The following is a 461,373-nucleotide window of genomic DNA, read 5'->3' as shown; positions in this document are numbered from 1 at the left end:
CGGCACGAAGTGCAGGACCAAGGGCAAGGAACGTACCGGCAGCAAGCGAGAACCCGGCCAGTTCATTGGCATCGTGAACGGCGATCCCGACAAGGCGCCCCAAGGACTGAGCCAGGATCAGCAGCGCGATGATTACCAGGAATGCGGCCGCCAGAACGGCACTGAATTTGAATAAATAATCTAGCAGTCTGCGCACAGCAGTCCCCCTTTCCGCCAACGATTATCCCCAAAGCGACTTATCGTAATGAACGGACAGTAACATTAAAATGTGCGGATTGTCCGGGACCGAACGGATGACGACAACCGTCCGGCCCCGGCAATTGGCAGGAACCGGATATTAGTTCTTGAACGCGTCGATGATGGCTTTGCCTTCATCGCCGGTTTTTTCGAGCCAACCAGCAACCATCTTGTCGCCAGCTTCTGCCAGACCGTTTTTGAGTTCTGCACTCGGTGCAGCAACGTTCATGCCGTTGTCAGAGAGAATTTTCTTTTTCTCTTCGGCTTCTGCCATGCTCATTTCCCAACCGCGGGTCTCGGCTTTGGCAGCCGCTTCAAGAACGGCAGCCTGAACGTCGGCAGAAAGGCCATCGAATGCTGCTGCACTTACAACAACCATGTTTTTCGGAAGCCATGCCTGAACGTCATAGAAGTTCGAAACGAAGTCCCAAGCCTTGGAGTTCGCACCGGTCGACGGCGAGGTGATCATCGCTTCGACAATGCCGGTGGCAAAGGCGGTCGGGATTTCCGGAACTTCAACCTGGGTCGCAACCATGCCGGTCAGGGACGCCAGTTCAGACGTGGTGGCGTTATATGCACGGAACTTCACACCTTCGAGGTCAGCAACGGTATTGACTTCGTCTGCGGTGTAAAGACCCTGTGCCGGCCACGGAACAGCATAAAGAACTTTAAGGCCGTCTTCAGCAAGGGCTGCTTCGATGCCAGCGCGCGATACTTCCCAAAGTTTCTCGGCATCTTCATAGGAAGTCGCCAGGAACGGGATCGCGTCAACGGTGTAGATCGGGTTTTCGTTCGCCAGCAGCGAAATCAGTGTTTCGCCGATCGGGATCAGGCCGCGCTGAACCGAACGTTTGATGTCAGCATGCTTGAATAGCGAACCACCGGAATGAACAGTGATGTTGAGTTCGCCGCCGGATGCTTCATTTACGTCCTTGGCAAATTCGATGATGTTCTGGGTGTGGAACGTCGCGTCCGGATACGGTGTTGCCATGTCCCAGGTTTCTTCAGCGGATGCGAAACCGGCTGACATGGTGATCGCTGCAACTGCGACGGTTGAAAGTGCTTTTTTCAACATTTTTCAAGTCTCCCTGTGTGTGATGCAAGCCGATACACGCTTTCGTGTACCGAGACTCCAAAGTAGCCTCCCGACACATTGATCACATTTTACCGATAAATTGTCAATGTTGTTTCATAACTACCATGCAAAAACTGCAACCCGAGTACATCCCTGTGAAATACCGGATCATTGCCAATCCGTTGTCCCGCAACAGAAAACGGGCGGCAGTCCTTCTGATCTGCCGCCCGTAATCTTTTAGGATGATACCAAGAAAAATGTGCGATTTGCTTTGGGCTGGCCCCTAGATCGAGCTCGCCGCGCGGGATGCCTGATCGTAAACGCCGGAAATTGCGCGAAGCGTCTTGGCAACATCGCCTACTTCCTCTGCGTTCACGCCCAGCCGCTGGAAGGTTTCAACAAGGCAGTCTTCACGCACCTGGCGATATTTCTCACACATGTCGCGGCCTGCAGCGGTTGTTGCGTAATGCACTTCCTTGCCGCGCTTGACCCCATCAACCAGACCAAGCTTGCGAAGCTTTTTAAGGGAATAGTTCACAAGGTGGCTGTCTTCGACATTCAGCACAAAGCAAACCTCGGACAGGCTTTTTTCGCGTTCACGCGAATTGACGTTGTGCAGAACCAGAATATCAAGAACCGACACATCGGGCATACCGGCCGCACGCATGCAACGCACCATCCAGCGGTTAAACGCGTTGCCCGACAGGATCAGGGCGAATTCAAGTTCTGAAAGCTCGGCTGCGCGTTCCGAGACAAGATGTGACGAGGAGACAATGCGCGTTTTATCAGCCATCCGACGTTTCCTGTTATGCGGTTCTTCTGGTCAATCACGGCAAACGTGACCAGCATTGTTGGAAATTTGTCGGAATTTTATCGCGATAAAGGCGGCAAGGTAAACCCCTCGCCGCCTTATACTTATCGACAATTCGTCGTTAAAGTGCTCGCATCCGTTCCAGGAAACCATCAATCTGGGATCGCAGATCACCACTTTGATGCCCAAGATTATCCGCCGACTGATTGACATCACCGGCCGCTGCATTGGTTTCGTTCACGGCTGCCGACACCCCTTGCATCGCGGCCGAAATTTCCTCGGTCCCGGCGGCGGCCTGTTCAACGTTTTGCGAAATCTCCGCCGTGGCAACTGTTTGCTGTTCTACTGCAGCGGCAACCGCAGCGGCCCTTTCGCTGATGTCCGAGATCATTTTGACGATCTCGTCGATGGCATCGACGGCAAGACCTGTTGCCTGCTGGATATCGTTGATCTGGGTTGTGATATCCTCGGTCGCCTTGCCGGTCTGATTGGCAAGGTTTTTGACCTCGCTTGCGACCACGGCAAAGCCCTTGCCAGCATCACCGGCACGGGCCGCCTCGATCGTCGCGTTCAGGGCCAGAAGGTTGGTTTGCTCGGCGATGTCGCTGATCAGGCTGATCACCTCGCCAATCTTGATCGCAGAGTCATTCAATCCCTGAATATTATCGTTTGTATGACGCGCACGCTCTGTTGCTGATTGCGCCATGCTCGATGTTTCCGTCACCTGACCGGAAATCTCACTGATCGAGGCGGACAGTTCGGTCGCAGCCGTTGCAACCAGTTGAACATTCGAAGATGCCTCTTCGGCACCTGATGAAACGACCATTGACTGGTTTGTCGCCGTTTCTGCACTGCTACGCAGGACATTGGATACCTGATGGAGTTGCTCAACCGCGGTGCCGACATCTGCCATGACGGCAACGACAGCCTCATCAAACTCCTTGATATAACGTTCCTGTGTTTCCATGCGTTTGCGACGTTTTTCATCTTCGGCTTTCTGGGCGGCTTCAAGCTTGATGCGCTCGATACCGTTTTCACGGAACACCAGAACCGCACGTCCCATCTCGCCAATCTCGTCGGCCCGGTTCACTTCATTGATATCGACATCAAAGTCGTTTTCCGCCAACCGGGTCATCTTTGTTGTCAGGCCAGAAATCGCGCGCACAATTGCCCGTGACAACAATAGCGACAGCACCATCAGTGCAAGCACGCCGACCGCATACATCACAACTGTGACGGTCAAACTGGTGGTCGCAATTTTTTCAGCACGCAGCATTTCGCCTTGCGCAGTTTCGCCAATTGCCAGACTGATCTCATCCAAAAGCGGTTCGGCCTCGGCATAAAAATCAGACAGGAAGCCAAGCTCGGCCTCGCGCTGAAGGATCTTTTCCGACAGAGCTTTGAAGTCAGTGACATATGACTTCATCAGATTGGTGATTTCCGTTTTTTCACTGGCGGGGATGCTTGACGTCGCAAGTGCAGGAGCAAATTCGGCAAGGCGATCATCAATGCGCCCGACATATTTCGGATCAAGACGTGCCAGAAAATCCTTCTCGTGGCGACGCATCATCAACATGATGACGGTCAGGTTATCGGCATTATATTTCTTCAACGCCTCTTCGACGTTGTGCACAGATCCCCGCAACCGCCCCAACAGGCCTTCTTCTTCGTTCAGGCCAATTTCACGCTGAAGTTCGACGACGGTCGAGAACTTGGCCGAATAGTTTGCAAAGGCCGAAATGATGGCGGCAAGTTGCGCATCATAAGCTTCCAAAGTTGGCGCATCTTCCAACTGCGCCAGACCAATATTCACTTCAGCAACAACTTCCGCATGCTGCGTGACGTATTCCTCATCCTTCCGAAGCAGGAAGTCCTTTTCACGCCGGCGGGCATTGAGAAAATCCTTCGAAATCGCGTCAGCGACGAGCTTGTTGTCGAGCGCTGTTTCAGCGATCTCCTCGGCTGACTGTCTCTGTTGCTCGGCAACGAATTGCACGACACCGACAACAACAAAAATAAGCAGCGCCACCCCACCAATCAGCGATATTTGATAGAGAAGCTTCATTCTGGAAAGAAAATTCATACTGACCCCCAGCAGTTACGTCGCATGTGCCACGGCTGATCGCTCTCCGGCAAATGCGCAGGTTCTATTCAACAACGAAATGAAGACACCTCACGCACCCGCCAGCCCAAGTTTGGGGACCTCATCCCCAATTGCCGGGAAAACATTTGGCTTCAAAGCCACGGCAAGACATTCATGATGCCCGCCTGGTGCCTGCTCTTACTCAAGTGATTCACATTTGAACTCAGGCACAACAAAACAAGGGGAAAGATCACTCTTTCCCCTTGTTCCAATTTCAATCCTGAAATGAAGTCTCGCTAAATCGCCTTATGAGATGGAGCGCATTTTCGCAAGGAACGTATCGATCCGCTCGCTGAGCCCGTCGCTCTGGCGGCCCAGATTGTCGGCCGATCCGCGGACATCGTTGGCTGCCTCGCTGGTTTCGGCAACAGCAGATGATACACCCTGCATGGCGTTTGAGATTTCGCTGGTTGCCGATGCGGCCTGTTCGACATTTTCCGAAATCTCGCTGGTGGCAACGGTCTGCTGTTCCACTGCCGCCGCAACCGAAGACGCCCGTTCACTGATATCGGTGATCATTTGAACGATGGCATCAATCGCATCGACAGCCGATTGCGTTGCCTGCTGGATATCGTTGATCTGGCTTGAGATATCCTCGGTCGCCTTGGCGGTCTGATTGGCAAGGTTCTTGACCTCGCTTGCAACAACCGCAAAGCCCTTGCCGGCATCACCGGCACGCGCAGCCTCGATCGTTGCGTTCAGAGCCAGAAGGTTGGTCTGTTCTGCGATATCGCTGATCAGGTTAATGACCTCGCCGATCCGCACCGCCGCGGCATTCAGACCCTGAATGTCGTCATTGGTGGTTTGGGCACGGTCACTGGCCGTCGCAGCCATTTTCGAAGTATCGCTGATCTGACCCGCGATCTCGTGGATCGAGGCCGAAAGTTCGGTCGCAGCCGTTGCCACGAGTTGTACGTTCGAAGAAGCCTCTTCACTGCCAGCAGAAACGGTCGTTGATTGCTGGTTGGCTGTATCAGCACTATTGCGCAACAGCTCGGACACAGAATGAAGCTGCTGCACGGCGGTGCCCACTTCGCTCATCATCGCGACGACATCATCGTCAAACTCGCGAATATGCTGTTCCTGTTGTTCGATACGCTGGCGCTGTTTTTCATCAAGTTCGCGCTGCTGGACTTCGAGTTTTTGCCGCTCCAACCCGTTTTCGCGGAAAACAACCACGGACCGGCCCATTTCACCGATCTCGTCCTTGCGGTCCGCTTCATCGAGCTTGACGTCAAAATCGTTTTTCGCCAGTCGCGCCATCTTGGTCGTCAGGCCAGTGATCGCCCGAACAATTGCACGCGCCAGTATGGTCGACATCAAGATCATGATGATCGCACCGGCGATAAAGATGGCAAAGGTCACCTGAACACCGGTATGGGCGATTTCCTCAGCCCGGCGCTGCATATTTTCTGCGACCGTTCGAACTTCATTGTCGAGTGTTGCCAGAATGGGCTCGACCGCCGCGTAATAGCCACTTAGACGCTCCAGCGATGCTTCACGCTCAAGAACTGCATCCGCCAGCGTTTTGAAGTTCGCCAGATAGGAATCCATCAGCTTGCCAAGCTGCTGTTTCTTTTCGTCCTGAATGCTGCCCGCCTGTGCAAGGGCCGTCGCAAACTGCTTGCCGGTTGCCTCGACACTTTCGACATAGGCCGGATCAAGACGGGCAAGGAAATCCTTTTCGTCCCGGCGCATCTGCAGAACGGCAATCGACAGATCCTTGGTACCGCTTAGCCCCAACATCGCTTCAAGCTTCGCCACTTCCCCCAAAGCGGTTTCGACTTCCGACGCGGCATTGCGCATTTCGCCCAGCAATCCAGAACTTGGATCCAGACCGACCTTGCGCTGAAGATCGACAACGGTGGCAAACTCGGCGACATAATTGTCGACAGCTGTTTGGGCCAGGCCGACCTGTTCAAGAAGACCGCCAAGCTCTTCGCGCCCCGCGAGTTCTTTTAGCCCGGCCCGGATTTCCTCCGCCGCCCCTGCATGGGCGGTGACATATTCCTCGCTTCGTCGAAGGACAAAATCCTTCTCATGACGTCGGGCATCAAGAAACGCCCGCGAAACAAGACCAACGGTCCGGGAATCCACACTTGCGGCCTTGGCGATCTCTTGCGCTGCCTGACGCTGTTGATCGGCAACAAATTGGGTAATTCCAACAATGGCGAAAATCACCAATGCGACGATACTAAGCAACGAAATCTGGTAAACCAGTTTCATACGCGACAAGAAAGACATGTTTCCACCCCACATTCCTGATGTTCGTGTTCTTTTTGTTCGTTATTTCAACATCATAAAGCATTCTACCATCAGTAGATATATAAACACTAAAGTATAGACCAATTGTTAATTAGCACTACCTTTAGAAATACCACCCGTGAATTTGCCCATTTCTTTTCGTGGCTTGCGCACTATGTTTGTGCCTTGGGCACCGGGCGAACTTTTCTTCCCTTACCGCACGACAACAAACAGGATTAAGATCACCCATGAGCATCTGGGGCAAAATTATTGGCGGGACCGCAGGTTTCGCCTTAGGCGGACCATTGGGTGCAATCCTGGGTGCGGCAGCAGGCCATGTGGTCGACAAGATAAAGGGCGGCATGCGCGGGCCACAAATTGGCGGCCATGATCATCGTCAGATTGCCTTTGCCACCGGCGTGATCGTCCTTGCTGCCAAGATGGCCAAGGTGGATGGACATGTCTCGCGCGATGAAATCAACACCTTCAAGCGCGTGTTTCACATTCCGCCCGGCGAAGAAAAGAATGTCGGGCGTATCTTTGACATGGCGCGAACGTCTTCTGACGGGTTTGAAGTTTATGCCCGCCAGATGGCAACCATGTTCCGTGGTGAGCGCGCCATCCTTGAAGGCGTGCTTGAGGCGCTTTATCAGATCGCCATGGCCGACGGCGAATTGCACCCGGCCGAACAGGACTACCTGAAAAAGGTCGCCCATATCTTTGGCTTTGCCGATGTCGACTTTGACCGGGTGCATCATGCCTTTACCGCATCAAACGGCCCCGATCCCTACGAACAGCTTGGCCTGACGCGTGATGCCAGTGATGAAGAATTGAAATCAGCACACCGCAAATTGTCGCGCGAAAACCATCCCGACACCCTGATTGCCAAGGGGATGCCGCCCGAATTTATCGAGCAGGCCAATGACAAGATGGCGCGGATCAATGCCGCCTGGGATCAAATCCGCAAGGAACGTGGCATTCGGTAATTGTCCGAACTAAATCACCCGGCCATCTTATGGCATCCCACCCTGATATGATTTCCCTTGCAACAGCGCCCGATTTGCTGTTTGCAGGGGGCCGGTTATTGTGACCCTGTTTTATTTTCAAACTTGTCGGTTTTCCCATGGCGCCACCGCTGATCAATATAAATGACATTCACCTGACCTTTGGCGGGAATGACCTGTTTTCCGATGTATCATTTGCCATTGGCGATCGTGATCGTCTGTGCCTTGTCGGGCGCAATGGTGGCGGCAAATCGACGCTTTTGAAAATCATTGCCGGTGAAATAGAGCCCGATGGCGGCGAACGGTTTGTGCAGCCGGGCTGCAAGGTGGCCTACCTTAATCAGGAACCGAAATTCGACGGGTATGACACGGTCGAGGATTTCGTTCTTGCCGCACTTGATGACCATGAACAGGAATATGCCTATCGCGCCGACATGTTGCTGGCATCTGTCGATATCGATCCCAAATCCGACCCCAAACAGCTTTCCGGTGGTGAAGGTCGCCGGGCCGCCATTGCGCGTGCCCTGATTGCCGATCCGCAAGTCTTGTTGCTTGATGAGCCGACCAACCACCTTGATCTGCCGACCATTGAATGGCTTGAAGGCGAAATCAAGAATTTCCGGGGTGCCGTTGTCGTGATCTCGCACGACCGTGCATTCCTGAATGCCGTCTCAAATGGTGTGTTGTGGCTTGATCGCGGTGTCATGCATCAGGGTGCGATCAACTTTTCCCAGTTCGAGGAATGGTCCGAGGAAATCTATCGCAAGGAAGCCGAGGAACGCGCCAAGCTTGATAAACTGATCGCACAGGAAACCGTCTGGTCGGTACAGGGCATTTCCGCACGCCGCAAACGTAACCAGGGCCGCCTGCGCAGACTGTATGACATGCGCGAACAACGTTCCAAACAGGTTGATCGCATTGGCAACGTCTCGCTCGCCGCAGACGCCGGTGAAACATCGGGCAAGGTCGTGATCGAGGCAACCGACATCGCCAAATCTTTTGGCGACCGTCCGATCATCTCGGACTTTTCCACCCGTATCATGCGCGGTGACAAGGTCGGCATTATCGGCCCGAATGGTGCAGGTAAAACCACACTTCTGAAAATGCTGACCGGGCAGTTGGAACCCGATAGCGGCACGATCAAGATCGGTACGAACCTAAACCCCAGCTACTTCGATCAGAAACGCGTCGCCCTTGATGACACCAAGACCCTTTGGGATACGCTATGCGATGTTGGCGGCGATCAGGTCATGGTGCGTGGCAATCCACGCCATGTCGTAAGTTACCTGCGTGACTTCCTGTTTGACGAAAAACAGGCAAGAAGCCCGGTTGGCGCGCTTTCAGGTGGCGAACGCAACCGGCTGTTGCTGGCCAAACAGCTGGCGAAACCGACCAACCTTCTGATCATGGATGAGCCGACCAACGATCTGGATATGGATACGTTGGATCTGCTGCAGGAGATGCTCAGCGACTATGAAGGCACGCTTCTTCTGGTCAGCCACGATCGTGACTTCCTTGATCGCGTGGTCACATCCTCCATCGTGATGGAAGGCGATGGCACCGCCATCGAATATGCCGGTGGCTATTCCGACTATATTGCCCAGCGCAAACTTTCACGCGCCGAAGCGGCCAAGGAAGAAAAGGCTGCCGCCAAACAGGTCAAAAAGACCGCACAGGCATCCGCACCCAAGTCAAAACCATCCGGCAAGCTGAGCTATAAGGATCAGCGCGAATATGACAAGCTGCCAGGTGCCATGGCCAAGCTGGAAAGCGAAATCGCAACCCTTGAAGATGCACTATCGGATAGCAGCCTGTTTACCAAGGACCCGGATGGCTTCCAGAAAAAGGTCGACCGTCTGGATGCGGCGCGCGCAGAACTTGAATCCTCCGAAGAACGCTGGCTTGAACTTGAAATGATGCGCGAAGAACTCGGTCAGGCCTGACCTGACCGGGCATCCACTCGCCAAGATAACCAGCGAAGCACGCCCAAGACTTTACCGCCCACACATATTCGGCCACACTTGAGCTCGGTCACACTTGAGGCCTGAGTTGAAAACAACTCATTTGTTCTTTGATGCAAAACAGGCGATCAAGGAAACACTTGGTCTTGCACTTTGGCAGGCCAGGACCACCACCCATCAGGCATCAAAACGATGTCGCCCTTGTTCTGAAAGCTTGCCTCATGCCGATCAAAGCCATGCTGATGGCCCTGTCCGTTGCCGTTATCTGGGGCATTAATATGCTGACCGTGAAGGGTGCGGTTGGTGAAATTCCGCCCTTTATGCTGACCGCCATTCGCTTTGCCGCGGTTGCCATCCTGCTTGTGCCGTTTGCGCGCATGCCTCGTGGACGTCTGGGCAAGCTTGCCATTATCTCGGTCACGTTCGGCAGTCTGCATTTTGGGGTTCTGTTTTATGCGCTTTCGATGATTGATGCGGGTCCGGTCGCGATTATCATTCTTCTGGGCGTGCCGTTCTCATCGATGCTGGCAACCTATTTCTTTAATGATCGCTTGGGCTGGAAACGCCTGTCAGGCATGGCGCTTGCCTTTATCGGGGTTACCATCATGTTCTGGGACCCGACAATGACAGACCTGCAATTGCCGCTGTTGCTGGTGGTGTTTGCTGCCTTCATGTGGGCGGTTGCCAATGTGATGATCAAGAAACTGGGCGATATCAACACCTTCCAACTGAATGGCTGGATGGCTGTTATGGCCGCCCCGCAACTTTTGATCCTGTCGCTGATCTTTGAACCCAATGCCTATCAGGCGGTTCTTACGGCAAGCTGGGTGGCTTGGGCGAACCTCAGCTTTACCGTGGTGATGTCATCCATTGTCGCCTATGGCTTCTGGTATCATTTGCTCAAGACGCAGGATGTGAACATGGTTGTGCCATGGTCGCTTCTGGCGCCGGTGATCAGTGTTCTGGGATCATTTCTTGTCTTTGACGAGACCTTCTCGATCCTGAAGATTATTGGCGGCATTGTTGTTCTGTGTGGCGTTGGCGTCATCATGCTTCGCAAACCGGTACATCGCAAAGTCCAGGGCATGGATTGATCATTTCGGGGATATGACGGGTTAGAAAACGCCATGAAAAGCGAGATCATCAAACATCCCTCGCCCAATTTTGGTCCGCGGCCAGGAGACTGCCCGATTGATATTCTTGTCCTTCACTATACCGGCATGCAATCGGGTGCTGCAGCCCTTAACCGACTGTGTGATCGGGAAAGCTCTGTCTCCAGTCATTATCTGATCGAGGAGGATGGTCGCATCTTCCAGCTTGTCGACGAAGACAAACGCGCATGGCATGCCGGAGTTGGTGCCTGGCAAGATTGCCACGATATTAATTCCCACTCCATCGGGATCGAGATTGTCAATCCGGGACATGAATTTGGCTATCGCGCCTTCCCCAGCATTCAGATCACATCGATTATCGCACTGTGTCAGGATATCCTTGGCCGACATCCTATTCCAGCTAGCCGCATCATTGCCCATTCTGACATGGCCCCGGATCGCAAGACAGACCCGGGCGAGCTGTTTCCTTGGGATGAACTTGCCAAACATGGCATTGGGCTATGGCCACAAAGCAATATGTCTTTTTCACAAGCAAACGAGACAAGCAAAATCAACAACGAAACCATTCAGGATTTGCTTAGCAAGCTAGGGTACCGATCAGGCACGATGCAGGAACAACTTCTGGCTTTCCAGCGCCATTGGCACAAAGAAGAACTGACCGGATTAGCAGATGCCGCCACCCTCAGGTGCCTAATGGAACTTGTTTCCTGCGTCAGCAAAACTGCAATCTGACATTCTTAATCAAGAATATGTTCAAACGTTGCGTTTTCACAACCCGTCGAAACGGCAAGTCATAGATGCGGCTTGACTGTATGCGGAAACCTTATTCTTTGTTCGCGGTTCAGGTCATATCGACGTTAACACACGCCATATTTCCTGAACCGCGCACAAATCAGGATACTCGGATACCTTTGATGAATGAATCTGTTTCATTCCCGAGTGATTGGGACTGCTTTGAGAGATGTACCGACGCACTTTCCATACTCGTAGCAGCCTCACCAGCGGCTTTGGACGTTTCGCTCAACTTGATCATATTCTCGCGAACCTGAGTAGTGACCCGTGCGGCCTCATCCACGTTGACGCTAATTTGCGATATTGAGTCGTTTTGCTCATCAACCGAAGAGGCGACGCCGCCGGTGATTTCGCTCATCTGTTCAATAATGCTGTTGATATCATTGATCGCCTGCACTGCTTCATCTGTAGCTGCACGAATATCCGCAATTTGCTCGGATATATCGCCGGTCGCCTTGCCTGTTTGATGAGCAAGGTTTTTAACCTCGGAGGCAACAACAGCAAAGCCCTTGCCAGCCTCTCCGGCACGGGCAGCTTCGATCGTTGCATTCAGCGCAAGAAGGTTGGTCTGTGATGCAATAGCGTTGATAAGGTCGATGACCTCACCGATGCGTTCGGCAGAGGAAGCAAGGCCATTGATCATTTTGTTGCTACGGACCGCCTCAATGATCGCCTGTTCCGTAATCTCTTTGGATTTCTGAACCCTCTGGGTAATGTCTGATACCGAACGCGAGAGTTCGGCCACGCTCTCAGCGACCGCACTGACATTTTTCGCAGCCTGCTCTGCTGCTTCCATAGAATCATCAGAAGAGTTCTTTGACTCGGTAGCTTGCTTGACCATAAATTCTGCTGCGGACTGAACCTCCTCCGAGGCTGTAGCCACACCCTGAATAATTGCGCCAACCGTTGTTTCAAAACTCGACGCGAGACCGTTCATTTCTTCTTTTCGCTGCCTCGCGCTGACTGTCTCTCGCTGCTTCCTTTCTTCTTCAAGTCTGCGCACATTGACGGCATTTTCCTTGAAGATTTTCACCGCCTCAATGATGTCGCCAACTTCGTCTTTGTTCTCGCTGTCGGGGATATCGGCAGTCAGATCGTTGTTCGCCAGACGCCGCATGATCTGGGTAATATTGGTCAGCGGCTTGAGCGAGCTGATATTCCACCAAGCAAAAGCTACAGCGACAATAATCGCACCACTAAGGATCAAAAACATCAATGACAGGAACCCGCTTGCGGTTCCTCGCGCATCGTCGGCGATTTCTTTGTTGATGTCCTCCTGAAGGTCAATAAAGGCATTAATCGCCGCCAACCAATCCACAAAGACATATCTCAAATCACTTAAAAGCAGCTTCTGCGCCGCGTCGGTGTCACCAACCTCTCGCAGCTCGATGACCTCTGCAATCATTGGCATCGCTCTTTCTTCGATACCACGAATGACTTGGAGCAGTTCGCGGTCTTTCTGAGACACCAAAGAGTCATCCCGGAACATATCGTTCATGAGCAGTGATGATTCCTCGTAAAAACCCTCGAGACGTTTGATCTCATTTACAACCGTGTTGAATTCACTGTCCTCGTCGAAAAGAACAACATCGCGGACCGCGATCGCGCGATCATGAACACTGCCGCGAAAATTGATTGCGTAGCGCTGTTTGACACCATTAACATCAATGATCGTTGTCAGATTCTTGTCGATTTTGTTGACCTGCCAGACCGCAATCATAGTCAGAGAAACCATCAGCAGGATGATGGCACCAAAACCCACAATCTGCCGACTGGTAAGGCGCATATTCCGTATTGACATAATTTTTTTTTCCTTGGGTTTCGGTGAGGAAGCTACTGGAAAAACTGCTTAAGATACCGATTGATCTCGGTTACGTTAAAATTCGGGGCTAATCTATCCTATTGCACCGCCGGTGCAAACTGAGTCCGCCAACACCAACTGAAATCAGGTTTCTAATCGAGCTCAAATATATCGCGTGTCTCATACACAATACTTATTAAATGGGATCACTTATAAAGTGCCAACCAAACGCTCGAGAGCAACAGAATCTCACAAAAGCGCTGCGAAGACCTGATATCAACGACAATCCTGTTCCCACAAATTGCTTCACATACACTAGAGAACTGCGCACAACAAAGGTACCGTCCGCGATCATCGGTTTTTCTTGACCGGAATTGCTTTCTTACCTACACCACATCAACCAGATGGCCGGATGGCTGCCCTGATTGCTTGCAATCGGGGAGGAAAGTCCGGGCTCCACGGAAACACGGTGCCAGATAACGTCTGGCGGGGGCGACCCTAGGGAAAGTGCCACAGAGAGGATACCGCCGGATCGCGCAAGCCATCCGGTAAGGGTGAAAGGGTGCGGTAAGAGCGCACCGGTCCTTCAGCAATGCGGGACGCATGGTAAACCCCACCGGGAGCAAAACCTAATAGGAATGGTCGGCCGGGTGCTTCGGCATTGTCGGCAGGTGGGTTTTCGCACCACCATTCGGGTTGGTTGCAGGAGGCGTTCGGCGACGGACGTCCCAGATGAATAGTCATCCAGTGCGGTTCGCCGCATGGACAGAACCCGGCTTACAGGCCATCTGGTCTTACTTCTTTTCAGACACAAAAAAGGCGATGACAGTTTCCCGTCATCGCCCGGATAGAATGCGCTGGATTGCGCGTGACGGATCAACCGCGCTCGGCGATCGACTGCGCGAAATATTTGTCCGCTTCTTCCTGCGTGCCTTCGGCAAAGTCGCTCGATGTCTGGTCCTTGATCATTTTGGCCAGGGTCGGCAGCGTCTTGCGCTCAATCCGGGTTTCCGGATCCCAAAGCTTGGAGCGCATCAGGGCCTTGGCACAGTGCAGGAAGGCTTCCTCGACCGTAATCTTGATCGCGGTGATCGGTGCCTTCGGCGTATCGGCAAACAAACCGAGTAGTTCCGGATCAGTGCTGATTTCGGCAATGCCGTTAATGCGCAGCGTTTCATTCACGCCCGGCACGAAAAACAACATCCCGACTTTCGGGTTATCGATGATGTTAGACAGGCTATCGACCCGGTTGTTGCCCGGACGGTCCGGCATAACCAGTGTCTTGTCATCGATCACCTTGATAAATCCCGGGCCATCGCCGCGCGGGCTGACATCGGCATTGCCATCAGAATCTGCAGACGAAATCACGGCAAAGGGTGCAAGCGAGATGAAATGTTTGCAGTGCGGATCAAGTGCCGGCAAGCACTTGGCTGCGGCAAGCCCAAGCGGCTCTCCATAGATGGCGCGGAGTTTTTCCTGGGTATCAATTTTCGTCATGGCAGGCACACCTTTCGCGGGGATTGGAGGCAGAAACTGCTTGAGTTGCGAACGCAAGTCAATTGCTGATTAGCCCGCCACAATTTCGTTTACTGTTTTGACCGCCGCAAACTCGCCATTCAGGCTGGCCAGCGCCACATCATGCACCAGATCTGCCGGAAAAACCCTCCCATCCGGCAGGCTGCGATCAAAGGTCGCGCAGGCATCTGCGGCAATGGTCGCGTCAAAGCCAAGATTGGCCGCCATGCGCGTCGTCGTATTAACGCAATGATCCGTCGTGATCCCGCAAAGAACCAGCTTTGAAATGCCCTGTACGCGCAAATCCGCCTCAAGTTCCGTTCCGATCAGGGCCGAATTGACGTTCTTGCCATAGGCCGGCTCATCACCCACGGGCTCAAACCCCGGTTTGAAGGCATTGCCAGTATGTTCGGGATGCAGACGCGATTGTGGCTCTATTGAGTCGTGCTTTGCATGGAAAACCGGCCACCCTTGTGCCCGCCAATATGCCAACAGCTTCTCCCCATTGGCTTCTGCATTGGGGTTATTGCGATTACCCCAATAATTCAGGTCATCAAATCCTTGCTGCCAATCAATCAGGATCAGGGCGGGATGGCTCATTTTGGGGCTCCAAAGTCAGGTAATTGCTCTCGTCAATCTAGCAGCACGAAGAATGTCTGAAAGGACAGAAGCCCCACCAATTTTGCCAGATGCCTTAAAGCCAGCCTTTGCGCTTGAAATACAAAAGCGGCAGGACGGCAGAGAGGATCATCAGGGCAATCGCCACCGGGTATCCGAACTCCCACCCCAATTCCGGCATGAATTCGAAGTTCATGCCATAGATGCTGGCAATCAGGGTCGGCGGCAGGAAAGCAGCCGCTGCGACCGAGAAAATCTTGATGATGTTGTTCTGCTCAAGACTGATCATGCCCAGCGTCGCATCAAGCAGGAAGGTCACCTTGTTGGCGATGAAATTGGCGTGTTCGGTGATCGAAACGATATCGCGCGACAGGATCTTGAGCCGTGCCTTGGCGTCCTTTTTCAGCCGCGCCTGGGTCGAGAGGAACAAACCCAAACGATGCAGGTTCAAAAGACTGTCCTTGGCCTTGCCCGAGAGGTTGCCGGTACGCCCGATCTGACGCAGGGTTTCACGATGATCGCGATCTGATCCCTGTTCTTCGGGGCTGATAAAGACCTGATTGGACAGGTTTTCAAGGTCGGTCGCGGTTTGCTCCATCAAATCAGCCAGCCGATCGACAATCTGTTCAAGCAGGCCAAACAGAACCGCCTCGGCACTATTGGCAAGCGACGGGCTGCGTTTGACGCGCCGGATAAAGGTCTTGAACGGCACCGGGTCGGCATAGCGCACAGTGATCAGGGTCTTTTTGACAAGAATAAAGGTAACTGCAGTTGTTTGCGGCGCATCGGTGGTTGCCTTGGTCAGAACCGAGACCGTCATGAACAGCGCGCCGTCTTCGTCATAAAGACGCGAGGACAGCTCAATTTCCTGCATTTCTTCACGGGTTGGCATCTCGATACCAAAGCGCTCTTCGATCTCGTGAATTTCCTCTGACGTCGGCGCATGCAAATCCACCCAAACCGGAAGACGTTCGGCCTTGGGTGCCGCCGGTTTGGCCACTGATTGCTCGCTCACCACATTGGTTGCAGCAGTTTCACCACTGTCAGCACTCGCAGCACCTTCGGAGGTCGCCGGACCTGCTGTATTGCCGTCATCGGCGCTTGCGCGCACCGGGGCAAAGAATTCGTTGGTGTCCATGAGCCTCTCCGTCTCTTCCGGCTTACCGATCAATACCGATGCCAGTTTATCTGTTGCTTGTCATGTGATGAATGCGTTTCGGATCAAGATGCCATTAAAACGGCAGCACCGTCTGGAAGGAAAACGGATCAATATCGGCGTCCGATCCGCGTTTTTCATCATATGTCGCGCGAACCTTTGCCATGAACTCATCCTTGGTGATCATCTTGTCACCATCGGCATCATATTCAGGGAACAAAAGATCAAGACGGCGACTTTCGGTACGCAGCCTTTGACGATTGGCCTCTGCAGAACCGGGCAGCTTTTCAACCGCGGCAAATTCGCGCGCGACCAGAACGTTATCCCCGCTGATATCACGCCGGCGGAACATCCAGCTGGTATAGGCAGCAGCCTCATCCGCGCTGATCCGCCCATCCTGATCGATATCGATTGGATGATACTGCTCGCGATACACCTTGACCTGTTCAGGGATGCCGGACGGTGCAACACCTGCTCCGCCATTTTGTTGGGCAAGAGCCTTAGCAATTGCTTCGCTCAGACCGGGGATATTGCCAACCCCATCACCGGTCATGCCAGGCACACCGGTACCCGAACCAGCCCCATCAAGACCGTTTAACCCCGAAAGTCCGCCCAGACCGAACTGCGACATCAGTTCCGGATTGTTTTGCATCTGCTGCATGATGAGCGGCAGCAATTCACGCATCTGTGGCGATGAAACTTCCGGCGAGTTTGATCCGCCACCAGCCGGGTCAAGACCAAGCCCCTGCGCAGACGCCACCCCGCCACTGACCGGGATCAGTCCGGAGACCAGAACGGCACAGGAGAATGCGCAACCCATTAATAGAATGGCAGCTTTTATCCGCAACAATCGCTTCCTTCGTTTCACTGACGCTGCCCCGCGCCAGATGATCGCGCCCCGTTCGGGGCCATATTTCAATCCTGATGGCAGATCAAAAAGACCATTCAGGATCGTTTTGACATTTTGCAGGAGTTTGCCCGCGCATCAAACCCGATTGGCCATCAAATCGCAAATTGTCTTCGACACCCAATCCAAACCCGATTTCGTAGCAGGTCCATCAAAACCCAAATTCCGGTTTTTCGATGGTCTTCCCATGGGTACCCATGGAACGGATTTGGGATTTCATGGGCAGAAGAAGGAGCAGCACCGGTTTTCCGGGATTTTTGGCCGAGTTCAGCCTTTTTGCATATACCGCAGGAACCCTCGGAAAGCGCCAAAACGTCATAATTCAGCCCATCAAATCCCATTGACCCCCATCATTTCCCATGGTACCCCATAAAGAGGTACAAATTCCGTGCCATGCGGGGCATATCCATTTCAGACGCATCACCGTCGCAAGACAGCCCAACCGGGTCCTGTGTTCTGAGATCGGGTTTTTGATCAGGGGAATGGCGAAGTGCTGTTCACAGGGACGCACATTCACAAGCTGGACCGGAAGGGACGCGTATCCGTCCCCAAGCGGTTCCGTGCGGCCCTCGATAACGAAGAATTCGCCGGCATCTACCTGTATCAATCCCACAAGGAAAGCGCGCTTGAAGGCTGTAGCCACAGCCACATGGAGCGCATTGCCGCATCGCTTGATGAACTCGACATGTTCTCTGACGAAGCCGATGATCTGGCAGACACCATCCTTGGTTCCTCGCATATGCTTCCTTACGACGGTGAAGGTCGTATCATTCTGCCCGCAGAACTGATCGAATTTGCCCGTATCGAAGACCAGGTCGCCTTTGTCGGCCGTGGTCGCACCTTCCGCCTGTGGAACCCTGACATCTTCAAGCCCCTGCAAGAAGCCAGCCGGACCCGCACGCTCAATCGTGGTGCGACTTTGAAGCTCAAACCGATGAGTGAACTCCCCAAAGGTGCACGTCCCGGCACCTCGGATGAGGAAGACGCATCATGAGCAACAACGATCTGAGCTTTGCCACCGAAGACCGTCCACACAAGCCGGTCCTGCTGCGCGAAGTCCTAGAAGCCCTAGCACCGCATGACGGCGAGATCATGGTTGACGGTACCTTTGGCGCAGGCGGTTACTCCCGCGCCATTCTTGATTCCGCCAAGTGCGAACTTTACGGCATTGACCGTGATCCGACTGCGGTTGCCACCGGCAAAAAGCTTGAGAGCGAATATGACGGTCGCTTCCATATGGTCGAGGGCTGCTTTGGCGATATGGGCCGCCTGATCCCCGAAGCCGGGCCAGAACAGGTTGATGGTATCGTCCTTGATATCGGCGTTTCATCCATGCAGCTTGATCAGGCGGATCGCGGGTTCTCGTTCCGTGAAGACGGCCCGCTTGATATGCGCATGTCGATGTCCGGCCCGACCGCGGCAGACTTCGTCAACACCGCCGAAGAAGAAGACATTGCCAATGTCGTTTATCGCTATGGCGAGGAACGCGCATCACGCAAGGTCGCGCGCAAGATTGTCGAACTTCGTTCTGAAGAACCCTTCACGACGACATCCCAACTCGCCCGTGCGGTGCGTTCTGTCGTGCGCAAATCCAAGGACGGGATTGATCCGGCGACCCGCACCTTCCAGGCGCTGCGGATTTATGTGAATGACGAGCTTGGCGAACTTGAACGCGCCATGGATGCCGCCGAAAACCTACTGAAACCGGGCGGCCGTCTTGTGGTCGTGACCTTCCACTCGCTGGAAGACCGCCAGGTCAAAACATTCATGAAGGAACGCTCCGGCGATCCGAACAAGATGTCGCGCCGCCTGCCCGGCGAACCGGAAGTCGCCATTCCGACCTTTTCGACCATCACGCGCAAGGCCGTAACCGGTCAGAAAGACGAAATTCGCGCCAATCCGCGTGCGCGTTCGGCCAAGCTGCGCGCAGTTGCCCGCAACGAGCAACCCGCCACATCGCAGGGAGGTCACAAATGACCCGTGCGGTAACCATCATTGGCCTCGTCCTGACCATCCTGATCGGCACTGGCACCTATTGGGTCAGCCATCAGGTCGAACGTCTTGAAAAGCGCTACGCCGACATCCAGTCCGACATTCTGGCCGAACAGGAAAGCATCCATGTGCTTCAGGCCGAATGGAGCTATCTGAACAATCCAGAACGGATCGAGCGCCTGTCCAAACAGTATCTGAGCCTTGCGCAAATTGAAGTGCTTCAGATGGCAAGCATCAACGATCTGCCCGAAGACGCCGATCTGCATCAGTATCGCATCGACAAGTTCGGCGAAGCTGTTGCCTTCATGCCCGTCCCGCGCGCCCGTCCGGGTGATCTGATGTATGACGAAGCCGCTGACAGCATGATCATTGATGCACCGTCCGTTGCCGCAGACACGGGGGGCGCACAATGAGCCTGACCCGTTTCTCATACTGGCTGCGTGGTGATCGTCCGGAACTCGGCCCGGATCAGCGTGAGCGCCTGGCGCTTGAAACCGCGCGCAACCGCATCTTCATTACCGGCGCGATGTTCATCATCGGTTTTTGCTGGATCACCTATGGTCTGGTTGATGCATCGGTCCTGCGCCAGGGTAACGAGCCGGCTGTCGCGTCTGGCACTGATACCCGCGAACTCAAGACCGAGCGCGCCGATATCGTTGATCGCAACGGCATGTTGCTCGCGACCGATCTTCCGACCAATTCGCTTTATGCCGATGCCCGTGTCGTCAAGGATCCGGTTGAATCAGCCGACCTTCTTCTGACCGTCTTGCCCGACCTTGATCGTGATACGTTGATCCGTCACCTGAGCTCGCGCAAGGCGTTTGTCTGGCTGCGCCGCAACCTGACGCCGGAACAGCAATATGAAGTCAACTCGCTGGGTATTCCCGGCCTGAACTTCCAACGTGAAGAACGTCGCGTTTACCCGCATGGTCGTTTGCTGTCGCACGCGCTGGGCTTTACCGATATCGACAATAACGGCATCGCCGGGGCCGAACGCGAGTTTGATAACGAGCTTCGTATCAATAACGGTCCGTTGCAGCTTTCGCTTGATACCCGGGTGCAATACGCGCTTGAGGAAGAAGTCGAAACCGCGATGGAAACCTATAGCGCAGTTGGTGCTGCGGGCTTGGTGATGGATGTCTATACCGGCGAAGTCATCGCCATGACGTCGCTTCCGAACTTTGATCCGCACCGTCCGGGTCAGGCACCGGCCGATGCACGCTTTAACCGGTCCACGCTTGGCGTTTATGAAATGGGCTCGGTGTTCAAGCTGTTTAACACCGCAATCGCCCTTGAAACCGGCACTTCCACGCTGAACTCGGTCTATGACGCAACGGAACCGCTGGCGATTGGTGGTTTCCGCATTCGCGATTATCACGCCGAAAACCGCTGGCTGACCCTGCCGGAAATCCTTGTTCACAGCTCGAACATTGGATCGGCCCGCATGGCGATGGCCTTTGGCGGCGAGAACCAGCGCAAATACCTTAAAAAGCTTGGCATGCTCGACAAACCGCAGATCGAGCTTCCTGAAGTCGGCGGGCCGCTTGTGCCCAATCCGTGGCGCGAGATCAACACCATGACGATTTCGTTCGGTCATGGTCTCGCCATCACCCCGCTTCAGGTTGTCAGTGGCATTTCCACCATCGTCAATGGTGGCATTCGTCGCCCGGCGACCATCCTTAAGCAGGATGGCGCACCGGCAGGCGAACGTGTGTTTTCCCAGAAAACCTCGGAACAACTTCGTCGCCTGATGCGACTGGTCGTCACCGAAGGTTCTGGCAAGAAGGCCGAAGTGGCGGGTTACTTCCTTGGCGGGAAGACCGGCACCTCGGAAAAACTCGTGAACGGGCGCTACGTCAAGAACGCCCGCATGTCGACCTTTGTCGCCGCCTTCCCGATGCAGGACCCGAAATACGTGGTTCTGGTGACGTTGGACGAGCCCAAAGGCACCAAAGAAACTTATGGATTTGCCACAGCAGGTTGGGTGTCCGCCCCTGCCGTTGGCAAGGTTGTGACACGTATTGCTCCCCTTTTGGGCATTGAACCGGCGAATGCGAAGGCGCCGGAAATAGAGCAAGCGTTGCAGATTGAACTTCGCAAGGGGGAGCGCAAACTTGCGTCTTTCTGAGCTCATGGCAGGTGATCAGGCGGCATTGAAACATGCCGAAGGACAGGACCCGGATATCACGGGCCTGACAGCAGACTCACGCACTGTGAAGGATGGCTATATGTTTGCCGCCCTGTCCGGTGCACGTGATGACGGGTCCAAGTATATCGCTGATGCGATCAAGCTTGGTGCCGCCGCCATCCTGGCAAAGGACGGCACACCAAGACCGGCAGCCCCCACGGTTCCGCTGATCCCGGTGGAAAATCCGCGCAAACGCTATGCCCAGTTGGCTGCCCGTTTTTACGGCCAGCAACCGGCAAACATTGCAGCGATCACCGGTACGAACGGCAAAACATCGACCGCAATCTTTACCGAACAGCTCTGGACGATCTTGGGCAATATGTCGGGATCGATCGGGACCCTTGGCATTCGTGCAGCGGGTGCGAAAATTCCCGGCTCGCTGACCACGCCGGATCCGGTCGCCCTGCATCAAAGCCTTGATGAAATGTGTGGCATCGGTGTCACCCATGTCGCAATGGAAGCAAGCTCGCACGGGCTTGACCAGTACCGCCTTGATGGCGTCAAGGTCACGGTAGCCGCCTTTACCAACCTGTCGCGTGATCATCTTGATTATCACGGCACGTTTGAAAAATACTTTGCCGCCAAGGCCCGCCTGTTCTCGGACCTTCTGGTCACGGACGGTACGGCAGTGCTTAATGCCGATGTCGAACAGTTCGGCCTTCTGAAAGAGCTTTGCGCCAAGCGCGGTATCAATGTGATGTCCTATGGCCAGAACGCCGATGACATCAAGCTGATCAAGGCAACCCCTGACAGCACCGGCACCCAGATCCGCCTTGCCGCGAACAAGGGCGAATACAGCATCCACCTGCCGCTGATGGGCAGCTTCCAGGTGATGAACGCACTGGCCGCCCTTTCCATCGTTGTGGCATCGGGTGCGGACCTTGATCAGGCTGTTCTTGCGCTTGAAAAACTTGAAGGGGTGCGCGGTCGTCTTGAACTGGTTGGCAAAACCAGCTTTGGCGCACCGGTCTTTGTTGATTATGCCCATACGCCAGATGCGCTTGAAACCGTGATCAAGGCCGTCCGTCCGCATTGCAAAGGCCGCCTTGTTTGTGTATTGGGGGCCGGTGGAGACCGTGACGTCGGCAAACGCCCGTTGATGGGACAGGTTGCCCACGACTTTGCCGATATTGCCATCATCACCGATGACAATCCGCGCAGCGAAGATCCTGCCACCATTCGTGCCGCGATCAAGGAAAAATGCGAAGGTGCCGTCGAGATCGGTGATCGCGCCGAAGCGATCAAACGGGGCATTGGCATTCTTCAGCGCAACGATGTCCTTATTATCGCCGGAAAAGGCCATGAAAGAGGCCAGGTTGTCGGTGATACGGTCCTTCCATTCGATGATGCATCCGTTGCCCGTAGCATCCTTGCAGGTGGCAACTGACCTTAATTCCCGTTACGGCGCTTTGGCCGTGATGGTCTGAGCGAAAAGAAAGTGACGTTATGACGCAGGCTGTTTTATGGACCGCACAGGATGCCGCGACCGCAACCGGTGGCAAAACCACCGGGGACTGGACGGTAACCGGCATCTCGATTGACAGCCGCAAAGTCAGCGAAGGCGATCTTTTCATCGCACTTAAAGGCCCGAATTTCGACGGCCACAAATTTGCCCAGGCCGCCCTTGATGCCGGCGCCCATGCCGTAATGGTTTCCGATGCCAACGGCATTACCGATACCGACAAGGTTCTTCTGGTCGATGACACCATGGCTGCCCTTGAGCGCCTTGGCCTTGCCGGTCGTGCGCGCAGCAAAGCCAAAATCGTTGCCATCACCGGTAGTGTCGGCAAGACCGGCACCAAGGAAGCACTTAAATACGTACTGTCCGAGCAGGGAAAAACCCACGCCAGCCCGGCCAGCTTCAACAACCACTGGGGTGTACCGATCACCCTGGCAACCTTGCCGGTTGATGCTGAATACGGCGTCTTTGAAATCGGCATGAACCATCCGGGTGAGATCAGCACGCTTGTGAAAATGGTCAAGCCTTCGGTGGCGCTGATTACCACCGTGGTGGGCGCTCACACCGAATTCTTCAAGGACGAAGCCGAAATCGCCATGGCCAAGGCGGAGATTTTCGAAGGCCTTGAAAGCGATGGCACCGTCATCCTGAACCGTGACAACCTGCATTACTTTGCCCTTGCGCGGCGCGCCAAGGAACTGGGCCTGACCAACATCAAATGCTTTGGCACGGATGCGGTATCCAACTATCGCCTGTTTGAAGCCAACATCGTCACAGATGGCAGTGCGGTCCGAGCCCGTGTTGGTGGTCAGGACCTGGAATACTTCATTGGCTGCCCGGGCGAACACTGGGTTCTGAACTCTCTTGCCGTTCTGGGCTGTGTCGATGCGATTGGTGCTGACCTTCTTCAAGCGTCGAAGGATCTGGCCGATGTCACCCCGCCTGCCGGTCGTGGTCAGACACTCACAGTCAAGCTGCCGTCCGGTGATGGCACCTTTACCCTGATTGATGACGCCTATAACGCCAATCCGACCTCAATGATGGCCGGAATCAAGGTGCTATCGCAGACCAAACCGGGCGAAGGCGGACGCAAGATTGCGGTTCTGGGTGAGATGCGCGAACTCGGTGATATTGCAGCCAAGATGCATGCCGATCTTCATCACCCGCTGACCTCGCTTGAAATTGATCGGGTCTATTCGGTCGGGCCACTGATGGCCGAACTCGACAAAACCCTGCCTTCCGAACGCAATGCCGGCCACTTTGAGGTTGCCGAAGACGCGATTGAGCCGATCAAGGCCGATTTGCGCGATGGCGACGTTGTTTTGATCAAAGGATCACTTGGCATTTACGTTTCGAAAATTGTATCGGCCTTAAAATCCTGTGGCGTGGTGGAATAATCCACAACCGCATCAGAAGAGGGTCAGGACTGACGGATATGAATGTAATGGCAACAGCATTATCTGTGAAATACGAGGAAAAGCCTGAAGGACTGGGTGGCATCCCGTTCAAGGGATTTGACGCTGGAGTTCTCAGATAATGCTGTTGTCCTTCGGATTGATCGAATTTGCACGGCCTACTGTGTCGCGAGGCATTGAAAGATTCATATCTTACTTCTGCCTCGCTCCGAGTTTCCGCACAAATTCGACCAACCATTTCATACATATTCGTCAGTGCTGACCCTCAGCCTCAAAAGGAACGACCAGAGCAATGCTCTATAATCTGCTTTATCAATTTGCTGATCAGATGCCGGTACTGAACCTGTTTCGGTATATCACCTTCCGCACGGGCGGTGCGATCATCACATCGCTTGTCCTTGCCTTTGTGATTGGCCCGCACCTGATCAACTGGTTGCGTTCCAAACAAAGCGAAGGTCAGCCGATCCGCGAAGACGGTCCGGAAAGCCACCTTTTGACGAAAAAGGGCACGCCGACCATGGGCGGGCTTTTGTTGCTGATCTCAACCTCGATTGCCACCCTGCTCTGGGCTGATTTGACCAACCCTTATGTCTGGGCGGTTTTGCTGGTCACCATCGGCTATGGCTTCCTTGGTTTTCTTGATGATTTCCTGAAGGTCTCCAAACGCAACACCAAAGGCCTTCCGGGCAAGCTCAAGCTGCTTGGGCAGTTTTCGATCGCAGCCCTCGCCGCCTGGTGGATTTCCTATAACACCGCCGATCCGCTTTCGACTGCGCTGGCCTTCCCGTTCTTCAAGAATTTCCTGCTGGATCTGGGCTGGTTCTTTGTGCCGTTTGCCATGTTTGTCATGGTCGGGGCTTCGAACTCGGTCAACCTGACAGATGGTCTTGATGGTCTGGCGATTGTTCCGGTGATGATTGCAGCGGCAAGCTTTGCGCTGATTACTTATCTGATCGGTAACGTGCAGTTCGCCGAATATCTGCAGGTTCACTACGTTGCCGGTTCCGGCGAGTTGACCATTTTCCTTGGCGCACTGGTGGGTGCTGGCCTTGGCTTCCTTTGGTACAACGCCCCGCCGGCGATGGTGTTCATGGGTGATACCGGTTCGCTTGCCCTTGGTGGTGCGCTTGGTGCGGTTTCGGTTGTTACCAAGCACGAACTGGTTCTGGCGATCATTGGCGGTTTGTTTGTTCTGGAAACCCTGTCTGTGATCATTCAGGTCGGATCCTTCAAACTGACGGGCAAACGCGTGTTCCGCATGGCGCCGCTTCATCACCATTTCGAGAAAAAGGGCTGGCAGGAAGCGACCATCGTTATCCGGTTCTGGATCATTGCCGTCATTCTTGCACTGGTTGGTCTTGCGACCCTCAAACTTCGTTAAGGACACCCCATCGTGATTGATCTTTCGCATCTGCGCGGCAAAACCATCGCGGTTCTGGGTCTGGGAAAATCCGGACTTGCCAGTGTGAAAGCATTAATCAATGCAGGCGCCATTGTCTGGGCATGGGATGATAACGCAGCATCACGCGAACAGCTTGAACCGCTTGGCCTTGCCCCGATCAATCTGGCGGAATGCGACTGGTCCGAACCCGACATGCTGGTCATCAGCCCGGGCATCCCGTCCACATTCCCGAGCCCTCATCCGGCGGCTGAAAAGGCACGCCGCGCGGGTAAATCGATCATTTGCGATGTTGAGCTGCTGTGCACGGCACAGCCCGATGTGCCAACCCTTGCCATCACAGGCACCAACGGCAAATCAACCACCACCGCGCTGACCGCCCATATTATCGATCAGGCCGGGATCAAAACGCAGGCCGGTGGCAACCTTGGCAATGCCGCCCTTGGGCTTGAGTCTTCCACCGCGGATGACTGCCTTGTTCTTGAGCTTTCGTCCTATCAGCTTGAGCTGCTTGAACATGCGGCCTTTGATGCCTGTGCGCTTTTAAACATCACCCCGGATCACCTGGATCGCCATGGCGGGCTGGATGGTTATATAGGGGCCAAGCACCTGATCTTTGCCCGCTCCAAAGGGCCGAAATGGGCGATTATTTCTGTTGATGACGAACCCTGCACCAAAATGGCAGTTGAACTCGCCCGTGAAGGCGGTCGCCACATCATCGAAGTTTCGGTCAAGCAGCCGGTCGATCATGGCATCTATGTCGGTGCCGATGGCTGGTTGATTGATGACATGACCGGGGCGCAGACCCACATTCTTGATCTTTCGACCGTCACCCACATGCCCGGACGCCATAACTGGCAAAACATCGCCTTTGCCTATGGGCTGTGTCGTGCGCGCGGTGTCGACGCCACCCGGATCATTGATGGCATCATGTCCTTCCCGGGACTGGCGCACCGGCAGGAGATGCTTGGTAGCGTTGATGGTGTTGTGTTCGTCAATGACAGCAAGGCCACCAATGCCGAAGCATCGGCAAAGGCCCTGTCTGCTTATCAAAACATCTATTGGATTGCTGGCGGCAAACCCAAGGAAGGCGGGATCGAGGGATTGCAGGAATTCTATCCCCACATCAAGAAAGCCTATCTGATTGGTGCTGCGACCAACGAATTTGCCGAGACCCTTGGCAATGACCTGCCGTGGGCGAAATGCGAAACGCTTGATGTCGCGACCAAGGCCGCCTTTGCGGATGCCAAGGCAAGTGGTGATGACAAACCGGTGGTGATGTTGACCCCGGCCTGTGCGTCATTTGATCAGTTCAAAAGCTTTGAAGCGCGCGGCGATGCATTCCGCGATCTTTATACCGCCTTGGCAAAAGGTGATCTGACCGGGAAGGAAAGTGCATGAAGTCCCTTTTTGGTCATAACACCCATATCGCCTTTTCGCGTGCCGATACCTCGGTTCTGGGGATCTGGTGGTGGACGGTTGATCGCTGGTTGTTGGCTGCCATCATTCTTCTGATGGGGATTGGCGCGCTTCTGGTGATGTCGGCAAGCCCACCAGTTGCCGATCGCATCAATGTCGACAGCTTCCACTTTGTTACCCGCCAGTTTGTCTTCCTGGGCATGGCAACGATCTGCATGTTTGGCATTTCACTGCTGCCGGTGAAATGGATCAGGCGCTTGGCGTCCTTCATGTTTCTGGGCGTGATCTTTTTGCTGATCATTACCCCGTTCATCGGCTCAGACATCAAGGGTGCGGTCCGCTGGATCAACATTGCCGGCATTAACCTGCAACCTTCGGAATTCCTGAAACCCGCCTTCGCGGTTGTGATTGCCTGGATGTTTGCCGAAGGGCGGCTGAACCCGAACTTCCCGGGCTATATCGTTTCGAGCCTGATTTTGGCGGTTTGTATCTTCCTTTTGATGATCCAGCCGGACTTTGGCCAGACCGTTGTCATTACCTCGATCTGGTCGGTGCAGATCTTCCTCGCGGGTCTTCCGATCATTCTGGTTTTCTGCCTTGGACTTGGCGCGGTCGGGCTGGCGGTTACCGCCTATCTGATCCTGCCGCACGTACAGTCGCGTGTGGACCGCTTCCTCGATCCGGCATCGGGTGACAGCTATCAGATCGAACGATCCATGGAAGCCTTCATGAGTGGCGGCATCATGGGCCGTGGTCCGGGTGAAGGCTGGGTAAAGAATTCCATCCCGGATGCGCATTCGGACTTCATCTTTGCCGTTGCGGGCGAGGAATTCGGTCTTCTGTTTTGTGTGCTGGTGGTTGGTGTCTTTACCTTCATCATCATGCGCGGCCTGTCGCGCCTGATGGGGGAACGCAACCTGTTTGTTGTTCTGGCGGTCACCGGCATTCTGGTGCAGTTCGGGTTGCAGGCCGTGATCAACATGGCATCGACCCTGCAGTTGGTCCCGCCAAAGGGCATGACATTGCCGTTCGTATCCTATGGTGGGTCGGCCACCATCGGCATTGCGATCGGGATGGGTTTTGTCCTGGCGCTGACATGCAAACGCCCCGGCGAATAGCCAACATCGCGCCTTAAAAACTTTCTGCATCAAAACGACAAAATCGGGCCTTATTCAGGGTCCGGTTTGAAGGGATATTAACCTTTGTCGGGTTCTGATGGGGGTAACTGTCGGGGACCTTCCCTGCACCGCCGTCGTTTTACATGTGGACAAGATGACTGACTTCGCAAATCCAGAACTTTCTGCCGCCGAGACACCGCTGGCAGGTCAGGTGATCGCCGTTACATCCGGTGGCACCGGCGGGCATATGTTCCCGGCTGTTGCCTTGTCCAAATCATTGGTCCGCCGCGGCGCGCAGGTTCTGTTTTTCACCGATGCCCGTGCTGCACGCTACACCGAGGGCGTTGAAGGTGTCGAAACCGTCATCCTTCCGGCAGGCGGCATTGCTGGCAAAGGCATCAAGGGGCGTCTGATTGGGGCTGCCCGTCTTGGCCTTGGCACGCTTAAGGCCAGAAGCCGGATTAAAAAGGTCAAACCGGCAGCAGTTATCGGCTTTGGGGGTTATGCCTCCATCCCGGCGACGATGTCTGCCAAGTGGCTTGGCATTCCCTATGCTATTCATGAACAGAACGCGGTTCTTGGTCGCGCCAACCGACTGGTTGCCAGTGACGCACAGCGCATTGCGACATCCTTTGCCAAGGTCACGATGATCGCACCAGGTGACGAAGCGAAAGTGATCTGGACGGGCAACCCGGTGCGCGCCGAAGTCGCTGCCCTTACATCAAGCGAATATGACGCGCCGACAAGTGACGGCCCGGTCCGACTTTTGATTACCGGTGGATCGCAAGGGGCACGCATCCTGTCCGAAGTTCTGCCAACAGCCCTGGTCAACCTGCCCGAAGACTTGCGCAAACGTCTGGTCGTGACCCAGCAGGCGCGTGAAGAAGACATCGATGCCGTGCGTAAGACCTATGCCGGATCGCAGATCGACGTGACACTGGCATCCTTTATCGATGATATCCCGGAACGCCTGCGCGATTGCCATCTGGTGATTGCCCGTTCCGGTGCATCGACCGTTGCCGAACTGACTGCTGCCGGACGCCCGGGCTTTTTGGTGCCATTGCCTCATGCCATTGATGATCATCAGCGCTATAACGCCCAACAGATCGAAGACTCAGGCGGTGCATGGTTGATGCCGCAGGATCGCTTTAGTAGTGAGGCCGTGACAGATCGTCTGGCAAAGCTTTTGACCAACCCGGCCGCACTGACGCGTGCGGCAAAGGCCGCCAAAAGCAGTGGGCGTGCCAACGCCGCAGAACGACTGGCCGACATGGTGCTTGATATGCTGGGCCTGAACCCGGCAGGAAGCCCGGATACAAAGAACATAAGCAAAGACCGAGGAGACACTCAATGAACACCCTGCCGCTCAACATCGGCACCATCCACTTTGTCGGTATTGGTGGCATCGGCATGTCCGGTATTGCCGAAATTCTCAATAACCTCGGTTATTCGGTGCAGGGATCGGATATTTCCGACAATGCCAATGTGCAGCGCCTGCGCGCCCTTGGCATCAAGGTCTTTGTTGGCCACAAGGCGGAAAATGTCGAAGACGCCAAGGTGGTTGTCATCTCCACCGCCGTTAAGCCGAACAACCCCGAAGTCACTGCCGCGCGTGCATCCATGATCCCGGTCGTGCGCCGTGCTGAAATGCTGGCCGAACTGATGCGCCTTAAGGCTGCAATCGCGATTGGCGGCACGCATGGCAAAACCACAACCACCTCGCTGGTTGCAACCATGCTTGATGCTGCCGGGCTTGACCCGACCGTGATCAATGGCGGGATCATTAATTCATACGGCACCAATGCGCGCCTTGGTGAAGGCGACTGGATGGTGGTTGAGGCCGATGAGTCTGATGGCACTTTTGTCAAAGTGCCCTCGACGATCTCGGTTGTGACCAACATTGACCCCGAACATCTTGATCACTGGAAAGACTTCGATCAGCTGCGCGAAGCCTTCAAAAACTTCGTTCAGAACATCCCGTTTTACGGTTTTGCCGTCCTGTGTATCGACCATCCTGAGGTCCAGGCCCTGATCGGTCGCGTTACAGATCGTCGTATTTTCACATTCGGCTTCTCGCCGCAGGCTGATGTCCGTGCCGTTAATGTCCGCACCAATATCGGCGACAGTGTTTTTGACGTTGTGATCCGCGAACGCGTTGATAGCGAAGAACGCGTGATCAAGGATGTTCGCCTGCCGATGGTCGGCGACCATAACGTTTCGAACTCGCTGGCGGCGATTACAGTCGCGCTGGAACTTGGCATCCCGGACGAGAAAATCGTTTCTGCCTTTGATGGCTTTACCGGTGTCAAACGCCGCTTTACCAAAACCGGCGAAGTCGATGGCGTAACTATCATTGACGATTACGGTCACCATCCGGTTGAAATCAAGGCGGTGCTGAAAGCTGCCCGTCAGGCAACCCAGAACAACGTTATTGCTGTCGTCCAGCCGCATCGCTATTCGCGCCTGCATGACCTGTTTGAAGATTTCTGCACCTGCTTTAACGATGCCGACAGCGTGATTGTTGCCGACGTTTATGAAGCTGGCGAAAGCCCGATTGAGGGTGCCTCGCGTGATTCGCTTGTCGAGGGCCTGCGCAACCGTGGCCATCGCCATGTCAGCGCACTTGAGGGCCCGGAAAAACTGGCCAAGGTCATCAAGGCTGAAGCCAAACCGGGCGATCTCGTCGTTTGTCTGGGGGCTGGTTCAATCAGCGCCTGGGCCAATGCCCTGCCCGCCCAACTTGAAGCGATCAAGAACTGAAGCAGATATGAGCACGCCGGAACACCATACGCCCCTGATTGACCGCCTGCCCAAGGTACGTGGCAAGCTGCGTGAAGGCGCGCAACTGGCCAAGGTCACCTGGTTTCAGGTCGGCGGCCCGGCAGATGTAATGTTTCGCCCGGCGGATGAAGCCGATCTTGCCGACTTCCTGAAAGGCAAGCCGGAGGATATGCCCGTCACCGTCATCGGGGTCGGATCCAACCTTCTGGTGCGGGATGGCGGCATTCGCGGCGTTGTCATCCGTCTTGGCCGTCCGTTTACCGATGTGGTGGTCAAAGATGGTGCCGTTCATGCCGGTGCAGGGGCGCTTGACCTTAATGTTGCGCAAACCGCACAGATGAACGGTATTGCCGGCCTCGAATTTCTGTCAGGGATCCCCGGCACCATTGGCGGGGCACTTCGCATGAATGCCGGCGCTTATGGTACCGAGATCAAGGATGTCCTGGTTTCTGCCACCGCAATTGATGGTAGCGGTAACATCCATACCGTCACGCCAAACGAAATGAATATGACCTATCGCCACTGCGGGCTTCCCGAAGATTGGATATTCACATCGGCAATCTTGCGCGCATCGTCGGGTGACCCTGAAGATATCGCCAAACGCATGGATGAAATCCAGAAGGCACGCGCGGAATCGCAACCGATCAAATCACGCACTGGCGGGTCAACATTTGCCAATCCGCTGCCGGACCGTGCCTGGGAAGTCATTGATGCGGCCGGGTGTCGTGGCCTTAAAATCGGCGGCGCTCAGATGTCGGAGCAACATTGCAACTTCATGATCAATACCGGTGACGCCACCGCCCTTGATCTTGAGCAGCTTGGCGATGAAGTCCGAAAACGGGTCAAAGAACATAGCGGCGTTGAGCTGCGCTGGGAAATCCGGCGCATTGGTGAACGCCTTGGCCACTCGATCATAGGAAAAGACGCATGAGCAAACATGTCGCTGTCATTCTGGGCGGTTGGTCAGCAGAGCGGGAAGTTTCCCTGTCATCCGGGCGCGAATGCGCCAAGGCACTGCGTGAAAAGGGCTATGCGGTCACCGAGGTCGACGCGACGCGTGATATCGCAAGCCAGCTTGGCGCAATTGATCCCAAGCCCGATGTGATCTTTAACGCCCTGCATGGTCGTTGGGGCGAAGATGGCGCGGTTCAGGGGCTGCTTGAAATCATGAACATCCCCTATACCCATTCGGGTGTTCGGGCCTCGGCCATTGCCATGGACAAGATGTCGGCCAAGGCGATGTTTGCCGAATATGAGATCCCCTGCGCACGCCATGTCTGGGTGACGCGCGAAGACATTGCATCGGGCAAGGCATTGCCGCCGCCCTATGTTCTTAAACCCAATAACGAGGGATCATCTGTCGGGGTTGAAATCATCCTGACGGCCGAGGAAGAACAGAACATGCTGGCCCGGAGCTGGGATCATGGCGAAGGCGTCATGCAGGAAGAATTCATTCCCGGGCGCGAGATGACTGTGGCGGTCAAGGATGGCAAGGCAATGGAAGTCATCGAAATCCTGACCGGCAATCATGCCTTCTATGATTTTGAATCCAAATACGCCCAAGGCGGATCGGAACATATCGTTCCGGCCGACATCGAAGGCGATTTGCGCGACCGCCTGCAGCGCCATGCCGAAGAAGCCTATAAGGCGCTTGGCTGCCGTGGTGTGGCGCGTGCTGATTTCCGCTATGACCCGGAACAGGACCGTCTGGCGATCCTTGAAATCAATACACAGCCGGGCATGACGCCGACATCACTTGTCCCGGATGCGGCGCGCCATGACGGGATGAGCTTTGCCGATATCGTTGCATGGATGGTGGAGGACGCCTCATGCGAACGCTAGAAGAACAGGCCCGCGAACGGCGAGAGAAACTTGATAAACAGCATGGCATGGCATCCAACGTTAAAAAGATCGCCCGCGTCATGTGGTGGAGCGGCTTTGTTGGCGCGATTACCATCATTCTGGCAGCCCTTTTATACACCGGCAAGGCTGACAAATGGCTTGATATGGCCGAACAGGAAAGTGTTCGCCTGTCGGCCGAATTTGGCATGACCGTCAAGAATATCGAAGTCTCGGGCCGCGAAAAGACCGATACCAACGCCCTTCTCGCTGCCATTGGTCAGAAGCCCGGCACGCCGATCATTACCTTTGATGTCGATGCCGCACGCGAACGCGTCGAAGAACTTTCATGGGTGCGCAGCGCAACGGTCGAACGCCAATTGCCCGATACCCTGATTGTCTCGGTCGTAGAGCGTAAACCGCTCGCCCTTTGGCAAACCGAAGGCCGCGATCACGTTCTGATCGATGGCGATGGCGAACAGCTTCAGAACTATGAACTGGGTGATTATCTTGATCTGCCGGTTCTGGTCGGCGATGACGCACCCAAGGCCGCGGCAGAAATGCTGACCACCTTGCAGAGCATCCCGCATCTTTATGAACAGATCACCGGTGCCCAACGCATTGGCCATCGCCGCTGGAACATCCAGCTTGCCAACGGCATGTTCATTCGCCTGCCCGAAGAAAACATGGAAAAGGCCTGGCAGCGCCTCGAATTGCTTGATCGTGAACATGGCATTCTTGATCGCGATGTTCTGATCGTTGATTTGCGCCTGCCGGATCGGACATTTGTCCGCCTGACACCTGGGGCTGCCGAACAAAGGCGCAATCCGCCAAAGAAGGAGGGCGCGGTCTGAATTGACCGCCCTTCTGCCTGCCTACCGACGGACCTCCGAGAAAGCGCCTTGGACCGTTCTTTTCAGACTGCCGATATTGTTTTTACACAGTTCTTGCGAACATTCGCATGAAAGATGCGTTATGCGATGGTCTGCCTTAACCAAATTGCAACCGCTTTTGGTGGAAAACGGGCTTAATAAGGTAGAGTTATAAAACTCCCGCCACATAACCGATAAAAATTCAGAGCATTCAATTGGCACGCGGCAAAACCAGATCAGGATTGATTGCGGCTTTGGACATTGGAACGTCCAAGGTCTGCTGTTTTATTGCGCGGCGTGAAAAAGACCAGCCGCCCAAGATCATCGGCATTGGTCACAACATGTCCAAGGGTCTGCAAAGCGGGTCCATTTCCAATCTTGATGCCGCGCAGGAAGTCGTCCTTGCCGCGGTCAATGCTGCTGAAAAGATGGCGGGCCAAACCATCGAATCGGTCATTGTCAATCTGTCTGGCGGTCGCCCGGAATCGGAAACCCATACGGTTGAGCTGCCGCTTGGCTCCCGTCCGATCGGCAATCTTGAGATCCGAAAACTCAATGACCAGAAAGAAGCCCTTCTGCGTCAGGCGGGTGATGAGTTGATCCACACGGTGCCACTTGGCTTCCGCCTTGATGGTGCGAACACCATGAATGATCCGCGTGGCATGTATGGATCGACCCTTGGTCTTGATCTGCACTTTGTTCGGACCCAGACGGCACCATTGCGCAATCTTGATACCCTTCTGGCACGCTGCCATCTGGCGATCGAAGAAACCGTGGTTACCCCGCTGGCATCTGGCCTTGCCGCCCTGACACCGGATCAGCGCGATCTGGGGGCCACCGTGATCGATATGGGGGCCGGCACGACCAGTGTCGCCGTGTTCAACGCCGGTCAGGTGGTGTACACCACGTCTATCCCGGTCGGTGGTGCACATGTGACACGTGATATTGCCTATGGGCTCAATACGTCGCTGAACCATGCTGAACGCATGAAAACCCTGCATGGCAGTGCGCTAACATCACCGTCTGATGATCAGGAAATCCTTGCGGTTCCGACCATTGGCGATGAAGACGAAAACAACTTCAATCATGTGCCGCGCTCGATGCTGATCAACATCATCAAGCCAAGGCTTGAAGAAACCTTCGAGTTGATCCGCGATCAGCTGGAAGAACACGGCCTGTCACAGATTGGCGGCCGCAGCATCGTTTTGACCGGCGGTGCCAGCCAGCTTAACGCGATTGCCGATCTGGCCAGCCAGATGTTTGAACGCCCGGCAACAATTGCCCTGCCGCATGGGGTTTCCGGCCTTGCTGAAGCCACCGCTGGCCCGGCCTTTTCGGCCTGTTCCGGCCTGCTTTTGCGCGCTGTTGCCCAACAGAATGACCCGCTCAGTGAAGCCATGGCGCAAATACGTCAATCGGGTGGACGTTGGGGGCGTCTGGGCGCCTGGTTCAAAGAGAACTTCTAATACGCAAACCGCACGTACTTTTTTATCCATTTTTCTGAAAACTTTTGCCCGCATTAAGAAGGCAATAACTCTTTGCCCGCTAAAACGGACTCGGAGGTCTTTGTGCCCGAAGTATTTCTGGCACGCACAGGCAAAGGGAAGGCTTGTGTGATCTTTAAGCTCTAAAGCGCGGAGAGGAAGAGCAAACAATGAGTACAATCAGTTTTTCCGTTCCTGAAACGGAAGAAAACCTAAAACCGAAGATCACCGTTATCGGTGTCGGCGGTGCCGGCGGAAACGCCGTTAACAACATGATCGCATCCGAACTCGAAGGATGTGACTTCGTTGTTGCCAACACCGATTCTCAGGCCCTGACCCAGGCAAAAGCAACGCGTAAGATGCAGCTTGGCCGCAAGATCACCCAGGGGCTGGGTGCAGGCGCACGTCCTGATGCAGGCAGTGCGGCCGCAGAAGAATCCATTGAAGAAATTCAGGCGCAGCTTGAAGGCAGCCACATGGTATTCATCACCGCCGGTATGGGCGGTGGTACGGGTACCGGTGCCGCCCCGGTCATTGCACGTGCCGCCAAAGAAGCCGGCATTCTGACCGTTGGTGTCGTTACCAAGCCGTTCCATTTCGAAGGCACGCGCCGTATGCGCACTGCCGAACAGGGCATCGAGCAGCTTCAGCAGTATGTTGACACCCTGATCATCATTCCGAACCAGAACCTGTTCCGGGTTGCGAATGAAAAAACCACTTTCGCAGATGCCTTCCAGATGGCTGATGACGTTCTGCGTAACGGTGTGCGTTCGATTACCGACCTTATGATGGTTCCGGGTCTTGTGAACCTCGACTTTGCCGATATCCGCACTGTAATGAGCGAGATGGGCAAAGCCATGATGGGCACCGGCGAAGCATCGGGTGAAAAACGTGCACTTGAGGCTGCCGAAGCTGCAATAGCCAATCCGCTTCTTGAAGATGCTTCGATGAAGGGTGCCCGTGCGGTCCTCATCAACATCACCGGCGGCATGGACATGGCGCTTTACGAAGTTGACGAAGCCGCCAACCGTATCCGCGAGGAAGTCGCATCCGAAGCCAACATCATCTTCGGTTCGACCTTTGATCCGACCATCGAAGGCGCGCTTCGCGTTTCTGTTGTGGCAACCGGTATCGACGCCGAAGAAGTTCGCCGTCCGCAGCCGACCACTGTTTCCGTCGCACAGCCTGTGGCACCGAAACCGGCAGAGCAGCCGGCAGCAGCCCCGTCCTTTGCACAGCATGGCGCAGGCAACGCAGCAGCTGAAAGCACCGGTGCTGGTGACTATGTCGGTGGTGGATCGGTTGATCACATTCCGGCCGATCGCTTTGCTGCCACCGGCAGCGCACAGCAGCCGGAAATCAGCCATCAGGCCGAAGCACAGGAAACCGGTTCGATTGAAATCGGCCAGACGGTCCTCAAACCGAAACCGGTTCTGCGCGCTGACAAGCCGACTGAAAAAACCACCAGCAACGGCGACATGGCCTTCATTCCGCCGCGCGCTGTAACGCCGAGCCAGGCTGAGCATACCGCACACAGCCCGGATGTATTCGAAGCAGCCGATGCCCAGAATGCAACCTCGCCGCGTTCAGTTCTGAGCAGCCTGTTTGGCAAGAACAAAACCGCCAAGGAACCGCACCAGCATGCGGAACCGAAAGTCTCGCAGACGCAGGCACCTGCCCCGCGTCAAACCGAGATGCCGCTTGGCGAAGACAGTGAACCTGTCATGAAGAAGGAGCCCGCTTCCCGGGGCAAGACGCAGGGTGCGTCTGATGACCTTCTTGAAATCCCGGCCTTCCTTCGTCGTCAGGCCAACTGACGACGATCTCCGCGCGAAGATGGGGAAGGCTTGGTGCCTTCCCCTTTTTTTTGGATGCACCAGATCATATGACGCTGCCAAAGCGCAATTGTGACAAAGGCCTCCGGCACGTGCGATTACAACTGGCGCAATACGCCAAGAAAATCCGTATTTTATTATTTATTTTCAAAGCACTATGAAGTTTACAAAGCGTAACAAAGAGTGATTTGAGTGATTGTTCGATCCTCAGTAGTGTTTCGAACTAACAAAGCAGGGGCCGATGAATTTGAAGACGGCTTTGAACATGCTTTGACCGTGATTGATGACAAACTGACTGACCTGATTTGGGGGTTCCTGTGAACAATATTGCCGATCTTGGTGCTGCCATCGCGCAGACAGGCCATTCCGGTGACGGCTATGTGGCCCAGCGCACGTTGAAAGCCTCCATCGGTTGTGCCGGTGTCGGTTTGCATTCCGGCCAGAAGATTCGCATTACCCTGCACCCTGCCCCTGCTGATCATGGCATCGTATTTCGCCGCACGGATCTGGATGACCAGCCGTTGTTCCCGGCACGTTACGATGGTGTGATCGACACCCGTCTTTGCACCTGCCTTGGCGATGCGTCCAAGGGCATCAAGATCGGGACCATCGAACATCTGATGGCAGCCCTTGCCGGTTCGCGCATTGATAACGTGCTCATCGATATCGATGCCGATGAAGTTCCGGTCATGGATGGCAGCTCTGCACCGTTTAACTTCCTGATTGATTGCGTTGGCATCGATGAACTTGATGCGCCGCGTCAGGTCATCGAAGTCCTTAAACCGATTGAAGTCGAATATAACGGCTGCACCGCGCGCGTCGAACCGGCCAATGGGTTCGAGATTGATTTTGAAATCGATTTCGCCAGCAAGGCGATTGCCAACCAGCGCATGTCCGTCAAATTTGATGACGGCGTGTTTGTTGCCGATATCGCCCGTGCCCGCACCTTTGGTTTCCTTCACGAAGTTGAAGCCATGCGCTCTGCAGGCCTTGCACGTGGTGGCTCGCTTGATAACGCGGTCGTCCTTTCCGGCGACGAGGTCATGAACGAAGAAGGCCTGCGTTACGAAGACGAATTCGTCCGTCACAAGATTTTGGATGCGCTGGGCGATCTTTACACTGCCGGCAAGCAGCTGCAGGGTAAGGTTACCGCCTATAAATCCGGCCATCACGTCAACAACCTGCTGCTGCAGGCATTGCTCGCTGACGAAGACGCCTATCGGGTTGTGCCGCTGACCAAGTCGGCCCTGCGCGGCGTTTCAGAACCGGTTCTTGCCACCGCCTAAGTTAAGAGCGGGCTGGCTATAAGAAATATAAAAATGGCGGCCTCTGTGGTCGCCATTTTTGTTTTACATCCCGGTTTTCGGCGATCCGATCATGGCCGGAACAAATGGCGTCGAATAAAAGTCACCTTTTGGCGACACAACTACTTGCCCAAGCACGCCCTTCACATGATATAGTCCGGCGGATTTTACGGTGAGTTCATCACAAATTTCGAGGATAGGTCACAGTGCTAAGTACCGTTCGCGCCAAACAACTCATTGCCATTTGCGGCGTGTCGCTGATGCTTGCGGCATGTTCAAGCAATGAGGCACCGGAATATGTCGAACGTCCGGTTTCCGAACTGTATAACGGCGCGCAGGACCTGCTGGATGCCAAGGAATACCAGCAGGCTGCCGAGGCCTTTGACGAAGTCGAACGCCAGCACCCCTATTCCGTCTGGGCGACCAAGGCGACCCTGATGTCGGCCTATTCGTATTATCAGGACAACAAATATGATGATGCGATCAATGCACTGGATCGCTTTATCTCGCTCCATCCGGCCAACCCGGATGTGCCATACGCCTATTACCTCAAGGCGCTGTCCTATTACGAACAGATTTCAGATGTTGGCCGTGATCAGCAGATGACCCAGCATGCGATGGATGCGCTTGATGATGTCATCCGCCGTTTCCCAGACAGCAAATATGCCCGCGACGCCAAGCTGAAAAAGGACCTGACGGTTGACCACCTTGCGGGCAAGGAAATGGATGTCGGGCGCTACTATCAGGACCGCAACGAGTATCTGGCAGCGATCAACCGGTTCAAGGCGGTGATCGAAAACTATCAGACCACCACCCACGTTCCCGAGGCCCTTGCACGCCTCACCGAATGCTATCTTTCCCTTGGTCTTGAGGGCGAAGCAAAACGCACCGCAGCGGTTCTTGGCCACAACTTCCCGGGCAGCGAATATTATAGCGAATCCTATAGCCTCATGCTGGGTGAAGAAGCCCCGGAGCGCGAAGAGGAAAGCTGGTGGGATGCCACCACAAACTCCATCTCCAGCCTTTTCTGAATTAAGCTAACCAAACCGTCGTAAGACCAAGGGTTTGCTTGACAATCCGCCTTGCGACAATATAGAACAAAAAAAGAACAACTTGCAGTTAGCATCTGAAATTACTGCAGTTTGACCAAACGCCGTTGCCGTGACCGAATTGCAGACCGTTTCGCCTTCGCAAGGCTTGCAAGGCCGGGCGGGATTGGGCACTCTGCACACTCACCAACAAGTACCTGTCTGCTGCTCCGTTAACAACATCAGTACCCAGCAATGCTTCGACGCCTCAGCATTCGGAATGTAGTCCTTATCGACAAACTGGATCTCGATTTTCACGACGGGCTTAGCGTGCTCACGGGTGAAACCGGTGCTGGTAAATCGATCCTGCTTGATTCACTTGGACTTGCCCTGGGTGCGCGCGCCGATAGCGGCCTTGTCCGCCATGGCTGCGACAAATGCAGTGTGACGGCAACCTTCAATCTGCCGCAAGGCCATCCGGTTTTCACCCTGCTTTCCGATCAGGATATTGATCTTGAAGGCGAAGACCTCGTCGTGCGACGTGTGGTGACGTCCGATGGGCGATCGCGCGTCTATGTGAATGATCAGTCTGTGTCGGTCGGTCTTTTGCGCGATGTTGGTAATTACTGCGTTGAAATTCAGGGCCAGTTTGACCAGCACGGGCTTCTGGACCCAACGACGCACCGCGCGACCCTTGATGCGCATGGCAATCTTGGCACACTTGCGATGACAGTCCGCGATCATTGGCGTGCCTGGCGTGAGACGCAAAAGGAACTGAACGCTGCACGCGCCCGGATTGACAAGGCCCGTGAAGAGGAAGAATGGCTGCGCCACGCCGTGGACGAGCTTGAAAAGCTTGCTCCCGAAGAAGGCGAGGAAGAACGCCTGGCCGAGGAACGCCAGTTCCTGATGCATGGCGAAAAGCTGGTTGCCGCCCTGAATGATGCCGGATCCGAACTTTCGCGTGGCAAGGGCGCTGAAAGTGCGCTTCGCAGTGCGCAGCGCTGCCTTGAACGCGAACTTGAAAAGGCCGATGGCCGGTTTGAACCGATTATTGAGGCCCTTGATCGCGCAGCCATCGAACTTGAAGAAGCCAACCGGGCAATTTCGGCCACCCTTGCCGACCTTAATCTTGATACCGGCCATCAGGAAAATGTCGAGGAACGGCTTTTTGCCCTGCGCGCGGCAGCCCGCAAATACAATGTACCGGTCGATGGCCTTAATCCGCTGATGAAGGATTTCCGATCCCAGATCGATCAACTGGAATTCGGCGAAAAGGAACTAGACCGCCTGACCGCAGCGGTTGGCGAATATCGCAAGGCCTATATCGAAGCGGGCGAGAAACTTCATGCCGCGCGCAAGGCTGCCGCGGCCAAGCTTGACGGCGCGATCAATGCCGAACTGCCACCGCTTCGCATGGAAAAAGCGCGCTTTGTCACCGACATTGCCGAACTTGAAGAAGCGGACTGGGGAATGGACGGCATTGACCGGGTACAATTCACTGTCGCCACCAACCCCGGCAGTCCCCCGGGCGCACTTAACAAGATCGCATCAGGTGGCGAACTTTCGCGTTTTCTGCTTGCGCTCAAGGTCGTTCTGGCGCGCGTATCTGCTGTACCCAGCCTGGTCTTTGACGAGGTCGATAGTGGTGTTGGCGGGGCTACGGCAGCGGCCATTGGTCAACGCCTGCATCTTCTGGCACAGGAACGCCAGATCCTTGTCATTACCCACAGCCCGCAGGTCGCAGCGCGCGGTCGCACGCATTTCTATATCGCCAAGCGCGAGGCAGAGGGCACCATGGTGACCCGTGTCGATGCCTTGGTCGATGGCGCCCGGCGCGAAGAAATTGCCCGTATGCTGGCCGGTCATTCCGTGACCGCCGAGGCCCGCGCCGCTGCCGACAGCCTGCTTGAACAACCCAATTGATCCCGACGCCAACATGTCGGCCCAACCTTGAATACGGAACAAAAAGAATATGAGCGCCGAACAAGCGTCAAACATCTCAGACCTTCCTGAAATGCCGTCTTCGAGCACCGAGGCGCGCAAGCAGCATGCGGAAATTTCCGAACGTATCCGGTCTTATAACGAGGCCTATCACGTCAACGACGATCCGCTGGTCTCCGATGCGACCTATGACGCGCTCTTCAATCGTTTGATCGAACTTGAATCCCACTATCCGACGCTTAAGAAAAACAGTCCGACGCAGGAAGTCGGTGCTGCCCCGGCAGAAGGTTTTGCCAAGGTCAAGCATGCCCGTCCGATGCTGTCGCTGGGCAATGCATTTTCGCGTGAAGACATCGTTGATTTTCTGGCCCGTATTCGCCGCTTCCTGAACCTGACGGCGCACAGCCTGGTTGAGGTGGTCGGCGAGCCCAAGATTGATGGTCTTTCCCTGTCGCTGCGTTACGAGAACCGCAAACTGGTCACCGCTGCCACCCGTGGTGACGGGTCCGAGGGCGAAGATGTCACCGCCAATGTCGCCCATATCGACGATATCCCCAAAACCCTGCCCGATGATGCACCCGACGTGGTTGAAATCCGTGGCGAGGTCTATATGGCGCGCTCTGCCTTCCAGAAACTGAACGCGACACAGGCCGAGACCGGCGGCAAGACCTTTGCCAACCCGCGCAATGCGGCGGCAGGCTCACTACGCCAGCTTGACCCGTCAATCAGCGCCAAGCGCCCACTACGTTTCTTCGCTTACAGCTTTGGCGAGCTGTCTGAAAGCCTTGCCCAGACCCAGTGGGATTTCCTGCACAAGGTCGAAGGATGGGGCTTTGTCACCAATCCGCTGACCCGGTTGCTCAATGATGCCGATGACATCATGACATTCTATGACGAACTGGGCACACAGCGCCCGGACCTTGATTATGACATTGATGGCATCGTCTATAAGGTCAATGACTTCGAACTGCAGCTGCGTCTTGGTTTCGTCAGCCGCTCACCGCGCTGGGCAATCGCCCATAAATTCCCCGCCGAAAAGGCCCGCACCCGGATCAAGGCCATCGACATTCAGGTCGGCCGCACCGGTGCCCTGACCCCGGTCGCCCGACTGGAACCCGTTACGGTGGGCGGTGTTGTGGTATCGAACGCCACCTTGCATAACCGTGACGAAATCGATCGTCTGGGCGTTTGGGTTGGCGATCTGGTGGTCGTCCAACGTGCCGGCGACGTTATCCCGCAGGTCGTTGAGGTTATTCTTGAAGACGATGGCAACCATCCGGCGGATGCCACCCCCTATGAATTCCCAACCGAATGTCCGAAATGCGGCAGCCACGCAATGCGCGAAGAAGGCGAAGCTGTCACGCGTTGCACCGGCGGTTTGATCTGCCCGGCACAAGCGGTTGAACGTCTGAAGCATTTCGTGTCGCGCAATGCCTTTGATATCGATGGCATGGGGGCAAAGAATGTCGAGGCATTCTTTGAACTGGGCTGGCTGAAGTCGCCTGGTGACATCTTCCGCCTTGAAAGCGATCATGGCGATGCCATCCGGAAGCTTGATGGTTGGGGCGACAAGTCCGCCACCAAGCTGTTTGACGGCATCAATGAAAGACGCACCGTTGGGCTCGACCGTTTCATATACGCGCTTGGCATTCGCCAGATCGGACAAGCCACTGCGAAGCTTCTCGCCCGTCATTACGGATCGCTTTCCGAATGGCGCAGCGCAATGGTTGCCGCCAATGAAGCCGACAGCGAAGCCCTGCGTGAACTGATCAATATTGATCAGATCGGCCCAGGTGTCGCCAAGGATCTGATCGAATTCATGGCCGAGGACCATAACCGCGAGGTCCTTGATGACCTGCAAGGCCTTCTGACCATCACCGATGTCGAAGCCCCGCAAGTCAGCGACAATCCCGTCAATGGCAAGACCGTAGTCTTTACCGGGAAGCTGGAACTGTTTTCGCGCAACGAGGCCAAGGTCAAAGCCGAAAGCTTGGGTGCAAAAGTCGCGGGATCGGTTTCAGCAAAAACCGATTACCTGGTTGCGGGACCGGGTGCAGGTTCCAAATTAAAGAAAGCAGAAGAATTAGGTGTTACAGTGCTTGATGAACAAGGATGGCTTGATCTGATTGCAGCTGAATAAAAACGTTCTCACTGGGGAAGTGTGCTGATGGAAGACCTTGGAAATTTCTTTCGCCGTTATGTCGACGCCCATCTCAAGCTCGAAGAAAACGCGCTTGATGATTTCTTTCACTTCCCATGCCTGATCAACGATCTGTCCGGTGTTCAGGCAATTGCGAACTCGTCAGACCTGCACAAATATCACCAGTCCTTTTTCGAAGAACTGAAAAATGCCGATCTGGCCATGGCAAAATCCATGGTGGTTGAACAGCATTCTGCTCTTCCCGGCGGCGCACGTGCGATTGTTTCCTTCCGCTTTGGCAATTCGGAAAACAACCTGATCTTTGATTGTGACTATGCCTTTGCCTTGCTTAAGCAGGATGACCAGTGGAAAGTCATCTTCGCTCAGCTTGATGAAATCAGATACAGCGACCTGTATTGAGGCCAGCATGGTGCCCGCCCTTCCTCACCGGCTGATCAAACTGGGCTTTGCCCTGATGCTAGGCTGCATGCCCGCGCTGGCAAAAGCAGACCCGGACTTTGACACGCTGTCGGGGCCTGCCCGCGCCATTGATGCCGATACGCTGGAGTTTGGCTTCAAGCGTGTTGATCTGTGGGGGGCGGATGCCATGAACCGTTTCCAGAAATGTCTGGTCAATGGTCAGAGCACGGCCTGCGGGGCGGAGGCATGGCAACTTACCACCAACCTTCTGGTCGCAACCCCGATCACCTGCGAAATGCGCGGCAAGAACCGCTATAATCGCAATATGGCCGTCTGTCGCAATGCCAATGGGGTCGATATTGGGCAAAGCCTGATCCTGCGTGGGATGGCGGTTGCCCGCCCCGATCAGATGCCGGAATACGAAACGTACGAAAATCAGGCCCGCCAAGCCCGCAGTGGTGTCTGGGCCGGGGAATTTATCGATCCGCTAAAATGGCGCCGCGGTGAACGCCTGTCTGAACATGAAATTGATATCCGCCGCTGGTAGCGCGACGGATCACCACATTTGCTTATCGCTGCGTTGGCCCGCCGGAGGCAAATGGCCGTGCCAGCAACCTCCCCAATCCCGCCAGCGTAAAGCTGTTTTTCAATGACGCTACGCCGATCGTAACCACCGCAAAGCCGATCAATTGGGGAATTGTCAGGACTTCGCCCAGAAACAGCCAGGCAGCAAAGAATGTCATGGCAGGACCCGACAATGAAATCAGCGATGCCTGTGTTGCACCAACCCTGCGGATGCCTTCATAGAGCAGGAAGAACGGGATAACGGTGCAGAAGATCGAAATCCCCACCGTCCACATGATCCCGGCCATATTCAGGTTCAGCGGGTTTTGCACGATCAACTCGTAAACCACCATGCAGATGCCCGCCGCCGTATTGATCAGGGCGGCAAAGTGCATGGAGCCAACGGTCGTAATCATCCGCTGCCCGAAATAAAGATAAATCGCATAGGTCAGGGCAGAGCCAAACGCCCAAGCCGCCCCATACCACAACGTCTGGGATACCTCGCCAAACCCGCCCGGCGCCAAAACCAGAACCAACCCGGCATAGGTAATGACAAAGCAGACGATCTGGCGAAATGGCGGAAAGCGTCCCTTGTGAAGGGCCTCCAAGATCATCACGATCGCCGGGAAGGTAAACAACACGATCCGCGACACCGTGACATCAATCAGCGAAACAGCGGTAAAATCAAACAGGGCGGCCAAGAAAAACATGCCGCCATAAAGCCCGCCCCATGCCAGATCAACCGGTTTCATTTTGCGTTCGCCCGGCCGGTTCTTGCCAAACAAAACCACGCCAAGCCAGAAGAACGGCATGGCAATCAGAAACCGCAGCAGCAACAAGCCATCAACGGTCATGCCGGTGGCATAAACAAACTTGGCCAGAAGACCCTTCATGGCCAAGGCGACAGTCGCCAGCAAAACAATGGTCAGGGCCGAACCTACAGGCGACACAACAGGCGCAAGTGACGGCGCAGCCCCATTGGCGTCTGCTGCCGGGACGCTCTGTTGCCCGGGTTCTGAGGGTGACGGTGGTGGCGTCATGAGTTTCTCCGATCCTCTCTTGGTTGCCATAGTCACCTGCAAGCTGCCATTATTCAATTCGAATTAATTGCTATCAGATATCAGCTTTGGCTATATCAGATAGCAAAACCACCGCAGGAACCCCGTGCAGGATCGTGACGCATGGATATCAAACAACTCAGAAGCTTTGTTCATATTGCCGAACTAGGAAGCCTGTCCCGCGCGGCAGAGCGCCTGAACCTGTCGCAGCCGGCACTCAGTCGGCAGTTGAACCTGCTTGAAGAAACCCTTGATACCAAACTGCTCGAACGCACCGGGCGTGGCGTCAAACTGACCGAGGCAGGCCAGATGCTGGCCGAACGGGCGCGCGTCATCCTGACCGACCTTGCCCGGCTTGAAGCCGACCTGTCCGCGCGTAGCAGCCAGATTACCGGTCACGTTCATGTGGGCGTCCCGCCCAGTGCCGGGATCGTGATTACCGGCGCCTTGATCGAAACGCTGCGCGATCGCTATCCCGATCTTAACATCACGGTTGCCGAAGACCTGACCGGTGATGTGCAGGAAGGATTACTCTCGGGGCGCCTTGATATCGGCATTCTTCATGACGGCATGATTTCGCGCAGCCTGCATGCCGAACCGCTTTGGCGTGAAGACCTGTTTCTGATTTCCCATCCCTCGCAGGTCGGCGAGCAGGAAACCGAAATCGCCTATGAGGATGTCCTGTCCCTGCCCCTGATCATGCCGACCAACAAGCACGGACTGCGCGCCATGATGCAGGAAGCGGCCTTTCGCGCCGGTCGTCCGTTGACCCCGGTGGTCGAAGCCGACGCCCTTCGTGTGTTGGTCGATCTCGTCAGCCGCAATGTCGGGCACACGGTTCTGCCGCGAAGTTCATTGGTTCAGGAACTTTCCACCGGGCGTCTCAAGGCACGGCGGATCACCAATCCGGAGCTGTCACGCAAGGTGATGCTGTCCTGGTTACAAGACCGCCCGCTCAGTGCCGGGGGCAAGGCCGTTGTCGATACCTTGCGCGATCTGGCCGGAACCGTCCCGATGGCCAACCAATAAGCTGGATTAGCCACACATAGAAAACCCCGACCGGAGGATGCTTTGGTCGGGGTTTTCATCATGATATCTGGCGTCAGGATCAAACAGGGGCCTGACTGTCCGAGGATTTCTGCCAAAGGTTAATGCCCGCATCCCCTGCGTATTTGTCGATCTCGGCCAGTTCTTCTGCGCTGAATTCAAGGTTATTGAGCGCATCAAGGCTGTTATCAAGCTGCTGGACATGACGCGCGCCGATCAGGGCTGATGTGACCTCGGGGCGGCGCAGCACCCAGGCAATCGCCATCTGCGCCAGGGTCTGACCACGGCGTTTGGCGATTTCGTTCAGGGCGCGAACCCGATCAAGGTTCTCTTCTGAAAGCATGCCCGTCTGGAAGGATCCTTCGAGTGCGGCACGGGAGTCTTCGGGCACACCATTGAGATACTTGTTGGTCAGAAGCCCCTGTGCCAGCGGGGAGAAGGCAATACATCCCATGCCAAGCTCGGACAGGGTATCAAGCAGCCCATCCTCGACCCAGCGATTGACCATCGAATAGGACGGCTGATGAATGACGCATGGCGTTCCCATGTCTTTAAGGATCGCATGGGCTTCGCGGGTCATTTCCGGTGAATAGGACGAAATCCCGACATAAAGCGCCTTGCCGGACCGCACGATCTGATCGAGTGCGCCCATGGTTTCGGCAAGCGGCGTATTGGGGTCAACCCGATGCGAATAGAAGATATCGACATAATCCAGCCCCATCCGCTTCAAGCTTTGATCAAGGCTTGAAATCAGATATTTGCGCGAACCCCATTCTCCGAACGGTCCCGGCCACATGCGGTAACCTGCCTTGGTCGAAATCACCAACTCATCCCGGTGGGATTTCAGATCCTGCGACAGAACCTTGCCAAAGTTTTCTTCCGCCGAGCCCGGCGGCGGGCCGTAGTTATTGGCAAGATCGAAATGAAACACGCCACGGTCAAAGGCGCGGCGGATCATCGCGCGCTGGGTTTCATAAACATCCACGCCACCGAAATTCTGCCACAGACCAAGCGTGATTTTCGGCAGAAGCAATCCACTGCGCCCGCAACGGTTCCAGTTCTCGTCATCATAGCGATCGGGATTTGCCATCCACTGTGCTTCGACTTCAGCCATATGTTCCTCCTGCTTTCAGAAGCGGTTTGCCGCTTTCCTTGAATCGATCCAATACCGTCTTATAACGGCATTCGATCCCGTTTGTCAGTGTCGAGGATGCAAAAAGCCGCGCCATAAACCGACGCGGCCTTTTTAATGCATCTCACCCATTACCCGGGTCAGTCCTGCTTCTTTTTTATCGGTGCGGTTGCGTTTTGCAGCCATTCACGATGATCATCATCAAGATCATCGGCATACATTGCATAGACTTGCGCATGGTAGTCGTTAAGCCACTGCAACTCGTCCCGGGTCATCAATTCCGGATCAATCAGCTTGCGCTCAATCGGCGAGAAGGTCAGGGTCTCAAAGCCGAGCATCTTGCGATCTGCACCAATCGGCGCATCAATCTCGGTTACCGCAATCAGGTTTTCAATCCGGATGCCGTATTCGCCTTCCTTATAGAAGCCCGGTTCGTTCGAAACGATCATACCGGGTTTCAATGCCACCTTGTTCGGGGCCTTGGAAATACGTTGCGGGCCTTCATGCACGCCAAGATAACTACCAACGCCATGCCCGGTGCCATGGTCAAAATCAAGCCCGGCTTCCCAAAGCGGCATGCGGGCCAGCGTATCAAGCTGCTGACCGGTGGTGCCCACCGGGAACACGGCACGGGCAAGGGCGATATGGCCCTTGAGCACGCGGGTAAAGCGATCACGATGTTCCTGAGACGGCTCGCCAATTACGGTTGTTCGGGTGATATCGGTGGTGCCATCAAGATATTGGGCACCGGAATCGATCAGGAAAATCTCGCCCGAGGTCAGCTTGCGGTTGGTTTCCGGGGTATTGCGGTAATGGCAAAGCGCCCCGTTCGGACCACTGCCCGGAATGGTTTCAAAGCTTGAATCGCGGAAAAGCGGGTCTTCGGCACGCATCGATAGCAACATGTCGGCTGCTGCACGTTCATCGATGTCACCAGCGCTTGCGGCTTCATCAAGCCATTTGAAATACCGAATGATCTTCTCGCCATCGCGCTTGTGGGCCTTGCGCGATCCTTCGAGTTCGACGTCGTTCTTGCACGCCTTGGGAACGGCCACCGGATCGCGTCCGACACGAACAGTCGCACCTGCTTCGGAAAGCTGCATGCGAAGCCAGTCCGCTGCCGTTGCTTCATCCAGACGCACCGACTGATTACCCATGGCCTGCAGGGCGTCGGCTAGTTCGCCCGGCGCACGCAGATTGGCCTCACCCGACAACCAGGCGACGGTTTCGGCAGCAACCTTGCGTTCATCCATGAACAGATCGACCGAGGCATCCCCGTTAATGATCGCATAGCCAAGTGCCAGCGGCGTTTGTGGCACATCAGCCCCACGGATATTCAAAAGCCAGGCAATGCTGTCAGGTGCGGACAAAATGGCGCTGTCACATGAAATGCGTGACAGGATTTCGGCAATCTGGGTGCGTTTTTCAAAGCTGGACTTGCCCGCATATTCCATCGGATGCGGGCGAACCGGACCAAGTGGCAGATGCGGCTGGGCATGCCAGATGGCATCAATCGGGTTGGTGTCGATCGCAATCAGTTCCGCCCCGACCGCGTCGCAGGCAGAACGAAGGTGGGTCGCCTGCTGCACGGTATGTAGCCAAGGATCATAGGCAAGCTTCTGCCCGGATTTCAGATTGTCGTGCAACCAGCCGACCACCGGTTCTTCGACCAGATGGCGATATTCAAATAGATCTCGGCTGACTTGCTGACGGACCTGAATGGTGTAGCGGCCATCAACAAATACAGCAGCCTTGTCGCGCAGAACAACAGCCGCCCCGGCAGAGCCGGTAAAGCCGGTCAACCATGCCTGACGTTCTGCCCGGGCCGGGACGTTTTCGCCCTGATGTTCATCGGCACGCGGCACAACAAAGCCATCAACGCCCTTGGCCGAAAGATAGGTACGCAAGGCATCCAGTCTGTGGGCTGCGTCAAAATCATCCTTGGCCATTTTAAAGCGGCTTTTGCGTTCATCACGGAGCGCGAGCAATTCAGCCCGCAAGGCATCATCCGGGGATTGGCAGATCAGATCGATCCAGTCTTCTCGCGTGCTGCCTTCAGCGGAGGCCAGCACACCGTCAATCAGATCGATGACAGCGCTAACATCCTTGTCGACATTGGCGGCTTCAAGCAGTTTGGCAAGTTGAGCATCACCGGAAATGGCCATGAAGATCCTCTTTAAAACATGTGGGGCGGTAGGCGGGTTAGGCGCAGGACCTACACCTATGTAAGGGTTAGTACCGATGTCGCGCAAGCACCAAAGACCATGCCCGCATGCTACGCCATTTTTCACCCGCGAAACAGCTGTGCATGCATCTCGCGAATGAATGCGTTGCAAGCTTCGCAATGCACATTAGCCAAAGGTTAACGTATGACAGTCCCGTGACAAAAAGATGGCCCGTCGGGACGTCAATTTGCTGGAGACCATGAACGGTGATCCGTTTTCCTATTACTGCCTTGAGCGTTATACAATCCCGTCGTCGCCAGACGGCCTATGACGGCCTTGAGCGCCTGACCCTGGGTCAAAAAGCTGCGCTCGGTCTTGATACTGGCCCTGCCCATCCGGCAGACGACATTGCAGATCGTATTCCATATGATCAGCACGACGCCCAGGACACGGAATAACGGATCAGTCCCGCCCGGGTTGGTCTGATATCAAATGATGACGCGCAGGATCACGGTTCATGATCCTTGCGGCATTTTTGTCTTTTCCCTCTGAAACGGCCCTGCTTCTCCACAGCAGGGCCGTTTCTTTTTGACCGGTTCACGCCTTGCGCGGTATCGGGCGGACGGTAGAAAGCCTTTCCACCGCCCTACTCAACCAGTTTCAGGTCCGTATCAACTTCCGACGTATCAGCCGCAATGGCAGGTGTCGGCTCCGCGTCCTTGGTTTCCCCAAACACGGCAGCCAATCCGTCATGTAGCTCGATGATATCAAGCGGCTTGGCAAGAATGCGGGCCACCCCAAGGGCCTTGAAGGATGCCGTCACCTCGTCTGAGGCGTAACCCGTCATCACGACAACAGGGATGTTGTTGCCGGCTTCACGCAGCTTTTCGATCATCTTGTGACCGGTCATCCCCGGCATGGTCTGATCGGTCAGAATCCCGTCAAAATCGGCATCCGGTGCGCTGAGTGCCTCAAGCGCCTTAGTAGCCTCGTTAAAGGTTTCCACTGAATATCCGATCCGCTCAAGCATGCGTGCGCAGAGTTTAAGGTTCTTTTCCTCGTCATCGACAACGGCAAGATGACCGCCCACACCAACCGACAAACCACGCGTATCGCGTTTTTCATCACAGGCTTCGCGGTCATGTTCGGGCAACAGGATCGAGAACCGGGTGCCCTGCCCCAGACGGCTGTAAACAGAAATCTCGCCCTTATGACCGGCGATAATCCCGTGCACGGTCGACAGGCCAAGACCCGTCCCCTTGCCCGGCTCCTTGGTGGTAAAGAACGGATCAAAGATTTTCTTGGCGATTTCGGGCTCCATCCCAACACCGTTATCGACCACACATATCTGGATATAGCGCCCCGATGTCAGCAAGGGATGCACTTCAAGGCTGTCTTCAGTGACTTCAAACGGGCTGGCCTTGACGCGAATTTCGCCCTGATCTCCAACCGCGTGATAGGCGTTGGTGATCAGGTTCATCAGACATTGATCAAGCTGGGTCGCATTGCCCATCACTGTCATGCCCTTGGCCCCCAACTCGACCTTGAGCGAGACACTGGATGGCAGCGAACCGCGCGCGAAACGCACAGTAGCCGTGATCATCGACCCGACATCAATTGGCGAACGTTCGGTTTCGGAATTACGGCTAAATGCCAGAATTTGCCGAACCAGATCACGCGCGCGATCCGCCCCCTGCCGGATTTCCATGACGTCGTCACGCAGTGGCGAGTCTTCTGGCAAATCGGAATAAAGCAATTCAGCATAGCCACTGATGGGCTGCAGGATATTGTTGAAATCGTGCGCAATACCGCCTGCCAGCACACCCATGGTTTCCATCCGCTGGGAATGGCGTAGCTGCTGTTCAAGCTTTTCACGTTTGCGTTCGGACTGCAGACGTTGCAGTTCGGCAGACGCACGCGATGCAAACACTTCGACAATCGATCTCGCCAGTTCCGGGTCCGCCAGCGGCTTGTCTGATACGGTCACCAGAATGCCGTTTACGTTTCCGTCACTGTCATAAAGCGCAGCACCAACATAACCAACAACATCGATGTCGGTGACCATATGCACATCAGGCATCACGCTTTTGAAATCGTCCTTACAGACAAAAACACCGTCCTTGATAACACGTTCGGCTGCCGACCCGGCCAAAGGGAAATCAAGCCCCTCTCGCTTGCTGTCTGGCGAATGGAAGGCAACCGACTTAACCCGATCGCCAACGATCTCGGCGATATGGCAATAGGTCATATCAAGGGTTTCACACAGCACCTGTGTCAGGTTGTCAAAGAAACCGGTTCCGACCTGATAACGAATGCCGCGATAAATCGATTCAAGCGTTTCCTGATGGCGTTCGCGTTCCGTGACGTCCAGTGCGAAGCTGGCAATACAATCAAGATCGCCATTGGCGTCAAAGATCGGACTTTCATACCATTCACAGATAATCCGGGAGCCGTCGCTCTTGACGTTTTCGAAACGGTTATTGACGCTGTTTTGCGTTTCCATGATCCGCTGGATCAGGCTTCCGAGACGCGCACGGTCTTCTTGCGGAACGAGAAGCTCCAGCTTTTTACCAACCATCTCGTTTGCGCTGTAGCCAAACAACTGACTAGCAGTGTCGTTGACCTCAATGATCGTTCTATCCGGCGTCCAGTAGAACACACCAATCTTGGCATTGTTAAAATGTGCTCTCAGGCGGCGTTGGTTGGCTTCAAGATCAGCCTTCGCAACCTCAAGATCGTGACGATATCGCATGCGTTCAGTTATATCGCGGCAGCTGACCCTGATACCAAGATTTCCGCCGTCACTATCGGCAATTGGCTGCCAGGACATATCGATACCAATCTTGCGGCCGTCTTTATGCAGGCCGGTAAATTCGCGGTCACTGCCCGAAAGACCATCAAGCCCTTCGTCAATGTAATGACGAACCCGGTCACGATCCTCGACTGCGATAAATGACAACGGATAATCATCAAGTGCCATGCATTCTTCGACCGTGTAACCCAGAACACGTTCGATACCCGGGTTTACCCAGATCAGCTTGCCATCAGGTGCGATCCAACTTTCCCAGCCAACCGTGTAATTGGCCACCGCCTCGAACCGCCGACGCGAGAAGCTAAGCTCGTCATTAGCTTCCATAACGTTTTTCATGCCGGCCGCAGCTGCCAACAACCCTCCCGCCATATGTGCAAAGACGATTTCCTCGGGGCGCCATATTCTTGCCCGGCCAACGGTCTCAAAGCACAGAATACCCATGCGACCCGCCGCAGAAATCAGCGACACATCAAGGATCGCCCTGATATCCATCGGGATCAGATAGGCATCTGCCAGTTCCGAGGTACGTGGATCGGTAATCGCATTGTCCGCATCAACAACTTGCCCGGTTTCAAGAGCGGCAAAATAACGCGGTAGATCACATCGCTTCAGAAGCATGCCGTCATGTTTGGCAGATGGATTGTTGGCATCAAACAGCCCGACGCACTCGACGTCACCGTCATCCTTTTCCAGCCACAGACTTGCACGTTCACAATTCATCAAATCTGCAAAGCGTTTTAAAGTCGGTCGGAAAGAGGCGTTTTCAATGCGATCAAGTGACGAGAAATGGTTGGCAACCTCCGACGCACTTTCACGGATTTGCTCCAGAAATTTCTTTCCCGACATCAGTTCGTTCTGTGAACGCACCTGATCCATACTCGTCTGCAAAAGCGCCTGACGCATCCAGACAATACCGACAACGAGCGATGCCGTCATCCAGATATAACCAAACAGGGCAGAACCCCAGACCGGTATCGTATGCGGAACTGCTCCACTATCGGTGATCAAGCCGTCGTCGAGATCATAGACACGCATCACGGCGACGCTGACAATTGCCAGGAAACAGAACACCGCGTATCGAATGGTGACCGAAAGTCGCCAGAACAACCCGACAATCACGGTCGAAACAATCATCATCGCCATCCCGCTGGCGGGCGAGAACCAGACGATATAAAGTAGCGACATCGCGGTCATCGCTGCGACGATCACAACCGACTTGATGTAGGTCGATAGACGCTTGCGCAGGACAAGGCAAGTCAGGACCGCCAGAAAAACCAAAAGATGGACAATCTCGACCGTCATCGAACGCTGGCTTGCTTCGCGCAACATTGATGACACCAATGCGGGCAGACCACCGATCGACATCACAAACAACATGAAGTCGGCGATACGGTTCCGCGTCCGGTCAAGAGTGGCGCTTAATCTCTTTGGCATGAGCTGTCAGGTTCCGTTCTCAGACCAACTGGTCAGGCATGCTGTTATAGATAGTTTCAAACCGAGTATGATTTTCGGCGAACAGTCCCAGAAGCTTCGGATCAAACATTTCCGGCGATGTCCTGTCGTCACCTTTGGTGATGATGTTAACTGCATCAAGATGACCATAGGCTGGCTTATAGCGGCGTGCACTTCGCAGAGCATCATAGACATCCGCCAACGATACAATCCGCGCCACCATAGGAATATCTGTTCCCGAAAGTCCTGCGCAATAGCCCGACCCTTGCCAATGTTCATGGTGATATCGGGCAATAATGGCGGCCTGTTCCAGAACCGGATTGCCAGAAGAATTCAACATAGCAAAGCCGATCTCCGTATGACGCTGCATGACCTTGAACTCTTCGTCAGTCAACTTTCCGTTTTTCAGAAGCACCTCATCGGGCACGCCGACTTTTCCGATGTCATGAAGAATGCCGGCCAAACGGATTGTGCGTTGAACATTCTGATCCAATCCGGCCATGTCGGCCAGCAACTGGGAATATAACCCGACGCGCACACAATGTTCTGCTGTTTCGATATCGCGGTACTGCGAGATCAGGCTCAGACGATCAATCATCTCCTGCTCTGCGCCACCAAGCTTTCGCGTAATATCATCAAGGGTCTTTGACTGACTGAGATTATCAAGTTCGAGCTTGCGGACCCGCTCACCTTCTTTGTCGCGTTCAAGCAAGCGCGCCTGCGCGTCAAGTGCAGCACGCTCCAGCTCGGACCGCTCAATCGGTTTATCGAGAAACTCCCGAACGCCAAGCCGCAATGCCGTGACGGCATCCGACTTGTCGCCATCACCGGTCAGCAGAATAAACTCAAAGTCACGCTTGTATTCGTTTATCGCCCGCTTGACGAATTCCAGTCCGCCGCAATTTGGCATGCGCAAATCGGATACAACGAGACGCAGTGATGCATCCGCTTTTACTTTTTCAAGTGCCTCCAGTCCGTCCGCGGCCAACACCACGTCAAAACCTGCACGCTCAAGAATGCGCGCAAGCAGCTTTCGAATGGCTGGCTCGTCGTCTGCGACGAGAATGCGGTGTTCAAGCTCGCTCAATCAGTCTGCTCCATGTCTGAATCCAATTGCGACCAGAGAATAGCGTAACCTATCCGTTGGTATTATATATTGCAACATACGCAAAAGGTGACTGAGCAGATTTTAATTTTAAAAACTTCTATTTTTCCGCGTAATCCAACGATTTCGCCGAACAAGTCCTTGATTGAAAGATATTTAGAATGCACTCGCATAGGTGTGATTTTATTCACATTACTCAATTCAACGAACGAATCGAGAAGTGTCACGGACGTATAGGAAAAGCTCGAGAATCACGCCGAAACACTCAGATTTCGCCCCTAAACGAAAAACGGCTGCCCATCAGTTTCGATGGACAGCCGCTTAAATCATTGCCGGAAAGATGTTTGCGTTAACCGACGACGAGCGTCGTCCAGTTTTCCACCTTGAAGCGATTGACCAGCGAAAGTCCGACTTCGCGATAGGCCGAAAGAACAAACTGTTCCTGATGCGCGAGAAGACCCGACAGGATCACCACACCGTTTTCGGAAAGCGTATTGGTCAGATCATGCGCCATGCCGCGCAGCGGGCGGGCAAGGATATTGGCGCAAACAATGTCGTAATATCCGGCGTCACGGATACGGGAATCCTGAAAACCGTTCGAATGAATGGCAGTGACAAGTTCCGCGACTTTGTTGGTTTTGGCATTTTCGCGGGCAACTCGAACCGATGCCGGATCAATATCGGCCATCATCACCGAGCAACGCCAGGTTTTGGCGCAAGCCATGCCGAGAATGCCCGATCCGCACCCCATATCAAGCGCGTTGTGACGTGCTCCACGCTTGGCCAACCAGTCAATGGCGGCCAGGCAACCCTTGGTCGTCTGGTGTTCACCGGAACCGAATGCCAGACCGGCATCGACCTGAAGCGCTGTCTTGGCGACCGGGATTTCTTCATCCCAGTGCGAGCCATGCACAAAGAAGCGCCCGATCGAGATCGGCTTGAAGCTGCGCAGGTTCTCACTGACCCAGTCCTTTGGCTCATAGGTTCCAAAGGTCACAGTCGGTGTTTCAATACCAACAGCGGACGCCATGATCGAAACCGCTGTTTCCACCGCACCCTTGTCAAACAGCTCACCTGCAAAACCTTCAATCCGCCAGGGTGCACTTGGATCACCTTCGCGTTCGAAATGCGACAGCGCATCACAGTAATCAAACAGCGCGTCGGCAAAGGCTTGCGCATAGGCGCCATCAACTTCGAACTGGAAGTTGTAGCAAAGAACGGGTTCGGTCATATCACTTCTCGCTTGTGTGGGCGGCGAAGGTGCTCTGCCCGGTTAAATCGGTCATCCGAAGGGTTGGCTGGGGCTTACCCCGGCAGGATGAAGCTGTCGACCACTTTCTTTGTGCCAACACTGTCGAAATGGATTTCCAGCTTGTTGCCATCAACGGCCCGCACCGTACCCGATCCGAACTTGCGATGACGCACAGTGTCGCCGACCTTGTATTTCGATGATTTCGAACTGGTGGAATAGCTGGTTTCACCATCGGGCTTCACATCGATCACATTCTTGCGCACGCGGTCCTGCCAACCGCTTGAGGCAAATTTGCGATCCCCGGCACCCAATGTCTTGTTGCGATCCGATGCACTGTCACTAGCCCAGCTTGGCATCTTCATCCAGTCATCTGCACCCCAGGCACCCGGCGAATGGTTGCCACCATGCCCGCCAAGGCCGGTATCGCTGATCCGTTCGATATGCTCGTCTGGCAACTCATCGACAAAGCGCGATGGCAGGGCTGATTGCCACTGGTTATAGATGCGACGATTGGCGGCATAACAGATAGTTGCGCGTTTGCGCGCACGCGTAATCCCGACATAGGCCAGACGGCGTTCTTCCTCGAGGCCCTTGACCCCGCTTTCATCCATGGCGCGCTGATGGGGGAATACGCCTTCTTCCCAGCCCGGCAGGAAGACATAATCGAACTCAAGCCCCTTGGCCGCGTGCAGGGTCATGATCGTGACTTTTTCCTCATGATCGTTCTGCGCGTTTTCCATCACCAGCGACACATGTTCAAGGAAGCTTGTGAGGTTTTCAAACTCGCCAATCGCGGAAACGAGTTCTTTCAGGTTCTCCAAACGGCCCGGCGCATCAATCTCCTTGGATGTCCGCCACATGTCGGTATAGCCGCTTTCATCAAGGACGGTTTCGACGACCTCGACATGGCTACTGCCCGACAGCATTTCGCGCCAGCGTTTGAAATCCCCCAGAAGCCCGCCGATGCTTTGGCGCATCTTGGGTTTGAGTTCCTCGGTATCGATCAGATCACGCGCAGCTGCGGGAAGCGAGATCGCCTGATCGCGGGAATATTGATGCAGGGTTTGAAGCGTTGCCTTGCCAACCCCGCGCTTGGGCACATTGACGATGCGCTCAAACGCCAGACTGTCCTCTGGCTGCGCGACAAGCCGGATATAGGCCAGCGCATCGCGAATTTCCTGACGCTCATAGAAGCGTGGTCCGCCAACAACCCGATAAGGAATTCCGAGCGTGATCAATCGTTCTTCGAACTCACGGGTCTGGAAACCGGCACGGACCAGAATGGCGATTTGGGATGCACCAACACCCTTGCTTTGCAGGGCTTCGATATCTTCACCGATCAGCCGTGCCTCGGCCTCACCATCCCAAACACCTTTGACAAAGACCTTCTCGCCGGTATCGATTTCCGTCCAAAGCTCTTTGCCCAAACGTCCGTCATTGAACGTGATCAGCTTGGATGCTGCGGCCAGAACATGCGGGGTGGAACGATAGTTCTGTTCAAGGCGAACGACTTTCGCGCCCGGGAAATCAGACTCAAAGCGCAGGATGTTACCGACCTCGGCCCCGCGCCAGCTATAGATCGCCTGGTCATCATCACCAACGCAGCAGATATTGCGATGAACCATCGCCATCGCGCGCAGCCACAGATACTGCGCAACGTTGGTATCTTGATACTCATCGACCAGAATATAGCGGAAGGTGTTCTGATACTGCTTCAGGACTTCCGGATGCTGCTGGAAAAGCGTCAGGCAATGCAGCAGCAAATCACCGAAGTCACAGGCATTCAGGACTTTGAGACGTTCCTGATAGATCTTGTAAAGGTGCTTTGCGCCGCCATTGGCGAACTCGACACTTTCATTGACCCTCTCAGGCGTTAGGCCCTTGTCCTTCCAGCGCTGAATGATCCCCATCAGCTGCTTGGCTGGCCATTTTTTCGGATCAATCTGTTCGGCATCCATGATCTGCTTAAGCAGGCGCACCTGATCATCGCTATCAAGAATGGTGAAGTTTGACTGCAGCCCGATCAGATCGGCATGGCGGCGCAACAAACGCGCCGAAAGCGAGTGGAAGGTTCCAAGCCACCAGCCTTCAACTGGACGCCCCAAGGCCTGTGCGACACGTTCCTGCATTTCCTTTGCCGCACGGTTGGTAAAGGTCACGGCAAGGATCTGCTGCGGGTGCAGGCGTTCGGTCTGCGCCTTGGTTTCAAGCAGGTGCGCGAGCCGCGTGGTCAACACGCGCGTTTTCCCGGTGCCGGCACCCGCCAGAACCAGCAAAGGTCCATCAAGGGTTTCGACAGCATCGCGCTGCTCGGCATTCAGATTATCGAGATATGCCGGGGTCGGTGTATCGGCCAGACGCATTTCGGGGCTGGCTGCGAATTCATCAATTTCGAACGGATCATCCATCATGATGGCATATATATCACGCTCCGTATCAAGAGCCAGCCTTGCATCCGCAACGACGATGCAATTTTCCCTGTTCGTGCAAAATCGTCGCTAAATTCGCTGCTTTTCAGCTTGAGTTGAATTTTTTGCGCCAGTTTTTGCCGACCTATACGTGTGTTTACACATCATAGCAATTCTCAATCAAGGCAGGAAAATGAGCGGTATCAACGGCATGGGCGGCAACATTGCCCAGTTACTTGGTCAAAACGGTCAAAATGCGAATTCCACCTCTGGCACAGATACCGTGTCGGGCGCAGAAGCATTTGGCTCGTTTGCACTTTTCAACCTTCAGAACAACGGCGAGAACAGTTCGGACGCCATGACTGAGTTGACGTCGAAAAGTGAAACCATTACCGGCCAACTCTCAGATTCCATTTTGTCGATGCTCATGGAACTGCAGGAAACGAGTACGACGACAGATGGCAACAGCAGCTTTGATGCTCAGCAATTGTTTTCAGACATGGACGCAGATGGTGATGGCACCCTAACCAAAGATGAATTCATGTCTGCTGCGCCTGATGACGTGAGCGAAGAGATGTCAGAAAACCTTTGGAGCGTTATGGCGGGTTCAGACTCAGATAGCATTTCCGAAGAAGACTATCTTGCTGCCATGGCTCCGCCTCCTGGCGCAATAACTGCCGATGAGACTGAGAGCAGCTCTGACGAAACATTGACGGGCTACGCCGCACCTCCTGGCAAAGATGGTACCTACGACCCCCTTGATACCAACGAAGACGGCGTTGTGAGCTTTTCAGAAATCATGGCCGCTGCCCCTGTCGATGCAACCCCGTCTGCAAGTAGCCTGCCTGACTTCAGCAACGAAGCAGAGCCTACAGAAGTCTCTGCCGAACAGATTGAGCAACCTGCAGCAACCCCGCTTGATCCACGCAATGAGTCCTTCAGTAACAAATTGATGGCACAGGTAATTAGCTAATCCCTAGCTGGCTGAAAACTCTTCAAGCACGTTAATGATCCTGCCAGTGGCCTTACCATCCCAAAACGGGATTGAAGTGGCCCTTCTTCGGAGTGTCATCTCTTGTAATCGACACATCACGGAGGGCAGTAATCCTTCTATATCGACCAGCCTGTTGGTTCCCTTGGTGATGGTGACCGGACGTTCGGTCGATCTGCGCAGAGTTAGACACGGCACGCCAAGGCAGGTTGTTTCCTCCTGCACCCCACCGGAATCTGTCACCACGACACCTGCATACCGCATCAAACTTGCAAACTCGACATAGCCCATCGGTGGCAGCAACCTAACACCTGCTGCACTCAGCTCCTCAATCAGGCTCAATGCCGCGAGGCGCTTTTCAGATCGGGGATGAAGGACAAAGCAGACCTCTGTTTTTGCGGCCAGTTCTTTCAATGTTTGACATATCAGGCCAAGCATTTCGGGGTCATCGACATTGTTTTGCCGATGCAGCGTCACAAGCACAAAGCGCCACTTATCCACACCAACCTTGCTGGCCGCATCTTCCTGATCGATTTTCGGTCGCATCATTTCCAGTGTGTCAGCCATGATATTGCCGACCAGCTTGATACGGCCTGGCTCGACTCCCTCGGCCAACAGGTTCTGATCTGCATCCGCTGACGGGGTCAGCAAAAGATCCGCCTTGTGATCAATCACGATACGGTTTTGTTCCTCGGTCATGTCGGGATCAAAACATCTCAACCCCGCTTCGAGATGCACAAGAGGTATATTCATCTCGGCCGAAACCATGGCGGCTGCCCGCGATGAGTTCACATCCCCCACGACCAGAACCACGTCGGGACGATCGCTATGACAAAGCGCCTCATACGCCCGCATCATGTCGGCAACGGGGTCACCGCTTTCTGACGGTTCCCAGTTCAGGACATGATCGGGGTCCGGCAACCCAATTTCGCGCCAGATCGCCAAAGACATCATATCATCGCAATGCTGGGCCGTATGGACAAAAGAGGGGCGCAGGAATGGATGGCCCACCAACCCGCGCCAAAGTGGTGCGATCTTCATGAAGTTGGGTCTGGCACCGGCAATGAGGTGGAGCTTCATATCTTATCGACACGCATCCTGCTTCTGGGAAAATTCGACCGTCTTCCCATAGCCTAATAGATAAGTCCGGCTCCTCGTAACCTTCTTTGGTATCGGTATTTTCTGCCGCCAATCATCACAGGTAGGGTGTCCGGAATGCCAAAGACAGGCATCGATCTATTCAATGGTCTTCGCATGTAATTTGCGAACCCTTACGTCCCGCATCCATGGTCTGAAAATTGCTTTGATTTCTGATGGTAAGCATGTCTGACACCCTCGGCGACTTTCTGAGGGTGCTGGTCGTGCTTTGTGCATCCCAGAAGAAAGGTATCTCGCAATGAGTACTATTTTTGGATTGGGCAACGGGTTACCGATTTCAACCCGGGCCAGTTCTGCGGAACGGCCAGGTGCACACGAAGGTATCGAAGGTTTTAGCGCAGGTAGCGCTGCACCTGTTTCAAGTGTTGCGGCAATCGGATCGGAAGGTGGCTCTTCGAAAAGTCAGCTTTCCGACGCGGTTCAGTCCGTCATGCTTGAATTTCAGGATATCGGAAGCGGGTCATCAAACTTTGCTGCGGCCATGGACGCCGTCAAAGCCAATGACCGTGCAAACGGTATCAAGACCAATGATAACGTCGTTTCTTCGAATTCCGATCCGGCAAATGACGATCCTGCCCTTGCTGAGCAGGATGCCGAGGAGGAATTCAAATCAGCCCTTCGTGACAGTTTGAGTCCGCCACCAAAGGACGAAAAACAGAACGAAAAGGCCGAGATTGAAAAACGCAGGGAACGTCAGGAGATTGATAACGCAGCCGAGCAGGCTGCAACCGATCTTCCCGAAAACGTTGCCGGTCTTGATAGCCGGGTCGCAGCTCAGGTCATGTCTGGTCAGCCAGCACGACAGCAACCCGCATTGGCCGCCTGATTACATCGGCCATAAAACCTTGAACGGAGCAGCGCTTAACGGCGCTGCTCTTTTCTTTTGTGTAAGGGATCAGAAAAGCTTGGGCGGCGCGTCGCCGCGTTCTTCACTTTGAAGCTCAAGCAATGCGTTATTATAGGCCATCATCGCATCCTTTTCATGGACGAAGCCGATGATATGGCGTTCTTCCGCACTGTTTAGGACCGGCAGATGTTCTTCACCGGTTTGCTCCATCAGTTTGATGGCCTTTTCGATACTGTCAGTGCGATACAGCACCGGCGGCTTTGATCTGGCGACCTGGCCGGCTGTTACTTCATCGCCCAGCTTCGGATCAAAGGCCGCGTGACGCAAATCGGTTAGCGTGATGGTGCCATGCAGCTTGCCCTGATCATCAATGACAAACAGTTCCGAATAGGGCGCATTGATCAGCTTTTCGCGCACCATCGGCAGTCCCTCGTCAAGCGGGACGGTCTCGTATTCGCGCTTCATGATCTCGGCAACCTTGATCGTTCGAAGCAAATTGACTTCCCGGCCCCAGCGGGTCGAAACGCCGCGGCATTTCAATTGCCACTGAAAGAACGAGCCGCCCTGGAACTGATCCATAATCACCGTCGCCAGAACAGATGCCACCATCACCGCCGCCGTCAGGGCATAGTCACCGGTCAATTCAAAGATGATCAGTGTGGTTGAAATCGGTGCCCCAAGAACAGCTGCGGCCAAGGCCCCCATACCAACAAGCGTGTAGGCCGAATAGCCCGATGACAGATCCGGGAAGACGTTGGTTGCGATAATCCCGAACGCCCCACCCAGCATCGCACCAAGGAAAAGCGCCGGACTGAAGATGCCACCCGCAAAACCAAGCCCCATGCAGATCGAAACCGCAAAACCCTTGGCAAGCAGCAGCCCGATCAGGAAGGTCAGGTTATAGCTTTCATTGAGCGCATCGTTCATTGCGCCGTAACCGACGCCAACAACCTGCGGAAAGATCAGGGCCAACAGTCCTACCACGAGCCCCGCCACCGCCGGACGGATCCAAAGCGGTGCGTTGGTGCGGTTTGCAGTCTTTTGCACGATCGGAATGGCGCGCACGACCAGAACGGCGGCGATACCCGCAATGATCCCCAAAAGGGCAAAGGCCGGAAATTCCCAGAACGACTGGATATCGTGACCGGGGATCAGGAAGGCGACTTCATCGCCAAAATAAATCCGCGTAATCACTGTCCCGGTAACAGACGCCAGCACAATCGGTGCAAAGGCCGTCAGGGCGTAATGCCCGAGGGCGACTTCATGGGCGAAAAGCGCTCCGGCCAAGGGCGCATTAAACGATGCCGCCACCGCCGATGCCACACCACACCCCAACAGGGTCCTAGAGGCCGAACGGCGCAAATGAAGAATACGCGCAAGCCACGCCCCAAAGGAGGCCCCCATATGAACAACCGGCCCTTCACGACCAAGGGATGCCCCACTGCCAAGCGAGACTGCACTGGCAATCGCACTTTTGATCCCGCAGCGCGTTGACATGCGGGCATCATGGAAGGATGCGGCATCGATAACGTCGGCCACCCCATGCGGGCGCTTTTCGGGCAGGAACTTGTAGATGAAAACACCAACAATCAGACCACCAACCGTCGGCGCAAGAATAAGCTGCCAGACCGGAATTTCACTGAGATGACGGTGAAGAGCTTCTTCGCCAGTTCCAAAAAACAGCGACTGGATGAACAACAGTCCGTCGCGAAACAGGATCGTGCCGCCCCCGGCCAGTGCGCCGACAATCAAAGCCAAAATCGACAGAACCAGCTGCTCGCTTTTCACAATGCGGCGCAGACGGTTCAAAAAGATGTTCGATTTCAGAAGCTTTTCAGCCATTTCAACTATACCGGGGTTGGCGACGCGGGATTTGGAATGATCATAGGATCAGCTTTTCCTGCGAATAAAGGGTAAAGACAAGCAATACCACGGTTATTTTCGCATTTCTGACACCCATTGATTGATCCGGGTGGATGTGTAACAACAAGTGACCCGGGTTCAGGGCAGCCCCAGTGCCGCGATCCCGTTTAAGAAAACCGTCATTGCCAAAAACACACGAAATGCATCATTCTGCCCGCGCTGCGTGAAAGCGGGGCCAGAGACGCCACCAATTGTTCTCAACGGAACCAAAAATAATGAATGACCCTCGACCAACGGGTACGCAGGCGGCTCGGCCGTTGCCAGGACTTGTTGAATTTATCTGCCTGATGGCGATCACCATCGGGCTGGTTGCGCTGTCGATTGATAACCTGTTGCCTGCCTTTGGGCCGATTGCACAGGATTATGGGATCGAAGACGGCAACCGCATGCAGATGCTGATTTATGTTTTCATGATCGCATTTGGCCTGATGCAGATTGTCTATGGCCCGCTTGCCGACAGCTTTGGCCGCCGCCCCACTCTGATTGCCGGCCTTGGCATCTATTGCATCGGCACGATCATGGCGATCTTTGCTGACAGCTTTGAACATCTTCTGATCGCGCGTTTTGTTCAGGGCCTTGGGGCTGCTGCGCCGCGCGTTTTGACCATGGCGATCACCCGTGACTGTTTTGAAGGTCGCGAAATGGCGCGCGTCATGTCCTTTGTCATGATGGTGTTCATTATCCTGCCGGTGTTTGCCCCGGCATCGGGCAGCCTTATTCTGGCACTCTCCAACTGGCACATGATCTTTGTCAGTACGCTCGTTCTCGCGATTGCGATTGTCTGCTGGTATCTGCTGCGTATGCCGGAAACCCTGCACCCGGAATACCGGCACAGGCTTTCGATGCGCCGGATCGTGCGTGACATCAGAACCACAGTAACCAACCGTCAGACGCTCGGCTATGCCACCGCCATGGGCATGATGTTTGCCTGCCTGATGGCCTATATCGGTTCGGCCCAGCAAATTTTTGAAACCGAAGTATACGGTCTTGGTGTCTGGTTCCCGTTGGTCTTCGGGATGATTGCTGCCTGCATGAGTGTCTCGTCATTTGTCAATGCGCGACTGGTGCGCAAGATCGGCATGCACAAGATTTCCCATGTCGCCCTGTTCATCATGACCGGCAGCAGCCTGATCAATGTTCTTATTGCGATTTGGTTTGACGGCCAGCCGCCCTTGCTGCTGTTTGGCATCGGCCTGACGACGATCCTGTTCTGCTTCTCGCTGACCATGCCGAATTTCAATTCACTGGCAATGGAACCTGTCGGCGCGATTGCCGGGACGGCCTCCTCGATGATTGGCGTTTACAGCACCCTGATCGGCGTGATCGCGGGCGGCATTATCGGCCAGCAGTTTAACGGCACGGTGATCCCGCTTCTGGCCGGTTACTTCTCGCTCGGTCTGATCGGCATTGTGATTGTCGGCATTACCGAACGTGGCAAGTTCTGTCGCCCTACACACTAGACCGCGTTAAACCCACACAATAAAAAAGCCCCGCAGAGTGCAGTCTGCGGGGCTTTTCATTGCGACCGGAAAGGCGATTATTTCGCCTGACGCGGATCGTAATTCAGGTTCGGCGCCAACCAGCGCTCAGCCTCTGCCAGGGTCATGCCCTTGCGCTCGGCATAGCTTTCCACCTGATCGCGCTCGATCTTGCCAAGACCGAAATACTTGGCATCCGGATTGGCGAAATAAAGCCCGCTGACCGATGCCGTCGGGGTCATGGCGTAGCTTTCGGTAAGCGACACGCCAACATTCTTTTCAGCATCCAGAATATCCCAAAGAATGCCCTTTTCGGTGTGTTCCGGGCAGGCCGGATAACCCGGTGCCGGGCGGATACCGCGATAGTTTTCGGCAATCAGATCATCATTGCCAAGCGTCTCATCCGGGGCATAGCCCCAAAGCTCCTTACGGACCTTTTCATGCATGCGCTCGGAAAAGGCCTCGGCAAATCGGTCACCAAGGGCCTTGACCAGAATGGCATTGTAATCGTCATGCTCTGCTTCAAGCTTGCTGGCGATTTCTTCGACTTCCGGTCCGGCCGTCACGACGAAGGCACCAATATAATCGGTCTTGCCGCTGTCTTTTGGCGCGATGTAGTCGGCCAATGCGCGGTTCGGGCGCTTGTTGTTTTCACGGAACATCTGCTGACGCAGGGTATGAAGCATCACCGGTTCATTGTGATCCGGTGCCGGGGTGACTTCGATATCATCACCGACCGAGTTGGCCGGCCAAAGACCGACAACCGCCTTGGGCTTGAACCATTTCTCGGCGATGATTTTCTTGAGCATCGCCTGCGCGTCTTCATAAAGACCACGTGCGGTTTCACCGACCTTTTCATCCTGAAGGATGTCGGGGAAGCGACCATGCAGTTCCCAGGTCTCGAAGAACGGTTTCCAGTCAAAGCGCGATACCAGTTCTTCAAGATCGAACTCTTCAAACAGGGTGATCCCCGGTTTGAGCGGCACAGGTGCCTCGAAGTTTTCCCAATCAAGCTGCGCCTTGTTGGCACGTGCATCAGCAAGCGAGAAACGCTTTTTCTGCAGCTGCTGCGCGGCGTGCTTTTCCGCCATCGCGACATATTCATTGCGAATTTCCGCAGCAAAACGTTCGCGATGGGTTTCGGAAAGCAACTGGCTTGCAACACCAACCGCACGCGATGCATCGATCACGTAAACCACCGATGATTTCAGGTAGTTCGGCGCGATCTTGACCGCGGTATGGACCTTCGATGTCGTCGCACCGCCGATCAGAAGCGGGATATCAAGACCTTCGCGTTCCATTTCGGCCGCGACATAGGTCATTTCCTCAAGCGACGGCGTAATCAGGCCCGAAAGCCCGATCATGTCGACCTTCTCAGCCTTGGCGGTCTCAATGATTTTCTGGGTCGGCACCATCACACCAAGGTCAATGACCTCGAAGTTGTTACATTGCAGAACCACACCGACGATGTTCTTGCCGATGTCATGGACATCGCCCTTCACGGTCGCAAGCAGGATCTTGCCATTGGTTTCGTGCTTGCCGTCTTTTTCTTCCTCAATGAACGGGATCAGATAGGCGACGGCCTTTTTCATCACACGTGCAGATTTCACAACCTGCGGCAGGAACATCTTGCCTGCGCCAAACAGGTCACCAACGATGTTCATACCATCCATCAGCGGCCCTTCAATCACATGAAGCGGCTTGTCTGCCTGCTGACGGGCTTCTTCGGTGTCTTCTTCGACAAACTCGGCAATACCGTTGACCAGCGCATGGGCCAGACGTTCATTGACCGGCTTTTTACGCCATTCAAGATCCGCCTTTTTCTCGGGCCCGCCGGTACCTTTGTATTTCTCGGCGACTTCCAGCAGCCGGTCGGTTGCGTCTGAACGACGGTTGAGGATGACGTCCTCAACGCGTTCACGGAGTTCCGCAGGGATTTCTTCGTAAACAACCAGCTGGCCGGCATTGACGATCCCCATATCCAGTCCCGCCTTGATGGCGTGATAGAGGAACACCGAATGCATGGCTTCGCGGACCGGGTTGTTTCCACGGAACGAGAAGGACACGTTTGAAACACCGCCGGAAATCTTGGCGTAGGGCAGATGTTTCTTGATGAGGCGGCAAGCCTCGATGAAATCGACGGCGTAATTGTCGTGTTCCTCGATCCCGGTCGCGACAGCAAAGATGTTCGGATCGAAAATGATGTCTTCGGGCGGGAAGCCGACTTTCTCGACCAGCACGTCATAGCTGCGTTTGCAGATTTCAAACTTGCGATCAACCGTGTCGGCCTGACCTTTTTCATCAAAGGCCATAACGACAACCGCCGCCCCATAACGGCGCAGCATCTTGGCCTGTGCGATGAAGGGTTCTTCGCCTTCTTTCAGACTGATCGAGTTAACGATGCCTTTGCCCTGCAGGCATTTCAGACCGGACTCAATCACGTTCCATTTGGAACTGTCGACCATGATCGGCACACGGGCAATGTCGGGTTCAGCCGCAATCAGGTTGATAAACTTGACCATCGCAGTTTCGGCATCGAGCATCGCATCATCCATGTTGATGTCGATGATCTGTGCGCCGTTTTCGACCTGCTGACGAGCGATCTCAAGGGCTGCATCGTAATCTTCCTCGACGATCAGCTTCTTGAATTTCAGCGATCCGGCAACGTTGGTGCGTTCACCAATATTGATAAATCTGGAAATGTCGGTCATGGGTCTTTTCGATCTCTTTTCAGCAATCAATATCAGGATTATGCGGCGTCAAACGGCTCAAGGCCGGACAAACGCATGCGCGGTTCGAACTTCGGCACAGTGCGCGGTTTGGCATCAGCAACCGCATCGGCAATCGCCTTGATGTGCGGCGGCGTCGTTCCACAGCAGCCCCCCAGAAGGTTGACCATGCCGGTTTCAGCCCATTCCTTGACCAAGGCTGCCATTTCAGCATCCGACTGGTCATATTCGCCAAACTCGTTCGGCAGGCCAGCATTGGGGTAAACCGAAACGCGGCATTCGGCAATACGCGAAAGTTCCTGCACGTACGGACGCAATTGGGCAGCCCCCAATGCACAGTTAAGGCCAATCGAGAACGGCTTGGTATGACGCACGGAGTTATAAAACGCCTCGGTCGTCTGCCCCGACAGGGTCCGGCCCGACGCATCCGTGATCGTGCCTGAAATCATTACCGGCACATCTTCACCACGTTCTTCAAGAACCTCATCAATGGCAAACAGTGCGGCCTTGGCATTAAGCGTATCAAAGATGGTTTCGACCAGAAGCGTATCCGCCCCGCCATCAAGCAAGCCGTTTGCCGCTTCCTTGTAAGCTTCTTTGAGCTGATCAAAGGTAATTGCGCGGAAGCCCGGATTGTTCACATCCGGCGAAATCGAAGCAGTACGGTTGGTCGGGCCGATCGCGCCATTCACAAAGCGCACGTCACCCGGATGGGCAGCTTCCCACTCGTCGCAGGCGGCACGCGCGATCTTGGCACTTTCGAAATTGATCTCATACGCCAGATCTTCCATGCCGTAATCGGCCTGGGCAATCGTGGTCGCGCTAAAGGTGTTGGTGCCGTTCAGGTCCGCACCGGCTGCGATATATTGCAGATGGATGTCCTTGATGATGTCCGGCTGTGTCAGCGACAAAAGATCGTTATTGCCCTTCACATCCTGCTTCCAGTCGGCAAAGCGTTCACCGCGATAGTCTTCCTCGGTCAGCTTGTGCTTCTGGATCATCGTGCCCATCGCGCCATCAAGGATCAGGATTTTTTCCTCGGCCCGTTTGCGCAGCAGGGCAATGCGTTCCTTGCGATCATTCATCTTTTTCATCCAATCAAATCTTCATGCGTCCGGTTACAGAACAACAGGTTCCTCAGGCAGCTGCCTGTTCGGTTCCGCGAATGCCCAGCGCATGGCAGATGGCATAGGTCAGTTCGGCACGGTTAAGCGTATAGAAGTGGAAGTCGGTCACGCCTTCGCTGATCAAACCTTCCACTTGTGAAATGGCTTCGTGGAAAGCAACCATGCGGCGCGTATCCGGGTCTTCATCAAGCCCCTCGAAACGCCAATGCAAACGCTGCGGGACAGAAGCACCACACATGCCCGCAAAATTCAAGAGCGAGGCAAAATTGGTTACCGGCAAAATGCCCGGAACGATTGGCGCATCAATCCCGGCGGCAACACATTTGTCACGGAACCGCAGATAGGTTTCGTTATCAAAGAAGAACTGCGTAATCGCGCGGTTTGCACCGGCATCGATCTTGCGTTTGAGATACTCGATCTCGAAATCGGCACTCGGCGCATCCGGGTGGGTTTCCGGATAGGCCGAAACCGAAATATCGAAATCAGCAATTTCCTTAAGGCCTGCAACCAGATCAACCGCATAGGCATACCCACCCGGGGTCGGCTCGTACTTGCCGGTTGCCTCGGGCATATCCCCGCGCAGGGCAACGATCGAGCGAATGCCTTCGTCCCAATAGCTGCGCGCGATCTCGTCGATCTCTTCCTTGGTGTGCCCGACACAGGTCAGGTGGGCAGCTGCCGGAATGCCGGTTTCCTTTTGAATGCGGGTCACGCTGCCGTGGGTACGGCCACGCGTGGTACCGCCAGCCCCGTAGGTCACCGAGACAAAAGACGGATTGAGCGGCGCAAGCCGGTGGATCGATCGCCACATGGTTTCTTCCATCTTTTCCGTTTTCGGCGGAAAGAATTCGAACGAAACCCGCAGGTTCTTGCGTACTGCCTTGATTTCTGGAACCGTCATCATATCAATATCTCAATCCTGTCTTCACGTTCCCGTCGGTCGGGTCTTTTTATTTAGGTATTGTGGTAACGGCTGCGCGTTATTCGGCAGCCTTCTCACTATTCTTTTGCGCCTGATCGGATAACGGATGCGCCACCCAAATCCGGACTGTCAGCGGCTTGCCCGGCAGGCTCACGACATTGTCCGGCTCAAGCCCGTTGGCGCGGAACCACGCATTGATCGACGCATCGTCAAAACCAAGACGTCGATGCGCGTGTTCTTCACGCAACTCTTCATGTTCATGCTGGGCAAAGTCGACGATCACAAGCTTGCCACCAGGCGCCAAAACGCGCGCGGCCTCAGCCAGAGCAGCGTCGGGTTTTTCGGCAAAATGAAGCACCTGATGAAGGGTCACGACATCAAACATCCCGCCCGGATAAGGCAGCTGATACATATCGGCTTGCCGGACAAGGCAGTTCGACAGATCGGCACGCTGCAGGCGGGCACGTGCCACGGCCAACATTTCACGCGACATATCAACGCCAACGCCTTCCTCGGCATTGCGTCCAAGAAGCTCAAGGATCCGACCGGTACCGGTTCCGACATCAAGAATCCGCCCGCCGGTCAGGTCGCCAACCGTCTCAAGCAAGGCCTTTTCGACCACGGCCTCATCGACATGCAGGGACCGAATCCGATCCCAATCCTCGGCGTTGGCCCGGAAATACTCAGTCGCGATCTTCTCACGCTCAGCCTTCACCTGTTCAAGACGTGCACGATCAAGCGAAAGGGTCTCGTCATCCTTGGGCAACAGATCGAGCACTGGCTGAACAAGGTCGGCCCCCGGACCGGAATGGGGGGTGCGATAGAATACCCATGTGCCTTCACGGAACCGGACAAGCAGACCCGCTTCGCACAATAGTTTAAGATGTCGGGATACGCGGGGCTGGCTTTGACCAATGATCTGGGTGATCTCGCTTACCGTCAGCTCACACTCGGCACAGATCGCCAGCAGACGAAGCCGCGTTGCTTCTGCAGCTGCGCGCAATCTTGCCAGAACCTGTTCCATACCAGTACCCTCCACGTCGGTGAGAAAGATATAAAGATATGTTTATATTTGTTCAAGGACTATTTTCGCAGCAAAACATGTTGCCCAAATGCAACACCAGAAAACTGCTTGATTGCGATCAACTTTTTGTATGCTGGTGTTTAAATTCCCCCTATGCTAACCAGATGGATATCTAAGGCGTGTGCGTTACATGGTCGCCCTTTCGAGCAGAAGGTTGATCGGTAACGTTTTTTGGTGTCCCGCACTGAAAACGTTTTGGGTCAGGGGAAGTCTGTGTATCGAACATCGGTTGGCTAAAAATAATGAAGTTCCGAACTTTGCTTTCGCTTTGTGCCGCAGGATCGCTGTCTTTGCTGACCGCGTGCGCATCGACAGAACCAGCGCAGGACACGAGTGATTACGACCCGCTTGAGCCGGTGAACCGCGTGGTTCACGGCGTTAACGGCGCTGTTGATTTCATGGTCCTGTATCCCGCTGCAATGTGGTACCGCGACATTGCCCCGCAACCCGTCAAAACCTCCGTCGCGAGTTTTGTGCGCAACATCAACGAACCGTTGAACTCGTTCAACGCGTTGCTGCAAGGTGATCCGGATCAGGCTGCTGCCTCGTTCCAGCGTTTCATCATGAACTCGACGATTGGTCTTCTTGGCTTTAACGATGTCGCGACTGATTTCGGCATTCCGTATCGTCGCGAAGATTTCGGCCAGACCCTTGCCCATTATGGCATCGGCGGCGGTCCTTACATCGTGCTTCCGCTGATTGGTCCGTCCAACCTGCGTGACACGACGGGTATTGCTGTTGACTATGTTGCCAACCCGCTGACCTGGGGGGCCGAAAACAGCGACACCGCAGAAGCCCTTTACTGGGGCTCTCTTGGTCTGACTGCGCTGCATACGCGTTACGCCACGATCAATCAGCTGAACGAACTGCAGAAATCGTCGATCGACTATTATGCAGCTCTGCGCAGCCTGTATCGTCAGCAGCGTAATACGCTGATTCGCAACGGTGCCCCGGCACCGGCATCCGCTGTCGAAGATGAAAGTGCATCTTTTGACTTTGATGATGCCGTCGAAGCAGCAAGCCAGTAAGAGCCCATCATGGCAAACAACAAGATCGCCATACCAGCTGCCGCGATGATCGCCATCGCAGCAGCGTGGTCTGGCCACGCGTCGGCAACGAGCCTGTCTTCGGACGTCGTTGCCGAAGTCGCTGTTGAAACCAGCGCTGCCGATGTGATTAAAACCATGGCTGATCAGGCCATGGTCGAACTCACCGACCATACCCTTGCTGACGACGTCCGCCGCGAAAAGTTCGTGTCCCTTATGGACCGCTATTTCGAAATGGATGTAGTCTCGCGCTTCGTTCTTGGTCGCTACTGGCGTACGATTTCCAACCAGGAAATCGAAGAGTTCTCTGTTCTTCTGCAGAACTATCTGGCGCTGAATTACGCCAACCAGTTCAAGGAATTCAACGGCGAGCAGTTTGTCGTCGGTGACGAGACCCAGAAGAACAAGGACACATTCGTCGATTCGCAGTTTGTCCGTCCGGACGGCCCGCCGATCAATATCGTCTGGCGCATGCGGATGTTTGATGACAGCTACAAGATCATTGATGTTTCCATCGAAGGTCTGAGCATGGGCATCACCCAGCGTGACGAGTTCACATCAGTTATTCAGCAGAATAACGATGATGTCGGCGCCCTGACCGCAGCACTGAAGGCCAAGACCGGCCTTTAAGACAAAGCCCGTCTGAAATATCGAATACGAAAGCCACCTTCTTCGGACGGTGGCTTTTTTGTTGGGCCATTCCAATGCTGCTTAAGCATGAAAAAAGGCCACCGTCCGAAGAGGGTGGCCTTTGATCTGAAACCGGCTGTCCGCCTTAGCGGGTCAGCGGCTTGTATTTGATGCGGTGCGGGCGGCTAGCCTCTTCACCATAACGACGTTTGTAGTCGGCTTCATATTCCTGATAGTTCCCTTCGAACCACTCGACATGCGAGTTGCCCTCATAAGCAAGAATATGGGTCGCGATACGGTCAAGGAAGAAGCGATCGTGCGAGATAACCACAGCACAACCGGCAAACTCGAGAAGACCTTCCTCAAGCGCACGCAGGGTATCGACATCAAGATCGTTGGTCGGTTCGTCAAGCAGCAGGACGTTCGAGCCAGACTTCAGCATCTTGGCAAGGTGAACGCGGTTACGCTCACCACCAGACAGCTGACCGACTTTCTTCTGCTGATCCGCCCCCTTGAAGGCGAACTGCGAAACGTAAGCACGCGAGCTCATCGGGCGCTTGCCCAGAAGGATCTCGTCCAAGCCATCGGAAACTTCCTGCCAGACGGTCTTGTTCGGATCAAGCGAGTCACGCGACTGATCGACATAGCCCATCTTGACGGTTTCACCGATCTTCAGATCACCTGAATCCGGCGTTTCCGCACCCGTCAGCATCTTGAACAGCGTGGTTTTACCAGCACCGTTCGGACCAATGACACCAACGATACCGCCCGGCGGCAGACGGAAATCAAGGTTCTCGAACAGAAGCTTGTCACCATAAGCCTTGGTCAGGCCTTCAGCGGTGATGACTTCATTGCCGAGACGCTCGGCAATCGGAATAACGATCTTGGTTGAATCCGGAACGGCTTTTGCGGCTTCGGCGACAAGATCGTCATAGGCACGAACACGGGCCTTGGATTTTGCCTGACGGCCTTTCGGGTTCTGACGGATCCACTCAAGTTCAGTCGCAAGCTGTTTCTGACGGCTGCCTTCCTGACGGGCTTCCTGTTCCAGACGCTTCTGCTTCTGTTCCAGCCACGAGGAATAGTTGCCTTCAAACGGGATGCCCTGACCACGGTCAAGTTCAAGGATCCAGCCAGTGACGTTATCAAGGAAGTAACGATCGTGGGTAACCAGAATGACAGTACCCTGATAATCTTCAAGATGACGTTCAAGCCACGCAACCGATTCCGCGTCAAGGTGGTTGGTCGGTTCGTCAAGCAGCAGAATGTCAGGCTTTGCCAGCAGAAGACGGCAAAGGGCGACACGACGACGTTCACCACCGGAAAGCTTGGAAACGTCTGCGTCCTTGGGCGGACAACGCAGTGCGTCCATCGCGATCTCAAGGGTGCGTTCCAGATCCCAGCCATTGGCCGCATCGATACGTTCCTGAAGTTCGCCCTGCTCGGCAAGGAGATCATTCATTTCGTCATCGGTCATCGGCTCGGCGAATTTGCCACTGATTTCGTTGAAGCGTGCAAGATCGTCAACGATCGAACCACAGCCTTCCATCACGTTGCCAAGAACGTCCTTTTCAGGATTGAGCTGCGGCTCCTGCTCGAGATAGCCGACATTGACGCCATCAGCAGGCCAGGCTTCACCGGCATAATCCTTCTCGATGCCGGCCATGATTTTCAGCAGGGTCGATTTACCTGCACCGTTGTTCCCGAGAACACCGATTTTTACGCCCGGCAGGAAGGACAGCGTGATGCCCTTGAAAAGTTCGCGACCGCCCGGAAGGATCTTGGTCAGGTCCTTCATGACGTAAATATACTGGTAGGATGCCATTAAATTCCCCATCCAAAAGTCGTTGGGTCCGCCCCATCGGGTCGGAACACTCCGGCACGCCCAAGGCGCACCTGAAATACTGTGCCCGTTTGTAACCGACAGGCAGTCTCTTAACAACTTCAAACCGCAGAGGCCCGGTGCGAAGTCACAACAAGGCGGTTGGCATGCGGTCATGGCGTGAAGAGTTGGCCCTTACCGGCACGCATACCAACCAAAACGACGCGGGTGCGATTCCGGTCAGAAATGCCATCAAAAGACGGACAACGCGCCCTTTACGGTACGAAAACGTCACTTTTTAGGCATGAATGCGCCAAGTTTTTCAACCTTGAAATGCTGCAGCGCACACAATGAAAACTGACCGAATTCTGTCATTATTTTCGTTCGCAGCTGCCGAGCAAAGGCCTCTAACACCCTGTTCTATACGACTAATGATTAGCTTATGGCCCATCTAGAAAGCTGATATCGACCTTTACAGGCAATGAGTGTGTCCCAATGCACTCAACGCCACGCGTTTAAGCGGCCGACAAAAACAATCCAAAAACGATGTCGGCAGGGAAAGTTATCATTTCTAGGAAGGAGACGCGCGATGGATGAACAAAGCGCAGCCTACTGGAAGAGAAACGTGAAACTGGTCTCGGTACTTGTGGTGATCTGGTTCATCGTTTCCTACGGTTTCGGCATCTTGTTTGTCGATGCCCTTAATTCGATCGAAATAGCGGGCTTCCAGCTTGGTTTCTGGTTTGCTCAACAGGGGTCCATTTACGTCTTTGTCGCATTGATTTTCGTCTATGTGGCCAAGATGAACAAACTGGACCGCGAATTCGGCGTTCACGAAGACGACGACTGACGCAGGATCTGGGAGACAGACAAGATGGATCTTACTACCCTTACATATATTGCCGTCGGTTTGAGCTTCGCGCTGTATATCGGCATCGCGATCTGGGCCAAGGCAAGCACCACCGGCGAATTCTATGTCGCTGGCAAAGGTGTTAACCCGGTCGTCAACGGCATGGCGACTGCAGCAGACTGGATGTCGGCTGCTTCCTTTATCTCTATGGCTGGCCTCATTGCCTTCCTTGGCTATGGCGGCTCGGTTTACCTGATGGGTTGGACCGGCGGCTACTGCCTGCTGGCAATGCTTCTGGCACCGTATCTCCGCAAGTACGGCAAATTCACTGTGCCGGAATTCATCGGGGATCGTTATTATTCCAAAGCAGCCCGTATCGTTGCTGTTATCTGCCTGATCTTTATCTCGTTCACCTATGTGGCAGGTCAGATGCGCGGCGTTGGTATCGTGTTCTCGCGCTTCCTTGAAGTTGAAATCCTGACCGGCCTGATCGTCGGCATGGGTATCGTCTTCATCTACGCCGTTCTCGGCGGCATGAAGGGCATTACCTATACCCAGGTTGCACAGTATTGCGTTCTTATTGTTGCCTACACCATTCCGGCAATCTTCATTGCCTTCCAGCTGACCGGCAATCCGCTGCCGCAGCTGGCATTCGGCTCGACCGTGAATGGCACCGGCGAATTCATGCTTGATCGCCTCAACCAGGTCGTGACGGAACTCGGCTTCCTCGAATACACCACCACCAGCAAGTCAACGATTGATATCTTTGCAATCACCGTTGCCCTGATGGTTGGTACCGCAGGTCTGCCGCACGTTATCGTTCGCTTCTTCACCGTTCCGAAAGTTCGTGATGCACGTTCTTCGGCTGGTTGGGCACTGGTCTTCATCGCGCTGCTTTACACCACTGCTCCGGCAGTTGGTGCAATGGCTCGCCTGAACCTGACCGAAACCATCCAGACCGGCGAAGTCGGCGATCCGGAAGGTAACCTTGTCTTTGAAGAGCGTCCGGACTGGATGAAACGTTGGGAAGCCACCGGCCTCCTGTCGTTTGAAGACAAAAACGGCGATGGCCGTATCCAGTACTACAACGACGCAAACGCAGAGTTCGCCGCCAAGGCAGCCGAGTTCGGCTGGCAGGGTAACGAGCTGAAGGTTGACCGTGACATCATGGTTCTGGCCAACCCGGAAATCGCACAGCTTCCGAACTGGGTCATCGCACTGGTTGCAGCAGGTGGTATCGCCGCTGCCCTGTCGACGGCTGCAGGTCTGTTGCTTGTGATTTCGTCTGGCGTATCGCATGACCTTCTCAAAGGTACATTCACACCAAACATGACAGAAGGACAGGAACTGATGGCAGGGCGTATTGCCGCTGCGGTCGCGATCCTGATTGCCGGTTATCTGGGCTACAATCCTCCGGGCTTTGTGGCACAGGTGGTGGCCTTCGCCTTCGGTCTTGCCGCATCCTCGCTGTTCCCGGTTATCATCATGGGGATCTTCTCCAAGAAGGTTAACCGCGAAGGCGCGATTGCCGGCATGCTGACCGGTCTGGTCTTCACCATGGGCTATATCCTTGCCTATAAAGGTGTGTTCTTCGACCCGATCATTGCAAACACGCCTGAAAACTGGCTGTTTGGCATCTCGCCGGAAGGCATTGGTGCGGTTGGTATGGTTCTGAACTTCATCGTTGCTTTCGCTGTGTCGAAAGTCACCGCTGAGCCGCCAGAGCATATCCAGCACATGATTGAAGATATCCGTGTTCCGAAAGGGGCCGGTGGCGCGGTTGACCACTAATCGGTCAACCAGGTTGCCAAAAACTGTTGCGGGCCCCCGGATCCTTGATCCGGGGGCTTTTCTTTTCAGCCTCACTCAGGCAACAATGCAATCAGGGCGTGCCCTTGCGGAGGAAAAAAGGTCATGAGCATCGAACTCGAAGAAATTGCCGAATTTCTGAAAGAACATCACCCGTTCGATCTGCTACCCGACGCAGAAATCAACGCCCTGCCCAAGCGCCTTCAGGCCCGCTATTTCCGCGCCGGGACCAAGGTCCTCTCGCCCGAACAACAATGCCTGCATCTTTACATTATCCGCACCGGCGGCACCGAGACCCGTGATCCGAACGGGCAGCTGCTTGCCCGTCTGTCGGAGGGTGAATGTTTTGGCGTTCGCGCGATGTATCAAAACGGACGGGCGGCCAACAACATCACCACCCTTGAAGACAGCCTGTGTTACCTGCTGCCCGAAAAGGATTTCCATGACCTGACGGGCAAGTATCCGCAATTCAGCTATTTCTTCTCGCAGATGGGCGGGGATCGCCTGCGAAGCGGCATGCAGCTGCTTGAAAGCCGCGATGACGATCAGCTCAAACTGATGACTGTCAAGGTCAGCGACCTGATTGCGCGTGATCTGGTCAGCATCGACAAATCCGCATCGATCCTTGAAGCCGGTCAGCTGATGAGCAAGGAACGCGTTTCCTGCCTGCTGATCACCGAGGGCGATGATGGCGTTGCTGGCATCATGACCGACCGCGACCTGCGTAATCGCGTGATTGCCAAGGGCCGCAGCTATGACGAGCCGGTCACAGCCATCATGACCGAAAAGCCGATCTCGATTTCGCCGGATCAATATGCGTTTGATGCCCTTCTGACCATGACGCGCAACAATATCCGCCACCTGCCGGTCATGAAGGATGGCAAGGCGGTCGGCATGATCACCACCAATAACCTGCTCGCCCGCCAATCGCTGTCAGCTGTCTATATGGCAGGCCGCATCGGCAAGCTGACCGATCCCGAAGAAATGGCAAAGGTCATTGCCCTGGTCCCCGAACTTCTCAGCCACCTGATCGAGGCGGGCGCGACATCGCATAATGCCGGGCATATCGTGACAACCCTGTCGGACGCGGCAACTGCCCGCCTTCTGCAACTGGCCGAAGAGGAAATTGGTCCGCCACCTGTTCCCTATGTCTGGATGGCTGGTGGATCACAAGGACGACAGGAACAAACCGCCCTGTCGGATCAGGATAACTGCCTGATCATCGATGATGCCTATGACGCTGGACAGCACGGCGCGTATTTCAAGAAGCTGGCCGATTACGTCTGTGATGGCTTGCACAAGGTTGGCTATGTCTATTGCCCGGGCGACATGATGGCCAAGATTGATGAATGGCGCCAACCGGCCCGCACCTGGCAGCAATATTTCAATAAATGGATCGAACAGCCCGAACCAAAATCCCTGATGTTGTGTTCCGTCTGGTTTGACCTGCGGCCCGTCCATGGCACCAAAAGCCTGTTTGACGACCTGCACCGCATGATCGTTTCCAAGGCCAAGGACAATCGCATCTTCCAGGCCTATATGGTCGGCAACGCCCTGACCCATCATGTGCCGCTTGGCTTCTTCAAGAACTTCGTCATGATCCGCGGCGGCGAGCATGACAAGACCCTTGATCTGAAACACAATGGCGTCGTGCCGATTGTTGATCTGGCGCGCATCCATGCCCTTGCCAACGGGGTTGAGGCCGTTAACACCTATGAACGCCTTAATGCCGTCAAGGCCTTCCCGTCCATCAGCAATCAGGGGGCGTCTGACCTTCTGGATGCCTTTGAGTTTGTCAGTATCACCCGTCTCAAACATCAGGTCCGGCAAATCCGGCGCGGTGAAAAGCCCGATAACTTCCTGCAACCCGAAAGCCTGTCAGCGTTTGAGCGCAGCCACCTGAAAGATGCCTTCTCGGTGATCAAGAACCTTCAGAGCGCGCTTGAGCACGCCTTTGGCAAAAGCGGGACCTGATCGATATGGGATTGCGCGAAAAGATCCTTGATAGCCGCCTGTATCGTGATTTTATCCAGCGCAAGGCCACCGGGGCTTTGCGGACCTATTACGATGTCCCACCAGCCGATCCCGACAGATCGGTGAGGGAAACCGAATTCATCGCCCTTGATCTTGAAACCACAGGCCTCGACCCCAAAAAGGCAGAAATCGTTAGCCTAGGCTGGGTGATCATTCGCCAGCTTGCCGTCGATTTTTCAAGTTGCGAGCATATTCTGGTCAGGCCGTCCAAGGAGCTCAGTGAAAGCTCGGTCGTGGTGCATCGGATTTTTGACAGCGACGTCGCCGATGCCCCGAATATTGAAGCTGCCCTTGAACATCTGTTGCCGCAAATGGCCGGGCGCGTTTTGATTTCCCATCATGCACCGATTGAACTGGGCTTTCTTGGCCAGGCATGCAAACGCTGCTTTGGCGCGCCGCTGCAAATCCCGACGGTCGATACCCTTGTGCTCGCACTGCGTGACATCCGCCGCAGTGGGGAGCCGATGAAGGCTGGTGCCCTTCGCCTTGATACCCTGCGTCGAAATCACAACCTGCCACCCTTCCGGGCGCACAATGCGCTATCCGATGCGATTGCCGCCTCTGGCCTGTTTCTCGCCCAGATCGCCAAACGTGATCCAAAAGGCGAACTTGAGCTCGACCGGATACTGCGCTAATCGGTTATCAGGGTTAAACAAATGCCCCACCAACAATAACAGCGAATTGGGAGCCACCCCCGTATGTACGTCTTCATCTTCACGACAGTTGTTGTCGGGTTTGCATCGGCTGGTGTGGTCATGCTGCTGTTCCGCCTGTGGGGCCGCAAAGCACCGAAATATGTCATTCCCTTTGTCGCTGCGATTGCGATGTTCGGTTACATGATCTGGGATGAATACACTTGGTTTGACCGCTATGAGGCGCGCCTGCCCCAAACCATCAGCGTCATTCAGACATTCACCGACGAAAACATCTTCGCGCCCTGGACTCTGGTGTCCGCGCCAACCAATCGCTTTACGGCGATTGACCACGAAAAGCTGGTTGCCAACCCGCAAAACCCGGATGAAAAACGTGTCATGACCTTGCTGCTGCGCAAGGGTGGTGAAACCCTTGCCCTGACCCACCTTGTCGATTGTGCGCAAGGTCGGCGTGGTTATATCACCCCTGACACAGCACTTGATAGCAACGGCTTCCCGACCGGGATGGATGAATGGTTCGATATGGGTGCTGATGATCCGCTGCGTGCCGCGGTTTGCCAGTAACCGACCCTCTGCCACATCATCTGCATCGAGCCCAGACAGCCCGCCATTCGCGGGCTGTTTTCATTTGTGCCCATTTCCATCCGATGCGGTTTTATCAATCCGTTGCTTGACACATCGCTATATTCATAAAAATATAGCGATACTGAATCACTCACCGGGAGCCCCACCGTGAACCGCTTACTCCGCAATCTGTTTGCTGCCACACTCCTCCTGAAAGCCAGCACCGCTGCACATGCCGAAGACATCACTGTTTTCGCTGCTGCCAGCCTGACCAATGCCATGACGAAGGCTGCAGAAACCTATGAGGCCGAAACCGGCAATCATGTGCGTTTGTCTTTTGCCAGCTCATCTACCCTGGCCAGGCAAATCGCGGCAGGTGCGCCCGCCGATCTTTACATATCGGCCAATCAGAAATGGATGGACTGGCTGGCGGAGCAGGACCTGATTGCGACCGAAAGCCGTCAGGATATTCTGGCAAACAGTCTGGTTCTAATTACACCGGCCGATAGCGCGTTGGGGCAGATAACGATCAATGATCAGACCGGGTTTCTTGACCTGATCAGTCCGGAAGATCGCATCGCGGTTGGTGATCCTGAGCACGTCCCGGCCGGTATTTATGCCAAACAGGCGCTCACGCATCTGGGGCAATGGGACGCGGTTGAAGATCGATTGGCGCGCGCCGATAACGTCCGGGCTGCATTGGCACTGGTCGAACGCGGCGAAGCACCGCTGGGCATTGTTTATCGGACTGATGCCGCAATTGCACGGGACGTCAAAATCATCGCCACCTTCCCGGAAGGCTCCCACCCAGTAATCACCTATCCCGTTGCAATGATCAAGGATACCAAAGCGACCGGTGCGGGCGACCTGCAGGCATGGCTTCTGGGAAACGAAGCAGGCGTCATTTTTGCTGAGTTCGGCTTTGGATCGCCGACGGAGGAACCAAACTGATCAATGGCAATGATCAGGCGTCTTGCGAAGGATCTTTCAGAACTGCGGCAAGCTGATCAAGGTCATCTTGCAAGGCGCTTTCGGCCCTTTCACAGGCGCGGTCATACAAGGCGATCACTTGTTTGCCCATGTCGGTTAGTTGCGCGCCGCCATGTGCACGTCCGCCGACATGGGTTTCGATCACCGGCGATGTGAAGCACTTGTTAAGTTCATCAATCAAAAGCCACGCACGGCGATAGGACATCCCCATCGACCGCGCCGCAGCCGAAATTGACTGATGTTCCAAAACAGCACGCAACAAATCGACCTTCCCGTAACCAAGGCGAATGTTGCCGGGCAGATCAATCTTCAAACGGATTTTCAAATCGTCACTTGTCATGGCCACACACTATCCCCGCCTCAGTTCAAATGCCAGTGCAACGCATAGCGGTGTTATTTTACGTGACGAACGCACCAAATTTACCGACTATGAACTTATCGCGATCTACACAACACGCAGAGATACATATCCCTCATGATCAGCTTGACGCCCGCAGAAATCGAAGCGCTGCTGCTTAGCCTGCGCATTTCGGGGGTTGCGGTTGCCTGTGCCCTGCCTTTTGCGGTCGCAGTTGCCACCGCACTTGCACTTGGCCGGTTTCCCGGACGTTTCATTCTTGATGCCATTGTGCATCTGCCTCTTATCCTGCCGCCGGTTGTCATGGGCTATTTGCTGCTGATCGGCTTTGGCACGCGCGCCCCCCTCGGTGCCTGGCTTTATGAAACCTTTGATCTGCGCTTTGTCTTTAGCTGGACCGGTGCTGCATTGGCATCAGCCATCGTAAGCTTCCCGTTTCAGGTGCGCGCCATTCGCCTAAGCCTTGAAAACGTTGATCATGGCTTGTATCAGGCGGCCGAAACGCTTGGTGCCGGGGCGATTGACCGGTTCTTTTCACTGACATTGCCCCTCGCCCTGCCCGGCATCATTGCCGGTGCCATTACGGCCTTTGCCGCAAGCCTCGGGGAATTTGGTGCCATCATTACCTTTGTCTCGAACGTGCCGGGTGAAACCCGCACCCTGCCGCTTGCGATCTATACCGCCATCCAGACGCCGGGTGGTGAGCTGGCCGCGGCCCGCCTTGCAGCCCTTTCCATTGGCCTCGCCTTTACCGGCCTGCTTCTTTCCGAACTGGCCTTGCACCGCATCCGCAAGAGGGCCGCGTCATGAGCATCGGGGTTAATGTCGAGTATCACCTCAAGAACTTCCAGCTTTCGGCGGAATTCAACATTCCAGAACCCGGCATCACCGCACTGTTTGGCCCGTCCGGCAGCGGCAAGACCACACTGGTCAACATGATTGCCGGGCTGGTCCGCCCGGATCGCGGTCATATCCAGATCAATGATCATGTGTTGTTTGAACATTCACGTGGCATCAATTTACCCGTGCGCGAACGTCGCGTTGGCTGTGTGTTTCAGGACAACCGCCTGTTTCCACATAAATCGGTGCGCGAAAACCTGTTTTACGGTGCACGCCGCAACCCCCACAAACTGCCGCAGGACGAACAACAGTCGATCCTTGATATGCTTGATATCGCCGATCTGATGGACCGTCGTCCCAACCTTCTGTCCGGCGGGGAAAAGCAACGGGTGGCGCTTGGCCGTGCGCTTCTGTCCAATCCGGATGTGTTGCTGCTTGATGAGCCGCTTTCGGCCCTTGATCATGCCCGCAAACAGGAAATCCTGCCTTATCTCGAATGGCTGCGCGATCATCGCAAGATCCCGATCCTCTATGTCACCCACGCGATTGACGAAGTCGCCCGTCTTACCGACCACATGGTGGTGATTGATCAGGGCAAAACGCTTGCCACCGGATCGGTGTTTGACATGCTGGGCCGCACGGATCTGGCACCACTGGCCGGGCGCTTTGATGCCGGTACTGTCCTGCCCGCCCGGATCGTCAGCCGCGATCCCAAGGCCGAGGTCAGCTTCCTTGAATGCGGCGAACAGCGTCTTGTTGTGCCCTATCTTGGTCGACCAAACACAGACCGGGTTCGATTGCATGTACGGGCGCGTGACGTCATGATTGCCCGCACCCCGCCGCGCGATATCAGTGCGAATAACATCATTCCCGTGACCATCACCAAAATCACCGATACGCCCGGTGATACCATTGATGTCACCATGTGCTTTGGTCAGGATGCGGACGCCACCCTTCTGGCTGAAACCAGTGGCCGTCCCAAAATCCATGCCCGCATCACGAAATGGTCCGGGTCACGCCTGAAACTGCAACCCCATCAAAAGGTCTTTGCCGTGATCAAATCGGTCACGGTCAATGGCCAGTTGCGTGATCGCTAGGCGCCTTTGAGCCGCCTCCACAAAAAAGCCCCGTCGTACAAACCGACGGGGCTTTTGCAATTTGATCAGGGATGCTGATAAGCGTTCGGCGCCGGGAAATCCCATTTGCTGCGCAAGGCCGGATCGGTTTCATAGATCTCGACCTTAAGCGGATAACAGGCCGCCTCATCGCTTGAATGTCCGGTGCTGCAATCACCGCCCGGACAGGTCGACAAATTGCCCAGCAAGTCGATCTCGGCAAACATTTCAATATAATCCCCCGGGCGCACCGGGCTTGCCTTCATGAAATACTGATGGGTATCCTTGGTAAAGCCGGTGCACATGAAGACATTAAGCACATCATGCACATAATGATCGGCTTCCTGCATCGACATGCCGGTTTCGTGACTTAGCGCCCGACACAGGTTCGAATGGCAGCATCGATGATAATCCTGCCCGGACAGCAGCCGGTTGGTAAACGGATCACAACGGGTGCCGATCACGTCATGGACACTGCCGCCATCCTCATCAAAGCCATACCAGTCGAGCGTATCTTCACTGATCAACGCCATTGATCGTAAATACGGCATGTTTGACCATAACCGGTCACCGGTCGTTACATGGGTTCGATGCAGGGCGCGCGTCTTGCCACTGAAAAACCGTTCCTTAAGATCATTGGCATTCCACAGGTTAAGGTCCCCGACCTGCGGTCCCTCGACACTGACGATGCGGAAAAAGCACCCCTTGGGCACATGAAACGTGCGGGCATCACGCGGCGGCACGATGACCTCATCGGTCTTTTTCATCGATGCCTTGATTTCGGCCAAGGTCGCGAAATCCGGTTCGGGCAGCGTCCCGTTGGGATAAACCACCACGGGCGTCACCGCGCGGCGGGCATCAGCATCTGCAGGGGCGGAATGTTGGGGCTTCATCGTCATGACATGACCTTGATCAGGGGAAAATGAATGGACAACAGGATCGCATAGTCATGCCATCTGACAAGCATGTTTCTTCTTGCCATTAGACCAAGAAATACTTATCCATAATCCATGAAGGATATCCCGCCGCTATCGCATATTCCGGCCTTTGAAGCCGCGGCGCGCTTTGAAAGTTTTGTCCGTGCGGCCAAGGCGCTTGGCATTACATCAACTGCCGTCAGTCAGCATGTACGCGCCCTTGAAGACTGGCTTGGTACGCCGCTTTTTGTCCGCAAGGCGCGCGGGGTTCAACTGATCAGACAGGGGCAACAGTTTGCCGACGCCTGTCAAAACGCGCTGCGTGAAATCCGCGATGGCGCGGAACGGGTTTCCCTGCAAAAGACCAAACGCAAAGTTGGCCTCGCCTGCCAACCTTCTGTCGTATCGCTTTGGCTGACAAGCCGCTTGCCGGACTTCATGGAAAGGCATCCTGAAATTCAGGTCTCCATCGTCTATCCGTTTGGCGCCACAACGCCCGAGGAAGTCGGCGCAGACCTTCTGATCCGTCATGGCACGACACCGGACCGGACAGCTGAAAAACTCCTGAGTGCCGCAACACGCCCGACCTGTGCCAAATCCTACCTCGAAAAGGCAGGACCGCTTGACAGGCCCGTTGCCATCCGGGATGCGCGATTGCTGCATGACGAGACCGAAGATGCCTGGCGTCTGTGGTTCCGGCAACACGGCCTTGAACTGCCGGGCGGCAATGCGCCCGTCTTTGGGGATTTCAATCTGCTGATCAGCTCCATACAGGCCGGTCACGGGATCGGCCTTTGCCCGACGGCGCTCATTGAAACCGACATCGCATCGGGTAATCTTGTCGTGCTGTCCGAAGATGCCGCCGATACCGATAAATATTACTGGTTGATCGGGGCACATGCCCTGTCTTCTGACGCGGAATTACTGCGGCAATGGCTGCGCGACCAGGCATCGGTTTAAAGTGAAATGCCGATCACACAATCGGTGTGATCAACGCGCCGCGCTCGTCCCAGGCATCCAGATTATCAACAACCAACTGCGCCATGGCATCGCGGGTTTCGACTGTTCCACTGGCCAGATGCGGATACAGAACAACGTTATCAAGTTGGGCAAAAGCCGGATCGATGTTTGGTTCGTTATCAAAAACATCAAGACCGGCACCGGCAATCGTCCCGTCTTGCAAAGCTCGGATCAAGGCCGGTTCATCGATCACAGATCCACGTGCGATATTAATCACGATGCCAGCACGACCAAGCGCATCCAGCACCGCCTGATTGACAATCCCCTTGGTAGCAGCCCCACCGGGGCAGGCCAGCACCAGAATATCGGACCACTCGGCAAGCGCCACAAGATCATCGAAAAACTTGTAGTCGACGGCCTTCTTGCTACGCCCGAAATAGCCGACCTCGACACCGCTCGGAATGGCGCGCGATGCAATCGCTTGCCCGATGCGCCCCAGCCCGACAATGCCAAGCTTCCTGCCGCGCACGGTTCGGGCAAGGGCCATTGGCCCCTTGGCGGCCCATTTGCCGCTCCGGACCCAGTCATCCCCCGCCAGTAACTGGCGCAAGGTAGCATGCATCAACATGATCGCCGTATCGGCAACATCATCGGTCAGGATATCCGGGGTGGTTGAAACGCGGATGCCCCGAGCCCGGCAGGCTTCAAGGTCAATCAAATCATGACCAACCCCAAAACTCGTAATGACTTCAAGATTAGGCAACTGCGCCATCAGGTCTGCTGGCACGCCAAAGCGCGCTGATGTGACAATGGCCCGGATCTGATCGCCCATATCATCGAGGAACTTTTGTTTGTCCTCGATCAGGTCATAGCGATGCAGGTCATGACGTTCCGCAATCAGGCGCGTATGGACGGGACGGATATCAAGAAGGGCAAGAACAGATCGGATCATCGGAATGGCTTTCAATGGGGCAAGGTGCACCAGAGACTAGCCATCCCACAGATGTAAAACAAGTTTACGAGATAGATAACATTACAACAGGGCGCACCCCGGCAATCACACCACCCGGCGCACTTCGGTCAGGAAGTTCCCGATCTCCGCTTTCAGGGTTGCGGCCTTATCCGAAAGATCACGCGCTGCCTCGGTCAGTTCTTCTGCCGCGTTACCGGTTTCCTGTGCCCCGGCGGTCACGGTGACGATGTTGCGCGATACCTCGTCCGTTCCGGTTGAGGCTTCCTGAACGTTGCGCGATATCTCGTTGGTTGCTGCGGATTGCTGCTCGACCGCGGCCGCGACAGAGGTATTGGCGTCATTCACTTCGGAAATAATCGCCGAAATCCGGTCAATGCCCTCAACGGTCGATGTCGTCGCACCCTGAATGTTATCGACATACTGGCTGATCTCGCTGGTTGCCCGTGCCGTTTGGCTTGCAAGGTTCTTGACCTCATTGGCGACAACGGCAAAGCCCTTGCCGGCCTCGCCCGCACGGGCGGCCTCTATCGTCGCGTTCAGCGCCAGAAGGTTGGTCTGGGAAGCAATGTCATTGATCAGTGCAACCACGGTCGCGATCTGATCGGCTGCCTCGGTCAGTTCCGTCACCTGCGCGGTAACGCGTTTAGATGTCTCGCCCGCTTCATTCGCGACCACCGCTGCGTTCGAGACCTGCCCGCTGATTTCACGAATAGAAGCCGAAAGTTCTTCGGACGCCGATGACACTGCCTGCACATTGGCCGATGCCTGCTCGGCAGCAGAAGACACCAGAAGCGATTTCTCCGATGCGTTTGCAGCAATGGCCGTGAGGCTTTCGGACGATCCGGTCAGCTGGGTCGCCGATGCCGAGACCGAATTGACAATCCCCACCACAGAATCTTCAAATGTCACAGCCAGCTTTCTGAATTCATCGGTCCGGCTTTGCATCATGCCAAGCGCACTGTTGACCGACCGGCTAGCAGTCAGGAAGGTGCCCTGCATACTGGTTTCCATGATCCGGCGGAAATAGCGGTTATCGCGCACCTTTTCCATACAGGCGACAGATTCCCGGACATAGGTGTCATTGCGGTCTATCAGATCATTGATCGCGTTCAGAAGCTCGCCAATTTCCCCGCTACTTTGAATATTGGTAATCCGTGCTTCGAAGTCCCCTGCTGCTGCACGTTTTACAATTTCGGTCGCTTTCTTGATTTCGGCATTACTCGCCCCAAACATGACCCCTACTACCCTCCAAGAGACAAAGTGAATTCGTTGAATGTTTGTTTTTTTGAGGCGAGCAATTCGGTGAGATAGGCATAGGACGCATCCAAACCGTCCTTTGGTGACGCAGCAGATTTTTCAAGCTTCAGAAGGTGGTCATAAAGCGGGACGATAGACTCTTCGATGACCTTTTTGTCGGGCGCCCGACGGTTACTGTGAAAGCCGGTGATCTCGCCGGCTGTGTTCCGGCTCGGCGTCATGTGCGCAAGCACCCAGTAATTATCACCGTTCTTGGAACGGTTATTTACATAGGCAAAGATCTCACGACCATCCTTGATGGTGTCCCATGCAAGCTTGAACACAACGCGCGGCATTTCCGGGTGACGGACAATATTGTGCTGCTTGCCAATGCATTCCTGTTCAGTGTAACCGGCGAGCTTGTAAAATGTCCGGTTGCCATAGGTCATCTTGCCGGTGGTATCGGTTTTGGTGACGATGATCTCGTCCGGTTCAAGATAAATCTCGTTGCCAGAAAGCCTGGCGTCGCGCCTGTCGCTCATTATCTACCCCTGGTTACTGACACCGCGCCCCCACCTGTTTTTAGTTTGAAAAACTCATTCCCGCTCCCTCACCGCCTAAGCAAGGGTATGGGCGAGAACAGCATTAAAGTGGGGTTAATTATACTAGTGGGGCGGGCTGCGAGAAATTCAACCCAGAGGCATGCGGATTAATCCCGAAATTGCAATCGGGTGGCGCTTTGATCACGTTGCAAAACACAAGCGAGAGATCAGGCGTCCAGCAGGTCACCAACGTCCAGCTACAGTAAGGGCGGGGTTGGCAATTGCCAGAACCCCGCCCCGACTTGATTTATTCTGCAGCAAATTCCTTGCAGCCGGTGCACAGCAGATCGATGACGTGCAGGGCAAAGGAACGCCAGATGTCCATACGGAAGCTTTGTTCCGCGTCACGCCAGAGAACGACCGTGACACCATCGATCACCGTGCGGCAACCACCGCCAACCGGGATGGTGTCGATGTCGCGCGGGCAGCCGATGGTAAGCAACTCGGCGGCACGTTCGCCTTCGATCCGGACCGTAACTTCACGGGCGGATACCTCTGTCAGGCTGTGGGTTGCGGATGCATACACATCCGCGCAGGCCGCAACCAATTTCTCGGTATCGTCGGGCTTGGCAATGATCAGCCATTCATCCGGGCCAAGACAGATCGTCTCGGTGGTGCCGTTGGCAGCACGTGCGCCAACGGTGGTTGCCAGATCAACACCGATCGCCTTGGATACGGCCGGAATATTGGCCGCACGCAGACGCAGTGAGAAACGAGCAACCGGTGCCATCAGGGTCAGCTTGACCGGTCCTGATGCAACGATCGGACCCGGCGTAAATGCGTGTGTAAGTACCGTCATTTTTCTGTTCCCCGCCTAGAGTTTCAACCGTGCGCCTTCGGGATCGAAGAAGACCGTCCCGGTGACAGTTGCCTTGATCACACGATCAGGCATCGGAATGTAAATGGTTTCACCCATACGATTGAAACCGTCTTCAAGCAGCGCCATGGCAATCGGACGACCAGCGGCATCGCTGTGATAGCTTGATGTCACATGGCCAACCATTTTCATCGGCTTGGGCTGGTTCGGGTCAAGAACGATCTGCGCACCTTCCTCAAGCTTGGTTTTGCCATCTTTGGTCAGAAGACCGATCAGCTGCTTGCGACCTTCGGCAACCAGATCCGGACGTGCCAGACCGCGTTTACCGACAAAGTCGGGTTTCATTTTACCGATTGCCCAGCCCAGCCCGGCGTCATGCGGGGTGACCGTGCCATCGGTGTCCTGACCGACAATGATATAGCCCTTCTCGGCACGCAGCACGTGCATGGTTTCGGTACCATAAGGGCAGATATCGTATTTCTTGCCAGCCTCGAACAGCATTTCCCAAAGTGCGCGACCAGCATGGGCCGGAACGTTGACCTCAAAACCGACTTCACCGGTAAAGCTGATGCGGAACAGGCGTGCCGGGAAGCCACCAACGCGGCATTCGGCAACCGACATGTGCGGGAAGGCTTCATCAGACATATCAAGACCTTCGACAAACGGCTCAAGCACCTTGCGCGCATTCGGGCCGTTCAGCGCAATGGTCGCCCACTGCTCGGTGGTCGAAGTCAGCCAGACATCAAGGTCAGGCCATTCGGTCTGAAGGTAGTCTTCCATCATGTTCAGAACACGTGCCGCACCACCGGTCGTGGTGGTGACATGGAAGCGATCATCGGCCAAACGGCCAATGACACCGTCATCACGGATAAACCCGTCATCGCCCAGAAGCAGGCCATAACGTGCCCGCCCCGGTGCCAGCTTGGTCCAAGGGTTGGTGTACATGCGGTTCATGAATTCAACCGCATCGGGGCCAACCACCTCGATCTTGCCAAGGGTCGATGCATCAAAGATGCCGACACTTGCACGCGTCGCACGGCATTCGCGCGAAACCGCTGCATGCATGTCTTCGCCGTCTTTCGGGAAGTACCATGCGCGGCGCCACAGGCTGACCGGCTCGTACGCGGCACCGTTTTCTTCGGCCCAGCTATCAATCGGGGTTTTACGCGTCACTTCAAAGTGACTGCCCTTGTGATAACCACAGAAAGCGCCAAAGGTGGTCGGAGTGTAAGGCGGACGGAACGTCGTCAGACCAACTTTCGGCTGCGGCACACCCAATGCGTCAGACGCAATGTTCAGGCCGTTGATGTTCGACATCTTGCCCTGATCGGTCGCCATGCCGTTGGTGGTGTAGCGTTTGACATGTTCGATCGAACGCATGCCTTCGCGCACCGCCAGACGAAGGTCCTTGGCCGTGACATCATTCTGGTAATCGACAAAGGCGCGTGCCTTGCCAGCGTCCAGATCGGTCGGCAGTTCCTTGTGGCTGACACCGGTTCCCGGACGGTCATTGGCAACGCCGTAGCTTGCAGCCTTGGTCGTCTTGCCAAGGCTTTTGGCTGCTGCTGCACCCATTTCCGCCCCGTCATTCAGGACAGCTTCAATGCCCCACAGGCCACGGCCTGCGCCGGCGATTTCGCATTCTTCTGCCTTGTGATCCGGCAGGAAGGTCTGGCGTTCCTCGTCCCACTTCAGCGTTCCCTTGGTGTGCGAGAACAAGTGAAGCGACGGCGTCCAGCCACCCGACATCAGAAGGCAATCGCAAACGATAACCTCGGCAGCACCGACCGACGATCCGGTGATCGGGTTGACGCGAACCGATTTGATACGCAGGCGGCCTTCGGTCCCGGTAACAGTGTGACCGGCCATGATACGGATGCCACGTTTGGTCGCCTCGGCAACCAGATCGCCATTCGGCTCGGCACGGGTATCAATGATGGCGGCAATGGTGGTGCCGGCATCGGCCAGATCAAAGGCGGCATACCATGCGCTGTCATGGCTGGTGACGATGACGGCCTTGTTGCCAACGCGCACGCCATAGCGGTTAAGGTAAGTCTGGGCCGAACCGGCCAGCATCACACCCGGGCGATCGTTGCCATCAAACACCAGCGGCTTTTCAAGCGCACCCTGTGCGAGAACAACCTGCTTGGCGCGGACACGCCACATGCGTTCGCGCGGCGTTTCCCCATCCGGGCTGGCAAGGTGGTCGGTCAGCTTTTCACAGAGACCAACCATGTTCTGGTGGTAATAGCCAATCGCGGTCGTGCGGGTCATCACCTTGACGCCAAGCTCCTTGAGCTCGGCCACGGTTTTGGCAACCCAGTCCCATGCCGGCATGTCTTCGATCATGGCCGACGGTTCGGACAGAAGCGAACCACCCGCTTCCGGGTTTTCATCAACAAGGGTCACACGCGAACCGGCACGTGCCGCCGAAACAGCGGCTGCAAGACCGGCAGGACCGGCACCAATGATCAGAACATCGGTATGCAGGTAACGCGATGCATAGTGATCCGGATCAGGTTCAGTCGGCGAAACACCAAGACCGGCGGCCGCGCGGATGAACGGCTCATAGACCTTGTCCCAGAAGGATTTCGGCCACATGAAGGTCTTGTAGTAGAACCCGGCGGAGAACAGCATATAGGCCTTGTCATTGATCGCGCCAATGTCAAAGGACAGGCTGGGATAACGGTTCTGGCTGTTGACCTGCAGGCCGTCCCAGATTTCCTGGACAGTTGCACGGGTGTTCGGCTCGAACCGGCCCGGACCGCGACGGGTACCGACCAGCGCGTTCGGCTCTTCCGAACCGGCGGTCACGGCACCACGCGGGCGGTGATATTTAAACGAACGACCCATCAGGTGAATGCCATTGGCCAGCAAAGCTGATGCAACGGTATCGCCCTTGAAGCCTTTGATTTTCTTGCCATCAAAGGTGAACTGGATCGGTTGGGTGTGATCGACGCGACCACGCCCGGAAACGCGGAAGCTGCTCATTTCGATTTCTCCAACAATTTGGACAGTTCAGGACGGGGATCATCGGTTTTATAGGTGATCAGGAACCGGTCACTGACAGTGTCACGCACAGCGTTGAAATATCGACCGCAGCCATGGAAGTGGCGCCAGCGTTCATAATGCGGGCCCTTGACGTTGGTGCGGATGAACAGGAAGTCGCGCCATTCCTCGTCACTGACCGACGACGGATCGCTTGGGCGTGCAATATGGGCTTCACCGGCATAGGTAAATTCCGCCTCCGGCAGGGTCTGATTGCAATAGGGGCAATGGATCAGAAGCATGTCCGGTCTCCTTAGTGCGCAACAGCTGCAGCAGCGGCTTCGTCAATCAGACGACCGGTACTGAAACGTTCAAGGGTGAAGGGCGCGTTGGCCGGATGCGGATCATCCTTTGCCACGGTCCATGCCAGTGTGTGGGCTGCACCCGGGGTCGCCTTGAACCCGCCGGTACCCCAACCACAGTTGACGTAAAGACCCGGCACCGGCGTCTTGCCAAGGATGGCCGAACGGTCCGGGGTCACATCAACGATACCGCCCCATTTACGCAGCATGCGCATACGGTTGAAGATCGGGAAGATCTCGCAGATCGCAGCAACCGTATGCTCGATCAGCGGCAGGCCGCCACGCTGGGAGTAACTGGTATACTGATCGGTGCCCGACCCAATGACGAGCTCGCCCTTGTCAGACTGGCTGATATAGGCGTGAACGCTGTTGGACATGACAACACACGGGAAGATCGGCTTGATCGGCTCGGACACCAGTGCCTGCAGCGGATAGCTTTCAAGCGGCATGCGCACACCAGCCGTATCCATCACGACCGAGGTATGACCAGCAGCCGAAACAGCAACCTTTTTCGCACCAATAAAGCCCTTGGCGGTTTCAACACCAGTGACGCGGCCATCCGGGCCACGGCGAATGGCGGTTACCGGGCAGTTCTGAATGATGTCGACACCACGTGCCGCGGCCCCGCGGGCATAACCCCATGCTACCGCATCATGGCGTGCAGTTCCTGCGCGACGCTGAAGTGCTGCACCGACGACGGGGTAACGCGCATTTGGCGAAATATCGAGCGGCGGACAGAATTCCTTGGCTTCTTCCTTGGAAAGCCAGACATTATCCACACCGTTCAGACGGTTGGCGTGCACGTGGCGCTGGAAGCTTTGAACATCATGAACGTTATGCGCAAGCATCAGAACGCCGCGCTGCGAATACATGACGTTGTAGTTTAGTTCCTGGCTCAGCCCATCCCACAGATCAAGCGCGTGATCATAAAGCTTCGCACTTTCATCATAGAGATAGTTCGACCGAATGATCGTCGTGTTACGGCCGGTGTTACCACCGCCAAGCCAGCCCTTGTCGATCACGGCGACATTGGTGATGCCGTGCTCCTTGGCCAGATAATAAGCCGCACCAAGACCATGACCACCCGCGCCGACGATGATGACATCGTACTCGGCTTTCGGCTCACTGTCGGGCCACTGTGGCTCCCAGTTCTTTTGGCCACTAAGGGCGTTCTTGATAAGCGATAGCGCAGAAAAATGGGTCATGATTATACGATCCCCCGATTTACCATTGCCGGAACTCTATCAATGTCCTTGGTTTGCGGACTGGATAATTGCGACAATTTCATTGTATATTTTTGCCATGAACTCTTTTTCGAGCCCGGGGCCGAACTCCGGCAACCCCCTTGCAAAAAAGCGCCTTCGCGTCGCCTTTCTGCTGGCAGACAATTTCACACTGACAGCGTTCGCAAGTTTCGTCGATGTTTTGCGCCTGGCAGCCGATGAAGCGGACCGTTCGCGGCCGATCCACTGCGACTGGACAGTGCTGTCTGACACCATGAACCCGGTACGGTCGAGTTGCGGGGTCAAGGTGCAGCCCGACACGCGCCTGCGCAATGCCGGTGACTACGACTATATCGTGGTTGTCGGGGGGCTTATTCAAGAAGAAGGCGGACTTTCATCTGATTGCATCGCCTATCTCAAGGCGGCAGCCGCCAAGGGCAAGAACCTGATCGGCTTGTGTACCGGGGTTTTCGAACTTTATGAGGCAGGCCTGCTTGAAGGATATCGTTGCTGTGTCAGCTGGTTTCACCATGACGAATTTGTCGCGCGGTTCGAAGCCGCCCAACCGGTTTCGGATCAGATCTTTGTCGTCGACCGCGATCGCCTGACCTGTTCGGGCGGGCATGGTGCGGCGCATCTTGCTGCCTGGGTGGTTGAAAAACACATTGGCCGCACAGCTGCGACCAAAAGCCTTAGCATCATGATCATCAACGAGGCGATGACAGGTGAAAACCCGCAGCCGGGCTTCCAGACTGATCTGGTCGCCCGCGAACCGCTGGTGAAAAAGGCGCTTTTGCGCATGCGCCAGAATATCGAGTCGCCCGAAACCATCGCCAAGATGGCCGAGAAACTTGGTGTCACCCGCCGCAAGCTTGAACGCGCATTCAATGCCGATCTTGGCATTTCGCCATCACGCGCAGCCCTTCGCATCCGGCTGGATGCCGCCAAGAAGCTGCTGGGCGAGTCGAACAAGACCACCACCCAGATCGCGATCAGCACCGGCTTTTGCGACGCATCGCATTTCATTCATGCCTTCAAGGCCGAGATCGGCATGAACCCGTCGGAATATCGCAATACTGTTCCGGTCCCGGCCACCCTGCCCTGACAGCATCAAGCATCGATGGTGACCTGCCCGATCGGGTTTGAGCAGCAGGCAAGGATATAGCCCTCCTCGATATCATCATCGGTGATGCCTCCATTATGGACCATATGCACTTGACCTTCGGTCTTGCGCACTTTGCATGTTCCACAAATCCCCATCGAACAGCCTGACGGGATGACAAGCCCGGCACTGCGTGCTGCGGCAAGGACAGTATCAGTTTGGGTGCAATTGGCCGTGATGCCCGATGCGGTAAAGGCAATAACCGCCTTGCTTTCCTCATCAGGGACGACATCATCGGGCACATCTTCGACATCCGGTGTCGGCGCATGGAAGCTTTCCTGATGGTAACGATCCATATCGTAGCCAAGCCCGACAAGAACCTCGCGAACGGCCTGCATAAAGGGCTCCGGCCCGCAACAGAACACTTCGCGTTCCAGATAATCCTGCGCCATCAGCCCCAGCATCAGCTGATTGAATGTGCCCAGATATCCGGTCCATGGTTTGTAAGGATCTTCTTCCTCGACCACCCATTTAAGCGCGATGCCGTTGATGCGTGATGCGCTGTGCTCCAGACGTTCGCGAAAGATGATCTCGGATGGGCGCTTTGCGCAGTTCACGAACACAATGTCGGGATCACGCCCGGCATCGTAGAGATAGGTCGTCATCGACATCATCGGCGTGATGCCCGACCCCGCCGAAATGAACAGGTATTTCTCCGCCGGATGGTTAACCAGCGAAAAACTGCCTGACGGTCCCTTGGCGCGAATGCGCATGCCCGGACGCAAATGATCGAGCATCCAGCGCGTCCCGATCGATCCCGCCTGCGCCTTGACCGTCACGGTCAAGGACGTTGGACGCGATGGCGAGGACGAGATGGTGTATGTCCGATAAAGCGGCCCGCCCGGCACCGGCAACTCCAGCGTTAAAAACTGCCCCGGGTCGTAGCTGAACAAGGCACCGGACACCGACTGGAAGCAAAAGGTCATAACATCAGGCGCTTCGGGCAGAAACGAAACACATTCGAGTTCTTCAGTGTCCGACCAGAAGGCAAGCTTTGGTTTTTCAATCACAGACATCGCCCTACTCCGCCGCAAGCGGTCTGGTTTGGGCCAGGTTGGCCGACAGGGTTTTCGCATACCAGTCGCCAAACTGGGCAACGCCGGCTTCGTGGATATCGGAATAGGGGCCGACCTTGTAGGCCGGTGTCGCGATGCCGCGCTGATTGTTTTCGACCACTTCCTTGTCCTCGGCATTGGTCGCAAGCCAGACCTCTGTCAGACGCTTGAGGTCATAGTCGCGGCCTTCAACCGCATCCTTATGCACAAGCCACTTGGTCGAGACTTCGGTTTCCGTCGGGCTGATCGGGGTGACACGGAAAACAAGCGCATGATCCGACAGGAAATGGTTCCATGTCGACGGGTAATGGAACTTCAAAAGTGATCCGCCATTTTTGAACGGGATGCTGGAATTGGGCAGGCTGACAGCCGCCTTGGTATCAAGCGTGTAACTTTCCGCTTCCCCCAGAAGCGGTACCCGCACCAAACGCCATTCACCGGCATCAGATATCTGATAGGCCGATGGCGCACCAACTGCCTCGCAACGGGCGACATGATCATCAAGCACACCGGCCACGACGCCATCAGACGTACTGCCGATCGCACGTGCATCTTCCGGGAAGGTCCGGCAAAGCGACGCGTGGTTCCCGCCACAGTGATAGCATTCCCGGTTATTTTCCCAGACCAGCTTCCAGTTGGCGTTTTCGATAATCGTGCTTTCAAAGGCGACCTTGGAGTTTTCAAGATCATGCGGCGCCAGATATCGCTCGGCGGCCTTGGCAAACGGCTCGATATCCGGGGCGTTATCGGCCAGACAGATATAAACCAATCCATGGATCACCTGGCAATGAACCGGACTTAACCCGAATTTCGAATTGTCAAAATCCGGCCCCATGTCACGCGCCCAAAGCAACTTGCCATCAAGATCATAGGTCCATTGATGATAGGGGCAAACCAGCCGCGGATTGCGGCCCTTTTTGGTTTTGCACAAAACAGATCCGCGATGGCGGCATGAATTGTGGAACGCCCGCACCACCTGATCATTGCCCCGCACGATCACAACGGAATAGGCACCGACTTCATAAATGACGTAACCGCCCGCCTTCGGGATTTCGCACGACGGGATCGCAAACAGCCATTCCTTGTAGTGGATGTTTTCCAGATCAAGCTGATAGATCGATGGATCGGTATAGAAGGGCTGTTCCAGTGAGTATCCGGACACACGACGAGCCAGAAGTTCCTGAACGGAAGGCGGGGTAGCGGGCATGGCGAAATTCCGTCTTTTGATGTTTTGAAGCAACCAAAAGTGTGAACGTCATGCCGCGATTTACAACGGCATTAATTTTCATCTTGGTTTAGTTCAACTAATCTGAAAAACTCGCCTGATATGCCCTGCGTTGTTTTCAGGAGAGCCTATTGGCCCGCCCGTATGATCTGTCTTCGATAAATGCCCTGATCTGCTTTGAAGCAGCGGGCCGCAATATGAGCTTCAAGGATGCGGCGGCAGAACTCAATGTCACGCCAGCGGCTGTAAGCCACCAGATCAAGGCGCTTGAGGCCGATATTGGCAGTGCCCTTTTCATTCGTCGCAACCGCGGGGTGGAACTAACCGAAAAAGGCGCCTTTCTGCTCGTCGCCCTGCAACGGGGCTTTGAAACCATTTCCGACACGGTCCTGCAGCTACGTGATCAGCCCGAAACCGTCGATGTCACAATCCGCACAACGACGGCCGTCAGTTCACTTTGGCTTACGCCAAAAATTGCCGCCTTCTGGAAGATTCACCCCGATATTACGGTCTCGCAGATTGTGTCTGACGTTCCGGGCATGACCGGGCAATGCGATCTGAGCATCCATTACAGCAACCCCGATGACGGGGCCGAAGGATACTACAAACTGTTTCAGGACCGGGTCGCTGCCATCGGCACACCGGCGTTTAAGGCGGAACAGAATATCGAAACGATTGATGATCTGCTGCGAAGCCCCCTGATCCATCTGCATAACGAGGAAACCGACTGGACAACATGGACCGACTGGTTCCGTGCACTAGGACGGCCTGCACCCAAGGGGCGCAGCTTCAAGCTTAATAATTACACGATTGCCTTACAGGCCGCCCAGGATGACGTCGGCGCTGTGCTTGGCTGGGACGAACTGGTGGGGCCATTGCTTGAAGACGGTCGCCTGATCAAACTGGTGCCCGATGAAATCCCCTCGCCCATGGGGTTTTATTTACGCGTCCATCCGCGTGCCTCGGAAAAGGCCCGTATCTTTGTCGACTGGCTGATTGATGCCGCCTGACAGAAAGGTAATGGCAAGCGCGACACATGGCCACGCTTGCCCTGCACATCAGACGTCTTTTAACAGACGCAACGCATCATAGATTGCCGCATGGGTATTACGCGCGGACACCGCATCACCGATCCGGAACAGCTGATAGGCCCCGTCCGGATTGCGCACAACCGACTGCGGCTGACCGGCCAGAAGCTGATCATGGGACATTTCGCCATGGTTCGATGAACCGGGCTTGAGATCGAAATAGATATCATCAAGCGGAATGGTGCCGTGGTTGATCACGATCTGATCAACGACCCGTTGCTTGGCCACCCCGCCATAGTCGCTACCAACATGCGCAATCAGCTGGTTGCCCTGCTTTTCGACCGCCTCAAGGCGATAGGTCACGGTAAAGGTGGTATCAAGCTTCTGCATGCTGCGCATATAGGGCACAAGGTTCATCGCCATGACTTCTGGCGCAAAGGCGCGATCCGGCGTCATGATTTCGACCTTGGCACCACTTTGGGCAATCAGTTCAGCTGCTTGCAGACCCGCATGGTCCCCGGCATCGTCATAGACCAGAACATTACTGCCGGGTTTGACGTCACCTGAAATGATATCCCAGCTTGAAACCACAAGATCATTGCCCTTTGAAAGCACCTCGGTATCGGGCATCCCGCCGGTGGCGATGATGACGACATCTGGTTTTTCCGCCGTGATTGTATCTGCTTCGGCCCAGGTGTTGAAATGGAAGCTCACGCCCAGGCGGGTACATTCGGCCATGCGCCAGTCGATGATGCTGATCATTTCGCGGCGGCGTTCGTTTTGCGCGGTCAGGCGAATTTGCCCACCCGGATTTGGGGCGGCTTCATAGACAACAACTTCATGACCGCGTTCACCGGCAACACGCGCGGCTTCCATACCCGCCGGGCCGGACCCGACGATCACGACCTTTTTGCGGGTTTCTGCCTTTTCCACGATTTGCGGCATCGAAAGCTCACGACCCGTGGCTGCGTTATGGATGCAATAGGCCGAGCCGCCCTGATAAATACGATCAAGGCAATAGTTGGCGCCGACACAGGGGCGGATTTCTTCCTCGCGTTTCTCGATAATCTTGCGGACGACATGCGGGTCGGTCATATGGGCACGGGTCATGCCGACCATATCGATCTTGCCCGATGCAATCGCATGGCGTGCGGTTGCGACATCGGGAATTTTGGCACCATGGAAGGTCGGGAAATCGGTGGCGGCACGAATTTCGCCGGCAAAGTCCAGATGCGGCGAGTTCGCCATGCCCTGAATCGGGATCACATCGGTCAGGCCGGCATCGGTATCGATATGCCCACGAATGACATTGAGGAAATCGACCATGCCACTGTCTTTTAGGCGCTTGGAAATCGCAAGACCATCTTCCTGGGTCAAACCACCATCAAGGTCCTCATCCCCGGTATAGCGCACACCGACAATGAAGTCCGGCCCGACGCGTTTGCGAATTTCGGTCAGAACATCAAAGGTAAAGCGCAGGCGGTTATCGATACTGCCCCCATAAGGCCCATCAAGATCGTTGGTCAGCGGTGACCAGAACTGATCCATCAGATGGCCATAGGCCTGAAGCTCGATCCCGTCCATGCCGCCGGCCTTCATGCGCTCGGCCGCGTCGGCATAATCCTTGATGATGCGTTCGATATCCCAGTCTTCCATCTTTTTCGGGAAGGCCCGGTGCGCGGCTTCGCGCCTGTGTGATGGCGAGACAACCGGCAACCAGTTTGCCTTGTCCCATCGCGTGCGGCGGCCCAGATGGGTCAGCTGGATCATGACCGCGGCACCCTGTTCGTGCACCGCATCGGTCAGGTCCTTCATCCACGGAACAACTTCGTCTTTCCAGACCAGCAGATTGTTAAAGACCGGCGGACTGTCCTTTGACACCGCAGCCGATCCCGCCGTCATGGTCATGGCAACACCACCCTTGGCGCGCTCTACATGATAGGCGCGATAACGGTCTTTCGGCATGCCATCCTCGGGATAAGCCGGTTCGTGCGAGGTCATCATGATGCGATTACGCAGCGTCAGATGTTTAAGCTGATAGGGCTGAAGAAGCGGGTCGTTGGACATGTGCGGGGCTCCGGTTTGATCTCTCTGCCAATGACGATATTCAGAAATGTACAGTTATGTCAATTTTAAGTTCACCAATGTATATTTCAGATACATTGATGTACACTTCGCTTGTCCCGAACCGGGCAGTTTGCTAAGGACACGTCCATGGAAGAACAAATTGAAAATACCGCCGCCCAAAATGGCGCCGGACAAAACAGCGGCTGGCGCGGATCGGCCGAGATCTGGCTGAACGCGGCTTATGAGGCGTTGCTTGAAACCGGTGTGGATGGTGTAAAGATTCAGCCACTGGCAAAGCGCCTCAACCTGTCACGCACCAGCTTCTATTGGTTTTTCAAGGACCGGAAGGAATTGCTGGGCGCCTTGCTAGACCTTTGGCGTGAGAAAAACACCGGCAATCTGATCAAACAGACAGAGGCCTATGCCGAGTCTGTTTCAGAAGCGATGCTTAACATCATCGATCTCTGGCTGATGCCCGACCTTTTTGATTCGCGCCTGGAATTTGCCGTGCGTAGCTGGTCTATGCAGTCCGATGACGTCAGGGCCGAAATTGAAAAGGCCGATCAGCAACGCCTGGATGCACTTGCCAAACTGTTCATCCGCTTTGGCCAGGACGAACGCATGGCCGATGTCCGCGCGCGCGCCATCTATCTGGTGCAGATTGGCTATATCTCGATGAAAGCCAACGAAGACCTCTCTGTCCGCATGGCCCGCATTCCGGGCTATGTCGAAACATTCTGCGGACAGGCGCCAACGCAAAACGAACTCAACAGGTTTTACGCGCGACATGAGTTCACGTCGAAGAAGTAACGAACCAGAACGAGTGCATTACTTTGACCCAGAATGGATGCTCACCTATCGAAAGGCCAATTTTGCCACAAGGCCAGCTACTGCTCTGCATTGGGCACAAAACAAAACCCCACATCACAAAATGTGGTGTGGGGTTAAATCTTGGATCAAAACCAGCTTTCTGGCTAATCAACCCGCAAGCGACGCAGTATCGATCACGAAGCGGTATTTGACGTCGCCTTTGATCATGCGGTCATAGGCAGCATCAACCTCGTCGGCACGGATCATTTCGATGTCTGCGACGATGTTGTGCTTGGCACAGAAATCGAGCATCTCCTGGGTTTCCGGAATGCAACCGATCAGCGAACCCGCAAGCGAACGACGCTTGAAGATCAAGGCGGCAACATTCGGGGCCGGATGTGCTTCGGCCGGAACGCCAACCAGGGTCATGGTGCCATCACGCTTGAGCAGATTGATATAGGCATCAAGATTGTGTGGTGCAGCCACGGTATTCAGGATCAGATCGAAACTAAGCGCATGGGCTGCCATTTCGTCTTCGTTGCGCGATACAACAACTTCATCCGCGCCAAGGGCCAGCGCCGCTTCGCGTTTGGATTCAGATGTCGTGAAGGCAACGACATGGGCGCCCATCGCATGGGCGATTTTCACACCCATATGGCCAAGGCCACCGATGCCGACGATGCCGACTTTCTTGCCCGGACCGGTGTTCCAATGCTTGAGCGGGGAATAGGTGGTAATACCCGCACACAGAAGCGGTGCCACAGCGGCAAGCTTGTCTTCGTCATGTTTGACATGAAGAACATAGCCTTCATTGACCACGATCTGCTGCGAATAACCACCAAGAGTATGACCCGGCGCATCTTCGGTCGGGAAGTTATAGGTCGCGATCATGCCATCGCAGTAGTTTTCATAACCGTCTGCGCATTCCGGGCATTCGCCGCAGCTGTCAACGATACAACCAACACCTACCAGATCACCGGCTTTGAAATTCTTTACATGGCCGCCGACTTCGGTGACGCGACCAACAATCTCGTGACCGGGCACGCAGGGCCAACGGGTTCCGCCCCACTCTGCGCGCACCTGATGCAGATCCGAGTGACAGACACCGCAATAGGCGATCTCGATTTTGACATCGTGCGCGCCTGTCGCGCGGCGTTCGATATCCATGGCCTCAAGCGGTTTGTCGCCTGCATAAGCACCAAAAGCCCTAACTGCCAAAGCAACCTCCATAGTGTTGGTAAAAGTCATGGCGCATAGTCCGCGCCCATAGTCCAAACCATAGCCACCGCCAAACTCAGTGATTAGACGGTATTATTTTCTTTCTATGATGAGCCCGTCTCATAAATAGAAAGGCATCATTTCCAGATGGGTTACCGGTCTATCGGCCCGTCACATCTCATACCCGGGCTTTTTGTAGAGCTGGTTCGGCTTGGCCTTGATGTCGGGTTCATAGACATCTGTTTTCCAGTTATCCGGACCGACTTCCTCGATCGCAACTGAAACGGCTTCGTCGCCATATTCAAAGATTTCCATCACATGTTTGGTAATGGCATCTGCCAGACGCTTCTTCTGGTCTTCAGTCTTTCCCGGCCAGGTTTTGACAATGACATGGGGCATTTGGGTCGTCCTTTGTTCGAAGTTTAATTGGATATAGGAACGGTCCGACCGCAAACCATCAAGGCGTAATGCGCAGCAACCGATCACCTTCATTCGGGCCGGAGCTTCGCGGGGAGCGATTGGTCGTAATCACATAAAGCGCATCACCAAGCGGCAAGACATCGCGGTAGCGTTCATTGGTCGAAAGCACTTCCGTGGTCTCGGATGCCTCAAGCGGATAAGCCAGAAGCGCCTTGGCACGAAGGGCCGCAATCAACACCACATCATCAACCATGGCAATCGCCGACGGTGCCCAGGTATTGCGCCCGGCATGGATGATCGGGCTTTGCATGCCGTCGCGGCTGTCATTCCCCTCGACCGCGGGCCAGCCGTAATTTGCGCCAGCCGTAATCAGGTTAAGCTCGTCATTGCCCGACTGGCCATGCTCGGCGGCGTACATGACTCCATCCGAATTCCACGCCAATCCTTGCGGATTGCGATGCCCATAAGACCAGATATAGGATCCCGCAAACGGGTTATCATCGGGAATGGCCCCATCCGGGGTCATGCGCAGGATCTTGCCCGCCAGACTTTCAAGGTCTTGCGGCAAAGCCGGGTCTGCTGTCCAGCCGGTTGTGACATAAAGATACCCGTCCGGGCCAAAGGCAATTCGCCCGCCGTTATAAAGTCGGTGACCGGGAATACCATCCAACAACACAGCCGTTTCACGCCACGACTGGCCGTCAAATTCTGCTGTCACCAATTTGTTCAACCGCGCACCGGTATCGGATCGATAGCTGTAATAAAGCCATGCCTTGCCGCTTTGGGCAAAGTCACCGGCAAGGGCAAGCCCCATCAACCCGCTGCCCCCTTCATGGACCACCGGGTCCGAGCTTTGCAGGGCAAACCGGCGCAGCTCGCCATCGACCAGATGGACAATATTGCCTTCCCCCTCGGTCATGACAAAGCCCCCCTCAATCGGGCGGATCGCCCATGGATAGGCAAGCTCATCACTGATGACTTCGACCTGCCAATCACGCGCTTGATCGGCCATCAGTTGGGCAGCCGTCAAGCTGGTGTCATTGGCAAATGCTGCGGTCGCAGATGTGCCAAGCACACAAACGGCTACAAGGGCAAAGCGGCGAACAGTTCGGGCGCGGGGCATATGTCGTAAACTCTTGGGCATGGTTCTTGTGAACATCTCTAGGGTTCCGGCATTTGAAATTGGGGGTCGCAGTTAGGCGAAATCAACGTCCCCTTAATCTACCCGGGAAATCGGATGCGATAATCCCAGGTAAACCAATAGAACTAATGAGCCCGGTTCATAAACCGGCGTCGGCCCATCGGGATCCACAGCGCAATCAGCCCAAGAACCGTAAAGCCACCCGTAATTGCAATCGCCTGTCGCCATCCTTCAAACAGGCCAGTTGTCCCGCCATGTTCCGCCCCGTTGGCGATCACGATGGCGATGATGGTAATCCCGACGGATGATCCCAGATAACGCGCGGTATTGTTCGCCGCACTGCCCATGGCACTGCGTTCGACCGGCACGTGATGCACGGCCTGATGGCCAAGTGATGCGTTTAAAACCCCGTTCGAAATCCCCGCCACAAAAAGGCCGGGCAAAACGGCGACATATCCGGCATCCGGTGCCATGAACAGCAGCGATAACTGCCCGACAAGACAGCCGGTAATACTGACCGATAACAACAAACCCGGTGTCAGACTGCGCGGAAGGTAGCGCGTAAGAAACGCGGCCACCGCCGTCATTGCTGACCAGGCTGTCAGAACAAGTGCCGCCTTGAACGGACTAAACCCGATCCCCTGTTCAAGCATCACCGGGGTCAGTGTCATCAGCGACAGAATACCCGCGCCAGAGGCAAAAGCCGCAACCGTCGCCCCGACAAACCCGGCATCCTTGAACAGACCAAGCTGCAGGATTGGGTTGCTTGATCGCAATTCGGTACGAACAAAAAGGGCGGTTCCCACAACACCGATAACGGCCAAGATGCCGACAATGACATAAGCGCCGACACGCAATTCGGTCAATGACGCCAAAAGACACGACATGCCAATGAACAAAAGGATCGATCCCGGCACGTCAATCGGACGCGCCGTACGTTTGTTCGGGCGCCCCGGCAACAATTGATGGCCCAGCAGCACCAGCAAGGCGGTCGCAATCACCACCATCCAGTGCGAACTGCGCCAGCCGCCGATGGGTAAAAGAAGGGCCGCAACAATCGGACCGATGGCAACACCTGCCCCCAGTGACGCTGCCCAGATCGCAGCTGCGCGGGCCTTGTCGTGACTACTGTCATAAATCCGCCCGATCAGGCCAAGTCCGCACGCAGTTACTGCCGCGCAGCCAATACCTTGCAACACACGCGCAACAATCAGGACAAAGGCATCAGGTGCCAATGCCCCCAGGATTGAGGAGGCGAACAAAACCACAAGCCCGCCCTGAAAGGTGCGCTTATAGCCGTAATTATCGCCCAATGCCCCGGCACCAAGAAGCCCGGCCGCAGCACCAAGCGGCATGCCGCTCATGATCCAGGCCTGTTCGCCGGCACTGATGGCAAAGGTTTCACCAATGGCGATGATCGTCGTCAGTGGCAGGGTAAACACCACCAGCGACAACAACGTTGCCAACGCAATAACAAGAAGTGCGGGGGCACTGGATGCCCCCGCCGCAGATTGGTCTGCCGTCATGAATGTTTATTCCGTGAACTGCGCATCGGTAACCGGTTCCAGCCACTCGACATTCTTGCCGTCTTCAAATTGCTGAACAGCATAGTGGGTGACAGATGTCGTGTCGGTCGCTCCGTGCCAGTGTTTGACACCCGGCGGGCACCAGACAACATCGCCCGGCTGCATCACGTGCTTTTCCTTACCTTCTTCCTGCACCCAACCGGTACCTTCGGTCACGATCAGCATCTGACCTGCCGGATGGGTGTGCCAGTTCGAACGTGCGCCGGGCATAAAGGTGACCTTGCCGCTATTGACGACAAACGGGTCTTTGTTTTCGAAAACCATTTCGACATAAACGTCACCCGTGAACAGGTCCGGGGATCCCATCATGCCGGCGCGGTCGCCATTCTTGGTGATCACCAGGCCTTCGGCCATCGCACCGGTGGCGCAAACTGTCATGGCGGAAGCGATCATAAGCGTTCTGAACATCTCGAAAATCTCCATTGGGCATATCAATTGGGCGCAGGCATCCATTCCGGGCAGCCGAAATGCTGCCCGAATACCCGCACGCGGTCTTTTCGGGAGGTAATCCTTGCCAGAACCCCGACTGTTTTGCCGGTGATCGCGTGCGCACCACGATCATCGGCAACATGTCAAAGCAGTCTTCTGCCTGTCTGGCCCAGACGTCGGGTCAAGGACCCGTCAAAAGCGAAGAACCGCGTGGCGCAGCCACACAACACCGCCCTCAAGCGTTTCGCTACCGATCAGGGATAATTCCTGATTGGCAGCGGGAAATTCCTGGCCGTCTCCGTGATAGTCATAGATCGATGGCACACCCTTAAGCCCATCAATGGTCGGGCAGATCAGCGTGCTTGTTTCATCAATCAGACCGGCACGCAAAAACGCCCCGTTCAATTTGCCACCACCTTCAAGCAGCAGCTTCTTCAAACCAAATTCGCTCGCCAGCACCGAAAGGGCACGGTCAAGATCCATGCCATCCGGCCCGGCAAACAGGTATGAAACGCCCTGCTCACGAAGGTGCTCGAGATGGCTTTCCTCGACCGTATCGGCAAGAACGACAATCGCGTGATCGCCATCGATCTCGCCCCCGTCCCAAAGCAGCCGGCCAGACGGATCAAAGGCGACCCCGACGGTTTCGGACGTGCGTGCCGCCAGATGGTTCGGGCGGTTGCGCGATGCTTCGGGCACGGCTTTTTCACGGATCCCGGCAGCGTAATGTTCCATGGTGCGGCGGCCGACCATCCAGCCATCCGCACCAAAAGTCTCTGCCACACGGTCATAGTGACGCTCGATCAAATCATCGATGGTGCCACCATGGGGATTACCCCAACGTTCGGCCCAAAGCCGCCCGTCAAGCGAGGTAATCATGTGACAAACAATCGTGGGGCGCATGTGTCTTCCAAACTTTCCGATGGGGCTGGCAATCAGCCCTCATAGTCCTTGTCGCTGACATGCTCCATCCAGGTGACGGGGCTGCCATTGATGCTTTCCTGGATCGCGATATGCGACATCGCGGTTTCCGGGGATGCACCGTGCCAGTGTTTTTCCTCGGCCGGGAACCAGACAACATCGCCCGGGAAGATTTCCTCGATCGGGCCACCTTCACGTTGCACGCGGCCTTTGCCAGACGTCACAATCAGGGTCTGACCCGCCGGATGGGTGTGCCATGCGGTACGTGCGCCCGGTTCAAAGGTCACATGTGCACCCGATGCGCGGCCCGGTTCTTCGGCGGCGAACAGCGGATCGACACGGACAGTTCCGGTAAACCAGTCTGCCGGGCCCTTGCCCGACGGGTTTGATCCAACACGCGTGATTTTCATTTTCGATCTCCTAAATTTTGAGCCCGGCGATCGTTTGGTCGGGCATATCCTAAACCTATGCCTGTCAGCCGATTTCACTAGTCCGGAAAATCAACAAGCAATTATGAGCGGTGCTCATGAAATGGCCTTTGATCAATGCTTGTCGAACCGGTAGGTCAGTTTCGGCCCACCGGGCTGACCATAGGCAAGCTCGGCTGTAATCATGGCGAACGGTTCACAGAACCGCGCGGTTCGAAGGGCGCCGGCATCACATGGGGAAAATCCCATATCGCTAATCAGATCGGCGGCCACCGATTTGGCCCCGGCATCATCGCCGTAATACAAAACGTCGGCGCGCTCGCCTTTGCCCTTGTTGGCAAAGACGGTCTCAAAAACTTCACTCGGCGTGGTGTTGAACGCCGATACCCAGCGCGCCTTGGGCCGCAGGCTTGCCAGATGCTCCGCACCGGATGTTGTTGCGCCAACCACCAGATCCCGGTTCTGCAGATCGAGTGGCACACAGCAATTTACAACCACCTTGCCGGCAAGATCGCCTGCCTGGGACAACACATCATCAATCCGCGACCAGTGCACGGCGAGCAACAGCACATCGGAATTCTCAACCGCGAACGATACCGAACCGAACTGGCCGTTTTCGACACCATCGGCCAGACGCTTCAGTTTTGCCTCACTACGGGCATAGCTGAAAATCACATCATGCCCGGCCTTGGCCCAGAATGTGCCAAGCTTCGCGCCCATCAGGCCGGAACCCAGAATTCCAATTTTCAATTCAATTCTCCTGCTTGCGACCTGAATGATTCTATGGGGTCTTAACGCTAAAGATTGTGACTTGGTTCTCATGAAACCAGTCAAATCCACAGATTGCTCTTATGAATTTGGCTCATTGATGTAACAATACCTATATGACCAAGGGTCTGCTAAACGTATCGGTTTGTTGATGTTTCGATGCTGACCCATGCCAAGACCGACCGTTCGCCCGACTCTGCAACCGACCCTGCAACCAAACGGAGCGCAAAACATGTTGCGTGAAAATGTTGTCGACCTGCTGGCCTTCATCGCCGTTGCCCGTGCGGGAAGTTTCACGCGCGCCGCCGCCCAGATCGGCGTTTCGCAATCCGCACTCAGCCACACGGTGCGCGGTCTTGAAGAACGGCTTGGCATGCGGCTTCTGTCACGCACCACGCGCAAGGTCGCCCCGACCTCAGCCGGTGAACGCGTGCTGGAGCGCATCGAACCCCACTTCGCCGAGATCGATGTAGAACTGCGCGCACTGGTCGAAATGCGTGATCGCCCGGCCGGGCTGATCCGCCTGACGGCAACCGATCATGCGGCTGATACCGTCATCTGGCCAAAGCTCAAGGACGTCATAAGCGACTATCCCGAACTCAAGGTCGAAGTGAATTCGGACTACCGCCTTACCGACATCGTTTCGGAACGCTATGACGCCGGGGTCCGCCTTGGCGAACAGGTGTCCGAAGGCATGATCGGGGTTCGCATCGGCCCGGATTTCCGCATGCTGGCCGTGGCATCGCCGGATTATCTTGCCAGTCACCCGGCCCCGGAAACCCCCAGCGAGCTTGGCGAACATAGCTGTATCAACCTGCGCCTGCCGACCCATGACGGCCTCTATGCCTGGGAATTTGAAAAGGATGATCGCGAAATTCGCGTTCATGTCGATGGGCAGCTGACATTCAACACCATCAATCCGATCGTCGATGCCGCCCTGGCAGGCTACGGCATCGGCTATGTGCCCGAAGATTTGGTCAATGATCATATTGCCGCCGGACGTCTGCAGGTCGTGCTTGGCGATTGGTGCCCGCCTTTCCCCGGTTACTACCTGTATTACCCGCACCGTCGGCAATCCTCGCCGGCCTTTGGCGTGATTGTCGATGCGCTTCGCCATCGCGACTAGATTGATATGTGAGCCGTGCTCATGAAACCTTTCGGGGAAGCCTGACTAATCATCGACCACTTGGGCAACTAAGCTTGCGGGATCAAAATGCTTTTACTGCCATGATCCCGCAAAAGGACGCCTTGCCCATGCCCCATGCACGTTCACGCCTGACCCTTCCGGCACTTTGCATCGCCATGACACTGGCGGCCGCACCGGCGTTCGCCCAATCTCCCAATGAACAGGTCACCTTCCCCGAGGGCTACGAAAACGGTGTGCATTACGGCACTTTTAAGCGCGGCGGCATTACCGAGGAACTCTTTACCTCGCCGGATGCGATCGCCGCTGCCAAGGCAGGTGAACCGTTTCCCGACGGCACCGTGATCATGATGGAAGATCATCGCGACGGAAAACTCTATCGCTATGTCGCCATGGAAAAGCGCGCCGAGTGGGACGACTACAGCGTTTCGGGATCGTGGCTGTTTCGTGAATGGGATGCCAACCGCGTCGCCAAGGCATCCGAAGACGGCACCAGTTGCCAGTCCTGCCACACCTCACAGGCCGAAAACGACTTTGTCTTCACCCATCACCTGATGCTGGATGACTAGGTCATGATGCGCGCCTACTGCTAAAATTGCTGCCTTTGGTCTCGTCGTGAGCTACCCTGTCAGGGATCATTCATAACCGGGCAGCAACCATGCGCGCTCCTTCGGGCCAGACCGCCTATAGTGACGTGAAATCCATGTTCTTTGCCGTCGAGCAGGCCGGGCTTCGCCTTGCCATCAAGGGACGGCTGGTCGCCATTCTGGTTCTGGGGATCTGGATGGTGATCACCAGACCGCCGGAAAGATCCTTTGATATCATCTTTGCCATGGTCGTACTGGCGATCTTCGGCCTTCTGCATTTCGCCATTATCGGCTCTGTCTGGGATCGCAAATGGGTCAAATATGCGTTCCTGACCGTCGATTACATTCTGATTTCCGGCGCGATGACGATCTTTCCACCGGAACCGTCCTTTGACCTGCCACAGTTCTTCACGTTCCGGTTCGACGTCTTTCATTACTACTACATCGTGCTGGCCGTCGCGGCGTTTAGCTTCTCACCCGGGCTGGTCTTGTGGGCTGGCGCAATCGGGGCCGCGGGTTGGATGACAGCCTTCCTCTGGGTGCGCTCAAAGGTCGCAACACCGCTTGAATGGGGCGATGCCATCCAAAGCACCAGCACCGATCAGTTTCTTTCCGTCTTCCTCAGTGACCGGTTCGTCGGCACCGGCAGCCGGGTTCAGGAAGCGCTGATTTATCTGGTTGTTGCTTGTCTCATCGCCCTTGTCATGCAGCGTGCGCGTCAGACCGTTCATCGGCAGTTCGATGCCGAACGCGATCGCAACACTGTTTCGCAAATCTTTGGTCAGTTCGTGCCCGCAAGCATTGCCGACACGATGATCAAGGATCGTGGCATGCTTGATCCGGTCGAACGTGATGCCACCATTCTGTTTGTCGATATTGCCGGTTTCACCCAACTGACTGAAAACCGCGGTCCAAAGGCAACCGTGGATATCCTCAATGCCTATTTCGATGCCACCACCGATGTCATTGGCAAGCATGATGGCGTGGTCACACAGTTTCAGGGCGATGCGATACTTGCGGTCTTCAATGTTCCCATTGCCAATCATGATCACGCCAAAAGCGCCTTTGATGCCGCGTGCGACATTCTGGACAGCGTCGGCAAAACCACCTTTGCCGGTGAAACCCTCTCGGTTCGGATTGGGATCAATAGCGGGCCGGTGATTGCCGGGAATGTCGGGGGTGGTGGACGGCAAAGCTATACGGTGCATGGCGATACCGTAAATCTCGCCGCACGGCTCGAAGCCATGAACAAGGATTATAACACTCCCCTGCTTCTGACCGAGGCAACGGCAAGTCTGCTTCCGGATACCCGGCTTGTGCCAATGGGCGAGGTCGCGGTGCGCGGCCACAGCACGAAGGTCGCGATTTTCTCTTTGCCCGTTTGATTTGATCTTTGCCCAAGGACAAAGCCCCTTCCCGCACGGCGGCGAAAGGGGGCTTTGACACGGGGTCGGGGGACTTTGAATTTAGTTTGCGATTTTAGTTTGCCCGGGACTCAAACACGTCCTTGGCAACCGGCATTGCGGAAAAGATGTTCGGCCAGCCGGCATAGAATGCCAGATGCGACAGAACGGCCGAGGCCTCATCTTTCGAAAGCCCGTTATCCATCGCCTTGTTCAGATGGAACGGCATCTGTTCGACCTTGCTTGCCGCAATCAGGGCGGCCACGGTCACAAGACTGCGGTCACGCGGTGCGAGTGCCGGGCGCAGCCAAAGATCAAGGAAAAGAAGCTGTTCGGTGTTATCGACCACACCCTGCGAAACATCGCCAAAGGTGTCCTGAACAAAGGTCTGACGCGCATCCTCGGCTTCCTGGTTCAGCGGCAGCAATTCCGGATCGACGGCGGGAAGTTCGGAAACCTCGATACCGCGTTCTTCATAGATCGGCGCGATCACTTCGGAGGCAGCCGTTGCATTGCTCCAACCGGTATAGAAGGCCAGATGGGTAATGGTTTCGGAAATCTCGGCCGGGGTCACACCAGCATCAAGGGCGACATTGACATAAGTGCCAAGGTCTTCGGTGTCATGACGGGTGACAAGGGCAGCAACCGTAATCAGGCCACGGTCACGCGCCGAAAGGTCATCTTGCTGCCAAAGGGTGTCAAACAGCGCATCCTGCGTATAGTTCGAAAGGGCCGGTGCCACACGCGACAACGCCGAAAGATCGGGCGCTGCTACGCTGCTTTCCTGAGCCTGAACCGCGGGCGCTGCGAGCGAAAGGGCGAATACCGTCGATACAATCTGCTTTTTCATCTGGATCATCCTGTTTGCTTGCGTTGCGGAAAACTTCCTGTGCCGGAAGCCTTGCAAACAGAGATACGCCAGCCCCACTCAAAAACTAGGCTACCCAATTCGATTAGACCCATTAGATCAAGTCATAAGTCGTACTGGAACAACCCATAAAACGATATTTCTCAACGCCTTACGACGCGACGAGAAAGTTTCAAAACTGGTATAAGCTAATTGGAACTAATGCCGATCTCACCCTAAACGTAATCATGTTCACACATTTATCACGCAGCAGATCTCATCGGGAACGAAGGTTCTTCTGCGCAACCGATCTGAAGATGACAGAAGAAAAAGTATGGTTGACAGCAAACCTGTTCGCGCCGGATGTTTAGTTAGCTGAACTTCTTTGATTTTTAAGCTCAGCTAACTGAAATGAGCTTCACAACGCTGGATCGGAAGACGCAGAAATGCGCGACATCAATCTCAGGGCTACCGAGTATTTTGAATCTGTTGCAAGGCTTGGCACCGTAACCAAGGCGGCCTCGGAGCTTGGCGTATCGCCGTCTGCTGTCAGTCAGCAAATCCGCATTCTTGAAGAGCAATTCGGGGTCCGGTTGTTCCGCCGTGAAAAACGGCGTCTGGTGCTTACCCCCGATGGTGACCGCCTGTTTCAAACCACATCGCAGGCCTTTAGCGCCATTCGCAATGCCCGCAGTGCGATTAGCAGACAGCGTGACACACGTAACCTGACAGTACGTGTCAGCCCAAGCTTCGGGGTCAGGTGGCTTGGCCCGCGCATTGCCGATTTTGCCGCGCAGAATCCGGATTGGAACATACGCATTGATGCCACCCCGGATTTCTCGGCCTTCGATACCGAAGCCATTGATTTCGATCTTCGTTACGGTTTGGGCGGCTGGACCGGATTGACGGTTGATCCGGTGATGCATGATCTGGTTCTGCCGGTCTGCAGCCCGGATTACCTTGCATATCTTCGCACTGTCTCAGACGACCCCAACGAACAGATCAAGGCCGCCCGCCTGATTGACAGTGTTAAGGCACTTTATCGCTGGGATTTGTGGCTTGCCTCCAACCGGATATCGGTCACGGGTCTGGAATATCCGTTTCGTTTTGATCGCTCGTCGATGTCGATCGAACTGGCCAAACAGGGCGGCGGCATTGCTCTTGATAGCTTGACGCTTTTCCTACCTGAGCTCAAACGCGGTGAGCTGGTGCCCTTTTCAATCGGTTTTGATGTCATCGATTTCCCAGCCTACTGGTTCGTCTGCCCACCGCGCCATTTCAATCGCCGGATCGTCAATCGGTTTTCCGGATGGCTAAAGGACAAGGCGCAGGAACACGAACTAGAAGCCCGCAGTCTGCTTGTCGATATGGGCTGCAAGTTCCGGCCTGAATCAGGGCCGGAACTTATCACAACCATCTCCTGACCCTAATAAATCGTCAGTGCGGGCACATAAGAGATCAGCAAAAGTAAAATGATTGCCACGCAATAGAATGGCATCAACGCCTTGACGGTTTCACCCACCCCGGCCCTTGCGATCGCGGCCGAAATGAAAAGCGTCGTCCCGACCGGCGGCGTATAGAGCCCGACCGCAAGGTTTACCACCATCATTAATCCCAGCTGAACCAGATCGAGACCGATTGCGTTGCCAATGGTCACAAAAAGCGGACCAAGCAGAAGTACCGCCGCCGGAAGATCGAGAAACGCACCGACAATCAGCATCACGAGATTAAGCGCGATAATGACCATCCATGGCTCGGCAAATGTCGCCTGCACCCAGACGGCCAGTTCTTGTGGCACACGTTCGGCGGTCAATACCCACTGTATCGTCGAGGATGCCATGATGATGATCATCACCGCCCCGGTCATAAGCCCGGTATCAACAACAGCCGACCAAATGCCTTTCCAGCTGAGGTCACGATAGACAACAGCGCTGATGATCAGGGCGTAGGCAACAGCCAGAACGCTGACTTCCGTCGGGGTTGCAACACCAAACCGTAAAGCGCCGATCACAAACACCGGCATCAAAAGAGCAGGAAGGGCAGCAAACATTTGCATCCGGAACGCGCTGAAACCACCCGCAAGTGGGGAGCGTGGAAGGTTGCGGCGATGTGCAACAAAACCAACCGTTGCCATCATCCCCACACCCAGCAGAACCCCTGGCAGGATACCGGCAATAAACAAATCAACAATCGAGACGCCTGAAACAAGGCCATACAAAATAAGCGGGATCGACGGCGGGATCAGAACCGATATCGTCGAAGAGGCTGAATTGATCGCGGCTGAAAAACCTGCCGGATAGCCTTCCTTTTTCTGCACCGGTATCAAGGCATTCCCAAGGGCAGAAGCATCCGCCACAGCAGACCCCGACACCCCGCCAAACATCACAGACCCGATGATGGAGACCTGTCCCAGCCCGCCTTTGAAATGCCCCACAATCAGCCGGGCGGTATTGACAAGATACACCCCGAACTTGCCCGACATCATCAAATTCCCTGCAAGAATGAAAAAGGGAATGGCCAACATCGGAAAACTCTGGGTCGGGGTATAAAGCCGCTGGGCGATCACGGCCATCGGCTTGCCTTCAAGCCACAAGGCCGCCGCCGCCCCGCCCAACATGGCGTGTGCGACCGGAACAGAAATAAAAAGAAGAAGGAAGAAAATCCAAACCAGCGAAGGTGTCATATCAATGGTCTTTCAGCTGAGGCTGGCATGTTCGCGGTCGGGATCGGTCACATCCTCGCCGGCAAGGGTCCGCAGAATTTCAAGACCGGCGATAATCGCCATTGCCCCGAATGCAAAGGCAATGCTGGAATACCCCCAGACCTGCTTGATCCCGAGTGTCGAAAGGGTCTGGAACTGCGATGCCTTGAGGATTGGCTGACTACTGACCAGAACGCTGATTGCAATGATCAGGATGATCCCTTGAATTGCAAAATTAAGGAACAGCCGCGCACGGTGCGCAAGCATGTCAGAACACAGCGTGACCGCGATATTCCGTCCCCGTGCAGAGGCGATCACCACGCCCCCGGAAACCAACCACGGCAAAAGCAGCGCGTGGATTTCGTAGGCCCAGGCAATTCCCGAACCAAACACATAACGCAGCACCACATTTGCAAACAGTGCGAGAAACATCGAACCAAGACAGGCCGCAACAATAATGCGACCGGCCCATTCAATCAGATTAAGCGCCCCAAGAACGAGCTTGAGAAAGGAGCGCAAGCGCCCCTTTCCCTGACTTGCTGCAGACGTCATTGTCTCTGCATCCATTAAAGACCTGCCGCCTTGCGCAGTGCGGCGACAAGTTCGGGATACTCGCTGGCATATTTATCGTACACGGATTGGGTCGCCTCCTGATAAGCAGCCTTGTCTGCTTCAGCAAAAGTTGCGCCTTCTTCTTCCATTTTTGGGCGCAATGCCTCGTCAGATTCAAGAACCAGTCCACGCTGGATCTTACCTGCTTCGGCTGTGGCGTCCAGCGCGCATTGCCGGGTGGCATCATCAAGACCCGACCACCATGCCAACCCTGCAACAACCGGGGTGGTCTCATATTTGTGGCCCGTCATTGTCACATAAGGTGTGATGTCGTGGAGTTTGGCAGAATAGATGTTTACCAACGGGTTCTCCTGCCCGTCAAAGGTACCTGCCTGCAGGGCGCTTGGCAGCTCCGACCACGCCAATGGTGCGGGTGAAGCACCGAGTGCCTCGAAGATATCAATCGTCATCTGATCCGGCGGGGTGCGGATTTTCATGCCTTTCAGATCGGCAGGTTCCGCAACCGTTTTCTCAACATGGGTGATGTTGCGAATACCGTTATCCCAGAAGCCAAGCACCTTCAGACCGGCATTCTGTGCCTGTGCATCGATCATGTCTCCGACATCACCATCAAGGACTTCCCAGGCTGTTGGCAGGTCCTTGAACAGAAACGGCAAGCCCAAAAGACCGACCTCCGGCACAATCTGGCTCATTGCCCCCTGACTATTGGCTGTAACTTGGATAATCCCGGCGGATGCCGATGTCAGCATTTCGGCATCGTCCCCCATGGTCGAAGACGGCGCGACATTGACCGTGTCATTGCCACCGGTGCATTGCTGGTAAAGTTCGGCCCAACGCTCGGCTGCTACATAGCGCGGGTTGCCCGGGTTTGACCCATGCGCAAAAATCACCTCGTCAGCAACAGCCGTTCCCGAAATACAGGTGACGGCTCCCAAAGCAATAAGAAGCTGTTTTGTTGTCTTCATTGTTTCCTCCCGTTTTTTACATTTTAGAACATGGCGCCTTTCTCGTGATCGCCATGCTTTGGCTCAATGAATCAATGAGCCTCCATTGACGTCAATCTCGGTCCCTGTGCAATAGGCAGAGAGATTGGACGCAAGGAACAGTACGCAGCCTGCAACATCCGACGCGGCACCTGCGCGCCCCATCGGTATGCCTGCAAGGATCTGCTCGTTCATTTGCGGGGTCAGTTTGCCCGCCGTGATATCGGTTGCGATAAATCCGGGGCAGATGGCGTTCACACGGACATTATCAGGTGCGAGTTCGCGGGCAACCGCCTTGGTCAACCCAAGGATACCCGCCTTGGCTGCCGAGTAATGCGGCCCGCCAAAAATCCCTCCACCGCGCTGGGCCGACACCGAAGACATATTCACGATGCTGCCCGATTTGCGCTTTCGCATATCTGGAATAACTGCCTGGCTCATATACAGGGTCCCGCGCAAGTTCACATCCAAAACCGCATCGTAATTTTCCGGGCCGATATCCATGGTTTTGAGCGGCTGGGTGATCCCGGCATTATTGACCAGAACGTCGATCCTTCCCCATTTCGAAAGCAATGTCTTGGTGACGTCCTCGCAGGCAGCTTTATCCGTTACATCACAGGCCAGACCAACATGCCCGCCCCCGGCAAGATCCGCAGCTGCCGCTTCGGCAGCCCCGGCATCAAGGTCGAGAATGGCAACGATCGCACCATGTTCGGCACATAACTGTGCTGTCGCTTTGCCAAGTCCGCGCGGTGAAGCCGCACCCGTCACAACAACATACTTATTCTCAAGAAGCCTCATGACTTCTTTCCTCCCTTAAGGATATTTTTGATCACGTTAGTTTCAGACATCAGAGCCAGCCCTTTATGCTCTGAACGACCTTTTCCACCGACAATCCGTACATGTCATGCAGGGTCGGAAGGGCCCCGGCCTCAAGGAATTCATCTGGCAGTCCGATCATTTTGAAACCGGGCGTCACCCCCTCGGTCAGCAATGTTCGTGCAACAGCTTCGCCAAGACCGCCGACAACGGTATGGTTTTCGGCCGTCACAACCAGACGCCCCCCTTTGCGGGCCTCGGCCAGAATGGTCTCGGTATCAAGCGGCTTGATTGTCGGCACATGCAAAACGGCAACATCGACATTGTCATCAGCAAGCTTTTTGGCCGCGTCGAGCGCACGCATGGTCATAAAACCTGTCGACACGACAAGAACGTCTTTACCGTCCTTGATGATTTGCGCCTTGCCGAGCTGGAACTGATAATCCGGCTTGTATTGCCGCAAGACTGAGGGAACCTTTCCGCGCGGCAGCCGGGTATAAACCGGCCCGTCATGGGCCGCGATCTGGGGAACCATGCCCATGATGTCGTCTGCGTCACACGGATCGATCACCGTCATGTTCGGCAACCCCCGGAAAATCGCCAAATCTTCTGTGGCCTGATGGCTTGGTCCATATCCGGTTGTCAGTCCCGGCAGCGCACAACAGATTTTGACAGGCAATTTTTCCTCTGCAATCGCCATGGCTATAAAGTCATAGGCCCTGCGAGATGCAAAAACGGCATAGGTCGTGGCAAAGGGATTAAAACCCTCGCGCGCCAATCCGGCAGCCGCCGACATCAAAACCTGCTCAGCCATTCCCATCTGATAGAACCGGTCGGGCATTGCCTGTGCAAAGACATAAAGGTCGGTATATTTTGAAAGATCGGCGGAAAGTCCGACAATTTTCTCGTCTTTCTTTGCCATTTCCAGCAGCGCATGACCAAAAGGTGCGGCGACGGTGTCGTATCCCTCGGCTGCCAGCGAAGCAATCATTGCGGATGTCGCAACACGTTCGCCATCCGGGCCAAGTTGAACCTTGCGCGGTTCATATTTGCGTTTCATCGAAGCAAGCGTCATTGGGGCTTTTCTTCCTCCAGAACAGTCAGGGCCTTGGCCCATTCATCAGCTTCCACCCGCACGAAATGGGTGATTTCGCGTTCTTCGAGGAACTTGATCCCTTTGCACATGGTCGTATCAAAAATGATCACACGCGGGCCGGGATGATCGGACTTGCAGGCCGCTTCGAATGCTGCAACGACCGCCTTAAGGTCATTGCCATCTACTCTTTGTGTGTGCCAGCCAAAAGCGGCCCACTTGTCTTCTTCACGTCCGCGGGCAAGGGCCGCTGTGGTTTTGCCATCGGCCTGCTGGTCATTGAAGTCGACCAAACACACCAGATTGTCGAGCTTGTATTGCACGCCCGACATCACGGCTTCCCAGGTCGAGCCTTCACCAAGCTCGCCATCGGACATCAGATTGAAAACAAAGGCAGGATTGTTTTTACGCTTTAGACCAAGCGCCATACCAACGGCAATGCCCAGACCATGTCCCAAGGACCCACCGGTGATCTCCATGCCCGGGGTATAGGACGCCATCCCCGACATCGGCATGCGACTGTCATCCATGCCATAGGTTTCAAGCTCGTCCTCAGGCAAGATGCCCGCTTCCATCAAAGCGGCATACAGCGCGATAGCATAATGACCGATCGACAGCAGGAAACGGTCACGACCTTCCCATTCGGGATCTTCGGCACGATACTCAAGCACATGAAAAAACGCGGCAGCCAGCACATCTGCCACACCAAGCGCCTGACCGATATATCCCTGCCCCTGCACTTCCCCCATCAATAGCGCCTTGCGCCGGATATTCCATGCGCGCCGCTCCAGAGATACGTTGGATGCCGCACTTTGGCGACGTATTGCTGTCATTACTTCCTCCCAGATCAACTTTTTGTTGTGGAAGGAGCATGCCAGCCTGACAGGGAAATTTCTGTTATTAAATATTAAACAGTTTGTTAGCTGGACTTAACAATATATCCACGACTGGAAATCGCGAGGTGCTGCTACCTGTCGCCTATCTCAATTTTATCTGATCGGCAGCTATGTAATGAACATGTCGGACAGTACTGGCACCTCATGACTTGATGCCGACATTCGCTGCTGGATCGAACTGATCGCAACTGTCCTTGGCGGCGAGTTCGGCGCAGCATTGGGTGCCACCTGCCTTGGCATGACCGCAGCCACAGATGCCACACCCGACAACATCATGACCATCCCGGAAGTCCGCGATACGACCCAACCTAACTCAATACTTCTATCGTCATTCGAATACGCATACGAATGCTCGCGCCTCGTACCCGGCGATAAAGCCCTCTCAGTAAGCTCTCAATCATTGAGGGCTGTTTGATATGGAGACACCATTAATGACTGTTGCCCCATACTCCCCAAACAAGGCGTAGCTTTCTGCTCAGTGAAAATCGCGACTGTCGATTTTCAATTTTGGTGCTTTCCGGGTTTCTGATAAGTGTGATTGGCTCAAATTGTCCAACCCGTTTGCCCAGCGCAGATTTCTCGGGTGATTGTGGTTGCTACGGGCAATTTTGGTGTTATCCGTTAGACCTTGTAGCATTCCTGTCAGGTCAACCAATTTGTCAGCAATGATATGGGTTACACCATCTTCACGTTGAAGTTTTCCGGAAACACCAAGGACAGTTGCCGTCATAATTTCACGGCGATATTTTTCCATCACCTTGTTCCAGACCACCAGATTGGTGATGCCCGTTTCATCTTCCAGTGTGATGAACACTACCCCCGATGCCGTACCCGGGCGCTGACGGACAATAGCAAGACCTGCATGAGTTAACTTTTCTCCATCGCGTATTGCAGACAGATCACTTGCCTTGCAGATACCGGCTTCTCCAAGCGCATCGCGGAGCATGCTCATCGGGTGCCCCTTTAGAGACAAGCGCAGGCTGGCGTAATCTTCGATAATTTCCTCGCCCGGACCCATGATCGGCAAATCAACTGGCGCCTCCGGGCCAAACTCGGCCGAGACACCCATATTGTGGTTAAAGTTCTGGGCCGCTTCAAACAGGGGCAGGCTTGCTGGCGCCTTGCGCCCCTTGCCAAAACGTCGTACGGCCCAAAGGGCTTCGCGTCGTGATAGGCCAAGCGATCCGAAGGCATCGGCCTCGGCCAGTTTTTCAAGGGTAGCGGGTGATAAGCCTGTCTGGCGTGCCATCAGATAGACATCCTGAAATCCGCCGGCGGGCCGGTTGGAAATCAGGGCAAGGGCATCAAGCTCGCCAAATCCCTTGATCTGACGGAACCCAAGACGGACGGCATGATATCCCGCCGTGCGACCCGGTTCGCGTTCCAGATTGTTGTCCCAGAAACTCTGATTGATATCGATTTCAAGCACGCGCACGCCGTGATTGCGCGCATCATTGACCAGTTGTGCCGGGGCATAGAAGCCCATCGGTTGCGAATTCAAAAGCGCGCATAAAAACACGTCCGGGTGATGGCATTTAAGCCAGGATGACGCATAAGCCAGAATGGCAAAGCTCGCCGCATGGCTTTCGGGAAAACCATAATCGGCAAAGCCTTCGATTTGCTTGAAACAACGCTCAGCAAACTCCATGTCATAACCGTTGGCAAGCATACCATTGATGAATTTGGTGCGGTGTTCACCAATGGTGCCAGTGCGTTTGAAAGTCGCCATCGCCCGCCTGAGGTTATCGGCCTCTCCCCCGGAATAGCCCGCAGCAACAATGGCGATCTGCATCGCCTGTTCCTGAAACAGCGGCACGCCGCAGGTGCGTTTAAGCACGGCTTCGAGTTCTGGAGATGGATATTCGACCTTTTCGCGTCCCATGCGCCGCTGCAAAAATGGATGGACCATGCCGCCCTGAATGGGACCTGGGCGGACAATGGCGACCTGAATGGTTAGATCATAAATGCTTTGCGGCTTAAGGCGGGGCAGCATGCTCATTTGCGCGCGCGATTCCACCTGAAAAGTGCCGATACTGTCGGCCTTGGACAGCATGCGATAGGTGGCAACGTCTTCCTTGGGCAGGGTGGCGAGATCGTAATCAATGTTTTTGTGCGTGCGCAGCTCATCCAATGCCTTTCGGATGCAGGTCAGCATGCCAAGGGCCAAGATATCGACCTTGAGGATACCCAGTGCATCAATGTCATCCTTGTCCCATTCAATGGTGGTGCGGTCCGCCATGGCGGCATTGGCAATGGGCGACAGTTCACAAAGCAGTCCGCTGGTAATGACAAAGCCGCCAACATGTTGCGACAGATGGCGGGGAAAACCGGTCAGTTCCCCGGCAAGGTCCAGAACGGCCTTCAGGCGCGGCTCATCGGGATGAATGCCCGACTGGCGCATCATGGTATCATGGGCGGGTTTGCTGCTTGATCCCCAGATGGTTTTGGTCAGTTTGACGATGGTGTCTTCCGACAGGCCAAAAACCTTGCCGACATCGCGCATGGCACTGCGCGATCGATATGAAATCACGGTTGCCGTCAGTCCGGCCCGGTCGCGGCCATAGCGTTCATAGATGAACTGAATAACCTCTTCGCGGCGTTCATGTTCAAAATCGACATCGATATCAGGCGGCTCATTGCGCGCATTGCTGATGAAGCGCGAAAACAGTAACTCCACCTTGTTGGGATCGACCGAGGTCACATGCAAACAAAAACACACCGATGAGTTGGCCGCCGACCCGCGCCCCTGACAGAGGATGCCCTTGGATCTGGCAAAGGCGACAATGTCATGCACAGTCAGGAAATAGGGGGCATAGCCCAGCTCCTCAATCAGCTTGAGCTCTGTCTCGATCAGGTTTTTGACCTTGTCCGGCACCCCGTCGGGATAGCGCTTCTGTGCCCCTTCCCAGGTCAGGCGGATCAGGCGTTCCTGGGTGCCTTCGCCTGATCCGTCATTTTCATCGGGGTATTCATAACGCAGCTCATCCAGGCTGAAGCTACATTGATCGGCAATCTCGACGGTGCGGGTGATCCAGTGCGGGTGGTCCGGGAACAGGCGGGCCATTTCACGCGGCGATTTGATGTGACGTTCGCCATTGGGAAACAAACGGTATCCGGCATCCTCAATCGTGCAGTGATGGCGAATGCAGGTCAGGACATCCTGCAATGGTTTGCGCGACCGAAGGTGCATATGCACGTCATTGGTGACCACGGCGGGAATGCCAAGCTCTGCCTCGACCGCCTCGGTAAACTCAAGACGTTCGCTGTCAAACCCGTCCATGAACCGCCCGATGGCCAGCCACAGCCGCCCGTCGAAATGTGATTTCAAACTGATCAGCTCCGCGCGAAAGGCATCATCCGGGACCTGGGGCGGGACGGCGATAAACAGCAAGCCTTCGCTGTGCGTGACGATATCGGCGAGATATATCTCGCACGATCCCTTGGGTGCCCGGCGCTTGCCAAGGGTAAGCAACCGGCACAGTCGGGCATAGGATGCGCGGTCGGTCGGATAACACAGCAAGGACGGCCCATCCATCGGATCAAGCCGGCAGCCAACAATGTAATTGAGGCGATCAGCATAATTGCGATGTGCCGTATGCCCGCGCACCACCCCGGCCAGCGTGTTGTGGTCGGTCATCGCAATCGCATGCAGGCCCTTGGTGGCGGCGGTCAGGACAAGTTCCTCGGCATGCGATGCGCCGCGCAGGAAGGAAAAATTGCTGCTGACATGCAGTTCGGCATAGGCCGTATCACAAGTGGGGGTGACTTGTTTTGTCATGGCGTTATCCGGCAAATAAACCATGGACCGACCAGTTATCCTGCCCGGCATGGCCGCTGCGAAACAGCCAGATCAACCGACCCTTCTGATCGCAGATGCGGAAATAATCGCGTGTCATGTGCGACAGGGCGTAATTGTCCCGCTCCAGATGGGTCCACCATTCCGGGCAGATGCGCTCTGGCCCGTCGGCACGCAGAACATCAATCAGCATCTTGCGCCAGCGTAGTTTTGTGGGGGCACCACTCGCACTGCGCTCCATGACATCGACCGGTTCAGGCGGGTCAATCAGACGGATCGGGCGTTTGGGCAGCGGGGCATCAGCGATGCGTGCCGGTTTGATCGGCCCGGTGGGCGATTGCCGGATGGCGGCCCGTTCGGGCAGGTGGCTGGCATGATGAGCCGGGCGATATACAATGTCCTTGGGGCCCAAATGATGGGTAATGCGATCCAGCAACTCGCCCAGCGCAATGGCATCGCTGCTGTCATCCTGCTTGCGATCCAGACGGACCTGACGAAAGGCGACATGTTCGACCCAAGGGGCATAGACAATAACCTGTTCGATGCCAAAACCGGTATCAACCCCGGGCATCTTTTCCGCGAGCAATCGCAGGATATGGCTTTCGGATTGGCAGGGCGTGCCTGTGGTGGTCGTGATGGTATGGGCATGGCCATCGACCCGGATGGACCGAACGATCAGACGCCGCAGGCCAAGGTTTTCATCGCGCAGCTTCGCACAGAGATCGGCGACCATGCTTTCAATCGCATGCGCCAGATTGTCAGCACTCCCCAATGGCTCGCCAAAGCTTTGTCGTATCAGCCAAGGCGCATCGGGCAGCTCGAAATTCAGATGTTCGGGCAGACGGCCATAAAACTGATCCAGACGCAGCAAGACATCCGACCCCATACGGGTAGTGATATTGGCACGCGGTAACGAATTGATATCCCCAAGCTGTTTCAGGCCAAGCCGCGATAACAGGACGATGATGTCATCAGACAATCGCAGGGCTGTCACCGGAAATCTTGCAGCGACTTCATGATCGGCAGGCAGAGACAAAATGCGTTCAGATACAGCACCTTGATGGTAACGTGCCGCCGCCCAGGCGGCTGCGGCAGTATCAGCAATGGCAACCCGGGCTTCATGACCACGGCTTTTGATATCCCGCAAGATTTGTTCGATCATGGCTGGCTCGCCCCCAAACAGGTGACTGCCCCCGGTGATTTCCAGCCACAGCCCGCCATCCCCGATCAAGCTGTTTGTATGCAGGTCTCGATCAGGGGCCACCCACGGGCTGTATCGGTCCATATGGCGGATCAGTTGTGTCAGATGGTGATCAACGAGTTCCGGATCTTCGGGCGTGTCTTGCAGATCAGGCAGAATACTGCGCGCATCAGATAGCCGCATACCACCATGCAACCCGGCATTTTGCGCAGAACGGTTCAAACCACAGACAAAAACACCTTTGTGGTCTGTGCGCGCAATCACATGCGGCGCCCGTTTCGACCCGCTTTCTGATCGTGTTACGTCGCCCGGTTGGCGGGGGTGGTCAGGCCTGGACGTACCGATCTCTTGGCTTGTGGTCTGGCAGTCGGTTTTCCAGTGGGGCAACCACAGATAAAGAAAACGTTGTTGCATCGGTTTTGACTTTCCAGCTTCCCGGTCGGACCCCGCGTCCCCCGATCAGGCTGAGGTGATGGATATTCCCTGTCCTGTTTCGTGCTGCACCTGATGCTGGTTCAATCTTCCAGCGTGTCAGTGCGCTTGATGGCATTATGCGGTTACCCTGAGAAGCCCGGCGCATGACAATCATCCGTGTTCCGGCGGCCTCACAAGCCAGTTGCAAACGTCGCGATGCCGTCAGTTCATAATCGGTGGTTTCCAGTATGATGGATGCAACCTGCCCCGATTTGGCGACCTCTTCACATGCCCAAAGTGCTGTTGCCTGTTGATCAACCACCATCATCAAGGATTGGGCACCGGCATCAGAAAGCATCGGCAAAGACAGATGATAAAGCCCACCCTGATCAATCGCCCGCCTCTGCCTGATCCAGAAAACAGACCTTCTTGCTGGTTTTCCTTCCGGTTTGCCCTGATCGATTTGAGCCAGATGCCATGCCAAAATCGATGATGCACCAGCGTCATGATCACAGATCACTTCATGCAAGCCGAACAGGGCAATGCCGCCAAGGTTGATATTTGACGATAACGGCATCGCGCCAAATGCATGTGAAGCCACCTGACCGGCCTGAGCAGGAAAACCGGCATTTGGGCCTCTGCATATTTTCTCCGCCCGTATCAATGCAGCACGGGCTTCATTAAGACGCTCAGTCAACATCACACCAGACAACAAATGTTCACTATTTGTTCTTATTTAGGGATGCAACATTGCAGAGTCAAATTAAAAGCCCCGATCAATGGCCAATGCGTTTGGTAAAGGGTGAGATTTTGAAACTCGCTTGGGAGCTGATTCAGATCACAGATGTCAGGTGCCCCAAAAGATGACATTTTACGAAATGCGCAAAACTCTCTATGTCATTCCTGTCGGCCATCGTCGCTCTCGACAGACCTACTCTTTAACACAATTCATCAAAATTTGGTATCTCAGCAGGATCATCCACATAGTTCGGATGATCGGAGACTGATCAGACTTACTCAGTTTGTTTGCACTCAGAACCAACTTTGAGACGCTATGTCCGATAGCCACCTTGGTGACAACACCAACAGGATATTGATCCATCAATTTCCTTGACCCTAGATCAAACAACGCCTTCACTTACTGTCGCGTTGGAAAATCCAGTCGTGATCCGGGTGGTTCTGGAAACGCCATTTGCGCATCGGGCCGGCCATGACATTGAGGTAATACATCTCATAGCCATACGGGCTGCCACACGGATGATGTCCCTTGGGCACCAGCACAACGTCACCGTCTGATACCGCCATGGTTTCATCAAGTTCGCCATCTTCGGTAAAGACCCGCTGGAAACCAAAGCCCTGCTTGGGATTGAGGCGATGGTAATAGGTTTCTTCAAGATAGGTCATATCGGGATAGTTATCCTCGTCATGACGGTGCGGCGGATAGCTTGACCAGTTGCCTTGAGGTGTAAATACCTCTGTCACCAGAAGACTGTCGGCAATGTCTTTTTCTTCCATGGCAATCGGGTGGATATAGCGGGTATTGGCACCCTTTCCACGTTCGACGAGTTCGATATTCTCGATCACACGCGCCGGATGGTTGCCCTTGCCCGGCGCGGTACAAACCCCGATCGTGCAATCCGTTGTCGCCACAGCATTCCATTCGCTGTCATTCGGGGCGTAAACGCAGGCGGGGGGAATGCGTTCAAACACATTCATCCGTTTGCCAAGCTCACCAAAATCCTGATCCCCGACCGAAATATTGGCCTTGCCTTCGACCAGCACCAGAATGACTTCGCGGTCCCCCGTCACCTCGGCGGCAGTTTCACCAGCCTTAAGGTGATAAAGCCCGAACCCGACATAGCCCCAATTGGCACTTTCGGCCGTAATGTCGTGGACCTTGCCCGTCGTTCCAGTTGGCTTTCGCAGCAGATCCGCCATCAGGCATCTCCTTTATCAAGTCCGGTTTTCCGTGCCATGTCGCGAAGGGATTTCAGCCCCAAAGACTGATACTCAAACGGGTTGCGAACATTCGGGTCCTGTTCGGCTTCAATCACCAACCAACCGCTATATCCGTGTTCGCCCGCTATTTTCAGAACCGGCTCGAACGCAACGCCGCCCTCGGCATCACCGGGAACTGTAAACACACCCCGACGCACGCCTTCCAGGAAACTAAGCCCCTGCTCACGGACCTGCTTGCTGATGGCTGGGCGGACATTTTTGCAATGGATGTGACCCACGCGGTCCATGTAACGCGCGGCGAGCTCTTCCGGATCCGCACCGCCGAACCACGCATGGCCGGTATCAAGCAGAAGCTTGGTTCTCAGACCGGTATTATCCATGAAAGCATGAATTTCATCGGCCGTTTCAACAATCGTTCCCATGTGGTGGTGATAGACCAGATCAATCCCCTGATCGGCACAGTAAGCCGCGATTTCTTCGACATCGGCACCAAATTTCGCCCACTGGTCATCGGCCAGAACCGGGCTGTCATTTAGCGCAGCATCATCATTGCCGTGAATGGCGTTTGACGTTTCACAGACAATACAAACCTTGCACCCCATGGCTTTCAGCAAATCGAGATGCGGCTGGATGGCCTTTTTCTCGTCCTCAACCGAATGCGTCAGAAGATTAAGGGAATGCCAGCCCGAGATGAATTTCAGGCCATGCGGATCAAGCGCTGCCTTAAGCGCTGCAGGCTCGGTCGGCATCTTGTGGCCTTTTTCAATGCCATCAAATCCGATCTTTCCGGCTTCGGACAAGCAGGTTTCAAGGCTGATTTCTGCACCAAGGGTCTGGTCATCATCATTGGACCAGGCAATCGGGTTGGTACCGTAAAGGATCATGATCTTAATCTCCGGGGCGCTGCTTTTTCAGCGCGGCTTCGTAATTTTTTCGGGCTTCATTGACAGTTGGGCGAACCGATACTTCCGGCACGGCAACGTCCCACCAATGGCCACCCGCCTCGGTGCTTGGCAAGGGATCGGTATCAATCACAATGGCATAGGATCGGTCGGCTTCTTTGGCGCGGGTCATGGCCGCTTCGAGTTCGGCGATCGAGGAAACCTTTTCGGCAATCGCCCCCATCGCGCCAGCATGCGCGGTAAAGTCAATGGCCGACGGCACAGTATGGCGCGCGGTATCGAGAAGGTTGTTGAAGCTTTCACCGCCGGTTGCCATCTGCAATCGGTTGATGCAGCCAAATCCGCGGTTATCAAGAATGACGGTAATGATCTTGTGGCCAAGCATCACACTGGTTGCGAGCTCGGAATTCATCATCATGTAGGACCCATCGCCGACCATGACGACGACGTCGCGGTCGGGGCAGGCCATCTTTACGCCAAGGCCGCCGGCAATCTCGTATCCCATGCACGAGAAGCCATATTCAACGTGATAACCATTGGGTCGGGATGCGTTCCAAAGCTTGTGAAGCTCACCCGGAAGGCCGCCCGCGGCACACACAACGATAGCATTTTCATCGGTGCTGCGCTGAACCGCCCCAATCACCTGCGCATCGGTTGGCAACGTGTTACCTGTCGGTGCTCCGGTGACACCATCAATGGCATCAATCCAGCTTTTCTTCAGGTCCGCGTCGACTGCGCCTGCGCGATAGCCGCTCAAGCCATTGGTCAGTTCCGCCAATGTGACCTTGGCATCAGCGACGACGGAAATTGCGTCATGTTTGCGCGCGTCATACGCCGCAACGTTGATCGAAAGAATCCGACGCCCCGGGTTCTTGAACAGCGCCCAGCTACCCGTCGTGAAATCCTGAAGGCGCGTGCCCACCGCAATGATCAGATCGGCTTCCTCGGCAATGGCGTTGGCACTGCTTGCCCCGGTCACACCGATCGATCCCATGTTCAGGTTATCGTCCCACGGCAAGGCCGATTTCCCGGCTTGCGTTTCGGCCACCGGGATATTGTGACGATGGGCAAAATCGCGCAGATCATCACATGCCCCGGCGTAATGCACGCCGCCGCCCGCAATGATCAAGGGGCTTTTCGCTGATCTGATCGCCGCAATCGCGTCTTCAATCTGTTCAAGATCTGCACGCGGACGCAGTTGCTTCCATGTCTTTGGCGCAAAGAAGCTTTCCGGCCAATCATAGGCTTCTGCCTGAACATCCTGACAAAATGCCAAGGTCACCGGACCACAATCGGCCGGATCTGTCAGGACCGCCATCGCCCGTGGCAATGCTGTCAAAAGCTGCTCGGGGCGGGTGATACGATCAAAATACCGACTGACCGGTTTGAAGCAGTCATTGGCCGAAATCGTACCATCCCCAAAATCTTCGACCTGCTGCAAAACCGGATCCGGAGCACGATTGGCAAAGATATCGCCGGGAATAAACAGGACCGGCAAACGGTTGACATGCGCCAGTGCCGCGGCCGTCACCATGTTGGTCGCACCCGGCCCGACGGATGTCGTAACCGCCATGGCACGTTTGCGATTGGACGCCTTGGCATAGGCAATTGCCGCATGCGCCATGCCCTGTTCATTGTGCCCGCGCCATGTCGGGAAGCTATCTCCTGCACCATGCAGGGCCTCGCCAATGCCGGCGACATTGCCATGACCAAAGATCGCCCAGCAGCCGCCGAAAAAGTCTTCGCCGTCATGATTGAGCTGTACACTCAGATACCGCACCATGGCTTGGGCGGCGGTTAACCGAACGGTTTTCATGCCGTTCCTCCCGATTTCTTGCGTGCCGCATCCCAGGTATCACACAGGACGCCATATTTTTGGGCCATTGATGCAACGGCCTGATCATCGGTGATCGTACCTTGCATCCAGTCGCGTGCAACATCGATAAAGATGGTGCGTCCAACGGCAAAGCCTTTGACCATGTTAAAGCGTGCTGCGACTTCGAAGCTCTCGACCAGCTCTGCCTCCGGCGCATCAAGACCAAGCACCACGATCCCGCGACAATACGGATCATTTTTGGCAATGGCGTCACAGGCATTGCGCCATGCCGCATCCGATTTCATAGGCTCAAGCTTCCACCAATCGGGATAAACACCGATTTCATAGAAACGCTCGATCACCTTGGCGGTCGTTGCATCATCACAATCGCCAACTTTTGACGGAATAACTTCAAGCAGGAATTCCAAACCATTTCCACGGGCCGCATCGGCAAGGCGCAGAATTGTCGCTTCCTGACCCGCCTTGGTTTCGTCGTCATCGTCAGGATGATAGAAACACAGAACCTTGACCACATGCTCGACTGGCCATTCCTGAAGGTCCGTGCCAAGATCAGGCCCGATTTCGAGCTCAAGCGGGCGCGAGCCCGGTAACTCAACCGGTCGCCCGATCCAAAGCCCGGTTCCTGCCGCCGCATAAAGCGCATCACGCCCAAGCCGCCGGTCGCACAGAATGCCATAGCCTTCCTTGCCACCCGAAACAGTGCGAACCGCATTCAGGCACAGTTCCTTGAATGGTCCAATGCGATCCTTTGAAACACCAACTTCATCGGCAAGGTCTTCAAGCTGCATCCGGTGATCAAACGCAAAGACCCGCATGTCCGGCCAACTGCCCGTCCGGTTGGTCGACCAGTGGATTTGCTCCAGCTCGGCATCATGGCGCAGTTCGGGGGTTTTAATACCGCGATCAAAGAAGAACTGCAGTTCATCCCAACTCGGATAAGCAGGTGTACAGCCATGACGTGACACCGCAAATGCCCCACAGGCATTGGCGTATTTCAGCGATGTTTGCCAGTCTTCATCACTCAGCCAGCCCTTCAAAAGGCCGGACATAAATCCATCGCCTGCCCCCAGAACATTAAACACGTCGACGGCAAATCCCGGGCCGGAAACACCGTCATCAAGGCTTTTGCCAATCTTGTCCGAAAACGCCACAGCCCCCATGGGTCCGCGCTTGCAAACCAGCGTCGCGTTTGAAATCACCCGAACATTTTCAAGCGCTTCAAGCGTGTCGGTCACGCCACCGGCAATATGGAATTCTTCTTCGGTCCCGACGATCAGATCAAACAGATGCAGGGTCGCCTGCAATTCTTTTGTGACCGCGTCCGAGGCAATAAAGCGGTTCTCACCATCCCCGTGCCCCGACAGTCCCCAAAGGTTCGGTCGGTAATCAATATCGAGCGCCGTCTTGGCCCCGGCTTCGCGCGCAAGCCTGACGGCCTTTAAAACGGCCGCACGTGTTTTGGGATGGGAAAGATGCGTTCCCGTGACCGTGACGCAGCGTGCGCTGGCAATGAAATCGGGATCGATATCATCCTCGCACAACGCCATATCGGCGCAATTCTCGCGATAGAAAATCAGCGGGAATTGCTCCTGATCCCGCACGCCAAGAATGACAAGGGCGGTCAGACGTTCGGGGTCGGTAATCACACCCTGTACATCCACCCCTTCGGCTACCAGCTTCTCGCGGATGAAGCGCCCCATATGCTCATCTCCGACACGGGTGATAAGCGCAGATTTCAGCCCCAGCCGCGCAGTCCCGCAGGCCATATTGGTGGGCGACCCGCCGATATATTTATTGAACGACGCCATGTCTTCCAGGCGCCCGCCAATCTGGGCGCCATACAGGTCGACAGAAGACCGTCCAATCGTGATGACATCAAGCTGCTTCATCAAATCGTTCCTCCGAGCGACCCTTCAAGCTCGGCCAGTTCCTGACCACCCGCCATAAGGTCTTGAAGTTCTTCCGGTTTGATTTCGCCACGTTTCGCCGTGCCATGGGTTTGACCACGGTTCAAAACCGTAAACCTGTCGCCCACCGCCATGGCATGGCGCACGTTATGGGTAATGAAAATCACGCCAATGCCGGCCTTGCGCACCCGATCAATGGTTGCCAGAACATTTGACGTCTGGCGTACACCAAGGGCCGATGTCGGCTCATCAAGGATCAATACTTTAGCGCCGAAATAGACCGCACGCGCGATTGCCACAGTTTGGCGCTCACCGCCTGAAAGTGTGCCAACCGCCTGTTCGGGTTCGCGCAGATTAATCCCCATCGATGACATTTCATCCATGGTAACTTTATTCGCATGCTTGAAATCGATCCATTTGAACGGGCCAAAGCTTTTGCGGGGCTCCCGTCCCATCCAGAAGTTCCGGGTCACCGACATTAGTGGGATCATCGCCAGATCCTGGTATACGGTCGCAATTCCGGCTTCCATCGCGTCACGCGGACTGTCAAACATCGTTTCCTGACCGCTGACCCGCATGACACCCTTGGTCGGTTTGTGAACGCCCGACATCGTCTTGATGAAGGTCGACTTGCCAGCACCGTTATCCCCCAGAAGACAGTGACATTCGCCTTCCATGACGTTGAAGGAAACACCGCCCAGCGCGATCACCGGACCGAAATGCTTTTCGATACTGTCCATTTCAATCAAAGGGGTGCTCATCACCGTTCTCCCGTAATCATGCGGCGGATATAGGTATTCATGATGACAGCAAAGATCAGAATGCCGCCAAGGAACACACGGAACAACGAGCTTTCCGCACCGGCAAAGAACAATCCTTGCTGAACAACACCAAAGATCAGCGCGCCCAAGGCCGCCCCGATGACCGAACCATACCCACCGGTCAGAAGCGCGCCACCAATGACGACACAGATGATGGCTTCAAATTCCTTGAGCAAACCACGGTCTGCCGCAGCCGACCCGAATTCCATGACCTGACAGGTCGCAAATACGGTGGCGCAAAATGCGGTAAACATGAACATCAGGATTTTAACGCGATTGACCGGAACGCCAACATAACGGGCGGCTTGCGCATCACCACCGGCGGCAAAAATCCAGTTCCCGAAACGCGTTTTGGTCAAAAGCCAATGACCGAAAATAATAAGTGCAAGTGCCCAGATGACCAGCATCGGCAGGCCTTCGACAACCGGCTGACCCATGCGCGAACCACGGGTAAAGGTATCAATGACACCAATATCGCCAAGCCACTGGAAGAAACCCTTGAAGATCACGCCGCCAAACAACCAGGCAAGCGGGTCGCCTTCAGCCGCTTCCTTCACGCCACCGATAATGGTCTGTCGTGTGGTCAGGATGGAAAGCCAGATGGTCAGGCCACGAAGAATATACAAAAACGCCAGCGTCACGATGAAGCTCGGCAAACCGGTTTTGATCACCAGAAAACCGTTCAAGGCACCCAGTGCCGTGCAGACGATAAAGGCCGCAATAATCGAAACCCAAACCGGCAGGCCCCATTGAACAGACAGGATGGCAATCACCACCCCGGCAAAGCCGATCATCGATCCAACCGAAAGATCGAATTCGCCCGCAATCATCAACAGGCAGGCACCAACCGCGATAATCGCAAACTGGGCCGAAACGACACCCCAGTTCTGGATGCCTTCCGGGGAAAACATGCCGCTATCGCCGGCAATCATGAAGAAGAAAACAAAGACCAGGATCGTACCGCAGATCGCACCGAGTTCGGGCCTGATCATGGCACGGCGAATGGCTGAGACTTGCTTGAGCCGCTCGTCCGACATGGCATTACTCTTTTAACTAAACGGGTGGGTGCCAAGGGCGGCCGAAGGCACGCCCTTGGAGGGAGGAAGTCTTAACGATATTCGCCGGCGTATTTTTCGACCTGCGCGATGTTGTCCTTGGTAATGAACCCGGGACCCGAGTTGATATGACCGGACGGCAGGACGCTATAACGGGCATAGTTGGTCAGGATAACGACCGGAAGATAGCCCTGAAGATACGGCTGCTGATCGATGGCAAAGTTGATTTGACCAGCTTTGATTGCTTCAGCAATCTCCGATGACAGATCGAACGTGCCAAACATGATCTCGCCGGCAAGACCCGCATCACGAAGGGCCGCAAGAGTCGGATGGGCAGAGTTCGGGCCCAGCGTCAGGACGGCATCAACATCCTGGTTGGCATTCAGGTACGCGCTGACCTTGTTTTTGACTTCCGACGGATCCTGACCGCTATCAATCATCTGGCTGCCAAGCTCGACACCAAGGGCGTCGGCGAAACCACGGCAACGCTCAACAGACGCCGGGTTGGTGATGTAGTGGTTCACACAGACAAAGCTTTTTGCACCGGCTGCTGCGGCACGTTTACCTGCGCCAAAACCGGCATCATATTCAGGCTGACCAACATGCATCAGCGCGCCGAGTTCTTCGGACTGCTCCTGCGTGCCGGAGTTGATGGTGATGACCGGAATGCCCTTATCCACCGCATCGGTGATCGGACCTTTAAGGACGTTGAAGTCAGCGATGGTCACGATAATGCCGTCAGGATTGGTCGCAGCAGCCTGTTCGACAATACGCGCCATGTCGGCAAGGTCACCGGTCGGCGGGTTACGGTATTCAACTTCCGCACCCATCTGGCCGCCTGCGACCTGGATTGCGTTCTTGATCACGTTCCACCAGCTGTCTGAATCCGGTGCATGGCTGATCAGAACAAATTTTTCATTTTCTGCGGATGCAGTTGCGGACAAACCGGCAAATGCAAATGCTGCTGCCGCGATGGCAGTAAGCGCCTTTTTCATCTGTTGCCTCCCTAGTCGGCTAAATGTTGGGATTTTCCCATTGAGCTTATGTGTTCTTCCTGCAGCCAGTCGTCTTTACGCGACCTTACTGCTTGTATCGGCGTTGGTGAGCTGAGCCCCTGAAACCGTTGAATAGAATTTTTGTTCTATTTTTTACCTAAATCAACATTTTTTTTCTATTGCGCTGCGAAATACCACCCGATCCGGCAAGGAAAAAGTTCACAAAACCACCTGAAACTGCCCCTCACCCGACCCGATCGCAAAATATGGCACGGCTCGTTGCCATCCTTTCTTGAAGACGATCACGGGTATTATTGTTCAGTTTTGCAAACGACTCGCAGCCACTTGTTTTTACATCAAAGAAAAACCGGCACTGCTTACGGGCTGTGCCGGTCTATCGCTTTTGCTAATCAGGATAGGCTGTGATCAGGCGAGAATTTCTGCCGCAACATCAACTGTGCGCCCTTCGCGCGCTGAAAGTGCGGCTGCCTCGGCAACCACCAGGGCGTTGACCCCGTCCTTCAGGGTAACAGGAAGCGGTGTCGCCCCCTTCACGCCTTCAATGAAGCTGTTCCATTCGATCTGGTAGGCCTTGGCATAACGCTCGAGGAAGAAATGCTCAGGCTTTGCCTTGGTCGCACCGTTGGCGGTAATTTTCTCAATCGTGTTTTCCAGAACGTTATGCGCCGCAAGCAACCCTTCGGAGCCAAGAAACTCGATCCGCTGGTCGTAGCCATAGGCCGCACGGCGGCTGTTTTTGATGACAGCCATCCGCCCGCCTGAGAATTCAAGCGTCGTCACCGCCGTATCAAAATCGCCCGCCTTGCCAATTTCCGGATCGACAATGCTTGACCCGATGGCCGTCACCTTGTCGGGCAAGGCGCCATACATCCAGCACGCCATATCGAAATCATGGATCGCCATATCGCGGAAGATACCGCCTGAAACCTTCACATAACTCACCGGCGGCGGTGCCGGATCAAAGGACGTGATTGAAAGCAACTCACCCTTGCCGATTTCGCCCTTGTCAAAAGATGCCTTCAAACTGGCGAAGTTCGGATCAAAGCGGCGGTTAAAGCCCACCATGATCGGCCGGCCATATGGCTCACAGCGCGTGAGGCAATCCTGCGCACGCTTAAGATCAAGATCCACCGGCTTCTCACATAGTACCGCCTTCCCCGCAGCCGTTGCTGCTTCCAGCAGGTCCGCATGCGTATCGGTCGAGGTTGCGATCAGAACGGCGTCAATTGCCGGATCCGCAATGATTTCCTCATTGGTGCGAACGGTGGAGCCATACAACTGCGCAAGCTTTTGGGCAGGTTCATCAAACTTGTCTGAAACCGCAACCAGTTCACTTTGCGGATGGGCAACGATATTGATCGCATGAACCTGGCCGATACGCCCTGCGCCCAGCAAACCTATTTTAAGCATTCCGATGTTCCTTCCCTTCGGCGTCGTCGCCTTGACTGGTGGCAATCACCCCGCTTCACCCAATGCCAGTAGATATCTACTGGCAGACCGGTCGGTGGAACGGTGATTTCGGGATGATCTTGCGGATGTCTCTCGCACCCGTTTTACTGATATGCATGTTCCATAACCGAACATACTATGGAATTTTTATTCCATTTTTCTCGTTTTTCAATACTTATTTTCCATCGCTCAACTTGTCGCGCTTGGCACCGACCGAGACCGCCAAGGCAATCGCCAACGAGATTGTCGCAGACAGCGCGCGAAACGCGCCGACATCGACCTCGGACACCGCCAGCATCAAGGCATCCGTCTTGCGCATCGGTCCGCTCGGCGCATCACTGATCGCCACGACCTTGTTTCCAAGGTCATGCGCATAGGCGGCAAGATCGATCGTTTCCTGTGAATAGGGCGCAAAGGTGATTGCGATCACCACGTCGCCTTCGCGGATCGCGTGACGAGGATTGAGGTTCCCCACACCGTCATGCAAAACCGCGGCAATGTTCATCTTCTCGAACGCGTAGGACAGGTAACTCGCGACCGGGAAGGCACGCCGGAATCCAACAACATGGATCATCGGGGCGGACGCCAGGACATCCACTGCCTTTTCCAGTGTTTCGAGGTCAACCGTCGATGCCAGATTTTCCAAGGATAATCGCCCGGCTTCGACAAACTCGGCTAACAAGGCACTCGGACTATCGTCCCCTGTTGCCCGCAAATTCTCCAGTCGGGTGGTGTAGTCTGGCCATTTCTGGGCATAGGTCTCGCGAAACATCTTCTGCATTTCCGAAAACCCGGTGAACCCCATCAACTGACAGAATCGCATAAAGGCTGATGGCTGAACGCCGGCCCCGGCAGACAGCTCTGCGACGGTGGAGACGGCGATACGATCGGTATTCTGCGCAACATACTCGGCACATTGCCGGAGCCTTTTGGGCATGGTTTCCGATATCTCGGCCAAGCGATGATTGAATTCCTCAAGCGAAACAGGTGCGGTCTGATCACTCATGGCGTTTGTTCTTCCTTTTTTGATTCTGCTTGACGCAATGTTCGTTCCATGATCATCCATTAAATAGAACAAAAATTCTATTTTGACTAGGTGAGGAGTTCCAACAAATGAAATCTCTGGGTGTTGGCCTGATTGGCACGGGGTTCATGGGCAAGGCGCATGCGCTGGCATTTGGCGCGGCACGGGCGATTATGGGCAATGTTCCGGAGTCTCACCTTGCGGTTTTATGCGATACTCCGGCAGAAAAGGCCAAACAGATGGCCGAACAGTTTGGCTTTGCCAAAAGCACGTCTGACTGGACCTCGCTGATTTCTGATCCGGATGTCGATATCGTTTCGATCACCACACCCAATGCGCTTCATTTCGACATGGCGATTGCCGCGATCAAGGCTGGCAAGCATGTCTATTGCGAAAAACCACTGGCACTTACGCTGGATCAGGCGCGCGAAATGCGCGATGCCGCCCGTAAGGCGGGTGTGAAAACCATGGTCGGCTATAACTACATCAAAAACCCGACCTTCACCCATGCCTGCCGGCTTGTACAAGAAGGCGAGATTGGTGACATCGTCCATTTCCGCGGCTGGGTCGATGAGGACTATCAGGCCGATCCGGACCTTCCCTGGACCTGGCGGGCGAAACTTGCCGATGCCGGTCTTGGGGCGCTGGGGGATATGGGCTGCCACCTTGTTTCCATGGCATATGGCATTGCTGGCCCGATCGAAAGCCTGATTGCCGACATGCAAACCGTGCACGCCACGCGCCCGCTCTCGGACGGAACCGGTCGGGCAAAGGTTGAAAACGAGGATACGGCATCGGCCTTGGTCCGGTTCGCCAATGGCGCACAAGGCAGTCTTTCAACATCGCGGTCGGCATGGGGTCGCAAAAACCGACTGGCATGGGAAGTTCACGGCACCAAGGGGATGATCTGCTTTGATCAGGAACGCATGAACGAGCTGCAGCTCTTCCGCAATTCAGGCGACAAGGCACAGCAAGGCTTCACCACAATCCTGACCGGCCCGGCCCACCCGCCCTACGGCGAATTCTGCCCGGCACCGGGACACCAACTTGGCTTTAACGACCTCAAAGTCATCGAAGCCACCGCACTCCTTCGCGCGATCCGCGACAACAGCACCCCATACCCGGATTTCGAACACGCCTACGAATTCGAAAAAGTCATTCACGCAATCGCCCAGTCGGCGACAAGCGGAGTAAGAGTCTCGCTCTCAGACGTTTAGCTACGAGCAAGAAGAACAAGCAAGCACGTGCAGACACCGATTTGTCTCACGTCAGGCAGGCTAACAACGGCTGCATTTTCAGGAGCTCAAGGCGAGGAAGCGACCTAACGCAGATAATCAAACAGTGACAGATCCGTCATCTGTGCCGTGACGGAGTAGGATGCTTCAAGCTGCATTGAGAGGGTTTCAAGTGTCACGACCGCTTCGGCAAGGTCTACATCCGTCAGGTTGCTGACCGTGGCTTCCGCCGTCAGTTGAAAGTCCGTATGCATGTCGATGATGTTTTCCAGCTTGTCCTGCGTATAGGAAACTTGATTTTGCAGCTCCGAGATACCGGCTACGGCTGCTTCGAGAAGCTCGGCCGCCTCTTGCAATGCCACTTCATCAACCGGATCGGTAGAGGCATTGGCAGCAAGATTGAGGGCACGCAAGGCGTTCTCGAATGTTTCGTTATCTGCCGTTATCCCATATTCGATGGTCGTACCATCCGCCACCTTTGCAGACGCAATGTCGCTGTTGCCAGAATAGTAGGACGTATCGGCTGTCGTCGGACTTGTTTTGGCCGGGTAAGCCGCCGCACTGACGTCGACGGGTTCGCTATCAGTCGCTGAACCCGCATAGATGTAACGGCCTTCATATTCGGTATTGAGCAAGGATGCGAAGGTTTCCAACGCGGCTGTGGCTGACTCGGCGATGCCATATGAGTTCTCGGTACCGGTACTCAAACCCGCAGAAATATCTGCAGTCATATCGGTCAGAACATCAACCATATCATTGAGGGTCGAATAGTAAACTTCAACCCGCCCCTGAATTTCCTCAGCAATTTCACTGTAGGCTGCTGCTTGCGAAACCTCGGCACTCAGGGTTGCAATCAGATAGGAGTTTTCCGACACGCCGGAGTTTGAGCCGGCAATCTTGCCAGTACTTGATTGCTCTGTTGCATCCGCAAGTTGCGTTTGCACCGAACGGATTTGGCTCAACATATTTTGTTGCATTGCAGCTGTTGAAACTCTCATGGCTATTTCCCTTATCGCACAGCCTCAAGCAGCGTATCCATGAGCGACTGGGTGATTTCCAAGACAGCTGCCGCCGCCTCATAGGCGCTTTCAAGATTACTCAGCGTCAAAGCTTCTTCGTCGGTATTGACACCGTAATTATTTGAAAATGTCTCAACCAGGTCCTCATATGCTTCCAATGAAACACTCGCTTCAGTATCCGCAGCCGATGCCTGTTGAGCGACATCTGATAAAATCTCAGCTCCATAGTCAGAAAAAGTCGTTTTGGTCGAGCCAAGATTTCCTGCATCCGAATAACTGATGTTCTCGTCGAATATGTCGGCAAGCGCCTCGGTGATGTCTGAACTTGATGATGAAATCACACTATCGCCGGCCGCCAGCCCAGCATCATCCGATCCAGTTCCAACCGGCAGCCTGCTGCTATCGTCATCCCAATCGGCGTTCAGAGAAATGTTGCCCGCATCTGTGCCTTCAAACATGTCATTCAATCCGAAGTAGGCCGAAAACCCTTCTGCATCGGCTCCCACTTCGGCATCCATATTGACGATCGAAACCCCGTAATCGTCGTCAGTTGTTGCGATCGTTAACGTTCCGTCCGTGTTAACAGACGCAGTTAAGTTGCCAGAGGCATTAATCTCGTCGACAAGGTCCTGAACCGTTGTAATTGTCGTGAGGTCAATATCGACGATCTCGACGGCATTACCGTCATCATCCGTTGCGACGAGGCGCACCGTTCCGGTCCCGGAAAAGGTGTCGGTCAAATCCGTTTGGGTTGTCCCAGTCAGATCGCGAGGCGGCGGATATGCGGTTCCGAGGTTTGAGACTTCGTTCAAAGCATCCATGAGGGTAACAGCAAGATTGTCGAGTTCTGCCTGAATATCGGGCAAAGTCTCGTCGCGCAGCTCTATCAACCCGCCAAGTTCGCCACCCGAAATGTCGTCTGAAATCGATTGCCCGTTTACGGTCACATCCGCAAAGTTGGTGTCCGCATTCACCGACCCCGCTGCATTATAGGAAAGCTCCTGCACCTGACTGCCGACAACAAGTGTGCCGCCAATGTAGATGTTCGTGTTGTTCGATGAGTCCGTGTAATAGGAAATATCCACCAACTCCGACAGGTCATTGATTGCCTGTGCACGAGCGTCGTTCAATTCACTACTGGAAAGGGTCGAGTCAGTTGTTCCGCTAAGCTGCTTGTTGTAGGAATCAATTTTATAAAGCAGTTCATTGATCTGATTGACGGTGTCCTCAATCGACTGGTCTGCACTGGCTCGCTGGTCCTGAACGGTCGCTGACAGACTGTTCAACTCATCGGCCACGGCTTCAGCAGAACTGAGAACTGTCGATTTTGCTGACTGGCTATCGGGACTTACAGCCAAAGCTGCAAATGATGTTTCGAGAACGGTAATCAGGGTCGAAATTGCGCCATCATCACCAATATCCCCAAAGGCACTCGAGACTGTTTCAAGCGGTGTCGAAAACACTGAGGCATACCCGCTCTCAGATGCCGCTTCACTGATTGATTTCAATAAATAACTGTCTACGTCTGATCCGACCGAGGTGATCGTAACCCCGGTTGTCGCGCCAGCTGTAACACTACTCGCAGTGCTGGTCGATTTGGCGGTGTAACCCTCAACAGAAGCATTGGCAATGTTCTCCGAAGACACACTGATCCCGGCCTGGCTTGTCTGCAAGGCACTTAACGCGGCAGTTTGTGCAGCACGGATAGACATGTTTCGGACCTGTTTAGCTGAAATGTGTATTTAGCCCCCGCGTCGTTTCCCCACGCGGCTGACATTCCAATCACATTTTGATGCTCAGAATGCGCTGATGAATACCACCACGGACATTGCCATCCTGATTGTAGGACGGTGTCTCCTCCGATGCGGTTGCCGCCCATCCGGCACGAATGCGCTTCAGACATGCTTCACGCTTTGCTTTCAGGCGAATATTGTTTCGGTTCAGCTTTCCGCGCAGATCATTGACCTTTTCAATATCCAGGATCAACCCGGCCAATGGATTGCCGCTGCTTTCCTTGCGCTGGGCCGCAATCTCACCATGCAGCTCATCTTCAAGCGCATTCTTTTCCTGCGTAATGTCTGGCAGCAGATCGTATTTTGCCTGTTCCAGAATGCGCCATTCGACATCCAGCAAGTCAGATAAACGATTCATGACTTCGGTAATTTTGTCGCTGTCGCGTGGCATCACTGGTGCTTGGACGGTCATGAAAACGTTTCCTTAGTTAACCGACGAAATGAGGGTGTCATACATGTCGCTGGTCGTTGAAATGACCTGGGCGGCGGCGGAATACGCCTGCTGCGCGACAATCATGCGTGAAAATTCCGTGGTGCTATCGACCGTGGAGCTTTCCAATGAATAGGAAGAAATCGTCCCCGTACCACCATCACCGGGCGTCTTCAGGACATAGCTGCCCGACGTGTTGCTCTCGCGGTAAACCGTATCGCTGTAGGCTGTGAGACCGTCGGCATTGGTGAAGTCTGCCAGGACAACCTGATAGACAGGTTCACTAACACCATTTTCGTAGGTCACCGACACAACACCGTCATCCGAAATGTTGATCTCGGCAATTTCACTATAGTTCGAGCCATCCTGATCGACGGAATAAAGGGTCATATCCCCGTCTTCCTCGTCAGAGGCATATTGCTGGAGGCCATCGCTGGCACCGGCTGTCCCGAAATCAGTAACGATGGAGCTATCAGAAGCACCAGTGGTCCATCCCGTAATGGTCAGGGTGGCACTGTCAGTCACATCTGTACCACCAGAATCCTCAATCGATTCAAGTTCGCCGTCCGAGTTAAAGGTAATCGTCAGCGGGCCACCCGAAGATGTACCGGTCACCGTGGTTCCGTCCGAAGTCAAAACCGGGTCGGAATAGTCTACTTCCCATTCATTTGCGGCGGTTTTTGTGTAGGTGTATGTGACCGTATGACTGGTCCCGAGGCTGTCAAAAATCTCGACATCGACGGAGAAATCATCACCGACATCTGCATCTGCCGGCAGATTGGCCACGATGGAGGTTTCTGTCGTTGCCTCTGCCGTACCGGTCAGGTTCTCAAGGTTGATCGTTGTCAGTGCCGCAGTACTTGTTGGCACAGTTCCTGATGCTGGGTTTCCGTCCTCGTCGAGCGCATACCCCATCAGGTAATAGCCGGAACTATTGACAAGGTTGCCTTCAGAATCTGCCAAAAAATCACCCGCACGGGTGTAAAAGGTGTCCCCGCTGGCATCCGTGACAACAAAGTAACCATCACCTGAAATCGCGAGACTGGTCGCCGAGCTATCGGCCTCGATCAAGCCTTGCGTTGAGATATTGGTCAGCGTCGTCGTGGTAACGCCGTTGGAGTTACCCTGTGTCGACGATCCCGGGTTGGTCACAAGAGAAGAAAAAGCCGTCGTGCTACTCTTGTAACCGGTGGTTTCACTGTTGGCGATGTTTCCTGAAATGACGCTCAGTGATGTGGATTGTGCATTCAAGCCAAGCACGGCTGAGTTCAGAGCACTATTGAGACTCATGTTCTTAATCCTTCATTTCAGGAAACTGTTTGCGTGCCCTGCACGTCCGAGATCGAAATATCGACCCCGTTCACATACAGCACAGCTTCATCGCCAGTGAGGTCGATTGCTGACACAACACCGGTCATCAAAGTTTCGGATGAGATAGAGTTACCATCGGAATCAATGGCACTAACCGACAGGGTATAAGTCCCTGAACTCAGCGTCTCACCGCTATCGGTGGTGCCATCCCAAACAAAACTGTTCGAGCCTTCCGATCCGGCTTCCGTTGTTTCGTAAACAACATTGCCATCCTCGTCGGTGACGCTGAGCGTTACACTCGAAGCATCGTCCTCGAGCACGTAGTACCATTCGGCTTCACTGTCCTCGAGCGGTGCTGTGTCTCCCACAGCAACAATATCAGTTCCCAGATAAGCTTGGGCCGCGCTGTCGTCGACAACTCCCTGCAAAGCAGTCAGCGCTTCTGAAAGGTTTGAGAGAAGAGAGTTGTTCTCCTCAGCCAGCTCAAGCTGTTCAAAGGTTGCCAATTGAGTTGTGATTTCCGAGACATCTTCAGGATCAGTCGGATCCTGATTCTCCAACGTCGTCAGCAGCAACGTCATATATGTCTCGTAGGTCGAGTCATCACTTGTCGTTGAAGACGTGGACGTCGTACTGCTGCTCGACGAAGACGTTGCCGATGTCAGACTATCGTATGTCAGGCTACCGAGATAACTCATCACCAACTCCGGGCAAGAACGGTTAAAGGCGCTATTGTTCTTTACACGGGCGGTTTGGCGAAAACTGGCGTTGGAAAAGTAGATTATTGAAAAACAAAAAAGGGATGCTGATGCATCCCTTTGAAAAATTTGAATTATTGTGTATGTGGCGGCGGGCTGGGCGGACGGATCAATGTCATCTTTTCCCGGTCCTCTTGTGAAAGTTTGACCGTCACATTGGCCATGTGATCAAGCACCACACTAAGATCGTTGCGAACCGCATTTTTAAGTTCGGCGTAAGCTTTGCGGATCTCTGCATCCGTTACATTTGGATCTGCTAAAACATCCTTTAAAGCAGCCTCAAGAAGCCTCGGGTTTTGGCGTTCACTGATCTTCGAAATGACAGGATCAAATTCGCTATCGAAGATCGCCTTTCCTTCTGGACTCAACCTGCTACGAATTGCCCTCAGCAACCGGATGCTTGGGGGTTCGGTAGGATTATCAAATTCTGGTGGTGGAGGTGGCGGCATGAAATTATGGAAAACAGGAAGACCCGTCACAAGCGTACCGGCAAACGCACCAACCAGAAACAGGTTCACTGCCAGCGATGCCAACATCACTTTGCGCATAGAGGACACCCGACGAAACGCAAAAGTCATCGGTCAGCCTCCCTGTGATAAAGGCGCACGTCAGAACCCGCGCCGGGCGATAGCTGCTCAAGTGAATAAACATGCCTTTCAAGCAGCTCACTCAATTGGGCTTCTTCGGCTGTGGCCGTTTCCTGATGCCCTTGTTCGATTGTCAGAGTGACGCCAAAAACAAAGCCAGCGAGAACACAAACCGCCATGCCAGTCAGGGAAAAGACACGCCCGCCCAACCAGGCAATAGTGCCATCCTTGCGCGCAGCATGGTTTGTACTGTCCTTGGCAATCGCAGAGGATGTCGGTGAAACAGAAACGGTGGTCGGATAAGTTTTGCGTGCGGGGCCATCCCCCGTCGGTGCAGCACTTGCTGCGGAGACATGCCTGCGGGATTTGGGACGATCATCAAGTACCTGGAAAGGACTTTCTTCTTCGACATGAACCGCCGCCGTATCAGATGCAGCCGCTTGCTCAGAAGCTTCAATGGCTTCAATGGCATCAAAGATATCATCAATCGCCTTGTGCTTGCCCATCAAGACAGGATCATCGGCAAGGATATCTTCAACGGCACGCAAAGATCGGTGTAGTTCGGCAGCACGGGGATCATTTGCGATAAGAATATTCGCATCCCGGCGCAGAGCCTCGGGCCAGGAAGTCAAATCCCAGCCATACTGATCCAGTAATTCTTCGAAATGCTCGATTTTCACAGCTCACCGCTTTTTCATAGGACGAACGTACCTGTTCGAACGACATTTGAACCTAATCGCTTCTCAGATTGATTTCAACTCTTCGCGCAATCTCTTTCTCGCCCGTTTCAGAAGCGATTCCATAGCATTGACCGAAACACCCATGATGGAGGCAGCCTCCTGATTGGACAGTTCCCGATCATAAAAGAGATTAATGGCAATTTGTTGTTGATCAGACAGTTTTTTGATCGCTTTACGCAATCGCGCGAATTCCTGATGTTGAGCCAATCTGTCGACAGCTGACATGCTCTCGTCAGGAACTTCGTCGAGCTCCTCGCCGCCCACAGCCTGAGGTTTGCGCTTGATATCAATAACGCGATTGACCGCCACCCGATAGAGCCAGGTCTTGAACGTTGCCCCACCATCGGCCTGCCATTTCTCGCGATGCAGCCAGACACGCACAAAGACATCCTGTGCAACATCTTCGGCATCACCGCTAACAAGCCCCATTCGGCGCGCAACACCAACAATGCCACGGTAATAGCGTTCGACAATTACTCGATACGCCGCCTTGTCGCCTTGCACCATGCACGCAACAAGGGCGTTGTCATCAAGTTCTGTCAGGGCTGCCTTTGCCGACGCAACAGCAGATGTACCTGAACTTGTCGTCACAGCTTCGCGCAAACCTACACTCAAGCATCCCTCACAACACTGTTCCGATCATCGGATGCCCTGTTTGGGCCTGAACAGTCCTACGTGGATCGACTTTCGAGAATTTTTCCCATTCGCGCGCAAGCTCTTGCAGGTTGCGGTCAACGACCTCATATCGTTCCTCCATGGAACAATCCCTGCGATTGCGTGCGAGTAATTTAATCATTCTGGCGTAAAAGGCAAAGAGATCTCTTGAAAGTTCTGGCGCAGACTCTGGTGCGATACATGCCTGCAAAGCCTTAAGCCTTTTCACAACAATGGACTTTTCCCGCTGCTCCTGCTCAAAATCTCGCTGTTCTCTGAACTGCCGGGCTTCACGAAGATGCTGCCGCGTCTTGGTCAGGGCAATTACCATCATTGCTACTGGCGAGGTTGTTCTTAGTGCGTTGTTATAAAGTGCAGTCGCACCCGCACAGCGATACGCCGTCTGTGCGGCAGTTGGAGCATAATTAGTCATCATCACCCCACAAGGCTTCAAGTTGTTCGCGCAATAGCTGAAGCTGATAGAGTTCGGCTTCGATTGCAGAATATCGCTCGGTTAGTTCTGCGGCGTATTTGGTCGCATCTTCGGTTATCTCCTCGACATCATCTTCCAGGTCATCAACCTGTTCTTCAAGACGTTCAAGGCGGTTGGCAATCAGCCCGTCCGAGCTATCGGTGTAACGATCCAGGGAACTGGTAAGATCATAAGCAAGACCACTTGTGACGGTGACCTCAACGCTTTGCGATGTATCGCCGCCAAAGAACAGCGTGACGCCTTCATATTCACTGCCCTCAGCTCCGATCAGTTTATTGTCACTGATCGTAAACAGGCTGTCATCCCCATCGACACTGGCTGATGTGATATTGCCATCGGCATCTGTCACGATATCGATCGTAAAGGTCCCCGTGTAGGAACCATCTGCGTCGGAAACCAGCAGGTCTTCTGAATCCGTCTTTCCCGAGAAGGAAAATAGTGCGGCAACCTCGTCAAAGTCGGAAACCAATGCTTCTTCAAGAACGTCCGAATCAATGACCAGATAGTTGCTCTCATCAAGCGTGATACCGATAGAGGCCAGTGACGCATAGTTATCGCTGTCATTGGTAAAGGACAGTGCGTCATAAACAGTCGATGACACAGAGCTCAGCAGACTGTCGCCAAACAGGACCGCGTCCTCGTCGGCACCTTCGCCAACTTCGTAAGCCTGATTGGTTATGATGAAGCTGCGCAACTCGTTATAGGCAGTGACGAATTCCTCGATCGCGCTGTAGGCGGAACTCGCATCATCTTCAACTTGAAGCGTAATCTCTGTGCCTTCTTCCTCGGCATAGAGATACAACGTCACCCCATCGATGACATCGTCAACCGTGTTGCTGCTGCGCGTAACTTCCACACCATCAATAGAAAAGATCGCCTGATCTGCTGTGACAAGTTCGTTGCTGTACGATCCATCGGCTTCGACGAAACCCAGCGACTGGGCGATTGATGTATCAGCCCCATCCGTATCAAAAACAATTTCCTGTCCGGTGTCGACTGCGGAAAGGACCAGCATATATTCGTCGTCAGAAACCTTCAGCACGCTGGCACTGACGCCCGTAGTTGATGTCATCTCATTAATGGCATCTGCAATATCGGCAATCGACATATCTTCTGTAATTTCGATATCGACGGCTTCATAATCATCACCTGCGACCAGGCTGATTGTCCCGCTCAACGCCTGCGCTGACGTATTGTCCGTATTGGTATTGCCACCAAGCTTGTGCGCTGCTGCCAACTGCTTGACTTCGAGGGTATAACTCCCAGCCGTTGCCGTATCATCGACCAGCACCCCGACGACATCCGACGCATCTGTATTCGCATCAGAGGATGACAGATAGGCTGACTTGCCAACCCAGACATCATCACGCAAGCTGTCGAGCTCTGCTTCTGCGGTCAAGGCCTCTGCGGCGTCTTCCAGAGTCTCAAGCAGGGTCTGCAAGTCTTCAAAGGCCGCAATCTCGAGCTCGATTTCATCGATTTCAGCCTCGACGACATCGGCGACCTCCATCTTAGTATCGTAGGCATCCTGAACGAGCTCGGCTGTATCAATATCCGTCAGGCCAGAAACGTAGGATGAAGAAGCATAGCTCGACGTCGTCGTGGAATTGATAGTCGACATGTCCTTCTCCCTTTCTCAAAGATGAAAAAATTCAGGACCACCCGGGGGCTCTCAACACCGGGTGGCCCTGACACGAGTTAGCTCAGCAAGCGCGAGAGCTTCTCGAGATTCTCATTGGAGATGGACAGCGCCTGAATAGCGGAGTCCATTTTCACACCCAACGCAGTCTGTTCGGCACTAAGGGCCGCAACGTCTGCATCCATGTAGACGCTCATTGCAGATTCAAGGTTGGTTTTTGCCGTTTCGATGTTGCCTGCCGCGTAATCAAAACGAGACATCATGGCACCAACAGACGCACGACCAGCGGACACAACTTCGATCGCCGCTTCGATCTCACCCAGTGCCGTGGTGGCATTGGTAGAAGAGTCGACCCCTGCCGCGATAGCCAGACCGGTCGTGTCGTAGGCCTGACCGATCGTCACATCAATTGGCGTAGCTGCAGAGTCAGCAGAAACAGTGAAGCTTTCGTCATAAGTGCCATCCAGAAGCGACGTATCGAAATAGGTCGTCGATTCAACGATGGAATCAATCTGGGAGCTCAGTTCGCTGTATTCGTCATCAAGATACGCACGCTCGGTATCGGTCACCGAACCCGAAGATGCCTGCGATGCCAGTTCGTACATACGCTCAAGAATGTCGGCGATTTCAGCCAAACCACCATCGGCAGTTTCAAGAATTGCCGTAGCAACTTCTGCGTTGTCAGCCGCCTGATCCCAAGCCGCATAGTCAACCGACATCGCCGTGTAAACGGCAAGACCCGCTGCATCGTCAGATGCCGAGTTGATCGACTTGCCGCTCGACATTGCGGTCAGAACCGAGGTCATCTCGTCGGTGCTTTTGTTGAGGTTCGACACCGCCAGGGTGGCCGACATGTTTGTGTTAATACTCGCCATTTCTCTTCTCCTATTTGGACCTATCTGTTGACTTACCTGCCAACACGCCCCGGAAAGGGGCCGATACAAGGTCACACGCGAGCGCTCGGAAAAACTGGCGGCGTTTTTTTAGTTTTTTGGGGCGAACCCTTCAAAATCAGAATAACTCATTGATTAAACATTATTTTATAGAAAGGGGATTTTGCTCGAGATAACTCTCCAAGCCTATATCCCCGAATTATGACAAACCAACATCTGTCCCGACGCAAACATGCGTCGGGCTTAGGCAGCATAAATTTTTCGGGAAAAGTGTCACGTGCCACAAAAGCTGACATTCGACTTCTCGCGAAATCAATGCCTTAGCACTTCCGATTGCCAGATAAGTTGACATGGATTGACACATAAGCTGACAAAAACTGCGGAATTGACAGAAAAGCTGACATTTTTCTCAAACATGCTGCAGCACCTTGAATGATCGTTGTCCAACATTCAAATCCGGTCACACCGAGACACACGTCTTGCGAACTAATGCGATGCTATTCAGCCTTCCCGATGACGATAAAGGTCATTCGAACGGTTCAGGTGTGATTGCATTTCCAGGGCGGCCTTCTCAGGCTCTTGGTTTTCAATGCATTTCACAATTTCGCTGTGTTCTCGGAGGGTAACATCTTCCTGACCTGACCAGATCAGCAAGTCGGTGTGGTAATTGAAAACCCAGTTCAGCATCGCTTCACTGACAGCTTGAAAAATCGGGTTGCCCGAAATGCTCGATACCTTGATGTGAAAGGCCATATCGCTCTTGATGAAGGCCGCCGCATCACCAAGTTTTTCGCGCTGCGCTTCAATCAAACCTTTTAGGTCTTCGACGTCATCTGCCGTCGCATTCTTCGCTGCAATCCGGACCATCCCCACCTCAAACAGACGACGCGCTTCCTTGAGATGTTCAAGGTTGTCAGGCGATGCTGACAACAACATGCGTGCGACCATATCCATCTGCCTGAACATCAGGTCAGCGGAAAGCTCGCTCACACGGGCACGTTCACCGTGGGAAATATTGATCAGCCCCAAAGTATGCATAGATTGCATCGCCTCGCGCACTGCCGGTCGCCCGACACCGAAACGCTCCATCAAGGTGCGCTCCGACGGCATCAGATCCCCTGGCCCCAATTCGCCGCGCACAATCATCTCTCGCAGGCGTTCAAGCACCTGATCTGAAAGTTTGCGTCGGACGATTTTCTTATCATCGCCTGTATCTGCCCAACTATTCATACGAATGTGGTTCCGTGTCATTCTGAAGTTAATCTTGTTGTGCAAACTTCTAGCGTATCTCCAGTCAATTGAGAACCTCGGAGCAAGGTAATTCGAGTTGCAGCATTCCATAAGCATCAAGCGCGTGGCACCCCACCGAACCACCGATCTCCACATTGACTGATTGCTTCGTGAGATTGGCCATCAGAACCCTGACAAGGGCTCCATCCTTTACGGCAATAGCTACAACCTGTTTTGGATCATCGACACGGCAAGGCAAAATCGGTTTCCCTGCCATTTCTGAAAACGCCTTTACGGCCTCGCCGATTGGCAAGAGGTCTGAATGTTCAGCATCAATAATTCCGCGTGTACCAATCACCCCGGCTGGCACCCAACGGCTAATATCAGCTGCAGAAACCTGCGCTCCATAGCCGACGGCCCAAGCTGCCCCGAACTGTTCCCGGTGACGGGGATCGTCATGGGTCATACAGATCCGCTCCCCGTTCGGATTAGGAAATGTACGTGAGCCATAAGGATTCTGGCGCATGGCAATGGTGGTCGGCCCCAATCGATACTCTTTTCCCGGACCAAGAATGGCGCGAGCGGACCGAAGAATATGCGGCAAAGTTTCCAACGTTTCCATGACACTCTCGTCGTCTGCCGCATGCACGATCGGATTGGTCGCGTGGGTGACAATATCAAGCATCTCAACTGGCGGCCGCTTTCGGTTAAGCTCAGTAAAGTAGCTAAACATCCCCCCGCCCAATGAAATGCCGGGAAAGGCCTTTCGGGCTGCGCTGTAGATATCCGCAAGGGGAGGACAATCTGGCCATTCACTGCCTGGCGGCGTTGATTGCCGATCGACCGATGGGCACACCAGCAAACTATCGGGCTTGAAACCAGCATACGCCAGACCGTCTTTTAGTGCTGTGAACTCCTGATCAAGATTACCATCACAGATGACCACATATTCAAGTTCATATTGCGCATCGAATTCCTGTTGAAGAGCCGCAAACGCCGATAAATCCTGGCCCACATGCCCGACAGTCTGATCGTAATGACACAGCAGGACCTGCGGGGTGACCTTGCTCAAAACATCCAGACAGACAAGAGGTTGATGTGCCTCTTCGGGGGTGATCACCAAGCCTGTTTTCGGGAAAACATGCCCAGAACCGATTTCCGGGATCACTTGGATCGCCGTATCCTCTGCTTTGCCTTTCTTTGTGGGTAGTCCTGCTGCTGATCGGGCCGTGCTGCCTTCGATTGAAAGCTCTATGGATTGCGTGTTTGTTTTCCCACCGTCCAAAAGATACGGCCAAGGAAGTTCAATCGGTCGAACATAGGTTTTAAAAGAGGCATCAGACCAGTTCCGCTGATCCTCCATTTCAAATTCATCACCCAAAAACCGGCAGGTTGCCGTCAGCCCGGCCTCGGGATAATGCGTTAATCCGCGGATGGATTTGAAGGGCTGCCATGGCTCGATCAGATCGGGAAAAATGGTGTCTTCGATATCCCCGTCGCAATGCTCAACCCTGACAGGCTGCCCGGCAACGCCCTCAATCGGATGAAGCACATTAAAGCCGCACCGATTGGTTTCAAAACCACCATCGGGGGTTGCATCCACGGTGAAACGAAGCACCCCGTCCTCAGTCCCGCTGATTACCGCTTTCAACGCAAGTGCAACACCATTGTTGTCACACGTCGCAACATAGGAAATGGAAAAATTTCCGGGGGTTTCCTCAACAACGATATCGGACAAAACAGGCGAAAGTGTTCCCCAGTCCCGGTCTCGTACAACATAGGAAATCGCCCGTAATATCTCTGTCCCGTGATATCGGACATATCGCAGGTTGCCATGTTCAAAGCGCACTTGTAGCGGTCCTGCTTTGAGGGCCCTGACAGGACTTGCTTTGCTGACCTTGCTCATCAACTCATAACCTTTGGGTAACCTGACAAAAGATGATCATCCATTTCCGACCTTGACCACCTGCAAGCCATTATCCGCCGACTGATAGGCACCATAAACAAGCGCCAGTGTTTTCAGATTGTCATGCCCTGAGGTTTCTGGTTGCCGGTTATCGCGCAGACAATCAACAAAGTGCTGCTCGATATTGAAAACGCTTTCCTGAATGTTGTGCCATGGCTTTTCTGCCCAGTGCAAAAGTGGCGGGGCGACGTCGATATGCCGTGTGCCATCATGGTTGTGACACATAAGCTGATAGCCAGAATTCAGGCGCAACGTCCCTTTGCTGCCATCAACTTCAAGCAGGGTTTCGGGAAAACTTTCGACCGGCAGGCTTGTGGCATAGCTGCAATCAACAATACTCGTGATGCCGTTGTCATGATCCAGCATCATGGTTGCAACATCTTCGGCGCGAATATTGGGATTGACGCGTTTTGTCCTGGCAGAGATTGAACCAACATCCCCGAACAGGAACCGGGCAATATCCAAAATATGGATACCAAGATCCTGAATGATGAATTTTTCATCCGTCGCAAGATATGGCTGCCCGGAATAAACATTATAGGCTGATCGGAAACTGACACGTCCCCAAAAAACGTCGCCGATGGCGCCCTCGTCGATATGGGTTTTGACGGCACGAATTGCTGACTGCCAGCGGAAGTTTTCATGCACCATCAAGGTGACACTGGATTTATCGGCCATTGAAACCATTTTACCAGCATCGTTCATCGACGACGCGAAAGGCTTCTGACAAATGATATGAACGCCAGCTTGTGCCGCCATCTCAACCAATGGTAAATGTGTTTCTACTGTCGTCGCGATATCGACAAAATCCAACTCTTCGTTGGCAAACATCTCATGCGCGTCGGTATAGGTGTTTTCGATACCAAACCGTTTCGAGGTTTCGCTCAGACGCTGTTCATCGCGATCACACAGTGCGGTAATGTTAACATCATCAATGTCACGCCAGGCGCACAGATGATTTTGTGCAAAAAATCCGCATCCAATTAAAGCACCTTTTAACATTCAGATTTATCCTTCCTGTTTGCTGAGTGCTGCCTGCTGCTGCAAGGCGACTTTAGCCTGCAGACGTTGCTGTGCCTGATCGACGACCACGGCGGCAATAATTACAAGCCCCTTGATAACGGTTTGCCAGAACGAACTAACCCCCATCATGACCAAACCATCCGAAAGAATACCGATCACAAAGGCACCGATGATGGTTCCGGCAATACGCCCTCGTCCACCGGACATCGATGTCCCGCCAAGAACCGCCGCAGCAATTGCGTTTAATTCGAATGTCTCGCCGGTTGCCGGATGGGATGCGACAAGCTGGGATGAAATCACCAACCCGACAATTGCCGCACAGAACCCGGAAAACATATAGACGAACATTTTGACACGGTTGACCTTCACGCCCGACAGTGCGGCCGCTTGTTCATTCCCCCCAACCGCATAGATGTGACGACCAAGCGGGGTCCGCCCTGCGATATAGGCAGCACCGCATCCAACCGCGATCAAAATCCAGATTGATACCGGGATCCCCATAAATGCACCCGACCCCAGCACACTTAGCCCGTTAGACCCATATTCCGGGTTACCGACCAAATTCGGGAATGTCGCCCCGTCAGAGGACAACAACGCAAGCCCCCTTGCGACGTATAGCGTTCCAAGGGTCGCGATGAACGGCGCAACATTAAGCTTGGTGATCAAGGCACCGTTTATCGCCCCGAAAAGCACACCAACAAAAAGCGTGATTGCAAAGATTTCAAAGATATTGAAATAGAGCGTGTACCCGATCCCGAGATCAACACCGTTCAGGATCAGCCACCCTGCAACCATGCCGCATAGCCCAACAATTGAACCAACCGAAAGGTCAATGCCGCCGGTAATGATGACAAAGGTCATGCCGATCGCAAGGAACGCATTCAAGGCCACATGTTTTGACATGATGACAAAATTGGCCGCGCTTAGGAAATTCGGGGCTGCAAACGCAAAAAACGCAAACACAAGAATAAGTGCAATAAATGTGCGCAGCTTCAACAACAGCAAAAGCCAAGTCTGATTGCTGTTTCCTGACGCCGTTCCGGCCGATGCGATAGATGTCATATCTGCAACTCCCTGTTCTCAGCCGTTTTCTGGCTTGTTGTTGTGTGACCGACTGCAGATGCGGCAATGATCTGTTCTTCGGTCGCTTCTTGCTGGGAAAATTCCTTGATCACCCGCCCCTTTGACATCACCAGAATCCTGTCAGAAAGAGACATCACCTCTTCAAGGTCAGAGGTCACAAACAATATCCCCAGGCCATCCGCGGCAAGCTTGCGCATTTCTTGAAAAACTTCGCCTTTTGCCCCGATATCAATGCCGCGACTTGGTTCATCCATCAGCAGCAATTTGGGGTTGGTCATCAAGGCTTTGCCGATGACGACCTTTTGCTGGTTGCCACCTGACAATGAGCTGACCGGATTTTCGACACTTGCAACCTTGATAAACAGGTCACGCACCATATCTGCGACGGCCTTGCGCTCTTTCTTGATGCTCAGGTACCCGCGTTTGGTAAATTTTATCAGGCTGGACAGCGACATGTTTTCACGGATCGGCAAGATTTGAACCAGCCCTGCACCTTTTCGGTCCTCCGGGATCAAGGCAATTCCGCGCTCTATTCGCCCCGCCACGCTGGTTTCATCAAGGGGCTTTCCATCCACATAAAACTTTCCGGTGCACATCGGATGCTGGGCCATGATGCATTCGAAAAATTCAGACCGCCCCGCCCCCATCAATCCATAAATGCCAACAATCTCGCCAGCCTTCAGGGAAACGGAAACGCGATCAACGACAAACCCGCCATTCTTGCTTGGCAGGCATATGTCTTCGGCCCGGAATACTTCTGCACCAAGTTGATGGGTCAGTGATTTTGAGAAATCCTTGGACGCAGCACCGATCATGTTGCGCACAATCCAACTGACCTCCACCCCCGCCATCGAACGCGACCCGGTAATGCAGCCGTCACGTAAGACCGTGATGTAATCCCCAATCAGGATAAGCTCTTCGAGCCGATGGGAAATGTAAATGATTCCCACACCAGACTTTTTAAGATCCCTGATCACACGGAAAAGAATTTCCACTTCAGCCGCACTGAGCGCCGATGTTGGCTCATCCATAATCAGAATGCGTGCATCCTGTGCGAGGGCCTTGGCAATTTCGACAATCTGCTGTTCGCCGATACTTAATTCGCCGACAAGTGCATCGGGGGAAATGTCATGCTCCAGCCGTTTCATCAAGCTTGCGGCTTCTGCCTGCTGGCTGCGACTGTCTATATCAACACCACCGCGCGTTTTCTCCCGCGCAATAAAGATATTGTCGGCCACCGTCATGTTCGGAAACAAATTAAGCTCCTGAAAAACAATGCCAATGCCATGCGCCGCGGCGGCACGTGTATCAGCAAACTGAACCCGTTTGCCATCCACCGCAATCTCGCCGGCCGTTAATTGTTCAACCCCGGCGATAACCTTCATAAGGGTCGATTTCCCGGCACCGTTTTCACCGACAAGGACATTCACAGCCCCCAGCCTGACATCAAAGTCGACTTCATTCAGGGCCAAAGTTCCAGGATAGACTTTCGTTGCCCCCCGCACTTTCAGTCCGATTTGATGTTCTTCGTTATATGAAAGATCATTCATTGCCGGTCACCTCGATTTCAACCGGGGTAATCAGAACGGTGTCGTCGGGTTTTCGCATTGTAAATGCGCCGGTGGCAGCAACAGATTTACCGACCAGGCCCTCACGCGGCAGATCGGCCAAAGCAGTTTCAAAGGCCTTGGTATTTAGAGCACGCGACAACTGCGCAAACTCAATCTGATCTGTGAAGGACGTAAAATCGAAGAATGGCAAAACATCACGCAACGTCGTACCACGGATGACCGGGCCAAGCTGTATGACGGCGTCTGCACGCCCATCCCCATCGATATCAACATCTGCGGTCGCTGCCCGCGTGTCTGTTTTTGCCGCGACGATTTCACCCTCAATCCGGGTGGCAAAGTTCCACGGGCTGCCCTCGCTGGATGGACGATATCCAAAAGAGGCACCGGCGGCATCAAGGTCGTCCCCAAGCCCTGCCAAAATGTCAGCGAAATCAGCCCCCGAACTCTCAAGGTGCGGAACAACCCGATCTTCCCAAATACCCTCCACCAGGGCAGGCATATCTCGATAAGACGAACCTGAAACAGTTGCCTTATTATCATTTTCAACATCGTTCTTTACCAGTTGGCATGCCTCAACCGAGAACACCAAAGGCAAAAGCAGAAGCAATTTTATCATTGGCCCAATGCGCTTCAAGCTGGCCTCCTTCAGAAGATTGCACAACTCAATCTCTGCGGTGAGCGGGGAACGCAGCCCAAGCTGCGCCCCGCCCATCCGGCACAAAAGATCGCGAGCGACGACATATACTGCCGTGGTTGCTCACTTACTTAAGCGCGAAGGTTTCCAATTGCTTGGCGTTGTCAGCAGTAATCAGGACACAATCCATCAACTGCTTTTCATCGTGGCCGGTCGAGCCGGTTTTCAGATACTGGTCGGCTTGCTCGACCGCGATCTGTGCCTGACGGTAAGCGGGCTGCAGAACCGTCGCCTTGATACCACCTTCAAGAATGGAATCACGAACGTCATTGCTGCCGTCGAAACCGACAACAATCACATCATTGCGACCGGCTGCCTGAAGCGCTGCAATCGCGCCCATCGCCATGGTGTCATTTCCTGAAATGACACCTTTGATATCGGGGTTGGCCTGAAGGATAGTTTCCATCTTTTCATAGGCTTCGGTCTGGCTCCAGTTGGCAGACTGCTGGGCCACCATCTCCATGTCTGGATATTGGTCAATGATATCGTGATAGCCCGAAGAACGAATACCGGCATTGGTGTCGGCTTCACGTCCAAGAAGTTCGGCGTATTTGCCTTCTTCACCCATCTGGCGAACGAACTCCTCAGCACCAAGCTGAGCACCCTGATAGTTGTTCGAGACAATCTGTGACACAGCAATCCCCGATTCCTTGATCTCACGATCAATAAGGAAAGACGGGATACCGGCTTCTTTCGCACGACGCACCGGTGCAACCGTTGCTTCTGCACCGGCATTATCAAGAATGATCGCCTTTGCACCGCGGGCTATTGCCGTATCGTAAAGCTGGTTCTGCTTGTTTGGATCATCATCATGCACCAGCACAAGGGTATCATAACCCAGTTCCTCAGCCCGCTGTTTTGCGCCTTCAGCTTCTGCTTTAAAGAAGGGATTGTCGTGAGACGGAGTAATGATCGCAATCAAGTCTGCTGCGGATGCTGACATCGGCATGGCAGTAGCCAAACCCATCACCATTGCCACGCCCGCAAAAAGTGCTCTGCGCGTAAACGCCATTTGTACCTCCCTAGATACATAAAGTTTATAGTCACCATGCGACATGCTTCTGTTTCGAAGTTCTGTTGTCGCGCCTTATCAGGTGATCCGACGGATACTTTCTTTGATTTCGTCCGGTTCGAATACCCCGATCCAGTCATCACGCATCAAGCGTGGCTTTCCGTTATTGATCGCCTTGTTACACGCATCAGAGAATTCACCCTGTATTTCGCCCATAACAACGGCACCAAGAATATTAAGATGCCCCAAAAGGAAGTCACGTGCTGCCTGCTCATTCACGCCCCGGCGCACGACCTCGTCAAGCGCCTCTTTCATGACAACCAGCAAGGTAGCACAAACCGTTTCGGACAACCCCGGCTCCAGCAGGGCCATTTCATCAACTGACACGCGATGAGACCTGAGAATCGGCTGGAAAATTACCTTTGCAATCTCTTCGCCAAGCGCAAAGTCCTCTTCAGGCCCCTGCATCAAGGCGCTGACAATAGCCTGTCTTGCCGCAACACCACCGAAATAGTCGCGCTTGGCGACCATGTCTGTTTCTTCATTGAAAATTGGCGGATGACAAGGATGTGTAACGAAATAGGTCACATCATCGCGCTTTGGGAAATGGCCTGCAAAGGGTGCAGCCGCATCAAGTGCAATAATCATGGTGCCAGGTGCAACCTTGTCGATCAGGCCATGTGAAACGGCCTTTATCGCTGTATCTGGAACAGCAAGAATAACGGCACGTGCACCGGCCAAAGCATCATCTAGCGCAACACAACTGACACCAACCGCATCCTTGAGGCGGGCCTGCCCGGCTTCGGTAATTTCGACATGTGCAACATCAAAGCGCGAGCCCTTGAGATTGGCCGAAAGCCGAACCCCCATTTTGCCACCGGCACCGATCAACGCGATCTTCATGCTTCCTCCTGTTGGTGTTTTTGTTTGTTGAAACGAGAATTACCGACATTCATCATATTGTCAACTGGTATGATGAGATGATAATTATGATCTCAATTCAAAGAAGATTGACCGTCAGGAGGACTACACCAATGGAAAGACTGCGCGCCCAGTACGAGGTTGAAAGCCCCAAAAGCCTTGACCACGCTGCCAAAGTCATTGCTGGCGAACAATCATCGGGAACTTTTTTGAAACTTGCCGGGGAAACAGACGCATTGCGCCAACGATCCGGTGCCCGGGTTGAACTCATCGAGGAACGGTCGCAATCAGCCTTACCATCTCTGCCCACGCGAACGCAGGGATCACAGTATTCACGCGGGGTTATCACGCTGTCCTGGCCTTTGGACAATATGGGCACATCGCTTACCAATGTGCTTGCGACAGTCGCAGGCAATCTGTTCGAACTGGCAGATGTATCGGCATTGCGTTTGATTGACGTCGATTTCCCGGATGCATTTTCGCAGGCCTATCCCGGCCCTGCATTCGGGCGCAAGGGCACTCTTGATCTTGCCGGTGTTTCCAACGGTCCGATGATCGGCACCATCATCAAACCCAGTGTCGGGCTGTCACCAGATGAAACCGCGCAACTTGTCCTTCAATTGATCGAAGGTGGAATCGATTTCATCAAGGATGATGAATTGCAGGGAAATGGCCCACACTGCCCGTTCCCCGAACGCGCCCGGAAGGTCATGCGGGTCATCAATGACTATGCCGACCGTACCGGCAAGAAGCCGATGTATGCCTTTAACATCACAGGCGAGGTCGACGAGATGAAACGCAATGCCGATCTGGTACACGAACTGGGCGGTACATGTATCATGGTCAGCCTCTTTTCGATCGGACTGGCAGGGCTAAGTGCCATTCGTACGCACGCCGCGCTTCCGCTGCATTGTCATCGCAACGGGTGGGGTCTTTTCTCAAGATCTCCGGACATCGGTATTTCGTTTCGCGCCTGGCAAAAATTCTGGCGGTTGGCTGGCGCTGATCATCTGCATGTCAACGGGATCGCCAACAAATTCACTGAAAGTGACGAGACGGTCATGGAATCAGCCCGCGCGCTTGGTGAAAATGTGACCCCCAATCAAACGTATCAAGCAATGCCGGTTTTCTCATCTGGCCAGACTGCAGTGCAAATGGAACAGACCATCACCGCACTTGGTCACACTGACTTCATCTATTGCGCAGGTGGCGGGATCATCGGCCATCCCGGTGGTGTTGCAGGTGGCGTCGCCAGCATTCAGCAGGCCGCTGCCGCCGCAGTTCAAGGCATCCCTGTTGATGAATTTGCCAAAGACCATAAAGAACTCCGCCTTGCGCTTTCGACTTTCCGGAAAAATTGATCATGTCCAACACTTCATTCGCTCAGGATCTGTTTCTCTCCTTTTACGGGGATGACTTTACCGGCTCCACCGACGTTATGGAGGCACTGTCTTCAAACGGTATTGAAACCGTTTTGTTTACCCGCATCCCCGAAGCACATCACATTGAACAGTTTAAAAACTGCAGCGCCGTTGGTCTGGCAGGGATCAGCCGAAGCCAGCCCCCCGAATGGATGGATGACAATCTACCTGATATTTTCCGCTGGTTGCAGCGTCTGAACGCAAAACACTGTCATTATAAAACATGCTCCACTTTCGACAGTGCCCCCCATCAGGGATCAATCGGACGTGCCATAGAAATCGGCAGAACCGTGTTTGACCAAAAGCAAGTTCCATTGATTGTCGGTGCACCCCAGCTTCGCCGATATACCTTCTTCGGGCATCTGTTTGCCGCATATCGCGACCAGACCTATCGCATTGACCGTCACCCGGTCATGAGCCAGCACCCCGCAACACCGATGACGGAATCTGACCTGCTGGTCCATCTGGGCCGACAGAGCTCGTTGTCGTCAACCTGCGTAACTGCTGATCAAATGAAAACCCTGCTTGGTGAGGCGTCCGACGAACACGGGGCGAAAAACACACTCCCAGAACAACAATGCCTTCTTCTTGATATTTACGATGATCAAGGTCAGGCGGCCGCTGGCACGTTTTTGCATGTTTTTCGTAAATCATTGGGCCCGTTCGCAGTTGGATCATCAGGTGTTGAGTATGCTTTGCTGCGGGCATGGCAGCAGGCTGGCCTCATTGGACCGGGACCGCAAATTTCCCGCCCCAAAAAACTTGACCGCATTGCTGTTGTGTCGGGGAGTTGCTCTTCAACAACGTCAAATCAGATCGAAATGGCCCTGTCAGAGAATTTTGCAGGCGTCCCGATTGACTATCATGCCTTGATTTCCGGGCAAGGAACCGAGCTTGCCCTTGAACAAGCTGCAACTTCTGCCTCGAAACACCTAAAGAATGGCAAAAGCCCGATCATTTATACAGCCCGCGGCCCTGAAACTGTCACCAATGCTCAAGCCGCTTCTGCGGACGTCGCCGGGCGCCACCTTGGGGGCCTGCTTGACAGATTGATCCGCGAACATCAGTTGGAACGTGCCATTATTGCCGGTGGTGATACTTCCAGCCTGGCTCTAAGCGAAATGAACATCTACGCCTTGACCCTGCGTCATCCGATACCGCAAACACCTGGGTCCCCTTTGTGCAATGCCTTTCACAATGATGGAACCCAACTGGAAATCGCTCTCAAGGGCGGTCAAATCGGTAAGGACGACTATTTCATTTCTTTGCGGGATGGCAAACTCACTACCTAGAGTAAGGGCAGAATTCGAGCCGGCAACCCTCATCAACAATCACCAACGATAAAAGTCTGATGATTGATGATGGCCAGATTAAGTAATAATATTAAAATATGATTATTATAGAGTATACAAGTCTGTCATCCCATGCGATGAACCAACCCGACGCATCACATCGGCAATCGTTTTGCCCGCTTGCTGCGGGCACAGTGATGCGAAAAAATCTGAGAATTAGAGAGGATGCCGACACCGGTCCCGGATCTATATGCCGTAATAGGTTGCGATCATTTGCCCGTTAATATTTTGGACCTGAAACGACGTATTATAAATGTCGGTAAGAATACCGGCATCAATGATCTGATCTGGCGATCCCTGCTCAGCCACCTTGCCATCCTTCATAGCGATAATATGATCTGAATAGCATGATGCAAAATTGATATCGTGAATAACGACAACAACCGTCTTTCCAAAATCGCGTGCGGCCTGCCGGAACAGTTTCATCATTGAAACAGCATGATGGATATCAAGATTGTTCAACGGTTCGTCAAACAGCATGTAGTCTGTATCCTGACACAACGTCATTGCGACAAAAGCACGCTGCCGTTGCCCACCCGATAGCTGGTCAAGAAAACGGCCCGACAGATCAGTCAAGCCAAGATATGCAAGCGCACGATTGACATGTTCCAGATCATTCTCATTCGTGCGGCCCTTGCTGTGGGGATACCTGCCAAAGGCAACCAGATCGCGCACGGTAAGTCGCGCAGTCATATGGTTATCCTGACGCAGCACGGCCAAGCGTTTTGCCAACTCAAGGCTATCGGCGGTCGCGATATCCACCCCATCTACTGTGATTTTGCCATCATCCATGTTTACCAGTCTGGCAATCATGGACAGCAATGTGGATTTTCCCGCACCATTTGGGCCAATGATTGACGTCAGCCCGTTCCGCTTTAAACCAAGTGTCACATCATCAACCACGAGGGTTCCATCATACGACTTGGTCGCATTGCGTACATTAATCACCGAACACCTCTGCGCAAAATAAGCCCGATAAAGAACAATCCGCCTGCAAACTCGATCAAGATTGCCAATGCTGTGTTGAAATCAAACAACTTCTCAAGCACCAATTGCCCGGACGACAAGCAAATAAAGGCGATCAAAACCGACCCAGGCAGAATATGTTTGTGCTTGGCCCCTGGCAGCACGATGTAAGCCAGATTTGCAACCAGCAAACCAAAGAACGTGACCGGCCCAACCAAGGCAGTCGACACAGCCACCAGAACAGATGCAAGCGCCAGAATAATAACTGCGGTGCGAGTGTAATTGACGCCAAGTGAAATCGCGCTACCGCGCCCCAACAGCATGACGTCAAAGCGGCTGAATATCTTGGCCCCGATGGCGCTTACCAAAACAATCACGGCAACCGACGCCCCAAAAAGAGATTTGTCGACACTATTGAAGCTTGCAAACAGGCTATCTTGCAAAACGACAAAATCATTGGGATCGATAATCCGCTGCAACAACCCTGAAACACTGCGGAACAAAAGCCCGAAGAACAAACCGCTCAGTAAAAGAAGGTGCACATCCCGAAAAACACCAAAGAATAAAAAACGATAAAGGATCAACGCAAAAACAGTCAGACAGCCAGCCTCGATCAGAAACTTGATTTGCGGATCCAGCGCCGATATCGCCTGCGCCCCAAAGACAAAAATCAGAACAGTTTGTAAAAGCACATAAAGCGCATCAATTCCCATAATCGAAGGCGTCAGAATTCGGTTACTGGTAACTGTTTGAAACAAGACGGTTGAAACCGAAACGGCATAAGCGACAAGCAAAAGCGCCAGAAGCTTGGTTCCCCGAAATTCAAGAATGAACGCCCAATTGCCACGCGCCCCAATCGTCATAAAGCCAATCGCGGACAAACATGCCAAACAAAGCAAGATCATCAATACTCTGCCTGGGCCAATTCGACGCCTGATGGTTTTGGTTCGCGACATCACATTATCTGGCATACGCGTTTCTGCCCAAAACCAGATACAGGAAGAACAGGCTTCCAATCACACCAAGAACGGCACCAACCGGCACCTCGAAAGGTGCGATGATCAGACGCCCAATGATATCGCACACCAAAACAATTGCAGCGCCAAGCAAGGCGATCCAAGGCAGCGTCTTTTTCAGATTGTCGCCAAATGCAAGGCTGACCAGATTGGGCACGATCAGCCCGACAAACGGAATCATACCGGCCGATACGACCACAGATGCCGTGACAAGCGAGATAATCACCAACCCGAATGTCATGACCTTGCGATAATCCAATCCAAGACTGACCGAGAATTCCTGTCCCAAACCGGCCATCGTCAATTTGTCTGCCCCGCGATAGGCGATGATCGCCAACCCAAAGGCCAGCCAGAGCACTTCGTATCTTCCCCTCAAGACTGTCGAAAAATCGCCACTGGTCCAGACATTCATGGCCTGCATCATATCAAACCGATAGGCGATGAACGCCGCAAAGGAACTGATCACCCCGCCCAACATCATTCCGATCAATGGAACGATGACCACGGAACGCAATGGTATTTTGGTCAGCAACCACAAAAACAGCCCCGTGCCCGCAAGGGCAAATACGCCCGCCACCAGCATCTTTCCGACAATCGGCAAATCAGGCGCAAACAATAATACCACCAGCATCCCCAGCGCTGCTGCTTCGACTGTGCCGGTTGTCGCCGGTTCAACAAACTTGTTACGTGCCAGCATCTGCATTATTGCACCAGCGACAGCCATACTTGTCCCGGCAAAGACAAGCGCCAGAGTTCTTGGAATTCGCGAGGTTTGAAGAACCAGCCAATCGGTTTGACTAACCCTGCCATCAAGGAAATCGATCAGCGAGATGTTGGCAACACCAACAAACAAGCTGGCGACAGACAAAGCCACCACCGCCACACATGCAATAACGTAGATATTCTTCCGCAAAACCGCACCAGCCAAAATCAGCGACCTTTGTTAACTGCCGGAAACAGCAACAAAACGCTGAGCCAACTGTTTGATATTGCGGTGAAGTGACTCGATACCCGCATTCACAAGATACCAGGATGCAGAGTCAAGATAGACAATCTGGTCTTTTTTCCACGCATTCGTTTGATGAATCAGGTCATTGTCCAGCAAAGCCTCTGCAGCAGCGCCTGATTGTCCAATGGCAGAATCGCGGTCAATGACGAACAACCAGTCTGGATCGGTTTCCAGAATATATTCAAACGATACCGGCTGCCCATGATTCCCGGCTTTAATATTCTCGTCCGCGGGAACGACGCCAAACTCATTAAACAGGATTCCGAACCTTGAATTCGGACCATATGTGCTCATACGTGCGCCGTTTGTCATGATCAGCAATCCGTTACCCACCTTTGCGGATAAAGCCTGCAAAGAGGCCATGGATTCTTTTAAACCTTCAATTTCGGCGGTCGCTTTTTCCGGTTTATCAAAGATGGCGCCCAGTACCCGGATATTGCGAAAAACATCTGCAAGGAAATGATCCTGCCGCACAGTCAAATCAATTGTTGGTGCCATTGCGGAAAGTTCGGCAAATTTTGGCGCTGCACGACCCGAAATGATGATCAGATCAGGTTCCATGGCGTTAATCGCCTCAAAATCAGGTTCGAACATAGACCCAATTTTTGGCAATTCCCCAAATTGCGCCAATATTTCAGGCAGCGCGATTTCCGGTATTCCTTCCACAGGCTCTTCAAGAACATTCAGTGTATCAAGTGCAGACAAATCAAAGGTCAGCACAGTTCGCGGTTTCAATGGAACATCCGTCTCACCTTGGGCATGAGCAACCGTGACCACCGCCCCATCGGCATAGGCGGGCGCACCCGCCACAGAAAATGCGACTAGGAGTAATCCGCAAAAAGTGCTTACAATAGACCGAAGACTCATATCAAATCACCTTATCTGCCAGACCCGCATCATCAACTTGGCATCTGCTGAAACAAGTTTCTTATTCAGTTACCTGCCTCTGCCTTGATCGTGCAACCGAACAATTTTTTAATAATTCCAAATTGTGATCATTGAAAATTGCAGCCTAAACTAACGAAAAACAGCCACACCGCAACAGCTGAGAATGCAAATCAGCATCAAAGCAGCGAAAAAAACAGCTCTGTGATGCAAAAGACCCGCTTGTTGATTGCATTTGATTCTCTTTTACGGGTAGGCAGCGTCACACAAGCCGCAGAAGACGTTGGCATTCAGACTTCCGCTATGAGCCGAGTCCTATCGGAATTGCGCAAGATTTATGATGACGAGCTGTTTATTCGCACCGGTCAAGGCATGCGCCCTACACCACTTGCAGAATCGCTTCGCCTGCGCGTGAGAGCCTTGGCGCACGAAGCTTCCGAGTTGCTTTTTCCAACATCAGATCGCAATCAGACCCCATCCGCGGCAGAGGAAAATGAATGGCAACACCCCACGGTTTTGCCGATGCCACCATTGGCTTCTAGCCGCGAACCGAAACTTGATGTATCGCCGACGCCCGAAACCCTCTCGAGAAAAATCTCAGAGATTGATCACCGCGCATCGCCTGCCAAACGTCTGGCAAAATACATTGCCGTCACCTGCCCTGGCCCGGGAAAAAGCCGGCCACTCACGCAACGCGAAGCCAAAGACTGTTTTGATATTATCCTGAATGGCCTTGCCCATGAAATTCAGATCGGCGCATTGTTGATGACCATTCAGCACCGCGGTATCACGGCGCCAGAATTGGCCGGATTTATTGAGGCCGTGCGCAAAAGCATCATAACGAACACACCCTCTGGCATTCAGCCGGATCTTGACTGGCCGGCATATATCTCGGCCAACTGGCGACATGCACCATGGTTTATCCACTCCGCGCGGCTTCTGGCAGAAGCAGGTCACAAAATTCTGTTGCACGGCTATTTTGGCAACGGACCACATAGCGGAAAGCTTGAACTGGCAATGAACGACTGCGCCATTCCGGTATGCACAACGCTTGAAAACGCCAGCCAGGTCCTCAACACCTCAAACATCGCATATGCGCCGCTGGGTGCGATTTCACCGCAAATGCAAGGATTGCTGGATCTTTACCATCTGGTCGAAACCCGGTTACCGGTTCATTATGTTAGCCATCTGGTAAATCCCCTGAATGCAAAGTCCATTATCTTGGGGGCCGCTCAGCTTTCAAAGCGCGACCTTTACCGGGACGTTGCACATCTGTTGAAATACCAAAACGCGACAATTGTCGGCTCTGTAAGAGATTTTGCGCAAATCGCGCCTCAAAAGACAACGCCGCTTTACCGCATCTGTAACGGACAATCGCTTGACACTATCGCACCGGGAAATCGCATGATCGCCGATGCGCCACCCAGACATATCTTTACGCAGCGCGAACATTGGCAAGCTGTCTGGACCGGGTCCGCAACAGATGAAATGGCGGAAAATATCATCACCTATACAACTGCAGCGGCGCTGATCAGCTTACCACAGCATTCAGACGTGCCATTTGAAACGGCACTATCCCATGCGCAGATTTTATGGCGAGATCGCAATCGTGCAATGTCCAAATAACCACTTTCATAGTTCGCCAAGTCCGGATGCGACTTCAGCTCGCACCAGATCTGCAAAAGCATATGCAAGTGACATCGCGTCAAACTGACGACCAAGCGCAAGAACCAAAGGAATGCGACGCAGGTCTGATGAGACAGGAATCTCCACCAGTCGCGCGGCCTGCAAGTCGTCTTTTACACTATGACATGGAACGTACCCATAACATTTACCCGAGCGAATGGCAGCAATTGCAGCATCAAGCGAATTGACCCGCCACTGCCCGGGGAGCAAAAAGTCATGATTGACCTTATCTTCAACGTCCATGACCACGCGTGGGATCGTTGCTAATTGCTCTTCAAGTTCTGATCCGGTGACCTTTGCGATTGGATGATCTGCTCTTACAATCGGGCGAAGTGCAATATCGAATAAAGGCGTCGCGTTCAAACCGCTATCATCCCAATATCCGATCGCGACATCCCAACTTTCCGGCTTGAAATAAGAAATCGGTTTCCGGACAAACTCCTGAACCGAAACCTCGGTCTGGGGATGCTGATTTTGCAGTTCTGTAATCGCAGAAAAAAGAACGTCGCGCGGAAACAGACAATCGCATAGAACCCGTAAAGAGGGCCTCTGCCCGCTTGCCATCAAAGATGCGCGCGCTTCAAGATGGTTCAGACCGTCAATCAATGGAATGGCCGCCATCAAAAGACGCTCTCCCGTTTTGGTCAAAACAGCACGACGCCCGACTGTCCTGATAAGGTCGACATTCAGCTTCTTTTGCAATTCGGCAATTGCATAGCTCACTGATGATTGGCTGCGGTTAATCTCAAGCGCCGCCTTGGCAAAGCTCCCCGATCGTACTGCAGCGCGCAAAACCGCCCAATGTTCAATGTCGGTACGTGGAATGGTATTTTTCATCAAATTTTTCGATCAATATGAACAGTTATTCCCGCTTTTCGTTCGGTATTTTTGATCATAGATTCAGTTGCGAATAAAGATTAATCTCACACAAAATACGGTAGCTTTATGAAGACCATTGGAACGGCCTCAGTGATGTGCTTGATGCTCGCCCTTGTATCAACTGCGGCAAATGCGAAACCACTGACATCACAAGAACTGGCTGACAAGGGACTGAAAGCAGGTGAAAACTATCCCGGCCTGCATAACCTTTGTGATCTATCATCTCGCTTTCGCATCGCCGGATCCCGCCCAGCCGGAAGCACCAAGAAACGCGAACTTTCCGCCGAGGAACGCGAAAAAAAACGGCAAGGAGCCTATGTCGAACCGACCCGTGTGTTTGACAACTTGTACTTTGTCGGCAACCGGTCTGTTTCAAGCTGGGCCATTCAGACCAGTGACGGGATCATTCTCGTTGATGCTCTGAACAATAATGATCAGGCGGAACGCTATATCGAAGACGGCCTGATCAAACTTGGCCTCAATCCGAAAGATATCAAATACCTTATTATCACCCACGGCCACGGTGATCACTATGGTGGCCAGGAATATCTGGTTAACAAGTTCCACCCCAAAGTCGTGATGAGCGATCAGGACTGGAACATGCTCGAAGACCCGGAACAGATGATCCAAAATCCGCGCTGGGGTAAACCGCCGAAACGCGATGTCACGATCAATGACCGGGCAACCATAAGTCTGGGTGATACCAATGTGATGTTATTTGTTACGCCCGGTCATACGCCTGGAACAGTATCGTTGATTTTCCCGGTCCAAGACGGCGAAACGCGCCATCATGTCGGGCTTTGGGGTGGCACGGGATTAAACTTCGGCCCCAAAGAAGATCGCATCCGGGAATATGCCCAATCAGCAGAAAACTTCGAAAAAGCAGCCGAGCATCACAATGTTGATGTGTTTCTGTCAAACCATCCGCGCCGTGATGGTTCCGTTGAAAAGATGCAAAATCTTCAAAGCCGAGCTCCTGACACCAAGCATCCCTTTGTTGACGGCGAAGACGCTCTTGGTGCGTTCCAGTTGCTGCACTACTGCACCCTGGCCCAGGCGGAAAGACTGGCTGAAAGAGACCAATAACCCTTCCCTATAAATCACGATTTTCAAACAAAGAAGAGGCCCCGGACATACTGTTGTTCGGGGCCTCTTCTCATGTGCAGGTTAGCCTTTGAAAGATCAGCCGGTCGCGGATCAGAACGTTGCCGTCACAGAAAGATAGTAAGAGCGTGAACCTTCATTGAAGGTGTTTGCACCAGCTTGAGCTCCGCTTGCGCGGCGCAATATTTCCGTATTCAGAATGTTATTGATCCCGGTCGATAGGCTAAAGCTGTTATTTAGCGCATATTTCAGGCCAATATTGAACAGGTGATATGGTTTGCGCGGCTCGCTGTTGGTCAATTCTGCACCGGTTGCTCCGTTAATGGTCGCCGCATTGGTTTTGCCATAACGTGTGGCCGCAAAGACCACATTCAAATCATCCGTTGCCTGCCAGTCAAGCCAACTATTTACGGTATATTTCGGAATTAGGCTCAGGGGCTGACCATCAGACTTGTTCTTGGACTCAGTCATATAGGTAAAGTTGGTGGTCCAGGACAGATTTTCAGTTACTGGATAGGTCACATTACCTTCAAAGCCGGCTACGACCGCTTCAGGGACATTTTCCCACTGGAAAATCCCGACGGTTTCGGCGGCATTCGCATAGCCCAGCAGCTCCTGACCAGATGAAATACGGTTCTTGTAAGTATTGTGGAAATAGGTTGCACTTGCCGCCAAACCGTCGCGATCAGCAAAGGAAACACCAAACTCCTTGTTTAGGCTGGTTTCCGGTTCAAGGTCCTCATTACCAACAACATAGCAACCGCCCGACAATGTGTAACCCGCAGCACAACCATTGCCACGTGAATAGAACAAGTATCCCGGCGTACCCTGATACAGGTTTGGTGCCTTGAAAGCGCGCGCAACACCAAGCTTGAAAGCGACTTCTTCAGTCATCTGATAGCTGGTATTCAGGCTTGGGCTATAATGAATCCCGAAGCTTTCCTGATAATCGGCGCGAAGCCCCGGCGTCAGCATCCAGTCATCAGACAACATTATATTGTCTTCGACATAAAGACCTTGCATCCAGGCCTCTGCATCCGGATCACGGTCATCGGGATCGCTCGGAATACCGGGAATACTCGACGCGCCGGTTATTTCCTGACCGATTGACACGGGGTTATGCATCCACTCTCCGCGGAACTCTGCCCCCAGCGTGACATTTTGGTCAAAGCCCATATGGAATGGCAAATCCCATTCGCTTTTAGCTGTCAGATTATCAACCGTAATTTTGCTGAATTCCAGATCACTGCCAATGACCCCTTCGGAACCGCCCGACAGACCTTCGTTCAAACGCCGGTTCTGGGTATTTTCCCATTGGATGTAGCTAAGTGAATCACCAAAATCGTAAAAACCTTCATGCGTCAGAGATAACGTGCGCCTCTCCATCGAATTGGTTTCCGTACCGGCAAGTTCCGTCAAACGGTCTTGTGATCCACCGTTTGGCGCACGCTGGCTATCACGCGTATAAATGTTGCCTTGGCGACTGTATCCCGCTTCGACGTCGAATTCATGGTCCATACTGGGCATCAGGGTCAGTTTCGCACTGATGTCTTTATTGATGACGCCTTCTCGGCCCGCAGCCGGAAAATCCGACACCGAATCAGATTCATTGATGGCCTGATCATCAGCATCCCGGTGGCTATAACCGCCGATCAGCTGCAATGAGACTTTCTCATGGATTGGTCCACCAACCACGAAATTGGTTCGAAACGTTTTACCTTCTTCCGGGTTTTCCGGAATATTGGCAAATGTGGTGATGGAACCTGAAAATTCGTCCGGCTTTTTGGTGATGATGTTAACGACACCACCCGATGCCCCGGAACCATATCGCGCAGCAGCTGGCCCCCGGATCACTTCAATGCGCTCGATCGCTTCTGGTGGCACCCAGCTGGTATCGCCACGCGTATCACGTTCTCCTGATCGACCAAGCCGGACTGCATTTCGTGACATTACCGGTTTTCCATCAATCAGAATCAAGGTGTTCTCAGGCCCCATCCCGCGAATATCAATCTGACGCTGGTTCCCGCGCTCACCACTTGTCGAGGCCCCGGTAAAATTGACACCGGGCATCTTGCGAATGATCTCGGAGATATCATTCACTACCGGTGTTTTCGCCAAATCATCTGCTGTAATAGTCGAAACACCAAGTGACTGCTTAAGCTGGTCCTTCGTCGCAATCACATGCACCGTATCCAGAACAGTCTCGTCATCCATCGACAGATTGTCTTGTGCCATCGCCTCAAACGACCACGTGCTCATCAACGCGACCAGGCTCGTTTGCATCAATTTGATCCGATATCCGCCAGATTCTTTTTGAATTTTTTTCACAGTTAGACACCCCACTTTGCAAATGCGAGGTATTCTTATTATCACCATCCCTCAAGCGCAATAATTGTTATTTAGAATTATTCTAAATTATGCACAGAGCAAAACGCACGACCGAACCAGTCAGTTCCAATCGTTTTGACAATGCCTTTCACGATTGCAGCACGTTGCAAAACCCCGAACTATGACAAAGGTCCGGGATACAGGTGCACGTTCAAAAATATGATGATTTGGGAAAGCAGAAAGATGACATTCGACTTCTCACAAAATCAACGCCTTAGCAGTTTCGATTGCCAGATAAGTTGTCATCGATTGTCACAAAAGATGACAAAAACCTGCAGAATTGACAGAAAAGCTGACAATTCTGCTTGGGTAGATAAAGTCGACATCTGCCGAAACAATCACAGCGTTAACCAAGTAGCTGTAAGGTTAAATGTCAAAGTTAGTCGGAAGGATGATCATGTCACGGATAGTCACCGTACGCGGACGTGAGAGCATGTAAATTACGGCATCAGAGACCTCGCTGGGGTCAAGCAATGCTCCGTTTTCCTTGGCTTTGCGCAAGTTTTCTTCCGGCCAATCGGCCAGAAGGGCTGAAACGACGGGTCCCGGAGAAACCTGGGCAACGCGAATGCCGTTTTTATTAAGTTGTCGACGCATGGTCTGGACAAAGCAGGTCATCGCCCATTTTGATCCGGAATAAACCGGCTCCCACTGAATGGGCATGTGTCCGGCTACCGATGCGGTAACGATAATATCGCCAGTACCGCGTTCCTGCATGTGCGGGATCACGTCACGGACGTTTTTCATCACCGCATTGACGTTCAAGTTCAGCATCCGGTCGATGGTTGCGGTATCGGTTTCCACCAGATCACCGCCGATATAAGACCCGGCATTACAGTGCAGAATGTCGATGTGATCGACCTTTTCAAGGATTTCGGGAACCATCGCCGCACAGCTATCTACATCAAGCAGGTTGGTATGCTGGGCAATCGCGTTTTCACCAAGTTCACTGACCAGTTCAAACAGCGCATCCTTGTTGTAATCCACCATCACGACCTTGGCGCCGACATCCAGCAGCGCACGTGTAGTCGACAGGCCAATGCCCGATGCAGCGCCGGTGACAACGGCAATCTTGCCCGCAAGTGATTGAGCCATAATACATCTCCGAAAGAATAAGGTTGGGGATCAGACAGCCAGAAAACCGCCATCGACAGGAAGAACCGCGCCGCTGACAAAGGACGCATCGTCATCAAGCAGCATGATGATGGATCGGGCGACTTCTTCGACCTCGGCAAATCGGCCATGGGGATGACGCACCATCATCGGATCACGCTTGGCCGGGTCCGACCAAGCCGCAGCAGCCAATTCTGTCATGGTGACGGTTGGCGCGACCGCATTGACGCGAATGCCATGCGGACCAAGTTCCTTGGCCATTACCCGGGTTGCGCCTTCCAAGCCCGCCTTGGAAGCGGCATAGCACATGTGATCAACAAAGCCGCGATGCCCGGCGATCGAGGTAACATTGACAATCGCCCCACCGCCACCGGCCGCCACCCGGGCCCGCGCAAACTCTTGCGCACAGACAAGGGCCGCACGCAGATTGATGCCCATGACGGTTTCATATCCCGCATCCGTCATCTCAAGCACGCTTTCGAGAACATTCGTCCCCGCGCAATTGATAAGGTAATCCGCCGGGCCGACTGATTTCATCGCGTCACGCGCCGCATCGCTATCGGCCAGGTCAACACGAATGCCCTCTGCACCGATCTCGGTCGCTAGCGCATCAAGGTCATCTTGGGTACGTGCCATGGCAATGACGGACGCACCGCGTTTGGCCATTGTGTGGGCACAGGCACGTCCGATGCCCTTGCCGGCCCCGGTGATGATGACTTTCTTTCCTGAAAATGTAGATGTCATAAGTCGACGTTTCCCCTGATGTGGATTGCGCACGGTGCCTTGTTTTTATTGCCATATGCATTGGCATTGTGGCCTGCGCTGAAATGGTTATGTCATGGCTTCGAGTAAAAGCTCGGCTGTCAGGTCATCGGTCACAAGGGTGTCGACGAGCCCACGCTTGATCGCGGCCTTGATGATCGGCACCTTGTGCTCGCCTGCGGCGGTCAGAATTTTATTGGGGATATCTGCCAAAGCATTCAGATTGACCCCGACCGTGCGCGCATTCAACGGATGATCAATCTCGTTCCCGTCCGCATCAAGGAAGCGCCCCAGCACATCGCCCACCGCACCGGCATCGCGCAATTCCTGCATGGTCACATCATGCGGCAGACCGTATTTCACCATAAAAGACAGGTCCGAAACATCGCCAACCACCAGCAAGGCGGCATCGGCTGACAGGCACCGCTCGATGTGAGAGGCATAAATTTCCTGACTGAGGAACACATCCTTATCAACATCGTCGGGCAGATAAATCGGTGCCACCAAATGGGAATAATTGGCATCAAACCGCTCAGCGAACCCCGCGGCAATGCTAAAAGCATTAAAAGATGACCCAGCGGCCGTCCCGCCCATCAGCGCCAGAATTTCAAGATCTGGCACAGAATGCAGTGGCAAACGTTCCATCGCACGCTGCAGGGTCACCCCCCAGGACACACCAATGCGTTTCCACGGTTCGTTCCTGAGCGTTGTGGAAAGATAATGCGCCAATGCCGCGCCGACCGGCGCATGGTTGTCATAATTGGCATGGTCAACCGGCACGACGAGTGCCTTAGCCACTCCAGCATCTTCAAGGCGCTGCTGAACTTCAAGGCGCGTCACGAACGGCGATTCGATCTGGATTTTGACAAGACCAAGCGATTTTGCCTTCTGGATCGCCTGATTGACCCTAAGGCGCGTCACCCCCATGTCGCGGGCGACCTCAGCTTGTGTCTGACCATTTACATAGTAGCGCCAACAAACCTCGGTTACGAACCCTTCCCCGTCCTCAAGCGGCTCTCTTGGCATACTTTGTGTCCTCTCATAATCCCGCGCTTTACGGCAGTGTGTATTGTGATAGCTCACAAAATAACAAATGTATTAAAAAAAATACAAATGAAAATTTTCACTTGCATGCAATTTAATACATATGCATTCTTCCCGCGACTGGAATCGCAGTTCCAAAGCAACGCAAGATTGCTGAAGGCGGTTTCCCATCAATCCAACGGGAGGAAAACCAATGAATTTTGCACTTAAAGTGGGTGTATCTGCTTTGGCAATGGCTATCGCATCAAGCGCAGCATATGCCGACGACGCTTTCTGGAAAGAAGCAGCCAAGCCATATCAGGACGTTACCCTTCACGGTGTAACTGAATCGTCGCCGCCTTCGATTTACATCCGAGAAGTCCTGGCTCCGCAATTTGAAGAACTGACTGGAATTCGCGTCGATATCGAGACGACATCCTGGGATCAGATGTTCGATAAAGCGATCAAGGACATGGAAGCCGGCACCGGCATCTATGACTTGGTATATATTGAACAGGACATCATCTATTCCTATCTCGCACGTGACTTCCTGGCTGACACAACCAAACTGCTGGCCGACAGTCCGAAGTTGAAAGCACCAACCTATAGCGAAGACAATTTCACTACCTTCGCCAACTATTTCCGCGGCGAAAACGGTGATCTTTATGGCATCCCTATGGAAGCCTTCATCAAGATCTATCTCTATCGTACCGACCTGTTCAATGATGCCGAGATCAAGGCTGCATTCAAGGAACAGACCGGCCGCGATCTTGTCCCGGCAACCACCCATGCCGAATATGCCGAAATTGCACAGTTCTTCACCAAATGGGGCGAAGATCATGACATGGATCTGTGGGGCACCACCGCACAGGCTCATACCGGCCATCCGGCATCCTGGTACGAATTTTTTGAAACCATCGCGCCGACCTTTGGTGTCTACAACTGGGGCATTGATGCCGATAACAACTTCGCGGCATCGGTCGCCAATGGTGGCACCATGAACAGTGATGATGCCAAGGAAGCCATGAAATGGTGGCTGAGCATGCGCGATATCGCACCACCAGAAAGTAACGCATCCACCTGGACCGAAGTCGGCACTACCTTTGGTGCAGGCCGCGTGGCTCAGGGGCTGGTTTACGGCGAAAACGCTGGATGGATTGCTGCCGATGAAACCAAGTCACTGGTTGTTGGTAATGTCGGCGTTGCCCTACCGCCGCTTCAGGATGGTATCATGGACGAAGTCGAAGGCGGCACCGGCTATATCGGTTATTATGATGGTGGGGCGTTTGGCATTCCATCTACGTCGAAAAGCCAGGAAGCTGCGATGTTGTTCCTGCAATATATCGGTCAGGACGAAGTTCAACCTGACTGGGCTGTTGCGGCCCCGCGCGTAACCAACAAATCCACCTATGACGACCCCAAAGTTCAGGCAATGAACGAGGAACTCGGCGGTTACTACGACCTGCTGCGTGACAAGGGATACCTGTTTGCCGGTGCACCGGCATATCCGTTCCACGCTCAGGTTCGCGAAGCTACTGCGCCGATCCTTTATCAGATCCTGACCGGTGATCTTGGCCCGGAAGAAGGTCTTGATCAGATGGCGGCAAAGGCCGAGGCCGAGCTGACCGACCTTGGTTATCGTAAATAGGTCTGTTTCCTGAGGACATCCCTCGTGGTCGCTGTCCATCCATCGGGCAGCGACCACGAACCGGCTTGGTCCCTTGTGGGGCCATGACAGCCTGACTGCATCTTTTTCCAGGGAGTAGACGATGCAATCCAACAAACTCGGTTGGATCCTCCTGGCCCCGACGCTGGTGATCCTGTTTTTCTTCGGTGTTTTGCCGTTTCTTTATGTCGTTTTCGTCTCGTTCCATCAATGGAACCCGTTTGCGGCATCACCCGAGATGATCTTTAACGGGGCGGAAAATTTTCGCCGCATCGTCTTTGATGACGCCTTCCTCAGTTCACTCGGCGTGACCGTGGCGTTTGTGGTCTTTGCCGTTTTATCCGAATTGATTATCGGATATCTGCTGGCACAGGCCTTCATGAAGGAATTCCCCGGAAAATCCATCTTTCGTACCATTCACACCCTTCCCCTCATTATGGCGCCGATCATTGTGGGCTCGGTCTGGAAACTGATGACCACGCCATCAATCGGCATCATCCCGCATTATCTGGATGAGTGGTTTGGCATCACGATGAACATCGGCACATCGGCCCCGGCGGCTTTTCTTACGATCGTCATCATGGATATCTGGCACTGGACGCCGCTTGTTACCCTAACATTGATCGCAGCCCTCGTGTCCCTGCCGCGCGATCCGTTCGAACAGGCGCAAATTGATGGTGCCAACAAAGCACAGACCTTCTGGCACATCACGCTACCAATGATTACGCCAGCCCTTGTGGCAACCATATTCATCCGCCTGATGGATGCCCTGCGCACGGTTGATGAAGTCTGGATGCTGACCGGGGGCGGGCCAGGCTCATCGACCCGTTTCCTTGGCGTGCACATTTTCAAGGAAGTCTTTCCCAAAACCAACTACGGCTATGGGTCAACCATTTCCGTCATCGTGCTCTACCTGACCATTGTCGTCTGCTGGCTGCTTTATGTCAGCATGCTGGCCCCGCGCAAGAACCGGAAGGGATAAGACCATGAAAAAGCGTAATCCACTCCTCATAACACTCTTCTGGGTTCTGGTCAGTCTGCTAACCCTATTCCCGATCTATTGGCTTTTTGTTATTTCCGTCAAACCAGCTGTGCAGCTTTTCAGCACCCCGGATGTCATCGTCAGCAACCCCTATTGGGGCAACTATACCGACGTGCTTGGCAATCGCTTGCTTCGTAGCTACATGGTCAATTCGATGGTGATTTCGACAGGCAATGCGGTGCTCTGCACCGTCCTTGGCTTCTTTACCTGTTATGCGTTGTCGCGTTTTCAGTTCCGCGGCAAGGAATCGATCTTTTTCTGGACGATTACCAACCGTATGGCGCCACCCGCTGTGTTCCTGTTGCCGCTGTTTCTTTTGATGACACAGGTCTATCGCGTCGAAGACTTCACCCTGCTGGATACCCGCATTGGCATGATTTTGGTCTATTGCACCTTTAATCTGCCCTTTGCGATCTGGACCCTGCGCCCGACGATTGATGCCATCCCGCGTGAGCTTGATGAAGCCGCCTATGTCGATGGCGCAAGCCCGTGGAAGGTTATCACCGAAATCGTCTTCCCGCTGTGCCGTCCGGGACTTGCGGTGACCCTGATCCTGACCTGGGTCTTTGCCTGGAACGAATATCTTCTGGCCGCAACACTGACCAATTTCGAGGCCCGGACGCTCACCACCGGTCTTTCGGAATATGTCACCACCACGGGGACGGAGTGGGGAATTATGGCGACCATTTCGGTCTTTACCCTGATCCCGGCCCTGATCGTGTTTGGTCTGGTGCAAAAACACATTGTCGCAGGCCTGACCTTTGGCGCGGTGAAAGGATAACACCATGACCAGACAAAATGCGACGCAGCTTGATACCGCCCCTCTGAGCGAGGAAGAAAACGAAAAGAAGCCGACCACGACGCAAGAACGTCAGGGCTTTCTGCCGATTGAAACCAACGCTTTTGACCGTTGTTTCATTTCGGTCGTGATCTGGGTGGCGATGTCGCTCTTCTGGTTCCGTTTTATCGAACCGATGGGCGCATCAATCTGGATTTCGAACGTCATTGCCCTTGCGATTGCCGTCCACATTGTCAGGAAAGGATAAGTCATGAAATCCCTGGTTCTTGAAAAAAAGGATGATATCACCCTGCGTGACTTTCCTGCCATTGACCGCGAGGAAGAGGTCCTTGGTCCGCGCGATGTTCGCATCAAGATGCATACCGTCGGCATCTGTGGCTCGGACGTGCATTACTACACCCATGGCCGCATCGGCCCGTTTGTCGTCAATGATCCGATGATCCTGGGTCACGAGGCATCAGGCACCGTCATCGAAACGGGGAGCGAAGTCACAACCCTTTTGGTTGGGGACCGTGTCTGCATGGAGCCGGGCGTCCCCGACCCCAACAGCAAGGCCTCCCGTCTTGGCATGTATAATGTCGATCCGGCGGTCCGGTTCTGGGCCACCCCTCCGGTACATGGCATTTTGCGCCCGACCTGCGTGCACCCCGAAGCCTTCACCTTCAAGCTGCCCGACAATGTCTCCTTTGCCGAAGCTGCCATGGTCGAACCACTGGCCGTCGGGGTCCATGCCACCACCAAGGCCAAAATCAAACCGGGTGACATTGCCCTTGTAATCGGTGCCGGCCCGATTGGACTTGTCACCGCACTATCCGCCCTGGCAGGTGGCTGTGCGCGGGTTTATGTCGCTGATCTTGCGGAAAAGAAGCTTGAAATCGCCGCATCGCTCAGCCCGGCAATCACCCCGATTGATGTCAAATCGCAAAACATCACCGATATCGTCAAACGCGATACCGATGGTTGGGGGGCGGATATCGTCTTTGAAGCAACTGGCTCACCCAAGGCAGCCGCGCGCGTGTTTGAACCACTTTGCCCGGGGGGATGTGTTGTGATGATTGGCGGCCAGGCCGACCCGATCAGCTATGACGCCGGGGCGGCCATGATCCGCGAAGCCCGGGTCGAGAATATTTTCCGCTATGCCCACGTCTTTCCGCGCTGCGTTGCCATGCTGAGCTCCGGCGCGATCGACGTCAAACCGCTTATCACCAGAACATTCGCATTCGAAGACAGCGTGCGCGCATTCGATATCGCAGCCTCCGCACCACCGGCGGACGTCAAGCTGCAGATCGAATTGCCGCAATAGGGAGAAGCCTTATGGCCGATGTAAAAATAGAAAACGTAATCAAACGCTACGCCAATGTTCAGGTCATGCATGGTGTTGATGTCGATATCAAGGACGGCGAATTTGTTGTTCTGGTCGGCCCTTCGGGCTGCGGCAAATCAACCCTGCTGCGCATGCTGGCCGGGCTTGAAGAAATCACTGATGGTACCATTTCGATTGGCGGGCGCGTCGTCAATGACGTCATTCCCAAAGATCGCGACATCGCAATGGTCTTCCAAAGCTATGCGCTTTATCCGCACAAGACCGTCTATGAAAATATCGGCTTCCCGCTCAAGATGGCCAAAAAGCCGGAAAGCGAGATCAAGGAAAAGGTGACGAACGCCGCAGAAATTCTTGACCTTGCCCACCTTCTTGACCGCTACCCCAAACAGCTTTCCGGCGGTCAGCGCCAGCGTGTCGCCATGGGCCGCGCCATTGTCCGCGATCCGCAAGTCTTCCTGTTTGATGAGCCGCTTTCAAACCTTGATGCCAAGTTGCGCGTGACCATGCGTGTGGAGATCAAGGAACTCCATCAGCGCCTTGGCACAACCATCGTCTATGTCACCCACGATCAGATCGAAGCCATGACCATGGCCGACAAGATCGTTGTCATGCGTGATGGCCGGGTTGAACAGATCGGCACACCGCTTGATCTCTACGACTTCCCGACCAACGTCTTTGTGGCGGGCTTCATCGGATCGCCATCGATGAACTTTATCCATGGCAAGATAGTCGAGGCTGATGGCAAGAAGCATTTCGAATCCGATAACGGCCTAGTCCTGCCGGTCCCTGAAACCATCGCCGAGGTTGGTCAGAGTGTGACCTATGGCATTCGCCCAGAACATATCGACATCGGAGAAACCGGCATTGCGATGAGGGTCGTCGTCGTCGAACCGACCGGTTCGGAAACCCAGATCGTCGCCAAATCCAATGGCGATCTGATTGATGCACTCGTCAAACATCGTATCGCAGCCCGCCCCGGGTCCGAGCTTTTTTATGTGATTGATCCGGCCAATGTGCACCTGTTCGATCGCGATACCGAACAACGGATCTAGGGGCCGATCATGGATGTACCTGCTGCCGTCATTTTTGACCTAGATGGGTGTCTGGTAGACAGCGAGCCAATCTCTTTGGAAGTCATCGCAACCGAGATGAACTGTCTGGGTATCGATGACGTCACCATCAATTACGTACGCGACCGATTTCTTGGTGTCTCGATTCAGGACATTTGCAAGCATGTCTCGGACCGACTTGGCAATGCCTGCCCGGATGATTTCACCCAACGGGTCGAAGACCGGCTGTTGGAGGAATACAAAACCCGGCTGCGACAAATCCCAGGCGCCGAAGCACTGCTTCGCCGTCTACTGGGGGCAGGCGTAAAAACTGCATTGGCGACGGGAAGTTCGCTTCGTCGCATGGGGTCTACACTGGATATTTCCGGGTTGGCACCGCATTTTGCAGGCACCGCCTTTAGCGCTGATCAGGTTCCCAACGGCAAGCCAGCACCAGACCTGTTTCTCCTCGCGGCAGAGCGTATTTCGTCTCCACCAACACAATGTGTCGTGATTGAAGATTCGCCACACGGGGTCAAAGGAGCTCGTGCGGCAGGTATGAAAGCGCTTGGTTTTGTTGGCGGATCTCATCTTTATGACATTCGGGCAGCACAGGGGAGAGTTCTCCGCGATGCAGGAGCCACCCAAGTCTTTGATAATCTTCAAGAGGTTGGGAATGAAATTCTGCTCGACCACAACTAATGTAATGCTTTGACACCGCGTTACCTGCTTCGACTTCAGCGATAAAGGCTATGGAATGACTTTTCTTGGTATTGACCTTGGAACCTCTGGTGTCCGCTTGCTGCTGGTTGATGAAGACGGTCAACCGATCGGGGCGACGCAACGCGCATATCACGCGGCTCATCCGCATCCGGGCTGGTCAGAACAAAATCCGGCGGACTGGATTGCCGCCCTTGAACAAGCCATCGCAGAGCTCCGTGACAACTACCCGCAATTCTCCGCCCTGCGCGGTATCGGCGTTGCCGGCCATATGCATGGCGCGACTCTTCTTGATGACGCCGGCCGGCCGCTTCGCCCGTGCATCCTGTGGAACGATACGCGCTCCCACACCGAGGCCGCCCGACTGGACGCCAAGGATCAGGTACGGGCCATTTCTGGCAATATCGTTTTCCCGGGCTTTACCGCCCCCAAACTTGAATGGGTCCGCGAACATGAACCGGAAATATATGCCAAAACCGCCAAGGTGCTGTTGCCTGCGGCCTATCTGAATTTCTATCTGACCGGCGACTATGTAGCGGACATGTCTGACAGTGCCGGGACCTCTTGGCTTGATGTTGGCAAGAGAACCTGGTCCGACGCCCTGCTTGATGCCGGGAACATGCGCCGCGACCAGATGCCACACCTTGTCGAGGGCACCGAAGAAGCCGGTCGCCTGCGCCCAGCTCTTGTTGGGAAATGGGGTTTGACGGGGCCGGTTTCGATTGCCGGCGGGGCTGGCGACAATGCGGCGGCTGCATGCGGTATCGGCGCACAGGATGAAGGGCAAGGCTTTGTCTCTCTTGGCACTTCGGGTGTGCTGCTAGCATCGCGGGCTGGTTATCACCCGGCACCCGAGACGGCGTTGCATACATTCTGCCATACCATTCCGGGGCGCTGGTATCAGATGGGGGTCATGCTTTCCGCAACAGATAGCCTTAACTGGCTTGCGCGCATCACGGATCAAAACCCGATTGAATTGACCACTGAGCTGGGTGAAACCCTCCAAAAACCGGGTTCAGTGCGTTATCTGCCTTACCTGTCGGGTGAACGCACCCCGCACAATGATGCTGAAATCCGTGGCAGCTTCACCGGCCTTAGCACAGAAACCAGCCGTTCAGATTTGACACGTGCAGTCCTCGAAGGTGTTGCCTTTGGCCTGCGCGACAGTTTCGAGGCGCTTGTCGCCACCAATGCCAAATTCGATCACCTGATTGCTATTGGCGGCGGTTCGGCATCGCGCTATTGGATTGAGCTGATTGCAACCGTCATTGGCGTGCCGCTGTCGCTTCCCAAAAGCGGTGAGTTTGGTGCAGCACTTGGAGCTGCTCGCCTTGGCATGGCTGCTGCTACGGGCGCTGCCCCAGACAACATCATGACCATTCCAGAAGTACGTGAAACGATCGAACCCAGTCACCCTCATCGCAACGCATTCGAAGAAGCGTACGGTAGATTTCGGGCAGCCTATCCGGCAATCAAGGCCTCGCAGTAGACTGCCTCAACATTCATTGCGAATTGATAAATCGAGCACACGCACCAACTATCACTCCATACCCCGGAATTATGGAAAATCGGGCGGCGGACAAATCAGTCTATTTTTGCGGGAAGATGAGGAGCGATGGAGCAGTGATTACGCTTCGTAAACACTGCTCCACTGTCGGGTGCCATAAAAGCTGACATTCGACTTCTCGCGAAATCAATGACTTAGCATTATTGATTGCCAGATAAGTTGTCATCGATTGTCACAAAAGCTGACAAAAATCTGCAGAATTGACAGAAAAGCTGACAATTTTCATTTTCAGCGAAATGCCAAGATCAATCCCCTCTCATCAAATCTATTGAGGAGAGGGGAAAACACATATCAAAATTGATCTGGTCTAAAAGCGTGTTAATGTCCTAGTCGGTAATATGGCTAGTTCTGCCAATTTGCGGCAATCACAGTTTGCACATTCGAGAATGCATCGCTGTTACGATCAATCGTGTCTGCAATGACATCACCGACCCCGAACACTGACATCGCATCAATTAATGCCTGAACATTTTCCCCATCAAGCGATGCACCTGAACCAAGTTCGATGTAATTGACCAAATGGTTACCAGTTCCGTCAAACCAAACTGAGACCGTCAAATTGTCTTGGCGGCCAAGCAATTGGATCCCCAGATCTTCGCCGGTTGTCATTGGCCACGACCCAGATGACTTGCTTCGGTTCACTTCCCTCGACAGATAGTGTCGCATCACCAATCGTGCTGCCCTCACCATACAAGGAAGCATCCGGCATAAGAGGGATCGAAGGATCCGTGACGACACTACTGGTATAGAAAACTGTTCCATTCTTGCTGTAACTGACCGTTCCACTCTCATCGCGTGAGACCGTCAGAACATCGCCCGGCTGATAACTCCCCCCAGCCGCTCCTCTTGTGGCACCGTTTTCCTCGACATAGATCTTCCTATCCGAATTCAGATAAATGCCTTAATCAATCATCGCATAGTCGGCCCCGGAAGCTGTAGACGACAAGCCAACAACACGTGCATTGTTGGTTTCCGTTGCAATGACGCCCAGTGAACCGGCTCCGGTGAAGCTTTCCGAGGAATACGCGTCGCCATTCCAGCCCGCTCCACCCGAAATCTTCGTCAAAAGACCCGACTAGCCTGTGCCAATCTCGAAAATGGTTACATCGGTTGAATAGTTTGCTGCAATCCACTCTGCAAGACAGCGGTCACCTTCGGCAAACAAAGTTCCGTTTTCCAAACGGCGCTCATAATATTCAAACGCACCTGGCTGAACAACTGCAAGCCTCTCGATGCGTTCCAGAACAACTGCTTCAACTGTTCAGATAATGGTATCAATGTTAAATTTCATTATGCTTCATGCAAAAGCAGGAGCGACAAAAGCAGAGCGCAATAGTTGCACATCATAATGACAATCACGAGCACGAGACTTCAAAAAACGTCAAAAACCAAGTTGTATTGGTTAGCTTCCGAAAACTCGCGGAACATTTCATTCAATATGTCGCTGATTGCACATTCCCTTAAAAAATTGGCATTTCGCTCTTGATAAACAGCACGATCGCGTAGCCTAAATAAGGCACCCAGATCCTCCCCAGACACACATTCTCTGTTGCTATTTAAATCCAAAAGCTAGAACCGTCTTTCTCATTGAACTATCCAAACCAAAATATTGCTCAACATACTCTGGGCCATATTTTCGCGCAGCATTCGTCCAGCTTGGATTGTTCAGTATATAAAGTAGTCGCTCTGCCAAATCCTCTGCAAGATCAGGTGTCTCTATATCGACAATCCATCCCGACTTCCCTTCAGCAACAACTTCTGCTGTGCCACCGACACGAGGGGCGACAACAGGCAAACCAACCGCTTGCGCTTCCAAAAGAACGTTTGGGCAACCTTCAACTCGCGACGTAAGGAGCAAAGCATCCATCATCGCGTATCGAGCAACAATTTCCTTATCATTTCCAACAAAATGGATGCTTTCGCCCAGACCAAGTTGATCGCCGAGTTGACGGGCAGCCGCCAACATCGGACCATCACCGACCAACATGAAATGACAATCGGGTCTATGGCGAGATACTTCGTGCATCGTCTGCACCCAAAGCAATGGTCTTTTTTCCTCGGAGCAACGCATAACCCCTCCGATAAGTGGCTGTTCCGGTGCAAGACCATAACTTTCCCGCAACGCGACCGATTTCTTTTTGCTATCTTGAAATTGTCGGCGCAGTTCGGCACCATCCAGAGCATTTGGTGTCACAAGATTCACGTCAAGCTTTAGATCAAGCCACTTCATATAGTCGCGTAGTCCTGCCAGACTGTTATTAGCCATTGCAACCCAAGGCAGGGAAAGCAATTCTCGATATGCCATGTGCATGTATGGGGCTAACCGTCGTGTGCTATCCGGCCTTAAACTGCGTGTCGACATCATAATGCGTGGCACACCAGCCAAAACGGCAACCGCTCCCCCGCTAAGAGCAATTGCGTCTTGCCACGCATGAACGATATCAGGTTTCAATTCCTGAAGGGCCACATAGAGCTTTTGCAGCCACTGGTTGCTTTGCTGGGGAAAGCAAGACAGCAGCGCAAGATCATGCTGCACCGGTTCGGATATTTTCATGACATCTGTTGGAACTTCAATATCTTCGAGCGACATGACCTTAATGCCAGCGTTTTGCAAATCTTCAAGAAAGAAATCCGCCCAAGGTCCATTCGTCAGAGTTTGGACAACCACCGAAACCTTTGCAATTTCTGCACTATTTTTGGCCAACGCAGATGCGGTGAGCGCAAACTGCCGCTCTGCGCCACCGGGCCCAAGTGATCGACTGATCATCACGACGTGCGGTCGGCTTTTTCCATATGGCTTCGGCATGCCCCGCATCTTGGCCCGCCTTGTAATTTCCTCAAAGAGAATGTCAGGAATCTGCTGGGAAGGGCCCTCAAAGGTCCATCCATCATGCGCCACTTCAATGCCTGTTTGTTCCAAAGCAGTATAGATACTGATCAAAGCGCCGGTAATTTCGAGATCGAGCGGATCGTGTTCACGCAACAAACGATAATATGGAAGCGCCTGCCCAATCCTGTTTTGCCGAAAATATAATCCGGCCAACGCTTTTATCACCTTTAGCGCGTTGTCACCTTGTCCGTCTTTCGTCAGTTCTTGAGCCTGCAACAACAGCGCCTCAGCGTCATCAAGACGCCGCCCTTCTTCAAGAACCTGTGCTTTTGCCAACAATCCATTAAAATCATCGGCAAATAAGCGATCAACGTGTTCGCATATCTCCGCAACGTCCTGCCATTTCTCCATTCGGACAAGGATACGGGTTTGCATTAACCAAGCCCTTAGCGAAAGCGGATCCAGACGGCTGACCTTTTGCCAGATTTCCCGAACCTCGTTCAGATCACTTTCAGAGTTCTCCACTTTGATTTTCAGCTTATTCGAGGCGATATTAGACCATGCCTCGATATGTTTTTCATCGACTTCCAGAACCTTTTGCCAAAGATCAATTAGTGAATGAAAATCAGCATCTTCCCGGCGGTTAACCATGCGTGCCAATTTCACCCGAGGGCGAACATCGTCAGGCACGGCAGCTTGCCAACGACGACAGAGATCGGCCACCTGGTCCAGATCTTTGCGTTTTTCGCATATACGCGTCAATTGCGCGTAGGCCTCAATATGTGATGGCAAAATTTGCAACACATGATTGTACGCCTGTTCTGCTTCATCATCCTTGCCCTGATGAACATAGATCCGCCCGGTCTGAATAATGGCCTCGATATTTTCAGGAAACAGATGTGCTACTTGCGCCCATAGTGACAGCGCTTGCGGCCAGTTATGTTGTCTGCTGTGATAGCGCGCTAACCAGAACAACGCTTTTTCCGACTGCGGAAACCGTTGCAATATGGTTTCATATGTTTTCGCCAGTTCTGGCTGCGAGAGCTGATCACGAACAACGCTCACATTTCGATACAAGGGCCCCGGGTCGTCAGGCCGCAAATCGGACAATTTCAGCCAGATCCTGTTGGCGCAACTGTTCAAGCCCAGATCTTGCGCCAATCTGGCTTGCAGCAAAAGATGATCCTCATTCTCGGTCCTTTCACACACAAACCGCGTCACATATTGGTTTTCCGTATCAAATTGTGCGTCTCGTAAACATTTGTGCCAATTACGAAAAGCCCAGTCTTTCTCAGCTTCAGCGCTACATTTATAAAGCTTTCTCCAGTAGGTACAGGCCTGTTGATATTCTGCCACCTGAACTAAATGTTGCGTGATCCGTTTCAAAACCTCGATATCTTCCGGACAGGCCAGATGAATTTCCTGCCAAAATGGCAAAGCTCGATCATGGTCGATCTCGCGCGCACATTTTTTCCAATTGCGTAAAGACCAATCGCGATCAAGTTCTGGTGCAACATAATAGAATTGTTTCCAGTAGTGACAGGCCTGTTCCAGTTTCCCATCGGTCTGTAGGGCCTGCGCCATCTTCTTACAGGCCAAGTGATCCGTTGTCAGAAAATCGACATAATGTTTGAGCTTGAGATATTTTCCCTTTTCGAAATCGTCAAATGCGTGTTTACGACAATGTTCTGCTTCCCTTCGAAACTCCGAAGTCGACAAAAACTCCTTTAGTGCTTGCAGATTCTGAATAACGGCTTTGTAGTCTTCTTCTTGCCAGGCGATCTGATACAAAGATCGATAGGCCTGCTCCTTGCAAACCCCGGCATGCAAGACATTACGCCATCTCTTCTTTTGATCGTGAATTGTGTCGGTGGCAATTAATTGCCTAAAAAGCTCCAAGAACGTGTTGTCATTCTTGGATATAGCGATCAAACACCCAAAGATATTTTCCCGGAGACGACCGCTTTGAGACACCACTATGCATTGGGAAAGTTCTACAAGAAATGTCGCGTCTTCTTTGAAGATATCGATCAATAAAGCTAGGTTCTGTTCCGACTGAAGCGAAGCTGTTAGCTCAGAAAGAAGTGCCCTGACTTTTTCACGCAATTGGTCCTTGGTGACAATGCCAACCCGGTTAAACCAGTTGAAAACATAAAGATTCAACAAAGCGCCCCAGCATTGCTGACGACGATAGGCCAATTCCAAATAGCGCTGTATTTTCTCGGCATGGGGGTCTGCATCGCGATATAGCTCCAGCAGACGGATCGCATCTGAAAACCTGTCAATTCTGGTGGCAATTCGGCCTGCCTGAAAGAGATGTTCGATTTCGGCAGGTTCAATTCGGGACAATTGTAGCCAGATTGGATAGGCATTCCGCCACATCTTGCGTCTGTTGTAAATGCGAGCCATTAACTTCAAGGCTCTGGTGTTTTCCGGCTCATCGCTCAGAACCGATGTTGCAATCGACATAACTTTGTCGTCGTCGCCCTCTTTATAAGCCGCTTGCGCAGCCAAAAGGCTTGAACGTACTGATGACATTACACGTTCCTGCCAGACAAGCTGAAAGGCTCCGCAATCGGGGAAGAGCCGTCCCCGTCGATGAAAGTCCGAAACCACAGCTCAAGCGTCAACAAGGCCCACAATCGGGTACCATGATCCTCTACACCGTCGTAATGGGCCTGCAACATGTCCCTTATGAATGCAGAGCGAAACAGCCCCCTCTCCTGACTCTTCTTACTAAGCAGGATATCCCGTGTCGGTTCATAAATTTCCTTGGCCAGCCAGTGCGTCACCGGAACACGAAAACCCATCTTGGGGCGCGATGTTATGCCTTTTGGCAGGAAAGGGCTAATCGCGGCCTTTAGCAGACCCTTGCTCTCGCCATTTAGGCGACGCACCCCTTGGGGCAACATTGAAAGCCATTCGACCAGATGATGATCCATGAAAGGCGACCGCACTTCCAGTCCGTTCGCCATACCAGCAATGTCCATTTTGACCAGAATATCGTCTGTCAGATATGTTCTCTGATCAAAATAAGCTGCTGCGATTTCAGGTACCAGACCAGCTTGAAACAATGAAGCATAACGTTCACTTATGCTATGCCGGAGTTGCGGTAACAAACGATGTTCGTAAGCTGCAACTTTGTGACGTTCACGGAATTTTTCCATCAAATAGATGTAGGCATCAAAAAGTGACGGAGACCTTTCGGGATAAAACGACATGCGCCGCCGATTGAGGGTAGTATCCTCGGGAGCGTGCCCATCAATCATGTCTGTCAGTTTCTCGTATCGAGTATATCCCAACAACAACTCATCCGCACCATCTCCGGACACCGCCACTTTGACTTTTTGCGATATTTTTTGCGAAAGCCCGTAGCTCACCAATGCCGAACTATCCGCATAGGGTACATCATAGTGCCAAACCACCCGCGCTAACATGTTCAGCAAGCTATCATCCATCACAAATGAGTGATGGTCCGTACCAAGATGCGTGGCTACTGCACGGGCACTGTCAGTTTCATCATATCCGTCATGGTCAAACCCGACCGAAAAGGTTGACAGGGGCCGATCCCCCTGAGGAATCATCCGGGCACATACAGCAGAAGAATCAACCCCGCCTGACAGGAACGCTCCAACTTCAAGGTCGGCGATCTGGCGATACTTGACAGCCGTATCAAATCTGCCCAAAAATTCCTCGCACCAGACGAGCTCTGAAACATGACCTGTTTGAGATGCGATCTCAGATGGATAGGGAGGAGCCCAATATTGACGAATTTGGGATGTCATGTCTGTCCCAACCTGCAAAAAACACCCTGCGGGCAAACGGTGAACTCCCTGAAATCCAGTACCTTCACCGACCGTATATCCAAATGTCAGAAAATCATGAAGGCTGGCATAATCCGGGGAACGCACAACATTCGGCCAACTCAAAAGCGCCTTAACTTCCGATGCAAACAACAACGTACCATTGGAAAAACTGTAATATAACGGTTTTTGGCCCATTCGATCTCTGGCTAAGAAGAGATGTTTTTCTCTGTCGTCCCAAATTGCGAAGGCAAACATTCCGCGCAAATGCGCCAAAACCCCCTGTCCCCATTCTGCGTAACCTCTAAGAACCACTTCCGTATCACAATGGCTAACGAAGCGGTGCCCCTTGGCCTCCAACCGGGCACGGATCTCGCCGTGATTATATACCTCGCCGTTATAAGTGATGCTCAATCCGCGCTCCGTGCCACAATGCATCGGCTGCTTGCCATTCTCACTGAGGTCAATGATTGCAAGGCGAGTATGCGCAAAACCAACCCGACCATTTTCCCACACACCATTGCCATCCGGTCCCCGATGGTGCAGCAGATGTGACATTCTTTCGAGCCGTCTAACAAACTCTTCGGAGTTCAGACGTGTTTCAGATAGCAATGCACCTGCAATACCACACATAAGGTAACCCCGCTTTCTATTTGACTGTTGAATACAAGCTGACGGTGTCTGATACCATCTTTTCCAGTCGAAAATTTTCTGCCATGCGTTTGATCGCGATTTGGCGCGCTTGCTTTCTCCAGGACAAATCGCGCAAACTTTCAAGAACTCTCTGAGCAAGCTCTTCTGCGCAGGCTGCGTAGGTTTTCTCACTTTCATCAACAGACACACCCACCGTTTCCGGCGGCTCCGGCAAGGGAACAACCCATCCGGTTTTACCGTGTAAAATGACCTCTTCGGTACCACCTGCGGCGGTTGCGACAACGGGAAGCCCCATTGCTTGCGCCTCCATCACCGCATTTGGCAGCCCTTCCACCAAAGATGTCATCAAAAACAGATCCATTTTATTCAAGTACTGAGTCACATTTCGCACTTGGCCTGGAAGGAAAAAGTGATCTTCAAGCCCTTGTGCAGCGAGCTTTCGCAAGAAACCGGCCCGCAACGGACCATCCCCCACCAGAAGAAACTGACAATTGGGCTGGTGCTTTAAGACAATTTTGGCGACCCTCAACCAGAGATTTGGGTTTTTTTGCCATACAAAGCGGAATACGCCACCAATCACAGGCCCTGAAATTTCCGGAATACCTAGGCCCTTGTCTTGTTCTTGTTGTGGCTCGAGATCCAATCTGTCCACATCAAGCCCATTATGAATAAACGAGGCTTTCTCTGGGGCCAGCCCCAGCCATTTTGCATATGCCTTTGCAGTAAGACGACTATTGGTGCACAGATGAACGGTCTTTTCCGCGCACAGGGTCTGATAGACCGACTTGATGTAATCAGGAGACTGAATGCACGAGCGCGGATGAAATGGTGGGGATGTACGACCAGACAAAATGATCTTCGGAACACCGGCAATGTAGGCCGCCAACCCTGCGGCACAATTAAGGGAATCCTGCCAAATATGAACGATTGCAGGCCTTGACAAACGAAATGTTTCATAATGGGCAACGACCTGCTTGCGATAGCCATCCGGCAGCAAATCAACCAGTTTTTCAATCTCTCTATCGTTGAAAGAGACTTCATCTGGGGGCGCTGGTTCGATGATACGAACATGTAGATCGCTTAAAAGAGATGCATAAAAACCATCATTTTTTCCCGCCCGGTTCAGATGGGTAACGAGCATAAGATTACGCCACCCGGCCTTGGCAAGCCCTTGTAACGTCATGGCAACTTGTCGTTCGGCCCCTCCTCCACCCAAGGATCGTGTCACCAATGCAATTCCACTATCACTTTTGCCCCTCAGTGCAGGGCTTTTCAGTTTTACATGGTTGACAATGGCCTGCACCACCGTGTCGGGCACCCGAATATCGAGCACTGTGTCTTCCAGACCAGAAAGGCTGTCAACCGTGTTGCAAACCTGTCGCCATTCCTGCGGCATGTCGTCTTGGGCCGAGCCATAATACCGGCGAATACGTTCATCGGCCTTGCCAAGATGTCCCTGTCTTATGAAAAACCCGATCAGTTCCGGTTCGTAATTTGCCTCGCGGCATCTTGCTTCCAGTTCATCCCGAAGCTGATAAGCACCGATACGCTGAGCCATATCCAATAACATGGCAAAGTTTTCTCGATGATCGACAAGAAATTTCACGGCTGTCTTTAAATAACCCAAGGCTTGTTCGTCATCTTCCAGACGATAGCAACTTTCAATCAGATCTTGCCAAGCTCTGTTGTTTTGGGGGCGAAGCAGGGTCCATTCCTTCGCCAGCTCGCGCAACGCATCCCAGCAACGCTGACGTCGATATATCCATGCCGTCAAGCGGTAGGTTTCATCTTGGGGACCATGCGTTTTTCCAAGATGATGCAGCATACCTGCTGCCTGATCGAGATGACCGGCCTTGATGCGGGCCCGGATGGCCCGAAATGCCGTTGCCGTGCGACGATCCCTGCCAAACAGGGCCCACCATATTTCAGCGGCATCGCCATAGTCTTCGGTCTGAAAACACATTCTTGCCTTGCGCTCTGCAAGCAAAGGATCATCTGCGTGCCATTCATATGCCCGGGTGATGGCGCGCGCCAAAACATCCGGTGGCCAGTCTCCTCTTTCCAAATCCTTGACATACCTGAGCCAGTATTCGGCACGCGATCCATGGGAATCGATATATCTTTCCAAGGTATATCGCGCACGATCCTCATGCCCCAATTTCAAGTGGCACTTTATCATCCGATCAAGAACATTCTGGCCGAACCTGTCATCCCTTACCTCGCTTGTCTCGGGCAGAATATCTTGCAAACATTCAAGGGCATTATGCCATTGCCCACCAAGCTCATAAAGGCGTGCGAGTTTACTCCGATCTTTCGAGCTGATTCGGCCCGATATTTTCAGCCCCTCCAGATGAGAGATTAACGCCGCTTCCTGTCCTGAAAGCTGCATGGCCTTTTGCAACAAAGTCTCGTATTTTTCTGCATCGTCCCTAAAGGCAAACGCCTTTTCACACAAGGATACAACCAGCTCGTATTCCTGTTTCTCAAACAAAGCTGCTACGGATTGATACGGGGGCAGAAAATCCAGCAGAAACCCAGGAGTGCGTTGCCAAAGCTGCCCCCATTCAATCAAATCGCCTTCGTGCGGCGGCAATGCAAGACAGGCACTCTGAAAATCCATATCTGCTGGAAACTTGCGAATTCCCAACCACGAAATTTTCGATGCCAATTTCTTACGCCCTTTACGACGATAGAAATACATCAGCTTTTTGAAGGGAAACGGATCATTTGGCAAAAGACGGCAGACATTGCGCCAATTCGCTGAGACCTTGTGAGCGGGACCCAATTTTTCAAGCGCGACAGCACGCCTAAGAACCGCAGTTTTATATGCCGGGTCCATGGAAAGTATGCGATCACAGGCTTGCACGACATCTTGGAAACGCGAAAGCTTTTGTGCCGCGAGGCTCCATTCAAGCGAAAATTTTATCTTTTCTGGTTCCGCATCTGAGAGCTGCTGCCAATATGCAGCTTTATCCTCCCAAGTCCCATCGTTCAACTGACACTCGCTTGCGATATTTCTCGTTTCCGAACTTATCTAGGGTCCAAACTCATTCAAGTGTCCTTTGGATCCCCCGGATTTGCACAGGCTATTTTGTCGCAAAATCTTGAAAGATATTGATCTTTCTGCGGTTTTGCTTCGCATATCTGCACAAATCCGGGAGACCGGAACGATCATTTGAATGAGTCTGGACCCTAGGCTCAAGCCAAATTAACAGGTCCTGAGCCTAAGAATAATATATACTGAACAGACTTAAAAAGAATTCATTCACAAACCAATGTCATCTTATCGATATCCTTGTAAATTAGAGCGATTAAATTGAAACTTATAGTCCAGATTCCGTGCTACAATGAAGAGTCGTCCATCGCCGATGTTCTGATGGCTGTCCCGAAACAAATTGATGGCATTAAAACCATTGAAACGGTCGTGATCGACGATGGCTCCACAGACGGGAGTGCCCAAGTCGCTCGAGATGCCGGCGCAACTTATGTTTTACAACATCACCAGAATTTGGGACTGGCAACCGCCTTCACAAGCGGCATGAAAAAATGCCGGGAGCTGGGTGCCGATATCGTGGTTAATATTGATGCTGATGGTCAATACAATGCTGCCGAAATCCCGATTTTGATTGCCCCCATACGCGAAAAATCGGCGGATCTCGTTATCGGCAACCGACGCCCTGACAAGCTGGAACACTTTTCGCTATCCAAACGCTTCATGCAAAAGCTGGGCAGCCGCATCGTCAGTAGCCTGTCTCGCCTGAACATACCCGACACTACCAGCGGCTTTCGTGCCTATTCCAGAGAAGCCCTTTATCGCCTTACAATCGAAACAAATTTCAGCCATTCTCTCGAAACAATATTGCAAGCGCATCAGAAGAAACTCGTCGTCTGCTCGGTACCGATCTCGGCGGCTCATACGCAACGACAATCCCGATTGGCCAAGTCATCCTATCATTTCGTATGCAGGTCGATTGTCACCATTTTGAGGGTAATTACATATTACCGACCTTTGCCCCTGTACTGGGGATTGGGCGGGGTATTGATACTTGTCGGCAGCAGCTCGTTTCTGCGTTTTTTATGGTTCTATTTTGTGAGTCAAGACGGCGAGGGTCACATACAGTCTCTTGTTATTGGTGGCTCTTTTATCGCAATTGGCTTTACGACCTTACTTTTTGGAACCCTTGCCGATCAAACCAACAAAAATCGCAGAATACTCGAAGATATCAGCGCACGACTTCACATTCTGGAAAACCATATCAAGTCGAAAAAATAACCCGCTCGCAGGCTTTTATCCTGTAAGAACACTTTTCCGCAGGCATTTTGGGCGTCATCCGTGCTGCATTAAAGAATGCAGTCCAACAATACACAGCAACCTACAATACAATTCTAGGCTCAGTTTAGGTGTTTCAGCATTCCGGAAAAGTGCTGCCTTGGTTGTCAGATTAAGGGCAGCTTTCAGGCCCCGATTTCTGCTTGCAGCTCTTTGACCTTGGACGCATTTTTCTCCACACCCTGCCCTTGTTCATACATATATATCAAACGTGCGACACGCCCTGTGTTGCCCATGTCGAGAGCCTTATGATACCAAGTTGCCGCTTCAGGAAAATCCTTGTTGCCGAGGGCTCCGGAATAGTACAGATCCCCAACCTCAATGGCAGCGGCAGGTAATTTATCTGCAACAGACTGATAGGTTATCAGCGCTTTTTGAATGTCCGGCGAACCGAGTTTTCCACTTTGATAAAGACGCCCCAAACGCAGTTTGGAATACGGTTTGGTAATTGGATCATTTTCAAGTTGCTCGGCATAAATAGTATAAGCCGTCATTGCACCGTTAGGATCTTTCGGACCCCCCACCCCTGCAGCTAACATGTCAGCATAACGTCCAGCACGCTGGTAGTTGTCATTGGCAACTGCAACCGCATATAACCGACGAGCCGTCTCAAAGTCGCCATTGTCATAGGCAACATCGCCACCCAAACGTGCAGATGTCGCATCGCCGACAGAAGCGCCAGCCTCATAGAGAGCCATAGCGCGATCATATTGTCTCTCGACACCGTGTCCAGACACGTAGAGGCTTGCCAAAACACGGTTTTCCCATTGCGACCGCTGATCCCCCAATGCCTCAAGATTGGCGGCAGCCTGGGCCCAATACTGGTTTGCCTTGGCCAAGTTCGCAGCAGTACCTTCGCCATTGGCATACATTTTTCCTAAACGGGAAAGTCTGGTGTTCGAGCCAAGTTCGACCGATTTCAAATACCAACCAAGAGCCTTGGACTTGTCTGGTTTGTTCAGCCCTTCTCCAGCATAATAAATGTCGCCAATAATACGCGCATTTAGACCATTCTCTTCATCCGCGATTCCTTCAAGAAGAGAAATTGCCTTTTCACCATCGGCCTTACCGCCGAGACCATTAGCGTACATGTGGGCCAAGCTGCGCTTGATAGACGGATGCACAAAAGCATCTTCTGCAAGTCCCCCCTCGTGATACGCAATGTAGCGGGTGTAATACCCATTTGCCTTTTCCATATCGACATTTACGCTAACACCCTTGGCATATATATCGCCCAACTGACGCAAACGTTCGATGTCCCCGGCCTCATCAGCCAAGGTATACCACCTCAAAGCCGACGCCATATCAACAGGCTTACCCAGACCGTTATACTCAATATCACCGGCCAATCTTGCTAGGGTGCCGATTTCTGCACCATCATGGCTTTCGATAAGATCAAGAGCAGCCTGAGCGTTTGCAGGCGTGCCCTTGCCCCGGGCATACATACTTGCGAGTATCATCACCTCATTGGTCTGCAAACTCTGTTTGCCTTCGTAATGGCGAATGGCAATTGCCCAGAATTTTCCGGCTTTTGCAGCATCGTAGAACTCGCCATCGCTACGGCCATATATGTCACCAACCGTTTTGGCATATCTATCATGCTTTCCAGATGGGTCTTGAACCGCCTTTTCATACCACATAAGTGATTTGGCTGTGTCGCTTTCCACACCTATACCGCGGGCATACATCGTCCCCAAATAGGCCATCGCTTCATAATCACCGTTTCCTGCAGCTTTCAGAAAATATTCCTCTGCACGCTCAGGCTGTCCAATATCAATCTGCTGGCGACCGGCCCAGTAATAATGATCATTATAAAGTTCGGGGAATGATGTCTGAATAGAACAAGCAGCAGTACTTACTGCCAAGCCAACAAATGCAATTCCAATACGACGATTCATCTTCGTTCCCTTACAACTCGAAATAACGAGAGGTGCAATATATAAAATCTAAATATAAAATCTAAAATGTCACTTTAACAAAAACTGAACTCAGATTTCGCGAAATATTGACATTCTGCGCATTACTGTCACGCATACGGTGTTCATACTGAGCCCCAACAAGCCAGTTTTCAGTCAAAGAATATTCCGCACTAAGGGCACCAACATAGTAATCATCTTTGCGTACACCGCCACTGGCGGCCGAGGAACTACGGCGATATGTGCGATCTTTCACACTTATTTCACCGCTGACACTCAGGTTATGTACAATCTCATACGAGAGACTTGCCGATGCCGAGTCTGATACAATAACCGAAGTCGTCCCGCTGGTGGTAGGATTGAAATCACGCCATACCCTGAAACGTGCTTCCAAGGCATCGGACACCATCCATCGAACATCAGCATTATAAGCAAAGGCTGATGTATTGTTGATGTCTTCTGAAGCGTAGTCATAATTCTGGTATCCAGCCAAGAAATCTGCAGTCATCCTTGACGGAACACTGTAGCGGACCCCGGCAGCAGCAAGATATCCATCATTGTCACGCACATTGGAAGTCTCTGAATCTTGAAACCCACGATGCGAAACTTCCGTTTTGACATAAGCCGTCGTGTTCGGAGCAACCAAATATCCAGGCTGAACGTACACATAGGTCTCGCCATAATTACGATCACTGTTGGAAATCAGGCTGCCATCTCGGCGATAAGTATCTTCATAGTCACGGAATCGATACCCGACACCACCGTCAACAACGTAACGATTAATTTGGTAGTTTGCATCAAGACCAAAAGTCCCAATGTAACTCTCTGTATCAGATACCGGCGTCGCCTCGGGATCAGCATATGTATTCCCCCGCGCCGTCACCGCACGCCGAACATCCCCGCTAAACTTCATGTTGAACTGATCAGAGAAATCATGCTCCCAACTGCCAATCACACGAAACTGTTCATTGTTTTGTTCTGAATGGTCAGCATAGCGCTTGGCTTCAGCATTGAGTCTCAGAATAACATCGTCGTTTTCACGGAGACTGCGTGCCATAAGATTGCCAATAAGCTTGGTAATAAAATCCTCTTCCTCATCGGAGCTGGAAGAAAAGATGTTATCATCATAGGTCAACTCTGTCTCAGCGTCTGCCGAGATTGTCATCGATCCGCTTTTATAAAATTCGGCAAGAGCTGTTTGCGCGAAAGCAGTACTGAAAACAATGGCCGTTGCAACACCGACACTAGATTTCAGAACAAGCTTGAAACCACTCGCACTAACAGACATCGCAATATTCTCCCTGAGCAATCGCATGTGGCCAAACAGCCACCTTCGGTCCATTCCGCTACAAGTACCAGACTATTCATCGTAATAACATTGCAGCTACTTTATACTTCCATGTATACAATCATCAGGTAGCATTTCTGATGACACGCATCAAGTTGATATGATTGATATTTAAGCCAAGGTGGAAGGATACTTTGATATTATGCGCTATGACCTATGGAATCTTCCATCTTGAACATTCTGCTCGACATTGCGCATCCGGTTGACAGCCATTTTTACAAAAAACTTGCGCCACTACTCGAACAAGATGGGCATAATGTATTTTGGGCAGGACGACACAAGGAAGTGACCAATTCCCTTCTTCAGAAGGAGCACGCTGTACTGTTTAGCACAGCACCGCGTCAAACACGTTTTGGGCAGGCTGTTGAGCTCATTCAACGAACAAAAAAACTAGTAATGGCCTGTCGCCGTCATAATATCTCGCTCATTCTTACCAAAAATCCCACTGGCACGTTGGCCGCAAGAACCCTTGCCATTCCGGCTGTTTACGACACAACAGATGGCAAAGCATCCGGCCTTCACTACCAAATCGCCCGTTACACCGCACGACTTATAACCTGTGAAGTCGATGCTGATTGCATTTTTGACTCTAAACACTTGACATATCGGGGACATTTTCATAGCGCCTACCTTCACCCAAAATATTTTTCCCCAGATCCCGACATCAAACAGGCTTTAGGCCTTCATCCAGGCGAAAACTATTACATCCTTCGCCTTAGCGCCTATAACGCCTCTCACGATCACGGACATCACGGACTTGATGATCAAGACAAGAAATGGCTTGTCTCTTATCTAAAAACCAAAGGAAAAGTCTTTATCTCAAGTGAAGTTCCTCTCTGCAAGGATATGGCAAAATACGCGGTGCCCTTGCCAGCTGAAAAGTTTCTTGATGTTCTCTGGGGCGCTTCTGGTGTTATTGGCGACGGTATTTCAGTTGCGATTGAAGCAGCTTTGTTGGGGACACCGTCAATATGCGTCTCAAGCTACATAATGACATTAAAATATGCCAAATCTCTGGCGGAAAAGCTTGAACATCTTCATATCTCGCCTCCCATTTCCAGCCAAAAAAATCCAGACAATCTATCGATCAGAACATGGATCCAAAACAGCCTAAGATACCAAAACGCAACAGAGGTCTCTCTTGAGGATTTCTGGCGTCAGCAAATAGATCTGATAGAATGGTACCGTGATCTGGTCAGAAAATTTCAAACGGATGAGATCTAGATATATCCAGAATGGTATTGATCCCCCATTTTTTCAGAGCAAAGACAAACTTTTCCTGCCCAAACTTCTGGTATTCTCGCCCCTGTTCCGCCCCACGCTTGATCAAGGTCTGGGACGGAAAATATTCATAGACATATCGATTGCGACGAAAGGGTGTAAAATCGGGATTATCTGTGAAAAAAACAGGTCGGAACCCTCTGGTTCGACATTGGTTTTCAAAAATTCTCCCAACAATCTGTCCAGTTTCCTCGGTGCTGCGTGCAAATGTCAAAACGGCAATCACGAGATCGACCTGATTATTCAAACCATAACATCCCAGCCCCGGGTTAACGCTGGCCGGAGGTAACCTGCATGCCGTCTGGAAATATGCCGGGTCGAAATCTTTTACCATCATCATGTCATCACACTGATAGCGTGTCATGCTCGGGACATCCTGGCGGGCGTCACCTGTCTCTGATTCTTTACCAAGCAGGGCTTCCAAGGCTGTTATTCTCAGGTACTGGTTCTCGACCAGCTCGCGGGTCCGCATCAATTGAAATTCCAGGAGCCGTATCCGTTCTGACGCTGCCTTTTTATTCATTTTCTACGACCTTCGACATTCTTTTGCCCGGTACGGAAAAGGGCCTAGCGGGGCTGACGATTAACCAAGTCCGTAGAGCTTCAATATTGAGGCGTTTGTAGGTGTAACACCGTTTGACAGATGCCCCGCTTCGCTCTGTTCGCTTTGCCTTACCAAACACAGGAAAAACAAAGACAATGGACCAGGTTAAATGTAACACGCCTTAGATCGCGTCCTTGATACATTCAGAAAGCAGATCAGCAATATCAACGGCCCCGTTCGACCATGACAAGCAGGCAAGTCTGGCACGCAATCGCTCACGCACGTCCTGCGACATCATCTCACCAATCACGGCGTTAAAATCAGTTGTCTCCATATCAGCTTGCAATGCCAAGCCCTGATCTACAGCATATCTGGAACGTCCGACCTGATCGTCAAGCCGGGTAAATTTGTTGGCTATAAAAATTGCAGGGACCCGAGACATCAGCAACTCGTGAAAGGAATTGTATCCTGCGGCACTAATGACAAAGTCGAAAGCACGCAGACACGGACTCAGAGGATATCGCCTGAGAATGCGAACATCCGCACGAGGCAAAGGTGGCCGATCAGCAATCGGCCACTGCGCAACAAAAATTTCGACACCGTCATGCTGCTGCAATACACCAATCAGCCTGTCGAGCAGCATTTCCGTATCGCGTAAATTACCCGCGCCAACCTGAATCAGAACCTTCAAACCACCATCATTGATCGAAAGCTTTTGCCGGGCTTCGTTTCTTGTCAGAAAGTCTTTCGCCCCGACAATAGAGACCGGACTGACCTGCTTGTAGCAGCGCGGCCAGTCGAATGTTTCCAGGGCCAATGATGACGGGCCTTGATCATAATCCGCCGCAGCTTCGCCTGGCTCAATAACATAAGTGGCAAAAGACTGCGCTTTCAAAGACGATGACGAAACAGTCTTTTTAAAGAAACCGCGCCGAAGCCAAATCAAGGGTACGCGCATGGACGACATCGCTTGGGAAACCGCATCATAGAGAACGTTGCCGTCATACAGGATCGCCTTCGGCTTGTGAAAGCGGATAATCGCTTCCAGTTCACACGCAGCTACCTGATGCCAGTCCTTTGGCAGCAAACCTAAATATTCATTTGAAGACATATGTTCGCAATGATAACCGGCATCCTCCACCATCCGCACGCCAGCCGAAAACACGGCAAAGACCGGTTTTATATCCTGCTGACAGGCATTGGCCACTGCAATCAGTCTAGTAATATGACCCAAACCGATGCCATTAGTGCTAACAAACAACACGCTATTTTCGCTGCAGCGCATCTGTTGCACACGGAAATGCCCCCCCGCCAAGCCCACCATTTTTAGCAGCTTTCTCAGATTGCGGGAATAGGACTTTGCTCCACTGGCTCGTGCAATCGCCTGGCGACGCTTTCTTTGTTCCCGGCGCAACGCTTTTGAATCACACACGTACCGCTGCAAAAGATTGAGACAATCTTGCGCGTTCAGATGATCTGTACCATCCGACCACCCGGTTTCAACATCTTCAAGAAAACAAATCACGCCAGAGGCATCGCACTGTGCGCGCAATAAACCGTATACATCGGCAGCAGTCACAAACAATACATCTAAAAGGCCAAGAAATCCGCCATATGACAAGGGGGAAGATCGATACACCGTCCAGTGCGCGAAAATAATGACATCCGCCTCCCTGAGCCGATATTCTGGATCCCAAATCCGCAGAATGACGTCAGACATTTCCGAAAATTTTCCGAGCATGCTGACCATTGCCTCGGAAAGCCCCCGCTCAAGATCGATCCCGATCTGAAGCTTACGAGCCTTCGGTTTCACCACTTTAGAATCCCCAAGTGGGAATTGCCAGATATCAGGGTAAAGAACCGAATCTTCGAGATGAACCTTAAGATGTCGAAAGCTTCTTGCTGATGCAGCAACAAAGACAAATTTCGACGTCACCGCCCTCAGGTCGGAACACAGAATGTCAAGCAACCGAAGATCTTTATCAGGCAGATCTTCGACCCAGATGATCACGCATTTACCACGCAGGTGATAAAATATCTCTGCCTGCCGACTTTCTGGCGTACCGCAACAAAGTGAAAAGGAGTTGAGCAAAACACCAGCATCAATCCAAAGAGCTGCTGCGGAGGCCTCGTCGACGGATTTACCGATATCGTACACAATACCGGAGCTATTAAATCCATAACATAGTCTGGAACGCGCCGCCTCACAACCTACGATCGTAATCTGGGGCTCTTTCCTTGAGCGCAAACCAAACATTTTGTGTCAAAATTTATGAAGCGTCCGCCCCACTCGCAGAAATGTCATCTCCTGCGACATCTCCACCGGGTATCGGAGTAAAAAAGGGGGTCGAATCGACATTAGGAATAATAGGATCAGGGATATCCAAAAGATCTTGGTTTGGAGAAGGAGGTGTGTCTGCCTGAGCCACACGAATTTCAGCATGGGCCTTGATAACATCGTCGAGCAGACTAGAGAGTTGTTCATCTTGTAAGATGCGCTCAGGATTAGAGGAAGAAGAGACAGCAGCTTCAGTGTCCACCTCAACAGCTTGCGCAGACTTACCGGCAAAAAATCCCCCCGAAAACAAGGCGAAAGAACTGACCGACGCAATGAATTTGTATAGTGGCCCCATTACCTACCTTTAATTCTTTTCTCAAAACTTGGTAATCTTTAAGTGGTGATCGGGTATGACACAAGAGATATTGGCAATCAAGAGTGTAAAATACAATTAAAAACATAGGCAAACCGAACTTAAAATTGAAAATAAATGAAATGAGGGCTTTGAACCGGATAGGCTAAAAAAATCAAGGCAACAACTATCCCGCACAGCAACCAGAACAAAGGGGTGGGAACGGTTGGAATACGCTGACTTGCGCGAACAGTCCCCAGAACGTGATCCGCGATCAAAGGGACCAGAAACAGACAGATGCTCCCCACGCCCAAGAACGCCTCCCCTCCATCAAGGGGATCTGCCCGGCCAACTCTTGTCCAGAAAACCATCAGACTATCCAAGTCTGAAAGACGAAACCCAGACCACAAAACCAAAACGCAAAGCTGCGTGAAGGCAAAAGACACGATACGCGGCACCGCGCGGCTTATCTTGTGCGCCATAACAAATTTATGCGCAATCAGCAACAAGCCATGCCCACATCCCCATAAGACAAATCCAACAGCCGCCCCGTGCCACAATCCGGCAAGCACCATGGTCAGCATCAGGTTGCGACTATATACAGTAAATCCTGATCCCCGTCCTCCGAGCGGAATGAACAGATAATCACGGAACCATTGCGACAGTGAAATGTGCCAGCGATGCCAAAATTCCGTTGGATTTGGCGCACTGTATGGAAACTTAAAATTACGAGGCAAATGAAAGCCAAGCATGTACGCAACACCAATGGCAATCGTTGAATATCCGGCAAAGTCAAAATAGATCTTAACGTGAAAACCCACCAGCGCACCGATCAAGGACATCCGATCATAATTTGCAATATTGTCGAATACGGGGTCAATAAATGGCGTCAGGTTATCTGCAATCAGAATTTTGTAGACCAATCCTAACAGAACAAGCCGCATCCCCCAGTAAAACGATCTTTTTGAAAAATGGCGGAAACACCCCAACTGAGGAAAGAACTGGGCGGCGCGAACAATCGGGCCGGCCACAAGCTGGGGGAAGAAAGCAATATAGAGCATAACCCTTATTACAGACCGATCCGCAGCAATCCTCCCCGATGAAACATCCACGACATAGCTAATAGATTGAAAAACATAAAAACTGATGCCGACTGGCAAAATAACATTCTGTAGCAAAATGTCATGATGCACACCGAATGCGACAAGAAGCGGCATCAATCCTGCAATAAAGAAGTTGAAGTATTTAAACACTCCCAAAACGGCGAGCATACCGGTGATGGCCACCCACAATATAGCCTTCTTGTGCGCTGGCACCGCTACAAGAAGTAGCGCTGCCCCGTATGCCAACAAACTGACCGCAATGATTAATCCGAGAAAATACCAGTCCCACCAGCCATAAAACAGGTAACTTGCCGACAATAGCCAGATATGACGCAAGTTGTGCGACCGAAGTCCCCAATGAACAGCACAGACAATGACAAAAAAAAAGACAAAGGACCAAGAATTGAAGATCACGACACCACCTTGTCTTTGATAAGGCGATAGGCAAACCAGACCGAAACCAGTTCCGCACCTTTGTCAAGTAAGTGCGTGTAATCGTACCACATATCGACCGATCCATAGTCGCGAAAGACATCGGGCAGGTTGGCATTCAAGCAATATGAATCTGCCTTCCATGCACAAAACTGCCGCGTATATCCGCGAAAGTTCGGCGAACTGTTCGGCAATGAATAATAGCCCGCCAACCGCCCTCCAGCTGCCTCTATACGGGACTTCACATCTGAAAAATAAACATCCAGCCAGGGATTGGATTCTGATAAACTGGGCGCGGTCTCGTCATATGGTGCCGGCGTTGCAAGCCATTGACTTAGCTTTGCTAGATCGACCGAGGCCTTACGCATGGCAAGCGGCCTGAAAGCAGATGTAGATCGGGCGGAAGCATGCACGATCATGTTCTGTTTTTGCGCCAGTCCAAAATTGACCTTTCCTGCCAGATAGTGTTTGACGATTTCTACCACCGTATTCAGGCCTGTCGGATATGTCTTCCCTTGGGCGGCAAATCTGTCGTCATACAAAACAGCCAGAAACGCCCAGCGCAAAGTAGAATCCGTAATCTGGTTGATGGCTCTTGAAGACATGGGGTTTTTAAGCCCATACAGCGGAACAGCATCCCATTGAGAATGGATCTCGAACATGACTTGTTCCGGCATACGACCAAGCACCTTTTGAGCATCTTCAAGGAGTATCCATTGCTCCAGACGTGAGGCCCCGCCTGCAGCGCGCGTCATAAGTCGTGTATGAATATTCTCAGCAGCCCAGATTTTGTTGACGATCTCAGGATTGATGCCATGCCGGGTATAGCTTGATCCGATCAACATCATGACTGGACCTTTATTTGCGCCTTCCGGCACATACCATTTTTCCCGTACAATTGCGGACCTTCGCTCCAAATCCATTCTGTTGAAGACGGCATTGGTACAAACTACAACCAGAACGCCCCCCAACAGGACCGCAAGCAGATTAGCCAAACCAACACGATATTCGCGTTTTGGGATCTGCGACATATGCACCAGACTCAAAGCGAGCACTGCAAATGGCAACCAAATGAAGTCACCAGACAACGCATCCACAATCTCACCAAACATGTTCAAGTCTCACTGCCCTCGTCATACCGTTGCACGCAGGCATTGCCCAACATACCTGGCGCACCAGACGAAGAGTAGTTGTCAACATTCTTGATCGCGCCATTTTCCAGTCGAACAATCTGGTCTGCAATTTCAAGCATATGATTATTATGCGTGATGATCAGGATCGTTACCTTTCCTTTCTGAGTCTGCAGATAATTGAGAATTTGATGTTGATTGTTGAGATCAAGCGCATTTGTCACCTCATCCAAAATCAGAAGTTGCGGCTTGCGTACCAGCATACAGGCCAACATTAAGCGTTGGCGTTCACCGCCAGACAGGTTCCGTCCATTTTCCCCCACCAGATACTCAAGGGGGGCTGGATGTTGACACAAAAAATCCATGGCCCCTGCATGTTTCAAGGCATCGTGCATCTCACGCAGACTGCAGCCTGGGGCATGCCAACGCAAATTGTCTGCCACCGAACCGTCGAGCATAAAGTTTTCCTGGGGCATATAGGAAATGGATGCACACCATGCCTGCCGGCTCAAGTCCTTGATATCCGTGCCGTCAATCGTGATCGTTCCCTGTGAAACTGGCAGCAGACCGGCGACAAGCGAGCTCAAACTTGTTTTTCCGGCTCCTGACGGGCCTGTTATCGCCGTTATTTTCTGCGCAGGGATTGTCAAATTTATATCTGTCAGAATATCCTCATCAGGCGTGTTTAAATGGTGCATAAACACGCCTTTTAACGCGACCTCAGTCTCTAGCTTGATCTTTTCAACAGGCTTTGGGTCTTGATAAGGCTCTGATGATATTCTGGTTCTGTGCGCGGCTTTGATTCCTGAATAATTTGAATGTTCTGATAATTGCGGCACAAGTTCACGTTCCAGAGACATCAGATACTGACAGGACGGCCAGATGTGTAAAATCGCATGAAGATTCTTCTCGAGCCCGGACCAGACTGGCAACAAGCGACTAAGAATCATTACCATTATCAGCAGTGTGGCAAAGTCCAGGTTGAAAACCTCAATCCCAAGCCATAAAAATACAACCAGCCCAATCATGCTAAGCCACTGCAACAGGAAGTTGCTGCTTGCCATCATTCTCTGGTGGGTTTGCCGCGCTTCGAAAGTTAGACCTTGCCGATACATAAATTCGGTCGTCAGTTGCGCTTCTATCCCATTGGCCTTGGCATATGCTAGGCCATCCAGATACTGCGTCATCACATGGCTTGTCTTCCGTCCATGCCCCAGAACATCCCGCCCTGTTTGCAAGCTCCGGTGTCTTGTGCCCGCCGTAATGGCAAAAATTGCTCCTGCCATGACAATCACCAAGCATGTCAATTGCCAAGACAGTTGAAAGGCAAAGACCATATAAACCAGCATCAAGATCACAGAAGATACAAAACGCAGAACTTCAGCCAGACCATTGGAAAGACGCTGTACCTCAATGGTTAGGGAATGGATAAAATCGCTACGGCGTCTGGCGGCCAAAAAATACCATTCACCGCCAATCAGCGTGTTCCAGATGCGCTGAAACAAATACCGACCAAAATCCAGGCGCAATTTCGACACTTGAAGCGAACGATGATATACGATCATCAAACGAACGGAGATAATACCGGCAAACAGAACCAAGATGACACTTAGCTTAGTCGGGATCGCCAGAAAATCGACATATTCTGCCAAGTTTAAAAGCCTTGATCCGGCAATGCTGTCTCCTAGCCCCAACAAACCCAGCATTGGCAAAATCAACATCAAACCAATGCCTTCGGTAAGTGCGCCGCAAAGCGAAAGAACAAACACCCCAGCGATTGTTTTTCGGGCATATCTCAGAAAACCCGTAAATGTTCCCTCCATGGGGTTCCTCACTTCAATTGCAGATTGCCGATGGAAAACTTCCTGAAATGGCCACTATGACTGCCTTAACTTGCAGACCTGATCATCTCCGACGATAACAACAGCCACAGATTCTTTGTGGCAAAATGTCTCCAACTCAGGTGACCTGTTTTGTTTTGTGACAATCAAGTCTGTCACTCCATAGCGGTCTAGCAATACTCTTCGCAACCGATCATCCGTTTCAGGATCGAGTATGATGCGCAGGTCTTTCTTGCGTTGTGACCCGTCTTTAATAAAGTAATGCCCCCGCTTGGGAATCATCACCTTACCTATGAAAGCTGCCAGACTGAATGCCGTCGTGAGGTCTGATGCGATGATCGATTCTTCTGAAAGATGCTCTGCGATCGCCTTATTGCGCCTGACAACCGGACTTTCACTGGCGTCACGATCAAAACTGATAACAACGCTTTGTATATATTGGCGATAAGTCTGGCTGACTTTCTGGATGCCAAACACAACAAGCACCAAGGAAACCAAAACAATACCGAAAAAACGCCCCACAACGTTCTGAATTCTGATGGCCTCAACAAACACCGCAACCAGACACAGATGAGCGGCAACCAATGCAAAAAAAAGATACCGATGCCCAAGGGCGATCGGCAAGACAGCATTGATCATCAACAATCCAATGAAAATGCCTGCCATCATAACGATAGCGCGATAACGGGGGAGAAATTTCCAGACAACTGGCAGAAATAGAAAACCAACCAGACCCACACCAGCTCTGAGCAGAAGTTGGTCCATGTCATAAAAATACTTTCTTCGGCCCGTGCTGTTCAATCTGGCTATCCTGTCAAGTTCAGGAAAAGATTCAGCTTTTAGCCAGTTTGCTTGCAAGGCAAGATCATTGGTAAACAGGACCCCTCCGAGGGAGTACCAGGGCCAAAGTAAAGCAAGGGCGAAAGCAACCGCCGCCCAACAAACAATCTTTCTTTTATTTCGGGGATTGGTGGATTTCTCAAAGAACAGCAATGAAAGACCAAAAACACCGGCAAAAATGGCGGTAAGGAAGTGACTTAAGATTATGACAAAAACCAAGCCACAAAAAGCGGCTCCCTGAACATTGGAAAGTTCTTGCGGCTGACGGATCAAGCGCAGGGCAAACCCGAACAGAATAAAGCTGAGACCAAACACTCCGATTGAAGGGTAAGACGAGACCAATATTAGGCTGCGTAAGCCATAAGCGTTGGACCACCCCCAACCTATCCCCCAAAAGGTCAACATTACGATCAGGGTAATAACCGGTGCCCAAACGGATCGATAATATGCCAAAGCAAACCAACGCAATCCGACAAGCAAAAGGATAAAGTGGACAATGCCGATCCATCCGATCATCTGCAAAGGCGGTAAGCCCGTGGCAGCAACAATGATGGCATAACATAAGTATAGCGGCGAATATCGCGGGGACCCGGCATCTACATTCACTTGCGGATGAGACGGATGGAGAATATTTTGCGACCAGGCTTTGAGAACTGCCACATGTTCCCAGATGTCCGAACCCGCCCCATAGGTAACCAACTGCCCCCACAAACCATCATAGCAAACCCATGATAAGGTCAGTAACGCCAGAATAAAAAACACCATATGGGCAAGAGAGTCCGGGGCACGCACTTCAATTTTCAACGGCATCCCCTTGTTTGAAAATGAAGACCACTTACGATGACCTCCTGCGCAAAATCGCACTCCCCGAAAGATACCCTCGCGCACATGACTGTCATCATCCACCTTCTGGTACACTGTTGTGGAACACAGTATGCCATCCAAATTAGTCAATTTTGATATCAGTCTCTTGCCGCAAAAAACACCTTAAATTCTGCGCAGTGTCCATCTTTTGCCAAACGAATATACTACTCCCTGCCCAAACCTGTGGATTTGTGAAATTGTCGAAATTACCTCCTTTTATCAGCACCAAAAATCGGTTCAGCGAACTGGATCTTCTTTTGGAACTTTGCAACCCACCTTCAGAACTGGCCCGCCAAGAAATACATTTGGACACTACGCCCACATGGGACTGGAAACGGTTTGTTGTAATGGCAAATCGCCACGGCTATCTGTCTCCGCTTTGCAATCAGCTCGCGTCATATCCGTCTTCGCCAATTCCGCCAAATGTCCAAAGCAAAATCACCAAATCTTACAAACAGCAGTCCATGCGTGCAATGAAGCTTCTTCGCACATTGCATAATGTCAGCGATATATTTGATCAACACTGCATCCGCTTTTTGGCCATCAAAGGACCGGTACTTTCGCAACAGATTCATGGCAGCAGCATCTACCGCCGAAGCCTTGATTTGGATTTTCTTATTTCTCAGGAGGATGTGAGGAAAGTTGATAAGATACTAAGAACGAAAGGTTTTATACGCCTGCATCCCAAGGCTGATTTATCGAATTTACAGCAAAAAATTTTCATGGCCCGCGACAATGTCGCTTGCTATGAGTTTGCTTCTACCCGGATTGAAATTCACTGGCGTCTTTTTGAAAACCCGAACTATCTTGATATTGCCTTCGATGAGTTGTGGCACAAACGCACGGTCATTGCGTTAACAGGAAAAGTCCTTCCAACCCTAGGGCATTCAGACAACCTGCTTTATCTTCTCGCACATGGTGCAAAACACTTCTGGATATATTTGAAATGGATGGACGATATCGTCGCATTTAGCAAAATCATTCCATCCGATGACTATAACGAGGCAGTTCGCCTTGCTCGCAAATATGACCTTTCTGATGTGATGTTTAGCAGTCTGGACTTTATCCGTACGTTTTATGGAAAAGAGTTGAAAATTAGCACACCGCCTTCGGCGCCAAGATCAAAACGATATAGACGGCTGATTTCTGCATTTCGTTGTTCTTTTTGCGAGTCAAGCCAATTAGGCAAAGAGGTTTCTCCAAGGTGGGCTCGAACCTTGATTTTCTTGCGGCAATTCCATTTGAAATCAACCTTTTCATATCGCATGCGCCTCACATTGCGCTGGCTGATCAATTTTGAAGACCTTTCCGAGTTACAATTGCCATCCGCACTTTTTCCCTTGTATATTTTTCTCCGCCCCGTTTTTTGGCTCAAGCGGTTTATAAAAGGAAAAACAGATGGCTAGGGTCACGACCCTAGCAGAAAAGGATGCCTTTGTTTCCTCTCGACGAGCTTCTGCCGACTGTAGAACTGCCCTTCGAAAGTCGCAAAAGTGAAGAGCATGAAAAAAAGCCCTCAAGAACACAAAAGGCGGGAAATCGGCGATCTGGTCTGCCAATTCCCGCCTCAAAACTGCAAAGACACTCCACAAAAAATTCCGGGCAGTGGAACCTGCCGATCAGAGAAAGGCTCTAACTCTTTTCAACGCTCAAAACATCGTTCTTGATCAAACCATCAAGCAGGGTTTCGACGTCACGCTCAGCCTGTTCTTCAGAGACCTCGAACTCGGAGACGACTGCTGCAACCACGTCTTGGAACATCGCTGGTTTCTCCAGCGCCTCCCAAACCGCCGTTGCTGTATCGTTCAAACTCATGTACTGGCCGGTTTGCACCTGCATCATCAATGTTTCTTCGCCCGAACGTGCCGCGATCCAACTGTCTGTACGCTTGATCAAATTGTTTTCATACTTATCCATCGTTTTACTCCGCTAAATGTCCGTATTGAGCGGGACATAGCCCAACTGAGCCATCATCTTTGCATGTTGGCATTCAATGTCTCTGATTTGTGCTTTAGTCAACTCGTCGCGCCAACCATCAACCAGACCTCTTCTGAAGAAAGTAGGATTCGGAGCCTCACGAAAACCGGACTTTCTCTCTTGTGCCTGAAGCGTCTCGAAGCGGGATGCTTCCACTGCCCGACAGATTTGGTCTTCTGAACACTGCCAATCAAGAAATTCCAATAACTTACGAAGCACGGAAACGGTATCTGACATCATATCTTCATAGCGGATCAAATGTACCGGCAAATCAGTTTGTTCCAGCCAACTTGCGACATGTCCACTCCAGTCAGAATAAATAATCGGCAAGTGTCGCCGTTGATGATCCTTGAAATCGCGATGAACCATTTCGCTGTTCGCCATATCGGCGATAGCTTCACCAAGATCGACATTTATGTGATGCGCGTAAGACGGTGCAACGCCTCTCGGATCACGCACGACATAGATGGCGCCTTTTGCCGCCCGCACCCCACCCAATAGCGGTGTGCCATCGCTCAGGTAGCGATAGGCGTCGTGAACCTTGGTAAACTGTGGGAACTCTCCATCACCGGGGTGATGGCCGACGCTATGGGGGGCTGCATGATGGTCTACCTGAGCAAATTCAACATGCACTTTTGGGCGCAAATCTTCGATCTCGTGCACATCAAGTAATCCACTACTAAGCAAAGTAGAATCGTCAAAAGTACGCCGATCTGTAGAGGTCAAAATTGCGCTAAGATCGTTTACGGTAAATTTTTCCGGCATTGGACGAGAAAGATTATCAAGCAAGATACGAAGCCACGTATTTCCTGACTTAGGATAAGAGGCAAGCCAGTATAGATTTTTCATATCGTGCCTTCACCCTGCCATTGCGCATCCATTTGTCCGGCGAAGGTGTCAAATACCGTAACGTCACGCTCACACGTTAATGTATACATTTCTGATTTCGCTGACATTTGTGCTGCCATTGAAAAAAACTTCGGCATTAGATTCATGGCTTGAAGCAGGCGTGGCCGGAGGGCATTCATGACCAAATAGTGGGATGCATTGATCGCGTCCAGCCGTTCGATACCGGCTGTTCGAGGTGGTCTGTGTTCTATCAGGAAATAAATGGCACCAATCGCAGCCTGTTCTCGAGAAGCCGGCAATGACGACACAAGATACTTGAGCTTACAGGATCGGAGCACTGTATGATCGACAGGATCAAAGCCCTTCTTTTCCAACGCTCGCCCCCACAATCTGATCTTCGGGCCTTCCGGCAACAGGCAGGGCATCCCGCCCGCACCCAAACTGATCGAGGCACAGGTATCAGCCAAGACTGGATGGCCACGTTGGGCTAAGCTCTCCGCCAAAATCGATTTACCTGTACCCGATGCACCACACAGGAGGACCGCCTTACCGTTCACAAGTACAGCAGAGGCCCTGAGTGCAACAACCTTGCGCTGATGCAGCAGTATCGGCAAAGCAACATCGAAAAGAAAGAGCCCTACGTCCCGATCCTCGACTTTCGGCGCGGCTTCATAAACGATCCTGTTTCCCGCTTCTATAAGGTAAGCTCCCACCCTTGGGACATGAATAATGAAGGCGTCCTCACTCATTTCCCAATTGGGCCCTCTATGGATGCAGTTGCCTGCAATCTGGCCTGGGACTTTTCCCCGTTCAATCATAACATCACGCACGACTTCTGGGTGTTCATCGGTCCAATAATCGTTAAGAACAAGATCACTCCCGATCTTCAAACCGTATGTTTCGTAGAAATACTGCATCATTGTCCGAGAGTCGTGAAACGGTGGTTTTCACTAGCGTTGAAGTCGCCCGCAACCATCAAAAGATCAGGGTCTTCATCAAACACTGCCAAAGCCTCGTCATGTGACAGTGCAGACATCATAAAGGTCGAAGCCATTCGATATCTTTGCCTCCAGATCTCATCACTTTCCCCAGTCGCAAGCAAACGATGCGGAGCCGCACAGCCCATCATAATCGTATCGAACCCGGCGAGGCCGTAATAGGGAATGCCAACTTTGCGGATTGCCTCTAGCGCCCAGGGAGAACGCATAGACAACGGCGCCCCCTCACGGAACAAATCCATCAACGGCTTGATGCCGGAAATGTCTGCTTCGCTGCGCATCACATCCCAAAACGGCGTCTGTTTCTTGTTATTGATCTGATAGTGGGCAGCGATGAACCATTTCAGCTTGTCCCAATCGTCCGCCGCCTGACCATTCATCAACTGCTCGGTCGACCGGTCATGTTTTGTTCGCGGCAATTCATCAACCAGCAAAATGACCTGCCGCGCAATTTGTAACAATGCGCTGGCTTCAAGCGGCTCAGAAAAGCCATAGGAGTTGCCAATCGCAATGACATTACCGACATAGCAGCGTTCGTGTCGGCCATTCCGGAATGAAACGGTATTAAGGAACTCAACCTCGCCGAACCGTTCGACGACTTCGTCTTTTGCCTCTTCGACGGAAATAAAATCGCTGCTGTGAACGTATCCACAATGGTCATTGTGGCGCGTTGGAACCATCCAGCTCCAGCCGGCATCCATGGTGATTGCACTCGTATATGGCTTTATGTCCCCGCCATGGTCTCTTTGGAATGCGATTGCGCGGTTGCTAAACAGCGATTTTTCAAATCCGATGAAAGGTACTTCCAACTCTTTATTCAGCAAGGTGGATCGAAAGCCGCTGCAATCGACAAACAAGTCATAGCTTAACTTACGCCCATCATCGGTCTGAAGGGCGACAATTTCATCCCTCTGCGGGTGCTTATCGGCAGAAACGATAACCGCATCCACCATCTCAATTCCGGCGGTGAGGGCCTCTTGCTCAAGATAAGTGACCAATAGCGCATTGTCCAAATGATAGGCAAAGCGATACCGGTCCATTTGCGAAGCCACCTTGCCATTGGGCCCCAGCCATAGCGGCAACTTATGATGCTCCATTAAAATCGCCTGACTGGTCGCCCCATTTGGACTCCCGGTTAAGCGCATGGAACCGATCAAACCGATGTCATTCACGTCCCAGTCAAATGGCGCATTAAAATAGTAGTCCCCCGGCTTACCCCAATCATAGCGCACGCCTTGTTTGATCGTTGGACGGACGTTCTTTAGCAAATCGCCCACACCCAGCCCAATGTAATTGTGCAAAAAGCTGACAACCATTGGGACCGTAGACTCACCAACACCTATGATCGGTATTTTCTTTGATTGGATGATAGAAACATTCAGATATGGCCGTCGCTTTTTAAGCGCCAAAGCCGTCAACAAACCGGAAGTCCCGCCGCCGAGCACGCCGATATCCAATATTTCCCGTCCTTCAGGACCATCATTGTTATTTTGATGCCGACAAATATACTCAGCGCTTTCTCTCATTGGCAGACAACCTGCTGTCTTGGATATCCGATACGCATATATTTTAGATATTCATATTTTTCGTTTTGTCGCCTTGGAACCAGGCCGAGTAATTTAAGCGTTTCCAACCGGTTGCTGCAGGTGTCATCGGCTCGACTGCATGGTTGAAGTTTTTGTTTGAATCAAAAATTACGACGCGATTAAACAAGGGATCAATATTATGAATGTCATTGTTCTCGTCTTTATACTGCAATCGACCACCAAAGCCAGGTTGCCAGTCTTCATGCAAATACAACACCATGCACAAGACGCGCCCTTGCGCTGAATCGTTGTGCCATCGCAAGAAATGTTCGTGATCCAGACGTTTTAAATTGATCGCATTTGTATATTGCACATCGCGCCCCGTAAGCAGACGCAGCCATGAGTGGAACGCTTCAGACTGAATTTGAGCCCGCATTTTGACATCTTCAAGTGTCGACGGCGCCATTTCCTTACCTGAAGCGGGTTTGCGGTAAATAAACTCGTGAATAAACCGATCCTCATCATGTGAATCGTAGAATTTTTCTTTTTCTACGAATGATTTATCACGATACCGGCGAAACATTTCTTCGCACTGCCCCTCTCCGAGTAACAATTTGCGGATGGACCTCAATGCATCTGCCTGAACAAAATCATCAAGGACCAAAAATTTCTGAGGTCTACGATGAAATTCATGTTGGTGCATTTCGATTACATCTTGTCGTGAATATTTTGGATTTATCCATTTCAATTCTTTCTGTAATTCACCAACTTGGTCTCTCATTGAAAACCCTTACTAAAATAAATTTTGATCTTGCAAAAATACCCCCGTCACCATACGCCAGCAACGTTAAAACACGCAATTTATGGTTGAAAAAATTTCATTAATTTAAATTTTAAATCAATATTGCAAGTTGCGTTTAATCTGCACCATTGCTGCACTTCGAGGAGAAAACAACCAAACTCTAGAAGCAATCAGTATTGGGCAAGAATTCTTGCTCCACCTTTTTTCCACCAACACTCAGTTAAGCGCGCTGTAGTAAAGGCAGCTAGGGTCCAGAAAGAGGTAAAACAGCTCAGAATTTACTGCATAGCTGTTAGCAATGAGATACGACCGCGAAACGACCGTGCTGGAATTCATCATTCGGCAATGAGACCGGTAAAACCTCATGCATTGCCCAACTGGGAAAAATCGCCAACATGTTGGGTTGAAAATCATAGAGCGTGAATTTATCCAGCGCCTGCTTGGTTTCGTAGTCTGTGTCAAACACAGCAAGCTGACCGCCCTTAAACATTCGCGGCAGCTGATGCATATGGTATACGATGGATACCATGCGATCATGGTATCCATGATCCTGGTGCGGCAAAAAATACGCGCCATGTCGGCACAGACTAAACTTCTTTGATGGCGGTCGTGCCGTTGGCCATCCAATCCCCAATTTCGGAACCGTCTTCTCCAACAATGGCATCAGATGGGTTAGGTAAAGATCCTCATATTCCCTCGAAAGTTGCTTACGATATGAATACCTGAATTTACGGTCGCAGGTTGCCATACCATTAATCACGACCTTGTCTTCGACATATTCTTCTTCTGATCGCGTTGCCTCGGCAAACAGGATTTCGTAAACCTTCTGTGGAAAAGCATCTGGAATAACTGCCACCGGCACAGAAACAGCCCCGTCAGGCAACTTAAGGCCCGTCACATCCCCGCGCAGAGCGGCGCACATGTAATGTGTCTTTGGACATGATGGATCCAGCGCAGTTACGCGATCCAAGACTTCGGTCGCCTCGCGTAAATCCCCCTGCGCCCGCAACACATCGGCGAGATCCCTTAACAGTTTTGGCGTTTCGCCCTGCGCGTTTAGTTGCGCCCGCACACGCTTCTCCAGTGCGTGGTACAACCCGGCATCTAAAGTGACGGATGCCGAGAACCCTTCTCCTTTAATAAACTCGGTTTCCATTGCGCCCCCTTTCCGAATTGACAATCGCAGACAAGGAGGCATAGCTCTGCGCGACCCCACCTGACACCGCAACAGCACGCTCAATCTGTGTCGCGTTTGTCTGCTTAAATTCAGTATCTTGCTGAAAATGCCCTACCTCTGGCCGTTTCGCATCGAACTGCATAATCTGCGCAATTGCGACGCGAACTTCATCAGTAAGCTCTAGTCCAAAATGAGGAAACAGGCGACCCATGACGTCCACCTTCAGGTTTTTATAGTCAACCAAGCATCTCCGATCCGCCGGAGCCGCAATCGCTTGAGTGAAAAACGCATTCACCACTTCTGCAGCAAATCGAACAGGATCTTCCTGATCATCAACCAAATGCGCGGCATGCTTTGTGACCGCATGCGGATTGTTCGACCACCCCGCCGGAGAAATCCGATGGGACACCATGATTTCCAAGGGATCACGATAGATAAAGCACCAGTCCACCCCCGTAAAACGCTCTATGATCGGCTTTATCAGCAAGCTGGTCCAAGAACTGAAACGTATCACAACTTTCTTGTTCCGGAATTGCGGACTGGGACGCAGCAGGTCAAGACAAGCCCGCAAAATTGGAAAATCCATATTTCCGTCATCCATATCCATCAAAAGGGCTTTTGAAATAAACCCATGCTCCGAATAACTCAAACTGTCCGGTGCTTGATCCAAGATTTGACTAACCAAGGTTGAGCCACAACGCGATGCATGAAAGATAAAACGTAAATCCTGATCGGGCACCGGCTCTGCAATGGTATCTTTCAACGCAATCAGGCTTCGTTTGATCGGTCGCTGTCGTGCCCGCTGCACCTCCACCTGCGTGTTCACGCGACATGGGATCGGGTCTGGCCGCATCCAGCCAAAGACCACCAATTTCCCGTCGAGACGTTTGAGGTTGATTGGCCAAAAAAAGTCCTGCGCAGCACTCACGGCTCAAGCCTATTGATTTTATGACACGTCACGTCGCAGAACCGACGATATCTATAAGTTTGCGATGTTTTTCTGTCGTTCGGGCAAAGGTGGTCGGGCGATAAATCTCGAAAACACTGTTCTTCCGCAGCAAATTGGCAACTGCATTCAAGGCAAACTGATGGCCCAGGAAGTGTTTCGCTGATTTTGGCTGATACAGGTTTTTCTGTATTTCAATCATGCTTGCCAGCTTGTCGAGAGGTTGGCAGCGGAAATCCCCTTCATCTTCCGGGGTGATCAGATAAAACCGGTTCCCTTCGGTCACATCAATATCGCCTATGGTTTCGATAACGTCATGAAATTTATCCCGACGATAGCTGTCCTGTAATAAGCCTTCCCGTGATGTGCCGACAAACTCCAAACTATCTGTCCAAAGCTTCACTCTGGGGATACCTTCCTTGAGAATCACCCTGCCATTCTCGGTGACGCGAAAGACACATAAATCATCGCAGATCGTCTCAAACCCAAGCGTCTGCAAGTAGGCAACCATGGTCGACTTTCCGACACCAGATGGCCCCACAAAGAAGGCAACCTTATCACCAACCAGTGTCGCACTCGCATGCACCACCAACATCTGTTTTAAATACAGCACAACAGATATAACCGTGCCCAGCAACATCGTCCGCACACGGCTCATTTCAACGCCTGACTTTAAATCCATCAACACGTGCCGACCGTCAATGACCTGAAACTCGCCGAGCCGTGGCCAAGAGATATGCACCACGTCGCCATGGTGCCAAATGTATTTCTTCACACGTTTCGCATCATCTGGCATGTCATAAAGTCTGGAAATCGAAATCTCGACATCTGGCTCTCGCCCGCCATCATAAAGCGTCAACTCAGGTAGATATATGTCGCTCTTAATAACCAGATCAAAAACGATATATCTCGCATTTTCACATGATAAACTGCCCGTCATGGACATCAACACACCCGCGATCGACGTCGGGTCCTAGTAATTTGATGGGATCATTTGGCGAATGAAGCGAGCTGTTGCGACACCTCGCATTAATGACTGCTTATACAATTGAATGATTTCCTTGGATTCCCATCTATCGCCGGGCCAATCTTCGACCAGTCCCTTCAAACTCTCAAGGTCCACATACCGCCCAACGTGTGGATGTCGCGCTAATATTTCCAACTCTTCGCGTAAACTCGCACGTGAATCGGTCAGTCCTTCATACCAGTTCGCCGACTGACCACCTCTTGGCGTATCAGGGTCAAAACAGTGCTCGGGCAGCAGATCTTCCCCGATTAGCCGCAAGAAGAACTTTGTCTTCCCATTGCGCAAAAACCATTCTTCAGACAGCCCAAGCGTGAACTCCACCAAACGCTGATCTTCAGTTGGATCACGATGTTCGATTCCCGTTTCCGCATAATCAGCATACCGATCAAGCCCCAAAGAAAGTCGACCAAACCCCGCCAACCGCCTGTCATTACCGAAGATAGAGGGCTGCATGCGGGGCAACAGCGCACGCTGCGACAGCCGGTTGCTTCGCAACATATCCTGAAAAAATTCCGGCGCAATAACAGATTTCTTCGCTTTGTTTGCATTGCCAAGGACCCTGGCGACGATCTCCCACGCTCCGCGCGGAGTGTGCGGGGCAAAGCTGTGATAGGCGATTGCCTTCCAGGACATCTTCTGCCGCCGCCATAGCAGAAAGGCCTCGCGGAGCCAACTCGGAACAGCCAGAGAATTCAACATTTCCGAGAGACGGGCAACCCCACTATAGCTGATCGTCAGATTCCCTATGCCCCCCGTCAGCATCACTTCCGAACGATTACGCCGGGCTGCATTGTCTAATTCGGTCAACCAGACATTATTGGCAGGTGCCCGGTGCGGCTGCTGCAACGCTTGAGCAGATCTGTCCATATAAGAAAAAGGATTCTGCCGTCCAATCCGGATCACATGGTGCCGCATATTGCCATGCCGCGCAGCCAAGATAGCTGCTTTTTCCGACTCATCCCATAGCCGACTGGCTGACTTCGCACGAAAGTCTTCGTGCGGCGCTGCCGTGTACGCATCAACACTTCGCCCCTGTTCAGACAACAATACTGCAGCAGCGGCTGCAACAGCTCCGCTATCGCATCCTGAGCTTAATTGAGCAGCAATGGGTTTCGTCGAGCGCAGACAGGACTTAACAGCAGAAAAAAACAGTTCTCGCCCTTGTGCCTTCAAAGCTGTTGCACTGTCTGGCTGGACAGACCCCCGTTCGGGCATACACCACCATTTCCGACAGTTGATGTTGCCTTTTTCGGCAATCAGAAAATGACCAGGCTCAAGTTCGTCGATAAATTCAAAACAACTTCCGGTCGGGGCCGCCGCCATTAAACGATGTGCAATCCAGGTCTCCGATAGTGTTTGAGGCACATCAGGCAACGCAAGCAACCCGGCAGGCATGCTCGCAACAGCAATAAAACGTTCCGAACGATAGAAATAGAGCGGTGCCCGGCCCAGCGCATCTCGACCGCACAACAAGCGCTGCTGTTCGGCATTCCAAACAATGAAACCATACTGCCCTGGAATACGTGCGGGTGCCTCTTCTTCCCATTTTTCCAATGCCAGCAGCAGCAAGTCCGAATCTGATAAGCGCGCAGCCGCCTTCGTGTCCAGACCAAGCCCGGCGATCACACCTGCTCTGTCATCCAAGCGTGCCGCAGCCACGCCACACCATTTTCCTGCGCGCAAGCAGACAGGCTGTTTCTCGAAAAAATCTTCCGGCAAAGTACAGGACAGCAATTTTGCAACTGAAACCGTCCCGTCTGACCAAACCTGACGACGTTTTGGACCGTACCGGTCCATACTTGATGCCATCCGAAGGCAGTCGTCTTTTGCATTTCGATCGTCAAACCTCAAAACGCATGCAATTGCACCGGTCATTTGCAGTCCTGATTTTTATTGTGGAGCCTTGCTATGCTTTAATTAATTGATGGTTTGATCCGTCGAATTACTCCTAGGGTTCAAACTCATTCACATGATTGATCCGGCACTTGATATGAGAGAAAAAGCTAGGAAAAGACCGCAGAGCGGGGTGATCCCCGGTCAAGGGGTTTGACGCACAGGCTTTCTCTCATAGCAGGTGTCCTTCGGATCACCCGGATTTGCGCGGGCTATTTTATCACCAAACCTTGAAAGATGTATATCTTCCTACGATTTTGCTCCGCATATCCGCACATATCCCGGAGACAAGAGCGATTATGTGAATGAGTTTGGACCCTAACTGTTTGAAACGCAGATTTCAACACTGCGACATTCATCATTTAATGATTGATGCGCCAAAACATGCTTTGATATACAGATACAATCGATGCGGCAATTTATTATGTTTTGATTATATCTTGTTTACTGTTGAAACTTTATGGAGGCTAAAATATGGATCAAATTAATCAAAAGGCTGACCTAAAAAACCCTGCTGACTTAGTCAAGCGTCGTGCATATTCAACCCCTTCCTTTACGCTGGTCAGCCTGTCCAGTTCAAAACCGCGCTCCAACCTCTCGGATGGACCAACCACCGACGGACCGAACTATTCTTGATAACTTCGGCACGGCAATGCGACAGGCATTCAGAGACTGCCGAATGTTGATGATTTGGCTGCACAATGGCCATACGCCAATCCCATGCTTGGCAAAAACGCCGAATTGTGGTCCACGTACCGGACGCCTTGCTTGTCCTTAACCCAATCAGATCTTAAGCTCAGGACCTATTAATTTGGCTTTTACATAAGTAAATAGAAGGATCAGAAAGTGCGGTGGAGTGTTACAAAGCGCAAACTTTGCTATCTGATTAAAATGGATGGGAGACGCAGATTTCTAATGCTGGAGGCTGCCTTCCGGCTGGTCGTCACGTGGCTAATTATTACGGGCTTACCATATTCGCGGATCGTTCCACGACACGGAGCTTGCAGATCAGCAGCAGAAGGAGTTGAGCGCGATCTCTCCGTAAGACTGATGGCCGAACAACAGCTTACCGTGCAGGAAATCAGATGGGCCATTGACGTTGCCGTACAACATTTACCGATCAACACCCTTTGCCTCCACCAAGCTATGGTAGGCCAGCGCATGCTGCGATGGCGCAAAATTCCATCTGTTCTATTCTATGGTCTTAAGCGAGACTGTCCAGTTTCAGAGTTTGAAACACATGCATGGCTTGTGGCAGGTCAGTGTCCGGTCACCGGCTATCCGCAGGCAGCCCGCTTTGATGCGTTTGCGAGTTTTTGGTGAGACCCGACACCTTGCTGTCTATCTGAAACTTGGCAAAAAATGCAGCAACCGGCCTTCACCATAGAGCAATGATCCTTGATAAGGACAATCTGCCGGAATCAGGGCTTGGCAACAAACAATTTTTTTTCAATAGCTTATCATTGCACCACTAATATGGCACTCTCAATCACCACACTAAATACCTAGAAAGACAATTTCCATTTAAAAGTTGCACTTCTTGGTAAAAAAAAACTCTCCCCAAAACACGACTTCGTTCGAAAAATAGCAATAAGCGCTACACATCGGATAAGTACGCACTTGTATTTACGGAGACTTGAGGACGTTTTTGTCTTGGATGCTATAAATAGGGCGAGATGACAGCCTGCCTTGCCAGCTTGCCAAAATGCTTCAAGATTTAGGCTCAGGACTCATTAATTGAGGTATAAGATGACCGTAGCTGCGATACAAATTGCTAATAAGAAGGTGTGCGCGCACCTGTCGTATCCGGTCGCGATACTGCGCCAGTCTTTGAGCTTTCCGAACATGTTCTCGACTTTGTGCCGTGTTTTATAGAGCTTTCGGCAATATGATATCTGCGTATTTCTGTTTTTGCGCGGCGGTATGCAGGGCTTGATCCCTTTGGCGTTGAGCGCTGCTCGGAACTCGTCACTGTCATACCCCTTGTCACCAATCAGGTGAGATGCCGAGGTTGGCAGGCTTTCATACATAAGCTTTGCGCCGAAATGATCGCTCATCTGACCTTCGGTGAGCAACAGGACAAGCGGCTTGCCGTGCCCGTTGACAACCGCATGCAGCTAGGAGTTCAGGCCACCTTTTGTGCGTCCGATACGGCGGGGAACATCCCCTTTCTAAGCAGACTGGCCGCCGTGCGATGTGCCTTCAGGTGTGTGGCGTCGATCATCAACTGTTCAGGTGCGCCGTTCTCGGCTGCAATCGCTGAGAATATACGATCAAACACGCCCAAACGGCTCCAGCGTACAAAGCGGTTATAGAGCGCCTTGTACGGATCGCACTCCCTTGGGGCATCACGCCACCGGAGACCATTGCCAATGACATGGACAATCCCGGAAACAACGCGCTGGTCATCAACACGCGGAACCCCGTGGGCTTGCGGAAAATACGGCTTAATGCGCCGCAACTGAGAACGGGAAAGCCAAAACAGGTCGATCATAAAGTGCTCCTCTCAGATCAGAAGCAGTACTTTCAATCAAAAGGTGGACCAAAAATTAATAGGCCCTGAGCCTAAACATCAGAAAACACACATTAAATTCAATTTTATAACCCGGAATTATGACAAAGGTCCGGGATACAGCGGCACGTTCAAAAATATGATTATTTGGGAAAGCAGAAAGATGACCACGGGAAATAATCATATTATATGATTATTTCCCGTGGTAGGCCCGGAGGGACTTGAACCCCCAACCAGACCGTTATGAGCGGTCGGCTCTAACCAATTGAGCTACGGGCCCCCAAGACAAAAGTCCGGGTAAAGAAAAGACCGCACCGGTGGTCCGGTGCGGTCCCGAAAACTAGCGATTTTCCGGGCAAGGTCAAGCCCGAACCGCATGTGATTTCTTAATAATCGAGGAACGAACGCAGTTTGCGCGAGCGCGACGGATGCTTGAGCTTGCGCAGCGCTTTCGCTTCGATCTGACGAATACGTTCGCGGGTCACGGAGAACTGCTGACCAACCTCTTCAAGGGTGTGGTCGGTGTTCATGCCGATGCCGAAACGCATACGCAGAACACGTTCTTCACGCGGGGTGAGCGAGGCCAGAACGCGCGTGGTGGTTTCACGCAGGTTGGCCTGGATCGCAGCATCAAGCGGCTGAACGGCGTTCTTGTCTTCGATGAAATCGCCAAGATGGCTGTCTTCCTCGTCCCCGATCGGGGTTTCAAGAGAGATCGGCTCCTTGGCAATTTTCAGAACCTTGCGAACCTTCTCAAGCGGCATCTGAAGCTTTTCTGCCAGCTCTTCCGGGGTCGGTTCGCGGCCGATTTCATGCAACATCTGACGCGAGGTACGCACCAGCTTGTTGATGGTCTCTATCATGTGAACCGGGATACGGATCGTGCGGGCCTGGTCGGCGATCGAACGCGTAATGGCCTGACGGATCCACCAGGTCGCATAGGTCGAGAATTTGTACCCACGGCGGTATTCGAATTTGTCCACCGCCTTCATCAGGCCGATATTGCCTTCCTGAATCAGGTCAAGGAACTGAAGACCACGGTTGGTGTATTTCTTGGCGATCGAGATCACGAGGCGCAGGTTGGCCTCGATCATTTCCTTTTTCGCACGACCGGCTTCGCGTTCGCCCTTGTTGACCACGCCATAAACGCGGCGGAATTCACCAATCGGCAAGCCCACTTCGGCCGAAACGCCACCAACACCTTCGCGCAGGTTGGCGATTTCTTCGGAATAACGCTCGACAAAGGTTTTCCAGCCCTTGCCCGGCAGGCCGCCAACGCGCTCCATCCAGTTCGGGTCAAGTTCATGGCCCTGATACTGTTTGACGAAGTCCGGACGTTTGATCTTGCAACGATCCGCAAAGCGCAGAAGCTTGCCTTCAAGGCCGAGCAGACGGTTGTTCAAACCGGTCAGGTGATCAAGCAGTTCCTCAATGCGGAAGTTGTTCAGGTGAACATCTTCCATCAGGTCGACCATCTCGCCCTTGAGCTTGTTATAGCGCTTCTCGGTCGCGGCCGGGACGCTTTCACCCTTGTTCATCGCAACCAGACGCTGTTCCTGCGCCTTGTGCAATTTCTCATAGGTCTTGGCGATCAGCTCGAATTTCTCGAGAACCTGCTCAGTCAGTTCCTCTTCCATTTTGGAAAGCGAAACGTTGACCTGCTCGTTCTCGTCATCATCATCGTCTTCGCCGTCGCCCTCACCGTCTTCACCCTCGGAGCTTTCGGACTCGTCGTCGTCTTCGTCCTCGTCTTCCTCGGCCTCGTCAGAGATGCCTTCGGGGGTTTCGGTTTCGGCGTCTTCATCGTCGTCGTCATTGGCAGAATCGAAGCTTTCGACATCTGCTTCTGCATCGACGTCGGTATCTTCTTCCTCGCCTTCCTCGGCGGCGATTTCCGCATCCGGGCCACCGCCATAGGTGGTTTCAAGGTCAATAACGTCACGCAGCAAAAGCTCGCCAGCCTGCAGCTGGTCATGCCAGTTCACGATCGCACGAATGGTCAGCGGGGATTCGCAAATCCCGCCAATCATCATGTCGCGACCGGCTTCGATACGTTTGGCAATGGCGATTTCGCCTTCGCGCGACAGCAGCTCAACACTGCCCATTTCACGCAGATACATGCGAACCGGGTCATCGGTCCGGCCAACATCCTCTTCGGAGATGTTGCCACGCGGATCGGCATCGGAATCATCGCTGTCGTCGTTGTCGTCCGCTTCATCGCCGTCGATGACATTGATGCCCATCTCGTTAAGATTGCTCATCACGTCTTCGATCTGCTCCGAGGAAAAATGCTCGGAAGGCAGGGCTGCGTTCAACTCATCGACCGAAATGTGGCCCTTCTCCTTGCCCTTGGCAATGAGCTTCTTGATGGCCGACTTATATGTATCGAGAAGAGGTCCGTCTGCGTTTTCAGAAGAGTTCTTTTTCTCTTCAGCGTTCGAAGTCTTAGACGACATCTATTCCCCGTTTCCCGCTGGGTACGTTCGTACCGTTGTTGTCCCAAGCGCCGTGTCTCTCAGCGCAAATCACAAATAGCCCGATCGCTGATCCAGACCACACACGCGATCAATGATCAGTCGTCGAGCTTAAACACTTTCTCCCGGCGTCGGGCGAGATCCTCTCGTCTGTGAGAAAATCTTTCCCATTCTTCCTCGCTGGTATCTGCTGCCAACTGTCGGACGGCGTATCTTGCCTCTTCGTCCTCCAGGGAGCTTACAGCCATGGAAAAAACCTGTTTCCAACCCGTCAGGGCCCGTTCGAGCGGCGTTTCGGGCTTGGCGAAAGCGGCGTGCGCAATTACGTCCGCACTGACCACCCGCGAAACTGTCTCTGACAGCCCGTCGCGCTCCAATTGAGCCTTGATCGTTTCGCAATCAAGTCCAGGATCGTCGTCAAGCAGCTTTAAGACGGCCCGACGAAGATTGTCAAGCGCGGAGTCTGCACAACTATAGATTCCCAGCTGTTCGCCAATCTCATCATGCAGGGCAGGATGATTGATCAGTGTCAGCAAAAGAATGGAGTCCTGCAGGTCGCGTTTCTTTTGCATCGGTGGTCGCGACATGCCCGGAACCGCTTTACCGGCCGGAACCCAGAAATGGTCATTTTTTCCGCGTTTGCCACCCCATGCGGCTTTTTTATTTTGAAAACCGCCGGAATTCCCGCCGTAACCGGACCGGTTTGCCGGCTTGCCACCGCGATCGCCCTTGAACAGCTTCCAGATCCGGTCGCGGAACATCGCATTATATTGTGACCGCACCGCTTCATCGGCAATCACCGAAATGCGCTGATTGATGGTTGCCTCAAGCGCGGCACGGCGTTCCGGGGTATCGATCTTGTGCGCACCGACATCCATCCGCCAGACCAGCTCGGCCAGCGGCACAGCATGATCAATGATCTTGCGGAAACTCTCAAACCCGTCCGGGGCCGCCATCAGGCTGTCGGGGTCCTCGCCCTCGGGCAGGATGGAAAACAGCAATGACTTGCCCGGCCGCAGGATCGGCAAGGCCCGTTCGGCCGCCCGCACTGCCGCACGCTTACCCGCCGCATCGCCATCAAGGCACAGGATCGGCTCGTTGGTCATTTTCCAAAGCTCGCCAATCTGCTCCTCGGTCACGGCGGTGCCAAGTGGGGCAACCGCCCCGCGATAGCCCGCCCGATGCAGGGCGATTACATCCATATAGCCTTCGGTAACAATAATCGGTGCGTCATTGCGCGATGCTTCGCGCGCCTGAGGCAGGCCATACAGCAGCCGCCCCTTATGAAACAGCGGGGTGTCCGGACTGTTAAGGTATTTCGGCTTGCCATCCCCCATAACGCGCCCGCCAAAGGCCACCACCCGGCCGCGCCGATCAAGGATCGGGAACATCACACGCCCGCGGAACCGGTCGTAACTCTGACGTCCGCTATCTTCGGGCTCAATCAAAAGCCCGGCCTCGATCATGAGTTTTTCATCAATGTCTTCGCGCTTGAGTGCTGCCTTGAGCGCCCCGCGATTATCCGGCGCATAGCCCAGCCGGAAGTCACTGATGGTTTTGTCATCCAGTCCGCGCTGGTGGAAGTAATCAAGCCCTTCCTTGCCTTCGGGCATGCGCAACATGCGTTCGAAAAACGCACAGGCCGCTTCCATGACCTCATAAAGGGTCTTGGCCTTTTGTTCGCGTTCCTGGGCTTCGCGCGATTGTTTCGGGACTTCCATGCCAACCTGATTGGCCAGCACCTCGACCGCCTCGATAAAGGTCAGGCCACGGGTATTCATCACAAAGCTGATGACATCGCCATGCGCACCACAGCCAAAGCAGTGATAGAAACCTTTTTGCTCATTGACCGTAAAGGACGGGGATTTTTCAGAATGGAACGGGCACAGCCCGGAATATTCCCGGCCGCGTTTGATCAGCTTCACCGATGTGCCGACGACATCCGCCAGCCCCACCCGTGCCCGCAGGTCGTCAAGAAACGACTGGGGAAAGCTCATGTGTGCCCCGTTCCCGTAATGTCACAGCATGATGCTGCAACTGTGTTGATTGGTCCCTGTCCCGGCCGACCTGATTTGATGTGATTATTGTCCGGTCCCGGGACGACGAAAGCCGGACGATTTTACACGCCCGGCTTCCAAATTACAGTGTGCTGTTGAGATTAACCCAACAGTTTTTTGGCAACACCACCGGCTTTGCCGAAATCCATGGTGCCGCTATATTTCTCGCGAAGGGCTGCCATCGTGCGGCCCATATCCTTAAGACAGGTCGCACCGATTTCCGAAACGGTGCCGCGCACAGCATCTTCGATCTCATCATCGGACAGCTGGGCAGGCAGGAACTTTTCGATCACTTCGATCTCGGAGGCTTCCTGTTCGGCCAGTTCCGGGCGGTTGCCCTTGGTGTACATTTCGATGCTTTCGCGGCGCTGTTTGACCATCGCCTGCAGCAGGTTGATGATTTCATCATCCGAAATGCCATCGGTATTGCCTTCACCCCGTGCCGCGATATCGCGTTCTTTCAGTGCCGCCAGGATAAGGCGCACGGTGGTTACGGAGCAGGCATCCTTAGCAAGGACTGCCTTTTTCAAAGCGTCATTAAGCTGCGATCGCAGCATGGCTCATCTCTGATTCTGTGGAAGAAAGGAGCGAACATACCGCAAAACGGCATTTGACGCAAAGAAAACGTTAACACGTAAGTTATTGATTTTATTGAATAAATAAAAGTTTAGATGCGTTCTTGACATGCTATGCCGACTCCCGTAGACATCCGCCAATTTGCCTGCCGGGATCACGCTTTGCCCCGCTTTCAGCATACAACGCTGACGTTTATATCATGGTCAGCTCATCTTGCTGGAAACCAGTTGGCGCGTCTGCATGGCCGGTATGCAGGTTAAAAGCAGCCGTTTTTGTCGGCCTGCGCAGAAATAGTATATATAAAAAGACTCCGTGTTTCACCGTGGAAAGATCGAAAGGACATTTGCCAATGTCAGCGCCCACGCACACCCCGCCACCTGGTGCTTCTGCCGTCCTGGTTCTCGCAGATGGTTCAGTTTTTTGGGGACGCGGCGTCGGGGCCCGAGGGGAGGTCGTTGGTGAAGTCTGCTTCAACACCTCGATCACGGGCTATCAGGAAATCATGACCGACCCCTCTTACGCCGGTCAGATGATCACCTTTACCTTCCCCCATATCGGCAATGTCGGCACCAACGACGAAGATATCGAAAACGCCAAACCGGTCGCCCTTGGCTGCATCCTGCGCCAGGACATTACCGACCCGTCAAGCTATCGTGCCCAGAAACATTTCAACGAATGGCTGGCCGAACACGGCCGGATCGGGATCGCCGGTGTTGATACCCGTCGCCTGACCAAACGCATCCGGAACGAAGGTGCGCCGAACGGTGTGATCTGCCACAACCCGGATGGCACCTTTGATATCCCCGCGCTTATTGCCATGGCCAATGACTGGCCGGGCCTTGAAGGCATGGACCTTGCCAAGGACAACAGCTGCACCACCGGGTATGACTGGGACGAAGCGCTTTGGTCCCGCGAAGGCGGATACGGCAAGGTTGGCAATGCCAAGCACCATGTCGTTGCCATCGATTACGGTGTAAAGCGCAACATCCTTCGCAACCTGGCAAGCCTTGATTGCAAGGTCTCGGTTGTTCCGGCCACCACCCCGGCTGATGAAATCCTTGCGATGAACCCGGATGGCATCTTCCTGTCAAACGGCCCGGGTGACCCGGCCGCAACTGGCGAATATGCGGTTCCGACCATCAAGACCCTGATCGACAGCGGCAAGCCGGTGTTCGGGATTTGCCTTGGTCATCAGATGATGGCGCTCGCGCTTGGGGCCAAAACCATGAAAATGGATGTCGGCCATCGCGGTGCGAACCACCCGGTCAAGGACACCACCACAGGCGTCGTTGAAATCACATCGCAGAACCATGGCTTTGTTGTCGACAAGGACAGCCTGCCGGCAAACGTCGAAGCGACCCACTTCTCGCTGTTTGACGGATCGCTTGCTGGTCTGCGCCTCAAAGACAAGCCGGTCTTCGCTGTTCAGTATCACCCCGAAGCATCGCCGGGGCCGCATGACAGCCACTACCTGTTCAAACGTTTCGTTGGTCTGATCGAGGAAGCCAAAGCCTGATCACCTGATCAGGACACGCCCAAGATTACGCGATTAACGGACTTAAACGAGGCGGTGCAGCCATCGCGCCTGCCCTTGCGAAAAGCGGAAAACGACATGCCGAAACGTACAGATATCAAATCAATCCTCATCATCGGCGCCGGCCCGATTGTTATTGGTCAGGCTTGCGAGTTTGACTATTCCGGTGCCCAGGCCTGTAAGGCGCTGAAGGAAGAAGGTTACCGCGTCATTCTGGTCAACTCGAACCCGGCGACCATCATGACCGACCCGAACCTGGCCGATGCGACTTATATCGAGCCGATCAAACCGGCGATGGTTGCCAAGATCATCGAAAAGGAACGCCCGGACGCGATCCTGCCGACCATGGGTGGCCAGACGGCCCTCAACACGGCACTTGCCCTGCATGATGACGGCACGCTTGAAAAATACGGTGTCGAGATGATCGGTGCGAAAAAGCACGTCATCGAAAAGGCCGAAGACCGTCAGCTGTTCCGTGAAGCCATGGACAAGATCGGCCTTGAAAGTGCCCGTTCTGCAATGGTCAGCACCTTCGAAGACGCGGTCAAGGCGCTTGAGGTCACTGGTCTTCCGGCCATCATCCGCCCGAGCTTCACCCTCGGCGGTGAAGGCGGCGGCATTGCCTATAACCGTGAAGAGTTCGAACAGATCGTGCGTAACGGTCTGGCAATTTCCCCGACCCACACGGTTCTGATCGAAGAATCCATTCTCGGCTGGAAAGAATACGAGATGGAAGTCGTCCGCGACCATGCGGATAACTGCATCATCATTTGTTCGATCGAAAACGTCGATCCGATGGGCATTCATACCGGTGACTCCATCACCGTCGCCCCGGCGCTCACCCTGACCGACAAAGAATACCAGATCATGCGCGACGCATCGCTTGCGGTACTTCGCGAGATCGGTGTGGATACCGGTGGCTCGAACGTTCAGTTCGCGGTCAACCCGGATGACGGTCGTTTGATCGTGATTGAAATGAACCCGCGTGTGTCGCGTTCGTCCGCACTTGCATCCAAGGCAACCGGCTTCCCGATTGCCAAGATCGCGGCCAAGCTTGCGGTTGGCTATACGCTTGACGAGCTTGATAACGACATCACCGGTGTGACCCCGGCCTCGTTCGAGCCGACCATTGATTATGTCGTCACCAAGATCCCGCGCTTCACCTTTGAGAAGTTCCCGGGTGCGAAGCCGATCCTCGGTACGGCGATGAAGTCGGTTGGCGAAGCCATGTCGATCGGCGGCTGCTTTGCTGAAAGCCTGCAGAAAGGTCTGCGCTCGATGGAGACCGGGCTTACGGGCCTGAACGAAGTCAAAATCGAAGGCGCACCGGACAAGGCTGCCATCCGTGCGAAGCTGACACAGCCGATCCCGTTCCGTATTCTTTACGCTGCCCAAGCGTTCCGCCACGGCATGACGCTTGAAGAAATCCAGACGGCAACGAAGTTCGATCCGTGGTATCTCAAACAGCTCGAAATGCTGGTCGCGGAAGAAGAAAAAGTCCGTGCCAATGGCATTCCGGCCGACAAGCAGGAACTGCTGCGTCTCAAGAAGCTTGGCTTCTCGGATGCACGTCTTGCCGAACTGGCAGGCAAGGAAGAAGACGCTGTGCGTGCCGATCGTCAGGCCCTTGGCCTGCGCCCGGTTTACAAGCGCATCGACACCTGTGCCGCCGAATTCCCGTCGCGCACGTCCTACATGTATTCCATGTATGAAGGCGACGGTTTCTTCGAGCCGGAAAACGAAGCCGAAGTCACCGATCGCAAGAAGGTCATCATCCTTGGTGGTGGTCCGAACCGTATCGGTCAGGGCATCGAGTTCGATTACTGCTGTGTGCACGCGGCCTATGCGCTGCGCGAAGCAGGCGTCGAAGCCATCATGGTCAACTGCAACCCGGAAACGGTTTCCACCGACTATGACACGTCCGACCGTCTGTATTTCGAACCGCTGACCGCCGAAGACGTGATCGAGCTCTGCCAGCTTGAACAAAGCAATGGCGAACTGCTCGGCGTGATTGTTCAGTATGGTGGTCAGACCCCGCTGAAACTCTCGGCCGCCCTTGAAAAGGCCGGTATCCCGATCCTTGGCACCAGCCCGGACAGCATCGACCTTGCCGAAGACCGCGACCGTTTCCAGGAACTGGTCAACAAGCTTGGCATGAAGCAGCCGGCCAACGGCATTGCCCGCTCGGTCGACGAAGCCGTCAAGATTGCCGAAGGCATTGGCTACCCGATCGTCATCCGCCCAAGCTATGTTCTGGGCGGTCGCGCGATGGAAATCGTTCATACCACCGAAGACCTTCTGCGCTACATGCACGAAGCCGTTCAGGTTTCCGGCAAAAGCCCGGTTCTGATCGACAGCTTCCTGCTTGATGCAATTGAAATTGACGCCGATGCGGTCTCGGACGGTGAAAACGTCTTTGTTGCGGGCATCATGCAGCACATCGAAGAAGCCGGTATTCACTCTGGTGACTCGGCCTGCTCACTGCCGCCCTACTCGCTTGATGAAGCCATGATCGAACGCCTCAAGGCGCAGACGGTTGAACTGGCCAAGGCGTTGGACGTTGTCGGCCTGATGAACGTTCAGTTCGCGATCAAGGATGACGATATCTATCTGATCGAAGTCAACCCGCGTGCCTCGCGTACGGTTCCGTTCGTTGCCAAGGCAACCGGCAACCCGATCGCCAAGATCGGTGCCCGTATCATGGCTGGCGAAAAACTTGGTGACTTTGACATTGATCACGGTCCGTTCAAGCACATCGCGGTCAAGGAAGCAGTCCTTCCGTTCAACCGCTTCCCGGGTGTCGACACCCTGCTTGGCCCGGAAATGCGTTCGACCGGTGAAGTCATGGGTCTTGATACCGATTTCGGTCGCGCCTTTGCCAAGGCACAGATGGCAGCCGGTCACACCCTGCCGCTCGAAGGCAAGGTGTTTATCTCGGTCAAAAACTATGACAAGCCTGCCGCTATTCAACTGGCACGCGACGCGATTGCCCTTGGCTTTGGCGTGGTGGCGACCCACGGAACGGCAGAAGTTCTTGAAAAAGAAGGGCTAGACGTCACCCCGGTCAATAAGGTACAGGAAGGACGTCCCCATATTGTGGACATGATGAAGAACGGCGATATCAAGCTGGTGTTCAACACCACCGAAAGCAAGCAGGCCGTGGTCGACAGTTTCTCGATCCGCCGGACTGCTCTTACCGATGACATCCCGTACTACACCACTGTCGCCGGTGCCCGCGCTACCCTGCGCGCCATCGACAACCTGAAACGCGGCGCACTTGCAGTCCGTCCCGTTCAGGAATATCTTGGGGACAAGTACTAAGGTTCTCTATCGAACCAAAGGCAAGAATTCAGACCGCCCGGCGGGATGCCGGGCGGTTGATTTTGTAGTATCGACCGCTAATAAGAATAGGCTGTGAGCGCGATGGAAAAAGTACCAATGACCCCCCAGGGGCATCAGCGTCTCGAAGAAGAACTGAAGCATCGCAAGTCTGTCGAACGTCTTGAAATCATCAAGGCGATCTCGGAGGCCCGCGAGCATGGCGATCTTTCGGAAAACGCCGAATACCATGCCGCACGCGAACGCCAAAGTTTCTGCGAAGGTCGTATTGCCGAGCTCGAAGACGTGCTCAGCCGCTCCGAGGTTATCGACGTGCCATCACTGGCCGGTGATACCGTTAAATTCGGCGCCAAGGTTGATCTCGTTGACGAAGACACCGACGAGGAAACCACCTATCAGGTGGTGGGTCCGATCGAAGCCGACATCAATGCCGGCCGTATCTCGACCACCTCCCCGATCGGTCGTGCCCTGATCGGCAAATCGGTCGGTGACTCTGTCGAAGTTACCGTACCGGGCGGCACCAAAAGCTATGAAATTCTCAAGGTCGATTTTTCCTGACCCGGAAACAACTGATCAGAATCAGGGCCCGGGAAATTCCCGGGCCTTTTTCGTTGCAGAATTTCATTCGAGACTGAGACAAAAAGACAAAGAAAAAGCCGGGCAAATGCCCGGCTTTTTTTCGCAGGTTGGGACGCTTGTTCTGATTTACTCAGCTTTGGCCAACTGATCGAGAACCGCTTCGATATTGCGGTTAAGATCGGTTGCTTCTGATCCAAGGTGATCGGCACTGCCCAGAAGTTCGGTCGCAGTCGCACCGGTCTGATCGGAAATTTCCGACAGCTGATGGATCAGGTCCGAAAGATCACGGGTCGCATCGACCGTGACATTCAGGCTCTGTGCAATCTCGCGCGATGCCGCCTGCTGCTGATCCATGGTCGAGGAAATCGTCGTTGTCACTTCCACCAGATCGCCGATGGTTTCCGAAACCCCGTTCACTGCAGAAACGGAATCGCCCGTTGCCGCCTGAATTTCAGAAATCTGCTGTGCAATCTCGTCGGTCGCACGCGCAGTCTGGTTGGCAAGGTTCTTGACCTCGTTGGCAACAACCGCAAAACCTTTGCCGGCTTCACCAGCACGCGCGGCCTCGATCGTCGCGTTGAGCGCCAGAAGGTTCGTCTGGGACGCAATATCGGTAATCAGGTTAACGACTTCACCGATCTTCTCGGCTGCTTTCGACAGCCACTCAATCCGCTCGCTTGCGGTCGAGGACCGCGAAACCGCGTTATCGGTGATCTCACGCGCACGGACGATCTGACGGGAAATCTCATCGGCCGATGCATTGATCTCATCAACAGCAGATGCTGCCGACTGCACGTTCTGCGAGGTTTCCTCGGACGCATGCACAGCTCCGACAGAGGCTTCACGACCGGTACGTGCACGATCATCAAGAAGCTGGGCACGCTTTTGCAGCTGAACGGATTCCGCATCGACCGCACCGGCAGACTTGCCGATCATCGAGGTGATCTGGCCTGCCAGTTCGCGTTTGAAGTTATCACGCTCAATCTTGCGCTGATCACGCAGTTTCTCGTTCTGCGCCAAAAGGTCCTGTGCGGATTTTGCGGCTTCTTCGGCCTCAGCACGCGCCGTTTCGGCATTGGCCAACGTCGCATACAGGCTTTTGCACGACCAGATCAGAACCCCGGCCTCAACAATCACCACCATCGCATGCAGAACCACGCGGAAGAAGTCGGCACCATCCGGAAACACCCAGTATGGCACGGCAAAGTTCAGGGTCAGGTGGTGCATGGCAATAACGCCAGCGGCCACCACAATCGTTTTCCAGCAGACCAGCGCGCCAAGCACAGCCAGGGCCGCAAAGAAATACATGTGAATGTCGATCTGCCATTCATGCCCGCGGAAGGCATAAACCAGAACGGCGACCTGCAAGAGCATGGCAGAGGAGACAATAAAGCGCGAAATCTGCGCCTGCGGACCAGCAGCCCGGCACACAACAAATGCACTGGCCGCAAAAATCGCACTGGCGATCAGCGGCGAAACGGCATCACCGCTTCCGAAGTAGCCGGCAATCGCGCTGAGCGGAATATGCACGGCCAGAATGACAAACAGTGCCTTGATCGCATTGGCACGAATTTCGAGTAACTTTTCCATTGGCTTAAACCCAAGTATCAGAAGGCGTTTTTCGGTGCGTCAGCATCAAAACAGGCCGATGCAATTAGCGGAGACAGGGTAAACAATGCGCCGAAATCCCCGGCCTCTGGCAAAGCACCATCGTCACGCACAACGACCGCCATATGCCCAAAGCCCCCAAATCTCGCAACGCGACCACCGGAAGCCCCCACCCGTTCAAGGATTTCCTGTTCGCTCATATCAAAAGGAAACACCATCCCGACACCGGCCATCGCATCGGACGGCCGATAGGACAGAACCACCAGCAACATCACACCGATAAACGCAAACAGCATGGTCGGTACGATCCCGCGCCAACCGTCATCATCGATTGACAGAATTCGAGTGGCTTCCGGAGTTTTTTGAAGTGCTTCCAATTACTATCCCTATATAATTTATACCCCATTAGTATAGGTATCTTGTATTTATGCCCTTCCCCCGTCACTGACAAGAACTTTCATCCATACATTTAATAACGGGCAATCAATACACCTGATCGCGGCAAGGCGATAAATTGCTGTTTTTCTTGATATTTTTACGAACAGATCGCGATCCGGATCACATTTATTGACCAGTGCATGGCACCATTGTCCAGATCGATAGCCCATGACAACACGTATAGGTTTCATGCAGGTGATAGCGTGCCCTTGCCCTTGCAAGGGTCGAGAATCAAATAAACCGGCGCAGTTTTGCGCCGGTTTCTGGTCTTCTTGGGAATGTCAGTCTCGGGTCAACGGCCTGTAATCAGTCCTCGACCTCGATATCAATCGGAACGCCCGGCATGTTCTTGGCCGTGCGAATCGAAAGGGCCGATTTGACGTGATTGACGTTTTCGGCAACCGTCAGCTCGGTGGTCAGGAATTTCTGATACTCATCCCAGCTGTGCGACACGATCTTAAGCAGGAAGTCCATCTCGCCCGCCACCATGTGGCATTCGCGGACCTCGGGCCAGCTGGCCGCACGGGCTTCAAAAGCACGCAAATCGTGTTCGGCTTGGCTTGCCAGACCGACCATCGCAAACACGGTGACGTTATAGCCAAGTGCCTGTGCATCGACTTCGGCGTGATAGCCCTGAATGAATCCGGTTTCTTCGAGTGCGCGCACACGACGCAAACAGGGAGGAGCCGAAATACCTGCACGGCGTGCAAGTTCCACATTGGTCATACGGCCATCTTCCTGCAGATCGCGCAAAATTCTGCGGTCGATCTTGTCGAGTTTGACCCGTTGCATTTATTCCTCGATTCTGTGCGCGAAAGTTACCTCGATTGAAACAATATTACAGCGAGGCAAGTTGCAGGCAATAATATAATCGAGGCAAGAATGCAATCTTGTGCTTGGTTGCCGTAACTGAAAATGCTGCAAAATCCGGTTTCTGGCGGCCATCCGTGGCGCATTCGCGTGACCGATCCCACTGCATCCATCATTCTAAAATTTTCCGCCTGCCCAAAACCGCTCCCGAGTGCTGCAAACTTTTCCTCTGGCGGTTGCGTCTTGCACGGTCTCCTCATATGTTCGACGTCAGTTTTTACTCATCTCGGACAATTACAAAGACCATGGCCCAGGAACATAAAACCAAAGTCCTCATCATCGGCTCCGGCCCTGCCGGATACACTGCTGCGATCTATGCTGCGCGCGCCAACCTTGAACCCATGATGGTCATGGGCCTTCAGCCGGGCGGTCAGCTGACGATCACCACCGATGTCGAAAACTATCCGGGCTTTGCCGATGTCATCCAGGGCCCGTGGCTCATGGAACAGATGAAGGGCCAGGCCGAACATGTCGGCACCAAGATGGTCCATGACCTGATCACCGAGGTCGACTTCTCCAAACGTCCGTTCGTCTGCAAAGGCGACTCCGGCGATACCTATATTGCTGAAACCGTCATCATCTCGACCGGTGCACAGGCGCGCTGGCTGGGCCTGCCGGGCGAAGAGAAGTTTAATGGCCGCGGCGTTTCGGCCTGCGCAACCTGCGACGGTTTCTTCTATCGCAACAAGCCGGTCACGGTTGTTGGTGGCGGCAACACCGCCGTTGAAGAAGCACTTTACCTTGCCGGTATCTGCTCCAAGGTCACCCTGATCCACCGCCGCGATGAACTGCGTGCGGAAAAGATGCTGCAGGAACGCCTGCTCAAGCATGAAAAGATCGACGTGGTCTGGGACAGCGTTGTTGAAGACATTCTCGGTGGTGATGGCCCGATGGATGGTGTCGAAGCCGTCCGTGTGCGTAACGTCAAAACCGATGCCGTCACCGACATCCCGGCGGACGGGTTCTTTGTCGCCATCGGTCATGACCCGGCAACGGCCGTCTTCAAAGGTCAGGTCGACATGGATGACGAAAACTATGTCTTGGTCAAACCGGGCAGCACGGTGACTAATGTTGAGGGCGTCTTTGCCGCAGGCGACGTGACCGACAAAGTCTACCGTCAGGCGGTGACCGCCGCTGGCATGGGCTGCATGGCCGCCCTTGAAGCCGAAAAATTCATCGCCGAACACGAAGGCTGATTTTCGTGCGCGGGCCTCTGCGGCCCGATCTGCACGATGTAAACAGCAAAGGGGACGCTTATTGCGTCCCCTTTTTTAATGACTCCAACCTGCCGCGATCCCGCCAATTGCCTGACATTGGACCGAAAATCGCAACACCCCATGGTGTTTGCCGGAAAATGTCTTCTTGCAGAAAACGTCACAGGCCTCATATTGATTGAATAATCATGTACTTGGTCAAAGCCTGTGACGCACTTAATAGTGTGGAAACCAAATTGGCCATAAAAGAAGAGAACAATTATCAGGGGTCTGGCGCATCGACCGTGCGCTGGTGACATCTAGGAGCAGGTCTATGGACTGGGACAAGCTGCGTGTTTTTCACGCTGTTGCCGAAGCCGGGAGCTTCACCCACGCAGGGGAAAACCTTAATCTGAGCCAGTCGGCCGTCAGCCGACAGATCAGCGCTCTTGAAGAAAGCGTGAAAGTCCCGCTTTTCCATCGCCATGCGCGTGGCCTGATCCTGACCGAACAGGGCGAATTGCTCTATCGCACTGCCCATGATGTCTTCGCCAAGCTGTCCATGGCCGAAGCCCGCATTCGCGAATCAAAGGAACGCCCGAGCGGCCCGCTCAAGGTCACGACAACCGTGGCCTTTGGCTCGACCTGGCTGACCCCGCGGATCAACGAGTTCCTTGAACGCTATCCGGAAATCGAACTCTCGCTGGTGCTCAATGACGAGGAACTCGACCTCGCCATGCGTGAGGCCGATGTTGCCATCCGCATGCAGCCACCGCGTCAGGCCGACCTTGTCCAGCGTCAATTGATGACGCTGCGCTATCACGTGTTTGCATCGCCGGAATATATCAAGCAGCACGGCATGCCCAAAACACCCGAAGAGCTCAAGGATCACCGTCTGATCATCTATGGTGCGGATGCGCGTCCGCCGGTGTCGAACGTCAACTGGATGATGGCCACCGCCCAGCAATACAAGCCGGACATGCGCCCGATTCTGAAGCTCAATAATATCTATGGCATCTTCCGCGCCACCGAATCCGGTCTGGGGATCTCGGCCCTGCCTGATTACCTGTTGCCGTCCAACAGCAATCTGGTCCGCATTCTGCCGGAACTCGAAGGGCCAAGCTTCGATGCCTATTTCGTCTATCCGGAAGAACTGCGTCATTCCAAACGCATCGCGGTCTTCCGCGACTTCCTGATCGAAGAAATCTCCAAGGTAAAGGCAAAGGCCGCAGCCGCCGCCAGCGCAACCACCGACAAATAGGCGTCAGCAAACCACGGCAATAAAAGATCTTCGACAGCCCGGCCAAGCCGGGCTGTTTGCGTATGAGGCATCCCAATCTATCCACGCCCAGAGTCCCGCCCCCACCCCGCGCGGATCCGACCATGAGTCGCGCATAATCCGGCTGTGACCCCGGCTCGAAATTTCAACCCTCAGGGGCAAAATCGGGCCGCCTGTTAGGCGCATCACAGCGTGTTCTCAAATAACCGTGCCATAATGTCTTAAAATTGCTGACATTTTATTGTCATGCGTCTAGCGCATGGTTGCTTTGTAGTTATTCAATTTTTAATCCACTCAGATCTCACCTATATTCACATCATAAGTTGTGAGCAACCGCACAAAGCGTGATCGCTCCGACTTCCTGAATTTGGACGTTTCGTCCGCCGGAACGATATCCGGCACGGGAATCTTCCCTAGATTCCCTGCGTCTCCCAGACGTGAAGCCTCCCTGATAAACTTGCCGGGCACATTGATGCCCGGCTTTTTTTTGTGCTCCAGCACAATGAATTCACCCGCCAAACAGTGATCCAGCCGGGAAACGGCCTCGATACCGCATATATTTTTATTTAATATCAAATACTTATACCGATATTTCTGCTTCCTGAAGATTTATGCAGAAAATGCATGGCTGAAAAAGCAATTTGGCAGTGGTCATTATCGTCAAAAACGCTATCTTCCCTCTCGAACCGCAGCGGCAAACGTCGCACCGCGGTAAAGAGTTTTCTCCCTGACCGATTATGTCGGTCTTTAGCCGGACGCCCTGTCCGGCTTACCCAGGGCCCTGAGAAGGGTCCTACGTCTCCCAGACGTGAAGCCTCCCTGATAAACTTGCCGGGCACATTGATGCCCGGCTTTTTTTTGCTTTATCGCCTTCCCTTACCCGCCCCATCCCGCCCTGCCGCACGCAGCTGTGATCAGCCGTCATCGCATCGCGACTTGGCAAGTGCCGCCCATGGTTTCACTATGGGGACACCATATCGTGTCGATCAAAGACACCCCTTCGCATGACCGGGACATCGACCGCATGAAAAGCACACTTGGTGCCTTCCTGTTTGGCAAGAACGCCAATAGCCATCTGCCAGAACGTGTACAAAGCGCGATTGAAAAGCAGCAATATGAAAGCGAAAAGCTGATCGGCTGGGTCCAGCTGTTGCTGGTGACAATCTTTGCCAGCCTCTATGCCATTTCCCCCAAGACCGCGATGTCTGATGGCATCCACCCCGTGCCCTGGGCCTTGGGGCTTTATTACCTATTCACACTCGAACGGCTTTACCTGACCTATCGTAACAAGCTCTCGACCTGGTTTCTGACCCTGTCGGTGATTGCCGATATCGGGCTTCTGATGGTCCTGATCTGGAGCTTCCACATCCAGTACATGCAACCGGCCAGCTTCTATCTCAAAGCGCCGACGGTGCTTTATGTCTTTATCTTCATTGCCCTGCGCAGCCTGCGTTTTGACCCACGCTATATCCTGATCGCCGGCGGCACGGCGGCGGCTGGCTGGATCATCCTGACCGGTTATGTCATCTGGTCGGAAGGCGGCAAAAGCATGATCACACGCGATTATGTGACCTATCTGACCTCGAACTCGATTCTGATCGGGGCCGAAGTCGACAAGATCATCGCCATCGTTCTGGTCACAGCCGTGCTGACGGTTGCCGTGCTGCGTGCCAAACGGTCCTTTGTGCGCGCCGTGACCGATGAAATCGCCGCCCGCGATCTGTCGCGCTTTGTCTCGCCCGAAATTGCCGATCGCATCACCCATGCCGAACAACAAATTCGTCCGGGCGATGGGGACGCCGTGAACGCGACCGTGATGTTTACCGACATCGAAGGCTTTTCAACCGTCTCGGAGAAACTGTCACCCAAAGAACTCTCAACCATGCTCAATGAGTATTTCACCGAGACCAGCGCGGTGATCTCGCATTTTGGCGGCGTGATTACCCAGTTTGAAGGTGATGCGATGCTGATCACCTTTAACGCCGTCACCCCCGATAGCGACCATGCGCTCAATGCCGTGCGCACGGCCCTGGCTATTCAGGACCTCGCCAATCGGCGCATCTATTGTCATGGCGGGCAGCTTAAAACCCGCTGCGGCATCAATACCGGCGAAATTGTTGTTGGCGCGGTCGGCTCCGAAAGCCGCCTGACCTTCACTGTGCATGGCGATAACGTCAATATCGCCTCCCGGCTCGAAGCCCTGAACAAGGAATTTGGCACCTATATCCTCGCGACCGAGGATACCGTCACCGCATGCGGCAACCATGACGACATCCCGGCATGGACACCATGCGGTGATGTCACGGTGCGCGGCCGGGAACAGCCAACCCGGATCTTTGCCCTTTCCCCGCTCAAGACCGCTGATACAGCACCGCTCAAAGACGCTGACAGCGATATCACAGCACGCGGCTAAACGGTCCTGAAACCAGCCATCCAGACAAATTAAAAGCCCGGGGAGCTTTAAGCTCGCCCGGGCTTTGGGGACAGATGGTCTTGGGGAGACCTGTCAGATACGCTGCCTTGCCCGTGGGGTGCATGACACCTGGGGGGAGGAAAGGTGTCCGTTCCGGGCCTCGGTGCCGTGAGGGAGAGCACGACATCGATGTTTTCGTATCCGACAGTTAGGAATATGCCCTTGAATTGCGGCTCAAAATACGGGGGTTGGTGACCATTTTGGGGGTAAATTGGGGCAATTGCGGCAGTGCGGATATGCGCTTTGTTTCATTGCCCGACACCCGGACAAAAAAGTGGGGCGGGATAAAACCCGCCCCAATCTATTCGGGGTCATTATGGTCTTGGGGAGACCAGGTCAGCCGGGGTATTTCAGGTGGGGGAACAACCTGAAACCAATCGGGCCAGCTTCGTGAGGGGGGACAGAGACTGCTGACCGCGTCCTCGACTGACAGTTGTGAATATGCCTGCAGATCAAGGCGGGAAAACAGGTCACATTGGGCCATTTCGGGGCGAATTGTGTTCCAATCAAGGCACCCAAAACTCAACCCATTGATTTCATTGAGTCTGGTAAATACCACCTCGACCCAAAACCTAGAAAATTCTTTTTTTGGGCAGGATTTGCACGACCAACCAACGGCCCGATTCAGCCATATCGAAGACCCACGGAAATATCCCTACTTTCAGTAATAGAATTGCCCTATCGCAAACAGTTAAACAATCAATTGGTGTAATTAGAACCTATCCGTCATACTCTCTTCAAAATGTAGAGACGACAAACCCGCTGGACTGAAAGCAGCGAAAGGAGACAACCATGCAAATCGATATTGGCATCAATGAATCAAACCGTACCGCAATCGCCGACGGCCTTGGCCGCGTTCTGGCTGACAGCTACGCCCTGTATCTGAAAACGCACAATTTCCACTGGAACGTCACCGGCCCGATGTTTCAGGCCCTGCACACCATGTTCGAAGAACAGTACACCGAACTGGCAACTGCAATTGACGAAGTCGCGGAACGCATCCGCTCGCTGGGTGCTTATGCCCCGGCCAGCTTCTCGGCCTACGCTGAACTGACCGCGATCAAGGAAGAAAAGGGTGTGCCTGCCGCCAAGGACATGATTGCCCAGCTGGTCGAAGGCCATGAAACCGTGATCAAGACGGCGCGCTCGCTCTATCCGATTTGCGATAGCTCCGATGATGACGCCACCGCAGACCTTCTGACCGCCCGCATTCAGGTCCATGAAAAAACCGCCTGGATGCTGCGCTCCCTGCTTGAAGGCTAAGAACCCGATTTATCGCGTCCCCAACGCAAAACGGCCCGGAAATCTCCGGGCCGTTTTTCTTTGTGTGTTTTGCCTGATCAGCCAAACAGCGGATCAATCAGTCGGACCGCCTTCAGCATCGCCTGATCGTGCCCATGTGGCGCGCCGATCATAAGGGCGGCTGGTGCGGCTTCACCCGCCACCGGCACCTGCATCGAAAGCGCACAGGCATCCACAAGGTTGAGGTAGCCGGTATTGCGCAACATCATCGCATTGAGGTTGTCAAAATCAGCCTCAACCTCCGCAATCTTGGGCGGCATCATCGGTAAGGTCGGCGCGATCATGACATCGACATCGGCCATCGCTGCCCCGAACATCGACACAAGATCGGTTCGCTTGGCATAGGCATCAATCACGTCATCACTCGACAGTGTCTCGGCAAACTTCATCCGTGACAGAACCCTTGGATCACCAATGGTTTCAAGCTTATCGAAATCCTTGGCATAGATCCGGTGCGCTTCAAACGCCACCAGCTTCTTGTTTAGGATCGCATTGCTGGCAATAAAGCCCAGATCAACCTCAACCAGCTCATGCCCGGCATCTTTCAGACGTGCGCAAATCATCGCGAAGTCGGCCTGCACCCGATCATCCAGCCCATCAGTAAACGCATTCACCGGAACCCCGATGCGCAGCGACTTTTCGCTGCTTGCAAGCGGTGCGACCATCATGCCCGTCAGGACCTCAAACGCTGCAATCGCGGTCGCAAGGTCGGCTGCCAGTGGCCCCGGCGTGTCAAAGCTTTTGGCCAGCGGATGAACACCCTCGCCCGGCACCGACAGGCGGCTTGGCTTGATGCCATAAAGCCCGTTAATCGCCGATGGAATGCGGATCGATCCGCCGGTATCGGTACCAAGCGCGATATCAACAAGCCCATGTGCCACGGTCAAACCACCGCCCGATGTCGACCCGCCCGGGATGCCTTCGGCGTCAAAGATATTGCCCGGCGTCCCGTAATGCGGATTAAGCCCGACACCGGAATAGGCAAACTCGCTCATGGTGGTGCGACCAAACGGAATGGCGCCTGCGGCCTTGATCCGGCGCACACATTCGCAATCGGCTTCCGCTGGCGCACGATCCTTCAGAAGTTTTGAGGCCGCAGACGTCACAAGCCCCGCCTCGTCATAGAGGTCCTTGACCGAGACCAACATGCCCGCCAGCGGCGCACCGGGATTTTGCGCGCAATATTTCTCGGCCTCTGCGGCAGCTTGCAAAATCCGCTCAGAATCGAACTCGGTAAAGATCTTGCCCTTAAGCTCGCCAAGCTCATTCACCTTGTCGATTGCCGCTTTTGCCGCATCTACCATTGCACCCATCTGGCACCCCGACTTGTTGTTTTGTCGCGATAAAACAGATCCCTACGATCCGTTCCGCGCATTCCATTTCTCTGTCATAGGATGGCACATGCGTACGATCAAGGATCAGATCGGCAATTTCGCCCGTACAAACCTGAAAGCAACCGGAAAGGGTGATGTTTCACCAAGCGATCACCGAGCCGTGACTTGCCCAAATCGGCTTTTGCACGGACATTAGGATCAGGATCAACGGAGGACGCCATGCTGATACGCCGCAAAAAGGGATGGGAAATCCCTGAAAAAGACGCCACACCGGAATCAATCTATAAAAACCGCCGCCAGTTCCTTAAGGGGATCGCGGCCGGTTCAATCGGCGCAACAGCATCAAGCCTCCCGCTTGGCAGCGCACTGGCGCAAGGATCTGGCGCCACCGCCGATCTCTATCCGGTTGATCGCAATCCGGCCTATACGGTCGAACGCGAAATGACCGAGAAATCCAAGGCGCTGACCTATAACAACTTCTATGAATTCGGATCTCACAAATCGATCTCGCAAGCAGCCCAAGCCATGCGCATTCGCCCCTGGACCGTGGTAATCGACGGGCTGGTCGAAAAGCCGATCGAGATTGATTTCGAAGAACTTGTGCGCAAGATGCCGCTCGAAGAGCGCGTCTACCGGTTCCGCTGTGTCGAAGCCTGGGCGATGACCGTGCCCTGGTCCGGTTTCCCGATGAAGGCATTGGTTGATTTCGCAAAGCCCCTGTCGGGCGCGAAATATGTCGAAATGGAAACTGCCAGCCAAAAGGACACCATGCCGGGTCTGCGTCAGTTCTGGTATCCCTGGCCCTATATCGAAGGCCTGTCGATGGCAGAGGCCACCAATGAACTGACCATGATCGCGACGGGCATTTACGGCGAAGAACTGCCCAAGCAGAACGGCGCCCCCTTGCGTCTGGTTACGCCGTGGAAATACGGCTTTAAAAACATCAAATCCATCGTCCGCTTTACCTTCACCGACAAGCGCCCGAAAAGCTTCTGGGAAGATATCAATGCCGACGAATATGGCTTCTGGGCCAACGTAAACCCCGAAGTCCCGCATCCGCGCTGGACGCAGGCCTATGAACGCCTGCTCAATAACGGCGAAAGCGTCCCCACCCGCATCTATAACGGTTACGGCGAATATGTCGCTGATATCTACAAGGGCATGGAGAACGAGCGGCTGTTTATGTAACCCGTAGCCCCGCCCGCCCAAACACAAAAGCCGGTGTCCTCAAACACCGGCTTTTGCTTTTTTACGCCCCCTTGCGGCGGCGCCCCTTGTATTTCGGTTTATTCGCCGATTTCGATCCGGGGCCGGCAGTCCCGATTGTACGTGCCATCGGTCCGACCTCTGCCAGACCAAGCTCCTGATCCTCAAGCCGTTTGATCTCGTCACGCAGACGTGCGGCCTCCTCGAACTCAAGGTTCCCGGCGGCATCGCGCATACGTTTTTCAAGATCCTCGATATGCGCACGCAGGTTATGACCCACCATCGTATCGCCCGAAACGCCGGTATCGACGGTGACGTAATCCTGCTCGGCGACACTTTCGAGAACATCATTGATCCGCGACCGCACGGTTTCGGGCGTGATGCCATGTTCCTCGTTATAGGCCATCTGCTTTTCACGCCGGCGGTTGGTTTCGCCAATCGCGTATTCAAGGCTGTCGGTCATCTTGTCGGCATAAAGCAGCACGCGACCATCAACGTTACGCGCAGCCCTGCCAATCGTCTGCACAAGTGACGTTTTCGAACGCAGGAAGCCTTCCTTGTCCGCATCCAAAATCGCCACCAGCGCACATTCCGGGATATCAAGACCTTCTCGCAGAAGGTTAATCCCCACCAGCACGTCAAACACGCCAAGGCGCAAATCACGAATGATCTCGATCCGCTCCAGCGTATCAATATCGGAATGCAGATAGCGCACACGAATGCCATGCTCATGCAGATATTCGGTCAGATCTTCTGCCATGCGCTTGGTTAGCGTCGTTACCAGAACGCGCTGGCCCTTGGCCGCACATTCCTTGGCCTCACCCAGCAAATCATCCACCTGGGTTTCGACCGGTCGCACGATACAGACCGGGTCAATCAGGCCCGTCGGACGAATGACCTGTTCGGCAAAAACACCCCCGGTGCGCTCCATTTCCCAGTTGCCGGGTGTGGCCGAAACAAACACGCTTTGCGGGCGCATTGCTTCCCATTCCTCGAACTTAAGCGGCCGGTTATCAACGCAACTCGGCAGACGGAAGCCATGCTCGGCCAGTGTCGCTTTGCGATTATAGTCCCCTCTGAACATGCCGCCGATCTGCGGCACGGCGACGTGACTTTCATCGACAAACAAAAGCGCGTTTTCCGGCAGGTATTCAAACAGGGTGGGCGGCGGCTCGCCAGGATTACGGCCCGAAAGCCAGCGGGAATAGTTTTCAATCCCCTTGCAGTGCCCGACCGTTTCCATCATTTCGAGATCAAAGGTCGTGCGCTGCTCGATCCGCTCCGCCGCCAGCAACTTGCCTTCGGCCTGGAATTCCGCCAGTCGGTCTTTCAGTTCCTGCTTGATGCCGGCCATGGCCTGCACCAGTGTCGGGCGCGGGGTGACGTGGTGCGAATTGGCATAGACCGTGACCGAATCCATCGTTGCAAACTTGTGCCCGGTCAGCGGGTCGAACTCTGCCAGTTCCTCGATCTCGTCACCAAACATCGAAACGCGCCAGGCGCGGTCTTCGGCGTGGGCCGGGAAAATCTCAAGCACATCGCCGCGCACCCGGAATGTGCCGCGCGAAAAGGCCGCGTCATTACGGGTGTATTGCAATTCCACCAGACGCTTCATGATGTCGTTGCGATCGACCTCGTCGCCCACCGAAATGCGCTGGGTCATTTCAAGATAGGTTTCCACCGCCCCGATACCGTAAATGCACGACACCGATGCCACGATGATACAGTCGTTGCGCTCCAGAATTGCTCGCGTGGCGGCATGGCGCATCCGGTCGATCTGTTCGTTGATCGAACTGTCTTTCTCGATATAGGTGTCCGAGCGCGGGATATAGGCTTCCGGCTGGTAATAGTCGTAATAGGAAACGAAATACTCGACCGCATTGTCTGGGAAGAAATGCTTCATTTCGGCATAAAGTTGGGCGGCCAAAGTCTTGTTCGGCGCCAGAACCAGTGCCGGTCGCTGGGTATTGGCAATGATATTGGCCATGGTGAAGGTCTTGCCCGACCCGGTTACACCCAGCAGAACCTGATCGCGCTCATCATCATTGATGCCCGCCATCAGTTCGGCAATCGCCTGCGGCTGGTCGCCAGCAGGCTCATATTCCGTCACCAGTTTGAATTCCCGTGATCCTTCGACAGGCGGGCGACGTTTGGTCAGAAATTCCGGCAGCGCATTCATCGGGCAGGTCCCTTTTTATTCCAACCCTAGTTATAGGTCAGATACACCCAATCGCAAGCCCCGCCCCTGACAGTTCCTGTCAGGAAATGTCAGGAGACGTCAGGATGGAATTTCCGGAACAACCGATGTTTTAGCGCGTTTGCAGATCAGTTCTTTCCGCTCGGACTTCGTAAAGGGCACAAAATTGGATAAAATCATCCCAAAGAACCCGCAAAAGGCCCTAAACAGCCTTGAATTGGAATAAAGGCAGGCGTAGGGTCCGAACCGAAAGAACGAGATTCTTTTCACTCTCATAAATTCCAGGGAAACAGACCAATGGCGTTCATTGCCGACCGTTTGAGCCGTATCAAACCCTCCCCCACCATTGCTGTCACCACCAAGGCTGCCGAACTTAAGGCTGCTGGCGTTGATGTGATCGGTCTTGGCGCAGGCGAGCCGGATTTCGATACCCCCGACAACATCAAAGAAGCCGCCAAGGCTGCGCTCGATGCTGGCAAGACCAAATACACTCCGGTCGCTGGCACCCCTGAGCTGCGCAAGGCGATTGTCGAAAAGTTCAAGCGTGAAAACGATCTGGAATACACCATCGACGAAATCACCGTCGGTTGCGGTGGCAAGCAGACCCTGTTCAACGCGTTCTTCGCGACCCTGAACCCGGGCGACGAAGTCGTCATCCCGGCACCGTACTGGGTATCCTATCCGGACATGGCGCTGATGGCCGAAGGCACCCCGGTCATTGTCGAATGCCAGGAAGAAAACGACTTCAAAATCACCGCAAGTGAACTTGAAGCCGCAATCACGCCGAAAACCAAATGGGTTGTGCTGAACTCACCGTCGAACCCGACCGGTGCAGCTTATTCGCGTGAAGAATTGCGTGCGATTGCTGACGTTCTTCTGAAACATGAAAACGTCTATGTCATGTCTGACGACATGTATGAGCACCTCGTCTATGACGGTTTCGAATTCACCACCATCGCCCAGGTCGAGCCGAAGCTCAAAGAGCGTACGCTCACCTGTAACGGTGTGTCGAAATCTTATGCCATGACCGGCTGGCGCCTGGGTTATGCCGCAGGTCCGAAAGACCTGATCAAGGCAATCAACAAGGTACAGTCGCAGTCAAGCACGCATACCTCCTCGATCAGCCAGGCCGCTTCGATCGAAGCGCTTAGCGGCCCGCAGGACTTCCTAGCAGAGCGCGCTGAAGTCTTCAAAAAGCGTCGTGACCTTGTCGTTGCAGCGCTGAACGAATGTGAAGGCCTGTCGTGCAAGACACCTGAAGGTGCGTTCTATGTCTATCCGTCCTGCGCAGGCGCGATTGGCAAAACCACCCCGGATGGCAAGAAAATCGAAACCGATACCGACTTCGTCACCTACCTGCTCGAAGCAGAAGGCGTTGCTGCGGTTCAGGGTTCGGCATTCGGTCTGGCTCCGTATTTCCGTATTTCCTATGCGACCTCGGACGATGCCCTGATCGAAGCTTGCAAACGCATCAAACGTGCTTGCGCAGCCCTGAAGTAAGGTCTGCATTCCCGAACTTCGGGATTAAAACGCATCAAACAGGGTCCGGCACTTGCCGGGCCCTGTTTTTTTGTCCATGATTGGAATTAAATAATTACGCACCGAAATACCGATAAATAATCCGATCAAAGCCCCAACAAAGATTGCCCCTGATATGAAGCCCGAAAATTTCTATGCCACCGTCAATGGCATCAGCCTGTCCTGCCAGCGGATCATTCCCGATGGAGTCCGCGCCGACGCGCCGACCATCCTGATGCTGCACGAGGCCCTTGGCACCATTCGCATGTGGCGCGATTTTCCGGAAAAGCTGGCAAGTGCCACCGGCTATCCGGTGATTGTCTATGAACGGCGCGGCCACGGCAGATCCGATCCGCATGCCAAGCGCGACATTCCGCGGGCGATTGATTTCCACAACACCGAAAGCGATGTCTATCTGCATGGTCTGATCACCGAGCTTGGCCTTTCCAAGCCGATCCTGTTTGGCCACAGCGACGGGGCGACCATCGCGCTTAAATATGCCGCGCGCTTCCCGGATAATGTAACGGCGGTGATTTCCGAAGCTGCCCACGTCTTTGTCGAGGATGTTACCGTTGCCGGCATTACGGAAGCCGCCAAGATTTACGCCGACACCGACTGGAAAACCAAACTGCAACGTCATCACTTCGCCCAGACCGACGATGTCTTCCGCTCCTGGGTCGATACCTGGCGCCAGCCGGATTTCCTTGAATGGAACATGGTCGATGAACTGACCAACATCATCTGCCCGCTTCTGGTCATTCAGGGCGATGATGATCAGTTTGGCAGCGATGAACAGGTCCACACCATTTGCGCCAAGACCGGTGGCCCGGTGACCAAGATGCTGATCAAGGAGTGCGGACATATCCCGCATTTCGATCAACCCGATCAGGTAATTTCGGCAACGCTCAAACATCTTGGCATCACCGAACCTGCCGCGGCGTAACGACCACTCTGCCAATTCACGCAAAACAAAAGCCCCGGCACCATCAGGTGACCGGGGCTTTCTTTTGGGCGTTGGCCCGAATTTTGTGACGTGGCTTAGTCCGCCAAGGCGTCTTCGGCGTCAATCACGACGGCAACCGCATGAATGACCGATGCGATACGGATGGCGTTCTGGATGGTTTCCTTTTTAACGCCAGCGTTTTTCAGCACCTTGTCATGGCTATCGATGCACATGCCGCAACCATTGATCGCCGAAACAGCAATCGAAAACAGTTCGAAGTCGGCTTTGTCGATGCCCGGCTTGCCGATGATGTTCATGCGCAGACGTGCCGGCATGGAGCTGTATTCTTCATCCGATACCAGATGGTTGAACCGGTAATAGATGTTGTTCATGCCCATGATGGCAGCCGCACCCTTGGCAGCTTCAATAGCTTCCGGGGTCAGTTTTTCGGCGGCTTCGGCGGCAACAGCCTTGGTCAGTTTGGCGTTGCGCGATGCAAAGGCACAAGCGAGCGCGGTACCGTAAACCTGCTGGTCGGTCATGCCCGGATTGTTGGCCATGCTCGAAAGGTTCAGCTTAAGGTCCTTGGCATAGGCCGGCATGGAGTCCTTGATTTCAACGATCGACGTCATGGGAAAAATCCTCTGAAACTGTCTGAAGCGATAAACGCGTAATTCAAAAACGAATTGAAAATCAGCCGTGTCGGTGTCGCACCCATTGGGCGCGGACGATGCAAAAGGCAGCAATATTCACAGGCTGGGAAAGCGGGACCGGGCCAAAGCCCGGTCCCAAAGTCACATCCGGACTGGACTTAGAGGGTTTCGTCACCCTGGGTCCAGTTGCACGGGCAAAGTTCGTCGGTCTGCAGGGCGTCGAGAATACGAAGCGCTTCCTGCGGGTTACGACCAACGTTCAGGTCGTTGACCTGTACGTGACGGATGATGTTGTCCGGGTCGACGATGAAGGTCGCACGAAGGGCAACACCGGCGTCTTTGGCCAGAACACCAAGAGCGGTCGAGAGTTCTTTTTTCTCGTCAGCCAGCCATACGAACGGGCTGTCACCCAGGTCTTCGTGGTGGGTGCGCCATGCAGCGTGCACGAAGTCGGTGTCGGTCGAGCAACCCAGAAGAACTGCGTCACGATCTTCGAAGTCACCGTTCAGTTCGCCGTAACCAACGATCTCGGTCGGGCAAACAAAGGTGAAGTCTTTCGGCCAGAAGAACAGGATCTTCCATTTGCCTTCATAGGACTTGTCGGTAACCGGAGCGAAGCTGTCCGGGCCTTTGCCCGAAACGCCGGTCAGATTGAATTCAGGAAGCGTATCACCAACGGTAAGCATTATGGTTTCTCCTAACCCAGTTTTAAAAACACAGAACGGCCCCCGACAGGCCGTAGAAACTTTTGTGAGCAGGTGCAAAAAATGCACTGCTTGCTAGCGATTTGTAGAGAAATGCATTACCTAAGACAAATAGATAAAACTTCGAGTTTTGATAGGAAAAATTTATGGCTGCCCAACCGAGCATCAAGCAGCTCAAATACCTTGTTGCCCTGTCCGAGACCGGACATTTTGGCCGCGCAGCAGAGGCTTGCTTCATTACGCAGCCAAGTTTGTCGGCTGCGATCAGCGAGCTTGAGAACCTTCTGGGTGCGCAGCTGGTCGAACGCAACAAGCGTCAGGTCCTGATGACCCCGCTGGGTGAAGAGGTCGTTTCGCGGGCGCGAAATATCCTGCAGGAAGTCGATGAATTGACCACCATGGCGCAAGCCGCCGCCGACCCGCTTTCAGGCCCGATCCATATCGGCGTCATTCCGACCATCGGCCCCTATCTTTTGCCTGATGTGATGGCATCGCTTAAATCCGGTTTCCCGAAGCTTCAGCCGCTTCTGCGCGAAGACCAGACCGCCAAGCTGATCGAGCTTCTGATGGCCGGCAAGCTCGACCTTGCCCTGATTGCCCTGCCGATTGATGAAAACTGGCTCGAAGAGTTCGAACTGTTTGAAGACCGCTTTGTCTTTGCCTGCGCGCCGAACAATCCGCTGACGCATAAAAAGCATCTCGAGATCGGCGACATCAAGGATGAAAAGCTTTTGCTGCTTGAAGACGGGCACTGCCTGCGCGATCAGGCGCTTGAAGTCTGCCAGAAAGCAGGCTGGAGCAAGTCTGCCGATTTCCAGGCCAACAGCTTATCAACTCTGGTGCAGATGGTCGGTGCTGGCATCGGTGCCACACTGTTGCCTGAAATGTCGCTAGAAGTCGAAGCACGTCGGCCGGATTTGCTCAAGATCATCCCGTTTGAGAATCCGGTTCCGATCCGGCGCATCGGCATGGTCTGGCGGCGCAGCTCGGCACGTAAACGCGAATATCGCCAATTGGCGGCCTATTTGCGCGATCGCCTTGCCCCGCGCGACGAGGCCGTGGTTGCCTGATCGGGGGCCGTTGGCCCGCCGTACGAATTAGGGCGACGTTAAAGACACAGACAACGGGCATAGCCAATGCTGCCGATCAAGGACAACAACCCGACCACGATCACGCCATGGGTCACTTACGCGATCATTGCGATCAATGTCGTGGTGTTTCTGGGCACCGTCACCCTTGATCCGCGCGCCGCTGTTCTGATGAACCTGCAATATGGCGCGATCCCGGCCGTACTGTTTGGTCATGCCGAACTGCCACCGGGCTTTTCGCCCTTCCCGGATGGCTTCGGGTTCCTGTCGATCTTTTCGGCGATGTTCATGCATGGCGGCTGGATGCATCTCGGCGGTAATATGCTCTATCTCTGGATCTTCGGGAATAATGTCGAAGACTCGATGGGCCATTTCCGCTTTCTGATCTTCTATCTTGCGTGTGGCGTTGCCGCGGCCCTTGGCCATGGCCTGCTTGATACCCAATCGGAAATCCCGATGATCGGTGCATCCGGTGCGCTTGCCGGTGTGCTGGGTGCCTATTTCCTGCTTTATCCCAAGGCGCGCGTGCTGGTTTGGTTCTTCTGGGTGTTTATCTTTTATGTCCCGGCCGTGGTCGTGCTTGGCTTCTGGTTTGTAAGCCAGGTGATCAATTTCGGCAGTGGTGCCGGCGGTGGCATTGCATGGGTTGCCCATATCGCGGGCTTCTTGGCGGGCCTTGCCCTGATCCCGCTATTCAAGCACCGCAACGTGCCGCTTTGGCATGACGGGTCGCCTGCCCCGGCCTTCGGCATCTATCGCCCCGGCCGCAAGACGCGCGGTGCAACGTCAAACATCCCGCCATGGGCAGCCGCCTACGAGGCAGAGCGTGCAGCCAAACATGCCAATATGCGCCGTGATCAGCGGGGGCCATGGGGGAAAGAGGGCAAGGACGGCGAAGAACGCGACACATCCCCCTGGGGTCGTTATCAGCCAGATGCCGCGCCCAAACCGGAGCCAAAACCAAAATCCAAGCCTTCGGTTGGCGTTCCGAAAGTTGTTCGCTTGCATCCGGACCGCGACAAGGATGATACTTAGGCGACAATAAGAAACGACGTCCAAAAACATCTAAAAATGGACGGTCGTTATATTTGTGAAATACTAGGAAAAGCCCGCAATGCGGGGCGGCACCCCGGATAAGGGGTTTGACGCAGGAGTTCGCAAATATAACGACCGTCGGCTTGGAGGAAGACCTATGCGCGCCGCTTACTTCACCGAATATCAAGGCCCCATCGAGGTCCAGAAACTCCCCGACCCGACCCCGGAAAACGGTGGCGTGGTCATCAAGGTTGGCGCGACCGGTCTGTGTCGCAGTGACTGGCATGGCTGGATGGGCCACGATTCCGATGTGCAACTGCCGCACGTCCCGGGCCACGAGTTCGCCGGGACTGTCGTTGCCGTTGGTAAGGACATCAAACGCTGGCAGGAAGGCGACCGCGTCACTGTGCCGTTTGTATCTGGCTGCGGTCATTGCCCGGAATGCCATAGCGGCAATCATCAGGTCTGTGATCAGCAATTCCAGCCGGGCTTTACCCATTGGGGCAGCTTTGCCGAATATGTCGCGATTGATTACGCCGACACCAATCTGGTCCGCCTGCCCGATGAAATGGATTTCGCCACTGCCGCAAGCCTCGGCTGTCGCTTTGCCACAAGCTTCCGCGGCGTGATCGATCAGGGCAAGGTATCAGCCGGTCAAATCGTCGCGGTCCATGGTGCTGGTGGTGTTGGCCTGTCCGCCATCATGATTGCCGCCGCTGCCGGTACCTATGTCGTGGCCGTCGACATTGACGACGCCAAGCTTGATTACGCCAAGGAACTCGGTGCCAACGCGGTACTCAATGCCGCCACCATTGATGACATCCCGAGTGCGATCAAGGACATCACGCGCGGCGGTGCGCATGTATCGGTGGATGCCCTGGGCAGTGCGGTCACATGTTTTAATTCCGTCGCGTGCCTGCGTAAGCGCGGCAAGCACATCCAGATCGGCCTCATGACCGATGATCATGCGCATGCAAAGGTACCAATGGACCGTGTGGTCGCCCACGAACTTGAAATCCTTGGCAGCCACGGCATGCAGGCGTTTCGCTATGACGCGATGCTCGACATGATCCAGTCGGGCAAACTGGCACCGCAAAAGCTGATCGGTGATCGTGTGACGCTGGCCGAGGGTGCCACGGCACTGATGAGCATGGACAGCTTTGCTGCCACCGGCGTCACCGTGATTGATCGGTTCTGATCCATGCTGGCAGGTATTGCGTTTCACCCCAAAGACCCGATTGACGATCTTCTCGCCGCCATTGCCGAGGGGATGCTGGCCAACGGCAAATCGGTTGCCGGTTACGTGCAAAAGCGCCGCAAGGATGCCGATTGCGGCACCCTCGTGCATGTCCGAAACTTGCGCAGCGGCGATGAGATGCCGATCACGAAAAACCGCGGCAAAATGGCCAAGGGCTGCAAGCTTGATGGCGATGCCCTTTCCACCCTGGCATCCCAGCTATCGCGTGATGTCGAAGCCGGAAGTGACGTTCTGATCATCGCGCGCTTTGGCCGAAGCGAGGCCGAAGGACGCGGCCTGCGCGATGTGATTTCACGTGCGATGGATCTGGAAATTCCGGTACTGGTCGGGGTGCGCGATGAATATCGCGATGCGTGGGACGCATTCCATGGCGGCTATGCCAAGGCACTCGCCTTTGACGAAACCGCCATCGAAGACTGGCTCGCGCAAGCACCGGCAGGCATGGTCTCGGCTTAGGGGAAACGAAGCAATTAGCGCTTAGCTGCTTTGTCCGACATCGCTTGGCATACGGTTCTTGACCAGAACCTTCTCGGCGAAGCGTTCGAACCACGCGCCAAATGCCGCGTCATATTTCGCCCGTCCCGCGCGCTGGGTATCGGGGCACTGGCCGTTCGGGCGATCGGTTTTGTCACCGGCATTGGTAAGCCAGCGCTCATGGCTTTCATCATCGACTTCCGGATGGAACTGAAGGCCCCAGATGCGTTCATCAACGTGATAGGCCTGATGGGGGAATGTCGGGCCGGTCGCAACCAGCTCCGCCCCGTCGGGAATGCCAAACCCTTCGCTGTGCCAGTGATAGACCATCATTTCATCGGGAAACAGATGCTCCCCAGCCGGGGTCGGCTGCACCGGGTAATAACCGATTTCTGTCATGCCTTCGGGATGCGGCTCGACTTGCGCACCAAGGCATCTCGCCATCATCTGCACGCCGAGGCAAATGCCCAGATACATCGCATCACTCGACACCACATTGGGCAGCCAGTTCATGATCGCGCTGACATTATCAAGATGATCGTCATTGGCACTCATCGGCCCGCCAAACACGACAACCAGATGATATTTGCAAAGATCGGTGGGCAGTTCGTCGCCTTCACCGGGACGGCGAATATCGAACTCGAACCCGTAGCGGCGCATGACTGTTCCCAACCGTCCTGGCTGTCCGGTGGCGGAGTTGAAAACAAGCAAAATGCGGTTTTTTGGGCTCAGGTCGTTCATGCGGTCCTCTTTGCTGCAATAGCGAAGGTAGACTGCGTTTCACCTTTTTGACAAGCCCTGCGTCGGGAAAACCACACACCCAAAAGCCAAAGGCCACCGCGCATTGCACGGTGGCCTTTAGAATCATTACGAAAAAGCCGGGGCTTAGACGTTGAATTTGAAGTGGAAGATATCGCCGTCCTTGACGATGTAGGTCTTGCCTTCCTGACGCAGCTTGCCGGCATCGCGTGCACCCGATTCACCATTGAATTCGATGAAATCGTCATAGGCGATGGTTTCGGCCTTAATAAAGCCGCGCTCGAAATCGGTGTGAATGACCCCGGCTGCATTGGGTGCAGTCGCACCGGTAAAGACGGTCCATGCACGCGCTTCTTTCGGACCCACCGTAAAGAAGGTGAGCAGGTTCAGAAGCTTGTAGCCTTCGCGAATGATACGGGCGAGACCGGTTTCCGAAAGACCAAGACCTTCAAGGAATTCCTGCTTGTCTTCGGCACTTTCAAGCAGGGCCACTTCGGCTTCGATCGCTGCTGAAATCACCACCGAACGCGCACCCTGTGCTTCGGCCATTGCGGCAACTTTGGCAGAAAGTTCGTTGCCTTCGGCTGCACTGTCTTCATCAACGTTGCAGACATAAAGGATCGGCTTGCTGGTCAGAAGCTGCAGCATACGAAACGCCTTGGCTTCGTCTTCGCCATCAATCTCGACAACACGAGCCGGCTTGCCTTCGCGCAGCACTTCAAGCGCGCGCTCGATCATGTCCATGGTCAGCTTGGCGTCCTTGTCATTCGAACGCGCCTTTTTCTGCAGACCCGGAATACGCTTTTCCAGGCTTTCCATGTCAGCAAGCATCAGCTCGGTTTCGATAGTTTCCGCATCACGGACCGGATCGACCGAGTTATCGACATGGGTGATGTCATCATCTTCAAAGCAACGCAGCACATGAACGATGGCATCGGTTTCGCGGATGTTGGCCAGGAACTGGTTGCCCAGACCTTCGCCTTTGGACGCACCACGTACCAGACCGGCAATATCCACAAATTCCAGCTGGGTCGGAATGATGTTGGCCGAACCTGCAATGGCAGCGATTTTATCAAGGCGCTCATCAGGAACACTGACACGACCGGTATTGGGTTCAATCGTACAGAACGGGAAGTTTGCTGCCTCGGCCGCTGCCGTCTGGGTCAGGGCGTTAAAAAGGGTCGATTTACCGACGTTGGGCAGACCGACAATACCGCATTTGAATCCCATCTTTCCGGGCTCCGTAACTTGAATTTCTGTTTATCAGGATCGGTTTGCGTGCGCGCAAACCAGACTATTTCTTTTTGCCAAAAGCCTTGGCAAGGGCCTCGGCCATGGCCGAGGCTGCATTGCTGACCGGGGTATCGGCGCGCTCAAGCCGCACCTTTGCCGCCCCTGAAAGATCATCGATCCCCTCACCCGCCTGTGGCTGGTTATCGGCATCTTTGGTCTTGTCACCCTTGGCTTTGTCCGCCGCCGGCTTGTCCTTTTTCGGCGCTTTCGGCTTGGGCGGTGAAACAATGGCCGAAACCTTGCTCATGAAGCCGCCGTCATCGCCCTTGATCAGGCGCCCGAATTCGGCTGCCACCGCATCAAGAAGCGTCATCAGCCAGCCATCCTGTTCGGCCTTGGAAAAATCTCCAAGCACATGGCCATGCACGCGGGATTTATCCCCGGGATGGCCAATACCCAAACGAATGCGGCGATATTCCTTGCCACAATGAGCATCAATGGACTTCAGACCGTTATGGCCGCCATGGCCGCCGCCGCGTTTGACGCGCAGCTTGCCCGGTGGCAGGTCCAGCTCATCATGCAGGACAATAACGTCTTCGACCGGAATCTTGTAAAAGCGCAGCACTTCGCCAACGCTTTGCCCCGACAGGTTCATGAAGGTTTCCGGTTTAAGAACCAGAACTTTCTGACCGTTCAGTTCACCTTCGGAAATCTGGCCCTGAAACTTCTTGCGCCAGGGACCAAAAGAATAGCGGCGGACGAGTTCGTCCGCCGCCATGAAGCCAATGTTGTGACGATTGGCGGCATATCCCGATCCCGGGTTTCCCAATCCAACCACCAGTAACATCGTAAGACCTCGATCTTATTCTTCGGTCGATTCTGCTTCTGCTTCGCCTTCTTCGTCAGAAGATTCAGACTCTTCCGAACGCAGAGCAGACGGCGCAGCAACGGTCGCAACCGTGAAGTCACGGTCGGTGATGGTAAGCTCAACACCTTTCGGCAGTTTGATTGCCGAAATGTGGATCGAGTCACCAACTTCAACACCGGAAAGGTCGAAGACCAGCTCTTCCGGAATTGCGTTCGGTGCGCAGAGAACTTCAACGTCGTGACGAACGATGTTAAGCACGCCACCTTTTTTGAGGCCCGGGGATTTCTCTTCGTTTTCGAAGCGAACCGGAACTTCAACGTTGATGGTCTGGCCTTTGGAGAAGCGCAGAAGATCGACATGCATGATTTCGTCAGAAACCTTGTCGAACTGAACGTCGCGCGGCAGAACTTCGTATTTCTCTTTGCCAACCTGAACGGTCAGAACGTGGGAATAGAAGCCCGGCGCATGCAGAAGTTTCCAAAGCGGACGCGGGTCAACCTGGAACAGAACAGGATCCTGTTTTGCACCATAGATAACACCAGGGACCATACCGGCACGACGCACGGCACGGGCGGCCCCCTTTCCGGCCCGTTCACGGATTTCCGCATTGATAACAGTATTTGCCATCGGAAAATCTCCTTGAACTAAAAGTAATTTGCCCCCGCAGGTTGGTGAGATTCACCGCTGAAAGCCTGCGAAAACAAGTGCGGTGGCCTCCAGGGGTGCCACCGCAGCGAGGGCCTTATACCCTCAATCGAAAAGAACGGAAACAGATTTTTCTTCCGAAATGCGGCGGATGGCTTCAGCCATCAGCGGGGCAATCGGAAGCTGTCTGATTTTTCCGCAATCACGTACCGCATCCGATGCCTTGATCGAATCACTGGTAACGACTTCGGTCATCGGCGAATTGGCAATACGCTCAACCGCCGGGCCAGACAGAACGCCATGCGAAACATAAGCCGCAACCGAGGATGCACCACGATCTTTCAGCGCACCAGCCGCATTGCAAAGCGTACCAGCGGAATCAACGATGTCATCAACCAGGATGCAAGCTGCGTCCTTGACGTCACCAATGACGTTCATGACTTCGGAAACACCGGCCTGCGGACGACGTTTGTCGATGATCGCCAGTTCAGCGTCCAGACGTTTTGCAACGGAACGCGCGCGCGCCACACCACCAACGTCCGGGCTAACGATAACCAGTTTCTGGCCTTCAAACTTGTTGCGGATGTCGCTGGTCAGAACCGGGGACGCAAACAGGTTATCAAGCGGAATATCGAAGAAGCCCTGAATCTGACCGGCATGAAGGTCCATGGTCAGAACGCGGTCTGCACCGGCAACCGTGATCAGGTTGGCAACCAGTTTCGCCGAAATCGGGGTACGAGGACCCGATTTACGGTCCTGACGGGCATAGCCGAAATACGGCATGACGGCCGTGATACGACGTGCCGAACCGCGGCGCAGCGCATCAAGCATCACCAGCAGTTCCATCAGGTTGTCGTTTGCAGGATAAGAGGTGCTCTGAATCACAAAAACGTCCTCACCGCGGACGTTTTCCTGAATTTCGCACCAGATTTCCTCATCAGAGAAACGCTTAACATCTGCACGGGTAAGCGGCAGATTAAGATGGTCAGCAATTGCCTCAGCCAACGGGCGGTTACTGTTACCAGCGAGGATCTTCATAGCGGGGCCTCGGTTAATGGGTGCCGGGAAAGCGAATAACTAAATCTTTTTGCGACTCCGACCCGAACAGATAGCCGCCCTCAGCCCTGTTTGCCCTTGTCGCCCAACAGCCCGGAAACTGGGAATTTCCGCCGCAATCAACGACACCTTCACGACACTCAAAGACCAAAACGCGGCAATTCTGCATGTCCGCAGATCGCGGCGGCTTTATAACCAGCCGTTAACAGTCTGTAAATGGGGCCAATGCCGAATAACGACAAGGCTGTCATGCACACCCTGCCCATCGGCCATTTCATGCAACGGGTTTAACGCACCGATGCCGTTTTATTATCATCGCGCAGTTGAAGCTTCTTGCTGTTTGCGATCTGGCCCAAAACCCCTTCAAGGGTTTCGACCGCCGCCTGTGCAGCAAGGGACGCGACCGTGCCCCACCGCTCATCAAGCTGACCGCGCGGCACGACATTGTTCTGGTTCATCTGCCCCAGTTCCGTGCCATCAACTTCCATGATGATCCATTCGATCGACACCCGATCAAGCGGGGTCGTGGTTTTTTCTTCAACCGGACTGACATTAATGGTCGCAGACAGGATGACACTGTTTTCATCCATCTCGCGGTTATCAACCGTGATGCCGCGCGCCTGCAGCAATGCCCCGGCAGACCGCGCAAGGGCCGTGTTGCCATCCCCCGGCGCACCGGCAAAATCAATGAGCGCCACCTTCATCACCGGGGCTGCCCGAAGCGACGACCGGTCGCCGGTGATCATAAAGGCAATCTCGTCTGCTGGCTGGGCGACCAACCCTTCATAGGTTTTTGCCAACGGGTCATCCGCCTTGCCTTCAAGCTCGCGGACTTTCTCGACCAGTTCTTGCGGGATGGCGAGGTTGTTTTCCTCAGGCCCCGTGGGCTGATCGGCAAACCATTGATCAGCTGCCAACTCGCCAGTTGATCGGGTGGTATCAATCGCAAGCCCGTCCGGGCGCATCAGAACCCAGGTGATATCAAGTGCCGCCCCATTATCGGTCAGGCTGGCCTGCACATTCGGGCGCAGAATGTAATCACCACCGGTATCGGTTTCGCTATAGGCCGGAATATCTCGCAGGCGAAGGGCGCGTGCCATCGCGCGTGCCAGATGGACGGATGCCCCGTCGGGCAAATCTTCGGTGGCCTCGACCCGAACGGTTCCGGTATCGCGCAGCTCAAGCAAGCCCGGGTCACCAGCACGACCAGCCCCTTCGAACGGGCGCGGCAAATCACCGCAGGCCGCAAGCAACCCGGCCATGGCAAACATCAAAACAACAGAACGCAGGAAAGATTTCATCAGGGATATTTTCGTGCTCACATCATCACACAACCGACCATGGTCGCGACGATCATAAAGAAGAACAGCATGATCAAATGCGGCATGACGTTACGCCTCTGTCAACATAATCGCCGAAAGCTGCCGCCCGTAATCGGGCTCCTTGCGCAGCGTCGTTCGACGGTAACTGTAAAAAAGCTGCTCTTCTGCCAGCGTATCACGCGCCACCAGCTCGACCGAAGCCACCCCGGTCGCAATCGTCCGGCGCCGCACATATTCCGGCAGATCAAACATGAAATGCCCATCACGCACCGACGCGTCAAACAAATCGTCTTCACCTTCGGGTCCCGCAAGGATGGTGTCTCGGAAAGTACCGTCGACCTCATAGGATTTGCGCGCAATGCACGGACCAACAGCGGCGTGAATGTTTTCGCGCTTGGCACCAAGCTTTTCCATCGCTTCCACCGTGCTGGCCGAAATGCCACCATGCGATCCGCGCCAACCGGAATGGCAGGCGCCGATCACACCCGCAACCGGATCATGAAACAGAACCGGCGTGCAATCCGCGGTCAGAATACCCAGCATGATGTTCGGGCGATCTGTCACCATCGCGTCGGCCTTGGGGGCCTCATCACGCGAAAGCGGCTTATCAAGGACAACAACATCAATGCCATGCACCTGATAGACCGTGGTCAGGCGATCGGCACTGGTGTCAAACGCCGATGCGGCGCGTGCGCGGTTCTCGGCCACGCGACCCTTGTCATCATCAGATCCGAAACCGACATTAAGCCCGCCATGAATACCGTCACTGACCCCGCCCTTGCGGCTTAAGAACCCGTGGCGCAATCCATCCGTCTCCGACAGGTTGCCTGCTTCAAACCAGGTCAGCCCGTTGGTGCTGCGTTCAATCCCGCTGCTGATCGGATGTGTCATGCTGGCCTGCTCCGTTCCCAAAACCGTTCCGGTCGCGATCAATTCAGGGCCTGTTGATAATCAGGATGCCGTCGTGGCGGGATCGTATTTTCCCACCTGCAAGAAGGGGATGGCGCAGCGTGGCAGGTCCCACGAAAGCCAGCCGCGACGCCGCAGGTGGGAAAATACGCCCCGTCCCAGAGGGATTGTCGCCTAAGGGCGCGAAACCGCGTCCCGCGTCCTTGAATATACCAAGCATGTCCTGCGTCCTCACTCCTAATTTCGCGCCCTTAGGCGGCAACCACGGCGATATCCTGATCATCAACAGGCCCTAACCCGCCACGCCACTGACGCAAGGCGGCGGGGTGGTATCACGACCATATCCGATCAGAACTTTAAAAAGCGTTCCCATCTGATCGGCATCGATCAACCGCGACAGGGCCTGATCAATCGCGGTTTGCTGATCGTCATCGGCATTGGTTTTCAAAAGTTCGGCCCGTTGTTCAATGCCGAGCATGCGCAAGAAAGTCCCTTGGGTCAGAACGGCACCAGTGCGCGCACCTGCTTCGTTCATCGCCCTCCCGATGGCGGCAAAATCGACATGCGCGGTCAAATCCGCATCGCCCGGATTGCTCAGAACCGGATGATATTCATGGCCCATCAGGGCCTGGAACGTATCGCCAAACGCACTGCCGGGATGGCCATAATCAATAAACAGTGCCCCGCCGCCCGTTTCATTCAGTCGCCTTGCGATCTGATCGGCAATGGCGATGGCCGGTGCGCAGCTTTCAAAGATATCACCTTTCTTTGCCGCCCCGCGCATGGTGGCCGGGATCAGCGCATCGGTGATCGGTGTTTCCGCCCCACGGACAAAGCCAAGCTCGCCGGTTTTGGCATCAACACCCACCAGCCGTTCGGCCCAGCCTTTTTCGCCACGTTCGAACTGACGGATCGGCAGCGCATCGAAGAACTCGTTACCAATAACAATTGCCGGAACATTGGCGCGCGTCGGAATGTCATCAAACGTTTCATGCCAGGTCGCCGGAATGCCATAAGCCATTATCGCGGTTTGCTGATGGGTGCGCAAAACCGGGCTGGTTTCAACAAACCGCACGGTCAGGGCATCACCAAAGCCCGGCACATTGCGCACGGCGCGCAGCGCATCAGACATCAGCGTCCCACGCCCCGGTCCCAACTCGATCAGATCGATCTTTGGCGGGCAGCCCATCTGTTGCCAGGTGACCGCGGCCCAAAGCCCGATCAGTTCGCCAAACATCTGGCTGACTTCCGGGGCAGTGATGAAATCACCGGCACGACCAAACGGGTCCTGCTTGCGGTAATAGCCGTATTCCGGATGGGCCAGTGCCTCGGTCATGAAATCGGCAATGGTGATCGGCCCGGATACATTGATCCGGCGCTTGATATGGGCCAAAAGCGGGCTGTCGGTCTCGGAAGTCATCTTTACGTTACGCGTTTTCGGCTTCTTTGGGATGGACCCGGGTTTCAATCGGCTCGGATTTCAGCGCATAGACAATACATGCGACCCCAACCAGCACCATCGGGATCGACAGGATCTGACCCATGGTGATGCCACCGGCAAAGTAACCCAGCTGGGCATCGGGCTGGCGGAAGAATTCGACAATGATGCGCGAAATGCCATAGCCGGCCACGAACGTGCCGCCCAGAATACCCGGACGATGGCGGATAAATGCATTGCGCGACAGGACAAACAGCACAACAAACAGGATCAGCCCTTCAAGCAGCGCTTCATAAAGCTGGCTTGGATGGCGCGGTTCCGGGCCGCCATTGGGGAACACAATGCCCCAGGCAACGTCGGTCGTGCGGCCATAAAGTTCGCCATTGATGAAATTGGCAATCCGGCCAAAGAACAGCCCGATCGGGGTTGCGACCGCGGCAGCATCCAGCACGGCCAGGATCGAAATTCCGCGCTTTCTGGCAAACAGAATGATAGCCAGGATCACACCCATGAACCCGCCATGGAACGCCATGCCACCCTGCCAGACCTTCAGGATATTGGCCGGGTTATCCAGGTAATAATCCAGATTGTAAAACAGGATATAGCCCAACCGCCCGCCAAGGATCACACCAAGTGTCGCCCAGAACAGCAAATCATCAACATCGCGCTTGCTCATGATGTTCGGCGTTTTGGTGCAGTAATAGACCACATATTTCCAGCCCAGCAGCAGACCGGCAATATAGGCCAGCGCATACCAGCGAATGGCAATCGGGCCGATGGAAATCGCAATCGGGTCTATCGCCGGAAAGGCAAGGCTCAGCATCTGGAAAACTCCGGATCAGCTATTGGGTGTTGATGGGCGTGTGGTGCTGAAGTCGCAAAGGAGTTGGGCAGCATCATGGCAAGCCGCCCGGTCCTACGCGGCTCACATCAGCGGAACGCATCCTCGGTCGCAAGATAATCCTGCACATAGGACCGCACCCCGTCTTCAAGCGACGTCATTTCCTTGCCGTATCCCGCCTTGCGCAGCTTGGTCATATTGGCCTCAGTAAAATACTGGTACTTGTCGCGGATCGCTTCCGGCGTCGGCACGAACTTGATGTCGGGCTCCTTGCCCATGGCAGCAAACACCGCCAGTGCCAGATCCTTGAAGCTGCGCGCCTTGCCGGTTCCGATATTGAAAAGGTCGCTGACATTCGGGTTGTCATAAAGCCACATGATGATCTCGACAACATCCCCAACCCAGACAAAGTCACGCAGCTGCCCGCCATCTTCGTAGTCGGGATGATGCGATTTAAACAGGGTTGCGGTCTCACCATTGGAAAGCTTGTCAAACAGCTGTGACACCACCGAACGCATGCCGCCCTTGTGGTACTCGTTCGGGCCATAGACGTTAAAGAACTTAAGCCCCGCCCACTGTTTCGGCCGGAAACCGTTCTGATCAAGGATGCGGCGGAACCGGCGGTCGGTCGCATGCTTGGACCAGCCATAGGCATTGAGCGGTGCGAGCTTCGCCATATCGGCTTCATCAAAGCTGTCATCAAAGCCCTGCTTGCCATCGCCGTATGTGGCGGCCGAGGATGCATAGATCAGGCGCGATGAATGGCGCGAACACCATTCCCAAAGCCAGGTCGTCAGTTTCAGGTTGTTGGCAACGATCTTGTCAGCATCGGTTTCCGTGGTCGCGGAAATCGCGCCCATATGGAAAATCGCCTCGACATCGCCGGCATGCTGTTCAAGGAAAGCAGGCAATTCGTCGGGATGGACAATGTCGCGCAGGTTCCGCTTGGCGATGTTTTTCCATTTGATGCCATCGCGCAGGCGATCAACGACAACGATGTCGGTTTCGCCACGGTCTTCAAGGGCCGCAACAATATTGGAACCGATAAACCCGGCGCCACCGGTGACGATAAGCATTGCATTCTCCTGACGAGGCCGCCCTCTGCCCGAATGGCAAAGGACGACGGATCACGTTTTGACGACACTTTATAAGACCGCCCCTGATCTGGAGCAAGAAAAGCAAACCAAAATAACGATATCGTTAGGGTCAGGACCTGTTAATTTGGTTTGAATGGTCGCTCAGATTTGTGCGGATACGCGAAGCAAAGCCGCAGGAAGATATGCATCTTGCAAGGTTTTGCGACAACGTAGTTCGTGCAAATCTGAGTGATCCGAAGGACAGAGCTTATGTTTGCAAACTCCCGCGTCAAATCCCTTGGTCGGGATACCGACCCGCCCAACGGGTTTTTCCTTGGACTTTGTAAACATAAGATCTGCCATTCCAATCAAATTAACAGGTCCTGACCCTAGGCCAAGCTCGTGACGCGCCGCTTGCCCTATGGCAACCAACGCCCATATTATGCCCACCATAAAGTTTCAAAAGCCGGAGACCATTATGCAGATCAACAACCGCATTCTCGATGACCTGACCCGTGTCACCAATTCCGCATTGGGCACCATGACCGGTGTCAAAGGCGAAGTAGATGCCATGATCCGCCAGCAGTTCGAAAAGATCCTGATGAACATGGATCTGGTCACCCGCGAGGAATATGACGTCGTCCATGATGTCGCGATCCGTGCCGCCGAACGCATCGATGCGCTCGAAGCCAAGATCGCCGATCTCGAAAAGCGTCTTGATGCTGCCGCACCGGCCAAGAAACCGGCCGCCAAAAGCAGCACCGCCAAGGCAGCCCCGAAATCCGCGGCAAAAAAAGACGCCTGATCGGGCAAATCATCCCCACATAGGAATAAGGTCGCAGGTGTTTAACGACCCCTGCGGCCTTATTTGCCGTCACAAGCGGGCAGGCTTTGCGGTCAATGAAAACCGCACGGTGATCCTGATGCGAATATTCATTGCAGTCCTGCGCGCAGCGACGGTTGAAACAAAGCGTTCACCGGCATATAGTGCGCGCCCTTTCGCACATGCTTGAACAGGCTGGGTATAGATGAACGACCAAATGGAAGATATCGGCGACATCGGCGACGAAAACCCGCTGATTCTGGTCGAGGATATCGCCCGCACCAACCAGTGGCATCTTGAACGCCGCAGCTCGGACGAGATTGTGGTCGAAATTCCGGCCCACTGGTGCACCTATCTGGTCTATTTCACCTGGCGTGAAGATGCCGAGGCGCTTCATATCGCGTGCTGCTTTGATCTGTTCGTGCCCGAACCGCTGCGCCCGCGCATCTATGAACTGGTTGCCAAATGTAACGAGCAACTCTGGATCGGGCATTTCGGCCTGTGGCTCGAAGAAAACATGCCGCTGTTCCGTCATACCCTGCTGTTTGGTGGCGACGTGCCCCCGATGGTTGAGCAGTTCGAAGAGCTGATTGATATCGCGCTTTCGGAATGCGAACGCTTCTTCCCGGCGTTCAACTTTGTCCTGGGCCAGGGAAAAACCCCGGACGAGGCCTTGATGCACGCGATGCTCGAACCCGCCGGTCAGGCCTGATCACATCAGCCCATCCAACCTGCCAAGGACGGCCCCATCGCCGTCCTTTGTCATTTCCGGCTGATTTTTTTTCGGCTTCTGCCGCCAGCTTTGAAATCCAAACAAATCCCCCAAACCGGCTTTCTGCGAAGCCTTTGACGACACAAAATCCCGCAAAGCCGCCCCTTGCCAGCCAAAGCATCCTTCCCAACACTAATACCCTGCAAACACGGGCAGTTTGCACGCCCCTCTTGCCCTCTGCACTGACTTGACCCACCTTGAGAAGATCGCTACGGCATTGCATCATGTACGTTGATCGCCCCACGATTAACCAAACGATCAACCAAACCCGATGGATAAAGCGGAGCAGAATTTATGAATACGCGTCTTTTGCTGGTTGGCTGTGGCAAGATGGGCAGTGCCATGCTCGAAGGCTGGCTGGCCCGCGGGCTTGATGCCGCCAATGTCTTCATCGTCGAGCAGGCTGAAGCCGCCGAACAGCTCGAGCTGAAATACGGCATCAATGGCATCACCGATGTTGCCGATATGCGATCCGACTTTATCCCGCAGGTCATCCTGTTTGCCGTCAAGCCACAGGTCCTGCCCGATCTGATTGACGCATATAAACCGCTGGTGCGCGCCGAAACTGTCTTTTTGTCCGTCGCCGCAGGCAAAACCATCGACTTCTTCGCAAGCCACCTTGGCGAGCATGCCCGCATCGTACGCGCCATGCCCAATACACCGGCTGCCGTCTCGCGCGGCATGACCGTGATGTGCCCGACCGAAAATGTCAGCATCGCCCAGCGCGACATGTGCCAGACCCTGCTTGAGGCCGTCGGCATGGTGTCATGGATCGAGGATGAAAGCCTGATGGATGCCGTCACCGGCCTGTCGGGTAGCGGGCCTGCCTATATCTTCCATCTGGTCGAAGCCATGGCGCAGGCGGGCGAGGCTGCCGGCCTTCCCGCTGATCAGGCCATGATGCTTGCGCGCCAGACCGTGGTGGGTGCGGGCTTCCTGCTTGATGCCAGCGAGGAAACCGCCGCCACCCTTCGTGAAAATGTCACAAGCCCGGGCGGCACCACGGCGGCCGCGCTTAATGTGCTGATGGATCAGAAAACCGGTCTGCCCGAACTGATGACCCGCGCGGTTGCCGCCGCCCGTGACCGGTCAAAAGAACTGGCGGGCTAAGCCAAGCCCACCAGTACCCGGAACACCCAACCCAAGGAGCACGTCATGCCACCCAAAAAGGATATCCCCAATCTTCTGATTGATGCGGCCCTGAAACTGGCCGCAGAACGCGATTGGCATGACGTCACCATGATCGATATTGCAAACGAGGCCGGCGTAACGGTTGCCGATTGCTACGATCATTGCAGCAGCAAGGCCGATCTCCTGCGGCGCTTCGTCAAACGGGTCGACCGCGAAGTTCTTGCCGATCTGGAGTCGGAAGATTTCAATGAACCCGGTCATGATCGCCTGATTGCTGTCATCATGGCGCGGTTTGATATTCTAGCGGATCATCGCCGCGCACTTCGCTCCATCATCAATGCGGGTGGCGATCTTGGCCCGGCCGATGGGCTGCGCGCCATCAAGACCCATTTTGGCGCCATGCGCTGGATGTTGGAAGCTGCCGGTTTTCAGACATCCGGCCTGCATGGCAGCATGCGGGTTGCCGGCCTGACTGCGGTTTATGCCAAAACCTTCAAGCACTGGCTTGATGACGACACCAGCGATTTCGCACCGACCATGGCCTATCTCGATCGCGAGCTTTCAAAGGCTGCCGGATGGGACCGCCGGGTTGAAAAAGGATTCGGCAAGGCATCCTCGATTTGTGGTAAAATCACCAAACGCTGTCGGAATTTTTCTTGGAAAAAATCGGCGAATGCGGGCGAAAACACCCCATCTGACAGCACGTCGGATCAGGGCGCGTCACCAGCCGCCAACGGCTAATACCCTGATCTAACGTATAAAAATCACATCACTACCCAAGGTTATTTTACGGACAAAAAACATTAACCCTAAAGTTATTGTGCAGCGCAAAATAATACTTGACGACAAGCGGTCATTCCTTCATATTGCAGTTGAATTTGTGCGGCGCACAATAGCGCCTCATTCCATACCTGTTGCAAATTAATGGAGTGCAAACCATGACCGCCGCAAAAAAGGCAACCAACCCGTTCTTTGACCTCGACTTCACCAAATACACTGCGGACTTCAAAATCCCGGGTGTAGACGTGAACGAAATGATGGCTTTCCAGCGTAAAAACGTGGAAGCCCTCACCAAAGCCAACAAGGTGGCCTTCGACGGTTTCCAGGCTGTCGCTCAGCGCCAGAGTGAAATCTTCAAAACGCTGCTGGATAAAGTTCAGACCCAGGGCAAAGATTTCGCTGCTACTTCTGCTGACGACCCGATGGCTTCGGCTGCAAAACAGACCGAAGCTGCAAAAGCTGCTTACGAAGAAGCTCTTGCAAACGCCAAGGAACTGTCTGGTCTGGTAACCAAGTCCCAGGAAGAGGCTCTGACCCTTCTGCAGGCTCGCTTTACCGAATCCCTTGACGAATTCAAAGCTGCTATCGAAAAGACCGCAGCTTCGAAGTAACAGCTTTGGCTGTTAAATTCCCGTAATCTACTTGATGGCAGGGCCTCTGGGTCCTGCCATTTTTCTTTGTCGGCTTGCCTGATGGCTGCGCTTTTTGCTCAAACTCCGGAATTCATGTTCCTCAGGTGGTTTGGGCTTATCACGACCAAACGAAGTTACTAAGCTGCTCCCATAACAAGGAGACAGTCATGAGTGACGAAATCAGTTTTGATGATTTTCTGAAAGTCGATATCCGCGTCGGGACCGTCATTGATGCCCAGGAATTTCCCGAGGCCCGCCGCCCCGCCCTCAAGCTCTGGGTCGATTTCGGGCCAGACATCGGCACCAAGAAAACATCCGCCCAGATCACCAAGCATTACACGCCCGAAAAGCTGATCGGTCGTCAGGTTGCGGGTGTGGTCAATTTCCCCAAAAAGCAGGTCGGCCCCTTCATGTCGGAATTCCTCTGCCTCGGCTTCCCCGATGCCGATGACGACAAGGGCATTGTCCTGATCCGCCCGGATCAGGATGTGCCGAACGGCTCGCGCCTGTTCTGATCCGGGGTTTCCCAAAAAGGAAAAGGGCGGATATCGTCGTTGCGATACCCGCCCCATCCCCGCTCGTGTCACGCTCCCGGCAGGGTTAGCGCGCCAAAACCACCGACGCTTCGCGCGTCCGACCAACGACCATGGCGACTTCTTCAGATGCCTTGATCATGGTGTCAAAGGACCCATGCGATGTCTCGATCGCGGTCTGGATTCCATGCATCTCGCTTCTGACCTGATTGGTGATCTGGCCTTGCTCGTCAATCGCCAGCGACACCACGGCAACCCGGCTCAGCATCGCCTTAAGGTCGGAACGAAGCTCGGTTGAAATGCGTGCACTTTCGCCAAGACATTTTTCCAGAACATTGATCTGCTCAATGATGGCGGCATCATCGCGCGCACAATCACGCAGCACATCAATGGCATCTTCCAACGATACAATCGCACCATCACCTTCAATTGCGTGCTCATAGGCACGATCGGCAACCGTGCGAAGCTCATTCAGGCGCTGCCCAGTTTCATCAACACTGCTGACAAGTCGACCGGCAACCATCGTGCTGACCTCAAGATGCGCCTGTGCCTGACGGCAGGACTGGGATAGATCTCCATAGCTCTGATCAAACTTGCAAAGGCTCTGATCCACCTCGTCAAAGCCGCTTTCAAGCGTTGATTTCAGATCAACCAGCGACGTGACCTGATCGGTAATGTCGGTGGCAAACTTGACGATCTTGCAGACATTGCCATCGGCACCATAAACCGGGCTATAGCTGGCTTCGAACCAGACTTCACGACCATCCTTGCCAAGGCGCTTGAACTGACGCGCAGTGGTTTTACCCTTGGCAAGCGACCGCCAGAATGCGCGGTATTCTGTGCTTTGGGCATATTCAGGCTCCAGGAACATGCTGTGATGTTTCCCGACCACGTCCGAACGGTAATAGCCCATAGCAACAAGGAAATTGTAATTGGCGGTCAGGATGTTGCCCGCAAGATCAAATTCAATAACGGCATAGCTGTGCTCAATCGCATCAACCTTGCCCTGAAGATCGGCAAAACTGTCATGTCGGGCGGTAACATCCACACCAAGCCGGACAATCCGAACGACTGCTCCCTTGGCGTCGCGTATCGGACCAACGGTTTCCTCTACCCATTTACGTTCACCAGATTTGGTAACCCAGGGCAGGACCACCCGTTTGTTTTTCCCTGCGCGCAAATCTGCCCAGCACAAACCATATTCCGGTGCCTCGGCGATATCGCGCGAAAGGAACTTCGCGTGATACTCCCCAAGAACTTCGTCTTCGTCATAGCCGGTCAGCGCCAGGAAATTGTCATTAACCCGCATGACCTTTCCATCAAGGTCGAACTCCGCGACCGCAAATGATGCGTCAAACACATCGAACATGTCCGCAAACACATCATGGCTTTCAACACTGATGGAGGTCATTGAATTCATGGGTAGCTCCGGAACTTAAGGATCAGAGGACACGAGACAGGGCGTGCTTGTTTCGCCGAGTATCGCCACTCCGCCACCAACCGGACATCCCCATTTGGGGAGTATTATACCCATTGGTATAGTTTTTCTATACATATTTTGTATAAAAGAGGCGCGACAATCGAATGCCGCGCCTCTTTTTGACTGTCCGCATGAATACGGTCTTACTTTTCGACAAAAGCCTTTTCGATCACGAAGTGGCCCGGCTCGTTCATGTTGCCTTCCTTGCCACCCCAATCAAGAAGCATCTGACGGGTATCGGCGATCATCTGCGGGTTGCCACACAGCATGAAGCGATCATTTTCCAGCGTCGGCTTTTCCAGACCAAGGTCTTCGTAAAGCTTGCCCGATTCCATCAGCTCGGTGATACGGCCCTGATGCTTGAACTCTTCACGGGTCACAGTCGGGTAATACAGAAGCTTGTTCTGCACTTCCTCGCCAAAGAACTCGTTATGGGGCAGTTCGCTATGGATGAATTCCTGATAGGCCAGCTCACGCACTTCGCGGCAACCATGGACAAGGATCACCTTCTCATAACGCTCATAGGTCTCGTAATCGCGGATCACGCTCATGAACGGCGCAAGGCCTGTACCGGTCGACAGCAGCCAAAGGTTCTTGCCCGGCAGAAGGTTGTCATGGATCAGGGTACCGGTCGGCTTGCGCCCGACCAGGATCTTGTCGCCAACCTTGATGTGCTGCAAACGCGACGTCAGCGGTCCATTCGGAACCTTGATCGAGAAGAATTCAAGTTCTTCGTCATAATTTGCACTGACCATCGAATAGGCGCGCAGAAGCGGCTTGCCTTCAACTTCGAGGCCGATCATTGCGAACTGACCATTGATGAATCGGAAGCCCGGATCACGGGTGGTTTTGAACGTGAAGAGGGTGTCAGTCCAATGATGGACATAAGTGACGGTTTCTTCGTTTAAATTGCTGGCCATAACGCTACATCAATCCGTTTCGTCTGTCTGTGTGTGGAACCGTGGCGGGAAACACGGAGTATATATCCCGGCACGCATTCCATGCCAAGTTGCCGCGATTTAACATCAATCAAACGTATATCGCAAGAAAACAATCCAAATTTATTGTCATTTTGTGTAAATTACATAATTGTCTGCATATTTAGTGTGAAATAGAACCTCTGCCCAAAGCCACCGTCGCAAGATAGTGGCACCGCGAAGCTCCACCTCACTGCCGGTTTGATAGGCCTGTGTGCGACTTTGTGCAATGACACATCGCAATGAATATCTGTCCGTATCAATCACGGCCAACCGCCTTTCACAACTCTGTGTCAGCGGGCCTTTGCCCTTGCTGGGCACATTGATGCTCCATAAGATCGGCTCCTTACAAACACCAAGAAAATTCAGGAAGCGCCATGTCGTCCCCCAAATCCCTGACCACCGATTTCGTTCCCATCCCCCTGCCCGATTATCAGGAATATGACGTCGCCCAGATGCGTGCGCGGGCGCAAGGCTTCTATGACGACATCAAGACCCGCCATACCGTGCGTGATTTCTCTGATCGCCCGGTTCCGCGCGACATTATTGAAACCTGCATTCGTGCGGCGGGTACGGCGCCCAACGGCGCCAATCATCAACCCTGGCATTTCTCGGTGATTGGCGACCCGGCGATGAAACGCAAGATCAGGCTGGCGGCAGAGGAAGAAGAACGCGCCTTTTACGAAGGCCGCGCGGGCGAGGAGTGGCTGGATGCGCTTAAACCGCTTGGCACCGATGACAGCAAACCGTTCCTCGAAACGGCACCCTGGCTCATCTGCATTTTTGGCGAACGCAAAAGCACATCCGCCGATGGCAAGCTTCGCAAGAACTACTATGTGCCGGAATCGGTTTCGATTGCGACAGGCTTCCTGATCGCCGCCCTGCATCGCGCGGGCCTCGCCACATTGACGCATACGCCAAACCCCATGAGCTTCCTCACCGACATTTGCGGCCGCCCCGATCACAACAAGCCCTACATCCTGCTCGTCACCGGATACCCCGCGGCCGATGCCACCATCCCGACCCACGCGACCGAGAAAAAGGACCTCTCGGAAATCGCGACTTTCTTCTAAGAAGCCAACGCAAAGTCCCAAAAGCAAAAAGCCCCGCACAAGGCGGGGCTTTTGTCATTGGTCATTCAAAGCTTAGTGGCCGATGGGCAGTACCAGACGGACGCGAAGCCCACCGCCCGGCGCATCTTCAAGATAGACATCGCCACCATGACCGCGCGCTGAATCCCGCGCAATCGTCATGCCCAGCCCAACACCACCAGTGGCCTGATTGCGGGATTCTTCCAAACGGTAAAACGGCTTGAAGACTTCTTCGCGTTTGTCAGCCGGGATGCCTGGGCCATCATCATCAAAGACAATCTCGTAATCCTGTCCACGCCGTCCGGCACGCACAGACAGATTGTTGGCATACCGCCCGGCATTGGACATGATGTTTGCCACACAACGTTTTAGTGACTGCGGGCGCAGCTCCATCTCAAGGCTGTCTTCGATGTGAAGATCAATCTGCTGCCCGTCACGCAATGCCTCGCCGACCTGATCGGTCAGAAGTTTGCCAATATCGGTCAGAACCGCTTTCTCGCCCTCTTCACCGCGCGCGAATGCCAGATAGGCATCAACCATGCGCTCCATGTCGATGACATCCTGTTTCAGGGCATCAACACCGGGCGAGCTTTGCTGCATGGCAAGTTCAAGCTTCATGCGGGTCAACGGCGTGCGCAAGTCATGCGACACACCGGCAAGCAGCGCTGTGCGCTGTGACAAATGACGTCCGATACGATCACGCATCGACATGAACGATGTCGCTGCCATACGAACTTCAGCCGCCCCTTCGGGTTTGAAGTTTTCAACATCCACACCGCGACCGAACTGATCGGCAGCCTTGGCCAGACGCCGGATCGGACGGACCTGATTGCGCATAAAGATCACCGCAACCCCATAAAGGATCAGGGCAGAACCGGCGATCCACAGGAAGAAGATATAGGTGGTCGAGTTATACAGGCGCTTGCGCGGGGCGATGATCGAAATCACACCGTCTTTCATCTGCACACGAATTTCAAGCCGCCGATCATCAAGGTCGAGATCAAAGAAGAATGGCCGCTGCAAGCGCTCATCAAGCGCATGAAACAGTTCTTCGGATACAAGGCCCAACGGCGGCTCGCTTATCTGGCGGTCCAGGATAGCCTCGGGTTCAAACACGATATCAAGCTGCATGCGCGCCCGAGCCGAGTTCTGAATCCACTCGTAATGTTCTGGATCCGGATACTGCCCAATATAATCGATCACAAAGATCACATCGCCAGCCAGACCACGGCTGAGCTGCCGGGCCACCGTATCCCAGTGACGCTCAAAGAAGATCAGGACGGTGACGATCTGCAGCAGCAGCATCGGCGTCATCAGGATCAGAAGCGACCGGCCCAAAAGCCCCGTCGGCATCAGTGATTTGATCCGTCCGTTCTGTTCGCTACCCACGCTGCTTGTCCCTGTCGGTTGTCATGGTCGGTCAGAATTGCACTCGTCAGTCCGTATACAGGACATAGCCCTGACCACGTACTGTCTGCAAGTATCTTGGTTGTTTGGGGTCTTCTTCGAATTTGCGCCGAAGTCGGGTGACCTGCACATCAATGCTGCGCGATGCCCCGGGATCGATGGCATTGCCGCTGATCATGCCGTGAAGCTGTTCGCGCGATGTCGTTTGTCCACGCCTTTTGACCAATGCGCTCAGCAACGCCTGCTCGGCCGTGGTCAGATAGATATGCTCGTCCCCGCGTTGCAGGATCATCCGCGTCAGATCAAAACGATATGCACCAAAGGATGCACTGGTTTCTGGCACCTCCACGGATGCCGACGTTTCCATCTCGGGCAATTCGCCATAGCGGCGCAAGATCGCCTCGATCCGCAGCACCAGTTCACGCGGCTCGAACGGCTTGGCAAGGTAATCATCCACACCTGCCTCAAGGCCGGCAATGCGGTCTTCGGTTTCCGAAAGGGCGGTCAGCAACAGGATTGGCACCTTTGATCCGGCTTCGCGCAGGCTGCGCGCCAGATCGACGCCCTTTTCACCGGGCATCAAAACATCAAGCACGATCAGATCAAACTGCAACCCCGACAGGCTCGCACGCGCATTGGCGGCATCGCGCGCCGCAGACACGTTAAAACCGTTCTCCCCCAAGTATCGGGTAAGAAGGTCGCGCAAACGGTCATCATCATCGACCACAAGAATATGTGGCTGATCAGCACCGGTCATCGGGTTTTCCCTGGATCAACATCTATGCAGAACAATCTGGCTGCAAAATCTTTCAAAAGCGTAAGGATAAGGACGTCAAAAATATGACCATCCGTTTGCAGTGTGCTTTTTATCCTGCCCGTTATCCTGAACGTTATCCTGCGCGACGGCGCAGGCCACCGGGGCCATCATCCTCGAACCGTTTGCGGTCCTTTTCTTCCATCATGCCCAGCATGACCTTGCGGAAGCCCTCAACCGATTCTGCGCCTGCCTCTCGATAGGCTGCGGCAATCAGGGCGCGCTGCTGTTCGGTCAGCTCGCGTTCAAGCGCCTCACCCTTTTCCGTCAGGGTCAGCAAACGCTGACGACGGTCCTGCAGACCGGTCTTTTGTTCGATAAAACCTTCGCGCACCAACTGGCCCAGCACACGCGACAGGGACTGTTTGGTGATCTTGAGAATCGACAACAGGTCACTGACCGTGATTCCGGGGTTCCGACTGACGAAATAGATGACCCGGTGGTGGGCGCGACCGAAATTATATTGCGCAAGCATCTGGTCCGCGACTTCAGTGAAATCACGGTAGGCATAGAACAGTAATTCAATGCCTTGTCTAAGTTCTTCTTCCCGCAGAAAAAGCGGGTTGACCTTGCGTGTAGAGATATCTGCCATGCTTATCCGTTATGTCAGTTATATTGACACATTAATCTATGAATGTTACCTCGACCAGACAAATAAGGACATAAAGTTACGTCCAGGAACGTTCTTGAAATGGAATTTGGCAAATGACAACTCCGACCTTTGATAACCGCGACGGTTATATCTGGTATAATGGCGAACTTAAACCGTGGCGTGAAAGCACTTTGCATGTGCTGAGCCACGCTGTCCATTACGGGAGTGCGGTATTTGAAGGCGAACGGTCCTATAACGGCAAGGTTTTCAAGCTGGCCGAACATGGCGAACGCCTGATCAAATCCGGTGAAATCCTGGATATGAAAATCCCCTACAGCGCTGCTGAACTTGATGACGCTGTCATCGAGACGCTCGCTGCCAACAACATCACCGAAGGCTATATCCGCCGTATTGCCTGGCGCGGCAGTGAAATGATGGGTGTTTCTGCCCAGACCACGCGCATCAATGTGGCGATTGCTTGCTGGGAATGGCCGAGCTATTTCGCACCGGAAGAACGCCTTAAGGGCATTCGTCTGGACCTCTCGAAATGGGCCCGCCCGGCACCGAACACCGCACCGACCAATGCCAAGGCATCGGGCCTTTACATGATCTGCACGCTATCCAAGCACGAAGCAGAACGCAAAGGCTATGCCGATGCCCTGATGCTCGATTACCGCGGTCAGGTGGCAGAAGCCACCGGCGCCAACGTCTTCTTCATCAAGGATGGCCAGATCCATACGCCGAAGCCTGATTGCTTCCTCGACGGCATCACCCGCCGTACCGTGATCGGCCTTGCCAAGGCGCGTGGCTATGAAGTCATCGAACGCGCAATCATGCCCGAGGAAATGGAAGGTTTCGAGGAATGCTTCCTGACCGGGACGGCCGCCGAAGTGACACCGGTTGCGGAAATCGGCCCGTACAAATTCACCCCGGGTCAGGTCTGTAAGACCATGATGGAAGATTACATGGCGCTGGTGCGCGGCGAAAATACCGCCGTTGCCGCTGAGTGATTTTTTTGAATAATCACAGCGATTATTCAAATTTTTTGAAAACACCCCAAGCCTTGCGCGCCGGGGTGTTTTTCTTTGCTCAAAGACAAGTTCGCAAAAAGATTCACCCGCCACGGATGCAATCACGGTCGCGCATTCACATATCGACCAGATCGCCCCAAACACAATCACTGCCGGACCCCACAATGTGCCTCCACACTGGCTCATCCCGCCCACAGGCCCGAGCCCCCATCCGTCTTGCCCTGAGCGTCGCGCTTTATCTGCTGACACTTATCGCCAGCGGCCCGCTTTATGCGGCTGAACCGCTCGAAATCAGGCTCCCCGTGCGTGAGAGCGAGTTTGAGGATGTGCGGGCCTGTCAGCTAAATCCGGATTCCGCTTGCCGATCCTGTCTTGCCGATCATTCGAGCAGCGCATCGCTCGTCATCTATTCCATCCTGCAGGAAGCCCTGACCGCCGGCGGGATCAAGGCCAAGGTCAGGGCTATCCCCTCGCCCAATTCGGAGCGTAGCCGCAAAATGGTCAGTGATGGTCTGGCCGACGTCAAGTCGGACTGGGAATTCAATATTGATCCCTATCCGGATTTACTGAAATCGGCCCCGATCCTGCGCAAGGGCGAGTTCGAAAAAGGCGTCTATGTCAGTCCTGACACCCTTGCGCTACGCAGCGACGCCCCCATTTCCGATCTGCATGACATGCAGGCCGTGTCCATTCGCACCTGGCGACTGGATTGGGAAGCACTTGAAAACCTTGTGCCCAAAAGCCTCGCCAGTGCCCCGACCACCTTTCAGATCTATAGTCTGATTAATGCCGGGCGGGCTGACTTTACCTTGCTGGAGTTTTCATCCGAACCTGATCTGACCCGGCGAAACGAAGACGTCACCCTGTATCCGATGCCCGGGGTCAAAGTGATCCTGCCGGGAAGCCAGCATTTCATGATTTCGCGCCGCCTGCCCGGTGCACAGAACTTCCTCAAGGCCCTTGATCACGGCCTGACCACCCTGCGTCAAAGCGGCTTTATCCGCCAGTGTCTGGTCAATAGCGGCATCATCAATGAAAAGGTGGCGGACTGGAAAATCCTTAATCCGATGGCAGCACAAACCAATGGTACGGCCACTTTGCCCCTGCACTGAATGCATGCCAAACGGCAGATTCCAACACCTGACGCCACCACAGCAACAATAGTATGAGGATTAATTCAACGTGCCGGGCCGGTGACTTGAATTGTCTGAAGAGTTGAGGCAGCGCCGGCCAGCCGTCCCACATGGCTGGCCGACGCTGCTTCTTACTCCCCTCGCGGGAAGCGCTGGTTTTCTTCGAGATCGTTGAGATCCATGTGATTGCGCATGTAGCGCTCGGACGCCTTTTGCAGCGGCTGATAATCCCACGGGAAGTAGGAGCCGTTGCGCAGCGCCTCGTAAACGATCCAGCGACGTGCCTGGCTTTCACGAACCGCCTGATCAAAGGCATCAAGGTTCCAACGCGCATCGCGCTGCGCACGAAACGCCGCCATCTGATCGGCACAGGCCGGATCGGCTGCCAGGTTGGTCAGCTCCTTCGGATCGGCTTCCAGATCGAAAAGCTGTTCGGGATCAAGCGTGCAATAGGTGTATTTCCATTTGCCTTCGCGGATACAAACCAGCGGGGCATAGGATCCCTCGGCGGCATATTCCATCAGGACCGGCTCGGTGCGGGCCTTGCCCGCAAGCATGCCACAGAGCGACATGCCATCGGTCCAGGGCGCGACTTCTTCCATGGATATGCCGGCAAGATCGGCCACGGTCGGGGTGACATCAAGGCTTGAAACAGGATCGGTATAAAGGCCCGGTGTGATGTTTGGCCCAGCCATCATCAGCGGCACACGCGCCGAGCCCTCAAAGAAGCTCATTTTAAACCACAGGCCGCGTTCGCCCAGCATATCGCCATGATCAGAGACAAAGATGATGATGGTGTTATCGAGCTGACGGGTGGTTTCAAGCACCTCCATGATCTGCCCGACCTTGTCGTCGATATAGGAGATGTTGGCAAAATAGGCCTGACGGGAACGACGGACATCTTCCTTCTTGATATCGAAAGCCGTGTAGTCGCTGGCATGCATCAGGCGCTGGGAATGCGGATCCTGATCATCGAAATCAAACGGGGCGACATCGGGTTCGAGTTCCGGGCAATCTTCATAGAGATCCCAGAATTTCTTGCGCGCAACGTACGGGTCATGCGGATGGGTAAAGCTGACCGTCAGGCACCATGGGCGGTCATCATGACCGCGCGACAGATCATAAAGCTTATGCGTCGCGTTGTAGGCAACCTCGTCATCATATTCCATCTGGTTGGAAATCTCGGCGACACCGGCACCGGTGACGGAGCCAAGGTTGTGATACCACCAGTCAATGCGTTCGCCCGGCTTGCGATAATCCGGGGTCCAGCCAAAGTCCGCCGGATAGATATCGGTGGTCAGGCGTTCTTCAAACCCGTGCAGCTGATCGTGGCCGACGAAATGCATCTTGCCCGACAGGCAGGTGTAATATCCCGCGCGGCGCAAGTGATGGGCATAGGTCGGAATGTCCGATGAGAATTCGGCGGCGTTGTCATAAACCCGGGTGCGATGGGGCAACTGACCGGCCATGAAGGATGCACGCCCCGGGGCGCAAAGTGGGGAGCCGGTATAACAGTTGCGGAAACGCGCCGAACGTTCAGCGAGTTTGCGCAAATGCGGCGTATGAAGGAAATCCGCAGGACCATCGGGGAACAGGGTTCCGTTCAACTGGTCAGCCATCAGGATCAAGATATTCGGGGACGTCATTTAGTCGAGCACTCCTTATCGGGGTGCGACAAACCAGCCATCACCGAGATGGCAGTCTTGACGATAAAAGCACCCCTTGGTCGTTCGTTTGCGTCAGCGCCAGCCTTAAACCCCTGCCCCTTTTCGGGTGCGTTTTGCCGGGTGTTTTTGTTATTCCGCTTGACGTTGAGCACGTGAGGGTCAGGGTCCATTCATTTGATTTGAATGGCAGAGATTATATTTGTGAAATCCCAGGAAATGGCCGCAGGGCGGGTTGGTATCCCGCCCAAGGGATTTGACGCCGGAGATCGCAAATATAATCTCTGTCCTTCGGATCAATCGGATTTGCACGGGCTACTTTGTCGCAAAACCTTGAAAGATGCATATCTTCCGGCGGTTTCGCTCCGCGTATCCGCACAAATCTGATTGACCATTCAAGTCAAATGAATGAATCCTGACCCTCCAACATTAAATCCATAAATCGATAGCCAAAGAAACCCGGTGTTTTTTAATCACTTCCATAAAGAATTTTTATAATGCAAAGACCGCTCGACATTGGATGGCTGAGAATTTTCGAAGCAGTTGGGCGGCTGGGCAGCCTAACGCGCGCGGCCAATGAGTTGGGGTTAAGCCAGCCTGCGGTGACCTATCAGATCAAGCGGGTTGAGGATCAGTTGGGCGTCTCGCTGCTCCATCGATCCCAGGGCGGCAGCCGGTTGACCGATGCGGGTGAAATCCTGTTTGAAGCCGTGCAAAGCAGTGTCGAGCATATCGACAAGGCGGTGCGCGACACCCGCCGATCTTCACAGGATCACGCAGTGCGGATCTTTACCGATTTCGGCTTCGCCGCCTTCTGGTTGATGCCGCGCGTGACCGATTTCCGCCGCCTGCATCCCGAGGCCGAAGTCCATATCATTGCCTCCCAAGGCCTTGATGATGAACTTGGCCGTGAAACCGATGCGGCCATGCTGTTTGGCGGCGCCGAAGATTTCCCGGAAACGGCACAGCTTCTGATCCCGGAGCAGGTGGTACCGGTCTGCACGCCCGGGTTCCTCGAGCGATACGGGCCGTTTGACGATCCGGCCCAGTTTGCCAGAGCACCCCTTTTGCATCTGGAAGTGACAGGTAAATCACGCTGGCTGACGTGGGAAAGCTGGCTTGCCGATCACGGGATTACCCGCAAACCAGCGCAAGGGGATCTGGGGCTTAATACCTACGGCTTTGTCATTCAGGCCGCCCTTGCCGAACAGGGCGTTGCACTGGGTTGGCGGGGATTGATTGATCATCATATCGAGCAAGGGTCGCTGGTGGCCGTGGGTTCAGAAGTTAGCCGACCGGATCGCGGGTACTGGGTGGTGCCCAGCCGATCTGTCAGCGATACGACGACCACGTTGCTTGATTGGCTGACCAATGAGACGTGAACAGCGAAGCAGGATAGAGAAAAAACTATCTTTCGATTGTGACTGGCAATCTGTTTGAAGATTTCATCTCCTTGAGCGACAAGTTTGATCTTATACCGGTTACGCCAGGCAAGCGGCGTAACGTCGAGTCAACAAAAGCGCTGTAGTCATCAAGATCGCGCGCGACGACAATCAACAGGAAGTCATCAGCCCCAGTCGTATTGTGACAAGCTAAAATGTTCGGCGTTGTCGCAATTATGCGTTCAAATTCTTCGGTAGATGCCAAATCATGTTGAGAACAACTCAATTGAACAAATGCCATCACGCCTAGGCCGAGTTTTCGTCGGTTTAGATTAGCCTGATAGCCCTCAATAATCCCACTTTCCTCCAAGCGCTTCAGACGCCGCCAGCACGGCGTCTCGCTCATGGCGAGATGTTCAGACAAGCGAGCATTTGTCATTCGCCCGTCCTCTTGGAGCAGATTTAGTATTTCCGCATTGATTTTATCGATTTGATTCATTGAGCAGCATCCCCTCACAGCAACGCAAAAAAGGGCAGAACATTTCCCGATTTGAACAATATAAGGGAATGTTAGCAAGGTAATTCCATACAAAAGGGGTAAAATCATTTAATAGAATCAACTCAAGTGAAAGCATCCTCCATGAAAGCGGTTCTTTTTGAAAAATTTCAGCAAGCACCGAAGCTTGTGACAGTCAACGATCCAACCCCTGAGAACCATGGCGTGGTGATAAGGGTGGAAGCCACTGGCGTATGTCGTAGTGATTGGCATGGCTGGATGGGACACGATAGCGATATCGAATTGCCCCATATCCCGGGTCATGAACTGGCAGGTATTATTGAGGCCGTCGGCAAAGACGTCACCAACTGGAAAATTGGCGATCGCGTGACTGTTCCGTTTATTTCCGGGTGCGGCTCCTGCCCGGAGTGTCATGCGGGCCATCAACAAGTCTGCCTTCATCAGGAACAGCCTGGTTTCACCCATTGGGGATCATTTGCGCAATATGTGGCAATTCATCAAGCTGACCTTAACCTGGTTGCGCTGCCGGAAGATATGAGCTTTGCCACGGCCGCGAGTCTCGGGTGCCGGTTCGCGACATCGTTCCGTGCTGTCATAGATCAAGGGAAGGTTTCGGCAGGGCAGTGGGTTGCTGTTCATGGCTGCGGAGGCGTAGGGCTGTCGGCAGTTATGATCGCCAATGCTGCAGGCGCGAATGTCATTGCTATCGACATCGACGCGGAGAAACTCGCACTTGCCCACGAACTTGGTGCGGTCGCCAGCATAAATGGCGCCGAGGCGACGAGCGTGCCGGAAGCCGTGGTTGATCTTACAAAGGGTGGGGCTCACGTATCTCTGGACGCATTAGGACACCCAACTACTTGCTTTAATTCAATTGAGAACCTTCGCCCACGCGGAAAACATGTTCAAGTTGGGTTAATGCTGGGAGACCATACGACACCTCAAATCCCAATGGCGAAAGTCATAGGCAAGGAACTGGAAATTCTCGGGTCGCACGGGATGCAAGCGCATCGTTACGGTGCAATGCTTGAGATGATTAGCACAGGGAAACTGGATCCAGCTCGCCTCGTAGGCTCTCAGATTAGCCTTGATGAAGCTCCGAATGCACTCATGCAGATGGATAAGTTCCAATCTGTAGGCGCAACTGTCATTACGCAGTTTTCCTGAGCTCGAGGCCGGAGAGCGTCATGTTCGAATACATTCAAGATTACCCGGTCGACCCAATTATGATCGGGGCAGAGAATTTCGCAAACGATCCTCGATCAGAAAAAATCGATCTAACGGTTGGAATCTATCAGAACGAACATGGTCAAACGCCAGTTCTCTCTGCTGTAAAAGACGCAGAACGTCAACTGGTCGCAAGCCAGAGTACCAAGTCCTACCTGGCGCTGACGGGGGATGCAACTTACTGCAACTTACTGGGACGAGAAATTCTTGGGCCTACCTATACCGAGATTGACTTTGTCTCAGCACAGACGGCTGGTGGTGCCGTCGCATTGCGAGTCATTGCTGATATGCTCGCCCAAATGAGTCCACAACCAACAATTTGGCTGCAGACCCCGACCTATGGCAACTATTTACCCATCCTGCGAGCGGCCGGGGCATATTGCCGTTTTGTGCCTTACTACTCGCAGTCCGCTTGCGAACTTGACTTCGATCGGATGATCGAAGGCCTGAAGACGGCTCAACCCGGCGACGTGTTTTTGATGCAAGGGGTTTGCCACAATCCGACCGGCGCGGACATGAACGCGAAGCAGTTCAACTTCTTGCTTGATCTGCTTGAAGAAAAGGGCGTCATTCCTTGGCTTGATCTCGCGTATCTGGGATTCAGTCAAAGCTTTGAAGAAGATTGCAAAATGGCCCGAGACATAGCAGATCGTTTTTCTGAGTGTGTCATTTGCATAACGCTTTCCAAGTCATTCGGGATTTATCGTGATCGCGCTGGCGCACTTTTTATCAAGACGAAGCCTGCATATCAAAAACGTGTTCACAGAGCAGTTTCAGCCATTATACGATCCAGCGCATCTCACGCACCTGATCACGGCCCTTCTGTCGTTCGAACAATACTGCAAGATGCAGAATTGAAAGCTTCGTGGTTAAGCGAACTCGCTCAGATGCGCGACAGAGTCATTCAAATACGAAAACTGGTTTCCGAAGCTGAAATGCAACAGTTTGGCGAAGGCACGTTAAACTTCCTGGCACGTCAAACTGGGATGTTTTCGTTACTGCCGATTACAATCGAACAAGAAACAGCACTAACCCGAGAACACGGTATACATGTCGTCAAGGGCGGGAGGATCAATGTTGCCCGACTTGATCAAAATAACATCCCAAAGCTGATCAAAGCCTTCCATATGGTCACACGCTAAATTGTTACCCTTACTTACGACCGTTTGTTTGATCTACCAGCTTCCCGGATAGAACATGAGTTCGATATTCTTTTGCTGTATCGTAGGCAAGCAGTCCCCTAGAGTGATGGTTCGCGCACACCACAATCGACAGGGGATTTTTCATGACAGAGCATGGCTATAACAGCGGGCGGTTGAACCTGCCCTTCGTTGGCATTTCGACCTTTTCCAAAAGCCCCTATGTCGAGAACTGGGATGCGATTGATGCCGATGTTGCCATCCTTGGCGCGCCGTTTGATTTTGGCACCCAATGGCGATCCGGTGCGCGGTTTGGCCCGCGCGGTATTCGCGAGGCATCGACACTTTTTGCCTTTGGCCATGCCGGGGCCTATGACCATGAAGATGACGTGACCTATCTTGAAGGGGTCCGGATGGTCGATATCGGCGATGCCGACATCATTCATACCGACACCATCAATAGCCACGCCAATATCGAGTTCGGCGTGCGCAAGATTTTGGCCGCCGGTGCCCTGCCCGTGGTTCTGGGCGGCGATCATTCGATCAACATCCCCTGCATCAATGCCTTTTCCGAGCAGGAACCTGTGCATGTGGTGCAGTTTGATGCCCATCTGGATTTCGTCGATGAACGCCACGGGGTACGCAACGGCCATGGCAACCCGATGCGCCGTGCGATTGAAAAACCGTGGGTCACGGGCATGACCCAACTTGGCATTCGCAATGTGTCCTCCACCGCCAAGGAAGGATACGACTATGCCCGCGAACAGGGTTCAGACATCCTGTCTGTCCGCCAAGTTCGCAAGCTTGGTGTTGAGGGTGTACTCGAACGCATTCCGGCCGGGAAACGCTATTACCTGACGATTGATATTGACGGGTTTGATCCATCCATCGCGCCGGGCACTGGCACGCCAAGCCACGGCGGCTTCCTGTATTATGACGTGCTGGAAATCATCGCTGGCCTTGCCAAGCGAGGGGATATCGTTGGTATTGATCTGGTCGAAGTTGCCCCGGATTACGACCAAACCGGAACGACCGCCATTCTGGCCGCGCAGATTTTGCTTAACACCATCGGGCGGATTTTCGCTGCGCGAGGCAAATAACGGCCGACATCGCCGGAAAAACATCCGTTTAATGAAACAGACCACGCAATAGCAACAAACCCACATATGTGTTAATGTGGGTTTGTACATTTGTTGGGAGATTGCCCTATGAGCCGCTTGACGATCGACATCACCGACCAGCAGCATCAAAGCCTGAAGGCGACGGCGGCCTTGCAGGGCAAGACCATCAAGCAGTACGCGCTTGAACGTTTGTTTCCGGATGATGCCAATGCTGACAAGGCATGGCAGGAACTGAAAACCTTAATGGAGAACCGCATCAACGATGCGGTTGCGGGAAAAGTTTCCGACAAAAGCATCGATGAAATCCTTGAGGAAGAACTGAGCGAGAAGCCTGCGTGACGGGTTATATCCTTAGGGTCCAGACTCATTCAAATGATCGTTCCGGCACTTGATAAGAGAGAAAAAACAAGGAAAAGCCCGCAGATTGGGGTGATCCCCAATCAAGGGATTTGACGCAGAGGCTTTCTCTCCTATCAAGTGTCCTTTGGATCACCCGGATTTTCACAGGCTATTTTGTCGCAAAATCTTGAAAGATATTGATCTTCCTGCGGTTTTGCTTCGCATACCTGCACAAATCCGGGAGACCGGAACGATCATTTGAATGAGTCTGGACCCTAACGCAGAGGCAGAAGCCGATCTGCGCGGGATCATTCGTTACACCAACAAGGAGTGGGGCCCCGCACAAGTGCGGCGATATGTGGCCACGCTGGAAAAGGGCATTGATGACCTTGTCACCGGACGTGGTTCATATCGCGACATGAGCGAACTTTTCCCGAACCTTCGGATGGCGCGCTGCGCGCAACATTACGTCTTCTGTCTGCCACGCGAAAATGAGCCCGCATTGGTGGTGGCCATTTTCCATGAGCGTATGGACCTAATGACGCGATTGGCCGATAGAATTCGATAGCGCAGATCAGGCAAGCGGCGCGAGGTTCCCGCTTTCGCGGGAATGACGGTTGTTCCCCGCGCCCGTTTTCGTCGTGTCATGCCTGCGAAGGCGGGCATCCATTCAGAACCATAAAGCCTTACGGCCAGTTTGCTTCGGGCGGCAGCGACATCAGGATGGCTTCGGTGTTGCCGCCGGTCATCAGGCCAAAGCGCGTGCCGCGATCATGGAGGAGGTTGAACTCGACATAGCGACCGCGCTTGATCAGTTGGGCGCGACGTTCATCATCGGTCCAGGACTTGTTGTAGTGGCGTTTGACCAGTTCCGGATAGATATCGCGGAAAGCACGCCCGACATCCTGGGTGAAGGCGAAGTCCTTGTCCCAATCGGCATCGAGATAGTCATAGAAAATCCCGCCCACACCGCGCGGTTCGTTGCGGTGTGGCAGGAAGAAATATTCATCGCACCATTTTTTGAAGCGGTCGTAATAGTCATCACCATGGGCGTCGCAAGTGGCTTTCAGCGCGCCATGGAAATCAGCGGTGTCTTTTTCCTTGGGGAAAACCGGGGTCAGATCGGCACCACCGCCAAACCATGCCTTGGTCGTGACGATGTGGCGGGTGTTCATGTGCACGGCAGGCACATGCGGTGAGCACGGATGGGCGACCAGTGAAATGCCCGCGGCCCAGAAGTTCGGGTTTTCATCGGCACCGGGGATTTCCTTGCGGAATTTTTCGGAAAACTCGCCATGCACGACCGAGATATTGACCCCAACCTTTTCAAACACCCGGCCCTTCATGACCGACATCTCGCCGCCACCTTCTTTTTCACCACGTTCCCAGGTGGTGCGTTCGAACCGACCCGGGGCGCGATCGGAAAGCGGGCCTTCATAGCTGTCTTCGAGGGCCTCGTAACTGGCACAGATTTCATCGCGCAGCTGACGGAACCAGAGGCGTGCTGTTTCCTTGTGCTGTTCGATCAGGTCTTTGTCCGTGCTGTTCATTCCACCCTCTTTGGAAAACTGTTTGTTTGTCTGAGCGCTTCGCCCAGTGTCATTGCGGTTGCCATGGCGACATTCAGCGATCGCATCTGTGGCTGCATGGGAATGACGACGCGGGCATCGACATAGTCATGCACCTGATCAGGCACCCCTTTGCTTTCAGAGCCGAGCATCAGGATATCATCGGCGCGAAATTCAAAATCGCAATAGGGTTCGGCCCCCTTGGTCGTCAGCAACACCAGACGCCCCGGCACCGTTCCGTCTTGGCGGGCTTCGACAAAGGCGCGCCAATCGGCATGGCGTATATAATCGGCCTTTTCGAGATAATCCATCCCGGCACGCTTGAGCGCGCCCGAGGTCAGAAGAAACCCGCAGGGCTCAATAATATCGACCGGCAAGCCAAAGCAGGCGGCCATGCGCAGGATCGTACCGGTATTTTGCGGAATGTCGGGTTCGAATAAGCAGATTCTCATGAGGCCTTTGTAGAATCGTTTTCGATATTTTGTCTAACTGCTTTGTCCAATCTGCATAAACGTGAATGCCCGCCTGGACGCTATTAGACTTTTTTGGAATATGAAAAACTAAAGCCGCAAGTCATTGGCCGATAAAAGGGCCTGATACCCGCATTTACGCTATGTTTTACCGATTTGTGCAGCGCAAAACCATTTGATCCAGTTGAATGCAAACAAATTGCAACTCCAAGTTCTCCTTAACAAACCGGTTTTTTGTTAGTATACGACCTCAAACAGGTCTAAAGGCTTCTGGGAATGGAATTGTTTGATTTTCATCAATGGAAAATCAAGTGTTTTGCCCTAAGTCTTGGTTTTGGCATTCCGCATTACCAAATCGGTCGTATGCCTGTTTTAGGCCGCATGCCTGTTTTGGGGGCAGAAAGAGGGATTAATTATGTCGCAAACGGTGCATTCATCCGGTGAGCAGCCGGACGAGAACCGCAGGGATTTCCTGACCTTGGCGACCACAGCAGTCGGCGCCGTTGGCGTCGGGTGTGCGTTGTTGCCGTTCGTGGACAGCATGAACCCGTCCAAGGACGTTCTCGCGCTTGCCTCGGTTGAGGTAAATTTGGCCAACATCCCGGTTGGTCAGGCAATTAAGGTGATGTGGCGAGGCAAACCTGTCTTCATCCGCCATCGTACCGAACGCGAAATCAATGAGGCCAACGAGGTCGCATTGAACGAGCTCGTCGATCCGCAGAGCGACGATGCACGCGTCGAAAAGAAAGAGTGGCTGATCGTCGTCGGCGTATGCACCCATCTGGGTTGCATTCCGATGGGCACGGCCACAGGCGAAACCCGTGGTGATTATGATGGCTGGTACTGCCCATGCCATGGCTCGCACTATGATACGTCGGGCCGTATCCGCCGCGGCCCCGCACCGTTGAACCTTGTCGTTCCGGAATACGAATTCCTGACCGACACGTCGGTCCGGATCGGGTAAGGAGCAGGTTTATGAGCGCACCTCAGTGGAACAACAAAGTGGTCAAATGGGTTGACGACCGTCTTCCGGTCATCTCCATGCTGCACCACTCTGCATACGAATATCCGACACCGAAAAACCTGTCCTATATGTGGAACTTCGGTTCCCTGGCCGGTTTTGTTCTGGTGACGATGATTCTCTCCGGGATTTTCCTGGTGATGAACTACACCCCGCATACCAGCATGGCGTTCGAGTCTGTCGAACGCATCATGCGTGATGTGAACTATGGGTGGTTGATCCGTTATATCCATATGAACGGCGCATCGATGTTCTTCATCGTTGTGTTCATTCACATTTTCCGTGGCCTGTATTACGGGTCATACAAAGCACCGCGTGAAATGCTGTGGTGGATCGGTATCCTGATCCTTCTGGCGATGATGGCAACCGCGTTCATGGGCTATGTCCTGCCGTGGGGCCAGATGTCCTTCTGGGGTGCAACGGTTATTACCAACCTGTTCTCTGCCTTCCCGATCATTGGCGATCCGCTGGTGACCTGGCTGTGGGGCGGTTTCTCGGTTGATAACCCGACCCTGAACCGGTTCTTCTCGCTGCACTATCTGATGCCGTTCGTCATTCTGGGCCTTGTTGTCCTGCATGTCTGGGCGCTGCACAGCGTACGCTCGAACAACCCGACGGGCGTTGAAATCAAAACACCGCAAGACAGCATTCCGTTCCACCCGTACTACACGATCAAGGATCTGTACGGTCTGGGCGTATTCCTGATCTTCTTCTCGGCGTTTGTGTTCTTTGCACCGGATTATCTTGGTCACCCGGATAACTACATTCCGGCGAACCCGCTGGTCACCCCGCCGCACATCGTGCCGGAATGGTACTTCCTGCCGTTCTATGCGATCCTGCGGTCGATCGATTTCACCATCTTTGGCATCCCGGCAAAACTGCTTGGCGTGCTGGCGATGTTTGCCTCGATCGTGATCCTGTTCGTTATTCCGTGGCTGGATACATCGAAAGTTCGCAGCTCGAAATTCCGTCCGGTTTACAAATGGTTCTTCTGGCTGTTTGTGATCGACACCTTCATCCTCGGCTATTGCGGGGCGAAGGCACCGGATGACTACTTCCTGGGTATTCCGGGTCTGAAAGTCATCGTGATGGGTCAGCTTTCGACGCTGTACTATTTCGCACACTTCCTTGTGGTGATGCCTTTGGTTGGAAAACTTGAACGCACCAAACCGCTTCCTGCAAGCATCAGCGAATCTGTTTTGAAGGAGGGTGCAAATGCGTAAGTTCGCACTGACCGCAATTGCTGCCGCCTTCGCGGTAACCGCATTCACTGGTGGTGCAGCCAAGGCTGCTGGCGGCGATCAGCCGGCACCGGCGGCACAGGATTGGAGCTGGCAGGGTCTGTTTGGCACCTATGACCGTGCCCAGCTGCAGCGTGGCTTCCAGGTCTACAAGAACGTTTGTGCCGGCTGTCACAGCCTGCGCTTCATTGCCTTCCGTAACCTTGAAGGCATTGGGTTCAACGAAGACCAGATCAAGGCGATTGCTGCGGAGTATGACATCGAGGATGGCCCGAATGACGACGGCGACATGTTCGACCGTCCGGGTATCCCGGCAGATTACTTCCCGGCTCCGTTCCCGAACGAAAAGGCGGCTGCGGCTTCGAATGGCGGCGCCATTCCGCCGGATCTTTCGTTGATGAACAAGGCACGTGTGGGTGGCCCGGACTATGTGTTCGGCCTTCTGACCGGCTATGAGGAAGAAGCACCTGAGGGCTTCGACCTTGCTGACGGGAAGTATTACAACCACTACTTCCCGGGCCATCAGATCTCCATGGCTCCGCCGCTTTATGATGAAGCGGTAGAGTACACGGACGGCACGCCCATGACCCTTGAGCAGCATGCACGTGACATTACCGCGTTCCTGAACTGGACGGCACAGCCGGAACTTGAAGCCCGTAAAGCACTGGGCATGAAAGTGATCCTGTTCCTGCTGGTTCTGACCGCGATGATGTATGCGGTTAAGCGCAAGATCTGGCGCGACGTCGAACATTAATTCCGTTCGATCTGCCCCAATATTGAAACAGGCCACCGAACTTCGGTGGCCTGTTTTTTATGCGTCTTACCAACAGAGCGCGTTCTGATGGGTATGACGATGCTGGCCTAATATGAGAAGTAGGAAACGACCAGCTCGTCGATCTCGCCACTGTCGCGCATCTCGCTCAGGACCCGGTCAAGGTCATCGGCGAACGCATCGCGATAGGGCCATTTGCCATCCGGGTCCGGGCCAAAGGCGACATAGCCGTGCTCATGGCCGATGACGGCGACTTCGTCAAACAGGCGTGCGGTTGCCTTGTCGACCGCCAGCTCACGCATCCCGGCCAGAATGGCCATGCGTTCATTGACATAACAATCCACCCGCCCGGCCATCAGGAAACGCAGGTTGCTTGCCGTGGTGTTGGCTTCTTCGAGCAGGATGTCGCCCGCCTCGACCATCTCAAAGAACTCGGGCCCGGCCAGACGGTAGCCGGCATTGTTGGCAAAGCGTGCGCCCTTGAAATCGGCCGGGAAGCTGTTGAGCAGATTGCGCTGGGCGTAATCCTTGCTGCAGATTGCCACCACGGTTTCACGCAGGATCGGAATGGAATAACGTTCAATCCAGTCGCGATCAGCGCGTTCATAGGGCGGGAAGAAGCCCATGATCTTGCCATCCTTGAGCAAATCCATACCGCGCCGGAAGGGCACATTTACGATTTCCAGACGATAGCCCGGCAGGTGATCAAAGGCGGCGTTCAGGATACGCACATAGATGCCTTGCGGCTCCACCCCGTCCAGAAAGGCATAGGGGATATTGCCGTCTTCGGCATAGAGCGTAACGGTAATCGGTATGTTGCTTTGAACCGTTTGCGCAGACACCACATGCGGCACGGCGAGAACGCAGCCAAACAGCGCGCCCCCGGTCAATCTGACTGTGTTTCGCAAAACGGTTTTGAGTTTCATGCCGGTATTATTCCGACAACCCCAACATGCCTGTCAATTGTCATCGAGTAACAGTTGTTTTCTAATCAGTCGGAACACGTGGACGTTTTGGCAGCAGAGGAAGTACCGGACTTTGCCCCCTGCCCAGCACCGTATTTGGGTTCCTTGTGGCAGGTGCAATGTTGCTGATTGCCATCAGCCGGGCGGAGCGGCGGCACGGTTACCGGGATATGCACCAAACGGCGTTTGCGCTGTGGCGTGCCGGAGCTGGCATAAAGCTGTTTGCCGGCTTCGACGATTGAAACCCCGGCAAAGGCCTTGAACAGGCGCGATCCAATATTTTCAAACATCTGCGACCAGCGCAGTAAAAGCCGCATGTTGGTTGGCGGCAGGAACAGTGCCCGACTGTGCTGGACCGGCAGGAACATGTTTTCGCGCATCAGGTTCTGAAGCTGTGAGACGCTATAGGGATGACCATACCCAAACGGCGTCTTTTCCGACCAGGACCAGAGCGAGCTTCGGTTTGGTGTCACCACCACAATCCGGCCATTGGGTGTGAGCACCCGCCAGCATTCGCGCATCAGACGACGCATGGAATCGGAATGTTCGACCAGATGCACCAGAAGAATGCGATCCACCGAACTGTCAGGCAGCGGCAACATGGTTTCTTCGGTGAGCGCCACGCGGTTTTGTTCATCAGCCGGCCAATGCACGCAGCCCTGACGTGCTGGCATGAAGGCCATGACACGCTCTGCCTCACCAATAAACGGGCGCAAATACGGCGTGGCATAGCCAAAGCCCAACACGCGCATGCCCCGGACATCCGACCACATGACGCGCAAACGCCTGCGGATCAGACGACGGGCGGCCTGCCCGATGCTGCTGGCATAAAAACGGTGAAGATCAACGACATCCTGACGCATGCCATCAGCCTATCATTCCCGATCCGGCACGGGAATATTTTTGCAATCCAGGCCGTTCGGTTTTGCGTGATTGTTTCAAGACACAACATCCTGATAGTCTTGGGGCAAAGCTAATTCAGGTTCAGAGGTACGTTATGGCCGCCGGTGAAGTGATCGTCATTCCCTGTCTTTCAGACAATTACACCTATCTCGTGCGCTGCCACCGCAGTGAAGTCACCGCCATTATTGATCCGGGCGAAGCAGCGCCCGTGATTGCCGCCCTTGAGGAACGTGACTGGACGCTTGATCTGGTGATCAACACCCATCACCACCACGACCATATCGGTGGCAATGACGAGCTGATGGAAAAATACGGTGCCAAATTGCTGGGGCCAGCAGCCGAAACCGCACGCATTCCCAATATGGATGAAACCTGTGCGGAGGGGGATCAGGTTCTGATTGGTGATCTGGAAGGTCGGGTGTTTGATGTGCCGGGCCACACCACGGGCCATATCGCGTTTTATTTCCCGGCGATCACCGCGCTGTTTTCGGGCGACAGCCTGTTTGCACTGGGTTGCGGACGTTTGTTTGAAGGCACGCCGGAACGGATGTGGCAGTCCTTGCAGAAATTCCGCAACCTGCCCGCCAGTACGCAAATCTATTGCGGCCATGAATACACCCAGTCCAATGCCCGCTTTGCCAAAACGATTGAACCGAACAATGCGATCCTGACCGCACGCTGCCAGGATATTGACGGGCTGCGCGCACGCAACCTTCCGACCATTCCATCGCGTCTGGATGTCGAGCTTGCCACCAACCCGTTCCTGCGCGCCGATGAGCCATCGGTTGCCGAAGCGCTTGGCATGAGCGGTGAAAGCCCGGTTGCGATCTTTACCGAGATCCGCAAACGCAAAGACAATTTCTAAGCTGATGCTGGATCAGGCCATCTGTTTGAACAGAACGTTCTGATCGAGAAGGTAGCGCGAGAACAGTGGCAGACTTGCCGCCCCGATGGCACGCGCAGCACTGCCCACCCGCCCCTGTTCGATGCGGGGGCGGTCGATCCCCTGCAGGTCAAGCTCGGAAATCGCGGTACGCGTGGCGGCAACCACCCGATCACAGACGTCGGCCGGGAAGCCGCCATCGACAATCACCGCTTCGAAATCAATCACCGAACAGACCGAGGTAATGGCAATCGCCAGACTGCGTGCGGTATGGGAAATCCAGATATCAAGCGTTTCGCCCAAGCCATGCCAGTAGTCGGGATCACGCCAGAGCATTGCGGGATCGCGCCCCTCACGCGTCAGCATTTCTTCGAGTACGAAGATCGATGCCTGATCAATCAGCTGGCTGGGATGGCCGCTGCGCGATGAGACCGGCATGGAGCCAAAGGCGCCTGCGTTGCCCGTCCGCCCGGCATAAAGCGCCTGATTAAGCACCACCCCACCGCCGATGAAGGATCCGATAAAGAAATAGGCGAAGTCGGAATAGTTCGGGCCAAGACCAAAGACAAGCTCCGCCCCGCAGGCCGCGGTCGCATCGTTTTGCTGAAAGACCGGGAATGGCACGATGGCGCCAATGGTGTCGACCAGATCGACCTCGCGCCAGGCATTCATGTCTTCGACCGGGGCGCCGACCTCATCGACCCAGTTCCACAGTTCAAACGGGGCCGCGATGCCGATACCGGCAATGCGATCGATCTGATTGCGGGTAAGTCCGGTCAGGATATCTTCGACCGACTCCCGGACGAAGCGGCGGATGCCATCGGGTGTCGGGTATTTATAGGCTTCGCGTTTGGTCGCGCGCACAGAGCCGACAAAATCCAAAAGGATCAATTCGGCACTGCGCCGGCCGATTTTAAGGCCAAAGGAATAAACCCCGTCGGGATTAAGTGCCATGGGGACCTTGGGCTTGCCGACCTTGCCGCGCACAGGCGTGCCGCGCATCAAAAGGCCGTCCTTTTCAAGGGCGCGCATGATGACAGAAACGGTTTGGGCAGACAGGCCCGAAAGCCTTGCGATATCGGCCTTGGACAGACCGGCATTGCGACGGACCAGCGACAGCACGAGCCGTTCATTATAGGCGCGCACACGCAACTGATTGGCGCCGCCGCCCGGATGCAGCGGACGCGTTGTGCGATCATCCGCCCCGGTATCATCCGGATACGCAGATATGCTGTCTGACATTTGGTCCTCCCACTCGGGATCTTTAATGCCCGATTGAGGACAAGAGTGACAGGAATAATTAATAAATCAATCGGATTTATTAATTGACAGCTTCGCCTATTTGGTGTGTCGTATGCGCCATACAGGTTGAAGACCCGTCACAAAAAGTGCGTCACGACCTGTTGGAAAACAACCAAATCAGGCCCAAATGGCCACATATTCAGGTTCAATCCTGGGAGGAAACAAATGAAGAAAGCACTTCTTGGCGCAGCCCTTGGTGCGCTTGCACTGGGTATCTCTGCGGCCCCGAACACCGCCAAGGCCGACGAAATCGGCGCCTGCCTGATCACCAAAACCGACATCAACCCGTTCTTCGTGAAAATGAAGGAAGGGGCATCTGCCAAGGCCGAAGAACTTGGTATCGATCTTTCGACCTATGCCGGCAAGATTGATGGCGACCATGAAACACAGGTGCAAGCCATCGAATCGTGCATCGCATCGGGTGCCAAGGGCATCCTTCTGACTGCATCGGACACCAAGGCGATTGTGCCGGTCGTTAAAAAGGCGCGTGATGCCGGCTTGCTCGTCATTGCGCTGGACACCCCGCTTGAGCCGATTGATGCGGCCGATGCGACCTTTGCCACCGATAACTTCAAGGCGGGCGAGCTGATTGGTCAGTGGGCCGCGACCAAGCTTGGCGCGGATGCCGCCAATGCCAAGATCGCCCTGCTTGACCTTGCACCCAGTGCACCGTCGGTCGACGTTCTGCGCGATCAGGGCTTCATGAAAGGATTTGGCATCGACATCAAGGACCCCAACAAGATCGGGGACGAGGATGACGACCGGATCGTTGGCCATGATGTGACGAACGGCAACGAAGAAGGCGGCCGTACCGCGATGGAAAACCTGATGCAGCGCGACTCCGGCATCAATGTGGTTTACACCATCAACGAACCGGCAGCGGCTGGTGCCTATGAGGCATTGAAATCCTTTGGCATGGAAGAAGGCGTTCTGATCGTGTCTGTTGATGGGGGTTGCCCGGGTGTTGCCAACGTCAAGGACGGCGTGATTGGTGCGACCTCGCAGCAATATCCGTTGCTGATGGCGTCCAAGGGCATTGAAGCGATCAAGGCATGGGCTGATAGCGGTGAAAAGCCGCAGAACAGCCAGGGCCTTAACTTCTATAACACGGGTGTGAACCTTGTGACCGATCAGCCGGTTGATGGTGTTCCGTCGATCGATGTTGCCGAGGGCATGGATCGTTGCTGGGGCTAAAACCCTGCTAATCCCGACCTGCTTCGAAGGAGGGCAGCTTTACCCCTGCCCTCCTTGTCCCACTTTGCTTTACACTTGGTATGACTCCCGCGCGAACCAACCGGCCATCAGAGCCGGACGGGTGTCGGCATAGGGATCAACAAACTGATCCTGTTTGCAACCAGGTCCGGAGGAAACGATGAGCGAGACACCCAAATCGTCGCGCCAGAAACAGGACTTTGAGCACGCGCTTGAGTCCAGCGACAGCAGCGTCGCGCAATTCGAACATAAACACCGCAGTCTGTTTGACAGTGTGCAGCACTTCCTGCACGGCAACCCGACCATGGTGCCGGTGATTGTTCTTATATTTTCCATCATCATTTTCGGCTTTGTCGCCGGCAGCAAATTCTTTTCACCCTTTAACCTGTCGCTGATCATGCAGCAGGTGTCGATCATCGGCATTCTGGCCGCGGCCCAAAGCCTTGTGATCCTGACGGCGGGCATTGATCTTTCGGTCGGGGCGATCATGGTGCTGATGTCGGTCATTATGGGGCAGCTTGCCGTAACCATCGGCATTCCAGCACCCATTGCCATCGTGATTGGCTGTATCGGCGGGATCTGTGCCGGGGCATTGAACGGGTTTCTTGTGACCCGGATCAAGCTTCCGCCCTTTATCGTGACCCTTGGCACATGGAACATCTTCTTTGCGCTCAACCTGTGGCTTTCAGGGGCGCAGTCCATCCGAAGCCAGACATTGGATGAAATCGCCCCGCTTTTGAAATTCTTTGGTGAAAGCATTGCCCTTGGCGGGGCCAGGATCACGTATGGGTCGATCCTGATGCTGCTGATATTCGGGGTGCTTTGGTACATCCTCAATCACACCAGCTGGGGACGGCATGTTTATGCCATTGGCGATGACAAGGAAGCCGCCGAGCTTTCAGGCATTCGCACCAACCGCACGCTCATCATGGTTTATGGCCTTGCGGGCCTTGTGTGTGCGATTGGCGCCTGGGCCTCGATCGGGCGTGTGGGATCTGTGTCGCCGCAAAGCTTTCAGGAAGCCAACCTGCAATCGATTACCGCGGTTGTGATTGGCGGCATTTCGTTGTTTGGCGGGCGCGGGTCGATCATTGGCCCATTGATCGGGGCGTTGATTGTGGGCGTGTTTAACTCCGGCCTTCGTCTGGCGGGTGTGGATGTTCTCTGGCAGGTCTTTGCGATTGGTTGGCTGACCATTATCGCCGTCGCCATTGACCAGTGGATCAGAAAGGTGTCGTCATGAGCAACGAAATCAAACCTGTTCTTAAGGCACGCGGCATCGTCAAACGCTATGGCCGTGTCACCGCGCTCAATTACGCCGATTTTGATCTTTACCCCGGCGAGGTCCTTGCCGTGATCGGCGATAACGGGGCGGGGAAATCATCGCTGATCAAGGCGCTTTCTGGGGCTGTCACGATTGATGAAGGCAGCATCGAGCTTGACGGCAAGCCGATCCATTTCACCTCCCCCATGCATGCGCGTGAAGCCGGGATTGAAACGGTTTATCAGAACCTTGCCCTTTCACCGGCCCTTTCGATTGCGGATAACATGTTCATGGGCCGCGAGCTTCGCAAGAAAGGCCTGATGGGCAAGTATTTCGGTGCGCTTGATCATAAGGAAATGCAGCGTCTGGCACGTGAAAAGCTTAACGAGCTTGGCCTGATGACCATTCAGAACATCAATCAGGCGGTTGAAACCCTTTCGGGCGGGCAGCGGCAGGGCGTGGCAGTTGCCCGTGCGGCGGCATTCGGATCACGGGTTGTGATCATGGATGAGCCGACGGCGGCACTGGGTGTAAAGGAAAGCCGACGGGTGCTTGATTTGATTGCCGATGTGAAGGCTCGCGGCATGCCGATCGTGCTGATTTCGCACAATATGCCGCATGTGTTCGAGGTGGCTGACCGTATTCACGTTCATCGTCTGGGCAAACGTCTTTGCACGATCAAGCCCGATGATTATAGCATGTCCGATGCGGTTGCCTTCATGACGGGCGCAAAGGAACCGCCGGCAGAAAATGCTGCTTGATCCCTCAATACGACGTGCCCCGGATATGAGAACCACAGCTTCATGACACCTGATCTTGACCATCTGGCAGAAGCCATTCGCGCCAGACACGCCGACGGCGGCCGCATCCTCGTTGCCATCGTCGGCGCACCAGCCTCGGGCAAATCCGCTTTGTCCGACCGGCTTTATCACCATCTGGGGGGTGATAAAGCCGGGGCTGCTGTGGTGCCGATGGATGGTTTTCACTTTGATAACGGTATTCTTGAGGAACGCGGGCTTCTGGCCCGCAAGGGTGCGCCGGAGACATTTGATGTTGGCGGATTGAAACGCACGCTGCTTGCGCTTCGCGACACGCAAGATGAAGACGTCTATGTGCCGCTTTTTGACCGCAACCTCGAAATCTCACGCGGCTCCGCGCGCGCCATCACCCCGCGCCACAAGATCATTCTGGTCGAAGGCAATTACCTGCTGCTTGATCAAGCCCCGTGGACGCAGCTTCACCACCTGTTTGATCTGTCGATCTATCTTGAAGTGCCGGAAGAAACCCTTCGCGAACGCCTGATCGACCGCTGGCGCGGCTATGGCTTTGACGACACCACCGCCACCCACAAAACCACCAGCAACGACCTGCCCAACGCGCAAACCGTTATCCACGGCACCGGCATTGCCGATATTCGGGTTATGACGTGTAGCTGATCTTATCTTCTCGATCCGCTAAGTCTAGTTATAGACCGACTACAAAACATGACGACCATACTCGTCGTCGAAACGCTCAATATCATCTTCCCCAAGGTATGTACCAGATTGTACTTCAATCAACTCGAGCGGGATTTTGCCAGGATTTTCCATGCGGTGAACTGCCCCCAGCGGAATGTAGGTTGATTCATTTTCTTTAAGCAGGAAAGTTTCCTCATCCCGGGTTACCAATGCCGTCCCCTTGACAACAATCCAGTGTTCCGCACGGTGGTTATGTCTTTGCAAGGAAAGTCTGGCGCCCGGCTTGACCGTGATGCGTTTGACTTGGAACCGGTCGCTATGATCAATACTGTCATACGATCCCCAAGGACGCGCAACACGACGGTGCTCTTGAACTTCTGCGCGGCCTGCTGCGTCCAGATCAGAAACCACGCCTTTAATTTTCTCCACCTGGTCAAGCGCACTCACCATCAAGGCATCTGGCGTATCAATAATGGCCAGATCCTTCGTACCAATAGTGACGACAAAACGACGGTCAGACGCATGTACGAGTGTGTTTTGTGAGTCAATTGAATGAATGTTCTCGCTAACACCGAGCTTACCACAATTGTCTTGATCAACGTCGCTTAGCGCAAACATCGCGTCCCAACTGCCGACGTCACTCCAGACACCCTTGAATGGCACGACCGCAATGTTTGTTGCGCGCTCCATCACTGCGTAATCGATGCTTTTTTTGGTTGCGTCTATAAACTCTGCACCAGGTCGCAAAAATGCACCGTCCTGTTCGGCATCTTCCATCGCGGTCATACATTTTTCGTAGATCGTCGGCTCGAAGGTCTGCAAGGCTTCAAGCAGCACTGAACGCTTAATGAGGAAAATTCCTGAATTCCAGAGGAACTTGCCAGAAGAAAGGAATTCCAAGGCTGTTTTAGTATCAGGCTTTTCGTGGAAGCGAACCGATTTTGCAGCATCACCACGAATTTCGTCGCCGGTTTCAATATAACCATACGCAGTACTTGGACCGCTTGGCTGAACCCCGAAGGTTACAATCCAGCCCTCGTTGGCGAGATCCGCTGCGCTAGAAACCATCGCGCGAAACTCATCCGCGCCGGGAATGAAGTGATCGGCCGGACAGAAAAGCAGCAAGTCCTCAGCCCCTCCCTCAAACGCCGCAGCCAAGCCCATGGCAGGCGCGGTATCACGTCCACAAGGCTCGAGGATTTGCGTCAGATCCTGTCCCGCATTTTCGGCGATCTCCTGAACGAAAAACCGATAAACATCACCGCTTACTGCCAGCACATCACCAAGCGGGGCAACTCTGTCGAGCGTAAGTTCAAATAGAGACTTTCCCTTGTAGAGTGGGATGAACTGTTTTGGGGACGCCTTTCGCGAAAGCGGCCAAAGTCTTGTCCCCGATCCGCCACACATAATGATGGGATTGATGATCTTATCTTCTCGCATATTTACTTTGCGCTTTCCGGTGATACATCGTTTAGAACTGAACCCGCTTATAGAACAGTTTTTGCTCTCCTTCCAACACCTCTATCGTATATTGAATAAACAAATTCGGGAAGCTTATCTGTTCGTTCTGCCAAACAAGTCGACTATGCCATAAATAAACGCCCCGCAATATTGCGGGGCGTTTTGCCGTTTGGTGATGTTTGCCGGATCGGCAACATATCAGAACATATGCTGACCGCCATTGATGGACAGGCAGGAGCCGGTAATGAAGCCGGAGTTCGGACCACAGAGATAGAGGATCGCCTGTGCGATTTCGTCTGCTTCACCGAGACGGCCGACCGGGATTTTGGAAATGATGCCTTCAAGCACCTTCTCAGGCACAGCTGCCACCATATCGGTATTTATATAGCCCGGCGCGATGGTGTTGACCGTAATCCCTTTGCGCGCGACTTCCTGGGCAAGGGCCTTGGTAAAGCCGTGCACGCCTGCCTTGGCGGCGGAATAGTTGGTCTGGCCGAACTGGCCGGCCTGCCCGTTGATCGAGGAGATATTCACAACCCGGCCAAAGCCGCGTGCGCGCATGCCCTCAAGGACCGGTTTGGTCATGTAAAACAGCGAGCTCAGATTGGTATCAATCACCGCGTTCCATTGCTCGGTCTCCATCTTGTGCATGAAGCCGTCGCGCGTGATGCCGGCATTGTTGATCAGAATGTCAATCGGCCCGACTTCGGCTTCGACCTTGGCGATGCCCGCAGCACATGCATCCGCATCCGCGACACTCCATTTATAGGTCGCAATGCCGGTTTCATCGGTGAAGGCCTTGGCGGCCTCGTCATTGCCGGCATAGTTCGCCACCACGGTGTAACCCGCATCCTTGAGTGACAGACTGATTGCCTTGCCAATACCACGCGTTCCACCGGTTACCAGTGCTGTTTTTGTCATGGTCGCCTCCCTAAACTTCGTTCATCAAACGTGTCATCCAACATGTCATCGTCACGATTTCCGTAGTTTGCCCTTCTACGATTTGCGTAACTTTAGTCCATAAACAGCGTTATATACGTAATTTTATTTCTTCTCCATCATCGATATCTGCAAAAGGGTTTAGTCTTTCGTCGCACTGCAGCAAATGCTGCATCAATGCAAACGGGGCATCCCCGCAAGAGGACGCCCCGCACACTTCAATTTTCGGCCAAGGCCGGCTTAGCGTTCAACGCAAAGCGCGACCCCCATGCCACCACCGATGCAGAGCGTCGCCAGACCTTTTTTGGCATCGCGTTTCTGCATTTCATGAAGCAGCGTGGTGAAAACACGTGCGCCCGAAGCGCCAATCGGATGGCCAAGCGCAATCGCACCACCATTGACGTTGACCTTGTCGGTATCCCAGCCCATGTCACGGTTCACCGCGATGGCCTGAGCGGCAAATGCTTCGTTGGCTTCGATCAGATCAAGATCGGCTGCCGACCAGCCGGCCTTTTCAAGGGCCTTTTTCGATGCCGGGATCGGGCCGGAACCCATGATCGCCGGATCAACACCAGCGGTCGCCCAGCTTTTGATCGTCGCAAGCGGGGTCAGACCGCGTTTGGACGCCTCTGCCGCTGACATGACAACAAGGGCCGCAGCCCCATCATTGATGCCCGATGCGTTACCGGCGGTCACCGTGCCTTCCTTGTCAAAGGCCGGGCGCAGTTTGGCCATGCCTTCGACAGTGGCACCGTGACGCGGATATTCATCGGCATCAAAGACGATGTCGCCTTTACGGTGCGCAATGGTCACAGCGGCGATTTCATCATTGAAACGACCCGCCTTCTGGGCGGCTTCGGCCTTGTTCTGGGAGCCAGCAGCGAATTCATCCTGCTCTTCGCGCGAGATGCCCCATTTCTTGGCAATGTTTTCAGCAGTGTTGCCCATGTGATAGCCGTTAAAGGCGCACCACAGGCCATCCTTGATCATGCTGTCGATGAATTTCACATCGCCCATCTTGTGCCCATTGCGCAAATGCGCGACATGGGTTGATAGCGACATGTTTTCCTGACCACCGGCAACAACGATGTTGGCATCACCGGTCATGATCTGCTGGGCGGCGAGTGCGACGGTGCGCAGGCCCGAACCACAAACCTGGTTGATCAGAAACGCAGTGGCGCGGTCAGAAATGCCCGCCCCAATGGCGGCCTGACGTGCCGGGTTCTGACCCTGACCACCTGTCAGGACCTGACCAAGGATCACTTCATCCACAGCATCGCCTTCGACACCTGCGCGTTCGAGTGCAGCCTTGATGGCAACAGCACCCAGATCATGCGCCGGGGTATTGGCCAGCGTGCCACTGAATGCGCCGATTGGTGTCCGTGCGGCACCCACAATTACGACGTCGGTCATGAGATCCTCCGATTAATCCTGATTACGTTTCCAAAGATCGGGCAAAGGTCGTTACGGGCCTTGCTCAGATCCAGACTTAATCTTACCGCACCGCAGCAATTTTCCAAGCGCTGATGCCTACCACTTTCGGGTCAGTCCGAAATACGCAACCATCAGGCAAACAGCCCGGAACGCATGATGACGAATGATACATAGAGTGTGTGCCTATGGCGCGCAGATCGCAACCCTTAGCTGCGATATTAAACTCTTTGTCACGTTGTTTGAGGGGGAAACCGCACCAATTTGCGCAGCCATTGTGCCCGCCATCATGAAATCAATCACATCCATCACGCGTTTCAGAGACTCGGCCCCGGCCATCATGACCAAGGATGAAACGGATCAGAAGGCCGGTCCCATTTCATCCTTGAGCGTTTCGGTGATGATATAGGTGCGATACCAGACGATATTGTCATCGGCATCAAACAGCGTTTCGCACAGGGCGGTGTATTCGGCCATGTCGCGCATCTGCAGGATCATGACACCGGTGACTTCGCCGGTGACAACATGGCATTGGCGCACAGCATCAAGGTCGCGGACCTTGCGAATGAAATCCTGTCGGAACTGATTGCCGTGACGATGGAATTCAAGATTGATCACAGCACAAAGCGGGCGCCCTACGCTTGCCGGATCAATCACCACGACGGTCTTGCGGATGATGCCCGATTGGCGAAGCTTCGCCACGCGACGCAAACAGGCAGATGGCGAAAGCCCGATCCGATCAGCCAGCTCGGCATTGGGGATATCGGCGTTTTCCTGTTGTCGGGCATCATAATTGATGCGAAATAAATTTGTTTTATTTCAATAAGATAGAATTTCGTATTTCATGCGAAAAGCTCAAGGTGCGTGAGAACGGTTCAAGGTTATTGAGAAACAATCAACCGAATATTGTATACAGTTATATCACTTCTTCTCTCAGGCTATTCCTGACGCAATTTCATAAGTAGCTCTCAGCTCAAGCCGATTGAGACGGTCTAGATCTTTGAGAACAAAAGTACGCACCTAGTCATTTTTCAAGATCATGCCAATGCGAAGAAACCGTAATTGTCGACGTAAAAATGAAAAATGGTGCTACTAGCCACTAAGGAAAGCCAAATCATTTGGTTCCACCTTTATGAAGGCGCTATCGCAGGAAACCGGATCATGTCAAAACTCGACTATCAGATCGCTTCCACCCATCAGATCCATCAGGATATTGCGCAACGACTGAATCGATACCGGATTCATCTTGAACTTACCCAGCAGGAACTTGCCGATGAAGCCGGCATATCTGTTCCAACCCTCAGCCGATTGCTCAATGGCAAGGGCGCGACACTCGACACATTCCTGCGCGTTCTCAAAGCGATGAACCTCGTCGAGGCAATGGCCGCCTATATTCCGGAACCACGTGACAGTCCGTTAGCGTCACGTCGTGCTCGGCCAATTGCAGATCGGCAGCGTGTTCGGGGCAAGAGTGAGCCACCTGTCTGGGAAGGCTTCGATGATACCGCGCCGATATTCGATGATGACTAAATACCAGCAAGCCGCGTCCGAGTGCCGCGGGTGTTTTGGGATCTACCAGACAGGCGCGCACCCGATAACGACTGCTATTAGGCCCCTGATTTAATGCATCATATTTGATACGTTAACGTCGAAAATTCCAGTTAACACATCAAAATTGATGTGTTAGCGTTTGGCGATATTGCCCTCTCAAAAAACTGCCCGGCAGCGTGCCGGGCAGTCCGTGTTTGCTCAATGTCACAACCTGATATCAGGACGCCTTTTTCGCTTCTTTTTGCTCTTGGAGTGTTTCAAGAGCCGGTTTGAGATAGCACGAAACATAGAAGTATCTGCGATCTCTCATGGCCTGTTTTAGCGCCGGCTTGAGAAGTGTCTCCAGATCAGTTTGGTTGTGCATCGAATTCCCCCCATGGAAGCAAAACGGGCGGCATGCTCTGCACAACACACCATACAACCTGTGATTTAGATGCGGTGATGGTAATGTCAGGGAATGAATTTACCGCGAGTAGACTCAAGCATCAGAAAATCCAAGTAAAATATTGATATTTGCTGCTAAACTCTTTGGCGTTTTACAAATGACAGATAGTTGATGCCCTCGGGGGCATTGGATTGTAAAAGAGCGTCGCAATGCTTGATTCGCAAAGACCTGAACGTGCGAACTATCTCGATTCAGGCATTCTGAATTCTTTACGGCAGCTTATTGAGTTACATCCGGCTCTTGAGCAAGCAACCGGACAGCTACCAAGGTTCGATATCGTGCTGGATGCAAACATCGCTATTGGCGACTTGTTGCATAAACACAGATACCCTCACAGCGTATTTTTTTCTTAATTTAATTAGTCACAAATTCAGATTTACGTGAGTTTTGGGTTTTGGTGCGTGGCAAACGCTTGCAAAACTTAGTCACAGCGCTATCACTCCCCCCGTCTTGCAACACAAAACCCACCCGCAATTGTGCTCAGTCAAATTGTCATAAATCGGGGATATCGAGCACAAAACCCCGATTTCTTTGATCGCCACTTCTACTGCGAAGCTGGACATGCATGCTTTGCTTGACGTGCAGTTAATTGTGCAAGCTTTTAGCTCTCATCTGTCTCATGTTCTTTTTTTGAGCAATAGTGGTCCATACAGAAGTGCGAAACCAGTGAAACTCATAATCCACAAAGCAGCAGAAATTCCATAAAGAGACATCGAAAATGTGGGCAGAAAACCAGCTGCAACCCGCGTTAGCGTCGCTAAAATGATGCAGGCATACAAAGAAGTTGTGCCTGCCCCGCCTACCAGATCGTTACCAGTATGCCCCAATGTGGCACGCGTCATCACCGCAATTGTCATCACACCTACCGCGCCCCCCATCCAAAGATGCTGCGCCGAGGCGCTATCCATCAGTGAGGGTATGAGGGTTGCGACCGCAAGTGCAATAGCGCCCAAGGGGACAAACCCGTATCCAGCGTGCAGAATCCATACAAGTGGCTCTTTCCCGGTTTGGTGTCCTTTCCAGCGTGATAGGCGCACAAAATGAAGGCTGCCTGCGAGAGCAAGAGCAAGGGCAGTAAAGTCCTCGAAAGGGAAAACGACCCAAAGCAGTACCGCGACAAACAACATGGCCAGACAGGCCATATCAAACTTTCCAACCTGTGCAGGAAGTGAAGTTACTTTTTGTTTGGCGAGCCAGTTTCGGGTGAAAGATGGAACGATGCGTCCACCAATCAATGCTACAAGCATGATGCTCGCAGCCAGACCCAGACGCAATCCTACGCCTTGTGCCGCGTATTCTCCCTGCAAGATTTCCCAATGAAAAACTGCATTGCCGAGGACCACAGTCCCAAGCAGCCCGAGGACGATAAAATTGCGTTTGCTTTTTCCTGCGATGACTTCTCGTGCAATCATCAAGGCAAAGACGATCAAAAATGACAAATCGATGGAAACAACAATGCCAGCAGGAAAATGTGCTGCGAGCAAAATTACAATACGCCCTGCTATCCAAAGCAACACAAGCATTCCCAAACGTCGATTGCGAATAGGAAGCCGTCCAGTCCAGTTGGGAACAGCAGTTAGCATGAAACCTGCAATGACGGCGCCAAGATATCCGAAGAGGAACTCATGTGCGTGCCAGGAGACGATATCAAACGTCAGAGGTAACGCGATGACATTCATGAGCAAAAGTACCCAGATGATCATCGCAGCGGCCGCCCAAATCGAACTGAGCAAAAAGAACGGTCGAAAGCCGTGACTGAGGAAGCCTGTATTCCCTTGCTGCGGTTCCTGAATCCTGATTTTGGTTGCCATTTCTGCACCTTAATGTTTCTAGGCAAATTGGCGTTTCCAGACAAAAGCCGCCTGACGCCGAGACGCAACACAAAAAGTTGGTTGCGTGAGCCTGTTCAATTCCTAAGGTGCTCAAGGAACCTGTTAGATGTCTTCGATCCAGGTTTTGGCAGCAACTGCACGCGGCAAACCGGCTGGTCCAATCGACAGCATCGCGACTTGCAACAAGTCATCAAGCCCGATGCCTTCTGCCTTCGCACGCCGGGTATGGGAATGCACAGCGCCCTCTGAACCGATACCAATTGCCAACGCAAGTTTTACAAGACGACGCTCACGATCTGTCAGTGGGCCTGCTTCTGCTGTCACCTTACCAAGATCAGCATAAGCCTTCCAAATATCTGGATACTGTTCCGCCAATGTTCCTGCAGCACCGGGCATAGATTTAACCATAACTTCGCTCCTTACGTTTGATTGTCGTCAATAAGAGTTGTCGGTTTGGCGAACTTTTCGAGCTCGGTAATATCACTTAACTCAACGTTCTCCCCGCTCACGGTCACCCCGTATGCTTGCAAGGCTTTGAAAGCACGGCTCAGGTTTTCAGGTGTCATTCCCAAAACAGAGGCAAGCTGACGCTTTTCGAGATCTAAAGAAAAGTTTTGAGCACCATTGAGGCCTTTGGAACGACTGAGCAGGTAGTTTGCAAGCCGTTCAAGTGCTGTGCGCAGTTTCAGGTTTTTTGTGGTCTTGATTACTGAGCGATAGCAAGAGGCCAGTTCAACCACCACTGCACGTGCAAAACCTGCATCCAGATCGAAAACTGCGCGGACATCTTGACTGGGTATCATCACGATACGGCTTTTTTCCATGGTTCGGGCTGACATTAGATAGCGCGCGTCACGGATTGTTGCAGCCAAAATGAAGGTCGACACAGGTTTGACAATCGAGACACTGGTTTCTCGGTTGTTCCAGCTGGAGAAAAGGTCGACTGAACCCAAAACGAGTACATGCAGAAAGTCGGCTTCTTCGCCTTCTGTGATCAAGTCAACATGCGGCGGAAAAGTTTGCAGATAGGCGCCACGCATCAGCTTGGCGTAACTCTCGTCGCTCATATCTGCGAAGAGATCAAGGCTACGTACCTCCGGGAAGGTCGAATCGAGCATTTGTTCCTCACTTCTAACCCTGTTCAGGAACATGTCGACCAGTCACTTGATATTTATCAAGCGTCTATTTGTTCCCGATCTCTCTCTGGCTTGAACTTTAGCAAATCGCCGTGCGAAATACTTGGTGAGCCTGTTTATTTCACCGAAGGGTTCCATGTTTTCTGATTTAGATCAACCCTGATTGGCCTCGTCTCATTCGATGATCAGCACCGCAGCAAGCGCTGCAATGTGCAGACAGATGTTCGAGGGGATCGACCATGCATACGTTAAAAGGGGTTTCACGAACTGATCAATATCGTGCCCTAGGTCTTAGCACCTTTGCCTTTACGATATGCTTCGCGGTGTGGACAATTTTTTCCATCATCGGGGTGAAGATCAAACAGGAACTGGGGCTGAGTGACACCCAGTTCGGTTTGCTGGTCGCAACACCAGTTCTGACCGGCTCAGTCAGCCGTATCTTCCTCGGCGTATGGACAGAGCAATTTGGCGGTCGAGTCATGTTTCCGCTGCAGATGCTGATCACAGCCATCTGCGTCTGGCTTCTGACGTCTGTCCACAGTTATGAAATTTTTCTTGTCGCCGCCCTGGGGCTTGGTCTTGCGGGTGGGTCCTTTATCGTTGGTGTCGCCTATACGTCACGCTGGTTTGAAAAGGAACGTCAAGGTACTGCGCTGGGTGTTTTTGGCGCTGGTAACGTTGGCGCGGCTGTAACGAACTTTGCCGCCCCATTTCTGGTGGTTGCTCTTGGTTGGGAAGGAACGGCCCGTGTATATGCCGTTGTCCTTGTCATCACTGCCGTTTTGTTCTTCCTGTTTGCAAAAACCGACCCAGTGCAGCAAGCGCGCAAGGAATCCGGTGAAGGCCCGGTATCAGCCAGCTCGCAGCTTGAGCCGCTCAAGAACATGCAGGTCTGGCGCTTTGCAACCTATTACTTCTTCGTTTTTGGTGCCTTTGTCGCACTCGCAAGCTTTTTGCCACGTTACTATGTCGGCGCCTATGGGCTGGAACTAACGACGGCGGGTGTCTTTGCCGGACTTTATTCGCTGCCTGGCTCGGTCTTTAGAGCACTGGGTGGCTGGATGTCCGACAAATGGGGGGCACGTGCAGTCATGTATCTGACCTTCATCGTATCCCTGGTCGTTCTGTTCATCATGAGTTACCCGCAGACGACCTATCTGGTTTCGGGCATCAACGGTCCCATCGAGTTTGATTTCGGTGTTTCGGTTGGCATGTTTGTCGCCCTGACAGTCGTTCTCGGCTTCGTCATGAGCCTCGGCAAAGCTGCCGTCTACAAACACATCCCGGTTTACTACCCACATCACGTCGGATCGGTTGGTGGTCTGGTTGGCATGATCGGTGGCCTTGGCGGTTTCTTCCTGCCAATCGCCTTCGGTGTGCTTCTTGATCTGACCAATGTCTGGACCGCGCCATTCATGCTGCTGTTCGTTCTGGTCGCGGTGTCGACGATCTGGATGCATGTCGTGATCCGTCGCATGGAACGTGCGCGTCATCCGGCACTGGCCGACGAAAAATACCTTTCGGATGTGCCCGAGAAACCACTGGAAAAGCCGGCAACTGAAGCCGGTAAGACGTCGGGCGTTACCAAACCTGCTCAGTAATACAAACCGGCAGAGCGCAGGTTGCGCTCTGCCTCTTGAACAGTTTCATCGGGAGGTTCCCTTGGAAATCACGCATGCAAACAATGGCCAAAAAGGCGCTGTCCTGACCGATTGGCGACCCGAAGACACAGAGTTCTGGTCAAGCAAAGGTAGCGCAATCGCCACCCGCAATCTCTGGATCTCCATTCCGTGCCTTTTGCTGGCATTTTCGGTTTGGATGGTTTGGTCAGTTGTTGTCGCCAAGCTGCCGGTCATCGGCTTTACCTACACCACCGGTGAACTGTTCTGGCTGGCCGCACTTCCGGGCCTGTCTGGGGCAACGCTTCGCATTTTCTATAGTTTTATGGTGCCAATCTTTGGCGGCCGTATCTGGACAACGCTCAGCACGGCATCGCTGTTGCTGCCAGCGCTTGGTATCGGCTTTGCCGTACAGGATCCCAGCACGTCCTACAGCTGGTTCCTTATTCTCGCACTGTTGTGCGGGTTCGGGGGCGGTAACTTTGCCTCCTCGATGGCAAACATCGCCTATTTCTATCCGAAAAGAACAAAGGGTAACGCCCTGGCCCTGAATGCAGGACTTGGCAACCTTGGTGTTTCGGTCATGCAGTTTGTGGTCCCGCTTGTGATCACAGCCGGTGTGTTCGGCGCCTTTGGGGGGGCTGCCCAAAGCGTTGCAGGTGGCGGCGAAATCTTCCTGCAGAATGCCGGTTTCATCTGGGTGCCGTTCATTGTGGTTTCGACCATTGCGGCATGGTTTGGCATGAACAGCATCGCTGATGCCAAAGCCAGCTTCAAAAAGCAGTCGATCATCTTTAGCCGCAAACACAACTGGATCATGTGCATCCTCTATACCGGCACTTTTGGCAGCTTTATCGGTTATTCCGCCGGGTTCCCGCTGCTGATGAAGACCCAATTCCCGGAAGTCGATGCCTTGCAATATGCATTTCTCGGCCCGCTGGTCGGCGCGCTGAGCCGTGCTGGCACAGGATGGATTTCTGACAAGCTTGGTGGCGGACGGGTAACGTTCTGGACCTTTATCGGCATGATTATTGCGGTTGTCGGCGTCCTGCAATTCCTGCCGCTTGGCGGAACTAGCGGCCATTTCTGGGGCTTCTTTGCCTGCTTTATGGCGCTGTTCTTCCTGACCGGTGTCGGAAATGCATCGACCTTCCAGATGATCCCGTCGATCATGCGTCAGGAAATCCCGCGCCTGATGCCCGATGCTGATCAGGCAGCCCAGCTTAAACAGTCGGAACTCGAGAGCTCGGCCATCATCGCCTTTACCAGTGCGATTGCTGCCTATGGCGCGTTCTTCATTCCAAAAGCCTATGGCACATCCATCGCACTGACTGGCGGTCCCGCGGGCGCGCTTTGGTGCTTTGCCGGCTTCTATGCGGTCTGTGTTGCGATCACCTGGTTCTACTACAGCCGCAAGAACGCACCGGTTTCGTGCTGATCACTCAAATTTATCCCTGCCCAGCCTAACCCGTTTGGGCAGGGTCCGCAGCCTTCAGGAGAAACGCCATGAGTCACCTGTTAGACAGACTGAACTTTTTCCAGAACAAGGAACTGGAAAGGTTTTCAAATAATCACGGTCAGGTCACCCGCGAGAACCGCGACTGGGAAGATACCTATCGCAACCGCTGGCGCCACGACAAAATCGTTCGCTCGACACACGGTGTGAACTGTACCGGTTCTTGCAGCTGGAAAATCTATGTTAAATCCGGGATTGTTACCTGGGAAACCCAGCAAACCGATTACCCACGCACCCGTGCCGGATTGCCAAACCATGAACCGCGCGGCTGTGCCCGAGGGGCAAGCTATAGCTGGTATCTGTATTCTGCCAACCGCGTCAAGAATCCGCTCATCCGTGGCAAGCTTTTGAAGCTGTGGCGCCGGATGCGTTCGACAATGAACCCGATCCAGGCATGGACAGCTATTCAAAATGACCCTGTCTTGCGCGCAAGCTATGTTGAGAGCCGCGGCAAAGGCGGGTTTGTTCGAGCAACATGGGATGAGGCAACCGAACTGGTTGCAGCCGCCAACGCCTTTACCGCGAAAACATATGGCCCTGACCGTGTGTTTGGTTTTTCGCCCATTCCGGCAATGTCCATGATCAGCTATGCGGCCGGTTCACGCTATCTCAGCCTTCTGGGCGGTGTGTGCATGTCGTTCTATGACTGGTATTGCGATTTGCCACCGGCATCGCCAATGACCTGGGGCGAACAGACCGACGTTCCGGAATCGGCAGACTGGTACAATGCCGGATATCTGATCCTTTGGGGATCGAACGTGCCGCAAACCAGAACACCGGATGCTCATTTCTATACCGAAGCGCGTTATCGCGGGACCAAATCGGCTGTTATTTGCCCGGATTACTCGGAAGCTGCGAAGTTTGGTGATGTCTGGCTGAACGTCAAGCAGGGTACGGATGCTGCATTGGCATTGGCTTTTGGTCATGTGATCCTGCGCGAATTCCATCTCGACCGTCAGACCGATTATTTCGAAGAGTATTGCCGCAAATATTCGGACTTCCCGATGTTGGTTAAACTCGACGAAAAAAACGGTTCGCTAATACCCGGCCGCTTCCTGCGTGCCGCAGACCTTAGCGACAAGATCGGCGAAGAAAATAATCCGGAATGGAAAACCATCGCAATCGACGAAAAGTCGGGTGGCTTGGTCGCGCCGAATGGCTCGATTGGATATCGCTGGGGTGAAGCTGGTGAATGGAACCTCGAAGAGCGCGCTGCCGGGGCGGATACCTCTCTGAAAATGTCGCTGATCCTTGAAGAAGATCATGACGAGATTACCGGTGTCGATTTCCCCTATTTCGGTGGTGATGCCTCGGAACATTTTGCAACTGACGCTCAGCATCCCAATGTCCTGACCCGCAACATTCCGGTCAAACGCGTCCAGACTGCCGATGGCGAGGTCATGGTTGCGACCGTATTTGACCTGTTCTGTGCCAACTACGGTCTTGATCGTGGGCTGGGTGGTGAGTGGGTCACCAATGACTATGCCGACGGCATGCCCGGCACCCCGGCCTGGGCCGAAAAAATTACCGGTGTTTCGGCCGACAAGATCATTCATGTTGCCCGTGAGTTTGCCCAGAATGCTGAAAAGACCAAAGGCAAGTCGATGGTCATTATCGGTGCGGCGATGAACCATTGGTACCACATGGATATGAACTACCGCGGCGTCATCAACATGCTGGTGATGTGCGGGTGTGTCGGCCAATCGGGTGGCGGTTGGGCCCACTATGTCGGACAGGAAAAACTCCGTCCGCAAACCGGTTGGCAACCGCTGGCGTTTGCTCTTGATTGGGGACGTCCGCCTCGGCACATGAATTCCACCAGTGCTTGGTATGCCCATACCGATCAGTGGCGTTATGAGACCCTTACGGCCAATGAAATCCTGTCTCCGACCGCACCGGAAGGCGATTGGGATGTTTCAATGATCGATTACAATATCCGTGCAGAACGGATGGGGTGGTTGCCATCGGCACCGCAGCTAAAAACCAATCCTCTGGATGTTGCCAAGGAGGCTAAAAAAGCCGGCAAGGAAATCCCCGCCTATGTTGCCGAGCAATTGAAAGCCGGTGATCTGGAAATGTCCTGCGAAGATCCCGATGATCCCAAAAACTGGCCGCGCAACCTGTTCGTCTGGCGGTCCAACCTGTTGGGTTCTTCGGGCAAGGGTCACGAGTACTTCCTGAAGCACCTGCTTGGCACCGATCACGGTGTTATGGGCAAGGATCTTGGTGAAGAAGGTCGGCAACTGCCGAAGGAAGCCAAATGGCATGAAGAAGCTCCGCGCGGAAAGCTTGACCTTCTGGTCTGTATTGATTTCCGTATGAGCACGACCGCGGTCTATTCCGATGTCGTTCTGCCAACTGCAAGTTGGTACGAGAAGAACGACCTAAATACATCGGACATGCACCCGTTCATCCACCCGCTTCAGGCTGCTGTTAACCCGGCTTATGAAAGCAAGTCGGATTGGGAAATCTTCAAGGCCATTGCCAAGAAGTTCCAGGAAATCGTACCGGGTTACCTTGGTAAGGAAACCGACATCGTCGCTCTACCGATCCTGCATGATACCCCGGGTGAAGTCGCCCAGGATCAGGTCAAGGATTGGAAGAAAGGCGAATGCGAACTTATTCCCGGCAAGACCGCACCGAACTATATCGCCGTTGAACGCGATTACACCGCAATCCACGACCGCTTTACTGCACTTGGTCCGTTGCTCGACAAGTTGGGCAATGGTGGCAAGGGCATCAACTGGAAAACCGAGGTAGAGGTGCAACATCTTCGCGATCTGAACGGCATGTGGCAGGAGGGGGCTGCCAAAGGCTGTCCGAAGATTGATACGGATATCGATGCCACGGAAGTGGTTCTGATGCTGGCACCGGAAACCAACGGAGAGGTGGCGGTCAAGGCATGGGATGCGCTTGGCAAGGTTACCGGACGGGATCACACCCATCTTGCCCTGCCCAAGGAAGATGAAAAAATCCGCTTCCGCGATATTGCCGCCCAGCCGCGCAAGATCATTTCTTCGCCAACGTGGTCGGGGCTTGAGTCAGAACATGTCTGTTACAATGCGGGTTACACCAACGTTCACGAACTGATCCCATGGCGAACCCTGACGGGACGTCAGCAACTTTATCAGGATCACCTGTGGATGCGGGCGTTTGGTGAAGGATTCGTATCCTATCGCCCGCCGGTCGATCTCAAGACGGTGACAGAGGAAATCAACGATGAAGCCCGCGACGGTGTGCCGCATGTGGTGCTGAATTTCATTACACCGCACCAGAAATGGGGCATCCATTCGACCTATACCGACAACCTGTTGATGCTGACACTTAACCGTGGTGGCCCGGTCATCTGGATCAGCGAAAACGACGCAAAGCGTGCTGGGATTGTCGATAATGACTGGGTGGAGCTTTACAACACCAACGGTGCCCTGACAGCCCGCGCGGTCGTTTCCCAACGTATCAAGGATGGTACAACCTTTATGTACCATGCCCAGGAAAAGATCGTGAATACGCCCGGTTCGGAAAAAACCGGCAAACGTGGCGGCATCCATAACTCTGTCACCCGCACGACCCTTAAGCCCACGCACATGATTGGGGGCTATGCCCAGCAATCTTACGGTTTCAACTACTACGGAACCGTAGGGGCCAACCGTGATGAGTTCGTCATTGTCCGCAAAATGCAGAAGGTCGACTGGCTCGACGAAGAAGCAAACGACAAGGAGATCGGGAAATGAGAGTCCGCGCACAAATCGGCATGGTGCTGAACCTCGACAAATGCATCGGTTGTCATACCTGTTCGGTCACCTGCAAAAACGTCTGGACGAGCCGCGATGGCGTTGAATACGCCTGGTTCAACAACGTCGAAACCAAACCGGGCACTGGCTATCCGACCGATTGGGAAAACCAGAACCGCTGGAATGGTGGTTGGGAACGCACCAAGTCGGGAAAGCTTCAGCCCAAACAGGGATCGAAATGGCGGATTTTGGCAAATATCTTTGCCAACCCGGATCTGCCGGAAATCGACGACTATTACGAGCCGTTCGATTTCGATTATGACCACCTGAAATCCGCCCCGGAAATGAAAGCCTTTCCAACCGCGCGTCCGCGTTCGCGCATCTCCGGCGAACGGATGGAAAAAATCGAAAAGGGCCCTAACTGGGAAGAAATTCTTGGCGGGGAATTTTCGAAGCGCTCGGAAGATTATAACTTCGAAGGTATCCAGAAAGACATCTACGGCGAATACGAAAATACATTCATGATGTATTTGCCGCGTTTGTGCGAACACTGCCTGAACCCGGCATGTGCAGCTAGTTGTCCTTCCGGTGCGATCTATAAGCGCGAAGAAGACGGTATTGTCCTGATTGATCAGGAAAAATGCCGTGGTTGGCGCATGTGCGTTTCGGGCTGCCCGTACAAGAAGGTTTATTATAACTGGTCAACGGGCAAGTCGGAAAAATGCACGCTTTGCTATCCCCGTATTGAATCGGGTAACCCAACCGTATGTTCGGAAACCTGTGTCGGGCGCATCCGCTATATTGGTGTGATGCTTTACGATGCAGACAAGATCGAAGCAGCGGCCAATGCTGAGGAAACCACCGATCTTTATGACGCCCAGCTTGGCGTATTCCTTGATCCGAAAGACCCGGAAGTGATTGCCGCTGCGCGTGCTGATGGTGTTCCCGAAGATTGGATCAAGGCGGCACAGGAAAGCCCGATCTGGAAAATGGCCATGGAGTGGAAGGTTGCCTTCCCGCTACATCCGGAATACCGCACGCTTCCGATGGTGTGGTACATCCCGCCTCTTTCCCCAATCCAGAATGCGGCAGAAGCTGGGGCGATCGGTATGGATGGGGCAATGCCCGATGTCCGCAACCTGCGTATTCCGTTGAAATACCTTGCCAATATGCTGACGGCTGGCGACGAAGAGCCAGTGGCACATGCGCTTGAGCGGATGTTGGCAATGCGTGCCTATATGCGTTCAAAAACCGTCGAAGGTGTCATCGACGAGACCGTGGCAAAACGCGTCGGTCTGGATGGTGCAACCATCGAAGATATGTACAAAATCATGGCGCTGGCCGACTACGAAGACCGGTTCGTCATTCCAACGACACATCGCGAGCAGGTCGAAGAAGCCTATGATCTGCGTGGCGGTGAAGGGTTCACCAACTGTAATGGCTGTTCTTCGGGGATCAGTCAGGGTTCCCTGTTTGGAGGCAGCAAGAAGCCTCTGAAAATGCCAGAGGAGGTACGTTGATGGACCGCACGATCAAATCACTCTCACTTCTGTTGAGCTACCCGACGGAGGAACTGCAAGGTGCCATGCCTGAAATCGGCGCTGTGCTGGCATCCGAAACGCGGCTGACAGCTGCGACCCGTCGCGATTTACGCCCGCTGGTCGAAGAGCTATCGAGCGACGACATTTACGATCTGCAAGAACGCTTTGTCATGCTGTTCGATCGGTCACGGACCCTTTCGCTCAATCTGTTTGAACATGTTCACGGCGAAAGCCGTGATCGTGGCGGGGCCATGGTTAGCCTGCTTGAAACATATCGGGCTGGGGGCTTTGAACCGGCAACAACGGAATTACCCGATCATTTGCCTGTGTTACTGGAATTCCTGGCAACACAGCCCCCGGCAGATGCGAAGGAAGTCCTTGCGGATGCGGCTCATATTTTCGATGCCGTTCGCGCCCGTCTTGAACATCGCGAAAGCCCCTATCAGGCAGTCTTTGCAGCTTTGACGCAGTTGGCAGATGTAACAGTCAGTGCAACTGCTGTTGCCGAACTGCTTGAACAGCCTGAAGACGATCCCGATGACCTCGAAGCACTTGATGAGGTCTGGGAGGAAAGCGAGGTCACGTTCGGACCGGACCCGAATGCCGGTTGCCCGCAGGTGCGTGACATTCTGTCGCGTATTGATCAACCCGCTGGACCGGTACCGCCGGAAGCAGCAGAGTAAAGGAGGCCCAAATGCATAACTTCCTTTTCGGGATCTATCCCTATATCGCGCTATCGGTCCTGATTATCGGCTCTATCGCCCGATATGAACGCGATCCGTTCACTTGGAAAACATCCTCAAGTCAGCTTCTGCGTCGCAGGCAATTGATGATGGGCTCGGTTTTGTTCCATGTCGGTGTTCTGGTGATCTTCTTTGGCCATCTGGTTGGCTTATTGACGCCGATCTGGATCTTTGACGCCTTGGGCATCAGTCATGGGGCCAAGCAGACGCTGGCCGTTGTTGCCGGTGGCATTGCCGGTGTCATGGCGCTTATTGGTGGTCTGATGCTGTTCCATCGTCGGATGACCGACCCGCGTATCCGCAAAACGTCAAGCTTTGCCGATATCGGCATTCTTGCGCTGTTGCTGGCACAGCTTGTTCTTGGGATTGGTACCATCTTTGTGTCGCTCGAACATCTCGACGGGCATGAAATGACCAAGTTCATGTCTTGGGCACAGGGAATTTTCACTTTCCAATCTGATGCCGCCAGCCACATTGCCGATGTGGCCTGGATTTTCAAACTGCATCTGGTTCTGGGACTGACGATATTCCTTGTGTTCCCGTTCACGCGCCTTGTGCACATGCTCTCAGTTCCAGTGCGGTATTTCATGCGTCCGGGCTATCAGATTGTCCGTTCACGCCGGACCAAACCTTTGTCACACCGATAATGGACGGTCGGCGCATTCATGCGCCGACTTCCTTCTGCACACAAAGGACAAAGCGCTATGAATATACAAATGTTTCCTGACCTCGTCATCAATGGCGAAACCATCCCGCAGACAGCCGTTGCTGCGGAACTGCAAAACCACACGGCGTCAAAGGACAATTTTGCTGACGCCTTGCGCAACGCGGCCAACGCTTTGGTCATCCGAACCTTGTTGCTTCAAGAAGCGCGCAGAAACGGCATTGAAGCTGAACCGCAGGAAGTCTCGCCAAACCGGTTCGAAACCGGCGAAGAGGCGATGATCCGCGCATTGCTTGAAGCAGAAATCGAAATCACCCGCCCGAGTGAGGAAGAGATTCGCACAGAATGGCAGAAGGACCCCGAACGGTTTCGTACCATGCCCCTGTGGGAAGTTTCCCATATTCTTTGCAAATGCGATCCGAATGACGCCGTGGAGAGAGAACTGGCCCTCAGACGGGCAAACGATATCCTCAGTGACCTTCGTAAAGACGGCAATACATTCGAAAAGATCGCACGCACGCAAAGCGACTGTGGGTCTCGGTCTGCGGGCGGGTCGCTTGGTCAGTTGCGCCCCGGCGATACGGTGCCAGAATTTGAAGCCTCTCTTCGCCAGCTTTCTGAGGGTGAAGTTGCGTCAGAGCCTGTGCTGAGCAGATATGGCTATCATGTCCTCCGGCTAGATGCATTGGCAGAGGGGCAGCCACTGCCGTTTGAGGTCGTGAAACCAAAAATCTCCGAAGCAATGGAAAAAGCCCAGTGGGCTCGTAAAGCAAAGCTGTTTGTCGATGGACTTATTGCGTCGGCCTCGATTACCGGCACGGATCTTGGGCGGGCCGCCAACAATACGAAGCCAAACTAGGTGCGCATTTTGTGCGTAGTACCTCCAACCGGTTTGAGGTTTCCATGCTTGAAAACCTATTGGAACGCAACAAGGTCTGGTCGCGTTCTCGCCAAAAAGAAGAACCTGGATACTTTTCCAGATTGGCAAGTCATCAGGCCCCGGAGTTCTTCTGGATCGGTTGTTCAGACAGCCGCGTTCCTGCGAACGTAGTCGCCGGACTCGATCCCGGGGAAGTCTTTGTTCACCGCAATGTCGCCAATGTGGTGCATTCATCGGATTTGAATCTGCTGTCTGCTCTTGAGTTTGCGGTCGAGAGTCTGAAGGTCCGTGAGATTATTGTCTGTGGTCACTACGGCTGTGGCGGGGTGAAAGCAGCAACCGAAGATTTTCCCCACGGCCTTGCTGACCACTGGCTTGAACCGATCCGACGTCAAGCACGTTTCCATGCCCGCGAACTAGCGCAGCACGGTGATATCGAGATGCGGCGCGACAGGTTGGCTGAACTCAATGTCATCGAAGGTGTTGGTCGGGTTGCAGAAACTCCGATTATGCGTCGCGCTTGGCGGGCCGGTGCGGACATCAAGATTCACGGTCTGATCTATAGCCTGAAAGACGGTCTTCTACGTGATCTCGATTGCACGATCCGAGCATCTGACGTTCAGACATCTGATGAAGTCACGTTCTGACGCAGAACGAAGCATTGCTATCAGCGGAATATAAAGGAACACTAAGATGAAAATCGCTTACACAATGGCTCCTGGCAGGGGAGATACCGATTTGCTTCTTTCGCGCGTGACGCAGCGTATTACAGAAATGGGGTGGCGCGTTTGTGGAACCGTGCAAATCAATTCCGAGCGCGAGACTGATGGGCCATGCGATATGGATGTTAAGGTGCTGCCGGATGGTCCGATCATTCGCATTTCCCAGACATTGGGGAAACATTCCCGCGGTTGCAGACTGGATACCAGTGCGCTTGAAGATGCTGTTGGTCATGTGACCCAAGAAATTAGTAAAGGTGCGGATGTTCTGGTTATTAACAAATTTGGTAAACACGAGGCTGAAGGGCATGGCTTTCGTGATGTCATCGCTGATGCGCTAGTGAATAACATCCCGGTTCTGGTGGGGCTTAACCAGTTAAACCTTGACGCCTTTAAGGAGTTTGCCGGTGGGCTTGAGGTCGTTTTGAAACCAGAAGAGAATGAGTTGTTCGAATGGTTGGAAGACAACTGTTCTTGCAGCGCTTTGGTATAGCGATAGTCGATTTATAGATGCCCAAACCAATGTGCAAAATACGTTAGGGAAGCTGCTGTTTTCTCTGTCTACTCTGCTCTTTGATCAAGTGTCTGACGAAACTCTGCGCCGGGAACACCGTGCAAGAAACCATCGGCGAAGGACATCGGGAAGTGCATCTCGTTTAGGTGATGCCTGAGTTCTTCCGGACTGGTTTCGTGTGCCAACACCTGGCGATAGAGGTCTGAAACCTTTGTCATATTCAGGCTGTGCGGGGACAGGCGGAATGCAGAAACACCAGTATCCTGCATCTGTGCGATATGGTCGGAGAGTTCTGTATAGTGGTAGGACAGGGTCTGTAACCCGTTCACCGCCAGAAATGGCGTTTCATCCAGAGTTTCAACATCCATACCGTCCTGATGTTCACTGCATACGTAACGGCATCCGTCCTTGTGCAGGCCGTGTGCCCTTGCTGAATAGCAGCGGGCCGAAATGGCCAACGGGATGCGACCAAACACTTGAACCTCTATCTCGACCGCCTTGCGCACGTTACATAATTTGGCAATCGAAGACATAGGCAATTCCCAAGGAAGGGCAATCCGTTTTGCACCTTTATCGACAAAATAGGAAAACGTCCCTTCATTATAGGTATTGATATAAGGGCCAATCATGTGCGTTTGGCCTGCGAGCAAGCGTACAATGGAAACATCATTGGCCTCGATTAGGATGCCGGGCATTTGTGCGATGTCACGTAGCTGGTTAACTTCGCGCCCATTCATCACCAGTGCCAAGGTTGAAAGAACCACTTCCTTTCCAGCGCGCTGAAGTCGTTCGATAACGTCAGGCAGGTGCTCGTCAAAGAATGGCATCCGCTTTGCGCAGACGACCTCGCCGACATGGACGGTATCGACGTCGGTTTCATCTGCGATGCGGTTGTAGAAGTCTATTTTACGGTTCTCATCCCAATGAAAAAGAACCGGGCCCATCACCAATCGCGATCTTGTCATTGCCAATTTCTCCGGTATGCACCTGTGGTATCGCTTTGACCTTCACTCAGCGTGCTGAGTTTTGATCGCGCGTCGTGTTGTCCCTTGGCGATTTTGTCCAGTGACGCACGAAAAGCGCCGACGACCTGCGATATGTATGCCTTCCCGCGTTGTCGTCCTTCGATCTTAAGGGCTGAAACACCGGCATCGGCCAATTCCGGCAGTATGGCGGTGACATCAAGGCTCGTGGGTTCTTCAAACAGATAGCCGGATTTGTCCATGGCGCGAAACCGACCCTTGCAGAGCGTCGGATATCCGACTTTTTCATCGCTGTCATAGATATTGATGGTGAAGTTACCCAGTCGGGAAACTGTCGCGTCACCGCGTTCTTCATAGTGAACATGTGCCGCTGGTGAACAGACACCGTTCATATTCGGACTTTCGCCCGTCGCGTATGAAGACAGTGAACAACGACCTTCGGCCATGACGCACATCCCGCCAAATGCGAATACTTCTGTTTCAACCTGTATGCGCTGATTCAGGGTACGTATCTCATCAAGCGAGAGAACACGGGGCAGCACAACACGCCGCACACCGAATTCCTGATGATAAAATTGAATGGCTTCTTCATTCGAAGCCGACGCCTGTACGGATAGATGCAAACGGGCGTCCGGATGACGGTCGCGCGCATATCGCAGCAAACCGATATCCGCAAGGATGATAGCATCGATACCAATTGCCACGGCGTCATCAACTGCCTTATGCCAGATTTCTTCTGCCCCGGCCTGTGGATAGGTATTGCAGGCAAGATAGACATGAACTCCGTGCTTGTGTGCATGTTCGACGGCATCGCGTAATTCAGCACGTGAAAAGTTCAATCCCGGAAAGTTTCGGGCATTCGTCGCGTCCCGAAAACCGCAATATACAACATCAGCACCCGCCGCGACGGCAGCGTGCAGGCTGGCAGGTGTTCCTGCAGGACATACGAGTTCCATATTGAACCTGTAACTGGTTGTGGATCAGGGATTGGCGGGTAGCGCGAAATCATCCTTGGCCGTGCCGGAAGGTTTGACACGCGTATGGCGGTTCCTCCTTTGTATTGTTTTCTCAATCTCAGCCATTGTGGCCGCTTGCGCGGACGTGCGTTTCTCCAAGCCGAGCAAACGTGTGGCAGTAGGTGACGTCAACGCGTCTGCCGTCCGGTTCATGTCGTGCTGAAGTTGCCGATAAATCTTTTCCGCAAGGCCAAGTGCTACCTTGGCTGCAGGTCCCATTACGCCAAAGCTTTCCGCCACAGCGGATCGCAGATCAATGGACTCTCCATCCAGGGCATTGCGAAGTGCGACAACAAGTTCGGTGCGTCCCTCGATCCGCAATGTGCGCGAAAAGAACAGTGCGTCACCATCTGATGACCCCTGAAGAAGCTCCAGCAGTGCGGGAAGCGGGCCTGATATCTGTGCTGCGATAGTTTCTTCTTCGCCATGTCTCGCGGGTCGGAGTTCAGGATGATCGGCATCTATTTTTAAATAGAATTGCAGATCTAGGTCAGTCGGAGAAATCAGTAGGGCGAATGCTTCTTGTTCGGCGATCCGTTCAAATACCGGTCTGTAGCGATGATGCATCGTCGCCATCGCGTGGTGACATATGCGCGCGACCAAAAACGTCGGTGCATTGCGTATGAACGGGTTTGCCAGCAAAAATGGCGTAAAGGATGGATAGCTTTCTGTCACAGCGTACTCCGGCGTTTTGCATGGCGAAGTATCACTGGCCTGCACAGACTGGTGTTTGATGTTTGTCAAGTCGCCGCGAGATTGGAATTACGCTTAGTTGGAATAACCCGACAGAACGTTATTTTGACGGGATAACCGGTCAGAGGCGACCGCAGCATTTTTTTTGGGATGATGTCATTTGACCATCGTCAATCTGCCAAATTATTGCTGGTTTAAACTCCCTTTCGTTTGCTGGATGCCAATCTTAGGGAGGACACCTTTATGCAAGATGCGTTGAATACGGCAACATTGACCGTTACGCCTGACGAACTTCTTGATCAGACCTTGGGGGGCTTGATTTCATGTTTCCCCGGCGCAACCTTGGTTTTTCGCCGCCATCGCATCGGTTTTTGTTGTCATCCTGACCAGACGCTGGAAGAAGCTGCAAAGCGCAAGGAGCTTGATCCGCATGTGATTGCGGAGGAACTCTGTGCGCTTCCCAAGGGGCCTTTGATCTTGCCAAATGTGAGGGATGTCGATGGGTTTATCGATTTCATTCTTACGCGTTATCACGATGTTCACCGCGATGAACTGATTGAGCTGATTGCGTTGTCTCGCGAAATTGAAATTGTCCATGGTGACCATCCGGACGCACCGGTAGGGCTGGCAGATGCATTGATCGAAATGGCCGAGAACCTTGATATGCACATGACCAAAGAGGAAAATGTGCTTTTCCCAGCGATGCGTGAAATGAGCCGGAATACCCCGATCACGCCAGCATTGGCCATGCCCATCCATTGTATGCGCGAAGAGCATGACGATCATAGTCAAGCCATTCACAAACTGCAGAAACTGACGAACAATTGCACCTTGCCCGACGGGGTATGTGGTTCGTGGCGCAGATTGTACAGCGGGACCAGCAAGCTGATCGAAGATCTTGTTGCCCATATGTATTTGGAAAATTCGATCCTGTTCCCACGGTTTGAATAGTTTTTTGCACAATGTGACGGCGATGTCGGTGCGCATTTTTTTTGGTCAAAGCCCTGCTGATTGGCAGGGCTTTTTTACTGGATAGTGCATCTGGTTCTATGTGCATGTACGACTTGTTTGACATGGAACAATCCACCCCAAGCGGTTGAATGTTAGATTTGTTCCAATGCTTAACAACCATCGCGTTTTTCCATGGAAACTTCACAATGAGAGATATTGATCGAATCTCGAGTGTTCTCCAGTCTGGGCGCTATTTCAAAAATTGGCCACAAGACGACATTCTGGAACTGGCGTCATTATGCACGTGGGGCCGGTATGAACCCGATACGGTGATGATACGTGCCGAAGACCCCGCTTCGGCCTTGTTTCTGATTGTGAATGGGCATGTTGAGCTGTCCTACACGGATGGAGATGGCAAGGACGGCGTTATTGATTTGTTGGGGGACGGCCAACTTGTCGGCGAGTGTGCGCTGGCGCCGGACGCCTGTTACGCCGTTTCGATCAAAACGCTGGACGCAACGACCGCCATTCGAATTGACGGGGCGGCCTTTGCCGACTTCCTCTCGGCACACTTTGATCGTGCCTTGACCATGATGTCGGTTGTGACAGAAAGACTCTGTCAAATGTTGCGCCAGACAGAGGAGCTCAAATGCCGGTCAGCGGCCCAACGTCTGGGGATCTATTTGCTTGCCGATGCCGTTCCTGTCGGGGATGCGCATGAAACACCGCTTACCATGGAAAAGTCCGCGTTGGCCCGCAAGATTGGCATGACCAGCGAGACGTTCTCCCGGGCACTTAAAAAGTTGTCGGAACATGGCGTGTCCCAGCATTCCAGCGGACACATCATCCGTATTGCAGATACCGAGATGCTGGCCGAGTGGTGTGGCCTTTCAAACAGTGGAACCTGGGAGGAACAGTCAGATGGTTTCAAGGTCGCTATCTAGCGCGGATCACGATGTGATCTCTCAGGTGCCACTGTTAGCCGCACTTGGGGAAGAGCGGCTAAATACTTTGCTCGGAACATGCAAGGTCGAAAGCCACGCCCGCGGGGAACATCTTTTCCGGGCGGGGGATGTGGCCGAGTATTTCTATATTCTGCTGTCCGGTCATTTGCGCCTCGTGAAAACATCCGCACAGGGGGATGAAACGGTAATGCATTTCCTGACCGAAGCCGGATCCTTTGCAGAGGCAGTTTCCTTTGCCGGTCGATCCTATCCGGTTGAATGTCAGGTTGTTGAAAATTGTGAAATCGTTGCCATTCCGCGCACGGCCTATCTTGGCATTCTGAAAAGTGCGCCTGACGTTCTTGGTGATGTGTTGGCAAGCCTGTTACGTTGGGAGCGGTTCTTCCTTGAAGAAATCTATAAGCTGCGCCACACACGTCCGATCCAACGGATTGCAGCGTTTCTGATCGATTTTGAAGACCGGAATGGCGCAACCATCGACGGCGCAAGTGGCAAAAACTTCCCAGATAAGCGCCAAATCGCCAGCCGGATCGGTATTACACCAGAAACGTTTTCCAGATCGTTGCGCAAGCTCGAAGCAACTGGCGCCATATCTGCGGGGCCGAAACTGCAAGTCCTTGATCGAGCCGCACTTCTGGAACTGGCGCGTTAGGGCAGCAGTATTCCAGCCACGTGTAAGCGACGCACATCGCAACCGGTGCCAAAGTTAAGCCATTTGTGCACTTGGGAACTGCGTGAGAAACTTGGCTGCTTCGCCTTTACTCATAAGGCAAATGGCCGTGCTGAGCCCGTCTGCCACGGCAGCAGAGGTTGCTGTTACACTAACAGCCTCGGTGCGTGCTTGCGTGGGACGGCCTGTGCGTGGATCAATGATATGTCCAACCAAACCTGCCTGATCAAAAAAGGTGCCGTTTGGCAGTGAAGTTGCCAAGGCGTTGTCACGCAACATCACCTTTTCTTTTCGAATTCCCAAACCGGTATCAATCGAAACAGGCCAGTCTTTACCTTCCGGGTGACCGCCAAGTGCTGCGAATTCCCCGGTATTGATCAGCACATTATTCAATCCGTCGTGTCGAAGCAGCTTGGCAATTCGGTCTGCAACATAGCCTTGGGCAATTCCATTCAGGGTCATTGCCATATTCGGTCTTTTAAAGCTGACTCGACCCTGATTGATAGCAACCTTGTCCCAGCCTGTTCTCAAAAGCGTCTCACGGATTGACTCATTCTCGGGGGGGCGGCCCTGTGAATGGCTTTGCGCATATAGTCGCCAAAGTGACTGAACCGTTGGATCAAAAAGCCCACCACTTGCCCGGTTTATGATCCCACACAGCCCCAAACATTCCAAAAATTCGAACGGCGGTGCATCAATCACGCCATCGCGGTTCAATTGTGCAAGCGTGGAATGTTCGCGATAAAGACTGAAGATATTTTCCAGTCGTTCGAGTTCGCGGGTTGCGCGCGACAGGATATTGTCAGCATTAGGATGCGACAGGCTGATCGAGGCAGCAGCCCCCATTGCAACGCCCTTCCATGTTCGGATTGGTTGCTGTGCCTTTAATGTAAACGGCACCGTCGCGAGTGTGCCTGCGGCGGCAAATATGGTCAGAAACCGACGTCGTGAAAATTCGGGCATGGCGAACCTCATTCTTTGCGAAGTTTTTCAAGACGCGCGCGATAATCGTCGTCATCTGGAATGATCGCCGTTTCGAGCGGCTCGTTAGATGGCATGACCGTGGTGTTGTTTAGAACGAGCGCGTCATCAATGTCGTCAAGGCGCATTATTTGGCCACCATGGCGGGCGACAAATTTTCTGGCATCGTCCTGATCGGAGAAGGGAACAAGTTCCGATGCCCCCATGCCGCCGGTCATGGTGGAGGCGACGACATAATGCGCGCTGCTTGCCGGTATCCAGTTTTCTCGTCCAACATTTTCCCAGTCATGGGCCTTGGACATGTCGCTGACGTAGATGGCGCTGATTTTATAGTTTTGTTCGGGCATGCGTTCATAGGCGATGCCGTCGCGAACCTGGCTGAAAAACAGGGGGTAGGGCAAACCTTCAAGATGAATTTGTGCCTTGGGGCCGGCATGCTCAAGAATGTTCATCTGGCAGAAATGTCCGACAGCTTCTTCGGTCATGGCAACCGGAGGCGGCATGGTTTCTTCAGTTTGTTGCTGACATCCGGCAAGAAACATCAGGTTGATTACGATCAGAAGCAGCGTTGGGCGGGATATCATGGCGTGACCCTCCGGAAAGTCAGCCAGGCCAGGACTGTGGCAATCACCGGCCAAACCAGGATGGATATCAGGGCATGAACAGCGGGGATGCTGTTGGCAGCCCCTGTCAATCCAGCTGCAGCCGCGGTCGCATCCGAAACGGCGAGGTTGTATATCCGAAATGCATCGGCCGGATTGCCAAGTAACAGCCAGGGAAAATAGTGCGTAGTGAAGGTGCCGCCATCATCGGCGACGATGGCCGCCAACAGGCCAAGGTCATATAAAACAATCAGAACTAGCCAGAGCCCGATCACCAATCCTGCTGCTGCGCCGGGTCTGCGTGCAAATGCTGATATGCCATAACCGATCCCAAGGAATGTTGCGCCAAGAAGAAGTGACGACCAGAACAGTCGGAACAGTGCGGGGATACCGACAAGTGCATTGGGGTCGGTTGCAATGGCAGCGACGGCGGCAATTCCATACCCTGCCAAGACGGCGATAGTCAGGATCGATAGATGGGCCAGGAACTTCCCGAAAACCAGTTCCCCACGGGCCACGGGATAGGTCAGAACAAGGGACAAGGTGCCACGTTCTATCTCGCCAGCGATTGCATCAAATGACATCAAAAGTGCAACCAACGGCACAAGGTATACCGCAAGGGATGTCAGGCTTGCGACAGTGATTGACAGTTTATCTGCACCAACCGTACCGGTCGGAGCGCTGCCTGCTGCCGATAATACAAGCGCAAACAACACCATCATCCCGACGGAGATCGCAATCCAGCGGTTACGAAGGGCAATGATGAATTCGCTATGAGCTGTCGCCAGAACCTTGTTCATGCGTTCCCCCTTTTGCTGAAATGGCTATAGATATCTTCCAGGCTGGGCGGAATGACGTCGACATCATCGACCAACGGGCCCAGTGCCGAGATATCGCCAAGACGCGCGAGTTTTTCCTGCGAACTGCACACCAGATCGACCATCACCCCGTTGCTGCGTTCCCCGGAAAGCTTTTGGGCAACCTCGTCCGCCTTGCCGCGCTGTGCGGAAACCTGAAGGCGGATCGGCAGTGAGGCCCTTTGACGCAGGTTTGCTAGGGTATCGTTTGCCACCATTACGCCGGACGAAAGAATGACGATCCGGTCGGTTCTGGCCTCAACCTCGGTAAGGGCGTGCGACGACAGAAGAATGGCAGTTCCTTGCGCGGCCAGTTCATCAAGAATGACATAGAATTCGCGCCGGGATACCGGGTCCAGTCCGCTGGTGGGTTCATCAAGGATAAGGAGTTTTGGTTCACCAATGAGCGCCTGAGCCATGCCGACTCGTTGGCGCATCCCCTTGGAGTAGGTTCCAATCCGACGGTTTGCAGCCGCCCCCAATCCGACCCGCTCGAGAAGTGATATCGCCTTTCGCGGATCCTCATCGCGAAGTCGAAGATAGTATCGGAGCTGTTCTTTTCCGGTCAGTGATGGGTGAAAGGACGCGTTTTCGGCGAGATAGGCCGTTTGGGTGCGAGCCCGGTAACTGCCAGGCGCAAGGCCATGCACGGAAACCGTCCCGCCGTCGGCGGTGATGAGGCCAAGGATGATTTTCATCAATGTTGATTTGCCAGCGCCATTATGGCCGAGCAAGGCGACACGTTCACCTGCGGCAACATCAAAGCCAACCGCATCAAGAACGGTATGATCATCATAGCGTTTAGTGACTTGCGAGAGGGTCAGACACATTTTCAGTCCTTTCACGCAACCAGACAGGATTGGCGCGAGCAGCCAGTTCAAGAGAAGTGATTTCTTCGGGAACCCGAATTTCGATCGGTTTCATGAGCGGGAAGCTGTCGACGACCCCACCCGGCAACGTGGCGGGGAAGTGTGCCTGGCTCCAGCGGATCAACTGAACAGCGGGTGACCCCAAAAGCATTCCGGCTGCTGGTTGTGACCAAAGAATATGGTCCATAAGGTCGTTTGGTCGGAACCGGCTGTCGGCAATACCATTGCGATCAAGATCGAACACCGGATGATCCGACCAGAAATTTCCCCGGCCATCGAAGCTCCATTCCACATCACGGGTGCCGACATATTTGACCTGGGTCTGGTTAGCGATAAATGCGTTTCCAACCATGGCATTTCTTTCGGAGCCGGCAGTGAAATGAATACCGATCCCACATCCTTCAAACCGGTTATCCCCGATCAGATTGCGATGGGCGTTGTAGATAAAAAGGCATTTGCCACCGGTTCCACGAACCAGATTTCCGACCAGATCAGACTTGTTGGTATAGTTGAGCATCAAACCCTGATCGCGGTCGGCAAGTGACATATTGTCGCGCACGGTAATCCGGTCGGAATACATCAAGGCAAACCCAAGGTGATTTCCGACCGAAATGTTTGCCGAAATTTCGGAGTCATGGGCGTACATGTAATGCACGGCAAATCTCAGATCGCGCATCAGGTTGCCGCGGAATATCCCGCGTTTGGAAGTATTGACAAAAATGCCGTCGCGACCGAGCCGGATGTCATTCCGTTCAACCAGTGTGCCGGGTGCGTTCCAGACATATATGCCGTTGCCACGTGAATTCATTCGATGATCACGCCGACCGACAATTGTATTGGCGAGAACGGTAACGTTCTTCGCACCGTGAATATCAATGCCGTAAAGATTGCCAAGAATATGATTATTCTCGATCAGGACACGGGCGGCGGTGCGGTGCAGTTGAATGCCCGAATCAATCGTTTCGTGTGACGATCCCGATCCGGTAATTTTCAAGCCGCGGATGGCAATATCCGTTCCGGTTACTGTAATAACGCTTCCGGTTTTGTCACCATAGACGTTTGCCTTTCCCTGACCATCAATTGTTATGGGTTTATCGAGTGTGATCGGTCCCTGATGTGGGCCCGGGTCGAGCAACAGCACATCGCCGGGGGAAGCCCCGGCGATGGCCGCAAACAGCGCCCCGTCAATCGACGGCACAGATTGACTTGCTGCGAAAACCTGCAGCGGCATTGCAATCAGACCCAGAAACATCATGACGGGGCGCAACATCATAGGTTAGCTCCGTGGTTCAACGAACATACGGCCGCGCATTTCCATGTGCAGGGCATGGCAGAACCACTGGCAGTAGTACCAGTAGACACCGGGTTTGGAGGCGACAAAGGTTGCCGACGCGGTTGCCTGCGGGCCTACTTCGAATGCCACACCATGATCACCCATGGTGAAGCCGTGGGTCAGGTCATCGATGTCGTCCAAGTTGGTGATGATGACGGTGACTTCATCCCCTTCCTTGACCTTGAAGGATTCAAGACTAAAGGTTGGGGCGGAAGAACTCATATAGACACGGACTTTGTTGCCATCCCGGACAACGGTTTCAGCCCAGTCGTCAATGTCGACGCCATCGGCCTCTGCCTGTTCGCGGGTTTTGGCCCACATCGGGTCCTGACGGTTCCAGACACTCAACGGATTGACCACGGAACGGTGAACAATGATTGAGTCATGAGGCTCGGCAAATGTCGGACCATCATGCATCAGGACAAGGTCGTCGCCCTGCATCGAAAACAGTTGTTCATTCTCGGGCTTGAGCGGGCCGACATTGAGGAAGCGGTCCTTGGAGAATTTGTTCATTGAAATGAACCACTTCCCGTCGGCTTCCAGTGTTTCCCCCATCGAGGTGGAGTTGTGCCCCGGTTGATAGTGGACATCGACCTTTTTGATGATCGGATCGACATTTTCACCAGCATAGGCGCGCACGGCTTTCTCGATGTTCCATTTGACCACCTGACTGTCGAGGAACAGGGTGGTCAGGGCGTTGCCCTTGCCGTCAAACGCGGTATGTAGCGGACCAAGCCCAAGTTCCGGTTCGGCAACAACGGCTGAACGCGGTTCTGCGCCGTTGTAGAACACGTCATCCAGCTTGGTGACATCAATCACCGATACAGTCGGCGACAGTTTGCCAGCGATGCAAAGGTGTTTCTTGTCCGGTGCCATGTTGCAGCCATGTGGGCTGTTGGGGATTGGGATGTAACGGGTGTAGTTCTTGTTCTTGCCTTTCCGACCGTCGATGACCTTGACGCCATTGAGCTCGATGTAATCACCCGCAGCGATGCCTTTTTCGATTTCCTTGATGTTAAAGACAACAACGTGATCAAGCTCGGATGCGGTCATTTCCGCAAGGTTCATCCCCATTTCCGAGTTGTAGCTGGTCGAGAAGGCGTATTTTCCTTCATAGTCGGCATCAGTGTTATCTAGGTTACCCGATACCATGACCTGCCAGGCGACCTGCATCTCATCTGCGTCGATTGCAGTGTAGAAGTTTACGTATTGCGACGGATCATCGAGCACCTTGCCGTCATTGACCATTGGGGTTTCGTCTTCGCCATTGGCAAAGACGTAGTTGGTCCGCGGCCATTTTTGTGGACGCAGGCCGTGAATGGCCTTGGCGTTCGGGATTTCAAGGATCTTGTCCGCCTTCATAACATCACAACGGACGCGGGCGACGCGCGTATTCGCCTTGTCATTCATGAACAGGAAACGGCCGTCATATTTGCCGTCGGTGAAGGACATATGAACGTGGTGCAAGTCGCCGTTATCATGGATCTTCTTGCCGTTGGCAGCGAGAAACTCCTTGGTTTTGGGCAGCATGTTTTCGGTAAGAACATTCAGGCTTTCATTGGTTTGCCCCCAACCGGTTGCCGAACAGCGGTTGAAAACAGGGACACGCATCAGCTCGCGCATGGACGGGATACCCAGAATGCGCATTTCGCCCGTCTGGCCTGATGACCAGAAACCGTAATATTCATCAAGCTGACCGGGGGCGAGGCTTGCCTCAGTTCCAGTTGACGCTTGCGCACTGCCAAGCGAAAGGGCTGTTGCAGCGCCGGTTGCGCCACCGACTGCTGCGATGCGCGCGGCACCTGCCGCACCGGCAAAGGCAGCACCACCGGCAGCAACGCCGAATAGATCACGTCGGGTGATTCCGGGTTTGGATGTTTTGTCAGACATCATGACTTCTCCTTGAGATTTTGCTTGGTCGTCCGGGTCCGGTTCAGTGCTTTTTGCGCACCTTCCATGCTCGCCAAGAGGCTTTCCTGCCGCTTGAGTTTCTTGATCACGACCGGACAGATTTTTTCGCTTTGATACAGCACCTGACAGTGAAGGCAGTTGTGGCACTCGTTGGGGTTGATTTCTCCTGTGGGGTGGATCGCTTGAACCATGCATTCATGTGCGCAGTTCTGGCAGGGGCTGCCGCATTCCTTGTAGCGTTTGAGCCAGTCAAACATGCGCATGCGCGCTGGAATAGCGAGGGCCGCCCCCAAAGGGCACAGATAACGGCAATAGAACCGTTCGACGAAAAGCCCGGCGCTAAGAAGGACAAGGGCATAAAGAACAAACGGCCATGCTCGATCAAATTTGAGGATGATGGCGGTCTTGAAAGGTTCTACCTCGGCCAGTTTTTCCGCCTGATCAATAGAGGCCAGCATAGTGCCAAACAGGCCAAGGAAGATGATGTATTTCACCGCCCACAACCGTTCATGCAGTCCCCAGGGAAGTGTCCACTGCGGGACGTGGAAAAATTTGGCGATCCGGTTGGTCAGTTCCTGAAGTGCACCGAACGGGCACAGCCAGCCGCAATAGGCGCCACGCCCCCAGAAGATCAATGCCGCAGCGACTGAGAACCACAAGATAAAGGTCAGTGGATCAAGCAGGAATGCTTCCCAGGTAAAGCCGGTCACAAGCGAGTTGGTCAGCGCCATGAGGTTGACGACGGAAAGCTGTGCATTAGCGTACCAGCCAAGGAACACCAGCGTGACCGTCAGGAACGAAATTCGGAACCAGAAGGTGAATCTGGCAGAACGTGTCAGGAAGCCCTGGAAGAAGAACGCTGCGGTCAGAACAAGCAACATGATGCTGAGCACAACAATTTCGACCGTTTTGTCACGCCAAATCCGTTGCCAAAGGGCTGTTTTGGCTGCTTGCTCGTCCGTGGCGAAACTAGCCTTGGTTGCGTTATCTGCCTCCGGCGTTGGCGGAACTACTTTGGTCAGGTAGTTGGCTGGCGGCTGCCAGCCGATGTCAAAGGTGGTGTAGAGACGTTCAATCGCACCGACATCGCGATGGACAAGAAGTTCCAGACGCCAGGGCTGGGTCGGGTCAAAGTTGCTGCTTGCCGGGATTTTGAACAGATCCATCTCTTTGAATTCCGGTGCGCCATCGGCCATGATGTCTCCAACACGGCGATGGTTGCGATCCCGGAAACGTACCGACATATCGCCCTGGATAAGCTGGATGCGGTCAAATAAGCCGCCGCGCACATATCCCGACCCCTTGAAGGAATACTGTCCGCGCGCGGTGACAAGAATGGCTTCTTCTCCGTCTTTGAGCCATGCCTTCAGGTTGTTGTAGCCGCGCTCGCCAAGTGCAGCCCTGCCGATGGCTGGGATACTGACGAGCGAGACATACATGTCGATGAAGGTTTCGTCCGTGGGGGCTTCGATCGGACGCTCAAGTGCTCTTGGATCGGCCATCGCGGCAAAGGCGTCATTGACCTGACCGACATCAAGTGACATGCGACGAACAGTCCCGTCACCAACCAGTGTGAACCAGTCTTCCGGGGCGGTTGCATCTGTGTTGATTTTAAGTTGTTGCGTGTTCGACGGTTCGGGTGCACTCAATCCACCCAGTTTGAGCATGCGTGCAACCTTGATGCCCGAGCGCAGGATCGAGTCATCAATTACCATAATGGTGACCGTTGCACCGGAAATAATATTCAGCTCATGGTCTGCATCTTTTGTTGCTGCAACCAGATCAAAGCCGACATATCCCTCGGTGAGTGACGCGATCCGCTCTTCTGGAATGCCAATAAGAACAATAGGTTCGGAATGCTTGACTAGTTTGACACCGATGATCCGGGCCTTTGAGTCAACAGCAACCATCACATGGATCGGTTTGCCGGAATAGCCGGTGGTGCCAACAAAATCAGAGGTGATAAAGGCCCAGCCGATTTGGTCGCCGTTCTTGAGGACGGGGACCACTGGTACATCATTTTGAACCTGCCCATAGTCATCTGCACCCTCGACTAGTGATGCGGCGGGGACCTTGTCAATGAACTGTGCTAGTAGAGGTTTGGTTTGTGCATTTGCCGTGGAAACGCACAACATTGCGGAAAGAATAAAAGCAACTAACAGGATCTGAAGCCACAATAGGCCGGAGATCGATCGGTGCAGAAGGGGTGCCGTCTGAGGACGAAGCGGGAGAGGTGGCGTACTCATGGTTCAAACCTTGTGCGGAGGCGCGCGCGCCGTCGCAGGTGCAGCGTGGGATGCATCTGTGCGGTCGAATGACAGGGGAATGATCTTCAGGATGACGGTGCGGTCGAGTTCGATTGAGCAAAGAGTGTCAGGAAGTTTGTATGCTGAGCCGAACAGGCACTGCATGCAATTAGGGCAATCGCATTCGATAGGCTCAGGAACTTTGCTTCCGTTCTGATCGACCCAAATTGTTTTGGCGGTCTGGTCTGCACTACAGATTGTAATAGCGATAAGGTCAGTGCCTGCAAAATGCGTCGCCGTCTGAGGAAAAGACTGACCGGCGGCTGTTCCCGTCAGAGACAGTGCGATCAGTAGAGACAGAAATGTGCGAAGCATTTTTTCCATAATGCTTCTCATATTTCATTGTGGATTCTGGATCCTTGATACTGGTCAAGCGGGAAGGAGCTCGCCCGCCAATCGATTGCAGAGGACCTATAGATGTTGAGATTGGTTCAAGGCGTTTCTGAACCAAGCGTGACAAATAATGAACTCGTTTCATTGCGGGATGAACAAGTAGCAAGCGGAGTATGAATGAGGACAGGTTCAAGACCCAACCAGCAAACGTATCTGGAGCAATAAGTCCGCAAATAATTTCCTTGGCAAAGGCACTTTGAGAAAAATGACATCTTTTGTGACAATCGATGACAAATTATCTGGCAATCGAAAATGCTAAGGCGTTGATTTCGCAAGAGGTCAAATGTCATCTTTTGTGGCACCTGACACATATAATGCCTATTCGGTCGATACCCATTAAGCATAGACAACCTAAGCGAAAGTGGTGCTTTCGCTTGAGCAAATAACTTTCAATCGGTCCCTAAAGCCAAATTTTTGCTGTCTGGCTCGGTCATACCAAGATCGTGAAAGATGCCCTCAAAGGAACTCTGAAGTTCGGTCAGGCCCATATTGTCAGCAATTTTCATGAACGCGTCTTCTTGCATAGAATCTGTAGATCGCACGCCCTAACGTTATACTTTCAAAGTAAAGTAATTTGAGTTGACACCGATAAACTCATTCATTGGTGACCGGCAAAAGCGACAAACAAAATCAAAAACGGCATCAAAAGATATTACTAATTCGTGCTTATATGCCCGCCCTCGTGATCAAACACTAGATATCGCACGTTCATTAAAGTAATTTTTACAAAATCAAAACAACCTAAGATTACATCATGTTTGAGCTATCTATTCGGAGCTACCTATGTCTGAGGGCGGTTTTGATCATATAGACCAGGAACTCCGAGACTGGGAAATTGCCTCTCATCGGGCGAAAATTGTTCAAAGTGTTATTTGTCGCCCTCGCCCTATGCGGCCTCATGTTGAACTCGCAGCAAGTGAACATGGCGTATCCACAGCCATGATCTATCGTTGGATAGCGGCATATACGAAGCAACCCGAAGTAAAGACACTTTTGCCAAAACGGCGAGGCCCCGTTTCAGGAAGAACCTATCTCGATCCAGACTCAGAAGATACGATTAGCGAGACCATCAAGACCTTCTATACCAAACACCCAAAAATAAAGTTCAGCAAACTACATGAAGAAGTCGTATCCAGCTGTAGAAAGAAGGGAATATCGCCAGTTCCTTCAAAAGCTACTATTCGAAGAAGGGCCGATGCGCTCAGTGTTGAGCTTAAGAACAAACTGAAGCATGGCCCCAAAAAAGGAAAGCACCTCAGTACGCCGATTAAAAAGCCGTATGTCGCCGATTATCCAATGCAAATTGTCCAGTTTGACCACACTCTGTGTGACGTACTTATTGTAGATAGTTTTGATCGAACTGCACTGAGAAGACCTTGGGTAACACTCGCTGTAGATATCTATAGTCGTTGCATTGTTGGCTACTACGCTGGTTTAGATTCACCGTCCTCCACGACTGTTGCAATGGCAGTGACAAATACTATTCTGCCAAAACAGGACACCCTAGCTAGACTGGGAATTGATGACCAGTTCAATTGGCCCTGTCACGGTTTTTATGAGAATGGTCATCATGACAATGGCAAGGACTTCAGAGGTAAAGCACTCCAACTTGGATGTGTTCAATATCGAATCAATTTGATTTTTCGCCCCCCTGGCAAGCCGCATTTCGGTGGTCACATAGAGCGATTAATCGGCACAATAATGGGAGAGGTCCACCTACTACCTGGTACGACTTTTTCTAACGTCAAAGACAGAGGAGAGTACCCCTCTGAAGCGAGGGCAACCCTTAGCTTCGATGAGTTCGAGAAATGGCTCGTTTTGCAAATTATAATTTATAACAACAAGATTCATCGATCTATCTCAGAACCCCCAATATCAAAGTTTCTTGATCATACAAGCACCAAAGAAACGCTTCGAAACATCCCTACAGATTCTTTTAAATTCTTCGTTTCGTTTCTCCCCGTTGAAGAGAGAACTCTGCGAAAGGAAGGCATCGAGCTATTCAAGACATTTTACAGGGCAGATATCCTATATTCTCCACGAACACCGATTGGCTCCAAGATAATTATTCGATATGACCCGCGAGACATATCAAAGTTGTACTATACAGCTCCAGATGGCGAAATTTACGACATACCTCAGGCCCACTCTGGCCGTCCAAAACTCTCTCTTTTCGAACACAAGGCTGCTCTCAAAGCCCTAAGAAAGAAGGGTTTAGAGCAGATTGACGAAGAGACAATTTACCGGGCGATTGATGAGCAAAAAAAGGTCCTAAGCAAGGCTTCAAAACTAACAAAAAAGATGCGCGTTAATGCCGCCAAACTGGGGATCCGTCAGAACCAGTTAAGTCGCTTTCAGCCGAAACCAGAGCAACAAAGTTCCACCGATGAACAATCGGAAGTCGAGGCATCACAAGAAGATGCTAAGCCCATAAAATTATTTGACGTGGAGGAGTGGTGATATGGACGCTTTAGCCACTGAATACGATCACGTGCACCCACTATACCAAGCACTAGTAAATGAGCCAAATTCAGAGAGGATTCATCGAATACAAACTGAGAAATTCATAAAATACCCCCAAGCCGCATTCGCGCTCGAAAAATTGGAAAACCTTATAAATTACCCGACCAGAAGCAGGATGCCATGCTTACTTTTGTACGGGAAGCCTGGCGTGGGCAAAACACTGATATTGAAAAAATTCTTGAAAAGTCATGACAAAATCATCCCAAACGAGCCTCCTCCTCCCAACCCTGTAGTGAGCTTCCAGATGCCAGTAGTACCTGAAGAGAAGCGGTTCTACCGGCAACTACTTTCGGCACTAGAAGCACCACACCCTGTTTACGGGACGACAAACACTTTGGTTTCACTCGCACGCAAGATCTTGGTCGACAGAGGAACCAAAATCATTCTCATTGATGAAATCCATGCTGTGTTGGCAGGAACACCGCGACAACAGATGCTGATATTCAACACCATAAGATATCTGACCAACGATCTTCGTGTTCCAATCGTTTGCGCTGGGACCCGTGAATCGCTGTCTGCATTATGCCGAGATCAACAACTTGCGGATAGGTTCGAAGCCGTGGAACTTCCAACATGGAAAGAAGGAAAAGATTTTGCTGGCTTGATCGAGACTATCAGCTCGACATTGCCTTTAAGAAAACCATCTGATCTAGGAACCGCGAAAGCTCGACAGTTGATACTCGAGCGAACGGACGGAATAACAGTTCGCATATTTCGATTTATAGAAGACCTGGCCTGCCAAGCTATTCTTAACGGCACTGAGCAAATCCTGCTTAAAGACATCAGGAATTCTAAAGCTATGCCCCTAGCCTCCATGGGGGTCTAAATAAGCATGAGCCCAGTCCCCTACCTTCTCGAAAAGCATGACGATGAATTATTGTCCTCTTGGCTCAAAAGAATAGAAAGATACTATTATGCTCCGGACTTCATATCGAATCAGCTTCGACCAATTACTGATGAATACATAGCAAGGTACTGCGAGAGATCTAGCAGACCTATAAATTTAATAGATGTCAATCCAAGTGATCAGATGCTTGAATGCATCAGTCGATTAACAGGATATTCCTCAGCATACTTGCGTGAACAAACCCTTAAAGCGAAGTACCCCCGCTTACGAGACTTCATGTTTCTCGGAGTCAAGTACGTAAATAGATCTCCCCATCGTAACGATTATGTAATTGAGTCATGCCCCACATACTGCCCAATATGCTTGAGTGAGCAGATCCAAAAATCCGGTGAAAACTATCTAAAGATCGAATGGGCTCTGTCACTGATAACGAAATGCCGTCGCCATAAAGTGTACCTGTACGACACCTGCCCGGCTTTACCAGAATGCTACCCTGCATCTCCGTTCCAGAAGGTTGAAGCACTCCCGCAAAGCAAGGGGGATTACGCAACAAAATTTGGTTGTAGTCTCTGTAAGAAGCTTTGCTGTGAACACCCCACAGAGCAATACAAGGACGAAATTTTGACTACTCATGGCGTCGAAGAGGCATTGATCGAGGCTATACAGAAAAATAGGCTTCCTGAAAAACTAGGTGGGCCAGGCAACTCTTATCAAATTCAGTACACACTCCAAGATTTTATCAATCTTTGGGGGATGTCTCTTTCTCTTCCCGAAGACAAAGAATTCATTAAAGAAAAGAAAAAATCTAAACTCTTCCAATATCTTGGCTCAGTGAATGATCTGACTTTTGGTGACTGTAACATTATGATCAGAAGCAAGATCATGGAGCTGGTTACTCGACACTTTGCATTCCCAGAAATGCAAAAGAACCCAATGCAACACCTCGGCGACCCAGAAACAGATGATCTATTTCAGTACCTTACTAAGAACGGTATAGATGAGAGCTTAGTAGCACTGGTAACTTACGTCAGATGGCCAAAGGGATTTTGGTACATGAACCCTAAGGGGCAGCACGCTCAAACAACTAGATCACCGAAAACAAACAACTTGGCACAGTGCCAAGCTCTCGAAGAGATAGAGAAACAGCTGTCATCCGGCAAGAGTGGGATAGATCTTTCAGAGGGCACCAAGCGACAACTGAAGATAGCTTTCAGGTTACTCAATCGAGTGAGGGATACCATAAAGAAACAATGATTACCTCTTATCCACTGAGTTCGCTGACCGCTTTCAACCTACCTAACAGCCTCTAGACCAATGTAACCTTCATACCTGTGGCCCCACAGCTTCCTTAGAATACGCAGTATCAATTAATTTTATCACTTCCACTCTTCAACTAATCCAATTTCAATAGCCTTTAGAATCTCAGATCGCACGGACGACTGAGACCAACCAGCTAAGCTGCGTGGGGGCATCAATTTAGCGCGATCCAGCTTCTCTGAAATCTCTTTGAGTGTAAGGGACGGTTGGATACTCAGCATGCCGGCGATCTGCATCGTGACCTTAGATGGCTCCATGCTAGTTCTCCCAGATCGACTGAGAACATCTGGTCTCAAAAATCCTTCCCTGACGAAACACTTAGAAGCCCTTCTCAACCTCTCTCCAGTCCATGTACCTTCTTTCTCAGCCCCATTAACTATGCCAGCTACGACGTTCCACGCGTAACGGGGACGATACTTTCTAACGATAGGAACCCAAATGTGAGCTGAAGAATTTAACGCCGCAAAGTAACTCTGCTCTCTTTGCCTTGATACACGAGCAATCGCATCGGGTTCTCGTGATTTTAGCTTTGGGTTACCACCTACCCTTCCGGCCTGACGCGCTTTTTGGAGGCCCAGTTTTGTTCGCTCACTTACTAAAGCTCTTTCGAACTCAGCAAATGAGCCCAAAATCTGCAACATGAGAGTACCTTGCGCCGAAGATGTATCTATCGGATCAGATAAACTGACGAAGTGGCCTCCATTACTCAGCAACTTAGAAACGATCTGCAACAGATCTGTAAGGGATCGAGCAAGGCGATCAATCTTAACAACAACAAGCTGATCTCCTTGACCAACATGCGCGATTGCATCTCTTAACCTAACCCTATCTTTTTTCGCGCCAGATACATTCTCAGAAAAAACAAGATCACATCCAGCATCATACAACGCCTCTACTTGAGCATCGGTTGATTGCTCTGTTGTTGAAACTCTGGCGTACCCTATTTTCCTAGTCATTTCGATATCGAAATATGATTATAAAAAACTGCACTAGAAAACGAACGTTTCCTTATAGAGTTTAACGAGACTGAGTGTATCGACATGGGTAACTGCCCTGAAACGACTTGTGACATTACGGAAAAAATACACCAACTAGACGACAAGTGATGATATGTCAGAGTTAGTGCGAAAACGGCTCAAAGTTTGTGCGAAAAGGGGTTCAATTAGTAGTATTCTCAACATCCCTGAACCCTGACACCTGTAATTGGCGCAGGATTTTGGTATCGATCTGATCCAGCCCGGGCACTTTGCGCAACTCCACAGCGTCATTTGGCAATATAACGCTGCCATATTGCACGAAGATGCACAAATACGCTGCACGAAAATCAACAACCCGTGGCATGATCGCGCTCCTCGACAGACTTGTGCAGCAACGTTAGAGGTTGCTGTGATTGGCCAACAGGTCGGACGCGCCCCAAACACCAAAGACGGATTGCCGCCCCATGCATCGCTATGCCTTTGACCTGATCAACCGCAGCCAGAAGCTGTTCATCACCCTGATCAAGGTGATGGTACCGGTGATGGTGATTGTGCGGATTGCCGAAGAATTTGGCGCGGTCGAGCTGGTGTCCGGCTGGCTGACGCCCGTGATGGCGCTGATCGGTCTACCGCCAGAAGCCGGGTTGATTTGGGCGACGTGTGTTTTGGTCAGCATGTATGGCGCGGTTGGTGCCTTTGTTGGGCTGGCGGCCCATCTTGATATGACAGCGGCACAGTTAAGTGCGCTGTGCGCGATGATGCTGTTTGCCCACGGGCTTCCGGTCGAACAGGCGATTGTCAAACGCGCCGGGGCGAGTTTCTGGGCGACCACAGCCCTTCGGGTGGGGGCGGCGATTGCCTATGGCGCGTTGGTGACCTGGGTCAGTGACATGACCGGCTGGCTGTCCGAACCGGTTGATTTTTCCTGGATGGTCGGCGGGGATACCGCGATGGTCGCCAGTGGTTTGGCTGGCTGGATCGACTGGTCAATCCAGATGGTCAAATCACTTGTGGTGACCTTTGGCGTGATTGTCGGATTGCTGGTTCTGCTGGATATCCTTGAGAAAACCGGGATTACCGCCCGCATCACACAGGCGATGATGCCGATGCTGCGTATTTCGGGAATCTCGCGCGATGTGGCGCCGGTAACCACGATTGGCGTGTTGCTTGGCATTACCTATGGCGGGGCGCTGATCATTGATGAGGCGCGCAAGAACAACTATCCGCCACGGACACTTTTCCTGTCGCTCAGCTGGTTGTCGCTATCGCATTCGCTGATCGAGGATACAGCAATCATGCTGGCACTGGGTGCCGATATCTGGGTGGTTTTGGTCGGGCGGGTGATCCTGACCCTGATCATCATTGCGCTTCTGGCGCGCCTGACTCTGCGCTGGGCGCCAGAGCGTACGCAACTTGCCACCGAGCATGCGGAGTAGGCGGAAGACGGCTAATCCTTTTTCGCCAGCCAGTCGGCAACTGGCTTCCAAGTGGATTTTTCCGCGCGTGATCCGACCATCATGCCGATATGCCCGGCAGAGGGATGAAGTTCCTCACGCATGTCTTCGGGGCAGGCTTCAAACAGGGCCTGCGCGCTTTCGGGCGGGACGATGCGATCATTTTCCGGGATCACCGTCAGCACCGGGCAGGACAAATCGGCCGGATTGATATCAATGCCATCAATCTGCCACTGCCCCTTAGCCGGGCGGTTTTCGACATACCAGCCGATCAGGCAATCGACCGCAACACGGCGTGGCAATGGCACCCCATCATTCAGCCAGTCTTCAAGGGCCACAAAATCGTGGGCCTTGGCAGAATCCATTGCCATCGCCTGAAAACGACGGAACTTTTCACCGATCATGAAGGGATCAAGGCTGGCAAACAGGCTTTGCAACACATCGACTGGCAGTGTGTCATGGATCGCCAGCATCTGTGGCAGGGACGGCGCGAAGGCCGCCGCAATGCGCGACTGGGTCGGGCCAGCCGCCATGAAGTCCCAGGGCGTTGCCAGCAGAACAAGCTTTGACACCTGTGCCGGATCGAGAAGCGTTGCGGCAAGGGCCAGAACCCCGCCCATGCAATAGCCGACCACCGGCACAGGCCCGCCATTGATATCGGCCACGTCCTGAAGAATCGTCACCAACCGACCGGCAACATAATCATCAAGGCCAAAATTGGCCTCGTCCATGCCGGGATAGCCCCACTCGACCAGAAGCGGGCGATAGCCAGATTTCGCGAGATAGCGCGCAAAGCTGCGCTTTTCATTGAGATCAAGGATGTAGCCGCGATTGACCAGTGAGGGTACCAGAAGCACGACCTCGCCATCCTCGGCGGCCTTGTCGCCAGCGGTCGGGCCATAATCGTAAACCCGGGTTGATCCTTCTTCCCAGAATATCGGCAAATCTTCACGGTCCTGATCGCGCGGGCGGCGATAGGGATGGCGCTGATAAGACCGCACGCCGTCATGGAATCCTGCGTGGCGATCAAAGGCGACACGATCGAGCGCCTGGGCGACATCGTCCGGATGATAGGCTTCAAGTTCCGTCAGAAGACTTTCCGCCTGATCCTTCAGTTCCGGCTTCCAGGGCAGCAATTGTTTCAGAAAGATCGGTAATGCGGCGCGCGAGCTGAGCCAGCTCGTCATCTCGACTGCCATGTGCATCGGAAGCGGCCTTGGCCCCGCCCGCTTCTGATTTTCGCGTTTTGGCGGAAGCGGCTTTTGTTTTGGCGGACTGATCATTCTTCCCCTGCCCCTTTGCAGCATTTTTTGCAGCACGTTTGGTTTTGGAAGTCTTGCTGGCTTCACTGGCGGCGGGTGTGTCCACGCCGTCTTTGTCAGATGTTTTTGTGGTTTCGGGCTTTGGCGTCATCCCGGCCATGCCCGCCATCGCCGACATATCAGGCGCAAACGGCATGCCGGCAAAGGGAGATGCTGGCAATTCACGTGCGGCCTTTGCCATCTGATCCATCATGGCCTGCAGCGGGTTGGCTGCGGCCATCGCATCGCCCATCGGGTTTGACATCCCGGCAGCCGGGTGTTGGCCCATTGCCATCTGACCGATCAGCTTGCCCCAGGCTTCAAACCCCTCGCCCATGCGGGTGGTATCAGCACCAAGGGACGCATAAAGACGCCCGATGGCGCTTGCGGCATGTGCGCCGTCTGCGGTTGCCGCGACCTGTTCACGCCAGAGTTCAAGAAACTTCTGCGCAAGCTGGTCGAGCCGTTCGTCATCCGGGTCGGATGATGCGGTCTCAGACGTTTGTGATGGGGCGGGTGCTTTGTTCGCACCGCTCTTTTCGCCGTTCTTACCTTGGGCCATCGGCGACACCTTTATCGTTCCCTGATGCAAAGCATTTATCTTGATGATCACTATAGAATGTTGACGCGCGCAGGAAAACGAATTCCCTTGCCGTGTTGCAGCAAACCTTATCTAGGGTCTGAACCCAGCTAAATGGTTAAAATGGTCGCGAGGCATTTGTGCGGATATCAGGAGCTTTACCTTGAAAGGCTCTCTGCCTTTCAAGGTAAAGCGACGCAATAGCCCGTGCAAATGCCTCCGATCCGAAGGACATCCGGACAATCTGCGATCTGCTTCGTCAATCCCCTTGCGCGGGGATTACCCCGCACTGCGGCGATTTCCTAGCATCTCTTGATTGTTCTGATGCCATTTTAATCATTTAGCTGGGTTCAGACCCTAAAGTTGTTTTTCGCACTGCACTTCGCGTTGAATACTGGACACATTGGAAAATTCGCGGCACTCTCTTGGTCTTCTGTGCGAATGCAAAATGGAAAATGCTGCGCAACATCGTAAAAATTTACGGGGCGCAAAGCAGGTGGAAAGACACCACCGAAGGTTCGCCAGACATACGTCCGGGAAACAGGGAAGCAGGAAAGACGCCATGACCACCAAGAAATCAGATGATCAGGACCGCATCGTTATCAAGAAATATGCGAACCGCCGCCTCTATAACACGGCGACCAGTTCCTATGTGACGCTTGATCACCTTTCGCAGATGGTCAAAGACAATACCGACTTTGTTGTCTATGACGCGAAATCGGGCGAAGACATCACCCGTCCGGTCCTTACCCAGATTATCGTCGAGGAAGAAAACAAGGGGCAGAACCTTCTGCCGATCAGCTTCCTTCGCCAATTGATCGGCTTCTATGGCGACAGCCTTCAGGGGCTGGTGCCGAGCTATCTTGAACAGGCAATGCGCGCCTTTGGCCATAATCAGGAACAGATGCGCGAATATATGCAGGGCACGATGCAGGGCATGTTCCCGTTCGGCCAGTTCGAGGAAATGAACAAACAGAACATCGCGCTGTTTGAACAGACGATGAAAATGTTCTCGCCCTTCATGCAGGACGAAAATGGCGAGCCGACCGGCGACGGCCCGAAAAAGCCGACCGCACCCGGTGGCGCAAAATCGGATGCCTCATTGGATGAGCTCAAAAGCCAGCTTGAAGCCATGCAGGCACAGCTTAACAATCTTGCCGGTGGCAAGTCCGACAAATAAGACATCCCGGCCATATCCCGGGCTGTACTGACAAAAAGGCGAAGCTGCTTTATGCGCTTCGCCTTTTTTCATGGCCGATGACAAACGCGGGGATCTGGGCAAATATCGGGCAAATGATGCCCTGCCCGTTCGGCATTAATCCTGCATAAACTTTTCGTTAACTCTTTTCGAACGCCCGGCACCGCCGAAAGGCGGCAATTTTTGCCGGGTGAATGCCATGAACCATGCCCAAAACCACGGAGTCCCGAAATACGCAGGCAACAATGACCCAATAGACCGAAAAACATATGACCGCGATCACACCGATTTCCATGCTCCCGGCCCGCAGGACCGAGACTGCGAGCAGTGGAACCGATGGTCCTGCCGGGATCGGGATCGAGCAACTTGCACAAATTTCGCCTGTGGAAAAAATTGTGCAGGGTGGTGGCGCGTGGCTGCAACCCCATGATCTTGTGGGCAGCGCAGCATTCTGGACCCAGCTTTTGGGGCAGGTCTTACCTCAGGAAAACCTTTTGCAACCACCGGTCATTCAAACTGCGCATGCCAGCTATGCACAGCATCACAAACCATACAGCGTAGAAACGAACGTCTTTTTTTCGCCTTCTGCACTAGACAAAGACAGCTCGATTGACCTATATAGCTAGCTTCTGGCGGAAAGCTGCAATGATTATCTGACCAAAGTTCAGATACGCGTCAGCAATTCTGGGCGCCAAAGAAGCGCTTTGAAAGGTCGACGTGAGGGCAAAACAAACAAGCCCGACAGCATCCGAAGTGGGGATTAATAACTGGCGGTTGATAACGGATTATAAAATGACTGAGAACTCTCAAAACGAAGAACCGAAACGCGCAAACCGCGCGACAGACACTGACCGTTATGTTGGTCAGCGTATCCGTGAACGTCGCATCATGCTGGGCCTTTCCCAGCAGCAGATGGCAGACCTGATTGGCGTCACCTATCAGCAGGCTCACAAATATGAGCGCGGCATTAACCGCATCTCTGCTGGTCGTCTTTACGAGATCTCCCAGGTGCTGGGCGTTCCGGTAAGCTATTTCTATGAAGGCCTTGAAGGCAATCAGGAAACCGAACTCAATGCGCGTCAGCGCATGTGCCTTGAGCTTGCCCGTAACTTCGCAAGCATCAAGCACGAAAAACACCAGGAAGCACTGAGCCAGATGGCCCGCGCCCTGGCCGACCAGGCTGCCTAAGTCCGCTTAACGGACCATAGTGCCACCATTAAAAAAAGGCTGCCCCTCGACATGAAGGGCGGCCTTTTTTAACCGCAGTGCCTGACCACCATCGTGCAGATGCGAAAAAGGGGACGTGAACGCCCCCTTGAAAGTCGTGTGATGTTGCAGCGCGCAAGACGATCAGCCTTCGGTCAGCACCAGATCATCAGAATGAATGATGGCATTACCGCGTGTAAAGCCAAGGGTGGCTTCAATGTCACCTGAGGCATGCCCCATCAGAAGACGGGTTTCTTCCGCGCCATAGGCCGTAATGCCGCGCGCGATCTGCGCTCCGTCGGGTCCAAGCACCCGCACCGCATCCCCATGCTTGAAACGGCCATCCACGCCGGTTATTCCGGCCGCCAGGAGGTTCTTGCCCGCTGCCATGGCCTTAGCCGCCCCGGCATCGACAACGATTGCTCCTGACGCCTTGAGCGAGGTCGCAATCCAGTGACGGCGTGCGGCAAGCGGGCTTTCGCTTGGCAGGAAGACGGTATTGGGTGCACCTTCAAGCTGAGCTTTGAGCGGATGATAAATGGTGCCGCGCGCGATAATCATGCGGCAGCCGGCCTTCATGGCGATTTCGGCCGCCTGCAGCTTGGTCACCATACCGCCGGAGCTGTACATGGTCGGCGCAACACCGGCCATATCAAAAATCTCGGCTGTCAGCTCGCGCACTTCCGGGATCAGATCGGCATCCGGGTTCTTGCGCGGATCGGCGGTATAAAGACCATCAATGTCTGAGAGCAGCACCAGCGTATCGGCCGAAATCATGTGCGCGACCTTTGCGCCAAGGCGATCATTGTCGCCAAAGCGAATTTCCTCGGTCGCGACCGTATCGTTTTCATTGATCAGCGGAATGGCGCCACGTGCCAGCAGCGCATTCAACGTCCCGCGGGCATTCAGATACCGCCGGCGGCCTTCCATGTCTTCGAGGGTCACCAGCACCTGCGCCATGGTCAGGCCATTGCGGCCAAGCGCCTCCTGCCAGACTTGGGACAGGCTGATCTGGCCGGTGGCGGCAGCGGCCTGTTTGTCGGCCAGACTGATCGTTCGGTGATCAAGCCCCAGCAAACGACGGCCAAGGGCGATCGCGCCACTTGAAACCACGATCACTTCGACCCCGCGCTCACGCAGAAGTGCGATGTCATCGGCAAGTGCTTCCAGCCAGGCACGACGCAGCTTGCCGGTATGTTCATCAACCAGCAGGGCCGAGCCCACCTTGATGATCAGGCGCTTTGCATCCGCCAGGGCGTGGTTTGTCACGGCTGGAAGCCCTCTTCTTCGCGGCCTTCCATGGCGCGACGTTCACGTTCGCCATCAATATAGGCGCGGATCTCGCGATGGATTTCCTTTAGCCCCTCGTGGGTGGCGCCCGACACGGTATAAACCTTTTTGCCGATGCCTTTTTCCAGGATCTCGCGCTGTTCCTCGACCATTTCCGGCAGAAGCTGATCAGCCTTGGACAGAGCGACGATTTCGGGTTTTTCGACGAGTTCCTCGGCATAGCCTTCGAGCTCCTCGCGGACCGTCTTATAGGTCGCGACCGGATCCTCTTCGGCGCAATCGATCAGATGCACCAGAACTTCGCAGCGCTCGATATGGCCAAGGAAACGGGTGCCGATTCCCTTGCCTTCGGATGCGCCTTCGATCAGGCCGGGGATATCGGCCAGAACGAATTCGTGATCATCGACATTCACCACGCCAAGCTGCGGATGCAGGGTGGTGAAGGGATAGTCGGCAATTTTCGGACGCGCGTGCGACGATGCGGCAAGGAAGGTCGACTTACCGGCGTTGGGCAGGCCTACAAGCCCGGCATCAGCGATCAGCTTCAGGCGCAGCCAGACCCACATTTCCTCTGCCGGCCAGCCTTCTTCGGCACGACGCGGTGCCTGGTTGGTCGAGGACTTGAAATGCGTGTTACCGCGCCCGCCATCGCCACCACGGCAGAGCATATAGGTCTGGCCGGGTTCGATCATATCGACAATCAGGGTTTCACGATCTTCGGCGAGGACCTGCGTTCCGACCGGGACCTTGATCGTGATGGATTTGCCCGAACGGCCGGTGCGCTGCCGGCCCATGCCATGCATGCCGACTTCGGCCTTGAAGTGCTGCTGATAACGGAAATCGATCAGGGTGTTGAGGTTTTCGACCGCCTCAAGAATGATGTCACCACCCCGGCCGCCATCGCCGCCGTCCGGTCCGCCATACTCGATATATTTTTCACGGCGGAAGCTGACCGAACCGGCACCGCCGCGGCCACTGCGCACATAAATCTTGGCTTCATCGAGAAACTTCATAACCGGTCCTTCGGGCGCACCCGTTTATCATTTTGTATTGGCACCCCGGCGCGCGATCACCGCGCATCAACGAGGCCCGAAATTCTATATCACATAAAACAAGGGAGGAATGATTGCTCATTCCTCCCTCGAAAATCTTGCTACGTATCGCGCAGCCGACGGGAGGCTTACGCCTCGGCCGGAACGACGGTTACGTAGGTACGACCCTTGAAGCCCGACTTGAACTGGACAGAACCGTTCACAGTCGCAAACAGGGTGTGGTCTTTGGCGAGGCCAACATTGTCACCGGCATGGAACTTGGTGCCACGCTGACGAACGAGGATGTTGCCTGCAACAACTGCCTGACCACCGAATTTTTTAACGCCGAGACGGCGACCTTCGGAGTCACGACCGTTGCGCGAACTACCACCAGCTTTCTTATGAGCCATGAAACTCTCCTAAAACTGCATCTTGACCTGATAAATCAGGCTTTGATGTCCTTGATGCGCAGAACAGTCAGGTTCTGGCGATGACCATTTTTGCGACGGTAGTTATGCCGGCGCTTTTTCTTGAAAACGATCACCTTGTCGCCCTTGGCCTGCTCGAGAACTTCTGCGGTAACAGAAGCACCTTTGACCAACGGAGCACCAACCTTCGGCGCACCGTCGCCAGCAACCATGAGAACTTCTTCAAGTTTCACGGTATCACCGGCCTGGGCAGCGATCTTTTCGACTTTGATAACGTCGTTGGCAGCAACTTTATACTGTTTGCCGCCAGTTTTGATGATTGCGTACATCTAAAAGTTCCTGAAAAACATTCTGGAAACACAAACGCGCAGCTCGGTGCCGCTGCTAACAGATACCGAACCGCTGCGAAGAACGGGTAAATTACCGCTTTTGACCGCGAGAGTCAACTACAGAGTGACCTTTCCCGCCGCCCAAGCGTGCATGCCAAAGCCGCAGATTTAGCCCATGCGCAGCCCCGTTACGAAACCGGCCCGACGCCGAGCCCGGAAAGCACCCACAAAAGCACAAGCAAAAGAGTCCACGAAATTTGAGATTTCCCTCTTGCAATCTCGCGCTCATCCCGGTAAACACCGCCTCGAACGCCAAGACCACACATGCGGAGAGGTGCCGGAGTGGTCGAACGGGGCGGTCTCGAAAACCGTTGTACTAGCAATAGTACCGTGGGTTCGAATCCCACCCTCTCCGCCATCTTCCCAAAGAAAAACCTTAGACAAACGAGCACGGGCCAAGTCAGAGCACTTTCGCACACCATTTGCGAATTTTGAGATGCCCTCAGGATATTGCTGCCGCAGCAAATACCCTCAAAGTCTCCTCACTCACGTGATGCTCTATACCCTCGGCATCGAACTCGGCGATCTCCGGATCTACACCGATGGAGACGAGGAAGTTATAGACGATCTGGTGGCGTTCGCGACATTTTTTGGCAAGGGTTTCGCCTTTTTCGGTGAGGAAGATTGAGCGGTAGGGGCGCGAAGTCACATAGCCGTCGCGCTCGAGCCGTTTGATCGTGTTATTGACTGTGGCCGCCGTTACACCAAAGCGTTCGGCTAGGGCGACCGAACGCGCTTCGCCTTCTTCGGCGATCAGGTCGCCGATCATTTCGACGTAATCTTCGGTCACTTCACGGGCATGCGCGTCGCGCAAGCGTGCGAACACTTCGGCCTTGTTATGACGCGGGTTCAGCGGCGTATCTTCGCCCATTGATCTCTCCACTCCAGACTCCTGAAACCTTCATAACAAGTAAGTTCGCAAATAGCAATTTAGCCTTGACTAACTTTAAAAGTCCGCACATAAATAGGGGATATTCACCAGAGTAATTCCAATTTGCTGCCGGATGCCCTGATGCTGCTTTTCTCCACCCTCCGCCATCTTGCCTTTTGCCTTGCCCTGCTTGCCGTAGCAGTGATTGCCGGCACGAGCATGTCGCATGCAAAACCGCTGAATGTGGTTGCGACCACATCGATGATTGCTGATGCCGCCCGCCAGGTTGCCGGTGATCGCGCAGAGGTCAAGGCGCTGATGGGGCCGGGTGTGGATCCGCATTCCTATCGTCAGACCCGAAGCGACATCGCCGCCATGGCGCGGGCTGACCTTGTGCTGTGGCACGGGCTTTATCTTGAAGCGCAGCTCGAAGAGTTCTTTGGGGATCTTGGCAAACGCCGCAATGTGGTTGCGGTTGGCGAGGCTGTCGCGCGTGACAAGCTTTTGAGCCATGCCGACTATGACGGCCGGTTCGACCCGCATGTCTGGATGGACCCGAAGCTTTGGGAAACGGTGGTTTATGCCGTGCGCGATGCGCTGATTGCGACCGATCCCGAAGGTGAGGCCACCTACAGTGCCAATGCCGATGCCCATGTTGCCGAGATCGAAAAGCTGATCGACTATATGACAACGGTTACGGCGACCGTACCCAAGCAAAGCCGCGTGCTGTTGACCGCACATGATGCCTTTAGCTATTTCGGGCGCGGCTATGATTTTGACGTGCTGGGCATTCAGGGCATTTCAACAGAATCAGAGGCCGGCCTGCGCCGGGTAGAGGAACTGGTAGACACCATCGTTGATCGCAAGATTTCGGCGGTATTTGTTGAAAGTTCCGTCCCTGAGCGTAATGTCCGCGCCCTGATCGAAGGGGCAGAGGCCCGTGGTCAGAAGGTCACCATTGGTGGTACGCTTTATTCCGATGCCATGGGCGATCCGGGCACCTATGAAGGCACCTATATCGGCATGATCGATCATAACGCGACACTGATCACCCGCGCCCTTGGCGGCGACGCGCCCGAAGGCGGCTTTCAGGGCAAGCTTGCCGCCGGTTCGTAAGGCTGGTTGGATTTAAGCCAAACGACGAAACACACGACGTAAAACGAAACAGGACGATCCCCATGAGCAGCGCCAAACTGGTTGCAGAGTCAGGCAAGATACTCGACGTCGCGGCAAAGGATGCGCCGCTGACCGTACGGGGTCTGACCGTGTCTTATGGCAATAAGCCAGCTGTGTTTTCCGTTGATGCATCGATCCCGGCAGGTTCGATGACAGCAATCATCGGCCCGAATGGTGCAGGCAAGTCGACCTTCCTTAAAGGCACACTTGGTGTTGTGCCGCGCCTTTCCGGTGAAGTGCGCATTTTTGGCAAGCTGTTTGAAGATGCACGCGATCGCGTTGCCTATGTCCCGCAGCGCGCCAGTGTTGATTGGGATTTCCCCGCACGCGTGATTGATGTCGTCCTGATGGGGCTTTACGGATCAGTCGGGCTGTTTCGCCTGTGGCGGGCGCGCCATCGTGAGCAGGCAATGGACTGCCTGAAACGTGTTGGCATGGCTGATTTCGCCGACCGCCAGATCGGTCAGCTTTCAGGTGGCCAGCAGCAGCGTGTATTTCTGGCCCGCGCACTTGCGCAGAATGCCGAATTCTATTTGCTGGACGAACCGTTTGCCGGTGTTGACGCCGCGACCGAGCGCGCGATTGTGTCCGTGCTGAAAGAGCTTAAGGCCGAGGGCCGCACGGTGGTCTGCGTGCATCATGATCTTTCGACCGTGGCGGAATATTTTGATCGGGTGCTTTTGATCAATGTTCGGCGTATTGCCGAAGGCCCGGTGGATACGACCTTCACGGCCGAGAACCTTCAGGAAACCTATGGCGGGCGGCTTGCCGCGACCCATATCGATGAACTGCATCTGGCTTAACGCGCATGGGGTTTGTTGATTATTTCATAAGCGCCCTTTTCCTGCAGGCGGGCTATAACAGCGCGCTGGTTGCCATTGGTGCAGGACTGCTTGGCCTGTCGGCGGGCAGTGCCGGGGCGTTTATTTTCCTGCGCAAACGCGCGCTTGTTTCCGATGCGATCAGTCACGCCACCCTGCCCGGTGTCGGCCTTGCCTTTATCATCATGGTGGCGTTTGGCAGTGACGGGCGCTGGTTGCCGGGGCTTATCCTGGGATCGGCGATTTCATCGGCCATCGGGCTTTTGATGGTCGAATGGATCACGCGCAAAACCCGCCTGACCGAGGATGCCGCGATTGGCGCGGTCCTGTCGGTGTTTTTCGGATTTGGCATCGTGCTGTTGACCGTGATCCAGACCATGTCATCAGGTCGTCAGGCCGGGCTTGAGAACTTCCTGCTCGGCTCCACCGCAGGCATGCTGATTTCAGAGGCCACCACGATCGCGATCGCCGGTGCACTGGCCGCGGCATTTGTCTTCCTGCTGCGTCGTCCGATGACACTGGTGGCGTTTGATCCGGAATATGCCGCGACCACCGGGGTTAATGTGCGCAATATCGACCTTGCCATGATGGGGCTTGCCCTGATTGTCACGGTGATTGGTCTTAAGATTGTTGGGCTTATCCTGATTGTCGCGCTTTTGATTATTCCGCCGGTGGCTGCGCGTTTCTGGACCAACCAGGTCGGCAAGATGATCGGCATTGCTGCGGTTATTGGTGGGCTTTCGGGCTATATCGGTGCGGTGTTATCCGCCGCCGAAGCATCACTCCCAACCGGGCCGATCATTGTTCTGGTCGCCTTTGGTTTCTTTTTGATATCCGCTTTGTTCTCGCCGTTGCGCGGCGGGTTGGCATCGGCCCTGCGTCATCAGCGGTTCCAGCGGCGCGTGCATCGCCGACAGGGCTTGCTGTCACTCGCACGCCGTGAACCGATTTATGACGGGCTGACCATTCGGATCCTGCGCCGTGCCGGAATGATCCGCGCTGACGGGGTTGCCACTGCACGTGGCCGGATTGCCGCGGAAAAGGCTGCGCGTGATGAAGCCCGCTGGGCGATGGCGCGCCGGATGCTGCCTGATGATTCCGCCGTTGAACGTTATGACGGACTGACCCCGATCGAACGGATGATGACACCCGATCAGATCGCAGAGATCGATCGCATGATCCTGAGCGCGCAAAACGCACAAGCCCCGCAAGGAGCAACGACATGATCGATGATCTGATCACAGCCCTTGGTGCGGAATTTGTCCAACTCAGCCTGACGCCAATAGTGATTGGTACGCTGGCCGCCATTGCCTGTGCGCTTCCGGGAAACTTCCTGTTGCTGCGCCGTCAGGCCCTGATTGGCGATGCCATCAGTCATGTGGTTCTGCCCGGTATTGTTGCGGCCTTTCTGGTGACCGGTACGATTACCGCCGTGCCAATGATGATCGGTGCAGGTGCCGCCGCCATAGTCGCGGTGATCATGATCGAAATCGTCAAACGGCTCGGCCGGGTTGAACCGGGTGCTGCCATGGGGCTAGTCTTCACAACCCTTTTTGCCGCGGGCGTTCTGTTCCTTGAAATCACCGATACCAGTTCGGTGCATATCGATGTGCAGCATGCGCTGCTCGGTAATCTTGAAAGCCTGATCTGGTTTGATGCCGAAGGTTGGGGATCGCTTCTTGATCCCACAGCCCTTACCACCCTGCCCCCGCAATTGCCCCGTTTGGCAATCGTTCTGGTGGGCATTGCCCTGTTCATTTTCCTGTTCTGGAAAGAACTGAAAATCTCGACCTTTGATGCCGCCTTTGCCGGTGCGATTGGCATTCGCACCCGCGCCCTTGGCTTTGCATTGGTGGTTGCCACCGCCGTTGCGGCTGTGGCCGCCTTTGATGCAGTCGGATCGATCATTGTGATCGCGATGTTTGTTTGCCCGCCTGCCAGTGCGCGGCTGATGACCAACCAGCTTGCCCGTCAGGTCGGGTGGTCGGTTGTCTTTGCCACCATTTCGGCTGTTCTGGGGTATGTCTTTGCCGGATACGGCCCGGGCTGGTTCGGGTCACCCTATGCGGTCAGTGCGGCTGGCATGATTGCAACGGTTTCCGGTGTCATCCTGATCCTGACCTGCCTGTTTGGTCCGCAACGCAAACGCACTGGCCAGCACGCCGAAGCCTGATTGTTTGATCTGGCACGCCTGCCCGAGTACCGGCATAGTAAGGCGATGAGTGGTTCCGCGCGAAACAGCCTTAAACAGATATGTCTGATTGCCATACTGGTTCTAACCGGTGGGGCAGCAAGCCATGCCCAGACAGAACAATTGGCGACCGAGCTTCGTCAGTTCGGGGACATCGAACTGATCGTGTTTGAGGGGCGTGAGGATTTCCTGAGCAAGATCAACGCGGCACTCGGCCTTGGCAATATCAAGAACCCGGATCAGACCTTTGCCAAACTGCCGCGATCCCCGTTTACGTTGACTGGCCGGAAGGGCAATGCCGCGCTGGCGACTTGCCGGATTTTTGTCCCGGCCAAACTCACACCGGAAAGCAAGACCGAAGTCTTTGCCGAACTGATGCGCAACTGGTTTGGCTCAAACCTGACCTATGCCAGCACGGCGGATCTGCCCTTTCGCTGGCTGATTTTTCATGAAGTGCGCCATTGCCAACCGGATCATTTCGGTGGTGACGTGCTCAAAGACCATCAGGATGAGCATCAGGCCGATCTGTTTGCGTTTGAGGAACTGGCAAGCGCGCAAAATCGCGATCAACTGGCCACAGACATCATCGCATTCAGGATGATCACCGCCACCCTGATGGCCGAGCCCAGTCACATGACGGGTTTGTCGCTTAAGCGTGCCCTTGAAGAAAGGGCGCCAATTGATGCCAAGGTGGAAATAGCCGCCTTCAATACCGTCCGCGCGATGATCAGCCAGCGTGCCAAATCAATTGCAACAGCTGTCAATCCGACCAACCGCGAACTGATCCGCGCTATTACCGAATTGCGCCGTGATACCGATCAGGCAACCAACCCGCTCATTGCGGAAATCCTGATTGCGCTGGATGACGCGATTGCGCATTTCGCCCCGGAGCTGCATCAATAGGTCGCAACAGTTCGGTAGACTGATCCCAGTGGATCAACCCTTGGCCGTCCGGCCCGCCTTCCGCCAGAATGTCATGGCAACACAGCGATCACGATCAAGACCGAGTTCCTTGCGCCCATAGGCATGGATCGGTTTGTAATCCGCCTGCTCCACCCCGGCCCAGCAATAAACGCGATCACGTGCATCGGGCAGTTCAACCGATCGAATGGCATCCTGAAGCAGGCTGCGTTCGACCGCCTGCGCGTCATCGCGAAACAGCCATTGAACCTTGATCTGGCTGTTGGTGGGAACGGCAATGACGTCGGATTTGCTGCCGACTTCGATAATGGCGTGCCCCGTTACATGATCCGGCATTTCGGCCAGATAACGTCCGATGGCCGGAAGTGCTGTTTCATCGCCGGCGAACAGCATCCAGTCCGCATCCGGCAATGCCGTTCCGAGTGGCCCGGTCATGGCGACCACGTCGCCTGCACTGGCATGCATGGCAAAGGCCGATCCCGGGCCGTTATCGCCATGCATGACGAAATCGACATCAATCCAGCAGGCCTTGGCGTCCATGGCGCGGATCGTATAGACGCGCTGTTCAATGGCATTTTCACCGCTCGGCCAAACCGGCATGCCGTTATCAGCCAAGGTCGGCCATTGCGGGTTTTCCTGCCCGCGCGGCGGGATCAGAAGCCGCACATGAATGCTGTCGCTGTCATAGGCCTCAAGGTTATCGGCATGCAGGCGCAAGCGGCGCATATGCGGCGAAAGATCGGTGATCTCGCCCACACGCAGTTCACAGAAATTGGGCAGCTTGCCATTGCTTTTGCCCGCCCCCTGCCAGCGGCAATCAAGATCGGCATCGGGAACAGCCCCCTGCAGGACCGATATGATTGCCGACTTCATTTGCATGACATCGACTTCGGTCGTTGCGCCCACCTCGACCTCAAGCGTGGTGTCAGTGCTGCTTAGCTGAATATGGCCGATAGAGACCGATATGCGCGTGTAATCCGCATCACCCGTCACATCGCAATCATGTTCGCGATAGAAATCGGCAGCCTGTTTGATCAGGGCGGCACTGTCGGAAAGTGCGATGCGTGTCTTGGCCGTCAGAAGCGATGTGGACATGAAATTCTCGGATGGTGGGGCGCGAATGGAATGTACCCACCGTAATAATAACAATGATAGGCATTCTCAATAAAAATTATCATTGATTTTCATCGCCCGTGATAGATGTTTGGCACATGCGCTTGCCTGTCCCGCACGGTAAGCCCAACACTCATCTGATCATCGGAAGTCTGAACAAAGCGATGCCTGACAAAATCCGCCGTCTTAAATCATTCGAGTTTCCCCTGGCCGTTGAATGGGCCGCCAAAGAGGGCTGGAACCCCGGCATCAATGATGCAGAGGTGTTTTTTAACACCGACACCGATGGTTTCTGGGGCGCGTTTGACAAGCAGGGACTGGTCGCCGCGATCTCGGCGGTTCAGTACAGCTCGGATTTCGGGTTTGTCGGATTTTATATCTGCCGTCCGGACCGTCGCGGTTCCGGTCTTGGCTATCGCCTGTGGCAGACGGTGCTTGAGGACAGTGTGCTGAAGACCATTGGTCTTGATGGTGTCGTTGATCAGCAGGAAAATTATCGCAAATCCGGTTTTGAATTTGCCCATCGCAATGTGCGCTATGGTGGTGTCGTCACGGCCAATGTCAAAACCCCGGATGATCTGTTCACCCTTGAGGTCAACGATATCGCGATTGTCGATGCGTTCGAGCAGACCTGCAAGCTGTTCCCTGAAAGCCGGATCGAATTCCTGCGTGGCTGGATCGGCAATGAAAAGCATACGGCACTTGCCATTAAGGGGCCGATGGGACTGCGTGCCTATGGCGTGATCCGCCCCTGTCAGGAAGGCCACAAGGTCGGCCCGCTTTTCGCCCCGAATGCCAAGGATGCCGAAATCCTGTTTGGCGCGCTTTTGCAAAGCCGCGATGATCAGGGCGGCAAGGTCTATCTTGATGTGCCCGAACCCAATCAGGCGGCAGTTGATCTGGCGACCGCACATGGCATGGTGCCGGAATTTGAAACAGCACGCATGTATAAGGGGCCGGCGCCTGAACTTGATCTTGATATGATTTTCGGGATTTCGTCGTTCGAGCTCGGCTAGTTTCGGTCCAACTTACCCGCTAAGACATTGCAAACATCAGAAATTGTCAGGATTGCACTCCTGTTCTTTCACGCGCGCCCGGTGTAAAACCGAGCATCCTGCCAAACGAATATGATCACATTATTCTTAGGTGGGGTTGAGGAGTGCGCAAAAGTCTGGCAACAAACATTTAACGCCAAAAGTATAGGGTTGGCTATTCCAACGCCGTAATTTTACAATCAGGCGGGACTGTTTGTGGGAAGTCTTTCACTTCTACGAGCAAGAAGTTATTGCAAGCATATGGAAAACGGGATGTGCAACCCCAATTTCAGAAGTGTAGTGCGCGTTTCATTTCCATCTGGTAGCCGCCCATACAGGGGACTTTCATCTGTGTGGTTGTCAGACCAATGATCAAGTTGTGACCCGCCGCGTATTGTTTTCAGCCACGGGACAATACGTTTGAAGAATTTGTTTTAAAGCCGGATACCAGAAACCGACATGGATATAGCGACACTTATTGGCATTATCGCCGGAATGGGCGTTATTTTCGGCGCCATTTTGCTGGGCGGCAGCCTGAGTTCATTTATCGATGTGCCATCGATAATGGTGGTGTTTGGCGGGACAGCGGCGGCAACCCTGATCAAATTCCCGATGCGCGACGTGATCAAGTCGCTCAAGATCGGGATCGGCATCGCGTTCAAGAACCCGAAGGAAGACCCTCTTTCGATTTACGAAAAGGCGATCGAGCTTGCCGGCCTGGTTCGCAAGAACGGTCTTCTGGGCTTAGAGAATGTCGAGATTGAAAACGAAATCATGGCGCGCGGCATTCGCATGTGCGTTGACGGCCATAGCGGCGAAGTGATCAGAAGCTCGATCTCAAGCGAAGTGGAAAAATCCATCCAGAATGACGAGCTTGGCGAACTGATGTTCCGCGGTATCGGCGATACGGCACCGGCCTTTGGCATGATCGGGACGCTGGTTGGTCTGGTGCAGATGCTGGCCAACCTGTCCGATCCGGACGCCATCGGCCCGGCTATGGCGATTGCGATGCTGACAACGTTTTACGGTGCAGTTCTGGCCAACCTGATTGCGCTTCCGGTGGCAGACAAGCTGGCCTTGAAAGTCGATCGTCTGAAAAATACCAAACAGCTGATCATTGAATCGGTCGTGCAAATTCAGGCCAGCCAGAGCCCGATGGTCATGAAGGAAATCCTGGGTCCGTATCTTCCGGGCGGCGTTCCGGCCGAAGAAGAAGGCGGCGGCGGAGAATGATCATGAGGGCAGCGATCAAACAGGCAACAGGCTGGGCATAGGCCATGGCAAAGAAACCCGCAGCAGGCGCACCGGCTTGGATGGCGACGTTCGCCGATCTGATGTCGTTGCTGCTTGTCCTGTTTGTGCTGTTGCTGACATTCGCCGAGATGGATGTCATCCGCTACAAACAGATTGCCGGGTCGGTAAAGGCCGCATTCGGTTTTTCCCAACAGGATCAGTTGGCCGGCGTGATCGAACTCGACGGGTCGATTGTCGGCAAGTCGCTTAAAGCGCCAACACCTGATACCCCGCGTGTGGTATCGGAAATCCCGCAGGCCGAAACGCCGGAAGTTGAAAGCAACGAAACCGACAGCAAGGAAGAAAAGGCCGAGGCGCTTGAAGAAACGCTAAGCACGGTTCTTGATAATATGGGTCTTCAGGATCAGGTCGGGCTGGAGCGCATTGACGGTGAAGTTGTCATGCGCTTTCCCAACGAACTTGCCTTCCCGTCCGGTTCATCGGGCATGACAGAAGAATTTGCCGCCATCCTGAACCGCGTCGCCCCTGTCATCAACCAGACCGAAGGCGAAATTCAGGTTGCCGGGCACACCGATAATGTTCCGGTTTCATCTTCGTCTCCCTATATATCAAACTGGGACTTGTCAGCGGCACGCGCGACATCCGTTTTACACTACCTGATCGATCAGAACGGCACCGATCCAAGCCGCATGGTCATCCAGGGTTACGGCGAAAGCCGACCGATTGAAAGCAATGACACCCCGGAAGGCCGTGCCACCAACCGCCGCGTCGAGATCACCATTGAGATGGTCGAGAGCAACTATGACGGCGAAGGTGCGAGCACAGGCAATAGCGGCACCACGGGAGCGACGACATCTGATGGCGGGGATGATGTTGGTGACGGCGATATTGGCACAGAGGATGCCAATAACGACGAGGCGTCGGGAAGACGGCGCACATTTAGCATCCCTGCCGGCCCCTGACGGATGTTGATCCACGGGCCCAAAGGCCCGGGTCGGCCAGAATATGCGAGCAAAGGGGACATCACGCATCATGGCGAGCCATGACAACAAGAAAAAGACGATCCTGTATGCGGACTACAGCGAACGTAACATCACCGCAGCGCGTAACGCTGTGGAACCCCTTGGCTTTGGCAAATTCATTGATTGTGACGATCGCGAACGCACGGTCGAAATGGTTTCCGAGCTCAAGCCGGATCTGGTGTTGATCGGTCTTTATCTTGATGGCATTCGCGGCATTTCCACCATTCGCGCCATTCGTGATTCTGCAACCGACGAAAACCCGCATGGGCGTGAAGTTGCGATCCTTTTGGGTGCCCCCAAACTTGACCGGCGCGGCATGCGCGATGCGGTCGATGCCGGGATCGAAGGCGTGTTTCGCCAGCCGGTCGACCCCGAACGCCTTGCCAAGATCATTGAAGCGGTCCTGAAAAAGCCGCGTCGTTTTGTGTTTGAAGAAAACTATTTCGGCCCGGCCCGACCGCAAGACCTTGCCAAGATGGGCGGATCAAAACCCGCGAAGAAGCCAACCGCCAGTGCGGCTCCGACGGCGGCCGACAACCCCACCAGCAAGGTACAACCTGAAACTCCGGCGGCCGCAGTTCCGGAAAGTGCGACGATTGCCAAGACACCTGAAAATGATGGTGCTGGTCCGATCACGCGCACACGTACGCCAAAGGCATCGCCGGCTGTTGGCATGACGACCAATCTTGATCTCGCTGATGCCAAACCGCGCCTGAATGGCACGGGACAGACATTTGGCGATGGTGAGCTTGTTGGCGCGCCCAGTACCGGCGACAAGAAAACCGGCAAGCAGAACCTTGAAGCCGTGCAGTCGGCGCGTGAGGCACTAAGCCCGGCGACCGCACGGAGCGAGACCAAACCATCCGACACCCCGGATGAAGAGATCGAAGCTGAAGAGGACATCGAGGTCGAGGACGAAGAGCTTGTTGAAATTGATCTGCAGGAAGCGCTGATCAGTCACAAGCTTTGGGTCGATACCGGCGGGCGCGAAGGCACAGTCATGTCCATCGAACATGCCGATCTGCGCGATGCAGAGCTTGAAGGCATCGACCTTAGCCGCTGTGGCCTTCCCTTTGCCAGTTTCCAGCGTGCCAATTGCAAGGATGCAGTTTTGCGCCGTTGCAATCTGATTGCGGCTGACTTCGTTGAAAGCAATCTCGATAACGCCAATCTGGCGGCAAGCCGTTTGACCGGGGCACGGTTTAACAAGGCGATGGTGCGCAACACGGTGTTTTTGGGGTCTGATCTGTCGAACGCCAATTTCCGGGGCCTGCAGATGATCAATTGCGATCTGAGCGGCACCAATCTTTCGGGTGCGGATTTCCGTGATGCCGATCTAAGCGGCACGCGCGGCCTGTTTGCCGAGCAAATCCAGCGCGCACGCGTGAATGCCAATACCCGCCTGCCCCGCGACCTTAAACTGCGCGGTTAATTCAGATCACAGACCATATGCAGGCTCGGAAAGCTGAAATTCGGGGCAAAGGGTACGGCGAAATCGCCAATCACCCGAAAGCCGCGTGATTCATAAAACCGTCTGGCACTCAGCGTGGAATAGCATTCAAAGCGCGTTACACTCTCAGACGCCTTGGCATCTTCTACGCAACGGTCAAACAACATGCTGGCAATACCCATGCGCGCATAAGCCGGGTCCACCGCGAAATGCCGGACATGGGCCAGCCCCGATTGCACATCAGCATCATCGCTGCCCGGACGAACCGCCGTCCAGCCACCAGCGCCGACCACATCGCCCGCTTCGGTCTTGGCGAGATAATAGGTGCCCGATGCGAGAAGGTCCGGATTGGCCCTGGCGAGAAAGGCCATGCCAAGTTCAAGAACATCCGGCGCATAGTCATCGACGAGAAGCGTCGCATAGGACCTTTTAAACAGTTCCGTCACAGCATCCGCATCATCGGGTGTGGCAATGTGAAGCGTGATGGCGGCCATATGCTTTCCTGCCTATCTGCGGCCAAACATCTTTTCGATGTCATTGAGCTTGAGCTCGACATAGGTCGGGCGGCCATGGTTGCACTGACCGGAATGCGGGGTAGCTTCCATCTGGCGCAAAAGCGCATTCATTTCATCGGCATTGAGCTTGCGGCCAGAACGCACCGACCCATGACAGGCCATGGTGGCACAGACATACATCAGCCGGTCTTTCAGTGCCATGCCCTGCCCCAGTTCGGCAATTTCATCGGCCATGTCGCGAACCAGTGCGCTGACATCAACCTTGCCCAGCATCGCGGGTACTTCGCGAACGACAATTGCACCCGGCCCAAAAGGCTCGATCACCAGACCAAGCTCGGCGAATTCCTCTGCCCGCTCGGCGATGCGATCGGCAGATGCTTCATCGAGTTCAACGACCTCGGGCAGCAATAGCCCCTGACGCTTCACACCGCTCTCGGCCAGATCCGCCTTCATGCGTTCATAGACAATGCGTTCATGGGCGGCATGCTGATCGACAATCACCAGCCCGTCACGCGTCTGGGCAATGATGTAGTTGGCATGGACCTGCCCGCGCGCCGCCCCCAGCGGATGATCAACAAACTTGCCTTCATCGGCGATGTTATCAATGCGGGCCGATGGCGCAGCCGCATCATAACCGCCCGAAAGCGCTGCGGCCGCGACGGCAGCAAACCCGCCTTCGCCGCCAGCCATGTTAGCGCTACCACCCGATCCGCCGAACTCGCGTCCGCGATCAAACAGACCGCCATAATTCCCCTGATTTTCCATCGGGGCCTGGGCGGCGTAATTGCGTTCAATGGCCGCATGACCGGGCACGCTTGGCTGATATTGTCCGATGTTAAATCCGCTGCCCGTACCCGAACGGGCGCCACCGCCATAAGGAAGTGAAGGTCCCTCACCTTCGCGGCGCACAGCCCCCAGCGCCATGTCGGCGACTGTGGTCGAGGCACGATGGCCTGCCCCGGCCAGCGCATGTTTCAGCGCCCCGACAATCAGTCCGCGCACCAATCCGGGATCGCGGAAGCGGACCTCTGTCTTGCCCGGATGGACGTTGACGTCGACATCGCGCGGCGTCAGATCAAAGAAAAGTGCGAGCAACGGGTGGCGATCGCGTGCCAGGAAATCCTGATAGGCCCCGCGCACAGCCCCTTGCAACAGCCGGTCCTTGACCGGGCGGCCATTGACAAACATGAATTGCATCTGGGCATTGCCACGGTTAAGTGTCGGCACCCCGGCATAACCGGTGAGCCGGATGCCTTCACGCTCCGCCTCAATCTGAAGGGCGTTATCCTGAAACTCGCGCCCCATCACCGCACCCAGCCGTTTCAGGCGGGCATCAAACAGATCACCCTCGCAGGCCGGGTAATTCAAGATCGTCTTGTTGTTATCACCGCTCAGCGTAAAGCCGACATCCGGGCGCGCCATCGCCAAACGATCCATGATCTCGCGCGCATACATCTGTTCGGTCCGCGCGGTTTTCAAGAACTTGAGGCGGGCTGGCGTGGCATAGAAAAGATCACGCACCTCAACCCTAGTGCCATAGGGATGGGCGGCCGGTTCCGGTTCGCCCTTTGCCCCGCCCTCAACCGCCAGCGTCCAGGCATTTTCCGACCCGCGCACACGGCTGGTCAGGCGCATGCGTGACACCGATCCGATGGATGGCAAGGCTTCGCCGCGAAAGCCCATGAAACCGATATTAAACAAATCACCATCGGGCAGCTTGGATGTCGCATGGCGTTCGACGGCCAGCGCAAGTTCATCGGGCGTCATGCCCTTGCCGTCATCGGTGACAGATAGCAATGTCCGGCCGCCATCACGCAGATTGACATCCACCCGCGTCGCGCCGGCATCTAGCGCATTTTCCACCAGTTCCTTTAGCGCCGCCGCAGGACGTTCGACCACCTCACCGGCGGCAATCTGGTTGATCAGGTTCTGTGGCAGGACGCGCAAGGTCATAAAGGCGGTGCTCGTTATGTTCGAATGTGTGTTCTTGGTTGAACTGAACCTACCAAAGCACAAAGCACGGCGAAATCCCTTTCACCGCGCTTGAAACATTTAAATATTCAATTTCTTACTCATGAACAACAAGAGGCCCGTCGCCTATTGTTGCAGAAATGCGAGTTGCGAGTTTCTGGCACAGTTCGGCGGGAGTTTCCCACACAATATGATTATACTGCCTTGTATCAAAATGTACGAATTTCAGGCTATCCGCTCTGCACGTAAAGATGACTGGCATGTTGAGGCCATGAGCAAGGCCTGCCTCATAATATACTCCGCCTCTAGCACCACTTTCGTCTTGCGTAAAATCAGCGATTAAGAAACGAGATCTTTTGATTTCCGCAACGATGGCGTCATCAATTTTGTTGTTATGTTCGATGCCGTCAATTCTTACCGGTCGATAACCTGCGATCCGAATGCCTTTTTCCAGACCTTGTCGATAAGCGTCCTCCATAGATGGATCAAACCACATAGCTACGAATGCATTCTCTGAAACAGATATCGATCTAGTAAACTGTTCAAGGTGTTCATAGCCTTTCATGGTAATTACGCACCAAGGTCGCGAGTTATTAGTACCATGAGTGGTTATAAATCCACTGGAAGCTAGTTGATCGATAAGAAACTGAACCTCATCAGGCTTGATGGACTCTGTAACAGCGGCATAAATTGCCCCAAACTCAGTGAAGCCGTTGCCATAAAGGTTTTCACCTAGATCGCTTATCTCCAAATTTATTCTCTCACCAATTGAACTTTGCTGGTGATTAAAACAAACGAGCAATCTATTCGCCCGCTCTTGCACAGACAAACTTGGCGTCAGATCAATGTTTCTTAGAACCTCGCCGGTAATCAACGGCTCAGGTGTCCCAAGGTTATGTTGGTCCACTAGCCAAGTGGTTAGGCGCGCTCGAAATTCGTCGGGCTTATCGTGCAACATGAAAGTGGCGGTTCTCGCTATTTCATAAGCCCCGCCTGCTCTTGGATTCCGCACCCTGTACGAATCTCGACCATTTGAAGACGTAATTGCGTTCTGCCCGCTCCAGATATGCGCGTCTCTATAATCTCCGAACACGGCCCCCTCCAATTTGCTATTCTTAAAAAGGAGAGAACATTAAAAGGAAATCTCTCCTTCTGGTTGCCCCACTAAGATAACACTTACATTGGCCGGGTCCATCAGATCAGAAGCGACACGGTTGACGTCATCAACACTGACGGCATTGACCATGTCATTGCGACGATCGAGGAAGTCCATGCCAAGGTCTTCCTTTTGCATGCCGACCAGCATGCCCGACAGATTGCCAAGGCTTGTGAAGCGCAGCGGGAAGGCTCCGGTGAGGTAGGCCTTGGCATTATCAAGTTCTTCCTGATCAATGCCGTCCTGCTTCATCTTGCTCCATTCCGTGCTGATCAAAGACAGGCTTTGACCAATCGCGTCATTGCGCGTGGCAACCCCGCCCATCATCATTTCGGCATGATCGAGATCGGCAAGGTAGCTATAGACGCCATATGCAAGGCCGCGCTTTTCACGGACTTCCTCGGTCAGGCGCGATGAGAAACCACCACCGCCAAGGATGTAGTTCATCACATAGGCGGCATAGAAATCCGGGTCCTTGCGCTTGATGCCTTTCTGGCCCCAGATCGCCTGACTTTGCGGGATGTCCTGTTCGATCACTTCGATATCACCGAAAGTCGGCGTAACGTCGGCGACCTTGGGCAGATCGCTTTTATCGGGCAGCGCGCCAAAGGCCTCATCAAGCAGCGGACCAAGTTCCTCTGCCGTGATGTCACCGGCAACACCGACAATCAGATTGTCCTTGGCAAAGGCCCGGCGCACAAAGCCGCGAAAATCATTGGCGTTCAGACCTGCCACCGTTTCAAGCGTGCCCGACACCGGACGGCCATAGGGGTGGTCACCAAAGATCGAGGCGAAAAACGTGCGGCTGGCAATATCGCGCGGATCGGTTTCAGCACGCTTGAGGCCCGAGACGATCTGGGCTCGGATACGTTCAACCGCCTCGTCATCAAAGCGCGGCTCGGACAGGGCCAGACGCAACAGGTCAATCGCGGTATCGCGTTCACGGGTCAGCGTCGTCAGCGATCCGGCAAAATCATCACGCCCGGCATCAAAGGACAGGCTGATGGAGCGGTTTTCCATCTCGCCGCGGAAGGTCTGGCTGTCCATGGCACCAGCACCTTCGTCGATCAGCCCCGATACCATGTTGGCCAAGCCAAGCTTGCCATCAGGATCGGTGGCCGCACCGGCACCGGTAAAGGCGATATCCATGGTCATCAGCGGGTTCATGTGATCTTCGATCAGCCAGGCACGAATGCCGCCATCCGAAATCACTTCCTGAACCTCAACCGCCTTGGCCTGTGCGGTTAAGCCCAAACCAAGGGCGGATGCAAAGGCAACACCGGTAATCTGTTTAAACAGCTTGTTCATATCAGTGTACTCCTTCGCCAGACGTGATCGGAAGGGCGGCACCAGCACCCGTGACCGGGCCACCTTCGGGCGGCATCAGCCAGCCGGTGACAGATTTCTTGTCATCAAAGATCCGTTTGGCAGCCTCATTGACCTGATCCACCGTCACGGCCGAAATCCGGTCCGGCCAGCTTTCGACCTGATCAACGCTTAAGCCGACGGCAAGCGACTGACCAAGCACACGCGCACCAGCCGACAGCGAATCACGGGCAAAGACCGCGCTATCAAGCAGCTTCTGCTTGGCCCGGTCGAGTTCGTCCTGTGTGACACCATCTGACACGACCGTGGCAATCTGAGCCTCGACAGCCTTTTCAAGATCGGCGAGGTCAACATCACCGCGTGGAACGGCATAGACACCAAAACTTGCCAGATCGACCGCGACCGGGTCATAGAAGGTGCCAACGCTTGAGGCGACTTCCTGATCAACGACAAGCGCCTTGAAGAAGCGGCTGGTGGTGCCTGATCCGATGATTTCGGAAAGCACATCCAGCGGTGCAGCATCAGCCGCATCGGTGTTGTAGGACGGGGCAAGGTAATAGCGTGACCAGGATGCCTGACCGACCTGCGGGTCGCGCATGGTGACCTTGCGCGGGGCGTGCTGAACCGGTTCCTGAACCCGGTTACGCGTCATGTCCTTGCCGCGCGGGATGATGCCGTAATATTTTTCGGCCATCGGCAGCAGTTCATCCATCGTGATGTCGCCGGCAACGACCAGAATGGCGTTATTGGGGGCATACCAGTCGCGATAAAACGCCAGCGCGTCTTCGGTGGTGAGCTGTTCCATTTCATTGAGCCAGCCAATGATCGAACGGCCATAGGGGTGGGCCATATAGAGGGATGCCCTCATCTGTTCGCCCAGAAGCGCACCCGGGCTGGTATCGAGGCGCGAACGGCGTTCCTCAATAATCACATCGCGTTCCGGCAAAACCACATCATCAGAAAGCTTTAGATTGGTCATGCGGTCGGCTTCCATCTTCATGACCAGATCAAGCCGGTCCCGCGCGATGTTCTGGAAGTACCCGGTATAGTCCCAACTGGTAAAGGCGTTGTCATTGCCGCCATTGCGCGCAACGATCTTTGAAAAATCGCCCGGTGCAATATCGTCGGTCCCCTTGAACATCAGGTGTTCAAGGAAATGGGCAATGCCCGACACACCTTGCGGCTCGTCGGCCGAGCCGACCTTGTACCAGACCATATGGGTGACAACCGGTGCACGGTGGTTTTCCACCAGCACGACCTGCATCCCGTTATCAAGGGTAGCGGTTTGCGGATTGAACACCGCCGCACGGGCCAGCCCCGGCACGAGGGCAAGGGTCAATGCGGCAAGGGCGAGCACAGCCAAGGAGCTGCGCGTCATGGATCGGAAAGTTCCAGAAATTCTCATTGTGGCGTCCCATTCCAAATCAGGCATGGTTAAGCAAACTGGGTGCTTCAATGCGGATGGTGCCCACGGCAGCATCCCGATTGAACAGGCATTTCTTAAAAACCGAATATGACAGAACAAGGGCGCGAAACCATCGCGCCCTTGTTCGAATTCATCAAATTGTCGTGTGGTCGCAAAACCAGACAGCAAAGCTTAGAAGATATCTTCCAGCCAGCCCTTCTGTTTGCGTTCGATCACTGGGGTATCGGCACCACCGGAAACATTGTCGCCCAGGGCCTGCTGATCGCGGATACGCTTGGCCTCAGCTGCCGGGTCAACCACAGATCCAAATTCCGGCTTTTCCTGCCAGAACAGAAGGTCATCAACCACACCTTCGCTTTCGGAAATGAAGATCGAGGTTTCACGATCGACCGTGTTGCGGATTTCCGGATCGGCATATTGCGCGCCCGATGCCGACAGAAGGGCAACCTGACCTTTACTGCGCGTGCCTTCGGTGATGTCACGTTTGACCTGATTGGGATCTTCGCCCACCAGAATACGACGGGCCTGATCGGTGGTCGAACCGGTCTGCGGGCGCGGTGCGCCCGGATCAGGAACACGCAGCGTAAAATCAGGCGGCAGGCTTAGCGGTGCGCGCGAGACAACGGCGAACTCGTCCGGGGACTGTTTGTTCAGGCCAAAGGTTTCGCGTGTTGATTCACAACCGGAAACGCCAAGCGCAAGTCCGCCCAGCAATGCAATTTTGAAAATATTGGTCGTCAGTTTCCGGGCCATGTGCGCCTCATTACCACGTCTGAACCGGGCTTTGCGGCCCGGCGAAAATTCATCAGGTAGATTTTTTACCGCCAAAAAGGGAATCGATCAACAGTAGCGCGGCACCAACCGTGATTGCGCTATCAGCGACATTGAAGACCGGCCAGTGATAGCCCGCAACATGCAGATCAATGAAGTCGGTCACAGCGCCATGGCGCAGGCGATCCACCAGATTGCCAATTGCCCCGCCAATGATCATGGCGAGCGCAAAGCGCAGCATGGAATCACGTGTGCGCCACATCCAGACACCAAAGCCGATCGTGATGGCCGCGGTAATCGCAATCATCACCCACGGTGCCTGCCCCTGAAACAGGCCGAACGAAACGCCCGGGTTCCAGGCCAGAACAAAGTTCATAAACGGCGTGACTTCGATCTTGCGAAACGGGGCAGAAAGCCCGTCAATGGCAAGCGCCTTGGTCCACTGGTCGACACCAAACACGATTGCAATGACGATCAGACCAAAGACAAAGGCACGATGTTTCATCAACACTCTTTCTGACTTGCCGGGATCTGCCCTGCCAACTGGCAGGGCTTTCCCAAACGCCACCCTTATTCGGCAGCAATTCCCATTTCATCAACGGCATCCGCACAGCGGCTGCAAACGGTTTTATGCTCTGCGTGGCTGCCGACTTCCGGCAGGGTCTGCCAGCAACGTTCGCATTTCTCGCCATCGGCCAATGCCGGCACGACACCAACACCTGCAACATCATCAAGGGTATAGGCACCAGCCGGTGCTTCACCCGTGATCAGTTCGATGTCAGATGTAATGGCGATTTCGGCAAGATTAAGGCCGTTAAGTGCTTCGACATATTCGGCGTCGGCATAAACCTTCGGTGCGGCATCAAGGCTTGCGCCAATGCGTTTTTCCGCACGTTCAAGTTCAAGCGCACCGGTGACAACGCGGCGAAGCTTGCGGATTTTTGCCCATTTGGCAGCCAGTGCATCATCTTTCCAGCCATCCGAAACCGTGTTGAAGGTTTCCGAATGGACCGAGCTTTCGGCACCATAACGTGCGCGCCATGCTTCATCTGCGGTAAAGCACAGAACCGGTGCCAACCAGCGTACAAGGCAATCAAAGACGCGATCCATGACGGTGCGGGCCGCGCGACGGCGCAGGCTGCTTGGCGCATCGCAATAAAGCGCGTCCTTGCGGATATCGAGATAAAACGCCGACATGTCGAGCGCGCAGAAGTTATGCAGCTCGATAAACATGGTGTGGAAATCATAATCCGCGGTCGTCTTGCGCACCATGTCGTCAAGATGGCTCAGACGATGCAGAACCCAACGTTCGAGTTCCGGCAGTTCGTTATCTGCGACCTTTTCGGCCTCATCGAAGCCATCAAGGTTACCCAGCAGGAAGCGCAGCGTGTTACGCAAACGACGATAGATGTCGGAATGGCGCTGAATGATTTCATGGCTGATGCGCAGATCATCATGATAATCCGAGCTGACCACCCACAGACGCAGGATATCGGCGCCCAGCTTGTCGATCACATCGTTCGGCGCAATGACGTTGCCCAGCGACTTGGACATCTTGCGGCCTTCGCCATCAAGCACGAAGCCATGGGTCAGAACCGCTTCATATGGCGCACGACCACGGGTACCGCAAGATTCAAGCAGCGAGCTGTGGAACCAGCCGCGATGCTGATCGGAGCCTTCCAGATACAGATCGGCCGGCCATTTCAGGTCCTGGCGTTCTTCAAGCACGAAGGCGTGGGTCGAACCGGAATCAAACCAGACGTCAAGAACGTCGGTGACCTGTTCGAAATCTTCTGCCTTGTACTTGTCGCCAAGGAAATACTGCGCGTCCCGGGTAAACCATGCATCGGCCCCTTCTTCGCAGAAGGCTTCGTAAACACGATCAAGGACTTCCTGATCACGCAGCGGCTGACGGGTGCTTTTTTCGATGAACACCGTGATCGGCACACCCCATGCCCGCTGACGCGAAACGCACCAGTCCGGACGGTTGGCGATCATGGAATGCAGACGGTTACGACCGGCTTCCGGCACAAAGCGGGTTTCATCAATCGCCTTGAGCGCCTTTTCACGCAGATCATTGTCCTGCATGGAAATGAACCACTGCGGCGTGGTGCGATAGATTACCGGTGCCTTCGAACGCCAGGAGCACGGATAGGAGTGCTTGAGACGGCCGCGCGACAGCAGCGCGCCAACTTCGATCAGCTTGGCGATAACCGCTTCGTTCGCACCGGCTTCCTTGCCGTTTTCGTCATAGATACGCTCGCCGGCGAACAGCGGCACGGTCTGATAATAGGCACCGTCGCCATCGACCATTTCCGGCACTTCCAGACCGTATTTCAGACCGGTCTGGTAATCGTCCGGGCCATGCGTCGGTGCGGTATGGACAAAGCCGGTACCGGTATCGGTCGTGACATAATCAGCCGCCAGAAGCGGCACATCAAAATCATAGCCCTGTCCGCGGAACGGATGGGCCGAAAGCGTACCTTCAAGCTCGGATCCCTTAAACGTGCCGACAACCTTGTGACCGGTCACACGACCGTTCTTGCACAGGTCTTCAAGAAGATCTGTACAGACCGCCATCTTCTCGCCTACGGTGGCCCAAGCTTCTTCGGCGGTTTCGGTGACTTCGATGACGGAATATTCGATGTCTTCGCCATACGAAATTGCGCGGTTCCCCGGGATGGTCCAAGGGGTCGTGGTCCAGATGACGATGGTTGCATCTTTCAGCAGATCAACCTTGGTCTCGGTGACCGGGAAACGGACATAGATCGTTTTGGATGTATGGTCGTGATATTCGACCTCGGCCTCGGCGAGAGCGGTCTTTTCAACCACCGACCACATGACCGGCTTCGAGCCCATATAGAGCGAACCGTTCATCAGGAACTTGCCAAGTTCACGTGCGATTGAGGCTTCTGCCTTGTAATCCATGGTGACATAGGGATTGTCCCAGTCACCCATCACGCCAAGGCGTTTGAATTCTTCGCGCTGAACATCAAGCCATTTCTGGGCGAACTCGCGGCATTCCTTGCGGAATTCGGCAATCGGAACATCGTCCTTGTTCTTGCCCTTGGCACGATACTGTTCTTCGATCTTCCATTCGATCGGAAGGCCGTGGCAGTCCCAACCCGGAACGTAAACAGCGTTCTTGCCCAACATCTGCTGGGAACGGGTGATGACGTCTTTAAGGATTTTGTTCAGTGCATGACCAATATGCAGGTGGCCGTTCGCGTAAGGAGGGCCGTCATGCAGGACAAACATTTCACGATCGGCAGAAATACCGCGAATTTTGCCGTAGAGGTCCTCGTTTTTCCACTGCTCGAGCAGGGTGGGCTCCATCTTTGGCAAACCCGCCCGCATCGGGAAGTCGGTCTTGGGCAGGATAACGGTTTTCTTGTATTCGACACTCATCGTGACGGTCCTGTCGTCTTGAACAAATTAAAAGGGCGAACCCCCGGAGATCTCGCGAACGCCAATCTTGCGAAAAGCGCGCGGATCATAGCGGGTTCGTCAACAAATTCAAATCTTGCCGAGAATATCATTGGCAGTGATCACATCTGCTGCGATCTGGGCCTTCAGGGCATCAAGCCCATCGAACTTCCGTTCCCCACGGATAAAGCCGTGCAGACGCACGCGGACCCGCCGGTCATAGATGTCCTGATCAAAGTCAAAAAGGTGCGCTTCAAGCCCGGCATCGTCATCGCCGCCAAAGCTTGGCCGCACGCCGATATTGGCGACTCCGGGCACCCAGCGCTCAACGGTTTTGCCATCTGTTTCGGAAACCAGTCCAAGTTCGACGGCATAGACACCGAATTTCGGGCGCAGATGATTACCCAGTGCGACATTGGCGGTCGGAAAACCGATCGTCCGACCACGTGCATCGCCATGGGCGACAATCCCGGCGATTTCCCACGGGCGCCCCAAAAGATGTTTAGCATCTTCCGGGCGGCCTTCACGCAGTGCCTGACGGATCGCGGTCGAGGAATAGACAATGCCATTGTCATGGGTAACAGCGGTCACCGCCGTCACACCGAAACCGGATTTCTCGCCAATCGCGCGCAACAGATCAACGTCACCTGCCCGGCCCTTGCCGAAACAGAAATCCCAGCCAACCACGACATGTTTGGCACCAAGGCCGCTGACCAGAACGCGCTCGATGAATTCTTCGGCGGTCATGGCGGCGAAGTCGCGATTGAATTCGACCTCATAGAACAGGTCGATATCAATGCTGCCGGCCGCGGTTTCGCGATCCTCGGCCGAGGTCAGGCGAAATGGCGGGTCATCGGCACGAAACAGCATACGCGGATGGGGTTCAAAGGTCAGGATGGCAAGCGGCGCACCGAGATCGCGGGCAATCGCGCGGGCCTGATCCAGAAGCGTTTGATGCCCCAGATGCAAACCATCGAAATTGCCGATCGCCACAACGGCGCCGCGCGCATCATCGGTCAGGTTCTCAAAAGATCGAAAAACGCGCATTCGCGCCGGTCTCTCTTTGCTGCGTTCCATGCCTGCCGACCTTTTATCGGCAAATCCAGCAGGCAGCTATATAGGGCGCAGGCCCGAAGCGTAAAGACTTTTCCGAGAAAAAAGCGCTGCTTTCCCGCCTCAGCCTGCCTTATCCGCGTGAGGGCACCATGACCGTTGCTTCACCGGTGATCACGCAGCGATCCCCGACATAGCAATTGGTTTCAAGAATGGCGCGTTTCTTTTCCGCGATGATTTCACGAACCGTCACCCGTGCCGTCACGGTATCACCAATGCGAACCGGCGCCTTGAATTGCAGGTTTTGCGAGAGATAAATCGTGCCCGGTCCCGGCAGGCGGGTACCAAGAACGGTGGAAATAAACCCGGCGGAAAGCATGCCATGGGCAATGCGGCCTTCAAACATCGTGGTTTCGGCGTAATCCTGATTAAGGTGCACCGGATTGGTATCGCCGGTGATACCGGCAAACATCACAATGTCGGTTTCAGTAACTGTCTTGCCATAACTTGCTGACAAGCCGACCTCGAGATCTTCGAGATACAGCCCGTGAAGTCCGTCGCGTTCGTTCATTTCCTTGGAACCCCTTGCCTGTTGCGCGGTCGCTTACACTGCAGATGTCGCGCTTATGATTATTTTGCAATGCAATATTTGTAATTTTATTGCGCATTTTTCGAAATGAGCAATGCCTATTTCGTCGAATGGCCAATTGGCCAGGGTCCAAACTCATTCACATAATCGTCCCGGTCTCCCGGATTTGTGCGGATATGCGAAGCAAAATCGCAGGAAGATATCCATCTTTCAAGATTTTGCGACAAAGTAGCCCGTGCAAATCCGGGTGATCCGAAGGACAACTGATATGAGAGAAAGCCTCTGCGTCAAATCCCTTGACCGGGGAAGCCCCCGGTCTGCGGCATTTTCCTAGCTTTTTCTCTCATATCAGTTGCCGGGGCGGTCATGTGAATGAGTTTGGACCCTGGCGCTTGAAATTGTCAGAAACCGGGACATATCAGGGCATGGCCATCTGGCACCAAATGAAAATAAATCAAACAAATTTGAGGAAGCGCCCCGGATGAACAACACGATTGCCGACACCTATGAAATCGCCATGGGTCGATGGAGCCGACGCCTGTCGCGCAGTTTCCTTGATTTTGTTGCCGCCCCATCCTGCGGAGCGCTGGTTGATGTCGGCTGCGGCACCGGCAGCCTGACGTTGGCTGCGGCAAACCGGTATCCCGATGCGCGCGTTGTCGGCATCGACCTGATCCCCGATTACCTGACGGATGCCCTGCGCGAAGAAGCGGCAAATATCGAACTCAAGACCGGTGATGCATCGTCCCTGCCCTTTGACGACAACAGTTTTGATACCGCCTGTTCGCAGCTTCTGATCAATGATCTGGAAGACCCGGTGAAGGCTTTGGGCGAAATGGTGCGCGTGACCAAACCTGATGGCCGGGTGGCCGCATCGGTATGGGACCGTTCGGGCGGGCTGACCTTTATCCGGCTGTTTCTCGATGCCGCTGCCATTTTGGCGGGGGTGGAGGGTGAAAAGCTCCGCGAGGAGATTTTTGATGTCCCCTACAAGGACGAAGACGATCTTTATGATCTTTGGTCGGATGCGGGTTTGCGCGACATTGATACAACCACCTTGGCCGTGCGCATGGACTTCATAGACTTTGATGATTACTGGCAATCGCTGATGGGCGCGCACAGCCTGATCCGCACTTTCTTTAACCGGCAATATGCCGACATGGCCCATGAAATTCAGCAGGCCACCCGACTGGCCTATCTTGGTGGCAAGACCGATGGGCGCCGGTCACTGGTGGCATCGGCGATGGCGGTGCGCGGGGTGGTTCCGGCGTAAGCCCTGATCAGCGACGCCCGAACGGCATCCACAAAACACCGAGCAAACTTTGACTGTCCTTGTCGCGGAATTCTTCAAGGCCGATCTGCATGTCGTGATCATTGACCCGGGTGTGATCGATGTAGCTGACAAACAGGCGATCCCAGACAGACAGGATATTGCCGTAGTTGCTGTTGGTTTCCTTCATCACACTGGAATGGTGCACCCGGTGCATATCGGGTGTCACGACCAGCATGCGCAAGGCGCGATCCAGGCTTTTGGGCAGATGCACATTGCCATGGTTAAACAGGGCAAAGCCGCTAAGCATGCTTTCATACACCACCACCGCCCACGGATCGGCCCCGATCATCAGAACAAAGAACGATTTATAAAGTGCGGATGCGACGATTTCGAACGGGTGAAACCGCACAGCGGTCGAGACATCAAATTCGGTATCGCAGTGATGCACCCGATGGAACCGCCAGAAGATCGGCACGATGTGAGTCAGGCGATGCTGCCAATAGATCGCGCAATCGAGAATAATGATGGTGACGAGGCCTGACAGAAGCGCCGGCAACCCGGCAATATTATTCAGGCCCAAGCCATTGGCTTGCGCCCAGATGGCCGTCGCGATCATTGCTGCACCGATGGTAAAGCGTGTTAGTGCAGCGCTCAGCAACAACAGACCAAAATTGGTCAGCCAGCGCATGGGACGGCGCACGGCTTCCTTGGGCCGATAGGGGGCCACGGCCTCCCACAAAGCCATAACCGCCAGAATGGCGGCAAAGATGCCCAACCGAAACAATCCGCTCTGATCCATTTCATCCTGCCTTGCGCGATGAGATCGTGTTCATATTTGCCATCTTGAAGTGATAGCGGAAAGCGCAATCTACAAACAATATCTTGCACGTCGCAGCCTGATCACCTTTATGTTAGAGAAAGGTGATTCATACAAGAACACCAAAGTGCAGTGACCAAATTCGAAAACAGGGGGCCTTATGCCAGAACGATCAGGATCTATTCGGACACTTTTTCTTTCGGTGTTCGCGACCCTATCCTTTGGCAGCACCGCTTTTGCAGATGGCCCACCGTTCGATTTGCCGATCGTATGTGAAGGCAATACCTGCGATATCGTGCATTACGTTGATCACGATGCAGGTCCGAACATTCGTGACTATGCCTGTGGCACCACGACATATGATGGCCATCGCGGTACTGATTTCGCCATTCCCGATGAAGCAACCATGCTTGACGGCGTTCCTGTCCTGTCGATTGCGGACGGGACGGTGGTTGCGCTGCGCGACGGGGTCGAGGATATCGACTCTGGCCGGATCGCCACCAGCAGCCTGGAAGGCATTGAATGCGGCAATGGCATCCTGATTGATCACGATAATGGCTGGCAAAGCCAGTATTGCCATCTGCGCCGTGGCTGGGTCGCGGTCAAACAGGGCGACCGGGTCAGCCGGGGGCAGGTCATTGGCCGCATCGGCATTTCCGGTCAGGCCACCTTCCCGCATTTGCATTTCAACCTGCGCAAGGATGGCGAGCTTGTTGATCCGTTCAGCGGCACCACCATGGGGGCGAGCACCTCAAACGATTGCAGTGTTGAGAACGCAGCCCTTTGGTCAACGACCGCACGCGCGCAGCTCACCTACAATGAAATCACGCTTTATGGTCACGGGTTTTCCATGGCACGCCCGAATGCATCTGACCTCAAGCGCGGCTATGGCAAGGATCAGCAACTGCCAAGCACCAGTCCAGGGCTTTATTTCTGGGCTTATCTGATCGGGGCTAATGACGGTGACGTCATCCGCATGAGCCTGCAAACCCCCGATGGCAAGGGCGGTCATCGTGACTTTGTCATTGATCTGCCCAATGATGCCGGCCCGCGCGCAAAGTGGTTCTTCATCAACATGGACCGCCCCGGAAGCAATTGGCCAGCCGGGACCTATCACGGGGAGATTACCTTTACCCGTGGTGACAGTACCCCGCGCATGATTGGCCAAAGCGACGTCGTCATCCGTTAGAAACCAAAACGCGAAGGATCCATTTTGGGTTGCTTCGCGTACAAAGGCCGAATTAAAATTACACCAGTAAAATGTGATAGTATTTGAAACTATTACATAAATTTTTAAATCGGCTCGTTAATGTACAGAATTTATGACTGCCTGGCCCACCAGCACGACATCGTGCTGGTCCTTGTTGCCCTTCTGATCGGACTGGGCGGCATTCATACCGCATTCAATCTGTACGCACGGGCCTGCATTGGCCGCCTGCGCCAGAAAATCGCATGGCTGTTCCTGACCGGGGTTGTGACCGGTGGCGGCATCTGGGCCACCCATTTCATCGCAATGATGTCCTATGACCCAACGGTTCCCGTTGGATATGAACCGGTTGAAACGGCGGTTTCACTGGCGATTGCGATTGCAGCAACCACCATCGGCTTTGCCATTGCGTCGGTCGGCGGGCCGCATCGATTGATGTCGCGGATCGTCGGCGGACTTGTTGTCGGGCTTGGCATTTCGGCGATGCATTTTACCGGCATGTCCGCCATCAGCGTTCCCGGTGTGATCAGCTGGCACATGGACATCGTGATTGCGGCTATCGTGATGGGCGCACTGTTCGGAATTGTGTCGCTTTGGCTGGTTGGTGCGGCACAAACCGAACGCCAGAAACTGCTGGGCAAAGCCAGTTTGACCATAGCCGTTGCGACCATGCATTTCAGCGCAATGGGTGCACTGATCATTACCCCCGATCCGACCGTTCCTGTCCCCGAACAGCTGATTTCGCAAGAATATCTTGCCGTCGGCGTTGCGGTGGTTGCAGCCATTCTGATCGCGATTGGCTTTGTGACCGCCCTTGTCGACCGCCAGCTTCGCGATCATGTCAGCAACCACATGCGCATACTGGGCGATTCCGCGATCGAAGCACTTGTCCTTACCCAGAATGGCCGGGTGATTGATGCCAATGACAGCTTCCTGAAACTGGGCGGGGTCAGCCGTGCGGAAATCCTTGATTGCGATTTTCTAAGCGAATGGCTTTCGGCCACGCCGGCTGCCTTCAAGTCGGGCGAGATCAGCTATGCCGAGACCAACCTGTCCTGGACCAATAACAGCGAAATCCCGGTCGAAGTCGTGCGGCGTGAAATCCCCGCAGATGAGATATCGGATGCGACGGTGATCTTCGGTCTTCGTGATTTGCGTGAACGGCGCGCGGCCGAACATCATATCCGCTTCCTCGCCGAACATGATTCGCTGACCAAACTTCTGAACCGGACAACCTTTAACGACCGGTTGGCGGCCGCCCTTCAGAAATCCGATAAAACCGGCACGCCCGCCACCGTGATGTGCATCGATTTCGATCACTTCAAGGAGCTTAATGACAGCTATGGTCATATTGCCGGGGATCATGCCCTGCGCGAACTGGGTGAACGGCTGTCGAAGCTATTTTCCGATGATGTCGTCATTGCGCGCGTTGGTGGCGACGAATTTGTCACCCTGCTCCAACATAAAGATGGTGCGGATGAGGACGACGTGATTGCGCGGTCGCGCGACGTTGCCCAGCAGATCCTTGATTGTGTCGCCATCCCGGTCTTCATCAATGCCGAACACCGCGCCAAGCTTTCCTCAAGTATTGGCATCGCCCATTACCCGACTGACGGCAATGACGGCGAAAGCATCCTGTTCCATGCCGACCTGGCGATGTATCGGGTCAAGCAATCGGGCGGCAATGACATGGTGTTCTATTCCCCCGAGATGGACGAGGAATACCGCTTCAAGCGCCAGCTTTCCTCGAACCTGCGCAACGCGATGGAGAACGGCCAGCTGGAACTGCATTACCAGCCGCAATGCCAGACCGATGGTCGTGTAATCAATTCGTTTGAAGCCCTGCTGCGCTGGACCGATCCGGAAATGGGATCAATCCCGCCGGGCCGCTTCATCCCGATTGCCGAGGAAACCGGCCTGATCGTGCCGCTGGGTGAATGGGTGCTGAGAACCGCGTGCCTCGAAGCTTCGCGCTGGAAAAACCCGCTGGGCATTGGTGTAAACCTGTCGGCTGTGCAGCTTCAGAAGCATGAACTGCCGGAACTGGTTGCCGAGATCCTTGAAGAAACCGGCCTTGATCCGAAGCGCCTTGAGCTCGAAGTCACCGAAACCGCACTTATTCATAATCCGGCGCGCTCGATGAAGATCCTGTCTGACATCAAGAAACTTGGTGTGCGGATTGCCATGGATGATTTCGGCACGGGCTATTCATCGCTCGCGACTTTACAGAACTTCCCGGTCGACCGAATCAAGATTGATCAGTCCTTTATCAAGAAGCTGGTGAGCAACGATCAGGCCATTGCGATTGTCCGTGCGGTCATAAATCTCAGCCGTGATCTTAATCTTGATGTGATTGCCGAAGGCGTCGAAACCGACGAGCAGGCAAGCTTCCTGACCGATCATGATTGTCGTTCGGTACAGGGTTATAAGTACGGATATCCCAAACCAATCCGCGATTACTGGCACGTCGTAAACCAGGGCGAAACCGCAGAAACCCCGGCGAATCGTGATAGCGGCATTGAAACCGTCTGATCGCGAGCAGCCCTGAGAAGCGATACAGAAGCGCAAGCAGGAAAGGCCGAGCCAATTTGTGACAAAACAGCGATCAAAAACGTGACCTTTTCCATGAGGTTGAAAGTTTTTTGACGTTTTTTGACTCTGAACTCTTGTAACTCGGGCTTTTGCCTGCCTATATTTGACGTGTGCCGAGAGCGGCACATTGCCACTACCTGTCAGAAGACGGAGTAAACATGATGAATAAGCGCAAAGCCGTTGCAATCGCCATTGCCCGTGAACAGCAGATCGCCCGTTCGATGGAAATCCTGTTCGCTGGTACGATTCTGGCCGTCATCGCATCGCTTCTGGTCATCTGACTAGGCTTCCGCTTTCGTCATTTGTGTCCCCATTCAAACCTTTCGGTTTTGAAGAGACCCTTCTTTAAATAGCTTCATGACACACCACAGCATTCTTTCGGTCATCATTGCGCGAATTATCAGCCCGGTTGTCTAAGGACACCGGGACGTATCTGTTCGCCTTTTTGATGTACTGAATATCTGTGAGCATTGTCATGACCGATCATGCATTTGCTGCGTCCACACAAGACGCACATACCCCCAAATCCGTTTACTGTTTTTCCGTTCACGCCGCTGCCGAACCGGACGTGATGCCGCGTGTCCTGGAACTGTTTGCCAAGCGCAACCTTGTTCCGGCCAGTTGGCATTCCATCGTTGCAGATGGCCTGCGCGGCTATGAAGAATTGCAGATCGACATCCAGGTCCAGCAACTTGAAACCAAGGTCGCCGAACATATCGCCCGCTGCCTGCGACAGATCATTCACGTGAATACGGTTCTGACCTCGGAAAAGGGCTATTCAAACTCCGCACTTAGCGCGTAGGCTGTCCGGGCAAGGGCGCTGCAGCAAATCGCAGCGCCCTTGCCGACAGGAGTTCCGAATTGGCCTATCTTGATCACATCCACGCTTGTAACAACGCCAATCTGTCACGCTATGCCCGCTTTCGCATTGGCAACCTTCCGGTCGGTGCCATCCGGTCAGAGTTTGCCACGGCCCTCACCGGGCTGGGTGACAGTTTCATCCGCGATGAGAACGGCGAATACGGGTTTGGTCCGCATATCAAAACCGTTGATCACCGCAACCAGATCCTGATCGATGCCACGGAAGCCCTTTGCGAACAGGGCGTGATCAAGCGCCTGCACGGCGAGAAGTTTGATATCCGCAATCGACTTGCCGATGATCCGCTATGTCAGCTTGACCGTTTTGCCATGCCCTATTTCGGCTGCCGGTCATGGGGCGTGCATATGAACGGCTTTGTTCGCAAGGCGGACGGCATTCACATGTGGATCGCCAAACGCGCACAGGACAAACCGACCTATCCCGGGATGCTCGACAATATGGTCGCGGGTGGACAACCGACCGGGCTTGGCTTTCGTGAAAACATGATCAAGGAATGCGCCGAAGAAGCCGGCATTCCGGCAAGCTTGGCTGAAAACGTCATCGCGATCGGCACGGTGTCGTATCTGTATGAAACCAGCGAAGGCCTGAAGCCCGACATCATGGTCAATTTCGATCTGGAATTGCCCGACGACTTTGTCCCGCATTGCGCCGATGGCGAGGTCGAGCGCTTTGACCTTCTGCCCATCGCCGAGGTGGCCGAGATGGTCCGCACCGGCTTTGATTTCAAGTTCAACTGCGCGCTGGTGGTAATTGATTTCCTGATCCGCCACGGGTATCTCAGCGCCGATAACGAGCCGTCCTATGGCGAACTTGTCACCGGCCTGCATCGCAGCCTTGAGCCTTAATCCCCGTACCGCCGCTTTCTGATCGCGGCGAACAAAAAGGCACCAACCCGACCGGGTGGTGCCATCTGTTTTTTCGGCTATCGACCTTGCGGTTTACTGACGCGGCGTGTTCGGTCCACCCATCAGGGCACCAACCGCCATGACGGTCAGTTTGGCACGAAGATCGGGATCAAGCTTATCAAGATCGCCTTGTTTGCTGCGCAGCGCCTTGACCGCTTCGGCAATCAGTTCCTGACGGCGTTCGTCCTCGGGCGTTGAGATCTTGCTTTTCTTTTTGCCAAGCTTGGCATCGGCGGCATTCAATGCCTTCATGATTTCGGTATGCGGGGCGTCGGCCTGTTCGGTCAGGGTTTCAGCAAGGGCAAGCGCGCGGGCTTCTTCAAGCGACATGCCCTCGTCCTGATGGGCAAGGGCGCGGTCTTCGATACGGCGTGCCTGACGTGCCTGGCCGGCGGTCTTTTCCGCCGTCGCACTGTCGCGCACATGAAGGGATTGTGCGTCATTATATGCCTGAATCGCATCCCGGCCTTTTTTGCCGACAAAGACGCGCATCAGCGTTTCCTTGAGCAATCCCATCCATTCATCCCTTGATTAAACAGCCCGTCCTGGGGTGCAACTATTGTGCATCATTATGCGCCCAAAGGGTTTCCAAAACATTGCCCCGCTTTTACCCGGATTTTATCAATGTTCTAAATATGTTGTGCAACCCGGCCTTCTTCAACTGCCAAAATATAGTCAATCAGCGCTTCGCAATCGCTTGTCTGCAGATGTTCAAGATCACAGACAAACTCAACATTGCCAGCCGCCGGATCATCGGCATGGCCAACAATGCCGACTTTGACATATGCAGCATCAAGCGCATCAAGTGATGAAATCAGATCGGCGACACTGACCCGGTCTTCGGACGTCAGGGATGTTCTGATCAGAACGAGCATATCCGCATCACAATCAATCACCTGCCGGGCAATGGATTGCGCATCGGAATGACGCGGGGCGACATCCACATCAAACCCGCCATCAGCAAACAGGGTTGCGACATGTTTGTCGTGCTTTTCTTCGACGGAGGATGCAGTTGCCAGCAAAAGCCGTGGGTGGCGGCCTTCCATTTCGGCAAATTTGGCCAGACTGCTCGCAAGTTGAGGAGACGTCATGTTACCTCGCTTGAAACTGCCCTTTGCCATCCAACACGGCAAAGCGGCCAGCGCAGATGCCCTGCGCCGTGCCCCACAGTATCCCTGTCAAAGCCTTGCCTGACAAGCGTTGCAATAAGAAGTGCGTTACCAGCCCGCCATCATGCGCGGATCCACGCCGATCACATGGCCATGCCCGCCAAGCAGAATGACATAAAGAATGATACCGGCCAGAAGGTCCTGCCAGCGAACAGCACCGCGTAGCAAGCCGGACGGCGCAAACCGCCGGGTCGCCCCCAGCCAGATCGCGCGTTGATCCGGCGCGACATCCCGCAGACGGATTTTTTCCATCCGCCAGAAACCGATCAGGGCAAAAGCTGCACTGCCACCAAAGAACAGGACCGCGACCAGATCACCATTGGCAATCATGTGCCCGATGCCCCAGATGATCATGCCGAGCAATAGCGGATGTCGACAAAACCCGTTGATGCCGGGCGTTGCCGGGTCAAACCCGGTTTTTCGACCGATCGACAGCGGACAGGGTTGAAGAATGGCACAGGCCCACAAAATACAGGCAGGCAACATCACAACAACAAGAAGCTGTGCCTGCCAGGTTTGATGGTCCCAGAGCAAAAACGACTCCGCGACCAGAACCTCGTGAACCACCCAGCCAAACAGGAAAATCGACAGGATCGAGAAGCCGACAATATAGGGGCGATAGCCGATGAGACCGACAAGCCTTGCGCGCAGCAGGCCGGGTACAATGTGGCCTGCCAGGAAAACCGCAATGGCAATGAAAAACCCGGTCAAAACACGATCCCCTCTTTACATTGTGGCTTCAACATGCAAATTGCCCTGTTCGCGCAGACGGGACGGGATGCGAATCTCCAAGACCCTTGCGTTACACGATATTAGGCGATACCTCTGTATCCCTGTTTGACATCGAACAACAAGCCCTTGCCGTGGAATACTTCGACGGCAGACAAAGAAATACGGAATATACTCGAAATGAGCTGGACGCCGGAAAAGATTGAATTGCTGACCTCGCTCTGGAATCAGGGCTGGACGACGGCACGCATCGGTGAGGAACTCGGCGTCGGCAAGAATGCCGTCGTTGGCAAGGCACATCGCCTTGGGCTGCCCAAGCGCCCGTCCCCGATCCAGCGCCGTGCAGAGGAAGCAGAACAGAAAAAGGCACCGGCCCCCAAGCAGCAGACCAAAGGCATTTCGATCTTTGATCTGGGCCCGGGCATGTGCCGTTGGCCGTTTGGCGATCCGGGTGATGATGATTTCCATTTCTGCGGCAAGAAAATCGTGCCAAGCAAGCCCTATTGCGACGAGCATTGCGCGCAGGCTTACCTGAACGGCAAGAACCCGCGCGAAGACAATCCCCCTGCACAGCAGGGCGGCGCTGGCGGCAAAGGCCCGCAGGCAGCCAACAAGAAATAACCTGCTTTCATTCGGGTACGTTCCCGGAAAGCTGTGAAAAGCAAAAAGCCGCCCTGATATCGGGCGGCTTTTTTGTATTTGATGATTTCGGCTGTATCCCGTTACCGGGTTTGCAGCACGTATTTGGCAAAGCCTTCCGCGTCTTCGCCAACGAAGCTAATATTATCGGGTGCATTGATCGCCGAGGATGCCTTTGGGCTGGTCACAAAGGTGACGTTGGATGCCTCGCCAATTGGGGCGAAGGTCCAGTTGCCATCGGCCTGCGGATCAATTTCCTTTTCGGTCAGGATATAGTTGGCAAGCACCGTGCGGTTTTCATCAGGTGCCTCGACAATGATGGTTGATCCATCAAGCCCCGGGAAGTTACCGCCACCGCCGGCGCGATAGTTGTTGGTCGCAACGACAAACTTCTGATCGGCGGTGACAGGTTTGCCCTCGAAATTCAGATTAACAATGCGATGGCTATCGGCATTGATCACCTCGCCCGCCTTGTTATAGCGCGCTGGCTTGGTAACATCGATTTCATAAGTCACCCCGTCAATCACATCATAATTATAGGTCGGAAAATCCGGATTGAGCAGCGCCTGTTCTTCGCGGCTATTCGGGTCAATCTGATTGAACTGGCCAGCTGACATTTCAAGCCATTCACGCACCTGATCCCCATCAAGCAATACCGCACGCACGGTGTTGGGATAGATATAAAGATCGGCAACGTTTTTAAGCGCAATCTGGCCTTCGGGGATGTCGGTGAAATAGTCCGGGCCGCCGCGACCACCGGCCTTGAACGGCGCACCGGCTGACAGGACCGGGATGCCATCATATTCCGACCCGTTCAGGATTTTCTCGAGATACCATTTCTGGGCATTGGTCACGATCTGGATCGACGGATCGTCGGCCACCAGTGCAAAGAAGCTGTTGATCGGGGCGGAAGTTGTGCCGACCCCTTCACGCATATAGGCGATGGTTGCTTCGTGCTCTTCCTGGACGGCAGCAATGATTTCCGGATCGGCTTCAACCAGCGCGGTCACGGTGCGGCCTTCGCGCTGATAGATCGGACGCGCATCAGACAGGCTGTCGGTAACACTCCATTCGCCGTCATCGGTGACATTTAGCGTCAGGTCAATCACCCCCAAATGACTGCCCCAGAAGCCCGGCATCACTGCAGCAACACCATTGATCGTACCCTTGGCAAGATCAACACCGTCCAGATCAGCAAAGTTTTCGGACGGGAATACCGTATGGGCATGGCCAAACAGGATGGCGTCAATGCCATCGACCTCGGACAGGTAATAGGTGGCGTTTTCTTCCATGCCGTTGCGCGCCATGGTCGATAGACCCGAATGCGGAACAGCGATGACGATATCCGCCCCCTTTTCGCGCATTTCCGGAACGTATTTTTCGGCCATTTCGATGATGTCCTTGGCGATCACCTTGCCTTCAAGGTTGGCCTTGTCCCATTGCATGATTTGCGGCGGGACAAACCCGATCACGCCGACCTTAGCCTTGTGCACCTTACCGTCGCTATCGGTGAATTCCCGATCCAGCAGGACATAGGGATCGAAATACGGCTTGTCGTTATCAGGATTGCCATCGCCGTCATCGACAAAGACATTGGCGCTGACATAGGGGAAGTTCGCACCAGCCAGCGACTTGCCAAGAAAATCGAGGCCATAATTGAATTCATGGTTCCCGATATTGGCAGCATCATAATCAAGCAGGTTCATCGCCTTATAGACCGGATGAACATCGCCATCCTCAAGACCACGTTCCTTGGCCATATAATCACCAAGCGGGTTGCCCTGGATCAGGTCACCATTATCGATAAAGACAACGTTGTCGGCTTCACGGCGCGCGGTCTTAAGCAAGGTCGCGACCTTTGCCAGACCAACCGTGTCAGACGCGCCATCGCGGTAATAGTCATAATTGACCAGATGCGTGTGAATGTCGGTGGTTTCGAGAATACGCAGCGATACCGTGCTATCGGCCAGGGCCGTGCTGCTTACGAGTGCCAGTACCGTTGAAATCGCGGCAATGCGGGCAGCTCTTTTGTCAAAATATGCCATTGGGCCCTATCCCTGCTTATGCGTGAAACTGCGAAACTGTAGTCCCGTTTAAGTGGCGGGGTTTTGAAGATTTTGCGAAAAAGACAAGGCAAACACAAACAGAAACGCCTGCCGCAATCGGCAGGCGTTTCTGATCTTGAACAGTTCGGCCAATCAGGCAGGCTGCAGGGTGGTTGACTTGTAGCCCCGTACAACCTCATTGCCCGGTTCCGGATCATGCGGAACGTTAAGCGCCAGAACGAGTGACACAAAAGCCATGGCAGCGCCGGCCAGGAACACCGCGCCCGGTGAGATCAGCCACAGCAACCCGAAGGCCGCCGGAATGAAGACAGCCGCGATATGGTTGATTGTAAAGCTGACCCCGGCGGTCGAGGAAATATCAGCCGGATCGGCGATCTTCTGGAAATAGGTCTTGATGGCGATCGCCAGTGCGAAGAACAGGTGATCAATCACATAAAGCCCACCGGCCAGAACATGGTTTTCAACAAAGGCGTAAGAGACGAAAACAATGAACAGGCCTGCATATTCAAATACCAGTGCGCGACGTTCGCCCCATTTGCCGATCATCTTGCCGATCTTGGGTGCCAGGAACATGTTGATCACGTGGTTCACCAAATAAAGCAGGGTGATGGTGGCTGCGTCATATCCAAACTTTTCCACCATCAGGAAGCCGGCAAAGACGGTAAATATCTGACGGCGTGCGCCACTCATAAAGGTCAGCGCGTAATACAGCCAATAGCGTTTGCGCAGGATCAGCTTCTTGGTTTGCGGATGGGCATCGGAGAATTTCGGGAAAGCTCCCCAGACAAATAGGGCTGCGATGATCGTTAGCGCCCCACCCAGCAGATAGACATAGCGATACTCGACATCAAAGACTTCAAGCATCACCCAGACAATGCCAAACATCACCAGCGACGAGATCGACTTGGCAGAAAGCTGCCGCCCCATCACCATCGCCGTGCGGTCCTTGCGCACCCATTGCAGGGACAAGGCCTGCTGCATGGTTTCAAAATAGTGGAAGCCGATCGACATCAGAACCGTCGTGCAATAAAGCCCGATCACGGTAGGGAAATAGCCCGAGATCGCAACACCAATGCCAAGCACCAGCAATGAGATAACGGCAAATGTCTGTTCGCGCAGGATCAGCAGGACAAAGATCGCGGTAAAGGCAAGAAAGCCCGGAATTTCGCGCAGCGACTGCAGGATACCGATCTCGCGCCCGGTGAAATCGGCCATCTCGACCGAGAAATTGTTCAAAAGCGCCATCCAGGTCGAAAAGGATAGCGGCATGGCTGCCGCCATCACGATCAGCAGAACTTCCGGATTGCGCCATCCCTTATAGACCGGGGCTGTGGGCGCGCTGTTGGCATCACCAAGTGGGGCGGCGTGATTGCTGGCCTCCGGCATGATTTCCTTGGACATTTTATCTCCCGGGACAGGGTCGCTTTGGTGGCGATGACCGTGTCACATCTTGTGCGTTTTGGAATGCGACCAAGTTAAACCTGTCTGATCCGTCTGTCTTGCGTTAATCTGCCATCATATATCGCAATCAAGACAGTTTTGAATGTCAGCGCATCATGGTTCATATCCTCAACACCTTTGACGGGCGTCCGGAACATCATAACAAGGTCCCGCGCCCCCGTGAGTTGCCGCGCGCGGTATATGTCCGGGTTAGTGACATGCCGGCTGGCTACCACGTTGCGGCACACAGCCATGACTGGAACCAGCTTTTATATGCGCTGGAAGGCACCATGACCGTGGTGACCGAAGCCGGGATGTGGATCGTGCCGCCGCAAAGGGCAGTCTGGGTGCCACCCCATACACAGCACGCCGTGACCTGTGCCGGTTTTACCCGGGCGCGTCACCTTTATATCGGGCGGGATGTGGCAGCCAGCCTGCCTGATCGTTGCATGGTTCTGGAAGTCAGCCCGCTTTTGCGCGAACTGATCCGCGCGGCAACGGAAATACCGGTCGAATATGATGAGGATGGCGAGGAAGGTCGTCTTATCCGCGTGCTGCTGGATCAGATCAAGGCGCCTGATCAGGACAAGCTTCACCTGCCCGCCCCCAAGGATGCCCGCTTGGCGCGCATTTGCGATCATTTGCAAGGCGACCCGGCCGATAACCGTACGCTTGAAGATTGGGCGAAGATTTGTGGCGCGTCGAGCCGAACATTGGCACGCCTGTTTCAGCGCGAAACCGGCATGCCATTTCGCGAATGGCGGCAAAAGCTTCGCCTGCTGCACGCTTTGGAAAAGCTTGCCAATGACCGGCCAGTAACCGAAATCGCCCTTGATCTGGGATACGAAACCCCGTCGGCCTTTATTGCGATGTTTCGCAAGGCCACGGGGCGCACGTCGGGCGGATATTTCCGTTAAGGCCGGCTTTCGTCAAATCGGGGACCTAGTTTTTGTATCTCGTCACAGGTGATTTTGGCGGCAAAATCTCGTGCTCAGGTTCGAGATAGGTTCCATAGCACTCAGTGACATTAAGATGATCTGGCCGCGTTTTCTGCCCACTTGCGCACATGTTGTGAAGCTGAACCATAAATTCCGATGACCAACCGCTGCGGTTCTGTGACGAATTTTGGTCTTTCTTGTTGGCAAACGTATCATTGCTGAGACGCTCAAGGCGCTTATCGGCTTTGAGTGCAACCGCCCCGTCATGGCGCATCACCCGCAGACCTTCGATAAAGGCCATCATTTCCATCACTGACTTCAGCATTCTGAAGCTGTCTTCGAAGGTTCGCGTTACTGCGACCGATGCTTCGTCAATGTAATCGGAAAAAAAACCGTCAGCTCCGGATTCAAAAGGCTCATCGTCGTGAGTGTCACTTTCGACCAGATACTGCCATGCCTGATGATTTGGCTCATTCACGCGACGTCCGGGAAGAATGTGGCTACTTGGCCCCCAGTCGCGGCCTGGACCACGACAATTGGCTTCTCCCTTCCGGCGTGCCGGATGTGGTATACAAGACATCATCTCTAACCCCAGAGAACAATATAAAGCTTCACTGATATTCATGTCCTTACATGAACGCAGATCTTCCCACTCTGTGAACGGACATGTGTCTTATTATTGCGCATAATTCTACTTTGGACTTTATTGTCGTAATGCACAATTCATCCAAATAGATATGCAAATCATCCAGAAAATGGACGAAATGCACTTCTAAAACGCTCTGACACTGTTTCTCGGCACTGCGGATGGTGCGCCTCGCGCGCCATCCGGCTTTGGAAAACTAGCTTCGCAGTGTTTCCGACCGGTCGGTCAAAGATTTTGTGTCATTTACTGGAATGATGGTCGCGCCAAACAGCCTTGCACTTTCACGCCGGATCGGATCCGGGGTCCAGTCACGTTCAAACATGCACTGCATATCTGCCAGAACACAGGGAGCCCAACCCGTTTTGACCTCGGACTGCGCCGACGCACTTTGGCCCTCACCGCCGACTTTACCGGAATCGTCCTTGACTGCGGACAATACCTTGTCATTAGCACAGGACCGGATGCCCTCAAGCACAAGGATCATCCGCGCAAGCGGCGCAAGTGTATCGCAATCAGGTCCGCCAAATCCCGCATTGGCGAATTTGGATGAATTGTCGCTCTGAGCTTTCGCTTCAGGTGCCTTTGACGGCATTGCCCTTTCCGCGCGATCACGATCACGTTTTTCCGTGCGCGATTTTGGTCGCGCTGACGGCACCTCAATAAGGTCCATATTCTCCCCCAGAGAAAATATCACGTCACACTGATAGCACCGACCCTCGTTATTTTATTCTGTTCACGGGACGGGCGAGTTTTTTTATAGGTCTAACATGGTGAATGCAGTCCCGATGTACGAGGCGTCCAAAAGAATATGCATATCGTCCAAAATTGATCGGTTATGGCAAGCCAAGCAGCTAGTTGGCTTGTTCTTTTGGCTAGGGCCAACACTGCCAAGCTATTGACGTTACGAAATACTCGCATTTTTGGACTTATTTATAGGCAACACTATACTTTTTGGACTTTGACGGATAGGAAGGACTAGTCATATCATACAAAACTTATGGAGTTGTTCGACCTTAGCGTTCGACACCAGAATTGACCGGCGCAAGTAGCGTTGTTTGCTTTTAAAGCAAAACCGGGGATCAGGCATGACAGACACACCACAGAACACTCACACCTTTTTTACGGTCAATGACCTTCCGATGTCGGTGCGTTATGACATCTGGAAAAGCAGCATTGATTGCATCTTTGATGTCGAAACAGTTCCCGACATCCGCAAGAACGATTTCCATGCGACACTGGATGCCGATCTGATGGGCTCGATGATGCTCGCCCGGACAATCAGCAAACATCAGTTCTGGAAACGCAGCCCATCGGCAATCGCAGCTGATGGCATGGACCATTATATGGTTCAGTATTTTCATGGCGGGGGCATGTCGTCAGAAGAAGGCAAGGACGGCGGAAGCCTTGCCCAGGGCGGGTTGCTGTTTCAGGACCTTTCACAGGTCGCAACGGCCGTCACGACAGATTTCGACAACCTTGTCATGATCTTCCCCCGCAAGCTGCTTGAGAACCGCCTGACCCTTCCCGAAGATCACAATATGCGGTTTCTAAGCCCGCGTGATCCGATGGTGCGCATTCTTGCCAGCATGATGCTGTCCTTTAAGGAAAACGCACATTCCTTCAGCCCGGAACAGGCCAGCGTCCTTGAAAACAGTTTTGTCGAAGTCCTGGCCACCTGCCTGAACGCGGCCCATGGCGGAACATCGGAAACGGCCCATCAAAGACAAAACCTCGAAACCATGGCCCTGATCCGCCAGTACTTCCGCAAGAACTTCAAATCCCCGGATCTGACACCGGACCGCGCAGCGCGTGAATTGGGTATTTCGCGGTCCAAGCTTTATCAGTTGATGGAAGATCACGGCGGGGTTTATCGCTTCATCCGGGATTTGCGCCTGCGCCATGCTATGTCGTTGCTGGGCTCGCCGGCTGAACGCAACCGGTCACTTTATGACATCGCGCTTGAATGTGGCTTTGCCAGCGACACAAGTTTCATCCGTGCGTTTCGTGAAAAGTACGATATGACGCCGGGCGATTTTCGCCGCAATGCGCAGGCCGTGCGGAAAGGCATTCCGGATGCCAGCGACGAAGAACGCGATACCCGCTATGAAAAATGGCTGCATTCCCTGTAATGCTAACGACTTTAGAGCCAGTGCATTGAATTATCATGCAGTCAGACATGAAAATTTATCAGTATTGCCCTTTCTGAACTTGCGATACTCCTGAACGCAGGTCAGATGACCGGCCACCATTCGGGATAAACGTGATGAACAGCTTCTGGTCTGGAATTGGGTTACGCCTTGCCGCGACCGGATTGTTCGGGGTGATGAACCTGCTTGTCCGCTTGGCGTCATTCGAAGCCCCGACCGGCCAGATCGTCTTCTGGCGCAGCAGTGTCGCGCTGATCCCGATTGTGCTTTATCTGATGTGGCGCAATCAGTTCCCCAGAGCCCTTCGGACCAAACGCCCGCTTGGCCATTTGAAACGCAGCACCTATGGCTGTATTTCGATGTTTCTGGCGTTCGTGTCACTGGCGTATCTTCCGCTGGCGCTGGCCACCGCCCTTGGCTTCCTGGCCCCACTGATCCTGATCCCGGTTGCGATAATTACGCTTCGTGAAAACCCAGGCTGGCTTGTGATCGGTGCGACCATTGGCGGTTTTGCCGGTGTGTTCCTGATGCTCTGGCCGATGCTGTCCACACCGGGACTGGATCACAACACCCTGATCGGCATCGGGGCAGGTGTAGCCTTTGCGATTACCACTGCCTTTGCCAAGGTGCAAATCAAGGCGCTGACGACCACGGAGCCATCCGGCACGATTGCCTTTTACTTTGCGGTGATCTGTTCCATCGGCGGTCTTTTGACCATCCCGTTTGGCTGGGCGCCACTTTCAGTAGACAATATCGTTTATCTAATTGGTGCTGGCATAACGGGTGGCCTCGCCCACATCGCCATGACCGAGGCACTTGCACGGGCCCCGGCGTCGACCCTTTCGGCGTTTGAGTATACCGCCATGATCTGGGCGATCGTTCTTGATCTTGTCGTCTTTGGCGTCCTGCCCGCACCGATCAGCCTGATGGGAGGCGTTTTCATCGTCGCCGCCGCCGCATTGGTGATGTTTAACGATCAGATCGTTGCAGCAGTTGCCCGCAAGTTCAAAAGATCACCCGAAGGCGCAACCGAACCGGCAAACTCCCCGGCAGAATAATCAGGCAATTACGCCGATTTGGTTTCCTGCAATTTGGTCAGCGCATGCAAGGTCAGATTGGTCGGGGTTGCGATCCCAAGTTCCGTCCCTTTGCACACGATATAGCCATTGAGAAAATCAATCTCGCTTGCTTTACCGCGCGCCAGATCCTGTGCGGTCGAGGAAAACTGACCGGGCATGGTTTCAGCGATCTTTTCAATCGCGCCCCAGACATCACCCGGCACAGTCACACCGCACCCCTTGGCAACCGCCAGACATTCATCAACTGCGTTGCGCATGACATCCCAAACGCCAACACCCTGAACGATTTCGCCATAGGGACGCTGGGTAATCGCCGAAAGCGCGTTATAGGCACAATTCAGGATCATCTTGGCCCAAAGGGCACCGGCAGCATTTTCGGAAACCTCGACCGGGATTTTCGCCGGAACCAGCGTATCGACCACGATCTGGCTTTGCGCGGACGGACCAATCACAAGCTCACCGCGCCCATGATGTTTGACATGGCCCGGCCCGCCCATGCTGGTCGCGACATAGACCACCACCGGAATAACCGGCTGCCCAAGAACGCCACTTAGGCGTTCGGCATTATCCACGCCGTTTTGCAGACTGAGCACAATGGTATTGGCGGACAGGAACGGTTTGATCTGTTCGCCCGCCTCGATCGTGTCGGTGGATTTCACACAAAACAGGATCATTTCCGCGCCCGCAACACCGGCGGCATCGGTATCGCCCGTGACAGCGACATATTCCTGTGACGATCCGAAATCGAGCAACAAGCCATCACGGTTCATGGCCTCGACATGGTTGGGACGCCCGATCAGGGTAACGTCATGACCGGCCCGGGCCAGCATCGCCCCGTAGTAGCATCCAACCGCCCCGGCACCCATTACCGCAATTTTCATCGTCGCCTTGCTCCTGATCGTGTTTGGCATCCTGACTGTGCGATCAGGGGAGCCTCCCCCTGACGCATAGGCAGCATCTGGTGTCGCTTGACTTTGCTGTATTCTCGCCCAATCCTGATGAAATCAGAGGAACGTTCAAGCACTTATAACAAGTGTCCGCGCAAAATAACCAGAGCAGACAATCTTAAGCGACGCGTCGGCCACCAACATCAGGAAGGCGATCTTGAACAATTCCTCTTATTCCCTGAACCGTCGTCGGTTTCTGGCCGGACTTGGCGCCATTGGTGCCGGAACGCTCGCGTCTGCATCCCTGCTGGGATCGGCGCGCACAGCCCTTGCATCAGGCATGATCGGCAAGAACAAGGACGATGTCCTTCTGGTCATTGACGTCCAGAACTGCTTCCTGCCCGGCGGGACATTGCCAGTCAGTGACGGCGATCAGATCATCCCGATCATCAACAAGCTGGGTCAGCAGTTCGAAAACGTGATTTTCACTCAGGACTGGCACACCCCGGGTCATGCATCCTTTGCCTCAAGCCATGAGGGCAAGGCACCGTTTGAAACCATCGAACTTGATTACGGCACGCAGGTCCTGTGGCCCGATCACTGTGTTCAGGGATCGGACGATGCCAAACTTGCCGCGGGTCTTGATATCCCGCATGCACAGCTGATCATCCGCAAGGGATTTCATAGCGAAGTGGATAGCTATTCCACCTTTGTCGAGGCGGACGGCGAAACCAAAACCGGACTTACCGGTTACATGCAGGAACGCGGCCTTAAGAACGTTTATGTTTGCGGACTTGCCACCGATTTCTGTGTCAGTTGGTCGGCTCAGGATGCGCGTAAGGCCGGGCTGAATGTTTCCGTGATTGAGGATGCCTGCCGGGCGATTGATCTGAACGGGTCGCTTGAAGCGGCCTGGACGGCGATGGGCACCGCTGGCGTATCGCGCATGCAGTCTTCTGACATTCTGACGTCGTAAACTTGCACCAACAACAAAGCCCTCCGGACATTCATCATCCGGAGGGCTCTGTTTTTTCTGCGTGGCAGTGTTAGCCGTTTCTAACGACCGAAACATGACCCGCAGTCCAGCCGCCCGGCCAGACTTCGGCGTCGCCATTACGAAGCGAGCGCACCAGTCCCACCGGCACATCCTTGGAAATCAGAAGTTCGCCGTCGGCACCGTCATCAAAGGTCGGTTCGGTTTCGGCGAAGCGGCCGGTGTGGCCCAGTTGCGGTTCGCACGGGGTAAAGACCGAACAGCCGGAATAGTTGGTTGGGTTGTTGGTGGTGTTGACAGCAGCCCCCGTCGTGCCACAGGCCCCGACCACCGTCATCAGCTCAACCGCACGCGCCTTTGCACAACCAAACACGCGATTGTAGCCCGATGGTGTGAGGGTCATCGACGGGACCAACAACAGATCAATATCAAGCGGGGCAAGCACGCAGGACAAGGCCGGCATTTCAATATCAAGACAGATCAGCACCGCAACATTCAACCCGCGCCATTTAATGACGTTGAAGCTCTTGCCCGGGGTGAGGTTCCAGTTTTCCGGTTCCTGTTCTCCGGGTGTCAGGGAAAGCTTGTCCTGAATGATGGCATCGCCGTCGGGGGTGAAGATCATCGCACTGTTGGTTTGCCCGGCATCCGGGTTTTCGGGATCAATGTGCCAGGGCATGCTGCCCGCCACCAGAAGCATGTCGTGCTTTTTGGCGAGGTCGGCTGCGTATTTGCGCGCCTCGGGCGCGAGGTCCGCCATCCAGGCAATTTCCTGTCCGGTTTGCAGGCCTTCGGGTTTGAAGGCCAACCATTGTTCGCTGGCATATTCCGGCAGAACGAAAATCTTCGCACCCTGCTGGGCGGCCACGGCCATTTTGGCATCCACATGATCGGCCCATCCGGCCATATCAGCCACCGGTCGACCAAGGTTGGTTGCCCAAAGGGCCAGAGTTACATATTCGGGGAAGGATGCCGGCGAAGTCATGATCAGCGTTCCTGAAATCAAAATGGTGGTGAGCGCAAAATAACATGATCCGGCCATCAGACGACAGCCGGATCATAACGATCAATCGTCGAACCAGACTTAGTTTTTAAGTTTGGTCCAGACACGGTTACGAAGATCACGCGCCTTGACCGAGCAGTTCTGCGATGGGATCAGAAGGTCAGCATATTCTTCAGGCATGTTCACGGCCGGATCGGCATTCAGCGACGGGTCCATGAATTCGCCAGTGCCCTTGATCGAGTTCATGTAACCGGCATAGTTCGAGGCCTCGGCCGCGTTTTCCGGTTTCATCATCCAGTTGATGAAGGTCTTGGCGTTTTCGAGGTTCGGCGCACCGTCCGGAATGACAAAGTGGTCAGCCCAGTAAGTCAGGCCTTCCTTCGGATAGACAAAGACCGCTTCCGGAATGCTTTCCTTGGTACGGTGAGCAGCACCGTTCCACTGCATGTGCATCTGAACTTCACGCGCCGACATGCGGTCGATGGTGCCTTCAGAGCTGTAAACAGCAATGTAGGGCTTCTGTTTCATCAGAACATCAAGGACCTTCTGGGCTTCGGCCGGGTCCTCGGTGCATTTTTCAACGCCAGCGTAGTAGGACGCCGCGTTGAACATTTCGACTTCGTCGTTCAGCGCGCCGATCTTGCCGCGGAATTCTTCACGCGGTTCGAAGAATTCTTTCCAGCTGTTTTCAAGCTCGCCATCAACAGCAGCCGCGTCATAAGTAAAGCCGGTGGTGCCCCAGAGATAGGTCACGGAGTATTCGCGCTCCGGATCGTATTTCATGGTGTCATGCGGCTTGGCAACGTTGCCGAAGTTCTCAAGGCTTTTGGCATCGAACTTGGTTGCCAGGCCTTCCTTGATCATCACGTCAACCATGTAGTCGGATGCGACAGCAATGTCATAGCCCGATGCACCGGCCTGAAGCTTTGCCAGCATGGTTTCGTTGGAATCGTACACATCAAGGGTCACCTTGATGCCGGTTTCCTCTTCGAACTTTTCCATCAGCTCCGGCGGAAAATAGTTCGACCAGTTATAGAAAAACAGATCGCCAGCTGCCTGTGCCGAACCGGCCGACAAAAAGGCAATGGCGGATGCTCCCAGAAGTGCGGAACGTAGTTTCATCGTGAGACTCCCAAATGAGGACGGTGCATTATTTTGTTATTCGGATGGCAGGCCCGTCCGGTGAACCCGCCATCCCGTTTGGAATTTCAGTTATCAGTAGCGAATACGATCAATCATGAACGAGATGCTGACAAACACGATTGAGACAATCAACATCATCGCAGAGACAGCATTCACCTCTGGCGTGATCCCGATCCGGATCATGCCAAAGATATAGATCGGCAAGGTCGTAGACCCGGCCCCACCAACGAAATAGGAAATGACAAAGTCATCAAGCGAGATGATGAAGGACAACATCGCGCCTGACAAAATCCCCGGCCACAGCAATGGCAGGGTGACACGCCGAAACGCTTTCCATTCATTGGCATATAGATCGTTTGCCGCTTCGACCAATGCGGGGTCCATGCCTTCCAACCGTGCGCGGATGGGCAGATAGGCAAACGGAATGCAAAAGACCGTATGGGCAATGATCACCGTCAGAAGACCAAGCTTGATCCCCAACGCGACAAAGAACAGAAGGGTCGCAATCGCGGTCACGATTTCCGGCACCAGCAATGGCAGAACCAGCATGGCCGAAACGCCCGCCTCGCCCTTGAACCGTCCGCGTGACATGCCCATTGCTGCCAATGTGGCGGCAATGGTGGCCAGAACGGTTGCCGAAACCGCGACAACGATGGAGTTCTGAGCTGCGCGCAGCATGTCATCGTTGGAAAGAGCGGTGACATACCAGTCCATCGTGAAACCGGTCCAGATCGTCGCCAGACGGTTTTCGTTAAACGAAAGCGCAATCAGAACGACGATCGGAAGGTACAGATAGGCAAAGAAAAACATTGCCGTTGAGGTGATCCCGCGGAAACGCCACAGCGGGTTGGAAGCATCGACTTTCATCGGCTTTCCTCCGGCAATGATTTGAACTTGAACGAATAGACCATCATCGAGATCAGCACGAGCGCCAGAAGCACAAAGCCAAGCCCCGCGCCAAGCGGCCAGTTACGTGCAGCCCCGAATTGGCTGCCGATCAGGTTGGCGATCATCATGAACTTACCACCGCCCAGAAGTTCCGGCGTCACATAGGCGCCAAGGCAGGGAATGAAGACCAGAATGCAACCCGCAGCAATACCGGGTGCGGCAAGCGGCAAGATCACCCGGCTCATCGCTCGGCGCTTGTCCGCACCAAGATCAAAGGCCGCCTCGACCAGTCGATGATCAAGTTTTTCAAGGCTGGCATAGATCGGCAGAACCATGAACGGCAGATAGGTGTAGGTCAGGCCAATCGACACCGCATAGGGCGTGTAAAGGACATCAAGCCCGCCGGTTTCAAGTCCCATCCAGTTCAAGGCACCATCAATCAGGCCGCCATTGCGCAGCAACAGCATCCACGCATAGTTGCGCACCAGAATATTGGTCCAGAACGGAATGGTCACCAGAAAGATCAGGAAGTTGCGGCGACTTTGCGGTTGGGTCGAGATGTAAAACGCCGTCGGGAAACCGAGCAGAAGCGCAAATACCGTCGTCATTGCCGACAGGCCGAACGAACGGACAAAAATCTGCAGGTAGTCGGTATTAACCACCAGATTGTCCATCAGATCACGTTCGAAGATGAAGCTGATATAGGCATCCATCGAGAATGCCCCCCAGTTCACCCCGCCATAATCACCCCGTTCGAGCACGGAAACATAGGCCATCTGCAACAGCGGCACGGCCATGAAGAAGCCGATATAGACCACCGCAGGTGCGACCAGCCAAAATCGTTTGGTTCGTAAGATGTTCCCCATGATCAGTCCGCCAGTACCCGGATGGCATCAGGTGACATGGTGATACCGACACGCTCGCCCTCAGCAAAATCTGCCTTCGCGCCAGAGCCATTCTGCATCCGGACCGTCAGCAGCGCCTCGTTGCCAAGATCAATCTGATAGGTGGTATCCGTCCCGAAATAGATAATGGTCGAAACCGTCCCGGTGAGTTGATCCGCACCGGCATCGCTTTCGGCGACCAGACCAAGGCGTTCCGGGCGAACCGAAACCGTGACTTCGCCAGTGCGTTGATCGGAAACCTCTTGTGTCAGGGCGATCACCTGACCACCGGAAAGTTTCACGGCACGCTTGCCTGCGCCACCATCAACAAGGTCACCAACAAGGAAGTTACTGTCGCCGATAAAGTCCGCGACAAAGCGATGGGTCGGGGCTTCATAGATTTCCCGCGGCGCACCGATCTGAAGAATTTCACCCGACTGCATGACGGCAATTCGATCCGACATGGCCAGGGCTTCTTCCTGATCGTGGGTCACGAAGACGAAGGTAATCCCGGTTTCGGTTTGCAGGCGTTTCAGTTCGACCTGCATTTCCTTGCGCAGCTTAAGATCAAGGGCCGAAAGCGGCTCATCAAGCAGAAGCACCTTTGGCGCCGGTGCAAGCGCACGTGCCAGGGCAATACGTTGCTGCTGACCACCGGAAAGCTGGCTTGGTACGCGATCGCCATATTCGGCCAATCGAACCAGTTCGAGCATTTCGTCTGCACGTCCGCCGGCGTCCTTGCGCGAGATGCCCTGCATCTCAAGCCCGAATGTGATGTTCTGTTTAACCGTCAGATGCGGGAACAGCGCATAGGACTGGAAGACCGTATTGATCGGCCGTTTGAACGGCGGCAGGTCGTTTAGCTCCTTGCCTTCAAGCAGGATCTGCCCCGATGTTGCCTGTTCAAACCCGCCAATCAGGCGCAGCAAAGTCGTTTTACCGCAGCCCGAAGGGCCCAACATGGTGAAAAATTCGTTCTGAAAGATATCAACGGAAACCGAGTCCAGCGCGGTGACTTTATCCGCCCCTGACCCAAATGTTTTACCAACAGACCGCGCTGAAATTACTACTTCTGACATGCATTTCCCCGAATTTGTATTTTGTAAAATGATATAAAATCTACAGAGACTTGCAATCCGGAGGTCGCGAAAGCATCGCTATTTACAGAAGTTCCGCAATATCCTCGCCAAAAGGGCGTCCAAACTGGTGCAGATTGCGTCAGATCCACACATTACAAAATAATGTGCAGCGCACCATTCAACTGAAAGAGAAGATTACCCGAAATATCACAATCACCAAGTGTTATTCCAAGCGCACTTCTCCCCCGGATCAGACGATTCCTGCTTCGCGCAACTTTGCGATTTGATCGTCACTCAGATCAGCGACCTTGCGCAGGATTTCGTCGCTGTGCTGACCCAGCATCGGCGGCGCTTTTTCATCCGTGATCGGCGTTTTGGAAAACTTGATCGGGTTGGCAACCGTCGGAACGGTTCCTGCCGTCGGATGATCAAGCTGTTTGACCATGCCGCGATGCTTGACCTGTGGGTTATCAAACACGCGATCAAGGGTATTGATCGGACCGCACGGCACATTGGCCTTTTCAAGGGCGTCGATCCATTCATCGGTGGTTTTGGCAACCATCGCCTGACGGATCAGCGGCACCAACTCGGTGCGATTGGCAACGCGTTTGCGGTTGGTGGCATAGCGTTCATCAAGCGGCAAGGCATCAAGCCCCGCGACTGCGCAGAAGCTTTTGAACTGGCTGTCATTGCCAACCGCCAGGATCAGATAACCATCCGCCGTCGGGAAGGCTTCATAGGGCACGATATTGGGATGCGCGTTGCCAAGACGACCCGGCGCATTGCCGGTCGCAAGATAGTTCATCGCCTGATTGGCAAGAACAGCCGTCTGCACATCCAGAAGTGCCAGATCGATATATTGCCCCTCGCCGGTTGCATCGCGGTGACGCAAGGCAGCCAGGATGCCAATCGTTGCGTAAAGCCCGGTAAAGATGTCAGCAACAGCAACACCAACCTTCATCGGCTGGCCACCCGGTGCACTGTCCGACGCACCGGTGATGCTCATCAACCCGCCCATGCCCTGGATCATGAAGTCGTAGCCAGGACGATCCTTATAGGGACCGTCCTGCCCAAACCCGGTGATCGAGCAATAGACAAGCTTCGGGTTCACTTTCGAAAGCGATGCGTAATCCAGCCCGTATTTCTTCAGGCCACCAACCTTGAAGTTTTCGAGTACCACGTCGCTTTCGGCTGCGAGATTGCGCACAATCTCCTGACCTTCGGACTTGGTGATATCGATGGTCAGTGACTTTTTGCCGCGGTTCGCCGTCAGGTAATAGGCGGCCTCGGTGGTGTCTTCGCCATTGGCGTCCTTGGCAAAGGGCGGGCCCCAGCCACGGGTATCATCACCGGCACCGGGACGTTCGATCTTGATGACCTCTGCCCCCATATCGGCAAGGGTCTGGCTGGCCCAAGGCCCGGCCAGTACACGCGAAAGGTCAAGAACACGAAGCCCGGAAAGTGCGCCAGTCATCTGAATATCCCGAAATATCGACTTGGAAAAAGCAGGTAGAATCAAATCGGGCGACAACATTTCTGCCGCCGCCCGATCAGGATTTCTGGATCAACCTTCTGCGGAGAAGGCCTGAAGGCCGGTCTGTGCACGGCCCAGGATCAGGGCGTGAACATCATGCGTACCTTCATAGGTATTGACCGCTTCAAGGTTCATCGCGTGACGGATGACATGGAATTCATCGGAAATGCCGTTACCGCCATGCATGTCGCGGGCAACGCGTGCAATATCAAGCGCCTTACCACAGTTGTTACGCTTCATCAGCGAAATGGCTTCCGGTGCGCCTTTGCCTTCGTCAAGCAGACGACCGACCTGAAGCGCGCCCTGCAGGCCAAGGGTGATTTCGGTCTGCATATTGGCCAGTTTCAGCTGGATCAGCTGGTTTGCCGCAAGCGGACGACCGAACTGTTTGCGATCAAGCGTGTATTGACGTGCCGCATGCCAGCAGAATTCAGCAGCCCCCATCGCGCCCCATGCAATGCCGTAGCGGGCCTTGTTCAGGCAACCGAACGGACCGCCAAGGCCCTTGGCGTTCGGCAGCAAGTTTTCTTCGGGTACAAAGACATTGTCCATGACGATTTCGCCGGTGATCGACGCACGCAAGGAAAACTTGCCTTCGATCTTCGGTGCGCTCAGACCCTTCATGCCTTTTTCAAGAATGAAGCCGCGAATAACGCCTTCGTCATCCTTGGCCCAGACGACAAAGACGTCTGCGATCGGGCTGTTGGTGATCCACATTTTGGCACCCGACAGGTTAAAGCCGCCATCGGCTTTACGGGCACGGGTTTTCATACCGCCCGGATCGGAACCGTGATCCGGCTCGGTCAGGCCAAAGCAGCCAACCCATTCACCGGTTGCCAGTTTCGGAAGATACTTCTTGCGCTGTTCTTCACTGCCATAGGCATAGATCGGATGCATCACGAGCGAGCTCTGAACCGACATTGCCGAACGATAACCGGAATCAACGCGTTCAACTTCGCGTGCGACCAGACCATAGGCAACGTGGTTAACGCCCGGTCCGCCGTATTCCTCGGGGATGGTCGGACCAAGCAGACCAAGTTCACCCATCTCGCTCATGATTTCACGATGGAAAACTTCATGACGGTTGGCTTCAAGAACGCGGGTCTGCAGATTTTCCTGACAATATGCACGGGCCGCATCGCGGATCATGCGTTCGTCTTCGCTCAACTGTTCTTCAAGCAGGAGCGGATCTTCCCAATGAAACGGTGCGCGGCTTGCCATTCACCTGGTCCTTTTATGAATTTTTGTACAGAAAGCAGGGGCAGCGCCATAGAAGGGCGAGATGACGCTACCCCTGAAAAGCTTACTTGCTTATGGGGTAAAGCTAGGAATTGGCAGACGAACTTGCAAATGATAAAAGTGATGTAGATTATGCAAAAAACTCATAATCTTTGCAGACACCTCTTGATCAGGACACCCGATTGGCCCGTCGCATTCCCAGCCTGAAGGCGCTTAGTTGCTTCGAACAGACCGCCCGGTTTGGCAGCGCATCACGTGCGGCCGAGGAACTTTACCTCACGCAAAGTGCAGTAAGCCGGCAGATTCAGGGTCTTGAAACCTGGCTTGGCTGCAAGCTGTTTGCCCGAGAAAAGCAACGCCTCGTGCTGACCCCGGAAGGTGAAAGTTATCTGCAATCCATCCGCCCGGCCCTTGATCAGCTTGAAAGCGCGACGCTTACGCTTTTGTCTGGCGGATCGGAAAGCGGTGTCTTGACGGTGGCCGCCCCGCCGACATTTGGTTCACGCTGCCTTATTCCATTATTGCCTGAATTCAGAAGCAAGCACCCCGAAATCGCCATCAACTTCATCTCGCGGATCGGCATGCCCGACTTTGACCGCGAGCAGATCGATATCGCTGTTCTATTTGGCGAAGGAAACTGGTCGGAACTTGATGCCCACATCCTACATGGCGAGGAAATGGTACCGATCTGCAGCCCGCAACTGGTTGCCAATTTGGGACGCCCTCCACAGGCAGAGGATCTTCGAAACTTCCCGTTGCTGCATATCGCAACCCGCCCGCGCGGTTGGGCCGATTGGCTTGCGGCCAGTGGCCTCAGTGACATCGACGGGGAAAACGGCCCGAAGTTCGAACACTTCACCATGGCGATGCAGGCTGCCGCCGCCGGACTTGGCGTGGCACTACTGCCGACTTTTGCGATTGAGGATGAATTGGCGACCGGACGGATCATTGCACCCTTCGGACAACCAAAAGCCAGCCCGTTTCATTATTACGCCTGCTGCCCGAAAAGCCGTGCACGGCTTCCCAAAATCCGGGCCTTCATGAACTGGCTTGATCAACTTGAAACAGTGACGGATTTGATCCGCGAACAAGGCAAGCAGGCAAAGCCTGCCTGATCAGCTTGCCTTCTGATCTGCTGTCAACGCACGCAGTGCATTCATCCCCCGGCGGCGCAGCACATCGGCATCATCCGGACCATCGACGATTTCAAGCAAGCGCACCGTTGCCATCAGGTTTCGCTGCGCGTTGGGCACCTCTTCGGGTGTCAGTCGGCGCATGCTATCGACACCGGCACGGCCGATCTGATTAAGCTTTTTCTTGAGCTCAACCACCGCCTTGGCCGCCGAACTTTGCGCTGCCAGCACATCTGCAATACGTGCGGTTTCGGCAATTGCCTCTGCCGATCTTTCTGCCGCGAGGACCTTATCGTCATCGAATTCCTGCGAGAAAATCGGACGCGCCAATCCACTGCGGCCCGATCCCGGGCCCTGTGCGGCTTCGAGTTTTGGCAAGGCATCAATTACGCGTTCTGGCGTTGCGCCAAACATCGTATCGGCCAGCGCACGCGACACCCGACGACGGGTTTCAAGCAACTTCTCGCCCCAGCGGCCATCCTTGCGGATTTTGAATTCGCGCGTGATGCGGACAAATTCGGATGCATACCAACGCGCCAGCGACAGAATGTGCGCTTCGTCCTTGCCGGTAACAACACCCTGCTCGATCTCGGTCACGGTTTCGGCCAGCAGATCGATGATCAGATCACCGGTTTCGGCAAGATTGGTTTTCTCAATCGTGCGGTCGTCAGACTTGCTGGAAAGCACACGGATCAGCTTGAACAACTCGCTCGGTCGCAACAGACGTGCAAGAACCGCAAGCAGGAACATCGGTTCCAGTCCGGGTTTTTCCTTGGAAATCGACACGAACAAGTCACGCAGCCATTTCACATCATTGGGATCAAGAACCCTGATCGGTGCGGACGGGAACCGTTCACGCAACTGGGAAATTTCATCACCAACACGCAGAATTTTACCAACCTCGGCAAAGGCCGGCATATGGATGCGTGATCCCAAACGGGTCGCAAGCGCGCGTTCCTGCTTCACCCCACCATGGGAATCTTCGATTTGATCTTCGATCGTACGTGCGCCTATCTGCCAAAGCTGACGTTCGGCGATGGCAAGCTTGGCGGTGTCGCGGGTAGCTGCAGCCTTGTCGATATCCTGCATGGCCTTCTGGAATTCAGGCCCGCCGGACTCCACCACAACATTCCAGATCGGCATCAACGAAGACCGGCTGATGCGGATGCTTTTTTCGTTGGGCTCGCCGGATGTCAGCAAATCCTCGAACGGATCGCAGAACTGACGCATCGGTGTCGGATAGCGTTCCGGCTTAAGCGACGCCAGACGCGGACGCAGGATCTGCAGGATGGCTTCATGGGGCAGCGGCAATTTGGGATCGGCACGATCACTTTCGATCGCACGGGTAAAGCGTGCGATTTCGCTGCTGCTAAGGGATTCAAACAGCTGCCCAAGTTGGGAAACGCCAAGCTTTCCGGCATCTTCGATCTTCATGCCGTCTGTCTCCTGAAGCGTTCGAGACGGTCCATCATGTCGGCGTCAATCTCACCACTGCCAAGTTTACGCAATTCACCGGCCCAAAGCATCTGGTTCACACGCACATCAGCCCAGAACTGCTGTTCAGAGATGGCAATTTCCGAAAGCGGCAGAACCGGTGCGAAGCTTGCAATTTCCTCGACGACTTCGCGCTGCTTGGAGCGATCTGTCAGGGATCGTTTTTCCCAGACATCAATCAGCTCCTGCCAACCATCGAGCAGCCACCAAAGATACTCGACTGTCTTGCCAATATCCTGCTTGGCGCGTTCCCAATCGGTCAGGACCTTGCCAAGTTCACTGTTCCAGCTATCAACTTCGGCAATGCGTTTCAAGGCATGCTCGCTGGTTGAACGGGTCGCACTTACGATGCGCCCGGCCATAAAGCGGAAATCGGATTGCTCTGAATTCGCCCATTCCTCTATATCCTGGGCAAATTTCTTAAGCCCGTTGGCCAAAACGCGCAGCTGCCCCTGACATCCTTCAAGATCAAGACCAACCGGGGCAATCATCTTGCTCCATTCGCCAAGACTATCGATGATGGTGTCATTGGCAACCTTATGCTCGGACGCGAAGCGGTTCAGTGCTTTACGTGCGCGGATCTGACCTTCGGTGGTCATCAGTTCTTCTTGCTTCATGTCCTTGACGGCTTCACCGCCAAGCTGGCGCAGGGCCTGATGCAGAACGGCCATCTGACCAAGTTCGCGCGATGCCTTTTCGTTCCAGTTCCGGCGGATGCAAACGCGCGCCAGTTCCACACCGCCAACACCGGTGCTGCCGACGTCGCGGCTATGTTCAAGAACTGTCTGCGGGCGAACTTCTTCAAGCTCAAGCACACGATCAAACAGCATGCGGTCATGCACCGACAGATCAAACACTTCACGCAGGGTATCAAGCGGCATCTCATAGGTACCAAGGCCACCGGACAGGCCCGGCAACATGATCATTTTCCGTCCGCCCTTACCGATCGAGACGCGCGCATAGCGCAGGGTCTTGGTGGTAAAGGGGGTCCTGACACCGCGTGTTTCAAAGGTTTGTGGCAGGCATGCCAATGGGGCTTCCGGCACCTCATGCGGTTCGGGAGACTTGTGACTGACGGATTTTACGATCTTCTGTTTATTCATTCTTGGCTTTGGTTAACCGGTAACGGCGCTGATGTCTGGCGGTCATCCTGATGCCCCTTGATATCAGGATTTCCGGCGTTGGAAAGCATTGTGTAATGAACAGTTTGTCATTTTAGCCAGAGTTCTTCGGGACGGTTTAAACTATCCCGACAAGTTGACAATTACATTAACAACCTTCCCCGAAAATACCATCCTCAACTCGCGGCGCCAAAATGCCATTTTTCACCGAAAGACAGCAAGTGCTTATAGTGTTTCTTCGGCCTTTTCCCACGTTTTTACGTAGGCCTTCCATTCCGCACCATCAGGGATCGATTCATCAACATTCAAAAACGCTCGACTATCGATCATGACCGCCACTTCATCGGTTTCCACCGGCGCCTTGACCATTTTGCTCTGATAGGCGCTTGGATGCGGGCCATGCGGGAAACCACTGGGGTGGAATGTTGCCATTCCGGCCTTTATTTCCCCACGGCTAAAGAATTCGCCACGATGGTAAAAGATGAACTCATCGGCATCTTCGTTGGAATGATAAAACGGCACGCGCATGATGCCTGACGCACCCTCGCCCACCTTGGGGATAAAGGTGCTGACGGAAAAGGTTTCCGTAACAAAAGTGCAGGACGCTGCCGGCGGCGTTCTTTGCCCACTTGATCGATGCTTGGCAAGGTCGCGCCAATTCACTTTCACCACACAAAGATCCCCTTCCCAGCCAACCGCATCAAGCGGATTGAACGGATAGGTCAGGGTTGATACCTGCCCGCAGCGTTTAATGTGGATTTCCCAGAATGCATCATCCTGCTGGGCGATGAAGGCATCATCAATTCGGGGCAAGGTAAACAGCATGGGATTAACCGCCGCCTCACCGCCAAGCGATACGCCGGGCAGCTTGAAGGCATCTGCGGTTGCCTCGATCATCATGAATTCGGATATCTCCGATGGTTCGATCCGCCAGGACGTGCCGCGCGGCAGCAGGATATAATCCCCGTCGCGATAGGATAAATGCCCGTAATCGCAAAACAGGGCACCGGCCCCGTTATGAACAAAGATCAGGGTATCGCCATCGGCATTGCGCGCAAGTGCGTGCATCTTGCTTTCGGTTTTCCAGAACCGCATTTCCATGCTGTCATTATGAAGAACCCGGCGCGCCTGAAGCGGACAGGCCGGTCCGGCGGAAAGCTTGGCCAGCGAAAAGGCGCGCGGTCGCAACGGACCTTCAAACGTCGCCCAGCCTGCTGGTGGGTGGCGATGATAAATTTGCGCTGCTGGTCCCTGAAAACCGGCGCGTCCAACTTCGCGCTGATAGGTTTTCTGATCGCCCTGCGCATCCGGGCGCGACACACATTGGCCTTCGCTGTTCGGAAGCCTGATCCAGTTCGTCATTTTATCCTCCCAGACCGGTTCTATGGGGAGGCTGACAGACAGCATCGCGTGCAAGCCCCCTTTCTAGCGATATGAGAAAGAAGCACTTGTTTTTCAAGCAAGACGGAACATCGGCACAACAAGCCGACAACCGTGATAATGAGCTGGAAAACCGCAAAGGGAGGTGAGATATGGTGCGCCCGACAGGATTCGAACCTGTGGCCCCCAGATTAGGAATCTGGTGCTCTATCCTGCTGAGCTACGGGCGCACTGCCAAAAGGCAGCATTCCATTAGCAGCAAAACCGGCGGCGATCAATCCGCGAGGGCACGGATATTGCCACCTTTCCCGGCCAAACTTGTCCCCAAATGCAAATCAGCCGAGGATGCGATCACCCTCGGCTGATGGAAATCTTTGATGTTGATTGCCTTAGTCGAACAGGCGCTCAATCGGGAAGGAATATGTCAGAGACAGAATTTCCGTACCCGGGTTCTCGTCGCCGATGCTGGCGTTCGAGATGTGCGAGATGCCAAGGCTGAGGCGTTCGTGGCTGTCAAAGCGGAAGCCAAGCTCGAGACCGGAACGGAATTCGATCCAGTGACCAAGGTCTTCGCCATTGCCCTGATGGTATGCACCAACCGAGGTATAGACGCTGGAAACGAAGTGATCGCCCCACAGAACGTCAACTGCAAGACCGCCATAGCCGTGAACCGCACCTTCGGAGGTCACCATCACACCGCCGATCGGGCGGGTGACGTCAAACATCGCGTGCTGAGCGCGGTAGTTCAGACGAAACTCGGCTGCTTCTTCATCCTGAGTGATGTCGACCATACCGGTCGAAAATTCAAGCAGTCCGGAATCGTTATCATTTCCAAGAATTTGCTGCGCATGCGCCGTGCTTCCAAAAGCGAACAGAACGCAAACTGCGAGCAGCTTCCCCAAAACCAACTTCATTAACCAAGTCCCCACTAGATCAATCGGTGCGCTATACTAGCCGATAGGTTTTCAAACTCAACAACACAATGCTGATTGTCTGTTAATTTTACACGAACTTTTTGCCATCAAACCGGTTTGTTGCCCGCACCAGTTCGCGGATGATGCCTGGCTCACTGGCAGCATGTCCGGCATCATCGACAATCACCAGCTCCGACTCTTCCCACGCATTATGAAGCGTAAGGGCCGAAACCGGCGGACACACGACGTCATAACGCCCCTGAACAATAACGACCGGCGCATGCGAAATGCGACCGACGTTTTTGATCAGCTGGTCTTCTTCAAGGAAGCAGCGATGCACAAAGTAATGATGTTCAAGCTTGGCCAACGCCAATGCGATCTGATCACCTTCAAACTGTTCGACCAGCCCGTCATCGGGCAGGAGCGTGCAGCATGTTGCTTCATAGGCTGACCAAACCCGCGCGGCGTCAATCGCGGCATCCTCGCCGTCCTTGCCTGCGAAAATCTCGGCATAGCGATCGAGCAGTTTCTGATAGCCCGGATTGTCCGTAAAGCCGGCAGTATCAAGGAAGCGGCGCACTGCCTCGGGGAAGAAACGCCCCATGCCTTCCATGAACCATTGGATTTCTGACGTCGTGCCAAGAAAAATACCACGCAGGACAAAGCCCGTAACCCGTTCCGGGCAAGCCTGCCCATAAGCCAGCGCAAGTGTCGATCCCCAAGACCCGCCAAACACCAGCCAGCGTTCAATCCCGCGCGCTTCGCGCAGGGCTTCGATATCGCCGATCAAATGATCGGTGGTGTTGTTTTCAAGGCTGCCGAACGGTCGTGATTTCCCCGCCCCGCGCTGATCAAGCAGGATTACGCGATACTTTTCGGGATCGAAGAAACGACGGCTGTTGGGGGAAATGCCCGCACCCGGGCCGCCATGCAGGAAGATCACTGGCAACCCGTCAGGATTACCGACTTCTTCCCAGTAAATCTCATGACCATCTTCACGAGATAGCCAACCCGACTGATGGGGCGAAATTTCGGGATAGAGCACGCGAAGGACCTCTTTGTTTAGTTGCCAATATATCTGTTTGGCCGGTGGTGGCGCGGACAACAAGTCTCACGAACAATGGCCTGAGAACAAGTCCTATTGCACCCCTTCACCAAGGGAAAGGCATAACCAGAACGGGTTATCGAGCGTGATGTATGGCCCACCGCGATTTTCAATCACGCCTCGCACCCGAACTTTTTGCCCGACCCAAGTATCGAGAACGCCCTGAAAATCACCGCCTTGCGCAAAGCTATCCCGCAGGGTCGCATCCAGCGCGATGGTGAAATCCTCACGCCAATTCGATCCGAAATTAAGGTAGCTGCGCCATTCCTGATGCTCGATGCTTCTGATCGTGCCATCAATCACAGCGAAGCGGCCAATTGCATTGCTGGCCGTCGGCGAATCTCCATCCGCCGCGTCATCAGCAACAACGTAATAGGCTGTTTCCGCACCTTGATCGGACCACATGCCAGACTTGCTCTGGATTGCCGTGTCCTCAATCCCGATCAGGTGCGATATGTCCTGCCCGGTTTCAGGAACAAGCATTGCCAGACCGGCAGCCAGAAGTACTTCGCGCCAGTCGCCCACAACGGGATCGTTAATAAGAACTGGTGTTCGGCCTAGGAAATCGGCTTGCTCGGAAAGCGGCATAATTGACACCTTGTTTGCACGCGCCCGCTCCAACCACGCCCTTGCCGCATCCTCAACACCCGGCACAAACCCTAGATCCGCAAGCCGAAATGATTTACCCGGAAGATCAGATACCGAAAACGCATCAACCGCATCAATGTTGAGCTGCACATCACGCCAAACCGGTGTCGGGCGGCTTGCCAAGTCCGTTTGCGTGTCAGCGGTTGCGATGATGTCTGTTCCACACCTCCAATCGGCGGCCATTGCGGGCAAATTTACGGCGCAAAGGGCGGCACCAAACAGCATCACCGCACCTTTCTGGCGCATCAATGTCGCTCCAGCCCAAAAATCTCCCCATTTTTGATGCTTTATCGGGTCTTGCGAAAAGATTGAATGATCCGAAAACACGCGCTACCAATTCCCGGTGGGTTTTGCTGGAACAATACCGGGCAGCTTACGCGGCCAAAGGACACGAGGAAAGATATCAATGGGCTGGCTGAATTTCCGATCACATAAACATCTTGCCGGTGTGCTTACAGCGATTGCGCTCAGCACAGCTGTTGCCGGCTGTTCGACCAACCGGGCTACCGGTGAGGACAGCTTTACAGCCTTCATGTCGCCCGAGCAGGAAAAACAGATCGGTTCGCAGGAACATCCGAAAATGGTCAAGGAATTCGGTGGTCAATACACCGAACAGGACCTGCAGACCTATGTGACCGAAGTCGGTGAAAAGCTTGTCGCGGTCTCGGAAACCCCGAACGAGAAATTCACCTTCACAGTCCTAGACTCCCCGGTCGTCAACGCCTTTGCCTTGCCCGGCGGCTATGTCTATATCACCCGTGGCCTGGCGGCCCTTGCCACCAACGAGGCAGAGCTGGCCGGCGTCCTGGCGCATGAGATTGGCCACGTCGTTGCCCGTCACTCTGCCCAGCGCTATAGCCGTGGCGTCCTGACGCAAATTTTGGCGGGCGGCCTTGCTGTTGCCATCGGCAATGGTGCGGGCGATCTGATCGGAACCGGGGCGAACGCCTATCTCAAATCCTTCTCGCGCGAGCATGAATTCGAAGCCGACATGCTTGGCATTCGCTATATCACGCGCGCCGGGTATGATCCGGACGCCATGGCGACCTTCCTTGAGAAGCTGCGCGCCCATTCGCGACTGCAGGCCAAACTGGCCGGGCGATCCCCGGATGATGTCGACCAGTATGATTTCATGGCGACCCACCCGCGCACGCTCGATCGTATCGAACAGGCCCATCAAAGTGCCAATGTAACTGCGGTTGCCAATCCGGAACGTGGTACTGTGCGCTATATGACGGCAATTGATGGTATTCTTTATGGCGACGGTCCGGATCAGGGCTATGTCCGCGGGCAGGAGTTTGTCCATGTGCCGCTCGATTTCCGTTTTGAAGTACCCGACGGCTTTAACATGACCAACCAGCCAACCGCGGTGATCGCCCAGGATGGCAAAGGGACGCAGATCATTTTTGAAGGCGCACCGGGTGCCAAGGACGTTCGCCTTGATCACTATCTGCAGAACGGCTTTTCCAAACAGATCGCCATTCGCAATATCGAGATGCTCGATATCGAAGGTCAGGAAGCAGCGACCGGCACTGCCGATATTTCACTACGATCCGGTCCGGCGCGCCTGCGCGTGGTTGTGATCCGCCATGGCAGTTCGGCTTATCAGTTCCTGTTTGTCACACCGCTTGATCAGGCCGATAGCTATAACCTGCCGCTGCGTCGCACGACCTATAGCTTCCGCCCGCTGACCGACCGTGAAAAGCAGATTTATACCCCGCTTCGCATCAAGGTGCGCGCGGTGAACCCGGAATACAGCCTCCAGACATTCATTGATGACATGGAAGTCGACAAGGCACCGGCAGACGTCTTTGCCACGATCAATGGTCTTGGCAGTGGCCAGCCCCCTGCCGTCGGATCGCTGGTCAAGGTGGTACGTCACTAAGGTCATCACCTGACAATCTCCCGATACAACAAAAGGCAGCATGAAAATGCTGCCTTTTCTTTTGGGACTTCACCGGGCCAGATCAAAGCTGGCCAACACCAAGTCAGTCGCCGGTGATCTGCTCGATGATGGCTCCTTGTCCATCAAGGGCCACCGCAATCAATTGGCCACCACGGCCAGCCCCGCCATCAAGCGACAGGGTAAATTCGCGCTCCTGCAGACCGACCTGTCCCTGTGACGCACCGCGCACAATGCGCGCGCAATCGTAGTAGCGTTCGGTGATGGCCTCAAACATCGACCCGCCCCACCAGAATGTATCGGTCTGGCCGGTTAGCGGCCGCGAGCCATCCAGTCCCGTGTGGACAAAGATCAAGCGCCCGTCTGTTGAATAGGCCGCGTGTTTCAGGTCAGACAGCAATGCGTTATGGCCGCTATGGCGTCGCACGGCATCGCCAAATGTCGATGTCCATTGTGAAATCGCATGTGCGCCCTGATGCATGGTTCTTTGTACATTGGCCGGATCAAAGCCGTAGGCACGGACCGTTCCGGCGATGCCACGTGTCAGCATCCAGTCAAAGACTTCACCGGGGTTCGGGGCAAACTGGATTTGCTGTAACTTCGACAGCATTTCTTCAGCCGCCCCACGCAGGAAGGCGATATCGGTGATATCAACACCGTCCATGGCAATGAAGAAACGACGGAACAGCAGCAACTCGTTGACGGCCGCAACCACGTTTTCAGCGGTGCCTTCACCCCAATAATTGCCAAGATAGACAAGCCTGTCGCCCGGTTTGATGCGCTGCGCAAGTTTCTGATGAACAGAACGCAGTGCGTCTCGGTCGCCATTGATTGCGCCGACGACCCAGATTCGCTCAGCCGGCTTGATTGGCGCCAGAACTGTACTCATCGCTGTAACCTGCCAAAAAACAAAAATAAAACCGGCCCAAGAGTACCTTGCGGGCCGGTTTTTATAAATAGGTGTCTAAAGGCGCCTTCGCAATCAGGCGGCCTTATGCAAAAGCTTTTCAAGCTTGCCAGACGCCTTGTCCTTGTCGATTTTTTCAATCGCGGCAAGCTCGTCTACAAGGCGCTCAAACGCAGCTTCGTAAATCTGACGTTCAGAGAACGACTGTTCCGGCTGGGTCGCACTACGGTGAAGGTCGCGAACGACTTCCGCAATCGATACCGGATCGCCGGAATTGATCTTTGCTTCGTATTCCTGCGCACGGCGCGACCACATGGTGCGCTTGACGCGTGCACGGCCCTTAAGGGTTACGAGCGCAGAATCCATCTGCTTTTTCGAGGACAGCTTGCGCAGACCAGAGTTGCCCACCTTGTTCACCGGCACGCGCAAGGTCATGCGGCTGGAGTCAAAGGTAATTACATAAAGGCGCAATTCCTGCCCCGCGATTTCCTGGGTTTCCAGGCCATCAACACAGCCAACGCCATGCGCGGGGTAAACAACGTAATCGCCAACAGCAAACGGCAACTTATCCGACATCAAGCATCCTTCCGGCCCAATCAGGCCTGGTCATTCAACTGCAACACTACAGAACCAGCGACGCAAAGAGCTGCACGCGACCAAGCTTTTTGGCAAAGTCGCGGTTCAGACAGGAATTTCAAATACGGAAATCCGACATTTCGGAATGAGCCTGTCGAGCCCTTAGCGCGAATTGTGAACAATAACACAACACGTCATCAGTTTACAGGGATTTTCCCTACAAGCTGTTCAAGGCAGCCATGCGCAAAACCCACTGGCAAAGGCCAGTGGGTTGAAAATCGCATGGAATATCCGGGGGTTAGTCCGAAAAATCAGTCGCCCGCACCCGGGGCTTCGGACAGCATTTCGGTCTTGCCCGATTTACCGTTCCATTCGTCCGCATCGGCCGGCGCATCGCCCTTGCGGGTAATATTTGGCCAGACTTCTGCAAATTTCCGGTTGATTTCCAACCAGTTGTCCAGATTCGGCTCGGTATCGGGAATAATCGCTTCGGCGGGGCATTCCGGTTCGCAAACACCGCAATCAATGCATTCGTCAGGGTGAATCACCAGGAAGTTTTCACCTTCATAGAAGCAATCGACGGGGCAAACCTCGACGCAGTCCTGATACTTACACTTGATGCAGTTTTCCGTCACCACATAGGTCATGGTGTAACTCCGTACAGGTTGCGGGCCAGATTGCGGCTGCACCCGCTTTCGGCCATTCTCTCTCGGGAATTGGGTTATCACGCACAGCAGTTGTGTGCAACTCCAATAAAACCCTAATTTTTTGCGTAGTATTCTATCTGCATGACACGGCTGCGATACACGAAGTCAAAAACGGATCGGCCCGATCCCGCTGCAATGCAGCGCAGACCATACAGATTTCTTGCCGCTTTTCCAGTTCCTAAATCCCGCTGAGAATTGCTTTTGAACCAACAAACCCATAATCTGCTGCGCAAGGGATAGAACACAAGAATCTGCGGGGATCGAATTGCCAGAAAAAGGCCTTGATCAACAACGGCTTAGATGGCGGGATCGCTTGTCTGTCAAACAGGCAAGGATTGCGGTCGGGCTCACTTTGCTGATTGGCCTGATGTTTAGCGGCATTCAGATTGTCTGGGATCTGCGCGAAGAACAGAACCTGATTGACCGCACCGTGAACCAGGTTCTGACAACTTTGCGCGAATCTGCCACCCAGGCAGCATACGGTCTTGATGAAACCCTGGCCGCCCGTGTCGTGTCCGGATTGTTCGAATATGAACCAGTCTACGAGGCCGAGCTTCGCGACAATTTCAACAATGTTCTGGCAAGCAAAGCCGAACAACCCATCAGCTCAAACCGCACATTCCTGACCCAGATCATGTTCGGGGAGAACCAGGAATATGAAATCGCCCTCACCACAGACGGACCAAACGGATTGGTCGGTCATCTGAGTGTGAAGATCGATACCGACCTGATTGCGGATGGCTTTCTGAACCGCGCATCACGCATTTTATTGTCCGGCATCCTGCGCAACCTTTTGCTGGGGCTGGTTCTGGTGGCGTTTTTCTATACCACACTGACCAAGCCGCTTCTGGGCATTGCCAGCCAATTGCGCAAGATCGATCCAGAAAAGCCCGACTCTACGGCGATTGACATCCCGCCCCATCATGCGCGCAACGAACTGGGCCTGATCCTGCACACCACGCGTGGATTGATGGAACGGGTGACATCAACACTCGACCGCTTGCTTGAAAGCCAACAAAAAGTTCGCGAACGCGAAAGCCGGCTGAGCGCGATCATGGAAAATGCGGCTGACGGCATCCTGACCATCACGCCGATCGGCCGGATTATCGAATGCAACGCGGCGACCAAGGAAATCCTAGGTCTGATGCGCGATGAAACGCCCAAAGGCCGGACATTGCATGAATTCCTCCTGCCGCGTGCCGTGCCGCTTCTTGAACACAGCCTTGAAGAACTCGCGAACCAACCCGCCGGCACGCAGACTGCCGAGAAGCGCTTTACCCTGCCCATCGTGCGCGCCGATCAGAGGGAAATCGATGTGTCGATTGCCCTGCGCCTGATCCCCGACAGCGCAACACCGCTAATGACGGCTGTGCTTAACGACATCACAGTTCGCAAACGGTATGAAGAACAACTGGTCTATATGGCCAACCACGACACGCTGACCAACCTGCCCAACCGCAGCATGTTGGAGCGCAGCCTGTCGGATGCCTTACTGGCCCATAAGGACGAGACAAAGGGACGCAGTGGCGCCACCGCGATCCTGTTTATCGACCTTGACCGGTTCAAGGTGATCAATGACAGCCTTGGCCACAATGTCGGTGACCTGTTGCTCAAGGCCGTGGCACTCCGGCTGCAACGTGTCATCGGGCGACAGGAGATTGTCGGGCGACTGGGCGGTGACGAATTCCTGATCATTATCCCCGATCTCAAGGAAACACAGGAAGCCGTAATCCTGTCGCAAGCGGTCCTTGAAGCCCTGTCACCAGCCTTTGACATCAAGGGGCGCGTTCTGTTTGTCACTCCATCCATCGGCATCGCGCTTTATCCATCGGACGGTGAAGATTTCCCGGCTCTGATGCGCAATGCCGACACAGCGATGTACAGTGCAAAATCAAGTGGCGGCGGCACCTATCACTTCTTTACCAAGACCATGAATGAAAGCGCGATGGCGCGGCTTGTGATCGAAAACGACCTGCGCGAGGCATTGGTAAAGGATCAGTTTGAACTGCATTACCAGCCCAAGGTTGATCTTCGCACCAATCAGGTCTGTGGCCTTGAAGCCCTGATCCGCTGGAATCAGCCCGGTCGGGGATATATTTCCCCGATGCAGTTCATTCCGGTGGCCGAGGAAACTGGCCTGATCGGCAGGATCGGTGAATGGGTACTCCGCGAAGTCTGCCGCCAGATTTCCGACTGGGACGCGCAATCGCTTCCCGCCATGCCGATTGCGGTCAACCTGTCCCCCAGACAATTGATCGAAGGCCATATTACCGAAACCGTTTCGCGTATCCTGACGGAAACCGGCACACCGGCCGCGCGTATTGTGCTTGAAGTCACCGAAACGGCGATGATGCAAGACATCAAGAAGTCCGCGACCATTCTCGATGAGCTCCGTCATCTGGGCCTTAAGATCGCGGTTGATGATTTTGGCACCGGCTATTCGTCGCTGGCCTATCTTAAGCGCCTACCGATCAACAGCATCAAGATTGATCGTTCCTTTGTGCGCGATGTCACGATTGATACCGACGACGCGGCCATCACACGCACTATCATCGCCATGGGCCACAACCTTGGCCTCAAGGTCGTTGCCGAAGGCGTCGAAACCAATGAACAGATGCAGTTCCTGCGCGAATGTAACTGTGACGAGGTCCAGGGCTTCCTGTTTGCAACACCACTGCCGCCCGAAGAAATTGTCGCCTTCATTCAACGACCGACTGTCGAGATTGAAAATGAACTCTAGCCCCGCCACGCCCGTTGCCCTGACAACGGGTTTGGCATAGCCCTGCACAATCGAGAAGAAGATGCCAAACAACAAATCCGTTTTGCTCGTTGATGACAGCAAGTTTGCCCGTCTGCTGGTAAAGACTTTCATTTCCAGCAATTTCACAGATTGGGAAATCGACGAGGCCGAAGACGCCGCCAAGGCGCTTGAGATGGTCGATACCAAGACCTATGACTACATGCTGGTTGATTTCAACATGCCCGGCATGGATGGCCTTGAGCTCGGCGGGAAATTACGCGAACGCTTCCCCGGGGCTGTAATCGCGCTGCTGACTGCCAATATTCAACAGGAAATCCAGAACAAGGCCGAAAGCCTTGGACTTGATTTCATTCCGAAACCCCCGACCGAAGAGAAAATTCGCGACTACATCATGTCGCGGGAAGCTGCCCAATGATCGAACTCACCGAACTTGAACATGATACAATCAGTGAACTGATCAATATTGGTGTCGGACGTGCGGCGTCATCGCTTTCGGAAATGGTTGAACAGCCGGTCGAACTGACGGTACCGGCCATCTCGTTTGTAGAACGTTTTGCCGACAGCGAACTTGCCAACGCCCCGACCGAGGTTGTTTCTGCTGTCAGCCAAAGTTTCCACGGTCCGTTCACCGGGGAGGCCATGCTGGTCTTTCCCGAGGTGCGCAGTCTGGAGCTTGTCCGAAGCCTGCTTAAGGTCGATGTACCACTTGATTCGCTGACCGACCTTGAACAGGAAGCATTGATGGAGGTTGGCAACATCATCCTCAATGCCTGCCTTGGCAGTATTTCAAATGTGCTGGGCGAGCCGATCAATTGCTCCATGCCGACGTTTCGCAAACGTGAAACCCGTGCCCTGCTCGACGAAGACGCGACACAAGGCAATGCAGGCGCCCATCCCGTTCTGATGATTTTGCATGTACAATTCATGCTGCGTCAGAACGATATTGATGGCTATGTCCTGTTTGTTATGGATCTTGAATCCATCCAGATGTTGCGTGAACTGGTTCGTCGTTTTCTGGCCAACTCCCTTGGATAACCGGTGAGGTGAATGACAAAGTCGCAATCCGATAGCGCAAAACAACCGCAATCCTTTGATCTGAACCGTGATAGCGATGCTGCCGATCTTTTCGCAGCCCTGCTTGATACGGCAGACACGGGATTGATTGCGCTTGCCCCGGACGGCACGATTTGTCACTGGAACCAGTGGATGCAAAGCCGGTCTGGCAAGGATCCCGAACAGGTTCTTGGCAAATCACTGCATGATGTATTCCCCGACACAAAGCTTGGCCGTGTCAGTCTGGCGATTGAAGATTGCCTGAAATTCGGGATGCCTGCGGTCATCTCGCCGTCTCTTAATCAGGGCGCCCTGCCGCTGCGCCCCCTGCCGCAGTTTGCCGCCAGTTTTGATCGTATGGAGCAATCGATCCGCGTCCACCCGATCAAGACCAAACGCAATGGCACGCTCTGCTCATTGATCATTCGCGATGTAACGCTTGCCGTGCAGCGCGACCGGTTACTGCGCCAACAGGCGGCAGAGCTAGCCGATCTTGTCACCCAATCCAAACGCAGCGAAGGCCGCACCCGCGCCATCCTGCAAAACACCATTGATGCCATTCTTGTCGCATCAGATGATGGTAGCATCGAACCATTGAATGCGCGCGCGCAGGAACTCTGTGGACCTACCGGCGATCCGGAACTGCGCAATATCATTCGTTTCCTGCTGCCCGATAGCGAACATACGCCGCTGACCCCGCCACCACCCAACCGGCTTCTGACCGATCTTGGCACCGGCGTGATCGAGGTGCTGGCATCAACCCTTAGCGGTCGCAATGTGCCGCTTGAAGTCGCGATCAGCCACTTTTCCGCGGATCAGCGCTATCACTACATCATCACACTGCGCGATATTTCCCAACGCAAGCGCCACGAACGCGAAATCCAGCGCACGATGCAGGAACTGGAGCGCTCCAACGCGGAGCTCGAACAGTTCGCCTACGCCGCCTCGCATGACTTGCAGGAACCGCTGCGCATGGTTTCAAGCTATACCCAGCTGCTTGCACGGCGCTATCAGGGGCAGTTGGACGAAACCGCTGACGAGTTCATCCATTATGCGGTTGATGGCACCCAGCGCATGCAGCGCATGATCGATGACCTTCTGACCCTGTCGCGCGTTGGCCGCCACGGCAAACCGTTCAATCCGGTACCGCTTGATAGCCTGTTTGATGCCATCGTCACCAACTTCCGACGTGCCGGATCGGCCCCGGAAGGCAACATCATCCGCGATGGCGTCTTGCCGACCGTGATGGGCGACGCCAGCCAGCTGTTACTGTTGTTCCAGAACCTTGTGTCGAACGGCCTTAAATACAGCGATCCCAAGAATGGGCAGGTGCGTATCTTTGCCTCGGAAACGCCGGACAGTTACCGGATTTTCGTTGCCGATAACGGGATTGGCATCGACCCGCAATATCACGAAACGATCTTCGAGATTTTCAAACGTCTGCATGGATATGGCGATTATGCCGGTACGGGTATCGGCCTTGCTATCTGTAAAAAGATCGTCGATCGCCATGGCGGAAGCATTGATGTCACCAGCAAACCCGGCGAAGGCAGTACCTTCTGTGTTGAGCTGCCAAAAGAATTGTCGATTGTCGCGACTGGCGAAAGCATGTAGCCTGCAGTTTACGTAAGCGTAAAGATGATCGAGCCACCATGAACGACAGCTATACCATCACCGACCTTGCCCGCGAATTTGAAGTTACCACCCGAACCATCCGGTTTTACGAGGATCAGGAACTGATTTCGCCCGAACGGCAAGGTCAGACCCGCATTTATAGCCAGCGTGACCGTGTGCGCCTGCGCCTAATCATGCGCGGCAAGCGGCTTGGATTTTCACTCAAGGAAATCCGCGATCTTCTCGATCTTTATGACGGGGACCGCAGCGAGATCACCCAGCTGACCACACTGGTCGACAAGGTCAATCAACGGCGTGACACCCTGCGCAAGCAGCGCGAAGACATTGATGCAACGCTTGATGAACTCGATAAGCTCGAAGAGACCTGCCAGGAAGAACTGTCCCGCAAGAAGGCGGGCTAGGCCCCCGGGTTAGTCGGATTTTGCACCTTCGCCAACCGGGCCTCTGATGGCCGTGACAGAATAAAACAGCTGACCGGGATCGCGACCAGAAGCTGGATCATCACCACCCAACGGTTCTCGATCAGCACCAGAGATGCTGTAATCACCACCAGAAACGCCACCATCGCAAGCGCCTTGGCCCGGCGGTTGATCACGCCATATTCATTCCACTGACGGATCGAGGTTCCGAAACGCGGGTGATTGCATATCCAGTCATGCAGGCGCGGCGATCCCTTGGCAAACAGCCATGCCGCCAACAGCATGAACGGTGTCGTCGGCAAAAGCGGCAGGAAAATGCCAATCACACCAAGACCAACAGAAAGCCACCCAAGGGCCAGATAGATATGCGAGACGCGCAGCATTGATTTCCTGTTTACAGTCAGTCTCAGCCCTGACAGGTTAGATGAGAGCCTATTGCAATAGGCTCTGCGTAATGTAGGCATAGAAATACGTAAATTCAATCAATAGCCGACCATTGCACTCAGTTAATTTATCACCTTGAAACGCATCAAAAATCCGTTCGGTTTGCCATGCTTGAAATTGAAAATGGCCTCTATCTCGATGAACGCCATCTGACCTTTCAGTTTGTCCGTGCCTCTGGCCCGGGCGGGCAGAACGTGAACAAGGTATCCAGTGCCGTTCAGATGCGTGTGCGCATTGATGACCTGACCGAATTGCCGCTGCGCGTGCGTAATCGCCTGCGTGAACTAGCCGGTAGCAAGCTGACCAATGACGGTGAAATCATCTTTGACGCCCAGCGCCACCGCACCCAGGAACGCAACAAGCAGGATGCTATTGAGCGGTTTCTGGCCCTTCTGCGCAAGGCCGCCGAGCGCAAGAAATACCGTGTAAAAACCCGGCCCAGCCTGTCAGCCAAACGCAAACGCGTTGATTCCAAAAAGAAGCGTGGCGACACCAAAAAGATGCGCCAGAAACCGTCATACTGATCTCACCAACCACCACTGCCGGTCTTCCCCACATATAGGCCCCACCATGACCATTGACTGGACCCACATTTCAAAAGCCGAACTTCCCGCCAATTGCGGGTGGAAAGGAACCTATCGCGTTCGCTATTCCGAGATCGGCGACAATGGCAGGGTCATGATGTCGGCACTCGCAGATTACATGCAGGATGCCGCGGGTTGGGGCGCACGCATTCTGAAACTGGCCTATGACGACACGGTTGATCAGGGGATCGCATGGGTCCTTGCGCGCATGGTCATTCACATGCGCGACTATCCCGGCAACGGCGAGGATATTCTGGTTGAAACCTGGCCGTCGGGTGTTTCGCGTCGGGTCGCAACGCGTGACTTTCGCCTGACCAACAGCAAGGGCGAGGTGATCGGTGTTGCGCAAAGTTTCTGGGTGATGTTTGACCTCACCACCCGCCGGGCAGCCCAATGGCCCGACTGGATCGAGGAACGCCTGCCCGATCCGCCCGGCCCCAAATTGATCGAACCTGCTTTGCGACCGGCCTTTACCAAGGATCCTTTGCCGACGGTTGATAACATCAAAGCGCGCCCGTCTGATCTGGACCTTTATGGGCATGTCAATAATGTGCGCTTGATGCAGTGGGTCATGGGGGTTGCCGGCCCGAAGGGTCGCCCGGACTTTCATCCCGAAAGCCTTGATATTCAGTTCCGCACCGAATGCCGCGTGCATGAACGGGTTGCCATTCGCCACAAGGATGGCTTTGCCGCCATCACCCGCGAGGAAGATGGCACCGATCTTGTACGGGCCCATATCGTGCCGGTTAACCAGATGGCCGTGGCTTAGGCTCAGCGACCAGCCATCATCGCCTCAAACAGATCAGCAATCGGCTTGAAGCTTTTGCGATGATGGGCCGTGGGGCCAACCTCGCCCAATCCGGCTATGTGTTTTTTAACGCCATAACCTGCATTGCCCTCCCAACCAAAGAATGGATAGCGCACCGCGAGGCGCGCCATGGCGCGGTCACGCACCACCTTGGCAACAACGGAGGCCGCGGCAATCGATAGCGATTTGCTATCGCCCTTCACCACCGTCTCGACCGCACAGGGCAAACCGGGATCACGGTTACCATCAACCAGTGCCTGATCGGGCACGCTATTGAGGCGATCCACAGCACGGCGCATCGCGACATATGTCGCCTGCAGGATATTGATCTGGTCAATCTCGCGCACCGATGCGGCACCAATACCGACCTCGGCACAGCTCATAATGACCTCATAGAGCCGGTCACGTTTCTTTGCCGACAGCTTTTTGGAATCATTGAGTTCAGCCACCAGTTCGGCTGGCAGGCTTTCATCCCGGGGCAGGATAACGGCGGCAGCGACCACTGGACCCGCCAACGGCCCACGACCGACCTCATCGATCCCGGCAATTCGACCGTGATACTGATCTTCGATGGCAAAATCCGGCATGGTGGTCTCTGTTCCGTCTCTCTCTGCCTTTCGTCATAGCAAGCGCTTCTGTCGCAGGCAACACGCCACCATCAAACAAAAAACGGCACCGGTTTCCCGGTGCCGTTTAAAACTTCAAAGGTGAGACCTCAAAGGTCGTTCCCCTTTCAGGTTTCCTTTTCCTGATACTCCTCGCTGGGATCGTATCCCTCGGCCCCGATCGGATCAAACGTCGACCAGCCTTCGTCCTGGTTGCTCGGCGGCAGTTCCGTATTCGGATCCACATTCAGCAGCATATAGGCCTTGGCAATCAGGTTGGCTGTGATCGGCGCAGTCAGGAAAATGAACAGCGTGATCAGCAATTCATGGATGGTGAAGCTTCCGCGTTCCACCCAGAAAAACAGCATCGAGGCAATCAGCGCCCCGCCAAGCCCGACAGTACTTGCCTTGGTCGGCGCATGCAGACGTGTCAGAAGATCACGCAGCTTGAGCATCCCGAACGACCCAACCAACAGGAATATCCCGCTGATCACGATCAGAAGCGAGATGATGAGTTCAACAACAAACGGCATCTTATCGCTCCCTTATTCGATGATGTCGCCGCGCAAGACGAACTTGCAATAGGCAACAGTTGAAACAAAGCCGAACATCGCAAACAGCAGTGCACCTTCAAAATACATCGCTGTTCCCTGCCCGATCCCGAAAAGCACCAGAAGCGCAATGGCATTGATCGCCATCGTGTCGACGGCCAGAACCCGGTCAGCTGTGGTGGGCCCCGCCGTCAGGCGATACAGGTTCATCAACAGCGCAAGTCCGACGCAGATGAAGCCGAAATTCAGTGCATATTCGATCATTCGAAGATCTCCTTCAGACGGCGTTCGTAACGGTCCTTGATGTCATCCACCACGCCCTGCGCATCGGGCGCATGCAGGCAGTGAACCAAAAGACTTTTGGCATCGGCACTAAGGTCAATCGTCACCGTACCGGGCGTCATGGTGATGGTGCCGGCAAGGGTCGTGATCGCCTCGGTCGAGGTCAGATCAAGCGGGACAACAACACACTTGGACTCAAGGCTTTCGGTTTTGCGGAACAGGATCAGGCCGGCAACGATAACGTTAGCAACAAGAATGTCCCACATCACGATAAGTACATACTCACAAATCGCATAGACATTACGAATGCGCGGACGTCCCGGCCAGAAACTCGACGTGATCAACGGAATGACGATCGCAAGGATAAGGCCAAAGATCACGGCACCAGCCGAAATCTCGTTCACCAGAAAGACCCAGACGACCAGAAGCGAAAGTGTCAGAAGCGGATGAGGCAGATAACGTTTCATCATGATGATCCTGTCCTTCCCCTTACTGGCCAATCTGTGCAAAGGCATTTTCGCCCAGCACCGCTTCGATATATTGCGACGTATCAAACAGCTGTGCCGATACACCTTGCAGATAGTCGCTGATCGGTCCGGCAAAGATCGTAAGCGCGATCAAGGCCGCCAACATGCTGCAAGCTGCCACAATCGGCAGAACCGGCCATTGCGCACCTTCAACCGTGATCTCGCCATCGACCGAGGCACTCTTCCAGAACAGAACACTGCCCGCCCGGCCAAAGCCGACGATACACATAAGCGACGTCACCAGAATGATCGACCAGATCCAGACCATGGCATCACTGTCGCGTGCCGCATCAAGGATCTGCAACTTACCGATAAAGCCACTAAGCGGCGGCATCCCGGCCATCCCGATAGCACCGATAAAGAACAGCACCGCAAGGAAGCCCAACTGATGGAACTTCGGCGCGGTATTCAGGCTGTCGCCATACTGACCACGACGTGAAACCACCAGATCCGCAATCAGGAAGAGGGCTGCCGCCGAGAAGGTCGAATGCAGCAGATAATAAAGACCGGCCGAAATGCTTTCAGGCGTGAACAGCCCAAACGCAATCAACAAGGTCCCCATCGATCCGATCACGGAAAACGCAATCAGGCTGTTAAGGCGTTTTGCCGCCAGAACCCCGGTCATGCCCAGCACCAGCGTAATCAGGGCGGCGGGCAGGATATAGGGCGCTGCCAACCATGCCATGTCACCGGCCGTATCACCGAAGGCCAGCGAATAAACACGCAGAACAGAATAGGCCCCGACCTTGGTCATGATCGCAAACAATGCTGCCACCGGTGCCGGTGCATTGGCATACGTTCCTGGCAGCCAGAAGTGAACCGGAACCAAAGCCGCCTTCACACAGAACACCAGAAGCAGGATAAGCGCACCTGCACGCAGCAGGGCTGCATCACCAGATGCCACCTTGGTCACCTGAATGGCAAGATCGGCCATGTTCAGCGTCCCGGTGACGGAATAGATCATGCCGACACCAATCAGGAACAGGGACGAACCCGTCAGGTTGATGACGACATATTGCATGCCCGCCTTCAGTCGGTCGGCACCTGCGCCATGCAGCATCAAGCCATAGGACGCGATCAGCAGAACTTCGAAGAAGACAAACAGGTTAAAGACGTCACCGGTCAGGAACGCACCATTGACCCCCATCAGCTGGAACTGGAACAGGGCATGGAAATGCTTGCCGCGCTGATCCCATTCGCTTGACGCGAACAGGACAACACCAAGGCCCAGAAGCGATGTCAGGAACACCATCATCGCTGACAGGCGATCAAGTACCAGCACAATGCCAAACGGTGCCGGCCAGTCCGACAACGCATACATTTCCGGGCCATTTCCGCTGGCAAAGATCAGAAGCGACAGCGTGACCGCCACAAGGGCAACCGTCGCTGTAATCGAAAATACGCGCTGCAGGATAATGTCGTGACGTACCGCCAGAACAATCAGGGCGGCCATCACGGCGGGCAGCACTATGGGAACAACAATCCAGTCACCCATCAGTTTTTATCTCCTGCTTCGGATGGCTCACCAACCGGGCGACCGTCAACATGGTCATTGCCGATTTCAAGATAAGCCCTGATCGCAAGAACCACGATCAGAGCGGTCATGCCGAATGAAATCACAATCGCCGTCAGGACAAGTGCCTGGGGCAACGGATCGGTATATTCGGTCACGCCATCACGAAGGATCGGCGGCATATTGATGGTCAAACGGCCCATCGCGAAAAGGAAAACGTTCACGGCATAGGACAACAAAGCCAACCCGATCACTGCCGGGAAGGTCCGCCCGCGCAGCAACAGATAGGTGCCACACGTTGTCAGAAGCCCGATACTACTTGCGACAAGAAATTCCATATCAGGCCTCCTTTTCCGGCGTTGCCACCGGTGCAGACGGATCGTGATCCATCGGCTCGGCATTTATGTCGACATGTTCTGCCATGCGTTCGATCTGCGAAAGCTTGGCAAGAGCCAGCATCACAGCCCCGACCACGGTCAGGAACACGCCAAGGTCAAAGCCCATGGCAGATGCCAGTTCGAACTCGCCAACGATGGGCAGATGAACATGGGTAAAGCCACTGGTCAGGAACGGAAGCCCCGCAACCCAGGCCGAAGCCCCGGTGATTGCCGCGGCAATCACACCAAGACCGATCATGCCGTGATAATTCACCTTCATGCGGTTCTGGGCCCAGCCAAAGCCGGATGCCATATACTGCATGATAAGTGCGACCGACACGACCAGACCGGCGATAAAGCCACCGCCCGGCTCGTTATGACCCCGCAGGAAGATGTAAACACCTACCATAAGTGACAACGGCAACATCACGCGGGTCGCAACAACCATCATCATCGGATGGCGGTTCGGCGAACGACGACGTTCAACCACCCAATCGGCAAGACGCCGTGCGGCATCGCCCTTGGTGACCGTTTCAACCAGTGCAAAGATCGAAAGCGCTGCGATACCAAGCACGATGATCTCGCCAAAGGTATCAAAGCCACGGAAGTCAACGAGGATGACGTTCACAACGTTGGTGCCGCCACCTTCGATCTTCGAGTTCGCCAGATGATAGGACGAGATCGAATTGGGCAGATCACGTGTCATGATTGCCCAGATCGCCCCGCCAACACCAAGACCGGCCGCGATGGAAACAATACCGTCGCGCATCTTGCGTCCCGGCAGGCTTTCCTTCGGCGTTTCCTTTGGCAGGATGTTAAGCGCCAGCAACATCAGAATGACTGTTACAACCTCGACCGAAATCTGCGTCAGCGCAAGGTCCGGTGCAGACAGATAGATAAAGCCAAGCGATACGATCAGGCCAACGACACCGACCAGAAGCAGGGTCAGCAAACGGTTGTGATGCAGGAACACAGATGCGACACAGGTCACCATCAACAGCAACCAGCCAATCGCTGCAGGCGGGGAAACTTCAAGAAGCTCACGCGTTCCCGACTGGAAGTCCGGCTTGGCATAGAAGCCCGAAAGACCGATACCAATCGCACCAATCACCATGATCGCAAGGTAACGCTGCAACGATCCGTTATGCAGGTTGTCCGAAACCAGGCGGCTTACCGCGACGGCCTTGGCAATTCCGCAATCAAACATCGCCTTGGCATCCGGACGCGACAGGTTGGCCGTTGCCGACATCAGGCCACCATGGCGCATCAGCAACAGCGAACCACCAATCAGCGCAATCACACTCATGCCAAGGGCCGGGGTCAGACCATGCCAAAGCGACAGGTGATATTCCGGCAACTCACCACCGGTAACAGCACCCGCGGTCGCAGCCACCAACGGCCCTGCGATGGTTGCCGGGAACAGACCGATCAGAACAACCAGAATGGTCAGCAAGGCGGGCGGTGCCCACATGCCAAACGGCGGGTCATGCGGATGATGCGGAAGGTTTTCATCGCGCGGCTTGCCCAGCCAGACATGGAAGATAAACCGGAAGGAGTAAGCCACCGAGAACAGGGCACCAACAGTCGCCAGAAGCGGCAGCACCCAGTTCTGATCAAGCCACATGGTGTGCCATGCTTCTTCAAGCATCATTTCCTTGGAAATGAACCCGTTGAACGGAATGACACCCGCCATCGAGGCCGCGGTAATAATCCCGATGGTGCCTGCAATCGGCATAAGATTCAGCAAACCGCCAAAGCGACGAATGTCACGGGTCCCGGTTTCATGATCGATGATACCGGCCGTCATAAACAGCGCTGCCTTGAAGGTCGCATGGTTGATGATGTGGAAGACACCGGCAACAGCGGCCATCGGCGTTCCGAAACCAAGCAGCATGGTCACAAGACCAAGATGACTGACCGTGGAAAAGGCCAGAAGCCCCTTAAGGTCATGCTTGAAGATCGCAATCCATGCGCCAAGCACCATGGTCACAAGACCGGCTGTCGCAACGATATAGAACCATTCCGGCGTGCCCGAAAGAACCGGCCACATGCGGGCCATCAGGAAGATGCCCGCCTTCACCATTGTCGCCGAGTGCAGATAGGCCGAAACCGGTGTCGGTGCCGCCATCGCGTGCGGCAGCCAGAAGTGGAACGGGAACTGTGCGGATTTGGTAAAGCAGCCCAGCAGGATCAGGATCAATGCGGGCAGATACATCGGCGATGCCTGGATCAGATCGGCGTTCTGCAGGATGACGGTCAGATCATAGGACCCGACAATATCACCAAGGATCAGCATCCCGGCGATCATCGCCAAACCACCAGCACCCGTCACGGCAAGCGCCATGCGCGCCCCCTGACGACCAGCCGGAAGATGTTTCCAATACCCGATCAACAGGAACGAGGACAGCGACGTCAGTTCCCAGAAAATCAGCAGCAGCAGAATGTTATCTGACAGAACGATGCCGACCATGGCCCCCTGGAACAGAAGCAGGAACACATAGAACCTGCCCATCGGATCGTCCTTGGAAAGATAGAACCGCGCATAGATGATAATCAGCAAGCCGATGCCAAGGATCAGGGTCGCAAACAGCAAGCCCAGCCCATCAAGGAAGAAGGTCACATTCAGACCCAGTTCCGGCAGCCAATTATAACTGACCTGAAATACCTCGCCGGCAATGACCGCCGGGGCCTTTGCCATCAGCAGGATCAGGGCAAGCAGCGTGACAGAACCGGTCGCTGTGGCACATGCATTGCGCCCGGCCCTGATCATTATGGCGGGTAAGACCGCCCCAATGAAGGGAAGCAAAACAATGAGGGTGAGACTCATGAAAGACCCTTATTTTTGGATAGTCGCCGCATCGCCCCCAAAACGCGAGGCAGCAAGAAAATTCCGCCAGAAAGTAATATTAGTACAGTTAATGGTCAAGAAAACCCAAACAGCGCAGCTTTTTAGCTTGCAGCTGTCAAGTGAAGACGATCACGCGAAATTACAACCTTGCACGGTCAAAAAGTCACTTTCTGCCACCGGCAAGCTGTTTTGCTTCTGGCATCATGCGCAATCGAACCATGGCAATCGTGCCCAAAACCGGGCCTGCCGCCAGCATGGCAAATGCGCCCCACCAACCAGCCTGATCGGCAATCACCGGCACCAGATGGATCGAAACAAGGGCAATCAGGAACCCGATGGCATTTTGCATCGTCAGTGCTGTTCCGACCTGATGTGGATCGGCGAGCTCAATCACACAGGATGAAAACTGCGCAGAGTCTGCGACAACCGAAATTCCCCAGACAATACAAATCACAAGAAGCACCACAAACGATGCATCGGCCAAGCTACCGGCAATCAGCGCACAGGCACCGCTGACCACCATGGCGGCAATCGTCACTGTCGTGCGCCCGATCCGGTCTGCGTAATAACCACCAGCCAAAGAGCCGAACGCGCCGACACCCACAATGGCAAAGGTCGAAAGGGCGGACCAGACACCGGGATTATCAACCATGCGATCGGAAAAGGCGCCATACAGGAACAAACCGATCCAGCCCCACATGGCATAAAGCTCCCACATGTGACCGAAATAGCCATAGCAAGCATGACGCAACGCCTTGTTCGACCAGATCTTACCCACCATCCTTGGATCAAAGCGCGGCGACCGTCCCGGTGTACCACCCAGATGCACGAACAGGATGGCAATGGCAGCGAAATAGGCGGTGAGACTGGCGGTGATGATCACATACCGCCAATCAAGCGGTACCGCGACCGCAAACAGATGCGGCATGGCCGACCCCATGGTCAGCGCCCCGACCAGAAGCCCGACCAAAAAGCCGGTATCACCCCGCGACCAGGTCGCGACCATCTTCATGCCGATGGGATAAATCCCCGCCATGCAGACGCCCGTGATCAGGCGCAGCAGGATCACCACAACACCATCAATCGGAACCACAAGGATCAGGATATTGGCCGTCGCGGCAATGATCGCCGATGCCGCCCAGAAGCACCGGGGTTCGATACGGTCTGCCAGGCCAAGGATCGCGCTGCAGACAGTTCCCAGAACAAAGCCCAGCAAGACCGCACTGGTAAACAGCGATGACTGCAACGCCCCGATACCAAATTCACTGCGCAATTGCGGCAGCACAGCCGTTGCAGAAAACCACAAGGCAAGCGCCATCAATTGGCAAATTGTGATCATGGAAACGGCAAAAGTCTTGCCCGTGCGCACCGTTTTCTCCCGGGTTAGCTGGCTTGTTCTTGGTGGACTGTATTCTGGTCCACGATGGCCGCCATCATAACCAACCACCGCCGAAATCCCACGACTGTTTGAAAACCTTCAAAACAAAAAGAAATGCCGCCGGTCGAAACCGGACGGCATCAAGTTTCCCGAGCGGGAATGAAACGTTAAGTCAGTTAACTTAATCAACTATGGTTGCGCTGATCATCAATCACCTTGCCATCATTGGGCAGGCTGCCGGTTTCGGCCGCCACAACAGCACCGCGCAGCTTGCAAACACTGGCGAGCGTCTCGGCAATCGCATCAATCTGGCTCGCGTCAATGCCCTCGCAGTTGAGCGTCATGGTGTCATTGTCGTTTTCGCGCGTGACCACAAGGCGGGCCTTGGTGATCCCTTGATGGCGTTTGACGACTTCGGCAACCTGTTGCGGATGGACAAACATGCCCTTGATCTTGGTCGTCTGATCGGCACGCCCCATCCAGCCCTTGATAAGGTGATTGGTGCGCCCACAACCGCTTTCACCCGACGCAATCGCCGAAAGATCACCGGTCGCAAAACGGATCAGGGGATAGTCCATATTCAATGTGGTGACGACAACCTCACCGACCTCGCCCTCTGCCACCGGTTCACCCGTGCCCGGACGGACGATTTCAAGAATGATGTCTTCGGCAACGATCATGCCGTTCTTGGCGCCGCTTTCATATGCAATCAGGCCAAGGTCGGCACTGGCATAGCATTGCAGCATGGCAATATCGCGTTCGGCGAACCAGCCCCGAAGACTTTCCGGAAGCGCCTCGCCCGATACAAGCGCACGCTTGATCGAGCTGATATCAGCACCAAGTTCCTCGGCCTTTTCGATCAGGATCTTCAGGAAGGATGGCGTACCGCTATACCCGGCCGGCTTAAGGTCGCTGATCGCATTGACCTGTGCTTCGCTTTGTCCGACCCCAGCCGGAACGACAACGCAGCCGCACGCACGTGCGCCACTGTCAAAAATAAAACCGCCCGGTGTCAGGTGATAGGACAGGCAGTTATGCACGATATCGCCCGGACGGAAGCCCGCAGCAAAGAACGCGCGTCCCATCCGCCACCAGTCATCGCCCTTGCCCTGCGGGTCATAGATCGGGCCGGGGCTTTGGAACAGGCGCGCCATCGCCGGGATCGGCGTTGCGTTCAGACCTGCCAGCGGCGGTTCCTTGGCCTGGGCATCAATCAGGTCAGATTTGCGTGTCACCGGCAGTTTTGCCAGTGCTTCGCGGGTGGTGATCGACTGCACGTCGACATCGGCGAGCATCCGGCCATAGGCAGCGGATTTTGATTTGGCATGATGCAAAATACGCGGCAGGGCTGCCATCAGGCCTGCCTCGCGGCTTTCCTGGGTTCGCGTTTCGCGCTCGTCAAAATAAGTCTTAAGCATCACACCCGTCTTTCATTCAAAGGCGCCAACCACAGACATGGATGTGGTTGGCGTATTCATCCTAAAGCCAACGTTTGCGGCGTTTGTAGGACTTGATGTTCTTGAAGCTTTTGCGTTCTTCAGAACCGCCGCCGAGATAGAACTCCTTGACGTCCTCGTTATTGAGAAGCTCGTCACGGGTGCCATCCAGAACAACCTTACCGCTTTCCATGATGTAACCATAGTCGGCAACTTTAAGCGCAAAGTTGGCGTTCTGTTCAACGATGAGCATGGTGATGCCCTGCTCGCGATTGATCTTTTCAATGATGCCAAACACTTCCTTGACCAGAAGCGGCGAAAGCCCCATCGACGGTTCATCAAGCAAGATCATCTTGGGGCGCGCCATCAACGCACGGCCAATGGCCAGCATCTGCTGTTCGCCACCTGAAAGGTAACCGGCAAGACCGGTACGTTCCTTAAGGCGCGGGAAATATTCAAAGACCATCTCGATATCGTCTTTGACCTTGTTGTCCTTGCGCGTATACGCACCCAGACGCAGGTTTTCGATACAGGTCATGTCCTCGATGATACGACGACCTTCCATGACCTGAAACAGGCCGGAGCGCACGATATCCTCGGGGTTGCCATTGGCAATCTGGTTGCCCAAGAAATTGATGTCACCACGGGTGACTTCGCCGTCTTCGGTTTTCAGCAAACCCGAAATTGCTTTCAGCGTCGTGGATTTGCCGGCACCGTTCGGGCCGAGCAAGGTAACGATCTTGCCTTGCGGAACCTCAAGCGAGACGCCACGCAGGACCAGAATCACCTCGTCATAGACGACTTCGATGTTATTGACCGAAAGCATCGGTTCGGCGGTTTCGACTTTGCGGGCGGGCTCTGCCATGGTGTCCCTTTCGAATTATCGTCTTGTGATCTCCAGCTGTCGGAGACAGGGCATCTTGCGTGTTATGCCCCGTCTCCGAACAGTCTGGGAGACGTTCTTCTTACTGGTTGATCTTAGTAACCAAGCCAGTCGTCACGGCGCGGCAGGGTGACGGTGTTGACTTTGCTCACCGTAACTTCGCCGCCTTTAGCACTGCCGTTATAGATGTTGACGGTGTTGATGCCGCGATGGTCCTCAGCGGTCCAGGTTGCTTCCATGCACACACCTTCAAGACCTGCCGGCACCCAATCCTGACGGGCATACATACCCGCCTTGATGTTTTCACCAGTGATCCCGCCATTGGCCTTGGCCCATTCCATGGCTTCTTTCATGTAATAGGCCGAGCAAATACCGCGGATATAGTGATGGGTGCGGAACTGCTCGCCAGAGCTGTCCGACATCTTGGAGATTTCACGCACCAGTTCCATGCCCGGAACACCTTCGTCGGTCCAGAAGCTGGTCATGGCCGGGAAGATGTAGTTATCGACATCGCCGATGGTTTTCAGGGTCTCGTAGTCACCAGCCCAGATGTTGGCGAGCCATTTCGGAGTTGCGCCAACCGTGTCACAGGATTTCACCAGCGACACAACCGACGGGCCGAGGTTGCCAAGGTAACCATAGTTGGTCCCGGCTTCCTTCATGGTCAGGCACTGTGCCTTGAAGTCGCCCGGTTTCATCGAAACAACCACTGGCGCGGTTACTTCAAAGCCAAGCTCGGTCGCATATTCCGCGCATGCTTCTTTCGGTGCGTTCGGATACGGGTGGTTATCGCCGATATGCGAGAAGATCGGCTTGCCGGAACCGCCGGACTGTTTCCAGTCTTCGGCTGCCCACTGAACCATGGCACGGCAAGCATCGGAGTAGGATGCGCCATAGAAGAAGTTATAAGGTGCCGGCTTGGCGGTTTTCGGGTTCTTTGCGGTCGGATCGGTCAAATGGCCGGAATAGGATGCGGAATAAACCGGAACCTTGTCATTGGCGACAAAGCTGATCAGGGCTTCGGTATCACCCGTGCCCCAGCCCTGCATTGCAATCATGTCGTTGCGCGAACGCCATTTCTTGTAGTTCGCAATCGCCTGCGGAACTTTATAGGCATAGTCGACGGATTCAGAATCCAAAACCGTGCCATCAATGCCCCCATGGGTATTGATATAGGACAGGGCGTCACGCACACCATCCGCATAAAACTTGCCGATAAAGCCAGTTGGGCCGGTAATGTCCATCAGATGGCCGACAAAGACCATATCGTCATCTGCCTGCGCTGCCGAGAAGGACAGCCCCGTTGCGACCATCGCGGTCGCAGCAATCAATCTTTTCATCACGACGTCTCCCTTGGACGTTTTCACAAAAGTAAGCCTCCCGGTCGCCCCGTTTTGATCCCGGCCCTTTGATTTTTTATAAGCGGGCCGGGTTCGGGGTTTTGATCAGTACGAGAAGGGATAAAGCTTCCAGTACGCCCTGATCTGTTGCCAGCGATGGGCAAGCCCATCCGGTTCAAAGATCAGGAAAAGGATGATGGCCAGACCAATTGCCATCTCCTTGATGTAAGCCAGACCGTCGATCACAGCCGTCGAGCTGGCCCATTCGAATATGCTAAGTGCACTGACACCGCTTTCCATGACTTCAGGCAGCAGCACCATAAACACCGTGCCCATCAGGGTTCCTTTAACCGAACCAAGACCACCGATGATGATCATGCCCAGGAACTGGATCGACAGCAGAATGGTAAAGCCCTCGGCCGAGACAAAGCCAAGATAGTGGCCATACATCGCCCCGCCGACACCGGCATAGAAAGACGAAATGGCAAAGCTCATCAGGCGATATTTCGTGAGGTTGATCCCCATGATCTCAGCCGAAAGGTAATGGTCGCGTACCGCCACAAAGGCACGGCCATCACGGGTGCGCATCAGGTTCGTACCCAGCAGATACATCACCACCAGGAAGAACAACGCGACATAGAAGAAGCTGAAATCGTCATAGATTTCGTAGCCAAACACATTGATCGGATTTGCCGCCGCCCCATAGGAACCACCGGTAAACCATTCAGCACGGGCAAAGAAATCTTCGAGAATGAACTGGGCCGCAAGGGTCGCAATCGCAAGATACAACCCCTTGATGCGGGCCGCTGGCAAACCAAACAGCATACCCACCGCCGCCGTCATCAACCCGGCCAGCGGGATCGACAGCAAAACCGGAATGCCGGTGGTGTTGTTAATCCAGGCCGAGGCAAAGGCACCAAAACCAAAGAACGCGGCATGCCCCAGTGAAATCTGCCCGGTAAAGCCAACCAGAATGTTCAGGCCCAGTGCGGCAATCGCGAAATACGAAATCTGGATGAACAGGTTGACGTAATAGCCATCCAGAACAAACGGGATCATGGCAACGGCAAAGATGCCAAGGATCGCGGCGTTGCGGATATAGGTCGTATCAAAGATGCGGGTATCCTGACGATAGGTCGTACGGAAGTCACCGCAAGGACGTAGCGAAAATCCAGCCATAACGTGTTACTCCGCCCCTTAAATACGTTCGATGTCTTTGGTGCCAAACAGGCCATATGGCTTGATGCACAGGATAATGATCAGCACATAGAACGGTGCGATCGAGAACAGGTTGCCCCAGTGCAGATACTGGCCGTCAACGAACTCTGCGGTGTTTTCCAGAAGACCGATGATCACGCCGCCAACAATGGCGCCGACGATCGAGTCAAGCCCACCCAGGATCACCGCCGGGAACACCTTGATCCCGATGACCGACAGGGCCGAAGACACGCCATTAACCATGCCGATCACGATGCCGGCGACACCCGATACAAGGGCCGAAATCGCCCAGGACATCGCAAACACGGTTTTGACGGAAATACCAAGGCTTTGGGCAACCTGCTGATCAAAGGCGGTTGCGCGCATGGCAAGGCCAAGCTTGGAATATTTAAAGAACCAGTAGAACCCGGCCATGATGAACAACGAGATCACGAAGCTCATGATATAGGCCGTCTCGATTTGCATTCCCAAAAGGTTGACCGATCGGGTTTCAAACACCTGCGGATAGGTCGCGGTGGTTGCCCCGAAGATCCATTTGGTCGCAGCCTGGAAGAAGATCGAAAGCCCAATGGTCACCATGATGACCGAAATGATCGGCTCGCCAATCATCGGTCGCAACACGACCATCTGCAGGACGACGCCAAACGCCATCATGAACAGCAAGGTAAACAGGAAACCCAGCCAGAAGGGCATTTGCATTTCAACAAGGAATGCATAGCACACCCATGCCCCGATCAGCAGGAACTCACCCTGGGCAAAGTTGACGATCTGGGTCGATTTGTAGATCAGGACAAAGCACATGGCGACAACGCCATAGAGTGTCCCGACAATCAAACCGTTCAGCAGAAGCTGGAACAGAAGTTCGAAATTCATGTTGCCATCCCTGTAATGGCGGCCCACGTACCGGTTATTTCCCGGCCGGGGCCACAGTTATGCTGCTGCCTTATTCGGCGGCTTTCGGGGCCGTCTGTGCGACCTTGTCATTATCAAGATCAACAACCTTCACACTCGTCTGGATGCGGGTTTTCGACCCGTCCTGGAAGGTGATCATGGTGTCGATATCAACCTTGTCATTGCCGGCATAAACCGCATCGATGATGTCGGCGTATTTTTCGGCAACCACGCCACGGCGCACTTTGCGCGTACGGGTCAGTTCGCCGTCATCGGCATCCAGTTCCTTGTAAAGCAATAGGAACCGCTTGATCCGCTGGGCTTCCGGAAGCGTTTTGTTCACTTCGCGAATTTCCTCGGTGATCATGTCATAGACCTGCGGCTGCGCTGACAGGTTGGTGTAGTTGGTAAAGGCAATCCCGCGCTGCTCGGCCCATTTCGCCATGATCGAATAACGAATACAGATCATGGTCGACAGGAATGGCAGGTCCTTGCCAAGGATCACGGCCTCGGCAATGAACGGCGAGAATTTCAGTTTGTTTTCAATAAACTGCGGCGAATAGCGCACCCCGGTGGATGTTTCCGCCAGATCCTTCATACGGTCGATCACCACAAGGTGCTTATTCTCGTCCTTGAAGTAACCGGCATCGCCCGTATGCATCCAGCCATCCTTGACGTCCTCGTCATAGGCGGACTGGTTTTTATAGTATCCGGTGAACATGCCCGATGTGCGTGCGACAATTTCGCCGACACCATTTTCATCGGTGTTGACCACCTTGATCTCTGAATTGTCAAAGGCAACCCCGACCGTATCGAAATCAATGTCTTCGGGCTGATGGATGGTATAGGCGCCACACAGCTCGGTCTGGCCATAAAGCTGACGCAACGGAACGCCCATCGCATGGAAGAACTTGAACGTTTCCGGGCCAATCGCAGCACCACCGGTGGCAGCCGACCGCAAATTGGAAAACCCAAGACGATCTTTCAGCGCATTCATCAGGATCACATCGGCCATTTTCGAATGACCACCGTTCTCCATGGCGGTGCGTGCCAATGCCATGCCGAAATCAAACATCTTTTGTTTGAAGGGCGTGGAATCCATCATCCGTGCACGAACATCAGCGGCAATGGTTTCCCAAACGCGCGGTGCCAGCAGGACAAAGTTCGGACCAATTTCGCGCAGGTCGGCCATCATGGTTTCCTGCTCTTCGACGAAATTGACAATCTGTCGGCTGATCAGCGACTGACCAACGACATAGACCTGCTCCATAATCCATGGCAGCGGCAGGACCGAGACATAGTTGTCACCCGGATATTTCGGGTCAGCACGAAGATACGCCGCACAGTGATCAAGGAAATCACCGGAATTGAGCATCGCCATTTTCGGCTTGGATGTCGTGCCCGAAGTGGTGCACAGGATCGCGCATTCATCACCACGGGTATCGGCGACCATCTGATCGTAGGAACCCGGGTTCTGTTCTTCGAACGTCCGGCCCATTTCATAAAGCTTTTCGACATCCATCAAACGCGGATCGTCATATTTGCGCATCCCGCGCGGGTCGCAATAGACGATGTGCTCAACAGTCGGGATATCATCGCCAAGCTCGATCAGCTTGTCGCACTGTTCTTCGTCTTCGGCGATCAGGATGCGCGCACCTGAATAGGTAATCAGATAGGCGACTTCTTCATGCAGGCTGTCCTGATAAAGACCGACCGACATCCCACGCAGCGCATGGGCAGCGATTTCGGCCCAGACCCATTCCGGGCGGTTTTCGCCAATGATGCCAACAACGTCACCCTGCCCAAGGCCAAGGGCACGCATGCCAAGCGTCATCCATTTGACGCGGTCGTTATAGTCCTGCCAGGTGAATTCCTGCCAGATGCCGAATTCCTTTTCGCGCATGGCGACTTCTTTGGGCCAGTTGCGCGCGTTGTAGGCCAGCACTTTCGGGAAAGTATCCAGCGACTTGGTGTCGGCATATTCCGGGATATTGCTGCTCATGCTCAGGCCACCTGCTCGTCTTCATCCGTTTCGTCGTCTTCTTCGCCGAGATAGGCTTTCTTCACATGCTTGTTGGCCATCACTTCATCAGGCAGGCCTTCGGCAATCTTGCGACCGAAATCAAGGACCATCACCCGGTTGGAGATATCCATAACGACCCCCATGTCATGTTCGATCATGACAACGGTCATGCCCCATTCTTCATTGAGGTCGATGATAAAGCGCGCCATGTCCTCTTTTTCTTCGAGGTTCATACCCGCCATCGGCTCATCTAGCAGGATCAGATCCGGGCGCAGCGCCACCGCACGCGCAAGTTCAACGCGTTTGCGCAAACCATAGGAAAGCGTGCCGGCGGTTGCCTTGCGGATGTGGGAAATCTCAAGGAAGTCGATAACGTCTTCGCAGAAGCGACGATGCTCAAGCTCTTCCTTCTGCGCCCCGCCAAGCCAGTAAAGCGGCCCGTTGATGAAGTTGTTCTTCAGCAGGTGGTGACGGCCAACCATGATGTTATCAAGCACGTTCATGTGCCCGAACAGCGCCAGGTTCTGGAACGTACGACCAATGCCCAGTTCGGCACGGTCATTGGGCTTGAGCCCGGTAACATCCTGCCCCTTGAAGGACACTGTCCCCATGGTCGGGGTATAACGCCCCGATACGCAGTTCAACATGGATGTCTTACCGGCACCGTTCGGGCCGATAATCGAAAACAGCTCGCCCGGCTGAACCGAAAAGCTGACATCACTCAGCGCACGTACACCGCCGAAAACAAGCGACACGTCGCTAATCTGTAGAATAGGACTCTGTGACGTCATGCCGTCGCATTCCTCCCTGACTTGGGCCGCAAATACCGCAGAACCGCATTTCGGGCTCTATCGCGCAAAAATTTGCAAACCGCTGTTCAGTTTCCCTGATGATGTGTCGTTTATTTTGTGACCCTGACCTTACGGAAACCGGGCGTGACACATTTAATAGGCATTTAAGTACCAATTTCAGCATATTGCGTCAATGCAATGATTCTCAAGGGGTTGGGACTTTTCTACAAATTCGCACCGCACAATTATTTGCCGGGTGCACATGCCACCCATTCTACCCTTGATTACGTAACGTTATCTGGCTGACCGGCCAGTTCGGGGGATTGATAATCGCCGCATTGCAAAAATTATTCGCAATCATGCACCGCACAATCAGCGACCCGGCAACCATGCCGCTTTGCACCCTTATCCATCCCCGTCGCCCCGACTCCGATGCGGAGTCGTCAGGACTGCGAAGTTCGCAGCATACGCATTATAGATAGCGTCGCCCGATCAGGACGGCGCGATCATAAACATGTCATGAAAAAACAGACTCCGGGCTTGCCCCATCCTATTGAAAGGTCAAAAGCCACGGCACATATCGTCTACAGCTGATTTTATGCTTGTTGGACTTTGCCAATATGCTGTGATCAACGGGTTTTCCCCAATACCCCTTTTCGGGGTCTGGACTTTCACAGGGAATTGTGGTGTAACCCCGTTGCACATAGATATGTAGCCGTGACCCGCGTCACGCAACACAGATAGCCCACCGCTCGGCGCTCCGACGGTCGGGGTGTCTTGTCACGACAAGCCCTTTTAACCACCTTGAGGAGGGTCTGATGTCCATTTGTGGCAAAGACAACCTGAAAACGCGCCGCACGCTGAAAGTCGGGGACAAGTCCGTCGACTATTACAGCCTCAAAGTTGCTTCCGAGAAATTCGGCGACGTTTCAAAACTTCCCTTCACGCTGAAAGTCGTTCTTGAGAACCTTCTGCGTTACGAAGACGATTTCACCGTTAAAACCGACGATGTCAAAGCTGTTGTTGACTGGCTCAAAGAGCACAAGAGCAGCCACGAGATCAACTATCGTCCGGCCCGCGTTCTGATGCAGGACTTCACCGGCGTTCCCGCCGTCGTTGACCTTGCAGCAATGCGTGATGCCGTCGTCAACATGGGTGGCGATGCCCAGAAGGTGAACCCGCTTTCACCGGTTGACCTCGTCATTGACCACTCGGTCATGATCGACTTCTTCGGCACCGACGACGCACTCGACAAGAACATGGAAGTCGAGTTCGAGCGTAACGGCGAACGTTATGGCTTCCTGCGTTGGGGCCAGAACGCTTTCAACAACTTCCGCATTGTCCCGCCGGGCGCAGGTATCTGCCACCAGGTGAACGTCGAGCATCTTGCCAAGGTCGTCTGGACCGGTGAAGACGAAGACGGCAAAACCGTTGCCTATCCGGACACGCTGGTTGGTACCGACTCCCACACCACCATGGTGAACGGCCTTGCTGTTCTGGGTTGGGGTGTTGGCGGTCTGGAAGCCGAAGCAGCAATGCTTGGTCAGCCGATCTCGATGCTGATCCCGGAAGTCGTCGGCTTCAAGCTGACCGGCACCATGAAAGAAGGCATTACCGCAACTGACCTTGTTCTGCGCGTCGTTCAGATGCTGCGTGAAAAAGGCGTTGTTGGCAAATTCGTCGAATTCTATGGCGATGCGCTTGACCACATGAGCCTGCCGGACCGTGCGACAATCGGTAACATGGCACCGGAATACGGTGCGACCTGTGGCTTCTTCCCGATCGATGACGAAACGCTCAACTACATGCGTTCGACCGGCCGTGACGAAGACCAGATCGCCCTTGTCGAAGCATATGCCAAAGAACAAGGCATGTGGCGCGAGCCGGGCTTCGAAGCTGAATACACCGCAACGCTTGAACTCGATATCTCGACCGTCGAGCCGGCCCTTTCGGGTCCGAAGCGTCCGCAGGACCGTGTTCCGCTCAAAGACGCCGTATCGAGCTTCAACAAAACCTTTGCCGACATGGCACCGGGTGTTGACACCGACCGCTCCGTTCCGGTTTCGAATGAAAACTTCGAAATGAAAGACGGTAACGTCGTTATCGCCGCGATCACCTCTTGCACCAACACCTCGAACCCGAGCGTTTTGATCGCAGCAGGTCTTCTGGCGAAAAAAGCTGTCGAACTTGGCCTGAAAAGCAAGCCGTGGGTGAAAACCTCGCTCGCACCGGGCTCGCTCGTTGTTGCCGACTACCTCGAAAAAGCAGGCCTTCAGGACTACCTGGATCAGCTCGGCTTTAACGTTGCCGGTTTCGGTTGCACCACCTGTATCGGCAACTCCGGCCCGCTGGCTGGCCCGATCGCCGGTGCCATCGAAGATCAGGACATGCTGGTTACGGCTGTTCTGTCTGGTAACCGTAACTTCGAAGGCCGTATCAGCCCGCACGTGAAGGCAAACTACCTTGCCTCCCCGCCGCTGGTTGTTGCCTATGCCCTTGCCGGTAACCTGAAGATCGACCTGAACAAGGATCCGATCGGCACCGACAAAGACGGCAAAGACGTCTTCATGAAAGACATCTGGCCGTCCAACAAGGAGATCGCAGACACCATTGCGTCCTCGATCTCGGCTGCGATGTACAAAGAGCGTTACGACAACATCTTTGCAGGTCCGAAGCCGTGGCAGGCCATTGAAATCACCGAAGGCGAAACCTTCGCGTGGGATGGCAAGTCCACCTACGTCCAGAACCCGCCTTACTTCGTCAACATGGCGAAAGAACCGGGTGATTTCTCTGAAGTTCATGGCGCACGTCCGCTCCTGATCCTGGGTGACTCGGTCACCACCGACCACATTTCCCCGGCCGGTTCGATCAAGGAAGAAAGCCCGGCAGGTGAATACCTCAAGGCAAACGGCGTTTCTGTTCGTGACTTCAACTCCTATGGCGCACGTCGTGGCAACCACGAAGTCATGATGCGCGGTACCTTTGCCAACATTCGTATCCGTAACGAAATGGCACCGGGCACCGAAGGTGGTGTTTCGGTTCATTATCCGTCGGGCGAACAGGGCTGGGTCTATGACGTTGCAATGCGTTATCAGGCCGAAGGCACCCCGCTGGTCGTCGTTGCGGGCAAGGAATACGGCACCGGTTCTTCGCGTGACTGGGCAGCAAAAGGCACCAACCTGCTTGGCGTCAAAGCTGTGATCGCGGAAAGCTTCGAGCGTATCCACCGTACCAACCTGGTCTGCATGGGTGTCCTGCCGCTGCAGTTCAAGGATGGCGAAGGTCGTGCGACCTACAAGCTGGACGGTTCGGAAACCTTTGATGTTCTGGGCATCGGTGATGGTATCACCCCGCTTCAGGACGTCACGGTTCGCATCACGCGCAAAGATGGCAGCAGCGAAGAATTCGTTGCCACCTGCCGTATCGATACCGAGAACGAAGTTCTCTACTACCAGAACGGCGGCATCCTGCAGTTCGTTCTGCGTAACATGATGAAAGCTGCCTGATTTCTTTCTGAAATCTAAGGCTGACATTTCGACACCCCACCGGTTCTCCGGTGGGGTGTTTTTGTTTTATCTAATTAAAAAACTGACCGCGTGTCGGTTAAAACCCGTACACTTGATCCAGAACAATTCTCAAGAGCGCCGAACCTGATAGGTATGGCCGCCAAGAAATCACCCTCTTAAGAATAAAGCGAACAAGAACAGAGTCTGACAGAGCAAAGACATGATACGCCCCACATCCTCAGACGGACGTCCGTTTGGTCTGACGGTCGGTACACTCTCACCCGGAACAGTCTTAAGTTGTAGCCCGCAAGCAACCCTTGGTGAAGCGGTTGCAAAGATGCGCCATGCCAACAGCAGTTCCATTATCGTGGTGGTGTCAAATAAACCGGTGGGGATCGTCACCGAGCATGATCTGCTCTCTCTACCGGCTACAACATCCGCTGCATTTTCCGAACCGGTTTCGACACGCATGTCAGAACCGGTTCATACCATTTCGGTCCATGCCACACCGCAATCCGCCATCGTTCGCATGCGCGACCGCGGCGTGCGTCATCTTGTCACCATTGATGCTGACGGCTGCCTTGTCGGGATTATCAGCCAGACCGATCTGATCCGCCATGTTGGTGATAAAAAGCCATTCATCACCAATGACGTTGCCGATGCTGTGCGCCAATCAACCGTTTTCGCGCATAAGGACATTCGTGTCTGGGAACTGCGCCAGCGCATGCATTCCGAAAAATGCGACAGCGCGATCATCACAGGCTTCCCGGACAATCAACCGGCCGAACTTCAGACCGGCATCATCACCGAACGCGACATCCTGCGCCATCTGGCCGAAGAACATGAAAACTTGACGGCGGGGGACATTGCCACCCGCCCGGTAACCTTCATCCGTCAGGACATGAACCTTGATGACGCGCGCAACATGATGATGCGTGACAATTTCCGTCATCTTGTCGTGCACAACCATAATGACGAAACCATCGGTGTTCTGTCATTTGCCGACCTGCTTGAATTCATCGAACAGGATTACCTGATCCATCTGAGCAGCCTTGCCGAAGACAGCAGCAGTGAATTGACCAAGGCGCGCCAGTCACTGGCCCTTGCCAACAAGCTGATTGAAAACTCGCCTGACTGCGTGATGATCTGCAATGCCAAGTCCGAGATCGAAGCCGTCAACCCGGCCTTCACCCGCGTGACCGGCTATCAGGCCGAGGAAGTTATTGGCAAGACGCCCGCCATCCTCAAATCCGGACGTCAGAACAAGGCTTTCTATGAAAAGCTCTGGGCCGATTTGACCCGTACGGGAAAATGGGAAGGCGAAATCTGGAACCGCCGCAAATCGGGCGAGATCTATGCCGAGTGGCTGTCGATCATGGCAGTCCGAGACGGCGAAGGTACTGTCACCCACTATGCATCGATCTTCACCGATATCAGCGGGCGGGAAAAGAACCGCGAAGATGTTCTGCGGATTGCCTTTACCGATGAACTGACCGGCATGCCGAACCGTCGCCGTTTTTCGGAATTGCTGTCGCTTCATATCGGGCGGGCGCGCAGGCTCGGTCGGCCGCTGACCATCGCCATGCTGGATCTCGATAACTTCCAGCGCGTCAACAACGCCCTTGGTCACAATATCGGTGACGATGTTCTGGTCGAAGTATCCCGCCGCATAAGCCGCGAACTCGGCCACGATGCCGTGGTGGCGCGTGTGGGGGCTGATGAATTTGCCGCGATCCTGCCGCATGTGAATACCGAACAGGAAGCTTTCAACATTGCCGAAAAGCTGCTGAACCGCCTGGGGGAAGCGCATCTGACCCGCAAGGGTGAGGATGTCTATCTTTCGGCCAGCATCGGCATTGCATCCTTCCCGGAAGATGCCAACGACACCAGCAACATCATTCGCTGTGCCGAACTGGCAATGACCCAAGCCAAGGAACAGGGGCGCAACCGCGTCGGGCTATATAGCGTTAATCTGCACAGTCAGAAGGGCGCGGACCTTGCCCTTGAAACCGCCTTGCGCCGTGCGATCGATAACGAGGAACTCCACCTTGTCTATCAGCCGCAATTTGATGCCAAGACCGGCGAGATTGCCGGGGTCGAGGCCCTACTGCGCTGGACCACATCAGATGGCAAAACCATTCCGCCCTCGACCTTCATCCCGATTGCCGAGGAAATGGGTGTCATTGGCGAACTGGGCCGCTGGGTCATCCGCACCGCTTGCAATCAGCTGATCACATGGCGTCAGGAAGGCCTGCACAATCTGCGCCTTGCGGTGAATGTGTCCGTACAGCAATTCTATGGCTCGATGGATTTCGCCGAACAGCTGCGTGCCATCATCGTTGATAAGGGTGTCGCTGCCGACCGGCTAGAAATCGAAGTCACCGAAAGCCTGTTCATGCGCAATATCGACGATATGCGCGCCAAGCTGCAGCGCCTGCGCAATCTGGGTGTGCGGATCGCCCTTGATGATTTCGGCACCGGCTTTTCGAGTCTCAGCTACCTGCGCACCTTGCCATTTGACGTGATCAAGCTTGATCGAAGCTTTGTGTGGGATATCGAAGATGGCCCGGACGGCCAGACCCTGCCGATCACGATCATCAACATGGCGCGTAACCTTGGCAAAACCTGCGTTGCCGAAGGGGTTGAGAACGAACACCAACTCGAAGTGCTGCGCGAAGCGGGTTGCGACCTGATCCAGGGATACCTTCTGGGACATCCGATGCCCGCCGAACAGGTTTCCGAACTGGCCAAGACCAAAATCGCTACCGCGCCCTAGAAAAAGCGCAACAAGATCATCGCGTTCTGGCACCTCGCCTGGCTTTCAAGGCCTTGTGATTGGTCGGTGATGGCGGTTTTCAGGCATGATCAGTGTTATGAAAAACCCTCGCCCCCTTTTAAGTGCCCTTGCACTGTTGCTCATGACCATTTCCGCCCCGGCAAGCGCGAGTGAAAGCGTATTGCCCCGCGCGGTGGTCGAACTCTACACCTCGCAAGGATGCAATTCCTGCCCGCCGGCCGATCAGGTCCTGCATGACATGGCAGATCAGCATGATGATCTGCTGCTGCTGTCCTATCACGTTGATTACTGGAACTATCTGGGTTGGGAAGATCCGTTTTCCGACGCCAGATACAGCGCACGCCAGCGCGATTATGCCAACCGCATGCGCGAACGCTATGTCTATACCCCGCAGGTCATCATCAATGGCGATCACGTGGTGCGCGCAACCGTCAGACAACAGATCGAAACCACCAGCACGACCGTCGCCCCCCTCGATGACATTGCCAACATCCATCTGAGCACAACGGATAAAGCACAACCGGCCAAAGGCACGATCTCGCTTCGTGGTATTGGCAGATCTTCACCGGGCCAGATCGCGCAAGTCTGGTTGATCGGCTTTGACCGCGAACATCAACGCGATGTTCTGTCCGGGGAAAATGCCGGCAAGCGGTTGGTCAATGCCAATGTCGTGCGCGAAATGGTCAGCCTCGGACAATGGGACGGCAGCAGCCAGCAGAAAATCCCCTTTGCCATGGCAGGTGCCTATGACGGCGGGATCGCGGTTCTGATCCAGAATGGTCGCGGTGGCCCGATCAGTGGTGCAGCCATGGTCCGTTTCAAAGACTGAAACCCCACCTGATAGTGAGTTTGGATTGATTTGAAACAATGCCAACCAGACGATTGTCGGTTATTGCATGAATAATCCGCTGGAACGCGTTATATCATGACGTGTTGCAGAATGAATTTCAGACAATCTAACGGGTTATATGGCTGATTTTAGCGGTTCTGATCTGACCTGCCTGCGCGGCGAAAGACTGGTATTTGGCGGCCTTTCCTTTTCGGCCAAATCCGGTGATGCCGTGATGCTGCGCGGTCGAAATGGCGCCGGGAAATCAAGCCTGTTGCGCCTGATGGCGGGTCTTCTCGCACCGCGGTCCGGTGCGCTTTGCTGGAACGGCGAAAGCATTGCCGATGATCGCGCCGCCCACCATGCCCGCACCCATTATCTTGGCCATCAGGATGCCATCAAACCGGTTCTGACCGTGCGCGATAATTTGCGCCTTTGGGGTCAGCTGCGCGGTGTTCCTGATCTTGAAGCCGCGATTGACCGCGCGCTCAATGCGCTTCAGATCCACCACCTGTCACGCGTCACCGGCCGTTACCTTTCAAGTGGTCAGAAACGGCGCACGGCCCTTGCCCGCATACTGATCGGTGAAAGTCACCTTTGGTTGCTGGATGAACCGACCGTGGGGCTCGACCGCGAAAGCTGTGCCGAGCTCGCACAACTGATTGCCGAGTTCCGTGCCCGTGGTGGCGTTGTCGTTTATTCGACCCATATCGATCTTGATGTCGAAAACCCGACCATTCTTGATCTCGATGACTTCGCCATCCCGATGGTCGAATGGCTGGCGGAGCAGGACGATATCGAAGATATGGCGCAGGCCATGCGCGCCCCTTCCTCGCAGGAGGCCGCACAATGAACGGTTTTCTCGCCATCCTGCGCCGTGATCTCAGCCTGGCCCTCCGTCAGGGGGCTGATTCCGTCATGGTCGTGGCGTTCTTTATTGTCACCACCACGCTGTTTCCGTTCGGCGTCGGGCCAGAGGTCAATATCCTTGCGCGCATTGCGTCCGGTGTGATCTGGGTCTCAGCGCTGCTTGCCGCCATGCTGTCGCTTGAACGCGTTTTTCAGGCCGACTACGAAGACGGATCGCTTGAACTTCTAACCCTGTCACCGGTGTCGCTCGAACTTCTGATTTTGGGCAAGGTGCTTGCACATTGGCTGACAACCGGGCTTCCGCTGATCATTGCGGCCCCGCTGATGGCGGTGATGCTCAATATGGATCAGGACGGTTTTGCCATTCTGATGATCGCCATGTTGCTTGGAACACCGGCCCTCAGCCTGATCGGGGCGATTGGCGCTGCCCTGATATTGGGCGCGCGACGCGGTGGTGTTCTTGTATCACTTCTAGTTTTACCACTATATATTCCGGTACTGATATTTGGGGCCGGTGCGGTTGAGGCCGCCCTGCTCGGAATTTCGGCGACCGCGCAACTACAGATCATGGCCGCCATCCTGCTTTTGACATTGGCTGCCGCACCCTTTGCTACCGCCCATGCCGTACGCCAGGCCATGGAATAGAACAAAAAGACGACGAGACGGGATGACCCTTTGCGGATTTCCGCACCAAGGATAAGAAAAATGCATCGCTTTGCTAAACCAAGTGTGTTTTTGAAATTTACAGCCCCGATCCTGCCGTGGCTGTCGGTTCTGACTGCAATCCTGATTGCGGCCGGGCTTTACTTTTCCCTGATCGGGTCGCCGGTTGATTACCAGCAAGGCCACACCGTGCGGATCATGTATATCCATGTTCCAGCTGCGTGGATGGGGCTGTTTTGCTATGTCGGCATGGCAATTTGCGGGGCGATGAGCCTGATCTGGAAACACCCTTTGGCCGATATCTGCGCACGCGCCACCGCCCCGGTTGGTGCGACCTTTACCGCCCTTTGCCTGATTACCGGATCGCTTTGGGGCGAACCGATGTGGGGCACCTGGTGGGTGTGGGATGCGCGTTTGACATCGATGCTGATCCTGCTGTTCCTCTATCTCGGCTACATGGCGCTGGTGAATGCCTTTGATGATCCCGAACGTGGTTCAAAGGCCGGATCGGCTTTGGCACTGGTTGGTGCGGTCAATGTGCCGATCGTCAAATTCTCGGTCGATTGGTGGAATACACTTCATCAGCCGGCCTCCATCGTACGCATGGATGGCCCGGCTGTTGATCCGAGCATGCAATTGCCGCTTGCCCTGATGATCCTTGGTTTCACCTGCTATTACTTTGTCCTGCTGATCCTGCGCGTGCGTCTGGAACTGAATGAACGCCGCATTCGCGCCTTGCACCTCTCAGGCATGTTTGATGAAACAGTAACCCCGGCAGCAGCCAAAGACAAGGCCTATGAAGCGGGTCACAATGCGGAGGCCAAACAATGAGTGAGTTCTTCTCAATGGGTGGCTATGGCAGCTATATCTGGGCCAGTTATGGTCTTACCGCCCTTGCCATGATTGTCTTGCTGATTGCCACCCTGCGCGGTTTGCGTAGCAGCCGCATCGAACGCGACCAGCTTGAGGCCGTCTTGCAATCCCGGCGTCCGCGCCGCACCAAAAAGACCCAAAAGGCATCCTGAACGGAGAACGACTGTGTCCCTTTCCCGCGCAAAAATCCGTAAACGCCAACGCATGTATGTCATCGGTGCGATCCTACTCGCCGTCGGTGGTGCTGCGGCCCTGATGCTGACTGCGTTTGAAGATTCGGTCGTCTTCTTCTTCAGCCCGACCGAAATCGCCGAAAAATCCCCCATCGATCCTGACCAGCGTCTGCGCATTGGCGGCCTTGTCGTCGAAGGATCGGTGGCAAAGCAGGATGACGGGCAAACCATCGCCTTTGCGGTGACCGACATGGCCGAAACCGTGCCGGTTTCCTATCGCGGCATTTTGCCCGACCTGTTCCGTGAAGGCCAAGGCGTGGTCGCCGAGGGCCATATGAGCAGCGAAGGCACCTTTATCGCATCGGAAGTTCTCGCCAAGCATGATGAAAACTACATGCCGCCCGAAGTTGCCGAATCGCTTAAGAAAAGCGGCTACTGGGAAGAAATCGAAGCCAAAAACGCCGAACAGATGCGCAATTAAGCCACATTCTGCCGCCATAAAGCCCGACCATACGCGCAAGAAGAACATAGCTGCGACCATTGCCCCTTGATCTGGACCCCACCGATCAGGCAATAGGTCACAGGGGAACTATTGGGGAAGCCTTAAACGCACATGCTTGCAGAGTTAGGACATTTTGCCCTGCTTCTGATGGTGGTCACGGGAATTGGACAGGCCGTTCTGTTCAGCCCGCTTTGGCTGCGCTCATCCCTGCGCATGTTCTCCCCGCAAAAGGCCCCCGCCACCCCGGTTGGCAGCCCCGACTTCCCCGATGATGATCGTGATGGCCATGCCGATGGTGCCTTTGCGCCAATCGTTGCGAAGCCTGCGAACCTGTTCCTGCTGCCGATTGCCATCCTTCTGCTTGGCCTTCTGGCCGAGGGCGCATTGCTAAACGCCTTTATCGTCAGTGACTTCACCCTGCCCGTCGTGACCGATGTCAGCCATTCTTCCACCCCGCTGCTTTATCGCATCGGGGCTGCATTCACGCCCGATGGCGGGGCGATTTTGCTGTGGCTGGTGGCCTTGTCGCTGGTGAACCTTTTGCTGGCGGTTCAGTTGCGCAAATCAGCAAGCCTTGATGCCGACCGCTTTGCCCGTAACGCGCTTTCCATTCTTGGAATGCTGATTGCGGTTCTGGGCGTTGTCACCCTGATTGATGCCGATCCGTTCCTGCGCGTGACCGTGGTGCCGCTTGATGGGCGCGGCATGAACCCGCAAAACCAGGACCTGCTTAAGGTCCTGCGCGAACCATTCCTGTACCTTGGTCTCGCCGGACTTGCCGGGATCTTTGCCCTGACACTGGCAGCCTTGCTGGATAACCGGATTGACCGCCAGTTTGCCGAAACCATGCGCTCCTGGACGATTGCAAGCTGGGTCTGCCTTGGCACCGCAATTGCGATCAATGCCTATCGGTCTTACAGCGAGCAAGCCTGGGGCGGCTGGTGGTATTGGAACACATCGGAAAACAGCCTGCTTTTGCCATGGCTGCTCGCCACCGCCCTTCTCCATTGCCGCGCGGTTCTTGAAAAAACCGAAACCCTGCGCAGCTGGACGGCGTTTTTGGGCATCACGACGCTTGCGGTTGGATGGTTCGGGGTCTACCTGACCCGCTCTGATCTGTTTGCGCCGCTTCCCGAAACACAGATCCTGCCGATTGACAGCAACGGTCTTCTGATCGGGTTCTGTGTGGTTTTTGCCGCCGCCTATTACCTGTTCTGGCGATCGGTAGATCAGATGGGCGAAGGCCGCTGTTTTGAGGTCATCTCGCGCGAAAGTGCGATGTTCCTTAACAGTGTGATGCTGGCCCTGATTGCGGCTGTGGTCCTTATCGGCACGATCTATCCGCTGGTCTTGCAATGGATCACCGGCGAACCGATCACGGTCGGTGCACCTTTTTATGTCGAAGTACTCGTCCCCATCGTTCTGCCCCTGATGTTCCTGATGGCCTTCGCCCCGGCACTGCGCTGGCGGCAGGATGAGTTATGGATGATCGGGCGGCGCATGAAACTGGCCGCGATCCTGTCGCTGATTACGGTCCTGTTTGTTTCGATCCGCTTTATCGACCTGTCCCCGGCGCCGCTGATCGGGATCGGCCTTGCCGGATGGATTTTGACTGCGTCACTAAGTGACCTTTGGGCGCGGCTGTGGCGCCACCCGGAACATGGCGAAAGCAAATATCGTAATCTGCAACTTTTGGGTCCCCGCTATGTCAGCATGACACTGGCCCATATTGGCTTGGCAGTTCTGATTGCCGGTGGATCAGCCAGCAGCATATGGGAAGAACAGGTTGTTGTGTCCGCCCGTGCGGGTCAAAGCATTCAGGCAGGCCCCTATAACCTGCAATATGAAGGCGTCTCGCTTCTGGCCGGTGAAAACTATGCCACCCGTCAGGCGACCTTTATTCTGTATCGCCATTCCCAGCCCGTAACAGAGCTGTTCCCTGAAATCCGCTATTACCCGATCCGCGGCGTTGAAACCCGCGAAGCCGATATCTGGCATGGTCGCGATGGTGATTTGCATGTTTCAATCGGCGACCGTGATGATGATGGTGGCCGGGTGGTAACAGTTCATTATCTGCCCATGATGCCCTGGGTCTGGGGCGGCATGTTACTAATGTTGATCGGGGGATGTTTCAGCATCCTCACGCGCGTAATCCTGCGCCTTAAGAAGCCTGGAGTTTCTACTTCATGAGATTTTCGATCGCTGTAATCCCGCTGGTTTTGTTTGCCGCCTTGGCCGGGGTGTTTTTGCTCAATATCGACAAGGACGCCTCTGTTGTGCCATCGGTTCTGATTGATAAACCGGCACCGGAATTCTCGCTGCCGCCGCTTCCCGGTCGCGATCACGGCCTATCGCGTGCGGATCTGACAAAGGGCAACGTTTCGGTTCTCAACGTATTTGCAAGCTGGTGCATCCCGTGCCGCGCAGAACACCCGTTGATCAAACGCCTGTCACGCGAAGCATCTGTCCCGGTCTATGGCCTGAACTACAAGGAAAAGGATCCGCAGGACGGGGTGAAGTGGCTTGATGAGCTTGGCGATCCCTATGCCGCAGTCGGAATGGATATTTCGGGCCGTACGGGCATTGATTTTGGCGTCTATGGCGTTCCGGAAACCTTCATCATCGATGGTAACGGACAAATCCGGTACAAGCATGTCGGCCCCGTCACAGTCGAAGTCCTTGAAAAGGTCCTGATGCCCAAAATCGAGGAGTTAAAGGGATGATCAGACGCTTCAAACTCGTTTTTGGTGCCCTTGCCATTCTGCTACCCGTCATGGCATCAAGCCCGGCATTTGCCGTCAATCCGGATGAAATGCTGTCCAATCCGGTTCTGGAAGAACGCGCGCGCGAAATCAGCAAGGAACTACGCTGCCTTGTTTGTCAGAACCAGTCAATTGATGATTCTGATGCCGAACTGGCGCGCGACCTCCGTGTGCTGGTGCGCGAACGCCTGATTGCGGGTGATGACAACGAAGAAGTCATTGACTATATCGTCGCACGCTACGGCGACTATGTTCTTTTGAACCCGCCGCTGAAACCTGAAACCTACATCCTGTGGGCAAGCCCGGTGGTGCTGGTGCTTCTGGCGATGCTGGCTGTTTTTGCCTTCTATCGCCGCAAGAAACGGGATGGCAGCACGGCGTCCGCGTCACTATCCAAGGATGAACAGGCCCGTCTGGACGAGCTTCTTGGCACTTCAAAAGATATCGGCAAATCCGAATGAAGCTTAACCGCCTGACATATCGCCACCCGATCGGAGGTTTCCGGTGATCTGGGTTGGCCTGACTGTTCTGGCAATTCTGGCAGGTGCCGCCCTGTATGCGAGCCTGCCGAAATCAACGGGCCACGGATCGCGTGCGCGCCGCGTGACCTTCGCGGTCCTGCCGGTGATTGCTGCCTTGGGCCTTTATGCCATGCTGGGCAGCCCGACCCTGCCCGCGCGCCCCTATGCGGAGCGTGCTGGCGAACGCAACCTTGCGGCCGCCGCCGCCGTTGCCGATAACGCCACCGACCCCGATTTCCAGACCGACCAGCAGATCCGGCGTCTGCTTGATCAGATTGTCGTCTCGCTAGAGGTCAACCCGCGCAATCTTCAGGGCTGGGTGGCCTTGGCGCGCGGATCACTTCGCCTTGGCAATATCGAACGCGCGGTTGCCGCCTTTGCCCAGGCATATGCCCTGTCGGGGCACAATCCGTTGCTTGCCATCGAATATGCCGATACCCGCATCACCGCCCAGGACGGGCAGATCGACAATACATCGCGCGATCTTGTCCTGCATGCGCTGGGTCAAATGCCCAACCACCTTCTGGCGCGCTACTATTACGGCATGATGCTGAAACAGAATGGCAAGCCTGATCAGGCCCTTCGCGTGCTTGGCGATCTTTATCGCGACCTGCCCAAGGACGACCCGCTTGGCAATGCCACGGCAAGCGAAATCAAGGCCCTGCAAACAGATGAAGATACCGCGATCAACGCCGATTAGGTTGGATAGTTGATCTCAGGCGGCGAACAGATACAGCACGCCCAGCAACACCGCGACAATCAGGAACAACGTCCCGCCAAGGGCGACCAGCTTCATGATCGGATGAAGTGTTTCAAGCTCGCCGGGCTTGGTTACGCCCCCACCACCATTTTGCGCTGAATGCCCTTCGCCAAACCGTCGCAGGGCTTCCTCGCCACTCATTGGCGGCATCTTGATACGATCAAGGACCGTCCCCTGTTCCGGGGCACGGTCCTTGTCATTTGTTGGGTGCTTGTGCGGTCTGTCGCCGTTATGGGCTGTCATCGCAGCAATTAATCGCCTAGCGCTGAGCCGTCAGGCCACGATCGGTGTCCTGATCCTGCGGCTGATAGGTCGGCCATTCACCCGCCGCCAGAAGATCAAGCGACGGTGTTTCCTGACCAAAGCGCGAACGATACATCCAAAGGTTTGCCATCACGCGTTCGATGAACAGACGCGTTTCCCGCGACGGGATGCTTTCGATGAAATAAAGCGGATCGACATTGTCCTTAAGCGCCTTCTGCCAGCGGCCAAGATTGCCAATGCCACCGTTATAGGCCGCCATCAACTGCAGGAAGCCGTTATCAACGCCATTCTGCTCAAGCAGGTGATCAACATATTTCTGCCCAAGGGCGAGATTGATTTCCGGCTGATACAGTTCGGCACGCTTTTCACCGCGATAGCGCGTATTGCCGATATAGCTCGCCGTTGCCGGCATCAGCTGCATCAGACCACGCGCACCGGCATGGCTGCGCGCATCGGTGTTGAAACCCGATTCCTGACGCATGAAGGCATAGATCACCGCACGGTCAACTTCATAGCCACCTTCCGGCGCCCATGGCGGAACCGGATAGAGCGCGTTAACAAACACATCACCGGTCTTCTGCGCGATATAGCTGCCCAGACGCATGGTAAGCGATGCAAAGTTTGCGGTATCGGTCAGGGCCAGAACAGCACGGCGCAACGAATCGTCATCCTTTGCCGCGGCCTTGCGCAATTCGCGTTCGGCCTCATCACGCTGACCAACCTGCAACAGCGACAGTGCGCGGCGGCCATGCGGATCAAGCTTCAGCTTGTTGGCACGGTTTTCATCAAGCTCAAGGCTGTCCCAGTCAAACACGTCATCGCGGCCAAGCGCGCGCATCGCCAACTGACCATAGAAGGAGCGCGGATATTCCGCCGCCCGGTTCAACATGGCATCGGCTTCGTCAAACCGGCCTGCTGCCAGATCAATACGCCCGGCCCAGAATGCACCGGCGGTGCGGGTCCAGCTTGACGCATATTTGTTGGTGCTTAGCGCTGCGAAATGCGCGTGCGACTCATCCATCTTGTTCAGTCGCCACGCCGTCAGGCCCGCGGTCCAATGCGCCTGCGGCAGATACTTGCCCGAACGCTTTGCCGCTTCACCAGCATATTTCAACGCAAGGTCAGGCTTGCCAAAGTAGTAATACCCCGATGCAATCGCGGCCTTGGCATGATCCTGCTCATAGGCATCAAACAGACGCTGTGCTTCGTCGCTTTCAAGAACTTCCAGCGCCCCGGTCGGCCAGCCACTGCCAATGCGGTGGCGAATACGACGCTTCAGGGTCGCAACGCGCGAACGCTGCTTGGAAGACAGTTTTTTTGATGACTTGTGATAATAGGGCGTGATGTTCTCGTAATCATAGCCCGCACCCGAAACATAACTGCCAACCGGCTTTTTCGGGTAGTTGGCAGAACCGCGGCGTGTCAGCGCAAGCTTGTAGATGCGCGGTGCCTGCGGATGGTCGGCATATTCCGCCAGCCAGTTTTTCAGTTCCTTGTAACGCGAACGGTAGGCCGTCGGGTGCAGATAACGCTGCGCCATCACATGCCCCATCAGGACATCATCAGACAGGCGCGAAATCAGGCGGTCGGCATCATCCCAGCGACCTTGCTCCTGCACGGCAAAAATCTGTTCATAAAGTTCTGCGTCACGTTCGGAAAGCGGTCGGGGGATAAGGGTCGAAAGCGCGTCATCAAGGACAGGACTGCCAAGTGCAGCCTGTTCCTGCGTGCTCGCAGCAGCAGGTAACGCGGCCCCCATGACGGTCATGGTGCCAACAAACGCAAAGAAAAGTCCCTGCCTTACGGTGTTTTTTACACCCGGCAGGCGTGTTCTTATTGCTTCGATCAAAATCAGTTTCCCCAACGAGGCTTGTTTTCAAGCCGCGTGTTTATCCCGAAGCAGTTTGGTCTCGCAACCCGTTGCCGTCGGTGTTCCCCCTTGTGCAACGGCCCTCCTTATAGCAGCAAACACCCAAACCGCGAAATCATTTATCTGGAATCAATCACTTGGCGCAAAGCCAAGACAGCACTCCAAATGCATGCATATCTCCTATGCATACAGCTAGATTATTGCCAATTCCTTAGGGTAGGAGAGTTCACCGTCTAAAGCTTCTGCGCAATCGCGCGAAGGTCACGCCAGGCAAGGCGTTTTTGTTCCGGCGTCCGCAGAAGATAGGCCGGATGGAACATCGCGGTCAGATCGGCTTTTTTGCCATCGGCAAAGGAAACTTCCTTCCACGTACCGCGCAAACGCGTGATCCCCCGATCCTCTTCCATCAGGGTCTTGGCCGAACTGCCACCAAGACACACCACAACCTTCGGCCCGATCAGCTCAAGATGACGACGGACAAACGGCTCACACACCGCAACTTCGGCTGTGGTCGGCTGACGGTTTCCCGGCGGGCGCCAGGGCAGGATATTGGTAATGTAGACCTCTTCCCGGGCAAGGCCGATGGATCGCAACATGGCATCAAGCAACTTGCCACTCGGCCCGACAAAAGGAAGTCCCTGACGGTCCTCCTCGGCACCGGGCGCTTCGCCGACCAGAACCAGCTTGGCCTCGACATTGCCGGTGCCAAACACGGTGTTGCTGGCCGATTTCTTCAGCGCGCAGCCCTCGAACTTTTCAATCGCCGCCTTGAGTTCCTCAAGACTGTTTGCAGCAGCCGCTGCGTCGCGTGCTGATTGCCGGGCTTCGTGCGGTGTATCAGATAACAGGAAACCGCCATCTGCCCCTGCAGGCATCGGTGCCGGGCCAGAGCCAGCCGCCTGTGCCGGACGTGCCGACGCACCTGCCGGGCGCTGTACACCTGGCCGTGCTGCCGCGCCAAAGCCCTGCCGGTTGGCAGCATTCTGGCGCAGGCTTTCGGACGCCTTGAAACGGTCAAGCGGCTCGTCGGCGATGGCCTCGTCCGCGCCCATTTCAAATTGCCAGACAAGGGCCTCGAACGGGTCGAGATTATTTACATCAAAGTCTGTAATTGGTTTGCTCATCTACACAAAGGCGATGTATGTTGCACCGCGAACGGGATCGCGGGCACTGCTTGGGAAGACCTTATACGATTTTGGGTCCTTTGTGCCAGAGTACAAACGCGACACCGTTCATGACTATGGATTGTCAACCGATCCCATGATCGGTATAGCTTTATCCAGTGAGAATATCTGAGAAATCAGGGCTTGGGCGAGACCCTGAACGGTGAATACCGGCTCACGACCAACGAACGGGAACAGTTCGATAAGGTCGCCAGCCAAAGGAGAGAGGCCAAATGGAACGGGAATCCATGGAATTTGACGTGGTCGTTGTTGGCGCCGGTGTGTCCGGTCTGTCAGCGGCCATCAAGCTGATGCAACTCGCCCAGGAACAGGAAAAAGAAATCACCGTCTGCGTGGTTGAAAAAGGTTCCGAGGTCGGCGCACACACCCTGTCGGGTGCCGTGATGGAACCGCGCTCGATCAATGAACTTTTCCCGGACTGGAAAGAACGCGGCGCACCGCTGAACGTGCCTGCAGGCGAAGACCAGTTCCTGATGCTGAGCGAAACCGGCGCGAAAAAGCTGCCGACCCCGCCGCAGATGCATAACAAGGGCAACTATATCGTCAGCCTCGGCAACGTTTGCCGCTGGCTCGGCGAACAGGCCGAGGCACTGGGTGTTGAAGTTTACCCGGGCTTTGCTGCCGCCGAAGTTCTGTTTAACGAAGACGGTTCGGTCAAGGGCATCGCCACCGGCGATATGGGCCTGCAGCGTGATGGCACGCCGGGCCCGAACCACGAACCGGGTATGGAACTGCATGCCAAATACACCTTCTTTGCCGAAGGTTGCCGTGGCTCGCTTTCTGAACAGCTGATCAAGAAATTTGATCTGCGCAAGAATTCCGATCCGCAGACCTATGGCATCGGCATCAAGGAACTCTGGGAAGTTGATCCCGAAGTCCACAAGGAAGGCCTTATTCAGCACACCGTTGGCTGGCCGCTGAACAAGGACACCTATGGCGGGTCGTTCCTGTATCACCTTGATAACAACCAGGTGGTTGTCGGTTTCGTGATCGGTCTCGATTACGAAAACCCGCATCTCAGCCCGTTTGAGGAATTCCAGCGTTTCAAGACGCATCCGGAAATCCGCAAGATCTTTGAAAACGGTCGTCGCATCTCGTACGGCGCACGCGCGCTGAACGAAGGCGGCTTCCAGTCGATCCCGGATCTCGTCTTCCCGGGTGGTTGCCTGATCGGGTGTTCGGCCGGCTTCATGAACGTGCCGAAGATCAAGGGTTCGCACACCGCGATGAAAACCGGCATGCTCGCCGCCGAGGCCGCATTCGAAGCACTCACCGCTGACGAAGTCCCGGCACAGATGGAAAGCTATCCCAAGCGTCTGAAAGACAGCTGGGTCTATCCGGAACTGCACAAGGTACGTAACATCCGTCCGAGCTTCGCCAAATGGGGCTTCTGGGGTGGCATGGCCTATAGTGCGGTTGATACCTATCTGTTCGGTGGCAAGGCACCCTGGACCTTCAAAAACCACGAAGACCATTCCTGCCTGAAACCGGCAAAGGACATGCCGAAGATCGACTATCCGAAACCGGATGGCAAAGTCAGCTTCGACAAGCTGTCCTCGGTCTTCCTGTCGAACACCAACCATGGTGAAGATCAGCCGATCCACCTGACGCTGAAAGATGCCAGTGTTCCGGTAAACACCAACCTTGTCGTCTATGACGGGCCCGAGGCCCGCTTCTGCCCGGCCGGTGTTTATGAATTCGTCGAAGACGAAGACAATGGCGGCAAGCGTCTGCAGATCAACGCGCAGAACTGCGTGCATTGTAAGACCTGCGACATCAAGGACCCGACCCAGAACATCGTTTGGGTCGTGCCCGAAGGTGGCGGCGGGCCAAACTACCCGAACATGTAAGCCTTTCGGCTTTCGTCATACAAAAAGGTCCGCCTCGTGCGGGCCTTTTTCTTTTGGTCTGATGATTGGCTTGGCCCGGGAAAAGCGGCTTATCAGATTTTACTTGTTTCAATTTCAATCTGCGCGTTCAATACCGGCCCTTTTTAAACCGCAGGCAAGAACGATATGAAAATCGCGATCGTGACACTCGAAGGCTTTAACGAACTCGACAGCTTCGTCGCCTTGGCGATTTTAAACCGCGCCAAGGCCGATGGCGTTCATGCCGAAATTACTGGCACCGGTGACAGTGTTACCTCGATGAACGGCGTTTCTGTATCCGTGCAAAAGCCCCTGTCCTTCGCACAGGAAGCGGATGCAGTTCTTCTGGGCAGCGGTATTCATTCGCGCGATCACATCAATGATCCGGACATCATGAAGCAACTGTCGCTTGATCCGTCTCGCCAGTTGATTGGCGCACAATGTTCGGGCGTTCTGTTTCTCTATCGCATGGGTCTACTGCCGGCGACCGTCACGACCGATACCAAAACCCGCCCGCTGATTGCGCGCACAGAAGCCGTGATCGAAGACCGACCGCTGGTCGCACAGGGCAACATCGTCACCAGTGGCGGCTGCCTGTCCTCAAGCTATCTGGCGGGCTGGTTCCTGGCCAAGGCGGTCGGTCTTGAAAAGGCGATTGCCGTTCTTGAAACCGTCGCACCGGTTGGTCAGCGCTCACAATTTGCCAAACAGGCCCGTGAAGTCATTGGCAAACAGCTCGATGTCCCGGCCAAACGCCCGCTTTATTGCTAGGCGCGAACCCGGCAAAACCACCCTGTTGATGGCCCAATTCCCGGCTTTGAACTGATTTCACTTCAATGTGTGCGCTTTGCACATGGTTCCGTGTTGCAAATGCTTTGCCTTATAATTGCCGACTGAGTAGGCTAAACCCGAAATTCACTATGGCGATGGGCCAAACTCGACATCGCCGAACCCGAATTGCGGACGCAGGAAAAGCCTTTGAAACGTAAACTGTTACACCTCCTCATCCCGATGACAGCTGTTGCGCTTTCGGCCTGTGGCACCATGCCCCAGAGCAGCGACGACGCCGTCTTCGAGTATCCGCAATCCAACGGGTTTTCTGGTAACTTTCTGGCTGGCAAGGCTGCCCAGATTGAAAGCCAGTCGGGCTATGCTGCGCAGTATCTTTTGCGCGCCCATGAACTTGATCCCGATAATGCCGAACTCCGCCGTCGTGCGTTTCTCGCCCTGATCAGCGATGGCCGCATCAGTGATGCGCTCGACATCGCGATACAGCTGCAATCTGAAAATGATCAGGACCTGTTTGCCGCCCTGACCGTTATGGACGGTGCCATTCGCGAAAACCGTTATCAGGATGCGCTTGATATTGTCTCAAGCCTGCCCGAACGCGGCATCAACGCCCTGATCGCCCCGCTTGCCAAGGCGTGGCTCTATACCGGGCTTGATCAAAAGGCGCCTGCGATGGCAGCGCTTGATGGCATGCAGGGCAACGGTGCGCTGAATCCGCTTTCGGAATATCATCGCGGCCTGATCCTTGCTCACTTTGGCGACTTCGATGCCGCCGAACGCGCCCTTGCCAGTGCTTATGGCGATCCGGCTGACGCCCCCTTGCGCGCAGCCGAGGCATTGGGTGCCGTTTACGAACGCAAAGGACAGGTGCAAAAGGCATCGCTTCTCTATGAAAGCTACATGGACCGGCATCCGCAATCGCTTGCCATGCCGTTCCATCTGAAACGGCTTGAGCGCGAAGAACCGCCAATTGCCACCATGCTGACCCCGGCCGAGGGTCTGGCAGAGGCTTACCTTGATATCGCAACCCTGCTCAGCCAGGAAAACGCGGTTGATCCGTCCTTGCTGATGGCGCGCTATTCGCTGTCGCTGCGCCCGGATGATGACATCACCCGTCTTCTGGTCGGCGAAGTCATGGAAATCCAGAACCGCTTTGAAACCGCGATTGAGGTTTATAGCGCAATCCCGGTTTCCTCGCCGCACAGCTGGAACGCGCGTCTGCGCACCGCATCAAGCCTTGAGCAGATCGGTCGCGCCGATGAGGCGATTGACATCCTTGAAGACATGGTCAGCGAACGCCGCAACCGTCCGGACGCCCTGATCCAGTTGGGCGATATCCTGCGCATTCAGCAGGAATATGACGGGGCGGCTAATGCCTATGACCGGGCCATCGAGCGCCTTGGTGGCAAGACCCAGGTTGGCTGGCGCCTTCTTTATCGTCGTGGCATTGCCCATGAACGGGCCGGTGACTGGGCCAAGGCCGAGGCCGACTTCCTTCAGGCGCTCGAAATCGAACCGGAACAGCCCTATGTGCTGAACTATCTCGGCTATAGCTGGGTTGATATGGGCATGAATTTCGATCAGGCCGAAGACATGCTTAAGCGTGCGGTCGAGCTGCAGCCCGATGACGGCTATATCGTCGATAGTCTCGGCTGGGTTTACTATAAGCTCGGTCGCTTTGATGATGCGGTTGAGCAGCTTGAAAAGGCTGTCGAACTGAAACCGGACGATCCGACAATCAATGATCATCTGGGCGATGCCTATTGGCAGATCGGGCGTTATCACGAAGCCCGCTTCCAGTGGCACCGTGCCCTGTCCTTCAATCCGACCGAAGAACTGCGCAGTACCGTAGAATCCAAAATCAATGGTCAGGTACCAAGCGTGGCCCCGATTGTCGTGAACTGACGCATTTGGGAAGAAACGTTGATGTCTGCGACCTATCGCCAGCAGGCGCCTGCCAAGGTTAACCTGTTTCTGCACGTCACCGGCAAACGCGATGACGGCTATCACCTGCTTGAAAGTCTGGTTTGCTTTACCGCGACCGGGGATGTCCTGACCGGTGAGCTACGCGATGACGACAAGATCACGCTTTCGATCACCGGTCCGATGGCCGGCAACCTTGCCCTTGAAAGCACTGATGACAACCTCGTCATGCGCGCAGCACGGATGCTGCAGGAAACTGGCACTGCCAAACAGGGTGCGGACCTGGTCCTTGATAAGCGCCTACCGGTTGCATCGGGCATCGGGGGCGGATCCGCCGATGCCGCTGCTGCCATCCGCTTGCTCTCTGAGATGTGGAAGCTTGAGCTGGATGACGCGACCCTATCGCGCATCGCCCTGTCTCTCGGTGCCGATGTCCCGGTTTGCCTGCATGGCAAGACTTGTGTGATGTCGGGGATCGGCGAAGAAATCACCGAACTGCCCGACCTGCCGCCTGTACCGATGGTCCTGATCAATCCGGGAAAGGCCGTTTCCACGCCCGAGATTTTCAAGGCCCGTGCGGACGAGGGATTTAGCCCGACCGGCGCATGGGATACCAACCAAACTTTCCAAAGTGGCGCCGCCCTTGCCGATGCGCTTTCGGAATGCGGCAATGACCTGACCCTACCCGCGACCGGGATCCTTCCGGAAATTTGCGATGTACTTAATGCCTTGGCACGTGAAGAGGGTTGCCTGCTTGCCCGGATGTCGGGCAGCGGGGCGACCTGTTTTGGCATTTACGACACATTTGATCAGGCTGAACGTGCTGCCCATGCCATTGCGGCACAGAACCCGGACTGTTGGATTTCCCCCACCCATATCCTGACGGAAAAGACCCGCGAACAGGCTGATATCGGTGCGGCCTTCCCGGACTGAACATCGGGGTAGTGAGCAGATAAAAAAACCTTCAAATAGAGGGTTGCGCTCTTGGCATGAGAGCGCTATTTTCCGCGCCACACACGCTGATGGGGCGTGGCCAAGTGGTAAGGCATCGGTTTTTGGTATCGTGTACCGTAGGTTCGAATCCTACCGCCCCAGCCAAGACAAACCGCTTTGAGGTTTTCCTCAAAGCGGTTTTCTTTTGCCTGCTTCCTAAGGCTTATTGGCACACGAATGTGTCACCCTATTTTGCCGAGACTAGTCGTTCAGGATTGCTTGGACTGATGCATGGCGATGTCTGCGCGCGAGACCAGTTTATCAAGCGTATCACCCTCCTCGGCAATGCCAAGGCCGACGCTTAGCGTCAGCCGCGGATGTTCCGTGCCCGCCTGGAAGTCCTCTGTACCGACGCGATCAGTCAGGCGCTGCAGATAGTTCAACGCACCCGCCGCCCCGGTTTCCGGCATCAGGATGATGAATTCCTTATCGCTCCAGCGTGCGATCACATCGGTTTCACGCATCATTTCGGATGCCACCTTGGCAAACAGTTTGAGCGCGGCGTCACCGGCATCATAGCCAAAGTCTTCATTTAGGTTCTTGAGATTGTCGAAATAGACCATGCCGACAACAACCGCATTGCCATAACGGTTCGACCGCTCAAGCTCCGTACGAAGAACAGCTTCCATGTAACGGCGGTTATAAAGCCCCGTCAGCGGGTCGGTATTGGCAGATCGTTCAAGGTCTGCGCGCGCCTGATCAAGCGCCTTGCGATCATGGATATGGGCAACCGTCTGACCGATTGAATCGGCAAACAGCTGTACCAGATCGGTGTCATGTTCACCAAAGGCCGCAACCGGGCTGGTGCTGCCAAATGCGAGGGTCCCGATGCACTCGCCCTCAACCACGATCGGTGCGCCAAGATAGGCGGCAAAACCGAACTTCTCACCAGCCGGGTGCGAACCCAGTTCGCTCTGGCTGACATCGTGGAAGGCAAAGACCTTGCTGGCCGAAATCACCTGACTGCAAAACGTTTCTTCGAGATCGAATTCCATGCCCGGGGTCAGGACGTTCTCAGGATGAAGAACCTGGCGAATTTCATAGGTCTCTTCGCCAATCGCGCTGAAGATTCCGACAGGCAGACCGAACTGCTCGATGCCAAGCTTCAGGATCGCCTCAACACGCTGTTCGAACATTTTGGCCATTTCTGCCTGATGATCGGTCTCAAACTCGGTCGTCATGATGTTTCCCATGTTTTGACCGGCGTGGCCTTGCCCCAGACGCCGGTCATAAAGCCTTGTTATATCGCAACATTTAAGTCGCTGACGGCAAATTCTAAACCCTTAGCATACCAAGGCATAGGGCATTCTTCGGCTTGGATAACATTTTCCTGATATGCGGACCGCATTAGCCCTATTTCGCGTGCGCTGCCATCTGATGCAGCAACGCAGCCCCTCGCAAACCGCCGTCACGGGCATGGGCACCCGGAACCACCAATGGCGCGTCATAACGCCCCAGCACCTGCTTGCGAACGCGTGCGTCGATCTCGGCAATCAGGGCCACCTCGGACGCCAACCCACCCCCGACCGGGATACAACCCGGATCAAGCACGTTGACCATCAGGGCGAGCTCGCGCGCCACCAGATCACAGTAGATGTCAATGACACGTGCTGCCTTGTCATCCCCCGCCTGCCATGCAGTGGTGATGGCATGACTGCCAAGTTCCGCGCCATGGATTTGCGCATAGATGCGTTCAAGGCCGCGCGCTCCACCCCAACTATCAAGGCACCCTGTGCGTCCGCAGCCGCAAGCAACAGATGAAAGGCCATGACGGATCAGCGAACCAGTAACATCATTGCCATGCCCCCACTCGCCACGAATACCGCTCTTGCCGCCGACAAACTGCCCGTCAAACACGATGCCGCCCCCCACCCCGGTACCAAGAATGATGGCAAAGACGGTTCGGGCATTTTTGGCGGCACCCGTTGTTGCCTCGGCCAGGGCAAAACAATCGGCGTCATTTTCAACAAGGACAGCCCGGCCCAAAACTTCGGAAAGCTCGGCAGCCAGCGGCCAGCCATGGATTGCCGGAATATTGGCCGAAATCACAGCCCCGATTTTCGGATCCACGCCACCGGCAAGGCTGATGCCGACGGGACATTGGTCATATTGCTGATCAGCTTCACGCACCAACCCGGCAAGGGTTTCAACAAAGGCATCCCGATCATCACGCGGTGTCGCGACCTTGCGATGAAGCACAACCGCCCCATCCGCATCAAAAACACCGAACTCGATATGCGAGCCACCTATGTCAAAGGCATATTGCATGCTGTGCGTTTCCCTAACCATCCTGCTATCGGGATACACCAGCAAAACGATCGCAGCAAAAAGAAACGGCACCTGCCGGGTTCGACAGGTGCCGTTATATTGTTTGCGATGGTCCCGGCCTTAGCCGCGCAGGCGTGCTGCCAGTTCGTCGTAAGCCGGCATCTGATCCACCGGACCAAGGGCCGTCACCGTCGGCTTGCCATCAAGCAACGCCTTGCCGGAACGGCGTACGCTTTCAAGATCGACCGCATCGATCTTGGCGACGATTTCTTCCATGGTTTGCGGTCTGCCGAAAATCTGGATCTGCCGGGCAAGGGTTTCACAGCGACCGGAATTGCTTTCCATCGCCATCACCACCGATGCCTTGAGCTGTGCACGTGCGCGCGTGACTTCCTCTTCCGAGAGGTCCTGGGTTGCACGCACCAGTTCATCACACATGACCGGCATCAGTTCGCCAATGTCATTGGCACCGGTTCCGGCATAGATCGAAAACAGACCGCCATCGACATAGTGCGACGAGAAGCTGTAGACCGAATAAACCAGCCCGCGCTTTTCACGGATTTCCTGGAACAGGCGCGATGACATGCCGCCACCGAGCAAGGTGTTAAACACCTGCAGGTCATAGAAGCTGTCATCAGTGTAGGACACGGTCGGCAGCCCCATGATCACGTGGACCTGTTCAAGTTTGCGATTTTCGATCCGGCTGCCGCCTTCATATTTCGCAGGCTCAATCGCGTGCTCTTCATGGGCAGGCAGGCTATCGAACTTTTTCGACACCATATCGACGACACGGTCGTGTTCGACTTTGCCGGATGCCGAAAACACCATGTTTTGCGGGCTATAGCGGCGCGACATGAAATCAAACAGATCATCGCGGCTGAGCGACGATACATTTTCCGGGCTGCCC

401 protein-coding genes, 4 tRNA genes, 1 other RNA gene and 1 pseudogene (2 of these 407 running past the window's edge) are annotated in these 461,373 nt (G+C 54.1%); 171 read left to right on the top strand and 236 right to left on the bottom strand.

Features of this window, described 5'->3' with window-relative positions; translation table 11 throughout:
• The 5 genes from UF64_RS07785 to UF64_RS07765 form a co-directional block, all read right to left on the bottom strand.
• On the bottom strand, positions 1-196 hold the start of the coding sequence (locus UF64_RS07785; RefSeq protein ID WP_044828012.1) for a TRAP transporter small permease. It extends 317 nt beyond the left edge of the window; 196 of the gene's 513 nt are visible here — the first part of the coding sequence; the start codon lies at positions 194-196; its stop codon lies beyond the left edge, outside the window.
• A 141-nt stretch (positions 197-337) separates the two neighbouring features.
• Positions 338-1,312 carry a TRAP transporter substrate-binding protein gene (locus UF64_RS07780; RefSeq protein WP_044828011.1) on the bottom strand — a complete coding sequence of 325 codons (975 nt, stop codon included), beginning with the start codon at positions 1,310-1,312 and terminating at the stop codon, positions 338-340.
• A 283-nt stretch (positions 1,313-1,595) separates the two neighbouring features.
• Positions 1,596-2,105 (bottom strand): winged helix DNA-binding protein, encoded by a 510-nt coding sequence (locus UF64_RS07775; protein ID WP_044828010.1) that lies wholly within the window; start codon positions 2,103-2,105, stop codon positions 1,596-1,598.
• A gap of 139 nt (positions 2,106-2,244) precedes the next feature.
• Entirely contained in the window at positions 2,245-4,188 is a 1,944-nt protein-coding gene (locus UF64_RS07770) for a methyl-accepting chemotaxis protein (protein WP_052657501.1), read from the bottom strand.
• A gap of 324 nt (positions 4,189-4,512) precedes the next feature.
• Positions 4,513-6,510: a methyl-accepting chemotaxis protein gene (locus UF64_RS07765; RefSeq protein WP_082049621.1), complete on the bottom strand. Its 1,998-nt coding sequence runs from the start codon at positions 6,508-6,510 to the stop codon at positions 4,513-4,515.
• A gap of 248 nt (positions 6,511-6,758) precedes the next feature.
• Here UF64_RS07765 and UF64_RS07760 point away from each other — a divergent pair, with 248 nt between their 5' ends.
• The 4 genes from UF64_RS07760 to UF64_RS07745 all read left to right on the top strand — a co-directional run bounded on the left by UF64_RS07760 (position 6,759) and on the right by UF64_RS07745 (position 11,319).
• The gene (locus UF64_RS07760) at positions 6,759-7,496 is read left to right on the top strand and encodes a TerB family tellurite resistance protein (protein WP_044828007.1); all 738 of its coding nucleotides are present in this window, start codon (positions 6,759-6,761) and stop codon (positions 7,494-7,496) included.
• A 137-nt stretch (positions 7,497-7,633) separates the two neighbouring features.
• Positions 7,634-9,457, top strand: a complete 1,824-nt coding sequence (locus tag UF64_RS07755; RefSeq protein WP_044828006.1) for an ATP-binding cassette domain-containing protein — start codon at positions 7,634-7,636, stop codon at positions 9,455-9,457.
• Between the two features lie 239 nt (positions 9,458-9,696).
• Positions 9,697-10,569: a DMT family transporter gene (locus UF64_RS07750; RefSeq protein ID WP_044828005.1), complete on the top strand. Its 873-nt coding sequence runs from the start codon at positions 9,697-9,699 to the stop codon at positions 10,567-10,569.
• A gap of 33 nt (positions 10,570-10,602) precedes the next feature.
• A complete protein-coding gene (locus UF64_RS07745) occupies positions 10,603-11,319 on the top strand; it encodes an N-acetylmuramoyl-L-alanine amidase (protein ID WP_044828004.1) in 717 nt (238 codons plus the stop codon).
• Between the two features lie 160 nt (positions 11,320-11,479).
• Here the strand turns inward: UF64_RS07745 and UF64_RS07740 are convergent, their stop codons facing one another.
• Positions 11,480-13,165, bottom strand: coding sequence for a methyl-accepting chemotaxis protein (locus UF64_RS07740; protein ID WP_052657500.1), 1,686 nt, complete (start codon positions 13,163-13,165; stop codon positions 11,480-11,482).
• Between the two features lie 415 nt (positions 13,166-13,580).
• Between UF64_RS07740 and rnpB the strand changes: the two genes are divergently transcribed.
• Positions 13,581-13,976: RNase P RNA component class A (gene rnpB / locus UF64_RS19675), an RNA gene on the top strand.
• An 80-nt stretch (positions 13,977-14,056) separates the two neighbouring features.
• On the opposite strand, the gene UF64_RS07735 is transcribed toward rnpB, so the two are convergent.
• The 4 genes from UF64_RS07735 to UF64_RS07720 all read right to left on the bottom strand — a co-directional run bounded on the left by UF64_RS07735 (position 14,057) and on the right by UF64_RS07720 (position 17,316).
• Positions 14,057-14,677 (bottom strand): pyridoxamine 5'-phosphate oxidase family protein, encoded by a 621-nt coding sequence (locus UF64_RS07735; protein WP_044828002.1) that lies wholly within the window; start codon positions 14,675-14,677, stop codon positions 14,057-14,059.
• A gap of 69 nt (positions 14,678-14,746) precedes the next feature.
• Positions 14,747-15,295, bottom strand: coding sequence for a cysteine hydrolase family protein (locus UF64_RS07730; protein ID WP_044828001.1), 549 nt, complete (start codon positions 15,293-15,295; stop codon positions 14,747-14,749).
• A gap of 94 nt (positions 15,296-15,389) precedes the next feature.
• Positions 15,390-16,451 carry a magnesium/cobalt transporter CorA gene (gene corA / locus UF64_RS07725; RefSeq protein ID WP_052657498.1) on the bottom strand — a complete coding sequence of 354 codons (1,062 nt, stop codon included), beginning with the start codon at positions 16,449-16,451 and terminating at the stop codon, positions 15,390-15,392.
• A gap of 94 nt (positions 16,452-16,545) precedes the next feature.
• The gene (locus UF64_RS07720; protein ID WP_235284997.1) at positions 16,546-17,316 is read right to left on the bottom strand and encodes an EF-hand domain-containing protein; all 771 of its coding nucleotides are present in this window, start codon (positions 17,314-17,316) and stop codon (positions 16,546-16,548) included.
• 550 nt (positions 17,317-17,866) lie between these two features.
• On the opposite strand from UF64_RS07720, the gene UF64_RS07715 reads away from it, so the two are divergent.
• The 22 genes from UF64_RS07715 to UF64_RS07610 all read left to right on the top strand — a co-directional run bounded on the left by UF64_RS07715 (position 17,867) and on the right by UF64_RS07610 (position 44,560).
• Positions 17,867-18,370, top strand: a complete 504-nt coding sequence (locus UF64_RS07715) for a division/cell wall cluster transcriptional repressor MraZ (RefSeq protein WP_044827999.1) — start codon at positions 17,867-17,869, stop codon at positions 18,368-18,370.
• Positions 18,367-19,353, top strand: coding sequence for a 16S rRNA (cytosine(1402)-N(4))-methyltransferase RsmH (gene rsmH / locus UF64_RS07710; protein ID WP_044827998.1), 987 nt, complete (start codon positions 18,367-18,369; stop codon positions 19,351-19,353). The genes UF64_RS07715 and rsmH overlap by 4 nt, the downstream gene beginning before the upstream one ends.
• On the top strand, positions 19,350-19,781 hold the full coding sequence (locus UF64_RS07705; protein WP_044827997.1) for a DUF3962 domain-containing protein: 432 nt from the start codon (positions 19,350-19,352) through the stop codon (positions 19,779-19,781). The genes rsmH and UF64_RS07705 overlap by 4 nt, the downstream gene beginning before the upstream one ends.
• Positions 19,778-21,496 (top strand): penicillin-binding protein 2, encoded by a 1,719-nt coding sequence (locus tag UF64_RS07700; RefSeq protein ID WP_052657497.1) that lies wholly within the window; start codon positions 19,778-19,780, stop codon positions 21,494-21,496. Before UF64_RS07705 ends, UF64_RS07700 begins: the two co-directional genes overlap by 4 nt.
• Positions 21,483-22,943, top strand: a complete 1,461-nt coding sequence (locus UF64_RS07695; RefSeq protein ID WP_052657495.1) for a UDP-N-acetylmuramoyl-L-alanyl-D-glutamate--2,6-diaminopimelate ligase — start codon at positions 21,483-21,485, stop codon at positions 22,941-22,943. Before UF64_RS07700 ends, UF64_RS07695 begins: the two co-directional genes overlap by 14 nt.
• Positions 22,944-23,002: 59 nt before the next feature.
• Entirely contained in the window at positions 23,003-24,412 is a 1,410-nt protein-coding gene (murF, locus tag UF64_RS07690; protein ID WP_044827995.1) for a UDP-N-acetylmuramoyl-tripeptide--D-alanyl-D-alanine ligase, read from the top strand.
• 310 nt (positions 24,413-24,722) lie between these two features.
• The gene (gene mraY / locus UF64_RS07685) at positions 24,723-25,811 is read left to right on the top strand and encodes a phospho-N-acetylmuramoyl-pentapeptide-transferase (protein ID WP_044827994.1); all 1,089 of its coding nucleotides are present in this window, start codon (positions 24,723-24,725) and stop codon (positions 25,809-25,811) included.
• Positions 25,812-25,823: 12 nt separating this feature from the next.
• The gene (gene murD / locus UF64_RS07680) at positions 25,824-27,230 is read left to right on the top strand and encodes a UDP-N-acetylmuramoyl-L-alanine--D-glutamate ligase (protein ID WP_044827993.1); all 1,407 of its coding nucleotides are present in this window, start codon (positions 25,824-25,826) and stop codon (positions 27,228-27,230) included.
• Complete coding sequence (gene ftsW, locus UF64_RS07675) at positions 27,227-28,366, top strand: putative lipid II flippase FtsW (RefSeq protein WP_044827992.1); 1,140 nt, start codon at positions 27,227-27,229, stop codon at positions 28,364-28,366. Before murD ends, ftsW begins: the two co-directional genes overlap by 4 nt.
• 154 nt (positions 28,367-28,520) lie before the next feature.
• Positions 28,521-29,720: an undecaprenyldiphospho-muramoylpentapeptide beta-N-acetylglucosaminyltransferase gene (gene murG / locus UF64_RS07670; RefSeq protein ID WP_044827991.1), complete on the top strand. Its 1,200-nt coding sequence runs from the start codon at positions 28,521-28,523 to the stop codon at positions 29,718-29,720.
• Positions 29,717-31,126: a UDP-N-acetylmuramate--L-alanine ligase gene (gene murC, locus UF64_RS07665; protein ID WP_044827990.1), complete on the top strand. Its 1,410-nt coding sequence runs from the start codon at positions 29,717-29,719 to the stop codon at positions 31,124-31,126. Before murG ends, murC begins: the two co-directional genes overlap by 4 nt.
• A gap of 7 nt (positions 31,127-31,133) precedes the next feature.
• Entirely contained in the window at positions 31,134-32,078 is a 945-nt protein-coding gene (gene murB / locus UF64_RS07660; protein ID WP_044827989.1) for a UDP-N-acetylmuramate dehydrogenase, read from the top strand.
• Positions 32,075-32,989: a D-alanine--D-alanine ligase gene (locus UF64_RS07655; RefSeq protein ID WP_044827988.1), complete on the top strand. Its 915-nt coding sequence runs from the start codon at positions 32,075-32,077 to the stop codon at positions 32,987-32,989. The genes murB and UF64_RS07655 overlap by 4 nt, the downstream gene beginning before the upstream one ends.
• Complete coding sequence (locus UF64_RS07650) at positions 32,977-33,840, top strand: cell division protein FtsQ/DivIB (RefSeq protein WP_052657494.1); 864 nt, start codon at positions 32,977-32,979, stop codon at positions 33,838-33,840. The genes UF64_RS07655 and UF64_RS07650 overlap by 13 nt, the downstream gene beginning before the upstream one ends.
• 260 nt (positions 33,841-34,100) lie before the next feature.
• Complete coding sequence (ftsA, locus tag UF64_RS07645) at positions 34,101-35,324, top strand: cell division protein FtsA (RefSeq protein ID WP_235284996.1); 1,224 nt, start codon at positions 34,101-34,103, stop codon at positions 35,322-35,324.
• A gap of 188 nt (positions 35,325-35,512) precedes the next feature.
• Positions 35,513-37,159, top strand: coding sequence for a cell division protein FtsZ (ftsZ, locus tag UF64_RS07640; RefSeq protein WP_044827986.1), 1,647 nt, complete (start codon positions 35,513-35,515; stop codon positions 37,157-37,159).
• 335 nt (positions 37,160-37,494) lie between these two features.
• Positions 37,495-38,463, top strand: coding sequence for a UDP-3-O-acyl-N-acetylglucosamine deacetylase (gene lpxC, locus UF64_RS07635; protein ID WP_082049619.1), 969 nt, complete (start codon positions 37,495-37,497; stop codon positions 38,461-38,463).
• 224 nt (positions 38,464-38,687) lie between these two features.
• Positions 38,688-39,512 carry an outer membrane protein assembly factor BamD gene (locus UF64_RS07630; RefSeq protein WP_044827985.1) on the top strand — a complete coding sequence of 275 codons (825 nt, stop codon included), beginning with the start codon at positions 38,688-38,690 and terminating at the stop codon, positions 39,510-39,512.
• 252 nt (positions 39,513-39,764) lie between these two features.
• The gene (gene recN / locus UF64_RS07625; protein ID WP_044827984.1) at positions 39,765-41,435 is read left to right on the top strand and encodes a DNA repair protein RecN; all 1,671 of its coding nucleotides are present in this window, start codon (positions 39,765-39,767) and stop codon (positions 41,433-41,435) included.
• A 49-nt stretch (positions 41,436-41,484) separates the two neighbouring features.
• Positions 41,485-43,593 (top strand): NAD-dependent DNA ligase LigA, encoded by a 2,109-nt coding sequence (ligA, locus tag UF64_RS07620; RefSeq protein ID WP_044827983.1) that lies wholly within the window; start codon positions 41,485-41,487, stop codon positions 43,591-43,593.
• Positions 43,594-43,620: 27 nt separating this feature from the next.
• On the top strand, positions 43,621-44,013 hold the full coding sequence (locus UF64_RS07615; protein ID WP_044827982.1) for a hypothetical protein: 393 nt from the start codon (positions 43,621-43,623) through the stop codon (positions 44,011-44,013).
• Positions 43,985-44,560 carry a thermonuclease family protein gene (locus UF64_RS07610; protein ID WP_052657493.1) on the top strand — a complete coding sequence of 192 codons (576 nt, stop codon included), beginning with the start codon at positions 43,985-43,987 and terminating at the stop codon, positions 44,558-44,560. Before UF64_RS07615 ends, UF64_RS07610 begins: the two co-directional genes overlap by 29 nt.
• 22 nt (positions 44,561-44,582) lie before the next feature.
• On the opposite strand, the gene UF64_RS07605 is transcribed toward UF64_RS07610, so the two are convergent.
• Positions 44,583-45,617: a DMT family transporter gene (locus UF64_RS07605; RefSeq protein ID WP_044827981.1), complete on the bottom strand. Its 1,035-nt coding sequence runs from the start codon at positions 45,615-45,617 to the stop codon at positions 44,583-44,585.
• Between the two features lie 141 nt (positions 45,618-45,758).
• On the opposite strand from UF64_RS07605, the gene UF64_RS07600 reads away from it, so the two are divergent.
• Positions 45,759-46,664 (top strand): LysR family transcriptional regulator, encoded by a 906-nt coding sequence (locus UF64_RS07600; RefSeq protein ID WP_044827980.1) that lies wholly within the window; start codon positions 45,759-45,761, stop codon positions 46,662-46,664.
• A gap of 79 nt (positions 46,665-46,743) precedes the next feature.
• Here the strand turns inward: UF64_RS07600 and mgrA are convergent, their stop codons facing one another.
• Together mgrA and UF64_RS20865 are read right to left on the bottom strand one after the other, a co-directional pair.
• A complete protein-coding gene (gene mgrA, locus UF64_RS07595; RefSeq protein WP_044827979.1) occupies positions 46,744-47,796 on the bottom strand; it encodes an L-glyceraldehyde 3-phosphate reductase in 1,053 nt (350 codons plus the stop codon).
• Positions 47,797-47,954: 158 nt separating this feature from the next.
• Complete coding sequence (locus UF64_RS20865; protein ID WP_052657492.1) at positions 47,955-49,979, bottom strand: aminopeptidase P family protein; 2,025 nt, start codon at positions 49,977-49,979, stop codon at positions 47,955-47,957.
• A gap of 290 nt (positions 49,980-50,269) precedes the next feature.
• On the opposite strand from UF64_RS20865, the gene UF64_RS20150 reads away from it, so the two are divergent.
• Positions 50,270-50,437 (top strand): hypothetical protein, encoded by a 168-nt coding sequence (locus UF64_RS20150; RefSeq protein WP_235284995.1) that lies wholly within the window; start codon positions 50,270-50,272, stop codon positions 50,435-50,437.
• 188 nt (positions 50,438-50,625) lie between these two features.
• Here UF64_RS20150 and UF64_RS19670 read toward each other — a convergent pair whose 3' ends face one another.
• The 4 genes from UF64_RS19670 to UF64_RS07570 form a co-directional block, all read right to left on the bottom strand.
• Positions 50,626-54,225, bottom strand: coding sequence for a PAS domain S-box protein (locus UF64_RS19670; protein ID WP_082049617.1), 3,600 nt, complete (start codon positions 54,223-54,225; stop codon positions 50,626-50,628).
• Between the two features lie 19 nt (positions 54,226-54,244).
• Positions 54,245-55,330, bottom strand: coding sequence for an HD domain-containing phosphohydrolase (locus UF64_RS07580; RefSeq protein WP_044827978.1), 1,086 nt, complete (start codon positions 55,328-55,330; stop codon positions 54,245-54,247).
• A gap of 367 nt (positions 55,331-55,697) precedes the next feature.
• Complete coding sequence (locus tag UF64_RS07575; protein ID WP_044827977.1) at positions 55,698-56,579, bottom strand: 50S ribosomal protein L11 methyltransferase; 882 nt, start codon at positions 56,577-56,579, stop codon at positions 55,698-55,700.
• 74 nt (positions 56,580-56,653) lie between these two features.
• Positions 56,654-59,008 (bottom strand): ATP-dependent helicase, encoded by a 2,355-nt coding sequence (locus tag UF64_RS07570; protein WP_044827976.1) that lies wholly within the window; start codon positions 59,006-59,008, stop codon positions 56,654-56,656.
• Positions 59,009-59,201: 193 nt separating this feature from the next.
• On the opposite strand from UF64_RS07570, the gene UF64_RS07565 reads away from it, so the two are divergent.
• A complete protein-coding gene (locus tag UF64_RS07565; protein ID WP_044827975.1) occupies positions 59,202-59,981 on the top strand; it encodes an EF-hand domain-containing protein in 780 nt (259 codons plus the stop codon).
• Positions 59,982-59,984: 3 nt separating this feature from the next.
• Here the strand turns inward: UF64_RS07565 and wecB are convergent, their stop codons facing one another.
• Positions 59,985-61,079 (bottom strand): non-hydrolyzing UDP-N-acetylglucosamine 2-epimerase, encoded by a 1,095-nt coding sequence (gene wecB, locus UF64_RS07560; protein WP_044827974.1) that lies wholly within the window; start codon positions 61,077-61,079, stop codon positions 59,985-59,987.
• 316 nt (positions 61,080-61,395) lie between these two features.
• On the opposite strand from wecB, the gene UF64_RS07555 reads away from it, so the two are divergent.
• A complete protein-coding gene (locus UF64_RS07555) occupies positions 61,396-61,983 on the top strand; it encodes a hypothetical protein (RefSeq protein WP_044827973.1) in 588 nt (195 codons plus the stop codon).
• 69 nt (positions 61,984-62,052) lie between these two features.
• Here UF64_RS07555 and UF64_RS07550 read toward each other — a convergent pair whose 3' ends face one another.
• Positions 62,053-63,846, bottom strand: a complete 1,794-nt coding sequence (locus UF64_RS07550) for a chloride channel protein (RefSeq protein ID WP_044827972.1) — start codon at positions 63,844-63,846, stop codon at positions 62,053-62,055.
• 338 nt (positions 63,847-64,184) lie between these two features.
• On the opposite strand from UF64_RS07550, the gene UF64_RS07545 reads away from it, so the two are divergent.
• On the top strand, positions 64,185-65,387 hold the full coding sequence (locus UF64_RS07545) for a multidrug effflux MFS transporter (protein WP_235284994.1): 1,203 nt from the start codon (positions 64,185-64,187) through the stop codon (positions 65,385-65,387).
• A gap of 77 nt (positions 65,388-65,464) precedes the next feature.
• On the opposite strand, the gene metH is transcribed toward UF64_RS07545, so the two are convergent.
• The 4 genes from metH to UF64_RS07525 all read right to left on the bottom strand — a co-directional run bounded on the left by metH (position 65,465) and on the right by UF64_RS07525 (position 71,207).
• Positions 65,465-68,116 (bottom strand): methionine synthase, encoded by a 2,652-nt coding sequence (metH, locus tag UF64_RS07540; RefSeq protein ID WP_044827970.1) that lies wholly within the window; start codon positions 68,114-68,116, stop codon positions 65,465-65,467.
• 38 nt (positions 68,117-68,154) lie between these two features.
• Entirely contained in the window at positions 68,155-69,219 is a 1,065-nt protein-coding gene (locus tag UF64_RS07535) for a homocysteine S-methyltransferase family protein (protein WP_044828235.1), read from the bottom strand.
• 52 nt (positions 69,220-69,271) lie between these two features.
• Positions 69,272-70,165 carry a methylenetetrahydrofolate reductase gene (metF, locus tag UF64_RS07530; RefSeq protein ID WP_082049613.1) on the bottom strand — a complete coding sequence of 298 codons (894 nt, stop codon included), beginning with the start codon at positions 70,163-70,165 and terminating at the stop codon, positions 69,272-69,274.
• Between the two features lie 76 nt (positions 70,166-70,241).
• Entirely contained in the window at positions 70,242-71,207 is a 966-nt protein-coding gene (locus tag UF64_RS07525; RefSeq protein WP_044827969.1) for a metalloregulator ArsR/SmtB family transcription factor, read from the bottom strand.
• 302 nt (positions 71,208-71,509) lie between these two features.
• On the opposite strand from UF64_RS07525, the gene UF64_RS07520 reads away from it, so the two are divergent.
• A complete protein-coding gene (locus tag UF64_RS07520; protein ID WP_044827968.1) occupies positions 71,510-72,295 on the top strand; it encodes a VacJ family lipoprotein in 786 nt (261 codons plus the stop codon).
• Between the two features lie 9 nt (positions 72,296-72,304).
• On the top strand, positions 72,305-72,943 hold the full coding sequence (locus UF64_RS07515; protein ID WP_044827967.1) for a phospholipid-binding protein MlaC: 639 nt from the start codon (positions 72,305-72,307) through the stop codon (positions 72,941-72,943).
• Between the two features lie 145 nt (positions 72,944-73,088).
• Here the strand turns inward: UF64_RS07515 and ettA are convergent, their stop codons facing one another.
• A complete protein-coding gene (gene ettA, locus UF64_RS07510) occupies positions 73,089-74,768 on the bottom strand; it encodes an energy-dependent translational throttle protein EttA (RefSeq protein ID WP_044827966.1) in 1,680 nt (559 codons plus the stop codon).
• Positions 74,769-75,354: 586 nt separating this feature from the next.
• Here ettA and UF64_RS07505 point away from each other — a divergent pair.
• From UF64_RS07505 to modA, 6 genes are all read left to right on the top strand, one after another.
• A complete protein-coding gene (locus tag UF64_RS07505; protein WP_044827965.1) occupies positions 75,355-75,615 on the top strand; it encodes a DUF4212 domain-containing protein in 261 nt (86 codons plus the stop codon).
• A gap of 24 nt (positions 75,616-75,639) precedes the next feature.
• Complete coding sequence (locus tag UF64_RS07500) at positions 75,640-77,406, top strand: sodium:solute symporter family protein (RefSeq protein WP_044827964.1); 1,767 nt, start codon at positions 75,640-75,642, stop codon at positions 77,404-77,406.
• Positions 77,407-77,529: 123 nt separating this feature from the next.
• Entirely contained in the window at positions 77,530-79,398 is a 1,869-nt protein-coding gene (locus tag UF64_RS07495) for a DUF294 nucleotidyltransferase-like domain-containing protein (RefSeq protein ID WP_044827963.1), read from the top strand.
• A gap of 5 nt (positions 79,399-79,403) precedes the next feature.
• Positions 79,404-80,093 (top strand): exonuclease domain-containing protein, encoded by a 690-nt coding sequence (locus tag UF64_RS07490; protein WP_044827962.1) that lies wholly within the window; start codon positions 79,404-79,406, stop codon positions 80,091-80,093.
• A 63-nt stretch (positions 80,094-80,156) separates the two neighbouring features.
• The gene (locus UF64_RS07485) at positions 80,157-80,675 is read left to right on the top strand and encodes a hypothetical protein (RefSeq protein ID WP_044827961.1); all 519 of its coding nucleotides are present in this window, start codon (positions 80,157-80,159) and stop codon (positions 80,673-80,675) included.
• Between the two features lie 168 nt (positions 80,676-80,843).
• Entirely contained in the window at positions 80,844-81,626 is a 783-nt protein-coding gene (gene modA / locus UF64_RS07480) for a molybdate ABC transporter substrate-binding protein (protein ID WP_044827960.1), read from the top strand.
• Positions 81,627-81,639: 13 nt separating this feature from the next.
• Here modA and UF64_RS07475 read toward each other — a convergent pair whose 3' ends face one another.
• Positions 81,640-82,005 carry a winged helix-turn-helix domain-containing protein gene (locus tag UF64_RS07475; protein WP_044827959.1) on the bottom strand — a complete coding sequence of 122 codons (366 nt, stop codon included), beginning with the start codon at positions 82,003-82,005 and terminating at the stop codon, positions 81,640-81,642.
• Positions 82,006-82,140: 135 nt separating this feature from the next.
• Between UF64_RS07475 and modB the strand changes: the two genes are divergently transcribed.
• Together modB and modC are read left to right on the top strand one after the other, a co-directional pair.
• Positions 82,141-82,833 carry a molybdate ABC transporter permease subunit gene (gene modB, locus UF64_RS07470; RefSeq protein ID WP_200892652.1) on the top strand — a complete coding sequence of 231 codons (693 nt, stop codon included), beginning with the start codon at positions 82,141-82,143 and terminating at the stop codon, positions 82,831-82,833.
• Positions 82,830-83,960 (top strand): molybdenum ABC transporter ATP-binding protein, encoded by a 1,131-nt coding sequence (gene modC, locus UF64_RS07465; protein WP_044827958.1) that lies wholly within the window; start codon positions 82,830-82,832, stop codon positions 83,958-83,960. The genes modB and modC overlap by 4 nt, the downstream gene beginning before the upstream one ends.
• Positions 83,961-84,025: 65 nt before the next feature.
• Here the strand turns inward: modC and UF64_RS07460 are convergent, their stop codons facing one another.
• On the bottom strand, positions 84,026-84,877 hold the full coding sequence (locus UF64_RS07460) for a DUF1989 domain-containing protein (protein ID WP_044827957.1): 852 nt from the start codon (positions 84,875-84,877) through the stop codon (positions 84,026-84,028).
• A 111-nt stretch (positions 84,878-84,988) separates the two neighbouring features.
• On the opposite strand from UF64_RS07460, the gene UF64_RS07455 reads away from it, so the two are divergent.
• Positions 84,989-85,855 carry a LysR substrate-binding domain-containing protein gene (locus tag UF64_RS07455; protein ID WP_044827956.1) on the top strand — a complete coding sequence of 289 codons (867 nt, stop codon included), beginning with the start codon at positions 84,989-84,991 and terminating at the stop codon, positions 85,853-85,855.
• A 13-nt stretch (positions 85,856-85,868) separates the two neighbouring features.
• Here the strand turns inward: UF64_RS07455 and UF64_RS07450 are convergent, their stop codons facing one another.
• The 7 genes from UF64_RS07450 to UF64_RS07420 all read right to left on the bottom strand — a co-directional run bounded on the left by UF64_RS07450 (position 85,869) and on the right by UF64_RS07420 (position 94,038).
• Entirely contained in the window at positions 85,869-86,807 is a 939-nt protein-coding gene (locus UF64_RS07450; protein ID WP_044828232.1) for a 2-hydroxyacid dehydrogenase, read from the bottom strand.
• A gap of 105 nt (positions 86,808-86,912) precedes the next feature.
• The gene (locus UF64_RS07445; protein WP_044827955.1) at positions 86,913-88,061 is read right to left on the bottom strand and encodes a methyl-accepting chemotaxis protein; all 1,149 of its coding nucleotides are present in this window, start codon (positions 88,059-88,061) and stop codon (positions 86,913-86,915) included.
• A gap of 8 nt (positions 88,062-88,069) precedes the next feature.
• Positions 88,070-88,606, bottom strand: a complete 537-nt coding sequence (locus tag UF64_RS07440) for a PAS domain-containing protein (RefSeq protein WP_044827954.1) — start codon at positions 88,604-88,606, stop codon at positions 88,070-88,072.
• A 307-nt stretch (positions 88,607-88,913) separates the two neighbouring features.
• Positions 88,914-89,465 carry a sarcosine oxidase subunit gamma gene (locus UF64_RS07435; RefSeq protein ID WP_044827953.1) on the bottom strand — a complete coding sequence of 184 codons (552 nt, stop codon included), beginning with the start codon at positions 89,463-89,465 and terminating at the stop codon, positions 88,914-88,916.
• 15 nt (positions 89,466-89,480) lie between these two features.
• Positions 89,481-92,474: a sarcosine oxidase subunit alpha gene (locus tag UF64_RS07430; protein WP_044827952.1), complete on the bottom strand. Its 2,994-nt coding sequence runs from the start codon at positions 92,472-92,474 to the stop codon at positions 89,481-89,483.
• Positions 92,471-92,773, bottom strand: coding sequence for a sarcosine oxidase subunit delta (locus UF64_RS07425; RefSeq protein ID WP_044827951.1), 303 nt, complete (start codon positions 92,771-92,773; stop codon positions 92,471-92,473). The genes UF64_RS07430 and UF64_RS07425 overlap by 4 nt, the downstream gene beginning before the upstream one ends.
• Before the next feature lie 11 nt (positions 92,774-92,784).
• Positions 92,785-94,038 (bottom strand): sarcosine oxidase subunit beta family protein, encoded by a 1,254-nt coding sequence (locus tag UF64_RS07420; protein WP_044827950.1) that lies wholly within the window; start codon positions 94,036-94,038, stop codon positions 92,785-92,787.
• A 97-nt stretch (positions 94,039-94,135) separates the two neighbouring features.
• Here UF64_RS07420 and UF64_RS07415 point away from each other — a divergent pair, with 97 nt between their 5' ends.
• Positions 94,136-95,161 carry a GlxA family transcriptional regulator gene (locus UF64_RS07415; RefSeq protein ID WP_044827949.1) on the top strand — a complete coding sequence of 342 codons (1,026 nt, stop codon included), beginning with the start codon at positions 94,136-94,138 and terminating at the stop codon, positions 95,159-95,161.
• A 5-nt stretch (positions 95,162-95,166) separates the two neighbouring features.
• On the opposite strand, the gene UF64_RS07410 is transcribed toward UF64_RS07415, so the two are convergent.
• Together UF64_RS07410 and UF64_RS07405 are read right to left on the bottom strand one after the other, a co-directional pair.
• Complete coding sequence (locus UF64_RS07410) at positions 95,167-96,234, bottom strand: hybrid-cluster NAD(P)-dependent oxidoreductase (protein ID WP_044827948.1); 1,068 nt, start codon at positions 96,232-96,234, stop codon at positions 95,167-95,169.
• Positions 96,235-96,238: 4 nt separating this feature from the next.
• Complete coding sequence (locus UF64_RS07405) at positions 96,239-97,480, bottom strand: aromatic ring-hydroxylating dioxygenase subunit alpha (RefSeq protein ID WP_044827947.1); 1,242 nt, start codon at positions 97,478-97,480, stop codon at positions 96,239-96,241.
• 149 nt (positions 97,481-97,629) lie between these two features.
• Between UF64_RS07405 and UF64_RS07400 the strand changes: the two genes are divergently transcribed.
• Positions 97,630-98,508 carry a LysR substrate-binding domain-containing protein gene (locus tag UF64_RS07400; RefSeq protein ID WP_044827946.1) on the top strand — a complete coding sequence of 293 codons (879 nt, stop codon included), beginning with the start codon at positions 97,630-97,632 and terminating at the stop codon, positions 98,506-98,508.
• A 48-nt stretch (positions 98,509-98,556) separates the two neighbouring features.
• Here the strand turns inward: UF64_RS07400 and UF64_RS07395 are convergent, their stop codons facing one another.
• Positions 98,557-100,593 (bottom strand): NADH:flavin oxidoreductase, encoded by a 2,037-nt coding sequence (locus UF64_RS07395; RefSeq protein ID WP_044827945.1) that lies wholly within the window; start codon positions 100,591-100,593, stop codon positions 98,557-98,559.
• A gap of 147 nt (positions 100,594-100,740) precedes the next feature.
• Here UF64_RS07395 and UF64_RS07390 point away from each other — a divergent pair, with 147 nt between their 5' ends.
• Entirely contained in the window at positions 100,741-101,403 is a 663-nt protein-coding gene (locus UF64_RS07390; protein ID WP_044827944.1) for a TetR/AcrR family transcriptional regulator, read from the top strand.
• A 168-nt stretch (positions 101,404-101,571) separates the two neighbouring features.
• On the opposite strand, the gene UF64_RS07385 is transcribed toward UF64_RS07390, so the two are convergent.
• The 8 genes from UF64_RS07385 to UF64_RS07350 all read right to left on the bottom strand — a co-directional run bounded on the left by UF64_RS07385 (position 101,572) and on the right by UF64_RS07350 (position 108,368).
• Entirely contained in the window at positions 101,572-102,651 is a 1,080-nt protein-coding gene (locus UF64_RS07385; RefSeq protein ID WP_369792943.1) for an NAD(P)-dependent alcohol dehydrogenase, read from the bottom strand.
• A 141-nt stretch (positions 102,652-102,792) separates the two neighbouring features.
• Entirely contained in the window at positions 102,793-103,020 is a 228-nt protein-coding gene (locus tag UF64_RS07380) for a tautomerase family protein (protein WP_044827943.1), read from the bottom strand.
• A 58-nt stretch (positions 103,021-103,078) separates the two neighbouring features.
• Complete coding sequence (locus tag UF64_RS07375; RefSeq protein ID WP_200892651.1) at positions 103,079-104,164, bottom strand: sorbosone dehydrogenase family protein; 1,086 nt, start codon at positions 104,162-104,164, stop codon at positions 103,079-103,081.
• A gap of 143 nt (positions 104,165-104,307) precedes the next feature.
• Complete coding sequence (locus tag UF64_RS07370) at positions 104,308-105,708, bottom strand: MFS transporter (protein ID WP_044827942.1); 1,401 nt, start codon at positions 105,706-105,708, stop codon at positions 104,308-104,310.
• Between the two features lie 6 nt (positions 105,709-105,714).
• The gene (locus UF64_RS07365; RefSeq protein ID WP_052657520.1) at positions 105,715-106,176 is read right to left on the bottom strand and encodes a cupin domain-containing protein; all 462 of its coding nucleotides are present in this window, start codon (positions 106,174-106,176) and stop codon (positions 105,715-105,717) included.
• Between the two features lie 213 nt (positions 106,177-106,389).
• Positions 106,390-107,100 carry a dihydrofolate reductase family protein gene (locus UF64_RS07360; protein WP_052657489.1) on the bottom strand — a complete coding sequence of 237 codons (711 nt, stop codon included), beginning with the start codon at positions 107,098-107,100 and terminating at the stop codon, positions 106,390-106,392.
• Between the two features lie 32 nt (positions 107,101-107,132).
• Entirely contained in the window at positions 107,133-107,528 is a 396-nt protein-coding gene (locus tag UF64_RS07355; RefSeq protein ID WP_044827939.1) for a cupin domain-containing protein, read from the bottom strand.
• Between the two features lie 132 nt (positions 107,529-107,660).
• Positions 107,661-108,368, bottom strand: a complete 708-nt coding sequence (locus UF64_RS07350) for an NADPH-dependent F420 reductase (RefSeq protein ID WP_255353089.1) — start codon at positions 108,366-108,368, stop codon at positions 107,661-107,663.
• 178 nt (positions 108,369-108,546) lie between these two features.
• On the opposite strand from UF64_RS07350, the gene UF64_RS07345 reads away from it, so the two are divergent.
• The 3 genes from UF64_RS07345 (at position 108,547) to UF64_RS19665 (ending at position 111,430) form a co-directional block, all read left to right on the top strand.
• A complete protein-coding gene (locus UF64_RS07345) occupies positions 108,547-109,440 on the top strand; it encodes a LysR family transcriptional regulator (RefSeq protein WP_044827937.1) in 894 nt (297 codons plus the stop codon).
• A 128-nt stretch (positions 109,441-109,568) separates the two neighbouring features.
• Positions 109,569-110,027 (top strand): cytochrome P460 family protein, encoded by a 459-nt coding sequence (locus UF64_RS07340; RefSeq protein ID WP_161794605.1) that lies wholly within the window; start codon positions 109,569-109,571, stop codon positions 110,025-110,027.
• Positions 110,028-110,116: 89 nt separating this feature from the next.
• Positions 110,117-111,430 carry an adenylate/guanylate cyclase domain-containing protein gene (locus UF64_RS19665; RefSeq protein ID WP_082049611.1) on the top strand — a complete coding sequence of 438 codons (1,314 nt, stop codon included), beginning with the start codon at positions 110,117-110,119 and terminating at the stop codon, positions 111,428-111,430.
• Between the two features lie 94 nt (positions 111,431-111,524).
• Here the strand turns inward: UF64_RS19665 and UF64_RS07330 are convergent, their stop codons facing one another.
• A complete protein-coding gene (locus tag UF64_RS07330; protein ID WP_044828227.1) occupies positions 111,525-112,298 on the bottom strand; it encodes a carboxymuconolactone decarboxylase family protein in 774 nt (257 codons plus the stop codon).
• 443 nt (positions 112,299-112,741) lie between these two features.
• On the opposite strand from UF64_RS07330, the gene UF64_RS07325 reads away from it, so the two are divergent.
• Entirely contained in the window at positions 112,742-113,719 is a 978-nt protein-coding gene (locus tag UF64_RS07325) for a LysR family transcriptional regulator (protein ID WP_044827936.1), read from the top strand.
• Positions 113,720-113,721: 2 nt separating this feature from the next.
• On the opposite strand, the gene UF64_RS07320 is transcribed toward UF64_RS07325, so the two are convergent.
• From UF64_RS07320 to UF64_RS07230, 19 genes are all read right to left on the bottom strand, one after another.
• Positions 113,722-114,978 (bottom strand): TRAP transporter large permease, encoded by a 1,257-nt coding sequence (locus tag UF64_RS07320; protein WP_044827935.1) that lies wholly within the window; start codon positions 114,976-114,978, stop codon positions 113,722-113,724.
• A gap of 12 nt (positions 114,979-114,990) precedes the next feature.
• Positions 114,991-115,548, bottom strand: a complete 558-nt coding sequence (locus UF64_RS07315; protein WP_152630635.1) for a TRAP transporter small permease — start codon at positions 115,546-115,548, stop codon at positions 114,991-114,993.
• A gap of 14 nt (positions 115,549-115,562) precedes the next feature.
• A complete protein-coding gene (locus UF64_RS07310; RefSeq protein ID WP_044827933.1) occupies positions 115,563-116,534 on the bottom strand; it encodes a TRAP transporter substrate-binding protein in 972 nt (323 codons plus the stop codon).
• A 63-nt stretch (positions 116,535-116,597) separates the two neighbouring features.
• The gene (locus tag UF64_RS07305; RefSeq protein WP_044827932.1) at positions 116,598-117,353 is read right to left on the bottom strand and encodes an SDR family NAD(P)-dependent oxidoreductase; all 756 of its coding nucleotides are present in this window, start codon (positions 117,351-117,353) and stop codon (positions 116,598-116,600) included.
• Between the two features lie 49 nt (positions 117,354-117,402).
• Entirely contained in the window at positions 117,403-118,446 is a 1,044-nt protein-coding gene (locus UF64_RS07300; RefSeq protein ID WP_152630634.1) for a transketolase family protein, read from the bottom strand.
• Positions 118,443-119,297, bottom strand: coding sequence for a transketolase (locus UF64_RS07295; RefSeq protein WP_044827931.1), 855 nt, complete (start codon positions 119,295-119,297; stop codon positions 118,443-118,445). Before UF64_RS07295 ends, UF64_RS07300 begins: the two co-directional genes overlap by 4 nt.
• Before the next feature lie 205 nt (positions 119,298-119,502).
• Positions 119,503-119,667, bottom strand: a complete 165-nt coding sequence (locus UF64_RS20520) for a hypothetical protein (RefSeq protein ID WP_161794604.1) — start codon at positions 119,665-119,667, stop codon at positions 119,503-119,505.
• Between the two features lie 168 nt (positions 119,668-119,835).
• Positions 119,836-123,138: an error-prone DNA polymerase gene (locus UF64_RS07290; protein ID WP_044828225.1), complete on the bottom strand. Its 3,303-nt coding sequence runs from the start codon at positions 123,136-123,138 to the stop codon at positions 119,836-119,838.
• Positions 123,139-123,142: 4 nt separating this feature from the next.
• Positions 123,143-124,702: a DNA polymerase Y family protein gene (locus UF64_RS07285; protein ID WP_369792944.1), complete on the bottom strand. Its 1,560-nt coding sequence runs from the start codon at positions 124,700-124,702 to the stop codon at positions 123,143-123,145.
• Complete coding sequence (locus tag UF64_RS07280; RefSeq protein ID WP_235285007.1) at positions 124,683-125,474, bottom strand: ImuA family protein; 792 nt, start codon at positions 125,472-125,474, stop codon at positions 124,683-124,685. The genes UF64_RS07285 and UF64_RS07280 overlap by 20 nt, the downstream gene beginning before the upstream one ends.
• Positions 125,475-125,905: 431 nt before the next feature.
• Positions 125,906-126,709, bottom strand: coding sequence for a 5-deoxy-glucuronate isomerase (gene iolB, locus UF64_RS07270; RefSeq protein ID WP_044827927.1), 804 nt, complete (start codon positions 126,707-126,709; stop codon positions 125,906-125,908).
• Positions 126,709-127,614: a myo-inosose-2 dehydratase gene (gene iolE / locus UF64_RS07265; RefSeq protein ID WP_044827926.1), complete on the bottom strand. Its 906-nt coding sequence runs from the start codon at positions 127,612-127,614 to the stop codon at positions 126,709-126,711. The genes iolB and iolE overlap by 1 nt, the downstream gene beginning before the upstream one ends.
• 4 nt (positions 127,615-127,618) lie before the next feature.
• Positions 127,619-129,448 (bottom strand): 3D-(3,5/4)-trihydroxycyclohexane-1,2-dione acylhydrolase (decyclizing), encoded by a 1,830-nt coding sequence (iolD, locus tag UF64_RS07260; RefSeq protein ID WP_044827925.1) that lies wholly within the window; start codon positions 129,446-129,448, stop codon positions 127,619-127,621.
• Entirely contained in the window at positions 129,445-131,358 is a 1,914-nt protein-coding gene (gene iolC / locus UF64_RS07255) for a 5-dehydro-2-deoxygluconokinase (protein WP_044827924.1), read from the bottom strand. The genes iolD and iolC overlap by 4 nt, the downstream gene beginning before the upstream one ends.
• Positions 131,358-132,137, bottom strand: coding sequence for an ATP-binding cassette domain-containing protein (locus UF64_RS07250; protein ID WP_044827923.1), 780 nt, complete (start codon positions 132,135-132,137; stop codon positions 131,358-131,360). The genes iolC and UF64_RS07250 overlap by 1 nt, the downstream gene beginning before the upstream one ends.
• Positions 132,137-133,234: an ABC transporter permease gene (locus UF64_RS07245; protein ID WP_044827922.1), complete on the bottom strand. Its 1,098-nt coding sequence runs from the start codon at positions 133,232-133,234 to the stop codon at positions 132,137-132,139. Before UF64_RS07245 ends, UF64_RS07250 begins: the two co-directional genes overlap by 1 nt.
• Before the next feature lie 71 nt (positions 133,235-133,305).
• Complete coding sequence (locus UF64_RS07240) at positions 133,306-134,247, bottom strand: sugar ABC transporter substrate-binding protein (protein WP_044827921.1); 942 nt, start codon at positions 134,245-134,247, stop codon at positions 133,306-133,308.
• 426 nt (positions 134,248-134,673) lie between these two features.
• Complete coding sequence (gene iolG / locus UF64_RS07235; protein WP_044827920.1) at positions 134,674-135,678, bottom strand: inositol 2-dehydrogenase; 1,005 nt, start codon at positions 135,676-135,678, stop codon at positions 134,674-134,676.
• A gap of 214 nt (positions 135,679-135,892) precedes the next feature.
• Complete coding sequence (locus UF64_RS07230; RefSeq protein ID WP_044827919.1) at positions 135,893-136,723, bottom strand: MurR/RpiR family transcriptional regulator; 831 nt, start codon at positions 136,721-136,723, stop codon at positions 135,893-135,895.
• Positions 136,724-136,830: 107 nt separating this feature from the next.
• Between UF64_RS07230 and UF64_RS07225 the strand changes: the two genes are divergently transcribed.
• A complete protein-coding gene (locus UF64_RS07225) occupies positions 136,831-137,958 on the top strand; it encodes a Gfo/Idh/MocA family protein (RefSeq protein ID WP_044827918.1) in 1,128 nt (375 codons plus the stop codon).
• 104 nt (positions 137,959-138,062) lie between these two features.
• Here the strand turns inward: UF64_RS07225 and UF64_RS07220 are convergent, their stop codons facing one another.
• From UF64_RS07220 to UF64_RS07130, 19 genes are all read right to left on the bottom strand, one after another.
• Entirely contained in the window at positions 138,063-138,974 is a 912-nt protein-coding gene (locus UF64_RS07220; protein WP_044827917.1) for a flagellin, read from the bottom strand.
• 11 nt (positions 138,975-138,985) lie between these two features.
• Complete coding sequence (gene flgK, locus UF64_RS07215) at positions 138,986-140,707, bottom strand: flagellar hook-associated protein FlgK (RefSeq protein ID WP_044827916.1); 1,722 nt, start codon at positions 140,705-140,707, stop codon at positions 138,986-138,988.
• 70 nt (positions 140,708-140,777) lie between these two features.
• The gene (locus tag UF64_RS07210) at positions 140,778-141,200 is read right to left on the bottom strand and encodes a hypothetical protein (protein ID WP_044827915.1); all 423 of its coding nucleotides are present in this window, start codon (positions 141,198-141,200) and stop codon (positions 140,778-140,780) included.
• Between the two features lie 12 nt (positions 141,201-141,212).
• Positions 141,213-142,508 (bottom strand): flagellar hook protein FlgE, encoded by a 1,296-nt coding sequence (gene flgE, locus UF64_RS07205; protein WP_044827914.1) that lies wholly within the window; start codon positions 142,506-142,508, stop codon positions 141,213-141,215.
• 17 nt (positions 142,509-142,525) lie between these two features.
• Positions 142,526-143,227 carry a flagellar hook assembly protein FlgD gene (locus UF64_RS07200; protein ID WP_044827913.1) on the bottom strand — a complete coding sequence of 234 codons (702 nt, stop codon included), beginning with the start codon at positions 143,225-143,227 and terminating at the stop codon, positions 142,526-142,528.
• Positions 143,228-143,361: 134 nt separating this feature from the next.
• Complete coding sequence (locus UF64_RS07195; RefSeq protein ID WP_152630633.1) at positions 143,362-143,865, bottom strand: hypothetical protein; 504 nt, start codon at positions 143,863-143,865, stop codon at positions 143,362-143,364.
• Positions 143,862-144,554: a hypothetical protein gene (locus UF64_RS07190; protein WP_044827911.1), complete on the bottom strand. Its 693-nt coding sequence runs from the start codon at positions 144,552-144,554 to the stop codon at positions 143,862-143,864. Before UF64_RS07190 ends, UF64_RS07195 begins: the two co-directional genes overlap by 4 nt.
• Before the next feature lie 63 nt (positions 144,555-144,617).
• Entirely contained in the window at positions 144,618-145,217 is a 600-nt protein-coding gene (locus UF64_RS07185; RefSeq protein ID WP_052657483.1) for a sigma-70 family RNA polymerase sigma factor, read from the bottom strand.
• Positions 145,218-145,236: 19 nt separating this feature from the next.
• Positions 145,237-145,701, bottom strand: a complete 465-nt coding sequence (locus UF64_RS07180) for a flagellar protein FliS (protein ID WP_235284992.1) — start codon at positions 145,699-145,701, stop codon at positions 145,237-145,239.
• Entirely contained in the window at positions 145,694-147,382 is a 1,689-nt protein-coding gene (gene fliD / locus UF64_RS07175) for a flagellar filament capping protein FliD (protein WP_052657482.1), read from the bottom strand. Before fliD ends, UF64_RS07180 begins: the two co-directional genes overlap by 8 nt.
• A 77-nt stretch (positions 147,383-147,459) precedes the next feature.
• The gene (locus tag UF64_RS07170) at positions 147,460-148,275 is read right to left on the bottom strand and encodes a flagellin (RefSeq protein WP_044827909.1); all 816 of its coding nucleotides are present in this window, start codon (positions 148,273-148,275) and stop codon (positions 147,460-147,462) included.
• Between the two features lie 519 nt (positions 148,276-148,794).
• Positions 148,795-149,523, bottom strand: a complete 729-nt coding sequence (locus UF64_RS07165; RefSeq protein WP_044827908.1) for a transcriptional regulator NanR — start codon at positions 149,521-149,523, stop codon at positions 148,795-148,797.
• A 64-nt stretch (positions 149,524-149,587) separates the two neighbouring features.
• A complete protein-coding gene (locus UF64_RS07160) occupies positions 149,588-151,429 on the bottom strand; it encodes a hypothetical protein (protein WP_044827907.1) in 1,842 nt (613 codons plus the stop codon).
• A 36-nt stretch (positions 151,430-151,465) separates the two neighbouring features.
• On the bottom strand, positions 151,466-152,491 hold the full coding sequence (locus tag UF64_RS07155; protein ID WP_044827906.1) for a Gfo/Idh/MocA family protein: 1,026 nt from the start codon (positions 152,489-152,491) through the stop codon (positions 151,466-151,468).
• A 6-nt stretch (positions 152,492-152,497) separates the two neighbouring features.
• Positions 152,498-153,574, bottom strand: coding sequence for an ABC transporter permease (locus UF64_RS07150; protein ID WP_044827905.1), 1,077 nt, complete (start codon positions 153,572-153,574; stop codon positions 152,498-152,500).
• Positions 153,571-155,145, bottom strand: a complete 1,575-nt coding sequence (locus UF64_RS07145) for a sugar ABC transporter ATP-binding protein (RefSeq protein WP_044827904.1) — start codon at positions 155,143-155,145, stop codon at positions 153,571-153,573. Before UF64_RS07145 ends, UF64_RS07150 begins: the two co-directional genes overlap by 4 nt.
• Positions 155,138-155,878 (bottom strand): DUF2291 family protein, encoded by a 741-nt coding sequence (locus UF64_RS07140; protein WP_052657480.1) that lies wholly within the window; start codon positions 155,876-155,878, stop codon positions 155,138-155,140. Before UF64_RS07140 ends, UF64_RS07145 begins: the two co-directional genes overlap by 8 nt.
• A 49-nt stretch (positions 155,879-155,927) precedes the next feature.
• Positions 155,928-156,872: a D-ribose ABC transporter substrate-binding protein gene (locus tag UF64_RS07135; RefSeq protein ID WP_033068282.1), complete on the bottom strand. Its 945-nt coding sequence runs from the start codon at positions 156,870-156,872 to the stop codon at positions 155,928-155,930.
• A 78-nt stretch (positions 156,873-156,950) separates the two neighbouring features.
• Complete coding sequence (locus UF64_RS07130; RefSeq protein ID WP_044827903.1) at positions 156,951-157,775, bottom strand: phosphogluconate dehydrogenase C-terminal domain-containing protein; 825 nt, start codon at positions 157,773-157,775, stop codon at positions 156,951-156,953.
• 131 nt (positions 157,776-157,906) lie between these two features.
• Between UF64_RS07130 and UF64_RS07125 the strand changes: the two genes are divergently transcribed.
• Entirely contained in the window at positions 157,907-159,154 is a 1,248-nt protein-coding gene (locus UF64_RS07125; protein ID WP_044827902.1) for a ribulose-bisphosphate carboxylase large subunit family protein, read from the top strand.
• 2 nt (positions 159,155-159,156) lie between these two features.
• Positions 159,157-160,506 carry a four-carbon acid sugar kinase family protein gene (locus UF64_RS07120; RefSeq protein ID WP_044827901.1) on the top strand — a complete coding sequence of 450 codons (1,350 nt, stop codon included), beginning with the start codon at positions 159,157-159,159 and terminating at the stop codon, positions 160,504-160,506.
• Positions 160,507-160,752: 246 nt separating this feature from the next.
• Here the strand turns inward: UF64_RS07120 and UF64_RS07115 are convergent, their stop codons facing one another.
• From UF64_RS07115 to UF64_RS07100, 4 genes are all read right to left on the bottom strand, one after another.
• Positions 160,753-161,469: an ABC transporter ATP-binding protein gene (locus tag UF64_RS07115; RefSeq protein ID WP_235284991.1), complete on the bottom strand. Its 717-nt coding sequence runs from the start codon at positions 161,467-161,469 to the stop codon at positions 160,753-160,755.
• Between the two features lie 41 nt (positions 161,470-161,510).
• A complete protein-coding gene (locus UF64_RS07110) occupies positions 161,511-162,503 on the bottom strand; it encodes an iron chelate uptake ABC transporter family permease subunit (protein WP_235284990.1) in 993 nt (330 codons plus the stop codon).
• Positions 162,493-163,422 carry an ABC transporter permease gene (locus UF64_RS07105; protein ID WP_235284989.1) on the bottom strand — a complete coding sequence of 310 codons (930 nt, stop codon included), beginning with the start codon at positions 163,420-163,422 and terminating at the stop codon, positions 162,493-162,495. Before UF64_RS07105 ends, UF64_RS07110 begins: the two co-directional genes overlap by 11 nt.
• A gap of 69 nt (positions 163,423-163,491) precedes the next feature.
• Positions 163,492-164,424 carry a siderophore ABC transporter substrate-binding protein gene (locus tag UF64_RS07100; RefSeq protein ID WP_044827899.1) on the bottom strand — a complete coding sequence of 311 codons (933 nt, stop codon included), beginning with the start codon at positions 164,422-164,424 and terminating at the stop codon, positions 163,492-163,494.
• 225 nt (positions 164,425-164,649) lie between these two features.
• Here UF64_RS07100 and UF64_RS07095 point away from each other — a divergent pair, with 225 nt between their 5' ends.
• A complete protein-coding gene (locus UF64_RS07095; RefSeq protein WP_044827898.1) occupies positions 164,650-166,068 on the top strand; it encodes a glycosyl transferase family protein in 1,419 nt (472 codons plus the stop codon).
• Between the two features lie 6 nt (positions 166,069-166,074).
• Here the strand turns inward: UF64_RS07095 and UF64_RS19660 are convergent, their stop codons facing one another.
• Positions 166,075-166,965 carry a LysR family transcriptional regulator gene (locus UF64_RS19660; RefSeq protein ID WP_052657479.1) on the bottom strand — a complete coding sequence of 297 codons (891 nt, stop codon included), beginning with the start codon at positions 166,963-166,965 and terminating at the stop codon, positions 166,075-166,077.
• A gap of 108 nt (positions 166,966-167,073) precedes the next feature.
• Between UF64_RS19660 and UF64_RS07085 the strand changes: the two genes are divergently transcribed.
• Positions 167,074-168,093 carry an MBL fold metallo-hydrolase gene (locus UF64_RS07085; RefSeq protein ID WP_044827897.1) on the top strand — a complete coding sequence of 340 codons (1,020 nt, stop codon included), beginning with the start codon at positions 167,074-167,076 and terminating at the stop codon, positions 168,091-168,093.
• Positions 168,094-168,204: 111 nt separating this feature from the next.
• Here UF64_RS07085 and UF64_RS07080 read toward each other — a convergent pair whose 3' ends face one another.
• From UF64_RS07080 to UF64_RS07065, 4 genes are all read right to left on the bottom strand, one after another.
• A complete protein-coding gene (locus tag UF64_RS07080; RefSeq protein WP_152630630.1) occupies positions 168,205-170,487 on the bottom strand; it encodes a FepA family TonB-dependent siderophore receptor in 2,283 nt (760 codons plus the stop codon).
• A 378-nt stretch (positions 170,488-170,865) separates the two neighbouring features.
• The gene (locus UF64_RS07075) at positions 170,866-171,594 is read right to left on the bottom strand and encodes an SDR family oxidoreductase (protein WP_044827896.1); all 729 of its coding nucleotides are present in this window, start codon (positions 171,592-171,594) and stop codon (positions 170,866-170,868) included.
• A gap of 30 nt (positions 171,595-171,624) precedes the next feature.
• Positions 171,625-172,356, bottom strand: a complete 732-nt coding sequence (locus tag UF64_RS07070; RefSeq protein WP_044827895.1) for an SDR family oxidoreductase — start codon at positions 172,354-172,356, stop codon at positions 171,625-171,627.
• An 87-nt stretch (positions 172,357-172,443) separates the two neighbouring features.
• The gene (locus UF64_RS07065) at positions 172,444-173,400 is read right to left on the bottom strand and encodes a sugar-binding transcriptional regulator (RefSeq protein ID WP_044827894.1); all 957 of its coding nucleotides are present in this window, start codon (positions 173,398-173,400) and stop codon (positions 172,444-172,446) included.
• Between the two features lie 211 nt (positions 173,401-173,611).
• Between UF64_RS07065 and UF64_RS07060 the strand changes: the two genes are divergently transcribed.
• From UF64_RS07060 to xylB, 8 genes are all read left to right on the top strand, one after another.
• Positions 173,612-175,045, top strand: a complete 1,434-nt coding sequence (locus UF64_RS07060) for an extracellular solute-binding protein (RefSeq protein ID WP_044827893.1) — start codon at positions 173,612-173,614, stop codon at positions 175,043-175,045.
• Positions 175,046-175,166: 121 nt separating this feature from the next.
• Positions 175,167-176,045, top strand: a complete 879-nt coding sequence (locus UF64_RS07055; protein WP_044827892.1) for a carbohydrate ABC transporter permease — start codon at positions 175,167-175,169, stop codon at positions 176,043-176,045.
• A 4-nt stretch (positions 176,046-176,049) separates the two neighbouring features.
• Positions 176,050-176,886 carry a carbohydrate ABC transporter permease gene (locus UF64_RS07050; RefSeq protein WP_044827891.1) on the top strand — a complete coding sequence of 279 codons (837 nt, stop codon included), beginning with the start codon at positions 176,050-176,052 and terminating at the stop codon, positions 176,884-176,886.
• A 4-nt stretch (positions 176,887-176,890) separates the two neighbouring features.
• The gene (locus tag UF64_RS07045) at positions 176,891-177,151 is read left to right on the top strand and encodes a DUF2160 family membrane protein (RefSeq protein WP_044827890.1); all 261 of its coding nucleotides are present in this window, start codon (positions 176,891-176,893) and stop codon (positions 177,149-177,151) included.
• A gap of 3 nt (positions 177,152-177,154) precedes the next feature.
• Positions 177,155-178,207 (top strand): NAD(P)-dependent alcohol dehydrogenase, encoded by a 1,053-nt coding sequence (locus tag UF64_RS07040; RefSeq protein ID WP_044827889.1) that lies wholly within the window; start codon positions 177,155-177,157, stop codon positions 178,205-178,207.
• Between the two features lie 11 nt (positions 178,208-178,218).
• Positions 178,219-179,280, top strand: coding sequence for an ABC transporter ATP-binding protein (locus UF64_RS07035; RefSeq protein WP_044827888.1), 1,062 nt, complete (start codon positions 178,219-178,221; stop codon positions 179,278-179,280).
• 9 nt (positions 179,281-179,289) lie between these two features.
• A complete protein-coding gene (locus UF64_RS07030; RefSeq protein ID WP_044827887.1) occupies positions 179,290-179,979 on the top strand; it encodes an HAD family phosphatase in 690 nt (229 codons plus the stop codon).
• Between the two features lie 55 nt (positions 179,980-180,034).
• Complete coding sequence (gene xylB, locus UF64_RS07025; protein WP_044827886.1) at positions 180,035-181,486, top strand: xylulokinase; 1,452 nt, start codon at positions 180,035-180,037, stop codon at positions 181,484-181,486.
• 420 nt (positions 181,487-181,906) lie between these two features.
• On the opposite strand, the gene UF64_RS07020 is transcribed toward xylB, so the two are convergent.
• From UF64_RS07020 to UF64_RS07005, 5 genes are all read right to left on the bottom strand, one after another.
• Positions 181,907-182,173 (bottom strand): hypothetical protein, encoded by a 267-nt coding sequence (locus UF64_RS07020; protein ID WP_044827885.1) that lies wholly within the window; start codon positions 182,171-182,173, stop codon positions 181,907-181,909.
• A 292-nt stretch (positions 182,174-182,465) separates the two neighbouring features.
• Positions 182,466-182,630 carry a hypothetical protein gene (locus tag UF64_RS20515; protein WP_161794602.1) on the bottom strand — a complete coding sequence of 55 codons (165 nt, stop codon included), beginning with the start codon at positions 182,628-182,630 and terminating at the stop codon, positions 182,466-182,468.
• 486 nt (positions 182,631-183,116) lie between these two features.
• The gene (locus UF64_RS07015; RefSeq protein ID WP_044827884.1) at positions 183,117-186,932 is read right to left on the bottom strand and encodes a glycosyltransferase; all 3,816 of its coding nucleotides are present in this window, start codon (positions 186,930-186,932) and stop codon (positions 183,117-183,119) included.
• A complete protein-coding gene (gene asnB, locus UF64_RS07010) occupies positions 186,932-188,830 on the bottom strand; it encodes an asparagine synthase (glutamine-hydrolyzing) (RefSeq protein ID WP_044827883.1) in 1,899 nt (632 codons plus the stop codon). The genes UF64_RS07015 and asnB overlap by 1 nt, the downstream gene beginning before the upstream one ends.
• 16 nt (positions 188,831-188,846) lie before the next feature.
• Entirely contained in the window at positions 188,847-191,846 is a 3,000-nt protein-coding gene (locus UF64_RS07005) for a glycosyltransferase (protein ID WP_044827882.1), read from the bottom strand.
• Between the two features lie 321 nt (positions 191,847-192,167).
• Between UF64_RS07005 and UF64_RS07000 the strand changes: the two genes are divergently transcribed.
• Complete coding sequence (locus UF64_RS07000) at positions 192,168-193,124, top strand: glycosyltransferase family 2 protein (RefSeq protein ID WP_044827881.1); 957 nt, start codon at positions 192,168-192,170, stop codon at positions 193,122-193,124.
• A 182-nt stretch (positions 193,125-193,306) separates the two neighbouring features.
• Here the strand turns inward: UF64_RS07000 and UF64_RS06995 are convergent, their stop codons facing one another.
• Both UF64_RS06995 and UF64_RS06990 read right to left on the bottom strand, forming a co-directional pair.
• Positions 193,307-195,079: a tetratricopeptide repeat protein gene (locus UF64_RS06995; protein WP_044827880.1), complete on the bottom strand. Its 1,773-nt coding sequence runs from the start codon at positions 195,077-195,079 to the stop codon at positions 193,307-193,309.
• A 61-nt stretch (positions 195,080-195,140) separates the two neighbouring features.
• A complete protein-coding gene (locus UF64_RS06990; RefSeq protein ID WP_044827879.1) occupies positions 195,141-196,385 on the bottom strand; it encodes an outer membrane beta-barrel protein in 1,245 nt (414 codons plus the stop codon).
• A gap of 231 nt (positions 196,386-196,616) precedes the next feature.
• On the opposite strand from UF64_RS06990, the gene UF64_RS06985 reads away from it, so the two are divergent.
• Positions 196,617-197,669 carry a hypothetical protein gene (locus tag UF64_RS06985; protein WP_152630628.1) on the top strand — a complete coding sequence of 351 codons (1,053 nt, stop codon included), beginning with the start codon at positions 196,617-196,619 and terminating at the stop codon, positions 197,667-197,669.
• Here the strand turns inward: UF64_RS06985 and UF64_RS06980 are convergent.
• The 7 genes from UF64_RS06980 to UF64_RS06950 form a co-directional block, all read right to left on the bottom strand.
• Entirely contained in the window at positions 197,641-198,198 is a 558-nt protein-coding gene (locus UF64_RS06980; protein WP_235284988.1) for a hypothetical protein, read from the bottom strand. The two genes, UF64_RS06985 and UF64_RS06980, sit on opposite strands and share 29 nt — an antisense overlap.
• A gap of 253 nt (positions 198,199-198,451) precedes the next feature.
• Positions 198,452-200,527 (bottom strand): hypothetical protein, encoded by a 2,076-nt coding sequence (locus UF64_RS06975; protein WP_044827876.1) that lies wholly within the window; start codon positions 200,525-200,527, stop codon positions 198,452-198,454.
• A 13-nt stretch (positions 200,528-200,540) separates the two neighbouring features.
• Positions 200,541-200,903 carry a hypothetical protein gene (locus UF64_RS06970; RefSeq protein ID WP_044827875.1) on the bottom strand — a complete coding sequence of 121 codons (363 nt, stop codon included), beginning with the start codon at positions 200,901-200,903 and terminating at the stop codon, positions 200,541-200,543.
• A 119-nt stretch (positions 200,904-201,022) separates the two neighbouring features.
• Entirely contained in the window at positions 201,023-202,339 is a 1,317-nt protein-coding gene (locus UF64_RS06965) for an MBOAT family protein (protein WP_235284987.1), read from the bottom strand.
• A 74-nt stretch (positions 202,340-202,413) separates the two neighbouring features.
• Positions 202,414-203,547: a hypothetical protein gene (locus UF64_RS06960; protein WP_044827873.1), complete on the bottom strand. Its 1,134-nt coding sequence runs from the start codon at positions 203,545-203,547 to the stop codon at positions 202,414-202,416.
• Between the two features lie 2 nt (positions 203,548-203,549).
• Positions 203,550-205,388, bottom strand: coding sequence for an ABC transporter ATP-binding protein (locus UF64_RS19650; RefSeq protein WP_052657476.1), 1,839 nt, complete (start codon positions 205,386-205,388; stop codon positions 203,550-203,552).
• A gap of 54 nt (positions 205,389-205,442) precedes the next feature.
• Entirely contained in the window at positions 205,443-207,050 is a 1,608-nt protein-coding gene (locus UF64_RS06950; RefSeq protein WP_152630627.1) for a hypothetical protein, read from the bottom strand.
• A gap of 257 nt (positions 207,051-207,307) precedes the next feature.
• Between UF64_RS06950 and UF64_RS06945 the strand changes: the two genes are divergently transcribed.
• Positions 207,308-208,516 (top strand): nucleotidyltransferase family protein, encoded by a 1,209-nt coding sequence (locus UF64_RS06945; protein ID WP_152630626.1) that lies wholly within the window; start codon positions 207,308-207,310, stop codon positions 208,514-208,516.
• A 226-nt stretch (positions 208,517-208,742) separates the two neighbouring features.
• Here the strand turns inward: UF64_RS06945 and UF64_RS06940 are convergent, their stop codons facing one another.
• From UF64_RS06940 to UF64_RS06900, 9 genes are all read right to left on the bottom strand, one after another.
• Entirely contained in the window at positions 208,743-209,027 is a 285-nt protein-coding gene (locus tag UF64_RS06940; RefSeq protein ID WP_044827870.1) for a PqqD family protein, read from the bottom strand.
• Between the two features lie 12 nt (positions 209,028-209,039).
• Positions 209,040-209,936: a sulfotransferase domain-containing protein gene (locus UF64_RS06935; protein ID WP_082049602.1), complete on the bottom strand. Its 897-nt coding sequence runs from the start codon at positions 209,934-209,936 to the stop codon at positions 209,040-209,042.
• On the bottom strand, positions 209,933-210,856 hold the full coding sequence (locus UF64_RS06930) for a hypothetical protein (protein WP_044827868.1): 924 nt from the start codon (positions 210,854-210,856) through the stop codon (positions 209,933-209,935). The genes UF64_RS06935 and UF64_RS06930 overlap by 4 nt, the downstream gene beginning before the upstream one ends.
• Positions 210,853-212,460, bottom strand: a complete 1,608-nt coding sequence (locus UF64_RS06925; protein ID WP_044827867.1) for a tryptophan 7-halogenase — start codon at positions 212,458-212,460, stop codon at positions 210,853-210,855. The genes UF64_RS06930 and UF64_RS06925 overlap by 4 nt, the downstream gene beginning before the upstream one ends.
• A gap of 43 nt (positions 212,461-212,503) precedes the next feature.
• On the bottom strand, positions 212,504-213,241 hold the full coding sequence (locus tag UF64_RS19645; RefSeq protein WP_052657475.1) for a 2OG-Fe(II) oxygenase: 738 nt from the start codon (positions 213,239-213,241) through the stop codon (positions 212,504-212,506).
• Positions 213,242-213,554: 313 nt separating this feature from the next.
• Complete coding sequence (locus UF64_RS06915; RefSeq protein WP_044827866.1) at positions 213,555-214,418, bottom strand: 2OG-Fe(II) oxygenase; 864 nt, start codon at positions 214,416-214,418, stop codon at positions 213,555-213,557.
• On the bottom strand, positions 214,399-215,367 hold the full coding sequence (locus UF64_RS06910; RefSeq protein ID WP_044827865.1) for a sulfotransferase family protein: 969 nt from the start codon (positions 215,365-215,367) through the stop codon (positions 214,399-214,401). Before UF64_RS06910 ends, UF64_RS06915 begins: the two co-directional genes overlap by 20 nt.
• 28 nt (positions 215,368-215,395) lie before the next feature.
• Positions 215,396-216,331 carry a hypothetical protein gene (locus tag UF64_RS06905; protein ID WP_044827864.1) on the bottom strand — a complete coding sequence of 312 codons (936 nt, stop codon included), beginning with the start codon at positions 216,329-216,331 and terminating at the stop codon, positions 215,396-215,398.
• Between the two features lie 27 nt (positions 216,332-216,358).
• The gene (locus tag UF64_RS06900; RefSeq protein WP_044827863.1) at positions 216,359-218,287 is read right to left on the bottom strand and encodes an asparagine synthase-related protein; all 1,929 of its coding nucleotides are present in this window, start codon (positions 218,285-218,287) and stop codon (positions 216,359-216,361) included.
• Between the two features lie 909 nt (positions 218,288-219,196).
• On the opposite strand from UF64_RS06900, the gene UF64_RS06895 reads away from it, so the two are divergent.
• Positions 219,197-219,628 (top strand): lasso peptide biosynthesis B2 protein, encoded by a 432-nt coding sequence (locus tag UF64_RS06895; RefSeq protein ID WP_082049598.1) that lies wholly within the window; start codon positions 219,197-219,199, stop codon positions 219,626-219,628.
• A gap of 410 nt (positions 219,629-220,038) precedes the next feature.
• Here UF64_RS06895 and UF64_RS19890 read toward each other — a convergent pair.
• The 5 genes and pseudogenes from UF64_RS19890 to UF64_RS06865 form a co-directional block, all read right to left on the bottom strand.
• A pseudogene (locus UF64_RS19890) lies at positions 220,039-220,799 on the bottom strand (IS5 family transposase).
• A gap of 221 nt (positions 220,800-221,020) precedes the next feature.
• Positions 221,021-221,097, bottom strand: a tRNA-Ile gene (locus UF64_RS06880).
• Positions 221,098-221,203: 106 nt separating this feature from the next.
• Positions 221,204-223,273: an RNA polymerase sigma factor RpoD gene (gene rpoD, locus UF64_RS06875; protein ID WP_044827859.1), complete on the bottom strand. Its 2,070-nt coding sequence runs from the start codon at positions 223,271-223,273 to the stop codon at positions 221,204-221,206.
• 116 nt (positions 223,274-223,389) lie between these two features.
• Positions 223,390-225,288, bottom strand: a complete 1,899-nt coding sequence (gene dnaG / locus UF64_RS06870) for a DNA primase (protein ID WP_044827858.1) — start codon at positions 225,286-225,288, stop codon at positions 223,390-223,392.
• A gap of 161 nt (positions 225,289-225,449) precedes the next feature.
• Positions 225,450-225,905, bottom strand: coding sequence for a GatB/YqeY domain-containing protein (locus tag UF64_RS06865; protein WP_044827857.1), 456 nt, complete (start codon positions 225,903-225,905; stop codon positions 225,450-225,452).
• 368 nt (positions 225,906-226,273) lie between these two features.
• On the opposite strand from UF64_RS06865, the gene carA reads away from it, so the two are divergent.
• The 3 genes from carA to greA all read left to right on the top strand — a co-directional run bounded on the left by carA (position 226,274) and on the right by greA (position 231,355).
• Positions 226,274-227,440: a glutamine-hydrolyzing carbamoyl-phosphate synthase small subunit gene (carA, locus tag UF64_RS06860; protein WP_044827856.1), complete on the top strand. Its 1,167-nt coding sequence runs from the start codon at positions 226,274-226,276 to the stop codon at positions 227,438-227,440.
• A gap of 96 nt (positions 227,441-227,536) precedes the next feature.
• Positions 227,537-230,779: a carbamoyl-phosphate synthase large subunit gene (gene carB, locus UF64_RS06855; RefSeq protein ID WP_044828215.1), complete on the top strand. Its 3,243-nt coding sequence runs from the start codon at positions 227,537-227,539 to the stop codon at positions 230,777-230,779.
• A gap of 102 nt (positions 230,780-230,881) precedes the next feature.
• Positions 230,882-231,355, top strand: a complete 474-nt coding sequence (greA, locus tag UF64_RS06850) for a transcription elongation factor GreA (protein WP_044828214.1) — start codon at positions 230,882-230,884, stop codon at positions 231,353-231,355.
• Positions 231,356-231,502: 147 nt separating this feature from the next.
• On the opposite strand, the gene UF64_RS06845 is transcribed toward greA, so the two are convergent.
• The 3 genes from UF64_RS06845 to UF64_RS06835 all read right to left on the bottom strand — a co-directional run bounded on the left by UF64_RS06845 (position 231,503) and on the right by UF64_RS06835 (position 234,214).
• A complete protein-coding gene (locus tag UF64_RS06845) occupies positions 231,503-232,966 on the bottom strand; it encodes a methyl-accepting chemotaxis protein (RefSeq protein WP_044827855.1) in 1,464 nt (487 codons plus the stop codon).
• 17 nt (positions 232,967-232,983) lie between these two features.
• Positions 232,984-233,361, bottom strand: a complete 378-nt coding sequence (locus UF64_RS06840) for a hypothetical protein (RefSeq protein WP_044827854.1) — start codon at positions 233,359-233,361, stop codon at positions 232,984-232,986.
• 367 nt (positions 233,362-233,728) lie between these two features.
• Positions 233,729-234,214: an Lrp/AsnC family transcriptional regulator gene (locus UF64_RS06835; protein ID WP_044827853.1), complete on the bottom strand. Its 486-nt coding sequence runs from the start codon at positions 234,212-234,214 to the stop codon at positions 233,729-233,731.
• Between the two features lie 323 nt (positions 234,215-234,537).
• On the opposite strand from UF64_RS06835, the gene trxB reads away from it, so the two are divergent.
• Together trxB and UF64_RS06825 are read left to right on the top strand one after the other, a co-directional pair.
• Complete coding sequence (trxB, locus tag UF64_RS06830) at positions 234,538-235,488, top strand: thioredoxin-disulfide reductase (RefSeq protein WP_044827852.1); 951 nt, start codon at positions 234,538-234,540, stop codon at positions 235,486-235,488.
• Between the two features lie 331 nt (positions 235,489-235,819).
• Positions 235,820-236,746 carry a LysR family transcriptional regulator gene (locus UF64_RS06825; RefSeq protein WP_044827851.1) on the top strand — a complete coding sequence of 309 codons (927 nt, stop codon included), beginning with the start codon at positions 235,820-235,822 and terminating at the stop codon, positions 236,744-236,746.
• Between the two features lie 312 nt (positions 236,747-237,058).
• Here UF64_RS06825 and UF64_RS06820 read toward each other — a convergent pair whose 3' ends face one another.
• Complete coding sequence (locus UF64_RS06820) at positions 237,059-237,283, bottom strand: hypothetical protein (RefSeq protein ID WP_152630624.1); 225 nt, start codon at positions 237,281-237,283, stop codon at positions 237,059-237,061.
• Positions 237,284-237,788: 505 nt separating this feature from the next.
• Here UF64_RS06820 and UF64_RS06815 point away from each other — a divergent pair.
• Positions 237,789-239,177, top strand: coding sequence for an adenylate/guanylate cyclase domain-containing protein (locus tag UF64_RS06815; protein ID WP_044828213.1), 1,389 nt, complete (start codon positions 237,789-237,791; stop codon positions 239,175-239,177).
• Between the two features lie 852 nt (positions 239,178-240,029).
• Positions 240,030-240,500, top strand: a complete 471-nt coding sequence (locus tag UF64_RS06810; protein WP_044827849.1) for a Dps family protein — start codon at positions 240,030-240,032, stop codon at positions 240,498-240,500.
• Between the two features lie 77 nt (positions 240,501-240,577).
• Here the strand turns inward: UF64_RS06810 and UF64_RS06805 are convergent, their stop codons facing one another.
• The gene (locus UF64_RS06805) at positions 240,578-241,852 is read right to left on the bottom strand and encodes an amidase family protein (protein WP_044827848.1); all 1,275 of its coding nucleotides are present in this window, start codon (positions 241,850-241,852) and stop codon (positions 240,578-240,580) included.
• Between the two features lie 240 nt (positions 241,853-242,092).
• Here UF64_RS06805 and msrP point away from each other — a divergent pair, with 240 nt between their 5' ends.
• Entirely contained in the window at positions 242,093-243,061 is a 969-nt protein-coding gene (gene msrP, locus UF64_RS06800) for a protein-methionine-sulfoxide reductase catalytic subunit MsrP (protein ID WP_044827847.1), read from the top strand.
• Positions 243,062-243,122: 61 nt separating this feature from the next.
• Here the strand turns inward: msrP and uvrB are convergent, their stop codons facing one another.
• A complete protein-coding gene (gene uvrB / locus UF64_RS06795) occupies positions 243,123-245,258 on the bottom strand; it encodes an excinuclease ABC subunit UvrB (protein ID WP_044827846.1) in 2,136 nt (711 codons plus the stop codon).
• Between the two features lie 315 nt (positions 245,259-245,573).
• Between uvrB and UF64_RS06790 the strand changes: the two genes are divergently transcribed.
• Both UF64_RS06790 and UF64_RS06785 read left to right on the top strand, forming a co-directional pair.
• On the top strand, positions 245,574-246,776 hold the full coding sequence (locus UF64_RS06790) for an aspartate transaminase (RefSeq protein ID WP_044827845.1): 1,203 nt from the start codon (positions 245,574-245,576) through the stop codon (positions 246,774-246,776).
• Between the two features lie 154 nt (positions 246,777-246,930).
• On the top strand, positions 246,931-247,737 hold the full coding sequence (locus UF64_RS06785; RefSeq protein ID WP_044827844.1) for an alpha/beta fold hydrolase: 807 nt from the start codon (positions 246,931-246,933) through the stop codon (positions 247,735-247,737).
• Between the two features lie 95 nt (positions 247,738-247,832).
• On the opposite strand, the gene UF64_RS06780 is transcribed toward UF64_RS06785, so the two are convergent.
• Entirely contained in the window at positions 247,833-248,369 is a 537-nt protein-coding gene (locus UF64_RS06780; RefSeq protein ID WP_044827843.1) for a carboxymuconolactone decarboxylase family protein, read from the bottom strand.
• Between the two features lie 179 nt (positions 248,370-248,548).
• Positions 248,549-249,076, bottom strand: a complete 528-nt coding sequence (locus UF64_RS06775) for a peroxiredoxin (protein ID WP_044827842.1) — start codon at positions 249,074-249,076, stop codon at positions 248,549-248,551.
• 164 nt (positions 249,077-249,240) lie between these two features.
• On the opposite strand from UF64_RS06775, the gene UF64_RS06770 reads away from it, so the two are divergent.
• From UF64_RS06770 to UF64_RS06755, 4 genes are all read left to right on the top strand, one after another.
• Entirely contained in the window at positions 249,241-250,164 is a 924-nt protein-coding gene (locus UF64_RS06770) for a LysR substrate-binding domain-containing protein (protein WP_044827841.1), read from the top strand.
• A gap of 66 nt (positions 250,165-250,230) precedes the next feature.
• The gene (locus UF64_RS06765) at positions 250,231-251,217 is read left to right on the top strand and encodes a rhomboid family intramembrane serine protease (protein WP_044827840.1); all 987 of its coding nucleotides are present in this window, start codon (positions 250,231-250,233) and stop codon (positions 251,215-251,217) included.
• A gap of 157 nt (positions 251,218-251,374) precedes the next feature.
• A complete protein-coding gene (locus UF64_RS06760) occupies positions 251,375-252,415 on the top strand; it encodes a zinc-dependent alcohol dehydrogenase family protein (RefSeq protein ID WP_044827839.1) in 1,041 nt (346 codons plus the stop codon).
• A gap of 3 nt (positions 252,416-252,418) precedes the next feature.
• On the top strand, positions 252,419-252,931 hold the full coding sequence (locus UF64_RS06755) for a DUF2478 domain-containing protein (RefSeq protein ID WP_044827838.1): 513 nt from the start codon (positions 252,419-252,421) through the stop codon (positions 252,929-252,931).
• A gap of 21 nt (positions 252,932-252,952) precedes the next feature.
• On the opposite strand, the gene UF64_RS06750 is transcribed toward UF64_RS06755, so the two are convergent.
• The 10 genes from UF64_RS06750 to rfaD all read right to left on the bottom strand — a co-directional run bounded on the left by UF64_RS06750 (position 252,953) and on the right by rfaD (position 263,096).
• Positions 252,953-253,690: a glutamine amidotransferase gene (locus tag UF64_RS06750; RefSeq protein ID WP_044827837.1), complete on the bottom strand. Its 738-nt coding sequence runs from the start codon at positions 253,688-253,690 to the stop codon at positions 252,953-252,955.
• A 144-nt stretch (positions 253,691-253,834) separates the two neighbouring features.
• Entirely contained in the window at positions 253,835-254,938 is a 1,104-nt protein-coding gene (gene ychF / locus UF64_RS06745) for a redox-regulated ATPase YchF (RefSeq protein ID WP_044827836.1), read from the bottom strand.
• A gap of 64 nt (positions 254,939-255,002) precedes the next feature.
• Positions 255,003-255,788 carry an aminoacyl-tRNA hydrolase gene (gene pth / locus UF64_RS06740; RefSeq protein WP_044827835.1) on the bottom strand — a complete coding sequence of 262 codons (786 nt, stop codon included), beginning with the start codon at positions 255,786-255,788 and terminating at the stop codon, positions 255,003-255,005.
• 15 nt (positions 255,789-255,803) lie between these two features.
• The gene (locus tag UF64_RS06735) at positions 255,804-256,436 is read right to left on the bottom strand and encodes a 50S ribosomal protein L25/general stress protein Ctc (RefSeq protein ID WP_044827834.1); all 633 of its coding nucleotides are present in this window, start codon (positions 256,434-256,436) and stop codon (positions 255,804-255,806) included.
• Between the two features lie 123 nt (positions 256,437-256,559).
• Complete coding sequence (locus UF64_RS06730) at positions 256,560-257,492, bottom strand: ribose-phosphate pyrophosphokinase (RefSeq protein WP_044827833.1); 933 nt, start codon at positions 257,490-257,492, stop codon at positions 256,560-256,562.
• A 305-nt stretch (positions 257,493-257,797) separates the two neighbouring features.
• Complete coding sequence (locus tag UF64_RS06725) at positions 257,798-258,811, bottom strand: hypothetical protein (RefSeq protein ID WP_044827832.1); 1,014 nt, start codon at positions 258,809-258,811, stop codon at positions 257,798-257,800.
• Positions 258,812-258,901: 90 nt separating this feature from the next.
• Complete coding sequence (gene pgeF, locus UF64_RS06720; protein WP_082049637.1) at positions 258,902-259,723, bottom strand: peptidoglycan editing factor PgeF; 822 nt, start codon at positions 259,721-259,723, stop codon at positions 258,902-258,904.
• 310 nt (positions 259,724-260,033) lie between these two features.
• Positions 260,034-261,161 (bottom strand): class I SAM-dependent methyltransferase, encoded by a 1,128-nt coding sequence (locus UF64_RS06710; RefSeq protein WP_044827830.1) that lies wholly within the window; start codon positions 261,159-261,161, stop codon positions 260,034-260,036.
• Between the two features lie 7 nt (positions 261,162-261,168).
• Positions 261,169-262,002 (bottom strand): prolipoprotein diacylglyceryl transferase, encoded by an 834-nt coding sequence (lgt, locus tag UF64_RS06705; RefSeq protein ID WP_200892650.1) that lies wholly within the window; start codon positions 262,000-262,002, stop codon positions 261,169-261,171.
• Between the two features lie 107 nt (positions 262,003-262,109).
• Positions 262,110-263,096: an ADP-glyceromanno-heptose 6-epimerase gene (rfaD, locus tag UF64_RS06700; RefSeq protein ID WP_044827829.1), complete on the bottom strand. Its 987-nt coding sequence runs from the start codon at positions 263,094-263,096 to the stop codon at positions 262,110-262,112.
• A 478-nt stretch (positions 263,097-263,574) separates the two neighbouring features.
• Between rfaD and UF64_RS06690 the strand changes: the two genes are divergently transcribed.
• From UF64_RS06690 to UF64_RS06665, 6 genes are all read left to right on the top strand, one after another.
• Positions 263,575-263,901: an accessory factor UbiK family protein gene (locus UF64_RS06690; RefSeq protein ID WP_044827827.1), complete on the top strand. Its 327-nt coding sequence runs from the start codon at positions 263,575-263,577 to the stop codon at positions 263,899-263,901.
• Positions 263,902-264,124: 223 nt separating this feature from the next.
• Positions 264,125-264,631, top strand: coding sequence for a YbjN domain-containing protein (locus UF64_RS06685; RefSeq protein WP_120224348.1), 507 nt, complete (start codon positions 264,125-264,127; stop codon positions 264,629-264,631).
• Between the two features lie 354 nt (positions 264,632-264,985).
• Positions 264,986-265,801, top strand: a complete 816-nt coding sequence (gene proC / locus UF64_RS06680) for a pyrroline-5-carboxylate reductase (protein ID WP_044827826.1) — start codon at positions 264,986-264,988, stop codon at positions 265,799-265,801.
• A gap of 45 nt (positions 265,802-265,846) precedes the next feature.
• Positions 265,847-266,563, top strand: coding sequence for a TetR family transcriptional regulator (locus tag UF64_RS06675; RefSeq protein WP_044827825.1), 717 nt, complete (start codon positions 265,847-265,849; stop codon positions 266,561-266,563).
• Between the two features lie 197 nt (positions 266,564-266,760).
• The gene (locus UF64_RS06670) at positions 266,761-267,213 is read left to right on the top strand and encodes a phasin family protein (RefSeq protein WP_044827824.1); all 453 of its coding nucleotides are present in this window, start codon (positions 266,761-266,763) and stop codon (positions 267,211-267,213) included.
• 188 nt (positions 267,214-267,401) lie between these two features.
• Positions 267,402-267,749 (top strand): tRNA-binding protein, encoded by a 348-nt coding sequence (locus UF64_RS06665; protein WP_044827823.1) that lies wholly within the window; start codon positions 267,402-267,404, stop codon positions 267,747-267,749.
• 85 nt (positions 267,750-267,834) lie between these two features.
• Here UF64_RS06665 and UF64_RS19640 read toward each other — a convergent pair whose 3' ends face one another.
• Together UF64_RS19640 and UF64_RS06655 are read right to left on the bottom strand one after the other, a co-directional pair.
• Entirely contained in the window at positions 267,835-269,187 is a 1,353-nt protein-coding gene (locus UF64_RS19640; RefSeq protein ID WP_052657474.1) for a PAS domain-containing protein, read from the bottom strand.
• Positions 269,188-269,390: 203 nt separating this feature from the next.
• Positions 269,391-270,167: a ferredoxin--NADP reductase gene (locus UF64_RS06655; protein ID WP_044827822.1), complete on the bottom strand. Its 777-nt coding sequence runs from the start codon at positions 270,165-270,167 to the stop codon at positions 269,391-269,393.
• A 434-nt stretch (positions 270,168-270,601) separates the two neighbouring features.
• Between UF64_RS06655 and UF64_RS06650 the strand changes: the two genes are divergently transcribed.
• Positions 270,602-271,297 (top strand): nitroreductase family protein, encoded by a 696-nt coding sequence (locus UF64_RS06650; protein ID WP_044827821.1) that lies wholly within the window; start codon positions 270,602-270,604, stop codon positions 271,295-271,297.
• Positions 271,298-271,369: 72 nt separating this feature from the next.
• Here the strand turns inward: UF64_RS06650 and UF64_RS06645 are convergent, their stop codons facing one another.
• The 3 genes from UF64_RS06645 to UF64_RS06635 form a co-directional block, all read right to left on the bottom strand.
• On the bottom strand, positions 271,370-272,704 hold the full coding sequence (locus UF64_RS06645; RefSeq protein WP_235284986.1) for an ATP-binding protein: 1,335 nt from the start codon (positions 272,702-272,704) through the stop codon (positions 271,370-271,372).
• 46 nt (positions 272,705-272,750) lie between these two features.
• A complete protein-coding gene (locus tag UF64_RS06640; protein ID WP_044827820.1) occupies positions 272,751-273,479 on the bottom strand; it encodes a response regulator in 729 nt (242 codons plus the stop codon).
• A 133-nt stretch (positions 273,480-273,612) separates the two neighbouring features.
• Complete coding sequence (locus tag UF64_RS06635; RefSeq protein ID WP_044827819.1) at positions 273,613-274,128, bottom strand: MarR family winged helix-turn-helix transcriptional regulator; 516 nt, start codon at positions 274,126-274,128, stop codon at positions 273,613-273,615.
• 113 nt (positions 274,129-274,241) lie between these two features.
• On the opposite strand from UF64_RS06635, the gene UF64_RS06630 reads away from it, so the two are divergent.
• Positions 274,242-275,138 carry a branched-chain amino acid aminotransferase gene (locus UF64_RS06630; protein ID WP_044827818.1) on the top strand — a complete coding sequence of 299 codons (897 nt, stop codon included), beginning with the start codon at positions 274,242-274,244 and terminating at the stop codon, positions 275,136-275,138.
• A 185-nt stretch (positions 275,139-275,323) separates the two neighbouring features.
• Positions 275,324-276,271: a hypothetical protein gene (locus UF64_RS06625; protein WP_044827817.1), complete on the top strand. Its 948-nt coding sequence runs from the start codon at positions 275,324-275,326 to the stop codon at positions 276,269-276,271.
• A gap of 152 nt (positions 276,272-276,423) precedes the next feature.
• Here the strand turns inward: UF64_RS06625 and betC are convergent, their stop codons facing one another.
• Positions 276,424-277,938: a choline-sulfatase gene (gene betC, locus UF64_RS06620; protein WP_044827816.1), complete on the bottom strand. Its 1,515-nt coding sequence runs from the start codon at positions 277,936-277,938 to the stop codon at positions 276,424-276,426.
• 515 nt (positions 277,939-278,453) lie between these two features.
• Here betC and UF64_RS06605 point away from each other — a divergent pair.
• The gene (locus UF64_RS06605) at positions 278,454-279,338 is read left to right on the top strand and encodes a LysR substrate-binding domain-containing protein (RefSeq protein WP_082049596.1); all 885 of its coding nucleotides are present in this window, start codon (positions 278,454-278,456) and stop codon (positions 279,336-279,338) included.
• Between the two features lie 25 nt (positions 279,339-279,363).
• Here the strand turns inward: UF64_RS06605 and UF64_RS06600 are convergent, their stop codons facing one another.
• The gene (locus UF64_RS06600) at positions 279,364-279,837 is read right to left on the bottom strand and encodes an Lrp/AsnC family transcriptional regulator (protein ID WP_044827812.1); all 474 of its coding nucleotides are present in this window, start codon (positions 279,835-279,837) and stop codon (positions 279,364-279,366) included.
• Between the two features lie 141 nt (positions 279,838-279,978).
• On the opposite strand from UF64_RS06600, the gene UF64_RS06595 reads away from it, so the two are divergent.
• From UF64_RS06595 to UF64_RS06575, 5 genes are all read left to right on the top strand, one after another.
• Positions 279,979-281,022, top strand: coding sequence for a zinc-dependent alcohol dehydrogenase family protein (locus tag UF64_RS06595; protein WP_044827811.1), 1,044 nt, complete (start codon positions 279,979-279,981; stop codon positions 281,020-281,022).
• Between the two features lie 20 nt (positions 281,023-281,042).
• Positions 281,043-282,224, top strand: coding sequence for an aromatic amino acid transaminase (locus tag UF64_RS06590; RefSeq protein WP_044827810.1), 1,182 nt, complete (start codon positions 281,043-281,045; stop codon positions 282,222-282,224).
• A gap of 143 nt (positions 282,225-282,367) precedes the next feature.
• Positions 282,368-283,321 carry an agmatinase gene (speB, locus tag UF64_RS06585; RefSeq protein ID WP_044827809.1) on the top strand — a complete coding sequence of 318 codons (954 nt, stop codon included), beginning with the start codon at positions 282,368-282,370 and terminating at the stop codon, positions 283,319-283,321.
• 108 nt (positions 283,322-283,429) lie between these two features.
• Positions 283,430-283,681 (top strand): antitoxin, encoded by a 252-nt coding sequence (locus tag UF64_RS06580; protein WP_044827808.1) that lies wholly within the window; start codon positions 283,430-283,432, stop codon positions 283,679-283,681.
• Between the two features lie 262 nt (positions 283,682-283,943).
• Positions 283,944-284,249 (top strand): type II toxin-antitoxin system RelE/ParE family toxin, encoded by a 306-nt coding sequence (locus UF64_RS06575; RefSeq protein ID WP_044827807.1) that lies wholly within the window; start codon positions 283,944-283,946, stop codon positions 284,247-284,249.
• Between the two features lie 118 nt (positions 284,250-284,367).
• On the opposite strand, the gene hemF is transcribed toward UF64_RS06575, so the two are convergent.
• Together hemF and UF64_RS06565 are read right to left on the bottom strand one after the other, a co-directional pair.
• Positions 284,368-285,231, bottom strand: a complete 864-nt coding sequence (gene hemF, locus UF64_RS06570) for an oxygen-dependent coproporphyrinogen oxidase (RefSeq protein WP_044827806.1) — start codon at positions 285,229-285,231, stop codon at positions 284,368-284,370.
• Positions 285,228-285,701: a tRNA (cytidine(34)-2'-O)-methyltransferase gene (locus UF64_RS06565; RefSeq protein ID WP_044827805.1), complete on the bottom strand. Its 474-nt coding sequence runs from the start codon at positions 285,699-285,701 to the stop codon at positions 285,228-285,230. Before UF64_RS06565 ends, hemF begins: the two co-directional genes overlap by 4 nt.
• A 294-nt stretch (positions 285,702-285,995) precedes the next feature.
• Here UF64_RS06565 and UF64_RS20510 point away from each other — a divergent pair, with 294 nt between their 5' ends.
• The 4 genes from UF64_RS20510 to UF64_RS06550 are packed head-to-tail and all read left to right on the top strand — an operon-like array spanning position 285,996 to position 288,735.
• Entirely contained in the window at positions 285,996-286,163 is a 168-nt protein-coding gene (locus UF64_RS20510) for a hypothetical protein (RefSeq protein WP_161794601.1), read from the top strand.
• Positions 286,135-286,683, top strand: a complete 549-nt coding sequence (gene petA / locus UF64_RS06560) for a ubiquinol-cytochrome c reductase iron-sulfur subunit (protein WP_044827804.1) — start codon at positions 286,135-286,137, stop codon at positions 286,681-286,683. Before UF64_RS20510 ends, petA begins: the two co-directional genes overlap by 29 nt.
• A gap of 11 nt (positions 286,684-286,694) precedes the next feature.
• On the top strand, positions 286,695-287,963 hold the full coding sequence (locus UF64_RS06555) for a cytochrome b N-terminal domain-containing protein (RefSeq protein ID WP_044827803.1): 1,269 nt from the start codon (positions 286,695-286,697) through the stop codon (positions 287,961-287,963).
• Positions 287,956-288,735 carry a cytochrome c1 gene (locus tag UF64_RS06550; protein WP_044827802.1) on the top strand — a complete coding sequence of 260 codons (780 nt, stop codon included), beginning with the start codon at positions 287,956-287,958 and terminating at the stop codon, positions 288,733-288,735. Before UF64_RS06555 ends, UF64_RS06550 begins: the two co-directional genes overlap by 8 nt.
• Before the next feature lie 107 nt (positions 288,736-288,842).
• Here UF64_RS06550 and UF64_RS06545 read toward each other — a convergent pair whose 3' ends face one another.
• Entirely contained in the window at positions 288,843-289,679 is an 837-nt protein-coding gene (locus tag UF64_RS06545; RefSeq protein WP_044827801.1) for an ABC transporter substrate-binding protein, read from the bottom strand.
• A gap of 65 nt (positions 289,680-289,744) precedes the next feature.
• A complete protein-coding gene (locus UF64_RS06540; RefSeq protein WP_235284985.1) occupies positions 289,745-290,581 on the bottom strand; it encodes a class I SAM-dependent methyltransferase in 837 nt (278 codons plus the stop codon).
• 134 nt (positions 290,582-290,715) lie between these two features.
• Between UF64_RS06540 and gloB the strand changes: the two genes are divergently transcribed.
• Positions 290,716-291,486: a hydroxyacylglutathione hydrolase gene (gene gloB, locus UF64_RS06535; protein WP_044827800.1), complete on the top strand. Its 771-nt coding sequence runs from the start codon at positions 290,716-290,718 to the stop codon at positions 291,484-291,486.
• A gap of 12 nt (positions 291,487-291,498) precedes the next feature.
• Here gloB and UF64_RS06530 read toward each other — a convergent pair whose 3' ends face one another.
• Positions 291,499-292,746 carry an ROK family transcriptional regulator gene (locus UF64_RS06530; protein WP_152630623.1) on the bottom strand — a complete coding sequence of 416 codons (1,248 nt, stop codon included), beginning with the start codon at positions 292,744-292,746 and terminating at the stop codon, positions 291,499-291,501.
• Between the two features lie 225 nt (positions 292,747-292,971).
• On the opposite strand from UF64_RS06530, the gene UF64_RS06525 reads away from it, so the two are divergent.
• The 4 genes from UF64_RS06525 (at position 292,972) to UF64_RS06510 (ending at position 296,718) form a co-directional block, all read left to right on the top strand.
• Complete coding sequence (locus tag UF64_RS06525; RefSeq protein WP_044827799.1) at positions 292,972-294,000, top strand: sugar ABC transporter substrate-binding protein; 1,029 nt, start codon at positions 292,972-292,974, stop codon at positions 293,998-294,000.
• Between the two features lie 178 nt (positions 294,001-294,178).
• Positions 294,179-295,261 carry an ABC transporter permease gene (locus UF64_RS06520; protein WP_044827798.1) on the top strand — a complete coding sequence of 361 codons (1,083 nt, stop codon included), beginning with the start codon at positions 294,179-294,181 and terminating at the stop codon, positions 295,259-295,261.
• Positions 295,258-296,043, top strand: coding sequence for an ATP-binding cassette domain-containing protein (locus UF64_RS06515; protein ID WP_044827797.1), 786 nt, complete (start codon positions 295,258-295,260; stop codon positions 296,041-296,043). Before UF64_RS06520 ends, UF64_RS06515 begins: the two co-directional genes overlap by 4 nt.
• A gap of 42 nt (positions 296,044-296,085) precedes the next feature.
• Entirely contained in the window at positions 296,086-296,718 is a 633-nt protein-coding gene (locus UF64_RS06510) for a nucleoside triphosphate hydrolase (protein ID WP_044827796.1), read from the top strand.
• Positions 296,719-296,757: 39 nt separating this feature from the next.
• On the opposite strand, the gene UF64_RS06505 is transcribed toward UF64_RS06510, so the two are convergent.
• The 4 genes from UF64_RS06505 to UF64_RS06490 form a co-directional block, all read right to left on the bottom strand.
• The gene (locus UF64_RS06505) at positions 296,758-298,179 is read right to left on the bottom strand and encodes a mannose-1-phosphate guanylyltransferase/mannose-6-phosphate isomerase (protein ID WP_044827795.1); all 1,422 of its coding nucleotides are present in this window, start codon (positions 298,177-298,179) and stop codon (positions 296,758-296,760) included.
• A gap of 219 nt (positions 298,180-298,398) precedes the next feature.
• Complete coding sequence (phbB, locus tag UF64_RS06500; protein ID WP_044827794.1) at positions 298,399-299,121, bottom strand: acetoacetyl-CoA reductase; 723 nt, start codon at positions 299,119-299,121, stop codon at positions 298,399-298,401.
• A 258-nt stretch (positions 299,122-299,379) separates the two neighbouring features.
• Positions 299,380-300,552 (bottom strand): acetyl-CoA C-acetyltransferase, encoded by a 1,173-nt coding sequence (locus UF64_RS06495; protein ID WP_044827793.1) that lies wholly within the window; start codon positions 300,550-300,552, stop codon positions 299,380-299,382.
• Between the two features lie 378 nt (positions 300,553-300,930).
• The gene (locus UF64_RS06490) at positions 300,931-301,368 is read right to left on the bottom strand and encodes an Lrp/AsnC family transcriptional regulator (protein WP_044827792.1); all 438 of its coding nucleotides are present in this window, start codon (positions 301,366-301,368) and stop codon (positions 300,931-300,933) included.
• 363 nt (positions 301,369-301,731) lie between these two features.
• Between UF64_RS06490 and UF64_RS06485 the strand changes: the two genes are divergently transcribed.
• A complete protein-coding gene (locus UF64_RS06485; RefSeq protein WP_161794600.1) occupies positions 301,732-302,100 on the top strand; it encodes a helix-turn-helix domain-containing protein in 369 nt (122 codons plus the stop codon).
• Between the two features lie 1,083 nt (positions 302,101-303,183).
• Here the strand turns inward: UF64_RS06485 and UF64_RS06480 are convergent.
• The 3 genes from UF64_RS06480 to UF64_RS06470 all read right to left on the bottom strand — a co-directional run bounded on the left by UF64_RS06480 (position 303,184) and on the right by UF64_RS06470 (position 305,516).
• Positions 303,184-304,377, bottom strand: coding sequence for an NnrS family protein (locus tag UF64_RS06480; RefSeq protein ID WP_044827790.1), 1,194 nt, complete (start codon positions 304,375-304,377; stop codon positions 303,184-303,186).
• A gap of 123 nt (positions 304,378-304,500) precedes the next feature.
• The gene (locus UF64_RS06475) at positions 304,501-304,806 is read right to left on the bottom strand and encodes a carboxymuconolactone decarboxylase family protein (RefSeq protein ID WP_044827789.1); all 306 of its coding nucleotides are present in this window, start codon (positions 304,804-304,806) and stop codon (positions 304,501-304,503) included.
• Between the two features lie 11 nt (positions 304,807-304,817).
• On the bottom strand, positions 304,818-305,516 hold the full coding sequence (locus UF64_RS06470) for a helix-turn-helix domain-containing protein (protein WP_044827788.1): 699 nt from the start codon (positions 305,514-305,516) through the stop codon (positions 304,818-304,820).
• A 341-nt stretch (positions 305,517-305,857) separates the two neighbouring features.
• On the opposite strand from UF64_RS06470, the gene UF64_RS06465 reads away from it, so the two are divergent.
• The 9 genes from UF64_RS06465 (at position 305,858) to UF64_RS06425 (ending at position 317,440) form a co-directional block, all read left to right on the top strand.
• Complete coding sequence (locus tag UF64_RS06465) at positions 305,858-307,135, top strand: nitrate/nitrite transporter (protein WP_235284983.1); 1,278 nt, start codon at positions 305,858-305,860, stop codon at positions 307,133-307,135.
• 61 nt (positions 307,136-307,196) lie between these two features.
• The gene (locus UF64_RS06460; RefSeq protein WP_044827786.1) at positions 307,197-308,591 is read left to right on the top strand and encodes a NarK family nitrate/nitrite MFS transporter; all 1,395 of its coding nucleotides are present in this window, start codon (positions 307,197-307,199) and stop codon (positions 308,589-308,591) included.
• 68 nt (positions 308,592-308,659) lie between these two features.
• Positions 308,660-312,400 (top strand): nitrate reductase subunit alpha, encoded by a 3,741-nt coding sequence (locus UF64_RS06455; RefSeq protein WP_044827785.1) that lies wholly within the window; start codon positions 308,660-308,662, stop codon positions 312,398-312,400.
• Entirely contained in the window at positions 312,397-313,920 is a 1,524-nt protein-coding gene (narH, locus tag UF64_RS06450; RefSeq protein ID WP_044827784.1) for a nitrate reductase subunit beta, read from the top strand. The genes UF64_RS06455 and narH overlap by 4 nt, the downstream gene beginning before the upstream one ends.
• Positions 313,920-314,624: a nitrate reductase molybdenum cofactor assembly chaperone gene (gene narJ, locus UF64_RS06445; protein WP_044827783.1), complete on the top strand. Its 705-nt coding sequence runs from the start codon at positions 313,920-313,922 to the stop codon at positions 314,622-314,624. The genes narH and narJ overlap by 1 nt, the downstream gene beginning before the upstream one ends.
• Positions 314,625-314,635: 11 nt before the next feature.
• On the top strand, positions 314,636-315,331 hold the full coding sequence (gene narI / locus UF64_RS06440; RefSeq protein ID WP_044827782.1) for a respiratory nitrate reductase subunit gamma: 696 nt from the start codon (positions 314,636-314,638) through the stop codon (positions 315,329-315,331).
• 18 nt (positions 315,332-315,349) lie between these two features.
• Entirely contained in the window at positions 315,350-316,207 is an 858-nt protein-coding gene (locus UF64_RS06435) for a peptidylprolyl isomerase (RefSeq protein WP_200892649.1), read from the top strand.
• 44 nt (positions 316,208-316,251) lie between these two features.
• On the top strand, positions 316,252-316,875 hold the full coding sequence (locus tag UF64_RS06430) for a carbonic anhydrase (protein WP_044827780.1): 624 nt from the start codon (positions 316,252-316,254) through the stop codon (positions 316,873-316,875).
• 46 nt (positions 316,876-316,921) lie between these two features.
• On the top strand, positions 316,922-317,440 hold the full coding sequence (locus UF64_RS06425; RefSeq protein WP_044827779.1) for a DUF2478 domain-containing protein: 519 nt from the start codon (positions 316,922-316,924) through the stop codon (positions 317,438-317,440).
• A 68-nt stretch (positions 317,441-317,508) separates the two neighbouring features.
• Here UF64_RS06425 and UF64_RS06420 read toward each other — a convergent pair whose 3' ends face one another.
• Genes UF64_RS06420 through UF64_RS19635 form a run of 3 tightly spaced genes read right to left on the bottom strand, consistent with a single transcriptional unit; the run spans position 317,509 to position 320,135 of the window.
• On the bottom strand, positions 317,509-318,426 hold the full coding sequence (locus UF64_RS06420) for a U32 family peptidase (RefSeq protein ID WP_044827778.1): 918 nt from the start codon (positions 318,424-318,426) through the stop codon (positions 317,509-317,511).
• On the bottom strand, positions 318,423-319,400 hold the full coding sequence (locus tag UF64_RS06415) for a peptidase U32 family protein (RefSeq protein ID WP_044827777.1): 978 nt from the start codon (positions 319,398-319,400) through the stop codon (positions 318,423-318,425). The genes UF64_RS06420 and UF64_RS06415 overlap by 4 nt, the downstream gene beginning before the upstream one ends.
• 24 nt (positions 319,401-319,424) lie before the next feature.
• A complete protein-coding gene (locus tag UF64_RS19635; protein ID WP_200892648.1) occupies positions 319,425-320,135 on the bottom strand; it encodes an SCP2 domain-containing protein in 711 nt (236 codons plus the stop codon).
• A 228-nt stretch (positions 320,136-320,363) separates the two neighbouring features.
• On the opposite strand from UF64_RS19635, the gene UF64_RS06405 reads away from it, so the two are divergent.
• The 3 genes from UF64_RS06405 to UF64_RS06395 all read left to right on the top strand — a co-directional run bounded on the left by UF64_RS06405 (position 320,364) and on the right by UF64_RS06395 (position 322,721).
• Positions 320,364-321,104, top strand: a complete 741-nt coding sequence (locus tag UF64_RS06405) for a DUF542 domain-containing protein (protein WP_152630622.1) — start codon at positions 320,364-320,366, stop codon at positions 321,102-321,104.
• A gap of 149 nt (positions 321,105-321,253) precedes the next feature.
• A complete protein-coding gene (locus UF64_RS06400; RefSeq protein ID WP_082049579.1) occupies positions 321,254-322,048 on the top strand; it encodes a Crp/Fnr family transcriptional regulator in 795 nt (264 codons plus the stop codon).
• 25 nt (positions 322,049-322,073) lie between these two features.
• On the top strand, positions 322,074-322,721 hold the full coding sequence (locus tag UF64_RS06395; protein WP_161794598.1) for a Crp/Fnr family transcriptional regulator: 648 nt from the start codon (positions 322,074-322,076) through the stop codon (positions 322,719-322,721).
• Between the two features lie 54 nt (positions 322,722-322,775).
• Here UF64_RS06395 and UF64_RS06390 read toward each other — a convergent pair whose 3' ends face one another.
• The 8 genes from UF64_RS06390 to UF64_RS06355 form a co-directional block, all read right to left on the bottom strand.
• The gene (locus tag UF64_RS06390; protein WP_044828204.1) at positions 322,776-323,702 is read right to left on the bottom strand and encodes an FAD:protein FMN transferase; all 927 of its coding nucleotides are present in this window, start codon (positions 323,700-323,702) and stop codon (positions 322,776-322,778) included.
• Positions 323,703-323,710: 8 nt separating this feature from the next.
• A complete protein-coding gene (locus tag UF64_RS06385; RefSeq protein ID WP_044827774.1) occupies positions 323,711-324,304 on the bottom strand; it encodes a nitrous oxide reductase accessory protein NosL in 594 nt (197 codons plus the stop codon).
• Entirely contained in the window at positions 324,301-325,122 is an 822-nt protein-coding gene (locus UF64_RS06380) for an ABC transporter permease (protein WP_044827773.1), read from the bottom strand. The genes UF64_RS06385 and UF64_RS06380 overlap by 4 nt, the downstream gene beginning before the upstream one ends.
• Complete coding sequence (locus tag UF64_RS06375; RefSeq protein WP_044827772.1) at positions 325,119-326,009, bottom strand: ABC transporter ATP-binding protein; 891 nt, start codon at positions 326,007-326,009, stop codon at positions 325,119-325,121. Before UF64_RS06375 ends, UF64_RS06380 begins: the two co-directional genes overlap by 4 nt.
• A complete protein-coding gene (locus UF64_RS06370) occupies positions 325,981-327,321 on the bottom strand; it encodes a nitrous oxide reductase family maturation protein NosD (protein ID WP_200892647.1) in 1,341 nt (446 codons plus the stop codon). Before UF64_RS06370 ends, UF64_RS06375 begins: the two co-directional genes overlap by 29 nt.
• 3 nt (positions 327,322-327,324) lie before the next feature.
• Positions 327,325-329,271 carry a TAT-dependent nitrous-oxide reductase gene (gene nosZ, locus UF64_RS06365; RefSeq protein ID WP_044828202.1) on the bottom strand — a complete coding sequence of 649 codons (1,947 nt, stop codon included), beginning with the start codon at positions 329,269-329,271 and terminating at the stop codon, positions 327,325-327,327.
• On the bottom strand, positions 329,271-331,301 hold the full coding sequence (locus UF64_RS06360; protein ID WP_200892646.1) for a NosR/NirI family protein: 2,031 nt from the start codon (positions 331,299-331,301) through the stop codon (positions 329,271-329,273). The genes nosZ and UF64_RS06360 overlap by 1 nt, the downstream gene beginning before the upstream one ends.
• 240 nt (positions 331,302-331,541) lie before the next feature.
• A complete protein-coding gene (locus tag UF64_RS06355; RefSeq protein WP_152630621.1) occupies positions 331,542-331,922 on the bottom strand; it encodes a hypothetical protein in 381 nt (126 codons plus the stop codon).
• Positions 331,923-332,774: 852 nt separating this feature from the next.
• Between UF64_RS06355 and UF64_RS19630 the strand changes: the two genes are divergently transcribed.
• From UF64_RS19630 to UF64_RS06340, 3 genes are read left to right on the top strand one after another with little or no spacing between them, the layout of a single operon-like run.
• Positions 332,775-334,451 (top strand): Mu transposase C-terminal domain-containing protein, encoded by a 1,677-nt coding sequence (locus UF64_RS19630; protein ID WP_052657472.1) that lies wholly within the window; start codon positions 332,775-332,777, stop codon positions 334,449-334,451.
• Position 334,452: 1 nt separating this feature from the next.
• Positions 334,453-335,340, top strand: a complete 888-nt coding sequence (locus UF64_RS06345) for a TniB family NTP-binding protein (RefSeq protein WP_044827770.1) — start codon at positions 334,453-334,455, stop codon at positions 335,338-335,340.
• A gap of 6 nt (positions 335,341-335,346) precedes the next feature.
• Positions 335,347-336,615: a TniQ family protein gene (locus UF64_RS06340; protein WP_082049573.1), complete on the top strand. Its 1,269-nt coding sequence runs from the start codon at positions 335,347-335,349 to the stop codon at positions 336,613-336,615.
• Positions 336,616-336,737: 122 nt separating this feature from the next.
• Here UF64_RS06340 and UF64_RS06335 read toward each other — a convergent pair whose 3' ends face one another.
• A complete protein-coding gene (locus UF64_RS06335; RefSeq protein ID WP_044827768.1) occupies positions 336,738-337,634 on the bottom strand; it encodes a recombinase family protein in 897 nt (298 codons plus the stop codon).
• A 202-nt stretch (positions 337,635-337,836) separates the two neighbouring features.
• Positions 337,837-338,019 carry a hypothetical protein gene (locus UF64_RS20140; RefSeq protein WP_152630620.1) on the bottom strand — a complete coding sequence of 61 codons (183 nt, stop codon included), beginning with the start codon at positions 338,017-338,019 and terminating at the stop codon, positions 337,837-337,839.
• A 100-nt stretch (positions 338,020-338,119) separates the two neighbouring features.
• Between UF64_RS20140 and UF64_RS06330 the strand changes: the two genes are divergently transcribed.
• Positions 338,120-339,091, top strand: coding sequence for a nucleoside recognition domain-containing protein (locus UF64_RS06330; RefSeq protein ID WP_044827767.1), 972 nt, complete (start codon positions 338,120-338,122; stop codon positions 339,089-339,091).
• Positions 339,092-339,102: 11 nt separating this feature from the next.
• Here UF64_RS06330 and UF64_RS06325 read toward each other — a convergent pair whose 3' ends face one another.
• Both UF64_RS06325 and UF64_RS19625 read right to left on the bottom strand, forming a co-directional pair.
• Positions 339,103-340,296 carry an alpha/beta fold hydrolase gene (locus UF64_RS06325; RefSeq protein WP_235284982.1) on the bottom strand — a complete coding sequence of 398 codons (1,194 nt, stop codon included), beginning with the start codon at positions 340,294-340,296 and terminating at the stop codon, positions 339,103-339,105.
• Positions 340,187-340,972 (bottom strand): hypothetical protein, encoded by a 786-nt coding sequence (locus UF64_RS19625; protein ID WP_052657470.1) that lies wholly within the window; start codon positions 340,970-340,972, stop codon positions 340,187-340,189. The genes UF64_RS06325 and UF64_RS19625 overlap by 110 nt, the downstream gene beginning before the upstream one ends.
• A gap of 580 nt (positions 340,973-341,552) precedes the next feature.
• Between UF64_RS19625 and phaR the strand changes: the two genes are divergently transcribed.
• The 3 genes from phaR to UF64_RS06310 all read left to right on the top strand — a co-directional run bounded on the left by phaR (position 341,553) and on the right by UF64_RS06310 (position 343,376).
• Positions 341,553-342,170, top strand: a complete 618-nt coding sequence (gene phaR / locus UF64_RS06320) for a polyhydroxyalkanoate synthesis repressor PhaR (RefSeq protein ID WP_044827765.1) — start codon at positions 341,553-341,555, stop codon at positions 342,168-342,170.
• Between the two features lie 287 nt (positions 342,171-342,457).
• On the top strand, positions 342,458-342,814 hold the full coding sequence (locus UF64_RS06315; protein ID WP_152630619.1) for a hypothetical protein: 357 nt from the start codon (positions 342,458-342,460) through the stop codon (positions 342,812-342,814).
• A 166-nt stretch (positions 342,815-342,980) separates the two neighbouring features.
• Complete coding sequence (locus UF64_RS06310) at positions 342,981-343,376, top strand: helix-turn-helix domain-containing protein (protein WP_044827763.1); 396 nt, start codon at positions 342,981-342,983, stop codon at positions 343,374-343,376.
• Positions 343,377-343,538: 162 nt separating this feature from the next.
• Here the strand turns inward: UF64_RS06310 and proB are convergent, their stop codons facing one another.
• The 4 genes from proB to rplU form a co-directional block, all read right to left on the bottom strand.
• Positions 343,539-344,663 carry a glutamate 5-kinase gene (gene proB, locus UF64_RS06305; protein WP_044827762.1) on the bottom strand — a complete coding sequence of 375 codons (1,125 nt, stop codon included), beginning with the start codon at positions 344,661-344,663 and terminating at the stop codon, positions 343,539-343,541.
• Positions 344,660-345,697: a GTPase ObgE gene (obgE, locus tag UF64_RS06300; protein ID WP_044827761.1), complete on the bottom strand. Its 1,038-nt coding sequence runs from the start codon at positions 345,695-345,697 to the stop codon at positions 344,660-344,662. Before obgE ends, proB begins: the two co-directional genes overlap by 4 nt.
• 167 nt (positions 345,698-345,864) lie before the next feature.
• Positions 345,865-346,125 carry a 50S ribosomal protein L27 gene (gene rpmA / locus UF64_RS06295; protein ID WP_008889409.1) on the bottom strand — a complete coding sequence of 87 codons (261 nt, stop codon included), beginning with the start codon at positions 346,123-346,125 and terminating at the stop codon, positions 345,865-345,867.
• 35 nt (positions 346,126-346,160) lie between these two features.
• The gene (rplU, locus tag UF64_RS06290) at positions 346,161-346,472 is read right to left on the bottom strand and encodes a 50S ribosomal protein L21 (RefSeq protein WP_008889408.1); all 312 of its coding nucleotides are present in this window, start codon (positions 346,470-346,472) and stop codon (positions 346,161-346,163) included.
• A 328-nt stretch (positions 346,473-346,800) separates the two neighbouring features.
• On the opposite strand from rplU, the gene UF64_RS06285 reads away from it, so the two are divergent.
• Positions 346,801-346,890: transfer RNA gene (locus tag UF64_RS06285), tRNA-Ser, on the top strand.
• Between the two features lie 84 nt (positions 346,891-346,974).
• On the opposite strand, the gene mntR is transcribed toward UF64_RS06285, so the two are convergent.
• On the bottom strand, positions 346,975-347,403 hold the full coding sequence (mntR, locus tag UF64_RS06280; RefSeq protein ID WP_044827760.1) for a manganese-binding transcriptional regulator MntR: 429 nt from the start codon (positions 347,401-347,403) through the stop codon (positions 346,975-346,977).
• Positions 347,404-347,544: 141 nt separating this feature from the next.
• Between mntR and UF64_RS06275 the strand changes: the two genes are divergently transcribed.
• The 5 genes from UF64_RS06275 to UF64_RS06255 all read left to right on the top strand — a co-directional run bounded on the left by UF64_RS06275 (position 347,545) and on the right by UF64_RS06255 (position 352,494).
• Positions 347,545-348,519: a metal ABC transporter solute-binding protein, Zn/Mn family gene (locus UF64_RS06275; protein WP_044828199.1), complete on the top strand. Its 975-nt coding sequence runs from the start codon at positions 347,545-347,547 to the stop codon at positions 348,517-348,519.
• Positions 348,520-348,581: 62 nt separating this feature from the next.
• On the top strand, positions 348,582-349,382 hold the full coding sequence (locus UF64_RS06270; RefSeq protein WP_044827759.1) for a metal ABC transporter ATP-binding protein: 801 nt from the start codon (positions 348,582-348,584) through the stop codon (positions 349,380-349,382).
• A gap of 5 nt (positions 349,383-349,387) precedes the next feature.
• Positions 349,388-350,626 carry a metal ABC transporter permease gene (locus tag UF64_RS06265; protein ID WP_044827758.1) on the top strand — a complete coding sequence of 413 codons (1,239 nt, stop codon included), beginning with the start codon at positions 349,388-349,390 and terminating at the stop codon, positions 350,624-350,626.
• Positions 350,623-351,573, top strand: coding sequence for a metal ABC transporter permease (locus UF64_RS06260; protein WP_044827757.1), 951 nt, complete (start codon positions 350,623-350,625; stop codon positions 351,571-351,573). Before UF64_RS06265 ends, UF64_RS06260 begins: the two co-directional genes overlap by 4 nt.
• A 45-nt stretch (positions 351,574-351,618) precedes the next feature.
• On the top strand, positions 351,619-352,494 hold the full coding sequence (locus UF64_RS06255) for a hypothetical protein (RefSeq protein ID WP_044827756.1): 876 nt from the start codon (positions 351,619-351,621) through the stop codon (positions 352,492-352,494).
• A 33-nt stretch (positions 352,495-352,527) separates the two neighbouring features.
• Here UF64_RS06255 and UF64_RS06250 read toward each other — a convergent pair whose 3' ends face one another.
• Positions 352,528-353,607, bottom strand: coding sequence for a siderophore-interacting protein (locus UF64_RS06250; RefSeq protein WP_044827755.1), 1,080 nt, complete (start codon positions 353,605-353,607; stop codon positions 352,528-352,530).
• Between the two features lie 182 nt (positions 353,608-353,789).
• Between UF64_RS06250 and UF64_RS06245 the strand changes: the two genes are divergently transcribed.
• The 4 genes from UF64_RS06245 (at position 353,790) to UF64_RS19620 (ending at position 358,367) form a co-directional block, all read left to right on the top strand.
• The gene (locus UF64_RS06245; RefSeq protein ID WP_044828198.1) at positions 353,790-354,641 is read left to right on the top strand and encodes a GNAT family N-acetyltransferase; all 852 of its coding nucleotides are present in this window, start codon (positions 353,790-353,792) and stop codon (positions 354,639-354,641) included.
• Positions 354,642-355,118: 477 nt separating this feature from the next.
• Positions 355,119-355,892, top strand: a complete 774-nt coding sequence (locus tag UF64_RS06240; RefSeq protein ID WP_044827754.1) for a motility protein A — start codon at positions 355,119-355,121, stop codon at positions 355,890-355,892.
• A 44-nt stretch (positions 355,893-355,936) separates the two neighbouring features.
• The gene (locus UF64_RS06235; protein WP_082049571.1) at positions 355,937-356,875 is read left to right on the top strand and encodes an OmpA family protein; all 939 of its coding nucleotides are present in this window, start codon (positions 355,937-355,939) and stop codon (positions 356,873-356,875) included.
• 70 nt (positions 356,876-356,945) lie between these two features.
• On the top strand, positions 356,946-358,367 hold the full coding sequence (locus UF64_RS19620) for a pentapeptide repeat-containing protein (protein WP_052657469.1): 1,422 nt from the start codon (positions 356,946-356,948) through the stop codon (positions 358,365-358,367).
• Here the strand turns inward: UF64_RS19620 and UF64_RS06225 are convergent.
• The 10 genes from UF64_RS06225 to UF64_RS06180 form a co-directional block, all read right to left on the bottom strand.
• The gene (locus UF64_RS06225) at positions 358,364-358,879 is read right to left on the bottom strand and encodes a GNAT family N-acetyltransferase (RefSeq protein WP_044827753.1); all 516 of its coding nucleotides are present in this window, start codon (positions 358,877-358,879) and stop codon (positions 358,364-358,366) included. The two genes, UF64_RS19620 and UF64_RS06225, sit on opposite strands and share 4 nt — an antisense overlap.
• A 12-nt stretch (positions 358,880-358,891) precedes the next feature.
• Positions 358,892-360,853, bottom strand: a complete 1,962-nt coding sequence (mutL, locus tag UF64_RS06220; RefSeq protein ID WP_044827752.1) for a DNA mismatch repair endonuclease MutL — start codon at positions 360,851-360,853, stop codon at positions 358,892-358,894.
• A 115-nt stretch (positions 360,854-360,968) separates the two neighbouring features.
• Positions 360,969-361,829: a hypothetical protein gene (locus UF64_RS19615; protein ID WP_235284981.1), complete on the bottom strand. Its 861-nt coding sequence runs from the start codon at positions 361,827-361,829 to the stop codon at positions 360,969-360,971.
• Positions 361,830-362,003: 174 nt separating this feature from the next.
• Positions 362,004-363,335: a pitrilysin family protein gene (locus tag UF64_RS06210; protein WP_044827751.1), complete on the bottom strand. Its 1,332-nt coding sequence runs from the start codon at positions 363,333-363,335 to the stop codon at positions 362,004-362,006.
• Position 363,336: 1 nt separating this feature from the next.
• A complete protein-coding gene (locus UF64_RS06205) occupies positions 363,337-364,731 on the bottom strand; it encodes a pitrilysin family protein (protein WP_235284980.1) in 1,395 nt (464 codons plus the stop codon).
• Between the two features lie 219 nt (positions 364,732-364,950).
• Positions 364,951-365,532, bottom strand: a complete 582-nt coding sequence (locus UF64_RS06200; protein WP_044827749.1) for a DUF3035 domain-containing protein — start codon at positions 365,530-365,532, stop codon at positions 364,951-364,953.
• 52 nt (positions 365,533-365,584) lie between these two features.
• Positions 365,585-366,055 carry a signal peptidase II gene (gene lspA, locus UF64_RS06195; RefSeq protein WP_044827748.1) on the bottom strand — a complete coding sequence of 157 codons (471 nt, stop codon included), beginning with the start codon at positions 366,053-366,055 and terminating at the stop codon, positions 365,585-365,587.
• A 65-nt stretch (positions 366,056-366,120) separates the two neighbouring features.
• The gene (ileS, locus tag UF64_RS06190; RefSeq protein WP_044827747.1) at positions 366,121-368,958 is read right to left on the bottom strand and encodes an isoleucine--tRNA ligase; all 2,838 of its coding nucleotides are present in this window, start codon (positions 368,956-368,958) and stop codon (positions 366,121-366,123) included.
• A gap of 108 nt (positions 368,959-369,066) precedes the next feature.
• Positions 369,067-370,023: a bifunctional riboflavin kinase/FAD synthetase gene (locus UF64_RS06185; RefSeq protein ID WP_044828194.1), complete on the bottom strand. Its 957-nt coding sequence runs from the start codon at positions 370,021-370,023 to the stop codon at positions 369,067-369,069.
• A 139-nt stretch (positions 370,024-370,162) separates the two neighbouring features.
• The gene (locus UF64_RS06180) at positions 370,163-370,600 is read right to left on the bottom strand and encodes a MaoC family dehydratase (RefSeq protein ID WP_044827746.1); all 438 of its coding nucleotides are present in this window, start codon (positions 370,598-370,600) and stop codon (positions 370,163-370,165) included.
• 499 nt (positions 370,601-371,099) lie between these two features.
• Between UF64_RS06180 and UF64_RS06175 the strand changes: the two genes are divergently transcribed.
• Positions 371,100-371,891 carry a methyltransferase domain-containing protein gene (locus UF64_RS06175; RefSeq protein ID WP_044827745.1) on the top strand — a complete coding sequence of 264 codons (792 nt, stop codon included), beginning with the start codon at positions 371,100-371,102 and terminating at the stop codon, positions 371,889-371,891.
• A 7-nt stretch (positions 371,892-371,898) separates the two neighbouring features.
• Here UF64_RS06175 and UF64_RS06170 read toward each other — a convergent pair whose 3' ends face one another.
• Positions 371,899-372,690 carry a sterol desaturase family protein gene (locus UF64_RS06170; protein WP_044827744.1) on the bottom strand — a complete coding sequence of 264 codons (792 nt, stop codon included), beginning with the start codon at positions 372,688-372,690 and terminating at the stop codon, positions 371,899-371,901.
• A gap of 220 nt (positions 372,691-372,910) precedes the next feature.
• Here UF64_RS06170 and UF64_RS06165 point away from each other — a divergent pair, with 220 nt between their 5' ends.
• The 4 genes from UF64_RS06165 (at position 372,911) to UF64_RS06150 (ending at position 378,232) form a co-directional block, all read left to right on the top strand.
• Positions 372,911-373,897 (top strand): M23 family metallopeptidase, encoded by a 987-nt coding sequence (locus tag UF64_RS06165; protein WP_235284979.1) that lies wholly within the window; start codon positions 372,911-372,913, stop codon positions 373,895-373,897.
• A 120-nt stretch (positions 373,898-374,017) separates the two neighbouring features.
• Positions 374,018-376,447, top strand: coding sequence for an EAL domain-containing protein (locus UF64_RS06160; RefSeq protein ID WP_044827743.1), 2,430 nt, complete (start codon positions 374,018-374,020; stop codon positions 376,445-376,447).
• A gap of 535 nt (positions 376,448-376,982) precedes the next feature.
• The gene (locus tag UF64_RS06155) at positions 376,983-377,309 is read left to right on the top strand and encodes a hypothetical protein (RefSeq protein WP_044827742.1); all 327 of its coding nucleotides are present in this window, start codon (positions 376,983-376,985) and stop codon (positions 377,307-377,309) included.
• A 59-nt stretch (positions 377,310-377,368) separates the two neighbouring features.
• The gene (locus tag UF64_RS06150; RefSeq protein WP_044827741.1) at positions 377,369-378,232 is read left to right on the top strand and encodes an NUDIX hydrolase family protein; all 864 of its coding nucleotides are present in this window, start codon (positions 377,369-377,371) and stop codon (positions 378,230-378,232) included.
• Positions 378,233-378,325: 93 nt separating this feature from the next.
• Here the strand turns inward: UF64_RS06150 and UF64_RS06145 are convergent, their stop codons facing one another.
• The 3 genes from UF64_RS06145 to UF64_RS06135 form a co-directional block, all read right to left on the bottom strand.
• A complete protein-coding gene (locus UF64_RS06145; RefSeq protein ID WP_044827740.1) occupies positions 378,326-378,808 on the bottom strand; it encodes a hypothetical protein in 483 nt (160 codons plus the stop codon).
• Between the two features lie 113 nt (positions 378,809-378,921).
• Entirely contained in the window at positions 378,922-379,383 is a 462-nt protein-coding gene (locus tag UF64_RS06140) for a methylmalonyl-CoA mutase (RefSeq protein ID WP_044828192.1), read from the bottom strand.
• 126 nt (positions 379,384-379,509) lie between these two features.
• Entirely contained in the window at positions 379,510-380,172 is a 663-nt protein-coding gene (locus tag UF64_RS06135; RefSeq protein ID WP_044827739.1) for an NnrU family protein, read from the bottom strand.
• Between the two features lie 198 nt (positions 380,173-380,370).
• On the opposite strand from UF64_RS06135, the gene UF64_RS06130 reads away from it, so the two are divergent.
• Entirely contained in the window at positions 380,371-380,811 is a 441-nt protein-coding gene (locus UF64_RS06130; RefSeq protein ID WP_044827738.1) for a GcrA family cell cycle regulator, read from the top strand.
• 101 nt (positions 380,812-380,912) lie between these two features.
• On the opposite strand, the gene UF64_RS06125 is transcribed toward UF64_RS06130, so the two are convergent.
• Positions 380,913-382,874, bottom strand: a complete 1,962-nt coding sequence (locus UF64_RS06125) for a bifunctional 2',3'-cyclic-nucleotide 2'-phosphodiesterase/3'-nucleotidase (RefSeq protein ID WP_052657466.1) — start codon at positions 382,872-382,874, stop codon at positions 380,913-380,915.
• A gap of 153 nt (positions 382,875-383,027) precedes the next feature.
• On the bottom strand, positions 383,028-384,296 hold the full coding sequence (locus tag UF64_RS06120; RefSeq protein ID WP_152630617.1) for an MFS transporter: 1,269 nt from the start codon (positions 384,294-384,296) through the stop codon (positions 383,028-383,030).
• A gap of 155 nt (positions 384,297-384,451) precedes the next feature.
• Here UF64_RS06120 and UF64_RS06115 point away from each other — a divergent pair, with 155 nt between their 5' ends.
• The gene (locus tag UF64_RS06115; protein WP_082049567.1) at positions 384,452-385,252 is read left to right on the top strand and encodes a helix-turn-helix domain-containing protein; all 801 of its coding nucleotides are present in this window, start codon (positions 384,452-384,454) and stop codon (positions 385,250-385,252) included.
• A gap of 25 nt (positions 385,253-385,277) precedes the next feature.
• Here UF64_RS06115 and UF64_RS06110 read toward each other — a convergent pair whose 3' ends face one another.
• A complete protein-coding gene (locus tag UF64_RS06110) occupies positions 385,278-385,898 on the bottom strand; it encodes a hypothetical protein (protein WP_152630616.1) in 621 nt (206 codons plus the stop codon).
• Between the two features lie 217 nt (positions 385,899-386,115).
• The gene (locus UF64_RS06105) at positions 386,116-386,511 is read right to left on the bottom strand and encodes a hypothetical protein (RefSeq protein WP_152630615.1); all 396 of its coding nucleotides are present in this window, start codon (positions 386,509-386,511) and stop codon (positions 386,116-386,118) included.
• A 493-nt stretch (positions 386,512-387,004) separates the two neighbouring features.
• On the opposite strand from UF64_RS06105, the gene UF64_RS06100 reads away from it, so the two are divergent.
• On the top strand, positions 387,005-388,048 hold the full coding sequence (locus UF64_RS06100; RefSeq protein WP_082049566.1) for a helix-turn-helix domain-containing protein: 1,044 nt from the start codon (positions 387,005-387,007) through the stop codon (positions 388,046-388,048).
• A gap of 134 nt (positions 388,049-388,182) precedes the next feature.
• The gene (locus tag UF64_RS06095) at positions 388,183-389,124 is read left to right on the top strand and encodes a DMT family transporter (RefSeq protein WP_044827734.1); all 942 of its coding nucleotides are present in this window, start codon (positions 388,183-388,185) and stop codon (positions 389,122-389,124) included.
• A gap of 8 nt (positions 389,125-389,132) precedes the next feature.
• On the opposite strand, the gene UF64_RS06090 is transcribed toward UF64_RS06095, so the two are convergent.
• Complete coding sequence (locus tag UF64_RS06090) at positions 389,133-390,026, bottom strand: ketopantoate reductase family protein (protein WP_044827733.1); 894 nt, start codon at positions 390,024-390,026, stop codon at positions 389,133-389,135.
• 223 nt (positions 390,027-390,249) lie between these two features.
• On the opposite strand from UF64_RS06090, the gene UF64_RS06085 reads away from it, so the two are divergent.
• Complete coding sequence (locus UF64_RS06085; protein WP_255353086.1) at positions 390,250-391,008, top strand: nicotinamidase; 759 nt, start codon at positions 390,250-390,252, stop codon at positions 391,006-391,008.
• A gap of 70 nt (positions 391,009-391,078) precedes the next feature.
• On the opposite strand, the gene UF64_RS06080 is transcribed toward UF64_RS06085, so the two are convergent.
• The 7 genes from UF64_RS06080 to UF64_RS06050 form a co-directional block, all read right to left on the bottom strand.
• The gene (locus tag UF64_RS06080; protein ID WP_044828187.1) at positions 391,079-392,011 is read right to left on the bottom strand and encodes a nitrilase-related carbon-nitrogen hydrolase; all 933 of its coding nucleotides are present in this window, start codon (positions 392,009-392,011) and stop codon (positions 391,079-391,081) included.
• Positions 392,012-392,110: 99 nt separating this feature from the next.
• Entirely contained in the window at positions 392,111-393,151 is a 1,041-nt protein-coding gene (locus UF64_RS06075) for an extracellular solute-binding protein (RefSeq protein ID WP_044827732.1), read from the bottom strand.
• 93 nt (positions 393,152-393,244) lie between these two features.
• Positions 393,245-394,039, bottom strand: coding sequence for an ABC transporter permease (locus UF64_RS06070; RefSeq protein ID WP_044827731.1), 795 nt, complete (start codon positions 394,037-394,039; stop codon positions 393,245-393,247).
• On the bottom strand, positions 394,036-394,926 hold the full coding sequence (locus UF64_RS06065) for an ABC transporter permease (protein ID WP_044827730.1): 891 nt from the start codon (positions 394,924-394,926) through the stop codon (positions 394,036-394,038). The genes UF64_RS06070 and UF64_RS06065 overlap by 4 nt, the downstream gene beginning before the upstream one ends.
• Before the next feature lie 2 nt (positions 394,927-394,928).
• Positions 394,929-396,023, bottom strand: coding sequence for an ABC transporter ATP-binding protein (locus tag UF64_RS06060; RefSeq protein ID WP_044827729.1), 1,095 nt, complete (start codon positions 396,021-396,023; stop codon positions 394,929-394,931).
• 250 nt (positions 396,024-396,273) lie between these two features.
• Positions 396,274-397,497: a CaiB/BaiF CoA-transferase family protein gene (locus UF64_RS06055; RefSeq protein ID WP_044827728.1), complete on the bottom strand. Its 1,224-nt coding sequence runs from the start codon at positions 397,495-397,497 to the stop codon at positions 396,274-396,276.
• A 90-nt stretch (positions 397,498-397,587) separates the two neighbouring features.
• A complete protein-coding gene (locus tag UF64_RS06050) occupies positions 397,588-398,778 on the bottom strand; it encodes an acyl-CoA dehydrogenase (protein WP_044827727.1) in 1,191 nt (396 codons plus the stop codon).
• Between the two features lie 200 nt (positions 398,779-398,978).
• Between UF64_RS06050 and gcvA the strand changes: the two genes are divergently transcribed.
• Positions 398,979-399,911, top strand: coding sequence for a transcriptional regulator GcvA (gcvA, locus tag UF64_RS06045; RefSeq protein ID WP_044827726.1), 933 nt, complete (start codon positions 398,979-398,981; stop codon positions 399,909-399,911).
• Here the strand turns inward: gcvA and UF64_RS06040 are convergent, their stop codons facing one another.
• The 7 genes from UF64_RS06040 to UF64_RS06010 all read right to left on the bottom strand — a co-directional run bounded on the left by UF64_RS06040 (position 399,912) and on the right by UF64_RS06010 (position 406,837).
• A complete protein-coding gene (locus UF64_RS06040; protein ID WP_044827725.1) occupies positions 399,912-401,363 on the bottom strand; it encodes a hypothetical protein in 1,452 nt (483 codons plus the stop codon). It abuts the gene before it with no gap.
• Positions 401,360-402,526 (bottom strand): hypothetical protein, encoded by a 1,167-nt coding sequence (locus UF64_RS06035; RefSeq protein WP_235284978.1) that lies wholly within the window; start codon positions 402,524-402,526, stop codon positions 401,360-401,362. The genes UF64_RS06040 and UF64_RS06035 overlap by 4 nt, the downstream gene beginning before the upstream one ends.
• Before the next feature lie 243 nt (positions 402,527-402,769).
• The gene (locus UF64_RS06030) at positions 402,770-403,906 is read right to left on the bottom strand and encodes a homogentisate 1,2-dioxygenase (RefSeq protein ID WP_044828185.1); all 1,137 of its coding nucleotides are present in this window, start codon (positions 403,904-403,906) and stop codon (positions 402,770-402,772) included.
• A 171-nt stretch (positions 403,907-404,077) separates the two neighbouring features.
• Positions 404,078-404,154: transfer RNA gene (locus UF64_RS06025), tRNA-Arg, on the bottom strand.
• A 159-nt stretch (positions 404,155-404,313) separates the two neighbouring features.
• Positions 404,314-404,715, bottom strand: a complete 402-nt coding sequence (locus tag UF64_RS06020) for an acyloxyacyl hydrolase (protein WP_235284977.1) — start codon at positions 404,713-404,715, stop codon at positions 404,314-404,316.
• Between the two features lie 211 nt (positions 404,716-404,926).
• Positions 404,927-405,883 carry a prolyl aminopeptidase gene (pip, locus tag UF64_RS06015; RefSeq protein WP_044827723.1) on the bottom strand — a complete coding sequence of 319 codons (957 nt, stop codon included), beginning with the start codon at positions 405,881-405,883 and terminating at the stop codon, positions 404,927-404,929.
• 93 nt (positions 405,884-405,976) lie between these two features.
• A complete protein-coding gene (locus UF64_RS06010) occupies positions 405,977-406,837 on the bottom strand; it encodes a hypothetical protein (protein WP_044827722.1) in 861 nt (286 codons plus the stop codon).
• A 160-nt stretch (positions 406,838-406,997) separates the two neighbouring features.
• Here UF64_RS06010 and UF64_RS06005 point away from each other — a divergent pair, with 160 nt between their 5' ends.
• The gene (locus UF64_RS06005; protein ID WP_044827721.1) at positions 406,998-408,476 is read left to right on the top strand and encodes a M48 family metalloprotease; all 1,479 of its coding nucleotides are present in this window, start codon (positions 406,998-407,000) and stop codon (positions 408,474-408,476) included.
• Positions 408,477-408,579: 103 nt separating this feature from the next.
• On the opposite strand, the gene UF64_RS06000 is transcribed toward UF64_RS06005, so the two are convergent.
• The 3 genes from UF64_RS06000 to fdxA form a co-directional block, all read right to left on the bottom strand.
• Complete coding sequence (locus UF64_RS06000; RefSeq protein ID WP_044827720.1) at positions 408,580-409,383, bottom strand: hypothetical protein; 804 nt, start codon at positions 409,381-409,383, stop codon at positions 408,580-408,582.
• A gap of 93 nt (positions 409,384-409,476) precedes the next feature.
• The gene (locus tag UF64_RS05995; RefSeq protein ID WP_044827719.1) at positions 409,477-409,977 is read right to left on the bottom strand and encodes a CarD family transcriptional regulator; all 501 of its coding nucleotides are present in this window, start codon (positions 409,975-409,977) and stop codon (positions 409,477-409,479) included.
• A 311-nt stretch (positions 409,978-410,288) separates the two neighbouring features.
• A complete protein-coding gene (gene fdxA / locus UF64_RS05990; RefSeq protein ID WP_044827718.1) occupies positions 410,289-410,624 on the bottom strand; it encodes a ferredoxin FdxA in 336 nt (111 codons plus the stop codon).
• A 373-nt stretch (positions 410,625-410,997) separates the two neighbouring features.
• Between fdxA and UF64_RS05985 the strand changes: the two genes are divergently transcribed.
• The 5 genes from UF64_RS05985 (at position 410,998) to UF64_RS05965 (ending at position 416,534) form a co-directional block, all read left to right on the top strand.
• The gene (locus UF64_RS05985) at positions 410,998-413,424 is read left to right on the top strand and encodes a bifunctional diguanylate cyclase/phosphodiesterase (protein WP_044828184.1); all 2,427 of its coding nucleotides are present in this window, start codon (positions 410,998-411,000) and stop codon (positions 413,422-413,424) included.
• A gap of 61 nt (positions 413,425-413,485) precedes the next feature.
• Positions 413,486-413,860 (top strand): response regulator transcription factor, encoded by a 375-nt coding sequence (locus UF64_RS05980; protein ID WP_044827717.1) that lies wholly within the window; start codon positions 413,486-413,488, stop codon positions 413,858-413,860.
• Entirely contained in the window at positions 413,857-414,480 is a 624-nt protein-coding gene (locus tag UF64_RS05975) for a chemotaxis protein CheC (protein ID WP_044827716.1), read from the top strand. The genes UF64_RS05980 and UF64_RS05975 overlap by 4 nt, the downstream gene beginning before the upstream one ends.
• 12 nt (positions 414,481-414,492) lie before the next feature.
• The gene (locus tag UF64_RS05970; RefSeq protein ID WP_044827715.1) at positions 414,493-416,112 is read left to right on the top strand and encodes an ATP-binding protein; all 1,620 of its coding nucleotides are present in this window, start codon (positions 414,493-414,495) and stop codon (positions 416,110-416,112) included.
• A 38-nt stretch (positions 416,113-416,150) separates the two neighbouring features.
• Positions 416,151-416,534: a MerR family DNA-binding transcriptional regulator gene (locus UF64_RS05965; protein WP_044827714.1), complete on the top strand. Its 384-nt coding sequence runs from the start codon at positions 416,151-416,153 to the stop codon at positions 416,532-416,534.
• On the opposite strand, the gene UF64_RS05960 is transcribed toward UF64_RS05965, so the two are convergent.
• Complete coding sequence (locus UF64_RS05960) at positions 416,531-416,935, bottom strand: YbaN family protein (RefSeq protein WP_044827713.1); 405 nt, start codon at positions 416,933-416,935, stop codon at positions 416,531-416,533. The genes UF64_RS05965 and UF64_RS05960 overlap by 4 nt on opposite strands.
• Before the next feature lie 168 nt (positions 416,936-417,103).
• On the opposite strand from UF64_RS05960, the gene arfB reads away from it, so the two are divergent.
• Together arfB and UF64_RS05950 are read left to right on the top strand one after the other, a co-directional pair.
• Positions 417,104-417,520, top strand: coding sequence for an alternative ribosome rescue aminoacyl-tRNA hydrolase ArfB (gene arfB, locus UF64_RS05955; protein WP_044827712.1), 417 nt, complete (start codon positions 417,104-417,106; stop codon positions 417,518-417,520).
• A 46-nt stretch (positions 417,521-417,566) separates the two neighbouring features.
• The gene (locus UF64_RS05950; RefSeq protein WP_044827711.1) at positions 417,567-418,349 is read left to right on the top strand and encodes an acyl-[acyl-carrier-protein] thioesterase; all 783 of its coding nucleotides are present in this window, start codon (positions 417,567-417,569) and stop codon (positions 418,347-418,349) included.
• Between the two features lie 2 nt (positions 418,350-418,351).
• Here UF64_RS05950 and UF64_RS05945 read toward each other — a convergent pair whose 3' ends face one another.
• The 15 genes from UF64_RS05945 to UF64_RS05875 all read right to left on the bottom strand — a co-directional run bounded on the left by UF64_RS05945 (position 418,352) and on the right by UF64_RS05875 (position 435,051).
• A complete protein-coding gene (locus UF64_RS05945; RefSeq protein WP_044827710.1) occupies positions 418,352-418,975 on the bottom strand; it encodes a ribonuclease HII in 624 nt (207 codons plus the stop codon).
• A 146-nt stretch (positions 418,976-419,121) separates the two neighbouring features.
• Complete coding sequence (locus UF64_RS05940) at positions 419,122-419,526, bottom strand: Na+/H+ antiporter subunit G (RefSeq protein WP_044827709.1); 405 nt, start codon at positions 419,524-419,526, stop codon at positions 419,122-419,124.
• A gap of 12 nt (positions 419,527-419,538) precedes the next feature.
• Complete coding sequence (locus UF64_RS05935) at positions 419,539-419,808, bottom strand: K+/H+ antiporter subunit F (RefSeq protein ID WP_044827708.1); 270 nt, start codon at positions 419,806-419,808, stop codon at positions 419,539-419,541.
• Positions 419,805-420,296, bottom strand: a complete 492-nt coding sequence (locus tag UF64_RS05930) for a Na+/H+ antiporter subunit E (protein WP_044827707.1) — start codon at positions 420,294-420,296, stop codon at positions 419,805-419,807. Before UF64_RS05930 ends, UF64_RS05935 begins: the two co-directional genes overlap by 4 nt.
• Before the next feature lie 19 nt (positions 420,297-420,315).
• Positions 420,316-421,848: a monovalent cation/H+ antiporter subunit D gene (locus tag UF64_RS05925; RefSeq protein ID WP_044827706.1), complete on the bottom strand. Its 1,533-nt coding sequence runs from the start codon at positions 421,846-421,848 to the stop codon at positions 420,316-420,318.
• Positions 421,848-422,204, bottom strand: a complete 357-nt coding sequence (locus UF64_RS05920; RefSeq protein ID WP_044827705.1) for a Na+/H+ antiporter subunit C — start codon at positions 422,202-422,204, stop codon at positions 421,848-421,850. Before UF64_RS05920 ends, UF64_RS05925 begins: the two co-directional genes overlap by 1 nt.
• Before the next feature lies 1 nt (position 422,205).
• Positions 422,206-425,070, bottom strand: coding sequence for a monovalent cation/H+ antiporter subunit A (locus UF64_RS05915; protein WP_044827704.1), 2,865 nt, complete (start codon positions 425,068-425,070; stop codon positions 422,206-422,208).
• Positions 425,071-425,254: 184 nt separating this feature from the next.
• Positions 425,255-426,430, bottom strand: a complete 1,176-nt coding sequence (locus UF64_RS05910; protein ID WP_044827703.1) for an MFS transporter — start codon at positions 426,428-426,430, stop codon at positions 425,255-425,257.
• A 224-nt stretch (positions 426,431-426,654) separates the two neighbouring features.
• On the bottom strand, positions 426,655-427,887 hold the full coding sequence (locus UF64_RS05905; RefSeq protein ID WP_044827702.1) for a phenylacetate--CoA ligase family protein: 1,233 nt from the start codon (positions 427,885-427,887) through the stop codon (positions 426,655-426,657).
• A 61-nt stretch (positions 427,888-427,948) separates the two neighbouring features.
• Positions 427,949-428,731: an ABC transporter ATP-binding protein gene (locus UF64_RS05900; protein WP_044828183.1), complete on the bottom strand. Its 783-nt coding sequence runs from the start codon at positions 428,729-428,731 to the stop codon at positions 427,949-427,951.
• 152 nt (positions 428,732-428,883) lie between these two features.
• A complete protein-coding gene (locus UF64_RS05895; protein ID WP_044827701.1) occupies positions 428,884-430,128 on the bottom strand; it encodes an ABC transporter substrate-binding protein in 1,245 nt (414 codons plus the stop codon).
• Between the two features lie 105 nt (positions 430,129-430,233).
• Positions 430,234-431,307: a branched-chain amino acid ABC transporter permease gene (locus UF64_RS05890; protein ID WP_044827700.1), complete on the bottom strand. Its 1,074-nt coding sequence runs from the start codon at positions 431,305-431,307 to the stop codon at positions 430,234-430,236.
• An 18-nt stretch (positions 431,308-431,325) separates the two neighbouring features.
• Positions 431,326-432,219, bottom strand: coding sequence for a branched-chain amino acid ABC transporter permease (locus UF64_RS05885; RefSeq protein WP_044827699.1), 894 nt, complete (start codon positions 432,217-432,219; stop codon positions 431,326-431,328).
• Between the two features lie 70 nt (positions 432,220-432,289).
• The gene (locus tag UF64_RS05880) at positions 432,290-434,239 is read right to left on the bottom strand and encodes a long-chain fatty acid--CoA ligase (protein WP_044827698.1); all 1,950 of its coding nucleotides are present in this window, start codon (positions 434,237-434,239) and stop codon (positions 432,290-432,292) included.
• Between the two features lie 2 nt (positions 434,240-434,241).
• A complete protein-coding gene (locus UF64_RS05875) occupies positions 434,242-435,051 on the bottom strand; it encodes an ABC transporter ATP-binding protein (protein ID WP_044827697.1) in 810 nt (269 codons plus the stop codon).
• Between the two features lie 818 nt (positions 435,052-435,869).
• Between UF64_RS05875 and acnA the strand changes: the two genes are divergently transcribed.
• From acnA to UF64_RS05815, 12 genes are all read left to right on the top strand, one after another.
• Complete coding sequence (gene acnA / locus UF64_RS05870; protein ID WP_044827696.1) at positions 435,870-438,557, top strand: aconitate hydratase AcnA; 2,688 nt, start codon at positions 435,870-435,872, stop codon at positions 438,555-438,557.
• A gap of 220 nt (positions 438,558-438,777) precedes the next feature.
• Positions 438,778-441,333 (top strand): EAL domain-containing protein, encoded by a 2,556-nt coding sequence (locus UF64_RS05865; RefSeq protein WP_044827695.1) that lies wholly within the window; start codon positions 438,778-438,780, stop codon positions 441,331-441,333.
• 97 nt (positions 441,334-441,430) lie between these two features.
• Positions 441,431-442,183 (top strand): thioredoxin family protein, encoded by a 753-nt coding sequence (locus UF64_RS05860; protein WP_235284975.1) that lies wholly within the window; start codon positions 441,431-441,433, stop codon positions 442,181-442,183.
• A gap of 139 nt (positions 442,184-442,322) precedes the next feature.
• Positions 442,323-443,036: a heme ABC exporter ATP-binding protein CcmA gene (ccmA, locus tag UF64_RS05855; RefSeq protein ID WP_044827693.1), complete on the top strand. Its 714-nt coding sequence runs from the start codon at positions 442,323-442,325 to the stop codon at positions 443,034-443,036.
• Positions 443,033-443,698 carry a heme exporter protein CcmB gene (gene ccmB / locus UF64_RS05850; RefSeq protein WP_044827692.1) on the top strand — a complete coding sequence of 222 codons (666 nt, stop codon included), beginning with the start codon at positions 443,033-443,035 and terminating at the stop codon, positions 443,696-443,698. The genes ccmA and ccmB overlap by 4 nt, the downstream gene beginning before the upstream one ends.
• A 60-nt stretch (positions 443,699-443,758) precedes the next feature.
• Entirely contained in the window at positions 443,759-444,547 is a 789-nt protein-coding gene (locus tag UF64_RS05845; RefSeq protein ID WP_044827691.1) for a heme ABC transporter permease, read from the top strand.
• Positions 444,544-444,741, top strand: coding sequence for a heme exporter protein CcmD (ccmD, locus tag UF64_RS05840; RefSeq protein WP_044827690.1), 198 nt, complete (start codon positions 444,544-444,546; stop codon positions 444,739-444,741). Before UF64_RS05845 ends, ccmD begins: the two co-directional genes overlap by 4 nt.
• Before the next feature lie 13 nt (positions 444,742-444,754).
• Positions 444,755-445,243 (top strand): cytochrome c maturation protein CcmE, encoded by a 489-nt coding sequence (gene ccmE / locus UF64_RS05835; RefSeq protein WP_082049565.1) that lies wholly within the window; start codon positions 444,755-444,757, stop codon positions 445,241-445,243.
• Positions 445,244-445,375: 132 nt separating this feature from the next.
• Entirely contained in the window at positions 445,376-447,454 is a 2,079-nt protein-coding gene (locus UF64_RS05830) for a heme lyase CcmF/NrfE family subunit (protein WP_044827688.1), read from the top strand.
• Complete coding sequence (locus UF64_RS05825) at positions 447,451-447,987, top strand: DsbE family thiol:disulfide interchange protein (RefSeq protein ID WP_044827687.1); 537 nt, start codon at positions 447,451-447,453, stop codon at positions 447,985-447,987. The genes UF64_RS05830 and UF64_RS05825 overlap by 4 nt, the downstream gene beginning before the upstream one ends.
• Entirely contained in the window at positions 447,984-448,487 is a 504-nt protein-coding gene (locus tag UF64_RS05820; RefSeq protein ID WP_044827686.1) for a cytochrome c-type biogenesis protein, read from the top strand. The genes UF64_RS05825 and UF64_RS05820 overlap by 4 nt, the downstream gene beginning before the upstream one ends.
• Positions 448,488-448,530: 43 nt before the next feature.
• The gene (locus UF64_RS05815; RefSeq protein ID WP_044827685.1) at positions 448,531-449,247 is read left to right on the top strand and encodes a hypothetical protein; all 717 of its coding nucleotides are present in this window, start codon (positions 448,531-448,533) and stop codon (positions 449,245-449,247) included.
• A gap of 15 nt (positions 449,248-449,262) precedes the next feature.
• Here UF64_RS05815 and UF64_RS05810 read toward each other — a convergent pair whose 3' ends face one another.
• From UF64_RS05810 to UF64_RS05800, 3 genes are all read right to left on the bottom strand, one after another.
• Positions 449,263-449,550, bottom strand: a complete 288-nt coding sequence (locus UF64_RS05810; RefSeq protein ID WP_044827684.1) for a hypothetical protein — start codon at positions 449,548-449,550, stop codon at positions 449,263-449,265.
• Between the two features lie 16 nt (positions 449,551-449,566).
• Positions 449,567-451,420 carry a lytic transglycosylase domain-containing protein gene (locus UF64_RS05805; protein WP_044828182.1) on the bottom strand — a complete coding sequence of 618 codons (1,854 nt, stop codon included), beginning with the start codon at positions 451,418-451,420 and terminating at the stop codon, positions 449,567-449,569.
• Between the two features lie 254 nt (positions 451,421-451,674).
• Positions 451,675-452,565 carry a uracil-DNA glycosylase family protein gene (locus UF64_RS05800; RefSeq protein ID WP_044827683.1) on the bottom strand — a complete coding sequence of 297 codons (891 nt, stop codon included), beginning with the start codon at positions 452,563-452,565 and terminating at the stop codon, positions 451,675-451,677.
• A gap of 272 nt (positions 452,566-452,837) precedes the next feature.
• Here UF64_RS05800 and UF64_RS05795 point away from each other — a divergent pair, with 272 nt between their 5' ends.
• The 5 genes from UF64_RS05795 (at position 452,838) to UF64_RS05775 (ending at position 458,303) form a co-directional block, all read left to right on the top strand.
• Positions 452,838-454,475: an electron transfer flavoprotein-ubiquinone oxidoreductase gene (locus UF64_RS05795; protein ID WP_044827682.1), complete on the top strand. Its 1,638-nt coding sequence runs from the start codon at positions 452,838-452,840 to the stop codon at positions 454,473-454,475.
• A 165-nt stretch (positions 454,476-454,640) separates the two neighbouring features.
• The gene (locus UF64_RS05790; RefSeq protein WP_044827681.1) at positions 454,641-455,264 is read left to right on the top strand and encodes a DJ-1/PfpI family protein; all 624 of its coding nucleotides are present in this window, start codon (positions 454,641-454,643) and stop codon (positions 455,262-455,264) included.
• 207 nt (positions 455,265-455,471) lie between these two features.
• Positions 455,472-457,187, top strand: coding sequence for a tetratricopeptide repeat protein (locus UF64_RS05785; RefSeq protein ID WP_044827680.1), 1,716 nt, complete (start codon positions 455,472-455,474; stop codon positions 457,185-457,187).
• A 21-nt stretch (positions 457,188-457,208) separates the two neighbouring features.
• A complete protein-coding gene (locus tag UF64_RS05780) occupies positions 457,209-458,138 on the top strand; it encodes a 4-(cytidine 5'-diphospho)-2-C-methyl-D-erythritol kinase (protein WP_044827679.1) in 930 nt (309 codons plus the stop codon).
• 90 nt (positions 458,139-458,228) lie between these two features.
• Positions 458,229-458,303 (top strand) — tRNA-Gln (locus UF64_RS05775).
• Positions 458,304-458,407: 104 nt separating this feature from the next.
• Here the strand turns inward: UF64_RS05775 and UF64_RS05770 are convergent.
• From UF64_RS05770 to UF64_RS05760, 3 genes are all read right to left on the bottom strand, one after another.
• Positions 458,408-459,379, bottom strand: coding sequence for a sensor domain-containing diguanylate cyclase (locus UF64_RS05770; protein ID WP_161794597.1), 972 nt, complete (start codon positions 459,377-459,379; stop codon positions 458,408-458,410).
• Positions 459,380-459,551: 172 nt separating this feature from the next.
• On the bottom strand, positions 459,552-460,466 hold the full coding sequence (locus UF64_RS05765) for an ROK family protein (protein ID WP_044827678.1): 915 nt from the start codon (positions 460,464-460,466) through the stop codon (positions 459,552-459,554).
• Between the two features lie 120 nt (positions 460,467-460,586).
• Positions 460,587-461,373, bottom strand: partial view of a pitrilysin family protein gene (locus tag UF64_RS05760; protein WP_044827677.1) — the 3' portion only. The gene runs 473 nt beyond the window's last position; only the last 787 of its 1,260 coding nucleotides appear in the window; its start codon lies beyond the right edge, outside the window; it ends in the stop codon at positions 460,587-460,589.

The organism is Thalassospira sp. HJ, from assembly GCF_000948415.1.
GTDB lineage: Bacteria > Pseudomonadota > Alphaproteobacteria > Rhodospirillales > Thalassospiraceae > Thalassospira.
This window is presented reverse-complemented; position numbering and strand designations above follow the sequence as displayed.

What these genes read in the sequence shown, in the direction of transcription:
- UF64_RS06625 (WP_044827817.1), top strand. Translation starts at nt 275,324, where the DNA reads ATGTGCCTCCACACTGGCTCATCCCGCCCACAGGCCCGAGCCCCCATC.
- UF64_RS06565 (WP_044827805.1), bottom strand. Translation starts at nt 285,701, where the DNA reads ATGAGAATCTGCTTATTCGAACCCGACATTCCGCAAAATACCGGTACG.
- UF64_RS07315 (WP_152630635.1), bottom strand. Translation starts at nt 115,548, where the DNA reads ATGACGTCTGCAGCAAGTCAGGGAAAGGGGCGCTTGCGCTCCTTTCTC.
- UF64_RS07330 (WP_044828227.1), bottom strand. Translation starts at nt 112,298, where the DNA reads ATGAAAAAGCAGATTGTATCGACGGTATTCGCCCTTTCGCTCGCAGCG.
- UF64_RS07525 (WP_044827969.1), bottom strand. Translation starts at nt 71,207, where the DNA reads ATGGAACAGGTTCTGGCAAGATTGCGCGCAGCTGCAGAAGCAACGCGG.
- UF64_RS07535 (WP_044828235.1), bottom strand. Translation starts at nt 69,219, where the DNA reads ATGAATGATCGCAAGGAACGCATTGCCCTGCTGCGCAAACGGGCCGAG.
- UF64_RS06750 (WP_044827837.1), bottom strand. Translation starts at nt 253,690, where the DNA reads ATGAACGACCTGAGCCCAAAAAACCGCATTTTGCTTGTTTTCAACTCC.
- UF64_RS06090 (WP_044827733.1), bottom strand. Translation starts at nt 390,026, where the DNA reads ATGAAAATTGCGGTAATGGGTGCCGGGGCGGTTGGATGCTACTACGGG.
- UF64_RS07110 (WP_235284990.1), bottom strand. Translation starts at nt 162,503, where the DNA reads ATGCCAGATAATGTGATGTCGCGAACCAAAACCATCAGGCGTCGAATT.
- UF64_RS07375 (WP_200892651.1), bottom strand. Translation starts at nt 104,164, where the DNA reads ATGCCCCGCGCCCGAACTGTTCGCCGCTTTGCCCTTGTAGCCGTTTGT.
- UF64_RS07775 (WP_044828010.1), bottom strand. Translation starts at nt 2,105, where the DNA reads ATGGCTGATAAAACGCGCATTGTCTCCTCGTCACATCTTGTCTCGGAA.
- UF64_RS06435 (WP_200892649.1), top strand. Translation starts at nt 315,350, where the DNA reads ATGCGCCGACTTCCTTCTGCACACAAAGGACAAAGCGCTATGAATATA.
- UF64_RS07505 (WP_044827965.1), top strand. Translation starts at nt 75,355, where the DNA reads ATGGATGAACAAAGCGCAGCCTACTGGAAGAGAAACGTGAAACTGGTC.
- modB (WP_200892652.1), top strand. Translation starts at nt 82,141, where the DNA reads ATGATCAGCTTGACGCCCGCAGAAATCGAAGCGCTGCTGCTTAGCCTG.
- UF64_RS06140 (WP_044828192.1), bottom strand. Translation starts at nt 379,383, where the DNA reads ATGACGTCTCCTCAACTTGCGAGCAGTCTGGCCAAATTTGCCGAAATG.
- UF64_RS07575 (WP_044827977.1), bottom strand. Translation starts at nt 56,579, where the DNA reads ATGACCGAACCCGTTCTTTGCTACAACTTCCAGTTCGAAGTTGATGGC.
- UF64_RS07760 (WP_044828007.1), top strand. Translation starts at nt 6,759, where the DNA reads ATGAGCATCTGGGGCAAAATTATTGGCGGGACCGCAGGTTTCGCCTTA.
- petA (WP_044827804.1), top strand. Translation starts at nt 286,135, where the DNA reads ATGTCGCAAACGGTGCATTCATCCGGTGAGCAGCCGGACGAGAACCGC.
- ftsW (WP_044827992.1), top strand. Translation starts at nt 27,227, where the DNA reads ATGAAGTCCCTTTTTGGTCATAACACCCATATCGCCTTTTCGCGTGCC.
- UF64_RS06760 (WP_044827839.1), top strand. Translation starts at nt 251,375, where the DNA reads ATGCGCGCCGCTTACTTCACCGAATATCAAGGCCCCATCGAGGTCCAG.
- UF64_RS05770 (WP_161794597.1), bottom strand. Translation starts at nt 459,379, where the DNA reads ATGACGACCGAGTTTGAGACCGATCATCAGGCAGAAATGGCCAAAATG.
- UF64_RS05890 (WP_044827700.1), bottom strand. Translation starts at nt 431,307, where the DNA reads ATGGCTGGATTTTCGCTACGTCCTTGCGGTGACTTCCGTACGACCTAT.
- UF64_RS07490 (WP_044827962.1), top strand. Translation starts at nt 79,404, where the DNA reads ATGGGATTGCGCGAAAAGATCCTTGATAGCCGCCTGTATCGTGATTTT.
- UF64_RS06425 (WP_044827779.1), top strand. Translation starts at nt 316,922, where the DNA reads ATGAAAATCGCTTACACAATGGCTCCTGGCAGGGGAGATACCGATTTG.
- UF64_RS06115 (WP_082049567.1), top strand. Translation starts at nt 384,452, where the DNA reads ATGGTTCATATCCTCAACACCTTTGACGGGCGTCCGGAACATCATAAC.
- UF64_RS07320 (WP_044827935.1), bottom strand. Translation starts at nt 114,978, where the DNA reads ATGACACCTTCGCTGGTTTGGATTTTCTTCCTTCTTCTTTTTATTTCT.
- acnA (WP_044827696.1), top strand. Translation starts at nt 435,870, where the DNA reads ATGTCCATTTGTGGCAAAGACAACCTGAAAACGCGCCGCACGCTGAAA.
- ligA (WP_044827983.1), top strand. Translation starts at nt 41,485, where the DNA reads ATGAGCGCCGAACAAGCGTCAAACATCTCAGACCTTCCTGAAATGCCG.
- carB (WP_044828215.1), top strand. Translation starts at nt 227,537, where the DNA reads ATGCCGAAACGTACAGATATCAAATCAATCCTCATCATCGGCGCCGGC.
- UF64_RS06270 (WP_044827759.1), top strand. Translation starts at nt 348,582, where the DNA reads ATGAGCAGCGCCAAACTGGTTGCAGAGTCAGGCAAGATACTCGACGTC.
- ftsZ (WP_044827986.1), top strand. Translation starts at nt 35,513, where the DNA reads ATGAGTACAATCAGTTTTTCCGTTCCTGAAACGGAAGAAAACCTAAAA.
- UF64_RS06100 (WP_082049566.1), top strand. Translation starts at nt 387,005, where the DNA reads ATGACAGACACACCACAGAACACTCACACCTTTTTTACGGTCAATGAC.
- UF64_RS19670 (WP_082049617.1), bottom strand. Translation starts at nt 54,225, where the DNA reads ATGCCAAAGAGATTAAGCGCCACTCTTGACCGGACGCGGAACCGTATC.
- UF64_RS06495 (WP_044827793.1), bottom strand. Translation starts at nt 300,552, where the DNA reads ATGACCGACGTCGTAATTGTGGGTGCCGCACGGACACCAATCGGCGCA.
- UF64_RS19625 (WP_052657470.1), bottom strand. Translation starts at nt 340,972, where the DNA reads ATGGCCCAAGGTAAGAACGGCGAAAAGAGCGGTGCGAACAAAGCACCC.
- UF64_RS07460 (WP_044827957.1), bottom strand. Translation starts at nt 84,877, where the DNA reads ATGACGATGAAGCCCCAACATTCCGCCCCTGCAGATGCTGATGCCCGC.
- UF64_RS07390 (WP_044827944.1), top strand. Translation starts at nt 100,741, where the DNA reads ATGGAAGAACAAATTGAAAATACCGCCGCCCAAAATGGCGCCGGACAA.
- UF64_RS07065 (WP_044827894.1), bottom strand. Translation starts at nt 173,400, where the DNA reads ATGCCAAGAGAGCCGCTTGAGGACGGGGAAGGGTTCGTAACCGAGGTT.
- UF64_RS06675 (WP_044827825.1), top strand. Translation starts at nt 265,847, where the DNA reads ATGCCACCCAAAAAGGATATCCCCAATCTTCTGATTGATGCGGCCCTG.
- UF64_RS07495 (WP_044827963.1), top strand. Translation starts at nt 77,530, where the DNA reads ATGAGCATCGAACTCGAAGAAATTGCCGAATTTCTGAAAGAACATCAC.
- UF64_RS05965 (WP_044827714.1), top strand. Translation starts at nt 416,151, where the DNA reads ATGAACGACAGCTATACCATCACCGACCTTGCCCGCGAATTTGAAGTT.
- hemF (WP_044827806.1), bottom strand. Translation starts at nt 285,231, where the DNA reads ATGAACAGCACGGACAAAGACCTGATCGAACAGCACAAGGAAACAGCA.
- UF64_RS07485 (WP_044827961.1), top strand. Translation starts at nt 80,157, where the DNA reads ATGTACGTCTTCATCTTCACGACAGTTGTTGTCGGGTTTGCATCGGCT.
- UF64_RS07605 (WP_044827981.1), bottom strand. Translation starts at nt 45,617, where the DNA reads ATGACGCCACCACCGTCACCCTCAGAACCCGGGCAACAGAGCGTCCCG.
- UF64_RS07410 (WP_044827948.1), bottom strand. Translation starts at nt 96,234, where the DNA reads ATGTCTGTGATTGAAAAACCAAAGCTTGCCTTCTGGTCGGACACTGAA.
- UF64_RS06710 (WP_044827830.1), bottom strand. Translation starts at nt 261,161, where the DNA reads ATGACTTCCGAGACCGACAGCCCGCTTTTGGCCCATATCAAGCGCCGG.
- UF64_RS05810 (WP_044827684.1), bottom strand. Translation starts at nt 449,550, where the DNA reads ATGACAGCCCATAACGGCGACAGACCGCACAAGCACCCAACAAATGAC.
- UF64_RS06935 (WP_082049602.1), bottom strand. Translation starts at nt 209,936, where the DNA reads ATGAAAAATCTATACTGGCTTGCCTCTTATCCTAAGTCAGGAAATACG.
- UF64_RS06825 (WP_044827851.1), top strand. Translation starts at nt 235,820, where the DNA reads ATGGACTGGGACAAGCTGCGTGTTTTTCACGCTGTTGCCGAAGCCGGG.
- UF64_RS07020 (WP_044827885.1), bottom strand. Translation starts at nt 182,173, where the DNA reads ATGACAACCGGCGAAGATCTGGGGATCCAATTGCTTGGCCGCCAAGAC.
- UF64_RS06845 (WP_044827855.1), bottom strand. Translation starts at nt 232,966, where the DNA reads ATGGAAAAGTTACTCGAAATTCGTGCCAATGCGATCAAGGCACTGTTT.
- UF64_RS06515 (WP_044827797.1), top strand. Translation starts at nt 295,258, where the DNA reads ATGAGCAACGAAATCAAACCTGTTCTTAAGGCACGCGGCATCGTCAAA.
- UF64_RS06065 (WP_044827730.1), bottom strand. Translation starts at nt 394,926, where the DNA reads ATGGGGAACATCTTACGAACCAAACGATTTTGGCTGGTCGCACCTGCG.
- UF64_RS20140 (WP_152630620.1), bottom strand. Translation starts at nt 338,019, where the DNA reads ATGCCACGGGTTGTTGATTTTCGTGCAGCGTATTTGTGCATCTTCGTG.
- UF64_RS06805 (WP_044827848.1), bottom strand. Translation starts at nt 241,852, where the DNA reads ATGGGTGCAATGGTAGATGCGGCAAAAGCGGCAATCGACAAGGTGAAT.
- UF64_RS07245 (WP_044827922.1), bottom strand. Translation starts at nt 133,234, where the DNA reads ATGTCGGACGAGCGGCTCAAGCAAGTCTCAGCCATTCGCCGTGCCATG.
- UF64_RS06145 (WP_044827740.1), bottom strand. Translation starts at nt 378,808, where the DNA reads ATGGGATTGCTCAAGGAAACGCTGATGCGCGTCTTTGTCGGCAAAAAA.
- UF64_RS07610 (WP_052657493.1), top strand. Translation starts at nt 43,985, where the DNA reads ATGAAATCAGATACAGCGACCTGTATTGAGGCCAGCATGGTGCCCGCC.
- UF64_RS06080 (WP_044828187.1), bottom strand. Translation starts at nt 392,011, where the DNA reads ATGACTTCGCCGGCATCCTTCCCCGAATATGTAACTCTGGCCCTTTGG.
- UF64_RS06835 (WP_044827853.1), bottom strand. Translation starts at nt 234,214, where the DNA reads ATGCAACGGGTCAAACTCGACAAGATCGACCGCAGAATTTTGCGCGAT.
- corA (WP_052657498.1), bottom strand. Translation starts at nt 16,451, where the DNA reads ATGGACACCAACGAATTCTTTGCCCCGGTGCGCGCAAGCGCCGATGAC.
- UF64_RS06060 (WP_044827729.1), bottom strand. Translation starts at nt 396,023, where the DNA reads ATGTCAGAAGTAGTAATTTCAGCGCGGTCTGTTGGTAAAACATTTGGG.
- UF64_RS06205 (WP_235284980.1), bottom strand. Translation starts at nt 364,731, where the DNA reads ATGACGCGCAGCTCCTTGGCTGTGCTCGCCCTTGCCGCATTGACCCTT.
- UF64_RS06930 (WP_044827868.1), bottom strand. Translation starts at nt 210,856, where the DNA reads ATGATGCAGTATTTCTACGAAACATACGGTTTGAAGATCGGGAGTGAT.
- UF64_RS07295 (WP_044827931.1), bottom strand. Translation starts at nt 119,297, where the DNA reads ATGACAGCAATACGTCGCCAAAGTGCGGCATCCAACGTATCTCTGGAG.
- UF64_RS07650 (WP_052657494.1), top strand. Translation starts at nt 32,977, where the DNA reads ATGCGAACGCTAGAAGAACAGGCCCGCGAACGGCGAGAGAAACTTGAT.
- UF64_RS06385 (WP_044827774.1), bottom strand. Translation starts at nt 324,304, where the DNA reads ATGATATCCCGCCCAACGCTGCTTCTGATCGTAATCAACCTGATGTTT.
- murF (WP_044827995.1), top strand. Translation starts at nt 23,003, where the DNA reads ATGACGCAGGCTGTTTTATGGACCGCACAGGATGCCGCGACCGCAACC.
- UF64_RS06170 (WP_044827744.1), bottom strand. Translation starts at nt 372,690, where the DNA reads ATGGATCAGAGCGGATTGTTTCGGTTGGGCATCTTTGCCGCCATTCTG.
- UF64_RS07425 (WP_044827951.1), bottom strand. Translation starts at nt 92,773, where the DNA reads ATGCTTCTGATCCATTGCCCCTATTGCAATCAGACCCTGCCGGAGGCG.
- UF64_RS06345 (WP_044827770.1), top strand. Translation starts at nt 334,453, where the DNA reads ATGGACGCTTTAGCCACTGAATACGATCACGTGCACCCACTATACCAA.
- UF64_RS06590 (WP_044827810.1), top strand. Translation starts at nt 281,043, where the DNA reads ATGTTCGAATACATTCAAGATTACCCGGTCGACCCAATTATGATCGGG.
- UF64_RS07735 (WP_044828002.1), bottom strand. Translation starts at nt 14,677, where the DNA reads ATGACGAAAATTGATACCCAGGAAAAACTCCGCGCCATCTATGGAGAG.
- UF64_RS07050 (WP_044827891.1), top strand. Translation starts at nt 176,050, where the DNA reads ATGAAAAAGCGTAATCCACTCCTCATAACACTCTTCTGGGTTCTGGTC.
- UF64_RS07415 (WP_044827949.1), top strand. Translation starts at nt 94,136, where the DNA reads ATGAACTCTTTTTCGAGCCCGGGGCCGAACTCCGGCAACCCCCTTGCA.
- iolG (WP_044827920.1), bottom strand. Translation starts at nt 135,678, where the DNA reads ATGCTTAAAATAGGTTTGCTGGGCGCAGGGCGTATCGGCCAGGTTCAT.
- UF64_RS05970 (WP_044827715.1), top strand. Translation starts at nt 414,493, where the DNA reads ATGACAAAGTCGCAATCCGATAGCGCAAAACAACCGCAATCCTTTGAT.
- UF64_RS07520 (WP_044827968.1), top strand. Translation starts at nt 71,510, where the DNA reads ATGAAGTTCCGAACTTTGCTTTCGCTTTGTGCCGCAGGATCGCTGTCT.
- murG (WP_044827991.1), top strand. Translation starts at nt 28,521, where the DNA reads ATGACTGACTTCGCAAATCCAGAACTTTCTGCCGCCGAGACACCGCTG.
- UF64_RS07770 (WP_052657501.1), bottom strand. Translation starts at nt 4,188, where the DNA reads ATGAAGCTTCTCTATCAAATATCGCTGATTGGTGGGGTGGCGCTGCTT.
- UF64_RS06455 (WP_044827785.1), top strand. Translation starts at nt 308,660, where the DNA reads ATGAGTCACCTGTTAGACAGACTGAACTTTTTCCAGAACAAGGAACTG.
- UF64_RS20865 (WP_052657492.1), bottom strand. Translation starts at nt 49,979, where the DNA reads ATGGCCATTTCCGGTGATGCTCAACTTGCCAAACTGCTTGAAGCCGCC.
- UF64_RS06260 (WP_044827757.1), top strand. Translation starts at nt 350,623, where the DNA reads ATGATCGATGATCTGATCACAGCCCTTGGTGCGGAATTTGTCCAACTC.
- UF64_RS07370 (WP_044827942.1), bottom strand. Translation starts at nt 105,708, where the DNA reads ATGACGGCAGACCAATCTGCGGCGGGGGCATCCAGTGCCCCCGCACTT.
- UF64_RS06900 (WP_044827863.1), bottom strand. Translation starts at nt 218,287, where the DNA reads ATGACCGGTGCAATTGCATGCGTTTTGAGGTTTGACGATCGAAATGCA.
- UF64_RS06050 (WP_044827727.1), bottom strand. Translation starts at nt 398,778, where the DNA reads ATGGCAAGCCGCGCACCGTTTCATTGGGAAGATCCGCTCCTGCTTGAA.
- UF64_RS06240 (WP_044827754.1), top strand. Translation starts at nt 355,119, where the DNA reads ATGGATATAGCGACACTTATTGGCATTATCGCCGGAATGGGCGTTATT.
- flgK (WP_044827916.1), bottom strand. Translation starts at nt 140,707, where the DNA reads ATGTCTATCCGTGCTGCACAAACTGCCGCGTTAAGTGCCTTGCAGACA.
- UF64_RS06330 (WP_044827767.1), top strand. Translation starts at nt 338,120, where the DNA reads ATGCATCGCTATGCCTTTGACCTGATCAACCGCAGCCAGAAGCTGTTC.
- UF64_RS07440 (WP_044827954.1), bottom strand. Translation starts at nt 88,606, where the DNA reads ATGAGCGACAGGCGCGACGCCAGGCTTTCTGGCAACGAGATTTATCTT.
- UF64_RS07095 (WP_044827898.1), top strand. Translation starts at nt 164,650, where the DNA reads ATGCAAAAGACCCGCTTGTTGATTGCATTTGATTCTCTTTTACGGGTA.
- UF64_RS07360 (WP_052657489.1), bottom strand. Translation starts at nt 107,100, where the DNA reads ATGCGCCCCACGATTGTTTGTCACATGATTACCTCGCTTGACGGGCGG.
- UF64_RS05865 (WP_044827695.1), top strand. Translation starts at nt 438,778, where the DNA reads ATGATACGCCCCACATCCTCAGACGGACGTCCGTTTGGTCTGACGGTC.
- iolC (WP_044827924.1), bottom strand. Translation starts at nt 131,358, where the DNA reads ATGAAGCAGCTTGATGTCATCACGATTGGACGGTCTTCTGTCGACCTG.
- UF64_RS05980 (WP_044827717.1), top strand. Translation starts at nt 413,486, where the DNA reads ATGCCAAACAACAAATCCGTTTTGCTCGTTGATGACAGCAAGTTTGCC.
- modC (WP_044827958.1), top strand. Translation starts at nt 82,830, where the DNA reads ATGAGCATCGGGGTTAATGTCGAGTATCACCTCAAGAACTTCCAGCTT.
- UF64_RS05860 (WP_235284975.1), top strand. Translation starts at nt 441,431, where the DNA reads ATGAAAAACCCTCGCCCCCTTTTAAGTGCCCTTGCACTGTTGCTCATG.
- UF64_RS06525 (WP_044827799.1), top strand. Translation starts at nt 292,972, where the DNA reads ATGAAGAAAGCACTTCTTGGCGCAGCCCTTGGTGCGCTTGCACTGGGT.
- UF64_RS07310 (WP_044827933.1), bottom strand. Translation starts at nt 116,534, where the DNA reads ATGAAGACAACAAAACAGCTTCTTATTGCTTTGGGAGCCGTCACCTGT.
- UF64_RS06600 (WP_044827812.1), bottom strand. Translation starts at nt 279,837, where the DNA reads ATGAATCAAATCGATAAAATCAATGCGGAAATACTAAATCTGCTCCAA.
- metH (WP_044827970.1), bottom strand. Translation starts at nt 68,116, where the DNA reads ATGACCGACATTTCCAGATTTATCAATATTGGTGAACGCACCAACGTT.
- UF64_RS06505 (WP_044827795.1), bottom strand. Translation starts at nt 298,179, where the DNA reads ATGCGAGAAGATAAGATCATCAATCCCATCATTATGTGTGGCGGATCG.
- UF64_RS06990 (WP_044827879.1), bottom strand. Translation starts at nt 196,385, where the DNA reads ATGTCTGTTAGTGCGAGTGGTTTCAAGCTTGTTCTGAAATCTAGTGTC.
- UF64_RS06685 (WP_120224348.1), top strand. Translation starts at nt 264,125, where the DNA reads ATGAACGACCAAATGGAAGATATCGGCGACATCGGCGACGAAAACCCG.
- UF64_RS06000 (WP_044827720.1), bottom strand. Translation starts at nt 409,383, where the DNA reads ATGAGTACAGTTCTGGCGCCAATCAAGCCGGCTGAGCGAATCTGGGTC.
- UF64_RS06370 (WP_200892647.1), bottom strand. Translation starts at nt 327,321, where the DNA reads ATGATGTTGCGCCCCGTCATGATGTTTCTGGGTCTGATTGCAATGCCG.
- UF64_RS07550 (WP_044827972.1), bottom strand. Translation starts at nt 63,846, where the DNA reads ATGGCTGAAAAGCTTCTGAAATCGAACATCTTTTTGAACCGTCTGCGC.
- UF64_RS06200 (WP_044827749.1), bottom strand. Translation starts at nt 365,532, where the DNA reads ATGGCCCGGAAACTGACGACCAATATTTTCAAAATTGCATTGCTGGGC.
- UF64_RS06915 (WP_044827866.1), bottom strand. Translation starts at nt 214,418, where the DNA reads ATGGAAACCGAGTTTATTAAAGGAGAAGGGTTCTCGGCATCCGTCACT.
- UF64_RS05925 (WP_044827706.1), bottom strand. Translation starts at nt 421,848, where the DNA reads ATGGGTGACTGGATTGTTGTTCCCATAGTGCTGCCCGCCGTGATGGCC.
- UF64_RS07155 (WP_044827906.1), bottom strand. Translation starts at nt 152,491, where the DNA reads ATGTTAAAAGGTGCTTTAATTGGATGCGGATTTTTTGCACAAAATCAT.
- UF64_RS07345 (WP_044827937.1), top strand. Translation starts at nt 108,547, where the DNA reads ATGTTGCGTGAAAATGTTGTCGACCTGCTGGCCTTCATCGCCGTTGCC.
- pgeF (WP_082049637.1), bottom strand. Translation starts at nt 259,723, where the DNA reads ATGACACATCCGATCAGCAGCGGGATTGAACGCAGCACCAACGGGCTG.
- mntR (WP_044827760.1), bottom strand. Translation starts at nt 347,403, where the DNA reads ATGGGCGAAGATACGCCGCTGAACCCGCGTCATAACAAGGCCGAAGTG.
- UF64_RS06925 (WP_044827867.1), bottom strand. Translation starts at nt 212,460, where the DNA reads ATGAGAGAAAGCGCTGAGTATATTTGTCGGCATCAAAATAACAATGAT.
- UF64_RS06735 (WP_044827834.1), bottom strand. Translation starts at nt 256,436, where the DNA reads ATGGCAAATACTGTTATCAATGCGGAAATCCGTGAACGGGCCGGAAAG.
- UF64_RS07060 (WP_044827893.1), top strand. Translation starts at nt 173,612, where the DNA reads ATGAATTTTGCACTTAAAGTGGGTGTATCTGCTTTGGCAATGGCTATC.
- UF64_RS19640 (WP_052657474.1), bottom strand. Translation starts at nt 269,187, where the DNA reads ATGAATTCAATGACCTCCATCAGTGTTGAAAGCCATGATGTGTTTGCG.
- UF64_RS05975 (WP_044827716.1), top strand. Translation starts at nt 413,857, where the DNA reads ATGATCGAACTCACCGAACTTGAACATGATACAATCAGTGAACTGATC.
- UF64_RS06125 (WP_052657466.1), bottom strand. Translation starts at nt 382,874, where the DNA reads ATGGCATATTTTGACAAAAGAGCTGCCCGCATTGCCGCGATTTCAACG.
- UF64_RS05880 (WP_044827698.1), bottom strand. Translation starts at nt 434,239, where the DNA reads ATGAGCAGCAATATCCCGGAATATGCCGACACCAAGTCGCTGGATACT.
- dnaG (WP_044827858.1), bottom strand. Translation starts at nt 225,288, where the DNA reads ATGAGCTTTCCCCAGTCGTTTCTTGACGACCTGCGGGCACGGGTGGGG.
- UF64_RS06575 (WP_044827807.1), top strand. Translation starts at nt 283,944, where the DNA reads ATGAGTCTGGACCCTAACGCAGAGGCAGAAGCCGATCTGCGCGGGATC.
- UF64_RS06485 (WP_161794600.1), top strand. Translation starts at nt 301,732, where the DNA reads ATGTCAAAACTCGACTATCAGATCGCTTCCACCCATCAGATCCATCAG.
- UF64_RS06420 (WP_044827778.1), bottom strand. Translation starts at nt 318,426, where the DNA reads ATGACAAGATCGCGATTGGTGATGGGCCCGGTTCTTTTTCATTGGGAT.
- fliD (WP_052657482.1), bottom strand. Translation starts at nt 147,382, where the DNA reads ATGTCGACTATCAATTCCACGACGACGTCGAGCTATGCTTCTTCATCC.
- UF64_RS06630 (WP_044827818.1), top strand. Translation starts at nt 274,242, where the DNA reads ATGACAACTCCGACCTTTGATAACCGCGACGGTTATATCTGGTATAAT.
- UF64_RS07140 (WP_052657480.1), bottom strand. Translation starts at nt 155,878, where the DNA reads ATGGGCGGGGCGCAGCTTGGGCTGCGTTCCCCGCTCACCGCAGAGATT.
- UF64_RS07200 (WP_044827913.1), bottom strand. Translation starts at nt 143,227, where the DNA reads ATGAGTTATCTCGGTAGCCTGACATACGATAGTCTGACATCGGCAACG.
- UF64_RS07030 (WP_044827887.1), top strand. Translation starts at nt 179,290, where the DNA reads ATGGATGTACCTGCTGCCGTCATTTTTGACCTAGATGGGTGTCTGGTA.
- UF64_RS06175 (WP_044827745.1), top strand. Translation starts at nt 371,100, where the DNA reads ATGAACAACACGATTGCCGACACCTATGAAATCGCCATGGGTCGATGG.
- rpoD (WP_044827859.1), bottom strand. Translation starts at nt 223,273, where the DNA reads ATGTCGTCTAAGACTTCGAACGCTGAAGAGAAAAAGAACTCTTCTGAA.
- UF64_RS06470 (WP_044827788.1), bottom strand. Translation starts at nt 305,516, where the DNA reads ATGCTCGATTCGACCTTCCCGGAGGTACGTAGCCTTGATCTCTTCGCA.
- UF64_RS06235 (WP_082049571.1), top strand. Translation starts at nt 355,937, where the DNA reads ATGGCAAAGAAACCCGCAGCAGGCGCACCGGCTTGGATGGCGACGTTC.
- UF64_RS06005 (WP_044827721.1), top strand. Translation starts at nt 406,998, where the DNA reads ATGGGCTGGCTGAATTTCCGATCACATAAACATCTTGCCGGTGTGCTT.
- UF64_RS07070 (WP_044827895.1), bottom strand. Translation starts at nt 172,356, where the DNA reads ATGACATCTACATTTTCAGGAAAGAAAGTCATCATCACCGGGGCCGGC.
- narI (WP_044827782.1), top strand. Translation starts at nt 314,636, where the DNA reads ATGCATAACTTCCTTTTCGGGATCTATCCCTATATCGCGCTATCGGTC.
- UF64_RS07365 (WP_052657520.1), bottom strand. Translation starts at nt 106,176, where the DNA reads ATGTTCAGAACGCTTATGATCGCTTCCGCCATGACAGTTTGCGCCACC.
- UF64_RS06160 (WP_044827743.1), top strand. Translation starts at nt 374,018, where the DNA reads ATGTACAGAATTTATGACTGCCTGGCCCACCAGCACGACATCGTGCTG.
- UF64_RS06815 (WP_044828213.1), top strand. Translation starts at nt 237,789, where the DNA reads ATGAAAAGCACACTTGGTGCCTTCCTGTTTGGCAAGAACGCCAATAGC.
- UF64_RS07035 (WP_044827888.1), top strand. Translation starts at nt 178,219, where the DNA reads ATGGCCGATGTAAAAATAGAAAACGTAATCAAACGCTACGCCAATGTT.
- UF64_RS06035 (WP_235284978.1), bottom strand. Translation starts at nt 402,526, where the DNA reads ATGAATAAACAGAAGATCGTAAAATCCGTCAGTCACAAGTCTCCCGAA.
- UF64_RS06340 (WP_082049573.1), top strand. Translation starts at nt 335,347, where the DNA reads ATGAGCCCAGTCCCCTACCTTCTCGAAAAGCATGACGATGAATTATTG.
- UF64_RS07120 (WP_044827901.1), top strand. Translation starts at nt 159,157, where the DNA reads ATGTCCAACACTTCATTCGCTCAGGATCTGTTTCTCTCCTTTTACGGG.
- UF64_RS06250 (WP_044827755.1), bottom strand. Translation starts at nt 353,607, where the DNA reads ATGTCCACATCGCTTCTGACGGCCAAGACACGCATCGCACTTTCCGAC.
- UF64_RS05995 (WP_044827719.1), bottom strand. Translation starts at nt 409,977, where the DNA reads ATGTCGGATAAGTTGCCGTTTGCTGTTGGCGATTACGTTGTTTACCCC.
- mutL (WP_044827752.1), bottom strand. Translation starts at nt 360,853, where the DNA reads ATGACCTTGCGCGTCCTGCCACAGAACCTGATCAACCAGATTGCCGCC.
- UF64_RS06105 (WP_152630615.1), bottom strand. Translation starts at nt 386,511, where the DNA reads ATGCCGTCAAAGGCACCTGAAGCGAAAGCTCAGAGCGACAATTCATCC.
- UF64_RS05780 (WP_044827679.1), top strand. Translation starts at nt 457,209, where the DNA reads ATGTCTGCGACCTATCGCCAGCAGGCGCCTGCCAAGGTTAACCTGTTT.
- UF64_RS07350 (WP_255353089.1), bottom strand. Translation starts at nt 108,368, where the DNA reads ATGAGAACCAAGTCACAATCTTTAGCGTTAAGACCCCATAGAATCATT.
- ccmB (WP_044827692.1), top strand. Translation starts at nt 443,033, where the DNA reads ATGAACGGTTTTCTCGCCATCCTGCGCCGTGATCTCAGCCTGGCCCTC.
- UF64_RS06690 (WP_044827827.1), top strand. Translation starts at nt 263,575, where the DNA reads ATGCAGATCAACAACCGCATTCTCGATGACCTGACCCGTGTCACCAAT.
- iolD (WP_044827925.1), bottom strand. Translation starts at nt 129,448, where the DNA reads ATGAAAACCGTTCGGTTAACCGCCGCCCAAGCCATGGTGCGGTATCTG.
- UF64_RS05825 (WP_044827687.1), top strand. Translation starts at nt 447,451, where the DNA reads ATGAGATTTTCGATCGCTGTAATCCCGCTGGTTTTGTTTGCCGCCTTG.
- mraY (WP_044827994.1), top strand. Translation starts at nt 24,723, where the DNA reads ATGCTCTATAATCTGCTTTATCAATTTGCTGATCAGATGCCGGTACTG.
- UF64_RS06905 (WP_044827864.1), bottom strand. Translation starts at nt 216,331, where the DNA reads ATGTCCATGACGGGCAGTTTATCATGTGAAAATGCGAGATATATCGTT.
- UF64_RS07125 (WP_044827902.1), top strand. Translation starts at nt 157,907, where the DNA reads ATGGAAAGACTGCGCGCCCAGTACGAGGTTGAAAGCCCCAAAAGCCTT.
- UF64_RS07615 (WP_044827982.1), top strand. Translation starts at nt 43,621, where the DNA reads ATGGAAGACCTTGGAAATTTCTTTCGCCGTTATGTCGACGCCCATCTC.
- UF64_RS05940 (WP_044827709.1), bottom strand. Translation starts at nt 419,526, where the DNA reads ATGCCGTTTGTTGTTGAACTCATCATCTCGCTTCTGATCGTGATCAGC.
- UF64_RS07240 (WP_044827921.1), bottom strand. Translation starts at nt 134,247, where the DNA reads ATGAAAAAGGCGCTTACTGCCATCGCGGCAGCAGCATTTGCATTTGCC.
- arfB (WP_044827712.1), top strand. Translation starts at nt 417,104, where the DNA reads ATGCTTGAAATTGAAAATGGCCTCTATCTCGATGAACGCCATCTGACC.
- UF64_RS05830 (WP_044827688.1), top strand. Translation starts at nt 445,376, where the DNA reads ATGCTTGCAGAGTTAGGACATTTTGCCCTGCTTCTGATGGTGGTCACG.
- UF64_RS20510 (WP_161794601.1), top strand. Translation starts at nt 285,996, where the DNA reads ATGGAATTGTTTGATTTTCATCAATGGAAAATCAAGTGTTTTGCCCTA.
- uvrB (WP_044827846.1), bottom strand. Translation starts at nt 245,258, where the DNA reads ATGAATGCGCTGCCGGAATTTCTGACCAAACGTCGCCCGCCTGTCGAA.
- UF64_RS07555 (WP_044827973.1), top strand. Translation starts at nt 61,396, where the DNA reads ATGAGTACTATTTTTGGATTGGGCAACGGGTTACCGATTTCAACCCGG.
- UF64_RS07430 (WP_044827952.1), bottom strand. Translation starts at nt 92,474, where the DNA reads ATGAGCAGCTTCCGCGTTTCCGGGCGTGGTCGCGTCGATCACACCCAA.
- UF64_RS19620 (WP_052657469.1), top strand. Translation starts at nt 356,946, where the DNA reads ATGGCGAGCCATGACAACAAGAAAAAGACGATCCTGTATGCGGACTAC.
- UF64_RS06550 (WP_044827802.1), top strand. Translation starts at nt 287,956, where the DNA reads ATGCGTAAGTTCGCACTGACCGCAATTGCTGCCGCCTTCGCGGTAACC.
- UF64_RS07160 (WP_044827907.1), bottom strand. Translation starts at nt 151,429, where the DNA reads ATGAGCAAGGTCAGCAAAGCAAGTCCTGTCAGGGCCCTCAAAGCAGGA.
- UF64_RS06665 (WP_044827823.1), top strand. Translation starts at nt 267,402, where the DNA reads ATGAGTGACGAAATCAGTTTTGATGATTTTCTGAAAGTCGATATCCGC.
- murC (WP_044827990.1), top strand. Translation starts at nt 29,717, where the DNA reads ATGAACACCCTGCCGCTCAACATCGGCACCATCCACTTTGTCGGTATT.
- UF64_RS07475 (WP_044827959.1), bottom strand. Translation starts at nt 82,005, where the DNA reads ATGACAAGTGACGATTTGAAAATCCGTTTGAAGATTGATCTGCCCGGC.
- UF64_RS07085 (WP_044827897.1), top strand. Translation starts at nt 167,074, where the DNA reads ATGAAGACCATTGGAACGGCCTCAGTGATGTGCTTGATGCTCGCCCTT.
- UF64_RS06390 (WP_044828204.1), bottom strand. Translation starts at nt 323,702, where the DNA reads ATGCCCGAATTTTCACGACGTCGGTTTCTGACCATATTTGCCGCCGCA.
- UF64_RS05905 (WP_044827702.1), bottom strand. Translation starts at nt 427,887, where the DNA reads ATGCTTAAGACTTATTTTGACGAGCGCGAAACGCGAACCCAGGAAAGC.
- UF64_RS07045 (WP_044827890.1), top strand. Translation starts at nt 176,891, where the DNA reads ATGACCAGACAAAATGCGACGCAGCTTGATACCGCCCCTCTGAGCGAG.
- xylB (WP_044827886.1), top strand. Translation starts at nt 180,035, where the DNA reads ATGACTTTTCTTGGTATTGACCTTGGAACCTCTGGTGTCCGCTTGCTG.
- UF64_RS06310 (WP_044827763.1), top strand. Translation starts at nt 342,981, where the DNA reads ATGACTGAGAACTCTCAAAACGAAGAACCGAAACGCGCAAACCGCGCG.
- UF64_RS07340 (WP_161794605.1), top strand. Translation starts at nt 109,569, where the DNA reads ATGCCCCATGCACGTTCACGCCTGACCCTTCCGGCACTTTGCATCGCC.
- UF64_RS07075 (WP_044827896.1), bottom strand. Translation starts at nt 171,594, where the DNA reads ATGGCTCAATCACTTGCGGGCAAGATTGCCGTTGTCACCGGCGCTGCA.
- UF64_RS06095 (WP_044827734.1), top strand. Translation starts at nt 388,183, where the DNA reads ATGAACAGCTTCTGGTCTGGAATTGGGTTACGCCTTGCCGCGACCGGA.
- UF64_RS06075 (WP_044827732.1), bottom strand. Translation starts at nt 393,151, where the DNA reads ATGAAACTACGTTCCGCACTTCTGGGAGCATCCGCCATTGCCTTTTTG.
- phbB (WP_044827794.1), bottom strand. Translation starts at nt 299,121, where the DNA reads ATGACAAAAACAGCACTGGTAACCGGTGGAACGCGTGGTATTGGCAAG.
- UF64_RS06245 (WP_044828198.1), top strand. Translation starts at nt 353,790, where the DNA reads ATGCCTGACAAAATCCGCCGTCTTAAATCATTCGAGTTTCCCCTGGCC.
- UF64_RS06185 (WP_044828194.1), bottom strand. Translation starts at nt 370,023, where the DNA reads ATGCGCGTTTTTCGATCTTTTGAGAACCTGACCGATGATGCGCGCGGC.
- phaR (WP_044827765.1), top strand. Translation starts at nt 341,553, where the DNA reads ATGACCACCAAGAAATCAGATGATCAGGACCGCATCGTTATCAAGAAA.
- UF64_RS06970 (WP_044827875.1), bottom strand. Translation starts at nt 200,903, where the DNA reads ATGGGGCCACTATACAAATTCATTGCGTCGGTCAGTTCTTTCGCCTTG.
- UF64_RS06375 (WP_044827772.1), bottom strand. Translation starts at nt 326,009, where the DNA reads ATGTGTCTGACCCTCTCGCAAGTCACTAAACGCTATGATGATCATACC.
- ileS (WP_044827747.1), bottom strand. Translation starts at nt 368,958, where the DNA reads ATGAGTGTCGAATACAAGAAAACCGTTATCCTGCCCAAGACCGACTTC.
- UF64_RS06315 (WP_152630619.1), top strand. Translation starts at nt 342,458, where the DNA reads ATGACCGCGATCACACCGATTTCCATGCTCCCGGCCCGCAGGACCGAG.
- ccmD (WP_044827690.1), top strand. Translation starts at nt 444,544, where the DNA reads ATGAGTGAGTTCTTCTCAATGGGTGGCTATGGCAGCTATATCTGGGCC.
- UF64_RS06520 (WP_044827798.1), top strand. Translation starts at nt 294,179, where the DNA reads ATGAGCGAGACACCCAAATCGTCGCGCCAGAAACAGGACTTTGAGCAC.
- UF64_RS06775 (WP_044827842.1), bottom strand. Translation starts at nt 249,076, where the DNA reads ATGCTTACCGTTGGTGATACGCTTCCTGAATTCAATCTGACCGGCGTT.
- UF64_RS07780 (WP_044828011.1), bottom strand. Translation starts at nt 1,312, where the DNA reads ATGTTGAAAAAAGCACTTTCAACCGTCGCAGTTGCAGCGATCACCATG.
- UF64_RS06540 (WP_235284985.1), bottom strand. Translation starts at nt 290,581, where the DNA reads ATGCGTCAGGATGTCGTTGATCTTCACCGTTTTTATGCCAGCAGCATC.
- UF64_RS07145 (WP_044827904.1), bottom strand. Translation starts at nt 155,145, where the DNA reads ATGAATGATCTTTCATATAACGAAGAACATCAAATCGGACTGAAAGTG.
- UF64_RS07395 (WP_044827945.1), bottom strand. Translation starts at nt 100,593, where the DNA reads ATGTCCAACGACCCGCTTCTTCAGCCCTATCAGCTTAAACATCTGACG.
- carA (WP_044827856.1), top strand. Translation starts at nt 226,274, where the DNA reads ATGTCAGCGCCCACGCACACCCCGCCACCTGGTGCTTCTGCCGTCCTG.
- UF64_RS06155 (WP_044827742.1), top strand. Translation starts at nt 376,983, where the DNA reads ATGACCGATCATGCATTTGCTGCGTCCACACAAGACGCACATACCCCC.
- lspA (WP_044827748.1), bottom strand. Translation starts at nt 366,055, where the DNA reads ATGAAACATCGTGCCTTTGTCTTTGGTCTGATCGTCATTGCAATCGTG.
- UF64_RS07135 (WP_033068282.1), bottom strand. Translation starts at nt 156,872, where the DNA reads ATGGCGTTTACGCGCAGAGCACTTTTTGCGGGCGTGGCAATGGTGATG.
- UF64_RS07180 (WP_235284992.1), bottom strand. Translation starts at nt 145,701, where the DNA reads ATGACTAATTATGCTCCAACTGCCGCACAGACGGCGTATCGCTGTGCG.
- UF64_RS06070 (WP_044827731.1), bottom strand. Translation starts at nt 394,039, where the DNA reads ATGAAAGTCGATGCTTCCAACCCGCTGTGGCGTTTCCGCGGGATCACC.
- UF64_RS07750 (WP_044828005.1), top strand. Translation starts at nt 9,697, where the DNA reads ATGCCGATCAAAGCCATGCTGATGGCCCTGTCCGTTGCCGTTATCTGG.
- UF64_RS06335 (WP_044827768.1), bottom strand. Translation starts at nt 337,634, where the DNA reads ATGACTAGGAAAATAGGGTACGCCAGAGTTTCAACAACAGAGCAATCA.
- UF64_RS07385 (WP_369792943.1), bottom strand. Translation starts at nt 102,651, where the DNA reads ATGACTTTTACCAACACTATGGAGGTTGCTTTGGCAGTTAGGGCTTTT.
- UF64_RS06595 (WP_044827811.1), top strand. Translation starts at nt 279,979, where the DNA reads ATGAAAGCGGTTCTTTTTGAAAAATTTCAGCAAGCACCGAAGCTTGTG.
- UF64_RS05895 (WP_044827701.1), bottom strand. Translation starts at nt 430,128, where the DNA reads ATGAAAAGATTGATTGCTGCGACCGCGATGGTCGCAACGGGGCTGTCC.
- UF64_RS06650 (WP_044827821.1), top strand. Translation starts at nt 270,602, where the DNA reads ATGTCGTCCCCCAAATCCCTGACCACCGATTTCGTTCCCATCCCCCTG.
- UF64_RS06640 (WP_044827820.1), bottom strand. Translation starts at nt 273,479, where the DNA reads ATGACCGGTGCTGATCAGCCACATATTCTTGTGGTCGATGATGATGAC.
- speB (WP_044827809.1), top strand. Translation starts at nt 282,368, where the DNA reads ATGACAGAGCATGGCTATAACAGCGGGCGGTTGAACCTGCCCTTCGTT.
- UF64_RS06730 (WP_044827833.1), bottom strand. Translation starts at nt 257,492, where the DNA reads ATGAAGATCCTCGCTGGTAACAGTAACCGCCCGTTGGCTGAGGCAATT.
- pth (WP_044827835.1), bottom strand. Translation starts at nt 255,788, where the DNA reads ATGTTACTGGTGGTTGGATTGGGAAACCCGGGATCGGGATATGCCGCC.
- UF64_RS06325 (WP_235284982.1), bottom strand. Translation starts at nt 340,296, where the DNA reads ATGACGAGCTGGCTCAGCTCGCGCGCCGCATTACCGATCTTTCTGAAA.
- UF64_RS07450 (WP_044828232.1), bottom strand. Translation starts at nt 86,807, where the DNA reads ATGATCCGATCTGTTCTTGCCCTTCTTGATATCCGTCCCGTCCATACG.
- flgE (WP_044827914.1), bottom strand. Translation starts at nt 142,508, where the DNA reads ATGAGTCTCAATAGTGCTCTGAACTCAGCCGTGCTTGGCTTGAATGCA.
- UF64_RS07380 (WP_044827943.1), bottom strand. Translation starts at nt 103,020, where the DNA reads ATGCCCCATGTCATTGTCAAAACCTGGCCGGGAAAGACTGAAGACCAG.
- UF64_RS06780 (WP_044827843.1), bottom strand. Translation starts at nt 248,369, where the DNA reads ATGACGTCGATCGTTGAAATCAAGGACTCCATGCCGGCCTATGCCAAG.
- UF64_RS07290 (WP_044828225.1), bottom strand. Translation starts at nt 123,138, where the DNA reads ATGACAAAACAAGTCACCCCCACTTGTGATACGGCCTATGCCGAACTG.
- UF64_RS05885 (WP_044827699.1), bottom strand. Translation starts at nt 432,219, where the DNA reads ATGAATTTCGAACTTCTGTTCCAGCTTCTGCTGAACGGTTTGATTGTC.
- UF64_RS07040 (WP_044827889.1), top strand. Translation starts at nt 177,155, where the DNA reads ATGAAATCCCTGGTTCTTGAAAAAAAGGATGATATCACCCTGCGTGAC.
- UF64_RS06770 (WP_044827841.1), top strand. Translation starts at nt 249,241, where the DNA reads ATGGCTGCCCAACCGAGCATCAAGCAGCTCAAATACCTTGTTGCCCTG.
- UF64_RS06940 (WP_044827870.1), bottom strand. Translation starts at nt 209,027, where the DNA reads ATGGATAAGTATGAAAACAATTTGATCAAGCGTACAGACAGTTGGATC.
- UF64_RS07225 (WP_044827918.1), top strand. Translation starts at nt 136,831, where the DNA reads ATGAAATCTCTGGGTGTTGGCCTGATTGGCACGGGGTTCATGGGCAAG.
- UF64_RS06480 (WP_044827790.1), bottom strand. Translation starts at nt 304,377, where the DNA reads ATGGCAACCAAAATCAGGATTCAGGAACCGCAGCAAGGGAATACAGGC.
- UF64_RS06810 (WP_044827849.1), top strand. Translation starts at nt 240,030, where the DNA reads ATGCAAATCGATATTGGCATCAATGAATCAAACCGTACCGCAATCGCC.
- recN (WP_044827984.1), top strand. Translation starts at nt 39,765, where the DNA reads ATGCTTCGACGCCTCAGCATTCGGAATGTAGTCCTTATCGACAAACTG.
- UF64_RS06020 (WP_235284977.1), bottom strand. Translation starts at nt 404,715, where the DNA reads ATGGTCGACATCACTCAGGATGAAGAAGCAGCCGAGTTTCGTCTGAAC.
- UF64_RS07765 (WP_082049621.1), bottom strand. Translation starts at nt 6,510, where the DNA reads ATGTCTTTCTTGTCGCGTATGAAACTGGTTTACCAGATTTCGTTGCTT.
- UF64_RS06040 (WP_044827725.1), bottom strand. Translation starts at nt 401,363, where the DNA reads ATGAAGATCGAAGATGCCGGAAAGCTTGGCGTTTCCCAACTTGGGCAG.
- UF64_RS07130 (WP_044827903.1), bottom strand. Translation starts at nt 157,775, where the DNA reads ATGAAGATCGCGTTGATCGGTGCCGGTGGCAAAATGGGGGTTCGGCTT.
- UF64_RS07305 (WP_044827932.1), bottom strand. Translation starts at nt 117,353, where the DNA reads ATGAGGCTTCTTGAGAATAAGTATGTTGTTGTGACGGGTGCGGCTTCA.
- UF64_RS06580 (WP_044827808.1), top strand. Translation starts at nt 283,430, where the DNA reads ATGAGCCGCTTGACGATCGACATCACCGACCAGCAGCATCAAAGCCTG.
- UF64_RS07730 (WP_044828001.1), bottom strand. Translation starts at nt 15,295, where the DNA reads ATGAGCCATCCCGCCCTGATCCTGATTGATTGGCAGCAAGGATTTGAT.
- UF64_RS07405 (WP_044827947.1), bottom strand. Translation starts at nt 97,480, where the DNA reads ATGCCCGCTACCCCGCCTTCCGTTCAGGAACTTCTGGCTCGTCGTGTG.
- UF64_RS06995 (WP_044827880.1), bottom strand. Translation starts at nt 195,079, where the DNA reads ATGAATCGTCGTATTGGAATTGCATTTGTTGGCTTGGCAGTAAGTACT.
- UF64_RS07570 (WP_044827976.1), bottom strand. Translation starts at nt 59,008, where the DNA reads ATGGATGATCCGTTCGAAATTGATGAATTCGCAGCCAGCCCCGAAATG.
- UF64_RS07700 (WP_052657497.1), top strand. Translation starts at nt 19,778, where the DNA reads ATGAGCCTGACCCGTTTCTCATACTGGCTGCGTGGTGATCGTCCGGAA.
- UF64_RS07740 (WP_052657500.1), bottom strand. Translation starts at nt 13,165, where the DNA reads ATGCGCCTTACCAGTCGGCAGATTGTGGGTTTTGGTGCCATCATCCTG.
- UF64_RS07230 (WP_044827919.1), bottom strand. Translation starts at nt 136,723, where the DNA reads ATGAGTGATCAGACCGCACCTGTTTCGCTTGAGGAATTCAATCATCGC.
- UF64_RS07100 (WP_044827899.1), bottom strand. Translation starts at nt 164,424, where the DNA reads ATGAGTCTTCGGTCTATTGTAAGCACTTTTTGCGGATTACTCCTAGTC.
- UF64_RS05935 (WP_044827708.1), bottom strand. Translation starts at nt 419,808, where the DNA reads ATGATCGAATATGCACTGAATTTCGGCTTCATCTGCGTCGGACTTGCG.
- UF64_RS06400 (WP_082049579.1), top strand. Translation starts at nt 321,254, where the DNA reads ATGTTAGATTTGTTCCAATGCTTAACAACCATCGCGTTTTTCCATGGA.
- iolB (WP_044827927.1), bottom strand. Translation starts at nt 126,709, where the DNA reads ATGGCGGATCTGCTGCGAAAGCCAACTGGAACGACGGGCAAGGTCCAC.
- trxB (WP_044827852.1), top strand. Translation starts at nt 234,538, where the DNA reads ATGGCCCAGGAACATAAAACCAAAGTCCTCATCATCGGCTCCGGCCCT.
- rplU (WP_008889408.1), bottom strand. Translation starts at nt 346,472, where the DNA reads ATGTACGCAATCATCAAAACTGGCGGCAAACAGTATAAAGTTGCTGCC.
- UF64_RS06670 (WP_044827824.1), top strand. Translation starts at nt 266,761, where the DNA reads ATGACCGCCGCAAAAAAGGCAACCAACCCGTTCTTTGACCTCGACTTC.
- UF64_RS07195 (WP_152630633.1), bottom strand. Translation starts at nt 143,865, where the DNA reads ATGACTTTTGCGTTTCGTCGGGTGTCCTCTATGCGCAAAGTGATGTTG.
- proC (WP_044827826.1), top strand. Translation starts at nt 264,986, where the DNA reads ATGAATACGCGTCTTTTGCTGGTTGGCTGTGGCAAGATGGGCAGTGCC.
- UF64_RS06275 (WP_044828199.1), top strand. Translation starts at nt 347,545, where the DNA reads ATGCTGCTTTTCTCCACCCTCCGCCATCTTGCCTTTTGCCTTGCCCTG.
- rpmA (WP_008889409.1), bottom strand. Translation starts at nt 346,125, where the DNA reads ATGGCTCATAAGAAAGCTGGTGGTAGTTCGCGCAACGGTCGTGACTCC.
- nosZ (WP_044828202.1), bottom strand. Translation starts at nt 329,271, where the DNA reads ATGTCTGACAAAACATCCAAACCCGGAATCACCCGACGTGATCTATTC.
- UF64_RS06555 (WP_044827803.1), top strand. Translation starts at nt 286,695, where the DNA reads ATGAGCGCACCTCAGTGGAACAACAAAGTGGTCAAATGGGTTGACGAC.
- UF64_RS05945 (WP_044827710.1), bottom strand. Translation starts at nt 418,975, where the DNA reads ATGCCGGATTTTGCCATCGAAGATCAGTATCACGGTCGAATTGCCGGG.
- ettA (WP_044827966.1), bottom strand. Translation starts at nt 74,768, where the DNA reads ATGGCATCCTACCAGTATATTTACGTCATGAAGGACCTGACCAAGATC.
- UF64_RS06605 (WP_082049596.1), top strand. Translation starts at nt 278,454, where the DNA reads ATGCAAAGACCGCTCGACATTGGATGGCTGAGAATTTTCGAAGCAGTT.
- UF64_RS07755 (WP_044828006.1), top strand. Translation starts at nt 7,634, where the DNA reads ATGGCGCCACCGCTGATCAATATAAATGACATTCACCTGACCTTTGGC.
- UF64_RS06010 (WP_044827722.1), bottom strand. Translation starts at nt 406,837, where the DNA reads ATGCGCCAGAAAGGTGCGGTGATGCTGTTTGGTGCCGCCCTTTGCGCC.
- obgE (WP_044827761.1), bottom strand. Translation starts at nt 345,697, where the DNA reads ATGAAGTTTCTCGATGAAGCCAAGATTTATGTGCGCAGTGGCCGCGGC.
- msrP (WP_044827847.1), top strand. Translation starts at nt 242,093, where the DNA reads ATGCTGATACGCCGCAAAAAGGGATGGGAAATCCCTGAAAAAGACGCC.
- UF64_RS06030 (WP_044828185.1), bottom strand. Translation starts at nt 403,906, where the DNA reads ATGACGAACTGGATCAGGCTTCCGAACAGCGAAGGCCAATGTGTGTCG.
- UF64_RS06380 (WP_044827773.1), bottom strand. Translation starts at nt 325,122, where the DNA reads ATGAACAAGGTTCTGGCGACAGCTCATAGCGAATTCATCATTGCCCTT.
- UF64_RS07445 (WP_044827955.1), bottom strand. Translation starts at nt 88,061, where the DNA reads ATGTTTGGGGCGAGTAATGCCGAAATCAAGAAAGCGACCGAAATTGTA.
- UF64_RS07165 (WP_044827908.1), bottom strand. Translation starts at nt 149,523, where the DNA reads ATGAATAGTTGGGCAGATACAGGCGATGATAAGAAAATCGTCCGACGC.
- UF64_RS05930 (WP_044827707.1), bottom strand. Translation starts at nt 420,296, where the DNA reads ATGATGAAACGTTATCTGCCTCATCCGCTTCTGACACTTTCGCTTCTG.
- lgt (WP_200892650.1), bottom strand. Translation starts at nt 262,002, where the DNA reads ATGCTGAGCCTTGCCTTTCCGGCGATAGACCCGATTGCGATTTCCATC.
- UF64_RS19650 (WP_052657476.1), bottom strand. Translation starts at nt 205,388, where the DNA reads ATGGAGGGAACATTTACGGGTTTTCTGAGATATGCCCGAAAAACAATC.
- UF64_RS07210 (WP_044827915.1), bottom strand. Translation starts at nt 141,200, where the DNA reads ATGACCGTCCAAGCACCAGTGATGCCACGCGACAGCGACAAAATTACC.
- UF64_RS05765 (WP_044827678.1), bottom strand. Translation starts at nt 460,466, where the DNA reads ATGCAATATGCCTTTGACATAGGTGGCTCGCATATCGAGTTCGGTGTT.
- UF64_RS06530 (WP_152630623.1), bottom strand. Translation starts at nt 292,746, where the DNA reads ATGTCAGACAGCATATCTGCGTATCCGGATGATACCGGGGCGGATGAT.
- UF64_RS06210 (WP_044827751.1), bottom strand. Translation starts at nt 363,335, where the DNA reads ATGAACAAGCTGTTTAAACAGATTACCGGTGTTGCCTTTGCATCCGCC.
- UF64_RS06120 (WP_152630617.1), bottom strand. Translation starts at nt 384,296, where the DNA reads ATGTCCAAGGAAATCATGCCGGAGGCCAGCAATCACGCCGCCCCACTT.
- UF64_RS07355 (WP_044827939.1), bottom strand. Translation starts at nt 107,528, where the DNA reads ATGAAAATCACGCGTGTTGGATCAAACCCGTCGGGCAAGGGCCCGGCA.
- UF64_RS06510 (WP_044827796.1), top strand. Translation starts at nt 296,086, where the DNA reads ATGACACCTGATCTTGACCATCTGGCAGAAGCCATTCGCGCCAGACAC.
- narJ (WP_044827783.1), top strand. Translation starts at nt 313,920, where the DNA reads ATGGACCGCACGATCAAATCACTCTCACTTCTGTTGAGCTACCCGACG.
- UF64_RS07325 (WP_044827936.1), top strand. Translation starts at nt 112,742, where the DNA reads ATGCGCGACATCAATCTCAGGGCTACCGAGTATTTTGAATCTGTTGCA.
- UF64_RS05875 (WP_044827697.1), bottom strand. Translation starts at nt 435,051, where the DNA reads ATGACGTCACAGAGTCCTATTCTACAGATTAGCGACGTGTCGCTTGTT.
- UF64_RS06265 (WP_044827758.1), top strand. Translation starts at nt 349,388, where the DNA reads ATGGGGTTTGTTGATTATTTCATAAGCGCCCTTTTCCTGCAGGCGGGC.
- UF64_RS05915 (WP_044827704.1), bottom strand. Translation starts at nt 425,070, where the DNA reads ATGAGTCTCACCCTCATTGTTTTGCTTCCCTTCATTGGGGCGGTCTTA.
- UF64_RS06130 (WP_044827738.1), top strand. Translation starts at nt 380,371, where the DNA reads ATGAGCTGGACGCCGGAAAAGATTGAATTGCTGACCTCGCTCTGGAAT.
- UF64_RS06790 (WP_044827845.1), top strand. Translation starts at nt 245,574, where the DNA reads ATGGCGTTCATTGCCGACCGTTTGAGCCGTATCAAACCCTCCCCCACC.
- UF64_RS06755 (WP_044827838.1), top strand. Translation starts at nt 252,419, where the DNA reads ATGCTGGCAGGTATTGCGTTTCACCCCAAAGACCCGATTGACGATCTT.
- UF64_RS07500 (WP_044827964.1), top strand. Translation starts at nt 75,640, where the DNA reads ATGGATCTTACTACCCTTACATATATTGCCGTCGGTTTGAGCTTCGCG.
- UF64_RS07515 (WP_044827967.1), top strand. Translation starts at nt 72,305, where the DNA reads ATGGCAAACAACAAGATCGCCATACCAGCTGCCGCGATGATCGCCATC.
- UF64_RS06635 (WP_044827819.1), bottom strand. Translation starts at nt 274,128, where the DNA reads ATGGCAGATATCTCTACACGCAAGGTCAACCCGCTTTTTCTGCGGGAA.
- UF64_RS05795 (WP_044827682.1), top strand. Translation starts at nt 452,838, where the DNA reads ATGGAACGGGAATCCATGGAATTTGACGTGGTCGTTGTTGGCGCCGGT.
- UF64_RS06865 (WP_044827857.1), bottom strand. Translation starts at nt 225,905, where the DNA reads ATGCTGCGATCGCAGCTTAATGACGCTTTGAAAAAGGCAGTCCTTGCT.
- UF64_RS07455 (WP_044827956.1), top strand. Translation starts at nt 84,989, where the DNA reads ATGAAGGATATCCCGCCGCTATCGCATATTCCGGCCTTTGAAGCCGCG.
- UF64_RS19630 (WP_052657472.1), top strand. Translation starts at nt 332,775, where the DNA reads ATGTCTGAGGGCGGTTTTGATCATATAGACCAGGAACTCCGAGACTGG.
- UF64_RS06725 (WP_044827832.1), bottom strand. Translation starts at nt 258,811, where the DNA reads ATGAAATCTTTCCTGCGTTCTGTTGTTTTGATGTTTGCCATGGCCGGG.
- UF64_RS06895 (WP_082049598.1), top strand. Translation starts at nt 219,197, where the DNA reads ATGGATGGGAGACGCAGATTTCTAATGCTGGAGGCTGCCTTCCGGCTG.
- murB (WP_044827989.1), top strand. Translation starts at nt 31,134, where the DNA reads ATGAGCACGCCGGAACACCATACGCCCCTGATTGACCGCCTGCCCAAG.
- UF64_RS06475 (WP_044827789.1), bottom strand. Translation starts at nt 304,806, where the DNA reads ATGGTTAAATCTATGCCCGGTGCTGCAGGAACATTGGCGGAACAGTAT.
- UF64_RS07745 (WP_044828004.1), top strand. Translation starts at nt 10,603, where the DNA reads ATGAAAAGCGAGATCATCAAACATCCCTCGCCCAATTTTGGTCCGCGG.
- UF64_RS07705 (WP_044827997.1), top strand. Translation starts at nt 19,350, where the DNA reads ATGACCCGTGCGGTAACCATCATTGGCCTCGTCCTGACCATCCTGATC.
- asnB (WP_044827883.1), bottom strand. Translation starts at nt 188,830, where the DNA reads ATGTGTGGTATTGCAGGTGCATTGCTATCTGAAACACGTCTGAACTCC.
- UF64_RS07300 (WP_152630634.1), bottom strand. Translation starts at nt 118,446, where the DNA reads ATGACGCTTGCTTCGATGAAACGCAAATATGAACCGCGCAAGGTTCAA.
- UF64_RS06980 (WP_235284988.1), bottom strand. Translation starts at nt 198,198, where the DNA reads ATGCGGACCCGCGAGCTGGTCGAGAACCAGTACCTGAGAATAACAGCC.
- UF64_RS06225 (WP_044827753.1), bottom strand. Translation starts at nt 358,879, where the DNA reads ATGGCCGCCATCACGCTTCACATTGCCACACCCGATGATGCGGATGCT.
- UF64_RS05910 (WP_044827703.1), bottom strand. Translation starts at nt 426,430, where the DNA reads ATGATCACAATTTGCCAATTGATGGCGCTTGCCTTGTGGTTTTCTGCA.
- UF64_RS07055 (WP_044827892.1), top strand. Translation starts at nt 175,167, where the DNA reads ATGCAATCCAACAAACTCGGTTGGATCCTCCTGGCCCCGACGCTGGTG.
- UF64_RS07170 (WP_044827909.1), bottom strand. Translation starts at nt 148,275, where the DNA reads ATGGCGAGTATTAACACAAACATGTCGGCCACCCTGGCGGTGTCGAAC.
- fdxA (WP_044827718.1), bottom strand. Translation starts at nt 410,624, where the DNA reads ATGACCTATGTGGTGACGGAAAACTGCATCAAGTGTAAGTATCAGGAC.
- UF64_RS07150 (WP_044827905.1), bottom strand. Translation starts at nt 153,574, where the DNA reads ATGACATCTATCGCATCGGCCGGAACGGCGTCAGGAAACAGCAATCAG.
- UF64_RS06545 (WP_044827801.1), bottom strand. Translation starts at nt 289,679, where the DNA reads ATGAAACTCAAAACCGTTTTGCGAAACACAGTCAGATTGACCGGGGGC.
- UF64_RS07655 (WP_044827988.1), top strand. Translation starts at nt 32,075, where the DNA reads ATGAGCAAACATGTCGCTGTCATTCTGGGCGGTTGGTCAGCAGAGCGG.
- UF64_RS06415 (WP_044827777.1), bottom strand. Translation starts at nt 319,400, where the DNA reads ATGGAACTCGTATGTCCTGCAGGAACACCTGCCAGCCTGCACGCTGCC.
- UF64_RS06960 (WP_044827873.1), bottom strand. Translation starts at nt 203,547, where the DNA reads ATGTTTGGTGAGATTGTGGATGCGTTGTCTGGTGACTTCATTTGGTTG.
- UF64_RS06655 (WP_044827822.1), bottom strand. Translation starts at nt 270,167, where the DNA reads ATGGCCAGCAATTTAAACGAAGAAACCGTCACTTATGTCCATCATTGG.
- UF64_RS05960 (WP_044827713.1), bottom strand. Translation starts at nt 416,935, where the DNA reads ATGCTGCGCGTCTCGCATATCTATCTGGCCCTTGGGTGGCTTTCTGTT.
- UF64_RS19660 (WP_052657479.1), bottom strand. Translation starts at nt 166,965, where the DNA reads ATGAAAAATACCATTCCACGTACCGACATTGAACATTGGGCGGTTTTG.
- UF64_RS05800 (WP_044827683.1), bottom strand. Translation starts at nt 452,565, where the DNA reads ATGAGCAAACCAATTACAGACTTTGATGTAAATAATCTCGACCCGTTC.
- UF64_RS07015 (WP_044827884.1), bottom strand. Translation starts at nt 186,932, where the DNA reads ATGTCATCAGTACGTTCAAGCCTTTTGGCTGCGCAAGCGGCTTATAAA.
- UF64_RS19615 (WP_235284981.1), bottom strand. Translation starts at nt 361,829, where the DNA reads ATGTTGCACGATAAGCCCGACGAATTTCGAGCGCGCCTAACCACTTGG.
- UF64_RS06055 (WP_044827728.1), bottom strand. Translation starts at nt 397,497, where the DNA reads ATGACTGGCGCACTTTCCGGGCTTCGTGTTCTTGACCTTTCGCGTGTA.
- UF64_RS05845 (WP_044827691.1), top strand. Translation starts at nt 443,759, where the DNA reads ATGCATCGCTTTGCTAAACCAAGTGTGTTTTTGAAATTTACAGCCCCG.
- iolE (WP_044827926.1), bottom strand. Translation starts at nt 127,614, where the DNA reads ATGATCCTTTACGGTACCAACCCGATTGCCTGGTCCAATGATGATGAC.
- gloB (WP_044827800.1), top strand. Translation starts at nt 290,716, where the DNA reads ATGGCCGCCGGTGAAGTGATCGTCATTCCCTGTCTTTCAGACAATTAC.
- UF64_RS07600 (WP_044827980.1), top strand. Translation starts at nt 45,759, where the DNA reads ATGGATATCAAACAACTCAGAAGCTTTGTTCATATTGCCGAACTAGGA.
- UF64_RS06255 (WP_044827756.1), top strand. Translation starts at nt 351,619, where the DNA reads ATGAGTGGTTCCGCGCGAAACAGCCTTAAACAGATATGTCTGATTGCC.
- UF64_RS07250 (WP_044827923.1), bottom strand. Translation starts at nt 132,137, where the DNA reads ATGAGCACCCCTTTGATTGAAATGGACAGTATCGAAAAGCATTTCGGT.
- UF64_RS05820 (WP_044827686.1), top strand. Translation starts at nt 447,984, where the DNA reads ATGATCAGACGCTTCAAACTCGTTTTTGGTGCCCTTGCCATTCTGCTA.
- UF64_RS07565 (WP_044827975.1), top strand. Translation starts at nt 59,202, where the DNA reads ATGAGCGGTATCAACGGCATGGGCGGCAACATTGCCCAGTTACTTGGT.
- UF64_RS07435 (WP_044827953.1), bottom strand. Translation starts at nt 89,465, where the DNA reads ATGACGGTACTTACACACGCATTTACGCCGGGTCCGATCGTTGCATCA.
- UF64_RS06975 (WP_044827876.1), bottom strand. Translation starts at nt 200,527, where the DNA reads ATGTTTGGTTTGCGCTCAAGGAAAGAGCCCCAGATTACGATCGTAGGT.
- UF64_RS05950 (WP_044827711.1), top strand. Translation starts at nt 417,567, where the DNA reads ATGACCATTGACTGGACCCACATTTCAAAAGCCGAACTTCCCGCCAAT.
- ccmA (WP_044827693.1), top strand. Translation starts at nt 442,323, where the DNA reads ATGGCTGATTTTAGCGGTTCTGATCTGACCTGCCTGCGCGGCGAAAGA.
- UF64_RS06785 (WP_044827844.1), top strand. Translation starts at nt 246,931, where the DNA reads ATGAAGCCCGAAAATTTCTATGCCACCGTCAATGGCATCAGCCTGTCC.
- rsmH (WP_044827998.1), top strand. Translation starts at nt 18,367, where the DNA reads ATGAGCAACAACGATCTGAGCTTTGCCACCGAAGACCGTCCACACAAG.
- betC (WP_044827816.1), bottom strand. Translation starts at nt 277,938, where the DNA reads ATGACGTCCCCGAATATCTTGATCCTGATGGCTGACCAGTTGAACGGA.
- UF64_RS06765 (WP_044827840.1), top strand. Translation starts at nt 250,231, where the DNA reads ATGCTGCCGATCAAGGACAACAACCCGACCACGATCACGCCATGGGTC.
- wecB (WP_044827974.1), bottom strand. Translation starts at nt 61,079, where the DNA reads ATGAAGCTCCACCTCATTGCCGGTGCCAGACCCAACTTCATGAAGATC.
- UF64_RS06180 (WP_044827746.1), bottom strand. Translation starts at nt 370,600, where the DNA reads ATGAACGAACGCGACGGACTTCACGGGCTGTATCTCGAAGATCTCGAG.
- narH (WP_044827784.1), top strand. Translation starts at nt 312,397, where the DNA reads ATGAGAGTCCGCGCACAAATCGGCATGGTGCTGAACCTCGACAAATGC.
- UF64_RS06110 (WP_152630616.1), bottom strand. Translation starts at nt 385,898, where the DNA reads ATGAATATCAGTGAAGCTTTATATTGTTCTCTGGGGTTAGAGATGATG.
- rfaD (WP_044827829.1), bottom strand. Translation starts at nt 263,096, where the DNA reads ATGCTTATCGTCACCGGTGGCGCCGGGTTTATCGGTTCCAATATTGTT.
- UF64_RS19645 (WP_052657475.1), bottom strand. Translation starts at nt 213,241, where the DNA reads ATGAGAGACCAAGTTGGTGAATTACAGAAAGAATTGAAATGGATAAAT.
- greA (WP_044828214.1), top strand. Translation starts at nt 230,882, where the DNA reads ATGGAAAAAGTACCAATGACCCCCCAGGGGCATCAGCGTCTCGAAGAA.
- UF64_RS07420 (WP_044827950.1), bottom strand. Translation starts at nt 94,038, where the DNA reads ATGACCCATTTTTCTGCGCTATCGCTTATCAAGAACGCCCTTAGTGGC.
- mgrA (WP_044827979.1), bottom strand. Translation starts at nt 47,796, where the DNA reads ATGGCTGAAGTCGAAGCACAGTGGATGGCAAATCCCGATCGCTATGAT.
- UF64_RS05920 (WP_044827705.1), bottom strand. Translation starts at nt 422,204, where the DNA reads ATGGAATTTCTTGTCGCAAGTAGTATCGGGCTTCTGACAACGTGTGGC.
- UF64_RS06430 (WP_044827780.1), top strand. Translation starts at nt 316,252, where the DNA reads ATGCTTGAAAACCTATTGGAACGCAACAAGGTCTGGTCGCGTTCTCGC.
- UF64_RS05790 (WP_044827681.1), top strand. Translation starts at nt 454,641, where the DNA reads ATGAAAATCGCGATCGTGACACTCGAAGGCTTTAACGAACTCGACAGC.
- UF64_RS05900 (WP_044828183.1), bottom strand. Translation starts at nt 428,731, where the DNA reads ATGCTTTCGGTCAATAACATCGAAGTCGTCTATGACGAGGTGATTCTG.
- UF64_RS07220 (WP_044827917.1), bottom strand. Translation starts at nt 138,974, where the DNA reads ATGAGAGTTTCAACAGCTGCAATGCAACAAAATATGTTGAGCCAAATC.
- UF64_RS19665 (WP_082049611.1), top strand. Translation starts at nt 110,117, where the DNA reads ATGCGCGCTCCTTCGGGCCAGACCGCCTATAGTGACGTGAAATCCATG.
- ychF (WP_044827836.1), bottom strand. Translation starts at nt 254,938, where the DNA reads ATGGGATTCAAATGCGGTATTGTCGGTCTGCCCAACGTCGGTAAATCG.
- UF64_RS07080 (WP_152630630.1), bottom strand. Translation starts at nt 170,487, where the DNA reads ATGGTGATAATAAGAATACCTCGCATTTGCAAAGTGGGGTGTCTAACT.
- UF64_RS06355 (WP_152630621.1), bottom strand. Translation starts at nt 331,922, where the DNA reads ATGGAAAAAATGCTTCGCACATTTCTGTCTCTACTGATCGCACTGTCT.
- metF (WP_082049613.1), bottom strand. Translation starts at nt 70,165, where the DNA reads ATGATGACGGTTCCAGAAATCAAGGCAGTACGCAAGAACCTGCGGGTT.